This window comes from Pseudonocardia sp. ICBG1142 (assembly GCF_020496255.1).
Taxonomy (GTDB): Bacteria; Actinomycetota; Actinomycetes; order Mycobacteriales; family Pseudonocardiaceae; genus Pseudonocardia.
This window is the reverse complement of sequence record NZ_JAHLJC010000030.1, coordinates 393191-848127: the sequence shown is the minus strand read 5'-3', so window position 1 is coordinate 848127 and position 454937 is coordinate 393191. Positions and strand designations below refer to the sequence as shown.

The 454937-nt window shown below is 73.5% G+C and carries 432 protein-coding genes, 9 tRNA genes, 1 other RNA gene, 10 pseudogenes and 1 riboswitch (2 of these 453 running past the window's edge); of the genes and pseudogenes, 242 read left to right on the top strand and 210 right to left on the bottom strand.

Annotated elements, in window-relative coordinates:
• Positions 1–1048 carry the 3' portion of an SDR family oxidoreductase gene (locus KPL59_RS18200; RefSeq protein WP_226350955.1) on the top strand. It extends 572 nt beyond the left edge of the window, so only the last 1048 of its 1620 coding nucleotides appear in the window; its start codon lies beyond the left edge, outside the window; it ends in the stop codon at positions 1046–1048.
• A gap of 90 nt (positions 1049–1138) precedes the next feature.
• Here KPL59_RS18200 and KPL59_RS18195 read toward each other — a convergent pair whose 3' ends face one another.
• Positions 1139–1543 (bottom strand): BlaI/MecI/CopY family transcriptional regulator, encoded by a 405-nt coding sequence (locus KPL59_RS18195; RefSeq protein WP_226350953.1) that lies wholly within the window; start codon positions 1541–1543, stop codon positions 1139–1141.
• 386 nt (positions 1544–1929) lie between these two features.
• On the opposite strand from KPL59_RS18195, the gene KPL59_RS18190 reads away from it, so the two are divergent.
• The gene (locus KPL59_RS18190) at positions 1930–2448 is read left to right on the top strand and encodes a dTDP-4-dehydrorhamnose 3,5-epimerase family protein (RefSeq protein ID WP_075309327.1); all 519 of its coding nucleotides are present in this window, start codon (positions 1930–1932) and stop codon (positions 2446–2448) included.
• A gap of 172 nt (positions 2449–2620) precedes the next feature.
• Positions 2621–2959 (top strand): DUF3040 domain-containing protein, encoded by a 339-nt coding sequence (locus tag KPL59_RS18185; RefSeq protein ID WP_075309325.1) that lies wholly within the window; start codon positions 2621–2623, stop codon positions 2957–2959.
• 108 nt (positions 2960–3067) lie between these two features.
• Here KPL59_RS18185 and dnaB read toward each other — a convergent pair whose 3' ends face one another.
• The 5 genes from dnaB to rpsF all read right to left on the bottom strand — a co-directional run bounded on the left by dnaB (position 3068) and on the right by rpsF (position 6737).
• The gene (gene dnaB, locus KPL59_RS18180; protein WP_020623473.1) at positions 3068–4477 is read right to left on the bottom strand and encodes a replicative DNA helicase; all 1410 of its coding nucleotides are present in this window, start codon (positions 4475–4477) and stop codon (positions 3068–3070) included.
• Positions 4478–5119: 642 nt separating this feature from the next.
• Positions 5120–5566 (bottom strand): 50S ribosomal protein L9, encoded by a 447-nt coding sequence (gene rplI / locus KPL59_RS18175; protein ID WP_226361476.1) that lies wholly within the window; start codon positions 5564–5566, stop codon positions 5120–5122.
• Between the two features lie 14 nt (positions 5567–5580).
• Positions 5581–5817 carry a 30S ribosomal protein S18 gene (gene rpsR / locus KPL59_RS18170; protein ID WP_020623471.1) on the bottom strand — a complete coding sequence of 79 codons (237 nt, stop codon included), beginning with the start codon at positions 5815–5817 and terminating at the stop codon, positions 5581–5583.
• A 54-nt stretch (positions 5818–5871) separates the two neighbouring features.
• Positions 5872–6411, bottom strand: a complete 540-nt coding sequence (locus KPL59_RS18165; protein WP_020623470.1) for a single-stranded DNA-binding protein — start codon at positions 6409–6411, stop codon at positions 5872–5874.
• An 11-nt stretch (positions 6412–6422) separates the two neighbouring features.
• Positions 6423–6737, bottom strand: coding sequence for a 30S ribosomal protein S6 (rpsF, locus tag KPL59_RS18160; protein ID WP_226361475.1), 315 nt, complete (start codon positions 6735–6737; stop codon positions 6423–6425).
• A gap of 306 nt (positions 6738–7043) precedes the next feature.
• Between rpsF and KPL59_RS18155 the strand changes: the two genes are divergently transcribed.
• On the top strand, positions 7044–7811 hold the full coding sequence (locus tag KPL59_RS18155; RefSeq protein ID WP_149662710.1) for a deoxyribonuclease IV: 768 nt from the start codon (positions 7044–7046) through the stop codon (positions 7809–7811).
• 55 nt (positions 7812–7866) lie between these two features.
• On the opposite strand, the gene KPL59_RS18150 is transcribed toward KPL59_RS18155, so the two are convergent.
• The 5 genes from KPL59_RS18150 to KPL59_RS18130 all read right to left on the bottom strand — a co-directional run bounded on the left by KPL59_RS18150 (position 7867) and on the right by KPL59_RS18130 (position 13650).
• Positions 7867–8544, bottom strand: coding sequence for a CoA pyrophosphatase (locus KPL59_RS18150; protein ID WP_043277752.1), 678 nt, complete (start codon positions 8542–8544; stop codon positions 7867–7869).
• A 262-nt stretch (positions 8545–8806) separates the two neighbouring features.
• Complete coding sequence (locus tag KPL59_RS18145; protein WP_374111636.1) at positions 8807–10441, bottom strand: glycosyltransferase family 87 protein; 1635 nt, start codon at positions 10439–10441, stop codon at positions 8807–8809.
• A 98-nt stretch (positions 10442–10539) separates the two neighbouring features.
• Positions 10540–12993, bottom strand: a complete 2454-nt coding sequence (locus tag KPL59_RS18140; RefSeq protein ID WP_226361474.1) for a transglycosylase domain-containing protein — start codon at positions 12991–12993, stop codon at positions 10540–10542.
• Positions 12994–13109: 116 nt separating this feature from the next.
• Positions 13110–13262, bottom strand: coding sequence for a hypothetical protein (locus KPL59_RS18135; protein ID WP_158071549.1), 153 nt, complete (start codon positions 13260–13262; stop codon positions 13110–13112).
• Positions 13255–13650 carry a DUF5318 family protein gene (locus KPL59_RS18130; protein WP_075312604.1) on the bottom strand — a complete coding sequence of 132 codons (396 nt, stop codon included), beginning with the start codon at positions 13648–13650 and terminating at the stop codon, positions 13255–13257. The genes KPL59_RS18135 and KPL59_RS18130 overlap by 8 nt, the downstream gene beginning before the upstream one ends.
• Positions 13651–13844: 194 nt before the next feature.
• Between KPL59_RS18130 and KPL59_RS18125 the strand changes: the two genes are divergently transcribed.
• The 4 genes from KPL59_RS18125 to KPL59_RS18110 all read left to right on the top strand — a co-directional run bounded on the left by KPL59_RS18125 (position 13845) and on the right by KPL59_RS18110 (position 17399).
• On the top strand, positions 13845–14489 hold the full coding sequence (locus KPL59_RS18125; RefSeq protein ID WP_060714214.1) for a PadR family transcriptional regulator: 645 nt from the start codon (positions 13845–13847) through the stop codon (positions 14487–14489).
• Position 14490: 1 nt separating this feature from the next.
• Complete coding sequence (locus KPL59_RS18120; protein ID WP_043276188.1) at positions 14491–15570, top strand: inositol-3-phosphate synthase; 1080 nt, start codon at positions 14491–14493, stop codon at positions 15568–15570.
• Between the two features lie 366 nt (positions 15571–15936).
• On the top strand, positions 15937–16539 hold the full coding sequence (locus tag KPL59_RS37005; RefSeq protein WP_308187908.1) for a C40 family peptidase: 603 nt from the start codon (positions 15937–15939) through the stop codon (positions 16537–16539).
• A 119-nt stretch (positions 16540–16658) separates the two neighbouring features.
• Positions 16659–17399 (top strand): SDR family oxidoreductase, encoded by a 741-nt coding sequence (locus tag KPL59_RS18110; protein WP_226350949.1) that lies wholly within the window; start codon positions 16659–16661, stop codon positions 17397–17399.
• Here the strand turns inward: KPL59_RS18110 and KPL59_RS18105 are convergent.
• Positions 17377–18282, bottom strand: coding sequence for a LysR family transcriptional regulator (locus KPL59_RS18105; protein ID WP_043276195.1), 906 nt, complete (start codon positions 18280–18282; stop codon positions 17377–17379). The genes KPL59_RS18110 and KPL59_RS18105 overlap by 23 nt on opposite strands.
• 82 nt (positions 18283–18364) lie before the next feature.
• Between KPL59_RS18105 and KPL59_RS35820 the strand changes: the two genes are divergently transcribed.
• From KPL59_RS35820 to KPL59_RS18085, 5 genes are all read left to right on the top strand, one after another.
• Positions 18365–18499 (top strand): hypothetical protein, encoded by a 135-nt coding sequence (locus KPL59_RS35820; protein WP_020621925.1) that lies wholly within the window; start codon positions 18365–18367, stop codon positions 18497–18499.
• The gene (locus tag KPL59_RS18100) at positions 18496–19518 is read left to right on the top strand and encodes a DMT family transporter (RefSeq protein ID WP_226350948.1); all 1023 of its coding nucleotides are present in this window, start codon (positions 18496–18498) and stop codon (positions 19516–19518) included. The genes KPL59_RS35820 and KPL59_RS18100 overlap by 4 nt, the downstream gene beginning before the upstream one ends.
• On the top strand, positions 19457–19936 hold the full coding sequence (locus KPL59_RS18095) for a DUF1707 domain-containing protein (RefSeq protein ID WP_226350947.1): 480 nt from the start codon (positions 19457–19459) through the stop codon (positions 19934–19936). Before KPL59_RS18100 ends, KPL59_RS18095 begins: the two co-directional genes overlap by 62 nt.
• A gap of 74 nt (positions 19937–20010) precedes the next feature.
• Positions 20011–20766 carry a UPF0158 family protein gene (locus KPL59_RS18090; RefSeq protein WP_226361473.1) on the top strand — a complete coding sequence of 252 codons (756 nt, stop codon included), beginning with the start codon at positions 20011–20013 and terminating at the stop codon, positions 20764–20766.
• Positions 20763–21206 (top strand): HEPN domain-containing protein, encoded by a 444-nt coding sequence (locus KPL59_RS18085; protein ID WP_226361472.1) that lies wholly within the window; start codon positions 20763–20765, stop codon positions 21204–21206. Before KPL59_RS18090 ends, KPL59_RS18085 begins: the two co-directional genes overlap by 4 nt.
• Before the next feature lie 28 nt (positions 21207–21234).
• On the opposite strand, the gene KPL59_RS18080 is transcribed toward KPL59_RS18085, so the two are convergent.
• Together KPL59_RS18080 and leuS are read right to left on the bottom strand one after the other, a co-directional pair.
• Entirely contained in the window at positions 21235–22011 is a 777-nt protein-coding gene (locus KPL59_RS18080; RefSeq protein ID WP_226350946.1) for a hypothetical protein, read from the bottom strand.
• Between the two features lie 47 nt (positions 22012–22058).
• Positions 22059–24917: a leucine--tRNA ligase gene (gene leuS / locus KPL59_RS18075; protein WP_305080553.1), complete on the bottom strand. Its 2859-nt coding sequence runs from the start codon at positions 24915–24917 to the stop codon at positions 22059–22061.
• A 207-nt stretch (positions 24918–25124) separates the two neighbouring features.
• Between leuS and KPL59_RS18070 the strand changes: the two genes are divergently transcribed.
• Positions 25125–25610, top strand: a complete 486-nt coding sequence (locus tag KPL59_RS18070) for an SdpI family protein (RefSeq protein ID WP_226361471.1) — start codon at positions 25125–25127, stop codon at positions 25608–25610.
• A gap of 163 nt (positions 25611–25773) precedes the next feature.
• Here the strand turns inward: KPL59_RS18070 and KPL59_RS18065 are convergent, their stop codons facing one another.
• Positions 25774–26370 carry a YqgE/AlgH family protein gene (locus tag KPL59_RS18065; RefSeq protein ID WP_020621932.1) on the bottom strand — a complete coding sequence of 199 codons (597 nt, stop codon included), beginning with the start codon at positions 26368–26370 and terminating at the stop codon, positions 25774–25776.
• Positions 26371–26511: 141 nt separating this feature from the next.
• Positions 26512–27987, bottom strand: coding sequence for a CCA tRNA nucleotidyltransferase (locus KPL59_RS18060; RefSeq protein WP_226362101.1), 1476 nt, complete (start codon positions 27985–27987; stop codon positions 26512–26514).
• Between the two features lie 196 nt (positions 27988–28183).
• On the opposite strand from KPL59_RS18060, the gene KPL59_RS18055 reads away from it, so the two are divergent.
• From KPL59_RS18055 to KPL59_RS18020, 8 genes are all read left to right on the top strand, one after another.
• Positions 28184–28732, top strand: coding sequence for an NUDIX hydrolase (locus KPL59_RS18055; protein WP_043276193.1), 549 nt, complete (start codon positions 28184–28186; stop codon positions 28730–28732).
• Entirely contained in the window at positions 28729–31023 is a 2295-nt protein-coding gene (locus tag KPL59_RS18050; RefSeq protein ID WP_226353629.1) for a DUF6049 family protein, read from the top strand. The genes KPL59_RS18055 and KPL59_RS18050 overlap by 4 nt, the downstream gene beginning before the upstream one ends.
• Before the next feature lie 265 nt (positions 31024–31288).
• A complete protein-coding gene (locus KPL59_RS18045; protein ID WP_226361470.1) occupies positions 31289–33052 on the top strand; it encodes a protein kinase family protein in 1764 nt (587 codons plus the stop codon).
• Positions 33053–33129: 77 nt separating this feature from the next.
• A complete protein-coding gene (locus tag KPL59_RS18040; protein ID WP_020622546.1) occupies positions 33130–33642 on the top strand; it encodes a sigma-70 family RNA polymerase sigma factor in 513 nt (170 codons plus the stop codon).
• Between the two features lie 119 nt (positions 33643–33761).
• The gene (locus KPL59_RS18035; RefSeq protein WP_226361469.1) at positions 33762–34331 is read left to right on the top strand and encodes a hypothetical protein; all 570 of its coding nucleotides are present in this window, start codon (positions 33762–33764) and stop codon (positions 34329–34331) included.
• A gap of 192 nt (positions 34332–34523) precedes the next feature.
• The gene (trxB, locus tag KPL59_RS18030; protein ID WP_149662695.1) at positions 34524–35537 is read left to right on the top strand and encodes a thioredoxin-disulfide reductase; all 1014 of its coding nucleotides are present in this window, start codon (positions 34524–34526) and stop codon (positions 35535–35537) included.
• 50 nt (positions 35538–35587) lie between these two features.
• A complete protein-coding gene (gene trxA / locus KPL59_RS18025) occupies positions 35588–35914 on the top strand; it encodes a thioredoxin (RefSeq protein WP_020622767.1) in 327 nt (108 codons plus the stop codon).
• A 202-nt stretch (positions 35915–36116) separates the two neighbouring features.
• The gene (locus KPL59_RS18020) at positions 36117–37277 is read left to right on the top strand and encodes an N-acetylmuramoyl-L-alanine amidase (RefSeq protein WP_075309297.1); all 1161 of its coding nucleotides are present in this window, start codon (positions 36117–36119) and stop codon (positions 37275–37277) included.
• Between the two features lie 87 nt (positions 37278–37364).
• Here the strand turns inward: KPL59_RS18020 and KPL59_RS18015 are convergent, their stop codons facing one another.
• Positions 37365–38054, bottom strand: a complete 690-nt coding sequence (locus KPL59_RS18015) for a GNAT family N-acetyltransferase (RefSeq protein ID WP_075309295.1) — start codon at positions 38052–38054, stop codon at positions 37365–37367.
• A gap of 271 nt (positions 38055–38325) precedes the next feature.
• Between KPL59_RS18015 and KPL59_RS18010 the strand changes: the two genes are divergently transcribed.
• Together KPL59_RS18010 and KPL59_RS18005 are read left to right on the top strand one after the other, a co-directional pair.
• Complete coding sequence (locus tag KPL59_RS18010; RefSeq protein ID WP_226361468.1) at positions 38326–39687, top strand: PLP-dependent aminotransferase family protein; 1362 nt, start codon at positions 38326–38328, stop codon at positions 39685–39687.
• 89 nt (positions 39688–39776) lie between these two features.
• Complete coding sequence (locus KPL59_RS18005; protein ID WP_226361467.1) at positions 39777–40727, top strand: D-alanine--D-alanine ligase; 951 nt, start codon at positions 39777–39779, stop codon at positions 40725–40727.
• A 1603-nt stretch (positions 40728–42330) separates the two neighbouring features.
• On the opposite strand, the gene KPL59_RS18000 is transcribed toward KPL59_RS18005, so the two are convergent.
• From KPL59_RS18000 to rpmH, 8 genes are all read right to left on the bottom strand, one after another.
• Entirely contained in the window at positions 42331–43302 is a 972-nt protein-coding gene (locus KPL59_RS18000) for a ParB/RepB/Spo0J family partition protein (protein ID WP_226361466.1), read from the bottom strand.
• Position 43303: 1 nt separating this feature from the next.
• Positions 43304–44197, bottom strand: a complete 894-nt coding sequence (locus KPL59_RS17995) for a ParA family protein (RefSeq protein ID WP_226361465.1) — start codon at positions 44195–44197, stop codon at positions 43304–43306.
• A gap of 70 nt (positions 44198–44267) precedes the next feature.
• Complete coding sequence (rsmG, locus tag KPL59_RS17990; RefSeq protein ID WP_226361464.1) at positions 44268–44942, bottom strand: 16S rRNA (guanine(527)-N(7))-methyltransferase RsmG; 675 nt, start codon at positions 44940–44942, stop codon at positions 44268–44270.
• Positions 44939–45430 carry a protein jag gene (locus KPL59_RS17985; RefSeq protein WP_374111659.1) on the bottom strand — a complete coding sequence of 164 codons (492 nt, stop codon included), beginning with the start codon at positions 45428–45430 and terminating at the stop codon, positions 44939–44941. Before KPL59_RS17985 ends, rsmG begins: the two co-directional genes overlap by 4 nt.
• Positions 45431–45609: 179 nt before the next feature.
• Positions 45610–46737: a membrane protein insertase YidC gene (yidC, locus tag KPL59_RS17980; protein ID WP_226361462.1), complete on the bottom strand. Its 1128-nt coding sequence runs from the start codon at positions 46735–46737 to the stop codon at positions 45610–45612.
• 40 nt (positions 46738–46777) lie between these two features.
• Positions 46778–47143, bottom strand: a complete 366-nt coding sequence (gene yidD, locus KPL59_RS17975; RefSeq protein ID WP_226361461.1) for a membrane protein insertion efficiency factor YidD — start codon at positions 47141–47143, stop codon at positions 46778–46780.
• A gap of 41 nt (positions 47144–47184) precedes the next feature.
• Entirely contained in the window at positions 47185–47571 is a 387-nt protein-coding gene (gene rnpA, locus KPL59_RS17970; RefSeq protein ID WP_226361460.1) for a ribonuclease P protein component, read from the bottom strand.
• Between the two features lie 27 nt (positions 47572–47598).
• Complete coding sequence (gene rpmH, locus KPL59_RS17965) at positions 47599–47736, bottom strand: 50S ribosomal protein L34 (RefSeq protein ID WP_020622600.1); 138 nt, start codon at positions 47734–47736, stop codon at positions 47599–47601.
• Between the two features lie 503 nt (positions 47737–48239).
• Between rpmH and dnaA the strand changes: the two genes are divergently transcribed.
• From dnaA to KPL59_RS17895, 14 genes and pseudogenes are all read left to right on the top strand, one after another.
• Positions 48240–49997: a chromosomal replication initiator protein DnaA gene (dnaA, locus tag KPL59_RS17960; RefSeq protein WP_226361459.1), complete on the top strand. Its 1758-nt coding sequence runs from the start codon at positions 48240–48242 to the stop codon at positions 49995–49997.
• A gap of 572 nt (positions 49998–50569) precedes the next feature.
• A pseudogene (locus KPL59_RS17955) lies at positions 50570–51226 on the top strand (IS256 family transposase); the annotation flags it as partial.
• A 156-nt stretch (positions 51227–51382) separates the two neighbouring features.
• On the top strand, positions 51383–53221 hold the full coding sequence (locus KPL59_RS17950) for an IS1634 family transposase (RefSeq protein WP_226359530.1): 1839 nt from the start codon (positions 51383–51385) through the stop codon (positions 53219–53221).
• A 130-nt stretch (positions 53222–53351) separates the two neighbouring features.
• Positions 53352–53936 (top strand): annotated as a pseudogene (locus tag KPL59_RS17945) (transposase); the annotation flags it as partial.
• Between the two features lie 655 nt (positions 53937–54591).
• Positions 54592–55746 carry a DNA polymerase III subunit beta gene (gene dnaN, locus KPL59_RS17940; RefSeq protein ID WP_226361458.1) on the top strand — a complete coding sequence of 385 codons (1155 nt, stop codon included), beginning with the start codon at positions 54592–54594 and terminating at the stop codon, positions 55744–55746.
• A 116-nt stretch (positions 55747–55862) separates the two neighbouring features.
• A complete protein-coding gene (gene gnd / locus KPL59_RS17935) occupies positions 55863–56807 on the top strand; it encodes a phosphogluconate dehydrogenase (NAD(+)-dependent, decarboxylating) (RefSeq protein ID WP_051050530.1) in 945 nt (314 codons plus the stop codon).
• Between the two features lie 36 nt (positions 56808–56843).
• The gene (gene recF, locus KPL59_RS17930; RefSeq protein ID WP_226361457.1) at positions 56844–58031 is read left to right on the top strand and encodes a DNA replication/repair protein RecF; all 1188 of its coding nucleotides are present in this window, start codon (positions 56844–56846) and stop codon (positions 58029–58031) included.
• A 57-nt stretch (positions 58032–58088) separates the two neighbouring features.
• Positions 58089–58820: a DciA family protein gene (locus tag KPL59_RS17925; protein ID WP_308187907.1), complete on the top strand. Its 732-nt coding sequence runs from the start codon at positions 58089–58091 to the stop codon at positions 58818–58820.
• Positions 58821–59241: 421 nt separating this feature from the next.
• Positions 59242–61308 carry a DNA topoisomerase (ATP-hydrolyzing) subunit B gene (gene gyrB, locus KPL59_RS17920; RefSeq protein ID WP_226361456.1) on the top strand — a complete coding sequence of 689 codons (2067 nt, stop codon included), beginning with the start codon at positions 59242–59244 and terminating at the stop codon, positions 61306–61308.
• 49 nt (positions 61309–61357) lie between these two features.
• Complete coding sequence (gene gyrA / locus KPL59_RS17915; protein ID WP_226361455.1) at positions 61358–63868, top strand: DNA gyrase subunit A; 2511 nt, start codon at positions 61358–61360, stop codon at positions 63866–63868.
• A 99-nt stretch (positions 63869–63967) separates the two neighbouring features.
• Positions 63968–64681: a DUF3566 domain-containing protein gene (locus KPL59_RS37000; protein ID WP_226361454.1), complete on the top strand. Its 714-nt coding sequence runs from the start codon at positions 63968–63970 to the stop codon at positions 64679–64681.
• Positions 64682–64776: 95 nt separating this feature from the next.
• Positions 64777–64850 (top strand) — tRNA-Ile (locus KPL59_RS17905).
• 40 nt (positions 64851–64890) lie between these two features.
• The gene (locus tag KPL59_RS17900) at positions 64891–65001 is read left to right on the top strand and encodes a DLW-39 family protein (protein WP_020628481.1); all 111 of its coding nucleotides are present in this window, start codon (positions 64891–64893) and stop codon (positions 64999–65001) included.
• Between the two features lie 36 nt (positions 65002–65037).
• Positions 65038–65110 (top strand) — tRNA-Ala (locus KPL59_RS17895).
• A gap of 89 nt (positions 65111–65199) precedes the next feature.
• Here KPL59_RS17895 and KPL59_RS17890 read toward each other — a convergent pair.
• Positions 65200–65523 (bottom strand): tyrosine-type recombinase/integrase, encoded by a 324-nt coding sequence (locus tag KPL59_RS17890; RefSeq protein WP_226361453.1) that lies wholly within the window; start codon positions 65521–65523, stop codon positions 65200–65202.
• A 163-nt stretch (positions 65524–65686) separates the two neighbouring features.
• Here KPL59_RS17890 and KPL59_RS17885 point away from each other — a divergent pair, with 163 nt between their 5' ends.
• A complete protein-coding gene (locus tag KPL59_RS17885) occupies positions 65687–66073 on the top strand; it encodes a VOC family protein (protein ID WP_226361452.1) in 387 nt (128 codons plus the stop codon).
• Between the two features lie 116 nt (positions 66074–66189).
• Here KPL59_RS17885 and KPL59_RS17880 read toward each other — a convergent pair whose 3' ends face one another.
• The 4 genes from KPL59_RS17880 to KPL59_RS17865 all read right to left on the bottom strand — a co-directional run bounded on the left by KPL59_RS17880 (position 66190) and on the right by KPL59_RS17865 (position 71132).
• Positions 66190–66306 carry a hypothetical protein gene (locus KPL59_RS17880; protein ID WP_374111658.1) on the bottom strand — a complete coding sequence of 39 codons (117 nt, stop codon included), beginning with the start codon at positions 66304–66306 and terminating at the stop codon, positions 66190–66192.
• Positions 66307–66694: 388 nt separating this feature from the next.
• A complete protein-coding gene (locus KPL59_RS17875; protein ID WP_226361451.1) occupies positions 66695–67531 on the bottom strand; it encodes a putative RNA methyltransferase in 837 nt (278 codons plus the stop codon).
• 1089 nt (positions 67532–68620) lie between these two features.
• Positions 68621–69385, bottom strand: coding sequence for a transposase (locus KPL59_RS17870; RefSeq protein ID WP_226359944.1), 765 nt, complete (start codon positions 69383–69385; stop codon positions 68621–68623).
• A gap of 1042 nt (positions 69386–70427) precedes the next feature.
• Positions 70428–71132, bottom strand: coding sequence for a DUF3159 domain-containing protein (locus KPL59_RS17865; RefSeq protein WP_226361450.1), 705 nt, complete (start codon positions 71130–71132; stop codon positions 70428–70430).
• A gap of 186 nt (positions 71133–71318) precedes the next feature.
• Between KPL59_RS17865 and KPL59_RS17860 the strand changes: the two genes are divergently transcribed.
• Positions 71319–72182, top strand: a complete 864-nt coding sequence (locus tag KPL59_RS17860) for a helix-turn-helix transcriptional regulator (RefSeq protein WP_226362100.1) — start codon at positions 71319–71321, stop codon at positions 72180–72182.
• Between the two features lie 19 nt (positions 72183–72201).
• Here the strand turns inward: KPL59_RS17860 and KPL59_RS17855 are convergent, their stop codons facing one another.
• A complete protein-coding gene (locus KPL59_RS17855; RefSeq protein WP_020625421.1) occupies positions 72202–72630 on the bottom strand; it encodes an SRPBCC family protein in 429 nt (142 codons plus the stop codon).
• A 122-nt stretch (positions 72631–72752) separates the two neighbouring features.
• Here KPL59_RS17855 and KPL59_RS17850 point away from each other — a divergent pair, with 122 nt between their 5' ends.
• The 4 genes from KPL59_RS17850 (at position 72753) to KPL59_RS17835 (ending at position 77646) form a co-directional block, all read left to right on the top strand.
• The gene (locus KPL59_RS17850; protein ID WP_075309265.1) at positions 72753–73160 is read left to right on the top strand and encodes a YciI family protein; all 408 of its coding nucleotides are present in this window, start codon (positions 72753–72755) and stop codon (positions 73158–73160) included.
• A gap of 2 nt (positions 73161–73162) precedes the next feature.
• Positions 73163–74308, top strand: a complete 1146-nt coding sequence (locus KPL59_RS17845; protein ID WP_226362099.1) for an RNA polymerase sigma factor — start codon at positions 73163–73165, stop codon at positions 74306–74308.
• 84 nt (positions 74309–74392) lie between these two features.
• Entirely contained in the window at positions 74393–76105 is a 1713-nt protein-coding gene (locus KPL59_RS17840; RefSeq protein WP_226361449.1) for a SpoIIE family protein phosphatase, read from the top strand.
• Between the two features lie 92 nt (positions 76106–76197).
• On the top strand, positions 76198–77646 hold the full coding sequence (locus KPL59_RS17835) for an NAD(P)/FAD-dependent oxidoreductase (protein WP_226361448.1): 1449 nt from the start codon (positions 76198–76200) through the stop codon (positions 77644–77646).
• On the opposite strand, the gene KPL59_RS17830 is transcribed toward KPL59_RS17835, so the two are convergent.
• Entirely contained in the window at positions 77622–78086 is a 465-nt protein-coding gene (locus KPL59_RS17830) for an STAS domain-containing protein (RefSeq protein WP_020625416.1), read from the bottom strand. The genes KPL59_RS17835 and KPL59_RS17830 overlap by 25 nt on opposite strands.
• 166 nt (positions 78087–78252) lie before the next feature.
• Between KPL59_RS17830 and deoC the strand changes: the two genes are divergently transcribed.
• Together deoC and KPL59_RS17820 are read left to right on the top strand one after the other, a co-directional pair.
• Positions 78253–78975, top strand: coding sequence for a deoxyribose-phosphate aldolase (gene deoC, locus KPL59_RS17825; RefSeq protein WP_226361447.1), 723 nt, complete (start codon positions 78253–78255; stop codon positions 78973–78975).
• Between the two features lie 79 nt (positions 78976–79054).
• The gene (locus KPL59_RS17820) at positions 79055–80500 is read left to right on the top strand and encodes a hypothetical protein (protein ID WP_226361446.1); all 1446 of its coding nucleotides are present in this window, start codon (positions 79055–79057) and stop codon (positions 80498–80500) included.
• A gap of 21 nt (positions 80501–80521) precedes the next feature.
• Here the strand turns inward: KPL59_RS17820 and KPL59_RS17815 are convergent, their stop codons facing one another.
• Complete coding sequence (locus KPL59_RS17815; RefSeq protein WP_226361445.1) at positions 80522–81127, bottom strand: TetR/AcrR family transcriptional regulator; 606 nt, start codon at positions 81125–81127, stop codon at positions 80522–80524.
• Positions 81128–81226: 99 nt separating this feature from the next.
• On the opposite strand from KPL59_RS17815, the gene KPL59_RS17810 reads away from it, so the two are divergent.
• The 5 genes from KPL59_RS17810 (at position 81227) to KPL59_RS17790 (ending at position 85553) form a co-directional block, all read left to right on the top strand.
• Positions 81227–81757, top strand: a complete 531-nt coding sequence (locus tag KPL59_RS17810) for an SCP2 sterol-binding domain-containing protein (protein WP_060713774.1) — start codon at positions 81227–81229, stop codon at positions 81755–81757.
• A 32-nt stretch (positions 81758–81789) separates the two neighbouring features.
• On the top strand, positions 81790–82998 hold the full coding sequence (locus tag KPL59_RS17805) for an acyl-CoA dehydrogenase family protein (protein ID WP_226361444.1): 1209 nt from the start codon (positions 81790–81792) through the stop codon (positions 82996–82998).
• A 305-nt stretch (positions 82999–83303) separates the two neighbouring features.
• Entirely contained in the window at positions 83304–84170 is an 867-nt protein-coding gene (gene folP, locus KPL59_RS17800) for a dihydropteroate synthase (RefSeq protein WP_226361443.1), read from the top strand.
• Positions 84167–84931 carry a dihydrofolate reductase family protein gene (locus KPL59_RS17795; protein WP_226353191.1) on the top strand — a complete coding sequence of 255 codons (765 nt, stop codon included), beginning with the start codon at positions 84167–84169 and terminating at the stop codon, positions 84929–84931. The genes folP and KPL59_RS17795 overlap by 4 nt, the downstream gene beginning before the upstream one ends.
• Before the next feature lie 61 nt (positions 84932–84992).
• Positions 84993–85553, top strand: a complete 561-nt coding sequence (locus KPL59_RS17790; RefSeq protein ID WP_145981496.1) for a GNAT family N-acetyltransferase — start codon at positions 84993–84995, stop codon at positions 85551–85553.
• A gap of 99 nt (positions 85554–85652) precedes the next feature.
• Here KPL59_RS17790 and KPL59_RS17785 read toward each other — a convergent pair whose 3' ends face one another.
• Positions 85653–86129, bottom strand: coding sequence for a hypothetical protein (locus KPL59_RS17785; protein WP_226353190.1), 477 nt, complete (start codon positions 86127–86129; stop codon positions 85653–85655).
• Between the two features lie 279 nt (positions 86130–86408).
• Here KPL59_RS17785 and KPL59_RS17780 point away from each other — a divergent pair, with 279 nt between their 5' ends.
• Complete coding sequence (locus KPL59_RS17780; protein WP_226353189.1) at positions 86409–87524, top strand: alpha/beta fold hydrolase; 1116 nt, start codon at positions 86409–86411, stop codon at positions 87522–87524.
• A 28-nt stretch (positions 87525–87552) separates the two neighbouring features.
• Here the strand turns inward: KPL59_RS17780 and KPL59_RS17775 are convergent, their stop codons facing one another.
• Positions 87553–87957 (bottom strand): hypothetical protein, encoded by a 405-nt coding sequence (locus KPL59_RS17775; protein ID WP_020626199.1) that lies wholly within the window; start codon positions 87955–87957, stop codon positions 87553–87555.
• 43 nt (positions 87958–88000) lie between these two features.
• On the opposite strand from KPL59_RS17775, the gene KPL59_RS17770 reads away from it, so the two are divergent.
• Both KPL59_RS17770 and KPL59_RS36995 read left to right on the top strand, forming a co-directional pair.
• Positions 88001–88546 carry a peptidylprolyl isomerase gene (locus KPL59_RS17770; protein ID WP_043280629.1) on the top strand — a complete coding sequence of 182 codons (546 nt, stop codon included), beginning with the start codon at positions 88001–88003 and terminating at the stop codon, positions 88544–88546.
• A 37-nt stretch (positions 88547–88583) separates the two neighbouring features.
• Positions 88584–89729 carry a rhomboid family intramembrane serine protease gene (locus KPL59_RS36995; RefSeq protein ID WP_226361442.1) on the top strand — a complete coding sequence of 382 codons (1146 nt, stop codon included), beginning with the start codon at positions 88584–88586 and terminating at the stop codon, positions 89727–89729.
• A 141-nt stretch (positions 89730–89870) separates the two neighbouring features.
• Here KPL59_RS36995 and KPL59_RS17760 read toward each other — a convergent pair whose 3' ends face one another.
• The 10 genes from KPL59_RS17760 to KPL59_RS17715 all read right to left on the bottom strand — a co-directional run bounded on the left by KPL59_RS17760 (position 89871) and on the right by KPL59_RS17715 (position 101555).
• Positions 89871–90308 (bottom strand): PH domain-containing protein, encoded by a 438-nt coding sequence (locus KPL59_RS17760; RefSeq protein WP_084786224.1) that lies wholly within the window; start codon positions 90306–90308, stop codon positions 89871–89873.
• A 101-nt stretch (positions 90309–90409) separates the two neighbouring features.
• A complete protein-coding gene (gene crgA, locus KPL59_RS17755; RefSeq protein WP_020626195.1) occupies positions 90410–90670 on the bottom strand; it encodes a cell division protein CrgA in 261 nt (86 codons plus the stop codon).
• A 204-nt stretch (positions 90671–90874) separates the two neighbouring features.
• Positions 90875–91510 carry an aminodeoxychorismate/anthranilate synthase component II gene (locus tag KPL59_RS17750; protein WP_075309243.1) on the bottom strand — a complete coding sequence of 212 codons (636 nt, stop codon included), beginning with the start codon at positions 91508–91510 and terminating at the stop codon, positions 90875–90877.
• A gap of 20 nt (positions 91511–91530) precedes the next feature.
• Positions 91531–93498: a Stk1 family PASTA domain-containing Ser/Thr kinase gene (gene pknB, locus KPL59_RS17745; protein ID WP_226353187.1), complete on the bottom strand. Its 1968-nt coding sequence runs from the start codon at positions 93496–93498 to the stop codon at positions 91531–91533.
• The gene (locus tag KPL59_RS37735) at positions 93495–95243 is read right to left on the bottom strand and encodes a protein kinase (RefSeq protein WP_374111635.1); all 1749 of its coding nucleotides are present in this window, start codon (positions 95241–95243) and stop codon (positions 93495–93497) included. The genes pknB and KPL59_RS37735 overlap by 4 nt, the downstream gene beginning before the upstream one ends.
• 40 nt (positions 95244–95283) lie before the next feature.
• A complete protein-coding gene (locus KPL59_RS17735) occupies positions 95284–96753 on the bottom strand; it encodes a penicillin-binding protein 2 (protein WP_226361441.1) in 1470 nt (489 codons plus the stop codon).
• On the bottom strand, positions 96750–98255 hold the full coding sequence (locus tag KPL59_RS17730) for an FtsW/RodA/SpoVE family cell cycle protein (protein ID WP_226361440.1): 1506 nt from the start codon (positions 98253–98255) through the stop codon (positions 96750–96752). Before KPL59_RS17730 ends, KPL59_RS17735 begins: the two co-directional genes overlap by 4 nt.
• Positions 98255–99595, bottom strand: a complete 1341-nt coding sequence (locus KPL59_RS17725; RefSeq protein ID WP_149662663.1) for a PP2C family serine/threonine-protein phosphatase — start codon at positions 99593–99595, stop codon at positions 98255–98257. The genes KPL59_RS17730 and KPL59_RS17725 overlap by 1 nt, the downstream gene beginning before the upstream one ends.
• Positions 99596–99729: 134 nt before the next feature.
• Complete coding sequence (locus KPL59_RS17720; protein WP_075309237.1) at positions 99730–100203, bottom strand: FHA domain-containing protein; 474 nt, start codon at positions 100201–100203, stop codon at positions 99730–99732.
• Positions 100204–100313: 110 nt separating this feature from the next.
• Positions 100314–101555, bottom strand: coding sequence for a DUF3662 and FHA domain-containing protein (locus KPL59_RS17715; protein WP_226361439.1), 1242 nt, complete (start codon positions 101553–101555; stop codon positions 100314–100316).
• 262 nt (positions 101556–101817) lie between these two features.
• Here KPL59_RS17715 and KPL59_RS17710 point away from each other — a divergent pair.
• Positions 101818–101903 (top strand) — tRNA-Leu (locus KPL59_RS17710).
• 139 nt (positions 101904–102042) lie between these two features.
• On the opposite strand, the gene KPL59_RS17705 is transcribed toward KPL59_RS17710, so the two are convergent.
• Entirely contained in the window at positions 102043–102669 is a 627-nt protein-coding gene (locus KPL59_RS17705) for a uridine kinase (protein WP_226361438.1), read from the bottom strand.
• A gap of 51 nt (positions 102670–102720) precedes the next feature.
• Between KPL59_RS17705 and KPL59_RS17700 the strand changes: the two genes are divergently transcribed.
• From KPL59_RS17700 to KPL59_RS17685, 4 genes are all read left to right on the top strand, one after another.
• Positions 102721–103503, top strand: coding sequence for an IclR family transcriptional regulator (locus KPL59_RS17700; protein ID WP_060713788.1), 783 nt, complete (start codon positions 102721–102723; stop codon positions 103501–103503).
• Positions 103504–103602: 99 nt separating this feature from the next.
• A complete protein-coding gene (locus KPL59_RS17695) occupies positions 103603–104745 on the top strand; it encodes a 5-methyltetrahydropteroyltriglutamate--homocysteine S-methyltransferase (RefSeq protein ID WP_226361437.1) in 1143 nt (380 codons plus the stop codon).
• Between the two features lie 16 nt (positions 104746–104761).
• Positions 104762–105172 carry a TfoX/Sxy family protein gene (locus KPL59_RS17690; protein ID WP_226361436.1) on the top strand — a complete coding sequence of 137 codons (411 nt, stop codon included), beginning with the start codon at positions 104762–104764 and terminating at the stop codon, positions 105170–105172.
• A 10-nt stretch (positions 105173–105182) separates the two neighbouring features.
• Entirely contained in the window at positions 105183–105935 is a 753-nt protein-coding gene (locus tag KPL59_RS17685; protein WP_226361435.1) for a class I SAM-dependent methyltransferase, read from the top strand.
• A gap of 160 nt (positions 105936–106095) precedes the next feature.
• Here KPL59_RS17685 and KPL59_RS17680 read toward each other — a convergent pair whose 3' ends face one another.
• From KPL59_RS17680 to KPL59_RS17670, 3 genes are all read right to left on the bottom strand, one after another.
• Entirely contained in the window at positions 106096–106839 is a 744-nt protein-coding gene (locus tag KPL59_RS17680; protein ID WP_226361434.1) for an iron-sulfur cluster assembly protein, read from the bottom strand.
• Positions 106836–107903, bottom strand: coding sequence for an amidohydrolase family protein (locus KPL59_RS17675; RefSeq protein WP_020625500.1), 1068 nt, complete (start codon positions 107901–107903; stop codon positions 106836–106838). Before KPL59_RS17675 ends, KPL59_RS17680 begins: the two co-directional genes overlap by 4 nt.
• An 87-nt stretch (positions 107904–107990) precedes the next feature.
• The gene (locus KPL59_RS17670; protein WP_226361433.1) at positions 107991–109019 is read right to left on the bottom strand and encodes an NAD(P)-dependent alcohol dehydrogenase; all 1029 of its coding nucleotides are present in this window, start codon (positions 109017–109019) and stop codon (positions 107991–107993) included.
• A gap of 188 nt (positions 109020–109207) precedes the next feature.
• On the opposite strand from KPL59_RS17670, the gene KPL59_RS17665 reads away from it, so the two are divergent.
• The 3 genes and pseudogenes from KPL59_RS17665 to KPL59_RS17655 all read left to right on the top strand — a co-directional run bounded on the left by KPL59_RS17665 (position 109208) and on the right by KPL59_RS17655 (position 111758).
• A complete protein-coding gene (locus KPL59_RS17665) occupies positions 109208–109663 on the top strand; it encodes a DUF4442 domain-containing protein (protein WP_020625502.1) in 456 nt (151 codons plus the stop codon).
• Positions 109664–109689: 26 nt separating this feature from the next.
• Positions 109690–110349, top strand: coding sequence for an NAD(P)H-binding protein (locus KPL59_RS17660; RefSeq protein ID WP_226361432.1), 660 nt, complete (start codon positions 109690–109692; stop codon positions 110347–110349).
• A 19-nt stretch (positions 110350–110368) separates the two neighbouring features.
• Positions 110369–111758: pseudogene (locus KPL59_RS17655) on the top strand (NAD(P)/FAD-dependent oxidoreductase).
• 48 nt (positions 111759–111806) lie between these two features.
• Here KPL59_RS17655 and KPL59_RS17650 read toward each other — a convergent pair.
• Positions 111807–112694: a DUF6474 family protein gene (locus KPL59_RS17650; protein ID WP_226358143.1), complete on the bottom strand. Its 888-nt coding sequence runs from the start codon at positions 112692–112694 to the stop codon at positions 111807–111809.
• Positions 112695–112850: 156 nt separating this feature from the next.
• Here KPL59_RS17650 and KPL59_RS17645 point away from each other — a divergent pair, with 156 nt between their 5' ends.
• On the top strand, positions 112851–114581 hold the full coding sequence (locus tag KPL59_RS17645; protein ID WP_226361431.1) for a TM0106 family RecB-like putative nuclease: 1731 nt from the start codon (positions 112851–112853) through the stop codon (positions 114579–114581).
• Positions 114582–114605: 24 nt separating this feature from the next.
• A complete protein-coding gene (locus KPL59_RS17640; RefSeq protein ID WP_226361430.1) occupies positions 114606–116414 on the top strand; it encodes a gamma-glutamyltransferase family protein in 1809 nt (602 codons plus the stop codon).
• A 97-nt stretch (positions 116415–116511) separates the two neighbouring features.
• On the opposite strand, the gene KPL59_RS17635 is transcribed toward KPL59_RS17640, so the two are convergent.
• On the bottom strand, positions 116512–119313 hold the full coding sequence (locus KPL59_RS17635) for an MFS transporter (protein WP_226361429.1): 2802 nt from the start codon (positions 119311–119313) through the stop codon (positions 116512–116514).
• Between the two features lie 2 nt (positions 119314–119315).
• Positions 119316–119801 (bottom strand): MarR family winged helix-turn-helix transcriptional regulator, encoded by a 486-nt coding sequence (locus tag KPL59_RS17630; RefSeq protein ID WP_226358146.1) that lies wholly within the window; start codon positions 119799–119801, stop codon positions 119316–119318.
• Positions 119802–120112: 311 nt separating this feature from the next.
• Here KPL59_RS17630 and KPL59_RS17625 point away from each other — a divergent pair, with 311 nt between their 5' ends.
• The 12 genes and pseudogenes from KPL59_RS17625 (at position 120113) to KPL59_RS36990 (ending at position 133634) form a co-directional block, all read left to right on the top strand.
• The gene (locus KPL59_RS17625) at positions 120113–120670 is read left to right on the top strand and encodes a cupin domain-containing protein (RefSeq protein WP_226361428.1); all 558 of its coding nucleotides are present in this window, start codon (positions 120113–120115) and stop codon (positions 120668–120670) included.
• 115 nt (positions 120671–120785) lie between these two features.
• Positions 120786–121226, top strand: coding sequence for a hypothetical protein (locus KPL59_RS17620; RefSeq protein WP_020627063.1), 441 nt, complete (start codon positions 120786–120788; stop codon positions 121224–121226).
• 8 nt (positions 121227–121234) lie between these two features.
• Positions 121235–122113 (top strand): DNA-formamidopyrimidine glycosylase family protein, encoded by an 879-nt coding sequence (locus tag KPL59_RS17615; RefSeq protein WP_226361427.1) that lies wholly within the window; start codon positions 121235–121237, stop codon positions 122111–122113.
• 32 nt (positions 122114–122145) lie between these two features.
• Positions 122146–123357: a sensor histidine kinase gene (locus KPL59_RS17610; protein ID WP_226358149.1), complete on the top strand. Its 1212-nt coding sequence runs from the start codon at positions 122146–122148 to the stop codon at positions 123355–123357.
• Between the two features lie 124 nt (positions 123358–123481).
• A complete protein-coding gene (locus KPL59_RS17605; protein ID WP_226361426.1) occupies positions 123482–124369 on the top strand; it encodes a S49 family peptidase in 888 nt (295 codons plus the stop codon).
• A gap of 172 nt (positions 124370–124541) precedes the next feature.
• On the top strand, positions 124542–125390 hold the full coding sequence (locus KPL59_RS17600; RefSeq protein ID WP_020627059.1) for a LytTR family DNA-binding domain-containing protein: 849 nt from the start codon (positions 124542–124544) through the stop codon (positions 125388–125390).
• Complete coding sequence (locus KPL59_RS17595; protein WP_226361425.1) at positions 125387–127924, top strand: hypothetical protein; 2538 nt, start codon at positions 125387–125389, stop codon at positions 127922–127924. The genes KPL59_RS17600 and KPL59_RS17595 overlap by 4 nt, the downstream gene beginning before the upstream one ends.
• Complete coding sequence (locus KPL59_RS17590) at positions 127921–129678, top strand: cation acetate symporter (protein ID WP_226361424.1); 1758 nt, start codon at positions 127921–127923, stop codon at positions 129676–129678. Before KPL59_RS17595 ends, KPL59_RS17590 begins: the two co-directional genes overlap by 4 nt.
• A 215-nt stretch (positions 129679–129893) precedes the next feature.
• Positions 129894–130235, top strand: a complete 342-nt coding sequence (locus KPL59_RS17585; RefSeq protein WP_020627290.1) for a DUF485 domain-containing protein — start codon at positions 129894–129896, stop codon at positions 130233–130235.
• Positions 130232–131824: pseudogene (locus tag KPL59_RS17580) on the top strand (cation acetate symporter); the annotation flags it as partial. The gene KPL59_RS17585 and the pseudogene KPL59_RS17580, both read left to right, overlap by 4 nt.
• Before the next feature lie 433 nt (positions 131825–132257).
• The gene (locus KPL59_RS17575) at positions 132258–132587 is read left to right on the top strand and encodes a rhodanese-like domain-containing protein (RefSeq protein WP_020627288.1); all 330 of its coding nucleotides are present in this window, start codon (positions 132258–132260) and stop codon (positions 132585–132587) included.
• 3 nt (positions 132588–132590) lie between these two features.
• On the top strand, positions 132591–133634 hold the full coding sequence (locus KPL59_RS36990; RefSeq protein WP_308187906.1) for a DUF4328 domain-containing protein: 1044 nt from the start codon (positions 132591–132593) through the stop codon (positions 133632–133634).
• Between the two features lie 701 nt (positions 133635–134335).
• On the opposite strand, the gene KPL59_RS17560 is transcribed toward KPL59_RS36990, so the two are convergent.
• From KPL59_RS17560 to KPL59_RS17550, 3 genes are all read right to left on the bottom strand, one after another.
• Positions 134336–134767, bottom strand: coding sequence for a hypothetical protein (locus KPL59_RS17560; RefSeq protein WP_020625014.1), 432 nt, complete (start codon positions 134765–134767; stop codon positions 134336–134338).
• Positions 134768–135023: 256 nt separating this feature from the next.
• Entirely contained in the window at positions 135024–135659 is a 636-nt protein-coding gene (locus KPL59_RS17555; RefSeq protein WP_226361423.1) for a hypothetical protein, read from the bottom strand.
• Between the two features lie 156 nt (positions 135660–135815).
• Complete coding sequence (locus KPL59_RS17550) at positions 135816–137051, bottom strand: cytochrome P450 (protein WP_226361422.1); 1236 nt, start codon at positions 137049–137051, stop codon at positions 135816–135818.
• Positions 137052–137072: 21 nt separating this feature from the next.
• Between KPL59_RS17550 and KPL59_RS17545 the strand changes: the two genes are divergently transcribed.
• A complete protein-coding gene (locus KPL59_RS17545; protein ID WP_226361421.1) occupies positions 137073–138002 on the top strand; it encodes a DUF5926 family protein in 930 nt (309 codons plus the stop codon).
• Positions 138003–138072: 70 nt separating this feature from the next.
• Here KPL59_RS17545 and KPL59_RS17540 read toward each other — a convergent pair whose 3' ends face one another.
• A complete protein-coding gene (locus KPL59_RS17540; protein WP_149664175.1) occupies positions 138073–138609 on the bottom strand; it encodes a ferritin in 537 nt (178 codons plus the stop codon).
• A gap of 107 nt (positions 138610–138716) precedes the next feature.
• Entirely contained in the window at positions 138717–139550 is an 834-nt protein-coding gene (locus KPL59_RS17535; protein WP_020625018.1) for a CPBP family intramembrane glutamic endopeptidase, read from the bottom strand.
• A gap of 232 nt (positions 139551–139782) precedes the next feature.
• Here KPL59_RS17535 and KPL59_RS17530 point away from each other — a divergent pair, with 232 nt between their 5' ends.
• The gene (locus tag KPL59_RS17530) at positions 139783–140490 is read left to right on the top strand and encodes a hypothetical protein (RefSeq protein ID WP_226361420.1); all 708 of its coding nucleotides are present in this window, start codon (positions 139783–139785) and stop codon (positions 140488–140490) included.
• A complete protein-coding gene (locus KPL59_RS17525; protein WP_020625020.1) occupies positions 140487–140810 on the top strand; it encodes a DUF3817 domain-containing protein in 324 nt (107 codons plus the stop codon). Before KPL59_RS17530 ends, KPL59_RS17525 begins: the two co-directional genes overlap by 4 nt.
• Positions 140811–140817: 7 nt before the next feature.
• On the opposite strand, the gene KPL59_RS17520 is transcribed toward KPL59_RS17525, so the two are convergent.
• Complete coding sequence (locus KPL59_RS17520; RefSeq protein WP_060713812.1) at positions 140818–141585, bottom strand: DUF2470 domain-containing protein; 768 nt, start codon at positions 141583–141585, stop codon at positions 140818–140820.
• 128 nt (positions 141586–141713) lie between these two features.
• Between KPL59_RS17520 and KPL59_RS17515 the strand changes: the two genes are divergently transcribed.
• The 3 genes from KPL59_RS17515 to KPL59_RS17505 are packed head-to-tail and all read left to right on the top strand — an operon-like array spanning position 141714 to position 144327.
• Positions 141714–142622, top strand: a complete 909-nt coding sequence (locus tag KPL59_RS17515) for a hypothetical protein (protein ID WP_226358161.1) — start codon at positions 141714–141716, stop codon at positions 142620–142622.
• A gap of 14 nt (positions 142623–142636) precedes the next feature.
• The gene (gene pheA / locus KPL59_RS17510; RefSeq protein ID WP_226361419.1) at positions 142637–143584 is read left to right on the top strand and encodes a prephenate dehydratase; all 948 of its coding nucleotides are present in this window, start codon (positions 142637–142639) and stop codon (positions 143582–143584) included.
• Complete coding sequence (locus KPL59_RS17505) at positions 143581–144327, top strand: histidine phosphatase family protein (RefSeq protein ID WP_226361418.1); 747 nt, start codon at positions 143581–143583, stop codon at positions 144325–144327. Before pheA ends, KPL59_RS17505 begins: the two co-directional genes overlap by 4 nt.
• A gap of 12 nt (positions 144328–144339) precedes the next feature.
• On the opposite strand, the gene KPL59_RS17500 is transcribed toward KPL59_RS17505, so the two are convergent.
• Positions 144340–144690 carry a metallopeptidase family protein gene (locus tag KPL59_RS17500; RefSeq protein WP_226361417.1) on the bottom strand — a complete coding sequence of 117 codons (351 nt, stop codon included), beginning with the start codon at positions 144688–144690 and terminating at the stop codon, positions 144340–144342.
• A gap of 1 nt (position 144691) precedes the next feature.
• A complete protein-coding gene (locus KPL59_RS17495) occupies positions 144692–145963 on the bottom strand; it encodes a septum formation family protein (RefSeq protein ID WP_226361416.1) in 1272 nt (423 codons plus the stop codon).
• Between the two features lie 242 nt (positions 145964–146205).
• Between KPL59_RS17495 and KPL59_RS17490 the strand changes: the two genes are divergently transcribed.
• Genes KPL59_RS17490 through KPL59_RS17480 form a run of 3 tightly spaced genes read left to right on the top strand, consistent with a single transcriptional unit; the run spans position 146206 to position 148657 of the window.
• The gene (locus KPL59_RS17490) at positions 146206–146979 is read left to right on the top strand and encodes a hypothetical protein (RefSeq protein ID WP_226361415.1); all 774 of its coding nucleotides are present in this window, start codon (positions 146206–146208) and stop codon (positions 146977–146979) included.
• A gap of 5 nt (positions 146980–146984) precedes the next feature.
• Positions 146985–148151 carry a glutathionylspermidine synthase family protein gene (locus KPL59_RS17485; RefSeq protein WP_020625028.1) on the top strand — a complete coding sequence of 389 codons (1167 nt, stop codon included), beginning with the start codon at positions 146985–146987 and terminating at the stop codon, positions 148149–148151.
• A gap of 53 nt (positions 148152–148204) precedes the next feature.
• Positions 148205–148657 carry a DUF350 domain-containing protein gene (locus KPL59_RS17480; protein WP_020625029.1) on the top strand — a complete coding sequence of 151 codons (453 nt, stop codon included), beginning with the start codon at positions 148205–148207 and terminating at the stop codon, positions 148655–148657.
• A 36-nt stretch (positions 148658–148693) separates the two neighbouring features.
• Here KPL59_RS17480 and KPL59_RS17475 read toward each other — a convergent pair whose 3' ends face one another.
• Positions 148694–149818, bottom strand: coding sequence for a nucleotide disphospho-sugar-binding domain-containing protein (locus KPL59_RS17475; RefSeq protein WP_075309183.1), 1125 nt, complete (start codon positions 149816–149818; stop codon positions 148694–148696).
• A 66-nt stretch (positions 149819–149884) separates the two neighbouring features.
• Between KPL59_RS17475 and KPL59_RS17470 the strand changes: the two genes are divergently transcribed.
• The 3 genes from KPL59_RS17470 (at position 149885) to KPL59_RS17460 (ending at position 152540) form a co-directional block, all read left to right on the top strand.
• Positions 149885–150724 carry an HAD family hydrolase gene (locus KPL59_RS17470; protein ID WP_226361414.1) on the top strand — a complete coding sequence of 280 codons (840 nt, stop codon included), beginning with the start codon at positions 149885–149887 and terminating at the stop codon, positions 150722–150724.
• Between the two features lie 156 nt (positions 150725–150880).
• Positions 150881–151462, top strand: a complete 582-nt coding sequence (locus KPL59_RS17465) for a phosphatase PAP2 family protein (protein ID WP_226361413.1) — start codon at positions 150881–150883, stop codon at positions 151460–151462.
• Between the two features lie 4 nt (positions 151463–151466).
• Positions 151467–152540, top strand: a complete 1074-nt coding sequence (locus KPL59_RS17460; RefSeq protein ID WP_020626827.1) for a decaprenyl-phosphate phosphoribosyltransferase — start codon at positions 151467–151469, stop codon at positions 152538–152540.
• Between the two features lie 53 nt (positions 152541–152593).
• On the opposite strand, the gene KPL59_RS17455 is transcribed toward KPL59_RS17460, so the two are convergent.
• From KPL59_RS17455 to KPL59_RS17440, 4 genes are all read right to left on the bottom strand, one after another.
• Positions 152594–153553, bottom strand: coding sequence for an NAD-dependent epimerase/dehydratase family protein (locus KPL59_RS17455; RefSeq protein WP_226361412.1), 960 nt, complete (start codon positions 153551–153553; stop codon positions 152594–152596).
• A gap of 74 nt (positions 153554–153627) precedes the next feature.
• Positions 153628–155676, bottom strand: a complete 2049-nt coding sequence (locus KPL59_RS17450; RefSeq protein WP_226361411.1) for a DUF6541 family protein — start codon at positions 155674–155676, stop codon at positions 153628–153630.
• 128 nt (positions 155677–155804) lie between these two features.
• Positions 155805–156263 (bottom strand): DUF2304 domain-containing protein, encoded by a 459-nt coding sequence (locus KPL59_RS17445; protein ID WP_226361410.1) that lies wholly within the window; start codon positions 156261–156263, stop codon positions 155805–155807.
• 17 nt (positions 156264–156280) lie between these two features.
• Positions 156281–156958, bottom strand: coding sequence for a glycosyltransferase family 2 protein (locus KPL59_RS17440; protein ID WP_020626830.1), 678 nt, complete (start codon positions 156956–156958; stop codon positions 156281–156283).
• 129 nt (positions 156959–157087) lie between these two features.
• On the opposite strand from KPL59_RS17440, the gene KPL59_RS17435 reads away from it, so the two are divergent.
• Together KPL59_RS17435 and pseI are read left to right on the top strand one after the other, a co-directional pair.
• Positions 157088–158089 carry a putative sugar O-methyltransferase gene (locus KPL59_RS17435; RefSeq protein ID WP_226361409.1) on the top strand — a complete coding sequence of 334 codons (1002 nt, stop codon included), beginning with the start codon at positions 157088–157090 and terminating at the stop codon, positions 158087–158089.
• Positions 158090–158099: 10 nt separating this feature from the next.
• The gene (gene pseI, locus KPL59_RS17430; RefSeq protein ID WP_060714958.1) at positions 158100–159158 is read left to right on the top strand and encodes a pseudaminic acid synthase; all 1059 of its coding nucleotides are present in this window, start codon (positions 158100–158102) and stop codon (positions 159156–159158) included.
• 9 nt (positions 159159–159167) lie between these two features.
• Here the strand turns inward: pseI and KPL59_RS17425 are convergent, their stop codons facing one another.
• Positions 159168–160292, bottom strand: coding sequence for an NADH:flavin oxidoreductase (locus KPL59_RS17425; RefSeq protein ID WP_226361408.1), 1125 nt, complete (start codon positions 160290–160292; stop codon positions 159168–159170).
• Between the two features lie 164 nt (positions 160293–160456).
• Here KPL59_RS17425 and KPL59_RS17420 point away from each other — a divergent pair, with 164 nt between their 5' ends.
• Entirely contained in the window at positions 160457–160915 is a 459-nt protein-coding gene (locus KPL59_RS17420; protein ID WP_226352574.1) for an Rrf2 family transcriptional regulator, read from the top strand.
• On the opposite strand, the gene KPL59_RS17415 is transcribed toward KPL59_RS17420, so the two are convergent.
• Genes KPL59_RS17415 through KPL59_RS17405 form a run of 3 tightly spaced genes read right to left on the bottom strand, consistent with a single transcriptional unit; the run spans position 160912 to position 164524 of the window.
• Entirely contained in the window at positions 160912–162360 is a 1449-nt protein-coding gene (locus KPL59_RS17415; RefSeq protein ID WP_226352573.1) for a GntP family permease, read from the bottom strand. The two genes, KPL59_RS17420 and KPL59_RS17415, sit on opposite strands and share 4 nt — an antisense overlap.
• 44 nt (positions 162361–162404) lie before the next feature.
• Positions 162405–163307 carry a hydroxymethylglutaryl-CoA lyase gene (locus KPL59_RS17410; protein WP_226352572.1) on the bottom strand — a complete coding sequence of 301 codons (903 nt, stop codon included), beginning with the start codon at positions 163305–163307 and terminating at the stop codon, positions 162405–162407.
• Positions 163304–164524, bottom strand: coding sequence for a CaiB/BaiF CoA-transferase family protein (locus KPL59_RS17405; RefSeq protein WP_226352571.1), 1221 nt, complete (start codon positions 164522–164524; stop codon positions 163304–163306). The genes KPL59_RS17410 and KPL59_RS17405 overlap by 4 nt, the downstream gene beginning before the upstream one ends.
• A gap of 198 nt (positions 164525–164722) precedes the next feature.
• Here KPL59_RS17405 and KPL59_RS17400 point away from each other — a divergent pair, with 198 nt between their 5' ends.
• A complete protein-coding gene (locus KPL59_RS17400) occupies positions 164723–165376 on the top strand; it encodes a GntR family transcriptional regulator (protein WP_226352570.1) in 654 nt (217 codons plus the stop codon).
• Positions 165377–165406: 30 nt separating this feature from the next.
• Here KPL59_RS17400 and KPL59_RS17395 read toward each other — a convergent pair whose 3' ends face one another.
• The 8 genes from KPL59_RS17395 to KPL59_RS17360 form a co-directional block, all read right to left on the bottom strand.
• Positions 165407–166261, bottom strand: coding sequence for an alpha/beta fold hydrolase (locus KPL59_RS17395; RefSeq protein ID WP_226352569.1), 855 nt, complete (start codon positions 166259–166261; stop codon positions 165407–165409).
• Positions 166258–166875 (bottom strand): energy-coupling factor transporter transmembrane protein EcfT, encoded by a 618-nt coding sequence (locus KPL59_RS17390; RefSeq protein ID WP_226352568.1) that lies wholly within the window; start codon positions 166873–166875, stop codon positions 166258–166260. Before KPL59_RS17390 ends, KPL59_RS17395 begins: the two co-directional genes overlap by 4 nt.
• A complete protein-coding gene (locus tag KPL59_RS17385) occupies positions 166872–167549 on the bottom strand; it encodes an energy-coupling factor ABC transporter ATP-binding protein (protein ID WP_226352567.1) in 678 nt (225 codons plus the stop codon). Before KPL59_RS17385 ends, KPL59_RS17390 begins: the two co-directional genes overlap by 4 nt.
• Complete coding sequence (locus tag KPL59_RS17380; protein WP_226361407.1) at positions 167546–168685, bottom strand: thiolase family protein; 1140 nt, start codon at positions 168683–168685, stop codon at positions 167546–167548. Before KPL59_RS17380 ends, KPL59_RS17385 begins: the two co-directional genes overlap by 4 nt.
• Positions 168682–170010, bottom strand: coding sequence for a class I adenylate-forming enzyme family protein (locus KPL59_RS17375; protein WP_226352565.1), 1329 nt, complete (start codon positions 170008–170010; stop codon positions 168682–168684). Before KPL59_RS17375 ends, KPL59_RS17380 begins: the two co-directional genes overlap by 4 nt.
• The gene (locus KPL59_RS17370; RefSeq protein ID WP_226352564.1) at positions 170007–170585 is read right to left on the bottom strand and encodes a biotin transporter BioY; all 579 of its coding nucleotides are present in this window, start codon (positions 170583–170585) and stop codon (positions 170007–170009) included. Before KPL59_RS17370 ends, KPL59_RS17375 begins: the two co-directional genes overlap by 4 nt.
• Positions 170586–170653: 68 nt before the next feature.
• Positions 170654–172177, bottom strand: a complete 1524-nt coding sequence (locus tag KPL59_RS17365) for a bifunctional UDP-2,4-diacetamido-2,4,6-trideoxy-beta-L-altropyranose hydrolase/GNAT family N-acetyltransferase (RefSeq protein ID WP_226361406.1) — start codon at positions 172175–172177, stop codon at positions 170654–170656.
• 5 nt (positions 172178–172182) lie between these two features.
• Complete coding sequence (locus KPL59_RS17360) at positions 172183–172947, bottom strand: cytidylyltransferase domain-containing protein (RefSeq protein ID WP_226361405.1); 765 nt, start codon at positions 172945–172947, stop codon at positions 172183–172185.
• A gap of 39 nt (positions 172948–172986) precedes the next feature.
• Here KPL59_RS17360 and pseB point away from each other — a divergent pair, with 39 nt between their 5' ends.
• Genes pseB through KPL59_RS17345 form a run of 3 tightly spaced genes read left to right on the top strand, consistent with a single transcriptional unit; the run spans position 172987 to position 176531 of the window.
• Positions 172987–173970: a UDP-N-acetylglucosamine 4,6-dehydratase (inverting) gene (gene pseB, locus KPL59_RS17355; RefSeq protein ID WP_075309157.1), complete on the top strand. Its 984-nt coding sequence runs from the start codon at positions 172987–172989 to the stop codon at positions 173968–173970.
• Between the two features lie 13 nt (positions 173971–173983).
• Positions 173984–175114, top strand: a complete 1131-nt coding sequence (locus KPL59_RS17350) for a DegT/DnrJ/EryC1/StrS aminotransferase family protein (protein WP_226352562.1) — start codon at positions 173984–173986, stop codon at positions 175112–175114.
• A gap of 7 nt (positions 175115–175121) precedes the next feature.
• On the top strand, positions 175122–176531 hold the full coding sequence (locus KPL59_RS17345) for a lipopolysaccharide biosynthesis protein (protein ID WP_226361404.1): 1410 nt from the start codon (positions 175122–175124) through the stop codon (positions 176529–176531).
• Between the two features lie 64 nt (positions 176532–176595).
• Here KPL59_RS17345 and KPL59_RS17340 read toward each other — a convergent pair whose 3' ends face one another.
• Complete coding sequence (locus KPL59_RS17340; protein WP_226361403.1) at positions 176596–177663, bottom strand: hypothetical protein; 1068 nt, start codon at positions 177661–177663, stop codon at positions 176596–176598.
• Positions 177664–177747: 84 nt separating this feature from the next.
• Here KPL59_RS17340 and KPL59_RS17335 point away from each other — a divergent pair, with 84 nt between their 5' ends.
• Positions 177748–178632, top strand: a complete 885-nt coding sequence (locus KPL59_RS17335) for a glycosyltransferase family 2 protein (protein WP_020626732.1) — start codon at positions 177748–177750, stop codon at positions 178630–178632.
• On the opposite strand, the gene KPL59_RS17330 is transcribed toward KPL59_RS17335, so the two are convergent.
• The 5 genes from KPL59_RS17330 to KPL59_RS17310 all read right to left on the bottom strand — a co-directional run bounded on the left by KPL59_RS17330 (position 178625) and on the right by KPL59_RS17310 (position 187496).
• Positions 178625–180187 carry a hypothetical protein gene (locus tag KPL59_RS17330; protein WP_226352559.1) on the bottom strand — a complete coding sequence of 521 codons (1563 nt, stop codon included), beginning with the start codon at positions 180185–180187 and terminating at the stop codon, positions 178625–178627. The two genes, KPL59_RS17335 and KPL59_RS17330, sit on opposite strands and share 8 nt — an antisense overlap.
• 234 nt (positions 180188–180421) lie before the next feature.
• Positions 180422–182263 carry an arabinofuranosyltransferase gene (locus tag KPL59_RS17325; protein ID WP_226352558.1) on the bottom strand — a complete coding sequence of 614 codons (1842 nt, stop codon included), beginning with the start codon at positions 182261–182263 and terminating at the stop codon, positions 180422–180424.
• Between the two features lie 2 nt (positions 182264–182265).
• The gene (locus KPL59_RS17320) at positions 182266–183033 is read right to left on the bottom strand and encodes a class I SAM-dependent methyltransferase (protein ID WP_226352557.1); all 768 of its coding nucleotides are present in this window, start codon (positions 183031–183033) and stop codon (positions 182266–182268) included.
• Positions 183034–183060: 27 nt separating this feature from the next.
• Positions 183061–185277 (bottom strand): DUF6541 family protein, encoded by a 2217-nt coding sequence (locus KPL59_RS17315; protein ID WP_226361402.1) that lies wholly within the window; start codon positions 185275–185277, stop codon positions 183061–183063.
• Between the two features lie 134 nt (positions 185278–185411).
• Positions 185412–187496, bottom strand: a complete 2085-nt coding sequence (locus KPL59_RS17310; protein WP_226361401.1) for a DUF6541 family protein — start codon at positions 187494–187496, stop codon at positions 185412–185414.
• 109 nt (positions 187497–187605) lie between these two features.
• Here KPL59_RS17310 and glf point away from each other — a divergent pair, with 109 nt between their 5' ends.
• Positions 187606–188835, top strand: coding sequence for a UDP-galactopyranose mutase (gene glf / locus KPL59_RS17305; RefSeq protein ID WP_226352554.1), 1230 nt, complete (start codon positions 187606–187608; stop codon positions 188833–188835).
• 25 nt (positions 188836–188860) lie between these two features.
• Here the strand turns inward: glf and KPL59_RS17300 are convergent, their stop codons facing one another.
• Entirely contained in the window at positions 188861–189136 is a 276-nt protein-coding gene (locus KPL59_RS17300) for a hypothetical protein (RefSeq protein ID WP_226352553.1), read from the bottom strand.
• Positions 189137–189265: 129 nt separating this feature from the next.
• On the opposite strand from KPL59_RS17300, the gene KPL59_RS17295 reads away from it, so the two are divergent.
• Positions 189266–190330, top strand: coding sequence for a LacI family DNA-binding transcriptional regulator (locus tag KPL59_RS17295; protein ID WP_226361400.1), 1065 nt, complete (start codon positions 189266–189268; stop codon positions 190328–190330).
• Between the two features lie 4 nt (positions 190331–190334).
• Here KPL59_RS17295 and KPL59_RS17290 read toward each other — a convergent pair whose 3' ends face one another.
• Positions 190335–191126, bottom strand: coding sequence for an IclR family transcriptional regulator (locus tag KPL59_RS17290; RefSeq protein WP_226361399.1), 792 nt, complete (start codon positions 191124–191126; stop codon positions 190335–190337).
• 169 nt (positions 191127–191295) lie between these two features.
• Here KPL59_RS17290 and KPL59_RS17285 point away from each other — a divergent pair, with 169 nt between their 5' ends.
• Positions 191296–192408: a mandelate racemase/muconate lactonizing enzyme family protein gene (locus tag KPL59_RS17285; RefSeq protein WP_226361398.1), complete on the top strand. Its 1113-nt coding sequence runs from the start codon at positions 191296–191298 to the stop codon at positions 192406–192408.
• On the top strand, positions 192393–193535 hold the full coding sequence (locus tag KPL59_RS17280; protein WP_226361397.1) for an iron-containing alcohol dehydrogenase family protein: 1143 nt from the start codon (positions 192393–192395) through the stop codon (positions 193533–193535). Before KPL59_RS17285 ends, KPL59_RS17280 begins: the two co-directional genes overlap by 16 nt.
• A gap of 1 nt (position 193536) precedes the next feature.
• Here the strand turns inward: KPL59_RS17280 and KPL59_RS17275 are convergent, their stop codons facing one another.
• Entirely contained in the window at positions 193537–193680 is a 144-nt protein-coding gene (locus KPL59_RS17275; protein ID WP_020623732.1) for a hypothetical protein, read from the bottom strand.
• 186 nt (positions 193681–193866) lie between these two features.
• Between KPL59_RS17275 and KPL59_RS17270 the strand changes: the two genes are divergently transcribed.
• Positions 193867–195870 carry a glycosyltransferase gene (locus KPL59_RS17270; RefSeq protein WP_226361396.1) on the top strand — a complete coding sequence of 668 codons (2004 nt, stop codon included), beginning with the start codon at positions 193867–193869 and terminating at the stop codon, positions 195868–195870.
• On the top strand, positions 195867–198800 hold the full coding sequence (locus KPL59_RS17265) for an arabinosyltransferase domain-containing protein (protein WP_226361395.1): 2934 nt from the start codon (positions 195867–195869) through the stop codon (positions 198798–198800). Before KPL59_RS17270 ends, KPL59_RS17265 begins: the two co-directional genes overlap by 4 nt.
• A gap of 113 nt (positions 198801–198913) precedes the next feature.
• On the opposite strand, the gene KPL59_RS17260 is transcribed toward KPL59_RS17265, so the two are convergent.
• Positions 198914–200812 carry a glycosyltransferase gene (locus KPL59_RS17260; RefSeq protein WP_226361394.1) on the bottom strand — a complete coding sequence of 633 codons (1899 nt, stop codon included), beginning with the start codon at positions 200810–200812 and terminating at the stop codon, positions 198914–198916.
• A 55-nt stretch (positions 200813–200867) separates the two neighbouring features.
• Positions 200868–204113, bottom strand: coding sequence for an arabinosyltransferase domain-containing protein (locus tag KPL59_RS17255; RefSeq protein WP_226361393.1), 3246 nt, complete (start codon positions 204111–204113; stop codon positions 200868–200870).
• 183 nt (positions 204114–204296) lie between these two features.
• Here KPL59_RS17255 and KPL59_RS37730 point away from each other — a divergent pair.
• The 4 genes and pseudogenes from KPL59_RS37730 to KPL59_RS17235 all read left to right on the top strand — a co-directional run.
• Positions 204297–204914, top strand: a pseudogene (locus KPL59_RS37730) (acyltransferase family protein); the annotation flags it as partial.
• Between the two features lie 46 nt (positions 204915–204960).
• Positions 204961–206856, top strand: coding sequence for an acyltransferase (locus tag KPL59_RS17245; RefSeq protein WP_226361392.1), 1896 nt, complete (start codon positions 204961–204963; stop codon positions 206854–206856).
• Between the two features lie 280 nt (positions 206857–207136).
• Complete coding sequence (locus tag KPL59_RS17240) at positions 207137–207823, top strand: hypothetical protein (protein WP_226352650.1); 687 nt, start codon at positions 207137–207139, stop codon at positions 207821–207823.
• A gap of 10 nt (positions 207824–207833) precedes the next feature.
• Positions 207834–208484, top strand: coding sequence for a nitroreductase family protein (locus KPL59_RS17235; protein WP_226352651.1), 651 nt, complete (start codon positions 207834–207836; stop codon positions 208482–208484).
• A gap of 16 nt (positions 208485–208500) precedes the next feature.
• Here KPL59_RS17235 and KPL59_RS17230 read toward each other — a convergent pair whose 3' ends face one another.
• The gene (locus tag KPL59_RS17230) at positions 208501–209256 is read right to left on the bottom strand and encodes a decaprenylphospho-beta-D-erythro-pentofuranosid-2-ulose 2-reductase (RefSeq protein ID WP_226361391.1); all 756 of its coding nucleotides are present in this window, start codon (positions 209254–209256) and stop codon (positions 208501–208503) included.
• Between the two features lie 20 nt (positions 209257–209276).
• On the bottom strand, positions 209277–210683 hold the full coding sequence (locus KPL59_RS17225; RefSeq protein ID WP_075309122.1) for an FAD-binding oxidoreductase: 1407 nt from the start codon (positions 210681–210683) through the stop codon (positions 209277–209279).
• Positions 210684–210735: 52 nt separating this feature from the next.
• On the opposite strand from KPL59_RS17225, the gene KPL59_RS17220 reads away from it, so the two are divergent.
• Both KPL59_RS17220 and KPL59_RS17215 read left to right on the top strand, forming a co-directional pair.
• Complete coding sequence (locus tag KPL59_RS17220; protein WP_226361390.1) at positions 210736–212532, top strand: hypothetical protein; 1797 nt, start codon at positions 210736–210738, stop codon at positions 212530–212532.
• Between the two features lie 17 nt (positions 212533–212549).
• Positions 212550–213152, top strand: coding sequence for a DUF1707 domain-containing protein (locus KPL59_RS17215; RefSeq protein ID WP_020627916.1), 603 nt, complete (start codon positions 212550–212552; stop codon positions 213150–213152).
• On the opposite strand, the gene KPL59_RS17210 is transcribed toward KPL59_RS17215, so the two are convergent.
• The 4 genes from KPL59_RS17210 to KPL59_RS17195 are packed head-to-tail and all read right to left on the bottom strand — an operon-like array spanning position 213143 to position 215710.
• Entirely contained in the window at positions 213143–213898 is a 756-nt protein-coding gene (locus KPL59_RS17210) for an ABC transporter permease (RefSeq protein WP_226352654.1), read from the bottom strand. The genes KPL59_RS17215 and KPL59_RS17210 overlap by 10 nt on opposite strands.
• Positions 213895–214788, bottom strand: coding sequence for an ABC transporter ATP-binding protein (locus KPL59_RS17205; RefSeq protein WP_226361389.1), 894 nt, complete (start codon positions 214786–214788; stop codon positions 213895–213897). The genes KPL59_RS17210 and KPL59_RS17205 overlap by 4 nt, the downstream gene beginning before the upstream one ends.
• Positions 214785–215102, bottom strand: coding sequence for a transcriptional regulator (locus KPL59_RS17200; protein WP_226352655.1), 318 nt, complete (start codon positions 215100–215102; stop codon positions 214785–214787). The genes KPL59_RS17205 and KPL59_RS17200 overlap by 4 nt, the downstream gene beginning before the upstream one ends.
• Positions 215099–215710: a hypothetical protein gene (locus tag KPL59_RS17195; RefSeq protein ID WP_226361388.1), complete on the bottom strand. Its 612-nt coding sequence runs from the start codon at positions 215708–215710 to the stop codon at positions 215099–215101. The genes KPL59_RS17200 and KPL59_RS17195 overlap by 4 nt, the downstream gene beginning before the upstream one ends.
• A gap of 160 nt (positions 215711–215870) precedes the next feature.
• Here KPL59_RS17195 and KPL59_RS17190 point away from each other — a divergent pair, with 160 nt between their 5' ends.
• Entirely contained in the window at positions 215871–216326 is a 456-nt protein-coding gene (locus KPL59_RS17190) for a GtrA family protein (RefSeq protein ID WP_308187905.1), read from the top strand.
• 78 nt (positions 216327–216404) lie between these two features.
• Here the strand turns inward: KPL59_RS17190 and KPL59_RS17185 are convergent, their stop codons facing one another.
• The 6 genes from KPL59_RS17185 to KPL59_RS17160 form a co-directional block, all read right to left on the bottom strand.
• The gene (locus tag KPL59_RS17185) at positions 216405–217367 is read right to left on the bottom strand and encodes a type IV toxin-antitoxin system AbiEi family antitoxin domain-containing protein (protein WP_226361387.1); all 963 of its coding nucleotides are present in this window, start codon (positions 217365–217367) and stop codon (positions 216405–216407) included.
• A 152-nt stretch (positions 217368–217519) separates the two neighbouring features.
• Positions 217520–218425, bottom strand: a complete 906-nt coding sequence (locus tag KPL59_RS17180) for a glycosyltransferase family 2 protein (RefSeq protein ID WP_226352658.1) — start codon at positions 218423–218425, stop codon at positions 217520–217522.
• A complete protein-coding gene (locus KPL59_RS17175) occupies positions 218422–219174 on the bottom strand; it encodes an ABC transporter ATP-binding protein (protein WP_020627924.1) in 753 nt (250 codons plus the stop codon). Before KPL59_RS17175 ends, KPL59_RS17180 begins: the two co-directional genes overlap by 4 nt.
• Before the next feature lie 6 nt (positions 219175–219180).
• Positions 219181–220050 (bottom strand): ABC transporter permease, encoded by an 870-nt coding sequence (locus tag KPL59_RS17170; RefSeq protein ID WP_020627925.1) that lies wholly within the window; start codon positions 220048–220050, stop codon positions 219181–219183.
• Between the two features lie 87 nt (positions 220051–220137).
• On the bottom strand, positions 220138–220695 hold the full coding sequence (locus KPL59_RS17165) for a bacterial proteasome activator family protein (RefSeq protein WP_051050488.1): 558 nt from the start codon (positions 220693–220695) through the stop codon (positions 220138–220140).
• 15 nt (positions 220696–220710) lie between these two features.
• The gene (locus KPL59_RS17160) at positions 220711–221697 is read right to left on the bottom strand and encodes an NAD(P)H-quinone oxidoreductase (protein ID WP_075309115.1); all 987 of its coding nucleotides are present in this window, start codon (positions 221695–221697) and stop codon (positions 220711–220713) included.
• A 54-nt stretch (positions 221698–221751) separates the two neighbouring features.
• Here KPL59_RS17160 and KPL59_RS17155 point away from each other — a divergent pair, with 54 nt between their 5' ends.
• Complete coding sequence (locus KPL59_RS17155; RefSeq protein ID WP_226361386.1) at positions 221752–222438, top strand: GNAT family N-acetyltransferase; 687 nt, start codon at positions 221752–221754, stop codon at positions 222436–222438.
• Between the two features lie 10 nt (positions 222439–222448).
• Here the strand turns inward: KPL59_RS17155 and KPL59_RS17150 are convergent, their stop codons facing one another.
• Together KPL59_RS17150 and KPL59_RS17145 are read right to left on the bottom strand one after the other, a co-directional pair.
• Positions 222449–223066: a VC0807 family protein gene (locus tag KPL59_RS17150; protein WP_226361385.1), complete on the bottom strand. Its 618-nt coding sequence runs from the start codon at positions 223064–223066 to the stop codon at positions 222449–222451.
• Positions 223063–223917: an alpha/beta fold hydrolase gene (locus tag KPL59_RS17145; protein ID WP_226352661.1), complete on the bottom strand. Its 855-nt coding sequence runs from the start codon at positions 223915–223917 to the stop codon at positions 223063–223065. The genes KPL59_RS17150 and KPL59_RS17145 overlap by 4 nt, the downstream gene beginning before the upstream one ends.
• An 83-nt stretch (positions 223918–224000) precedes the next feature.
• Here KPL59_RS17145 and KPL59_RS17140 point away from each other — a divergent pair, with 83 nt between their 5' ends.
• Positions 224001–224591, top strand: a complete 591-nt coding sequence (locus KPL59_RS17140; protein WP_226352662.1) for a TetR/AcrR family transcriptional regulator — start codon at positions 224001–224003, stop codon at positions 224589–224591.
• On the opposite strand, the gene KPL59_RS17135 is transcribed toward KPL59_RS17140, so the two are convergent.
• Together KPL59_RS17135 and KPL59_RS17130 are read right to left on the bottom strand one after the other, a co-directional pair.
• On the bottom strand, positions 224588–225523 hold the full coding sequence (locus tag KPL59_RS17135) for a neutral zinc metallopeptidase (RefSeq protein WP_226352663.1): 936 nt from the start codon (positions 225521–225523) through the stop codon (positions 224588–224590). The genes KPL59_RS17140 and KPL59_RS17135 overlap by 4 nt on opposite strands.
• A gap of 79 nt (positions 225524–225602) precedes the next feature.
• Positions 225603–226472, bottom strand: coding sequence for an AraC family transcriptional regulator (locus KPL59_RS17130; protein WP_226352664.1), 870 nt, complete (start codon positions 226470–226472; stop codon positions 225603–225605).
• A gap of 80 nt (positions 226473–226552) precedes the next feature.
• On the opposite strand from KPL59_RS17130, the gene KPL59_RS17125 reads away from it, so the two are divergent.
• Together KPL59_RS17125 and KPL59_RS17120 are read left to right on the top strand one after the other, a co-directional pair.
• A complete protein-coding gene (locus KPL59_RS17125) occupies positions 226553–227254 on the top strand; it encodes a class I SAM-dependent methyltransferase (RefSeq protein ID WP_226352665.1) in 702 nt (233 codons plus the stop codon).
• A gap of 23 nt (positions 227255–227277) precedes the next feature.
• Positions 227278–227363, top strand: a tRNA-Ser gene (locus KPL59_RS17120).
• 23 nt (positions 227364–227386) lie between these two features.
• Here the strand turns inward: KPL59_RS17120 and KPL59_RS17115 are convergent.
• Together KPL59_RS17115 and KPL59_RS17110 are read right to left on the bottom strand one after the other, a co-directional pair.
• Positions 227387–227650 carry a tyrosine-type recombinase/integrase gene (locus KPL59_RS17115; protein ID WP_226361384.1) on the bottom strand — a complete coding sequence of 88 codons (264 nt, stop codon included), beginning with the start codon at positions 227648–227650 and terminating at the stop codon, positions 227387–227389.
• Positions 227651–227767: 117 nt separating this feature from the next.
• Entirely contained in the window at positions 227768–228532 is a 765-nt protein-coding gene (locus KPL59_RS17110; RefSeq protein WP_226359656.1) for a transposase, read from the bottom strand.
• A 317-nt stretch (positions 228533–228849) separates the two neighbouring features.
• Here KPL59_RS17110 and KPL59_RS17105 point away from each other — a divergent pair, with 317 nt between their 5' ends.
• The 4 genes from KPL59_RS17105 to KPL59_RS17090 all read left to right on the top strand — a co-directional run bounded on the left by KPL59_RS17105 (position 228850) and on the right by KPL59_RS17090 (position 230952).
• Positions 228850–229017 carry a hypothetical protein gene (locus KPL59_RS17105; protein ID WP_226361383.1) on the top strand — a complete coding sequence of 56 codons (168 nt, stop codon included), beginning with the start codon at positions 228850–228852 and terminating at the stop codon, positions 229015–229017.
• Between the two features lie 221 nt (positions 229018–229238).
• The gene (locus KPL59_RS17100; protein WP_374111634.1) at positions 229239–230030 is read left to right on the top strand and encodes an alpha/beta fold hydrolase; all 792 of its coding nucleotides are present in this window, start codon (positions 229239–229241) and stop codon (positions 230028–230030) included.
• Between the two features lie 107 nt (positions 230031–230137).
• A complete protein-coding gene (locus KPL59_RS17095; RefSeq protein ID WP_226351551.1) occupies positions 230138–230518 on the top strand; it encodes a hypothetical protein in 381 nt (126 codons plus the stop codon).
• A complete protein-coding gene (locus tag KPL59_RS17090; protein WP_308187904.1) occupies positions 230515–230952 on the top strand; it encodes a MarR family winged helix-turn-helix transcriptional regulator in 438 nt (145 codons plus the stop codon). The genes KPL59_RS17095 and KPL59_RS17090 overlap by 4 nt, the downstream gene beginning before the upstream one ends.
• Positions 230953–231098: 146 nt before the next feature.
• Here KPL59_RS17090 and KPL59_RS17085 read toward each other — a convergent pair whose 3' ends face one another.
• Positions 231099–231530, bottom strand: coding sequence for a GNAT family N-acetyltransferase (locus KPL59_RS17085; protein WP_226351553.1), 432 nt, complete (start codon positions 231528–231530; stop codon positions 231099–231101).
• A gap of 242 nt (positions 231531–231772) precedes the next feature.
• On the opposite strand from KPL59_RS17085, the gene KPL59_RS17080 reads away from it, so the two are divergent.
• Positions 231773–232537: a transposase gene (locus KPL59_RS17080; RefSeq protein ID WP_226359944.1), complete on the top strand. Its 765-nt coding sequence runs from the start codon at positions 231773–231775 to the stop codon at positions 232535–232537.
• 183 nt (positions 232538–232720) lie between these two features.
• On the opposite strand, the gene KPL59_RS17075 is transcribed toward KPL59_RS17080, so the two are convergent.
• The 4 genes from KPL59_RS17075 to KPL59_RS17060 are packed head-to-tail and all read right to left on the bottom strand — an operon-like array spanning position 232721 to position 234281.
• On the bottom strand, positions 232721–233107 hold the full coding sequence (locus KPL59_RS17075) for a hypothetical protein (protein WP_226361381.1): 387 nt from the start codon (positions 233105–233107) through the stop codon (positions 232721–232723).
• Between the two features lie 35 nt (positions 233108–233142).
• Positions 233143–233337 (bottom strand): hypothetical protein, encoded by a 195-nt coding sequence (locus tag KPL59_RS17070; protein ID WP_226361380.1) that lies wholly within the window; start codon positions 233335–233337, stop codon positions 233143–233145.
• Between the two features lie 9 nt (positions 233338–233346).
• Positions 233347–233769 (bottom strand): DUF6194 family protein, encoded by a 423-nt coding sequence (locus KPL59_RS17065; protein WP_226361379.1) that lies wholly within the window; start codon positions 233767–233769, stop codon positions 233347–233349.
• Positions 233770–233822: 53 nt separating this feature from the next.
• A complete protein-coding gene (locus tag KPL59_RS17060; RefSeq protein WP_226361378.1) occupies positions 233823–234281 on the bottom strand; it encodes an SRPBCC family protein in 459 nt (152 codons plus the stop codon).
• A 36-nt stretch (positions 234282–234317) separates the two neighbouring features.
• On the opposite strand from KPL59_RS17060, the gene KPL59_RS17055 reads away from it, so the two are divergent.
• A complete protein-coding gene (locus KPL59_RS17055) occupies positions 234318–234848 on the top strand; it encodes a DinB family protein (RefSeq protein ID WP_226351558.1) in 531 nt (176 codons plus the stop codon).
• A gap of 79 nt (positions 234849–234927) precedes the next feature.
• Here the strand turns inward: KPL59_RS17055 and KPL59_RS17050 are convergent, their stop codons facing one another.
• A complete protein-coding gene (locus KPL59_RS17050; protein WP_226351559.1) occupies positions 234928–235362 on the bottom strand; it encodes a hypothetical protein in 435 nt (144 codons plus the stop codon).
• A 30-nt stretch (positions 235363–235392) separates the two neighbouring features.
• On the opposite strand from KPL59_RS17050, the gene KPL59_RS17045 reads away from it, so the two are divergent.
• Both KPL59_RS17045 and KPL59_RS17040 read left to right on the top strand, forming a co-directional pair.
• The gene (locus tag KPL59_RS17045; RefSeq protein ID WP_226351560.1) at positions 235393–235746 is read left to right on the top strand and encodes a hypothetical protein; all 354 of its coding nucleotides are present in this window, start codon (positions 235393–235395) and stop codon (positions 235744–235746) included.
• A gap of 83 nt (positions 235747–235829) precedes the next feature.
• Entirely contained in the window at positions 235830–236243 is a 414-nt protein-coding gene (locus KPL59_RS17040; protein WP_226351561.1) for a YccF domain-containing protein, read from the top strand.
• Here the strand turns inward: KPL59_RS17040 and KPL59_RS17035 are convergent.
• On the bottom strand, positions 236240–237505 hold the full coding sequence (locus KPL59_RS17035; RefSeq protein WP_226361377.1) for a M18 family aminopeptidase: 1266 nt from the start codon (positions 237503–237505) through the stop codon (positions 236240–236242). The two genes, KPL59_RS17040 and KPL59_RS17035, sit on opposite strands and share 4 nt — an antisense overlap.
• A gap of 10 nt (positions 237506–237515) precedes the next feature.
• Between KPL59_RS17035 and KPL59_RS17030 the strand changes: the two genes are divergently transcribed.
• From KPL59_RS17030 to KPL59_RS17015, 4 genes are read left to right on the top strand one after another with little or no spacing between them, the layout of a single operon-like run.
• Complete coding sequence (locus tag KPL59_RS17030) at positions 237516–239051, top strand: GMC family oxidoreductase (protein ID WP_226351563.1); 1536 nt, start codon at positions 237516–237518, stop codon at positions 239049–239051.
• Entirely contained in the window at positions 239044–239523 is a 480-nt protein-coding gene (locus KPL59_RS17025) for an SRPBCC family protein (protein ID WP_226361376.1), read from the top strand. The genes KPL59_RS17030 and KPL59_RS17025 overlap by 8 nt, the downstream gene beginning before the upstream one ends.
• Complete coding sequence (locus KPL59_RS17020; protein ID WP_226351565.1) at positions 239520–240044, top strand: GNAT family N-acetyltransferase; 525 nt, start codon at positions 239520–239522, stop codon at positions 240042–240044. Before KPL59_RS17025 ends, KPL59_RS17020 begins: the two co-directional genes overlap by 4 nt.
• Positions 240045–240070: 26 nt before the next feature.
• On the top strand, positions 240071–242134 hold the full coding sequence (locus tag KPL59_RS17015; RefSeq protein WP_226361375.1) for a M3 family metallopeptidase: 2064 nt from the start codon (positions 240071–240073) through the stop codon (positions 242132–242134).
• A 67-nt stretch (positions 242135–242201) separates the two neighbouring features.
• Here the strand turns inward: KPL59_RS17015 and KPL59_RS17010 are convergent, their stop codons facing one another.
• Complete coding sequence (locus KPL59_RS17010; RefSeq protein ID WP_226361374.1) at positions 242202–244013, bottom strand: glycoside hydrolase family 16 protein; 1812 nt, start codon at positions 244011–244013, stop codon at positions 242202–242204.
• 353 nt (positions 244014–244366) lie between these two features.
• On the opposite strand from KPL59_RS17010, the gene KPL59_RS17005 reads away from it, so the two are divergent.
• Complete coding sequence (locus tag KPL59_RS17005) at positions 244367–245041, top strand: response regulator transcription factor (protein WP_020621680.1); 675 nt, start codon at positions 244367–244369, stop codon at positions 245039–245041.
• 10 nt (positions 245042–245051) lie between these two features.
• Here the strand turns inward: KPL59_RS17005 and hisC are convergent, their stop codons facing one another.
• Positions 245052–246104: a histidinol-phosphate transaminase gene (gene hisC, locus KPL59_RS17000; protein WP_226351568.1), complete on the bottom strand. Its 1053-nt coding sequence runs from the start codon at positions 246102–246104 to the stop codon at positions 245052–245054.
• Positions 246105–246164: 60 nt separating this feature from the next.
• Between hisC and KPL59_RS16995 the strand changes: the two genes are divergently transcribed.
• Complete coding sequence (locus KPL59_RS16995; protein ID WP_226361373.1) at positions 246165–246866, top strand: dienelactone hydrolase family protein; 702 nt, start codon at positions 246165–246167, stop codon at positions 246864–246866.
• Here KPL59_RS16995 and KPL59_RS16990 read toward each other — a convergent pair.
• Positions 246838–247455, bottom strand: a complete 618-nt coding sequence (locus tag KPL59_RS16990; protein WP_212567615.1) for a TetR/AcrR family transcriptional regulator — start codon at positions 247453–247455, stop codon at positions 246838–246840. The two genes, KPL59_RS16995 and KPL59_RS16990, sit on opposite strands and share 29 nt — an antisense overlap.
• Before the next feature lie 105 nt (positions 247456–247560).
• On the opposite strand from KPL59_RS16990, the gene KPL59_RS16985 reads away from it, so the two are divergent.
• The 4 genes from KPL59_RS16985 to KPL59_RS16970 all read left to right on the top strand — a co-directional run bounded on the left by KPL59_RS16985 (position 247561) and on the right by KPL59_RS16970 (position 250986).
• Positions 247561–248589: an aldo/keto reductase gene (locus KPL59_RS16985; RefSeq protein WP_226361372.1), complete on the top strand. Its 1029-nt coding sequence runs from the start codon at positions 247561–247563 to the stop codon at positions 248587–248589.
• Between the two features lie 59 nt (positions 248590–248648).
• Positions 248649–250655: an acetoacetate--CoA ligase gene (locus tag KPL59_RS16980; RefSeq protein ID WP_226361371.1), complete on the top strand. Its 2007-nt coding sequence runs from the start codon at positions 248649–248651 to the stop codon at positions 250653–250655.
• A 99-nt stretch (positions 250656–250754) separates the two neighbouring features.
• Positions 250755–250844, top strand: a tRNA-Ser gene (locus tag KPL59_RS16975).
• Between the two features lie 69 nt (positions 250845–250913).
• Positions 250914–250986, top strand: a tRNA-Arg gene (locus tag KPL59_RS16970).
• An 88-nt stretch (positions 250987–251074) separates the two neighbouring features.
• Here the strand turns inward: KPL59_RS16970 and KPL59_RS16965 are convergent.
• The 6 genes from KPL59_RS16965 to KPL59_RS16940 all read right to left on the bottom strand — a co-directional run bounded on the left by KPL59_RS16965 (position 251075) and on the right by KPL59_RS16940 (position 257135).
• Positions 251075–252019 carry a fumarylacetoacetate hydrolase family protein gene (locus KPL59_RS16965; RefSeq protein ID WP_226351591.1) on the bottom strand — a complete coding sequence of 315 codons (945 nt, stop codon included), beginning with the start codon at positions 252017–252019 and terminating at the stop codon, positions 251075–251077.
• A 268-nt stretch (positions 252020–252287) separates the two neighbouring features.
• The gene (locus KPL59_RS16960; RefSeq protein ID WP_226361370.1) at positions 252288–253010 is read right to left on the bottom strand and encodes a VOC family protein; all 723 of its coding nucleotides are present in this window, start codon (positions 253008–253010) and stop codon (positions 252288–252290) included.
• Entirely contained in the window at positions 253010–254023 is a 1014-nt protein-coding gene (locus tag KPL59_RS16955) for an amidohydrolase family protein (RefSeq protein WP_226361369.1), read from the bottom strand. Before KPL59_RS16955 ends, KPL59_RS16960 begins: the two co-directional genes overlap by 1 nt.
• A complete protein-coding gene (locus tag KPL59_RS16950; protein WP_226361368.1) occupies positions 254020–255159 on the bottom strand; it encodes an FAD-dependent monooxygenase in 1140 nt (379 codons plus the stop codon). Before KPL59_RS16950 ends, KPL59_RS16955 begins: the two co-directional genes overlap by 4 nt.
• Entirely contained in the window at positions 255156–256091 is a 936-nt protein-coding gene (locus KPL59_RS16945) for a fumarylacetoacetate hydrolase family protein (protein WP_226352242.1), read from the bottom strand. Before KPL59_RS16945 ends, KPL59_RS16950 begins: the two co-directional genes overlap by 4 nt.
• Before the next feature lie 267 nt (positions 256092–256358).
• Complete coding sequence (locus tag KPL59_RS16940) at positions 256359–257135, bottom strand: MBL fold metallo-hydrolase (protein ID WP_308187903.1); 777 nt, start codon at positions 257133–257135, stop codon at positions 256359–256361.
• Positions 257136–257271: 136 nt separating this feature from the next.
• Between KPL59_RS16940 and KPL59_RS16935 the strand changes: the two genes are divergently transcribed.
• From KPL59_RS16935 to KPL59_RS16925, 3 genes are all read left to right on the top strand, one after another.
• Entirely contained in the window at positions 257272–258231 is a 960-nt protein-coding gene (locus KPL59_RS16935) for a LysR family transcriptional regulator (RefSeq protein WP_226352241.1), read from the top strand.
• A gap of 205 nt (positions 258232–258436) precedes the next feature.
• Positions 258437–259510 (top strand): helix-turn-helix domain-containing protein, encoded by a 1074-nt coding sequence (locus KPL59_RS36985; protein WP_226361367.1) that lies wholly within the window; start codon positions 258437–258439, stop codon positions 259508–259510.
• 39 nt (positions 259511–259549) lie between these two features.
• Entirely contained in the window at positions 259550–260809 is a 1260-nt protein-coding gene (locus KPL59_RS16925) for an acyl-CoA dehydrogenase family protein (protein ID WP_226361366.1), read from the top strand.
• A gap of 72 nt (positions 260810–260881) precedes the next feature.
• Here the strand turns inward: KPL59_RS16925 and KPL59_RS16920 are convergent, their stop codons facing one another.
• The 9 genes from KPL59_RS16920 to KPL59_RS16885 form a co-directional block, all read right to left on the bottom strand.
• On the bottom strand, positions 260882–262210 hold the full coding sequence (locus tag KPL59_RS16920; protein ID WP_308187902.1) for an enolase C-terminal domain-like protein: 1329 nt from the start codon (positions 262208–262210) through the stop codon (positions 260882–260884).
• The gene (locus KPL59_RS36980) at positions 262207–262509 is read right to left on the bottom strand and encodes a hypothetical protein (protein WP_308187901.1); all 303 of its coding nucleotides are present in this window, start codon (positions 262507–262509) and stop codon (positions 262207–262209) included. Before KPL59_RS36980 ends, KPL59_RS16920 begins: the two co-directional genes overlap by 4 nt.
• Positions 262490–263716 carry an aldehyde dehydrogenase family protein gene (locus KPL59_RS16915; protein ID WP_308187900.1) on the bottom strand — a complete coding sequence of 409 codons (1227 nt, stop codon included), beginning with the start codon at positions 263714–263716 and terminating at the stop codon, positions 262490–262492. Before KPL59_RS16915 ends, KPL59_RS36980 begins: the two co-directional genes overlap by 20 nt.
• Before the next feature lie 32 nt (positions 263717–263748).
• Positions 263749–264915: a mandelate racemase/muconate lactonizing enzyme family protein gene (locus KPL59_RS16910; protein WP_226361365.1), complete on the bottom strand. Its 1167-nt coding sequence runs from the start codon at positions 264913–264915 to the stop codon at positions 263749–263751.
• A 35-nt stretch (positions 264916–264950) separates the two neighbouring features.
• On the bottom strand, positions 264951–265883 hold the full coding sequence (gene kdgD / locus KPL59_RS16905) for a 5-dehydro-4-deoxyglucarate dehydratase (protein WP_226361364.1): 933 nt from the start codon (positions 265881–265883) through the stop codon (positions 264951–264953).
• Between the two features lie 101 nt (positions 265884–265984).
• Complete coding sequence (locus KPL59_RS16900; protein ID WP_226361363.1) at positions 265985–266896, bottom strand: LysR family transcriptional regulator; 912 nt, start codon at positions 266894–266896, stop codon at positions 265985–265987.
• A gap of 69 nt (positions 266897–266965) precedes the next feature.
• Positions 266966–268327 carry an MFS transporter gene (locus tag KPL59_RS16895; RefSeq protein ID WP_226361362.1) on the bottom strand — a complete coding sequence of 454 codons (1362 nt, stop codon included), beginning with the start codon at positions 268325–268327 and terminating at the stop codon, positions 266966–266968.
• 130 nt (positions 268328–268457) lie between these two features.
• Positions 268458–270119, bottom strand: coding sequence for an NAD(P)/FAD-dependent oxidoreductase (locus KPL59_RS16890; protein WP_226361361.1), 1662 nt, complete (start codon positions 270117–270119; stop codon positions 268458–268460).
• A 70-nt stretch (positions 270120–270189) separates the two neighbouring features.
• Complete coding sequence (locus KPL59_RS16885) at positions 270190–271029, bottom strand: SDR family oxidoreductase (RefSeq protein WP_226352233.1); 840 nt, start codon at positions 271027–271029, stop codon at positions 270190–270192.
• Positions 271030–271206: 177 nt separating this feature from the next.
• Between KPL59_RS16885 and KPL59_RS16880 the strand changes: the two genes are divergently transcribed.
• The 5 genes from KPL59_RS16880 (at position 271207) to KPL59_RS16860 (ending at position 276229) form a co-directional block, all read left to right on the top strand.
• On the top strand, positions 271207–272370 hold the full coding sequence (locus tag KPL59_RS16880; RefSeq protein ID WP_226361360.1) for a S9 family peptidase: 1164 nt from the start codon (positions 271207–271209) through the stop codon (positions 272368–272370).
• A gap of 328 nt (positions 272371–272698) precedes the next feature.
• A complete protein-coding gene (locus KPL59_RS16875; protein WP_226352231.1) occupies positions 272699–273955 on the top strand; it encodes a LuxR C-terminal-related transcriptional regulator in 1257 nt (418 codons plus the stop codon).
• Positions 273952–274551, top strand: a complete 600-nt coding sequence (locus tag KPL59_RS16870; RefSeq protein ID WP_226361359.1) for a hypothetical protein — start codon at positions 273952–273954, stop codon at positions 274549–274551. The genes KPL59_RS16875 and KPL59_RS16870 overlap by 4 nt, the downstream gene beginning before the upstream one ends.
• A 96-nt stretch (positions 274552–274647) precedes the next feature.
• Positions 274648–275517 (top strand): ABC transporter permease, encoded by an 870-nt coding sequence (locus KPL59_RS16865; protein ID WP_226361358.1) that lies wholly within the window; start codon positions 274648–274650, stop codon positions 275515–275517.
• A gap of 16 nt (positions 275518–275533) precedes the next feature.
• On the top strand, positions 275534–276229 hold the full coding sequence (locus KPL59_RS16860) for an ABC transporter permease (protein WP_226361357.1): 696 nt from the start codon (positions 275534–275536) through the stop codon (positions 276227–276229).
• Here KPL59_RS16860 and KPL59_RS16855 read toward each other — a convergent pair.
• Positions 276222–276986 (bottom strand): transposase, encoded by a 765-nt coding sequence (locus KPL59_RS16855; protein ID WP_226359944.1) that lies wholly within the window; start codon positions 276984–276986, stop codon positions 276222–276224. The two genes, KPL59_RS16860 and KPL59_RS16855, sit on opposite strands and share 8 nt — an antisense overlap.
• A 122-nt stretch (positions 276987–277108) precedes the next feature.
• On the opposite strand from KPL59_RS16855, the gene KPL59_RS16850 reads away from it, so the two are divergent.
• The 11 genes from KPL59_RS16850 (at position 277109) to KPL59_RS16800 (ending at position 290433) form a co-directional block, all read left to right on the top strand.
• Positions 277109–277321, top strand: a complete 213-nt coding sequence (locus KPL59_RS16850; RefSeq protein ID WP_226361356.1) for an ABC transporter permease — start codon at positions 277109–277111, stop codon at positions 277319–277321.
• A 471-nt stretch (positions 277322–277792) separates the two neighbouring features.
• Positions 277793–278539, top strand: coding sequence for an ABC transporter ATP-binding protein (locus KPL59_RS16845; RefSeq protein ID WP_051050105.1), 747 nt, complete (start codon positions 277793–277795; stop codon positions 278537–278539).
• A gap of 3 nt (positions 278540–278542) precedes the next feature.
• Positions 278543–279829, top strand: a complete 1287-nt coding sequence (locus KPL59_RS16840) for an MlaD family protein (protein WP_226361355.1) — start codon at positions 278543–278545, stop codon at positions 279827–279829.
• Positions 279826–281214, top strand: coding sequence for an MlaD family protein (locus KPL59_RS16835; RefSeq protein ID WP_226361354.1), 1389 nt, complete (start codon positions 279826–279828; stop codon positions 281212–281214). The genes KPL59_RS16840 and KPL59_RS16835 overlap by 4 nt, the downstream gene beginning before the upstream one ends.
• On the top strand, positions 281214–282578 hold the full coding sequence (locus tag KPL59_RS16830; RefSeq protein WP_083695460.1) for an MlaD family protein: 1365 nt from the start codon (positions 281214–281216) through the stop codon (positions 282576–282578). The genes KPL59_RS16835 and KPL59_RS16830 overlap by 1 nt, the downstream gene beginning before the upstream one ends.
• Positions 282575–283915, top strand: a complete 1341-nt coding sequence (locus KPL59_RS16825; RefSeq protein WP_226352226.1) for an MlaD family protein — start codon at positions 282575–282577, stop codon at positions 283913–283915. The genes KPL59_RS16830 and KPL59_RS16825 overlap by 4 nt, the downstream gene beginning before the upstream one ends.
• Complete coding sequence (locus KPL59_RS16820; protein ID WP_226361353.1) at positions 283905–285209, top strand: MlaD family protein; 1305 nt, start codon at positions 283905–283907, stop codon at positions 285207–285209. The genes KPL59_RS16825 and KPL59_RS16820 overlap by 11 nt, the downstream gene beginning before the upstream one ends.
• Positions 285210–285224: 15 nt before the next feature.
• Entirely contained in the window at positions 285225–286655 is a 1431-nt protein-coding gene (locus KPL59_RS16815; protein ID WP_226361352.1) for an MlaD family protein, read from the top strand.
• On the top strand, positions 286652–289099 hold the full coding sequence (locus tag KPL59_RS16810) for an RND transporter (protein ID WP_226361351.1): 2448 nt from the start codon (positions 286652–286654) through the stop codon (positions 289097–289099). Before KPL59_RS16815 ends, KPL59_RS16810 begins: the two co-directional genes overlap by 4 nt.
• Positions 289100–289411: 312 nt before the next feature.
• The gene (locus KPL59_RS16805) at positions 289412–290215 is read left to right on the top strand and encodes a peptidyl-prolyl cis-trans isomerase (protein WP_226361350.1); all 804 of its coding nucleotides are present in this window, start codon (positions 289412–289414) and stop codon (positions 290213–290215) included.
• Positions 290212–290433, top strand: a complete 222-nt coding sequence (locus KPL59_RS16800) for a hypothetical protein (protein WP_020627751.1) — start codon at positions 290212–290214, stop codon at positions 290431–290433. The genes KPL59_RS16805 and KPL59_RS16800 overlap by 4 nt, the downstream gene beginning before the upstream one ends.
• Before the next feature lie 25 nt (positions 290434–290458).
• Here the strand turns inward: KPL59_RS16800 and KPL59_RS16795 are convergent, their stop codons facing one another.
• Together KPL59_RS16795 and KPL59_RS36975 are read right to left on the bottom strand one after the other, a co-directional pair.
• A complete protein-coding gene (locus KPL59_RS16795; RefSeq protein ID WP_308187899.1) occupies positions 290459–291166 on the bottom strand; it encodes an AAA family ATPase in 708 nt (235 codons plus the stop codon).
• A complete protein-coding gene (locus KPL59_RS36975) occupies positions 291118–291393 on the bottom strand; it encodes a hypothetical protein (protein WP_226352247.1) in 276 nt (91 codons plus the stop codon). The genes KPL59_RS16795 and KPL59_RS36975 overlap by 49 nt, the downstream gene beginning before the upstream one ends.
• 124 nt (positions 291394–291517) lie before the next feature.
• Here KPL59_RS36975 and KPL59_RS16785 point away from each other — a divergent pair, with 124 nt between their 5' ends.
• The 9 genes from KPL59_RS16785 to KPL59_RS16745 all read left to right on the top strand — a co-directional run bounded on the left by KPL59_RS16785 (position 291518) and on the right by KPL59_RS16745 (position 300271).
• A complete protein-coding gene (locus KPL59_RS16785) occupies positions 291518–291934 on the top strand; it encodes a hypothetical protein (protein ID WP_226352248.1) in 417 nt (138 codons plus the stop codon).
• 19 nt (positions 291935–291953) lie between these two features.
• Positions 291954–292343, top strand: a complete 390-nt coding sequence (locus tag KPL59_RS16780) for a hypothetical protein (RefSeq protein WP_226361349.1) — start codon at positions 291954–291956, stop codon at positions 292341–292343.
• A gap of 157 nt (positions 292344–292500) precedes the next feature.
• Positions 292501–294045 carry an acyl-CoA synthetase gene (locus tag KPL59_RS16775; RefSeq protein WP_226352250.1) on the top strand — a complete coding sequence of 515 codons (1545 nt, stop codon included), beginning with the start codon at positions 292501–292503 and terminating at the stop codon, positions 294043–294045.
• Positions 294046–294219: 174 nt separating this feature from the next.
• Positions 294220–294627, top strand: coding sequence for an SCP2 sterol-binding domain-containing protein (locus KPL59_RS16770; RefSeq protein ID WP_075308978.1), 408 nt, complete (start codon positions 294220–294222; stop codon positions 294625–294627).
• Between the two features lie 37 nt (positions 294628–294664).
• Positions 294665–295720 (top strand): alcohol dehydrogenase catalytic domain-containing protein, encoded by a 1056-nt coding sequence (locus KPL59_RS16765; RefSeq protein WP_226352251.1) that lies wholly within the window; start codon positions 294665–294667, stop codon positions 295718–295720.
• Entirely contained in the window at positions 295717–297240 is a 1524-nt protein-coding gene (locus tag KPL59_RS16760) for an aldehyde dehydrogenase (RefSeq protein WP_226361348.1), read from the top strand. Before KPL59_RS16765 ends, KPL59_RS16760 begins: the two co-directional genes overlap by 4 nt.
• A gap of 191 nt (positions 297241–297431) precedes the next feature.
• On the top strand, positions 297432–298775 hold the full coding sequence (locus tag KPL59_RS16755; protein WP_226361347.1) for a cytochrome P450: 1344 nt from the start codon (positions 297432–297434) through the stop codon (positions 298773–298775).
• Entirely contained in the window at positions 298775–298975 is a 201-nt protein-coding gene (locus KPL59_RS16750; protein ID WP_020627742.1) for a ferredoxin, read from the top strand. The genes KPL59_RS16755 and KPL59_RS16750 overlap by 1 nt, the downstream gene beginning before the upstream one ends.
• Before the next feature lie 81 nt (positions 298976–299056).
• A complete protein-coding gene (locus KPL59_RS16745; RefSeq protein WP_226361346.1) occupies positions 299057–300271 on the top strand; it encodes an NAD(P)/FAD-dependent oxidoreductase in 1215 nt (404 codons plus the stop codon).
• Here the strand turns inward: KPL59_RS16745 and KPL59_RS16740 are convergent.
• Positions 300268–300960 carry a TetR/AcrR family transcriptional regulator gene (locus KPL59_RS16740; RefSeq protein WP_075308972.1) on the bottom strand — a complete coding sequence of 231 codons (693 nt, stop codon included), beginning with the start codon at positions 300958–300960 and terminating at the stop codon, positions 300268–300270. The two genes, KPL59_RS16745 and KPL59_RS16740, sit on opposite strands and share 4 nt — an antisense overlap.
• A gap of 191 nt (positions 300961–301151) precedes the next feature.
• Here KPL59_RS16740 and KPL59_RS16735 point away from each other — a divergent pair, with 191 nt between their 5' ends.
• Positions 301152–301556, top strand: a complete 405-nt coding sequence (locus KPL59_RS16735; RefSeq protein ID WP_226352255.1) for a hypothetical protein — start codon at positions 301152–301154, stop codon at positions 301554–301556.
• A 51-nt stretch (positions 301557–301607) separates the two neighbouring features.
• Complete coding sequence (locus KPL59_RS16730; protein WP_226361345.1) at positions 301608–302420, top strand: GntR family transcriptional regulator; 813 nt, start codon at positions 301608–301610, stop codon at positions 302418–302420.
• A gap of 6 nt (positions 302421–302426) precedes the next feature.
• Here the strand turns inward: KPL59_RS16730 and KPL59_RS16725 are convergent, their stop codons facing one another.
• Complete coding sequence (locus KPL59_RS16725; protein ID WP_226361344.1) at positions 302427–303569, bottom strand: TDT family transporter; 1143 nt, start codon at positions 303567–303569, stop codon at positions 302427–302429.
• Positions 303570–303639: 70 nt separating this feature from the next.
• Between KPL59_RS16725 and KPL59_RS16720 the strand changes: the two genes are divergently transcribed.
• Complete coding sequence (locus KPL59_RS16720) at positions 303640–304530, top strand: LysR family transcriptional regulator (protein WP_308187898.1); 891 nt, start codon at positions 303640–303642, stop codon at positions 304528–304530.
• A gap of 72 nt (positions 304531–304602) precedes the next feature.
• Here KPL59_RS16720 and KPL59_RS16715 read toward each other — a convergent pair whose 3' ends face one another.
• Complete coding sequence (locus KPL59_RS16715) at positions 304603–305016, bottom strand: STAS domain-containing protein (RefSeq protein WP_020627735.1); 414 nt, start codon at positions 305014–305016, stop codon at positions 304603–304605.
• Between the two features lie 174 nt (positions 305017–305190).
• Between KPL59_RS16715 and KPL59_RS35790 the strand changes: the two genes are divergently transcribed.
• The gene (locus KPL59_RS35790) at positions 305191–305316 is read left to right on the top strand and encodes a hypothetical protein (protein ID WP_255677151.1); all 126 of its coding nucleotides are present in this window, start codon (positions 305191–305193) and stop codon (positions 305314–305316) included.
• Positions 305317–305370: 54 nt separating this feature from the next.
• Entirely contained in the window at positions 305371–306336 is a 966-nt protein-coding gene (locus KPL59_RS16710; RefSeq protein ID WP_149663612.1) for a TIGR03557 family F420-dependent LLM class oxidoreductase, read from the top strand.
• A 125-nt stretch (positions 306337–306461) separates the two neighbouring features.
• Here the strand turns inward: KPL59_RS16710 and KPL59_RS16705 are convergent, their stop codons facing one another.
• The 3 genes and pseudogenes from KPL59_RS16705 to KPL59_RS16695 form a co-directional block, all read right to left on the bottom strand.
• Positions 306462–307874, bottom strand: coding sequence for an APC family permease (locus KPL59_RS16705; RefSeq protein ID WP_043282049.1), 1413 nt, complete (start codon positions 307872–307874; stop codon positions 306462–306464).
• Between the two features lie 400 nt (positions 307875–308274).
• A pseudogene (mscL, locus tag KPL59_RS37725) lies at positions 308275–308646 on the bottom strand (large conductance mechanosensitive channel protein MscL); the annotation flags it as partial.
• Between the two features lie 148 nt (positions 308647–308794).
• The gene (locus tag KPL59_RS16695; RefSeq protein WP_226352258.1) at positions 308795–309565 is read right to left on the bottom strand and encodes a FadR/GntR family transcriptional regulator; all 771 of its coding nucleotides are present in this window, start codon (positions 309563–309565) and stop codon (positions 308795–308797) included.
• 49 nt (positions 309566–309614) lie between these two features.
• On the opposite strand from KPL59_RS16695, the gene KPL59_RS16690 reads away from it, so the two are divergent.
• From KPL59_RS16690 to KPL59_RS36970, 10 genes are all read left to right on the top strand, one after another.
• Positions 309615–310859 carry an MFS transporter gene (locus tag KPL59_RS16690; RefSeq protein WP_020623503.1) on the top strand — a complete coding sequence of 415 codons (1245 nt, stop codon included), beginning with the start codon at positions 309615–309617 and terminating at the stop codon, positions 310857–310859.
• Positions 310860–311018: 159 nt separating this feature from the next.
• A complete protein-coding gene (trpB, locus tag KPL59_RS16685; RefSeq protein WP_226352259.1) occupies positions 311019–312281 on the top strand; it encodes a tryptophan synthase subunit beta in 1263 nt (420 codons plus the stop codon).
• Complete coding sequence (trpA, locus tag KPL59_RS16680) at positions 312281–313075, top strand: tryptophan synthase subunit alpha (protein ID WP_226352260.1); 795 nt, start codon at positions 312281–312283, stop codon at positions 313073–313075. The genes trpB and trpA overlap by 1 nt, the downstream gene beginning before the upstream one ends.
• Positions 313076–313528: 453 nt before the next feature.
• A complete protein-coding gene (locus tag KPL59_RS16675; RefSeq protein WP_158071556.1) occupies positions 313529–313696 on the top strand; it encodes a hypothetical protein in 168 nt (55 codons plus the stop codon).
• Complete coding sequence (locus KPL59_RS16670) at positions 313693–315069, top strand: ferric reductase-like transmembrane domain-containing protein (protein ID WP_226361343.1); 1377 nt, start codon at positions 313693–313695, stop codon at positions 315067–315069. The genes KPL59_RS16675 and KPL59_RS16670 overlap by 4 nt, the downstream gene beginning before the upstream one ends.
• A 14-nt stretch (positions 315070–315083) precedes the next feature.
• Positions 315084–316052, top strand: coding sequence for a DUF4142 domain-containing protein (locus KPL59_RS16665; protein ID WP_226361342.1), 969 nt, complete (start codon positions 315084–315086; stop codon positions 316050–316052).
• Positions 316049–317047, top strand: a complete 999-nt coding sequence (locus KPL59_RS16660) for a hypothetical protein (protein ID WP_226361341.1) — start codon at positions 316049–316051, stop codon at positions 317045–317047. Before KPL59_RS16665 ends, KPL59_RS16660 begins: the two co-directional genes overlap by 4 nt.
• A 1-nt stretch (position 317048) precedes the next feature.
• Positions 317049–317591: a hypothetical protein gene (locus KPL59_RS16655; protein ID WP_226361340.1), complete on the top strand. Its 543-nt coding sequence runs from the start codon at positions 317049–317051 to the stop codon at positions 317589–317591.
• On the top strand, positions 317591–318619 hold the full coding sequence (locus KPL59_RS16650) for a DUF6529 family protein (RefSeq protein WP_226361339.1): 1029 nt from the start codon (positions 317591–317593) through the stop codon (positions 318617–318619). Before KPL59_RS16655 ends, KPL59_RS16650 begins: the two co-directional genes overlap by 1 nt.
• Positions 318620–318655: 36 nt before the next feature.
• Positions 318656–319126 carry a Rieske (2Fe-2S) protein gene (locus KPL59_RS36970; protein WP_226361338.1) on the top strand — a complete coding sequence of 157 codons (471 nt, stop codon included), beginning with the start codon at positions 318656–318658 and terminating at the stop codon, positions 319124–319126.
• Between the two features lie 388 nt (positions 319127–319514).
• Here the strand turns inward: KPL59_RS36970 and KPL59_RS16640 are convergent, their stop codons facing one another.
• Positions 319515–320990 (bottom strand): aldehyde dehydrogenase, encoded by a 1476-nt coding sequence (locus tag KPL59_RS16640; RefSeq protein WP_226361337.1) that lies wholly within the window; start codon positions 320988–320990, stop codon positions 319515–319517.
• A gap of 97 nt (positions 320991–321087) precedes the next feature.
• Between KPL59_RS16640 and pcaD the strand changes: the two genes are divergently transcribed.
• Complete coding sequence (pcaD, locus tag KPL59_RS16635; RefSeq protein WP_043279851.1) at positions 321088–321858, top strand: 3-oxoadipate enol-lactonase; 771 nt, start codon at positions 321088–321090, stop codon at positions 321856–321858.
• Here the strand turns inward: pcaD and KPL59_RS16630 are convergent.
• Entirely contained in the window at positions 321830–322477 is a 648-nt protein-coding gene (locus tag KPL59_RS16630) for a CGNR zinc finger domain-containing protein (RefSeq protein WP_226361336.1), read from the bottom strand. The two genes, pcaD and KPL59_RS16630, sit on opposite strands and share 29 nt — an antisense overlap.
• Positions 322478–322517: 40 nt before the next feature.
• Between KPL59_RS16630 and KPL59_RS16625 the strand changes: the two genes are divergently transcribed.
• Positions 322518–323462 carry a DMT family transporter gene (locus KPL59_RS16625; RefSeq protein WP_226361335.1) on the top strand — a complete coding sequence of 315 codons (945 nt, stop codon included), beginning with the start codon at positions 322518–322520 and terminating at the stop codon, positions 323460–323462.
• A gap of 159 nt (positions 323463–323621) precedes the next feature.
• On the top strand, positions 323622–323819 hold the full coding sequence (locus KPL59_RS16620; protein WP_226352738.1) for a DUF397 domain-containing protein: 198 nt from the start codon (positions 323622–323624) through the stop codon (positions 323817–323819).
• On the opposite strand, the gene KPL59_RS16615 is transcribed toward KPL59_RS16620, so the two are convergent.
• Both KPL59_RS16615 and KPL59_RS16610 read right to left on the bottom strand, forming a co-directional pair.
• Entirely contained in the window at positions 323816–324682 is an 867-nt protein-coding gene (locus tag KPL59_RS16615; protein ID WP_226352728.1) for a helix-turn-helix transcriptional regulator, read from the bottom strand. The genes KPL59_RS16620 and KPL59_RS16615 overlap by 4 nt on opposite strands.
• Positions 324683–324795: 113 nt before the next feature.
• A complete protein-coding gene (locus KPL59_RS16610; RefSeq protein ID WP_226352737.1) occupies positions 324796–325482 on the bottom strand; it encodes a thioredoxin domain-containing protein in 687 nt (228 codons plus the stop codon).
• A gap of 149 nt (positions 325483–325631) precedes the next feature.
• On the opposite strand from KPL59_RS16610, the gene KPL59_RS16605 reads away from it, so the two are divergent.
• Positions 325632–327932, top strand: a complete 2301-nt coding sequence (locus KPL59_RS16605) for a cation-translocating P-type ATPase (RefSeq protein WP_226361334.1) — start codon at positions 325632–325634, stop codon at positions 327930–327932.
• Between the two features lie 159 nt (positions 327933–328091).
• The gene (locus tag KPL59_RS36965; RefSeq protein ID WP_226361333.1) at positions 328092–328973 is read left to right on the top strand and encodes a helix-turn-helix transcriptional regulator; all 882 of its coding nucleotides are present in this window, start codon (positions 328092–328094) and stop codon (positions 328971–328973) included.
• Between the two features lie 6 nt (positions 328974–328979).
• On the opposite strand, the gene KPL59_RS16595 is transcribed toward KPL59_RS36965, so the two are convergent.
• From KPL59_RS16595 to KPL59_RS16535, 13 genes are all read right to left on the bottom strand, one after another.
• Entirely contained in the window at positions 328980–330170 is a 1191-nt protein-coding gene (locus tag KPL59_RS16595) for an MFS transporter (protein WP_226361332.1), read from the bottom strand.
• An 84-nt stretch (positions 330171–330254) separates the two neighbouring features.
• Positions 330255–330920, bottom strand: a complete 666-nt coding sequence (locus KPL59_RS16590) for a hypothetical protein (protein WP_226361331.1) — start codon at positions 330918–330920, stop codon at positions 330255–330257.
• A complete protein-coding gene (locus tag KPL59_RS16585) occupies positions 330917–332953 on the bottom strand; it encodes a cytochrome c oxidase assembly protein (protein ID WP_226361330.1) in 2037 nt (678 codons plus the stop codon). The genes KPL59_RS16590 and KPL59_RS16585 overlap by 4 nt, the downstream gene beginning before the upstream one ends.
• Positions 332954–333058: 105 nt before the next feature.
• Entirely contained in the window at positions 333059–334669 is a 1611-nt protein-coding gene (locus tag KPL59_RS16580) for a serine/threonine-protein kinase (RefSeq protein WP_226361329.1), read from the bottom strand.
• A gap of 157 nt (positions 334670–334826) precedes the next feature.
• Positions 334827–336110 (bottom strand): geranylgeranyl reductase family protein, encoded by a 1284-nt coding sequence (locus KPL59_RS16575; protein ID WP_226361328.1) that lies wholly within the window; start codon positions 336108–336110, stop codon positions 334827–334829.
• 52 nt (positions 336111–336162) lie between these two features.
• Positions 336163–336531: a hypothetical protein gene (locus tag KPL59_RS16570; protein WP_226361327.1), complete on the bottom strand. Its 369-nt coding sequence runs from the start codon at positions 336529–336531 to the stop codon at positions 336163–336165.
• Complete coding sequence (locus tag KPL59_RS16565; protein ID WP_226361326.1) at positions 336528–336968, bottom strand: hypothetical protein; 441 nt, start codon at positions 336966–336968, stop codon at positions 336528–336530. Before KPL59_RS16565 ends, KPL59_RS16570 begins: the two co-directional genes overlap by 4 nt.
• Positions 336952–338196 carry a molybdopterin-dependent oxidoreductase gene (locus tag KPL59_RS16560; protein WP_226362098.1) on the bottom strand — a complete coding sequence of 415 codons (1245 nt, stop codon included), beginning with the start codon at positions 338194–338196 and terminating at the stop codon, positions 336952–336954. Before KPL59_RS16560 ends, KPL59_RS16565 begins: the two co-directional genes overlap by 17 nt.
• 8 nt (positions 338197–338204) lie before the next feature.
• Positions 338205–338828, bottom strand: a complete 624-nt coding sequence (locus tag KPL59_RS16555) for a methyltransferase domain-containing protein (RefSeq protein WP_226361325.1) — start codon at positions 338826–338828, stop codon at positions 338205–338207.
• On the bottom strand, positions 338825–339514 hold the full coding sequence (locus tag KPL59_RS16550) for a DUF2064 domain-containing protein (RefSeq protein WP_226361324.1): 690 nt from the start codon (positions 339512–339514) through the stop codon (positions 338825–338827). The genes KPL59_RS16555 and KPL59_RS16550 overlap by 4 nt, the downstream gene beginning before the upstream one ends.
• Positions 339511–340158 carry a glycosyltransferase family 2 protein gene (locus tag KPL59_RS16545; RefSeq protein ID WP_226361323.1) on the bottom strand — a complete coding sequence of 216 codons (648 nt, stop codon included), beginning with the start codon at positions 340156–340158 and terminating at the stop codon, positions 339511–339513. Before KPL59_RS16545 ends, KPL59_RS16550 begins: the two co-directional genes overlap by 4 nt.
• A gap of 78 nt (positions 340159–340236) precedes the next feature.
• On the bottom strand, positions 340237–341286 hold the full coding sequence (locus KPL59_RS16540; protein WP_226361322.1) for an NAD-dependent epimerase/dehydratase family protein: 1050 nt from the start codon (positions 341284–341286) through the stop codon (positions 340237–340239).
• An 11-nt stretch (positions 341287–341297) separates the two neighbouring features.
• A complete protein-coding gene (locus tag KPL59_RS16535; protein ID WP_226361321.1) occupies positions 341298–342155 on the bottom strand; it encodes a nucleoside phosphorylase in 858 nt (285 codons plus the stop codon).
• Between the two features lie 147 nt (positions 342156–342302).
• Between KPL59_RS16535 and KPL59_RS16530 the strand changes: the two genes are divergently transcribed.
• Entirely contained in the window at positions 342303–343643 is a 1341-nt protein-coding gene (locus KPL59_RS16530; protein WP_226361320.1) for an LCP family protein, read from the top strand.
• A gap of 10 nt (positions 343644–343653) precedes the next feature.
• Here KPL59_RS16530 and KPL59_RS16525 read toward each other — a convergent pair whose 3' ends face one another.
• Positions 343654–344652 carry a Ku protein gene (locus KPL59_RS16525; protein WP_226361319.1) on the bottom strand — a complete coding sequence of 333 codons (999 nt, stop codon included), beginning with the start codon at positions 344650–344652 and terminating at the stop codon, positions 343654–343656.
• A gap of 52 nt (positions 344653–344704) precedes the next feature.
• Between KPL59_RS16525 and ligD the strand changes: the two genes are divergently transcribed.
• Together ligD and KPL59_RS16515 are read left to right on the top strand one after the other, a co-directional pair.
• Positions 344705–345619, top strand: coding sequence for a non-homologous end-joining DNA ligase (ligD, locus tag KPL59_RS16520; RefSeq protein ID WP_226362097.1), 915 nt, complete (start codon positions 344705–344707; stop codon positions 345617–345619).
• A 96-nt stretch (positions 345620–345715) separates the two neighbouring features.
• Positions 345716–346297: a putative glycolipid-binding domain-containing protein gene (locus tag KPL59_RS16515; protein ID WP_226362096.1), complete on the top strand. Its 582-nt coding sequence runs from the start codon at positions 345716–345718 to the stop codon at positions 346295–346297.
• On the opposite strand, the gene KPL59_RS16510 is transcribed toward KPL59_RS16515, so the two are convergent.
• From KPL59_RS16510 to KPL59_RS16495, 4 genes are all read right to left on the bottom strand, one after another.
• Entirely contained in the window at positions 346294–347238 is a 945-nt protein-coding gene (locus KPL59_RS16510; protein ID WP_226361318.1) for a prephenate dehydrogenase, read from the bottom strand. The genes KPL59_RS16515 and KPL59_RS16510 overlap by 4 nt on opposite strands.
• A 131-nt stretch (positions 347239–347369) precedes the next feature.
• Complete coding sequence (locus tag KPL59_RS16505) at positions 347370–347933, bottom strand: hypothetical protein (RefSeq protein WP_226361317.1); 564 nt, start codon at positions 347931–347933, stop codon at positions 347370–347372.
• Positions 347930–349228, bottom strand: coding sequence for an amidase (locus KPL59_RS16500; protein WP_226361316.1), 1299 nt, complete (start codon positions 349226–349228; stop codon positions 347930–347932). The genes KPL59_RS16505 and KPL59_RS16500 overlap by 4 nt, the downstream gene beginning before the upstream one ends.
• Before the next feature lie 56 nt (positions 349229–349284).
• Positions 349285–350688 carry an MFS transporter gene (locus KPL59_RS16495; RefSeq protein ID WP_374111633.1) on the bottom strand — a complete coding sequence of 468 codons (1404 nt, stop codon included), beginning with the start codon at positions 350686–350688 and terminating at the stop codon, positions 349285–349287.
• Positions 350689–351010: 322 nt separating this feature from the next.
• Here KPL59_RS16495 and KPL59_RS16490 point away from each other — a divergent pair, with 322 nt between their 5' ends.
• Complete coding sequence (locus tag KPL59_RS16490; protein WP_226359257.1) at positions 351011–351157, top strand: hypothetical protein; 147 nt, start codon at positions 351011–351013, stop codon at positions 351155–351157.
• A gap of 54 nt (positions 351158–351211) precedes the next feature.
• Here KPL59_RS16490 and KPL59_RS16485 read toward each other — a convergent pair whose 3' ends face one another.
• Positions 351212–352423: a M20 family metallopeptidase gene (locus KPL59_RS16485; protein WP_226359256.1), complete on the bottom strand. Its 1212-nt coding sequence runs from the start codon at positions 352421–352423 to the stop codon at positions 351212–351214.
• A 109-nt stretch (positions 352424–352532) separates the two neighbouring features.
• Here KPL59_RS16485 and KPL59_RS16480 point away from each other — a divergent pair, with 109 nt between their 5' ends.
• The 7 genes from KPL59_RS16480 (at position 352533) to KPL59_RS16450 (ending at position 358137) form a co-directional block, all read left to right on the top strand.
• The gene (locus KPL59_RS16480) at positions 352533–353048 is read left to right on the top strand and encodes a tRNA adenosine deaminase-associated protein (protein WP_226361315.1); all 516 of its coding nucleotides are present in this window, start codon (positions 352533–352535) and stop codon (positions 353046–353048) included.
• Positions 353049–353522, top strand: coding sequence for a nucleoside deaminase (locus KPL59_RS16475; protein ID WP_149665862.1), 474 nt, complete (start codon positions 353049–353051; stop codon positions 353520–353522). It begins immediately after the preceding gene.
• Positions 353523–353543: 21 nt separating this feature from the next.
• Positions 353544–353628: transfer RNA gene (locus tag KPL59_RS16470), tRNA-Ser, on the top strand.
• Between the two features lie 124 nt (positions 353629–353752).
• Complete coding sequence (locus KPL59_RS16465) at positions 353753–354376, top strand: maleylpyruvate isomerase family mycothiol-dependent enzyme (RefSeq protein WP_226359254.1); 624 nt, start codon at positions 353753–353755, stop codon at positions 354374–354376.
• A gap of 112 nt (positions 354377–354488) precedes the next feature.
• A complete protein-coding gene (locus tag KPL59_RS16460) occupies positions 354489–354857 on the top strand; it encodes a hypothetical protein (RefSeq protein ID WP_226359253.1) in 369 nt (122 codons plus the stop codon).
• A 447-nt stretch (positions 354858–355304) separates the two neighbouring features.
• Entirely contained in the window at positions 355305–357656 is a 2352-nt protein-coding gene (locus KPL59_RS16455; protein WP_226361314.1) for a molybdopterin cofactor-binding domain-containing protein, read from the top strand.
• 10 nt (positions 357657–357666) lie between these two features.
• Complete coding sequence (locus KPL59_RS16450; protein ID WP_020623427.1) at positions 357667–358137, top strand: (2Fe-2S)-binding protein; 471 nt, start codon at positions 357667–357669, stop codon at positions 358135–358137.
• Positions 358138–358220: 83 nt separating this feature from the next.
• Here KPL59_RS16450 and KPL59_RS16445 read toward each other — a convergent pair whose 3' ends face one another.
• Positions 358221–358985: a transposase gene (locus KPL59_RS16445; protein WP_226359944.1), complete on the bottom strand. Its 765-nt coding sequence runs from the start codon at positions 358983–358985 to the stop codon at positions 358221–358223.
• A gap of 153 nt (positions 358986–359138) precedes the next feature.
• Between KPL59_RS16445 and KPL59_RS16440 the strand changes: the two genes are divergently transcribed.
• Positions 359139–359450, top strand: a complete 312-nt coding sequence (locus KPL59_RS16440; protein ID WP_149665866.1) for a hypothetical protein — start codon at positions 359139–359141, stop codon at positions 359448–359450.
• 78 nt (positions 359451–359528) lie between these two features.
• Here KPL59_RS16440 and KPL59_RS16435 read toward each other — a convergent pair whose 3' ends face one another.
• The gene (locus KPL59_RS16435) at positions 359529–359843 is read right to left on the bottom strand and encodes a multidrug efflux SMR transporter (RefSeq protein ID WP_149665867.1); all 315 of its coding nucleotides are present in this window, start codon (positions 359841–359843) and stop codon (positions 359529–359531) included.
• Positions 359844–359863: 20 nt separating this feature from the next.
• A riboswitch (guanidine-III (ykkC-III) riboswitch) is annotated at positions 359864–359931 on the bottom strand.
• Between the two features lie 74 nt (positions 359932–360005).
• On the opposite strand from KPL59_RS16435, the gene KPL59_RS16430 reads away from it, so the two are divergent.
• The 3 genes from KPL59_RS16430 to KPL59_RS16420 all read left to right on the top strand — a co-directional run bounded on the left by KPL59_RS16430 (position 360006) and on the right by KPL59_RS16420 (position 361419).
• Positions 360006–360257: a hypothetical protein gene (locus KPL59_RS16430; RefSeq protein ID WP_226359251.1), complete on the top strand. Its 252-nt coding sequence runs from the start codon at positions 360006–360008 to the stop codon at positions 360255–360257.
• A 98-nt stretch (positions 360258–360355) separates the two neighbouring features.
• Positions 360356–360736, top strand: coding sequence for a VOC family protein (locus tag KPL59_RS16425; RefSeq protein WP_226361313.1), 381 nt, complete (start codon positions 360356–360358; stop codon positions 360734–360736).
• 47 nt (positions 360737–360783) lie between these two features.
• Complete coding sequence (locus KPL59_RS16420; protein WP_226359249.1) at positions 360784–361419, top strand: LysE family translocator; 636 nt, start codon at positions 360784–360786, stop codon at positions 361417–361419.
• 5 nt (positions 361420–361424) lie between these two features.
• Here KPL59_RS16420 and KPL59_RS16415 read toward each other — a convergent pair whose 3' ends face one another.
• On the bottom strand, positions 361425–362450 hold the full coding sequence (locus tag KPL59_RS16415; protein ID WP_226361312.1) for a YdcF family protein: 1026 nt from the start codon (positions 362448–362450) through the stop codon (positions 361425–361427).
• Between the two features lie 105 nt (positions 362451–362555).
• On the bottom strand, positions 362556–363596 hold the full coding sequence (locus tag KPL59_RS16410) for a DUF418 domain-containing protein (protein ID WP_226359247.1): 1041 nt from the start codon (positions 363594–363596) through the stop codon (positions 362556–362558).
• 122 nt (positions 363597–363718) lie between these two features.
• Here KPL59_RS16410 and KPL59_RS16405 point away from each other — a divergent pair, with 122 nt between their 5' ends.
• Positions 363719–364243, top strand: coding sequence for a DinB family protein (locus tag KPL59_RS16405; RefSeq protein WP_226361311.1), 525 nt, complete (start codon positions 363719–363721; stop codon positions 364241–364243).
• Between the two features lie 133 nt (positions 364244–364376).
• Complete coding sequence (locus KPL59_RS16400) at positions 364377–364727, top strand: VOC family protein (RefSeq protein WP_226361310.1); 351 nt, start codon at positions 364377–364379, stop codon at positions 364725–364727.
• Positions 364728–365223: 496 nt separating this feature from the next.
• Here the strand turns inward: KPL59_RS16400 and KPL59_RS16395 are convergent, their stop codons facing one another.
• The 4 genes from KPL59_RS16395 to KPL59_RS16380 all read right to left on the bottom strand — a co-directional run bounded on the left by KPL59_RS16395 (position 365224) and on the right by KPL59_RS16380 (position 369720).
• The gene (locus tag KPL59_RS16395; protein ID WP_226361309.1) at positions 365224–365490 is read right to left on the bottom strand and encodes a hypothetical protein; all 267 of its coding nucleotides are present in this window, start codon (positions 365488–365490) and stop codon (positions 365224–365226) included.
• Positions 365491–365692: 202 nt separating this feature from the next.
• Positions 365693–367531 carry an IS1634 family transposase gene (locus KPL59_RS16390; protein WP_226361308.1) on the bottom strand — a complete coding sequence of 613 codons (1839 nt, stop codon included), beginning with the start codon at positions 367529–367531 and terminating at the stop codon, positions 365693–365695.
• A gap of 138 nt (positions 367532–367669) precedes the next feature.
• Positions 367670–367996, bottom strand: coding sequence for a hypothetical protein (locus KPL59_RS16385; RefSeq protein WP_226361307.1), 327 nt, complete (start codon positions 367994–367996; stop codon positions 367670–367672).
• A 959-nt stretch (positions 367997–368955) separates the two neighbouring features.
• Positions 368956–369720, bottom strand: a complete 765-nt coding sequence (locus tag KPL59_RS16380; protein ID WP_226361306.1) for a transposase — start codon at positions 369718–369720, stop codon at positions 368956–368958.
• A 120-nt stretch (positions 369721–369840) separates the two neighbouring features.
• Between KPL59_RS16380 and KPL59_RS16375 the strand changes: the two genes are divergently transcribed.
• Complete coding sequence (locus tag KPL59_RS16375) at positions 369841–370116, top strand: GNAT family N-acetyltransferase (protein WP_374111657.1); 276 nt, start codon at positions 369841–369843, stop codon at positions 370114–370116.
• 166 nt (positions 370117–370282) lie between these two features.
• Here the strand turns inward: KPL59_RS16375 and KPL59_RS16370 are convergent.
• Positions 370283–370370: transfer RNA gene (locus tag KPL59_RS16370), tRNA-Ser, on the bottom strand.
• Between the two features lie 80 nt (positions 370371–370450).
• On the opposite strand from KPL59_RS16370, the gene ffs reads away from it, so the two are divergent.
• Both ffs and KPL59_RS16360 read left to right on the top strand, forming a co-directional pair.
• An RNA gene (gene ffs / locus KPL59_RS16365) (signal recognition particle sRNA small type) lies at positions 370451–370545 on the top strand.
• Between the two features lie 57 nt (positions 370546–370602).
• Complete coding sequence (locus KPL59_RS16360; protein ID WP_226362094.1) at positions 370603–373134, top strand: DNA polymerase III subunit gamma and tau; 2532 nt, start codon at positions 370603–370605, stop codon at positions 373132–373134.
• 22 nt (positions 373135–373156) lie between these two features.
• Here the strand turns inward: KPL59_RS16360 and KPL59_RS16355 are convergent, their stop codons facing one another.
• Positions 373157–373981 (bottom strand): N-acetylmuramoyl-L-alanine amidase, encoded by an 825-nt coding sequence (locus KPL59_RS16355; RefSeq protein ID WP_226361304.1) that lies wholly within the window; start codon positions 373979–373981, stop codon positions 373157–373159.
• A gap of 126 nt (positions 373982–374107) precedes the next feature.
• Here KPL59_RS16355 and KPL59_RS16350 point away from each other — a divergent pair, with 126 nt between their 5' ends.
• The 3 genes and pseudogenes from KPL59_RS16350 to KPL59_RS16340 all read left to right on the top strand — a co-directional run.
• Positions 374108–374422, top strand: a complete 315-nt coding sequence (locus KPL59_RS16350) for a YbaB/EbfC family nucleoid-associated protein (protein WP_020624775.1) — start codon at positions 374108–374110, stop codon at positions 374420–374422.
• Between the two features lies 1 nt (position 374423).
• Positions 374424–375041, top strand: coding sequence for a recombination mediator RecR (recR, locus tag KPL59_RS16345; RefSeq protein ID WP_020624774.1), 618 nt, complete (start codon positions 374424–374426; stop codon positions 375039–375041).
• A gap of 97 nt (positions 375042–375138) precedes the next feature.
• Positions 375139–375312: pseudogene (locus KPL59_RS16340) on the top strand (pentapeptide repeat-containing protein); the annotation flags it as partial.
• Between the two features lie 28 nt (positions 375313–375340).
• On the opposite strand, the gene KPL59_RS16335 reads toward KPL59_RS16340, so the two are convergent.
• Entirely contained in the window at positions 375341–375544 is a 204-nt protein-coding gene (locus KPL59_RS16335; RefSeq protein ID WP_226352832.1) for a hypothetical protein, read from the bottom strand.
• Positions 375545–375789: 245 nt separating this feature from the next.
• On the opposite strand from KPL59_RS16335, the gene KPL59_RS16330 reads away from it, so the two are divergent.
• The 6 genes from KPL59_RS16330 to KPL59_RS16305 all read left to right on the top strand — a co-directional run bounded on the left by KPL59_RS16330 (position 375790) and on the right by KPL59_RS16305 (position 382576).
• A complete protein-coding gene (locus KPL59_RS16330) occupies positions 375790–376710 on the top strand; it encodes a helix-turn-helix transcriptional regulator (protein WP_226361303.1) in 921 nt (306 codons plus the stop codon).
• Positions 376711–376875: 165 nt separating this feature from the next.
• Positions 376876–378477 carry an ABC transporter substrate-binding protein gene (locus KPL59_RS16325; RefSeq protein ID WP_374111656.1) on the top strand — a complete coding sequence of 534 codons (1602 nt, stop codon included), beginning with the start codon at positions 376876–376878 and terminating at the stop codon, positions 378475–378477.
• A gap of 76 nt (positions 378478–378553) precedes the next feature.
• Entirely contained in the window at positions 378554–379558 is a 1005-nt protein-coding gene (locus KPL59_RS16320; protein WP_060713643.1) for an ABC transporter permease, read from the top strand.
• Positions 379555–380481, top strand: a complete 927-nt coding sequence (locus tag KPL59_RS16315) for an ABC transporter permease (protein WP_020623366.1) — start codon at positions 379555–379557, stop codon at positions 380479–380481. Before KPL59_RS16320 ends, KPL59_RS16315 begins: the two co-directional genes overlap by 4 nt.
• Positions 380478–381476 (top strand): ABC transporter ATP-binding protein, encoded by a 999-nt coding sequence (locus KPL59_RS16310; protein WP_226361301.1) that lies wholly within the window; start codon positions 380478–380480, stop codon positions 381474–381476. Before KPL59_RS16315 ends, KPL59_RS16310 begins: the two co-directional genes overlap by 4 nt.
• Positions 381473–382576: an ABC transporter ATP-binding protein gene (locus KPL59_RS16305; protein WP_226361300.1), complete on the top strand. Its 1104-nt coding sequence runs from the start codon at positions 381473–381475 to the stop codon at positions 382574–382576. The genes KPL59_RS16310 and KPL59_RS16305 overlap by 4 nt, the downstream gene beginning before the upstream one ends.
• An 81-nt stretch (positions 382577–382657) precedes the next feature.
• Here the strand turns inward: KPL59_RS16305 and leuA are convergent, their stop codons facing one another.
• Entirely contained in the window at positions 382658–384454 is a 1797-nt protein-coding gene (leuA, locus tag KPL59_RS16300; protein ID WP_075308866.1) for a 2-isopropylmalate synthase, read from the bottom strand.
• A gap of 307 nt (positions 384455–384761) precedes the next feature.
• On the opposite strand from leuA, the gene KPL59_RS16295 reads away from it, so the two are divergent.
• The gene (locus KPL59_RS16295) at positions 384762–385055 is read left to right on the top strand and encodes a hypothetical protein (RefSeq protein WP_226361299.1); all 294 of its coding nucleotides are present in this window, start codon (positions 384762–384764) and stop codon (positions 385053–385055) included.
• Here the strand turns inward: KPL59_RS16295 and KPL59_RS16290 are convergent.
• From KPL59_RS16290 to KPL59_RS36960, 3 genes are read right to left on the bottom strand one after another with little or no spacing between them, the layout of a single operon-like run.
• Positions 385033–386457, bottom strand: a complete 1425-nt coding sequence (locus KPL59_RS16290; RefSeq protein ID WP_226361298.1) for a DUF1116 domain-containing protein — start codon at positions 386455–386457, stop codon at positions 385033–385035. The genes KPL59_RS16295 and KPL59_RS16290 overlap by 23 nt on opposite strands.
• Positions 386454–387881, bottom strand: coding sequence for an FdrA family protein (locus tag KPL59_RS16285; RefSeq protein WP_226361297.1), 1428 nt, complete (start codon positions 387879–387881; stop codon positions 386454–386456). The genes KPL59_RS16290 and KPL59_RS16285 overlap by 4 nt, the downstream gene beginning before the upstream one ends.
• A complete protein-coding gene (locus KPL59_RS36960; RefSeq protein ID WP_226361296.1) occupies positions 387878–388585 on the bottom strand; it encodes a DUF2877 domain-containing protein in 708 nt (235 codons plus the stop codon). The genes KPL59_RS16285 and KPL59_RS36960 overlap by 4 nt, the downstream gene beginning before the upstream one ends.
• Before the next feature lie 76 nt (positions 388586–388661).
• On the opposite strand from KPL59_RS36960, the gene KPL59_RS16275 reads away from it, so the two are divergent.
• The 7 genes and pseudogenes from KPL59_RS16275 to KPL59_RS16245 form a co-directional block, all read left to right on the top strand.
• The gene (locus KPL59_RS16275) at positions 388662–389945 is read left to right on the top strand and encodes a CdaR family transcriptional regulator (RefSeq protein WP_020623358.1); all 1284 of its coding nucleotides are present in this window, start codon (positions 388662–388664) and stop codon (positions 389943–389945) included.
• A gap of 172 nt (positions 389946–390117) precedes the next feature.
• Positions 390118–391524 (top strand): uracil-xanthine permease family protein, encoded by a 1407-nt coding sequence (locus KPL59_RS16270; protein WP_226361295.1) that lies wholly within the window; start codon positions 390118–390120, stop codon positions 391522–391524.
• On the top strand, positions 391521–392351 hold the full coding sequence (locus tag KPL59_RS16265) for a xanthine dehydrogenase family protein subunit M (RefSeq protein ID WP_226352824.1): 831 nt from the start codon (positions 391521–391523) through the stop codon (positions 392349–392351). Before KPL59_RS16270 ends, KPL59_RS16265 begins: the two co-directional genes overlap by 4 nt.
• Complete coding sequence (locus KPL59_RS16260) at positions 392348–392833, top strand: (2Fe-2S)-binding protein (RefSeq protein WP_226361294.1); 486 nt, start codon at positions 392348–392350, stop codon at positions 392831–392833. Before KPL59_RS16265 ends, KPL59_RS16260 begins: the two co-directional genes overlap by 4 nt.
• The gene (cutA, locus tag KPL59_RS16255; RefSeq protein ID WP_226361293.1) at positions 392830–395208 is read left to right on the top strand and encodes an aerobic carbon-monoxide dehydrogenase large subunit; all 2379 of its coding nucleotides are present in this window, start codon (positions 392830–392832) and stop codon (positions 395206–395208) included. Before KPL59_RS16260 ends, cutA begins: the two co-directional genes overlap by 4 nt.
• Positions 395205–395894, top strand: a complete 690-nt coding sequence (locus KPL59_RS16250) for a carbon monoxide dehydrogenase subunit G (protein ID WP_226361292.1) — start codon at positions 395205–395207, stop codon at positions 395892–395894. The genes cutA and KPL59_RS16250 overlap by 4 nt, the downstream gene beginning before the upstream one ends.
• Positions 395891–396289 (top strand): annotated as a pseudogene (locus KPL59_RS16245) (amidase family protein); the annotation flags it as partial. The gene KPL59_RS16250 and the pseudogene KPL59_RS16245, both read left to right, overlap by 4 nt.
• Positions 396290–396319: 30 nt before the next feature.
• Here the strand turns inward: KPL59_RS16245 and KPL59_RS16240 are convergent.
• Positions 396320–397084: a transposase gene (locus KPL59_RS16240; protein WP_226361276.1), complete on the bottom strand. Its 765-nt coding sequence runs from the start codon at positions 397082–397084 to the stop codon at positions 396320–396322.
• Between the two features lie 129 nt (positions 397085–397213).
• Between KPL59_RS16240 and KPL59_RS16235 the strand changes: the two genes are divergently transcribed.
• The 10 genes and pseudogenes from KPL59_RS16235 to KPL59_RS16195 all read left to right on the top strand — a co-directional run bounded on the left by KPL59_RS16235 (position 397214) and on the right by KPL59_RS16195 (position 408506).
• Positions 397214–398212 carry an amidase gene (locus tag KPL59_RS16235; RefSeq protein WP_226361291.1) on the top strand — a complete coding sequence of 333 codons (999 nt, stop codon included), beginning with the start codon at positions 397214–397216 and terminating at the stop codon, positions 398210–398212.
• A 77-nt stretch (positions 398213–398289) separates the two neighbouring features.
• Positions 398290–400401, top strand: a complete 2112-nt coding sequence (locus KPL59_RS16230; RefSeq protein WP_226361290.1) for a hydantoinase/oxoprolinase family protein — start codon at positions 398290–398292, stop codon at positions 400399–400401.
• A complete protein-coding gene (locus KPL59_RS16225; protein ID WP_226361289.1) occupies positions 400398–402383 on the top strand; it encodes a hydantoinase B/oxoprolinase family protein in 1986 nt (661 codons plus the stop codon). Before KPL59_RS16230 ends, KPL59_RS16225 begins: the two co-directional genes overlap by 4 nt.
• A 7-nt stretch (positions 402384–402390) precedes the next feature.
• Positions 402391–403065: an SDR family oxidoreductase gene (locus KPL59_RS16220; RefSeq protein ID WP_226361288.1), complete on the top strand. Its 675-nt coding sequence runs from the start codon at positions 402391–402393 to the stop codon at positions 403063–403065.
• Between the two features lie 94 nt (positions 403066–403159).
• A complete protein-coding gene (locus tag KPL59_RS16215; protein WP_226361287.1) occupies positions 403160–404095 on the top strand; it encodes a carbamate kinase in 936 nt (311 codons plus the stop codon).
• A 25-nt stretch (positions 404096–404120) separates the two neighbouring features.
• Positions 404121–404615 (top strand): annotated as a pseudogene (locus KPL59_RS35765) (ring-opening amidohydrolase); the annotation flags it as partial.
• Positions 404616–404686: 71 nt separating this feature from the next.
• Complete coding sequence (locus tag KPL59_RS35760) at positions 404687–405493, top strand: ring-opening amidohydrolase (RefSeq protein WP_255677133.1); 807 nt, start codon at positions 404687–404689, stop codon at positions 405491–405493.
• Complete coding sequence (locus tag KPL59_RS16205) at positions 405439–405960, top strand: CGNR zinc finger domain-containing protein (protein ID WP_020626898.1); 522 nt, start codon at positions 405439–405441, stop codon at positions 405958–405960. The genes KPL59_RS35760 and KPL59_RS16205 overlap by 55 nt, the downstream gene beginning before the upstream one ends.
• Before the next feature lie 201 nt (positions 405961–406161).
• Positions 406162–407427, top strand: coding sequence for an aspartate kinase (locus tag KPL59_RS16200; protein ID WP_149663997.1), 1266 nt, complete (start codon positions 406162–406164; stop codon positions 407425–407427).
• A gap of 5 nt (positions 407428–407432) precedes the next feature.
• Positions 407433–408506, top strand: coding sequence for an aspartate-semialdehyde dehydrogenase (locus KPL59_RS16195; protein WP_075312495.1), 1074 nt, complete (start codon positions 407433–407435; stop codon positions 408504–408506).
• Positions 408507–408574: 68 nt separating this feature from the next.
• On the opposite strand, the gene KPL59_RS16190 is transcribed toward KPL59_RS16195, so the two are convergent.
• Positions 408575–409519, bottom strand: a complete 945-nt coding sequence (locus KPL59_RS16190) for an endonuclease/exonuclease/phosphatase family protein (protein WP_020623586.1) — start codon at positions 409517–409519, stop codon at positions 408575–408577.
• A 291-nt stretch (positions 409520–409810) separates the two neighbouring features.
• A complete protein-coding gene (locus KPL59_RS16185; RefSeq protein ID WP_226361286.1) occupies positions 409811–411004 on the bottom strand; it encodes an MFS transporter in 1194 nt (397 codons plus the stop codon).
• 193 nt (positions 411005–411197) lie between these two features.
• On the opposite strand from KPL59_RS16185, the gene KPL59_RS16180 reads away from it, so the two are divergent.
• Both KPL59_RS16180 and arsC read left to right on the top strand, forming a co-directional pair.
• A complete protein-coding gene (locus KPL59_RS16180; protein WP_226361285.1) occupies positions 411198–412655 on the top strand; it encodes a catalase in 1458 nt (485 codons plus the stop codon).
• Positions 412656–412723: 68 nt separating this feature from the next.
• A complete protein-coding gene (arsC, locus tag KPL59_RS16175; RefSeq protein ID WP_226361284.1) occupies positions 412724–413077 on the top strand; it encodes an arsenate reductase (glutaredoxin) in 354 nt (117 codons plus the stop codon).
• 1 nt (position 413078) lies between these two features.
• Here arsC and KPL59_RS16170 read toward each other — a convergent pair whose 3' ends face one another.
• Complete coding sequence (locus tag KPL59_RS16170) at positions 413079–414917, bottom strand: prolyl oligopeptidase family serine peptidase (RefSeq protein WP_226361283.1); 1839 nt, start codon at positions 414915–414917, stop codon at positions 413079–413081.
• 75 nt (positions 414918–414992) lie between these two features.
• Here KPL59_RS16170 and KPL59_RS16165 point away from each other — a divergent pair, with 75 nt between their 5' ends.
• Positions 414993–415403, top strand: coding sequence for a hypothetical protein (locus tag KPL59_RS16165; RefSeq protein ID WP_020623580.1), 411 nt, complete (start codon positions 414993–414995; stop codon positions 415401–415403).
• A gap of 12 nt (positions 415404–415415) precedes the next feature.
• Here KPL59_RS16165 and KPL59_RS16160 read toward each other — a convergent pair whose 3' ends face one another.
• Entirely contained in the window at positions 415416–416006 is a 591-nt protein-coding gene (locus tag KPL59_RS16160; RefSeq protein WP_226361282.1) for a TetR/AcrR family transcriptional regulator, read from the bottom strand.
• A gap of 159 nt (positions 416007–416165) precedes the next feature.
• Here KPL59_RS16160 and KPL59_RS16155 point away from each other — a divergent pair, with 159 nt between their 5' ends.
• Entirely contained in the window at positions 416166–417332 is a 1167-nt protein-coding gene (locus KPL59_RS16155; RefSeq protein ID WP_226353105.1) for an LLM class flavin-dependent oxidoreductase, read from the top strand.
• Positions 417333–417350: 18 nt separating this feature from the next.
• Here the strand turns inward: KPL59_RS16155 and KPL59_RS16150 are convergent, their stop codons facing one another.
• Positions 417351–417782, bottom strand: a complete 432-nt coding sequence (locus tag KPL59_RS16150; RefSeq protein WP_226353104.1) for a DUF1707 domain-containing protein — start codon at positions 417780–417782, stop codon at positions 417351–417353.
• Between the two features lie 48 nt (positions 417783–417830).
• Here KPL59_RS16150 and KPL59_RS16145 point away from each other — a divergent pair, with 48 nt between their 5' ends.
• Positions 417831–418331: a class I SAM-dependent methyltransferase gene (locus tag KPL59_RS16145; protein WP_063718637.1), complete on the top strand. Its 501-nt coding sequence runs from the start codon at positions 417831–417833 to the stop codon at positions 418329–418331.
• A gap of 57 nt (positions 418332–418388) precedes the next feature.
• On the opposite strand, the gene KPL59_RS36565 is transcribed toward KPL59_RS16145, so the two are convergent.
• The 5 genes from KPL59_RS36565 to KPL59_RS16115 form a co-directional block, all read right to left on the bottom strand.
• Positions 418389–418925, bottom strand: a complete 537-nt coding sequence (locus tag KPL59_RS36565; RefSeq protein WP_305080552.1) for an excalibur calcium-binding domain-containing protein — start codon at positions 418923–418925, stop codon at positions 418389–418391.
• Complete coding sequence (locus tag KPL59_RS16130; protein WP_226361281.1) at positions 418922–419323, bottom strand: hypothetical protein; 402 nt, start codon at positions 419321–419323, stop codon at positions 418922–418924. The genes KPL59_RS36565 and KPL59_RS16130 overlap by 4 nt, the downstream gene beginning before the upstream one ends.
• A 114-nt stretch (positions 419324–419437) precedes the next feature.
• Positions 419438–420376 (bottom strand): NADPH:quinone oxidoreductase family protein, encoded by a 939-nt coding sequence (locus tag KPL59_RS16125; RefSeq protein ID WP_226361280.1) that lies wholly within the window; start codon positions 420374–420376, stop codon positions 419438–419440.
• An 81-nt stretch (positions 420377–420457) separates the two neighbouring features.
• Positions 420458–421273, bottom strand: a complete 816-nt coding sequence (locus tag KPL59_RS16120; RefSeq protein ID WP_226361279.1) for an ergot alkaloid biosynthesis protein — start codon at positions 421271–421273, stop codon at positions 420458–420460.
• Entirely contained in the window at positions 421270–421515 is a 246-nt protein-coding gene (locus KPL59_RS16115) for a hypothetical protein (RefSeq protein WP_226353101.1), read from the bottom strand. Before KPL59_RS16115 ends, KPL59_RS16120 begins: the two co-directional genes overlap by 4 nt.
• 193 nt (positions 421516–421708) lie before the next feature.
• On the opposite strand from KPL59_RS16115, the gene KPL59_RS16110 reads away from it, so the two are divergent.
• Entirely contained in the window at positions 421709–422422 is a 714-nt protein-coding gene (locus tag KPL59_RS16110) for a TetR/AcrR family transcriptional regulator (RefSeq protein WP_226361278.1), read from the top strand.
• Between the two features lie 442 nt (positions 422423–422864).
• Positions 422865–423803, top strand: coding sequence for a DNA-binding protein WhiA (gene whiA, locus KPL59_RS16105; protein WP_226361277.1), 939 nt, complete (start codon positions 422865–422867; stop codon positions 423801–423803).
• Between the two features lie 145 nt (positions 423804–423948).
• Here the strand turns inward: whiA and KPL59_RS16100 are convergent, their stop codons facing one another.
• Positions 423949–424713 carry a transposase gene (locus tag KPL59_RS16100; RefSeq protein WP_226361276.1) on the bottom strand — a complete coding sequence of 255 codons (765 nt, stop codon included), beginning with the start codon at positions 424711–424713 and terminating at the stop codon, positions 423949–423951.
• 88 nt (positions 424714–424801) lie between these two features.
• Between KPL59_RS16100 and KPL59_RS16095 the strand changes: the two genes are divergently transcribed.
• The 5 genes from KPL59_RS16095 (at position 424802) to lnt (ending at position 431171) form a co-directional block, all read left to right on the top strand.
• A complete protein-coding gene (locus KPL59_RS16095) occupies positions 424802–425128 on the top strand; it encodes a transposase family protein (protein WP_308187936.1) in 327 nt (108 codons plus the stop codon).
• A 55-nt stretch (positions 425129–425183) separates the two neighbouring features.
• Entirely contained in the window at positions 425184–426131 is a 948-nt protein-coding gene (locus tag KPL59_RS16090; protein ID WP_226361275.1) for an acetyl-CoA carboxylase biotin carboxylase subunit family protein, read from the top strand.
• Between the two features lie 130 nt (positions 426132–426261).
• On the top strand, positions 426262–428217 hold the full coding sequence (locus KPL59_RS16085; protein ID WP_226361274.1) for a hypothetical protein: 1956 nt from the start codon (positions 426262–426264) through the stop codon (positions 428215–428217).
• Positions 428218–428305: 88 nt separating this feature from the next.
• Positions 428306–429670, top strand: a complete 1365-nt coding sequence (gene mptB, locus KPL59_RS16080) for a polyprenol phosphomannose-dependent alpha 1,6 mannosyltransferase MptB (protein ID WP_226361273.1) — start codon at positions 428306–428308, stop codon at positions 429668–429670.
• A gap of 4 nt (positions 429671–429674) precedes the next feature.
• Positions 429675–431171: an apolipoprotein N-acyltransferase gene (lnt, locus tag KPL59_RS16075; RefSeq protein ID WP_226361272.1), complete on the top strand. Its 1497-nt coding sequence runs from the start codon at positions 429675–429677 to the stop codon at positions 431169–431171.
• Here the strand turns inward: lnt and KPL59_RS16070 are convergent.
• The 4 genes from KPL59_RS16070 to KPL59_RS16055 all read right to left on the bottom strand — a co-directional run bounded on the left by KPL59_RS16070 (position 431146) and on the right by KPL59_RS16055 (position 433316).
• Positions 431146–431724: a GNAT family N-acetyltransferase gene (locus tag KPL59_RS16070; protein WP_226361271.1), complete on the bottom strand. Its 579-nt coding sequence runs from the start codon at positions 431722–431724 to the stop codon at positions 431146–431148. The genes lnt and KPL59_RS16070 overlap by 26 nt on opposite strands.
• Before the next feature lie 213 nt (positions 431725–431937).
• Positions 431938–432141, bottom strand: a complete 204-nt coding sequence (locus KPL59_RS16065) for a cold-shock protein (RefSeq protein ID WP_020627798.1) — start codon at positions 432139–432141, stop codon at positions 431938–431940.
• Between the two features lie 339 nt (positions 432142–432480).
• Entirely contained in the window at positions 432481–432813 is a 333-nt protein-coding gene (locus KPL59_RS16060) for a hypothetical protein (protein WP_020627797.1), read from the bottom strand.
• 110 nt (positions 432814–432923) lie between these two features.
• Positions 432924–433316 carry a VOC family protein gene (locus KPL59_RS16055; RefSeq protein WP_226361270.1) on the bottom strand — a complete coding sequence of 131 codons (393 nt, stop codon included), beginning with the start codon at positions 433314–433316 and terminating at the stop codon, positions 432924–432926.
• A gap of 67 nt (positions 433317–433383) precedes the next feature.
• Between KPL59_RS16055 and KPL59_RS16050 the strand changes: the two genes are divergently transcribed.
• A complete protein-coding gene (locus tag KPL59_RS16050; RefSeq protein ID WP_226361269.1) occupies positions 433384–434142 on the top strand; it encodes a TetR/AcrR family transcriptional regulator in 759 nt (252 codons plus the stop codon).
• A gap of 50 nt (positions 434143–434192) precedes the next feature.
• Here KPL59_RS16050 and KPL59_RS16045 read toward each other — a convergent pair.
• Positions 434193–434269, bottom strand: a tRNA-Pro gene (locus tag KPL59_RS16045).
• Between the two features lie 37 nt (positions 434270–434306).
• Positions 434307–435257 (bottom strand): metallophosphoesterase, encoded by a 951-nt coding sequence (locus tag KPL59_RS16040; RefSeq protein ID WP_226361268.1) that lies wholly within the window; start codon positions 435255–435257, stop codon positions 434307–434309.
• 38 nt (positions 435258–435295) lie between these two features.
• Here KPL59_RS16040 and KPL59_RS16035 point away from each other — a divergent pair, with 38 nt between their 5' ends.
• Positions 435296–435769: a GatB/YqeY domain-containing protein gene (locus KPL59_RS16035; protein WP_020627793.1), complete on the top strand. Its 474-nt coding sequence runs from the start codon at positions 435296–435298 to the stop codon at positions 435767–435769.
• 64 nt (positions 435770–435833) lie between these two features.
• Here the strand turns inward: KPL59_RS16035 and topA are convergent, their stop codons facing one another.
• The 5 genes from topA to KPL59_RS16010 form a co-directional block, all read right to left on the bottom strand.
• Positions 435834–438659, bottom strand: coding sequence for a type I DNA topoisomerase (gene topA, locus KPL59_RS16030; RefSeq protein WP_374111632.1), 2826 nt, complete (start codon positions 438657–438659; stop codon positions 435834–435836).
• Between the two features lie 339 nt (positions 438660–438998).
• Positions 438999–439589 carry a hypothetical protein gene (locus tag KPL59_RS16025; RefSeq protein ID WP_226362091.1) on the bottom strand — a complete coding sequence of 197 codons (591 nt, stop codon included), beginning with the start codon at positions 439587–439589 and terminating at the stop codon, positions 438999–439001.
• A 75-nt stretch (positions 439590–439664) separates the two neighbouring features.
• Positions 439665–440267: a hypothetical protein gene (locus KPL59_RS16020; RefSeq protein ID WP_075308811.1), complete on the bottom strand. Its 603-nt coding sequence runs from the start codon at positions 440265–440267 to the stop codon at positions 439665–439667.
• A gap of 74 nt (positions 440268–440341) precedes the next feature.
• A complete protein-coding gene (locus tag KPL59_RS16015) occupies positions 440342–440947 on the bottom strand; it encodes a hypothetical protein (RefSeq protein WP_226361267.1) in 606 nt (201 codons plus the stop codon).
• 120 nt (positions 440948–441067) lie between these two features.
• On the bottom strand, positions 441068–443371 hold the full coding sequence (locus KPL59_RS16010; RefSeq protein ID WP_226361266.1) for a sodium-translocating pyrophosphatase: 2304 nt from the start codon (positions 443369–443371) through the stop codon (positions 441068–441070).
• A 419-nt stretch (positions 443372–443790) separates the two neighbouring features.
• Here KPL59_RS16010 and KPL59_RS16005 point away from each other — a divergent pair, with 419 nt between their 5' ends.
• Positions 443791–446358 carry a DEAD/DEAH box helicase gene (locus tag KPL59_RS16005; protein WP_226353731.1) on the top strand — a complete coding sequence of 856 codons (2568 nt, stop codon included), beginning with the start codon at positions 443791–443793 and terminating at the stop codon, positions 446356–446358.
• A gap of 374 nt (positions 446359–446732) precedes the next feature.
• Here the strand turns inward: KPL59_RS16005 and KPL59_RS16000 are convergent, their stop codons facing one another.
• From KPL59_RS16000 to ssd, 8 genes and pseudogenes are all read right to left on the bottom strand, one after another.
• On the bottom strand, positions 446733–447167 hold the full coding sequence (locus tag KPL59_RS16000) for an Rv3654c family TadE-like protein (protein ID WP_075308803.1): 435 nt from the start codon (positions 447165–447167) through the stop codon (positions 446733–446735).
• The gene (locus KPL59_RS36955; protein WP_226361265.1) at positions 447164–447703 is read right to left on the bottom strand and encodes a TadE family type IV pilus minor pilin; all 540 of its coding nucleotides are present in this window, start codon (positions 447701–447703) and stop codon (positions 447164–447166) included. The genes KPL59_RS16000 and KPL59_RS36955 overlap by 4 nt, the downstream gene beginning before the upstream one ends.
• Positions 447681–447881 (bottom strand): DUF4244 domain-containing protein, encoded by a 201-nt coding sequence (locus tag KPL59_RS15990; protein ID WP_149663265.1) that lies wholly within the window; start codon positions 447879–447881, stop codon positions 447681–447683. The genes KPL59_RS36955 and KPL59_RS15990 overlap by 23 nt, the downstream gene beginning before the upstream one ends.
• A gap of 58 nt (positions 447882–447939) precedes the next feature.
• On the bottom strand, positions 447940–448653 hold the full coding sequence (locus KPL59_RS15985; protein WP_226361264.1) for a type II secretion system F family protein: 714 nt from the start codon (positions 448651–448653) through the stop codon (positions 447940–447942).
• The gene (locus KPL59_RS15980) at positions 448650–449438 is read right to left on the bottom strand and encodes a type II secretion system F family protein (protein WP_226353732.1); all 789 of its coding nucleotides are present in this window, start codon (positions 449436–449438) and stop codon (positions 448650–448652) included. The genes KPL59_RS15985 and KPL59_RS15980 overlap by 4 nt, the downstream gene beginning before the upstream one ends.
• Before the next feature lie 26 nt (positions 449439–449464).
• The gene (locus KPL59_RS15975; RefSeq protein ID WP_226361263.1) at positions 449465–450622 is read right to left on the bottom strand and encodes a TadA family conjugal transfer-associated ATPase; all 1158 of its coding nucleotides are present in this window, start codon (positions 450620–450622) and stop codon (positions 449465–449467) included.
• Positions 450619–450870 (bottom strand): hypothetical protein, encoded by a 252-nt coding sequence (locus tag KPL59_RS15970; RefSeq protein WP_226353727.1) that lies wholly within the window; start codon positions 450868–450870, stop codon positions 450619–450621. Before KPL59_RS15970 ends, KPL59_RS15975 begins: the two co-directional genes overlap by 4 nt.
• Positions 450871–450968: 98 nt before the next feature.
• Positions 450969–451631 (bottom strand): annotated as a pseudogene (ssd, locus tag KPL59_RS15965) (septum site-determining protein Ssd); the annotation flags it as partial.
• A gap of 750 nt (positions 451632–452381) precedes the next feature.
• Between ssd and KPL59_RS15960 the strand changes: the two are divergent.
• Positions 452382–453341 (top strand): HAD family phosphatase, encoded by a 960-nt coding sequence (locus KPL59_RS15960; protein WP_226353728.1) that lies wholly within the window; start codon positions 452382–452384, stop codon positions 453339–453341.
• Between the two features lie 1094 nt (positions 453342–454435).
• On the opposite strand, the gene KPL59_RS15955 is transcribed toward KPL59_RS15960, so the two are convergent.
• Positions 454436–454937 carry the 3' portion of an oxidoreductase gene (locus KPL59_RS15955; protein WP_226353729.1) on the bottom strand. 251 nt of this gene lie beyond the right edge of the window, so only the last 502 of its 753 coding nucleotides appear in the window; the start codon falls outside the window, past its right edge; it ends in the stop codon at positions 454436–454438.

Below are 454937 nucleotides of genomic sequence, written 5' to 3'. Positions count from 1 at the left end.
GATCCAGCCGATCGCGGTGCGCGACGTGCTGCGGTACCTCATCCGGGTCGCCGAGATCGACGCCCCGGACGCCGAGCTGAACCGCACGTTCGACATCGGCGGCCCGGAGATCCTCACCTACTACGACATGATGCAGCGCTACGCCCGCGTCGCCGGGTTGCCGCGACGCCGGGTGGTCCCGGTGCCGGTGCTGACGCCGTCGCTGTCGGCGCACTGGATCAACGTCGTCACCCCCGTGCCGAAGTCGATCGCCACGCCGCTCATCGAGTCGCTGGTGCACGAGGTCGTCTGCACCGAGGACGACCTCAAGCGCTGGGTGCCGGACCCGCCGGAGGGCCTGATCGGCTACGACCGGGCCGTCGAGCTGGCCCTGTCCCGCATCACCGACGGCGAGGTGGAGACCCGCTGGTCCGGCGCGACCGTGGAGAACGTGCCGTCCGACCCGCTGCCGAGCGACCCGGACTGGGCCGGCGGCGACGTCTACCTCGACGAGCGCGAGCAGCCCTGCAACGCGACCCCGGAACGGCTGTGGACGGTCATCGAGGGCATCGGCGGCGAGCGCGGCTGGTACTCGTTCCCGCTGGCCTGGTCGGTGCGCGGCTGGATGGACCGCGCGGTCGGCGGTGTCGGGCTGTCCCGCGGCCGTCGCGACCCGCACGACCTGCGCACCGGCGACGCGCTGGACTGGTGGCGGGTGGAACGGATGATCGAGCCCGGCGGGCCCCGCCCGGCCGGCAGCGACTGCGGCCCCGAGGAGGGGCTGCTGCGGCTGCGCGCGGAGATGAAGGTGCCCGGCCGGGCCTGGCTGGAGATGTCGGTGCGCCCGCGTCCGGGCGGGTCGGTCTACCACCAGCGCGCGGTGTTCATCCCGCACGGCCTGGCCGGTTACCTGTACTGGTGGTCGGTCGCGCCGTTCCACGGGATCGTGTTCGGCGGGATGGTCCGCAACATCACCCGCACCGCCGAGCGCGACGACGACGGCCCCGCCCCGGCGAGCCGCCGTCCGGCCTGGCTGCGGTCCCGCCCGCAGCGCGACCGGGCGGCCTGACCCGCTCCGGTCCGGGACCCCGACCGGCGCCGCCGGCCCCGGTCCCGACCGGTTCGGCCCCGGGAGGGCGGTGTCGGCCGCGATCGCTCCTTAGGGCGATGTCGGCCGCGATCGGGACCCGGGAGCGCGGTGACAGCCGCGGTCGGGGCTCTGGAGGGCGGCGCGCAGCACGGCTGACTCGCGCTCGGTCACCGAGCGCGCGAAGTGCAGGAGGACCGCCTCGGTGTCGCCCGGACCGTCGAGCAGGTCGCGCAGGGCACGCGCGGTCTCCTCCTCGCGGCTCGCGGCCGGCGTGTAGAGGTAGGCGCGACCCTCCAGCTCACGCCGCACCCAGCCCTTGCGGTGCAGGTTGTCGAGCACCGTCATGACGGTCGTGTACGCCAGCGGGCGGGCCGGGGCCAGACGGGCGCGGACGTCGCGCACCCGGCACGGGCCCACACCGCTCCACAACACGTCCATCACGGCGGCCTCGAGCTCGCCGAGTCGACCACGCATGTCGCCTCCCCGGTCCGAGGGTAACCGCAACCCCCCATGCTCCCCCGATCGGTGACTGCGCGCCTCGGCGGTCGGACGCTGCGTGCACGGGTCCACCACCGCGTACACGGCGTGGCCCCGGGCCGGGCACGACCGTTCCCACGCAGCGCAACGGTCTCGGCACCACGTACCCCGCGGCGGGTGCTCGCCAGGCACATTCGCTCGTCGCGGGCGTACCGGTCGCGGTAACAGGTACGGCGCCCGACTGCCCGCTGTGCACTCGATCGGAGCAACGCGGACTCGCGCTGCGTCACCGGGACCGGGGCCGCTCGTTGTCACCTCCGGTACCGCAACCGCAGCCCACCGCGCGCCCGTCGCACGCGGTGACCGGACCCGAGGGAGGTCGAGTGGACGTCGTACGGACCGTGGTGCCCGGCGCGCTGCTGCTCGACCCGACCGCGACCGGCGCCTCCGGACCGGACCTCGCCCCCTTCACCGTGCGACGACGGCGCCGCCCCGCCCAGGACGCCGTGCTCGGCCTGTTCGGCCACCCCGGCGACGCGATGCTGCTCGGCGTCCCCCGTGGCAGCGGCTACGCCGTCGTCATCGACGCCCGGCCGGACGGCGGCACCTTCGGCCGGCTCGCCGTCGCCCTGCTCGAGGGCCCGCAGCGGCTGCTCGTCCCGCCGGGCTGCCTCTACGGCGTCCAGTCCGTCGCGAGCGGGACCGTCGTCGAGCTCCGCAGCGTCACCCGTCTCCCACGGCGGGAGCGCTTCGACGTCGACCCGGACGACCCGGACCTCGCGGTCCGCTGGCTGCGCCCCCGCCCGTCCCGGACACCGGGAACCGCACGGTCCTGGGCCGCCCTGATCGCCCGCCTCGGCGCCCCCGCAGGCCCCCGCCGGGACCGCGTCTCCCTCTGGTGACCCCGGGCGCCGGCCCCCCGGTGTGAGGACGGGCGCATGTGAGCCGGTCGGCCCGGTCGCCGAGATCACGAATCGGTCACGTAACGTCGGTACCAGGCCGGATCGACGACGCCCCGTGCCGGACGGCGGCACGACCGTGTCTGCCGGGACACGGACGCGAGGGGTTGCCGCGGTGCTGAGCGAGCGTGAGAACCGTCGGCTGCACGAGATCGAGGTGCAGCTGCGCCGGACCGACCCGCAACTGGTCCGCCGGATCTCCGCGCTGAACACCGCGCTGCACGCCCCGGCCCGGCACGGCGGACGGCTGCTCGCCGGGTTCGCCCGCGACCGGCGCACCGTGCACGGCTCGGGGCCGTTCCCGACGATGCTGCTGGGGATCGCGCTGGTCGTGCTGCTGCTCGGCGCCGTGCTGGTGAGCGTTCCGGTCGTCGTCGCGGGGATCGTCGTGGCCGCCCTCGCGCTGGCCGTCGCGGCCACCACCGGTCCGCAGGCGCGGCCCGGCACCGCCTGACCGGCCATCCGTACACCGGCCCACCCGCACGCCGGCCCACCCGCACGCCGGCCCACTCGTACGCCGGCACGCACCGGGCCCGGGACGCACGGCGCGTCCGGCCCGGCCTCAGCCGTGGGCGAGGTCGGAGAACCGGCTGTAGTGCAGCTGGTGGGCGACGGTGATCGTCGTGGTGGGGCCGTTACGGTGCTTGGCCAGGATCAGGTCGGCCTCACCGGCACGCGGGTCGTCCTGTTCGAACGCGTCGGGACGGTGCAGCAGCACCACCATGTCCGCGTCCTGCTCGATCGAGCCGGACTCACGCAGGTCCGACAGCATCGGCCGCTTGTCGGTGCGCTGCTCGGGACCACGGTTCAGCTGGCTCATCGCCACCACCGGGACCTCGAGCTCCTTGGCCAGCAGCTTGATCTGCCGGGAGAACTCCGAGACCTCCTGCTGACGTGACTCGACCTTGCGGCCGGAGGTCATCAGCTGCAGGTAGTCCAGGATGATCAGCTTCAGGTCGTAGCGCTGCTTCATCCGGCGCGCCTTGGCCCGGATCTCCATGAGCGTCAGGTTCGGCGAGTCGTCGATGTAGAGCGGCGCCTCGGAGATCTCCGACATCCGCCGCGCCATCCGTGTCCAGTCCTCGTCCGACATCCGGCCGGCGCGCATGTCGGCCAGCCGGATCCGGGCCTCCGCCGACAGCAGACGCATGACGATCTCGGACTTGCTCATCTCCAGCGAGAAGAACGCGCTGGTCATGCCGTTCTTGATGGAGCAGGAGCGGGCGAAGTCCAGACCCAGGGTCGACTTGCCCAGACCCGGCCGGGCCGCGACGACGACCATCTGGCCCGGGTGCAGACCGTTGGTGACCTGGTCGAGGTCGGCGAAGCCGGTCGGCACACCCGTGGACTGGCCGCCCCGGGAGGCGATCGCGTCGATCTCGTCCATCGTGGGCTGGAGCAGCTCCTCCAGGACCGTGTAGTCCTCGGTGGTGGTGCGCTCGGTGACCTCGTAGACCGCGGCCTGGGCCCGGTCCACCGCGTCGTCGACGTCGCCGCCGTCGGCGCCGTGGTAGCCGAGCTGCACGATCCGGGTGCCCGCCTCGACCAGCCGTCGCAGGACCGCCTTCTCGCCGACGATCTCGGCGTAGTACGCCGCGTTCGCCGCGGTGGGCACGGTGGCGATGAGGGTGTGCAGGTAGGGCGCGCCGCCGAGGCGGACCAGCTCACCGCGCCGCTGCAGCTCCGCCGAGACGGTCACCGCGTCCGCGGGCTCGCCACGGCTGTAGAGGTCCAGGATCGTCTCGTAGACGGTCTGGTGGGCCGGCCGGTAGAAGTCCTCCGGCTGCAGCACCTCCACGACGTCGGCGATCGCGTCCTTGCTCAGCAGCATGCCGCCGAGCACCGACTGTTCGGCCGTGAGGTCCTGCGGCGGCTGACGGTCGAACGTCGCGCTCTCGCCGGATCCGGACGCCTTCTCGCCGTCACGGACCGCACGGGGCTTGTTGCCGGGACGATCGTCCGTCAGAGCCATACGCAGCGTCACCCCCGGTGGACACAGTACCGAACGCACGTTCGACGCGCGAGTGGTGCGTACCGCTCACTCGCGACCGTCGTCGGCGATCTGCCGGCCGGCGTGGTGCCCGACGGACCGCAGCGGGCGCGACCCGGGGAGCACGGCGCTCGCGTACCGGCACGACCGACAGTAGGTCGGCCGCAGGGCCCGTGGCGAACCGGCCTGGTGATCGAATTGGGGATGAACTGTGCACGGATGCCGCCCGTCCCGGGACCGTGTTGGGGACAACCTGGGGACAGCATCCCGGAACGGGCCGTATCCGCAGGTCAGAGGCATACTCACAGCTGTGGACAACTTTGCTCTGGCGTGTCGTCGCACGCCGCGTACGGGCGTGTCGGAGCGCCCGGCGGGCCGTTCACCGCCCGGCGCGTCCACAGGCCCGCCCGGCGAGTGGATCGTCACCGGGCGGCGTGTCGGCTGCGTGACAAGGCATCCCGGTGCGGGGTCGTTCGATCGGTGTCGATCGTCCACCCGGGACTGCACACCGTGTCCGCGACGCCCGTAAGGCCGGCTCCGGACACACGAAAGGGCGGGGTCCGGAGCACATGGCTCCGAACCCCGCCCTGATCACGCTCGGTGGTCGTACGACCACCGGACCGCTCAGCTCGCGACGACCGCGATCGGCAGCTCGGTGGTGACCTCCGGGTGCAGGCGGACCTGCACCTGGTGCTTGCCCAGGGTCTTGAGGTGACCCGGGACGTCGATGCTGCGCTTGTCCAGCAGCGGACCGCCGGCCGCCTTGACGGCGTCGACGACCTGGGCCGGGGTGATCGAGCCGAACAGGCGGCCCGTGTCGCCGGCCTTGGCCGAGACGGTCACGTTGATGTTGCGCAGCTGCGAGTCGACCTGCTGGGCGTGGCCCAGGTCGCGGATCTCGCGGGACTTCTGGGCCCGGCGGATCTGCTCGATCTGCTTCTCGGCGCCACGGGTGGCGACGACCGCGAGCTTGCGCGGCAGCAGGTAGTTGCGGCCGTAGCCGTCCTTGACCTCGACGATGTCACCCGGGGCACCCAGGTTCGGGACGTCGGCGTTGAGGATGAGCTTCATGTGTCTCCCCTTCCTCAGCGAGCGGTCGAGGTGTACGGCAGCAGGGCCACCTCGCGGGAGTTCTTGACCGCGACGGCGACGTCCCGCTGGTGCTGCCGGCAGTTGCCGGAGACCCGACGGGCACGGATCTTGCCGCGGTCGGAGATGAACTTCCGCAGCAGACCGGTGTCCTTGTAGTCGATCAGCTGGGCCTTGTCCTTGCAGAAAGCGCAGACCTTCTTCTTCGGCTTGCGCACGATGGCCTTGGCCATGGTGGTGCTCCTGGAGATCGTCCTCCGCCCGTCACGGGCGGAGAGGTACGTGGATCAGAAGGGGGGCTCGTCGTCGGACGCGGCGCCACTGCCCGCGGGCGGGGCCGAACCCCAGGGGTCGTCATAGCCGCCGCCGGAGTTGCCTCCGCCGCCGGAACCGCCACCCTGTCGGGCGCCACCGCCGTCGTAGCCACCGCCGCCGCCACCGAAGCCACCGGAGCCTCCGCCCCGGTTGACCTTGTTGACCTTGGCGGTCGCGTAGCGCAGGGACGGGCCGACCTCGTCGACCTCCATCTCCACGACGGTCCGCTTCTCGCCTTCCTTGGTCTCGAACGACCGCTGGCGCAGACGACCCTGGACCACGACGCGCGCGCCGCGGGTCAGGGACTCGGCGACGTTCTCCGCCGCCTGGCGCCAGATGTTGCAGCGCAGGAAGAGCGCCTCGCCGTCCTTCCACTCGCCGGACTGGCGGTCGAAGGTGCGCGGGGTGGACGCCACGGTGAAGTTGGCGACCGCGGCGCCGGACGGGGTGAACCGCAGCTCGGGATCCGCCGTCAGGTTGCCCACGACGGTGATGACGGTCTCGCCGGCCATGACGGCTCCAATCAGCCGGCGGCGGGCGCCGGCGTGGGGGTGACGTCCTTGCGCAGGACCTTGGTGCGCAGCACGGACTCGTTCAGACCCAGCTGGCGGTCCAGCTCGGCGACGGTGGCGGGCTCCGCGGTGATGTCGAGGACCGCGTAGATGGCCTCGCCCTGCTTCTTGATCTCGTAGGCCAGGCGGCGCTTGCCCCAGACCTCGATCTTCTCGACCGATCCGCCGTCGTTCTTCACGACGGTGAGGAACTGCTCCAGGGACGGCTGCACAGTGCGCTCGTCCAGGCCGCCGTCGAGGATGACCATGACCTCGTAATGACGCATGAGAACCACTCACCTCCTATGGACTCGAAACGGTCACGGCCCGGACGGCCGTGACAGGAGGTTCTCAGTGCACCCCGACAGTTTCCGGCGGAATGCACGGGACCTGCGGGGATGCCGGTACAGGCTAGCAACGGCCGGTCCGGCCCCGACCTGCGGGTACGGGGATCGCCGTGGCGGGTCCGGGTCGTGCCCGCGGGGGCGCCGGTCGCCGTACGGGTGCCCGGTCCGCGGCCTCCCGCGGGGGAGCGCCGCGGCGGACCCCACCGGCGGCCGAGGACTGTCGGGGGTCCTCGCTACCGTGCCCGCATGCAGATCGGAGCACACGTCCGCGACGCCGAGGACCCCCTGGCCGCGGCCGCCGAGGTCGGGGCCGAGGTGATCCAGCTCTTCCTGTCCGACCCGCAGGGCTGGAAGAAGCCGCCGCCGCACCCGCGGGCCGCGGAGCTGGCCGCCTCGGACGTCGCGGTGGTGGTGCACGCGCCCTACACCGCGAACGTCGCGTCCACGAACAACCGGATCCGCATCCCCAGCCGCACGATCGTCCAGCACCACCTGGCCGGGGCCGCCGAGGTCGGCGCGTTCGGGCTGGTCGTGCACGGCGGCCACGTCACGAAGGACGACGACCCGGCGGTCGGCGTCGACAACTGGCGTAAGTTCGTCGAACGCCAGGCCGGTGAGCACGGCTTCGACGTGCCCGTCCTGATCGAGAACACCGCGGGCGGGGACAACGCGATGGCCCGCCGGTTCGACGCGCTGGGCCGGCTGTGGGACGCCGTGGGCGAGTTCGGCGTCGGGTTCTGCCTGGACACCTGCCACGCCTTCGCCGGCGGCGAGGAGCTGGCCGGGATCGTCGAGCGGGTCCGGGGGATCACCGGGCGGATCGACCTGATCCACCTGAACAACTCGCGCGACGCGTTCGACTCGGCCCGCGACCGGCACGCCAACATCGACGACGGCACGATCCCGCCGGACGAGCTGGCCGCCGTCGTCGCGGCGGCGGGGGCGCCGGTCGTGGTGGAGACCCCGGCCGAGGGGCAGGCCCGCGACATCGCGTTCCTGCGGGAGCACACCTGAGGCGGGCTCGGGCGGTACCGGCGAGCCGGCCGGCCGGCGTGAGCCCCGGGGCGCCTCAGCGCCAGGCGAAGACCGGCTGCTCCAGGTGCGCGACCCGGGTGGGGCGCCCGTGCAGGACGACCTCGCGGAACTGGTGGAGCACCGCGCCGGTGGGGGCGTGGACGAAGCGGCCGAACAGCGGCACCTGGATCACCGGGGCGTCGGACTCGGGGATCGTGAGGAACCGCGGCTCGTGGTCGATCTCGGCCAGCGGCGGGCGGTACAGCTCGGCCACCTCGTCCGGGTTCGGCGTCGGCTCGCCCGCACCGCCGGCCCACAGCACGACCGGGGTGATGACGTAGCCGGATCGGGTCGGGTAGTCGTCGAGCAGGCCGAGCACGCGGTCCGGACCGAGCTCGAGCCCGATCTCCTCGGACACCTCGCGGCGCCCCGCCTCCTCGGCGGTCTCACCCGGGTCGAGCCGCCCGCCCGGTAGGGCCCACTGCCCGGAGTGCGCCCGCAGCGACCGGGCGCGCCGGGTCAGGACGAACGCGACCTCGTCGGCGAGGCGGCCGTCGCCGGTGGCACCGGGGACCGGCAGCAGCGTCAGGGTGACGGCGGCGGCCCGCTTCCCCGCCCGGTCCGCCTCCGACGCGGCCCGGCGCTCGGCCGGCGGGAGCGTCGTCAGCGCCGCCTCGACACGCTCCCGCAGCCGCTGCTGCACCGGTTCCGGGACCACCACGTCGTCGGCCATGTCCCGATCGTCGCACCCGGCCGGGCACCGCACCGGTCTCCGTCGCCGCCGCACACGTCACACCCCGTGCGGCGCCACCCCGCGCCGTGCCGGGCCCTCGGCGGTCTCGCCGGTCGGTGGCCGCCGCGGCTGCGTCGCTGGTGGTCCGGCACGCGGCCGCGACCGATCGAGGACGTCGCGCACCATGCCGGGCCCGGTGCCGCACGGGGCCCGGTGCCGGACCGCCAGGGCGGCCGCGCAGCCGGCCGGACGGAGCCGCGGGTCAGTCCACGGGACCGCGCCGGGGGCGGGCCGCCCGGGACGGCCACGGCCGGGGTGCGGCCGCGCGAGTGGCCCGGCCGGAGCCGGTGGACCGGGTCGCGCCGTCCGGACCGGTGGCACCGGGTCCGCCGCCGTCCCCGCTCCGGCGCCGCCCGCTCCGTGCGGGCACGGCCCCGGCGGACGCGGCGGCGGGCACTGTGGGCGCTGCGGGCACTGCGGGCACTGCAGCCCGGGAGGGACGTGGGCCGACCGGCCAGACCGGCTCCGGGTCCCGGCCCGGGTCGGTGCCGGGCCGCAGGATCTGCCGGACGACGAGCACGCACAGGGCGACGACCACGGCGTCGCGGACCAGCACCGTCACCAGGAACGGCTCGGGGGGCAGCCCCTTGTTCGCGACGCCGAGGTACTGGTACATCCGCGGCACCCACACCAGCGCGTCGACGGTCATCCACGCCAGCAGCAGCCGCCAGCGCGGCAGGGCGAGCACCGCGAGCGGGACCAGCCACAGCGAGTACTGCGGGCTCCACACCTTGTTCAGGAGCAGGAACGCCGCGACCGTCAGGAAGGCCAGCTCGGCGACCGCGGGCGGCCGCGGAGCGCGCAGCGCCAGAGCGGCGATCGCGACGAACGCCAGCGCCATGAGCACCGCGGTGACGGTGTTGAGCACGGTGGGGGACTGCCCGTCACCGAGCGGGCCGTCGAAGCCGGACCAGCCGGTGAACCAGTACAGCGAGTACCAGACCGAGTCCGGGTCGGCCGGGCGCGTGCGGTTGAGCAGGAAGAACTCGGCCCAGCCGCGGGGCCAGGCCAGCGCGACCGGGAGGTTCACCGCCACCCAGGCGAGGACGGCGGCGCCGATCGTCCAGGCGGCACGCGGGAGACCGCCGTCGTCGCGGCGTCGCCAGCCGACGAGCAGCACCGGCAGCAGGAGCAGCAGCGGGTAGAGCTTCGCCGCGCCGCCGATCCCGAGCAGCACCCCGGCCCAGACCGGCCGGTCCCGGCGCAGCGCGAGCAGCGCGCCGGTCGCGAGCGCGACGGTGAGCGTGTCGAAGTTGGTGAACGCGTGCACCACCACCAGCGGCGACAGCGCGACCAGCGCGGCGTCCCACGGGCGTTCCGGGCGGAGCATCAGCACCGCCCACACGACCACCAGCCAGGCCATGGCCAGCCAGATCGCGGTGACGTCGAAGTAGACGACGACGTCGAGCGCGGTCGGCAGCGGCAGCCGCTCGGCCAGCCACTGCCAGCCGTCGGTCAGCTGCGCGTTGAGGTACTGGAACATCCCGGTGACGACCGGGTACTCCATGTACCGGGCGGTGCGGGAGCCGTCGGCGGCGGTCTCGAACCAGGCGTCGCGGTAGGGCACGGCGTCGTCGGCGAGACCCTCCAGCCCGTAGAGCGGGACGGTGTCGGAGTAGCACATCGCGACGTACTGGCGGTCGTTGCGCCAGTCCAGCGCGAGCGCACCGTCCGGGGTGCGGTACTCCTGCAGGCAGGCCGCCTTGCCCAGCCAGCCCAGCGCCAGCACGACGACGGCGAACAGCAGCACCACCCGCAGCGGCGTCCACCACCGGGACCGTCCGACGAGTGCGTGCCGGCCCATCGGGCCGCCGACGACCCGACTGGCGGCGCGCACCAACGGCTCGGTCCAGGTCGGGATGTCCCGGTCCCGGACGCCCGCCCCCGGCGCCTCGCGGGGGGCGGGCGGTGCGGCTCCGGGCCGGGCGCCTGCGGTCAGTTGTCGCCCCCGCGGCCCGGACGGTCCCGGCCCGCGTCGGAGCCCGGCTGACCATCGCCGTCACCGCTGCCGTCGCCGTTGCCGCCGTCGCCGCTGTTGCCGTCACCCGACGCGTCGCCCGAGCCGTCGCCCGAGGAGTCACCCCGGTCCGCGCGGTCACCCCGGTCGCCGTTGTCGCCGTTGTCACGGCCGTCGCCGGGCTCCTGGGTGGTGGTGGTCTGCTGCTCGTCACCCTGCCCCGAGTCGTTCGAGACGGCCCGCGCCGGGGCCTGACCGATCGGCTCGAAGTCGGAGAACTGCTCCACCGGGGTCCCCCGCAGCACGTCGGTCATGAACGACTGCCAGATCGAGCCGGGCAGCATCCGCCCGTAGACCGGACGTCCCGCGGAGTTCTTGATCGGGGAGTTGTCGTCGGTACCGACCCACACCGCGGTGGACACCGACGGGGTGTAGCCGACGGTCCAGGCGTCGTTGTTCTGACCCTCGACGCTGCTCTGCACGGTGCCGGTCTTCGCGGCGACCGGACGCCCGTCCAGCCCGATCCGCGACGAGCTCGCGACGTCGGTCATGGACTCGGTGACGTTGCGGGCGACCTCGGCCGGCATGACCTGCTGGCCGTTGTCGGTGCTGCCGCGGTCGTAGATGACCCGGCCGTCGCTGGCGGTGACCTTCGCGACCAGGAACGGGTCGCGCCGCATGCCGTCGGCCGCGAACGTGGCGTAGGCCGCGGCCATGTCCTCGGGGTGGACCTCGCGGTCGCCCAGCGAGATGCCGCCGGTGGGGTTCGGCAGCAGGTCGGCGGGGATGCCCGCCTGGTGCGCGGCGTCGGCGACGCGCTGCGGGCCGACGTCGAGGCCCATCCGGTAGAAGACCGTGTTGATCGACTTGGTCATGGCCTCCTTCACCGAGCACTGGCCGCAGCTCACGCCCTCGGAGTTGGTGACCGTGGTGCCGGCGAGCTCCTGGGGGGAGGAGCCGTCGTAGATCGTGCCGAGGCCGACCGGCGGGTTCGCCTGCAGCGCCGCCGCGAGCACGAACGGCTTGAACGACGAGCCGGGCTGCTTGAGCACCGAGGCGTAGTCGAGACCGACGCCGTTCTCCCCGCCGAAGTAGGCGATGACCGCGCCGGTCTTCGGGTTCACCGACACCAGCGAGGACCGCAGGTTGTCGGGCTGGCCCTCCATCACCTTCTGGACGGCCTTCGCCGCGTCCTCCTGGGCCTTCGGGTCGATCGTCGTGGTGACCGTCAGGCCCTGTGTGTTGATCTCGGTCTCGGAGATCCCGAGCTTCTCCAGCTCGGCGCGGGCCGCGTTGTAGATGTGGCCCTTGTCGTCACCGGGGATGCCCCCGCCCTCGGCCGCGGAGGCCTCCCGCCACTGCGGGAACCTCTGCTGCGCCCGGTCGGCCGGGCTCATCCAGCCCTGGGCGACCATGCCGTCGAGCACGAAGTTCCACCGCTGCTGGGACATCTCGAGGTTCTTCGCCGGGTCCCAGCGCGACGGCGACTGGATCAGCCCGGCGATCATCGCGCCCTCGGAGGCGTTCAGGTCCTGGACGTTCTTCCCGAAGTACGCCTGGCTGGCGGCCTGGATGCCGTAGGCGCCGCGACCCAGGTAGATCGCGTTCAGGTAGTTGCCGAGGATCTGCTCCTTGGTCATCTCCTTGGACATCTTCGCGGCCAGCACGACCTCGCGGAACTTGCGGAACAGCGAGTACTGGTCGTTGCCGGTGGTCACCTTGATGTACTGCTGGGTGATCGTCGAGCCGCCGCCGATCCCGCCGGAGAGCTGGTTGATCACTGCCCGCGCGATGCCGGTGATGTCGAAGCCGGGGTTGGAGAAGAACGTGCGGTCCTCGGCGGACAGCACGGCCTGCTGGACCGGCACCGGCACCTGGGACAGGTCGACGCTGGTCCGGTTGACGTTGTCCGGCCGCACGGTGGCCAGCGGGGCGCCGGCGGCGTAGGTGAAGGTCGCGACCTGGGTGACGGCGATGTCGTCGGCGGCGGGGACCGGGAAGACCAGCCAGCCGATCGCGAAGGCGACCAGCGGGCCGATCACCGCGACCGCGGCGAGCCCGATCAGCCAGCGCCGGAGCCGGCGACGACGGCCGGGCTTCTTCTTCCCGTCGCCGTCGCCGCCGTCGCCGGGACCGCGACCGTCGGAACGACCGGGCGGGCCGGGCGGCCGGCCGCCCCCGGCCCCACGACGGGGGGCCGTGGCCGGTGCCGCACCGGACGCCGCCGCACCGGCCGGCGGACGGCCGGTGCGCTGCGGGGCCGCCGTGCGCGGGCCGGCCTGGGCCGGCCGGACGACCGGGTCGAAGTGGCCGACCCCCGAGTCGTCGTGGGTCAGCAGCGGCGGAGGGGGCTGGGGGACCGGGCGCGGCGGCGGTCCCGCGGGCGCGGGACGGCCGCCCACCGGCGGACGGCCGGGGGGCGGCGGGGGCATCGGGGGACGGGCGCCCGCGCCCGGCCGGGGTGGCGGCGGGGGCATCGGGGGGCGGGACCGCGGGGGACCGGGGGGCGGGGGCGGCGGCGGGGTGCGCCGGGGGTCACGCTCGTCGTTCACCGGGCGGCTCCGTGGGATGCGGTGGACCGGATCCGCAGCAACCCGGGCCGGGGGTGCCCGGGGCCGAGGGGATCCGGCGTCGGACCGGCGCGGTGCACGCGGTCCGGGTGGTCGTGCTCGTCGGGCAGGGCGCCATCGGACTCAGCCACCCGCACTCCGCCGGCCACGGCGGGGGCGGCCGGTGCCGAGGACGAACGAGCGGACCAGGTGGTTCCAGCGGCACTCGGTGCACACCTCGACGACGTGTACCGAGAAGTCGGGCACCTGCGCCGCGAGCTGCTCGAGGTCCGCCGCGGAGCGGGCCGAGCCGGAGACGTGACGCAGACTCTCGCCGAACACCCAGGAGACCTGGGCGAGCTCGTCGTGCCGGCAGACCGGACAGGCCCGATCGGCGGGGGCGCCGTGGAAGCGCGCGGCGCGGAGCAGGTAGGCACCCGCATCACACACCTCCTCACGGCCGACCCGACCGGCCCGGACGTCGGCCAGCAGAGCACGGCGCTGCAGGGCGTAGTCCACCACCTGTCGCGGGCTGAGCACCCGTCCATGGTACGCGGGACGGACCCGCGGACCCATCGCCGTCCCGCACGGGGCCCCGCGGGCACGACCGTTCCGTACCTGGTCGGGGGACTCGTCCGGTCCGCGGTCGCCTGTGATCACGATCATCACACGGGCGGATCGATGTATCGGACCGATAGGGTGACCGGTCGGCGGTCCGCACGGAGGAGGTCGCGATGCTGGACTTCGCGGTCCTCGGCCTGCTCCAGGACGGTCCGCTGCACGGGTACGAGCTGCGCAAGCAGCTCGGTCGCCGGCTCGGCGGCTTCCGCGCGTTCTCCTACGGCTCGTTGTACCCGGCCCTGCGCCGGCTGCTCCGGGCCGGGTCGATCGCGGAGACCACCGACGAGGCGGGTGATCAGTACGGACGCACTCCGGGACGGCTGCGACGGGGCAGGCGGGTCTACCGCATCACCCCGGCGGGCCGGGACCGGTTCGCTGCCATGCTCGCCGAGGCCGGCCCCCAGGCCTGGGAGGACGGAAGCTTCGACGTGCACCTGGCGTTCTTCGCGCGGACACCGGCGGAGACCAGGATCCGGATCCTGGAGGGCCGCAGACGGGCCGTCGAGGAACGCCGGGACGGCCTGCGCACCGCGCTCGGCAGACCCTGCGAGGGCGTCGACCGCTACACCCGCGAGCTGCACCGGCTCGGGCTGGAGTGCTCCGAGCGCGAGGTGTGCTGGCTGAACGAGCTGATCGCGACCGAACGGGCCGAGCAGGATGCCACGGACGGCCGTGACGAGAGGACCTTCCCCGGCGGCGGGCCATCCCGGCCCGCGACCGGCGGGGTACGACAGGACGAGACAACAGGAGGAGCCTGACATGAGCCAGGTTCGGGTGGCGGTCGTCGGCGTGGGCAACTGCGCGGCATCGCTGGTCCAGGGGGTTCACTACTACGCGGACGCCGATCCGTCGACCCAGGTCCCCGGCCTGATGCACGTCGACTTCGGCGGGTACCACGTCCGGGACGTGACCTTCGTGGCCGCGTTCGACGTCGACGCGAAGAAGGTCGGTCAGGATCTCGCCGACGCGATCTCGGCCAGTGAGAACAACACGGTCAAGATCGCGGACGTGCCGCCGCTCGGGGTGACCGTGCAGCGCGGGCCGACCCTCGACGGTCTCGGCCGCTTCTACCGGGAGACCATCACCGAGGCCGACGGCGAGCCCGTCGACGTCGCGGCGGTGCTGCGCGACACCGAGGCCGACGTGCTGGTGTCCTACCTGCCGGTGGGCAGCGAGGACGCCGACCGGTTCTACGCACAGGCCGCGCTGGACGCGGGTGTCGCCTTCGTCAACGCGCTGCCGGTGTTCATCGCCTCGGACCCGGAGTGGGCGGAGAAGTTCCGCGCGGCCGGCGTCCCGATCGTCGGCGACGACATCAAGTCCCAGGTCGGCGCGACCATCACCCACCGGGTGCTGGCGAAGCTGTTCGAGGACCGCGGCGTGCAGCTGGACCGCACGATGCAGCTCAACGTGGGCGGGAACATGGACTTCCTGAACATGAAGGAGCTCGAGCGGCTGGAGTCCAAGAAGGTCTCCAAGACCCAGGCCGTCACCTCGCAGGTGGACCGGGACATGGGCAAGGGCAACGTGCACATCGGCCCGTCGGACTACGTGTCCTGGCTGGACGACCGCAAGTGGGCCTACGTCCGGCTCGAGGGCCGCGCGTTCGGTGACGTCCCGCTGAACCTGGAGTACAAGCTCGAGGTCTGGGACTCCCCGAACTCCGCGGGCATCATCATCGACGCCGTGCGGGCGGCCAAGATCGCCAAGGACCGCGGCATCGGCGGACCGATCCTGTCGGCGTCGAGCTACTTCATGAAGTCGCCGCCGGAGCAGTACCGCGACTCCGAGGCGCGCGACAAGGTCGAGGCGTTCATCCGGGGCGAGATCGACAACTGATCGGTTTCTCGGTACAACGGCCCGGGGACGACCGCGCAGGTCATCCCCGGGCCGTTCCCGTACCGGAGACGTTCCGGAATCTGAAATTACCGATCCGGAATGTTCTCGTTATTCGTCGTGATCGCAGTCATGCAATGAATGTGTTCTGCGTCATTTAATCGAGCGATATCTGTTCGTAATGTGCGGTCCGGCCTTGCGCGACCACCGCCCATCCGGGGTGAGGGGTGCAGGGTCACCGCCGGGCGACGACGCGGGCGGGTCGTGAGCGCTGTCCGGTCTCCCCACCGGAACTCCCCCTTCGTACCGGCGTCCACGGGTCCCGCCCCGACCGCTCCTCCGGTGGTGCAACATCCCGAGGACCCCACCGTGCCCCAGCGTCATTCCGCTCCGGCGCTCCGCGTCGCCGTCGTGGCCACCACTGCCGCCGCGGCCGCAGTTCTGTCCGTGCTCCCCGCCGCCACCGCGGCCCCCACGGGCACCACCGCTTCCGCGGCACCCACCGCGGAGACCGTGACCCGTGCCGTCGCCCCGGCCGCGAACGTGCTGCCGACGCGCGGCGCGAACCCGGCCGCGCTCTCGGTCTCCTCCGCGGCGCAGGCCGCGGCCCCGGCCGCGCAGGCCGCCGCCGCACGCAGCGGCGCGATGTCGACCGCGCTGGCCCAGCTCGGCAAGCCCTACCGCTGGGGCGCCACCGGCCCGAGCGCGTTCGACTGCTCCGGCCTGGTCCGCTACGCCTTCGCCAAGGCGGGCAAGGACCTGCCCCGCACGAGCCGTGCCCAGGCCCAGGTGGGCACCCCGGTGTCGAAGTCGAACCTCAAGCCCGGTGACCTGGTCTTCTTCTACAGCCCGGTCAGCCACGTCGGCATCTACATCGGCGGCGGCCAGATCGTGCACGCCTCCACGAGCGGTCAGCCGGTGAAGATCTCCGACGTCGACCGGATGCCGTTCAACTCGGCCCGCCGGGTCTGAGAGAAGCGTGCGGAACGCAGCTCAGCTCTGAACGCAGCTCAGCTCTGAGCGCACCCGCTCCCCGGTACGACCGGCCCCGTCCGCGCGCAGGACGGGGCCGGTCGTCGTAGGTTCACCGGGTGACCGCTCCCCGCCGCCCGCTCGCCCTGATCACCGGTGCCTCCCAGGGCATCGGCGCCGCCACCGCCCGGCTGCTCGCGCCGCGCTACGACCTGGTCCTCGGCGGCCGGGACGAGAAGCGGCTGGAGGCCCTCGCCGATGAGCTGACCGAGGCGGGCCCGGTCGCGGTCCGCACCATGGCCGTCGAGCTCACCGACGACGACGCGCTGGCCACCGCCCTCGACGGCATCGACCGGCTCGACGCGCTGGTCCACTCGGCCGGGATCGGGGAGCTGGGCACCGTCGAGGAGACCACCGCGCAGACCTGGCGCCACCAGTTCGACGTCAACGTCGTCGCGGTCGCCGAGACGACCCGGCTGCTGCTGCCCGCGCTGCGCGCGGCCGGGACGGACACCGGGTCCGACGTCGTGCTCGTCAACTCCGGCGCCGGGCTCACCGCCCGCCCGGGCTGGGGTTCCTACGCGGCCAGCAAGTTCGCGCTGCGCGCCTTCGGCGAGGCGCTGCGCGCCGAGGAGTCCGGCAACGGCATCCGGGTCACCTCCGTGCACCCGGGCCGGGTGGACACCGCGATGCAGGAGCGGGTCGTGGCCCAGGAGGCGGCCGCAGCCGGGACGGCGGACGGCGGGTACGACGGCTCGAAGTTCCTGCGCCCGGAGTCGGTCGGCGCCGCGATCCTTGCCGCGCTGACCGCGACCCGCGACGCCCACCTCACCGAGATCATGGTGCGCCCGCAGGGCTGAGGGCGGACTGCGCGCGCAGCTCGTCGAGCGCCGCCAGCAACGGTGGCGCGGCAGCGGCGGCGTCCCGGACCACCGCGAGGATCGTCCGCACCGGCGTGGGGCGCACGACCGGCACCGCGCAGGTCCCGGCCGGCAGGTCGACGGCCCCGAGCCGGGGGAGCACGGTGACTCCGATGCCGGCGGCGACGAAGGCCAGCGCCGTGCGGTAGTCGTGAGCCTCGACGTGGAACGGCGGGCGGAACCCGGCGGCGGCGCAGGCCTCGACCAGGTTGCGCCGGCACCACCCGCGGGCGAAGTCGTTGTCCACCCATCGCTGCCCGGCCAGGTCTGCCAGGTCGACCTGCTCCGCCCCGGCCAGCGGGTGATCGTCGGGCAGCACCACGACGTAGGGGTCGTCGAGCAGGTGGTGCACCGAGAACCCGGGCCAGGCCTCGTAATCCGGTCGCTCGACGGCGATCTGCAGGTCCGAGCGGTCGGCCGGGTCGTCGGGCAGCCACTCGCGCAGGGCCAGGTCGAGTCGGACGCCCGGGAAGCCACCGGTCAGCCTGCGCACGACCCGCGGCATCCAGGCGGACCCGACGGAGGCGAAGTAGGCGAGCGACAGCGACCCGGTGCGCCCGGTGCGCAGGTCCTCGACGAGCACCTGGGCCTCCCCGAGCCGGGCCAGCACCGCGTCGGCCTGTTCGGCCAGCAGCAGCCCTGCCGCGGTCGGCCGCAGCCCGCGGCCCACCCGCTCGAACAGCACCAGACCGGTCTCCCGGGCGAGCGCGGTGACGTGCTGGCTCACCGCCGACGGCGTGTACCCCAGGTTGGCGGCGGCGGACTGCACCGACCCACCGGCCACGACCGACCGGAAGATCATCAGACGATGGGTGTCGAGCACCGCCCGACCGTACAGCAGAACTGAATCCAGGAACAGAACATGTCGCTGGTGCTGAACCGTGGGGCGGTCCGACGATGTCCTCATGACCACCGTGCACCTGGGGCTGCTCGCCCTCACCACGCCCGCCGTCCTCGCCGCGCTGTACCGGTCGTTCCGGGACCGACCGCGACGGCTGCCCGTCCGCACCGGCTACGACACCCGCCGGCCCACCCTGTGAGCCCCGCGACCCGGTCCCGCCTGCTGCCGCTCGCCGCCGCGGCCACCACCGTCGTGCTGTGGGCGTCGGCGTTCGTGGCCATCCGCGCCGTCGGTCACGACCTGTCCCCGGGTGCGCTGGCCCTGGGGCGGATGCTGCTCGGGGCCCTGACCCTGACCGCGATCCTGAGCGTCGTCCGCGCCCGGAGACGCACCTCCGGCCCACCACTGCCCCGCGGACGCCTGCTGGCCGCGGTGGCGATCTGGGGTGCGGCCTGGTTCGGCGTCTACAACCTCGCGCTGAACGCGGCCGAGCGGCACCTCGACGCCGGCACCACCGCGCTGCTGGTGAACGTGGCGCCGGTGGTCGTCGCCGTCCTGGCCGGGCTGCTGCTCGGGGAGGGCTTCCCCGCGCGGCTGCTGGCCGGGATGGGCGTCGCGTTCGCCGGGGTGGTGCTGATCGCGGCCGCCTCCTCCGCCGGGGGCGTCGACCTGTCCGGGGTGCTGCTGGGGCTGCTCGCCGCGCTGGTCTACGCGGGTGCGGCCGTCGCGCAGAAGCGGCTGCTGCCTCGGGTGGACGCCCTGACGATGACCTGGACCGGCGCGGTCGCCGGGGCCGTCGCACTGCTGCCGTTCCTGCCGTCGCTGGTCGCCGAGCTCGCCACCGCACCGGCGACGGCCGTCGCCGGCGTCGTCTACCTGGGGGTGTTCCCGACCGGCGTCGCGTTCCTGACCTGGGGGTACGCCCTGACCCGCACCACAGCGAGCAAGCTGGCCGCGACCACGTACGCGATCCCGCCGCTGGTGGTCGGACTGTCCTGGGCGCTGCTCGGGGAGGTGCCCGCACCGGCCGCGCTCGCCGGCGGCCTGCTCTGCCTGGTCGGCGTCGCCGTCGCCACCCGTCCGGCCGGGTCCCGGGGTCGGGGATCCTCCGAACGACCGACCCCGGTGACCGGCTCGGTCACTACGCTCGACGGGCATGGGGGAGTCCAGGGACGACGAGCGGTCCGTGCTGCGGGTGTCGGACGCCGAACGGAATGAGGTCGCGGAACGGCTGACGCTGGCGCACGACGAAGGCCGGCTGTCCCTGACCGAGTACGACGAGCGGTTGCAGCAGGCCTACGCGGCGACCGTCCGCGCGGATCTCGACCGGCTGGTCGCCGACCTGCCCGCGGTGGAGCGCACGGCCCTGCCGTCGGTGCGTGCCGAGACGGCGGAGGTGGAGAAGGCCGAGGCAAGGCGTGAGCACCTCACCGAGTGGCGGTCGTGGGCCGGCACCGCGGTCATCCTGACCGGCATCTGGGTGGTGACCGCGGTCTCCGCGGCCTCCGACGGGGAGGGGCTCCCGTTCTTCTGGCCGATGGTGCCGATGGGGATCTGGGCCGCGGTCCTCGTCGCACAGTTCTTCTTCGGCTCCGATGACGAGGACGACGACGAGGACGAGGACGACAAGGACTGACGACGAGGACCGACGCGAGGATCGAGGCCCTGCGACGGCTGCCACGCGCCCCGGACCGGGCATAGAGTCGCCCCGTGCTCGACCCCGCCCGCCTCGATCTGTCCGCGCTCGCGGACGCGCTCGAGGACCGCACGCCGGAGGTCACCTGGTACCTCGACCCGGCCGACGCCGAGGTGCACGGCGTGTCCGGCGGCACCCGGCCCGATCCGGACTGGGTGGAGATCCGGCCGGTGACCAGCCGGGAGTCCTATCGGGACATGTCCGACTTCACCGCGGGCGTGCAGCACCGCCGGGCCGCGGCGTTGCTGGACCGCGCGATCGACGGCCGGGGCGCGTTCCGCCGGTTCAAGAACACGCTGTTCGAGTTCCCCGAGGTCCGTGACCAGTGGTACCGCTTCCGCGACGCCCGTGCCCGGCGCCGGGCGGCGGACTGGCTGGTCGCGGCCGGCCTGATCGGTGCCGAGGACGGCGAGCGGATCAAGGCCCGCTACCCCGATCCGGACCCGTCCAACGACGACGTGCCCGCCGCCGTCGACGACGACCTGGCCCTGCTCTACGGACCCCGACTGCGCCAGGTGCTGCTGTTCGGGTCCTGGGCCAGCGGGGAGGGCTCGGTCGAGTCCGCGATCGACCTGCTCGTGGTGCTCGACGACGACGGGGTCCCGATCCTGCCCTGGGAGGAGGTCCGCGCGATGGACGACGTGCTGTGGCAGCACACCCGGCGGACCGGGCTGACGATCAGCGTGCTGCCGGTCGGGCAGGGCGAGCTCGTCCGCGCCGCCGACCCGACGGTCGTGCGGGCCCGCGCCGAGGCGGTGCGGGTCCGGTGACCCGGCGGGTGCACGGCGGGCTCGCCCGGGCCCGGGTCGAGCTGGGCGGGGCCCGGGTGCTGGCGGAGAACGGCTTCGGCGACGCCGCGGTCTCCCGCGCGTTCCGCGCCGCCGAGACCGCGCTGCTGGTGCTGGGGGAGACCCGCGCCGAGCACTCCGAGGTGGTCAGCGCGTTCGTGCGCCGGGTCGTGCGGGAACGGTCGCTGGACCCGCGCGCCGGTCGGCTGCTGCGGTCGCTCTACAACCGGCGGGCGCTGGCCGACCACTCCGACGCGACCGCCCCCGCCGCCGAGGCGCGCGCCGCTCTCGACGACGCCGCGTTCGTCCTCGACGCCGTGGAGGCCTGGCTCGCCGAGCCCGCCCTGTCCACGCCCCCGGCACCGGAGAACGGGGCGACCCGGCGGCCGGAGAAGCCGGTCCGGCGCGGGTCCCGGGCCTGACCGGCCGCGGCGGCGGTGACCGCGCGGGTCAGAAGAAGTCCCCGCCGAAGTCGGAGTCGTTGTCGAACAGGCCCCCGCCATCGAAGCCGCCGTCGAAGCCCGGGTCGGCTCCGTCGACCCCGCCGTCGAAGCCGCCGTCGAAGCCCGGGTCGTCGAGCGCCGCGCCGTCGGCGAACCCGTCGGCGTAGGCGGCCTGGTCGGCGCCGGCCATCCCGCTGAACAGCGAGGTGAACAGCAGCGCCGAGCCGACGCCCCAGGCCCCGGCGACGAGTGCGGGCTTCCACCAGGGCTCGGAGTACCAGCCGCGCGGCACCGGGCGCCCGGCGACGGTCCCACCGGGGTAGTAGTGGCTGTTGCGGTCGGTCGGTCGCGGCGACGCACCCAGGCTGCGACCCTCCACCTCGACCTCGCGGTCCTCGGTGACCTCACCGGCGCGGGACTGGCCGGGCAACGGCGGCAGCTCGGGTCCGGGGTCCATGCCCATCGCGGTGCGTGCGGCTCGGACGTAGTAGAGGCCCTCGTAGGCGGTCTCGGTGACCTGCCGGCACTGCGCGGGGGTCCGCGCCTGCTCCATCTGCGAGCCGGCCGCGGTGTAGCGCTCGGCCGCGTCGGCCAGCGCCTGGCGGCTCGCCTCGTCGGTCCCGGTCAGGGCCAGGACCTGGCCGCCGAGCCGTTCCACCCAGCGCCGGGACTCGGCCTGGGCGTCGGCCAGGGCGGCGGCGGAGTCCGCGTTGTGCCGCCGGACCAGCCAGACGACGGCCGCGACGACGGCCAGCACCACGATCAGGGTCAGGACTGTGCTCATGACGGACCTCCTGCCCGCCTCAACGGGCAGGAGGTCGCCCGCGTTCCCTACCGGACGACGTTGACCAGGCGCCCCGGGACGACGATGACCTTCTTCGGCTCGGCCCCGTCCAGCGCGGCGACGACCTTCTCGTCGGCCAGCGCGGCCGCCCGGATGTCGTCCTGGCCCGCGTCGGCGGCGACGACGACCCGGGAACGGACCTTGCCGTTGACCTGGATCGGGTACTCGACGGTGTCCGCGACCAGGTAGCGCTCGTCGGCGACCGGGAACGGGGCGTAGGCCAGCGTGTCGTCGTGGCCCAGCTTCTGCCACAGCTCCTCGGCGATGTGCGGGGCCAGCGGTGCCAGCATCAGCACCAGCGCCTCCGCGACCTCGCGCTCGACCGGCGTGCCCCGCTTGGTCAGGGCGTTGTTCAGCTCGATCAGCTTCGCGGCGGCGGTGTTGTAGTGCAGCGCGGGGTAGTCGGCGCGGACGCCGGCGATCGCCTTGTGCACGGACCGCAGGATCTCCTCCGACGGCGCCGTGTCGACGACGGTGACCTCACCGGTCGTCTCGTCGACCAGGTTGCGCCACACCCGCTGCAGGAACCGCTGCGGGCCGACGACGTCGCGCGTCGACCACGGGCGGGAGGCGGCCATCGGACCGGTGTACATCTCGTACAGCCGGAAGGTGTCCGCGCCGTAGCGGTCGCACATGTCGTCGGGCGTCACGACGTTCTTCAGCGACTTGCCCATCTTCCCGTACTCCCGGGTGACGGGCTGCCCGTTCCACGTGAAACCGGCGGTGCCGTCCTCCCCGACGACCTCGACGACCTCCTCGGCCGGCACGTAGGTGCCGCGGGCGTCGGTGTAGGCCCAGGCCTGGATGTAGCCCTGGTTGAACAGCTTCCGGAACGGCTCCTCGCTGCTCACGTGGCCCAGGTCGAACAGGACCTTGTGCCAGAACCGCGAGTACAGCAGGTGCAGCACGGCGTGCTCGACCCCGCCGACGTACAGGTCGACGCCGCCCGGGTCGGCGACCGACCGCGCCGTGTCCTTGCCGATCCAGTACTTCTCGGCCTCGGCGGAGACGAACCGCTCGGTGTTCTCCGGGTCCAGGTAGCGCAGGTAGTACCAGCACGACCCGGCCCACTGCGGCATCGTGTTCGTCTCGCGGCGGTACTGCTTCGGGCCGTCGCCCAGGTCCAGCTCGACGGCCACCCACTCGTGCGCCCGGGACAGCGGCGGCTCCGGCTCGGAGTTCGCGTCGTCCGGGGCGTAGGTCTTGGGGGAGTAGTCGTCGACGTCGGGCAGGACGACGGGCAGCTGGTCCTCGGGCAGCGCGATCGGACCGTGCTGGTCCCAGACGACCGGGAACGGCTCGCCCCAGTAGCGCTGCCGGGAGAACAGCCAGTCGCGCAGCTTGTACTGCACGACGCCCTCGCCCGCGCCCGTCGCGGCCAGCCAGTCGATGATCGTGCGCTTGGCCTCGTCGACGCCCAGCCCGTTCAGGCTGATCTCGTCGTTCGCGGAGTTGATCGCCAGCCCGTCGCCGGTGAAGGCCTCGCCGGTCCAGCCCTCACCCGGGTCGACGGTCCGCACGACGGGCAGACCGAACGCGGTGGCGAAGTCCCAGTCACGCTGGTCCTGCGCGGGGACCGCCATGATCGCGCCGGTGCCGTAGCCCATCAGCACGTAGTCGGCGACGAACACCGGGACGGCCGCGCCGTTCACCGGGTTGGTGGCGTACGCGCCGGTGAACACACCGGTCTTGTCCTTGTTCTCCTGGCGGTCCAGCTCCGACTTGCGCGCGGCCTCGGCGCGGTACGCGGCGACGGCCTCGGCGGGCGTCGCCGCGCCACCGGTCCAGCGGGGATCGGTGCCGTCCGGCCACTGCGCCGGGACCAGCGAGGACACCAGCGGGTGCTCGGGCGCCAGCACCATGTAGGTGGCGCCGAACAGGGTGTCCGGGCGGGTCGTGAAGACCTCGACGGCGTCGTCGGAACCGACCACGGGGAACCGGACGCGGGCCCCCTCGGAGCGGCCGATCCAGTTGCGCTGCATCGCCTTGACCGACTCCGGCCATTCGACCCGGTCCAGGTCGTCGGCCAGCCGGTCGGCGTAGGCGGTGATCCGCATCATCCACTGCTTCAGGTTGCGGCGGAAGACGGGGAAGTTGCCGCGCTCGGAGCGGCCGTCGGGGGTGACCTCCTCGTTCGCCAGCACGGTGCCCAGGCCGGGGCACCAGTTGACCGGGGCCTCGGAGATGTAGGCCAGCCGGTGGCCGTCGATCGCCGCGCGCCGCGCGCCCTCGGACAGCTCGACCCACGGACGGCCGTCCGGGGTCGGGCGGGTACCGGCCTCGAACTCGGCGCGCAGCTCGGAGATCGGGCGGGCGCGGTCGGCGTCGGTGTCGTACCAGGACTCGAAGATCTCGCGGAAGATCCACTGGGTCCAGCGGTAGAACTCGATGTCGGTGGTGGACACCGAGCGGCGCGGGTCGTGGCCCAGGCCCAGCTGACGCAGCTGCTGCCGGTAGCGGGCGATGTTGGTCTCGGTCGTCGTCCGCGGGTGGGTCCCGGTCTGCACGGCGTACTGCTCGGCGGGCAGCCCGAAGGCGTCGAAGCCCATCGGGTGCAGCACATTGTGGCCGTTCATCCGCAGGTAGCGGCCCAGCACGTCGGTGCCGATGAAGCCCAGCGGGTGCCCGACGTGCAGCCCCGCCCCGGAGGGGTAGGGGAACATGTCCATCAGGTAGACCTTCGGCTTCTCCGAGCCGGGCTGCCCCGGGTCCGGGGCGTGGAAGGTCTGCTCGGTCTCCCAGAAGTCCTGCCACTTCCGCTCGATGCGGGCGGCCATCTCGGCGTCGTAGCGGTACGCCGGGCGGTCCGCACGCTGCTCGGACGCGGTCGTGGTCTCGGTGCTCATGTCCGTCTCACCTCGGGGATGCCTGTCGTGACGGCCCGACTCGGGGCCCGGAACACGTCGCGGCCCCTCGTGCGCATCACGCAGGAGGGGCCGTCGCGGCGCCGTGTTGTGGCTACGACGCCGCGCCGGGAAGTCGGCGGGCCGTGCACATGTGACCAGGGTAGCCGGGGCGGGCGCCCCCGTTCCTCCGGGTTCTACCCTGGTCACGTGCCCACGACGCTCCGCCTGCTCCTCGCCGCCCTGCTCCTGCTGGCCGGGGTGGTCCTCGTCGTCCTCGCCGTGCTGGGGGGGACCGGCCGGCTGCCGCGCAACCGCTTCGTCGGTGTCCGCACCGCGGACAGCCTGCGGACCGCCGACGCGTTCGCGGTCGCCAACCGGGTGGCCGCGCCGCCGGTCGCGGCCGCCGGGGTGATCGCCCTGGTCGGCGGGACGGTGCTGCTGGCCCTGGACCGCCCCGGCGCCGCCCCGTGGGTGCTCGGCGCGATCGCGCTGGTCGGGACGGTCGTGCTCGCCGGTCTCGGTGGCGCGGTCGGGGCGCGGGCCGCCGCCGCGGCGATCGCCGCGCAGGCCGCGGCCCCGAGCTGCGGCGGGGTCTGCGCCGGCTGCGACCTGGTGGCCGGCTGCCGCGACGCGACCGGCACCGAGCCGGGCTCCGAGCCCGGGGCCCGCACCGGCCTGTCCCACGAGGCCTGACCGGGCCCACCGGCCGCGGAAACCCGGCCCGCCGGTGAACGGGCCGACGACCTCGTCGGTGACCCGGCCCCCGTAGAACCCGCCGGACTGCGGGCGGACCGTCTCCCCGTCGAGGGTGATCCGCTCGAACGGCGCCACGTGGACCGCGACGCGGTCGGCCGCGTCAGTTCCAGGCCGGATCCCGCGGGAACGTGGCGAGCAGCGCCAGCGGGACGCCCTGGCGGCGCAGCACCCGCTCCCACAGCTGGTCGTAGACGGTGGTCAGCAGGTCGTCGGGCAGGCCGGGGACGACGTACCAGTCACCCCGGGCGATCTCGCCACCCAGCTGACCCGCGTCCCAGCCGGAGTAGCCGGCGAAGATCCGCAGGCCGCGCAGCCGCCGCGCGAGCGGGGCCGGGTCGGAGTCGAGGTCGACCAGCTGCACCGGCGGCCGGACCGGCATCAGCCCGCCGATCCCGCTGCCGGTCTCCCCGGTCCGCAGGGCGGCCAGGCAGAGCGCGGTGCGGGCCTCCACCGGCCCGCCGACGAACATGGTCCCGGGGTCGCTGGTGAGCCCGGCCCAGCGCGGGAGCACGTCCCGCACGGCGGCCTGGCCCGGCCGGTTGAGCACGACCCCGAGGCTGCCCTGCGGACGGTGCTCGATCATGTAGACGACCGTCCGGGAGAAGTTCGGGTCGCCCAGACCGGGGGCGGCGACGAGCAGACTCCCCGGCGTGACCGGGGGAAGAGCGGCGCCTCGCGTGGCGCGGTGTTCCCGCACGGGTCCATGTTCGCACCTACGACGCGGACGCGGTTCTGCCACCCGTTCGCCGTAGCGTCGTACTCCGGACATGATAGTTCATACGTTCGTGTAGGACGTACGTCCACCGATGTGTACGTCCGTACAGGACGTACGTCCGGGTCAGAGGTTCTCGGACGCCCAGGCCCGCAGCGCGGCCTCGGCCTGCTCGGCGTCCATCGGGCCCTGCTCCATCCGCAGCGCCAGCATGTGCCGGTAGGCCTTCCCGACGGCCGGCCCCGGCGGGATGCCCAGCAGCTCCATGATCCGGTTGCCGTCCAGGTCCGGGCGGATCGCGTCGAGCTCCTCCTGCTTGCGCAGCTCGGCGATCCGGTTCTCCAGGCCGTCGTAGTTGCGCTGCAGGGCCGCGGCCCGGCGCCGGTTGCGCGTGGTGCAGTCCGAGCGGACCAGCTGGTGCAGCCGCTCCAGCAGCGGCCCGGCGTCGGCGACGTAGCGGCGCACGGCCGAGTCGGTCCACTCGCCCTTGCCGTAGCCGTGGAACCGCAGGTGCAGGTAGACGAGCTGGCACACGTCGTCGACCAGGGCCTTCGGGTACTTGAGCGCCCGCAGTCGCTTGCGGGCCATCTTCGCCCCCACCACCTCGTGGTGGTGGAACGAGACCCGCCCGTCCGGCTCCTTGCGCCGGGTCGCCGGCTTGCCGATGTCGTGCAGCAGCGCGGCCAGGCGCAGCGTGAGGTCCGGCCCGTCGGTCTCGCGCTCGATCGCCTGCTCCATCACGACGAGCGAGTGGGTGTAGACGTCCTTGTGCTGCATGTGCTCGTCGGTCTCCAGCTGCATCGCCGGGACCTCGGGGACGACGTGCCGGGCCAGACCGGTGTCGCAGAGCAGCTCCAGACCCCGCCGGGGGTGCTCGCCGAGCATCAGCTTGGAGAACTCGGCCTGTACCCGCTCGGCGGTGATCCGGGTCAGCTCGTCGGCCATCGCCGTCATCGCGGTGGTGACCCGCGCGGCGGGGGAGAAGCCGAGCTGGGAGACGAACCGGGCGGCGCGCAGCATCCGCAGCGGGTCGTCGGAGAAGGAGCGCTCCGGGGTGTCCGGGGTGTCCAGGACGCCCTGGGCGAGCGCGGCGAACCCGCCGTGCGGGTCGACGAAGCGGCGCTGCGGCCCGGTCAGCTCGACCGCCATGGCGTTGACCGTGAAGTCGCGGCGCACGAGGTCGCCCTCGACGGTGTCGCCGAAGCGGACCTCCGGGTTGCGGGAGGTGCCGTCGTAGGTGTCGGCGCGGAAGGTCGTCACCTCGAGGGTCTGCCCGTCGCGGCGCAGTCCGACGGTCCCGAACGCGATCCCGGTGTCCCAGACCGCCTCGGCCCAGCCGCGCACGATCGCGAGGATCTGCTCGGGGCGGGCGTCGGTGGTGAAGTCGAGGTCGCCGGAGTCCCGGGTCGACGCGCCGGTGCCGCGCAGCACGGCGTCGCGGACGCTGCCGCCGACGAGGTAGAGCAGGTGCCCACGGGCGGCGAACCGGGCGGCCAGCTCGTCGGCGACGGCCGGGACGTCGAGCAGTGCGACCACGGCGTTCTCCTGTGCTCGCTGCAACTCGTCCGGGTCCGGGGCGGATCCGGCCGGGACCCGGGTCACCTGTCGGGCGGTGGAGGACGGGGACGACGAGGACACGACGGGCCAGTCTAGGCAACGCGCCCGGCCGCCGGGCACGGGTCCTCCGGTCGTCCCGCACCGTCCGACCGGTGATCGACGACGGGGCGACCGGGTGACGCCACGGCCGCGGGCGGCTCGTCGCCCCCCCTTCGGGCCACCTCCTCGTTACCATCGCCACATGTCCCCATCCCGCGGCCGCTCCTCGGCAGGGCGCGGCGCGGAACCCGGCCGTGAGAGCCGGAGCGCACGCGCCGGCCGTGCCGGGCGCTCCGACCGGTCCCCGGACGGTCGTCGCCGGCTGCGCACGGTGGACGAGACGTCCGCCGGTGGGCTCGTCGTGCACCCCGAGACCGGCGCCGCCGCGCTGATCGGCCGGCTGGACCGCCGGGGCCGGTTGCTGTGGTCGCTGCCCAAGGGCCACATCGAGGCCGGTGAGACCGCGGAGCAGGCCGCGGTGCGCGAGGTGCAGGAGGAGACCGGCATCATCGGTGAGGTGCTGGCTCCCCTGGGCACCATCGACTTCTGGTTCGTCGCCGAGGACCGGCGCGTCCACAAGACGGTCCACCACTACCTGATGCGCGCCCTCGGCGGCGAGCTCTGCGACGAGGACGTCGAGGTCTCCGAGGTGGCCTGGGTTCCGCTCGACGAGCTCGAGGGCCGTCTCGCCTACGCCGACGAGCGCCGGCTGATCCGGCATGCGGCCGACCTGCTGGAGGAGACGGCGTGAGCCGGGTCGCGGCCCTGGTCGCGATCGTGCTCACCGCGGTGGTGGCGCTGTTCCTCCCCGCGGCGTTCCCGGCGGGCGCCCCGCAGGCGGCCGCCCGGGACAGTCCGGTGCAGCAACCGGTGCGGCAACCGGCCCAGCAGCCCGCCGCCCCGGTCCGGCTCGACGTCGCCACGATGACCCCGCGGGTGGTGACGTCGGCGGGGCCGGACGAGCTCGTCGTCACCGGCACCGTCACCAACACCGGCCCGGCGACCGTCGACGACCTGTCCGTCCGGGTGCAGCGCGGGCCGGCGCTGACCGGTGAGGCGGCGCTGCGGACCGCGCTGGCCGGGGAGGCTGCGGTCGACGACGCGACGCCGCCGTTCGCCGATCTCGGCCCGCTGCCGTCGGGTGCGTCGGTCCCGTTCCGCTACGCCGTCCCGCTCACCGGGCCCCCGCAGTCGACGCTGGCGCTGCCCGGCCCGGGCACCTACCCGCTGCTGGTGAACCTCAACGGGACCGTCGACGGCGCGCCGTCGCGGCTGGCCGGGGTCCGCACGTTGCTGCCGGTGTCGTCGCTCCCGGGGGCCGCGTCGCCGCCGGCGCCGGGGGCCGCCGCGCCGGTGACGATGCTGTACCCGATCACCGACCCCCCGCGCCGGGTCCCGCCGCTGCCCGGCGAGCCGCCGCTGCTGACCGACGACGACCTCGCGGTCTCCTTCGCCGAGGGCGGGCGGCTGCGCGGCCTGGTCGAGGCGCTGGGCTCCGCGGCGCCCGCCGGGTCCCCGACCCGGTCCGCGCTCTGCCTGGCGATCGACCCCGAGCTCGTGGCCACCGCGGCGGCCATGCGCGACGGCTACGACGTCGTCACCGGCCCCGACGAGTCCGAGCCGGGGCGCGGCGCGGAGGCGGCGGGCCAGTGGCTCGCGGCGCTGACCGCGGCCGCGCGCGGGACCTGCGTGATCGCCCTGCCGCCGTCGGACGCCGACCTGGTCGCCCTGGTCCGCGGCGGTCAGGCCGACCTCGCCCGGACCGCGCTGGACAGCGGCCGCCGGACCCTGTCCGCCGAGCTCGGGACCACGGTCCTCGACCGCGTCGTGTGGCCCGTCGACGGCGTCGTCGACGAGGCGACGTTGGACGCGCTCGGCGGCGGGACCCGGCTGCTGCTCTCCGCCGACGGGGTGACCGGCGCGACGGCGTCGGGCCGGGTCCGGGTGGGCGGCTCCGACGGCACCGGCCGGGACGGCGACGAGTCCGCGCTGCTCACCGACCCGCTGCTCACCGAGGCCGCGACCGGACCCGCCGGTGTCGAGGTGCAGCAGGGGGCCGCGGACGGGCTCGCCGGCCAGGACCTCGCCGGGGCGCTCGCGCTGCGCGCCGGGGAGGCCGACGGGCCGCTGGTCGTCGCGCCGCCGCACCGCTGGGCCGCGGACGGACCGGCCGCCGCCGGAGTGCTGACCGCCCTGACCTCGCTGATCGAGGACGGCCGGATCGCCCCGACCGGCCTGCCCACCCTCACCGGGGGCGAGATCCGGACCGGCGGGACACAGCTGTTCTACCCACCGCAGGCCGGCGGCGCGGAGATCCCGGGGAGCGTCGTGTCCGGGGTGGCCGACCAGGTCAGGACGATCGAGGCGCTGCGCGCCGCGGCCGAGGCCCGCACCGGGGTCGGGGCGAGCCCCGCCGACGTGTTCGACCCGCTGGTGACCGGCACCCTGCGGGCGGTGTCGTCGTGGTGGCGGGGCGACCCGGCGCGCGCCGAGCAGGAGCAGACCGTCGTCGCCGACCGGGTGGCCCAGATCCGCGCCTCGGTGCGGGTGGTCGAGCCGCCCAGCCCGTACTCGCTCGGGACCAGCGACGCACCGCTGCTGATCACCGTCGCCAACGGGCTGCCGGTGACGATGAACGTGCGGGTGGTGCTGTCGAGCACCACCGGTCTGCGGGTCGCCCCGATCGAGGTGCAGGCGGTACCGCCGCGCGGCCGCGTCCAGGTGCGGGTCAGCGCCCAGGTCACCCGCTCCGGGGTGTTCAGTGTGGACGCCGGTCTGCTCACCCCGGACGGCGTCGCGCTCGGGCCGGACACCCGGCTGCGGGTCCGGTCGACCGTCTACGGGACGGTCACCGTCTGGCTGACCGCGATCGCGGGCGGCGTCCTCGTGGTCCTGGTGGTCCGACGGGTGCTGCGCAGGCTGCGGCCGGCCGCCGCACCCGGTCCGTCCGGTGGCCCGGGACCCGGCCCCGGGCCGGGCCCGCCCCCCGACGCCCCCGTGCCACCGAGGCCGGCGCCGTCCGGACGCGCCCACCGCTCCTGAGCCCGGGACGGACGTCGGGGAGACATCGGGGGAGGCATCGGGGAGACAAGGAACACCGACGTCGTTCGCCGTACGGTATTGACCGCTCGTCGCATCACCGCTGCTTCCGGGCGAATCGCGAGGATGGGTGGGCAAACCGATCGGCACCCGCCGCCGAAGACAGGGGAGACGGGTCCGGGGGCGTGTTCTCGGCTCGTCCGCATCCGACCGAGTGCCGTAGGCTGACGCCGGACACGACACCGAGCGCCAGGGGAGGGCGAGGCCGTTGAGCGGGCAGATCGGCGAGCGCACTGCCCGGACCGGCCCCCACCCCGTCGAGGACGACGCGGCACCTCGTCCGCACCCGTCGCTCGACCCCGTCGACGCCGCGGCGACCGCCGACGCGCCCGGGACCGCCGGGGCGCCCGCGGACGAGCAGCCGACGGCCGCCGTTCCCGCCGTTCCGGCCCAGGCCCGGCCCACCGAGCGCATCCCGGCCGTCCGCGAGACCGCGAGCACGACGGCGGGTTCGCCGCTCACCGAGCGCTACGTGCTCCGCCAGCGGATCGGGTCCGACCCGGCCGCCGGGGCGGAGTTCTGGCGCGCCGAGGACACCGTGCTGCGCCGTCCCGTCGGCGTCACGCTGCTGCGCAGGCTGCCCGCCGACGACCGTTCCGACGACCCCGAGGGCACCGCCCGCGCCGGTGAGATGATCGTGCGCGCCCTGCGCTCGGGCTGCTTCGAGCACTCCGGCAGTGCCCGGCTGCTCGACGTCCTGGCCCCGGGCACGCACGGCCTGCCGGCCGACGTCCTGGGCGCGGCCGTCGCCGAGTGGGTGCCCGGGCGGTCGCTGGCCGAGACCGTGGCCGAGGGCCCGGTCCGCGCGCAGCGGGCCGCGAAGGCCGTCGAGACCCTGGCGGCCGCCGCCACCGAGGCCCACCAGCAGGGCCTGGTCCTCGGCTGCGACCACCCGCAGCGGGTCCGGATCACCCCGGACGGCCGCGCCATGCTGGCCTTCCTGCTCCCGCGCCCGTCGGTGTCCGCCGCCGACGACGTCCGCGGGCTCGGCGGGATCCTCTACTGCCTGCTCACCCGGCGCTGGCCGCTGTCGGTGTCCGACGCCGCCCGGGCCGGGCTCGTCGCCGCCGACCGCACGCCCGCGGGCCGGCTGCGCCCGGCGTCGCAGCTGCGCCCCGGGGTGCCGCTGGAGCTGGACACGCTGTGCAGCGGAGCGCTCGGCCAGGGCGACGGCGTCAGCCGGGTGCACACCGCCGCGGCGATGCACCGGATGCTGGCGGACGTCGTCGCGGAGGACGCCGACCAGGCGTTCTTCCCGCCGGTGCACGACGGCGCCCCCGCCGAGCCGGACGACGTGTGGCAGGACTCCGACCGGCTGCCCGACACCCGCAACGACCCCCGGCGCCGCCGCAACCTGCGGATCGGTCTCGGAGTGCTCGCCGTCGGCGTGCTGGCCCTGCTCGGGTGGGTGGCCGTGCAGCTGGGCATGCTGTTCGGTGGCGGTGGCACCCCGCCGGTCGTGATCCCGCCCGCGGCGAGCGCACCGGTGCAGCAGCAGGTGCCCGCCCCACAGGGCCCGGCCGCGCCGTCGGGGACGGGCGTCGCGGTGCAGGGCGTGTCGGCGACGGTGTTCGACCCGGTCGGCGACGCGGACAACGCCGGCACCGTCGGCAACGTCGTCGACGGTGACCCCTCCACCGTGTGGAGTACGAGCCGCTACTTCCAGCCCTTCCCGGCGCTCAAGCCCGGGATCGGCGTGTTGGCCTCGTTCGGCGCCGCAGAACCGCTCACCGGGCTCACCATCGACTCGCCGACCGCGGGCGCGGTCGTGCAGGTCCGCTCGGCCCCGTCCGCCGCGCCGACGCTGGCGGACACGACGCTGCTCGACACCGTCACCCTGTCCGCGGGACGGACGACGGTGGAGCTCGACCCGAGCCGCCCCACCCAGCACGTGCTGCTGTGGATCACGAACCTGGGTCCGAACAACCAGACCCAGATCGACGACGTCACCTTCCGCCGCACCGCCCCCTGAGCTGACCCGTTCGCGATCGCGACGGACCGGCCCGGCAACGCCCGTGGGCACTCCGTCGCGCTGCCTACCGTGCGCGGGTGACGACCGTCGACCGGATCCCGGACCGGGCCCAGCCCGACCTGGACGAGATGTTCCGGAGGTACGCCGACCGGCTCTGGTCGGTGGCCCTGCGGATGCTCGGCGACCGGGCCGAGGCCGAGGACGCGGTGCAGGAGGCGTTCCTGTCCGCGCTCCGCTCGCCCGGGTTCCGCGGTGACGCGGCGACGGGGACGTGGCTGCACCGGATCCTCGTGAACGACTGCGTCGACCGGCTCCGCGCGGCCGGGCGGCGGCGGGACCGGCTGCGGACGCTGGAGGCCGTCGTCGCCGCCCGGGACCACGCGGGCGGGCTCGTGGTGCGGCTCGCCGTCTCCGACGCGCTGGCCCTGCTGCCGGCGGACCAGCGGGCCGCCCTGGTGCTCGTGGACGGCCTCGGCTACGGCGTCGCGGAGGCGGCGGAGATGCTGGCCGTGGCGCCCGGGACGGTGAAGAGCCGCCGGGCCCGCGCACGGGCCCGGCTGGCCCCTGTGCTGCGGGAGGACGAGGGATGAGTAGTTCTCACCGGTTCGACGACAATGAGGTCCGCGTCAATCGTCAGAACGACGACAACCGCGCATCACCTGCTTCGTGTCATGTCGACGAGGAAGATTTCGCCGAGGTCGGAGCCCGGGTGGCCCGGGAGCTCGGCCCGGTGGCGATGCCGGACGACGTGGCGGCGCGGATGCGGGCGCGGCTCGTCGCGGAGGCGTCGGGGAGCGCCACCGGACCGCACTCCCACGCGCTCCCGGTAGGCGGGAGCGGCCCGCTGAGGACCGCCGGACGCAGCGCCGCCCACAGCCTCCGGCGCACCCCCTGGCGGGCGCTCGCCGTCGCCGCGGCGGCAGTCGTCGTCTCCGTCGCCGGTGCGGCCGCGCTCGCCCCCACGGTCCCGGAGGTCGTCCCGGTCGTCGGGACCGCGCCGGAGGAGCTCCGGTCCGCCGCCGCGGGCGCGGCGGCACCCGTCGGTGCGCTCGACGACCCCGCCCGGGTCCGCGCCTGCCTCACCGCGGCCGGCGCCGCCCGGCCGGACGCGCCGTTCCTGGCGGCCCGCCCGCACGTCGTGGACGGCCGTCCGGCGGTCCTGCTGGTCCTCGGCGCACCGGAACGGGGCCGCTACCGGCTCGTCGTCGTACCACCGGACTGCGGGCCGGGCTCCGCACGGGTGCTCGCCGAGACCACCACCGGGACCACCACCGGCTGACCCGGCCGGGCACCGGCGACGCCCGCGTCACCCTGGCCACCTTCGGCGGGACCGACGGGCGGGAATGCCCCTGTCTAGGATCGCGTTCGAGCCATACGGCAGCCACGACGCAGGAGCCGGCCAGCAGGGCCGGCACCCGCAGGCCCCGTCATCGCGCCCGTCTCGCGGGCGTGCCAGGAGGGATCGGTACCGGTGACCACCGACGACACGGTGCACAACCTGATCATCATCGGGTCCGGGCCGGCCGGCTACACCGCCGCGGTGTACGCCGCGCGGGCCCAGCTCGCCCCGCTCGTGTTCGAGGGCAGCCAGTTCGGCGGCGCCCTGATGACCACGACCGAGGTGGAGAACTACCCGGGCTTCACCGAGGGGATCATGGGCCCCGAGCTCATGCAGCAGATGCGCGGCCAGGCGGAGCGCTTCGGCGCCGACCTGCGCCCGCAGGACGTCGACGAGGTCCGCCTCGACGGCGACGTCAAGGAGGTGCGGGTCGGGAAGGAGACCTTCCGGGCCCGTGCGGTGATCCTCGCGATGGGTGCCGCCCCTCGCTACCTGCACGTCCCCGGCGAGCAGGAGCTCCTCGGCCGCGGTGTCAGCTCGTGCGCCACCTGTGACGGCTTCTTCTTCCGCGACCAGAACATCGCCGTCATCGGCGGTGGCGACTCGGCGATGGAGGAGGCCACCTTCCTCACCCGCTTCGCCGAGACCGTCACGGTCATCCACCGTCGCGACGAGTTCCGTGCCTCGAAGATCATGTACGAGCGCGCGAAGAACGACCCGAAGATGCGCTGGCGCACCAACTCCGAGGTCACCGCGGTGACCGGCGAGGGCTCGGTCAAGCAGCTGCAGCTGCGCGACACCGTGACCGGTGAGACCAGCACGCTCGACGTCACCGGCATGTTCGTCGCGATCGGCCACGACCCGCGCAGCGCGCTGGTCGCGGGCCAGGTCGACGTCGACGACGAGGGGTACGTGAAGGTGGACGGACGTACCACCTACACGAACGTCCCGGGCGTCTTCGCCTGTGGCGACCTCGTCGACCACACCTACCGCCAGGCGATCACCGCCGCCGGCTCCGGCTGCTCGGCCGCGATCGACGCCGAGCGCTGGCTGGCCGGCCACGAGATCAGCTCCGAGCTGGTCGGTGGCAGCTACGGCTCCGAGGAGACCGCCCCGGCGGCCGCCGTCGCCGACGCCGCGCACTGACCGCCCACCGGCACCCACCAGACCCGCATCCGCGACCGAAGGAGAACCCCATGGGCAACAACACCGTCGACGTCACCAGCAGCTCGTTCGACCAGGACGTCCTGAAGAGCGACAAGCCCGTCCTGGTCGACTTCTGGGCCACCTGGTGCGGCCCGTGCAAGATGGTCGCCCCGGTGCTGGACGAGATCGCGGGCGAGAACTCCGAGAAGCTGACCGTGGCCAAGCTCGACATCGACGCCAACCCGGAGGTCGCTCGCGACTACCAGGTCATGTCGGTCCCGACGATGATCCTGTTCTCCGGCGGCAAGCCGGTGAAGCAGATCGTGGGCGCGAAGCCGAAGGCGGCGCTGCTCGCCGATCTCGCCGACCACATCTGATCACACTCCGTGCGCCGTATAGCGCACAGATATCACGCTGCGTGTCCCGGTTGATCACAACCGGGACACGCGCGTATCCGCCCCGCTCCACTCCTCCGGGGGTCGGGCAGGGCACAATGAGTCCGGCACGCGTCCGGTCACCGGGCGAAACCGACCCATCACGGGCGTCGCACGGCGCCTCACGACTGCGAGCGAGGGGTGCATGCAGCTGCTCCGGCGCGGGGACTGCGGTCCGGCCGTACGCGAGATCCGGACGACGCTGGGACAGCTCGGTCTGCTCCCGGCGGTGCCGCCGGGCTCGCGCGCCCAGGACATGTTCGACGACGGCGTGGACCGCGCCGTCCGCATGTTCCAGCAGGGCCGTGGCCTGATCACCGACGGCATCGTCGGCCCGGACACCGCCCGTGCGCTGCGGGAGGCGGGATGGAGCCTGGGCGACCGGATGCTGTCGTTCACGCTCTCCACCCCCACCACCGGCGACGACGTCGCCCACCTGCAGGAACGCCTGCTCGAGCTCGGGTACAACCCGGGCCGGCCGAGCGGGCTGTTCGACCAGCAGACCGAGCAGGCCCTGATCCGCTTCCAGCGGGACTACGGCATGACCCCCGACGGTGTCTGCGGGCCGGAGACGCTGCGCGCACTGCGCCAGCTCGGCCGCAAGGTCACCGGCGGTCGTCCGCATCTGCTGCGTGAGCAGGAGCTGCTGCGCCGTGCCGGGCCGCGGATGCGTGGCAAGCGCATCGTCATCGACCCGGGCCACGGCGGACACGACCGCGGCGTCGACGTCGGCGGGGTCACCGAGGCCGACCTGATGTGGGACCTCGCCCGCCGGGTCGTCGGCCGCATGTCGGCCACCGGGATGGAGGCCCTGCTCTCCCGCCCGGAGAACGGCAACCCGCCGGACAGCGAGCGCGCGCAGTTCGCCAACGACGTCGGCGCGGACCTGGTCGTGTCGCTGCACACCGACGCGAGCTTCAGCCCGCACGCGCAGGGTCTGGCGACCTACTACTTCGGCAACGGGTCGGGCACCACGTCCAATGTCGGCGAGGCGCTCGCCGGGCTGATCCAGCGCGAGCTGCTCACCCGGACCTCGATGCTCGACTGCCGTAGCCAGACGTGCACCTGGGAGCTGGTGCGCCGGACCCGGATGCCGGCCGTCCGCGTCGAGGTCGGGTACCTGACGCATCTCGGGGACCGCCGCAAGCTGCTCGACCCCGGCTTCCGTGACGTCGTCGCCGAGGGCATCCTCGTCGCCGTCAAGCGGCTCTATTTGCTCGGGCAGGACGACCAGCCCACCGGCACGTTCACCTTCAACGACGTGCTGGCCCGCGAGTACACCCGGGACGAGATCCGGGCCGTCTGAGGCCCGCCACGACCTGCAGAACCCGGCTCGGCCCCCGTCACTCGGGGCCGAGCCCGGCAGGCCGCTCACGGCCCGCTCAGGGCGCCCTCAGATCGTCCCTGTGGGTGGCGTGAACGACAGTCGGCAGGACCCCGCGCGGGCCGGTGTCGCCGTCGGACGCGGCGCCGCGCTCTGCATCGGGATGGTCACCGTGTTGAACAGCTGTTCGAGCGCGGCCTCGACGTCGGACTTCCACTCCAGCCCCGAGCGCAGCTCCATCCGCAGCCGCGGCCAGCGGTGGTGCGGGCGGACGGTCTTGAAACCGACCGAGCGCAGGAAGTCCGCGGGGACGACGCAGTCGGACTCGGTGCCGGGGCGGGCGTCGCCGAACGCCTCCACGGCCTTCACCCCGCGCCGGGTCAGGTCCTTCACGACGGCCTGGGCGAGCGCCCGGCCCAGCCCCTCGCCGGAGAACTCCGGAGCCACCTGCATCGTGGTCAGCAGGACGGCGTCGGCGCTGACCGGGCCGGTCGGCATCTCGGTGGCGCGGGGGACCGACGCCGGCGGCGCGAACAGCACGTACCCCGCCGGGGCACCGCCGACGTAGACGACCCGGCCGCAGGAACCCCACTCGAGGAGCACCTCGGACAGCCAGGCCTCCTTCTCCAGGTCGGTCGTGCCGTACCCCTCGGCCTGCTCCGCCAGCTGGGGCGAGAGCTCCCAGTAGACGCAGTTCCGACACCGCTTCGGCAGATCGCCGAGGTTGTCGAGGTTGAGCGCGGCAACATGCCAGGACACGGAAACCGACCTCCGGATGTCGTCGTCACGCGCTGCACGCGCTGCTGCGCGGTCCGGCCCGTCCGGGGGCGTGGTCCCGACCCCGGCGCCGGAGCGGCCGTCCCCCTGGCCACCCCCGGGTCCAGTGACCCGCGCAGCCCGAGACTAGGTGGATTTCCGCGATCCCGTCACCCCGAGAGTGCTCACCGGTACGAACGTCACGACGAAGGGCGGGCCGATCACCCGTCGCGGTTACACTCGGCGGGTCCTTCCCTTCGCAGAGGAGCACGCGATGACCCTGCCCGACCGCCCGCAGCAGCCCGACGTCCGCCGTCCCGCGGCCGCGGCAGCAGCGGCGGCAGGGGAGGGGGCCGTGGTCCCGCTCGCCCCCACCGAGCGTTTCGCGACCCGCACCGCCGGGATGACGGCGTCGGAGATCCGGGCGCTGTTCGCCGTCGCGAGCCGCCCCGAGGTCGTCTCGCTGGCCGGCGGCATGCCGAACCTGGCGGCGCTGCCCCTGCAGTCCCTCGCCCGTGAGGTGGCCGAGCTGGTCGACGTGGACGGCATGTCCGCGCTGCAGTACGGCTCCGCCCAGGGCGTCCCGCAGCTGCGCGAGCAGATCTGCGAGGTCATGCGCGAGGAGGGCATCGAGGCCGACCCGAACGACGTCGTCGTCACCGTCGGCTCGCAGATGGCCCTCGACCTGCTGACCCGGATCTTCGTCGACCCGGGTGACGTCGTCCTGGCCGAGGGGCCGTCCTACGTCGGCGCGCTGGGCAGCTTCGCCGCCTACCAGGCGCGGGTCGTGCACGTCGCGATGGACGAGCACGGGCTGGTCCCGGAGCTGCTGCACGAGGCGTTGGAGTCCCTGGCCCGGCAGGGCGTCGTCCCGAAGTTCCTCTACACGATCCCGAACTTCCACAACCCGGCCGGCGTGACGCTCGCGCACGAGCGCCGGCCGCGGATCCTGGAGCTGTGCCGCCGCTACGGCGTCATGGTCGTCGAGGACAACCCGTACGGGATGCTCGGCTTCGACGGCGAGGTGCACCCGGCGCTGCGGTCCTACGACCCGGACGTGCTGTACCTGGGGTCGTTCTCGAAGACGTTCGCGTCCGGGCTGCGGGTCGGCTGGGCGCTGGTGCCGCCGCTGGTGCGGGACCGGCTGGTGCTGGCCGCGGAGTCGGCGACGCTGTGCCCGCCGTCGTTCACGCAGATGCTGGTGTCGCGCTACCTGTCGCACCACGACTGGCGCAGCCAGATCAAGACGTTCAGCGAGAACTACCGAGAGCGCCGCGACGCGATGCTGGCCGCGCTGGAGACGTACCTGCCCGAGGGCGGTAGCTGGAACGTCCCCGACGGCGGGTTCTTCGTGTGGCTGACCGTGCCGGAGGGCGTCGACACGAAGGCGATGCTGCCCCGCGCGGTGACCGCGCGGGTCGCGTACGCGTCCGGCACCGGCTTCTACGCCGACGGGTTCGGCAGCCGGCAGCTGCGGCTGTCGTTCTGCTTCCCGACGCCCGAGCGCATCACCGAGGGCGTGCGGCGGCTCGCGGCGGTCCTGGAGGCCGAGATGGAGGTCGTGCGGACCTTCGGGACGCCGGTCCGCCCCGAGCTGAGCCGGGGCACCCAGAGCCCGTCGCCGGACACCACCTGACGCCGTCCCAGGACGGCGATGTTTCACGTGGAACGCCCCGGACCGGCTCCCGGTCCGGGGCGTTCCCGTGGATGGCGCAGAATGCCCGCGTGAGCGATCGAACGGTGGCCGTGCTGGCCGGAGGCCTGTCCCACGAGCGTGAGGTGTCCCTGCGATCCGGTCGTCGACTGGCGGGCGCGCTGCGCGCGAACGGTGTCGACGTTCGCGAGTGGGACGTCGACGCGCGCCTGCTGGAGCGGTTGTCGACCGACCGACCGGACGCGGTCGCCGTCGCACTGCACGGGGGCGAGGGGGAGAACGGCGCCGTACAGCAGGTGCTGGAGCTACTGGGCATCCCGTTCGTCGGGACCCCGTCGGGGGCGTGCCGGCGGGCGTGGGACAAGCCGAGCGTGAAGGCCGAGCTCGTCCGAGCGGGCCTGTCCACGCCCGACTGGGTCGCCCTGCCGCACTCGACCTTCCGCGAGCTGGGCGCCCAGGGTGTGCTCGGCGCGATCGTCGACCGGCTGGGGCTGCCGCTGGTGCTGAAGCCGGACCAGGGCGGCTCGGCGCTCGGCGTGCAGGTGGTCCGGAACGCGGCGGACCTCCCGGCCGCGATGGTCAGCTGCTTCGCCTACGCGGAGACGGTGCTCGTCGAGCAGTTCGTCGCCGGGACCGAGGTCGCGGTGTCGGTCGTCCACGACCGCGAGGAACCCCGCGCACTGCCCGCGGTGGAGGTGGAGGTGCAGTCCGGGTTCTACGACTACACGTCCCGCTACACGCCCGGTGCGGCCACGTTCCACTGCCCGGCACGGCTGCCGTCGGACATCCTGGACACGCTGGCAGAGACCGCGCTGGCCGCACATCGGCTGCTGGGCATGCGCGACGTGTCGCGCACCGATGCGATCGTCGACGCCAACGGTCACGTGCACGTCCTGGAGATGAACGTGTCGCCAGGCCTGACCGACACCTCGCTGCTCCCGACCGCGGTGGCCGCGGACGGTTCCGATCTCGCGACGGTCTACCTGGCGCTCGTCGAGCGCGCAGCGGCCCGACAGGGCTGAGCGATGTTCCACGTGGAACCACAGCCGTGTGGTTTCACGTGGAACATCGGCCGAGCACGCCGGCGACGGGACCGGTCTCCCGGAGCGGGACCCGCATGACGGAGGCGTCGGTCTCCCGCGCGTCGACGCTCGGAGCTCCACCGGCCCGACGCGGACGAGCTCCGGGTCGCGCGCACGGGGAACCGGGCGGCGCGGCCCACCTTCGCGCCGTGCACAGGAAGGATCGTCGTCCACTCCCCGCGCGGCTCGATCGCGGTCACCGGGGGAGACGTGGGTGGCGTCGGGCTGCCAGGCAGCACGCACCACCGTGGCGGGTCGCCCGACGGGCGCATCCGTCCCACCCCCCGGGCCCGGCCGAAGCCGGTATGCCGCAGGGGCCGTCGCGCCGGTGTCGGGCGGGCATCCCCGGAGGACCGCCGATAGCGCCCGGAGGGGGAACGGACAGGTCTCCGGCGACGCGGGGACACGCGAGGCACACCGCCGAGTACCGGTGTCCGACGCCCACCGGCAGACCGCGATCTCGCACCGCGGCTGTCCCCGCTGTGCCGGCGCGTCGAGTCCGGAGGAGGACCGGTTCGGATGCGCACCACGACCGGTTCCGCTCCAGCAGGACGACGACCGAGAACCGGTCTTGTGGGACGCGGGCGCGACCGGGCGGTCGTCGAGGCCACGCACAGCGAGACGCCGGGAGCGACGGCATGCGCGCCACGGGCGGGCGGTTCGGCGCCAATGGGCCACCCGACCGTCCGCACGATGTTCCACGTGAAACATGCGCGCACGGAGCCGGGTGTCGGTCGATCTGATCTGCCTCGCCCGGGGCGTGGCCGGGCTTCTGTGGCGGCGCACCGGCTCGTTCTCACCGTGCCACCTCGTCCTGCCCCGCAGGGTCCGTCCACACGCAGGCTGGCCCGGCATCGCCAGGTTCTACATCGCCGGGTTCTGTATCGACGGGGTTCCGCGCTGCCAGGTTCGGTACCAGGCTGGAGCGAGAGTCCGTGCAGCGCCGGGCAGAGCGCGACCGCTGGCCCGGCGCAGACCGACACCCAGCCCTGCCTCCGTCGATGTTCCACGTGAAACAGCCGCTCCACGGGCAACCACGGCGTCGCTCCACCCGCGGTCCGGGTTACGCCCCGAACCGACGGTCGACACCGCCACCGGGAGCCGCGACCCCACCCCACTCCGGTCACGCACGCCCACGGCAGGCGCCGCCCCGACCACCATCCCGTCCCGGCACCACCCGAACCCGTCATCGCCGCCCCGTGACGCACCGAGCGGACTCCAGCCACCGTCGACATGGCCGGATGTAGACGTACGTACGACAGATCGGGTCGCACTGCGACCGTTTCGCCCCAGCTGAGAGCGAGAGGGCCAGACAGCGGACGACTCGGACATCATCCGTGCCTCAGTGGCTCCCTGCGCCTCCCGAGACCCAACCCGGCCTCCCCACAAGCAGGATGTCCGAACGACATCCCAGAGACCATCTCAGGGCGCCCTCAGATCCGCTCCACGGCTCGGTACCTCGCGTCCGAACAGGAACCCGGAAACGCCGACGGCCGCCGTCCACGGGGACGACGGCCGTCGGGGCAGGGGACAGGTGTGCCTATCAGTCGCGGTCGCTGATGCCCATCAGCCCGGTGATCCGGTCCAGGTCCTCGACCGACCCGAACTCGACGACGATGCGGCCCTTGCGCTGACCCATCTCGACCTTCACCCGGGTGTCGAACATGTCGGCCAGCCGGTCGGCACGCTCGACGAACTCCGGACGCTGCTCGCCGCGACGGCGGACCCGGCGTTCCCGCGGGGGCCCCTCCTGCCGCGCGAGCACGACGGCCTCCTCGGTCGCGCGGACCGACATGCCCTCGGCGACGATCCGGGTGGCCAGGTCCTCCTGCTGCCCGGCGTCCTCGAGGCCGAGCAGGGCGCGCGCGTGCCCGGCCGACAGCACCCCGGCGGCGACCCGGCGCTGCACCGACACCGGCAGCTTCAGCAGCCGGATCATGTTGGTGACGACGGGCCGGCTGCGACCGAGCCGGTCGGCGAGCTCGGAGTGCGTCACGCCGAACTCGGCGAGCAGCTGCTCGTAGGCGGCCGCCTCTTCGAGAGGGTTGAGCTGGACGCGGTGGATGTTCTCCAGGAGCGCGTCGCGGAGCATTACGTCGTCGGCGGTGTGCCGGACGATCGCGGGCAAGGTCTCCAGCCCGGCACGCTGGGCGGCGCGCCACCGGCGCTCACCCATGATCAGCTCGTAGTCGACACCGGCCCGCCGGACGACGATCGGCTGCAGCAGCCCGAACTCACGGATCGAGTGCTCCAGCTCGGCGAGCTGGTCCTCGTCGAACTGGGTCCGCGGCTGTTTGGGGTTGGGGACGATCCGCCGCAGCGGGATCTCGCGGTACTCCGCCCCGCCGTCGACGACCGGGGTCTCGGGATCGTGGTCGTCGCGTCGGACGGCCGGGCCCGGGCGGTGCAGGGGCGCACCGGGTCCGTTGCCCCCGGGCCGGTCACCGGCCTCCGACGGGCCGGTGGGAATGAGCGCGGCGAGGCCGCGGCCCAGTCCACCCTTGCGCTCGGCCATCTCAGCGACCGTCCGGGCGGTAGGCGCCGCTCGCCCCGTGCTCGGCGATCTCACGGGCCGCGTCGATGTAGCTCATCGCGCCGCGCGAGCCGGGGTCGTAGGCCAGCACGGTCTGGCTGTAGCCGGGGGCCTCGGAGACCTTGACGCTGCGCGGGATGACCGTCCGCAGGGCCGTCGGGCCGAAGTGCTGGCGGACCTCGGAGGTCACCTGGTCGGCGAGCTTGGTGCGGCCGTCGTACATGGTCAGCAGGATGGTCGACACGTGCAGCGAGGTGTTCAGGTGCGAGCGGACGAGGTCGATGTTGGACAGCAGCTGCCCGAGCCCCTCCAGTGCGTAGTACTCGCACTGGATCGGGATGAGCACCTCGGACGCCGCGACCAGCGCGTTGACCGTCAGCAGCCCCAGCGACGGCGGGCAGTCGATCAGCACGTAGTCGACGTCGAGACGGGACAGCGGCTCGTCGTTGAGCGCCTGGGCCAGCCGGGACTCCCGGGCGACCATGCTGACGAGCTCGATCTCGGCGCCGGCCAGGTCGATCGTGGCGGGCAGGCAGAGCAGGTTCGGCGACGCGGTGCTGACCGCGACGGCTTCCTCGAGCGGGATCTCGCCGAGCATCACCTCGTACACCGACGGCGTGCCGGTGCGGTGCTCGACGCCGAGCGCGGTGGACGCGTTGCCCTGCGGGTCGAGATCGATCACCAGCACCCGGATGCCGTGCAGGGCCAGCCCAGCGGCCAGGTTGACCGTGCTCGTGGTCTTCCCGACCCCGCCCTTCTGGTTCGCGACGCTCATGATGCGGCGCGCGGCCGGGCGGGGCATGCCGTGCCGGTCGGGGTGCAGGACGCGTGCGGCCCGCTCGGCCTCGTCCGCGATGGGGGTCCATCCGGCACTCATGCGCGACCCTCGCTTCCTGGACGGTTCGTGCCCGGTCGGTGTTTCACGTGAAACGGCGCTCCGGCACCCATCATCGCCGTTCCTTCCTCGGGATGCGGCGGGGCGCGCCGGTCCGCGGGATCTCGACCACCGTGGTCAGTGGATCGACCACACCGGCTCCGGCCTCGTGGATCCGGGGCTCGCCCCCTCCGAGCGCACGGACCGCCGCGGCGTCGCGGGCGATCTCGTCCGGGGCGGAGGCCCCCTTCAGCACCAGCATCGCACCCCCCTGCCGCAGCAGGGGCAGGCAGATGCCCGCGAGCCGGGCCAGCGGTCCGACGGCCCGGGCGGTGACGACGTCGGCCCCCTCCCATCGTCGCAGAACGGGCCGCTCCTCGGCACGCCCCCGTTCGACGGCGATGTCCAGGCCGAGATCGGTCAGCACCTCGTCGAGCCACTCCACCCGTCGGGCTAGCGGCTCGATCAGCACGATCCGCAGGTCCGGGCGGGCCAGGGCGAGCGGGATCCCGGGGAGCCCGGCCCCGGAGCCGACGTCGGCGACCCGGGCGTCGGCGGGCACGACCTCACCGAGGACCGCGCAGTTCAGCACGTGCCGGTCCCACAACCGGTCCCGCTCGCGCGGGCCGATCAGGCCGCGCTCGATCCCGGAGGTCGCGAGGTGCTCGACGTAGCGGACGGCCAGCCCGGTCCGGTCGCCGAAGACCTTCTCCGCGACCTCCGGGGTCGGGATGGGGGAGGTGGTCACTTCTTGTGGACCACGACCTGGCGCCGCGGCTCCTCGCCCTCGCTCTCGGAGACGACGCCCTTCACGGTGGCGACGGCGTCGTGCACGACCTTGCGCTCGAACGGCGTCATCGGCCGCAGCCGCGCGGACTCGCCGCTGGCCTTGACCTCCTCGGCGGTCTCCAGACCGAGCGCGGTGAGCTCGTCGCGGCGGTGCCGTCGCCAGCCCGCGATGTCGAGCATCAGCCGGCTGCGGCTGCCCAGCTGCTGCTGGACGGCGAGACGGGCCAGCTCCTGCAGGCTCTCCAGCACCGAGCCCTTGTCACCGACGAGCTTCTGCAGGTCGGGGTCGTCCTCGGCTCCCTCGATGCTGACGATGGCGCGGCCGCCCTCGACGTCGAGGTCGATGTCGCCGTCGTAGTCCAGGATGTCCAGCAGGCGCTCCAGGTAGTCACCTGCGACGTCGCCCTCCTGGATCAGCAGGCTCTCGCCGGACGGCTTGTCCTGCACGTCCGGACCCTCGGCAGGCTCCTTGGCGGTGGTGGGCACGCGCTACTCCTCTCGTCAACGGTTCGCGGTCCGTCGCGTCCGGGCCCGCGCGGCGGTGGGGTCCGCCGGGGCCGGCGGGGCGCGCCGGGGTCTGTGGGGTCGTGCCTGTGGGGTCGTGCAGGGGTCGTGCGGTGGGGTCGTCAGCGACGCTTGCCGCGCCGGGCCTTGGCCCCCGGGCGCTTCTGCACCGGCTTGGCCCCGGGCTTCTTCTGGCCGTTCCCGTTCCCGTTGCGGGCCGCGCCGTTGCGCTGCCCGTCGGAGGTGGTGCCGGTGTCGGCGGAGGCACCGTCGGACCCGGTGGCGCGGGCCTGCGACGCCGCCTCGGCGGCCTTCTCCTCGGCGGGGTCGATCGGCTCGTCGGCGATCTCGCGGACCTCCTCCGCGGTGCCGCGACGGGCGTCGCGGATCGGCTTCTGGCCGGGGCGCGGGGCGCGGGCCTTCGCGGACTCGGTGGTCTTCTCGGCCTTGTCCGACTCCTCGGCGTCGATCTTGCGGTAAACGACGTACTGCTGGCCGAGGGTCCACAGGTTGTTGGCGACCCAGTAGAAGAGGACCGCGAGCGGCAGGAACGGCGCACCGACGACGACACCGATCGGGAACACGTAGAGCATCAGCTTCTGCATGATCTCGGCCTGCGGGTTCGCCGCGACGGTGCCGGCGGCGATCTGCGCCTGCTGGCGGGCGACCGAGTGGCGCGCGGTGATGTGGGTGAAGATGCCGGCCGCGATCATCAGCGGGATCATCACGATCCACTGCGAGACGAGGTTGCCGCCGAGCTCGGCGACCGACGCAGTGTTCTGCAGCGGCCACACTGCCGAGCCCAGCTTAGCGCCGAACAGGCTGGAGTCGACGAACGAGGCGTTCTCCGCCGCGTTGAAGACGTAGTTCTCGGTCTTGCCCGGCTTGAACTCGCGGAGCACGTGGAACAGTCCGATGAAGACCGGGATCTGCACCAGGATGGGCAGGCAGCCCATCAGCGGGTTGGCGCCGTTCTGCTGCTGGAGCTTCTGCATCTCCGTAGCGAGCTTCTGGCGGTCGTTCGCGTACTTCTTCCGGAGCTTCTGCATCTCCGGGGCCATCTCCTGCATCTTGCGCATGGAGCGGACCTGGACCACGAACGGCTTGTAGAGCAGCACGCGCAGCGTGAAGACGAGGAAGACGACCGACAGCGCCCAGGCGAACCCGTTGTCGTCACCGAGGACGAAGCCGAAGACCTTGTGCCAGACCCACATGATCCAGCTGACGGGGTAGTAGATGAAGTCCAGCACTGCTGCGTTGCTCCTCGTGGTCTCGGGCGGGGCCCGCGGGTCAGCGGTCCGTACCGCGTGAGAGGCCTTCGGTCCGGGGCGGGTCGGTGGACGTCTGCTCCGGCCCGGGATCGGGTTCGGTGCCGCTGCGCGGGATCCCGTCGCTGCGCCGCCGGCGCGGCGGGACCGGGTCCCACCCGCCAGGGTGCCACGGGGCACACCTCAGCAACCGCCACACGGTGAGGCCGAGACCGCGCACGAAGCCGTGCTCGCGGAACGCCTCGACCGAGTAGGCGCTGCAGCTCGGGTGGAACCGGCAGCTCGGCATCAGGTTCGGGGAGATCCACACCTGGTACCAGCGCACCGCGGCCATCGCGGCCCGCGCGCCGACGCCGGGACGGGCGCCGGGGAGCCCTCCGTCGTCCATCGGAGCCTCCTCACCCGTCGGAGCCGCGTCGTGTGCCGTACTCATCGCGCGTCGTCCGTGGCCGGGCGGGGACGGCGCGGTCGCTGCGCCGCCCGCAGTGCGGAGTCGAGGTCGGCCGCCAGCTCGGCGGACGAGGCGTCACCGGCGGGCGGCAACGCACGGACGACGAGCGCGGCACCTGCGGGCAGCGCCTCCAGCCGGTCCGCGACCAGGTGCCGCAGACGCCGGGCGACCCGGTGCCGGACCACGGAGTTGCCGACGGCCTTGCTCACGACGAAACCCGCCCTCGGCGAGGCGTGCTCGGGCACGCCGCCGGGACGGGTCAGGTCGAGGTGCACCACCAGCCTCGACCGGCCGGCGCGTCGTCCGCGCCTGATCGTCGAGGCGAACTCGGGCCGGCGGGTGAGCCGGGCGTGTGCCGGCAGCACGGCGCGGGCCGGTGGGGGCGCCGGCCGTCAGGCCGAGAGGTTGCCGCGCCCCTTGCGACGGCGCGCGGCGAGGATCGCGCGGCCGGCGCGGGTGCGCATGCGCAGCCGGAAGCCGTGCGTCTTGGCCCGGCGGCGGTTGTTCGGCTGGAAAGTACGCTTGCTCACGGTCGGCTCCTGGTCGGCGGTTCGCAGGCGTCCTGCGACGCCGAGATGTCTACGGTCACTGGCTCGGGTTCGCGGGCCACCGGCCACACGACACACCGCAGGAATGCGGGACGTCGCGTTCGACGGGCGCGACACGCCCATCCGACCAGGTGTCCGGTCGTCAAGGGTACGCAGCGCGTTTCGAGGGGGTCAAACCGCCCCCACCTGGAGCCGCGACCCCGCCGGCCGGCCGCCGCGACGGCTGCTGCTAGCGTCGCCGACCCCGCCCGGGACCGGCGCGGGACCAACGACCTCGCGCACCCCGACCGAGACCTCCACACGGCCGACGACCGACGCCCCGATGCGCGCCGGCCGAGGCCTGCTGCGTACCTTTACGCACAAGTGTGGACAACTCTGGGGATACATCGCCCCAGAGGTCGAGTCCGCGCGTCCGGACGGCTCACCGCCAGTGCTCCGGGGGGAGCAGACCGCCGACAGCGGCCGATCGGGAGGGGGAAACGCGGATGACCGACCAGCCGGGCGACCTCGGCGCGGTCTGGAACCGGGTCATCGCCGATCTCTCCGGCGCGTCGGCCGAGTCCGGTACGCCCACCCTCTCCCCGCAGCAGCGCGCGTTCCTGCGCCTGACCCGCCCCCTCGGCCTGCTCGACGGCACGGCGCTGCTCGCCGCCCCGAGCGAGTTCGCGAAGGACGCCATCGAGCGGATCCTGCGCAGACCGATCAGCGACGCCCTCGGCCGCCACCTCGGCGTGGCGGTCAACCTCGCGGTCGTCGTCGATGCCTCCGCGGCGTCCGGCGGCACCGAGGTCCCCGACCCGCCCGGGTTCGGCATGCACCGCGGCGTCACCGCCGGGGACAGCGTCCGTGACACCGGCACCGGCGACCGCGCGGGCGACGCCCCGGCCGCAGTGACCACCGGGGACCACGGCACCGGTCCCGCACCCGAGCACGTCGCGCACGAGCACGTCGACGGCGCGGGCCCGGACACCGGGCCGCAGCCCGCCGTCGACGGCGGGTACGGCAACGGCTTCGCCGGCGGGTCCCGCCGCGACGACGCCGGCCCCTCCGGCACCGACCGCGGCTGGTCGGCCGAGCAGCCGCCGTCGTCGTCCGGGGGATGGGCGCCGCAGCCCGGCGGTCGCCCCGAGCCGGGCTCACGCGACGGGCAGACCTCGTGGCCCGCCTACACCGCGCCGCAGGCGGGCGACCCGGTCGCGCCGCGGTCGCAGACCCGGCTCAACGAGCGCTACACCTTCGACACCTTCGTCATCGGAGCATCGAACCGGTTCAGCCACGCCGCCGCGGTCGCAGTGGCCGAGGCACCGGCGCGGGCGTACAACCCGCTGTTCATCTGGGGCGAGTCCGGACTGGGCAAGACCCACCTGCTGCACGCCGTCGGGCACTACGCCCAGCGGCTGTTCCCCGGGATGCGGGTCCGGTACGTCAGTACCGAGGAGTTCACGAACGACTTCATCAACTCCCTGCGCGACGACCGCAAGGTCGCCTTCCAGCGCCGCTACCGCGATGTCGACGTGCTGCTGGTCGACGACATCCAGTTCCTGGAGGGCAAGGAGGGGACGCAGGAGGAGTTCTTCCACACCTTCAACACCCTCCACAACGCGAACAAGCAGATCGTCGTCTCCTCCGACCGGCCGCCCAAGCGCCTCGAGACCCTCGAGGACCGGATGCGGACCCGGTTCGAGTGGGGACTGATCACCGACATCCAGCCGCCCGAGCTGGAGACTCGGATCGCGATCCTGCGGAAGAAGGCCGCCCAGGACCGGCTCGCCGTCCCCGGTGAGGTCCTGGAGTTCATCGCGGAGCGGATCGAGCGCAACATCCGCGAGCTCGAGGGCGCACTGATCCGGGTCACGGCGTTCGCGTCGCTGAACCGGCAAGCCGTCGACACCCAGCTCGCCGAGATCGTGCTGCGCGACCTCATCCCGGACTCCGCGGCCTCGGAGATCACCGCCCCGACGATCATGGCGGTCACCGCAGAGTTCTTCGGCCTCACGCTGGACGAGCTGTCCGGGCCGGGCAAGACGAAGGCGCTCGCCCAGGCCCGTCAGATCGCCATGTACCTGTGCCGCGAGCTGACCGACCTGTCGCTGCCGCGCATCGGGCAAACCTTCGGCGGACGGGACCACACCACCGTCATGCACGCCGACAAGAAGATCCGCAACGAGATCTCGCTCCGGCGGAAGACCTTCGAGCAGGTGCAGGAGCTGACCGCGCGGATCAAGCTGCGCGCTCGGCACTGACCTCCGCCGGGGTCCGCCGAGGCGGGTTGTCCACCGGTCGCACCGCTTCTCCACAGCCCGACCGGCTCCGCCGTGACCTGGCAGGACGCGTTCGCGGCGGTCACCGCGCGCACCGGGACCGATCCCGTGCAACCCACAGGGGCCACAGCCCCCCAGATCGCCGCTGCGGCGCGTTCGGCGCCCTCCCGGGGCGATCGGCACCCCCGCCGTCGCGGACGTCCGTGGCGCCCGGCCCGGTCGACGCGATACCGATCGGGTCCGGCGTGGCGCCACCCGCGTGTCGGGCCCGCTCCTCCCGTTCGTCGTCCGGTAGAGGGCACTCGGCGCTTCGCCACTCGCCCCGGTGATCGCTTGCGCTCACCCGCCGGTCACGCTGCGTCGACAACCCTGTGACGGGTGAGACGTCTGTGGGTTCTTCGCGCAACGCGGGAGTGCCGAACTGTCTGTGGGTGGCGTCCCCGTTGGTGGTGGAAGTAGCGGCCCTGTCCGGCGTGTCTGACCACGTGGAAGGGGCCACCGCGTGAGTCTCTGCGTGTACCCGCCAAGGAACACGGAGAGGAAGGCGCCACGCGATGGCCCTGGACCAGTCTGCCCTGCTCGAAGTCCTCGAGGCACTCAAAGCCGCCGATGTCGGTGACCGTGTCCGCACCGCCGCCGAGACGATCTACCAGGCGTTGATCGAGGCCGAGCTCACCGACACCATCGGCGCCGGCCGCCACGAACGCAACGAGTCCCGCACCGCCCAACGCAACGGACACCGGACCCGCACCCTGACCACCACCGCCGGGGACCTGGAACTACGGATCCCGAAACTGCGCACCGGGAGCTTCTTCCCCTCGCTGCTCGAACGCCGCCGCCGAGTCGACCAGGCCCTGTTCGCGGTTGTGATGGAGGCCTACCTGCACGGCGTGTCGACCCGGAAGGTCGACGACCTGGTCAAAGCACTCGGGGCGGACTCGGGGATCTCGAAGTCCGAGGTCTCCCGGATCTGCGCCGACCTCGACACCGAGGTCGGCGCGTTCCGCGACCGCAGCCTGGCCGGCCAGAAGTTTCCCTACGTGTTCCTCGATGCGACCTACTGCAAGGCGAGGGTCAACCACCGGGTCGTGTCCCAAGCGGTCGTGATCGCCACCGGTGTTCGTGCCGACGGGTGGCGCGAGGTCCTCGGGTTCGCCGTGGGCGACTCCGAGGACGGCGCGTTCTGGACCGCGTTCCTGCGCAGCCTCAAGCCCGCGTTCCGCAGTTGATGGGCACATGAGCGGGGTCCGCGGGGAGTAAGGCCTGGTCAGCGTGCTGCGCCTGCGTGAGAGTGCTCGAAAACGTGGGCACACGTTTTGGCGGGTTGAGGCTTGTGTGAGCTGCCCGGAGTGTGATCGGCTGCGGTCATGTATCTGCGGACGACCGAGCGGCGGAACAAGGACGGCTCGGTCGTGCGCTACCTGGCCCTGGCCCACAACCAACGCGTCGGTGCCACCACGAAGGCGAACGTGCTGCTCAACCTCGGCCGGGAGGACCGCCTGGACCCCGACGGGCTGCGCCGGCTGGTCCGCTCGATCAACCGCTACCTGGGCGAACCCGGCACCGACGCCGGCACGGACGCCGCTGAGTCCGCGGGCGCCGGTACCGCGGCCGAGGGGCTGCGGTTGATCGCCTCCCGCCCGGCCGGGGCGGCGTGGTTGCTGAACGGGCTGTGGAAGGCCCTGGACGTCGAGGCCGCCCTGCGCAAGGTGCTGGGTGGGCGCCGGTTCACCACCGATGTCGAGCGGGTGCTGTTCGCGCTGGTGGCGAACCGGGCGATCGACCCGTCCTCGAAGCTGGCCGCGGCCGAGTGGGTCGGCCACGACGTGGCGATCCCCGGCCTGGACGCGCTCAGCGAGGATCAGGCGTATCGGGCGATGGACCTGCTGATCGAGGCCGACACCGACGCGAAGGTGCAGGAGGCGGTGTTCTTCGCGGTCGCGGACCTGCTCAACCTCGAGGTCGACCTGCTGTTCTTCGACACGACCAGCACCTACTTCGAGCGCGACACCGAGGACCCCGACCCCGCCGAGGGCACCGACAGCAGCACCGACAGCAGCGTCGACGGATCAGACGCAGTGGCAAGCCCAGGCGGCCCGGGCGGGTTCCGGCGCTACGGGCACTCCAAGGACCACCGCCGGGACCTGCCGCAGATCGTCATCGGGCTGGCCGTCACCCGGGAAGGCATCCCGGTCCGGTGCTGGTGCTGGCCCGGCAACACCAACGACCAGGCGATCCTGCCGCAGGTCAAGGACGACCTACGGGGGTGGCGACTGGGCCGCGTGGTCACCGTGGTCGACCGCGGGTTCTCCTCCCGGGACAACCTGGCCTACCTTCAGCGCGCGGGCGGGCACTACATCGCCGGCGAACGGATGCGCGACGGCAGCCCGCACGCCGCCCAGGCACTGTCCCGCCAGGGCCGCTACCAGCAGGTTCGGGACAACCTGCGCGTCAAGGAAGTCCGGATCGACTCCACCCCCGGCGTCCGGTGGATCATCTGCCACAACCCCGACGAGGCCGAACGCGACCAGGCCGCCCGCGAAGCCGCGATCGCCAGGATCTCCGCCGAGCTCGACCGCATCGCGTCCGCCCGCACCCGAGCCCGCGAGGCCGCCCGCACCCGCCGCGCCGCCACCACAACCAGCAAGGCCGCGTGGCGGCACGCCGCCCGGGCCGCCGAACGTGAGGAGGCCGCGCACGTCAAGGCCGAATGCGCGCTGCGTGAACACCCGGCCCTGGGCCGGTGGCTGCGCCAGACACCGTCCGGGCGGCTGCAACTGGACCGGACCAAGATCGCCGCCGAAGCGAAGCTGGACGGGAAGTACCTGCTGTCCACCTCCGACCCGGACCTCTCGGCCGAGGACGTCGCCCTGGGCTACAAGAACCTGCTGGAGGCCGAGCGCGGGTTCCGCGACTTGAAATCCACCATCGAGCTGCGGCCGGTGTTCCACCGCCTCGAACTCCGCATCCGCGCCCACGTCCTGCTCTGCTGGCTGGCGCTGCTGCTGATCCGGGTCGCCGAACGCCGCACCGGCCGCACCTGGCGCACCATCTCCCGCGAGCTGGGCCGGCTGCACACGATCACCCTCACCGGCCCGGCCGGCACCGTCGTGCAGACCACCGAGCTCACCACCACCCAGGCCGGCATTCTTCGGGCCTGCGGGGTCACCCCACCACCCCGGATCACCACCCTCGACCCCGCCTAACCAGCCCAAACAGCGCCAACAGGCACCGCGGCGGGCATGGACACACGCCCACCCCGCTCCCACACCAGCGGTCCTGCAGGTCAACCCCCGAATTCAGCCCTCACATCTGCCCACGAACTGCGGAATCCGGGTCAAGGCCCGCGGGCTCGGCGGGGGGCAGCTGGTGATCTCCGACGCACATACCGGGCTCACCCAGGCCATCTCAGCGGTCCTGCTCGGGACGGCCTGGCAACGCTGCCGGGTGCATTTCCTGCGCAACGTGCTGGCCCAGGTCCCCAAGGGCAACGCCGAGATGGTCGCCGCGGCGATCCGTACGATCTTCGCCCAACCGAAAGCGGACATGGTCCGCGAGCAGCTCAACGTGATCGCCACGATGCTTGGCCGCCAGTCGGAGAAGGTCGAGACGATGCTGCGCGACGCCGCCCCCGACCTGCTCGCGTTCGCGGACTTCCCGGTCGCGCACTGGAAGAAGATCTGGTCGACCAACCCTCTGGAACGGTTGAACAAGGAGGTCAAACGCCGCACCGACGTCGTCGGGGTGTTCCCGAACCCCGAGGCGTTGTTGCGGCTGGCCGGTGCCGTGCTGGCCGAGGCCCACGACGAGTGGCAGGCCGGGGACCGCCGCTACCTCAGCGAAGCCACCATGGCACTGCTCGCCCCCACACCAGCGGTGGAGGACAAGGAGGTGGCCGAGCCCGAACTCATCACGGCATGATCTGACCTGTAGAGACCCTCGCGAGCGACTTACACCACCCGAGGGGACGTCACCCTGTCTGTGCCCCCGGTCACCCAGGGTCCACGATCCACCACGTTTTCACCCACATCTGGGGACAACTCTGTGGATGGATCGTCTCCGGCCCGTGGACGGATGGCCCGGGATCCGTGGACAACTCTGTGGTGAACCCGGGATGAACCGGGGACGGATGGGCGTCGACGCGGTCGGTCCACCGCTCCACGGACCTGTCAACGGGTGCCCCCACCCCCGCGTCCCCAGCCGACGCGGCCTGCTGACCAGCACGGATGCGCTCCATCCACACTGTGCACAGGACTTAGTACTACTGCGGTTGTTCTCTCTCTATCTCTTCTTCCCAAGAACACCTGTGTGGACCGACCCCCGGACGGGGGTCACGGACGGGGACACCGACGGGCACCGGGGTGGCGTGGAAACTGTCGGGGCGAGGCTCTACCGTGAGCGTCCCGGCGAACCCCGGCTTCCGATCCCGTCCCGGCCACTCCGCTCCGCAGCCCCTCCGGGCCACGGGGCCGGCCGGACCCGGAGGCCGAACCGGTCCGCCGCAGCACCGCCGTCCCGTCGACGACCCGGCCCCTCGCCGTGGTCGGAGTCGGGCGCTACCGGGGAAGGTCTCCAGATGAAGTTCCGGGTCGAACGCGACGTCCTCGCGGATGCGGCTGCCTGGGTGGCGCGCAGCCTCCCGGCTCGTCCGCCGGTGCCCGTGCTCGGCGGGGTCCTCATCCAGTCCGACGGCGAGTCCGGCGAGAAGCTGACGGTCTCCGGCTTCGACTACGAGACCTCGGCCCGCGTCGAGCTCGACGCGACGGTCGGGGAGCCGGGCCGCACGCTCGTCTCCGGGCGGCTGCTGGCCGACATCACCCGCGCGCTGCCGTCCAAGCCGGTCGACCTGACCGTCGACGGTTCCCGCGCCACGATCAACTGCGGCAACTCCCGGTTCAGCCTCCCGACGATGCCGGTCGAGGACTACCCGCAGCTGCCCGACATGCCGCAGCGCGCCGGGTCGGTCGCCGCCGACGCGCTGGCCGCCGCCGTCGCCCAGGTCGCCGTCGCGTCCGGCCGGGACGACACGCTGCCGATGCTGACCGGCATCCGGCTCGAGATCGAGGGCTCGCAGCTGACGCTCGCGGCCACCGACCGGTTCCGGCTCGCCGTCCGCGAGCTCGAGTGGTCCCCGGAGGACGCCTCGATCTCGACCGCGGTGCTGATCCCGGCCAAGACCCTCGCCGAGGTCGCCAAGACCCTCGCCGGGTCCGGCACCGTGGAGATCGCGCTGTCGGCCGGGGACGGGATGCTCGGCCTCACCGGTGGCGGCCGTCGCTCCACCAGCCGGCTGCTCGACGCCGAGTTCCCGCGCTTCCGCCAGCTGATCCCGGCCGAGCACACCACCGCCGTCGAGCTCGACGTCGCGCTGCTGGTCGAGGCGATCAAGCGTGTCTCGCTCGTCGCGGACCGGGTCGCCCAGATCCGGATGGAGTTCGGCGAGGACGGCCTGCGGCTGGCCGCCGGCGGCGACGACGTCGGGTCCGCCGAGGAGGAGCTGCCCTGCGCGCTCGACGGCAGCCCGCTGACGATCGCGTTCAACCCGGGCTACCTGCTCGACGCGCTCGGCGCGCTGCACACCGACCGCGCGCAGCTGACGTTCACCACGCCGAACCGGCCCTCACTGGTCCGCCCGGTGCCCAAGCCCGCCACCGACGACGCGGGCGAGGCTCCGTCGCCGGAGAAGTCGGGCTACCTGCACCTGCTGATGCCGGTGCGGCTGCCGGGCTGACCCCCGCCGGGCGGACGTCCCGGCGAGGGGGAAGACTCCTCCCCGGTGTGATCGACGAGGGCCACCGGAGCCCTGTGGGGCATGCCGGCGGCACGGACGTGAAGGGGGCCTCTGCCGTGCAGATCGGCATGATCGGACTCGGCCGCATGGGCGGCAACATGCGGGAGCGGCTGCGGGCCGCCGGGCACGAGGTGGTGGGCTACGACCCCCGCCCGGAGGTCAGCGATGTGGCCTCGCTCGCCGAACTCGCGGGTGCGCTGGCCGCACCGCGCGTCGTGTGGGTCATGGTTCCCTCCGGTGAGCCGACCCGGAACACCGTCGCCACGCTGGCGACCACGCTCGAGGCCGGTGACCTGGTCATCGACGGCGGCAACTCCCGCTACACCGACGACCAGCCCAACGCCGCCCTGCTCGACGCGCACGGCATCGGCTACATCGACTGCGGCGTCTCCGGCGGGATCTGGGGCAAGGACAACGGCTACGGCCTGATGGCCGGTGGCGAGCCGGAGCACATCGCGCGTGCCATGCCGATCTTCGACGCGCTGCGTCCGGAGGGCGTGCGCGAGGAGGGCTTCGCGCACGCCGGTCCGGTCGGCGCGGGGCACTTCGCGAAGATGGTCCACAACGGGATCGAGTACGGCCTCATGCAGGCCTACGCCGAGGGCTTCGAGCTCATGGAGGCCAGCGAGCTGATCACCGACGTACCCGGGGTGATCCAGGCCTGGTCGCGTGGCACGGTCGTCCGCTCCTGGCTGCTCGACCTGCTGGTCGACGCGCTCAAGGACGACCCGCGCCTCGAGCAGCTCGAGGGGTACGTGGACGACTCCGGGGAAGGCCGTTGGACGATCGAGGAGGCCATCGCGCACGCGGTGCCGTTGCCGGTCATCTCCGCGGCCCTGTTCGCCCGGTTCTCCTCCCGGCAGGCCGAGTCGCCGGCGATGAAGGCCGTCGCCGCGCTGCGCCAGCAGTTCGGCGGGCACGCGGTGAAGAAGTCCGGGCCCGCCGGGTCCCCGGGTGACAAGGCGGGACCGTCGTCCGGCGGCGGTTCGACGCAGCAGTGACCCGGCGCCGAGCCGGACGGGAAGGGTGACCAGGCGGTGTACCTCAGGCGGTTCTCGGTCACCGACTTCCGGTCCTGGCCGGAGGCCGAGCTGGAGCTCGACCCCGGTGTGACCGTGCTGGTCGGGGCCAACGGCGTCGGCAAGACCAACCTGGTCGAGGGGATCGGCTACCTCGCCACCTTCGGCTCGCACCGGGTGTCCTCCGACGCGCCGCTGATCCGGCGCGGGGCCGAGCAGGCCGTCGTCCGCGGCGAGGTGCACCATCACGGCCGGAAGCTCGGCGTCGAGCTGGAGATCAACAACGGGAAGCAGAACCGGGCACGGGTCAACCGCTCACCGGTCTCGCGGCCGCGCGAGGTCCTGGGGATCCTGCGCAGCGTGCTGTTCGCGCCGGAGGACCTGGCGCTCGTGCGGGGCGACCCGTCGGAGCGCAGGCGCTTCCTCGACGAGCTGCTCGTCGCGCGGTTCCCGCGCTACGCCGGCGTCCGCGCCGACTACGACAAGGTCCTGCGCCAGCGCTCGGCCCTACTGAAGTCCGCCAAGCCCGCGCTGCGCGGGGCCCGCGGCCGGTCCCGGTCGCCGGTCGCCGCGGACCCGGACCTTCCCGACGACCTGGCGACGCTGGAGGTCTGGGACGGGCACCTCGCCCGTACCGGCGCGGCACTGCTGGCCGGGCGGCGCGAGCTCGTCGTCGCGCTGGCGCCCTACGCCCGGGAGGCGTTCGCGGCGATCGCGCCGTCGTCGGACCCGATCGGCCTGGACTACCGGTCCAGCCTCGGGACGGCGGGGGTGGCGGAGCTGCCGTCCTCGACCGGGGAACTGGAGACGCTGCTGCTCGACCGGCTGGCGCAGGTGCGGTCCCAGGAGATCGAACGCGGGGTCTGCCTGGTCGGCCCGCACCGCGACGAGCTGGACCTCGCCCTGGGCGAGGGACCGGCGAAGGGCTACGCCAGCCACGGCGAGTCCTGGGCGTTCGCGCTGGCGTTGCGGCTGGCGTCCTACCGCCTGCTGCACGCCGACGACGTCGAGCCGGTCCTCGTGCTGGACGACGTCTTCGCCGAGCTGGACTCGGCCCGCCGCCGCGCGCTGGCCGGCCTCGTGGCCGACGCGGAGCAGGTACTGGTCACCGCCGCGGTGGCCGAGGACGTGCCCGCGGAGCTCGACGGGGCCCGGTTCGCCGTCGGCGACCGGAGGGTGAGCCGCGACGGCGAGGTGCCCGCATGATCGCCCCGACAGGTCTCGAACGCGTCACGGCATTCTGGGGACAAGGCTGTGGATACTGTGGATAACTCAGGCGAACCGGGGGACGGACGCCGTTCCGGAACCGGAAACCGGAGGACAGGGCGTCGGGCAACGGGCACCGCCGGCACCGCCCCTGGGGACGGACGCGACACCGGACCGGGTCACGACGCGGTCACGGGCGCGGGGGTCACGGGCGCGGGGGTCACGGGCGCGGGGGTCCCGGGGGAGCAGGGGGATCTGCTCGCCGGCGACCGCGCGAACCTGCGCGGTGCCGACCTCGCCCGCGAGGCGTTGCGCGCGGCCCGTGAGGCGTCGGCCCGCAAGGCCGAGGAGCGGGCCCAGGCCGACCGGCCCAAGCTGCGCGTGGTCTCCGGGCGGGGGCGTCGCCGTCGCTGGTCGGGGGCGGGGCCCGACGACCGGGACCCGCAGCCGTTCGGACGCCTGGTGTCGCGGGTGTCGGTGGACCGCGGCTGGTCGAACCGGCTGACCGACGCGACCGTGCTCGGCCGGTGGCCTCAGCTGGTCGGACCGGACGTCGCCGACCACTGCACACCGGTCTCGCTGCGCGACGGCGAGCTGACCCTGCAGGCCGAGTCGACGGCGTGGGCCACCCAGCTGCGGACGCTGCAGCGTCAGCTGCTGACCCGGCTCGCGGCCGCGGTCGGGCCGGACGTCGTGCGCCGGATCCGGGTGGTCGGGCCGAGCGGCCCGAGCTGGCGGCACGGTCCGCGGCACGTCCGCGGTCGTGGCCCTCGCGACACCTACGGCTGAGCCTCGCTCCACCCGCACACGGACCGCCGACTGGGTGGTGCGAGCCCGGTCGCTCACGTTGCGGACGTGTCACGACGCCAGGGGCGCGTACGGGGGCCCGGATCGGGTGGGGAGCTGCACCGGAGTGCACGGGCCGCTCTCGTCGGCGGTGAGCGCGAGATGACACGGCCGCCGGTCCGCTCGGCCCGGCAGGGGCCACGTTCGACCCCGTACCGGACGCCGTTCGCCCGTCTGTGGCGCTTCTGGGCGGGTCCTATCCGCCTTCCCGGGCGTTCCGCCGGGTAGGATCGACAGGTGTTCCCCGGGTGGCTCCCCAATGACATGACCAGAGCGCCCGGTCGGTGGAACCGCTCCGTCGTCGTCGCACCGGTGGTGCGCGCGTCGCGCGGGCGGTTCACGTGGCGAGGAGAAGCAGCTACCCGTGGCTTCCGACAAGGCAGCGAACAACGCCTACGGCGCGTCGTCCATCACGGTCCTCAAGGGCCTGGAGGCGGTCCGCAAGCGGCCCGGCATGTACATCGGCTCGACCGGTGAGCGGGGCCTGCACCACCTGATCTGGGAGGTGGTGGACAACTCGGTCGACGAGGCGATGGCCGGTCACGCCACGAAGGTCGTCGTGACCCTGCAGTCAGACGGTGGCATCCGCGTCGAGGACGACGGTCGTGGCATTCCCGTCGAGATGCACCCGGTGGAGAAGAAGCCGACCCTCGAGGTCGTCCTCACCAGCCTGCACGCGGGCGGCAAGTTCGACGACAAGTCCTATGCCGTGTCCGGTGGTCTGCACGGCGTCGGCGTCTCGGTCGTGAACGCGCTGTCCACCGCGCTCGACGTCGAGGTCCGCCGGGACGGCAAGATCTGGCGCCAGCACTACGAGTACGCCGTGCCCGGCGAGCTCGTCGAGGCCGGCACCACGAAGAAGTCCGACACCGGCACCACGATCACCTACTGGGCCGACCCGAAGATCTTCGAGACGACCACATACACGCTGGAGACGATCCGTCGCCGGCTGCAGGAGCAGACGTTCCTGAACAAGGGCCTCACCATGGTCCTGCGCGACGAGCGCAGGCCGGAGAAGCCGGCGGGCGTGCCGTCGTCGGACGCGGTCGACGAGGACGGGAACCCGGTCGAGGCACCGGTCCCGGAGATCGACACGGACTCCGAGCCCGACGCCGAGGGCTACGTCGCCAAGCCCAAGGAGTACGTCTTCCACTACCCGAACGGGCTGGAGGACTTCGTCGCGCACCTGAACAAGTCCAAGGACCCGATCCACCGCAAGATCGTCAGCTACACCGGCGAGGGCCCCGGCCACCAGGTCGAGGTCGCGATGCAGTGGAACTCGGGCTACTCCGAGTCGGTCTACACCTTCGCGAACACGATCAACACGCACGAGGGCGGCACCCACGAGGAGGGCTTCCGCCACGCGCTGACCGCCACGGTCAACAAGTACGCGCGCGACAAGAAGCTCATCAAGGAGAAGGACCCGGCGCTGTCCGGCGACGACATCCGCGAGGGCCTCGCCGCGATCGTCTCGGTCAAGGTCTCCGAGCCGCAGTTCGAGGGCCAGACCAAGACCAAGCTCGGCAACACCGAGGTCAAGTCGTTCGTCCAGCGCGTGTCGAACGAGTGGCTCGCCGACTGGTTCGAGCGCAACCCCACCGAGGCCAAGACGATCGTCACCAAGGCGGTCTCCTCGGCCCAGGCCCGCCTGGCCGCGCGTCGTGCCCGCGAGCTCGTGCGCCGCAAGAGCGCCGGTGACATCGGCGGCCTGCCCGGCAAGCTGTCGGACTGCCGCTCCCGCGACCCGGAGAGCTGCGAGCTCTACATCGTGGAGGGTGACTCCGCCGGCGGCTCGGCGAAGGCCGGCCGCGACTCGATGCACCAGGCGATCCTGCCGATCCGCGGCAAGATCATCAACGTCGAGAAGGCCCGGATCGACCGCGTCCTCAAGAACACCGAGGTCCAGTCGATCATCACCGCGATGGGCACCGGCATCCACGACGACTTCGACCTGTCGAAGCTGCGCTACCACAAGCTCGTGCTGATGGCCGACGCCGACGTCGACGGCCAGCACATCCGCACGCTGCTGCTCACGCTGCTGTTCCGCTTCATGCGCCCGCTGATCGAGAACGGGCACGTGTTCCTGGCGCAGCCGCCGCTGTACAAGCTCAAGTGGGCCGGTCGCGGGGCCGAGCCGGAGTACGCCTACACCGACCGCGAGCGCGACGGCCTGATCGAGGCCGGCCGTGCCGCGGGCAAGAAGCTCCCCAAGGACCAGGGCGTGCAGCGCTACAAGGGTCTCGGCGAGATGGACGCCAAGGAGCTGTGGGAGACCACCATGGACCCGACGAACCGGCTGCTGCTCCAGGTGAGCCTGGACGACGCCGCCACCGCCGACGAGCTGTTCTCGGTGCTGATGGGTGAGGACGTCGAGTCCCGCCGCTCCTTCATCACCCGCAACGCCAAGGACGTGCGCTTCCTGGACGTCTGATCCACACATCTGATCCAGACGAACGTATGAACACGCACGAGGAGACTTCGTGACGGACACGATCGACCCCGCCGCGCCCACGGGCGGTAGCGGAGAGGGTGGGGGCCGGGTCGAACCGGTCGACATCCAGCAGGAGATGCAGCGCTCGTACATCGACTACGCGATGAGCGTGATCGTCGGGCGGGCGCTGCCGCTGGTGGAGGACGGGCTCAAGCCGGTCCACCGCCGCGTCCTCTACTCGATGGGGGAGAACGGCTTCCGACCCGACCGTGCCCCGGTCAAGTGCGCCCGCGTCGTCGGCGACGTGATGGGCAACTACCACCCGCACGGTGACTCGGCGATCTACGACGCCCTCGTGCGGCTGGCCCAGCCCTGGTCGATGCGCTACCCGCTGATCCAGGGGCAGGGCAACTTCGGCTCGCGCGGCAACGACCCGGCCGCGGCCATGCGGTACACCGAGTGCCGGCTCTCGCCGCTGGCGATGGCGATGCTCCAGGACATCGACGAGGAGACCGTCGACTTCCTGGACAATTACGACGGCAAGACCCAGGAGCCGGTCGTCCTGCCGTCGCGGGTGCCGAACCTGCTCATCAACGGCAGCTCCGGCATCGCGGTCGGCATGGCGACCAACATCCCGCCGCACAACCTGCGCGAGGTCGGCGCCGGCGTCGCCTGGTGCCTGGAGAACCCGGACGCCACCGACGACGAGCTCCTCGAAGCGGCGATGGAGCGGATCAAGGGGCCGGACTTCCCGACCTACGGCCTCATCGTCGGTCGCGACGGCATCGAGTCGGCCTACCGGACCGGGCGCGGCTCGGTGCGGATGCGCGCCGTCGTCGAGGTCGAGGAGGACACCAAGGGCCGCACCACCCTGGTGGTCACCGAGCTGCCCTACCTGGTGAACCCGGACAACCTCATCGAGTCGATCGCGGCCATGGTCCGCGACGGCAAGATCGCCGGGATCTCCGAGATCGTCGATGAGTCCTCCGACCGCATCGGCATGCGGATCGTCGTCACGCTCAAGCGCGACGCCGTCGCCAAGGTCGTGCTGAACAACCTGTACAAGCACACCCAGCTGCAGCACAGCTTCGGTGTGAACATGCTGTCGATCGTCGACGGCGTGCCGCGCACCCTGCGCCTCGACCAGATGATCCGGCACTACGTCCGGCACCAGATCGAGGTCATCGTCCGGCGGACCCGCTACCGGCTGCGCAAGGCCGAGGAGCGGGCCCACATCCTGCGTGGTCTGGTCAAGGCGCTCGACGCGCTCGACGAGGTCATCGCGCTGATCCGGGCGTCGGCCACGGTCGACGTCGCCAAGGCCGGCCTGATCGACCTGCTCGACGTCGACGACATCCAGGCCCAGGCGATCCTGGACATGCAGCTGCGACGGCTCGCCGCGCTGGAGCGCCAGAAGATCGTCGACGAGCTGGCCGAGATCGAGCGCGAGATCGCCGACTACCAGGACATCCTGGCCCGGCCCGAGCGGCAGCGGCAGATCGTGCGCGACGAGCTCGCCGAGCTGGTCGAGGCCCACGGCGACGACCGCCGCACCCGGATCGTCGGCTTCGACGGCGACGTCACCGACGAGGACCTGATCGCGGTCGAGGACGTCGTCGTCACGATCACCCGCACCGGCTACGCCAAGCGCACGAAGACCGACCTGTACCGCGCCCAGAAGCGCGGCGGGAAGGGCGTGCAGGGGGCGCAGCTGAAGCAGGACGACATCGTCAACCACTTCTTCGTCTGCTCCACGCACGACTGGATGCTGTTCTTCACCAACCGCGGGCGGGTCTACCGGCTCAAGGCCTACGAGCTGCCCGAGGCGAACCGCACCGCGCGCGGCCAGCACCTGGCGAACCTCCTGGCCTTGCAGCCGGAGGAGGAGATCGCCCAGGTCATGCAGATCAAGGACTACTCGGCGCGGCCGTACCTGGTGCTGGCCACCCGCAACGGCCTGGTGAAGAAGTCGCGCCTGACCGACTTCGACTCCAACCGGGCCGGCGGCCTCATCGGCATCAACCTGCGCGACGACGACGAGCTGGTCGGCGCCGTCCTCTGTTCGGGTGATGACGATCTGCTCCTCGTGTCCGCCGAAGGCCAGTCCATCCGGTTCACCGCGTCCGACGACGCGCTGCGCCCGATGGGTCGCGCGACCTCCGGCGTGCTGGGGATGCGGTTCAACGAGGGCGACAAGCTGCTGGCCCTCGGCGTGATCCGCCCCGACACCTACCTGCTCGTCGCCACCACCGGTGGCTACGCGAAGCGCACCCCGATCGAGGACTACCCCGTTCAGGGCCGTGGCGGGAAGGGAGTGTTGACCCTCCAGTACGACCGTCGGCGTGGCACGCTGGTCGGTGCGCTCATCGTCGGCATCGACGACGAGCTGTACGCGATCACCTCCACCGGCGGGGTCATCCGGACCTCCGCCCGCGAGGTGCGGAAGGCCGGCCGGCAGACGAAGGGAGTCCGCCTGATGAACCTGGGCGAGACCTCCACGCTGCTGGCCGTCGCCCGCAACGCGGAGGAGACCGAGGAGGACCCGGGCCAGCAGGCGTAGTGCCACGTCGGGTGGCCGGCCCGTGAGGGCCGGCCACCCGGCACACGCCGTGGGGCCGGGGTAGTACCGAGCGACGACCAGCGAGGAGAGCTCCCACTCGTGAGCACCGACGACCGCACCCCGTCGCAGGACGAGGCCCGCACCGTCGCCACCGACGCCGACCACGACCCGTCGACGGCGGCGGCCGACCACGTCCCCGGCCCGCGCGACGACGCCGCGGCCGAGCCGGCCGCGGCCTCGCCGCCCCCGTGGCGCCGGGTACCCGACACCCATGACGACCGCGACGGCGGCACCGTCGCGGACTCGCTGCTCAGCGAGGCCCCGACCGCGTTCATGACCGCACCCGGACCGAGTGCGGCCACCGGCGCGACGACCGCCGTCCGCGATCCGGAGCCGCACGAGAACGGCACGGGTCCGGCGGACCCGCCGCGCGCGTCGGTCCGCAACCGGCCCCCGCGCCAGGCCCTGCTGCAGCTCAAGCGGCTCGACCCGTGGTCGGTGCTCAAGATGGCCCTGGCGCTGGCCGTCGTGCTGTGGCTGGTCTGGATGGTCGCCGCGGGCGTCCTGTACGGCGTGCTCGGCGGGATGGGCGTCTGGGACCGGCTCAACGGCACCTACGCCGACCTCGTCACCTCGCAGCAGGAGACCGGGGGGTCGCTGATCAGCGTCGGCCGGGTCTTCGGGCTCGCGGCCGTCGTCGGTGCGGTCAACAGTCTGCTGTTCGCGGTGGCCATCACCGTGGTCGCGTTCGTCTACAACGTGGCCGCCGACCTGGTCGGCGGCATCGAGGTCACGCTCTCCGAGCGGGACTGACCGGAGCGTCGTCGCGCACACCGCACGGGGCCGAGCGGCGGGGGACCCCCTCGTAACCCGCTCGACCCCGTGAGGTAGTGTTTCTCCTGTTGCACGGGCCTATAGCTCAGTTGGTTAGAGCGCATCGCTGATAACGATGAGGTCGCTGGTTCAAATCCAGCTAGGCCCACACCTTCCCCCTCCGACAGTCACTCGCGAGGAGACCTGCGATGAAGAAGCTGTTCGTGCTGGCCGTCGCCGCCGGTGCCGCGTACTTCGGCTGGTCCCGCCTCCGCGGTGTCGGGTCCGACGACCTGTGGCACGAGGCCACCACTCGCTGACTCCGCCTCCCGGGGTACCGTGGTCGGGACCCACCAGGGGACATAGCTCAATTGGCAGAGCACCGCCTTTGCAAGGCGGGGGTTAGGGGTTCGATTCCCCTTGTCTCCACTCCATCTGACCTGCGATAACAGCTTCCACGTGGAACATCGGTGCCGCTGATGTCGGTGCCGATACAGCCATCGTGCAGCCACGGCGCATCAGTCGTCGTCCCAGGCGCGGTCAATCGCGCCCCCAGCGTCGAACATCTGGTTCGGCAGGCCGTGGGCGTAGGTGTCCATCGTGAGCCGGTAGGTCGAGTGCCCGAGGACCTCCATGACCGTCCGTAGGTCGACGCCCTGGGCGACGAGGTAGGTCCCGCAGGCATGCCGGAGACGGTGCAGGTGGAGCCACTCCATGCCGGCGGACCTCCGCGCGAGGGCGAACGCGACGCCTCCGGCGCCGAACCGGCCACGGCCCTTCGGCCCTGGCCTCCCGCTCCGGCGGGCGGGGGCCTGGCCGACAATCGAGGCAGCAAGGCACACCGCCGAGAACAGAGGTCGGGCGGCGGGCACCCCACGAGGCCACGCGGGTCGGTGACTCGGGGTTGACCAGAGGGGCCAGCTGCGGTCAAATCCTCACAGCGTCGCGCCTGGGCCGGTGATCGATCGGCAGGTGGAGGCGCCGGAGCCCTGGAGTCACCATCCCATGGCCGTACGACTCGATCACTTGGCCTTAGCCGCCAAGGACGCCCACGAATCAGCGCAGTTTCTCGCCGACATCCTCGGTCTGCCCGACCCCCACCCATGGGGACCTTTCATCGCCGTCGACGTGGACGAGACTCTGACCATCGACTACGCCGCGCCGCCCATCGATTTTCCCGGCCAGCATGTGGCGTTCCTGGTCGGCGAGGACGATTTCGACGCCATTCGCGGGCGTCTCGACGCCCGGGGCGTCGTCTACTACGCCGCACCTGGCTACCGCGGGCCCGGCACGATCAACGACAACCACGGTGGGCGGGGGCTGTACTTCGACGACCCCGGTGGACACCACCTGGAGGTCATCACCCAGCGGTACGGGAGTGCGCCCGACTGAGACGCGCTCGCTGCCTCGCGGAGCGGCGGTTCGCCAGGTCGTCTCCAGGCCGTCGGGGGCGGGTGGGCCCGAGCGGAGCTGAGAAGTGACGAGTGCCTCCGGCGCTGGTGGTTGGGCTACCGACGTCTGGCGCCGCAGGTCGCCCAGTGGTGCCTCTCGTGCCCGAGCATCATCTGGACGACCCCGACGTCCGCGCCCGACGTGATCGCCTGCGACGCCGTGGTGTGTCGCAGCTCGTGTGGGTGGAAGCTCTCCGGCCCGACGCGGTCGACAGCAAGGTCGAAAACGGCTCACCCGCAGGACGCTCTCGTGCGGGAACTCGAACAGCAGTACGTCGGGCGCCCGGTCTCTCGCGAGCGGCGCCGGCTCGCCGGAGACCTGCGCTTAGATCCCTGCCTCGGCGATCTCTTGTCCCGAATGTCCTGCACGGTGGCCGACGACTGGTGCTCGTCGACCCCCGCGAGATGAACGGTGAAACCGCGTACGACATCCCCGTACCTGCACTCGAGCTGAACTGCGACGCCCTCGATACTGCCCGCGCGCTGCCAGCATCGCCCTGGCCAACGGAGACGATCCCGACCTTCCCGCGGCGGGGGCTGTCGTCGCCGATGCTTCGACTGCCTAACTGCGGGTCGTATCGCGACGGAGAACGACGACGTCCACAGCGGCGGTGACCCCCAGGATGTCCGGCAGCTGATGCACGACGCGGTCGCGGTGGTCCGCGTCGACGTGATGGGCGCTGGGCCCCATGTCGACGAGCGCGCGCACCTGGTCGCGGCCCAGGGCGAGCCGCCACCTCACCGCTTGCCGAGCAACCTCGGTGAAGCCCTCGAAGGCGTGCCGGAGCCGGTCCGCCTTGCGGGGGTCGACGCCGATCGTGCCGAGGCGGCTGCGCAGCTCGCGCAGATGCTCCGCGCCCGCCGTCGCCATGATCAGGACCCCGTCGCTGCTCAGCACGCGGTCGATCTCACCCGGTGTCCGTGGACCGAGGACGTTCAGCACGACATCGGCTGACCGCGACGCGAGTGGCAGTGGTTGCCACATGTCTGCTCCGACAGCGGCAGCTCTGGGATGGGCGCGGCTCGCACGCCGCAGTGCTGCGGCCGACAGATCCAGGGTCGCGCCCCACGCTGCAGGAAGTGCATCGAGGGTTGAGGCGAGGTAGTAGCCGGTGCCTCCGGCGAGGTCGGCGACGAGCCCGGTCTGTCGTGGGGCGTACTCGGCGGCGAATGCCGTGATCGTCGAGCGCAGCGCCTCGAAGTGGCCCTGGCGCAGGAACGATTCTCTGGCCGTCACCATCTCCGTGGTGTCTCCGCGGTGGCGGCGCCGGCCGGAGAGAAGGGTGAGGTGGCCATGACGGGATATGTCGAAGGAATGGCCCGCCCGGCAACGGACCGTCCTGCCGTCTCGGCACAGCACGGCGGCATGGCACAGCGGGCACCGCAGCCGTCCGAGCACGGCGTCCAGCGGGGTCGGGTATGAGGAAGCGCCGTCAGCGTGGCAGCCGACGGCCGGAGTTGTCTCCACAGTCGCGTAGTCCCTGTACATGGAAGCGGGGACGCGGCGGTGGCACGTCTACACGACGAGCCCATGTCGGCACGGGTGAGAGGCCGTCGGACCTAGCTAGCAGGGTCGGACGGCGGAGTGCACCGCCTCAGGCGGTACGGGGGCGCTTCGCGAGCGGGAGCCACATGAGCCTGACCGTACCCGCTCGATCCGCGTCCGACGTCAAGCATCAGGTGAGACCGGGACGTCAAGCATCAGCCGGGACACGACAACAACGGCAGAGAGCTCCGTGGCTAGACCCTCCATCCGGTGTCAGGCGGCGCCTTCATCGCCGGTCGAGTTGAAGTGCTGGGCGAGCATGCGGTCTTCTGTAGGCCCCGCCCCGCACTTCAACGCGCAGCCCGCATCTACCAGCGCGGGCGTTCTTCTGGTCTCCGGGCGCTGGCTTGCTGCCCGGAGTGAGGAGCTGACGATAATTGCCCAGAGATGGAATTCGGGGAGCGCTGACTCCTGCGCGCAACTGCGATGGTTAATCGAGCGAGTAGCCATGCTGGCAGCAGTGCCACAAACAAGTAGGTAAAGATGGTTGTCGCCGCCATTTCTATACTGCCCCATGAATTCGGCCGAGAGAAGACCACTAGGCCCCAGGTAATCATCATAAAGAGCGAAAAGTAGTAGAGCAGGCGCCACGCTCGTGCCCAGCCTGTGACGCTAAAATCACGCAGGAAAACCTTGGATAGGACGCTCGCTAGGGTTACTGGCTGTCTTAGCGCTGGCGATAGTTGCGACATTCGCTCGTAGGCTGAGTCCAGATCGGCTGCCGCTCGACGCTGAACGAGTTCAGGAGCGTTTCCTGTAGAGTTGATCGAAGCATGCGCTTTCGCCCATGCTTCGATCATCTCGATCTCAGACTTCACTTGGGTTAGGAGTCGTTGACGTCTTTGTTCGCCAGTTCGCCTTTGCTGCGTCTCTTTCCACCATGCACCAGCTAAAGTAACAATTGCAGTCAAAGTCGGCGCTATGAGGCTTATTCAGGCTCCGTCAGGTAAGTGTGTAGAAGATGAGTCCGATGACTGCCGAGATTGTCGTTTTAAATGTGGCGTAGGGCCGCCGGTAGTCTGTGTGGAGAACTTTCCACGTTTTGATATGGGCGATGACTCGTTCGATGGTGGCGCGTGTGTGGTTGAGGCTCTTGTTGAATGTTTTTTGCCAGTCGAGAAGTTCCCGGCCGGGTGGTTTTTTGAACGGGGTGAGCATGCCGCGCCCGATGTATCCTTTATCGCCGATCGGGGGGTATGTGGCGAGGTGGTCGAGGGCGCCGGATTGGTCGAGGCAATATAGGTCGTGTCGGGAGCCTGGGGTCGGGTCGGAGATCCACGACAGCTGCCCTTCCAGGGTGGCTGCGACCTGGACGACGACGCCGGTGGTGCGATGCTTGCCCGACCACAGACCCGGCACCGCGGCCCATGACCAGCAGGGCAGCAAGGTTCCATCGATGATGTACTGCCGATCGGCACGAAGCTCCTCTGCCGTCGGAACGACACTCCGCAGCGCCTGTGCCAGCAACGGTGTCACCCCCGTGATCGCTCGACTAACCGTCGACTGCGACACCCCATAGGTTTCCGCCAACTCCCACTGCACACGATTCCCGCGCAGATACGCCAACGTGATCACCACCGACCAGAACAACCCCAGAACCGGCGGCCAAGACAAACGTGCCTCCGTCGCGTCCCGCTGATCCTGCTCATACACTATAGCGACAAGATCCTGAATTTCATCACGCCGGAAACCAGTGGTATAGTACATACTGCGGCAGCCCGTTCATCTCGGATTGATTCGGCAAACCAATATTCGCGATGGACGGGCTGTCGCCCAATCCGACACGCCGGGCTAGATCGTTATTTCACGGGGCCTGAATAAGCCTCTATGAGCGCGAGTACCTCGTTCATGTGTAAGGCCGAGCTGACGGAGTGGGGATCTTCACGATCGGTAGTCGTCCCAGTACCCTCCGACGTCACAGTCAACTCGACGGCCTCTAGAGCCTCGGTTGAATCTGGTACGACTACTGGAGGTGGTCGCAATCTTGCAGGAGCGAAAGTTCTCGTCGAGGTGGCCGACAAAGTGCGAGTTCGCGCCCGGCTCAGATTCGGTAGGCCCCGGCAGTCTAGACCAACAGCGCGCAATTTAACCTATACTTGCTATTCAATCGACCCAAGCGAAGTCCGCAGCGTTCCGCTCGAGCCCGTCCGCGAGTGGCGAACCAGTCTGCTTCTAGGATGTGCTACAAGATCGATGGAAGTGTGTCGGCGAATTGCCTAGTGAAGAGGACCGTTTTGACCTGTCGCAAGAAAATCGTCAATTCGATCTATGCGGCGGCAACCTAGGATCCAGAACTGGATCGAACCGGCCCTCGCCTATCGGGCTGGTACCGGGATGGCGGCCGTGCATCCCATCGACCTCCCTTCGGCTACCACACGTGACGTCAGGTCGTCCGGACCCGCTCACCACAACACCAGGTCCACCGACCATGTCGCGGTGGACGGTGGTGACGACGTCGTCCCAGGGCAGACCTGTGAGCTCGTGCGAGACGTCCCAGATGCCCTCGGGCGTCGGTGGTGCCGCGCAGGGGCCGGTAGGTCCCAGCTCGGCGGGGATGCCGCCCGGACCTCTGGCCCGTAGAGTTGCCCCGCCTTGCTCGGAGAGATCGCGGTGTATAGCGCGGCCAGCGCGGCGCTCTGCGGGGTCCCGACGAGGATGCCGCCCGCCGATAGCGCGATGCCGCGGGTGCGAGACACGGTGCCCCTCTGATGGGTGAGGTGTGAGGGACGACGGCCGGATGTGCGGCGGCTCAGGTCCCATCGGCACCGCGGGAGCTGACCGCGCGGCGTGCGGCGACGAGTGTGACCGCAGCAAGCGCCGCGAAGACCGGAACGGCCCCGACGCTGAGCGCGGCGAGGACGGCGGGCTGGTCCGCCAGGTAGGCCAGGGCGCGCAGGGTGAGGTTGAGCGCGTGGAGCACGACGCCGACCAGCGTGGTGACGGTGTAGATGCGCATCAGCCGGGAGTGGTCGCGCCAGTCGTCGGGGCCACCGACCAGACGGTTGAACAACGTCCCGGTCACCGGCCGGCGGACGAGGACCGAGCCGAGGAACAGTACGCCGAGCGCGGCGGGGATCAGCGTGGGCAGCAGGAAGAACGCCCGTGCCTCCCCGGAGAACCCGGCGACGGCTGCACACACCCCGGCGACCGCCAGACCGACGACGGCGCCCCGCAGTGACTCCCGACGGGCCAGGCGCACCCCGAACGTCACCGGCGCCGCCACGGCGAGCGCGACGAAGGCCCAGGTCAGACCGCCCACCGCGTCGGCGACCACGAAGGCGACGGTCGGTACGGCGGCGAGGAGGATGCCGAACCCGCCACCCGATCGCGCCAGGCTGGTGCGCATCGCGGCGCCGAGCGTCGCGGCCGGGGCCTGCCCGTCGGAGCGGCGGTCCTCCGGGCGCTCCGATGGGACGGTCGCGGTCGGGTCGAGCGACACGAGTTCGTTCGGCACGGTGGGCTCCTCGGCTCGGTGGGGGTGTGCCGACCACGTTCGTCGCTGTGCCGGTCGGTAGCCACGGCCTGACGATCCGTGGCTGAGCGGTCCGACCCGGAGCCGGTGGGGAGGATCGGCAGTCCGTGGCTACGCCCCGCGCGTCGCGGTAGGAACGAATCGGTGAGCGACCGAGAGGCGGCGCGGATGATCGACAGGACGGGCCTGGCGCAGTTCCTGCGCCGGCGTCGTGAGGTGCTCCAACCGGAGGACGTCGGACTGCCGCGGGGGCAGCGGCGCCGCACCAGCGGGCTGCGCCGGGAGGAAGCCGCGGCCCTGTGCCACATGTCGACCGACTACTACGCGCGCCTCGAACGGGAGCGCGGCCCGCGGCCGTCGGAGCAGATGATCGCCGCGATCGCCCAGGGCCTGCACCTGTCGCTCGACGAGCGCGACCACCTGTTCCGGCTCGCCGGCCAGCACCCACCAGCCCGCGGAACGGGCGGCGACCACATCGGACCCGGGCTGCTGCGCATCCTCGACCGGCTCGTCGACACCCCCGCCGAGATCGTCACCGAGCTCGGGGAGACGCTGCGCCAGACGTCACTGGGGGTCGCGCTCACCGGCGACACGACCGGGTTCACCGGGCCGAGGCGGAGCGTCGGCTACCGCTGGTTCACCGAGCCCGCAGCTCGCAGGCGCTACCCACCGGAGGACCACGCGCTGCTGTCGCGGCGCTACGTCTCGGGCCTGCGCGCGGTCGCGGTCCGGCGCGGACCGGACTCCCGCGCGGCCCGGCTCGCCGAGCTCCTCCACCCGCACAACGAGGAGTTCCGCACGCTGTGGGACGCCCACGAGATCGGAGTCCGGTCCGACGACCTCAAACGGCTCGTCCACCCCGAGGTCGGCGCGCTGGAACTGCACTGTCAGACGCTGCTCGACCCCGAGCAGTCCCACCTGCTGCTCGTCTACACCGCCGTACCGGGCAGCGAGACGCACGAGAAGCTGCAGCTCCTCTCGGTCATCGGCGCACCGTCCCCCGCCTGGCACGGCGAGCCGGCCGGGCCGTGACCCGCGGGGCGCCGGGCGGTCAGCGCGGCCCGGCGCCGATCCCGCGCACCAGCCCGGACAGCAACACCTTCGACAGCCCCTTGGCCAGCAACGCCTCCCCGACGGGCAGCCGCTTGTCGGCCTCCACGGCGTAGGTGATCTCCGTGCCGGCGCCGACCGGGCGCAGCGTGACCTCGCCCCGGTAGTTCTTCAGCGGCACCCCGGCGATCGCGCGGTAGCCCAGCCGTCGCCCCGGCTCGAACGCGGTGACCTCCTCGACGATCGGCCCCGGCGACCCGATTCCGACCTTGCGCACCGTCCCGACCCCGTTCGGCTCCGGCGTGCCCGCGCGGGTGATCTCCACCTTCAGGCCCGGCGCCCAGGTCGACATGCCCTCGTGGTCGGACAGCACCGACCACACCGCCTCGGGCGTCGCGGACACGGTGCGGACGGACGTCGCTCTGATCATGTGCGGAACCTACTGACGGGTAGAAGAAAAATCGAGCGGCGGTGTCGAGAACGTGCGTCCGGTTCCGTCCCCGGGGTGAACGCGGCCAGGATGGGCCGCGACGAGCACCGAGGAGATCCACCATGGCCAAGTACCTGCTGCTCAAGCACTACCGCGGAGCCCCGGCCCCGAAGAACGACGTGCCGATGGACCGCTGGGCTCCCGAGGAGGTCACCGCGCACATCCGCTTCATGCAGGATCTCGCGGAGGACCTGAAGCGCTCCGGGGAGTTCGTCGACGCCCAGGCACTCGCTCCCGAGGGCACCTTCGTCCGCTACGACGGCGAGGGCCGCCCGCCCGTCACCGACGGTCCGTTCGCCGAGACCAAGGACCTCGTCGCCGGCTGGATGATCATCGACGTCGACAGCTACGAGCGGGCCGTAGAGGTGACCGGTGTGCTGTCGGCGGCGCCCGGTGCCGGTGGGGAGCCGATCCACGAGTGGATCGAGCTGCGCCCGTTCCTCGAGGCCCCGCCGACCGTCACGGAGTGAGCATGGACGCCGCGCTGCTGCGCGGTCTCGTACCGGAGGTCCTCGGGATCCTCGGCCGTCGCGGGGTGGGCTTCGCGGCGGCCGAGGACGCCGTGCAGGACGCACTGGTCGAGGCCCTGCGGACCTGGCCGGCCGACCTGCCGTGGGACCCGAAGGGCTGGCTGGTGGCGGTGGCCTGGCGCCGCTTCCTCGACGCCACCCGGTCGGAGACCGCGCGTCGTGGCCGGGAGGAGCGGGCCGAGGCCGAGCCGGTGCCGGGCCCGGCGTCGGACCACGACGACGCGCTCGAGCTGTACTTCCTGTGCGCGCACCCGTCGCTGTCGCCGTCGTCGGCGGTCGCACTCACCCTGCGGGCCGTCGGCGGGCTCACCACCCGCCAGATCGCCGCGGCCTACCTGGTGCCCGAGGCGACGATGGCGCAGCGGATCAGCCGCGCCAAGCGCACCGTCGCGGGGGAGCGGCTCGACCGACCCGGCGACGTCGCGACCGTCCTGAGGACGCTCTACCTGGTGTTCAACGAGGGCTACTCCGGCGACGTCGACCTCGCCGCGGAGGCGATCCGGCTGACCCGGCGCCTCGCGGCGTCGGTCGACCATCCCGAGGTCGCCGGCCTGCTCGCGCTGATGCTGCTGCACCACGCCCGCCGCGCCGCCCGGACCGGTCCGGCCGGCGAGCTGGTGCCGCTGGCCGAGCAGGACCGCGGCCGCTGGGACACCGCGCTGATCACCGAGGGCGTGGCGGTGCTGCAGGCCGCGCTGGCCCGTGACCGGCTGGGGGAGTTCCAGGCCCAGGCGGCCGTCGCCGCCCTGCACGCCGACGCGCCGGCGGCCGAGGAGACCGACTGGCCCCAGATCGTCGAGTGGTACGACGAGCTGGTCCGGCTCACCGGCAGCCCGGTCGCCCGGCTGAACCGCGCCGTCGCGGTCGGGGAGGCCGACGGTCCCCGGGCCGGCCTGGCAGCACTCGCCGACCTCGACCCGACGCTGCCCCGCTGGACCGCGGTCAGCGCCCACCTGCACGAACGGGCGGGGGAGCGGGCCACGGCCGCGCGTCTCTACGCCGAGGCCGCGGCGCTGGCGTCCTCCACCGCCGAACGGGACCACCTGACCCGGTGCGCCGCCCGGCTCCACACCGGATCGGCGAGCTGAACCGCATCGTCACAATTGACGATCGCCTGGATTCCTGCGCACACCGACGGGACGCCGACGCGATGCGGTGCGAGGATCACGTGAATGAGCCTGGTGTCGGATCCCGTCGCGGTCACGGTCGCGGCACCGTCGCCGCTGGAATCGCCTGCGCGGCTGGCCGCGGTCCGCGCCACCCGGCTGCTCGACACCGGGCCGGAGGAGGCGTTCAACCGACTGACCAGGCTGGTCTCGGTGGTCCTCGGGACCCCGGCGGTCATGCTGACCGTCGTCGACGAGGTCCGGACCTTCCTCAAGGGCACGCCCGAACCGGCACGGATCGTCGGGCCTGACGGAGTCTGGTCGGCGCCCGTCGAGGACAGTGGGTGCAAGGTCGTCGTCGAGTCCGACGGGGAGATCTGCGCCGGTGACGTGCAGGCCGAGCCGCGGCTGCGCGACCTGAGCCTGATCACCGAGTTCGGGGCGGCCGCCTGGCTCGGGGTGCCGGTGCGCGACCCCGCGGGCCAGGTCGTGGGCAATCTCTGCGCGATGGACGTGGTCGCCCGGGAGTGGACCCCGCTCCACCGCGAGACCATCCGGACCCTGGCCGACGCCGTCGAGGGCGAGATCGCGCTGCGCCTGGCCCTGCGCGAGACCGAGCGGCAGGCGCTCGCCGCCGCCCGCCACGCCGCCGAGGCCGAGACGCTGGCCCGGACGCTGCAGGAGTCGCTGCTGCCCGCACGGCCCCCGCGGCTGCCCGGGATCGACATCGCGGCCCGTTTCCTGCCGGGCGGGTCCGGTGTGGAGGTCATGGGCGACTTCTACGACGCGGTCCCCACCCCGGACGGCGTCGCCGTGGTGATCGGCGATGTCCAGGGCAAGGGCTCCGCCGCCGCCCGGACGACCGCGCTGGCCCGCTCGGCCACGCGCACCGCCGCACACGTCGAGGACGACCCGGTCGCCGTGCTCCGCACCGTCAACGACGTCCTGCACGTCTGGTTCGACGGACGCATCAGCTTCGTCACCGCCGCGCTCGCGTCGCTGCGTCGCGGCCCCTCCGGCACCTGGCGCGCCGACCTCGCCTCGGCCGGCCACCCACCCGTCCTCGTCCGACGGGCCGACGGCACCGCCGAGTTCCACGGCGGCGGCGGGCTGGTGCTCGGTATCGGCACCACACCGATGGTGGCCCACGAGACGGTCACCCTCGCCCCGGGCGACAGTCTCGTGCTCTACACCGACGGCATCACCGAGGCGCACGTGCGCGGGCACTGGGAACAGCTGGAGGAGGAGGGTGCCCGGCGCACGCTGGCCTCGCTCGTCCCGGGCGCCGACGCCGACACGATCGCGCGCGCCCTCACCGGCGCCGCCCTCGCACACTGCGGCGGCCACCTCAGCGACGACGCCGGTGTCGTCGTCGTGCAGGTCGAGGAGCCCGCCGCCGTCGACGCCGACCGGGTCGTCACCGAGCACGTCCCGCACGCCGGGGTCGGCCGGGAGACGCGGCGTTCCGCGGAACGCGTCCTGACCGGCTGGGACCTCGCCCCGGGCAGCCTCGCCGACGCGATGCTGGTCATCGAGGAGCTCGTTGCGAACGTCGTCGACCACGCCCGCACCCCGTTCCGCCTGACCCTGGTCCGGACCGGGGACGTCCTGCGGATCGAGGTCGAGGACGAGGACTCCGGCAGCCCCCTGCTCCAGCCGCTCGACGTGCGGGCGGCGCGCGGGCGCGGCCTGCAGCTCGTCGATGCCGTCGCGCAGTCGTGGGGCTGCGACACCCGCGGCGGCGGCAAGCGGGTGTGGGCCGAGCTCCCCACGCGCTGACCCCGTACCCGGAGGCGTTCTCTCCTCGGGCGTCGCGTGTCGATCTGAGACAGGTCGGTCCGGCGGCGTCGGGGATCGGCCACGCTGGGCCGGTGGAGGACGAGCACGACGTCGTGGTCGTCGGCGCCGGGGTCGCGGGGCTGTACGCGCTGCACCTGCTGCGACGGCGCGGTCTGCGGGTCACCTGTGTCGACGCCGCCCCCGAGCTCGGCGGCGTCTGGCACCACCAGCGGTTCCCGGGTGCCCGCATCGACACCGAGGGCGCGGCGTACCAGTACCTGTTCTCCGACGACCTGTACCGCGACTGGGGTTGGAGCGAGCGTTTCCCCGCCGGGTACGAGGTGCTGCGCTGGCTGCGGTTCGTCGCCGACCGGCTCGATCTGTACCGCGACCTGCGACTGTCCACACCGGTCACCGCCGCCTGCTGGGACGGCGGGCGCTGGCGGGTGCGCACCGGCGACGGCGAGCTGTCGGCACGGTTCCTGGTCCGCTGCACGGGCGCGTTCACCGCGCCCCGCACCGACGTCGTCCCCGGCCGGTCGGACTTCGCCGGGCCGGTCGTCCACACCGGAGCGTGGCCCGCTCGAGGGCCCGAGTTCGACGGGCTGCGGGTGGGTGTCGTCGGCTGCGGGCCGAGCGCGGTCCAGCTGGTCCCGGCGCTGGCCGGTCGGGTCGGCCGGCTCACCGTCCTGGCCCGGACACCGCGTTTCGTGCTGCCCGCGGCCAACCCGATGTACGGCTGGCCGGAGCGCGCGGCCTACCGCGACCGCCTGCCCGTCATGCGCGAGGCGGTCCGGTCCACGGTGTCGGGCACCGCGCACCCGTCTGTCCACAGAGGACTCCACAGCCTGGGGACCGCCTACGACGAGGACCCCCTGTCGCTGCACCCGACGCGGCTCGCCGGGTTCGCGTCGGACCCGGCGCTGCGGGCCGCGGCGGCCGCCGTCGTCCGCGACCGGATGCGGGCGCGACTGGGCGACGACCGTCTCGCGGCGGCGCTGGTCCCGGACGGCGACGACTACGGCCTGCGCCCCGTCGCCACCGACCAGGGCTGGCTGGAGACCTTCCACCGCGACGACGTCGAGGTGGTCCCCGTCGGGCGGAACCCGGTCGTGCGGATCCGGCCGGAGGGGGTCGAGCTGGCCGACGGGACCGTCGTCGGGCTGGACGCGATCGTGCTGGCCACCGGGTTCGACCCGACCGCGACCCACGCCGGGATCGACGTCGTCGGACGCGACGGTCGGCTGCTCGGCACCGGCCCGGGCCTGCTCGGTCTCGCGCACCCCGGCTTCCCGAACCTGTTCGCGCCGCTGGCGCCGACCCTCGGGTACGGCAACGAAGCGGCCTGCCTGCAGGGACAGGTCGAGTGGGTGGACCGGGCGATCGGCGACCTCGACGCCGGCGGCCTGTCGACGATCGAGGCGCTGTCGTGCCCGGCGGAGCCGGTCGCGCCGTACGCGGTGCCCGGCGGGGTCGCGGGCGTGCTACGGGCCTGCGACGACGAGGCCGTCGCAGGCTACCCCTCGTTCGAGCGGCGCTGACCGTTCAGCCGGACGTCCGGGTCCGGGACGCCGAACAGCATGTTGCGGGACGGGACCGGCTCCTCGGGGATCCGGTCGACGACGTCGAACAGGTCCATCGCGCCGGTCACCTGGAGGGCGCGCCGCGCGGGCCGGCTCGACCCGCAGTGCACCCGCAGCCGCTTGCCCTCGGCACCCATCATGTCGCGCGACTGGAGCAGCGAGTTCAGTCCCGCCGTCCCCAGGAAGTCCACGCGGGACAGGTCGAGGATCAGTTCGGGGCCCGCCTCGGACCAGATGCCCATCTCGACCCAGAGATCGGGCGAGGTGTCGTCGTCGATGGCGCCGATCGCGTGCAACACGGTGGCGCCCGCCGGGTGGCTGGACTGCTCGAACCGCAACGTCGGCCCGGGAACGGCGGCGTGCGCGGCATCCGGAGCGGAGCGGTCGTCGTCCGCCATGGTCGGCCCCTTTCCGCCCCCGGGATCTCCGGGGCGTCCGACCAGCATCGCAGCGGGTGGCCGTCGCCGCATGTGCTGATCGGGGGCGGCCCGGGCGCGTAGCCTTCGCATCCGACCGCCGACCACCCGCGGGGGCGATCCTCCCGCCGGGACCCGAAGGACCACCGTGAGCGCTACGACCCTCTCCGCTGCCGCGATCGCCGGGATGATCGACCACGCGATCCTCAAGCCCGAGCTGACCCGCACCGAGGTCGACGCCCAGCTCGACGTCGCCGCCCGCTACCGCATCTTCTCCGTCTGCGTGCGCCCGTCCGACGTCGCGCACGCCGTCGCCCGGCTCGCGGGGACCGGCGTCGCCGTCGGCACCGTGATCGGGTTCCCGCACGGCACGACCAGCACCGCGGCCAAGGTCGCCAAGGCGCGGCAGGCGATCGCCGACGGTGCCGTCGAGCTCGACATGGTGCTGAACATCGGCCGTCTGCGCAGCGGCCTGACCGACGACGTCGAGGCCGACATCCGGGCCGTCGTCGAGGCCGCCGACGGCCGCGTCGTGAAGGTGATCCTGGAGACCGCCCTGCTGTCCGACGACGAGGTGGTCGCCGGCTGCCGGGCCGCCGAGTCGGCGGGAGCTGCCTTCGTGAAGACCTCCACCGGCTTCGCCGGCGGCGGCGCCACGCCCGAGCACCTCGCGCTCATGCGCGCCACCGTCGGACCGCAGGTGCAGGTCAAGGCCTCCGGCGGGGTCCGCGACCTCGACACCGTGCTCGCCTTCCACGCCGCGGGCGTCACCCGCTTCGGTACCAGCGGCACCGCCACGATCCTCGACGACGCGGCGGCCCGCGACGCCGGCGGCGACGCGGCGGCCCGGGTGGACGACGCGTCCTACTGAGAGGGCTGCCGCGCGGCACCCCGGGCCGCCGGATCTGCGAAGCTGGTCCGAGCACGTTCCCGTGAGCCGGAGGAGACCCATGGCGAAGCAGCCCCTCCCGAGCTCCTGGTCGCCCGCGGGTGTCACCGGGACGCTGATCGGCGCCGCCCTCGGCACGGTCGGCGCCGCCGTGGAGATCGGTCGACGCCTGCCCGGCTGGCTGGCCGAGGCCCCGCGTGCGGTCGAGGCCATGCCATCGGTGGCGGCCGAGGTCGCCGCGCTCCCGCGGCGCATCGCCGGTGTCGACGCCGCGCTGACCGGTCTGGCCCCGGTGCTCGACGACGTGCTCGGCCGGGTCGTGACGCTGTGGGACGACCCGGTGACCGTCGAGCGGATCGACCAGCTGACCGCGGCCGTGGTCGAGCTGGCCGGAGCCGCCGGACCGCTGCGCGAACTGGCCGGCGCCCGCGACGACCTGCACCAGCTCGCCGGGCTGCGGGAGGACCTGCACCACCTGGCGAGCGTGCGCGACGACCTCCACGAGCTCGCCGCGGTGCGGGAGGACCTGCACCACCTCGCGGGCGTGCGCGGGGACCTGCACGAGCTGGCCGCCGCGGTCGGGCCGCTGCGCGAGCTCGGCGCGGCGGTGGCCTCGCTGCGGGAGCTGGCGGGTGCCGTCGGGCCGCTGTCGGAGCTCGCGGGCGCGGTCGATGCGCTGCGTGAGCTCGCCACTGCCGTCGGACCGCTGGCCGAGCTGGGCACGGCGGTGGAGTCGCTGCGCGAGCTGAGCGCGGCGGTCGGACCGCTGACCGAGCTGGCCGCGGTGCGCGAGGACCTCCACGAGCTGGCCGGCGCCGCGGCACCGCTGCGGGAGCTGGCACCGGCCGCGGGTGACCTCGCCGCGCTCGCCGGGGCCGTCACGTCGCTGCAGCGCCTCGCCGACGCCGTCGCCCCGCTCCAGGAGCTCGCCGCCACCCGCGCCGACCTGGCGCAGCTGGCCGGCGCGGTGGAGCCGCTGCGGGAGCTGGCCGCGGCGCGCGAGCACCTGGAGAGCCTCACCGGCGCCGTCCCCGCGGTGCACGAGCTGGCAGCGACCCGGGCCGACCTCGCACGTCTGGCCGAGGCGGTCGGACCGTTGCAGGAGCTCGCCCGCACCCCCGGTGACCTCGCGGCCCTCGCGGGGGCGGTCGAGCCGCTGCGGGAGCTGGCGACGGTGCGTGAGGACCTCGCGACACTGGCCGCGGCCACCGGCGACCAGGGCGCTGTCCGGCGGATCGCGGCGGCCGTTGCCGACGCCGATGCCGACGGGACCCCGCGGCTGGCCGCCCTGGACGTCAACCTCGCGCAGGCCGCGAGCCAGCTGACCGCCGTCGCCCCGGACCTGCGCTCGGTCGCGGCCCGGATCGACGCGCTCGACCGGCAGATCGGCGTGCTGGCCGACGCGCTCGCGCCGCTGCAGGGCACCACCGAGCGGATCGGCCGGATCGTCGACCGGCTTCCGGACCGCACCCGGCGCTTCGTGACGCGGCCGGCGACGGAGGGCTGAGCGCACGGTGGCGCCGGCGGCTCACCCGCGCAGGCGCTCCAGGCCCGGCCAGACCAGGGTCATCAGCGTCGAGGCCAGGTCGTCGGGGTCCGTGCCGGCGCCCGCCCAGTCGGCCAGTCCCTCGGCCGCGCCCGCCAGCGCCGCCGCGAGCGGGGCGGTGACCGTCGCCGGATCCACGCCCGCGGGGACGGCCAGCTCGGCCGCCAGCAGCCGCGCCACCCGGTCGACGATCCGGGTGCGCGCCGCGTGCACCTCGTCCGCGAGCGCGCCGGTGCGGGCCTGGCGGTAGAGCACCGACCAGCCGTCGCGATGGGTGGTCACACTGGCGAAGAACGCCCGGAGACCGCGGTGCAGGCGCACCTCGGCGTCGACCGGCGCCCCGGCCGCGGCGCCGGAGACCGACTCCAGCAGTCGGTCGGCCTCGCGGCGGATGCACCGCCGCAGCAGCTCCTCCTTCGAGCCCCCGCCGTGCGTGTAGACCATCGGCTTCGACAGCCCCGCCTCGTCGGCGACGCCGTCCATCGACGCGTCGTGGAACCCGTCCCGGGAGAACACGCGCACCGCCGCGTCGAGGACCTGCTTCTCGCGCTGCGCGGGCGGGAGCCTGCGACGGGGTGCAGATGCCATCTCGACAGCTTAGCTACTGCTGCGTAAAGTACGCCTCGTCCCGAGCCGGTACGGCGAGTACCGGACACTTGTGTGAACCACGGCGAGGTGGAACGAGCGATGGCCGACACGGTCGACATCAACGAGCTGGGTCGCAGCGTCGACCCGAAGTCCCTGTCCGACGAGCAGCTGATCGCCACGCTCGGGACGGCTCTGCGCGACGGGAACGCGAAGAACGTCGACCCGTCGCTGTTCGCCCGCCTGGTCAAGACCGCGTCGAAGCAGCAGCTGGCGACCGTGATGTCGTCCGAGGTCCGCCGACCGGTGCTCGAGGCGATCTTCGGCCGGATGAGCGAGTTCTACTCGTCCAAGGGCGCGACCGGGAACCGGCAGGTCGTGCACTGGCACATCAAGGACGGCTCGACGGTCGACAGCTTCCAGACCGTGATGCAGAACGGCACCTGCACGGTCACCGAGGGCACCGACGAGGACCCCCGCACTGCGCTGACCATGCCCGGCACCGAGTTCCTCAAGGTCGCGACGAACAACGCCAACCCGGTGACCCTGTTCATGACGCGCAAGCTCAAGGTCTCCGGCGACGTCGGCTTCGCGACCGCTCTGCAGAAGATGTTCCAGATCCCGTCTGCCTGACGAGAACCGCGACCGACCAGCGGAGAGCTGAGATGACTTCCTTCGAACTGTCCGAGGAGCACCGCGAGCTGCAGGAGTGGGTGCACGGCTTCGCCGCCGACGTCGTGCGCCCGGCCGCCGCCGAGTGGGACGAGCGCGAGGAGACCCCGTGGCCGATCCTGCAGGAGGCCGCGAAGATCGAGCTCTACAACTTCGAGACCCTCGCCTCCTTCTGGGGTGACGAGACCGGCCTGTCCATGCCGCTGGTCAACGAGGAGCTCTTCTGGGGCGACGGCGGCATCGGCATGGCGATCTTCGGCACCACCCTCGCGGTGGCCGGCATCTTCGCCTCGGGCACGCCCGAGCAGATGGTCGAGTTCATCCCGCAGTGCTACGGCGACGCCTCCGAGCCGCAGGTCGGAGCGTTCTGCTCGTCCGAGCCCGAAGCCGGCTCGGACGTCTCGGCGATGCGCACCCGCGCCGTCTACGACGAGGCGAAGGACGAGTGGACCCTCACCGGCCAGAAGGCCTGGGCCACCAACGGCGGCATCGCGAACATCCACGTGGTGCAGGCCGTCGTCGACCCCGCGCTGGGGAGCAAGGGACAGGCCGCGTTCGTCGTCCCGCCGAAGACGCCCGGCCTGGAGTCCACCCGCAAGATCAAGAAGATGGGTCTGCGCGCGTCGCACACCGCGGACGTCTTCCTCGACGACGTGAAGCTCCCCGGCTCGTGCCTGCTCGGCGGCAAGGAGAAGCTGGACGAGCGGCTCGCCCGTGCCCGGTCGGGGGAGAAGTCGACGGGCTCCGCCGCGATGCAGACCTTCGAGCTGTCCCGTCCGGCGGTCGGCTCGCAGGCGATCGGCATCGCCCGCGCCGCCTACGAGTACGCCCTGGAGTACGCCAAGGACCGGGTTGCCTTCGGTCGCCCGATCATCGAGAACCAGGCGATCTCCTTCACCCTCGCGGACATGAAGACCGAGATCGACGCCGCCCGGCTGCTCGTGCACCGGGCCGCCTGGATGGGGCGCAACAACGTCCCGTTCACCGCGGGCGAGGGGTCGATGTCCAAGCTCAAGGCCGGCCGGGTCGCGGTGTGGGCGACCGAGCGGGCCATCCAGATCCTCGGCGGCGCGGGCTACTCGCGCGAGCACCCGGTGGAGCGGATGCACCGCGACGCGAAGATCTACGACATCTTCGAGGGCACCGAGCAGATCCAGCAGCTCGTCATCGCCCGCGCGATCTCCGGGAAGCACCTGTCGTGACCTCGCCGGTCCGGTCCGCCGCGACGATCGGCGGACCGGACCGGTGACGGCTGTGCGGTCCGTGGCTCCGTCGTGCGCATCGTATTTTTCGGCGGGCCGACGAGAAGGCGACGTGCACGAGGCACGGTTGCTGGGACAGGTCGCGACCGGCATCGCGACCGAGCCGCGGGGGCCACCGAGCCGCCACTGCGGGACTACACGCGCGACCGATGACCGTCGGGGTGGGCACGCACGCCGGGCCCCGGGGCAGGATGGAGATCCAACCGGGTCCTGCAGCGGGCCCGTCCGTGCTGTGAGGAGACCACGTGCCGAGCGTGACGTTCCGTGGACGTACCTGGAACCGGGACCGGGCGATGGTCATGGCGATCGTCAACCGGACCCCCGACTCGTTCTACGACCACGGGGTCACCTTCGCCGAGCAGGCCGCCCGGGACCGCATCACGGCGGTGGTCCGGGAGGGTGCCGACGTCATCGACATCGGCGGTGTGCCGGCCAGCCCGGGGGCCGAGGTGACCGAGCAGGAGGAGATCGACCGGGTCGTGCCGACCGTGGAGTGGGCACGCCACACGTTCCCCGACGTCGCGATCTCGGTCGACACCTTCCGCGCCGGACCCGCCGATGCGGTCTGCGCGGCGGGCGCCGACCTGGTCAACGACAACTGGGCGGCCGCCGACGCCGGGATCCTCGACGTCGCCGCCCGGTACGGCGCCGGCTACGTCAGCGCGCACACCGACCACGTCGACCCGCGCACCGAGCCGCACCGGCCGCGCTACACCGACGTCCTGCGCACGGTCATCGACCAGACCGTCGCGCTCGCGGAGAAGACCGTCGCCGCGGGCGTGCCCGCCGGCGGGATCCTCATCGACCCGGCGATCGACTTCTCGAAGAACACCCTGCACAGCCTGCAGGTCCTGCGCGGCATCGACGAGATGGTCGCGACCGGCTGGCCGGTGCTGCTGGCGATGTCGAACAAGACCGTCGTCGGCGAGTCCCTGGCCGTGCCGCTCGAGGAGCGGCTGACCGGCACCCTCGCCGCGACGGCGCTGGCCGCCGACCGCGGCGTCGCCATGGTGCGCGCCCACCAGGCCCGGGCCACCCGGGAGACCTGCGAGATGGTCGCCACCGTTCGTGGCGAGCGGAATCCCTCGCGGGCGGTGAGACTGCTCGCGTGAGCACGATCCACCAGATCTTCCCGGTGGCCGACGCCGGGCCGCTGTCGACCGAGCAGCTCGAACGGCTCTACGCCTACCCGGACGACCGGCTCCGGCTGTCGGTCAACTTCGTGTCCAGCGCGGACGGGGCCGTCGAGGTCCAGGGTAGCTCGGCCGGGCTGTCCACCCCGCCCGACCGTGCGGTGCTCGACCTGGGGACCGACCTGGCCGACGTCGTGCTCGTCGCGGCCGGGACGGCCACCGCCGAGGGGTTCACGGGCGTCAAGCACAACGACCGGATGGACGGCCGGCGCCGCCGCTTCGGGCTGTCGGAGCTGCCGTCGACGGCGGTCGTCACCTCGTCGGGGAAGTCCCTCGATCCGTCGTCGCCGGTGCTGACCGACACCGTGGTCCCCACGATCGTGCTGACCTGCGAGTCGGTCCCCGTGGACCTGCGCGGCCGGTGGACCGACGCCGGCGCCGAGGTCGTGCTCACCGGCGACGAGTCGGTCGACCTCGCCGTCGCGGTCGCCGCGCTGGGGGAGCGCGGACTGCGCCGGATCAACTGCATGGGCGGCCCCGCGCTGTTCGGCAGCCTGGCCGAGGCGGGCCTGGTCGACGAGCTGCGGCTGACCCTCGCTCCGTTCCTCGTCTCCGGGGAGGCCGGGCGGATCGCCCGCGGCGCCGGCATGGATCCGGCGCGCCTGGAGCTGGTCAGCGTCGTCACCGGGGACGACACGCTCCTCATGCGCTACCGGGTGCGCGAGGCGCCGTCGTCCTGACGGGGAACCCCGGAGGGGAGTACCCGATCACGCACGGCGACGTCTGGGGCAGGATGGTCCCGTGTCGCGTCCCTCCAACATGCTGGCGGACGGCGTCGTCGTCCTCAGCCCGCTCGGCTGGGACGACGTGACGGCCCACCTCGCGGGTGAGGACGCCGAGATCGTCCGCTGGCTCGGTGGCGCACCCGCGACCCCGGCGACCGCCCGTGCCCACGTCCGTCGTGCGATCGAACGCTGGGCCGACGACGGGCCGAAGCTGAGCTTCGGGATCCGGGTGGACGGCGGCGCCGTCCTCGCCGGGACCATCGACGTCGACCTCGACCCCGCGGGGGGCCGGGCCGGTCTGTCCTACGGCGTCTACGCGGCGTACCGCCGTCGCGGCCTCGCGACCCGCGCGGTCCGGCTCGCGGCCCGCTACCTGGGCGAACGTGGTGACGTGCGGTGGATCTCGATCGACGTCGACCCGCAGAACACCGCATCGGTCGGGGTCGCGCGGCGGGCCGGGTTCCGGTTCCTGCGCCACGTCGTCGACGACGAGGGATCCTTCGACCGCTACGAGCTCCTCGTCCGCGCGCCGGTGGTCCCGGCGCCGCCGCCGCGCCCGCGGCACGGTCGTCCCTGAGCCCGCACACGACCGCCCGCCCGGTGCCCCGGTCGTCGGGGACACCGGACGGGCGTGGTCGCGGGTGCCGGTCGGGGGTCCGGCACCCGCGGACCGACGTCAGGAGCCGGTCGGCGCCTCGATGTGCATGACGGCCGGGACCTCGAACACGGGCAGCGCGCCCGCGTCGTCGACCGACGGGAGGCCGGCGTCCTCCGCCGAGGGCAGCTCGGGCAGGTCGTCCGTGGACGGCAGCTCGGGGGCGTCCTCGGCCGAGGGCAGCTCCGACGCGACGTCCGCGGCCTGCGGCGTGGCGGTGGGCAGGTCGTCGGTGCCGGGCAGCGACGGCGCGCTCGGCAGCGAGTCGGTCGAGGGCAGCTCCGGCAGACCGAGGGCATCGGCGTCCGGGACCTGCAGCTCGCCGAAGGGGAGGCTGTCCGCGGCGTCGGTCAGGGCGGAGGTGTCCGGGGCGGCCGGGAGCTCGGGCAGCTCGGGAAGTTCGGCGGCCGAGGCCTGGCCGACGAGACCGGCGCCGAGCGCGGCGATGCCGGCGCCGGTGAGGGACAGCCGCAGGGCGGTACGGGCGAGCGAGTTCATGCGCACGTCCTTCCAAGGGGGATCGGGGGAGCGGAGGGTCGACGGACGACCCTCGCCGGGGGACAACGAGATCCACATCAAGCGGTTGCGGTGCGCAGTCGATCGACAGTGATCTTCACCCGTACGAGTGGCAACCTGAGAGGGGTCTCGCACGTACGGGCGAGTGTTCGTCGCTCCGGAATGCCTTCGGTGGTCCACTCGCGGTGTTCGTACGCGGGGGAGCAGGATGAGTGCGTGCGCGCGCCGAGCCCCTCCGTCCGCCACTCCGTTCGTCCTTCGGTGCCCGTTGCGGGCGCGCTGGCCGGGGTCCTGGGCGGGGCGGGAGGCGCCGCCGCGGCCGCGATCGGCTGGCACTACTCGACGATCCTGCTGCACCCGTCGCCGCGCCCGGGGCTGCCCGAGCGGGTCGTCGCCACCGGGGACGGCACCGTCGAGCTGGCGCGGACCCGGCTGTCCGCGCAGCCGGGCGTGTGGGGACTGCGCGGCCCGGCCGGGCTGGCCGTCGTCGGTCCGGTCCTCGACCGCGGGCGCCGCACGGTCGTCCGTGAGCTCCGCGCGGGCCCGGTCCCCGCGATCGGCCCCGCCGTGCTCGACGCCGGCCCGTTCGACCCGGACCCGTCCGCACGAGGGTTGTCCTTCGACGAGGTCGAGGTGCCCACCGACCTCGGGCCGGCCCCGGCCTGGCGCATCCCTGCCCCGGCCGGAGGACACCCGCACACCTGGGCGCTGTGCGTGCACGGCCGTGGCGGGACCCGACGCGAGGCACTGCGGATCCTGCCCGCGCTGCACGCGGCCGGCCTGACCCAGCTCGTCGTCAGCTACCGCGGGGACGGGACCGCCCCGAAGTCACCGGACGGGCGCTCGCACCTCGGCGACACCGAGTGGCGCGACGTCGACGCCGCCGCGGCCTACGCCCTGGTCCACGGCGCGCGCCGGCTGGTGCTGGTCGGCTGGTCGATGGGGGCCGCGGTGGGCGGGGCGTTCCTCGACCGGTCCCCGCAGGCCGACCTCGTCGACGCCGTGGTCTGGGACGCGCCGCTGCTCGACTGGCGTCGCACGCTGCGCCGGCAGGCCCGCAACCGCGGTCTCCCCCCGACCCTGGCCGGGGTCGCGGCCCGGTTCACCGCACGCCGGATCGGGATCGACCTCGACCGGTTCGACCTGGTCCGTCGTCCGCCCGCGGTCCGTCCCCCGACGCTCGTCCTGCACAGCGACGCCGACACCGCCGTCCCGGTCTCGCTGAGCCGGGACCTCGCCGCGACCGCCCCGGAGCACGGCTGGCCGGTCACCTACCGGGAGTTCTCCGGTACCGAGCACACCGGCAGCTGGAACGCCGATCCCGACGGCTACGAGGCCGCCGTGACCGGCTTCCTGCGGACGCTGCGCCCGTCCTGACCCGCTCGTTCCGGGACGGGTCCTGCGGTCAGTGGCCGTTCGTCTGCGACCTGCCCTGACCGATCGGCTTGCCGTGGATCTGGTCGTCGGACGGCGGGGTCGTCGGGACCGGGGTCCCGGGGTCCACCTCGCGCTCGCGCTTCAGGACCGTCGCCCAGCCCCACACCGCGGCCGCGGTCAGCAGCAGGACGGCCACGATCCACGGGGCCCGGCGCACCCGCACCGGGGTCGGCTCGACGATCTCGGCCAGCGCGTGGCGGGCGTCGTGCACCGAGCCGGACACCACGTCGGACAGGTCGGACAGACGCGTCGAGACCCCTCCGGCCACGGCGTCGGTGACCGCGCCACCGGCGATCCGGCCGGCGTCGGCGAAGGTGCGTACGGCCTCGGTCGCGTCCTTGCGGGCACGGGCCCGCTTCCTCTCGGCACTCATGTTCCGGACCTGCTTCCCACGGATGCGGCTGCTTACTGGCACGATGGTAGTCGTGACGGAACCAGAGAACGCCAAGACGACGGCCGTCCTGCACACCTCCGAGGGCGACATCCGCGTCGTGCTGTTCGGCGACCACGCGCCGAAGACGGTCGCGAACTTCGTCGGCCTCGCGGAGGGCAGCAAGGACTACACGGGCCCGAACGCCAGCGGCGGAGACTCCGGGCCGTTCTACGACGGTTCGATCTTCCACCGGGTGATCAGCGGCTTCATGATCCAGGGCGGCGACCCGACCGGTACCGGTCGCGGTGGCCCGGGCTACCAGTTCGGCGACGAGTTCCACCCGGACCTCAAGTTCGACCGGCCCTACCTGCTGGCCATGGCCAACGCCGGGCCGGGCACCAACGGCTCGCAGTTCTTCATCACGGTGGGCAACACCCCGCACCTGAACCGGCGCCACACCATCTTCGGTGAGGTCGCCGACGCCGAGTCGCGGGCCGTCGTGGACGCCATCGCCCAGACCACCACCGGCCAGGCCGACCGGCCGCTGACCGACGTGGTCATCGAGAAGATCGAGATCGAGCGGTCCTGACCCAGCAGGTCTCCGACCACCGAGTGGACCGGCCGTGGTGAACGGACGACCCGACAGCAGCGGATCCGGGGCATCCGGCGAGCCCGAGGGCGGCCCGGGATCCCCCGGCCCCGCGGGCACGCCGTACTACCCGGCGCCGCCCGGCTACCCGCAGCCCCAGTGGCCGCCGCCGGGCGCGCCGGGCGGTCCGCCATCGGGTGGTCCCGGGCCGGCGCCGTACGGGCAGACGCCCTACGGGTCCGCGCCGTACGGACCTGCGCCGTACGGACCTGCGCAGTACGGATCCGGGGAGACCGGCCCGGGCGGGGGGCCCGGCGCCCCGCCCGGCCCCGGCGGCGCGACGGTGTGCGTCCGGCACCCCGACCGCCCCACCGGGCTGGCCTGCTCGCGCTGCGACCGGCCCGCCTGCCCCGCCTGCCTGCAGCCGGCCCCGGTCGGCCAGCACTGCGTGGACTGCCTCGCCGAGGCCGCACGGACTACCCCGCGACGACGCACCGTCGCCGGGGCGAGCCGTACCGGGAAGCCGGTGGTCGTCCCCGGGCTGATCGTCGCGAACGTGGTGGTCTACGTGATCACCGCGGTCACGGCGGGCAGCGTGATGTCCAACTTCCTGTCGCCGCTGTTCGAGGCCGGCGGGCTCGTCCCGCTCCTGGTCGCCGACGGCGAGTACTGGCGGATCATCACCTCGGGCTTCCTGCACATCGGCCCGCTGCACCTGGCGTTCAACATGTACGCCCTGTGGATCATCGGCCGTGAGGTCGAGACGGTCCTGGGACGGGCCCGGTTCGTCGCCGTCTACGGCGTGTCCATGCTCGGCGGCGCGGCCGCGGTCATGCTGTTCAGCGCTCCCAACGGGCTGACGGCGGGTGCCTCCGGTGCGGTCTTCGGGCTGATGGGGGCACTGTTCGTCCTGCTCCGGCGGTTGAAGCTGCCGACCGGGCAGGTCGTCGCCCTCATCGCGATCAACGCCGTGATCAGCTTCAGCATCCAGGGCATCTCGTGGCAGGGGCACCTCGGCGGGCTGGTCTTCGGCGCCGCGGTCACCGCGGCGCTGGTCCACCTCGGGACGGGGTCCCCGCAGCGCAGGCGGACCCAGGTGCTGGCGGTCTCCGGGCTGACCGCGCTCGCGATCGTGCTGATCGTGGTGCGCGCCGCGGGGCTGCTCGCGGCCGCCGGCGTCTGACCCCGGCCCGCCGTCGCCAGGGGTGGGGCCCCGAGCTGTCGGCGCGGTCCGCACGCGGCGAGCGGCGCCGTCGCGGGTCGTCCCCCGCCGCGGCGGGGGACCGGGCGAGCCGCGGTGTCCGTGGAGGCGCCGGGCCACGGGTCAGGGAACGGTCGGGCCGGCGTCGCCGGGGCGGTGTCCCGGGCGCAGGGCGGACAGGTCGTCGAACACGTCGACCGGGTCCGCGCCCAGCTCGGCCCGGCCGAGGATGACGAGCCGCTCGTGGTCGTCGACGTCGCGCAGCTCCAGCTCCAGCAGCACCGACTCGCGGCCCAGCCTGCGGGTCCGCAGCAGGCGCAGGTCGTCCACCCGGCTCCAGGGCACGTGCCGGGTCCAGGTCAGCCTGCGGACCGTCAGCCCCTCGGGACCGGCTTCCAGCCGGGGCCGGGCACGGGTCCCCGAGGCCGCGGCCAGGGCGAGACCGAGCGCCGCGACACCCGCGACGAGCGCGCCCGCCGCCTCCGCCCCGGAGACGATCACCGCGACCGACCAGCCGGTCGCGGCGACCGCCAGCACCCAGAGTGCGACGACCGTGCCCACCGGCGTCGACCACCGAAGTCGATCACCCTGCGTGGTCATGCGACGTTGTCCACAGGCTCCATCCACATGGTGGACAACTCACATCCGTGTATTTCCGCTGCTCAACGCCACCGCATGGTCATGAGAAGGCCGATCACGATGAGTGAGAACCCGATGATGAAGTTCCAGTTCCCCAGCGCGAGCATGAACGGGATGGACGGACCCGCCAGATAGTTGATCACCAGCCAGGCGAGACCGAGGATCCACATCGCGACCATGACGGCGATGTAGGCGGGGTGCGTCGGCCCCGCGACCTTCTGCGGGGTGCGGCTGACCGGGGGAGGGGTGTAGGCCGCCTTCTTGCGGACCTTCGACTTCGGCATCTGACCTCATCGCCTGTCGGAGTCGGACACGGGTCCAGCCGGTGCGCCGGCCGGGGGCGGGACCTGCGACGGGGCGCCGTGGTCTGGGACGGGGCGACCCGGACAGATCCGCCACCACGGTAGCGCGGCCGCGTCGCCGTCCGGGGCATCCCGGGGGCACAGGCGTCACACGTCACGGGGACGTCGGGCGGTGCGGAGCGGGCGTCAGACCCCGGCGACCAGCCCGGCCATCTCGGCGGACAGCCGAACGACCAGGTCCTCCGGTACGGAGTAGCCGGCCTGGCGCAGCCAGTTCGCCAACATCCGGTGTCCGCCCTCGGTCAGCACGGACTCCGGGTGGAACTGCACGCCGGAGATCGGGAGCTCCCGGTGCCGGACGGCCATGATCAGGCCGGTCTCGGTGTGCCCGGTCGCCTCCAGCTCCGACGGCAGACCGTCGGGCGGGATCGTCAGCGAGTGGTAGCGGGTGGCGGTGAACGGCGAGGGCAGCCCGGCGAGCACCCCGGTGCCGTCGTGGAAGACCTCCGAGGTCTTGCCGTGCAGCAGCTCGGGCGCCCGCTCCACGACCCCGCCCCAGGCGGTGGCCAGCGCCTGGTGGCCGAGGCACACCCCCAGCAGCGGGGTGCCGCGCTCCGCGGCGCGGTGGATGACCTCGACGCTGCGACCGGCCCGTTCCGGGGTGCCCGGCCCGGGGCTGAGCAGGACGGCGCCGACGTCGTCGAGCTCGTCCAGCTCGACCTCGTCGTTGCGCCGGACCACCGGGTCGGCGCCGAGCTGGGCCAGGTAGTGGACCAGGTTGTAGACGAAGCTGTCGTAGTTGTCGACGACGAGGACGCGCACGGTTCCTCCCGGAAGGATGGTCAGTTGAACGGGAACCCGCTGTTGCCGCTGTTGTCCCCGTCGCTGCTGCTGCCACCGGAGTAGCGGCCCACGGTGAGGGTAACGGTCTGGCCGCTGGAGGCCTCGGACCCGCCGGACGGGCTCTGCTGCAGCACGACGCCGTTCTGGGAGGAGTCCGAGACGTCGACCTGACGGATCGACGGGCTCAGCCCTGCCTCCTGCAGCGTGCTGATCGCGCTGTCGACACGCTGGCCGACGACGTTGGGCACCTGGTTCTGGTTCCCGCGGCTGATCTGGATGGTGATGGTCTGGTCGGGTGCGACCCGGGTCCCGGCCGACGGGTTCGTGCCGACCGCCTGGCCGGCCGAACTGCTGCTGTCGACCTCGGTCGTGGAGATCGACTGGAAACCGGCGTTCTGCAGTGTCGTCCGGGCGGCGTCGGCCGACTGGCCCGCGACGTCGGGCACGGCGACCGTCTGCTGCCTGCGACCCACCACCAGCGACACCGCGGTGTTGCCCGAGACCTGCTGGCCCGGCCCCGGGTCGGAGGTGATCACCTTGCCGACCTGGCTGGAGTCACTGGTGTCGCGCTCGGTACGGCCGCCGACCTGCAGGCCGGCCGCCCGGAGCTTGGCCTCGGCCTCGTCCGGGGACAGGCCCTCGACGCTCGGCACCGTGACCTGTGCGGGCCCGCTGCCGACGTAGACCGTCACCCGGCTGTTCTCGGGGACCTGGTTGCCGCCGCCGGGGTCGGTCCGGACGACCTTGCCGACCTGCGCGACGTCCGACGGCTGGTCCTGCTGGGAGAACAGCAGCCCGGCCTGGGTGATGGTCTGCCGGGCCTGGTCCGGGGACTGGCCGAGTACGTCGGGCACCGAGACCTGGTCCGGGCCCGAGGAGGAGAACAACTGGAAGCCGACGAAGCCGAGCAGCCCGATCACCGCGAGCGCGACGACCCACAGGAGTGCCTTGCGGCCCCCTCCGCGACGCTCGTCGTCGCCGTAGTCGGGGTGGTGCGGCGGCATCGTGTGCCGGCCGGTGGCCGGGCCGCCCGCGTCGAGCCGGCGCGTCGCCATGGCCTGGGTCGCGCCGTCGTGGGCCATCATGTGCGTGCGCTCGTGCTCGCTCATGACCAGCGGTGCGTGCACCGGCTCGCCGTTGCGCACGCGGATCAGGTCCGCCCGCATCTCGGCGGCCGACTGGTAGCGGTTGGCCGGGTTCTTGCTGAGCGCCTTGAGCACCACCGCGTCGAGTGCCGGGGGCACCGACGGGTTCAGCTCGGACGGGGCCCGAGGGTCCTCCCGCACGTGCTGGTAGGCCACCGCGACCGGGGTGTCCCCGGTGAACGGCGGCTCGCCGGTCAGGAGCTCGAACAGCACGCAGCCGGCGGCGTAGACGTCCGACCGGGCGTCCACGGCCTCACCGCGGGCCTGCTCGGGGGACAGGTACTGCGCCGTGCCGATGACGGCCGCGGTCTGGGTGACGTTCTGGCCCTCGCCCAGTGCACGGGCGATGCCGAAGTCCATGACCTTGACCGCGCCGACGCCGTTGATCATCACGTTCGCGGGCTTCACGTCGCGGTGGATGATGTTGTGCCGGTGCGAGAAGTCGAGCGCGGCGCAGACATCGGCCATCACCTCGACGACCCGCTGCTGGGTCATCGGGCCGGACGTCTTGACGATCTCGCGCAGCGTCTGTCCGTCGACGAACTCCATGACGATGTAGGGCAGTGTCCCGAACTCGGACTCGACCTCGCCGGTGTCGTACACCGCGACGATCGCCGGGTGGTTCAGCGACGCCGAGTTCTGCGCCTCACGGCGGAAGCGGAGCTGGAACTGGGGGTCGCGGGCCAGATCGGCCCGCAGGACCTTGACCGCCACGTCCCGGCCGAGCCGGGTGTCGAGGCCGCGGTGGACCTCGGACATGCCGCCGTAGCCGAGCGGGTCGCCCAGCTCGTAGCGCTCGGAGAGCAGTCGTGGTGTCGTCATCGGTTCAGGTTCCCGTACTCATCGAGTCCGTCGGAGGCGTGCTCATCATGCCGGTCGGCGCCCACTGCCGGTCCCGTACGGGCGGCATCTGCGCCGGAGCGACCGTTCGGTGGGATCACCGGGACATCACCGGGCACCTCCGGTCGATCTTGGGCACGGGGGACGGCGAACGGCTCTGCCGGGACCGCCGGTCCCGTGGACCCGGCCGGGGGGCCGGCCGCGGTCGCCACGGTACCGGGCGCGACCCCCAGTGACCCGGGCCGCATGTCGTCGGGCGAGACACCCCTCAAGATCATCACCGCCAGTAGTACGGCGGCGAGCGTCAGGACCACGAACAGCACGGCCAGCCAGGCCTTCGCCCGGCCGGACCGTTGCGGGCCCAGATCGAGCGGGCCGGACGGGTGCAGCTCGGGCATCCGGTCGGCGGAGGCGTTGCGGCGCGCCGGTGGACGCGTCGGCGCCGAGCGCTGCTGCCCCGGGAACCCGGGCCCGGTGGGTGGCCCGCCCGGACGACGGCCGGCGGCCGGACCGCCGGCGTGCGGCCCGGTGTGCGGCGGACGCAGCGGGGCGCCGTAGGGCGGCGAGCCGGGGGGCACCGGGACCGGCCCGGACCCCGCCGGCGTGCCGCCCGGGGTGCGCGGTCCCTGCGGCCGGCCCTGCCCGGCGCCGGGGTAGGGGCCGGTGACCGGGCGGGACACGCCCTGGTCCGGCCCGCTGCGGCGGGCGCCGTCGGGGCCGGGGTCGCCGGTGCGCGGGCCGCGGTCGGCGGTGTCGGGACCGCCGGCGGACGGGCCGTCGCCGGTCCCCGGTCCGCTCTCCTGCAGGGAGTGGCGCGCGCCGCTGCCGTCGTCGCCGCGGAAGTCGGGCGCGTACCCGCCGGGGGCGGGGATGCCGGGCGGCGGCGGCCGGTGCCCACGCCGGACCGCGGCGACGGCGTCGGCGAACTCGGCACCGTCGGTGTAGCGCTGCTCGGGGTCCTTGACCAGCACCGAGGAGATCAGCTCGCGGACCCGCTCGGGGATCTCGTCCGGGAGCGGCGGCGGGTCGTCGCGGACCTGCATCATCGCCACGGCGACGGCGCTCTCGGCGCGGAACGGCCGGACTCCGGCCAGGCACTCGTAGCCGACGATGCCCAGGGAGTACACGTCGCCGGACGGCCCGGCCTCCTCGCCGGAGGCCTGCTCCGGTGCGATGTAGTGGGCGGTGCCCATCACCATCCCGGAGCGGGTCACCGGGACGGCGTCGGCGGCCTTGGCGATGCCGAAGTCGGTCAGCTTCACGACGCCGTCGGTGCGCAGCAGGATGTTGCCGGGCTTGACGTCGCGGTGGACGAACCCGCGCTCGTGCGCGGCGAACAGTGCCCGGCCCGCCTGCTCGAGGATGTCGAGCGCCTCGTCGGCGGGGATGGGCCCGCGCCCGATCCGCGACGACAGCGGCTCGCCCCGGACGAGCTCCATCACCAGGTAGGCGGTGCGCCCGCCGCCGGTGGGGCTGTCGTCCTCGCCGTAGTCGTGCACGGCGGCGATCCCGGCGTGGTCCAGCGAGGCGACGGTACGGGCCTCGATGCGGAACCGGTGCAGGAACTCGGGGTCGTCGGAGAGTTCCGCCTTGAGGACCTTCACCGCGACGCTGCGCCCGAGCCGGGTGTCGGAGGCCTCCCAGACCTCGCCCATCCCGCCGACCGCGATCCGCCGGTCCAGCTGGTAGCGCTCGGAGATCAGCTGCCCGGCCGACAGGGCGCTCACGGGACCGCCGGGGACCTGCGCCGGGCCGGGTCCCGCGGGCTCACTGGGCGTCCCGCAGCGCCTCGGCGATCACGGCCCGCCCGATCGGGGCCGCGACGGAGCCACCGGTCGCCTCCAGCGCCCGGTCGCCGCCGTTCTCGACGAGCACCGCGACCGCGACCTTGGGGTTCTCCGCCGGGGCGAACGCCACGTACCAGGCGTGCGGCGGGGTGTTCTTCGGGTCGGTGCCGTGCTCGGCGGTACCGGTCTTCGACGCGATCTGGACGCCGGTGATCTTGCCGCCGCCCGAGGTCCGGTCCTCCGAGCCGACCATCAGGTCGGTCATGGTGCGGGCCACGTCGGCCGGCATCGACCGCGACATCCGGTCGGGCTCGGTGGTGTCGACGACGTCCAGGGTCTGGCTCTGGATCTCCTTGACCAGGTGCGGGGCCATCGTCTGGCCGCCGTTGGCGATCGAGGCGCCGATCATCGCCAGCTGCATCGGGGTCAGCCGGACGTCGCGCTGCCCGATCGCGGACTGCTGGGTGGAGGGGGTGTCGGACATCGGGCCGACCTGCGACGCGGTGACCGGCATCGGGATCTGCAGGTCGGTGCGGCCGATGCCGAACGCCTCGGCCTGGGCACGGAGCTTGTCCGCGCCGAGCTCGCCGCCGAGCTGGGCGAACGCGGTGTTGCAGGAGCGCGCCAGCGCCTCGCGCAGCGACGCCGTCGCCCCGCCGCCGCAGGCCGAGCCGTTGTAGTTCTCCAGGGTCGTCGTGGAGTCGGCCAGCTGGATGCTGCGGGCGGCCGTGAGCTGGCTGTCCGGGGTGTAGCCGTTCTGCAGGGCGGCCGCGGTGGTGACGAGCTTGAACGTCGAGCCGGGCGGCTCGATCTCGTTGATCGCCCGGTTGGTCCTCGGGTCCGGGTCCTCGGCGCCGTAGCGCTGCCAGGCCCGCTGCTGCTCGGCGGGGTCGGGCGAGGCCAGCGCGTTCGGGTCGAACGACGGCGTCGAGGCCATCGCCAGGATCTCGCCGGTCTGCGGGACCAGCGCGACGACGGCGCCGGTGTACCCGCGGGAGGCCAGCCCGTCGTAGGCGGCGCGCTGCACCTCGGGGTCGATGGTGGTCACCACGTTGCCGCCCGCCGGGTCCCGGCCGGTGATGAGGTCCGACAGCCTGCGCACGAACAGCCGGTCGTCGGTGCCGTTGAGCACCTCGTCGGCGGACCGCTCGAGCGCGGTCTTGCCGTACACGGTCGACAGGAAGCCGGTGACCGGCGCGAACATCTCGCCCTGCGGGTACTGGCGCGCGAAGCGCAGCCGGCCGTTCCCCTCGACGCTCTGCGCGAGGACCTGCCCGCCGGCGACGATCTGCCCGCGCTGACGCGAGTACTCGTCGATCTGCGAGCGCTGGTTGCGGGGGTCGTCCCGGTACTGGCCGGCCATGACGACCTGCACGTAGGTGATGTTGCCGAGCAGGACCACGATCATCACCATCACGGCGAGGGCCACGCGGCGGACCGGGCGGTTCACGTCTCGCTCCTCTGGGCGGCGTTGGCGGCGTTGGCGGCACCGTCGGCGCGGTTGTCGTCACGGGTGTCGGACAGGCCCGCACCGGGACGCTGGACGAGCTCGGTGCTGGCCTCGGCGATCGGCGCCCGCGGCTTCGCGGGCCGGACGGGCAGCGGTGCCCTGGCCACGTGCGAGATCCGCAGCAGGATCGCCACCAGCACGTAGTTCGCCAGCAGCGACGAGCCACCGTAGGACAGGAACGGCAGCGTCAGACCGGTCAGCGGGATCAGCTTCGTCACCCCGCCGATGACGACGAAGATCTGCAGCGCGACCGAGAACGACAGCCCGGTCGCGAGCAGCTTCCCGTAGGAGTCGCGCACGGCCAGTGCCGAGCGCAGTCCGCGGGTGATGAGCACCAGGTAGACGAGCATGATCGCGGCCAGCCCGATCAGCCCGAGCTCCTCGCCGAGTGAGGAGAAGATGAAGTCGGACTCGGCGAAGGGCACGATGTCCGGCCGGCCGGCACCCAGCCCGGTCCCGCCGACGCCGCCGGTGCCGAGCCCGAACAGCGCCTGCGCGAGCTGGTAGCCACCGCCGCTGAAGTCGGCGAACGGGTCCAGCCAGATCCGCACGCGGGTCTGGACGTGGCCGAACAGGTTGTAGGCGACGACGGCACCGCCGGAGAACGCCAGCAGCCCGATCACCATCCACGACACGCGTTCGGTCGCGGTGTAGAGCAGCACCAGCACCAGGCCGAAGATCAGCAGCGAGCTGCCGAGGTCGCGCTGCAGCACGAGCACGCCGACCGACAGCCCCCAGGCGACGAGTAGCGGCGCCAGGTCACGGGCACGGGGCAGCTCCATGCCCAGGAAGCGACGGCCCGCGGTGGAGAGCAGGTTGCGCTTCTGGACCAGGTAGGCCGCGAAGAAGATGATCAGCAGGATCTTGGAGAACTCGCCGGGCTGGATGCCGGGGCCGCCCGGGATGCGGATCCACAGCTTGGCGCCGTTGACCTCGGAGATCGACGACGGCAGCAGCGCCGGGATCGCCAGGAAGACCAGGCCGACGAAGCCCGCGGTGTAGCCGTAGCGGGCCAGGGTGCGGTGGTCCCGGACGAAGAACAGGACCAGCGCGAACAACGCCAGGCCGGCGACGGTCCAGGTGATCTGGGCGCTGATCAGCCCACTCGGCACCGGGCTCCCGGTGGCCTCGGCGCGGGCGGCCTTCGCCAGGTCGAGCCGGTGGATCATCACCAGGCCGATGCCGTTGAGCAGCGCGACCGACGGCAGGATCAGCGGATCGGCGTAGGGCGCCAGGAAGCGCACCGCCACGTGCGCCCCCGCGAACAGCACGAGGTACGCCAGGCCCACCCACAGCAGGTCGGTCGTGAGCGACTGCTCCTGGTTCGCCTCGACCAGGACCAGCGCGCCGGTGGTGAGGACGGCGGCCAGGCCCAGCATCAACAGCTCGATGCCGCGGCCGGTGGGCGTGGTCGGCTCCGTGGCGGAGCTGCCCGTGGCCATCAGCCGTCGAGCCGGCAGTTCCGGCCCGGTTCCGGGGTCGCGGTCGGCAGCGGGGTCGTGGTCACCGGCGGGGCGCCGGGAACCTGGACGACCGGGGGCGGCTGCGGCGGGTTCAGCGTTGAGCAGAGCGGGAGCATGCGGTCCCGGAGCCGGTCGACGGTCTGCCGGGCACCGGTCTCGCCGTCGTCGGAGACGATCCCGTCGGTGACCTGGCTGCGGACCGCCTGCGGCAGGTCGTCGAGGCCGATGTCGGTGGACTCGACCACCCGCTGCAACGGGACCCCGAGCACGTTGCCGCGCACGCCCTGGTAGATCGCGACCTGGTTCTGGTCGACGGCGACGTAGTACTGCTGCAGCACCAGGGCCCGGGCGACGAACACGCCCGCCACCAGTACCACGAGCACGCCCAGCAGGGCGAGCGCCGGACGCAGGCCGCGCCGGCGCCGCGGCTGCTCCGCGGCGGCGGGCTCCAGGCGCACCGGCTCGGTGCGGGGCAGCGTGGTGGCGGCGGCGCGCTGCGCCGAGGAGTGCGGGGTCCGCTCGTCGTGGCGGTAGTCGCCGTCGCCGGCACGCGGGTTGCGGCCGGCGGAGCCCCCGATGATCGGGGCGTCGTCGGCGTAGTCGACGTCCACCACGTCGGCGACGATGCAGGTGATGTTGTCCGGCCCGCCGCCGCGCAGCGCCAGCTCGATCAGTCGGTCGGCGCACTCGCGCGGGTCGGCGTAGTCGGTCAGCGTGTCGTGCAGCGTCTCGTCGCTGACCGGGCCGGACAGGCCGTCGGAGCACAGCAGGAAGCGGTCACCGGCGCGGGCCTCGCGGATGGACAGCGACGGGTCGACGTCCTGCCCGGTGATGGCGCGCAGTAGCAGCGACCGCTGCGGGTGCGTGTGCGCCTCCTCCTCGGTGATCCGGCCCTCGTCGATCAGCGACTGGACGAACGTGTCGTCCTTGGTGATCTGGGAGAACTCGCCGTCACGCAGGAGGTAGCAGCGCGAGTCGCCGACGTGGACCATGCCCAGGCGCGAGCCCGCGAACAGGATCGCGGTCAGCGTGGTGCCCATGCCCTCGAGGTCGGGGGCCTCGGCGACGTGGCGGGAGATCGCCTCGTTGCCGTCGTGGGTCGCGTCCCGCAGCTCGGCGAGCAGGTCGTCGCCGGGCACGTCGTCGTCGAGCGGGGCCAGTGCGGAGATCACCAGGGACGAGGCGACCTCGCCCGCGGCGTGGCCGCCCATGCCGTCGGCGAGGGCGAGCAGGCGGGGGCCCGCGTAGACGGCGTCCTGGTTGTTCTGCCGGACCAGTCCGCGGTCACTGCGGGCCGAGTAGCGCAGCACCAGTGTCACGGGGCGGCTCCGGCTTCGGTCGGGGCACGTCGGTCGGATCCCGCGCCGCGGGACCGGTCGGACGGCCGCGGCACCGGGGGAGCGGTCGGTCGCGTCGGGCTCACGGTCGGTACCTCATGGTCGGTCCGTGTCCGTCACGATCGCAGCTCGATCACCGTCTTGCCGATGCGGACCGGTGTCCCCAGCGGGACCCGGGTGGGCCCGGTGACCTTATTACGTTCCAGATAGGTGCCGTTCGTCGACCCGAGATCCTCGACGTACCAGTCGTCACCCTGCTGCGAGATGCGCGCGTGCCGGGTGGAGGCGTAGTCGTCGTCGAGCTTGAGGGTCGAGTCGTCGGCGCGGCCGATCAGGATCGGCCGGGAGTCGAGCGTGATGCGGCTGCCGGCCAGCGGGCCCTGGGTGACGAGCAGCTGGCGGGCCACCTTGCCGCGGCCACCGCCGCGGACCCGGGTGGCCCGGCCCCCGCCGGCGCGGCCGGGTGCGGCCGCCCGGAGACCGGACGCCGCGTAGAGGTCGGAGCGGACGACCTGGAGCGCGAGCAGGACGAACAGCCACAGGAGGGCGAGGAAGCCGCCCCGGGTCAGTTGCAGTACCAGTTCCGGCACGTCGTCCTACTCGCCCTTCTCGTGTTTCTGCACGTTCCGCCCGCCCGGTGGATCACCGGGCGGGCGGGGACGCACCGCTGTCGCTGCGCGGGTTCCGCTCCGCGGGTGGCTCAGCCCTGGGTGCGGAACACCAGGCTGGAGTGACCCACGCGGATCACGTCGCCGTCGGTCAGCTGGCAGGACTGCACCGGCGAGTTGTTCACCGTGGTGCCGTTGGTCGAGCCCAGGTCGTTCAGGGTCGCGACCTGGCCGTCCCAGGTGACCTCCAGGTGCCGGCGGGACACGCCGGTGTCCGGGAGCCGGAACTGGGAGTCCTGACCGCGGCCGATGACGTGGGTGCCCTCGGCCAGCTGGTAGTTGCGGTTCGAGCCGTCGTCCAGGATCAGCATGGCGGTCAGCTGCGCGGGAGCGCCCCAGCCGCCCTGGCCGCCGTAACCCTGGCCGTCGTAGCCCTGGTCGTAGCCCTGCTGCGGGTAGCCGGGCTGGGCGTAGCCCTGCGGCTGGCCGTAGCCGCCGTCGTAGCCCTGGTCGTAGCCCTGCTGCGGGTAGCCGGGCTGGGCGTAGCCCTGCGGCTGACCGTAGCCGCCCTGCTGGGGCTGGCCGTAGCCGTCGTAGCCCTGCTCGTAGCCCTGCTGGGGGTAGCCGCCCTGCTGCTGCCCGTACTGGTCGTAGCCGGGCTGCTGCTGGTCGTACCCGGGCTGCTGGCCGTAGCCCTGCTGGGGCTGCCCGTACTGGTCGTAGCCGGGCTGGCCGTAGCCGCCCTGCTGCTGCCCGTACTGGTCGTACCCGCCCTGCTGCTGCTGGCCGTAGCCGCCCTGCTGCTCCTGGTCGTACCCCTGAGGAGCGTAGGTCTGCTGGCCGTACCCGCCGGGTGCGCCCCGGTCGTATCCGTACTGCCCGTTCTCCTCGGGGTGGCCCGGTTGCTGGCTCATGGGTGCTTCTCCTGCGGTGCGTGCTCGGTTGGCGGCCCGACGGGAAGCGTCGGGGTCGACAGCGGAGCGGGTGCGGAATTGTCCCGTGTGCAGCGCCTCGGAGCGCTCCAGAAAGACTACGACCTCACCGTAGGTGTCCCAGCCCTGGTCGGTGAGTTCTTTCGCCACGTGCGACGAGAGGGATCGGACGACCCCGTCCTCGTCGCCCGCCATCCGGTCGAGATCGCTGGGGCTGAGCAGAACGGTGTACCGGTTGGGCGCCAGCTGGCGACCTCCGGCGAGCTGCTCGACGTTGTCCTCGGCTTCCCTCAGCAGTGCCTGTGCGACTTCCTGTGGGACGACACTGCCTCCGAAGACCCGCGCGAAGGCATCGCCCACGAACCCCTGAAGTCGGCGCTCGAAGCGGTCCACGCGGCCCAAAAGATCTCCTCCATCCGCATCGGCGTGTCGGTGATGTGCGACCGATCGTATCTGTGTTATCCGCCGGGCCCGGCGGGGCCCGGCACGAGCGGGTGATCGGCCCCGCCGTGCCACCGGCGTGCTGCCCTCCGATGTACCCGGCCCGGCGCCGCCGCGCATCCCGTGTCCCGCCCGTCGCGACCCCCTCCGGCCGGTGGTCGACGTGCAGGGGACCCCCCTGCGAACGACCGCCGAGCAGGGTGCTAACTTTCTCGTGTCGCTCGGGCGAGTGGCGGAATGGCAGACGCGCACGGTTCAGGTCCGTGTGTCCGAAAGGACGTGAGGGTTCAACTCCCTCCTCGCCCACCACCTCCCCTCATCGGGGATTCTCCCCCTCCGGTGGTCACCACCGCCATCGCGAGATCGGTTCCGGGTGTCACCCGTTCCGGTCTCGCTTTTCTCTTTTCCGGGTTCCGGCCACGCTCCGTGTTCGGACGCCGTGCGCCGATCAGGCGTCCCGCAGCGCCGGGCGGTCGGGATGGTCGGCCATCACGAGGACATCGGCGTACGAACCGGGGTCGCCCTCGCTCTCGTAGCGGGTGTACGCGGCGGCCGTCCACGCGTCCTCGGGGGCCAGCAGGCGCCGCAGCGCCGCCCCGCCGACGCGCAGGTGCACGGTCAGCTCGGCCGCCAGGCCCCGGCCCAGCAGCCGCCCACCGGCGAGCAGCACCACTCCGTCCGGCCCGAGGGGCACCGGCTCGTCGCGGTAGGCGCGGTCGCGCACCGTGTCGCGCAGCCGGGGCAGCACCAGGCCGCTGCCCTCGGGTTCCATCGGGGCGAGGACCTCGCGGCGCAGCGCCGGCTCGTCGAGCCAGCCGTCGAGGAACATGTCCGGGTCGGTGCGGCCGAGCTCCAGGCGGACCGAGGCCGGGCGCAGGAAGTCGTCGGCGTCCACCGCCAGGGCCGGGCGGCCGCCGGCGCGCAGCCGCTCCGCCACCGCCCTGGCCAGCTCCAGCGGGGCCGCGGGTGGGGCGCCGTCGACGAGCACGCGCACCCGGCCGGGCAGCTCCGTGGCGCGCTCGGCCAGGTGCGCCGCGAGTCCCGCCCGGTCGACGGGCCGGAACGCCCCTGCCATGTCGTCCTCCCGGTCCTGGCGTGCCCTCGGTCCCGCAGCGACACTAGGCGGATGGTCGGCGACGGCGCGGGAGCGGTGCTGCGCCGAGCGCTGCGGGTCCTCGAGGCGGTCGCCGAGGCGGGCGACGGGGTCAGCGCCAAGGCCCTCGCCCGCCGGCTGGAGCTGCCGTTGCCGACGACGTACCGGCTGCTCGGGACGCTCGTCGAGGAGGGCTACCTGGTCCGCCTGCACGCCGAGCGCGGGTACGGGCTGGGCTATCGCGTCGTCGGGCTCTACCGGGGGATGACCGACCCGATCGTGCCGCCCGCCCCGGCCCGTGAGGTGCTCGCCGAGCTGCACACCACGGCCCGCGCGGCGGTGGTGCTGGCCGTGCTGCGGTCCGACGACGTCGTCGTCGCCCACACCGAGACCTGCGCGGCGCACCCCGGCCCGGGCGCGGTGACCGGGGAGCCGCTGCCCGCGCACGCGACGGCACCGGGCAAGGCCCTGCTCGCCGGGCTCGACGGCGGCCGGCTGGCCGACGTCCTCGGTCTCGGGCACGGGCCGCTGGCGCCGCTGACCCCGCACACGCTCACCGACCGGCGGCTGCTCGACCGTGACCTGCTGAGGGTCCGCTCGGCGGGGGTCGCGGTGGAGGTGGAGGAGCACGCCCGCGGCCGGGCCGGGCTCGCGGTGGCGGTGCCGCACCCGGGCGGCCGGGCCGCGCTGTCGGTCGTCGTCAGCCGGGCGGACTTCACCGGGCGCCGCTGGGAGCTCGAACGCGCGGTGCGCGAGGCCGCGGTGCCGCTGGCCCGGCACCTGTCCGCCGCGCCGGGGGTCGCCGCGTCCGGCTGAGCCCGCCAGGGTGGCCCGATGGGCGACGGGGTGCGATGGACCTTCCATCATCCGGAAGTGATGTCGGCGGACATGCGGATGCGGCGATACGTTCGCCGGATGCCGGAGAAGACAGTGGAGTCGCTCGTCCGCACCGTCCCGCCCTTCCGGGACGACCACGTCGGCTCACTGCTGCGGCCGCCCGCCCTGCTCGCCGCCCGGGAGCGGCACGCCGCGGGTGAGCTCGACGCCGCGGGCCTGCGTGCGGCCGAGGACGCGGCGATCACCGACGTCGTCGCGCTGCAGGAGTCGGTCGGCCTACGGTCGGCCACCGACGGCGAGTTCCGCCGCACCTCCTGGCACATGGACTTCATCTACGCCCTCGGCGGCGTCACGAAGACCTCCGGCCGGGTCGAGGTCGCGATGCGCAACGCGGCGGGCCAGAACAACTTCACCTCCGCCGGGATGACGGTCGACGGCCGGGTGCACCTCGACGAACCCGTCTTCGCCTCGGCGTTCGACTACCTCGCCACGCAGGTCACCACGGCGACCCCCAAGCTGACGATCCCCTCGCCGAGCATGGTCTACGCCCGCGGCGGCCGGGCGGTCATCTCCACCGACGCCTACCCCGACATCGAGGAGTTCTGGTCCGACCTGTCCGGCGCCTACGCCGACCAGCTCCGGGCGATGTACGACCGCGGGTGCCGCTACCTGCAGCTCGACGACACCGCGCTGGCCTACCTGAACGACCCGGCGCACCGTGAGGAGCTCGCCGCGAAGGGCGACGACCCGGACACCCAGCACCTGCGCTACATCCGCCAGATCAACGCCGCCATCGCCGACCGGCCGTCGGACATGTACGTCACCACCCACATGTGCCGGGGCAACTACCGGTCCTCGTGGGCCGCGGAGGGCGGCTACGACCACGTCGCCGAGGCGCTGTTCGGCACCCTCGGCGTCGACGGCTTCTTCTGCGAGTTCGACGACGAGCGCTCCGGTGGTTTCGCCCCGCTGCGGTTCGTCCCGAAGGGCAAGCAGGTGGTGCTCGGGCTGGTCACGACCAAGTCCGGGGCGTTGGAGGACCCGGACGCGCTCAAGCGCCGGATCGACGAGGCGGCGCGGTACGTGCCGCTGGACCAGCTGTGTCTGTCGCCGCAATGCGGGTTCTCCTCCACCGTCGAGGGCAACGAGCTGACCGTCGACGACCAGAAGCGCAAGCTGGAGCTGATCGTCTCGGTGGCCGAGGACGTCTGGGGCCGCTGAGGGCCATACTCGCCCGGTGGCCTACGACGAGGGTCTCGCCGCCCGCCTCCGCGCCCTGCTCGCGGGGCGGTCGGTGACCGAGAAGAGGATGTTCGGCGGGTACGCCTTCCTGCTCGACGGGCACCTGACCGTGGCCGCGAGCGGGCGCGGCGGCCTGCTCGTACGGGTGGCCGCGGACCGCTCCGCGGCGCTGCTGGAGCGCCCGCGGACCGCACGCATGGTGATGGGCGGTCGCGAGATGGCCGGCTGGCTGTGGGTGACCGGCGAGCCCGACGTCGACGACCTCGACGGCCCGGAACTCGCCGGCTGGGTCGCCGAGGCGGTCGCGGTCGTGGAGACCCTGCCACCGAAGCGCGTCCGATCGAAGCCCGTCCGATCGGAGCGTCGAGCCGCGGGGACATCCCCACCGGGGCGCCCGCGGGGCTAGCGTCCGTGGGGTGAGCACCGCTGCCGCGTCCCCGCTGTCCGACCGCGTCCTGGCGGGAACGGCGCCGGGCTCGCGGCTGCTCGACGTCGGCTGCGGGGCCGGACGGCTGCTCGCCGATGCGACGGCGGCCGGGCTGGCCGTCACCGGCGTCGACACCGAACCCCGCGCGCTCGCCGCCGCGGAACGGGCCGTTCCCGGGGCGATGCTGCGGGTCGCCGACGCCCACGAGCTGCCCTTCGCCGAGGACGCGTTCGACCTGGTCGCGCTGGTGCAGGTGCTGGAGCACCTCACGAACCCGGTGCTCGCGCTGCGCGAGGCGGGCCGGGTGTGCGCGCCGGGCGGTGCGGTGCGGGCCACGGTCTGGGGCACCCCCGACGAGTGCGACGCCGCGGTCATCGGGGCGGCGCTCGCCCCGCTCACCGGGGCCGCGCCCCCGCCGCCGCAGAACAACCCCGGACCGGACCGCAGCGGCGTCGGCGCGCCCCCGCTGACCGACCCCGCCCGGCTGGAACGGCTGGCCGGCCTCGCCGGGCTGGCGGTCCGGGAGATCGCCGTCGTGCGGGTCCCGGTGGTGCACGACGACGCCGACGACCTCGTCGCCGGCGTGCTCGCGTCCGGTCCGGGGCGCCACGCGGCGCGCCACGCCGGCCCCGCCGCCGTCCGCGCGGCCCTGCTCGACGCCCTGGCCCCGTTCACGCACGGCGCGGGCTACCGCCTCACCGACACCGTCCGCGTCCTGGACGCCGGCCCGCCCGCGGGATGATCCACGGTTCGCGCGCTGATCCGTTCCCCGCGCGTGCCGTGACGCGCGCGGACTGCGGATCAGCGCGCGAACTGCGGCTCAGTGCGCGGACCCGGGGGCGTGCGCACGTCCGGGCCGCGTCCCTCGGGGAGGGGCGCGGCCCGGAGGTCGCGTGCGGTGGTCAGCGGACGGCGGTCGCCGCCGTCCGGCCGGTCTCGTAGCGGATCTTCAGCAGGCCCTTGCAGTACTCCCCGTTGGTCTCGATCCCGACCCGCTGCAACCGCGCGCGGCGCAGGTGCAGCGGGACCTGCTCGACGGTCACGGCGGTGCCGTCGGAGTGGATCAGCAGCGGTGCGTCGTCGCCGGCGGGCAGGCCGATCGTCCGCCGGCGGGTCCGCATCCGGGTCAGCTCCTCGGTGTCGGCCTCGGTCCCGGCCAGCTCGCCGAGCGTCAGCCCGGCCAGCTCGTCGGGACCCCGGCCGGCGTCGACGAGCGGGCGGGCCACCCGGTCCTGGCCGGCCAGCGCGGCCTTGGCCAGGAACGTGTGCCGCAGCTCGTCCAGCTCGGCCGCGGCCTCCCCGTTGATCGAGCCCTCGAAGGACTTGACGAACCCGGCGTGCGCCGCGACCCCACCGTTGATCTCGTCGGAGGCGTGGTGGTCGGCCAGCGTCACCTCCGCCCTCGTCACTCCCGGTACCGCGGTCACCGCGTCGTAGGCGTCGGCGACCATCAGGAACGAGAAGTTCGGAGCGCAGAAGAACGTCGGCAGCCGGAGCCCGACGGTGACCTCACCGGCGGGCGAGACGGTCCACGACTCGACGAAGTCGAGCTCGGTGATCGGCTCGTCCAGCTCCGGGTCGAGCACCGTCCCCAGCGCGGACCACACGGCCTGCCGGAGCGGGCTCTCAGCAGGCCGCGGGGTCACGCCTGCGCCCCCGCCGTGTTGTCGACGAGCTCCTCGCCCGGTGCCATGGGCTCGTCGGCGGTGGTGTCGGGCAGCCGGCAGTCGGCCGGGACCTCGATGTCGTAGAGCTTCGCCGCGTTGAGGCCGAGGATCTTCTTCTTCGACGCGGTGGTGAGGCGCGGGTAGTCGGCGAACTGGTCGTCGTCGGGCATCTGCCAGTCGACCAGGCCCTCGACCTGCCACTTCGGCGTCCAGATGTTGTAGTCGCTGCCGAAGGTCATCTTGTCCTCGCCGACCCAGAACAGCAGCTCGCCCATCACCTTGGCGAAGAACTTCGGACGGGCGTGCATCAGGCCGCCGACGACGACCGACAGGCCGGCGTAGACGTTGGGCTCCTGCACCGCCATGAAGCAGAAGTCCTCGATGCGCGGCAGGCCGACGTGCTCGACGATGAAGTTCAGGCCCTGGAAGTCGGTGGCCGCGTGGTCGACGTCGGCGACGTCGAACGCGTCCTTGTCCAGCGGCCAGATCGTCGGGCCCTTGTGGACGTGGATGTTCTTGATGCCCAGCTCCTGGGCCCGCTCCAGGAAGCGATAGCACTCCGGGTCGGTGAGCTTGTAGCCGCGGGAGCTGCCGTTCCACTCCGCGGTGTAGAGCTTCACGCCCTTGTGCCGGTACTTCGCGCAGTCCGCCTCGAACTCCTTCATGCCCTCGTCGCCGTCACGCGGGTCGAAACGCCCGTTGACGATGATCCGGTCGCCCCACTTCTCCAGCAGCGCCGCGTTCTGGTCGGCGGTGTTGAAGCCGTTCTTGTACCACTCCTTGAGGTACGTCGACTGGAAGATCGAGTGGTCGACGTGGCCCTCGATGAAGACGTCGCGCTCGAAGTCGTCCTGCGAGACCTTGAGGTAGTGCTCCCAGTCCCAGTGGGTCTCGGGCGGGCCGAGCTGGTGGTAGCCGTAGAAGCAGTCGATCCAGCCCTTGGCGTACTGCTCGCGACCCTCGACCCAGTTCTCCCGGGAGGCGTCCCAGAAGTGGCTGTGGGAGTCGACGATGAAGTACTTCTCGCCGTCCTTCTCGTACATGTGGTTCCTCCTGCGTCAGCAGCTCTGCTGATCGGTGGTGGGTCAGGGAAAGAACGTTCGTCTTGTACGTACGTATGACTGACCAGGTCAGGGAACGAGGATCGCCCGGCCGCGGACCTTGCCCGCGTCCAGGTCGTGCAGCGCCTCCAGTGCCTGCTCGAGCTTGTACTGGACGGTGTGCAGGGTGACCTTCCCGGCCTGGGCCAGGACCATGAGCTCGGCCAGGTCGTTGTAGGTGCCGACGATGTTGCCGATGACGTTCTTCTCGCCGGCGACGAAGTCCAGCGTGGGGGCGGACAGGGTGCCGCCGTAGCCGAGGACGAAGTTGTAGCCGGCCGGGCCGGTCATCGCCCAGGCGTCGTTCTCCGCGCCCTGCTCGGCGACGAAGTCGAAGACCACCGTGGCGCCGCCGCCGGTGAGCTCCTGGACGGCCTCGACCTGGTTGCCGTCGGCGACGACCGTCTCCTCGGCGCCGATCTGCTTCGCCAGCTCCAGCGCGTCCAGGTTCCGGTCCACGACGATGATCTTGGTGGCGGTCAGCGCGGCGAGGGCCTGGATGCCGATGTGGCCCAGCCCGCCCGCGCCCTGCACGACCGCGGTGGTGCCCGGGTAGAGGAACGGCACCGCCTTGCGGACCGCGTGGTAGGCGGTGATGCCCGCGTCGGCGAGCGCGGCGACGTCGGCCGGGTTGGTGTCCGGGTTCAGCTTCACGCAGGACCGCGCGGTGGTGCGCAGGTACTCGGCCATGCCGCCATCGTTGTTGGACAGGCCGGGGAAGAACGCGTCCCCGGTGCACTGCATGTCGCGCCCGTAGCGGCACATGGTGCACAGGCCGCACGACGGCTGCGGGTGCAGGATGACGGTGTCGCCGACCTTCACGTTGGTGACGCCGTCGCCTACCGCGTGCACCCAGCCCGCGTTCTCGTGGCCGATCACGTAGGGCAGGTCGGGGTTCTGGATGTCGGCCCAGTCCCCGTCGATGATGTGGAGGTCGGTGCGGCACACGCCGGCACCGCCGATCTTGACGATGACGTCGAGCGGACCCTGGATCGTCGGTTCCTCGATCTCGTCGATCTGGGGATCCTGCTTGTACGCGTGCACCCGCACGGCCTTCACTGGCGGTACCTCCGAGCCTCGGACGCGCGGCGTTGCGCATCGTGGTGGTGGGACTAGGTGTGCCTGCTGTCACATCGATCTCAACCCCGTTGTGCACGACGGACAAGGGGGTTCGTTCTCGCACAGCGAGAACCGTGAGGAAACGGGCGTCGCTTTCCCTGGAGGTTACCGGCGAGTAGGGTCGGCTCATGGCTGATGACGCGAGCTGGGTCGCCGGTGCGATGACGCAGGCGGTGCCGTGGGTGACCACCGCCGGGATCACCTTCGGGGCGATCACCACCGACCGGGTCGAGGCGTTCCTCCCCGACCGCTCCGACCAGCACAACCACGTCGGCGGGCCGCACGCCGCGGTGATGTTCGGACTGGGCGAGACCGCCTCCGGCGCGGTCGGCCTGGCCGCGTTCGCCTCGGCCGGGGACCGCGCCGTACCGCTGGTCGTGCGCTCGGAGATCCGCTACCTCAAGCTCGCCAAGGGCGACCTGCGGGCCGAGGCCGTGCTGACCCGCCCGGCCGGTGAGGTGCTCGCCGAGCTCGACGCCGGGACCCGCCCGGAGTTCACCGTCGACGTCACCATCACCGACGCCCAGGGTGTGCAGACCGGTGCCATGACGATCGTCTGGACGCTCAAGCCGACCAAGCGGTGAGCGCCCGTCCGGCCTAGCGTGGCCGCATGGACGTGGTCATCGCCGGAGGACACGGACAGATCGCGCTGCGACTGTCCACCCTGCTCGCCGGGCAGGGGCACACCGTGCGCTCGATCGTGCGCAACCCCGACCACACCGACGAGGTGGCGGCCACCGGGGCGAGCCCGGTCGTGGCGGACCTGGAGAAGGTCTCCGCCGTGGACCTCGCGGGGCACCTGACCGGCGCCGACGCCGTCGTCTTCGCGGCGGGGGCCGGGCCGAACAGCGGTGTCGAGCGCAAGGAGACCGTGGACCGCGACGGGGCCACCCTGCTCGCCGACGCGGCCGCCGGGGCGGGCGTCCGCCGCTATCTGCTGATCTCCTCGTCCGGGGTGGACACCGAGCCCGACCCCGGGCGCGGCGAGGTCTGGGCCGCCTACATCCGGGCGAAGAAGGCCGCCGAGGACGCGATCCGCGGCGACGGGCGCCTCGACGCGACGATCCTGCGCCCCGGGAAGCTCACGAACGACCCGGGCACCGGGCGGGTCACCCTCGCCCCGCCGCCGGTCGAGTACGGCGAGGTGACCCGCGACGACTCCGCCGCGGCCGTCGCCGCGCTGCTCGCCGCACCGTGGACGGCGGGGCTCACCCTGGAGCTGCGCGGCGGCGACACCGAGCTGGGTGACGCGGTCGCGGCCCTGGGGTGAGTGCGGAAGGGTCGGCCCCATGAGCGAGCACAGCTACGACGTCGTCGTGATCGGAGCGGGCCCGGTCGGTGAGAACGCCGCTGGCTACGCGGTGGACGCCGGCCTGTCCGCGGCGCTGGTGGAGGCCGAGCTGGTCGGCGGGGAGTGCTCGTACTGGGCCTGCATCCCGTCGAAGGCACTGCTGCGCACCCCGCAGGCCGTCGCCGACGCCCGGCGGCTGCCCGGGGTGCGGGCCGAGTTCGACCCGGCGAAGGTCCTCGAACGCCGCACGAGCTTCACCTCCGACTGGGACGACGCCGGCCAGGTGCAGTGGGCCGAGGGTGCCGGGGTCACCGTGCTGCGTGGCCGGGACCAGGCGCGTCGTCGTGACCGCGGCCGACGGCACCGAGACCGAGGTGACCGCGCGCCACGCCGTCGTCGTCGCGACCGGCAGCGTGCCGGTCGTCCCGAACGTCGCGGGGCTGGACACGGTCGAGTACTGGGGCTCGCGCGAGGCGACCTCGGTGAAGGAGGTCCCGCGCCGGCTCGGGGTGCTCGGCGGCGGTGTCGTCGGCTGCGAGATGGCGCTGGCCCACGCCCGCCTGGGTGCCCGGGTCACGCTGTTCAACCACGGCGACCGGGTGCTGCCGAGCGCCGAGCCGCAGGCCTCCGAACGGGTCGCGGCCGGGCTGCGGGAGGCAGGCGTCGACCTGCGGCTGGGCACCGGCCTGGACGAGGTGCGCCGGGCCGGGGACGCGACGGTGCTGCGCGGCGGCGGGGACGAGGTCGAGGTGGACCGGCTGCTCGTCGCGACCGGGCGCCGTCCGGCGACCGACGGGCTGGACCTGGACTCGGTCGGGGTGGGCCTCGGGCGGCGCGGCGAGATCGTCGTCGACGACTCGGGGCTGGCCGCCGGGGACTGGCTCTACGCCGTCGGCGACGTCAACGGGCGGGCCCCGCTCACCCACCAGGGCAAGTACCAGGCCCGGATCGCCGCGCACGCGATCGCCGCGCGCGCCGCGGGCCGTCCGCTCGACGACGCCGCCTGGGGCGAGGACGCGGCGACCGCCGACCACCACGCGGTGCCCCAGGTCGTGTTCACCGACCCCGAGGTCGCCTGGGTCGGCCGGACGGCGGCGGCCGCCCGCGCCGAGGGGCTCGACGTGCGGGTGGTCGACATGGACATCGCCGTCGCCGGGTCCTCGCTCACCGCGGACGACTGGTCCGGCCGGGTGATCGCCGTCGTCGACCCGCAGCGCGAGGTGCTGCTCGGGGTCACCTTCGTCGGGCCCGGGGTCGCCGAGCTGCTGCACGCGGCGACGATCGCCGTGGTCGGCGAGGTGCCGCTGTCCCGGCTGTGGCACGCCGTGCCCGCGTTCCCCACGATCAGCGAGGTGTGGCTGCGGCTGCTGGAGAACTACCGCGCGTAGCGCGCTCGACCCGCGGGCCCGGTGTCGACCGGGCCCGCAGGAGCGGGATCAGGAGCGGACGCCCAGGTGGTCGAGCAGACGGACCTCGAGGCGGTCCAGGTCGGCCGACACCGTGCGGAAGGCGGCCTTGCGGCGGGCGGCGGGCATGTTCTCCGCGGCCCGGACGGCGGCGGCGAGGTCGTGCAGCCGCGGCTCGGTCTCGTCGGCGAACCGCTTCGCGGCCTGGTCGCGGTCGACGGTCCCGTCCTCGCGCAGCTCGGTGATGGTGCGCGCGATTCGGGACAGCCGCGCGTGCAGCCGGCCACCGGGGCCGGAATAGCCGCCCAGCTCGTCCGGGGACACGCCGAGTCGCCGGGAGCGGTGGTCGTCGAGGCGGTGGCGCAGCGACCCGGCCGCAGCCATCGCGTACGGCGCCAGCAGCGGCGCGAGGACCTTGGCCATGCCCAGGTAGCGCTGGACCTTCTTGGCGTTCCACTCGCGGGCCCTGCGCTCGCGCTCGGCCTGCTTCGCGGCCAGCGTCTCGCTCTTGAGCCTGCCCTTCTCCGCGGCGTGCGCGGCCTTGGCCTCGGCCTTGCGGGCGCTCGCGTCGGCCTTCGCGGCGGCCTTGGCGACCTTCCGGTCGGCCGAGCGGGCCTTGAGGTCGGCCGAGCTCAGCAGGCTGCTCGCGGTGGCGGTGCCCTCCCCGACGGCGCGACGCGTGCTGCGCGCCGCCCTGCGGCCGGCCTTCTCCGCCCGTCGTGACGCCGCCTCGGCCTTCTTGCGGGCCTTCACCGCGCGCCGGTGCAGCTTCTCGGCGGCCTTGTCGGCGGTCTCGCGGGTGTACTCGAGGGTCTGGACCGTGGCCGACTGCACCCGTTCCGACGCGTCGACCGCCGCCTCCCTGGTCGCCGCCGCGGCGCGCTCGCCCGCGCTCGGCTTCCTGCGCAGCAGTCCCATGTCGTGTCCTCCCGGGTCGGCTCGGCAGATGATCGCCGTGTCGACGCAGCCTAGGGCCCCGCCCACCGCCCGCGCAGGACCGACACCACCCGGCCGGGGGAACGGCGCGTCACGCGGATCCGGTCCTGTCGGGGGTGGTCTCTACCCTCGGGAGCCGTGAGCACTTCGACCGGACCCCGTACCGCGCCCCGTGTCCTGCTGGACGCGGCGGCGCTGAGCGGGTGCCGCCGTCGGGTGCACCTGGACCACGACCCGTCGGCGTCGGAGCGGCCGCGGGCGCTGCAGGATCCGGCGATCGAGCAGCGCCGGGCCGACGCGGCGGCGCACCGGGAGCGGATCGGCGAGCTGCTCGCGCGCACCTGGGGTGCGGACTGGGCCAGCACCTGGCCGGACGGCGCGGCCGGGCCCACCGGGGCAGGCACCGGACCGCGGGCGGCCCGCGCGGAGCGCACGGCCGAGCTCGTCGCGGCCGGTGCGCCGCTGATCTGGGGCGCGGTCCTGCCCGTCGACGGCGACCGGCGCGGCACCGCGGAGCTGCTCGTGCGCGCGCCCACCGGGGGCTACGTCCCGCTGCTCGTCGTGCGCCGCCGGATCACCGATCCGGGGGAGGGGGCGCGCACCACCGCCGTCACCGACCCGTGGCCGCAGCGCGCCCGGCACGACCCGGACCGCAAGGTCCGCTCCCAGCCGCGTGACCTGCTGGCCCTGGCCCAGCTGACCCGGCTGCTGGAGGCCGCGGGCTGGGCGCCGCCGGAGTCGGCCCCGCGGCTCGGCGGTGTGATCGGGCTCGACGCGGCCGTGGTCGTCTGGCACGACCTGCGGGCCGGGCACTGGCCCGGCGGCCGGTCCACGCTGGAGGAGTACGACGCCCGGTTCGCCGACCGCGCCGCCGTCGCCCGGTCCGCCGCGACCGGCGGCCCCGCGCTGGCGGCGCCGTCGCGGATCACCGAGTGCCGCCGCTGCCCCTGGTGGCCGACGTGCGAGGCCGAGCTGGAGGAGGTCGACGACGTCAGCCTGGTCGCCCACGGCGAGACGGCGCGGCTGCTGCGGGAGTCGGGCGTCGCGACCGTCGCGGGGCTGGCCGCGCTGGACCCGGCGGCCCCGCCCGCCGAGCTGACCGGTCCGCTGCCCGGGCCGCCGTTCTCCGACCTCGTCGCGCTGGCCCGCGCGCGCCGGCGGGGTCTCGCCGTCGCCCGCCGGGTGCCGCGGGTGCCGGTCACCCGCGCCGACGTCGAGGTCGACGTCGACATGGAGAGCTTCGGCGAGTCCGGCGCCTACCTGTGGGGTGCGCTGCTGACGCTGCCCGGCGGTGCCCGCGACGGCGACCCGGAGCCCGGCTACCGGGCGTTCGCGACCTGGGACCCGCTGCCCACCCGCGACGAGGGCCGCTCGTTCGGCGAGTTCTGGACCTGGTTCACCGGTGTGCGTGCGACCGCGCTCGCGTCCGGGCGCACGTTCGCCGCGTACTGCTACAACGAGCAGGCCGAGAACCGCTGGATGTTCGCCTCGGCGCAGCGGTTCGCCGGGATGCCCGGGGTGCCGACCGAGGCCGAGGTGCGCGCGTTCGTCGCGGACCCGTGCTGGGTGGACCTCTACGGCGTGGTCTCCACCTGGTTCCTGTGCGCGCAGGGCAAGGGGCTGAAGAAGATCGCCCCCGCCGCCGGGTTCTCGTGGCGGGACCCGGAGGCGGGTGGGGAGAACTCCATGCGCTGGTACCGCGCCGCCGTCGCGCTCGACGGCGGGGAGCCCGACCCGGTCCAGCGGGAGCGGCTGCTCGGCTACAACACCGACGACGTGCTGGCCACCCACGCGCTGCGGGAGTGGATGTCCTCGGACCGGGTGCTGGAGGTCCCACTGGTGAGCGAGCTGCGCGACGCCACCGGGTGAGCGCGTCCGTGTGAGGATGCCGGGGTGGCGCCTCGTGGATACGACCGGATCGGGCCGCACGGCGCGGTCAGCAGCACCCACCATCTCGGCACGGCCGCCGCGGCCACGGTGCTGGCGCGGGGCGGGAACGCCTTCGACGCCGCCGTCGCCTGCGGTTTCGTGCTGCAGGTGGTCGAGCCGCACCTGTGCGGGCCGGGTGGTGAGCTGCCCGCCGTGTTCGTCACCGCGACCGACCCGGTCCCGCGGGTGCTGTGCGCCCAGGGTGTCGCCCCGGCCGCCGCGACCGCGCAGCGGGTGCGCGACCTGGGCTGCGCGATCGTCCCCGGCACCGGCCTGCTCCCGGCGACGGTCCCCGGGGCCTGGGACGGCTGGCTGACCCTGCTCCGCGACCACGGCACCTGGGAGCTCGCGGACGTCCTCGCCCCGGCGCTGGACTACGCCGCGGGTGGGTTCCCGCTGGTCCCGCGGGTGCCCGCGGCCATCGGCACGGTCGCCGACCACTTCAGGGCGCACTGGCCGTCGTCGGCGGCGACGTGGCTGCCCGACGGCCGGGTCCCCGCCGTGGGCGAGCGAGTGCGGCTGCCCGTGCTGGCCGCGACCTGGCGCCGGCTGCTCGACGAGGCCGTCGGCCCGAGCCGGGAGGCACGCATCGACGCCGCCCGTGACGCATGGTACCGCGGGTTCGTCGCCGAGGAGATCGGCCGGTTCGCCGCGGCCCCGGTCCGGGACGAGACCGGGCGCGACCACACCGGTCTGCTCACCGCCGACGACCTGGCCGGCTGGTCGGCGCACTACGAGGACGCGCTCGTCGCCGACGCCGGGTCGGGCTGGTCGGTCGCGAAGTGCGGCCCGTGGTCGCAGGGGCCGGTCCTGCTGCAGCAGCTGCGGCTGCTCGCCGGGCTGGACCTCGAACTGCCCGGTGGTGTCGCGACCCTCGACACGGTGCACGCCGCCGCCGAGGCCGCGAAGCTCGCCTTCGCCGACCGGGAGGCCTGGTACGGCGACGGCGCGCCCCCCGACCTGCTCGCCGACCTGCTCTCCGACGACTACACCGACGCCCGGCGGGGCCTGATCGGACCGGCGTCGGACGGCGGGCTGCGGCCCGGCTCGCCGGGTGGGCGCACCCCCCGGATCGGCGACTACGCGGCGACCCCGGGCGCCGGGCGCGGCTCCGGGACGGAGGGTCCGGGCACCGGCGAGCCGACGGTGTCGCGGGACGGCGTCGCCCGCGGGGACACGGTGCACGTCGACGTCGTCGACGCCGCCGGGAACATGATCTCGGTGACGCCGTCGGGGGGCTGGCTGCAGTCGTCGCCGACGATCCCGGAGCTGGGGTTCTGCCTCGGCACCCGCGGCCAGATGTTCTGGCTGGAGGAGGGGCTCGCCAGCACGCTCGCGCCCGGGCGGATGCCGCGCACGACGCTGTCGCCGTCGCTGGCGCTGCGCGACGGCGAGCCCGCGCTGGCCTTCGGGACGCCCGGCGGGGACCAGCAGGACCAGTGGCAGCTCGCGTTCCTGCTCGCGCTCGTGCACGGCGGGCTGGACCTGCAGGCCGCGATCGACGCGCCGACCTGGCACTCGACGGCGTTCCCCGCGTCCTTCGCGCCCCGCGGCTGGGAGCCGCACGGCCTCGTCGTCGAGTCCCGGCTGGGGTCCGACACCCTCGCCGGGCTGACCCGCCGCGGGCACGCCGTGGACGACGCGGGCGCCTGGTCCCTGGGCCGGATGTGCGCGGTCGGGACCGGAGCCGCCGTCCCCGGGGGCGGCGGGCCCGGGACACTGCACGCCGCGGTCGACCCGCGGTCGGGGGTGGGCGCGGCGATCGCGCTGTAGCCGTCTCGCCGCCGGTGTCGCGCCGGAGACGGAGAACGCCCCGCCCCTCCCGTGACGGGAAGGACGGGGCGTTCCACGTGGAACACGGACGGGTGGGTCAGCGGTGCGCCTCGCCCCGCACGCCCTGCTCGCCCTCGCGGACGTGCCGCCCGTTCTGCGATCCGTTGCCCGACGCGGACCCGTTGCCGTTCGTGGACGTGTGCCCGTCGAGCGGAAGCGGGAACTCCACGTCGGAGTGGGTCACCCGGCCCGGCTCGAGCGCGACCACCGTCGCGACCGGGGCGTAGCCGCTGGTCGCGAGGGTGTAGCTGCCCGCGGGCAGGCCCTCGAAGGCGAAGTTCCCGTCCGGGCCGGACAGCCGCGACCCGACGACGGCGCCCTCGGCGTCGATCAGCGTGGCCAGCGCGTGCGCCACCGGGTGCCCGTCGGGCGCCGCGGTGACCCGGCCGGTGAGCCGGGAGCGCTGCGGCAGCCGCAGGTCCTGGACCGCCGTGCCGGAGCTCGGCACCTCGACGCCGACCGCCACCGGGTCGACGCCCTCGCCGGCCGCGGTGAGCGTGTAGCGCCCGGCCGGGACGCCGTCGAGCGCCCAGCGTCCGCCCTCCCCGGAGCGGCCGGCCGCGGCGACGTCGCCGCCGTGGTCGATCAGCGAGACGGTGACTCCGGGCAGCGGGGTGCCCGCGGCGTCGAGCACGGTGCCGCGGATGCCGCTGCTGATCGACAGCCGCACGTCGTGGCGGACCGGTTCGGTGCCGACCGAGACCGTGGCGGCGTGCGGCGGCAGCGCCGCGGAGGCCGCCACGACCAGGAAGCGCCCGGGCTCGTCGACGACGACGCGGTAGTGGCCGTCGCCGTCGGTGGTGGTGCGACCGACCTGGTCGCCGGACAGCCGGGTGACGGTGACGACCGCCCCGGGGACCGGCCCGCCGGTGCTGCCTTGGACCCGTCCGGTGACGGCCGGACCGTCGCCACCCGTGGAGTGCAGGTGGTCCAGGCCCGCGGCCGCGGCGGCGTCACCGACGGTGCCGTTGTGCGGCCGCGGCCGGGCCTGGGGTACCGGATGCTGCGGCTCCTGCCGGGCGACGACGGGCATCGGCGTGGTGGGCGGCGCGATGTCCGCTCCGCGCCCGCCGCCGTCGCCCCGGGTGGCGGGAGCGGGTGCCGGCGCGACCGTCGCCAGCGCCTCGGTCGGGACCGACGCGGCGGCACCACCCTCACCGGCGGCCTCGGCCAGGGCGGCCTGGGCACCGGACATGGTGCGCAGCGGCAGCTCCCGGATGAACAGCACCAGGACGAAGGCCACCGCGATCACGCAGGCCGCGATGAGGAACGCCAGCGTCATCGCGCTGGTGAAGCCCTCCTGGAACGGCGCGGCCAGCCGCGGGTCGATCCGCTGCAGGAACGAGGAGTCGGCGAGCACCGAGCTGGACAGGCCGCCGGCCTGGCCGGACTGGAGCGCCCCGACGACCTGCGCGTTGGCCGGGTCGGCCGCGACGGCGGGGTCGGTCAGCGCGGCCCGGAACGAGCTCGTGCCGAGCGCGGACCGGAGGGCGTCGGCGATCTTGTCGCCGGCGGTGGAGAACACCACCGACAGGAAGATCGCGGTGCCGAGCGTGCCGCCCATCTGTCGGAAGAACGTCACCGACGAGGTCGTGACGCCCATGTCGCGGGCGGGCATCGCGTTCTGCACGGCCAGCACCAGGGTCTGCATGCACAGTCCGAGGCCGAGGCCCAGCAGCGCCATGGTCAGGTCGAGCTGCCAGATCGGGATCGACGGCGTGACGGTCTGCCACAGCAGCACCATCGCGATCGTGATGAACGCGGTGCCGATCACCGGGAAGATCTTGTAGCGACCGGTGCGCGAGGTGAGCTGACCGGAGAGGATCGACGCGACCATGATCCCGCCGACCAGCGGCAGCATCATGAACCCGGCCTCGATCGGCGTCGCGCCGTGCACGATCTGCAGGAACTGCGGCAGCAGTGCGATGCCGCCGAACATCGCCATGCCGATGAGCAGGTTCAGCACCGCGGACAGCGAGAAGATGCCGGTGCGGAACAGGCGCAGCGGGATCAGCGCGGCGTCGCCGTAGGCCCGTTCGGCCAGCAGGAACAGCAGCAGGCCGACGACACCGATGACGTAGCAGACGATCGACGAGGTGGAGTCCCAGCCCCACTCGCGCCCCTGCTCGGCGACGATCAGCACCGGCACCAGGCACAGGGTCAGCGCCAGGGCGCCGGGCCAGTCGATCCGGGCCGGCCGCGGGACGTGCGGGATGTTCAGCACCCGCTGCACGACGACCAGCGCGACGAGTCCGATGGGGACGTTGACCAGGAAGATCCAGCGCCACCCGTCGAGCCCCGCGATCGAGTCCACACCGGACAGCAGGCCGCCGATGACCGGGCCGATCACGCTCGACGTGCCGAACACGGCGAGGAAGAAGCCCTGGTAGCGGGCCCGCTCACGCGGCGGGACGATGTCGCCCAGGATGGTCAGCGCCAGCGACATCAGACCGCCCGCGCCGAGACCCTGCAGCGCGCGGAACGCGGCCAGGGAGTACATCGACCAGGCGAAGGTGCAGGCGATCGAGCCGATCAGGAAGATCGAGATCGCGGTCATGAACAGCGGCTTGCGGCCGAAGATGTCGGAGAGCTTGCCGTAGAGCGGGGTGGTGATCGTGCTGGTGATGAGGAAGGCCGTCGTCGCCCACGCCTGCAGGTTGAGACCCGACAGGTCGTCGGCGATGGTGCGGATCGCGGTCGAGACGACCGTCTGGTCCAGGGCGGCCAGGAACATGCCCAGCATCAGTCCACCCAGGACGGTCAGGATCTGCCGGTGCGTCAGCTCGCCGTCGCCGGTGGTGGTGGCGGGGCGCTGCGCACTGGCGGCAGCGGTGGACATTCTCAGGACTCCTGTGCTTCGAAGGTCTGGTAGTCGTCGAGGAAACGGCCGAGCAGGACGGTGAGGGCCTGGCGGTCGTCGGGGCTCCACGTGGCCAGGACGGTGGCGATGACCTCGGCGCGACGACGTCGCTCGGTCTCGATCACCCGGACGCCCTCCGGGGTCGCGGCGAGCAGCGAGGCGCGACCGTCGCCGGGGTCGGCCCGGCGCTCGACGAGCCCGGACTTGACCAACGACGACACCTGGCGGCTGATCGTGGAGGGATCGGAGTGGAAGGTGGCGGCGACCTCGCCGGCTCGTTGCGGGCCGACGAAGTGCAGGTGGGTCAGCACGTGGTAGCCGGCCATGTCGACGATCATCTCCGGCCGGTGCCGCTCGGCGGACCGCTTCACCTGGCGGACCAGCAGGAACAGCTCCCGGACGATCGAGTCGGCGAGTTCCAGGTCGGCATCGGCGGGTTCGGCGGCGGCAGCCTGTGCGGTGCTCATCGCGGACCCCCTCTCAGTAGTGCGTGTACCACGCAACTAGTTGACTCGCGCAAGCATGCGCCGATGTGTTGCGCAATGCAAAGTAATTGGCCGTGAGCTGCGCCACCTGGTCCGCCGCCTGACCACGGAGCGGATCGTGATCACTCCACAGCGGACCCGAGCGGTTCACACGAAGGGGTGGTGCACACTTCTGTAGAGGTGCGCTGTCCCACCTCGAACGTCATCGACGGGACGACCCGGCTGCCGCTGACGTGGTGACGTGCCACTACCGTGCGGTGCACTCACGCATCGCGCCCGGAGGGACACCGCCCGTGCCGCTCGCCCGTCACCTCGCCGGACCGGCCCTGCTGGTCGCGACCGCCGCCCTGCTCGCGGGGTGCGCCCAGCCGGGGCAGCTCGGCCACGGGCCCGCCACCCCCTCCGACGACGGGTGGACGGCGGAGATCGTCCCCGCCGACCCGGGACCGCCACCGACCACCGCGGTGGCCGTACCGGGGAACGGCGAGTGGCCGGCGCGTCCGATCACCGGTGCGACCGATCCCCAGGGGCGGATCGAACGGCCCGTGGAGATCTCGACCCCGGGCCCCGCGGACATGCTCGTCCGCGAGGAGAGCCTGCTCCCCGGTGAGTCCACCGGCTGGGTCCGCCACCCCGGGACGATGCTGACGGCGGTCCGCGGCGGGACGGTCACGGTCGTGCGGGCGGGCCGGTGCGAGCCCCAGACCTTCGGGACCGGCGAGGCGTTCTTCCTGGGGGACGGCGAGCCGTCGGAGGTCCGCAACGACGGTGGCGTCACCGTCCAGCTCCTGCGTTCCGGTCTGCTCGCCCCCGGCGCCCCCGAACGCGAGCCCGTCCGGCCCGCCTGCTGACCCCCACCACCCCGCCCCCACCCACCACCTCGGAGTGGCGGGCGCGTGAGGGCTCGGATCTGTCGGTGCCCTGTGGGAACATCGTCGGTGGTACCGGGGCAGGGGAGCGGACACCTTGACGACGAAGACGGTCATCGCGGCGGACTACCGTGAATGGCAGGTGAGCCGGCGGATCGAGTGGACCACGCCGGCGGTCGGTGACGAGTTCGAGCACGACGTCGACGCGGGCAACGGCGCGGTCGTGCTGATCCTCGGCACGCTGGCGTTCTTCTGGCTGGTCCTCATCGTCTGGGTGCCCGACGGTGTGGTCTTCCCCTGGTTCTACTGGCTCGTCGTCATCGTCGGACTGGGCTTCTTCCCGTTCCGCTGGCTGCTGCGCAGGCCGTTCACGATCACCGCGAAGACCCAGGGCGGCTACGACCTGCCCCCGGAGAAGTGGACGGGCATGGTGCGCGGGCTCGCCACCGCGCGCGAGGAGACCAAGGTGGTCGTGCGCAGCCTGAAGAACCGCTCGACGCCCGGCCACGCGGACAGCCCGCTGCAGCCGATCAACTAGGAGTCGCGGTGCCCGAACTGCCCGAGGTGGAGGCCCTGGCCCACCACCTGCGTGAGCACGCCGTGTACCGCCCGGTGGCCAGGGTGGACCTGGCCTCGATGAGCGCGCTGAAGACGTTCGACCCGCCGGTGTCGGCGCTGGTGGGCCGGGTGGTGACCGGGGCGTCGCGGTTCGGGAAGTTCCTGTCGCTCGACTTCGCCGACCGGCCCGCCGCCGGTCCGTTGCACCTGGTCACGCACCTGTCCCGGGCCGGCTGGCTGCGCTGGCACACCACCGCGGGCGTCACCCCGCCCAGACCGGGTCGCGGCCCGTTGCAGCTGCGGGTGCACCTCGACCAGGTCGGCGGGCCGGGCTTCGACCTCACCGAGCAGGGCACCCAGAAGCGGCTCGCCGTGTACCTGGTGGGCGACCCGGCGCAGGTCCCTGGCATCGCGAAGCTGGGCCCGGACGCACTGGAGCTGAGCCGGCCGGGCCTCGACGAGCTGCTCGACGGCGACAACCGCAGGCTCAAGACCCTGCTGACCGACCAGTCGACGCTCGCCGGCATCGGCAACGCCTACTCCGACGAGATCCTGCACACCGCGCGCCTGTCGCCCTACGCCACCGCGTTCCGGCTCGACGCCGCCGCCCGGGACACCCTGTTCGAGTCGCTGCACGCCGTGCTGTCCGACGCGGTGTCCCGCTCGGTCGGCCAGGGCGCCGCCGAGCTCAAGGGGGAGAAGCGCTCCGGGCTGCGCGTGCACGCCCGCACCGGGCTGCCCTGCCCGGTCTGCGGCGACACCGTGCGCGAGGTGTCGTTCGCGGAGAGATCATTCCAGTACTGTCCGACCTGCCAGACCGGGGGGAAACCGCTCGCCGACCGCCGCCTGTCCCGGTTGGTGCGCTAGTGGCGGGCGCGGGAACGGGGGTACTCGCAGTCGTGGACGGATCCACCACGCTCACCCCCTCCATGGCGCTGCTGCTCGTGGTGGCGGTCGTCGTCGCCGTCGTCGCGGTGTTCTTCTTCCTGTGGCAGCGCAACCGGCGCAACACGATGGTGTCGCCGCTGGCCAAGGCCACGTTCTCCGCGCTGCACACGGTCGCGCTGGCCGCGCCGGTGCTGCGGGAGGGGCTGTCGTCGCGCTCGGCGTCGCAGGCGCTGCCCTACCTGCGCCAGCTGCTGGAGACCACGGCGATGGCGATGACCGACTCGCGTGGCACGGTCCTGGGCTGGGACGGCAGCGCCGACCAGCACCAGCAGGACGTGCAGACGCTCGCGGACACGGTCGTCCGGACCGGCCGCATGGAGCTGATGAGCCACACCGCCATCAAGTGCAACCAGCCGGGCTGCGAGGTGCGCGGGATCGTCGTCGTCCCGCTGGAGAGCGACGGGAACATCATCGGCACGCTGGCCGCGCTCACCCCCTCGACGGCCGGCCCCCCGGTTCTGCGGGCCACCGGCGAGGTCGCGCGCTACGTCTCCAGCCAGCTGGAGCTCGCCGAGCTCGACGACTCCCGCGCCCGGCTCAACCGGGCCGAGGTCCGCGCCCTGCGCGCCCAGATCTCGCCGCACTTCGTCTACAACGCACTGACCACGATCGCCTCGTTCATCCGCACCGACCCGGCCCGGGCCCGTGAGCTGCTCATCGAGTTCGCCGACTTCACCCGCTACTCGTTCCGCTCGGCCGGCGAGTACACGACGCTGCTCGACGAGCTGAACAACATCGAGCGCTACGTGCGGCTGGAGAAGGCCCGCTTCGGCAACCGGCTCAACATCAAGCTCCAGATCGACCAGGAGGTGCAGAACGTCGTCCTGCCCTTCCTCGCCCTGCAGCCCCTGGTGGAGAACGCTGTCCGGCACGGGCTGTCCGGCAAGCCCAACGGCGGCACCGTCACCATCCGCGCGGAGAACGCCGGCTCGGAGTGCGTGATCGTCGTCGAGGACGACGGCGTCGGCATGGACCCGGCCCGGCTCAACGAGGACCTCGACGACGCCCATCTCTCCGGCGCGCACGTCGGCCTCGGCAACGTCGACGACCGCATGCGCTCGGCCTTCGGCGACAACTTCGGCCTCGTCGTCGACACCAACATCGGCGCCGGAATGAAGATCACGCTGCGGGTGCCGAAGTTCCGGGCGGGCATCCGGGCCTGACCCGGGGGCGTCCGTGGGGGCCCTCCGGCGCCTTGCTGGGCCGTACGGGTGAACCGCGCGAGGGCGAGATGTGCCGATCCGGTCACACCACGTCACCCTGTGCGCGCGCGTACGGTGGGATGGCATGGACGTCCTGCGTATTCCCGCGGCGGTGACCTCGCGTCTGCCCGGCAGGCTGGGTGAGTCGGTCGGCCCCCCGGTGGTGTCGGTCGTCCGGCTGCAGGGCGTCATCAGTGCCCAGGCCGCGCCGGTGCCGCGCCAGGTGCTCAGCATCTCCTCGCTGGAGAAGGTGCTGGAGCGGGCCTTCGTGCCCGAGCGGCTCGCCGCCGTCGCGCTGGTGATCAACTCCCCGGGCGGCTCGCCCACCCAGTCCGAGCTGATCGGGAACCGCATCCGCGCACTGGCGGCGGAGAAGGACGTGCCGGTGCTGGCGTTCTGCGAGGACGTCGCCGCGTCCGGCGGCTACTGGCTGGCCTGCGCCGCCGACGAGATCTACGCCTGCTCCACCTCGGTCGTCGGCTCGATCGGCGTGATCAGCGCCGGGTTCGGGCTCGACGGCCTGATCGAGCGGTGGGGCGTGACCCGGCGGCTGCACACCGCGGGCGGGTCGAAGTCGCGGCTGGACCCGTTCCTGCCCGAGCGGCCGGAGGACGTCGCCTGGCTCACCGGTCTGCAGGAACAGCTGCACGAGCGGTTCACCGGATGGGTGCGCGAGCGGCGCGGGGACCGGCTCGCGACCGACACCGAGCTGTTCGACGGCGAGGTGTGGCTGGGCGAGCGGGCCCGCGCGCTGGGCCTGGTGGACGGCATCGGCAGCGCCCACGACGTCCTGACCGAACGCTTCCCCCACGCCGAGCAGCGCCCGGTGGAGCAGCGCAGGCCGTTGCTCGCCCGCCTGGGTGCGGGCGGATCCGCGGCCCGGACCGGCCTCCCCGGCGGTGTCGCGGGGGCCGGGCACGAGCTGCTCTCCGCCCTCGAGACACGGGCGGCGTGGGCCCGTTACGGGCTGTGACACCGGTGACTGGGCGTACCACGACCGAGCTGCACCCCGTGTCCGGACGGTCACCGATCCGGTTCGTGCCCTGGCATCACGCGCGTCGGCACGTCACCATGGTCGCGGCGCCGGGCGATCATCGAGCGGATGGGCTTCCCGGCGCAGGCTGAGGAAGCAGGATGAGGAGATCGTGGACAGCAACGACACCACCCGCGGACTGGTCGTTCTCGCGGTGGACGACGAGCAGCCCGCGCTCGAGGAGATGGCCTTCCTGCTCGACGAGGACCCGCGCGTCGCGACGGTCCTCAAGGCCGGCGAGTCCACCGAGGCACTGCGCATCCTGAACGGCCGCCGGGCCGGGGCGGCCGCGGGTCCCGGTGCGGGGGGCGGCGCGGACGTCGCCGAGCAGACCGACATCGACGCGGTGTTCCTCGACATCCGCATGCCCGGCCTCGACGGCCTGGAGCTGGCCCGGGTGCTGCAGAACATGGCCGTGCAGCCGGCGATCGTCTTCGTCACCGCGCACGACGACCGTGCGGTCGACGCCTACGACGTGGGTGCCATCGACTACCTGCTCAAGCCGCTGCGCACCGAGCGGCTCTCCGCCGCACTCGACCGGATCCTGTCGACCCGTCGCAGCGGACCGGTCGAGACCGTCCGCGAGGAGAGCGGTGGCGACGACGAGGTCATCCCCGTCGAGCTGGCCGGCACCACGAAGCTGGTACCGCGGTCTGCCGTGCGCTACGTCGAGGCCCAGGGCGACTACGCCCGGCTGCACACCACCGAGGGCAGCCACCTCGTCCGGATCCCGCTGTCGGTGCTCGAGGACCGCTGGCGCGACGCCGGCTTCGTGCGCATCCACCGCTCGTTCCTAGTGGCGCTGCCGCTGGTCACCGAGCTGCGGCTGGCCGGGTCCGGCTACGTCGTGCGCATCGGCTCCGGCCCGGAGACCGCGGAGCTGCCGGTCAGCCGTCGGCACACCCGTGAACTGAAGGACCGCCTCGTCCGCGCGACCAAGCAGGCGTGGAGCCAGAGGTGAACAGGTCCACCGGCGGCGTCTCGCCGTCGGTGCGTCCGCAGTCCGACCGGGCCGCGGACGATCTCGACGGGTCCGACCGGCCCGGCACCGGACCCGACGCGACGGTCGCCGGCCCGCGCGCGGACCAGGGCGCCCCCGCGCCCGAGGACCGGCCGGATCCCGCTCGGTCGCGCCCGTACCCGGACGGCGCCGTCGCCGGTCTCGACGCCTGGAACCCGGCGCTCGAACACCGTAACCGCCGGGTCGCCCTCGCACCGGAGCCTGCCGGGAACGCCATCCCGGCCCAGCCGCGCGGCTCGTACGCGTCCGGCCCGCACCCGCGGCCGGCCGACGGGTACCGGCCCGGTGGTGGCCCCGGGCCGCGTCCGGCCCCCCGGCCGACCCCCCGCCCGGAACCGACCGCCACCCCCGGATCCGAGGGGGCCGTTCTGCGCGCCGCCGGTCCCGCTCCGGCCGCGCCCGGGCCCACCGGCGGCCCGACCTCCGGCGCCCCGAGGCCCGGCGCTCCGACGCCCGGCGCCTCGACGCCCACGGCCTCGACGTCCAGCGCCTCGTCCTCCAGTGGCGGCGTGCCCCGTGACACCGCTCCCGACGACCGCGTCCCCGGTCACCGGGGCCCGGTCACCCCGGGTCCCAGCAACCCGGGATCCGGCAACCCGGGATCCGGCAACCCGGGATCCGGCGACCGGACCTCCCGCGACCGGGAGGCGACCGCTGCGACCGGGGGCCGCGCCGCTCGCCGTGCCCGTCGCGCGGCGGAGGAACCCGCCGACGACGGCGGCGCCGGCTGGCTCCAGGCCGAGATCGCCCGTCGCGTCGCGGACCGGGCCGGGGGGACCGGCCGGCACGCCCGCGTCGACCCGTCCCCGACGCCGCACCGGGACCGTGGGCAGGCCGACCCCGACGACGCGCCGGCGCCCTCTCCCGACCACGACGACCCGCCCCGCGGCGCCGCCGCTCGTGGCGTCGCGACCGGCGCCGGGAACGCCACGCCGCCTGCCGTACCCACCGCGCCGCAGCCCGCCCCGACTCCGCCCGCCCCGAGCCCGCGCGGCGCGACTTCGCACGGTGTGACCCCGCGCGACAAGACGCCGCGCGACACGACGCCGCACGGTGCGACCCCGCGCGGTGCGACCCCGCACGAGGGCGGCTACGCCCCGGACGACGGCGACCCCGAGGACCGTGACCCCGACGCGCGCGAGACCTACGGCCCGCCGGTCCACCCCACCCGCGCTCGCCCGGCTCGGCCGCGCGCGAACCTCGTGCCGGACCCGTACGCCCCGGAGGGTGTGCGCCCCGGTCCCGGCTGGCCGCCGGTCCCCGCCGCGACCCCGGCACCGGACGTCGTCGACAGCGGTGCGCAGACCCCGGCTCCGGACGTCACCGACAGCGGGAAGCAGTGGCCCCCGACCGGCGGCGGCTCCGGCCTGCCCCAGCGCGTCCCGGGCGCGACGTCGTGGTCGAGCACCTGGTCCCCCGACCGCAGCGCGCTCCTGGCGGGGACCCCCGACACCGCGCGCGCTGCCGACACCGCGAGCGCCCCCGACGCGGCGGACGCGACCGGCACGGCCGGGGCCACGGACGGCGCGACCGTCGCCGACACGAACCGGGACACGGCCCGCGACACGGACACGGCGGACCCGCGCGGCACGGACGGCACCGGGCTCCCGGCCCGCCCCGGCAGCGCGGACGAGCGCGCAGACGGGACTGGGGACACGACCGTCGCCGCACCGGCCGACCGGCCGGGGCCCGAGGGATCCACCGAGACCCGCCCGGTCCCCACCCGCTGGTCCGCGTCGGGGCGACGCGATCCCGTCGCCCCGACGCCGTACGGCCCGGACCCCGCCGACCGGTTCGGCCCCGCGGCCGACCCCTCCGACCACCCCACCGACCACCGCACCGACGACGAGCTGGACGACGACGACCTCCCCGACGAGGACGAGCTCGACGAGGAGCTCGACGAGCTGCGCGGCGGCCCCCTCGAACGCACCGAGGTCATCTGGCGCGCCCCCGAGGTCGACGTCGCGCCTGCTCCCGAGCCGTCGGTCGAGCCCGGTCCCCAGCCGTTCGCCCCGGTCGCCGCGGCGCCCTACACCGGTGCCCGCCCACGCCCGTTCTCCGCCGAGCCGACCGACCCGCCCGCGGCCGCCGAAGAGCCCGGCGACGACGAGCTCGGCGCCGGGCGCGTCCGCATCGTGCTCTCCGAGCGCCGCTCGACCGCGCAGTCCTCGCGCGGGCTGTCCGACGTGCAGGACCCGGGCGCCGTCGGCACCCTGCTGCGCAACTCCCTGGTCCGCACCCAGCTGCTGCTCGCGCTGCGGGTCAGCGTCGTCGCGCTGATCGGGCTGGGTGTACTGCCCGCCCTGTTCATCGCGGTCCCGGTCCTCGGCCAGATCGAGGTGCTGGGCATCCGGCTGCCGTGGCTGCTGCTCGGCGTGCTCGTCTACCCGTTCCTGCTGGGCCTGGGCTGGTGGTATGTGAGCTCCGCGGAGGCGGCGGAGCAGGACTTCGCCGACGACGTGGCCGATCGATGAGCCTGACCGCGATCCTGTCGCTGGTCGCGATCGTCCTGGTGGCGGTCGCGTCCTCCGTGATCGGCTCCATCGCCCACCGGACCAGGCTGACCTCGGACTTCCTCGTCGCGTCCCGGTCGGTGCCGTCGCGGCTCAACGCCGGCGCGATCTCCGGCGAGTACCTGTCGGCGGCCTCGTTCCTCGGCATCGCGGGGCTGATCCTCGTCCAGGGTGTCGACGCGCTCTGGTACGCCGTCGGCTACACCGCCGGTTACCTGTTCCTGCTCCTGTTCGTCGCCGCGCCGCTGCGCCGATCGGGCGCCTACACCGTCCCCGACTTCGCCGACGCCCGGCTCGCCTCGCCGATGCTGCGCAAGGTCTGCGCGGCCGTCGTCATCGTCATCTGCTGGCTCTACCTGCTGCCGCAGCTGCAGGGCGCCGGGCTGACCGTCGGCATCGTCACGGGTCTGCCCGACTGGATCGGCTCCGGCGCGGCCGGGGTGATCGTGGTCGCCACCGTCGCGCTCGGCGGGATGCGCTCGGTGACGTTCGTGCAGGCGTTCCAGTACTGGTTCAAGCTGACCGCGCTCGCCGTGCCGGCCGTGATCGGCCTGGCCGTCTGGCTGGGCGACGGCCACACCTTCGCCCGCGACGAGCCGCCGGAGTTCCGCGAGCCCACGACCGTCTCGGTCGCCACCCCGGTGACGCTCGAGGCGCGGCTGGCCGTCGACGTCGTCGCCCGCGGCACCGTCGACGGGCAGCCGGTCGACGGCCCGCTGCGCTGGGTCGCCGGGTCCACCCACGAGGTCACCGCCGGGACCGAGCTGCGGTTCGCCGCGGGCGCCCCGGTGCCGGTCACCCGCGGTGCCCCGACCGACGACGAGAGCTGGCTGCGCCCGTTCGCCGGCTCCGATCAGCACCAGCTGCTCGCGACCTACTCGCTGATCCTCGCCACGTTCCTCGGGACCATGGGCCTGCCGCACGTGCTCGGCCGCTTCTACACCAACTCCGACGGCCGGGCGGCCCGTCGCAGCGCCGTGCTCGTCCTGGCGATGCTGGGCGGCTTCTACGTCCTGGTGACGCTGCTCGGCGTGCTGTCGCGGGTCTACACCCCGCAGCTGCTGGTCACCGGCCGCACCGACGCGGCGGTCCTGCTGCTCCCGACCGCGATCCTGGGCAGCGGGCTGCTCGGCGCGCTGGTGGGCGGCCTCGTCGCGGCGGGGGCGTGGGCCGCGTTCCTGTCGACGGCGTCGGGCCTGCTGGTCAGCCTGGCCAGCGTCGTGTCCACCGACGTGCTGCCCCGGCACGGCCGGATGACCCGGCGCTTCCCGCTGGCGACGGTGCTCGCCGGGGTGCCGCCGACGATCGTCGCACTCGTGCCGACCGGCCTGAACTTCGCCGAGGCCGTCGCGCTGGTGTTCGCCGTCGCCGCGTCCACGTTCTGTCCGCTGCTCGTCCTGGGCATCTGGTGGCGCGGGCTGACCGATGTCGGCGCGATCGCCGGGGTCGTCGGCGGCGGGGTGGTGTCGGCCGGTGCGGTCGTCGCGGCACTCGCCGGGGTCGACGTCTCCGGGCTCGGTCCGCAGGCCGACTGGATCGGGGTCCTGCTGTACCGGCCGGCGATCGTCAGTGTGCCGCTGGCGTTCGCGACGATGGCGCTGGTGTCCCGGTTCACCCGGGCGCGCCGCCCCGTCGACGCGGGCCAGGTGCTCCTGCGCCTGCACGCACCCGAACGGCTGGGTCTCATGCGGGACCGATTGGACGACAGGGCCTGACGGGTCTCCGCCGAACGGGTCTACACAGCGTCACCGTTCGGACCGGTGGGTTCGTCCGGACCGGGGTTCTCGTCGGTATCGGCACGCAACGACGTTCCCCGACGCGATACCCGGTCGTTGTTCCGGGTGAAGTGTGTCCCCCGGGGACGCGCCGCGGTCCCCCGGCCACGACGCGGCCCGGCTCCCCGCAGCACGACCCGAAAGGAACCGGCGCCATGAGCAGCCCCGCAGAGCGCTCGGCCGGCACGATCTACCAGCAGGTCCAGGCGAGTCCCGAGTTCCGGGCGTACCGCAGCCGCCTCCGGCGCTACGTGTTCCCGATGACCGCGATCTTCCTCGCCTGGTACCTCGCCTACGTCGGTCTCGCCAGCTACGCCCCCGAGTTCATGTCCATCCGGGTCGTCGGCACGATCACGGTCGGGCTGCTCGTCGGCCTCGGCCAGTTCGTCTCCACCTTCCTGATCACGACCCTGTACGTCCGGTTCGCCGAGCGTGAGATCGACGGCCCGAGCGCCGAACTGCGCGCCCGGGTCGAGCAGGCGGAGGTGCGCGCATGACCACGTCCGTACTGGCCCAGGCCGAGTCGGTCGGCTCGGTCACCGCGAACCTCGGGTTCTTCCTGCTGTTCGTGATCGTGACCCTGATGATCGTGCTGCGGGTGAGCCGCACCAACGCCACCCGCGCCGACTACTACACCGGTGGGCACGCCTTCACCGGCCCGCAGAACGGCACCGCGATCGCCGGTGACTTCCTGTCCGCGGCCTCGTTCCTCGGCATCGCCGGGGCCATCGCCCTCTACGGCTACGACGGCTTCCTCTACTCCGTCGGCTTCCTCGTCGGCTGGCTGATGGCGCTCCTGCTCGTCGCGGAGCTGCTGCGCAACACCGGCCGCTTCACGATGGGCGACGTCCTGGCGTTCCGGATGCGTCAGCGCCCGGTCCGCGCGGCCGCCGCGACCTCGACGCTGGTCGTCTCGCTCTTCTACCTGATCGCGCAGATGGCCGGGGCCGGCGGGCTGATCTCGCTGCTGCTGCAGATCCCGAAGACCGACAAGCTCTCGCAGGCGCTGGTGATCGTCGTCGTCGGCGGCCTCATGGTCGTCTACGTGCTGTTCGGCGGGATGAAGGGCACCACCTGGGTGCAGATCATCAAGGCCGGCCTGCTGCTCACCGGCGCCGCGGTGCTGACCACCTGGGTGCTCGGCCGCTACGGGTTCAACCTGTCCGCGGTGCTGGAACACGCCACCCGGAACTCCGAGCGCGGCGAGGCCATCCTCAACCCGGGCCTGCAGTACACGAACAAGATCGACTTCATCTCGCTCGGTCTCGCGCTGGTGCTCGGTACGGCGGGCCTGCCGCACATCCTGATGCGCTTCTACACCGTGCCCTCGGCCAAGGAGGCCCGCCGCTCGGTGGTCTGGGCGATCTGGCTGATCGGCATCTTCTACCTGTTCACGCTGGTGCTCGGCTACGGCGCGACGGCGCTGCTGCCGCCGGGGACGATCACCCGCGCGAACCAGAACGACGCCGCGCCGCTGCTGGCCTACGCGCTCGGTGGCGAGATCATGCTCGGCCTGATCTCCGCGGTGGCGTTCGCGACGATCCTCGCCGTCGTCGCCGGTCTGACGATCACCGCATCGGCCTCGTTCGCCCACGACGTCTACGCCAACGTGCTCCGCCGTGGCACCGCCACGCCGGACGCCGAGGTGAAGGTCGCCCGCACGACCGCGCTGGTCATCGGCCTGGTCGCGATCGGCGGCGGGATCGTCGCCAACGGGCAGAACGTCGCGTTCCTGGTGGCGCTGGCGTTCGCCGTCGCCGCGTCGGCGAACCTGCCGACGATCCTGTTCTCGCTGTTCTGGAAGCGGTTCAACACGACCGGCGCGCTGTGCAGCATCTATGGCGGCGTGATCGTCTGCGTCGGCCTCATCGTGATCTCCCCGGCCGTGTCCGGGTCCCCGACCTCGATGGTGCCGAACGTGGACTTCGCGTTCTTCCCGCTGTCCAACCCCGGCCTGGTGTCGATCCCGGTGTCGTTCGCGCTGGGCATCATCGGCACCTTCCTCGGCGGCCGCGAGCGCTTCAACGCCGCCCGCTTCGCCGAGATGGAGGTCCGCTCGCTCACCGGTGCCGGTGCGGTCCGCGCGACCACCGCGCCGAAGGAGGCGCCGAAGCCGACCGCGGTCCCCGCCGAGGACCTCATCGGCATCCCGCGGCGCGAGACCGAGGGCTCCGGTCGGCACCGCTCGCAGCCGCGTCCGCAGCCCCGGCCGAACCCGGGGCAACGGCCGCAGACCAGCCGCCAGGCCGGCGAGCTGTTCGGCAACACCGGTCTGACCGGTGTCCAGCCCGTGGTCGGCGCCGACGGACGTCCGGACCGGTACGGGACGGGCCGCCCGCCGGGACCGCAGGGCACTGGCGGGTACCGGCCCGCGCAGGCCACCGGCGGGTACCGGGCCGCGCAGCCGCCGCTGGACCCGAACGAGGTGACGATCCCGCACGGGTCGCTCTACCGCGACGACGGCCGCTGAGCCACGCCGCTCACGGCGGGTTGACGGGGTGGCGTGGCAGGATGGCGCCATGTCCGACCCGGTTCCCGCCGTGAGCGTGTCCGCTCTCCCCGCCGACGCCCCGATGCTGGACGTCCGCGAGCTCGACGAGTGGACCGCCGGGCACGCCCCGCACGCCCGTCACCTGCCGATGTCCGAGCTGGCCGCCCGGATGGGCGAGGTCCCCACCGACGACCCGCTCTACGTCGTCTGCCGCTCCGGCGGCCGGTCGGCCCGGGTCGTCGCCTACCTGACCCAGCAGGGCTTCCCGGCGGTGAACGTCGAGGGCGGCATGCAGGACTGGGCCGCCCAGGGCCGCACGATCGTGACCGACGACGGCAGCGCCCCCCGGATCGCCTGACCCGTGTCCGCGCCGGCGCCCCGACGGCCGGGCCCGCCGTGCCCACGCTGCGGCCGGACGGCTCCCCCCGGTGGGGGCGCGTTCTGCCCGTGGTGCGGTCGCTACCTGGCCGCCCTCGACTGGGTCGCGACGACGCCCGGTGGCCCGGCCGCCGAGCCCGCCGCCCGTCGGGACCGCTACACCGGTCCGCCCCGCTACCGCACCGTCCCGCGCTGGGGCCTCCCGGTGGGGCCCTGGCGGATCGCGCCGGTACCCGGCGAGGGACCGCTCCGGCCGGTCGACCGGGCCCGCGCGCTGGCCGCGCAGCTCGTACCCGTGCTGTGGGTGGTGGTCGTCGTGTCGGGGATCGCCGCCGTCGCCGAGGTGTGGCGGTACGTGCTGCTGCTGTTCAGCCGGTCCGACGCGTTGTCCCCGGAGGCTGTCGGCGTCTCCGACGCGCTGGTGTGGTTCGGCGGCTGGTCCTCGGTGGTGGCGACGATCGCCGCCGGGGTGCTGGTGATCTCGTGGAGCCTGTGGACCTACCGGGCGGCCGCGGACCGTGCGGGGACGCGCGCCTGGCGGAGCCACCGGTGGGTCGTCGCGGGCTGGGTGGTGCCCGGCTGGAACCTGGTCGCGCCCGGTTCGCTGCTGGCCGAGACCGAGCACACCGCACTGGAGCTGCCACCGGAACGGCGGCCGTCGCCGTCGCGGGAGCTGCTGGTCTGGTGGGCGCTGTGGGCGGCGTGCGTCGTGCTCGGCGCGGTGGTCCTGGTCTGGCGGTTCCGCACCGGCACGCAGGCGCTGGCCGACGGGGTCGTCCTGCACGCCTGGGCCGACGTGCTCGCCGCGGTCACGGCGTGGCGCACGATCCGGGTCGTCCGCATGCTCACCGCTCTGCTGGCGACGCGGCCGCGGGGTCCCCGGCAGCTGCTGGTGTCGGTGTCGGCGGGAACGGCGGGCGCGGCAACGGTGGGCGCGGCGACGGCGGTCCCGATTGGGACGGCGGCCCCGCAGGCAGCGCCGACGGCGGCATCGGGCCCGACCGGGGCGGCGGACCCGGCGGGCTGAACCCGGGCGGCTCCGGCGGGCCGAACCGGGGCGGGTCCGGCGGGCCGAACCGGGGCGGGTCCGGCGGGCCGAACCCGGAGGGGCCCGGCGGGCCGAACCCCGGCGGACCCGACGCCGGGGCGGCCCCCGCCCGGCCCGCAGGCGTGGTCGGCGGGACCGGTCCCGGGTGGTCCGGCACCGGCGCGGTGGTGGCCGGCGTGGCCGCCCAGCCCGCGGACCCGGGACGGACCGCCGTCGACGGGCCCGCGGTCAGTGCCGCGTCGGAGACCTCCTCCAGCAGCTTGCGCACCCGCCGCACGGCCCGGTCCGGGCCGCGCACGACCACCGACAGGGCCAGCCGCCCGCCGTGCGGGTCGGCGACGGTCCGCAGCACGTGCCGGTCCGGGCCCGCCTCCAGGACGAGCCCGAGCCGCCCGCCCGCGTTCGGGGCGAGGGCCAGCGCGATCCGGACGAGCTCGGCGTGCGCCGCGCCGCGGACCTCGTCGCGGTGGTCGTGAGCCGCGGGGACACCCCGGCCCGTCCGCCCGACGGCGGTGTCGGGCCCGCAGACGTCCAGCACCATTCCGCTGTCCACGTCGAGCAGGGCCGCCGAGCGGATCCGCGGGTCGAAGAACAGCGGGCCCAGCACGGCGGCCAGCCCGTCGGTGCGCACGGCGACGGCGTGCCGGTGACGTCCCATGGGAGGCGTGGTCGCGGGGGCCTCAGCGCTGCTGGGCGGGGAAGAACGCCTGGCCTTGCGGCTGCGGCGCCCCGGCCTGCGGCGAGGTCATCGCGAACTGCTGCTCGATGACGCGCAGGTCGCGGCGGGCCATCGCCAGGTTGGCCTGGGCACGGTTGAGCACGAGGTAGAAGAACAGCTGCTCGTCGGTGCCGCGGATGATCCGGATCAGGTGGTACTGGGTGTCGAGGGTGATCAGGATGTCCTCGATGTTCTCGCGCAGACCCAGCTTCTGCATGACCTCGAGCTTCGTGCGGACGACCTCGGAGTTCCCGGGCGCGGCGACGTCGAGGTCGAACTCGGGGCTTCCCCCGCGCGATCCCAGCGTCATCCCGCTCTCGAAGTCGACGATCGCGACCGCGAACGCGCCCTTGATGTTGGCGGCCATGTCGAGGGAACGATCGATGTTGTTCATGTCAGGAGCCTTCCGCGCGGCAATCGCCGCGACGATCTCGGGGGAGTCTGCGCCGCGATCCGTTCCGCATTTCACGAAGAATGATCTCGGATCTTTCCGGCGCCGGGGCCGACAACGATAACGCGCAATTCCGGAGCGTCAACACCCCGATGCCGACGACGGGTCCAGCCGGCGCAGCGCGGCGAGGATCCGGGACATGGTGCCCAGGTCGTCGGCCCACCTGCCGCCCTCGGGGGTGGCTCCGGCGTGCGCGTCGTCACCGTCGGCCGTGTCGGGGGGATCTGCCGCGTCGGAGGGCTCGGCGGGTCCGGGCGCGCGCCGGGGGGAGCGGGACGGCCGGGGCCGGGGTGCGCTCGGCGCCCGGCACCGGCGAGGGCGACGGCACCGCGATCGTCGCCGGTGGGGTGTCCACCTGCCCGGGAGGTGACGTGGCGGGGGTGACCGGCCGGACCCGCATCACCGGGCGGGTCGCGACCGGCGCCCCGATGGGGGCCGTGACCTGCTGATCAGTCGATGTCGATGTCGCTGTTGGTGTCGGTTCCGGCGTTCGTGCCGGTGTCGCGCCGGCCGGGCGCAGGGCCCGGCGGGCCAGCGCGACCGGGCTCCCGGACCGGTCGAGGTGGGCGTAGGCGAGCAGCGGGGCCGCGCCGTCGCGGGGCAGTGCTCGCAGGAGGTGATGGTCGCCCTCCCGGGTGGTGACCACCGCGTCCTCGAACACCGGTCCCGGCCCGCCGACCTGCGCGGCGCCCCAGTCGAGCACCTCCGCGAGGCCGGGCACGGCCCGCTCGCCCGCGGCCGCGACGAGCTCCCCCGTGCCGGGGTCGGCGACGCAGGCGTAGCCCGTCCCCGGCACGCCGAGAACGGTGCGCAGAAGTTCCGACCACGATTCCATCGCCGACGATTCCACCACGTCCTCGGATGGTCGTCGACGGCGGTGCGCGTCTTTTCCGATGCACCTTCCCGTCCGTGATTGCGCGGCGCCGTCGACAACGATCCGCCGGCTTCCGGGAATGGACCGTTCGGCTCTCGCATTGTTACGGCATTCGGTTCACCGGGTGCTGCCCGTGGTCAGCCGCAGCTCCGCCCAGCCGCGCATGACGAACCGCGGGCGCCGGACCGGCTCGCCGTCGACGGCGGCGTCGGGCAGGCGTTCCAGCAGCGCGCGCAGCACCTCGGCGATCTCCAGCCGGGCCAGCGGGGCACCCAGGCAGTAGTGCACCCCGGCCCCGAAGCCCAGGTGGGGGTTGGGGGAACGGCCGACGTCGAGGCGGTCGGCGTCGTCGCCGAAGACCGACGGGTCGCGCCCGGCCGCGCCGAGCAGCGTCGCGATCCGGGTGCCCGCCGGGACCACGTGGCCGGCGATCGTGGTGTCGACGACGGCGGTCCGCTCGAACAGCTGCAGCGGGGCGTCGAAGCGGATCAGCTCCTCGACGGCCGTTCCGACCAGCCCGGGGTCGTCGAGCAGTCGTCGCCACTGGTCCGGGTGCCGGAGCAGGGCGTGCACGCCGTTCCCGACGACGTTGACCGTCGCCTCGTGGCCGGCCATCAGGAGCAGCACCGCGGTGCCGACCAGTTCGTCCTCGTCGAGCCGGGTCCGGTCGCCGGTCTCGTCGTCGCGCACCGCCAGCAGGTCGGCGAGCAGGTCGCGGCGACCGGCCGGGTCGGTGGCGATCCGCCCGGAGCGGCGCTCCTCGACCAGCTCCCGCAGCAGGGCCGTGAAGTCGGCCGACGCCTGCTCGGCCGCGCGCCGGCCGTCGTCGCCGGGGTCGGGCTCGTACATCCGCACGATCGCGTCGGACCAGGCCCGCAGCGGCGCCCGGCGGTCCTCCGGCACACCGAGCAGGTCGGCGATCACGGCCACCGGCAGCGGGGCGGCGACGAGCTCGACCAGGTCGGCGGGGGCGCCGTCGCGGACGCGGGCCACCAGGTCGTCGACCAGGGCGCCGGCCCGCGCCCGCACCAGCGGGGCCAACCGCTCGGTGTGGCCGCGGGCGAACGCCGAGGCCACCAGGCGCCGCAGCCGGGTGTGCGGCTCGCCCTCCCGCTCCAGCAGCGAGTTGCGGTGCAGCAGGTTGAACGCGGCCAGATCGGTCGCGGGCTCGGCGTCGGACCAGATCCGGCCCAGCCCGCGGTCGCGCAGCACGGCCGAACAGGCCGCGTGCGTCACCGCGACCGGAACGCCCAGACCGGGGTGGTCGTGGACCGGTCCGGCGGCACGCAGGGCCGCGTAGGTGGGGTAGGGGTCGGCGAGGAAACCGGGGTCGGCCGGATCGAAGGCATGCACGACCCGCTACCTTGCCCGGCGATGGGTAAGAAGACGCGCAACCGTGCCAGCACCGCCGACGCGGGGGACAACCCCCGCCGGCCGTGCTCCTGCGGCTCCGGCAAGCGGTACAAGGCCTGCCACGGCGCCGGTGACGACGTGATCGTCATCCGGCCGTTCGAGGGCCTCGCGGCGGAGCCCGACCTCGTCGCCATGCGGGAGTTCCTCCCGTCGGCGACGGCGCCCCTCCCGGTCCGTTCCGGCGGGCCGGTCACGCTGGCCTCGGTGCTGCCGGGCGCGTCCGCCGCGATCGTGCGCGACAACGGCGAGGTCCTGCTCGGCATGCAGGTCCAGACCCGCTCCGGCGACCTCTCGGCCGACCTGGCCGGGGCGCTCGCCTGGGCGCGCTCGGCCGAGCCGGGATCGTCGCTGCCGGTCGTCGGCGCCGGGCGCCACACCGGTGAGCGGCTGCAGGACGTGCTGGAGCCCGGCACGCCGCTGGAGCCGACGGTGCACGCCGACTTCGCGTGGTGGCTGCCGTCGGAGAGCCCTGACCCCGAGGCGCAGGCGATGCTGGAGCGCGCCAACTCGGTGATCATGCCGACCGAGGCGGTGACCGCCGACGGCGTGCGTGGCGCGTACTGGGTCGACACCGGCTCGAAGGCGCACGTGCGCTGGGTGCGGACGGAGGACGAGACGACCCTGATGGCGGCGCTGGCGCGGCTGGCCGGCGAGGGCGGCCTGGAGCTGGGCGAGGGTTCCCGCTACGCCGGCTCGTTCCGGGCGCACGGGCTGCTCGTCCCGGTCTGGGACGTCGACCGGGAGATGCACTCCTCGGAGTGGGCGGGTCCCGCCGCGGAGTTCGCGAAGCGACTCGACGAGGCGGTGGCCGGGCTGGACGCCACGCCGCTCACCGAGTCCGAGCACCGGGCGCGCGACGTGCTCGCGGGCAAGCAGATCACCCTGCGGTAGTCGCGCGGACGCTCCGGCGCCCCCTGCTCGGGGGGCGCCGGAGCGGCGCTGCGGACCGACGGACGGGCGCTTACAGGGCGCCGCCGGCGACCGGCGGGGTGGCCGGGTCGCCGCCCCCGCCGTTGGTCATCTCGCGGGCGACGAAGTCCTCCACGTGGAAGAGGTCGTCCCCGGCGCGACGGACGATGGTGAGCAGCGTCGTCATCGAGGCGACCTCCTCGACCTGCTCCTTGAGGAACCACTGCAGGAACTGCTCGCCGAGGTAGTCGCCCTCGTCGCGGGCGGTACGGGCCAGCGTGGTGATCTGCTCGGTGACCTGCTTCTCCTGGGTCAGCGCGAGCGAGACGAGCTCCTCGACGGAGGAGAACTCGTTCTGCACCTCACCGACCGACGGGATGGTCGGGGTGAGGTCGTTGTCCATCTGGTACTGGACCATCATCAGCGCGTGGTTGCGCTCCTCGAGCGACTGCGCGTAGAAGTGCGCGGCGAGCTGCGGGAGGTCGGCGTCGTCGAGCCAGACGGCGATGGCGAGGTACTGCTGGCTCGCGGTGAACTCGCTGCGGACCTGGTCGCGCAGCAGGGCGTGGAACTTCGATTCGTCGGTCATGACATCCAGGTTACCGACCGCCGGCGTTTCCTGGAACGGCTCCAGAAAGGGCGTCCGTCTCAGTTGGACAGGGTCACCTTTCCCCTGGTGAGGGCCGCTTTCCCGAGTCAGAACGGGAGGACGCCACCCAGCAGCGCGTACCCCACGAACGCCACGACGTCGATCAGCAGATGGGCGCCGACGAGCGGCCACAGCCGGTTCGTCCGCTGCCAGTAGCGGGCGAACACCAGGCCCATGACCAGGTTGCCGACGAACGCGCCGATCCCCTGGTACAGGTGGTAGCACCCGCGCAGGACGGCGGCCGCGAACGCCGAGCGGTTCTCCGACCAGCCGAGCCGCCGCAGCCGGGTGAGCAGGTAGCCGATCATGACGACCTCCTCCGCCCAGGAGTTCGCCGCCGCGGACAGCACCAGCACCGGGATCCGCCACCACTGGTCGGTCAGCGTGCTGGGCGCGACGTCCGGGGTGATCCCGGCGAGCCGTCCGACCAGGTAGAGCCCCAGCCCGGGGATGCCGATCAGGGCGGCGAGGCCCGCGGAGTGCGCCGCGTCGCGCCACGGCCGCCGCCCGTCGAGCCCGACCCGGCCCAGCGCGATTCCCGCCCGCAGCAGCAGGTACGCGGCCAGCGCGCCCCATCCGGCCAGCTGCAACGCGCGGACCAGCTGGAACGCGAGGTCGATCCACGCATCGGTGGACGCCGGCGCGTTCAGGGTGACCTGCTGGTCGGCGAGCGGGGCGGGGTTCAGGAGGGCCTCGAGCAGCGACAGCGCGCTGCGCACCGCGGACAGACCCAGTGTCACGGTCAGGACGACGGCGATCTCCAGGCCGATCAGCCGTCGCTCGCGGGGGTCGGTGGCGACGCCCGGGAAGGACGGGGGCGCCGGGCTGAGCCAGTCCCGCAGGGACCCACGCGGTCGTGCCGGGGCCGGTCCGCTCGTCATGGGCCGATCATCGCACCGGGTGCCGGACGGCCCCGCGGGCCGAGCCGTCGGGCGGCGGTCGGTCCGTGCCGCAGTCCGGCGATGCACGGTGCGCGCGGTGATCGATGGCCGTGATCCACCCCGCGCGCGGTGATCCGTCGTCCGCGCGTGTCCGGACGCGCGCGGGCCGCGGATCAGCGCGCGCCCTGCGGATCACCGCGCGGCCGGGGAGCGCGGGCGGGCGGTGGGCGGCGTGACCGGGCGCTCGTCGGGGCCCGGCCGTGGCCACGCCGGGGTGCGTACCCTGGTCCGCGTGATGCGGCTGCTGCTGTCCCCGAGGTGGATGGTCTGGCACGTCCTCACACTCGGCGCGATGGTCACCTGCACCTGGCTGGCCATCTGGCAGTGGGGACGAGCGGGATCGGCGATGGGCTCGGCCCTCAACGTGGGCTACGGCCTGCAGTGGCCGCTGTTCGCCGTCTTCTTCGGCGTCATGTGGTGGCGCTTCCTGAGCATGGAGATCGCCGACCTGCGCGCGGCGTCGGCCGGCACCTCCGGCGACTCCACCGCGGCGATGGACACGGATTCGCCGACCGTGCCGGCGCAGCAGGCCGCCGACGCGGCCCCGTCGCCGGTCGCCGAGACCACCCCCTCCGCGCTCACGACGACGGCCAGGACAACAGCCGCGCCGACGGCCACCGCGCCGACGGCCACGACACCGGCCGCGACGACAGCCACCACACCGGCCACCACGCCCACCACACCGACGGCTACGACCCCTGACGGGACGACGGCCGCCACCACACCGGCCGGGAGGACGGCCACCCCGGCCGGGCCGTCGCCGTTCACGTCCCGCCCGGCGAACGCCGTCCCGCCCCGCAGCACCGACCCGCAGCTGCGGGCCTACAACGAGGAGCTGGCCCGCCTGGCGGCCCGGCACCGGGAGGAGTCCACCCCGTGACCGTCGCGACCGCCCTGAAGGCCTACCGGATCTCCGCCTGGGTCACCGGCGTCGGCCTGCTGCTGCTGACCTTCTACGCGATGCCGGCGAAGTACCTGTTCGGCGACCCGCGCCCGGTCGCACTGATCGGGATGGTGCACGGGTTCCTGTACATGATCTACATCGTGTGCACGCTGATCCTGGCCGAGCGTTGCCGCTGGAAGCCGGTGTTCGCCGTCGTCATCCTGGCCGCGGGCACGATCCCGGTCGCCTCGTTCGTCGCCGAGCGCAAGGTGACCCGGAAGGTGCAGGCCGAGCACCTGGCACCCGCCGGGCCCTGAGTCCGGCTCAGCGGCCCCCGGCCGGGCAGCCCACCAGCTCGGCGAACCGGCGTTGCAGCTCCTCGGGGGTGTCGGCGGGCGCGGAGAACGCCAGCCGCACGTCCTGGGTGCCGGTCGCGGTGGGCACCCGCACACGGAGCCCGAAGCGGTCCACGCCGACCGGACGGATCCGGCCGCCGACGAACCCCAGCCCGTCGGGCAGGTGACGGCGCAGCGCGCACAGCATCTCCGGGTGGGCCCGGTCCAGGTGCTCCAGCCATGCCTGCTCGACCCGGCAGAACGGGTCGGGCTCGGCCGCCGCGAGCTCGGCCGGCGAGACCGGTGCGCAGCCCTCGGCGTCGGAGTACACCGCCGACGACGGGCGCAGCCGCAGCAGGGTGGCGCCGCGCCCGGCGTCGAGGAGGTTGGGGTGCGGGGCCTTCTCGGCGAGCCGCAGGGCCCGCTCCCGGCCGGTCGTCGGGTCCGGCTCGTGCAGCGTCCCGACCAGCCACAGCAGCTCCCGGACCGGCTCGTCGAGCGGGACCGGCGTGCTGCCGGTCAGCTCGAGCATCACCGGGAGCCCGCCCGCGGTGAGCCGGGTGCGCTCGCGGAGCACGTGGTCGTCGGGCAGCAGCAGGTCGGTCGTGCCGTCCGGCCAGGTGTAGTGCATCAGCGGCGCACACGGTTCCGGCTCACCGGTGCCGACGAGTGCCGCGCGGCCACCACGGGTGACGAGGCTGCGGGCTCGCTCGGCGACGGCGGGCGTCGGGGGGCGGCGCACTCGGGTCGTTCCCACTCTCACCTCCGATTAGGTAACCCTTACCTAAGCAGGAGGAAGTGTCGCCTGTCCAGTGCCGCGTGACACAGGGGGACAACCCCCTCTGCGTGCGCTCCGTGACCCGACCGTTAGCGTCTGTCGACGTGATGACCGTGCCCTCGGGTTCCTCAGCCGACCCGTGGCCGATCCGTCCGCTGCTCGCCGCGCTGGTCGACGACACCAGTCTGCTGCAGCCGAGGACCGTCGCACCGGGCGTCGACGCCGTCGTGTCGCGCTATCTCGCCGCCCGCGACGGCCACTACGGAGGCCTCGTCGGACGGCTGGTGTGCCCCGCGTCGCAGCTGCCCGCCGTCGTCACCGAGCTCGCCCGTTCCGCGCCGAGCAGGCCCGCGGAGATGGCCCTGGTCGTCGACACCGGGCTGGGCGCGGTGCCGAAGGCGCTGTCGACGGTGTTCTCGCGCTCCAGCCTGCTCACCCCGAGCACCGTCGAGTGCGTCGCGCCGCCAGACGTCGACGGGGTCTGGCTCGAGCGCGTGTCGGAGTTCGTGCCGGACGAGGTGACCCCGGTCGTCGAGCCGCGCCGACCCGTCGAGGGCGACGCCGACGGCACGCTCGCCTGGCTCGCCGCCGTCCGCAAGGTCGCCGAGCACGGCTGCACCCCGAAGATCCGCCTCGGCGGGCCGCGCGCCTCCGACGTGCCGGAGATCGTCGACGTGCACAAGTTCCTGCTGGCGGGCCTGGAGAGCGGCACCGGCGGCATCTCCGCGCAGGGCATCGACCGGATCGTCCGCGAGGACCCGTCCGACTCGACGCCCCGCGGCCGCCACGGCCTGCTGAACCTGATCGCCGCCGTCGCCCGGATGACCGGGGTCAGCGCCTCGCCCGACCCGGCCGAGGAAGCCCTGTCCTGCACCGACGGCGAGAAGCTTGCCCGGGAGCTCGACGAGCTGCCCGAGGCCGCCGTCGAGCAGGTCCGCACCGTCCTGCCGCGCTGCGGGGTCGACCCCGAGCCGGTTCCGATCGCCGACCTCGTCGCCCTCGGGCTGCTGGACTGATCAGGACGCATCGGATGCGGATCGGATTCCTGGGGCCGCACGCCACGTTCACCGAGCAGGCCCTGCTGACGCTGCCCGAGTCCCGTGGCGCCGAGCTGGTGCCGCTGCCCGGCGCCCCCGCGGTGCTGGCGGCCGTCCGCGACGGCTCCGTCGATGCCGGCTGCGTGCCGATCGAGAACACCGTCGAGGGCGCCGTCCCGCCGGTGCTCGACGGGCTCGTGGCCGATCCGCCGCTGGTGATCGCCCGCGAGGCCCGGATCGCGGTCCGGTTCTGCCTGATGGGCCGCACGGGCACCACGCGGGACGCGATCCGCTCGGTCGCCTCCCACGGCCACGGCATCGCCCAGACCCGCGGCTGGCTCGCCGAGCACCTGCCCGGCGCCGAGGTCCGGGTCAGCTCCTCCACGGCGGAGGCCGCCGCCCAGGCCGCCCGGGGCGAGGTCGACGCCGCCGTCGCCGCCCCGCTCGCCGCCACCCAGCACGGGCTGGAGGTGCTGGCCGACGACATCGCCGACAACGCGGGCGCTGTCACCCGGTTCGTGCTGCTCACCCGCCCCGGCCCGCCGCCGCCGCCGACCGGCTGGGACTGCACCACCATCGCCGCGACGACCACGAACCGGCCCGGCACCCTGCTCGGCCTGCTCACCGAGATCGCGGTCCGTGGGATCGACCTGACCCGGATCGAGTCCCGCCCGGTGAAGGACCGCCACGCCGAGTACTGGTTCCACCTCGACTGCTCGGGCCACGTCGCCGACCCGGCGATGGGGGAGGCCCTGGCCGCGCTGCACCGTCGCTGCGACCGGCTGATCTACCTCGGGTCGTTCCCGCGATCCGATCCCGCACCGGCCGCCCCCGCGGCCGGGGTGGGGAGCCCCGTGGCGGCGCTCGGCGTCGCCACCACCGACGACTACGCCGCGTCCGAGCGCTGGCTCGCCGCGGTCCGACGGGGAGCCGACACGTGAGCCACCCGACCGACGACGAGCACGACGGCGCCGCCTCCTTCGCCGCCGTCGGCACCGGCAGCCGGACCGCGCAGGTCCCGCCGGACGACGGCACGCTGCGCCTGGTGCTGGTCCGGCACGGCCGCACCCCGTCCAACGTGCGGCACCGCCTCGACACCGCGCTGCCCGGCCCCTCGCTCGACGAGCTGGGCCGCGCCCAGGCCGAGGAGGTCGCCGGCCTGCTCGCCGGCTGGCCCGTGCGGGGCCTGTACGCGTCACGGGCGACCCGTGCGCAGGAGACCGCCGCCCCGATCGGGCGCGCGCTCGGCCGCGGGGTCACCCTGCTGAAGGGCCTGCACGAGGTGTCGGTCGGGGACCTCGAGGGCCGGGAGGACGACGACGCCCGCGCCGCGTTCGACGAGGTCTTCGAGGCCTGGTGGGACGGCGACGTCGACCGCGCCATGCCCGGCGGCGAGTCCGCCCGCGACGTGTGGGACCGGGCGCTGCCCGACCTCGCCGCGGTGACCTCCGGCGTGTCGGAGGGTGCGGTCGTCGTCGTCAGCCACGGGGCGGCGATCCGTGTCCTGTCGCTGGCGCTGCTCGGCGGGCACGACGGCTCCGGGCCCGGCCACTCCGACGTCACCTACGGCCGCGAGCGCCCCGTCCCCAACACCGGCCGGGTGGTGCTGCGTCGCGACCCCGGCGGCTGGGTCCCGGAGCTGTGGGACGCGATGCCCGGCGGGCGGAGCGCCACCCACCGGTAGCGGCCGGGCGGCTCAGCCCCAGCCGAGCTCGTGCAGCTTCTCCTCGGAGACGCCGAAGTGGTGCGCGATCTCGTGGACGACGGTGATCGCGACCTCGTCGACGACCTGCTCCTCGTCGTCGCAGAAGTCGAGGACGGCGTCGCGGTAGACGGTGATCCGGTCCGGGAGCTCGCCGGCGTAGTCCGCCGTGCGCTCGGTCAGCGCGACGCCCTGGTAGAGCCCGAGCAGGTCCGGCTCGTCGGGGTGGCGCGGCTCCACCAGCACCACGACGTTGTCCATCGCCGCGGCGAGCTCGGCGGGGACGAGGTCCAGCGCCTCGCCGACCAGCTCGTCGAACCGGTCGGCGGGCATCGCCACCGGCACGTCAGTTGTCCGACAGCCCGGGCAGGCCGGGTGGGATGTCGAGGTCCGGCCGCCCGGCGCCGCTGTCGGGCGCGGCGGGCTGCTCGGCGTCGGGCTGCTGGACCGGGGCCTGCGAGCCCGGGGCCGGAGTGGCCGCACCGTCGGTGGGTGCGCCCCCCGGGGTGCCGGGCGCGGACGGCGCCGGGCCGGCGGGCTGCCCGGACACGACCAGGTTGCCCTTCACCGAGCCGGTGATCGAGGCGAAGCCGCTCTTGTCCGGCAGCAGGGTGCCGATGCTGCAGTTGACCTTGCGGCTGCCCGCCTTCCAGGACTCCTCGGAGAGGTTGCCCCAGTAGACGACGAGCCCCTTGGCCTCGATCACGGTGTCGTTGCCGGCGAAGGTGTTGGCGGCGGTGGTGCAGGCGGGCTGGAGGAACTTGTCCTGGTCCTCGACGGTGGGCCAGGCGTCCGGGAACTGGGTGCCCAGGTCGACCAGCCCGACGGTCTCGGCGGCGTGCGGACCGGCGCAGTCGGTCGGGTCCCCGACGGTGCGGCCGTCGATGGCCAGGCAGGTGCCCACCGGCTGGACCGCGGACTGGTCCTGCGCGGCGACCTTCCCGGTGATCGGGAACATCTCCCCGCTGCGCGAGGCCATCTGCAGGCCGCAGCGCATGCCCTTGTCGCCGCCGTCCCAGCGCTGCTGCGACGGCTTGAGCGCGCCCACCCGGAACTTCCCGTCCGGGTCGAACTTGCCGTTCAGGTACTTCGTGACCACCGGGGTGCAGCGGTCGGCGACGAGCTTCTGCCAGGCCCCGTCGGCCGGGAACGTCGGCTGGTCGGTCAGCACGACCCGCCCCGCCTGCTCGAACAGGTGCGGCCGGGCACAGTCGACGGCGGCGGTGTCGGTCGCGTCGGACCGGGTCCAGTTGAGGCAGGTGCCCGGGGTGTCCGGTGGGGGCGGCAGCGGCGGCGGCTCCTCCACCTTCGGGACCCCGGAGGACGCGAACGACCCCAGGACCGGCACCTCGGCGCCGAGCAGCGAGTCGACCGACGCGACGGTCAGCATCAGCAGCGCACCGACGAGGATCCCGATCCCGACCCGGCGGGCCCCGAGGAACCCGCTCCGCCCGGCGCCCGCCCCTCCGGAGGCTTCCGACGACCGTCGCCGACGGGTCGGGACCACCGGGGTGGCCGACGGCCGGGACAGCACCGAGGTCGTGCCCTGCCCGCCGTGGACGGCGGTGCGGCCGGTCGCGTCGGGCCGGTCGGAGCCGGCGGGGGAGCGGGAATCCATGACGCCCCCATCATGCAGCCGGGGTCGGGCCGGCTTCACCCGGCCGGTGCCCCGGCGCGGCGGTCGGTCGGCCGGATGCTGTGAACGAGCAGGTCCGTCCGGTGCGACGGGGTGGCGCGACCACTCGTCCGGGTGGTCGTGGGCGAACCGCCGCCGAATCGTCATCCGGGAACGGCCGGTGGTCGTCGGTCGGTCCCGGTACGGTGCGCGCGGGGGACAGGAGTGACGATGGGGGACCAGCGATGACCGACGGACCGCGCACCGGCGGCCCGGACGACAGCACGCCGCCCGCCGGTACGCCGAGTGCGACACCGGGCGGCGCGCAGCCGTCGGGCTCGCAGCCGGCGACGCCGGCACCGCAGACCGACGGATCGGCGCCGGCGCCGTGGGCGAACCCGCCCGCCGAGCAGCCCGCCGAGGCCCCGCGCGGCCGGATCCGGCAGCAGGACGGCAGCACCACGCCCCGCGAGCCCACGCTCGCCGAGAAGCGGGCCCGCGAGCAGAAGCTGCGCGCGGACCGCGAGGCCGTGCGCCTCAAGGAGGCCCGCTCCAAGACCACCAAGCGGGTGCTGATCGGCGCCGGCGCGACCGTCGGTGTCGTCGCCCTGATCGCAGCGGTCTACGCGGGCTCAGGTGGGGCCTCGGAGGAGGAGCGGGTCGCCGACGCGCGCTGTGTCGACGACCAGGGCGTCGTCGTGCCGGACGAGAACTGCAGTGGCACCCAGAGCCAGGGGCAGGTGTCCACCGGTGGCGGCGGTTTCGCCTTCGTGCCGATCTTCCTGGGCGGCGGCGGGCGCCAGTACCACTACAACTACGGCGGCGCCGGCGGAGTCGGGCAGGTCGCGACCGGGGGGACCGTCTCCCCGCCGCCCAGTGGCACCACGGTCCGCAGCGGCACGACCGGCTCGACCATCGGCTCGGCGAACCGCAGCGGCACGATCTCCCGGGGCGGTCTCGGCGTGGGCGGCGGATCGTCGTCGTCCTCGGGCGGGTCCGGCTCGTCCAGCGGGAGCTGAGGGGCGTGCGCCGCGAACGCGGCACCCCCCGCCCGGACTGGCAACGCACCGTCGCCGAGCAGGGGCTCGCCTTCGGTACCCCCGGCCGGGACGGCTCGGGCAACGATCGGCCCTACTGGGACGAGTCGGTGCACTACGTCTTCGAGATGGACGAGATCCTGTCCCTCGAGGCCGACGTCGAGGTGCTCCAGTCGATGTGCCTGTCGGCGGTCGACCACGTCGTCACCACCGAGCGGTTCCGGGACTTCGCGCTGCCCGAGTGGTGCTGGGAGCAGGTCGCGCAGTCCTGGCGCCGCTCGGACCCGCACCTCTACGGCCGCTTCGACCTGCGCTACGACGGCTCCGGCCCGGCCAAGCTGCTGGAGTACAACGCCGACACCCCCACCTCGCTGCTGGAGGCCTCGATCCTGCAGTGGCACTGGCTGCAGGACGTCCACCCCGGCGACGACCAGTGGAACTCCTTGCACGAGAAGCTCGTCGAACGCTGGGGCGAGCTGAAGGGGCTGCTGCCGTCGTCGGAGGTGCACGTCACCTGGTCCGGCGCCGAGTCCACCGGCGAGGACCACATCACCGTCGGCTACCTCCAGGAGACCGCCGCCGAGGCGGGCCTGGACACCGTTGGACTGTCCATCGAGGACATCGGCTGGGACTCCGCTCTGGACCGCTTCGTCGACCTCGAGGAAGCTCCGATGTCGACGGTCTTCAAGCTCTACCCGTGGGAGTGGATGCTCACCGACGAGTTCGGCAAGCACGTCACCCGCAGCCTCCCCGAGACACTGTGGCTCGAGCCGCTCTGGAAGACCCTGCTGTCGAACAAGGCGCTGCTCGCGGTGCTCTGGGAGATGTACCCCGGGCACCCGAACCTGCTGCCCGCCTCGCTCGGCAACCCCGGGATCCTCACCGAGTACGTCCGCAAGCCCCTGCTGGGGCGCGAGGGCGCCAACATCGCGATCGTCGCCCCCGGCTACGAGACCGCCACCGGCGGCGTCTACGGCGACGAGGGCTTCGTCTACCAGATGTTCGACCCGCTGCCCGAGTTCGACGGGTTCCGGCCCTGCCTGGGCGCCTGGCTGGTCGGTGACACCGCCGCCGGGCTCGGCATCCGTGAGACCGCCGGCCTGATCACCGACGACGGTGCGGCCTTCGTGCCGCACCGCATCCCCGAGTCCTGACCGTTCCGCTCTGCTCCGCTCCCTGCACACCCCCGCTCCCGGAGGTACCTCCCGTGATCCTCGCCCAGGCGTTCGACGCCACGTACTGGGGCTTCCTCGGCCGCGGTGTCGGCGCGATCCTGCTCTACGCCGTGATCGGCACCCTGCTCATGCTGATCGGCTTCTGGGCCATCGACCTCACCACGCCCGGCAAGCTCCCGGCGATGGTGCGCGGCGGCCTGCCGAACGCGGTGACCATCACCTCGGCCGGCATGCTGTCGATGGCGTTCATCATCGTCACCGCGATCTACGGCTCCTACGGCTCGCTGCTGCAGGGTGTCGTGTCGTCGCTGGTGTTCGGCCTGATCGGGATCGTCGCCCAGGTCGCCGCGGTGCGGCTGCTGGAGTGGGTGACCGGCATCGACATCGGCGAGGTCATCCAGTCCGACGAGCCGCGGGCGGTCGCGAAGGTCGTCGCGGCCGCGCACGTCGCGCTCGGCCTGATCGTCGCGGTCGCGGTCTTCTAGACCCCCGTCCCGGCCGGACCCGCGTCCCGGCGCCGCTCAGGCCAGGGCGGTCAGCACCTCGACCCTGGCCTGCGGCGGCGGCATCGCGGCGATCTCCGCGCGCACGTCGCGGGCGGCGGCGGCGAGCTCGCCGTCGTGCAGCAGCCTGCGCAGCGCGTCGGCGGTGAACGGGCCGCCCAGCCCGGCGCCGCGGGCCGCGACCAGCTCCGCGTTGTGCCGTCGGTCGCCCGGACCGGGCAGCGCGAGCTGCGGGACGCCCGCGGCCAGCGCGGCCAGCACGTGCGCGGCGCTGCCGTCGTGCAGCACCGCGGCGCAGGCGGGCAGCAGCTCGTCGAGCGGGACCCGCCCGACCGTGCGCACACCGCGTCGGCCGTGGCGCAGCAGCCGCGCCGGGGGCCGGACGAGCACGAGCTCGCAGTCCGGCCCGTCGTCGCGCAGGTCGTCGAGCGCGCGGACCGCCGAGGCCTGCAGATCGCCCCGCAGCGGCCCGCCGCCGCGCAGCACCAGCACCCGAGGCCGCACCGAGGGGCCGCTCAGCCACGCCGGCAGCGCCGACCGGGCCGAGCCGCGGGCCCGTCCCGGCCGCACGGCCAGCGCGTCGCGCGCGCCGACCAGGCTCGACGGGGCGATGGTCAGGGCGATCGCCGGCGGCGGGACCCCGCGCAGCCCGTGCCGCAGCCGGGCCCGCTGCAGCGGGCGGGAGTCCAGCAGCGTGCGGACCAGCGCGAACCCGTCGAGCAGACCGTTCTCGTGCAGCACCGCGGGGACGTCGTGCCGGGCGGCCGCGAGCGCCCCTGCGACGGCGAGGGGCTCGTACACCACGACGTCGGGCCGCCACTGTTCCGCGACGGTCACCAGCGCGTCGGTCAGCTCCTCGTTCACCGGGCCGAACAGCGAACGCACCCCGGCGTCGCCGCCGCGCCCGGCCAGCTCGGCCCGCGCGGTCACCGGGTGCGCGACGAGCGAGCGCGCGGCGAGCCTGCCCACCCGCAGGCTGCGGGCGACGTCGATGAACGGCAGCGGGTCCGCCCCGGGGAGCGGGTGCGCGTCGCCGCCGCCGGCGAGCAGCACCTCGTGCCCGGAGTCCCAGAGCGCGTGGGCGAGCGGCAACAGCGGTGTCAGATGCCCCGACAGCGGGGCCGCCACCACCAGAACACGCACCGTCCGAGGGTAACCGCCACGCGGTCGTCCGGGGGCCGTCTCCGGGCGGTTCCGTACGCTCTGGGTGTGATCGTCGAGAACGCGCCCCGGCTCGTCGCCACCGACGTCGACGGGACCCTCCTCGACGACGGCGGCGTGGTCACCCCGCGCACCGTCGCCGTGCTGGAGCGGGCGGTCGCCGCCGGCGCCGGGTTCGTGCTGGTGACCGGCCGCCCGCCGCGCTGGATCCCCCCGGTCCTCGCGCGGCTGCCCGAGGGCCTGGTGCGGCTGTGCGTGTGCGCGAACGGCGCGGTGCTCTACGACGCCGTCGACGACGTCGTGCTCGGCGCGCACACCCTGGATCCGGCGGCGATCGGCGAGCTCGCCGCCCTCGCCGCGGAGCTGTTCCCCGGCTGCGGGTTCGGCGTCGAGCGCGTGGCGAACGCCGAGGGTGACGACGGCGTGCGGGGCGTCGTCGACCAGTTCCTCACCGACCCCGGCTACGTGCACGCCTGGGGCGAGCACGACGGCGGCTCCACCAGCCGCGAGGACCTGCTTGGGCACCCGGCGACGAAGGTGCTGATCCGCTCCCCGGAGCTGACCAGCGAGCAGATGATGACCGCACTCGCGCCGAAGGCGGGCGGGCTGGCCGACCTGACGTTCTCGCACCCGTCCGGGCTGATCGAGGCCTCCGCGCCCGGGGTCACCAAGGCGACCGGCCTGGCCGAGGTCGCCCGCCGGCTCGGCGTGACCGCGGCGGACACCGTCGCGTTCGGCGACATGCCCAACGACCGGGAGATGCTGCGCTGGGCCGGGCTCGGCGTCGCGATGGGCAACGCCCACCCCGACCTGGCCGGCCTCGCCGACGAGGTGACCGCCCCGCACACCCACGACGGACTTGCCGAGATCCTGGAGCGCTGGTTCTGAGCGCACCCGGCGGCGTTCACCTGCCCGTCGACGAGCGGTCATGCGCGGTCCGCCACCCCGCCCCGGCCCGGCCCACCACCCCGCCCGCGCGTACCATCACCGGCTGTCATCGCCCGCGAGCCGGGTGCCAGCGCCCGCGCCAGGAGGCCCCCACCCGTGGCTGACACGGCAGACACCCTGGACCGGTCCGGTCCGCAGCCGCCCGCCGACGTCCCGCCCACCGGCGAGGTCGCCGTACTGGCGTCCGTGCAGGGCGTTCTTGCGAACGACACCACCGTGCGGGTCGCCCGCGGGATGTCGCTGTTCGGCGAGCACGCCGCCGGCTGGCTGGCGATCGGCGTCCTGGGTGCCGCGCTGGACCGTCCCCGCCGTCGCGAGTGGCTCGGCTCCGCCGCCGCCGTCGCGTTCGCGCACGGCGCCTCGATCGGGGTCAAGCGCGTCGTCCGGCGCCGCCGACCCGACCACCCCGCGGTCCGGGTCCTGGTGGGCACCCCGAGCCGGCTGAGCTTCCCGTCCTCGCACGCCACGTCCACCACCGCCGCCGCCGTGCTCTACGGCGGCCTGCTGGGCAGGCGCTCCCGCCCGGTGGCCGCGGCGGGTGTGGGCCTGATGGCGCTGTCGCGCCTGGTCCTCGGCGTGCACTACCCGACCGACGTCGCCACCGGCACCGCGCTCGGCGCGGCCGTCGCCGGTACCGCGCGACGCGTGATCTCACGCAACCCCACCACCGGAGGGTGAGCGCATGACCAGCACCGACCCCACGAAGGTCGACCACGACGACTCCGAGAAGGAGAAGGTCGCCCGGGCCGCAGACCCGCAGACCCCCGTCGTCCCGGACGCACCGGACGACGCGGGCGCGCCGGAGGGTCACGAGGACGAGGCGGCCCCGACCGCCGTCGCCGCCGAGCACGCCCCGCACGTGCCGATGGACCCGTCCGAGCGGACCACCGCGATGGTCGCCCGCGGCCTGCTGAAGACGATGCGCCCGCGCCAGTGGGTGAAGAACGTCCTGGTCTTCGCCGCGCCGTTCGTCAGCGGCCAGCTCTTCGACGTGCCGGTCCTCGTCGACTGCCTGATCGCCTTCGTCGCGTTCTCGCTGGCCGCGTCCGGCGTGTACCTGGTCAACGACGCGCTCGACGTCGAGGCCGACCGCGCGCACCCGACCAAGCGCCGCCGCCCGATCGCGTCCGGCATCGTCCCGGTGCCGCTGGCCTTCGTGGCGGCTGGCGTGCTGTTCGCCGGCTCGATCGCGCTGTCGTTCGCGGTCACCTGGCAGCTGATCATCGTGCTCGCCGTCTACGTGGCGGTGCAGCTGTCGTACTGCCTGTGGCTCAAGCACCAGCCGGTGCTCGACATCTGCATCGTGGCCTCCGGGTTCCTGATGCGGTCCATCGCCGGCGGTGTCGCCACCGGGATCCCGCTGTCGCAGTGGTTCCTGCTGGTCACCGGGTTCGGGTCGCTGTTCATGGTCGCCGGCAAGCGCTACGCCGAGATCAACCTCGCCGAGCGCACCGGCGCGAAGATCCGCAAGTCGCTGGAGAACTACACGGCGTCCTACCTGCGCTACATCTGGTCGCTCTCGGCCACCGTCATGATCGTGATGTACGGGCTGTGGGCGTTCGAGATCCGCGAGGACCACAACTCGGTCTGGTCGGTGCTGTCGATCGTGCCGTTCGTGGTCGCGGTGTTGCGCTACTCCGTGGACGTCGACCGGGGGACCGGCGGCGAGCCGGAGGAGATCGCGCTCGCGGACCGGGCGTTGCAGGTCCTGGCGCTGGCCTGGATCGCGATGCTCACCCTGGCCGTCTACAGCTGACGCCGACGCCTCCCGGGCCCGGTTCCCCGCACGGGGGCCGGGCCCGCGGTGCGTCAGTACGCGGGGTGTCGGCGCCCGGTGTGCCAGGACCAGGTGTGCGCGAGGCCCTCGGCCAGCGGGGTCGGTGCGGGCAGGCCGAGCGCGGCGATCCCGCGCGACGGGTCGAGACAGCTGCGGCGCAGCTCCCCGGGCCGGGCCGGCAGGAACTCGGGGGCGAACTCCTCCGGCGTGAGGCCGGCGATCGTCCCGATCGTCGCGGCCAGCTCGACGATCGTGGACTCGGTGCCGGTGCCGACGTTGAACACCTCACCGGCCAGCTCCCCGGCCGCGAGCCGGTCGGCCGACGCGAGCGCCGCCCGCGCGACGTCGCCGACGTAGAGGAAGTCGCGGGTCTGACCGCCGTCGCCGAACACGGTCGGCCGGGACCCGGTGCGGGCCCGGTCGCAGAACAGCGAGACCACACCGGCGCCGCCGGCCGGGTGCTGGCGCGGCCCGTAGACGTTCGCGAACCGCAGCACCAGTGCCGGCAGACCGTGCGTCCGGACGAAGAACCGGGTGTAGCGCTCCGCGGCCAGCTTGCTCATGCCGTACGGCGACTCCGGCTCGGCCGGCTCCGCCTCGGTCGTCGGCAGGGGGGCGCCGTCGCCGTAGATGGCTCCGCCGGTGGAGCACACGACGACCGCGCCCGCACCCGCGTCGCGGGCGGCCTGCAGCACGCTCAGGGTGCCGAGGACGTTGACCGAGGCGTCGTGCACCGGGTCCTCCATCGAGCGGCGCACGTCGATCTGGGCGGCCAGGTGGAACACCGCGTCCGGGCGGTACTGCGCGCCGAGCGCGGTGAGCGCGGCGGTGTCGCGGATGTCGAGCTCGGCCATCGTGACGCCCGGGGCGAGGTTGTCCCGCGTCCCGGCGGAGAGGTCGTCGACGACGAGCACGTCGTCGCCGCGGGCGAGCAGGGACTCGACCAGGGTGGAGCCGATGAAGCCGGCTCCGCCGGTGACGAGCGCGCGCATACCTGCCTTCCTCCGGGGCGGACGGTGTGTGCACCCGGCTGCGGCACACGGTAACCGCGGGTGCCCGGGGCGCCTCAGCCGGTGGAGCGGGCGGGCTCCGTACCGCAGGCGGTGATCCGGTAGAGCGTGCTGCCGCCGCCGGAGAGGACGGGCTCGAACCCGGGTGCACGGTCGATCCCGGACAGCCCGGGGTAGGTGTCGGCCCGCGGGTCCCACGGCCACCAGGTGACCGGGCCGTCGATGACGTAGCCGACGCCGGTGGCCTGCACCGCGGGACAGACGACGGGGTCGCGGGCAGCGTCGTGCAGCCGCAGCCGGATCAGCTCCTGGTCGGGCGTCCAGGTCCCGGACAGGTGCGGGAAGAGCACCTCGCGCCCGGTCAGCGGGTACAGCAGGCCGTTGCCGGTCCACGGGTTCGCCGCGACGACGGCGCCCGGTTCGGTCGCCCGGCCCGCCGCCTCCAGGAACTCCCGCTGGCCGGGCTGCAGCACCCGGCCGGTCTCGTAGCGGTAGGCGTCGGCGATCACGGCGGCGTGCACGCCGATGCGGAACCCGTCGGTGAGCAGGACCAGCGCCGCGGCGAGGACGGCGACGACCGGGACGGCCGTCAGCCGTCGTCGCTCCGGGGTGGTCTCCGCCCGCCGCACCGCGGTCACCGCACGGACCACCAGGCCCGCCGCGCCGAGCACGCCCAGCGTCGCCAGCGGCACCCCGGTGATCGGGACCATCGCGGCGAGCCGGTGCGAGTCGTTGTACCAGGCCCCGGTCAGCGCGGTGACCAGGTCGCCCTCCCGGGCGACGGCGAGGGTGTAGAGCAGCGCCGAGGTCAGGTGGGCCGGCACCAGCCACGCGGTGCGGGCGTGCCGCAGCGCCAGGACGGCGCCGACCACGACCAGTACCGACACCACGACCAGCTCGGGCCGCTTGTTCGTCCCGTTCCACAGCACACCGGTCAACGCCTCGCGGGCCCCCATCGAGGCCTGCCAGTCGAACATCCGGACGCTGGCGAGGAAGGGCGACCACGCCAGCAGCCACACCACGGCGGCGACCGCGGCGAGCGCACCCGCCGGGGCGAGGGCCGCCGTGGCGAACCGGCGCTCGCGGACGTGCCGCACCGTGCTGAGCCCGGCCGCGACCGCCACCGGGGACAGGCCCAGCACGAGCAGGCTGACCGCGGCGTTCGGATGGGCGAGCGCCAGCGCCGGGACGGTCGTCGCACCGAGCAGCAGCGCCCGGGCCCGGCCGACCACGCTGTCCCGGGTCAGACCCAGCACGGTCACCACGGCGGCCAGCCCGGCGGGCACCAGCGCCAGCCCGAGCAGGTTGGGCCACAGGACGCCCCAGTTCATCAGCAGCCACGGCATCGCGGTGAACGCCGTCGCGAGCACCGGGGTGACCAGCAGGGCACCGGCCCGGCGCCCGACGATCTGGCGGACGAGCAGCGTGCAGGACAGCGGCCACACGACGGCCGCGGCGGCGAACGCGGCGAGGTTCGACGCGGCCGGGATCGACGCGCCGGTGCTCGCCACGACGAGCGAGACGACGTCGTGCCAGGCGGCGGGGTAGGCCGACGGCACGCCGGGGCTGTTCAGCTCGCCCAGCGTCAGCGACGACGCGTCGCCGGTCTGCAGGATCCGGGCGACCGCGCTGTAGTGGTAGATCGCGTCGTAGGTCGGGGAGACCGCGTCGACGGGGCCGAACGCGAGCACCACGGTCAGCCAGCCGATCGCGACGGTGACGGCCACGCCGACCGCCAGCGCGATCCCCCCGAGGGGGCCGTCGGGTCCCGTGCGCAGCAGGAACGGCGGACGGTCGGCGGGATCGCCCGCGTCGTCACCGGGTCCGGACCGGGTCCGGCCCGCCCGCCGCCGGAGCGTCGCGGTCACCGCGGCGCACAGGAGCGCGAGCACGGCGGTGACGCCCAGCACCGGCCACGGTCCCCACGGCACCCCGGCCCGCCCGGCCAGCACGGCGGTGGTCGCGATCAGCGCGACCGACACCAGCGGCCCGGCGCCCCAGCAGACCGCTCCGCGCAGTCCCGCGGCGCGGGCGACGAGCGCCCCGGGCAGGACGCACCAGGCCGCGGTCACCAGGGCCACGGGGACGGCCTGTGCCCACGTCATCCCCGGCTCCGCGCGTCGTCGATCGGCAGCCGCATCCGGCGCACCCTACGAGCGTCGTGCCGCGCGGCGGGACGCGCGGTCGCCGTGTCACCGTCCGCGACCGGATCGTGTCCCGTGCGGATCGCCGCTCAGCTCCTGGTGGAGCGGGCCGTCCCCACCTCGTCGGCGGCGGGCTCGGTGACGGCCGCCCGGTGCCCGTTGGTCCCCGCAGCGCGCTCCTCCAGGGCGGTCAGCCGCTGCTCCAGCTCGCTCTCCCGCCGGGTCAGCTCCGCGTCCCGGACGGCGATCTGGCGGGCCAGGTTCGTCAGGTGCTGGCTGATCTCCCGGTCCCGCAGGTAGGTGTTCAGCATCCCGAACACGAAGGCGACCACGAGCAGGTAGACCAGCAGGTCCGTGCCGCGGCCGATGCCCACCGCCCGGGCCAGGTAGGTCAGGTCGTTCGGGCGCAGGACCGCGTAGATGTTCAGCACGATGAACGCGCCGAAGGCGATCCGCTTGCTCGCCCGCACGCCGACGCTCTGGCCGCTGCGCACGAAGTAGACGAGCGCGCCGACCGCGGCGGCCAGGAGCAGGATCTGCAGGATCACGGTGTTCGCCTCCTGGGTCATCGCTGCCGTACCGACAGGTCGAACAGGATGTTCACCCCGTTGAACAGCGACTGGCCCTTGGATCGTGAGTACTCGGTGTAGCGGATCGTGACCGGGACCTCGCGGATCCGCCACGACGACCGGGCCAGCGACGCGACGATCTCCGACGCGTGCGCCATCCCGTTCATGGTGATCCGCAGGTCCTCCGCGACCGCCCGGTTCATGGCCCGCAGCCCGTTGTGGGCGTCGGTGAGCTTGAGCTTGCGGCTGGCCGGGGACAGCGCCGCGACGGTGCGCAGCACCAGCCGCTTGAGCGGCGGGACCGGCTCGGTCGACTCGAGGAAGCGCGACCCGAGGACGACGTCGGCCTCGCCGCCGCGCAGGATCGCGGCCATCCGGACGGCGTCGGCGACGTCGTGCTGGCCGTCGGCGTCGAAGGTGACGATCCGCTCCGCCCCGCGGAGCAGGGCGTAGTCGATCCCGGTCTGCAGCGACGCGCCCTGCCCGAGGTTGATCGGGTGCCGCACGAGGTGCGCCTCGGTGCCGGCGATGCGTTCGGCGGAGGAGTCCCGGCTGCCGTCGTCGACACACACGACGTTCGGGAAGGCCGTGCGGATCTCCGCGACGACCTCGGCGATGACGGTGTCCTCGTTGTACACGGGGACCACCACCCAGGTGCCGGTGTCGGCGACCACGTCCCACTCCCTCGTCACTGACCGGCGGCCGTTCACGGCCGCACCGCAGAGGCTATCGGTCCGGGTATCCGAGCCGTGCGACGGTGGGCAGGGTTCGGGGCGAACGTGATGTTCCGTACCGTTCGTGACATGGACCCGAGAACCCTGCTCGAGGTGATGCTGGCCGATCTGGACAGCGCGCCGGAGCTGTACCGGCCGACGGACTTCTGGCGGACCGGGCTGGAGAAGGTGGTCGCCGACCTGCGGGAACGCGGGTTCACGGAGTTCCGCAGGCACCCGTCGGCCACGTTCTTCTACGCCCCGCAGTACGCGCCGGTGTCCAGGCCGGCGGCGATGCTGTCGCGGGCGTTCGGGATGCTGGGCGGTCCCGGCGCGCTGCTGCGCGGGCGGATCGACCAGGTTCCCGTCGCCCGGGCCCACCACGCCACGGTGACCGCCCTCGACCCCGCCGACCGGTCGCCGTCGCTCGCCGGGTTCAGCGAGTCGACCGCCGGTGCTCCCGCCGCGCAGCTGGAGTTCGACGGCCGCCGGTTCAGCCGGTCGTCGCTGAACTACCTGCGCGGGCTGGTCATGCTCAAGCGCGCCGTGCCCGACCTCGACGTCTCGACCGTCCTGGAGATCGGCGGCGGGTTCGGCACGCTCGGGGAGATCCTGCTGTCGGGCAACCCCGGACTGCGCTACATCGACGTCGACATCCCGCCGGTCGCCGCCGTCGCCACGCACTACCTGCGCGAGGCGCTCGGGCCGGAGAAGGTCGGCGACTACGCGGCCACCCGCGAGCGCGAGAAGATCGTGATCGACGAGCTGGAGCACCCGGCGACCGTGCTGTGCTCCTGGCAGCTGCCCCGGCTCACCGGGACCGTCGACCTGTTCGCCAACTTCATCTCCTTCCAGGAGATGGAGCCCGAGGTGGTGGCGAACTACGCGAACCTGGTCACCGACCTGGGCGCCCGCTGGCTGCTGCTGCGCAACTCCCCGACCGGCAAGCCAGGAGTGCGCGAGCCCATGCTGCGGCGCCACTACCTGGAGATGTTCGACCGGTTCGAGCTCGTCGACTCCGACGCCGGGCTCTACGGCCAGGACTGCGAGGGCACGGTGTCCGAGGTGATGGTGCTCGCGCGGCGCTCGTAGGGTGGCGCGCATGCGCACCCCGGACCCGATCGAGATCGGCGGCCACCTCGTGGGACCCGGCGAACGGCCGTTCGTCATCGCGGAGGTCTCCGGTAACCACAACGGCTCGCTGGACCGGGCGCTGGAGATCGTCGACGCGATCGCCGGGACCGGGGCGCAGGCGGTGAAGTTCCAGACCTACCGGGCCGACACGATCACCATCGACGCCGACGGCCCGGCCTTCCGGATCCGTGACGACCACGGTCTGTGGGGCGGGCGGAACCTCTACCAGCTCTACGAGCAGGCGCACACGCCCTGGGAGTGGCACGAGCCGCTGTTCGCCCGTGCGCGGGAGCACGGCCTGGTGCCGTTCTCCAGCCCGTTCGACCCGACGGCGATCGAGCTGCTGGAGTCCCTCGACGCGCCGGCGTACAAGGTGGCCTCGGCCGAGCTGGTCGACCTGCCGCTGATCCGGGCGATGGCCGCGACCGGCAAGCCGATGGTGATCTCCACCGGGATGGCGACGCTGGCCGAGATCGACGCCGCCGTCGCCGCCGCCCGCGAGGGCGGTGCGACGCAGATCGTGCTGCTGGCCTGCACCGCCTCCTACCCGGCGGACCCGGTCGACGCGAACCTGCAGACGATCCCGGCGTTGCGCGAGGCGTTCGGCGTGCCGATCGGGCTGTCCGACCACACCCCGGGCATCGGGGTGCCGGTCGCCGCCGTCGCGCTGGGCGCGGTCGCGATCGAGAAGCACGTGACGCTGCGGCGTGACGACGGCGGCGTCGACTCCGACTTCTCCCTGGAGCCCGCCGAGCTGGCGTCACTGGTCACCGAGACCGACGTGGCGCGCCGCGCGATGGGCCCGGCCCGGTTCGGCCCCCGCGAGTCCGAGCGCGACACCCTCGCGCTGCGCCGCTCGCTGTGGGTGGTCGCCGACGTCGCCGCGGGCGAGAAGGTGACCGCGGACAACGTCCGGTCGATCCGCCCGGCGGGTGGTCTGCACACCGACACGATCGGCACCGTCCTGGGCCGGACCTTCACCCGCGACGTCGCCCGCGGCACCCCGCTGACCTGGGACCTGATCTGAGCGGACCGCTCAGTGCAGGGTGCCCAGCGCCGCCTTGGTGAAGGGCACCAGCTCGGACTCGCGGCCCTCCAGGACCTTGCTGCCCCACTCGGGGTCGGCGAGCAGCGCCCGGCCGACGGCGACGAGGTCGAACTCGTCGTCCTCCAGCCGGTCGAGGAGCTTCTCGACACCGCTCACGTCGGCGCGGGCGTCGGCGCCGGCGAACATCGCCGGGTCGAAGACCTGGTCCAGGCCGACCGAGCCGACGGTGATCGTCGGCAGCCCGGTGACCTTGCGGGCCCACCCGGCGATGTTGAGCTCGGCGTCGGCGTCGGGGAACTCCGGCTCCCAGTAGCGGCGCCCGGACGCGTGGAACGCGGTCACCCCGGCGTCGGCGAGCGGGGTCAGCACCTCGGTCAGCTCGTCGGGGGTGGCGGCGAGACGCGCGTCGTAGTGGTTGCCCTTCCACTGGGAGAAGCGGAACACGACCGGGTAGTCGGGCGCGACGCGTTCGCGGACCGCGGCGACGATCTCGGCGGCGAAGCGGGCGCGCTCGGCCCGGCCGCCCGCGTAGCCGTCGGTGCGGCGGTTGGTGCGCTCCCAGAGGAACTCGTCGATCAGGTAGCCGTGCGCGCCGTGCAGCTCGACGCCGTCGAAGCCGATCCGCTCGGCCTGCGCCGCGGCCTCGGCGAACGCGGCGACGATCCGGTCGATCCCGGTGAGGTCCAGCGCCTGCCCGGCGCCCTCGGTGCCGTCGAGCGCGACGCCCGACGGGCCGACGGACGGCGCCTCGGGGAACGGCGGCCTCCCGGCCTCGCGGGTGATGCCGACGTGCCAGAGCTGCGGCATGATCCGGCCGCCCGCCTCGTGCACCGCCTCGACGACCGTCGCCCACCCGGCCAGCGACGCCTCGCCGTGGAAACGCGGGACGTCGGCGGAGTCGCCCGCGGACGGGTCGTCGATGTAGGTCCCCTCGGTGATGATCAGGCCGGTCCCGGCGGCAGCCCGGCGGGCGTAGTAGGCCGCGACGTCGTCGCCGGGGACACCACCGGGGGAGAAGTACCGGGTCATCGGGGCCATGACGATGCGGTTGGCCAGCTGCGCGGAGCCGAGCGAGTACGGACGGCCGAGCAGCCGTGCGGCGCGGGTGGACACGAGGCACTCCAGGGGGGATGAGCCGTCCAGGCACGTCGGCGGGTCCGGGCGGAGGCGTCAAATGGTTCCTGTCAAAGATACAGATGGGCCAGCGAACTGCAACAGTGACCATCACCTTTTCGTCCGGGCGGGTAGTCTGGGGCTCCGACCGGGGAGGTGACGTCGTGCTGGACATCCGGTTCTCCCGTGCCCTGCAGGCGATGCTCTACCTCGCCGCGGCCGCGGAGGGTGACGGGTCGACGGTCAGCTCCGGGCGGCTCGCCGAGGCCCTCGGGACGAACCCGAGCCTCGTGCGCAGGTTGCTCGTGCCGCTCGGGGCCGCGGGCCTGGTCGAGTCGACGAGGGGGCGCAGCGGTGGTGCCCGGCTGGCCCGGCCGGCCGGGGAGATCACCCTCGCCGAGATCCACCGCTGCGCGGTCGGGGAGAAGCCGCTCTGGGCGTGCAGCCCGGAGACCGAGCACGTCTGCCCGGTCACGCCGCACGCCGCGGCGTACTTCGCCGGGCTGACCGCCGACGTGGAGCAGGCGGTGCAGGCGTCGCTGGAGGGGCGGACGCTGGCCGACGCGCTGCGCGAGATGCGTGGGCTCGACACCTCATCGACCGCGTCGACCCGATCGACCTAGACGAGGGAGTCGAGCAGCAGGAGCAGGACCAGGGACACCACCGAGGCGATGGACGGGCCGAGCGTGTAGGTCTTCAGGGTCCCGCGGGTCGACAGGTCGAACACGGACCTGAACAGCCAGAACCCGTTGGCGTTGGGCAGCGCCCCGAACAAGCCGCCGGACAGCGCCGCGAGGGCGATCATGACTGCGGTGCCGGGTCCGGCCGCCATCGCGACCGGGGCCAGGATCCCGGCGGCGGTCAGCGAGCCGAGCGAGATCGACCCGACGGCCATGTGCAGGGTCGCAGCGATGACCCAGGTCAACAGCAGCGGTGCTGCACCACCTGCGGTGAACCACCCACCCATCACCTCGCCCACACCGGTGGCCTTCACGACGGCGGCGAGACCACCGCTGACCCCGGTGAGCACCAGGATGGAACCGCTGGTCTGCAGACCCCGTCCGATCGCGGAGCCCATGGCGTCGGAGGGCAGCAGGATGCGCGCCAGCACGTAGGCGAGCACCAGGCCGGAGAACACGGCGACGTTCGGATTCCCGATGATGTCGATCGCGACGTTGTCCGCACCCGCGGTCCCCGCGATCGCGCTGACGAGCAGGAGTCCCACCGTGACGGCGAGTGGGCTCACGAGCAGTGCCAGGGGGGCGTGCCCGTGTCGGGGCGCCGCCGCCGTCGAGGAGCCCGTCGCGACGGCCTCGGGGTGGGGGCCGTCGTCCGACCGTTCGCCCGTCGCGCGGACCCCGCCCGTCACCGGAACGGTGCCGTCGCCGCCGTTGTCGGCGGAGGTCGCGACGGGCTCGGGGGTGAAGAGCTGATCGCGCCTCTCGTCCCAGAGGCCACGACGAACGAGCCAGGAGTACACGAACACGGACACGACGATCGTGGCGAGCCCGAGGGGCAGGGCATACAGCAGAGCCGACTGCAGCGGGATCCCCAGCACACCGACGACGGCCATCAGGCCGGTGCCGGGGACGACGAAGTTCAGCCCGATCACGATGCCGATGATCGCCGTGCCCGACAGCAGCCCGTGCCCGCCCGGTCCCATCCGGGCCGATGCGTGCCGCGTCAGCGGTCCGCTCAGTACGATCAGCACGTCGGCGAACACCGAGGCCAGCAACCCGCCGAGGGTGAGCCCGTAGGCGTACGGCAGGTTGCGGCGCCCGAGTGCCCGCAGCAGGCCGTCGGCTATCCGTTGCGGGACACCGAGGGCGTGCACCAGCGCACCGAGCAGGACACCGAACGCGATCAGCAGCCCGATCTCGCCCATGACGTCGGCGAATCCCCGCACGATCGTCGCGACGGTGTCGGCCGGTCCCTGCCCGGTGACCAGGCCGAGGTATGCGGCGCCGAGGACGAGGGCGATGACCGGTTCGAGCTTCAGTGCGACGACCGCGACGACGACGCCGATCGTGGCCGTCGCAATGTGGACGAGGATCAGCGATCCACCCATCAGGCACTCCTTCGTGCTGGGGTCATCCGGTGAGGGGGAGCCCGTCAGGTCGACGGGAAGACCCCGGCGCGCAGCAGCGCGCCGGGAACGTCGTGGCCCAGCGCATCGGCGAGCCAGGCGGCCGTCCTACGCAGGAGCTCGACGTCGAGCCCGGTGGCGATGCCGGAGCGGTGCAGGACCCAGGCGAGGTCCTCGGTGGCGACGTTGCCGGTCGCGGCGGGAGCGAAGGGACAGCCGCCGACACCCCCGACACTGGCGTCCAGGGTGGACACGCCGGCCTCGACCGCCGCCAGTGCGTTCGCGATCCCCGTGTTGCGTGTGTCGTGCAGGTGCACCCGCACGGGCAGCTCCGGGACCTGGGATCGGGTCAGCTCGATCCGGTCCCGGACCTGTCGCGGGACGGCCACCCCGATCGTGTCGGCCAGGGCGATCTCGGTGGGACCGAGCGCACCGATCCGCCCGACGCACTCGTCGAACCGGCTGCGGCTCACCTCCCCCTCGAACGGACATCCGAACGCCGCGGCCAGTGTGACCGTCGTCGGCAGACCGGCGGCCGTGGCGGCACGCACGACCCGTTCCGCGACGTCGAGCGACTCGGCGGTGGTCATGTTCTGGTTCCGCCGGGCGAAGGTGTCGGTGGCAACGACGACCACGTTGACCTCGTCGACACCCGCCGCCTGTGCCCGGTCCAGGCCGCGCTCGTTCAGCACCAGCCCCGAGTAGGCGACGCCCCGGGTCCGGTCGAGACCGGCCATCACCGCCTCGGCGTCGGCCATCGCCGGCACCCGTGCGGGGTGGGCGAAGCTCACCGCCTCGATCCGCCGTGCCCCGGCCGCGGCCGCCCGGTGGATCAGCGAGATCTTCTGTCCGGTGGTGAGCGTCGCGGGATCGTTCTGCAGGCCGTCGCGGGGGGAGACCTCGCAGACCGTGACCACGGCGGCGCTCACGCGATCCCGCGCTTGCGCAGGTCGGTGATCTGCTCGGCGTCCAGGCCGAGGCGCTCACGCAGGACCTCCTCGGTGTGCTCGCCGAGCGACGGGCCGAGGCTGCGCACCGCCCCCGGGGTCTCGGACAGCTGGGGAGCGACGTTCTGCATGGGGAAGGCGCCCAGCTCCGGGTGCAGGAGCCGGACGATCGCCCTGCGGGCCGCGAAATGCGGATCGCCCAGCATGTCCTGGGCCCGGTAGGTCAGTCCGGCTGGCACGCCGGCGTCGTGGAGCAGCGCGAGCAGCGCGTCGGACCTGTAGGTGACGGTGACGGCGCCGATCAGTGCGTCGATCTCCGCGCTGTGCCGGCCGCGCGCCTCGTGCGTCGCGAACCGCTCGTCATCGCTCCACTCGGGGTGGCCGAGGGCCTCGGCGAGCCTGCGGAACACGGTGTCCCGGTTGCCGGCGATCAGCACCTCGGCGTCGTCGGCGGTGGGGTAGACGTTGCTGGGGGCGACCCCCGGCAGCGTGCCGCCGCTGCGCTCCCGCTGTGTACCGGCCAGCTCCCACTCCGGTAGCGACGCCTCCATCAGGCTGAGCACCGCCTCGTAGATCGCGGAGTCGACGACCTGTCCCCGCCCGGTGCGGTGCCGACCCAACAGCGCGACCAGGGTGCCCAGTGCGGCGAAGGTCCCGGCCAGCGAGTCGCCGAGCGACACGCCCACCCGGCTGGTGGGGCGTCCGGGTTCGCCGGTGAGGTGACGGATGCCGCCCATGGCCTCGCCGATCGATCCGAAACCGGCACGCCCCGCGTACGGCCCGGTCTGTCCGTAGCCGGTGACCCGGGTCATGACCAGCCCGGGGTTGAGCCGACTCAGTTCGGCGTAGCCGCAGCCCCAGCGCTCCATGGTCCCCGGTCGGAAGTTCTCGAGCAGCACATCGCTGCCGGCCGCCAGCCGGCGCAGGAGGTCCTGGCCCTCCGAGGTCCGCAGGTCGAGCGTCACCGACTTCTTGTTCCGCGCGATGATCGGCCAGTTCAGCGAGTGTCCGCCCGGTCGTGGGTGGCCCCAGGACCGCATCGGGTCCCCGCTCGCGGGGTCCTCGATCTTGATCACCTCCGCGCCGAAGTCACCGAGTAGCTGCCCGCAGAACGGGCCGGCGATCAACGACCCCGCCTCGATCACCGTGGTCCCCGCCAACGGGGCGACGGGGGCATCGGGCTGTGGTGCGACGGTCATGCGGCCTCCTCGACGCGGACTGCGGCCGGTGCTGCCCGACCGGTATCGACAGTGACCGAAAGTGCACAATCCTGTCAATGCCGGAGCTGAACTAGCAGGAAGATCCGCACCGATGCGGCAAGAATGCATACAATCTGGGCTGAGTGGTGTGTCGTACGCTGCTCGTGTCGGCCACCGCCCACGACGTCGGGAGTACCTATGACGACCGGCGCCGAGCGCGCCTACCGCGATCTGCGCGAGGCGATCATCGCCGGGGAGTTCGTTCCCGGTACGAAGCTCACAGAGGTCGCGTTGAGCGAGCGGCTGGAGGTCAGCCGCACCCCGATCCGGGAGGCGTTGCGGCACCTGGCCAAGGAGGGCCTGGTCGAGATCGAACCCAACCGGGGCGCCCGCGTCGCGCAGTGGACACCGGACGACCTGGCCGAGATCTTCCGGCTGCGCGCCCTTCTCGAGGCGCATGCCGCACACCGGGCTGCCGTCCTGCGCACCGAGGACGAGGTGGCGCAGATGGAGGAGTGTCTCGCCGGCATGGACCGCCTGGGGGACCGGCGCGACGCCGAGGCGGCCGCCGAACGCACGCGGCTGAACAACGAGCTGCACTCCGCGGTCGCCGCGGCCGCGCGTAGCCCACGCCTCGAGGAACTGCTCCTGCAGCTGGTCAATGCGACGCTGGTGCTCCGTACGTTCGAGCGCTACTCACCCGATGCGCTGGAGCGGAGCAGACGCCAGCACCATGACCTCGTGCTCGCCGTACGGGCGCGGAACCCCGAGCTCGCAGCGGCGACGATGAGCGCACACGTCCTGGTCGCCCACGCGGAGCTGGCCGGCCGGGCCGATGCCCCGGATCCGTGACCGGCGCCGCCGGCAGCGACGCCGAGCCACCTAGCCATCCAGGAAGTCCCTGACCAGGGCGTTCACCTCGTCCGGGGACTCCCGGTTCGACCAGTGGCCCCGCCCGGGCAGCAGCACGAACCGGGCGCCGGGGACGGCCTCGGCGGCCGCGCGCGTGGTCGCCACGGGGACGCCGGCGTCCCGGTCGCCCTGCACGAACAGTGCGGGGCAGCGGATCTCCGACAGCCGGGGGCGCAGGTCGACCCGCATCCGGCGGAACCCGATCGAGCCGTTCTGCCAGTCCGAGCTGCCCGCGTTCCCGGACCGGGCCTCGGCGAGGACGGCGTCGACGATCTCGTCCAGGTCGGGCACGCGGTCGGCGTCGCCGAACAGGGCGCGGCGGGCGAACGCGGTGACCGCGGCCCGGCTGCGGAAGGCCAGGTTCGGCAGGGTCCGCGACAGCAGGGGTACTCGCGCGGTCAGCCACAGCAGCTGGTGCAGCCCGGGCGGGAAGCTCAGCGTCCCGGCCGGGGCCAGCGCGACGACCCGTTCCACCCGGTCGGGGTGCTCGATCGCGGTCGCCAGCGCGAGGGCGCCGCCCTGGGACAGCCCGACGACGGCGGCCCGCTCGATGCCGAGGTCGTCCAGCACGTCGACGACCGTGCGCAGCAGCACCTCGTGGGTCGCCCGGCCATGCCACGGCCGGCTGCGCCCCTGCTTCGGCCAGTCGGGGGCGACGACGCGGTGGTCGCGCGCGAGGTCGGGGACGAGGTGGCGCCAGCTGAGCAGCGCGTTGTCCAGACCGGCGCCGGAGAGCAGCAGCACCGGCGGGCCGGCGTCGCCGGCGAGGTGGACGTGCAGGTCGCCCTCGGGACGGGGGATCACGTGGTCGCGCAGGTCGGTCATCGGTCGTCATCCTCGTCGCCCCACCCGCGTGCGGCCAGTGCCTCCCCGAGTGCGTCGGCGTGCCGCAGCGTGCGCACCAGGAAGGGCACCGCGAACGCCGTCGGCGACCGGTCCGCCCCCCGTGCCTTCGCCGCGGCCCGGACCTGCCCCGCGATGCCGGACAGGGTTCCGATCGACTGCACTGTCAGTCCGACGAGAAGGCCGAGGCGCTCGGGTGCGAGGCCGAACCGGCGCAGCGGGCCGAGTCCGCGTTCCACCGCGCTGACCAGGTCGTCCACCCGGGTGGTGAGGGTGAACAGGGTCGCCGCGCCCATCGCGGCGAGCAGCCGGAGCACGATCACCAGCGTCCGCTCCGGACCGAGCAGCCACCACTGGACCACGCCGAGCAGCACGGCCAGCAGCACCAGCGTGCGCAGCACCGGCCCGACCCGGTGCCACGGGATCCGGGCCACCACGTAGCCGGCGGCGACGGCCAGGCACAGCCCGCCGAGCACCCACGGGTCCCCGGTGAGCACCGCCCCGATCGCGAGGGCCAGCACCACCAGCAGCGACGGCCCGGCGGGCGCCCGGTGCAGCAGGCTGTCACCGGGTGCGTAGAGCCCCAGCGGGGTCACGACCCGCAGAGCCTGCGGTAGTACGCGACGGCCGGTCCGGGCTCGTCGTCGGCGACGACCCGCCCGCCGTCGAGGACGACGACGCGGTCGAAGTCGTCGAGCAGGTCCAGGTCGTGCGTGGCGAGAAGGACCTGCTGGCGCAGGCCGGCGAGCCGCTCGGCGAAGGCGCGCTTGTTGCGCAGGTCGAGCAGGGTGGTCGGCTCGTCGCAGACCAGCACGTCCGGGTCGAGGACCAGCACCGAAGCCAGCGCGAGCAGCTGCTTCTGCCCACCGGAGAGCTGGTGCGCGGGGTGCTCCACGTGCTCGCCCAGGCCGAACCCGGTGAGGGTCTCCGCGGCGAGCCGGGCCCGCTCGGCGCGGTCGCGCACGGTGCGGCGCAGCGAGAACGCGACGTCCTCGCCCGCGGTCGGCATGACGATCTGGGAGTCCGGGTCGGAGAAGACGAACCCGACCCGGCGGCGGACGGCCGCGCCCTCGCGGGCCGGGTCGCGGCCGTCGACGCGCACGGTCCCCGAGGTCGGTGCGACGAGCCCGTTCACGGTCCGGGCCAGTGTGGACTTGCCGGAGCCGTTCGCCCCGACCAGCGCGACCCGGGGCTCGCCGAGGGCGAGGGTGACGCCGTCGAGGACGGTGCGCTCGCCGTAGCGGTGCCCGACGTCGGTGAACTCGATCACCGGACCACCCGCCAGCTCGTCGCGACGCCGAGGCCGCCGCCGGAGGACAGCGCGGCGATCCCGGTCTCACCGCGGCCCTGCACGACGAGCCGGTGGAACAGCCGCACGACCAGCACCGCGCCCGAGGCGCCCCAGGGGTGACCGAGCGCGATCGCGCCGCCGTCCGGGCCGGCCAGGTGCTCGTCGATCCCGGCTGCGTCGAGGCAGGCCAGCGCCTGCCCGGCGAACGCCTCGGTGAACTCGACGGCGTCCGGGGCCATCGGCCGGTCACGCAGCGTGGCGAGCGCGGGGACGGCGCCGAGTCCGAGGTCGGCCGGGGGGCAGCCGCGGGTCGCGGCCGAGACCAGCGCGAGGCCGGGCACACCCAGCTCCCGGCGTCGCCATTCCGGCACCAGCGCGACGGCGGCGGCCCCGTCGTTCACCCCGCAGGAGTTCGCGGCGGTGTGGACGCCGTCGGGGGTGAACGCGGGGCGGAACCGGGCGAGACGGTCGGCGGTGAAGCGGTCGCGGGGCCGCTCGTCGGCGGTGAGGAGCCCGCCGACGCCGTCGACCGGGACGAGCTCGTCGTCGAAGCGGCCGGCCCGCTGCGCGTCGACGGCGCGGGCGTGGCTGCGGGCGGCGAACGCGTCGAGACGGGTGCGGGTCAGGCCCGCCCGGGTCGCCACGTCGTCGGCGGCCGGGCCCATGTCCGGGTCCGGGTCGCCGGCCGGGGCGAACGGCGCCCGGGTGTAGACGGTGCCGTCGGCCCACGTCCGGGTGGGCGCGGTCGACGGGGACTCGGCACCGCCTGCCAGGTAGCCGATGCCGTCGCCGGCACGGATCCCCGCGGCCGCGGTGAGGATCGCGGCCAGCCCGCTCGCGCACTGCCGGTCCACGGTCATGCCGGGCACCTCGTCGCCGAGCCCGGCGGCGAGCGCCGCGACCCGGGCCGGGTTGCCCCCGGGGCCGAAGACGTTGCCGAGGAGCACGTCGTCGACCGGGCCGCCGAGGGCCCCGGCCAGCGCGGCGAGTACGGGTGCGGCGAGCGCGTCGACGGTCATCGCGCGCAGCGCGCCACCCGCGGTGCCGATCGGGGTGCGCCGCGCGGCGATGACGACCGGGGTGTCGTCCGTCGTGCCGCTGCCGGGGACGGTCACTCCGGCCCCCCGAGCGGGACCGCGTCGAGGGTCCCGTCGCGCAGCGCGGCGTCGACGGCGGCGCGGGCGGGCTTGCCCGAGCCCAGCCGCGGGAGCGCCCGGGTGACCAGCCACCGGCGCGGCCGCTTCGCCGGGGACAGCCCGGCCCGCGCCGCGGCGCGCAGCGCCCGCCGGTCCGGGACACCGTCACCGGCCTCGACGACCGCGGTGACCACCATCCCCAGCGACGCGTGCGGGGTCCCGGCGACGACGACGTCACCGACGCCCGGCACGCCGCGCAAGACTTGCTCGACCTCCTCGGCGGCCACCAGCGTGCCGCCGGAGGAGATGGTGGTGGCGGCGCGGCCGAGGACGGTCAGGCCGCCGTCGGCGGTGAGCTCGGCGCGGTCCCCGACGGTCGTCGGACCGGGACCGGCCGGCACCAGCTCGCCGCGGGTGAACCGGCCGCGCACCGACTGCGGGCTGTCCACCCACAGCTCGCCGTCGCGCACCGTGAGGTGCACGCCCTCGACCGGGCGCAGCGGGCCGTCGTCGCGGCGGGTGGCGATCAGCGAGTGCTCGGCCGAGCCGTAGTACTCCAGCAGTGTGGTGCCGGGCAGCAGCCGCGCGCACCGCTCCCGTATCCCGGGCGCGACGTGCGCACCGCCGCACACCACGACCTGCGGTGCCGGGCCGCCCGGGCGGCGCTCGCGCTCGTCGAGCAGCGCGGAGAGCTGGGCGGGGACGAGATGGACCGAGCCGCCGTCGGGCAGGTCGGTCGGGTCGAGCCGACCGCGGGTGACCAGGCCCAGCCCGTGGTGCAGGGCGTGCAGGGCCCCGAACAGGTACAGCGTCGACGACGGCGGCCCCGGCACGAGGACCGGTCCGGGCAGCGCACCGAGGATGTCGAACCCGATCCGCCAGGAACGCCGGTCGCGGGCCAGCACGGAGGGGACACCGGTGCTGCCCGAGGTCGTCGGGAGCAGGAACAGGCCGGGTGTGCGTGGTCCGCCGTCGGCGGTATCGGCCCGCCCGTCGGTGCCGACGACGTGGTGCGGCGCGGCGTCGGCGAGCACCGCGTCGCGTTCGCGGCCGGTCCAGCCGGCGTCGGCGAGCAGCGACGCCGCGCCCAGCCGGTCCGCGGCGAGCAGGTAGGGCAGCACCGCCCAGCGGGCCCGGGTGGGGGTGTCGAGCACGACGCGCTGCCCGCTCCGCACCCCGAGCCGGGACAGCCGTTCCCCGGCCGCTCCGACGGCGTCGGCCAGCCCCCGGGGCAGCCAGGGTGCCGGGACGACGGGCGCCGTGTCGTCGTCGGCGTCCGGGGCGTCGATGCCGGCCCCGCTCACCGGACCCGGGACTCGGACGCAGGGCGGACCGGCAGCAGGTCCGGAAGGGCCCGGTGCACCAGCGACGCGATCAGCGCGGCCAGCACCACCTTGATCAGGTCACCGGGCACGAAGACGAGGGACTGCACGATCCCGCCGGTGACGTCGCCGATGTAGACGCCCAGCCACGGCATGCCGATCACGTAGTCGGCGAGCAACCCCGCCAGGCAGGCGAGCAGCAGCACGGGCAGCGACCGCGACCGGAACCGCGCCACGATCAGGCCCGCGACCAGTGCGGACAGCAGCCAGCCGACGAGGAAGCCGCCGCTGGGTCCGAAGAACGCGGCGCCGTTGCGGCCGCCGGACAGCAGCGGCAGCCCGACCGCGGTGAGCACCAGCAGCAGCGCGACCGATGCCGTGCCGAGCCGCCACCCGAGGATGACGCCGGCCAGGATCGGGCCGACGTTCTGCAGGACGATCGGCACCCCGGCCACTCCGGCGAAGCCGGGGAACAGCCCGAGGACGGCGATGAACGCGGCGAACACGACCACGCGGGCGAGATCGGCCGCGGGGAGCGCGGGACGGGATCCGGACACGCGCGAAGGGTAGGTCACATCGGCGTACCGGAGGTGCGGCGTGCGGGTTGCGTCACGGCGCCAAGCGCTCACAGCACGCGATGGAGTGTCCGGAATCCGTCGGCGTCGGGGGTGCCGGGCTCGCCGTAGCCCGCGCGGGCGAACAGCCGGGCCGAGGCGTCGTTGCCGGTGTGCACGACGGCGGTCACCGCGGTCCCGGCGCCGGTCCGGGCCCGTAGCGCGTCCTCCCCGGCCCGCAGCATGGGCAGGGCCAGCCCCTCGCCACGGCGCTCCGGGGCGACGGTGATCGAGACCTCCCAGCCGCTCCCGTCCCGGTCCCAGCGGACGGTGCCGACCGGCCCCCTGGCGTCGGCGACGACGAGGAGCAGCCGGTCGTCGCGGTCCAGCGAGCCGGCGAGCCAGCGGCGGTGGGTGGCGAGGTCGACCGCGTCGTGGCTGCGTGACCAGCGACGGGTGTCGGGGTCGTTGCGCCAGGCCAGGAGCAGCTCGGCGTCGCCGGGCCGGGCGGGGCGGGACCGGACCACCCGGGCGAGCCCCCGGCCCTCGGCGGCGACGCGCGCCTCCCGGCCGCCGGACGTGCCCACCGCGGTGGCCACGGCGTCGACGACCCGGCCCGCGCCCTCGCCGTCGACGACGGTCGCGGCCCGGTCGGCGAGCGCGGCGCGGTCGCCCGGCCTGGTCAGCAGGGCGTGCAGCACGGCCGCGGCGGCGGCCGGGTCGGCGAGGTCCGCGGTCCCGCCCAGCCCGGCGGCGGCCCCGGCGTCGACGACGGTCCGGTAGCCCTCGGTCTGGTTGTCCGCGGCCCGGACCAGCGCCATCGGGACACCCACGCAGCACAGCTCCCACACCGTCGTCCCGGCCGCGCTGACGACGAGGTCGGCCTCGGCCATCGCGGCGGGCAGGTCGGGCAGCGGCGGCACCGCCCGGAACGTCGCCGGCCCATCGGCGGGCAGGTCGAGGGGCCGCCCACCGGGGACGACGACGTCGACCTCGGCGGGGACGTCCGCGGCGGCGAGGGCGGCGACCGCCCGGGGCAGCAGCCCGGCGGCGTCGGTCCCGCCCATGACGACCAGCACACGGGGCGGCCCGGTGCCGGGGGCGTCGGCGGCCCGCAGGGCCCGCCGGGTGCGGGCACGGCGGACGGTCAGCCGCAGCGGGGCGTAGCCGGGGCCGCGGAGCAGGACGGGGGAGCCGTCGTCGGGGCGGGGGTGGTCCTCGGCTCCCATGTTCGGGTCGACCACCACGTCACCGGGACGCCGGCCGGTCGCGAAGTCCTCCACGGTGGACAGCACGACCCCGGCGTCGTTCAGGGCCGGACGCAGGTCGTCGCCGAGCAGGTAGTGGTCGACGTGCACGGCGTCGATCCGGTGCTCACGGGCCAGCGCCGCGAGCCCGCCGGCGGTGTCGGCCGGGGGCAGGACGGGGCCGGGCTCCCGGACCAGCCCGGACCACAGCCAGCGCAGCCCGTCGAGCCGGCCCGACCAGAACACCTCGTGCCCGGACAGCAGCGCCGCCTCGGCGACCGCGGCACACCGCACCGCGTGCCCCACCCCCGTCGATGGTCCGGCGTCGCAGCGCAGCAGCAGACGCATCCCGCTCACCCCTCGGCGAGGGACTTCTGACGGACGTGCGCGTTGCGCTCCACCAGGTCCGGCCGCGACCGCAGCACGTCGACGACCGCCCGCCACCCGGTGCGCCCGTCCAGGGCCTCGACCAGCCCCGTCAGGGCGTGCAGGTCGTCGACGGTGTCCAGGGTGACGCGCAGGTCGTCGGCGGCCGGTGCGACGACGAGCCCGAGGCAGCGGAACCGGTCCGGGTCTCCGTAGAGGCCCGACGTCACGTGGATCCGGTCGTACCCGGTCGCGGTGCCGGCCAGCGCGCGCAGCGCGTCGACGCGGGCGAGCTCGACGTCCAGGCCGCGCGGCAGGGTGCGCACCAGGGTGGTGGCGACGTAGTCCTGCTCCGGCACGGACCGCCAGGTCGCGGCGACCAGCGACACCAGGGCCGGGTCGAGCAGCGGGCAGTCCGCCGTCAGGCGCACCACGGCGTCGCAGGGGTGCTCGTCGACGGCCTGCACGAAGCGGGCCAGCACGTCGTCCTCGGAGCCGCGTACCACCGGGACGCCGATCGTCGCGGCGCGCTCGGCCACGGCGTCGTCGCCCGGGGCGGTCGAGGTCGCGACCACGACCCGGTCGACGCCGGAGGCGGCGCGGGCGGCGGCGACCACCCGGTCGAGCACCGGTGTGCCGCCGAGATCGGTGAGCACCTTGCCCGGGAGCCGCGTCGACCCCGTCCTCGCCTGGATGACCGCGTTGACCCGCACCCGTACCTGCTTCGATTCGTCCGATCGATCGCGTGCCATCATGCCGGGCGGACGAAGTTCCGCAGATCTGGAGGCGTGATGTCGGTACTCAAGGGCTCGTCGGTCCTGGTCACGGGCGGGACGGGGTCCTTCGGGAAGGCCTTCGTCCGCACCCTGCTCGACCGTTACGAGCCGCGCCGGCTGGTGATCCTCTCGCGCGACGAGCTCAAGCAGTACGAGTGCCGGTCGCTGTTCGACAACGACCCGCGGCTGCGCTGGTTCCTCGGTGACGTCCGGGACCAGCCGCGCCTGCGCCGCGCGATGCACGGCGTCGACTACGTCGTGCACGCCGCCGCGCTCAAGCAGGTGGACACGGCCGAGTACAACCCGTTCGAGTTCATCCGGACCAACGTCGAGGGCTCGCAGAACGTCGTCGAGGCCGCGATCGACGCCGGGGTGAAGAAGGTCGTCGCGCTGTCCACGGACAAGGCGTCGAGCCCGATCAACCTCTACGGCGCCACCAAGCTGTGCGCCGACCGGCTGTTCGTGAGCGCGAACCACTACGCCGCCGCCTACGAGACCCGGTTCGCCGTGGTCCGCTACGGCAACGTGCTCGGCAGCCGCGGGTCGGTCGTCCCGCTGTTCAAGAAGCTCGCCGCCGACGGCCAGTCGCTGCCGATCACCGACAAGCGGATGACCCGGTTCTGGATCACCCTGCCGGACGCGGTTCAGTTCGTCATCGACTCCTTCGACGCGATGCAGGGCGGCGAGCTGTACGTGCCGCGCATCCCGTCGATGCGGATGACCGACCTCGCCGAGGCCATCGCCCCCGGCGCCGCGACCCACGAGATCGGGATCCGACCGGGCGAGAAGCTGCACGAGGAGATGATCGCCGCGGACGACTCGCGGCGGACCCTCAAGCTGGCCGACCGCTACGTCGTCGAGCCCTACATCGCCGGCTGGGGCTACACCTCCCCGGCCGACGGTGAGCCGGTCCCGGACGGGCAGGCCTACCGGTCGGACACCAACGACCTGTGGCTGTCGCCCGAGCAGCTGCGCGCGATGGTCGAGGCGCTCGACTGATGGGCGGCGCCTGATGCTCCCCTACGGCCGGCAGTCGATCTCGCCGGAGGACGTCGAGGCGGTCACGGCGGTCCTCGGGACCGACTGGTTGACCACCGGCCCCGCGGTGGCCCGGTTCGAGGACGACCTCGCCGCCGTCTGCGGGAACCCGGCGGTGGCCGTGACCAGCGGGACCGCGGCGCTGCACGTCGCCTACGCCGCGGCCGGGGTCGGCCCGGGCCAGGACGTGGTGGTCGCCCCGCTGACCTTCGTCGCGACGGCGAGCGCCGCGGCCCTGCTCGGCGCGAACGTCGTGTTCGCCGACGTCAGCCCGGACACCGGGAACCTCGATCCGGACGCGGCGAAGGCCGCGCTGACACCGAACACGACCGTCGTGGCCGGGGTCGACTACGCCGGCCACCCGATCGACGCGGCACCGCTGCGGTCGCTGGCACACGACGCCGGCGCCCTGCTGCTGGAGGACGCCGCGCACTCCGTGGGCGGCACCTGGCACGGTCGCCCGGTCGGTGACCTGGCCGACCTGACCACGCTGAGCTTCTTCCCGACCAAGAACCTCACCACTGCCGAGGGCGGCGCGGTCGTGTCCCCGCGCGAGGAGCTCGTGGCGGGCGCCCGGTCGTTCCGCAACCACGGCCTCGTCCGCGACAAGGACGCGCAGCGCTTCCCCGACGAGGGCCCGTGGCACCAGGAGGTGCACGCGTTCGGGCTGAACTACCGGCTGCCCGACCTGCTCGCCGCCCTCGGATCCTCCCAGCTCACCCGGCTGGCGGCGTTCACCGCGCGGCGCAGGGAGATCCACGCCCGCTACGACGCCGCGCTCGCCGACGTGCCCGAGGTCCGCACCCCGGTCCGCCGCGACGGCGCCGAGCCCGCCTGGCACCTCTACCCGCTGCGCGTGCTCGACGGCCGCCGCCGTGCGCTGTTCGAGTACCTGCGCGAGCACGGCATCGGGGTGCAGGTCAACTACATCCCCGCATACTGGCACCCGGTCTTCGCCGACCTCGGCCATCGCCGCGGCCTGTGCCCGAACGCCGAGGAGTACTACTCCCAGCAGCTCTCGCTGCCGCTGTTCCCCGATCTCGCCGACGCCGACGTCGACCGGGTCGCGGGCCTGGTGCGGGAGTTCTTCGGGCACTCGGCGTGAGCGCGGGGTGAGCGCCGTGGACGCCAGCCGGGAGGTGCTCGGGCGCGGCTCGCTCTACACGCTGGGCAGCGTCGCCCCGATCCTGGCGAACGTCGTCGTCACGCCGTTCGTGACCCGGCTGCTGGGCGACGCCGAGTACGGCGTCGTCGCCGTCGGGCTGATCCTGGTGCAGGTCGGTGCGATGGTCGTCGGGTTCGGCCTGGCGTCGTCGATCACCCGGCACGGGATCCTGGAGAGCTCGGGCACCGACGGCGCGCGGGCGCTGGTGCTGCAGGGCAGCGCCCTGTCGCTGGCGGTGGTCGTGCTCGCGGTGCTGGCAGGCCCGTGGTGGAGCCTGCCGGTCCTGTCGGTGCCGTGGCGCGCCGGGCTGGTGTTCGCCGGGCTCGCCGCCGCCGGCTTCGTGGTGGTGCTCAACGCCCAGGCGTTCCTGCGGGTGCAGGACCGGCCGGTGCCGTTCGTCGTCATGTCCGGGGTGGCGACGCTCGGCGGACCGCTCGCCGGGCTCGCGCTCGTCGCGTGGCGGGCGAGCGACGCCGACGACTACCTGTTCGGCCTGCTGCTCGGCTACCTCGCGGCCGCGGTGATCGGGCTCGTGCTCGCGCTGCGCGGCGGCCGCCCGCGCACCGCGCGGGGCGACTTCGGCCGGGCGCTGCGGATCGGGCTGCCCGCCGTCCCGCACCTGGTCGCGCTGCTGCTCGTGCAGAACGCGCTCGTGCTGATCGTGAGTCGGTACTTCGGGGTCGCCGACGGCGGCCGCATGCAGATCGCGCTGCTCCTCGGCTCCGCGCCCGCCATGATCGTCTCCGCGCTGAACAACGCCTGGGCGCCGGTCATCTACCGGACCGCTCCCGAGGCCCGCGGCGCCGCGCTGGAACGCACCGCCCGCGACGTCGGCGTCGTCACCGCCGCACTGGCCGGCGGGGTCGCGCTGCTCGCCCCGTTCCTGCTGCGGATCCTCGCCCCGGCCTCGTTCGCCCCCGAACAGCTGGTGCCGGTCACCGCGGTCGCGACGCTCGGCGCCGTGGTCAGCGTCGTCTACCTGGCCAACGTGCACCTGGTGTTCGCGTCCGGCCGCAGCGGCGGGCTCGCCATCGCGAGCCCGGTCAGCCTGGTGCTCGGGGTGGTCGCGGCGGTGCTGCTCGCCCGGACCGGGTCGCTGACCGCGGTCGCCGCCGGGTTCCCGCTGATCTACCTGGCCCTGGCGGCCGGGACGTCGCTGCTGCGTCGGCGGGTGTCACCGACCCGCTGGCGGGAGGCGGTGCTGGCCGGGCCGCTGGCCGTCGGCGTCGTCGTGTGCGGGGCCGGGGTGCTGCTGCCGTCCGACGGCGTGCTGTGGCTGTCGGTGCGGTTCGTACTGGCCGCGCTGCTCGGGGTGGCCCTGCTGGTGCTGGTCCGCCGGATCTTCCGACCGTCATGATCGCCGGGAGTGGAGCGCGGAGAGTAGTCGGCTGCGTCCTCCGCTCCACTCCCGGCGATCATGGTCAGGCGTCGAGGGGCTCCTCGGTCGCGATCGGCGTGGGCAGTCCGCGCGGCAGCGGCTTCGGCAGCGCGGCCAGCGGGTGGCGCAGCCACAGCAGCGGGTTCGAGCTGCCCGCCGACATGGCCTGCGTGCTGGCCGCGGAGCGCTGGGTCAGCCCGAGCACCATCGCGGCCTTCGCCAGCGGCGACGCCGCGTAGTGCTGCAGGCCGGGCCCGACGCTCGGGGTGCGGCCCCAGCCGAGCACGGTGCGCAGCGCGTCCGGGTCGAGCAGGTGCTCGGCGCCGAGCTCGCGGCGGGCGAGCGCGGTCGCGGCGGCGTCGGCCTCCGCGGCGCCGGACTCCGGGCGGGTCCCGTCGGTGGGATCGACCGTGTGGAACTCCGGCCAGGTCGCGCGCAGCTCGTCCACCGCCGACGACGACTGCGCCCCGAACGTCAGCGGGTCACCCCACACCCCGGCGGGGGTGCCGACGGCGGCCGCGTACAGCACGGCCGTCGACAGCCGGTTCGACGAGACCCGGCTCGCGTTCCCGACCAGGTGCATGATCCGCAGCAGGAAGTGCGGGTCGTCGCGCCGCCCGGCGGTGACCAGCGTGTGCCCGGCGTCGCGCCAGGCGGTGGTGATCTCCGGGTCGGTCATGTCCTCGTGGTGCAGGCACACCGTCGACGGACCGTCGACCTTCGCGACCTGACGGGCCAGGTCGGCGTGCGCGCCGGTCACACGGACGAGCCGGGTGCCGTGGAACGGGACGAACACCGGCCCGAGCCGGTCCGACGGCGTCCAGCCCTGCGCGCGCAGCAGCGCCTCCAGGTAGAGCACCGGGGCACCGATCGGCGTGGTCTCGCGGTCCTCGTCGGCGGGGGACCAGCCGCGGCAGCCGTGCGACCACACCAGCAGCCGTCGCCGGCGGGGGTCGGTGCCGACCGTCGGGAAGTCCGCGAAGTGCGCGGCGACGGGGGAGACCGCGGTCCAGCCGTGCTGCAGCAGACCGGCGATGTGCCGGGGCCGGGACAGCCCGGCGTAGGCGGCGAGGACGGCCGAGTGGCCGTAGTAGTGGTTCTGGATGTCCATCGCCGTGCTCCGGGTCGTGGCTGGTGTCGTGGCCGGTGAGGCCGGGTGATCCTAGCCAGGGGGCGGCTCGCTACCGTCGGGCGCGTGCCCGTCGACGTGATGCTCCCCTTCTACGGCGACCCGGAGCTCCTACGCCGCGCGGTCCGCAGCGTGCAGGCCCAGCGCCGCACCGACTGGCGGCTCACCGTCGTCGACGACGGCTACCCCGACGACTCGATCGGGCCCTGGTTCGCGGGCCTGGGCGACGACCGGATCCGGTACCGCCGCAACGCGACGCGGCTCGGCGCCCAGCCGAACAACCGGTACTGCATCGAGGCGGTCGAGCTGCCGTACTTCGTGATGATGGGCGCCGACGACCTGATGGAGCCCGACTACCTCGACACCGTCCTGGCGCTGCACGAGCGCTGGCCGGACGCCGCGGTGGTGCAGCCGGGCGTGGCCGTGATGGACGCCGACGACCGTCCGGTCCGCCCGCTCGCCGACCGGGTCAAGGCGCTGCTCGCGCCGTCCGGATCCGGCCCGCGGTCGGTCGGCGGCGAGGACCTGCTGGTGAGCCTGCTGCGGGGGAACTGGCTGTACAACCCGTCGCTGTGCTGGCGGACCGACGCGGTGGCGCAGGTCGCGCTTCCGGAGTCCGCGGACGTGTTCGACCTGGCGCTGCCGGTCGCGGTGATCGCCGACGGCGGGACGATGGTCGTCGACGACCACGTCTGCTTCCGCTACCGGCGGCACCGCTCCAGCGACTCGGGATCGGGTGCGGTCGCCGGGAACCGGTTCGCCGAGGAGCGCCGCTACTTCGCGGCGGAGGCGGACCGGATGGCGGCCCGGGGGCTGCCCCGTGCCGCCCGTGCCGCCCGCGCGCACGTGTCGTCGCGGCTCAACGCCGCCGTCCAGCTGCCCGGGGCGGTGCTGCGCCGCGACGCCGCCGCGCTGCGTGCCCTGGCCGGGCACGCCCTCGGCCTCAGCTGATGCCGAGGACCCGCTCCAGCCAGCGGGAGTAGCCGGGGCCGAGGCGGGCGTCGGTGACCGCGCGACCCTCCGCGAGGCGGCGGTCCAGCGCCGCCCTGACCTGCGGGGCGACGTCCGGCTTCGCGAACACGAGCTGGAAGTACTCGGGGCGCATCTGCGCGACGCCGACGAGCTCGCGGCCGGCGAGCACCGGAGTGAGGTCGGTGCGCCACGACGCGGTCGGTGGTTTGGGCGAGGAACTGGTGACGACGACGACGGACGGGTCGTCGGTCCGCAGGACGTCGGTCGGGTCCGCGCCGTGCGCGATCCGACCGTCGTTCAGGCCGATGTAGTCGGTGGCGATCCATCCGGAGAAGTACGGGATGGCGCCCGCATCGGACACCGCGACGGTTCGCCGGTCCGGCGCAAGGTCGGTGTCGGCCAGCGCGAGGCCGACGGCGATGTGCGCGCGCCGGAGGTCGTCACCGTAGTTGACCATGCTCGGCCCGTCCGGTGCGAGGACGCCGGCGACCGTCGTCCAGCCGACCGCCACCACCGCCGCCGTGGCCGCGACCCGGCGCATCTCGACCGTGTCGAGCGCCCACGCCGCGGCCAGGCACATCAGCGGGAGTCCGTGCCACGCGAACCGCGACAGATAGTCCATCGCCGGCGCGGTGAGGGCCGGGATGATCCACAGAGCCGTGCAGCTCGCCAGTACCAGCGCTGCCGAGGCCGCGGTGCGTACCCGGAACAACGCGGCGACGGCGAACGCCAGCAGCGGCAACAGCGTCGCCGCTGTCAGCTCGATCCAGCGACCGTCGGTCGTGGCCTCCACACCCACCTTCACGTAGAAGGTGTTCGGCAGTGGGTGGCCGTAGTACGCCCATCGTGCGACCACGTAGCCGACGCCGACGGCGCCACCGGCCGCGGTCCACAGCCAGGTCGACCTGCGGGATCTGCGCAGCCACAGCCAGACCAGCAGGGCGGGGGCGACCCCGAGCACCCCGTCGGGGCGGAGGGTCCCCGCGAGTAGCAGCAACGCCGGGATCTCCCAGGGCCGGACCACGGCGTCCCGGTCGTGCAGCAGCCGCGCAGCGAGGACGACGGCCCGCAGCACGACCAGAGCGAAGGGCGCTGTCTCCAGGCCGGCGTCGACGTGGACCCAGGTCGGGAGGAACAGGACGAAGCTCCCCGCGGCCACCACGGCGCCGCTCCGGGTGCGAGGCTCGGTGACCAGGATCCACACGGTGGCAGCGGCACAGGCAGCGGCCGTCAGCTTCGAGACCACCGGAAGGGGCACACCCAACCACACCCACGGTGCGTGCCACACCATCCACGCGAAGTTGGTGAACCCCTCCACCGGCACACGCCCCGGGTTCCAGACCGGCCCGAACCCGTGCGCGAGGTTCTCGCTGTAGCGGTAGGTGATGTAGGCATCGTCGACGGTCACCGACCAGCACGCCCACACACCGACGGCCAGGGCCGTGAGGGCGGCGACCAGGAGGATCCTGCGGTCCGGGGCACGCCGGCCCGTGTCCTGGCCGTCGTCCGCAGCCTGTCGACGCGCACGCAGCATGGCCGCCAGTGTTCCGCGAACGGCGGTGACCTGTGGACCGAATCAGTCACAGTCCTGGACGAGTACGGGGCGCGGCTCGCGCTCGACCCGCCGACGGTGGCCGAGGCCCGAGGCCCGAGGCCCGAGGCCCGAGGCCCGAGGCCCGAGGCCCGAGGCCCGAGGTCCGAGGCCCGAGGTCCGAGGCCCGAGGCCCGAGGTCCGAGGCCCGAGGCCCGAGGTCCGAGGTCCGAGGCCTCAGGGCACCGCGGGGACGCCGGCCCGCACCAGCACCGCGTACGGGCCGACGTCGCGCCGCTGCCAGGCCGGGTCGTCGAACAGCTGCGGTGCGAACACCGCGGGGTCGGCACCCTGGCGGGGGTCGGGGAACCGGTCCTGCGCCAGCGGCAGCCGCAGCGTCCCGTCGGCGGCCCGTTCCAGCACGAACACCGACGGCGCCCGCACCGGGCCGCGGTCCAGCGCGGCGAGCAGCCGGCCCGGGTCGGTCGCGGCCGCCCACCGGCGGAGCTCGTCGGTGCGGGCCGGGTAGTCGGCGAGCGGGTTCGCGTACTGCGGCTGCGAGGCCTGGAACGCGAAGTACGGCGTGTAGCTGAGCAGGGTCGCGTTCGCGCTCGCGACGACGACCTCCCGCGGCGGGCGACCGGTCAGACCGTCGATCGCCGTGCGCAGGTCCCCGAGCCAGGCGTTCGCGTCGGCCGGGTCCCGCGAGCCGTCGGGCCGCGTCCCGTCGGGGCGGTAGTCCTGTGCCGTCCCGGTCCACGCGTAGTCCTGCGGGACCGACTGCACCTGCCCGACGACGACCGCCGCGGCCAGCACGGTCACGACCGTCGCCGTGGCCCCCACCCGTGCCCCGCCCGCGCGCAGCCGCTCGGCCACCTCGGCGACGGCCCACACCGCTCCGCAGGCCAGCGCCGCGGTCAGGATCGGCTGGATCCGGAAGGCCAGCAGCGTCGTCCCGGCGGCGAGCGCGACCGTCGAGAGCAGGTACCAGGCGTAGCCGCAGAGCGCGGTGACCGCCAGCGCCCTGGCCACCGTCGAGGTGCGGGCGCGGACCACGATCCACACCGTACCGAGCAGGCACAGCGCGCCGACCGGGGTCGCCTCCAGCATCGGCAGCGGCCACCGGGCGCCCGCCTCGGCGAGGAAGTGCTGGCCCGCGCTGTAGGTGGGTTGCCCGGCCGAGGCCAGCAGGTAGGGCAGCCAGTGCACCAGGGCCGGCGGCAGCGCCGCGGCGAGGACCACCGCCACCGTCGTGCCGAGCCCGGCCGGACCGGTCGTGCGGGTGACGAGGCCGTCCACCGCGAGCACGGCCAGGACGAATCCCGCGAAGGCCAGGATCTGGGTGTGGGTGACGGCGGCCAGGCCGAGTACGAGGCCGACCAGGAGCGCGGTGCGGACCCAGGCCCCGCGCCGCCGCACCAGCCGCAGCCCGAGCACCGCCAGCGGCGGGACGAGCGCCGCGGTCAGCCACGAGTACGGCGAGTACGCGGCCAGTGTCACGAACCCGGCCAGGGTGGTGGCGACGGCGGCCCCGACCGCCCGCGGCCGGGACGTCACGAGTGCCCACAACGCGTGGGTCAGCACGGCGGTGACCGCCAGCGTCGCGATTGAGTACGGCTTGTGGAACGCCCAGGCGTCGACGCCCAGCAGCGCCGCCGCCCGCCCCCCGAGCCAGAACCACGCCGCCGGGTAGTACGGCGGCATGTCCGCGTAGGCGAAGTCCGCGAGCCGCGCCGAGTCCGCGAACCGGGTCAGGAACGCGACCCGGAACTGCTGGTCGCCGCCGACGCCGAACAGGTAGTGCGGGGTGTTCGCCAGGAACAGCGTCAGCGGCACCGCGGGCAGCGCCGCCAGCCCCACCCACGCCAGCGGCGCGGCGACCAGCGGGGACCGGGTCCACGCCGCGGCCGCGAGCACCGCCGCGACGAGCGCCCCGCCGGTCGCGGTGAGCGCCAGGCCCACGTTCGACCCGGCCGGGACGGTGATCCGGTCGGCGACCAGCAGCCCGACGGCCACCACCCCGACGGCGACGACCGGGCCGACGACCAGGTCGGCCGCGGCGAGGAGCCGTCGCGCCACGGTCAGGTCTGCTTCTTCTTCACGGCGACGACGAGGAACGCCTTCGAGATCGCCCACAGCGGCGGGAACCGGCGCAGCGCCGCCACCCCCAGCGAGTAGAGCCGGGATCCGCCGCCCTCGGCGAGGCTCACGTCGCCGGGCACGGTGAACCGCGCGTCGAGGTCGGGTCGCTGCGCGAGGAGCCGGCGCATCCGCAGGTAGCTCGGGGCGTAGCTGGCGTCGGTGTAGTCGCTGCCGCGTCCCGACCAGCGCAGGTAGCGGGTCGCCAGCGGCAGCGGCAGCCACGCGAGGAACGGCAGCGAGTAGTGCGCCTCGATCGGCCACCACCGGTTCGGCACCAGGATGTAGGCGACGCCGCCGGGGCGCAGGCAGGACGCGATCCGCTCCAGCGCGTCGGGCTGGTCGTCGAGGTGCTCCAGGACGTTGTCGAGCACGGCCACGTCGAAGGCCCCGGCGTCGTCGCCGTGGCCGAAGTCGCCGATGCCCTGGACACGGAACGTGAAGTTCTCGCGGCCGCCCTCGGCGGCCAGCCGAGTCGCCTCGGCGGCCAGAGCACCGTTCGGCTCGATGCCGACGACCTCCCGGCACAGGCCCGCGAGCTCGAGTGCGGTGTAGCCGTACCCGCAGCCGAGATCGACCACCCGTGCCTCACGGAACGGCACGTCGAGAGCGGGTTCGGTGGTGATCGCGATCTGCTTCGCGAAGCCGGTCGCGAGCCTGCGGCGCTCGACCATCCGCAGGGAGCGTTCGTACTCGGGGAGTTCGGTCACGTGGGCTCCGTCGAGGGCGTCGGGGGGTCACCCACCGTACGGGGACGGGGACGGGGCGTCGGGACCGGGCGGGGCGAACGCCTGGGCCTGCGGGGTGGCCGGCGCGCCCGGTGTGCAGGCCGTCAGCCGCCAGAGCTCCTGGCCCCCGCCCGTCGCGACGAGCTCGAACCCGGGCACCGGTGCGATGTCGTGCAGACCCGGGTACCAGCGGGCGCCGCCGTGGTTCGGCCAGAACGTGATCGGCCCCGTCAACAGCCAGTCGACGCCCAGGTCGGCGGCCGCCGTGCAGACGGCCGGGTCGGTCCCGACGTCGCGGAACCGCGTCGCCAGCAGCGTCTGCTCCGGGGTCCAGTTGCCGATGAGGTGCGGGAACAGGACCCGGCGGCCGGTCAGCGGGAACAGCAGTGCGTCGCCGGTGAACGGGTCCGCGGCCACGACGTCGTCGGGGCCGACGATCCGGCCGACCTCGTCGAGGAACTCGCGCTGCCCCGGTTCGAGGAGCGGGTCGGAGGGCTGCTGGTACGGCCCGGCCAGGACGTCGGCGTGCGTCGCCACCGACATCCCGCCGGTCGTGGCGACGACGACCGCGAGCAGCGCCGCCGCGAGCGCGGGCGCGACCACCCGGCGCCGCGCCAGGGCCGCGGTGCGCGGGATACGCAGCAGCACGTGGCGCAGGACCGACGCGAGGGCGCACAGCCCGACCACGGCCAGCACGGCCCCGGTGACGGGCACCATCGCCGCCAGCCGGTAGGAGTCGTTGTACCAGGCACCGGTGAGGGCGGCGGAGGTCTTCCCGTCGTCGGCCGCGGCCAGCACGTAGAGCGCGCCGGAGGCGAGGTGCGCGGGTACCAGCCACGAGGTCGCGACGCGCCGCAGCGCGGCCACCGCGCCGACGACGACCAGCACCGACAGCACGACGAGCTCGGGACGGCCGTTGGGGGAGTTGAACAGCACCTGCCCGATCGCCGTCGGCACGTCGGTGAACGCGGGCCAGTCGAAGCTGCGGACCCCGGCGGTCAGCGGCGAGGCCGTCATGAACCACAGGACGGCGGCGACGATCCCGGCGACGCCGACCGCGGCCAGCACCGGCTGCCAGAACCGGCGGGTGAGCAGCCGTCGCCGGGCGAGCACGCCGATGCCCCACAGCACCGGGAACAGGCCGAGCACCGCGAGGCTGAACAACGCGTTCGGGTGGGCGAGACCGAGCGCGGGGAGTGTCAGGACCAGGGTGAACGCCGCCCCGCCTGCGCCGATCACGCTGCGCTCGGCCACCCCGACGACGGCCAGCAGCAGCGTCAGGTACCCGGGCAGCAGCGCCACCCCGAGCAGGTTCGGCCACAGCACCCCGAACGACATGAGCGCCCACGGCAGCGCGGTGAACCCGGTCGCGAGCACCGGCGCGGCCAGCGCGGCACCGGACGAGGGGCCCATGACCTGACGGGTCAGCGCCGCCACAGACAGCGGGAACACCACCCCCGCCACGACCCAGGCCGTCAGGTTGGTCGCGACCGGGACCCCGCTGCCGGACAGCATCGCGACCAGCGACACCAGGTCGTGCCAGCCCGCCGGGTACAGCGCCATCGCCGACGACGGGTTCGTCAGCGACCCCAGCGTCAGCGACGACGCGTCGCCGGACTGCAGGATGTGGGCGACGGCGTTGTAGTGGAAGACGCCGTCGTAGGTCGAGGACAGGCCGTCCACCGGGCCGAAGCCGAGCACCACCGTCCACCACGCCAGCGCGGCCGCGACGACGACGCCCGCCGCGGCGGCGATCCCCGCCCGGCGGCCGTCGGTGCCCGCCCGCTGGGCCGAGGTCCGCCACACCTGGGGCATCGCGGCCGTCATCGGTTCGGGGCGCTTCGCGAACTGGCCCCTCGGGGTGCGGACGCGGTCCAGCGCGGCCCGGAGCCGCCGGCCCGGGGCCCACGACCGCAGCGCCGTCCGCCAGCCCCGGTGCAGCGCGCTGCCGGGCGGGCGCCGGGCGACGAAGACCCGGAACAGCCCGCCGAGCAGTGCGAGCACGACCGCGACGCCCAGCGGCACCCACGGCCCCCAGCGCACCCCGGCGAGGGTGCCCAGCACGGCCGTGGACGAGATCACCGCGGTCGACACGACCGGCGCGAGACCCCATGCCGTGACGCCCCGGACCCCGCACGCCCGCAGCACGAGCAGACCGGGCCCGACCACCCAGAACACCGCGACGAGCGCGGTGGGCAGCGCGGACAGCCAGGTGGGTCCGGCCATCGAGGTCGCGGCTCCTCTCCCGGCGCCGGTCCCGGAGCCGTCGACGACCCACCGGACCCGATTCCCGGCGCTGGCCGGTCTCGGAGACTACCGGCGGCCGTGCGGCCCCGCCGGTCCCGTGCCCGACCGGGTGATCAGGAACCGACGACCCGCCCGGCGTCGCAGGCGGTGATGCGCCAGAGCGCGTTGTCGCCGTCGCGGGCGAGCAGCTCGAACCCGTCGGCGTCGGCGAGGTCGTCGAGGCCGGGCCACTGCAGCGCCAGCGGGTCCGGCTGCCAGAACGTCGGCGGCGCCGTGATCACGTACCCGGTCCCGGTCTCGGCGACGGCCGCGCACACCGCGGGGTCGTTCGACGCGTCGCGCAGCCGCTCGGCGATGACCTGCTGGTCCGGCGACCACACCCCGGTGAGGTGCGGGAACAGCACCTGCCGGTCGGTGAGCGGCCACAGCATCGCGGTACCGGCCCACGGGTTCTGCGCCACCACCGCGTCCGAGGGCAGCAGCTCACCCGCCTCGCGCAGGAACCGCGCCTGCTCCGGGCCGACCAGTACCTCCTCCGGTGTCTGGTAGATCGCGGCGAGCGAGTCGACGTGCGAGCGCTGGTAGAGCCCACCCGAGGTGACGACGACCGCGATCACGCCGATCGCGACGAGCACCGCGGCCCGCGGCCGGGGCAGCCCGGCGACGGCGGGCGCGGCCCGGGTGAGGCGGTCGCGGACCAGGCAGGCGAGGCTGCGGGCCAGCGAGCACAGCGCGACCAGGCCGAGCGCGGCGAGCGGGGCCGCGGTGACCGGGACGAGCGCGGCGATCCGGGGCGAGTCGTTGTACCAGACCCCGGTCCAGACCGAGGACCACGTGGTGGCGCCGACGACGTAGAGCGTGCAGACCATCAGGTGCGCCGGGACCAGCCAGGACGTCCGGGCCCGGCGCAGCGCCCACACCGCGCCGGCCACCGTGAGCACCGCGATCGACCAGGCCGGGGCATTGTCCTCGGGGCTGTGCAGCACCGCGTTCCACACGGCGTCGGTGACCGAGAACTCCGGTTCCCAGTAGTAGCCGCGGATCCCGTCGAGGGCGGGGGAGGCGAACATGAACCAGCCGACGCCGCCGAGCGCGGCGAGTACGACCGGCACCGCCGTGGCCGCGCGCACGGTCGGCCACGTGCCGCCGCGCAGCCCGCGGCGCACCGCGCCCACGAGTCCCCACAGGATCGGCGGCACCGCGACGACCACCGCGCCGAACAACGCGTTCGGGTGCGCGAACCCCAGCGCGACGACGGCGGCCACCGCCGGGAACCAGCGCGCCACCCGCCCCGGGGGGAACGGGCCCGGCCGGGCGGGGGACACCGGGTCCGGCCCGAGCCCCGGCCGCGCGGCGAGCGCCGTCGCCGCCAGCGCGGCCGGGACCAGCGAGACGCCCAGCAGGTTCGGCCACAGCGCGCCGTAGGTGACCAGCGTCCACGGGAACGCGACGAAGCCGAGTGCCAGCACCGGGGCGGCGAGCGCAGCACCGGCCGAGCGCCCGACGAGCGTCCGCACGAGGAACAGCACCGACAGCGGCCAGACCAGCAGCGTGGTGACCAGCGCGACCACGTTGGACGCGACGACGATCTCGCCGGGGCCGGGGGCCAGCGGCGCCACCAGCGAGACGACGTCGTGCCAGGCCGCGGGGTAGAAGCCGGGGGAGTTGACCAGGCCGCCGACGGTGAGCGACGAGGCGTCGTGCGTCCCGAGGATCCGGGCGACGGCGTTGTAGTGGAAGTTCGCGTCGAACGTCTGCGACAGCGCGTCGGGCCGGGCCATCCCGCGGACGGCCGTGCTGAACCCCAGCGCGCCGGCGGTCACCAGCCCGGTCAGCGCCGCGAGCCCGGTCCAGCGCCGGTCGGGCCCGCCGCGGAGCAGCGTCCGGACCGACTCCTGCGCAGCGGCCCGCACCACGGGGGGTCGCGGCAGCAGCGGGAGGCCGAGCACCAGCCGTCGCACACCGACCACGAGCAGCGCGAACGCCGCCGCCGCGATGGCCGGGGCGGCCCCGCTCCAGGGCACGCCCAGCATGCTCGCGCCGACCGCGGAACCGGCGATCACGCCGACCGACAGCATCGGGGCGGCGCCCCAGGCGGTGATCCCGCGCAGACCGGCGGCGAGGCCGACGACCAGACCCGGGAGCGTGACCCAGGCGGCGGCCAGGACCACCAGGGGGACGGCGGACGACCAGCTCACGCCATCTTCTCCTCGGGCCACGACGGTGCCGGATACGTCCGCTTCTCCGACCTGCCTGCGAGGGTACCGAAGCCGCCGGGTGCCCCGGATCACGCCTGCCCTACCCTCGATGGCCGTGAGCGTCGACAGTGCCGACCTGAACGGTTACGACCTGAGCAGCTACGACCTGATCGTCGTCGGGTCCGGGTTCTTCGGACTCACGGTGGCCGAGCGGGTCGCCGAGGGCCTCGGCAAGCGCGTCCTGGTCCTGGAGCGCCGGAACCACATCGGCGGCAACGCCTACTCCGAGGCCGAGCCGGAGACCGGCATCGAGATCCACCGGTACGGCGCGCACCTGTTCCACACCTCGAACGAGCGCGTGTGGGCCTACGTCAACCGGTTCACGAGCTTCACGAACTACCAGCACCGCGTGTTCGCCCGGGCCGGCGAGCAGGTCTACGCGTTCCCGATGAACCTCGCGCTGATCAACCAGTTCTTCGGGAAGGCGCACACCCCCGACGAAGCACGCGCGCTGATCGCCGAGCAGTCCGCCGAGGTGGACGCCGCGAACGTGACGAACCTCGAGGAGAAGGCGATCTCGTTGATCGGGCGCCCGCTCTACGAGGCGTTCATCAAGGGCTACAACGCCAAGCAGTGGCAGACGGACCCCAAGAACCTGGATGCCTCGATCATCACCCGGCTCCCGGTCCGCTACACCTACGACAACCGCTACTTCAACGACACCCACGAGGGACTCCCGACCGACGGCTACGCGGCGTGGCTGGAGCGGATGGCGGCGCACGACAACATCGACGTCGTCCTCGACACCGACTTCTTCGCGGTGCGCGAGCAGCTGCCCGCCGACGTCCCGGTCGTCTACACCGGCCCGCTGGACCGCTACTTCGACCACGCCGAGGGCGAGCTCGGCTGGCGCACCCTGGACTTCGAGATGTCGGTCGAGCCGACCGGCGACTTCCAGGGCACCTCGGTGATCAACTACAACGACGCCGAGGTCCCCTTCACCCGCATCCTCGAGTTCCGGCACATGCACCCGGAGCGGGACTACTACCCGAAGGACAAGACGGTGATCGTGCGCGAGTACTCGCGCTTCGCCGAGTCCGGGGACGAGCCGTACTACCCGATCAACACCCCGGAGAACCGGGCGAAGCTGGAGCGCTACCGCGAGCTGGCGCGCAAGGAGACCGCGAACCGGAACGTGCTGTTCGGCGGGAGGCTCGGGACCTACAAGTACCTCGACATGCACATGGCCATCGGGTCGGCGCTGACGATGTACGAGAACCGGCTCGTCCCGCACTTCACCGAGGGACGCCCGCTGGCGGGGACCGACTCCGAGGACTGATCGCCCGGCCGGGTGGACCGGCGGGTCATCGGCAGCTGTCCGCCTCCGGACACGGGGTCCGGTGACGGACGGCCGCCGGGGGCGGGGCGGCCCCCAGTGTCGTGAGGTCGTCGAGCAGGTCGGCGCGGGCGAGGGCCAGCGCGTCGAGCCGGTGCCGGCGGCCCGGGATCCGTTCGTCCAGCAGGATCTCGAGCCGCTCGGTCTCGACCGCGTGCAGCCGTCGCCGGATCCGGGTCTCCCGGTCGTCGTCCGACGCGACGGTCCCCGTCGGTGTCGTCGTGCTCCGTCGCCACCATCGCATTCGTCTACTAAACCGGTTAACCTGGCCGACCACAAGAGGTCGCGGCCCTGCTGGTGAATCAAGAAGTGAACCGCTTCACCCCACGGGACCCGTCCGGGTCGGGCGGACCGCACGCGGGAGACTGGTCGGGTGGGCAGGAACGAGACGGGGGCCGGCCGGGTCACGCTGGCGACGATCGCCGAGGCGCTCGGTGTCTCCCGGGCGACGGTGTCGAACGCCTACAACCGGCCGGACAGGCTCAGCGCCCAGTTGCGGGAACAGGTGCTCCGCACCGCCCACGAGCTGGGCTACGCCGGGCCGGACCCGGTCGCGGCGACCCTCGCGCGGGGGCGGATCGCGGCGATCGGCGTCGTCCTGGAGGACCCGATGTCGTTCGCCTTCGCCGACCCCGCGGCCTCCCTGTTGCTGCAGGGCATCAGCGAGGTCTGCGGGCAGCAGGACTCCGCGCTGGTCCTGATCCCCGGCCCGAGCGGGCCGATCGCGCGGGTCGCCCTGGTGGACGGGGTCATCTGCTACTGCGACCTGCCCGACGGGGCCGCGCTGGAGACGATCCGGGAGCGCAGGCTCCCGTTCGTCGTCGTGGACGGCCCCACGCACGACGGCGCCGGGCACGTGGGCATCGACGACCGGACCGCGGCCCGGGCCGCCGCACGTCACCTGCTCGACCTCGGGCACCGCCGGTTCGGCGTCGTCGCCATGCCGATGCACCCCGACGGGTGGGAGGGTCGGCCGTCGCCCGAGCGGGAGGCCACCGCCCACTTCCTGGGCACCCGTCGACGGCTGGCCGGGTACCGGGACGCGCTCGCCGAGGCCGGCCTCGGTCACGACGCGGCGGTCGTGGAGGAGCGGGCCCCCTACGGCCGGGACGCGGGCCGGCGGGCCGCCCACGCGCTGCTCGCGCGCGACCCCCGGCCGACCGCGGTGCTGGCCATGAGCGACGAGCTCGCCCTCGGGGTGCTCGACGCGGCCCTGTCGCTCGGGCTGGACGTGCCGGGGGATCTGTCGGTGGTCGGTTTCGACGACGTCCCGGGAGCGGCACTCGCGCGGCCGGCGCTGACGACCGTCCGGCAGCCGCACCGGGAGAAGGGCCGGGCGGCCGCGTCGATGCTGCTGCCGGGCCCCGTCCGCAAGGACCCCGTGGTCCTGCCCACCGACCTGGTGGTCCGGGGCTCGACCGGGCCCCGCCGGCCCTGAGCGTTCACCGGTGGTGTCCGGGACGGGAGCCCGGTGTCCACCCCAGCTCCGCCGACACCGCCGCGGCGGCGGCCGCGGTCGCCCGGCCCACCTCGTCGAACCGGCCGTCCAGGCGCGTGACCGGCCCGGACACGTTGAGTGCGGCGACCACCCGGCCGCGGAAGTCGCGCACCGGTGCCGACACCCCGGCCACGCCCGGCTCGAACTCCTCGTGCGACTCGGCCCAGCCGTGCTCGGCGGCCTCCCGGATCGCGCGCCACAGCTGCGGGACCGTCCGCACCCGCGAACGCGGGTAGTCCGGCACCAGGTCCTCGACAGCGCCGAAGCGTACGAACAGCTCGTCGGGGGTGGCGTCGGAGAGCAGCACCCGGCCCGCCGAGGTGCACGGCAGCGGCGCGCGCCTGCCCTCCCAGCCGGTCGTGCGGAACGAGTGCCCGGACACCGTCCGCGCGGTCAGCAGCGCGTCGTCGCGCAGCACGCACAGGTGCACGGTCTCCTCGGTCGCGGCGGCGAGCCGGTGCAGCACCGGTTCGGCGACGGCCGTCAGCCGGCTGTCCGTCCCCCGCGCGGCCAGGGAGAACAGCCGCCACCCCAGCCGGTAGACGAGCGTGTCCTCGTCCCGCTCGACCAGTCCCGCGTCGGCGAGGGCCCGCAACGCGCGCGAGACCTGGCTCTTCTCCCGCCCGGTCAGCCGGGCGACGGCGGTGACGCCCAGCCCGTCGGTGCGCACGGCCTCGTCCGACGCCAGTGCCTCCAGCAGCGCGACGTCGCGGCCGAGCCCGTAGCCGTTGTGCACCCCGGCCACGCTAGTACCGGTTGCCCTGAGCGCAACGATGATCTCGATTCCCGGCCGGACCTGGCGCGGCCGCGCGGCCGTCGGAGATTCTGCGCTCAACCGGCTCGGGGCGCACCGCCCCCGATCGCGCCCCGAGCCGGAACCAGCTCCCGACACGATCCCGGACCTGATGAAGATCACCGACATCACGCTGGACCGGGTGCGGCTCCCGCTGGACCCGCCGCTGCGCGCCGCCTGGGACCCCGATCCCCGCACCGTGTTCGACGCGACGATCGTCCGCGTCCACACCGACGACGGTGTCGTCGGCATCGGTTCCGGCGACACGATGGACGGCTTCGACGCCTATCGGCACCTCTTCGTCGGCACCGACCCGCTCGCGATCGCCCGGCACGTCCGCGTCATCGAGACCTGCGCGCTGCACGGCGGTCACTACTGGCCGCTGGAGGCGGCGCTGTGGGACCTCGCGGGCAAGGTCGCGGGCCTGCCCGTCGCGACCCTGTTCGGCGGCACGTACGAGGCCGTGCCCGCCTACGCGTCGTTCTGCGTGCTGCGCCCGCCCGCCGAGCGCGCCGAGGTGGCGCACCGGGTCGCCGAGGAGGGCTTCCGCGCGGTCAAGATCCGGGTCGACCGGGACCGCGCCGACGAGGGCGTCGCCGCCGTCGCCGCGGTGCGGGAGGCGCTCGGCACGGATTTCGCGATCATGGTGGACCTCAACCAGGCGTGGCGGATGGCCGGCGACGTCGCCCCCGCCACCGACCTCGCCGCGACCCGGCGCCTCGTCCGGCGGCTCGCCGAGCTGGACGTGTTCTGGGTCGAGGAGCCCCTGCCCTACGCCGACGCCGACGGCATGCGCACCCTGCGCGCCGACAACCCGGGACTGCGGATCGCGGCGGGGGAGATGCAGCGCTCCTTCGGCGAGCTGCTGCGCCTGCTCGACGGCGACGCGCTCGACGTGTACCAGCCCGACGTCGTCCTGGCGGCCGGGATGAGCCGGGTCCGCACGCTGGCCGAGCTCGCGTTGCTGCGCCACCGCGCGTTCACCCCGCACAGCTGGACCAACGGGATCGGCGTGCTCGCGAACCTGCACGTCAGCGCCGGCGTCGGCGGCGGACCGTACTTCGAGTTCCCCTACGACCCGCCGGACTGGACACCGGCGCGTCGCGACTTCCCGCTGGCGCAGCCCCTGACCGTCGGCGACGACGGCATGCTGGCGGTCCCGAGCACCCCCGGGCTCGGGTTCACCCTCGACGAGGAGGCGATCGCACGGTGGCGGGTCCGGTGAACGGGTTCACGGTCGAGGCGACCTGCGCCCTGGAGTTCGGTCCCGGCGCGGTCGCCCGGGTCCCCGCGCTGGTCGACGGCCTCGGCGGGGCGGCGGCGTTCGTCGTCACCGATGCCGGGTTGCGCGCCACCGGCATCGTCGACCGGGTCGTCGGCGACCTCGCCGCGGCCGGGCTGCGGACCGAGGTGTTCGACGGCATCGGCCCCAACCCGTCGACGACGGCCGTCGAGCACGGCGCGACGACGCTGCGCGCGTTCGGCTCCTGCGTGGTCGTCGCGATCGGCGGCGGCTCGGTGCTCGACGCGGCCAAGGGCATCGCGCTGCTCGCGACCCACCACGGCGCCCGCGCCACCGACGACCTGTGGTCCTCCCCGACCCCCGGGCTGCCGCTGGTCGCGGTCCCCACCACGGCCGGGACGGGCGCGGAGACCAACGGGTTCGGCGTCGTCGAGGACACCTGCGCCAGGCGGAAGGTCTACCTGGGCCACTCCTCGGTCCGGCCCCGCGTCGCCGTCCTCGACCCGGAGCTGACCGTCGGCCTGCCACCCGTGGCGACGGCCGCGACCGGCTTCGACGCGCTCGTCCACGGCGTCGAGTCGCTCGCCTCCCGCGGCGCCAACCCGGTCTCCGACGCCGCCGCGGCGCAGGCCGTCGCGCTGGTGGGCCGGTGGCTGCCCGTCGCCGTCGACGACGGCACCGACCTGGAGGCCCGCGCGCAGCTGCTGCTCGGCGCGCACCTGGCGGGCCAGGCGCTGACCGTCTCCGGGCTCGGCCTGGTCCACGGCATCGCGCACGCGGTCACCGCGCACGCGGTCACCGCGCACACGGGCACCCCGCACGGGGTCGCGCTCGCGTCGGTGAACGAGCAGGTCATGCGCTGGAGCGCCGACGCCGCGGCGCAGGCGTACTCCCGGGCCGGAGCCGCGCTGGGGACCGGCGACGCCGTGGCCGGGATCGCCGCGCTCGTCGAGGGCATCGGTGTCCGGCGCCCGCTGCACGAGCTCGGCGTGGACCGGGAGCTGCTGCCGGTGCTGGCGGCCGCCGCCGTCGCGGACCCGGTGACGGCCAACGCGCCGCGGACACCGACCGAGGACGACGTGCGGGAGATCCTCGACGCGGCCTGGTGACTCAGAGCCGCGCCGCCACCGACCGGAGCAACCGGGCCACCCGCGCCCGGCCGCCCACCGCCCGGCTGCCGTGGACGAACCCGAACCGCGCACCGCGGGAGCGCAGCACGGCTGCGGCCTCCGCGCGCAGGGCCGGTTCGTCCATGTCGCCAGTCCGGCACGGTCGGTGACCCGGACGATCCACTCCGCTCACCCGCCGCGCCCGCCCGCCTCCCGGCTCCCGCACCGTGCGCGGCTACGCTCGCGCACGACTCCACCCGGACCCGGGCGGACCGGCAGCGCCGCCGCCCGGGACCCCAGCGCCCCCGCGACGACAGAGGCAGCTCCTGCGATGACCACGACGGACCAGCGAGGTCAGGTGTCCCCCACCACCCCGGCCACGACCAGCGGCGAGACGCTGCTGCAGCGGGTGGTCCTGCCCAGGCCCGCCGACCCCACCGCCGTCCGCGCTCTCTACCTCGACGAGCGCCCCGGCACCACGCTCACTCCGGTCGAGCCGCTCGCCGACGAGCGGGCGCGTCCGCTCTCGCTGACCGTGTCGACCATCGGCGGCCGCCGCACCCGCATCCTCGACCGCACCGGCGCCACCGTCCCCGCGGCCACCGAGGTCTCCTTCGGCGCCTACTTCAACGCCTTCGCCGCGGGCTACTGGCGGGCCTGGTCGACGCTCACCAGCATCGAGCTGCGGCTGGACCTGGAGGGCTCGGGCCGCGTCGACGTGTACCGGACCAAGGCCGACGGGTCGCAGATCGTCGTCGCGGGCGAGGTCGTCGAGGGCCGTCGCCGGGTCACCCTCGAGCTGGACCTGCGCCCCTTCGAGGACGGCGGCTGGTACTGGTTCGACCTGTCCACCGACGACGCCGACCTCACCCTGCACGGCGGCGGCTGGCACGCCCCGCACGACGCGCCGGGGCGCGCGGCCGTCGTCGTCGGGATGCCGACGTTCAACCGGCCCGCCGACTGCGTCGCCACCCTCACCGCGCTCGGCTCCGACCCGCAGGTGCGGGACGCGATCACCGCGGTGATCCTCCCGGACCAGGGCACCCGCAAGGTCCGCGACGAGGCAGGCTACGAGCAGGCCGCGGCCGCGCTCGGGGACCGGCTGCGGATCATCGACCAGCCCAACCTGGGCGGCTCCGGCGGCTACGCCCGGATCATGTACGAGGTCCTGCACGGCACCGGCCCGCACGCGGGCGGGATCGACTGCGAGCAGATCCTCTACATGGACGACGACATCCTGCTGGAGCCCGAGTCGGTGCTGCGCGCGGTCGCGTTCAGCCGGTTCGCCCGCGAGCCGATGCTCGTCGGCGGGCAGATGCTGTCGCTGCAGGCGCGCTCGCAGCTGTCCACGATGGGCGAGGTCGTCGACCGCAACCAGTTCCTGTGGCGCCCCGCTCCGGAGACCGAGGCCCACCACGACCTCGCCGCCCGCACCCTGCGCCAGACCCGCTGGCTGCACCGCCGCGTCGACGTCGACTACAACGCCTGGTGGATGTGCCTGATCCCGCGCCGCGCCGCGGAGCAGCTGGGCCTGCCGCTGCCGCTGTTCATCAAGTGGGACGACGCCGAGTACGGCCTGCGCGCCCGCGCCGCCGGGTTCCGCACCGCGACCGTCCCGGGCGTCGCGATCTGGCACATGTCCTTCATCGAGAAGGACGACTCCTCGGACTGGCAGGCCTACTTCCACTACCGCAACCGGCTCGTCGCCGCGGCCCTGCACGGCCCCGACGACCCGCGCGCGATGCTGAAGGAGACCTTCAAGCGCACCCTGCGCCACCTGATGCTCATGGAGTACTCGGCGGTCGCGCTGCAGATCAAGGGCTTCACCGACTTCCTCGCGGGCCCCGAGGCGCTGTTCCCGAAGCTGCCCGTGGTGCTCGACGAGATCCGGGCGCTGCGCGCGCAGTACGACGACGGCCGCCCGCTCGAGTCCGCCACCGAGGTGCCGCCGGCCGAGCTCGACGCGCTCGGCGCGCAGCTGTTCCCGAAGCCCCCGGTGGGCCGGGCGAAGGCCGCGGTCGGTCTCGCCCGCGGGGTGCTGCGCAACCTGCGCACCCCGGACCCGGCGCTGCGCGAGCGCCCGCAGCGCAACGTGCCGTGGCGCAACGCTCAGTGGTTCGTGCTGGCCGGCCTGGACTCTGCGACGGTGTCCACACCGGACGGCCGCGGGGTCACCTTCCGCCGTCGTGACCCGGCGATGTTCAAGGAGATGGTCGAGGAGTCGTTCCGGCTGCACCGCGCCGTCGCCGCGGACTGGGAGGGCCTGCGTGCCCGTTACCGGGCGGCGGCGCCCGTGCTGACCGGCAAGGACGGTTGGAAGCAGATCTTCGAGTGAGCCCCGCCCGTCGGGGGCCGCTGCTGCTCCTGCTCGGCGTCGTCACCTGCCTGCTCGGCCTCGCCGCCGCGCTCGCCCCGGTCGACGCCGAGGACCCGGTCGTCACCTGGCCCCGGGCCGGCCAGGCACCGGCGAGCACGGTGCTGCCGCTCGCGCCGTACCGGCCGCTGGAGTTCTCCGCGACCGTCCCGTGCGCCGCGGCGGCCGCTCTCGGCGAGGGCGACGTGCTGCGGACGATGCCCGCCGCGCAGGAGAACCCGGTGACCGCGCCGGGCTTCGTCGCGAGCGTGTCCGGCGGGACGCTCACGCTGCGCACCGGCGACCGGGTGCTCGCCACCGCACCCGCCGCGTCGGGCTGTGTGTTCGAGGTGACCTCCGCCGACGGCGGCACCGTCCTCACCCGCGACGGGGCGGTCCTCGCCGAGCGCCTCGACATCGCTCCGCCGCAGGTCGCCGAGCTCGCCACCGACGTCACCGGGCCCGCCGCGGCCGGGCTCGCGGTCACCCTGCACACCGATGCGCGCTACGCGTCGTCGCCGTCGCCGCTGAAGGTGGCGCTGCTGGTCGCGCACCTGCTCGCGCTGGCCGCCACCCTCGCCGTCGCCGTGCGGACCTGGACCGGCACCCGCCGGGTGTTCGACGCGCCGGTCCGCCCGGGGGTCGCCGACCTCGTCGTGCTCGTCGTGAGCTGCGCCTGGGCGGTGCTCGGGCCGCTCAACATCGACGACTCCTGGTACGCGCTGATGGCCCGACAGGGTGCGGAGACCGGGACGATCGGCAATGCGATCTACCAGTTCGACGTCACCGAGGCACCGTTCACGACCAGCCAGTACCTGCTGCAGTGGTGGGGGTCGCTGGCCGGCTGGGGCCTCGGACCGCTGCGCGTGGTGCCGGTCGTGCTGGGCCTGCTGACCTGGGTGCTGCTGCGGTACACCCTCGCCGCGCTCGCGGGTCGGGTCGGCGTCCGGCCCGGGGTGGTCGCCGCGCTCGCCGTCGCGCACCTGGCCTGGTTCCTGCCCTACGGCATCTCCCTGCGCCCCGAGCCCGCCGGGACCGCGGCCGCCGCCGGGGTGCTGCTGCTCGTCGCCGCCGCGTGCCGCACCGGGGCGGTCGGGCTGCTGGCGCCGGCCGTCGTCGTCGCGGTGGTGGGGATGACGACCGCGCCGACCGCGCTGGTCGCCGCGATGCCGTTGCTGCTCGCGCTGCCGCTGGTGTGGTGGCACCTCGTGCACGCGCGGTGGGCGACCCGGCTCGCGACGGTCGCTGTCGCGTTCGCCGCCGCGAGCGCCGTCGTACCGCTCGGGCTGGCCGACCAGACCCTCGCCGACGTGCGCGAGTCCGTCGCCGTGCACCGCTGGTACTACTTCCAGTACCAGTGGTACTCCGAGTTCGTCCACTACGCGAACCTGCTCGGCCCCGACGACCAGGGCACCTGGGGGCGACGCCTGCCGGTCCTGCTGACCGTCGCCGTCCTCGCGCTGGGCGCGGTGCGGCTCGCGACGCGGCGCGGCACCGGCGGCCCGCTCGGCCGGGCACTCGGGTTCGCGCTCGCGGCGACCGCGCTCGGCCTCGTCGCCGTCGCGGTCAGCCCGACCAAGTGGGTGAACCACTTCGGTGCCGTCGCCGCACCCGCGACGCTGCTGCTCGGCATCGCGCTCGCCCGCGGCCCGCTGCCGCGCCACGCCCCGCTCCGGCTCGTCGCGGTGGGGACGGCCGTGCTCGGCGTCGTTGCCGCGGTGGTCTACGCCGGGCCGAACCTGTGGCGCCCGTTCTCCGACTGGGGCCAGCCCTTCGGCAACCACTCGGTCCTCGACGCGCCGATCAACCAGCAGGTCCTGGCCCCGCACCTCGGGCCGCTGTACCTGCGCAGCCCGCTGCTGTGGCTGCTCGTGGCCGCCGCCGCGCTGTGGTGGGCCGGGCGGCGGGGGCGGACTCCCCGGCCGGACCGGGCGGTGCTGCGCGTCGCCACGGCGGGTGGCGTCGCGCTGATGCTGGTCGTGTTCGGCGTGGCTCCGGTGCAGCAGGCCCCCGGCGCGTCGGTGGCCTCGATGAACCTGGACATGCTGACCGGCGACGGCTGCGGGCTGGCCGACGCACTGGCCGTCACCGTCCCCGACGAGGCGACGTCCCCGCCCCCGCCCCCGAGCGCGCCGCCCCGCCTCACCGGGGTGATGCGGGAGGGCCCGCCGCCCGACCGGTCGTCGATCCCCGGCCCCGTCTGGCACACCGAGGACGCCGGCACCGGCACCCTCGACGCCGGTTGGTTCGCCGTCCCGGCCGGGACCACGCGGCTGCTCCTGCCGCTGACCGGGGACCTGCGGAGCGACCAGAGCGTCCGGATCGACACCGGCGCGGGCGCGGTCACGGTCGATCTGCCCGGGGAGAAGCTCGGCGACTGGCGGGACGTGGCGGTCGACCTGCCCGGCCCGGCCGACCGGGTCCGGCTCGTCGTCGACGACCGGACGGACGGCCCCGACTCCTGGCTCGCCGTCGGCGCCCCGCTGCCGGCCCGCGAGCTGCCCGCCCGCGCGGTGCTCGGCGACGCCCCGGTGTTCGCCGACCAGGCCTCGGCGGTGCTGTGGCCCTGCCAGGACCAGATCGCGGTACGCCACGGCATCGCGCAGGCCCCGCAGTGGCGGCTGCGCACCGGCGACAATCTGGAGGGGGCGACCGAGTCCACCGCGTTCTTCGCGGCGAACGGCGGGACGCTCGCCGGCATCGACCGCACCGCGACCTTCGACGAGCTGCCCTCGCGGCTCGATCCGCCGGCCGGGCGCGCGATGTTCGCGCCGGCGCACGTCGAGCGGGTGCGCTACGAGCACCCGACCGACGGCTACGACCTCACCGTGGGCACCCAGCGGCGGTGGGGGTGGGAGCGGCTGCCGACCCTGGCCACCCGTGACTACACCGGCCGGGACTTCCTGGGCTGAGCGGCGCACGCCCGTCCGTCGCCGGTGTCCACACCCGTTCTCCGGTGTCCACACCGGTCACGACCGTTGTGGACGCCCGCGGAGGGGTGTGGATGCCGCAGAGCCGGGCCGGCTCAGCCGGCGTCGTAGAGCCGGGCCCACGTCTCCCGCGAGGTGAGCCGCGGCTCGGCGGCCTTCCACTCCCTGGCGGCCTGCGGGCCCTCGTTCCAGAGCCGGCGCACCGTCTGCACCCCGCGCGTGGTGAGTTCGCGCAGCCGCTCCCGGTCGCGGGTCCGGATCCGGACACCGGTCTCGGCCATGTCGGTGACGATCGCGCGCTCGAACAGCGACACGTGCCACCAGTGCGCCTCACCGGCGGGGACCATCCCGGAGCGGAACGGCACCCGCCCGGTGGCCTGCAGCACGGCGCGCTTCACCCAGGTCCGCACGACCTTCGACGGCTTGTGCCCGGCCAGGTGCACGACGGACTCGCGCACGTCGAGCCCGGCCTGGGCCAGCGGCACCGCCGTCGTCTCGGGGTAGGCGGCCCGGATCCAGCGGATCTCCGCCGCCGCGGCGGCGGAGCCGTCGTCGAGCACCGAGGGGCCGCGCAGGAAGTCGTCGACGGCGGTCAGCAGCGTCGCCGCCAGCCCGTACTGCATCGCGACCAGGTACTGGGCCAGCAGCTCGACGATCGTCGTGGTCACCGTGCGCCGGTCGAAGCCGGTGCGCAGGGCGGCGGTGATCAGGCCGTTGCGCTGGTTGAAGTAGCGGTGCCACTCGTCCCAGTCCTTCCAGCCGAAGTCGGCGTGCCACACGGCGGCACCGGGCAGCGACACCGTGGCGAAGCCGCGCTCGCGGGCGCGGTAGCCGAACTCGACGTCGTCCCACTGGAAGAACAGCGGCAGCGGGTAGCCGATGGCCCGCACGACCGGCGCGGGGATCAGGCAGGACCACCAGCCGTTGTACTCGGTGTCGACCCGCTGCTCCTGCACGATCGGCAGCAACCGCTCGTCGCGGCCGAGGAGGAAGCCCTCCTCCAGTGCGCCGGGGACGGGCATGCCCACCCGCAGCTTCTCGGGCACGGCGTACTCGGCGGTGATGTGGACGTGCCCCGGGTGGAGCAGGTTCAGCATCTGCCCGCCGACGATCGTCGGCGCGGTGGTGCACGCGGCGAACCCGGTCAGCCGGACGACGATCTCCGGGTCGAGCAGCACGTCGTCGTCCATGAGCAGGACGTCGTGGTCGTCGGCCGGGTCGCCGGCGGTCGCCTCGTAGAGCCCGCGGGTGAAGCCGCCCGCGCCGCCCAGGTTGGGCTGGCGCTGGTAGGCGAGCCGGTCGCCGAACGCCGCGGCCAGCGGCGCGAACCGGTCGCGCGACTCCAGCGGGTCGCTGCCCTGGTCGACCACCCGGACGGTCGCCACGCGGGCCAGCGCGGCCGGGTCGTCGAGCAGCGCCTGCAGCGTGTTCAGGCAGTCCTCGACGCGGTTGTGGGTGCAGATCGTGATCGAGGTGGGCCGCGGCGGGCGGGGCACCGCGACCGTCCACTCGACGTCGGACACGGTCAGTGTGCCGGTGTCGGTCGCGAACTCCAGCCAGAGCCCGCCGCCGTCGACGAAGCGGTCGATCGCCCCGGTCAGCTCGACGACGCCGCCGCCGTCGACGCCGGTGGTGGCGACGGCGCGGGCGACCTTGTTCGTGTCCGAGGCCATCAGCCACACCCGGCCGCGACCCGCGGCGCGCAGGGACACCCGCACCTCGGGTACCGCGGTCCAGCGGTGCCAGTAGGTGGCGTGCAGCCGCCCCCAGTAGGTGTTGGTGGTGACGTGGGTGGCCGGGACCAGCTCGATCAGGCCCCGCTCGCGGCGGGCGGCGCCGCGCAGGACCTCGGCGTAGAGGTCCTCGGGCACCAGGTGCGTCGGCCCGGTGAAGGGGCCACGCTGCACGACCAGCCGTCCGGGGCGGGCCCCACCGGCGGTGTCGTCGGCCGGGGCGGGCTCGCCCCCGCGGAGGGGCCGGGCGGTGTCCAGCATGGCTCTCGCTCTCGCCTCACATCTCGGATCGGACAGGACGAAGTCTGCCGGGGCCTCAGTCCGGCAGTGGCGTCGGGTCCGGCGAGGGTGCCCCGGCCTGCCCGACCTGCTGCCAGCCCCACAGGGTCCGCTCGCCGTCCTGCACCGGGGCGGGGACCGCCCGGGGGTCGTAGGGCTCGACGAGCCGGATCTGGCCCCAGTCGAAGTCCCAGGCGCCGGGCAGGTAGGTCGGGACGTAGCGCTGGGCGGCGGTCCGGACCAGCCAGCCCTGCGGGCCGCCGAACCGGCTGCGGCCCCACTCGTCGGCGACGGTGCGCTGCTGCGGGTCGGCGAGCATCCGGAACACCGGCACGTCGGCGATGCCCCGGTGCACGCCGAAGCGCGTCACACAGGGGTGCACGAACGACGTCGCCCAGTCCAGGTACGCGGTGCCGCGGGCGGCGATCGTCGTCAGCGGGGTCAGCCGCGGCACCCGGGGCTGCGCGACGGCGACCCACGCCCCGGTGCCGATGCCGCGGTCGGACACGATCACCCGCACCCGGTCGGCGTCGGCGGCCGGCCGGCCAGCGAGGTCGACGCGCAGGTCCCGCCACGCCTGGCCGCCCGAGGCGCCGCCGGAGTAGTCCGAGGTGCTGCTGACGGCCCCGCCGGGCTCGATCTCGTCGACGACGGCGCCGTCGCGGGCGAACTGCAGGGTCACGGTGTTGCCGCCGCCGATCGTCCCGGCGACGCCGAGGACCAGCGGTGCGGAGCCGTCGCGGGCCGCGGCGGGCAGCGTGTGCCACGCCGAGCGGTAGTCGCCGACGTTCTCCGGGTCCGGCGACCAGCTGCCCATGACCGGTCCGCCCAGCGGGCCGGTGCCGGTGACGCCGGGGCGGTCGTCGCCGTCGCCGGTGTTGTCGCGCAGTGATCCCGGTCCGGTCGGCGGCAGGCCCTCGGGCGTGAAGCCGTCGGCCAGCGGGCCCGGGTCCGCGACGCCCGCCGGTTCCGGCGCGGTCGGCAGCACGTTCGCGGCCGGGTCGGTCTCCACCTGGATGCGCCCGGCGAGCCCGCAGCGGGACCCGGTGGGGTCGGTCAGCACGTCGGTGCCCAGGGAGTACGAACCGGCCTGCTTCTCCATGCCCTTGGCCATCGAGGCGACCTGGAACAGGACCATGAGCGCGCAGATCACCGCGAGCGGCGCCGACCCCAGGCGGACGGCCTGGACGGTGCCGATGCGGCCGCGCCGGCGACCGAGGGTCCGTCGCACCGGGCGCGGCACCCCGGAGGCCGAGCGCAGGTGCTCCACTCCGGCGACGACGAGCGAGAGGAACGCCAGGACCAGCAGCACCGTCGTCGCCTGGATCCCGCTCACCGACACCGGCTTGTCGAACCACGGCACGCCCCAGTTCGAGACGTACCACCAGGTGTTCGGACCGCGGAACGCCAGTGCCGTCACCGCGAGCACCGCGGCCAGGAACAGCGCCTGGTTGCGCCGCGAGCGCAGGACCCCGGTGCTCGTCGCGAGCGCCGCCAGCGCCGCGACACCCGAGGCGAGCGCGGCGAACGCGCCGAAGTGGTGGGTCCACTTCGTCGGGGTGAGGGCCAGTACGGCGAACGACAGCGCGGTGCTCGCGAGCAGCCGCCGCGAGAACCCGAGTGCGGCGCCGGGGATGCGGCCCCGGCGCAGCAGCACGACCGTCGAGACGGTCATGCACAGCCACAGCAGCAGGACCGGGAAGCGGCGCTGCAGCGAGCCGTCGCGGCTGTCGCTGAACAGCAGGTCGTAGCGGGCGAGCTCCTGGTACCAGGGCAGGTTCGGGCCGATGTCCTGGCGGACCCGGGTGGCCTCGGCGACGGTGGCGAGGGTCTGGTCGCCGAACACGGCGGTGAGCACGATCAGCCCGGCCGCGAGCAGCGGCCCGAAGGTCGCCGCCCAGCCGGTGGTGCGGATCCGTTCGGTGAACAGCCGCAGCAGGGGGCGGGCCGCGGCCAGGAACGGGGCCAGCGCGATGAGGCCGGTCGGCGTCGCCGCGACGGCGAACGCCCCCGCGACGAGCGCCCCCGCGACCGGCAGCAGCCGCCGGGTGGCCAGCGCGCGCTCCAGCATCACGAACGACACCAGCGCCGCGATCACGACGACCGTCTCCGGGCGCAGCCCGTTGTTGAACGGCAGCCAGAAGCAGAGGAACACCCCGGCCGCGGCCCATCCCGCGGACCGGCTGCGCCGGACCTGGGCGCCGAGGCGGGGCAGCAGCGCCCGGCTGATCAGGAACCAGGACGCGACGCCCATCGCCAGCGCCGGGACCCGCAGCCACAGCACCGACTCCGAGACCCCGCTCCACAGCGAGTACAGCTGGTAGAACCAGCCGAACGGCGCCTCGGGGACGTCGAACCAGCGGTGGTAGTTGCCGATGTAGCCGGCGGTGTCGTTGCCCCGGGAGATGTCGAGGATGTACCCGTCGTCGCTGGTCATCGACCCGATGAGGGCCCACACGACCAGGACGCCGACGACGACGGCGTCCCGCAGGTCGTCCTGCCCGCGCAGCCGCCGGGCCAGCCGGCGGCCGTGCACGACGCGGCGGGCGTCGGCGTCGTCGATCCGGCGCAGGAAGAACAGCGCGCCGAACAGCGCGACGATCGCGACGCCCCCCGCGACGAGCTTGAGCGTCGAGGCGTCGGAGTCGTAGCGGTTGTCGGTGTCGAACCGGACGCTCGTGCCGCCCATCGGGTCACGGCCCGCGTCGAGGTCGGAGTGGATCCCGGTGAGCTGCGGGCGGCCGTCACCGGTGAACTCGTAGAGCGTGGCACCGCCCAGCGTCGCCGTCGTCGCGTCGAAGTCCGAGGTGAACGTGAGGGCGCAGGGCCCGCCCGGCGGGGGGAGCGGCGCGGTGGCGATGCGCTGGCCGCGGTTGTCGAGGGTGACCACCCCGTCGGCGACGGCGACGCGTAGACCGACCGTGTCGCCGTCCGGGGCGTCGGTGGGCGTCGTGGACAGGACGGTCGCGCGGCCGGGGGACCGGTCGTCGAGGCTGCGGATCGCGTCGCAGCCGATCGTCGCGGTCAGGCTCTCCGGCCGGTACGCGACCAGCGGGGCGTTCAGCGGCGCGGTGCCGGTCGTGGCGTTCGGCCAGGTGACGGTCGCCGTGTTCTGCACGACCGGCAGGAACGGGATCGCCAGCGCCAGCACCGCCGACAGCAGGCCCAGTGCGGCGGCGAGGAGGCGGTCGGTCGGACGCGACCGGCGGTCGGTGGAGCCCGATCCCGGGCGGGGATCGGCCTCCGTTGCGGCGGTCAGCACCCGGACGAGGCTAGACGCCACCCCGTGATCATCCGTGACACCCCCGTGACCCGTAACCGTTGGACCGGTCGACCTAGTCCACTCGGCTGGGTGCTCAAGGTCGACTGCACCCTGTTTCCATGACGCAGCGTGATGAACTGCGACGATCGGGCACTGTTCGGGTGTCACCGATGACGGTGGTGATCGACTCTCGTTGGGTCGGGTGTGAGCATCTGCACCGATTCGCGCACGACGGCCGACGACCCGGCCGGCGTCGCGTCCGCCGTCGGCGGCACCGCGCCCGAACAGGGTGCTCCGTCCGTCCGAAGTGGAGGAGACGGCGGCGGTGAGGTGCTCGCGCTGACCGGTCTGCGGATCGTCGCCGCGCTCTGGGTCGTCGCGTTCCACTTCCACTTCACCCCGATGGCGGGTGTGGAGACGGTGAACGACTGGCTCGGACCGCTGATCACGCAGGGCGCGCTCGGCGTCGACCTCTTCTTCGTCCTGAGCGGTTTCGTGATCGCCTGGACCTACCTCGACCAGCTGGGCCCGCGGCTGCGGCTGCGCGAGGCCGGCGGGTTCGTGTGGGCCCGTGCGGCGCGGATGTGGCCCGCCTACGTGGTGGTCCTCCACCTCTTCGGCGTGTGGCTCGTGGCGCGGCTGGTGTTCGGGTCGACGACCGACGTCGTCTACCAGTCGGTGCAGCCGTCGTTCACCGTCGGCGCGTGGCTGGAGCAGCTGTTCGGCGTACAGATGTGGGACGAGCAGTACCTCGACGGCGCGTCCTGGGTCGGCCCGACGTGGTCGATCAGCGCCGAGTGGCTCGCCTACCTGCTGTTCCCGCTGCTGGCCCCTCGGCTTCTTCCGGCTGCGGAACCTGCCGTTCGCGGTGCTGGCGGCGGGGTCGCTGCTCTGCACCGCACCGATGGCGGCCGCGTTCCTCGTGGTCGGGTCGCCGTACTACCCGTACAGCTGGCTGGTCCGGGTCCTCGGCGGGTTCTCCGCGGGCGTCCTGGCGATGCTGGCCGTGCGGCGGCTGCGCACCACCGAGCGGACCCGCTCCGCGGCCTCGACGACGGCGACGTTCACCGTCGCCGCGGTCCCGTTCGTCCTGCTGGCGGGGTCGGTCCTCGGCGGCGGGCTGCACGGCCTGGCCGTCGTCGCCTTCCCGATCCTGGTCGGGGCACTCGCGCTCGCCGACCGCGGACCGGTGCACCACCTGCTGACCCGTGGCCCGGTGGTGCACGGAGGGCGGATCTCCTACGCCCTCTACCTGGTCCACATCCCGATGTTCGAGATCTTCTGGTTCCTGAGCGACTCCGGTGTCCTCCCCCGCGGCGGGGAGACGGGGCATCTGATCGCGCTCACCGTCTTCGTGGGGACTCTGCCCGTGGCACACCTGCTGTACTCGCTCGTCGAACGTCCCGCGCGCCGGTGGATGCGGGGCCGCACCCGGCCCGCCCCCGAGGCGGTCGAGGCGGTCGTCGCCCCCGACCCGGTCCCCGCCGCCCGTCGCGTCGTGGACAACGACGCGGCGCGCCGTGACCCGGAGACCTCCGTGCTGGCGGTGGTCACCGACGAGCCGGTGACCTCGGTGCTGCCGGTCGTGTCGGCCGCACCGGCCGCGGACCCCGCCCCGGCGGCAGCCGCCCGGCGGACGGCGCCGGAACCCGCCCCGTCGCGGGCGTTCGCGCCGACGCAGGGCGCTCCTGCACAGGGCGCGCCGACGCAGGGCGCACCTTCACAGAGCGCGCCGACGCAGCAGGGCACGCCGACGCCGCAGAGCGCGTCGTCCGAGCAGGGCGCCGTGCAGCGGTCCGCCTCGTCGCAGCCCGCCGTTCAGCAGCCCGCCGTGCCGCAGCCCGCCCGGCCGCAGCAGGTCGCCGCTCGGCCCGGCGCCGGGGAGCAGCAGGTCGCCGCTCGGCCCGGCATCGGGGAGCAGCCGGCTGTCGCTCGGCCCCGCACCGGGGAGCAGCCGGTCGTCGCGGCCCGGCCGGTGGCCGGGGACGAGCCCGGCGACGTGCCGTCGGTGACCGAGGCGCTGCCGGTGGTCCGCCGCCGCTCGGCGGGCCCCGCCGTCGCCACGACGTCGGGCTGGACGCCCACCACACCTGCGGAGCAGGACCCGGCCGACGACGCGCGCACCGCGGCCATGCCGCTCGTCCGGCCCGTCGCGGCCCCGTCCGCGCCGGTCGCCGAGCCCGAGCCCACCGCCCCGGCGTCCGAGCCGGCTCCGGCCGACCCGATCGCCGTCCCGGCGCCCGCGCTGCCCACCCGGGCACCGCGCCGCCCCGATGCCGACCCCGCCGACGTGCCCGCCGCGGCCGAGATCGACGTCCCGGCCCCGGCCGGTTCGGCCCGCTGGGTGCTGGAGCGCCTGGCCGCGGCCCGGGCCGCCGACTTCGACGGCGCCGGGCACAGCGACCTCTCGGAGGACCTGGTGGCCGTCGCCCGGATGCGCAGCGGCGGCGCCGGGACCGGCGGGGACCTGTTCACCCCGGTCGTCGAGGGCACCGGCACCACCTCCGGCGTCGACCGGATGGAGCGGCTGCGGTCGCTGCACATCGCGGCCCGTGAGCTCGCCGACGACCGTGGTGTCGTCCCGGCGCCGCGGGCGATCCGCTCCGCCTCGGCGCTGCCCGGCACGCGGACCGGCGTCGAGAACTGCGGCCGCGCCAGCCGTCGTCGCGGCGACGCCCACGCCAGCGCCGCGACGCCGATCGTCGCCGCCTCGGGTGCGGCCGCATCCCGTCGCCCCCGGAAGAAGCCGGCGCACGGGGCCTGAGACACCGCTGGGGAGCGGGTAACACGGCCGTGCCCCCGGACCACCACCGTGGTCCGGGGGCACGGCCGCGTCCGCGTCGGATCCGGTCCCGTGGGGCGAAGAGACCGGCGGTGCCCGCCGGGCGGCGGTCCGCGCACCGGGCGAGCGGTCCGGTGACGCCGCATCCCGGTGCCCGGGACGTGACGCCGGTGCCCGGACACCGCGGCGCCGCGTCGGCGACAATGGACGTGCCCGCCCGTCGCGCCCCAGGACGGGTCCCGCCCACCGACGCGATGGACCGATGATCCCCACGACCCCGCCCCTCGCCGACCTGCCCGAGCCCACCGGTGCCGCACCGCCGGAGCGGGCCGCACTGCACTGGTACCTGCGCCTGGTCCGCCACCACCTGGGCCGTGGCCCCTACCTCGACGTGGCGGGTGCCGGCGGGGCGCTGCTCGCCGGGCTGGCGCGGCTCGGCCCGGCCTCGGGGCTCGCCGGCTCGGAGGCCGAGGCGGAGCGGATGCGCGCCGGTGCGCCGGGCTGCCCCGTGCACCTGAGCCTCGACGCTCTGCCGGGTCCGGTCGCGTCGCTGACCGCGGTGGAGGTGCTCGACCGGCTGCCGGACGCCGCGCTCGCCGGTGACCTCGGCCCGGGCGGCTGGTTCCGGGCGCTCGAACCGGGCGGGCACGCACTCGTCGTCGCCGCCGACGCCGAGGGCCGCGGCCGCGAGCTGGCCGGTGCCCGCTGGGTGCCGCCACGGGTCCCGCGCGGGCACCTGCGGATCCGGGAGATCCTCGTCGAGGCCGGGTTCGAGATCGTCCGGGAGGGCTCGGACGGGCTGACCCGTGGCCCCTACGGCGGCATCCCCACCTGGGCCGACCCGCGTCTGGCCGCGACCCGCGCGCAGCGGTCCGCGGGGCGGCTCACGTGCGAGGCGGGCGCGGGTGAGCGCGCGGTGATCATCGCGAGGAGGCCGGCGGCGCCGTAGCGTGCAGGGCATGAGCGATGTGCTGCCCCTCGGCCCCGACGAGCTGCTCACCACCACCCGGTCGGTCCGCAAGCGCCTTGACCTGGAGCGTCCGGTCCCGCTGGAGGTGGTCCGGGACAGTCTCGAGGTCGCGTTGCAGGCCCCGAGCGGTTCCAACCAGCAGGGCTGGCACTGGCTGGTGCTCACCGATGCCGAGAAGCGGAAGGCCGTCGGCGAGTACTACCGGAAGGCGTTCACCGCCTACCGGAACTCCGCGCAGTACCCGACGACCCGCTCCCACGGCGACGCCGACCGCGACGCCACCCAGCTCCGCGTCGCCGACAGCGCGCAGTACCTCGCGGACCGGATGGGCGAGGTCCCGGTGCTGGTCATCGGCGCGATCACTGCGAAGGCCGAGCTGCCGGCGTCGAACCAGGCCGGGCTGTGGGGCTCGCTGCTGCCGGCCGCGTGGAGCCTGCAGCTCGCGCTGCGCGCGCGTGGTCTGGGCAGCGCCTGGACGACGCTGCACCTGCAGTACGAGAAGGAGATCGCCGAGCTGCTGGGGATCCCGGACGACGTGCGGCAGGGGGTCCTGCTGCCGGTCGCGTACTACACCGGCGACACGTTCAAGCCCGCGAAGCGCCAGCCGCTCGACACCGTCCTGCACGTCGACGGCTGGTAGGCCGCCCCGTCCGGGCTCAGATCGGCAGCTTGCGGAAGATCGGCCGCGGCACGTGGCGCAGGGCGCTCATCACGAAGCGCATCGGCGCCGGCGCCCAGACCAGCTCCTTGCCCGTCCGCACCGCGTCGACGATGACGTCGGCGACGGCCTGCGGGGTGGTCGCGAGCGGTGCGGCGTCGAGGCCCTCGGTCATCTTCGAGTGCACGAAGCCGGGCCGGACGATCGTCACGGTCACGCCGAACTCGCGCAGCGCCTCGGTCAGACCGGTGTAGAACGCGTCCATCCCGGCCTTGGTGGAGCCGTAGACGAAGTTCGAGCGGCGGGCCCGCTCCCCGGCGACCGAGGAGATCGCGACGAGCGAGCCGTGGCCCTGCGCGCGGAACCGCTCGGCCAGCGCGACCCCGGTGGAGACGGTCGCGGTGTAGTTGACCTGCGCCAGCTCGACGGCGTGGTCGACGTCGGTCCAGGCCTTCTCGTTGTCGCCGAGCAGCCCGAACGCGACGACGGCGACGTCGATGTCCCCGCCCGCGAAGGCCTTCTTGACTACCTCGGGGTGGGTCTCGATGTCCCGGGCGTCGAACTCGATGGTCTCCACGCCGCACCCGAGCGCCTCGAGCTCGGTGCGGGCGGCGTCGAGCCGGGGGCCGGTGCGGGCGGCGAGCACGACCCGCAACGGGCGGTCCGCGGCGAACGCGCGCACGGTGGCCAGGCCGATCTCGGAGGCGCCGCCGAGGAGCAGGATGCTCTGCGGGTTGCCGACTGCGTCGATCATGATGGTGCTGGCTCCGGACGTCAGAGGGTCAGTGCGAGGCGGCGGGACATGTCGGAGGCGAAGACGCCGGTGGGGTCGACGCCGTCGCGGATCGCCTTCCACTCGGCGAACCGCGGGTAGCCGGCGGCGAAGGCCTCCGGCGACGTGCGCGACTCCTTCGCCAGGTACAGGCGCCCGCCGGCGGCCAGCACCATCTCGTCGAGCTCGGTGCAGAAGCGGGACAGGCCGCGTGCGATCGGGAAGTCGACGGTGATCGTCCAGCCCTCCGTCGGGAACGACAGCGGTGCGTCGTTGCCCGCGCCGAAGCGCTTGAACACGTTCAGCCCGGACTTGTGCGGCGAGGCCGCGATCTTCGACACGATGCGGCGCAGCTCGGTCTCGGCCCCCATCGGGACGACGAACTGGTACTGCAGGAAGCCCTTCGAGCCGTAGACCCGGTTCCAGTCCCCGAACACGTCGAGCACCTGGTAGAAGGCCGTGATGTTCTGCACCGAGCCACGCTGGCGCTTCGGTGCCTTGCGGAACCACAGCTCGGAGAACGCGGTCAGCGACAGCTTGTTGGCCAGCCCGTTCGGGAAGACGTCCGGGAAGGTCAGCAGCTGCGGCGCGTCGAACTTCAGCGGCTCGGACCGCAGCTTCGCGGGGAGCTGGTCGACGGTGGCGAGCGAGCCGCGGGTCAGCACCGACCGGCCCATCCGGGCGCCGGTCGCGGTGGTGTCGAACCACGCCGCGGAGTAGCCGTAGGTGTCGTCGGAGCCGTCGGTGAGCAGCTCGAGCAGGCCGTCGAGGTCGTCGGTGCGGTCGGTGTCGACCACGAAGTACGCCGACTCGGTCCGGTGCAGCCGCACCCTGGCCCGCACGATCACCCCGGTCAGGCCCATCCCGCCGACGGTCGCCCAGAACAGCTCGGCGTCCGGCCCGGAGGGGGTCAGCTCGCGCACCGAGCCGTCCGCGGTCACCAGCGCCAGCCACTCGACGTGGTTGCCGAAGCTGCCCTTGGTGTGGTGGTTCTTGCCGTGCACGTCGGCGCCGATCGCCCCGCCGATCGTGACCTGACGGGTGCCCGGCAGCACCGGGACCCACAGCCCGAGCGGGAGCGCGGCGCGCATGAGCTGGTCGAGGCTGACGCCCGCGTCGACGTCCGCGACGCCGGTGTCCGGGTCGATGGCGTGGATCCGGTTCAGCCCCGGCATGTCGAGGACGACGCCGCCCGCGTTCTGTGCCGGGTCGCCGTAGGACCGGCCGAGCCCGCGCGCGATCACGCCGCGCTCGCCCGCCGTGCGGACGGCCTCGGCCACGTCCTCGGCGTCGCGGGGGGTGACGAGCTGGGCGATCGTCGGCGCGGTCCGCCCCCAGCCGTGCAGGGAGGCGGTCCGTCGCGCCGGGGCGTCGGTCCTGGTGCTGCGGGGAACGGTCGTGTCCGTCATCGTCGCCAGGGTAGCGAGGGGCCCCGACGGCGACGGGTGCGACCCTGGGCGCGTGCTCGACGAGCGGCAGGTCCGCCTCCCGCTGCCACCGGCGCGGGGCCGGGGCGCGACCGCGGGGCTGTACGTGCTGCTCGGGCTCGGGTACCTGCTGGGCTCGCTGTGGCTGCAGCGCCGGGTGCTCGCCGACCCGGGCGGTCTGCTGATCGGCCACGTCACCGCCGACGCCGACATGTTCTCCTGGTGGATCCACTGGTTCCCGTTCGCCGTGACGCACGGGGAGAACCCGCTGGTCACCGACTGGATGCACTGGCCGTACGGGCTCAACGCACTGTGGAACACCGCGGTGCCGCTGCTGGCGCTGGCGCTGGCCCCGGTGACCCTGGTCGCGGGCTCGGTGACCGCGTTCAACGTCGGCCTGATCCTCGGCCCGGTCGTCTCCGGGCTGGTGCTGGTCGCCGCGCTCGGCCCGTACGTGGGCCGGACCGGTCGCGGCTGGGCCGCCCGCGGGATCGCCGGAGCGCTGTACGCGTTCTCCCCGTTCCACCTCGCGCACGCGATCGCCGGGCACCTCAACCTCACGTGGTCGCTGCTGCCGCCGCTGCTCCTGCTGCTGGCCCACCACCTGTTCGCGCGAGGGCCGCTGCGCCGGCCGTGGACGGTCGGGGCGGCGGCCGGGCTCGCCCTGGTCGGGCAGCTCGTCCTCTACACCCAGACCCTCGCGATCGGCGTGATCTTCCTGGTCGTCACCGCGATCGTGCTCGCGCTGCGGTTCCCGCGCCGGGTCCCCGCCCACCTGCCGGGGCTGGCCCGGGCCGGACTGGCCTGCGTCGGGGTGTTCGTGGTGCTCGGCGCGTACCCGCTGTACCTGGTGCTGGCCGGGCCGAACCGGCCGCGCGGCCCGATCCGCAACGTGCACGCCACGGGGGCGGACCTGGTGAACCTGCTGGTCCCGACCCGGCTGACCGCCGTTCGCGCGGTCCCCGACGGCACGGACGCCGAGCTCGGCGGCCACATCGGTGAGCAGGGCGGCTACGTCGGCCTCGCCGCGCTGGCGCTGGTCGTCGTCGCGGTGCTGGTCGTCCGGTCGACGACGCTGCGGGTGGTCGCGGCGGTCGGGTTCCTGTCCTGGGTCGCCTCGCTCGGCACGAGCGTGGTGCTGCTGGGCGACTACACCGGGATCCCGCTGCCCTGGCTGGTGTTCGCCGAGGTGCCGCTGCTGTCGGAGGTCGAGCCGGTCCGGATCCAGGTGGTGCCGGCGATGTGCGTGGCCGTCGTCGTAGCGCTGTGGGTGGACCGGATGCCGCTCGACACCCCGGCGACGGCGGTCGGCGCCGTCGCCCTGACCGCGCTGACCGTGGTGTCGTGGCTGCCCGCCGACGCCCAGGAGGTCCGGCCCGCTCCGGTGCCCGCCTTCTTCGCGGCCGGGGCGGCGCCGCTGGGCCCGGCCGACGTCGTCGAGATCTACCCACGCATCACCGCGGCCTGGGACGACGGCGCCCAGGGCCTGCGGTGGCAGGCGGCCTCCGGCCCGGCGTTCCGCATCCGCGGCGGCTACTTCATCGCCTCCGACCCCGACGACGACGTCGCGATCCAGTCCCGCTGGAACCGCTACCAGATCGGGGCGCAGTGGGTCGCCGACGGCAAGGACGAGCCCAGCGACGACTACGCCGCCGCCGCCCACCGCGAGCTGCGCGACCTGGGGATCACCGCCGTCGCGTTCGTCCCCGGGTACGCCGGGGGAGACGAGGCCAGGGCGCTGGCCTGGACCCGCCGGGTGACCGGCGACCCCGGCCGGTTCGACGGCGGGGTGTGGCTCTTCCGGCTGCCGGACGGCGCACCCGTCGGCTAGGTGTTTACCCTGGTGGGGTGACCGGCGCGCGGCTACCCGGAGAGGGTCGGGAGATCAGGATCTCCGACGCCGACCGCGAGCGCGTCGCGGCGCGGCTCAACCACGCGTTGGGCGAGGGCCGCATCTCGGTCGAGGAGCTGCAGGAGCGGCTGTCGGTCGTCTACGGCGCCCGGTTCGGCTCCGAGCTGCTCCCCGTGCTGTCCGACCTGCCCGGGGACCCGCTGAACCTGTCCGCGGACGTCCTCGCCACACCGGTCGGCCCGCCCACGGTGCTGCGCGGCGGCATGAGCGGGGTCAAGCGCCGCGGCGACTGGGCGGTCCCGGCCCGGCTGCGGGTGCAGACCTCGCTCGGCGCGGTGCTACTGGACTTCTGCGACGCGCAGCTGCCCCTGCCCGTCGTCGAGGTGGAGCTGGAGCTCGGCGCCGGTTCGGCCCGGCTGCTGGTCCCGGAGAACGCCACCGCCGACGTCGACGGCCTCGTCTCCCAGTACGGCTCGGTCCGCTCGAAGATGCCCAGCCGCGCCGTCCACGGCCGCCCGCACTTCCGCGTCTACGGCCGGACGGCCGCCGGTTCGGTCACGGTGCGGCCCCGCTACACCTTCGCCGGCCGTCACTTCTGACCCGGTTCACCGGAAGCGACGGCCCTCGTCGCGCCGGTAGGCCCAACCCACCAGCAGGGCCAGCCCGACCGTCCACACCGCGAACGCGCCCAGTGCCGGCCGCTCGGGGCCGGTCCGCCGAGCGACCAGAGCAGCAGGTCGCGGGCCCCGCGGGTGGGCAGCAGCTCGGTCGCGCGGGCCAGCCAGCCGGGGAACAGCTCCGGCGGCAGCAGCAGCCCGCCGCCGAAGGCCATCGGGAAGAACGCCAGCTGGGTCACCGGCAGCGCCACCTTGGTCGGCAGCGAGTAGCCGATCGCGAGCCCGCCGAACAGGAACGGCAGCCCGGCCACCAGCAGCGCCAGCACCGCGCCCGGCAGCCGGGCGGGCTCGACGGCCGCGGGTGTGAGCAGCGCGCCGAGCACGACCACCGGCAGCATCCCGAGCAGCGCGAACAGCACACCGACCGCGAGCCGGCCGACCACCCGGGCCGACGCGGGCGCGGGCAGCGTGCGCAGGTACGGGTCCCACGGCTTCTCGCGGTCGTCGGCGACGCCCACCCCGAAGGTGAACAGGAACCCGCTGAGCACGCCGAACAGCGCGAGCTGGGCGACCGTGCGGGTCGCCGCGACCGGGTCGTCGCCCCAGTCGAACGGCAGCACGAAGAAGCAAAGGGTCAGGGCGGGGAACAGCGCGGTGGACAGCACCGCGACCGGGATCCGCAGCTGCTCCAGGATCAGGTAGCGGGCGTGCGCCGTGGCGATGCTCATGCCTGTCCTCCGGTCAGGGTGAGGAACGCGTCCTCCAGCGAGGCGCGGGAGACGGCGAGGTCGGTGAACGGGACGTCGTGGCGGACCAGGGCGCGGACGAGCTCGTCGGCGTCGGGGGTGTGCAGCACGACGCGGTCGCCGTCGACCTCGGCCCGGTCCACGCCGGGCAGGTCGTCGGGCACCGCCGGTCCCCCGGGTGCCGTCGTGGTCCGGAACGCGACCCGGCCGCCCCGGACAGCACCACGGACGGCGTCGACGTCGCCGTCGGCGCGGATCCGACCGCCGGCCAGGACGACGACGCGCTCCGCCAGCGACTCGATCTCGTCCAGGTAGTGGGTGGTCAGCAGGACGGTCCCGCCGCCGGCGTGGAACTCGCGGACGGTGTCCCAGAGCGCGTGGCGCCCCTCGATGTCCAGGCCGGTCGTCGGCTCGTCGAGCAGCACCAGCAGAGGACGACCGATGAACGCGAGCGCGAGCGCGAGGCGGCGCTTCTGGCCGCCGGACAGCCCGCCCGCCTGGCGTCGCTCCAGCCCGTCGAGGCCGAAGCGCTCCAGCAGCTCGCCGGCCCCGACCGGGTCGGGGAAGTGGGCGCCGACGAACCGGACGATCTCCCCGACCCGCAGCGTGTCCGGCAGCCCCGTCTGCTGCGGGGTGGTGCCCAGGGCGACCCGGTTCGCCGCGTCCCGCGGGTCCCCGCCGAACATCCGCACCGTGCCGGTGTCCGGCCGGCGCAGCCCGGACACGAGGTTGACCAGCGTCGACTTGCCCGCGCCGTTCGGGCCGAGCAGTCCGGTGAGGCTGCCGGGCTCCAGGACGAGGTCGACGTCGTCGAGGGCGAGGGTGTCGCCGTAGCGGCGGGAGACCCCGCGCAGCTCCACCGGGGCGGTCACGACGGCACCTCCGAGGGGTCCGACGACGGGTCGAGCAGCGCTCGCAGGGCCGTCGTGTAGTCCTCGAAGGCCCGCCGGCCCGTTCTCGTCAATTCGACGAAGGTCACCGGGGTGCGTCGTTGGTGCGTCTTGGTGATCGCGACGTAGCCGGAGTCCTCCAGCTTGCGCAGGTGCGTGGACAGGTTGCCCGCGGTCATGCCGAGCAGCTCCTGCAGGCGCGGGAAGGTCATGCGGTCGCCGTCGTCGAGTGCCGCGAGGGTGGCGGTGACCCGCAGCCGGGCCTGGGCGTGGATGACGGGGTCGAGCTCGGTCATCGGACCACCCGCGCCCGTGTCCACAGTCCGGTGGCGACCAGTGCGCCGCCGCCGACGAGGGCCAGCGTCAGCGCGTGCCACGGTGCCGGGACGAACGGCAGCGCTGCCCCGAGCACCAGCAGTCCGAGTCCGAGTGCGTAGTCGGGGACGTTGCGCCAGACCGCGGCCCCGACCGCGAACAGGCCGCCGGTGACGAACACGAACAGCGCGGGCATGGCGAACCCGACCGGCGCGCCGAGCCGGCCGAGGCCGATCACCAGCGCGACGACACCGATCATCGCCACCGGCCAGACCCAGCCGTAGAGGGCGCCGTGGAGCTGGCTCGGCCCGGCGACGCCGCGTCCCATCCGGGCGCCGACCACGCCGCTGCTGATCGACCCCCCGGCGATCGCCAGCCCCGTGAGAACGCCCGCGGTGAGCGCGGTGACCGCCCCGGTCCCGTTCGCGAACCAGGCGAGCCCGATGACCGCCCAGGCCGCGCCCCAGATCAGATAGAAGATCCAGTACGGCGGGACCTGCCGGGCCTGCTCGCGCTCGATGATCGCGAGCGCGTCGGCCGGTGAGCGCGGCGGCTGGTCGTCGACGTCGGTGTCCGTCCGATCCTGCATGCTTCCCCCACTACCAACTGGTTTGCTCCGTCACCAACTTTGTACGGCAAAGTGCGTTGCCCTGTCCACGGTCGCGTACGGATCGGCAGGTCGGAGGGGCGCGACCTGCGCTTCGGTGGGTCGACGCGGTCGTTGCGGCGCGCGCCGCTACCCTCGATGGGTGACCGCCACCGAGCCCACCCGGGCCGAGCCCCCGGCCACCGGTCCGGCCGACGCCCCGGCCCCGCGCCTCGGCCTCGTCCGCCAGCTGGGCAGCTTCGTCGCGATCGGCGTGCTCTCCGCGATCGTCGACTTCGGCGTCTATCACCTGCTCCTGAACGCGGGCCTGTGGGTGCCGTTCGCCAAGGGCATCAGCTTCATCCTCGGTACGACGACGGCGTACCTGCTCAACAAGCGCTTCACCTTCACCGGCGCGAACACCGGCGGCCGCGCGAGGTTCGCCGGCTTCGTGGCCCTCTACGGCACGACCTTCGCCGTCAACGTCGGCATGAACTCCCTGGTCCTGCACCTGCTGCCGCCGCTGAGCTACGACACCAGCCTCGCCTGGCTGGTCGCCCAGGGCACCGCCACCGCGATCAACTTCGTCATGCTGCGCTGGGTCATCTTCAAGGACTGACCCCCGCATCCACACCTGTTCTCGGGCATCCACACCTGCTGCAACGGGTGTGGACGCCAGACAGGGGGTGTGGATCCGTCAGGACCGGAGCGCGGAGCGGAGGGTGGCGACCATGCCCTGCGGGCCGGGGTCGGTGATCTCCTGCCAGGTCCAGCGGACGACGACGAGCCCGGTGCGGCGGATGCGGTCCTCCCGGCGCTTCTCCTCCCAGAGCGCCTCGGCCGCATCCCCGCCGGGACAGCGGGCGCGCCCGTACTTCACGCGCCCGTCGAACTCGCCGACGACACGCAGCCCCGGCCAGGCGAAGTCGGCACGGTAACGGGTCCCGGGCACGGGCCACTGCGTCACCGGGGTGGGCAGGCCGGACAGGTGCATCCCGAGACGGCTGCGGGTCTCCCCGGGACTCTCGCTCGCCGGGTCGACGAGGGCGAGGGTCCGGCGAGCCGTGCCCACTCCTGTGGTCCCGGTGGCCCGGGCCAGCGCCGACGTGATGTCGTCGGGCGATGTCGCGCCCGGTCGAGGGTGCCCGGTGCGCCCGTCGACGACCGCGGCATGCAGGGCGCCGTCCGCGACGACCAGCGCCTGTTCCGTGGGCAACGACCGGGCCAGGTCGACGACCGTGCGGGCGGGACCCGTCAGGCGCAGGCCGTCGACCTCGACCGCGTCGTCGGAGGCGAGTGCTCCGCTGTGTACGACCATGTCACCGCGGGTCCGGGCACCGGTGGGGCGGGACCGGAGGACGTGGAGCCGATCGAGCGGGACGGCCCATACCGGCAGGCCGAGCAGCACGGATGCGGTGACGTGGCCGAACACCGCATCCGGGGACAGTCCCGGCGCGGCGGCCCGGGCACGCAGAGCGTGGTCGACGACGGCCGAGTCCGATCCGCCCCCGTCGGTGAGCCGGTAGACCCCGCGCCGGACACCGGTCAGGACCCCGCTACGCCGCAGCGCGTCGATCTCGTCGTCGGAGAACCCCTGCTCCCGCAGCCGGCTACGCCGGACCAGGCCGTGTGCGTCGCCCCGGAGCGTCTCGCGTGTCATACCGGTGACACTGACCGACCACGGCCGCCCCACCGCCCCCAACCAGCGCCCTGTGGACAACTCCACCGGGTGTGGACACCGCATCCACACCCACTGCGGGGCATCCACACCTGTTGCAACGGGTGTGGACGACGGTCAAGGGGTGTGGATGATCAGGGGGCGCGGTGGAACTGTTCCCGGCGACCCTGGCGGAGCAGGGTGAGCCAGTCGCGGAAGGCGCCCGGGTCGCGCTTGGTCACCAGGAAGTACCAGGCGAACCTCGGCAGCTCCAGGAGGCCGATCCTGCGCATCCCCGGCTGGGACATCAGGTAGCCGCGGTTGCGGTAGGTGTAGTAGCGCTTGACCTCGTCGCCCGGGTCCTGGGCGTGCAGCCGCCCGCCGAGCATCGGCTTGAACTCGTCGGAGCCGTAGGGGTGCAGGTAGGTGGCCTGCAACGCGGTGCCGAACGGCAGCCCGGACCGGACCATCCGCCGGTGCATCTCCACCTCGTCGCCGCGGACGAACAGGCGCAGGTCCGGGACCCCGACGACTTCGAGGGTCGAGGCCCGGAACAGGGCGCCGTTGAAGAAGCTGGCGATGCCGGGCAGCAGGTCGTCGGGGCCCAGCGCCGAGCGGGACCGGTGCCAGGTGACGCCGCGGCGCAGCGGGAAGGCGAGGCGGTCCGGGTCGGCCTTGTCGGCGACCACCGGGGACACCGCGGCGAGCTGGTGCCGCTGCGCGACCTCGAGCAGCGTGGCGAGCGTGGACTCGTCGGCGGCGTGGCCGTCGTCGTCGGCCAGGAAGATCCACTCGGCGCCCATCGCGAGGGCGTGCAGCATCCCCAGGGCGAAGCCGCCGGCACCGCCGAGGTTGGACCACGACGGCAGCCAGGTCGTCGGCAGTGGGCACGCCTCGACGGCGTCGCGGGCGGGCCGGTCCGGCCCGTTGTCGACGACGATCAAGTGGGCCAGCGGATGGGTCTGCTTCGCCATCGCCGCGAGCGAGTCGACGAGCAGCTCGGCGCGGTGCCGCGTCACGATGACGCCGACGACCGAGCCGGGCGGGAGCGGTACGGTCACGACGGGGTCCGCCCCTTGTAGTGGTCGAGGACCTCGTGCAGCGGGCCGTACTCCTTGATCGTCCCGTGCTCCATCCACAGCGCGGTGTCGCACAGGTCGGCGAGGAACTCGTCGGAGTGCGAGGCGAAGACCAGGATCCCGGAGCGGTCGACGAGCTCGTGCAGCCGGTCGCGGGCCTTGTTCAGGAACTCCGCGTCGACGGCGCCGATGCCCTCGTCGAGGAGCAGGATCTCGGGGTCGATCGAGGTGACGACGCCGAGCGCGAGCCGCACCCGCATGCCCGTCGAGTACGCCCGCAGCGGCATCTCCAGGTAGTCGCCGAGCTCGGTGAAGGCGGCGATGTCGTCGATCCGCGCCTCCATCTGCTTGCGTGTCATGCCCAGGAACAGGCCGCGGATCAGGATGTTCTCGTAGCCGGAGATCTCCGGGTCCATCCCGACGGCGAGGTCGAACACGGGCGCGACCTTGCCGCGGACCATCGAGCGGCCACGGGTGGGCTCGTAGATGCCGGCCATCAGTCGCAGCAGCGTGGACTTGCCGGCGCCGTTGTGCCCGACGAGTGCGACGCGCGCGCCCTTGTCCAGGCTGACGGTGATGTCGCGCAGCGCCTCGATGATCGGCACCTTGGCGTCGGTGCCGATCCGGCCGCCCGCCCTGCCGAGGACGGCCTTCTTCAGCGAGCGCGTCTTGGCGTCGAAGATCGGGAAGTCGACGGCGGCGCGGTCGATCCGGATGCGGGGTTCAGTCACAGCGGCTCACACCCAGTACGCGACGCGGGAGCGGTAGTTGCGCAGGCAGATCAGTGCCGCGGCCCAGCCGACCAGCGTGATCACGCCGGTGACCAGCCAGTACCGGCCGACGATCTCCTGGCCGAGCAGTGGCTGACGCACGATCTCGACGAAGTGGAAGACCGGGTTCAGCTCGACCAGCTGCGCGCGCTCGCGGGCCACGTCGTTCTTGCTGAGCGTGTCGACCGACCAGACGATCGGGGTCAGGTAGAAGATCAGCTGGGTCACGCTGGCGATGATCGGCGGGATGTCCCGGAAGCGGGTCGCGAGGATCCCGGACAGGATCGCGACCCACGCGCCGTTGACGGCCAGCAGCGCGAAGGCCGGGACGGCCAGCAGCGTCGACAGCCCCAGCGGATGCGGGAACACGATCATCAGCACGACCCAGACGACCAGGTTGTGCAGGAAGAACAGCGTCTGCCGCCACACGAGCCGGTAGATGTGCAGACTCAGCGGGGCGGGCAGGAACTTGATCAGGCCCTCGTTGGCGATGAAGACCTCGCTGCCCTCGAGGATGCAGCCGGACACGAAGTTCCAGATCAGCAGCCCGACGGCGACGTGCGGCAGGAACGTCGCCAGCGACATCCCGAACAGCGCCGAGTAGAGAATGCCCAGGCCGAGGGCGATGACGCCCATGCTGATCGAGATCCACAGCGGCCCCAGGACGGAGCGGCGGTAGCGCTGCTTGATGTCCTGCCAGCCGAGGTAGCCCCACAACGGCCGTTGCCGCCAGCCCTGGGCGAGGTCCGCGAACGCCCGGCGCCAGCTGCGCGGGCTCGACACCTCGGACGGGTCGACGACGTCGCCCGGCTCGTTGTCGGTCACGGTCACGGCCACCCGGTGAGGGTACTCAGACGCCGTCCGCGGTCCCGGCAGGGGAGCCCCCCGCCGGGACACCGCGAAACCGCAGGTCGTCGGCGTGGGTCAGAGGTACTGCCCGGTCCCGCGACCCATGCCCTCCGGTACGCCGCCCTGCTCGGGGGCCCCGCCGCCCATCCCCGGCGGCAGCCCGCGGCGCATCTGCTCCAACTGGGCGCGGGCGGCCATCTGCTGGGCGAACAGCGCGGTCTGGATGCCGTGGAACAGGCCCTCCAGCCAGCCGACCAGCTGGGCCTGGGCGATCCGCAGCTCGCCCTCCGACGGGGTCGTGTCCGCCGTGAACGGCAGGCTGAGCCGGTGCAGCTCCTCGCGCAGCTCCGGCGCGAGACCCTCCTCGAGCTCCTTGACGGAGTTCTCGTGGATCTCCTTGAGCCGCTCGCGGGACGCCTCGTCCAGCGGTGCCGCCTTCACCTCCTCCAGCAACTGCTTGATCATCGTGCCGATCCGCATGACCTTCGCGGGCTGCTCGACCAGGCCGGCCGGGCTCTGCGTGGACCCGTCGTCGTCCTGCGGGACCGACGCCATGCCCACCGGCCGCCCGTCGGCGCCGACCACCACGACCCGGTCTCCGGACGTCTCCTGCTCGTCGCTCATGTGCCCCATTCTGGACCCGCCCGCTCAGGAGTTCACGAGGAGGAGCTTGCCGGTGACCCCACCGGCGGCGAGCCTGCGGTGGGCGTCGGCGGCGTCGGACATCGCGAAGCGCTCGAAGACGACCGGCTTCACCCGGCCATCGGCGAACAGCGGCCACACGTTCTCCCGGACCCCGTCGACGATCTCGGCCTTCGAGTGCGGCCCCTCGACCGGGCGGCCGCGCAGGCCCATCGCCGAGACGTGGCCGCGCTTGGCCAGCAGGGCGCCGATGTTGAGCTCGGCCTTCACCCCGCCCTGCATCCCGATGATCATCAGTCGACCGTCGCGGGCCAGCGCCGACAGGTTGTTCGCCAGGCCCTTGGCGCCCATGTTGTCGAGGATGACGTCGGCGCCGTGGCCGTCGGTGGCCTTCTTCAGCTCCTCGGCGATGTCGTCGTGGTAGTCGATGACGATGTCGGCGCCCAGGTCACGGCAGAACTGCATCCGGTCGGCGTGGCCCGCGGTGGCCGCGACGCGTGCGCCGAACGCCTTCGCGACCTGGATCGCGTGCGTGCCGATGCCCGACGAGCCGCCCTGGACCAGGAACGTCTCGCCCTCGGCGAGCCGGCCCTCCAGGAACACGTTCGACCAGACGGTGCAGGCGACCTCGGGCAGGCCGCCCGCCTCCTCCAGCGACACGCCCCCGGGGACGGGCAGCAGCTGCGGGGCCGGGACGGCGACCTTCGTCGCGTAGCCGCCGCCGGCGAGCAGGGCGCAGACCTCGTCGCCGACCGACCAGCCGGTCACGCCCTCGCCGAGCGCGGCGATCCGGCCCGCGCACTCCAGCCCGAGGATCTCCGACGCGCCGGGCGGGACCGGGTAGTTCCCCTGGACCTGCAGGAGGTCGGCCCGGTTGACGGCCGAGGAGACGACGTCGAGCACGACCTCACCCGGCCCTGGCTCGGGGTCGGGCACCTCGGCCCACGTCATCTGCTCGGGTCCGCCGTACTCGGTCAAGGTGATCGCCCACATGGGAGCCGACCGTATTCCGTGGCGCGCATCCCGGCGATCCGGCACGGTCGACCGATGGACGTGCTCCCCGCGCCGATCGACCCGGTGCCCGACCCGTGGCCGCTGGCCGGGCTGACCCTGCGGACCCCGCGCCTGGAGCTGCGCATCGAGGACGACGCGTCGCTCCGCGAGCTGGTGGAGGCCGTGCACGGCAGCGGGATCCACCCGTCGTCGGAGATGCCGTTCCGCACGCCGTGGACCCGGGCGGACCCGCGGTACCTGGGGCGCGGCATGGCGCAGTACTACTGGGGGAACCGGGCGAGGGCGTCACCGGAGTGGTGGACGCTGACGTTCGTCGTGCGGGCGCAGGGCCGGGTCGTCGGCATGCAGGACGTGGTGGGGGACCGGTTCGGCGTGCGCCGCGAGGTCTCGACCGGCTCGTACCTGGTGCGCCGCGCTCAGGGCCGCGGCCACGGCGCCGAGATGCGGGCCGCGGTACTGGCGTTCGCCTTCGACCACCTCGGCGCGCTGGTGGCGCGCTCGGAGTACCTGGCGGGGAACGCGCGGTCCGCGGCGGTGTCGGCCCGGCTCGGCTACCGCGACGACGGCACCGCCACGATCGTCCACGACGACGAGCGCGTCACCGAGTACCGGGTGCGCCTCGACCGGGAGGCGTTCGTGCGGCCCGGGTGGGAGCTCGTCGTCGAGGGCTACACCGCGGACCTGGCGGAGTTCCTCGCCGCGGCGCCGCCGGTCGGCTGATGAGCCGCGGTCAGCTGAAGATCAGCGCGCGGTGCCGGGGCAGTCGCAGCCACACCTGCCCGGCGACGAGCAGCACCGCCAGCACGGCGAACCACTGCACGCCCTGCACCGCGGGCACCACGTCGACCGGCAGTGTGTAGGCGAACGTCACCCGCAGGGCGGCGTCGAGGAACAGGCCCGCCGCCCAGCCCGCCGTCAGCCACCGCCAGATCGAGCGGAACCGGGCGGAGGAGGCCCAGCGACGGTCCCACTCGTCGGGGCTGTGGCCGGACTCGGCGAGGGTGAGCCTGCCGATCACGAACATCACCGGGCGCGACGAGAAGACGCTCGCGAGCAGTACGACGCCCAGCGCCGCGGTGACCACGGCCTCGCGGGCGAGCAGGACGCGGTCGTCGCCGCCGAGCAGTGCGGTCGCCGCGCTCGCCACGCACAGGACGAGCACGAGCACCGCGAACCACTCGACGCGCCGGTGCCGCAGGAGCACCCACAGCGCCCGCGCCGCCGGGACCGCGGACCCGGGGAGCAGCGCCGGCCCGGCCGCGACGCCGACCGCCCGCAGGACGTAGAACAGCACCAGCGGCGCGACGATGTCGCCGAGCACGGTGACCGCGAGCTCCCGGCGCTTCACGACGCCGTCACCAGCGACGACAGCCGCTCGGCGACCCGCTCCGGGAACTCCCCGGGCAGCGCGTGCGTGGCGTCCGGCCACACCTCGACGGTGCCGCGTGGCAGCAGCGCGGCCCGATCCCGCGCCCGGCCGGCGTCGAGCATCGTGCTGCGCCCGCCGAGCAGCACCAGGGTGCGGACGCCGACCGCGGCCACGTCGCGGGCCGTGGGCAGCGGTGGCAGCGGGATCGCGGAGGCGTAGCCGGACAGGCCCGCCTCGATGAGCCGGGCGACCGGGTCGTCGACGACGTCGGCGCCGCCTCCCAGGTGGGTGACGAACCGCCGGCGCAGCCACGACGGGGCGCCGGGCTGCGCTCCGATCGAGGCGGCCACCGTGCCGGCCGGGATGCCCGTGAAGGTGCGGGCCGGGTCGAGCAGGCCGAGCGTCCGGATCCCGGCCGGGGCGCGGCGGGCGACCTCGAACGCCAGGCGCCCGCCCATCGAGGTCCCGACGAGGTGGCACGGCCCGAGTGTGTCGAGGACGTCGCGGAGCCAGCGGACCTGGTCGGCGACCGACCGGAGCGGCACGTCCTGGGTGCTCGCGCCGGGACCGCCGAGCGGGTCGACGAGGTGCACGGTCGCCCGGCGCCGCAGCGCGGGCACGTTCGGCGCCAAGCTCACTCCGGGCGACCCCGCCCCGGGCAGCAGGACGAACGGGTCCCCGGGAGGTCCGTCGCAGGTCAGAACGCGGACGACGCCGTGCGTGGTGGGGATGTCGCGGCTGCTCGTCGGCCCCAGCCCGGCGGCCACGTCGTCGTACAGCGCGCGGAACCGGTCCCGGGCCGCGGCGCTGGTGAAGTGTCCGGTGCGCATCGTCCCCCCGTTTCACGATACGATCGGACTGTAAAAGCCGGCAGGGGCTTTTCGCAAGCCGATCGGATCGGAACGAGGTGGAGATGCCGAAGGTGGTCGACCACGGGCAGCGCCGCGGGGAGATCGCGGAGGCGCTCTGGCGGATCGCTGCGGCCGAGGGGCTGGAGGCGGTCAGCCTGGCCCGGGTGGCGCAGGAGGCAGGGGTCTCGAAGGGGCGGGTCCAGCACTACTTCGCCTCGCGTGACGAGCTGCTGGACTTCGCCGCGCAGCACCTGCGGCTGCGGGTCGACGAGCGGGTGCGCGCGCGGATGGCGGCGGCCGCGCCGTCGTCGCCGCTGGGGGAGGTTCGCGCCCTGCTGGTCGCACTGCTCCCGCTCGACGACTACGCCCGCACCGACGCCCGGGTCGGCTCCGCCTTCCTCATCCGTGCACTCGGCGACGACCGGCTGCGCGAGACCTACCGGACGGGCAACCGCCTGATCCGTGCGGCCGTCGCCGACCGGCTCGCAGCGGCCCGCGACGCCGGCGAGCTCGCCGCGCTCGACCCGGACCGGGAGGCGACCGTGCTCCTGGCACTGGCCGGTGGCATCGCCGAGTCCGTCCTGCTCGGCGATGCCGACGAGGCCGGCGCGCTCGCCGTGCTGGATCACCAGCTCGGGCGGCTACGGCGCTAGTCGAGGCTGCGTGCGGCGAAGGTGTCGCAGGAGTCGGGGTTGCCGCTCTGCAGGCCGGTGGTGAACCACTTCTCGCGCTGCGCGGAGCTGCCGTGCGAGAACTGCGACTCGTCGACCCGGCCGCCACCCAGGTTGGACTGGATGTAGTCGTCGCCGATCCGGGACGCGGTGTCGAGGGCGGCGTCGATGTCGGACTGGTCCAGCTGGGTGATCAGGGGCTTCCCGGACGGGCCGGGCGTCGTCGTCGCGTGGTTGGCCCAGATGCCCGCGTAGCAGTCGGCCTGCAGCTCCAGACGCACCGAGCCGGAGGTCGGGCCGGTGTCGTTGCCCGCGCGGCGGTTGGTGCCGGTGAGGTTCTGGATGTGGTGGCCGTACTCGTGGGCGATCACGTAGGCCTGCGAGAACGGTCCGCCCTTCGCGCCGAAGCGGGTCTGCAGCTCCTGGAAGAATGTGAGGTCGATGTAGATCTCGGAGTCGGCGGGGCAGTAGAACGGCCCGCTGTCCGACGTCGCCGACCCGCAGCCGTTGGTGCTGACCCCGCCGGAGAAGAAGTTCGTGCGCGGCGGGGTGAAACCGGAGGAGAACTGGGTGGCCCAGTAGTCGTCGAGGGAGTTGACGACGGCGACGACACGGCAGTCCGTCGAGGTGTTCGCCGACTCGCCGGTGGCGCAGTTCTGCTGCAGCGACGAGTTGTCCGCCGTCTGGCCTGCGCCGACCTGGTCGAGCCCGGGGTAGCCGTCACCCGCGCCCATCCCGGACATGTCGACACCCGCGAAGTTCGACAGCAGCAGGTACAGGATGACGCCGACGAGGCCCAGGCCGCCGCCCGCGCCTGCCACCCGGCCGCCGACCCCGCCGCCCCGGCCACCGCCGGAGCCTCGCAGGTCGTCCACGCCGGACGTGTCGAGCTGGGCGTTCTCGTCGAACCGCACGTCGTCCTCCCGAGATGAGACCGTGGAATCCCACCACACCGCGCCGGACCGCACCGGCGCGGACGTCCCCCGCCGCCCGTCAGGGTGTCCCGGGTCCGGCCCGCCACGTCGCGGCCGCGACGCCGTGCGCGGCACGGAAGCGGCGGGCGAAGTAGCCGGGGTCGGGGTAGCCGACCCGGGCGCCCACCTCGGCGACCGGGAGGTCGGTGGAGGCGAGGAGCCGCCGCGCCTCCCGCATCCGGCGCTCGGTGATCCACTGCTGCACGGTCCGCCCGGTCCTGCGCCCGACGACGGTGGTCAGGTGCCCGGGGGTCAGTCCGACGGCGGCGGCGACCTCGCGCAGCGACAGCTGCTGGGCGAACCGCTCCTCGACGACGGCGAACACCGCCGCGAGCAGCGGGTCGCCGGACTCGGCGGGCACGTCGTCGACGAGCCGACCCAGGGCCACCAGCAGCAGGGTGAGGTGCGCGCGAGCAGCCTCGGCGTGACCGTCGCGGCGGCGGGTCAGCTCGTCGTCGAGGTCGGCGAAGCGGGCCCGCCAGGTCGCCCGCTCCTCGGGCGGGACCCGGATCCGCTGCCCGCCACCGCGGTGGCGTCCGACGAACGGCGCGAGCAGCGGATGGTCCTGCCAGGACGCGGGCGCGACCGCCTCGGCCGGGAAGATCACCGACCACAGCTCGCCGGGTGGTTCCGCGCTCTCCCGGGCGTGGTCGACCACCGCGCCGGGGGCGATCACGAACGCGTCGCCCTCGCCGAGCTCCCAGGCGCGCCCGTCGACTCGGTACGTGCAGGTGCCGCGGACGACGTGGACGAGCAGCAGGAAGTCGTGCGCGTGCGGCCCCCGTACCCGGGGCAGCGACGCTCCCGGCCCGTCGACGTGCTGGGCCGCGATCGGCACCGGGGAGTGTGCGAAGCCGACCAGCGGAACGCCCGAACTTCGTCCCACCACGGCCACAGATAGTGCCTTGTAGGCAGTTCGCAGGCCAGGAAGGGTCGGTGACGTACACGAAGTTCGTCCGAGGGGAACCGATGACCACGCACGCCCACACACCCGCGCTCGTCAGCTCGCGGCTGCTCCCCGGCTACGACACCGTGGCCCGGCTCAGTGGCGCCGTCCCGATGTACTGGCGGCTGCTGGCGCAGGCGGGCATCGGCCCGCGGGACCGCGTGCTGGAGATCGGCTGCGGGACCGGGAACGTCCTGCTGCGCGCCACTGAGGCCGTTCCGACGGCCACCGTGCACGGCGTCGACCCCGACCCGGAGGCGATCGCGATGGCCCGCCGCAAGGCGGCAGACGCCGGCGTCGAGCTGCAGCTGCAGATCGGTGTGGCCGAGGACCTGCCCCTCGCCGACGGCAGCGTCGACCGGGTCCTCTCCTCGCTGATGCTGCACCACATCGCCGCCGACGCCCGGGTCGCGGCGCTGCGGGAGGCGCACCGCGTCCTGGCGCCGGGCGGGAGCCTGCACCTGGTCGACCTCGATCACGACCCGCGCACCGCCGGACGGATGCGCGTCGTGAACAGGGTGCTGTCGCTGCTGGCACGCTTCGACCCGGCCCACCGCCGGTCCCGCCACGGCGGGCACGGCCACGGTCACGGTCACGGCGGCCACGGTCACGGGGCGCAGCCGGTGCCGGAGCTGCTCGCGGCCGCCGGTTTCACCGATGCGGTGGTGGTCGGGCACGGGGCGACGAGGATGGGGCCGGTCACCTACTACCGCGCGGAGCGCTGAGCGGTCCCGTTACCCTCCCGATCGGAAGCGTGGCAGAGCGGCCGAATGCACCCGCCTTGAAAGCGGGCGTCCGAAAGGACCGGGGGTTCGAATCCCCCCGCTTCCGCCACAGGTCAGACCCATGATCGACGATCACGACCGGTCCTCCTGCCCCTCGTTGACAGCAACCGGTGACAGCAACGCGCCGGTGACAGCGGTGCTCAGCTGGGTCAGAGCGGCGGCCTTCTCGTCGAGGTTGCCGTGCGCGTAGACGGTCATCGTGACCTTGACGTCGCTGTGCCCGACGATCTCCCGGACCACGTGCGGCGGGACGCCGAGCGCGAGCAACAGCGACACCGCGGTGTGCCGCAGATCGTGGAACCGCATTTGCTCGAGACCGAGGGCCGTGCGGATCACGTGCCACTGCGCGACCGGACGTGCGCGTCGCTGTTGGCTTCAAGGATCCGCGAGGAAAACAGTTGTCCTCTGGATCCTCGCCTGATAGGTGGTGCAAGGAGGCTTATTCAGGCTCCGTCAGGTAAGTGTGTAGAAGATGAGTCCGATGACTGCCGAGATTGTCGTTTTAAATGTGGCGTAGGGCCGCCGGTAGTCTGTGTGGAGAACTTTCCACGTTTTGATATGGGCGATGACTCGTTCGATGGTGGCGCGTGTGTGGTTGAGGCTCTTGTTGAATGTTTTTTGCCAGTTGAGAAGTTCCCGGCCGGGTGGTTTTTTGAACGGGGTGAGCATGCCGCGCCCGATGTATCCTTTATCGCCGATCGGGGGGTATGTGGCGAGGTGGTCGAGGGCGCCGGATTGGTCGAGGCAATATAGGTCGTGTCGGGAGCCTGGGGTCGGGTCGGAGATCCACGACAGCTGCCCTTCCAGGGTGGCTGCGACCTGGACGACGACGCCGGTGGTGCGATGCTTGCCCGACCACAGACCCGGCACCGCGGCCCATGACCAGCAGGGCAGCAAGGTTCCATCGATGATGTACTGCCGATCGGCACGAAGCTCCTCTGCCGTCGGAACGACACTCCGCAGCGCCTGTGCCAGCAACGGTGTCACCCCCGTGATCGCTCGACTAACCGTCGACTGCGACACCCCATAGGTTTCCGCCAACTCCCACTGCACACGATTCCCGCGCAGATACGCCAACGTGATCACCACCGACCAGAACAACCCCAGAACCGGCGGCCAAGACAAACGTGCCTCCGTCGCGTCCCGCTGATCCTGCTCATACACTATAGCGACAAGATCCTGAATTTCATCACGCCGGAAACCAGTGGTATAGTACATACTGCGGCAGCCCGTTCATCTCGGATTGATTCGGCAAACCAATATTCGCGATGGACGGGCTGTCGCCCAACCCGACACGCCGGGCTAGATCGTTATTTCACGGGGCCTGAATAAGCCTCAAGATCGTGCATCATTCCACGATGACGTCCCTCGCTGCCGCAGTATCGGCCGCTGGCTTGGCTGCAAGTATCCTGCAGATCGTCAGCGGACTCGTAATGTTGACGCTGGGCCTCGTCCTTCGCAGGCAGGAGCGCCGATCGAATACCGCGGTCCTTCCGCGGGGCACGACGAGATGGTGGCCAGCGTTCGGAGTAGGCGTGGTCCTGATCGGTGTGTCGAAGTTCGCCGGTGCGTACGAGATCTGGATCCTGCTGGTGGGCGTGATGGCCGGGTTCGTCGCCGTCGCAGGAATGGTGACTGCACTCGTGCGGCGCCGCCGGGACAACCGATCTGACCGACCCGATACCGGTCCGTCCGCCCGGTGAGGCCATTCTTCACGTCGTCACATCGGCCCTGACCGGCCGGAGGTTCCCGCCTCCGGCCCAGTGGCGACCTACGGCGGCACCGAGCCGCGCGGTGAAGTATCGGCAACGATGAACGGATGAGGTACGGGACGCCGGGGAGCTTCTTTCGGGACTTCACCGACGAGCGGATTACGGTCGGCGACGTCGCCCTGAGAGTGCGCTACGGCGGAGACGGTCCTGCCGTGTTGCTGCTGCACGGCCATCCCCGTACTGCGGCGACCTGGCACCGCGTCGCCCCGCTGCTGGTCGATGCCGGATACACCGTGATCTGCCCTGACCTACGCGGCTACGGCGCGTCGTCCAAGCCACCCACAACCCATGACCATGCGCCGTACTCCAAGCGAGCAATGGCAGCCGACATGAGCCGGCTGCTCGGACGGCTCGGACACAAGGATGCCGCCGTCGTCGGCCACGACCGAGGCTCGTACGTGGCGTTCCGCATGGCGATGGACACCCCACACCTCGTGTCCCGGCTCGCCGTTCTCGACAGCGTTCCGATCGGCGAGGCACTGGCCCGCTGCAACGCGCGATTCGCGGCGGAGTGGTGGCACTGGTTCTTCTTCGCTCAGCCCGAGGTCCCCGAGCGTGTGATCCTCGCTGACCCCGACGCCTGGTACCGCGGCAGCATCGACCAGATGGGCCCTGAGGCCTACGCGGAGTTCCACCGGGCCATCCACGACCCCGCGACGGTCGGAGCCATGGTGGAGGACTACCGGGCCGGTCTCGGTGTCGACCGCGCACACGACGACGCCGATCAGGCAGCGGGACGCCGGCTCACCTGCCCCACGCTCGTGTTGTGGTCCAGCCGCGACGACATGGAGAAGCTCTACGGAGATCCCCTCACGGTGTGGCGAACGTGGGCGAACGATCTGTCCGGTGGCGTGATCGATTCTGGACACCACATGGCGGAAGAAGCACCGGAGCAGCTCGCCGAGGCGCTGCGCGGCTTCCTCGGGCCTCTCGTCGACGCGTGACGCAGCGAGACGGCAGGCGGTCCTGACCACAGCCATGACCGCAACCCACACGTGAGCTCGTCGTAGCCGCCTGGCCGAATATATGCGAAACGCATAGAGTACGGTGCGTGGAGCCAAGCCTCGAAGCAGCCGTGAACGAGTGGCATGCCAGCGTCAACGCCGGCGACCTGCAGCGATCCGCGCGAGCCGTAGGAGATCCGGTCGTCGTCATGGGCCCGAAGGGTGCGGGTCCGATCACGCCTGAGCAGTTCGCCGAGTGGGTGGGGCGGTCAGGGATCACGCTGGTCCCTCGGTCCTGGCACCCGGTCAGCGAGCAGCTGATGGTGGTCGAGGAGGACGCCACCTGGCCCGACAGCGAGGAGGTCAGGCGGGTGGCGACGGTCTTCCGCGTGTCCGACGGAAAGGTCACCGCTGCGCTCAGGTTGCCGGATCTCGAGGGCGCCCGGGAGCTGGCCTGCAACGACCGCGAGATGGCAGCGACCGAGTGACGAGCCAGGGGCCGGGGCAGGTCCTGTTTCACTTCGTCCGGCACTGGGCCCGTCGGTCCTTCCCGGCCGACGCAGGTGGGGAGCAGGGACGGTTGGTGCTGGTCTGCGAAGCAGTCCATGCACTCCGTCAGCGAGGCCTTCCCGCAACCGTGAACGACGTTGCACGTGAGATCGGGCTCGACCAAAGTGGTGCATCACGGTTGATCGGGAGCGCGGCGAAGGCCGGGTACCTGACCATGGTCGTCGCGCCGGGCGACGCTCGACGACGCGAAGCATCGGTCACCTCGGCGGGGCGCTCGATGGTGGACGACGCGCATCGTTGGCAGGAGGAGACCTTCGTTCGGCTGACACCCGGATGGAGCGACACGAAGCGCCACGAGTTCCAGCAGGCCATGGTCGAGCTGATGGACAGCTCCTACGCGATGGAGGCATGAGGGAGGACAGTTCCGACTGGAGAGTGCCTGACCCCACCGCCGTCCTGGTTGTGTCAGGCAACCTACTCCGGTGTCAGGAACGGTCGTCCGAGCTTCCTCCACCGGGCACGGCCCCTGTGCGGTGACCGAACGCCTCCGGAACGGCTCTATACCGTGCGCCGGGATCCGAACTCGAAAAGACTGCCGCCGTCGAGCCGCATGACCTCGATCTCGTCGAGTCCCCGGGCATTCAGACGTTCGTAGAAGCGGATCGCGCTGACGTTCGTGCGGAGTACCCACCACTCCAGGCGTCCGCAGCCACGCTCGGTCGCGAGATCGGCGAGGTGTCCGAGGAGGGCCTCGCCGATCCCCCGGCCGCGGAAAGCCCCATCGACATACAGGTCCTCGAGATGGATACCGGGCCGCCCGAGAATCGTGCTGTACGTCGGATAGAATATCGCGAACCCGACGAGTTGATCGCCCAATGCTACCACGACCGACTCCGCAAGAGGGGATGGGCCGAACAGTGCAGCAGCCAGGTCGGCGGGTTTCGCGATCACGTCCCCCGGAAACGACTCCTCGTCGGCCAGCTCGACCACGAATCGATGCAACGTCTCGATGTCGTCGGGTTTCGCAGGCCGTAGGAGCAAGTCGGACGTGGACGGACGGCCACCCATCACGACAGTGCTTCCCCGTGCGCCCGCGTTGTTCTCAGATACATCGAGGCTTATTCAGGCCCCGTGAAATAACGATCTAGCCCGGCGTGTCGGGTTGGGCGACAGCCCGTCCATCGCGAATATTGGTTTGCCGAATCAATCCGAGATGAACGGGCTGCCGCAGTATGTACTATACCACTGGTTTCCGGCGTGATGAAATTCAGGATCTTGTCGCTATAGTGTATGAGCAGGATCAGCGGGACGCGACGGAGGCACGTTTGTCTTGGCCGCCGGTTCTGGGGTTGTTCTGGTCGGTGGTGATCACGTTGGCGTATCTGCGCGGGAATCGTGTGCAGTGGGAGTTGGCGGAAACCTATGGGGTGTCGCAGTCGACGGTTAGTCGAGCGATCACGGGGGTGACACCGTTGCTGGCACAGGCGCTGCGGAGTGTCGTTCCGACGGCAGAGGAGCTTCGTGCCGATCGGCAGTACATCATCGATGGAACCTTGCTGCCCTGCTGGTCATGGGCCGCGGTGCCGGGTCTGTGGTCGGGCAAGCATCGCACCACCGGCGTCGTCGTCCAGGTCGCAGCCACCCTGGAAGGGCAGCTGTCGTGGATCTCCGACCCGACCCCAGGCTCCCGACACGACCTATATTGCCTCGACCAATCCGGCGCCCTCGACCACCTCGCCACATACCCCCCGATCGGCGATAAAGGATACATCGGGCGCGGCATGCTCACCCCGTTCAAAAAACCACCCGGCCGGGAACTTCTCGACTGGCAAAAAACATTCAACAAGAGCCTCAACCACACACGCGCCACCATCGAACGAGTCATCGCCCATATCAAAACGTGGAAAGTTCTCCACACAGACTACCGGCGGCCCTACGCCACATTTAAAACGACAATCTCGGCAGTCATCGGACTCATCTTCTACACACTTACCTGACGGAGCCTGAATAAGCCTCATCGTGGACACGAGCCATCCGATCGCCGCGCCGCCCACGACGGCGACGGGAGACCATTCGAGTATCCCGCCGAGCACCTCGTCACCGAAGAGGAGGCTTATTCAGGGCCGCCTGGCGGGCTACCTCGCTGCGGTCCCGACCTGGAGAAACACCGCACTTCATGATCACCCTGAATAAGCCTCCAGGTACGAGACGTTCGACCAGTAGTACGGATCGGTATGACTGGTGAAATGCATCTCGGGCCTGCTGGCACGACCGATGACGACGAGATTGAACCCGAGGTAGGCGTAGTACGCCACGATGGCGGCGAGCCACACCGCGATGCCCGCCGCGACGGCCCGGCTCGTCCTGCGGGTAACCGCCGACTCGTTCAGAACGACCGGCAGCAGCGGTACGAGCCACACTCCGAGCCCGAGGAAGAAGACGCCCAGACCGGTCCACCGTTGGATGAAGGTGTGGAAGTAGAAGTCGACGACACCGAAACACAGGCCAACGAGCAGGTAGTAGAGCCACCGTCTGCGCTCGACGACGCGGTGTGGTCTGGGGTCCACGGTTCTCCCTTCGTCGGATCCGCCGCAGGTCATCGCTACCAGCCCCGCCGCTCCAGCACGAAGGTCAGCAGCGCCGTCCCGTCGTCGAGCAGGGTCACGGTGTGCGAGGCCATCAGCCATTCCTGCCCGAACGAGTCCAGCGGGCTCCCCAGCTCCACCTCGGTGGCCTTCCCGGGGGACAACGCCAGATCGTCCTGGGCGACGCGCATCGTGATCAGCCGACGTTTCACCAGGGCAGCCTAGGAATGTCGCCGGGCCGCATTGGCGTGTTTCCGGACGGCGAAGTCGTGCGCCACGTCGAGCAGCTCCCGCACCAGCGGCCAGGTCGTCTCCGGCTCCACCACCGCCACCCAGTGGTAGGCGGCGTAGACCGGGTGCGGGAACAGCACGTCGCGGGACGTCGGGTCGGTGCCCGGATCGGTTGGGAACAGCTCTCGGTATCGGGCGGTCGGCAGCCCGATGTTGAGCCGGAACGCGCCGGGTTGGTCGAGGTTGGAGGCGGTGTCGTTCACGTCGGACCGCACGACAGTCGCCCAGCCCTGGCGGGGGCGTTGCTCGTAGTCGTGATCCGGGTCGTGGATCGCGAACGCGTCCCCGTTCCCCTCCACGATCCGGGTGCCGGGGAACCCGGCGAGTACGGCGATGACCTGCTCGGCGTCCATGCCGCCAGACGAGCACCTTTCCATGATCGTTCGTCCGGCGACAGTGTCTCGGATCACTCTTTCTCGGCGACGGCGGCGAGCAGGTCCAGTGACGCCCGCAGCTGGTCTGTGGTGGTGGCGCGGGCGCGCTTCTGGCGGAACGCGTCGTCCGGGTCGAGTTCGGTCCAGTCGTAGGTGCAGGTCACGCGGGTCGTGCCGTCGCCGACGGGCTCCAGCTCCCAGCGCCACAGGTGCCCGGGCGGCGGCTTCCCCGGCTCCGACGGCAGCCACGCGACGAGCCGTCCCTCGACGAACTCCACGATCCGGTTCTCCCGCACCGCGCCCTGGGTGAGCAGCATGGAGAAGACGTCGCCGACGGCGCGGACCCGCTGCCCGTCCGCTGCCTCGGCGAGGTTGTCGTTGCCGTCCCAGGACGGCTGACGGGCGGGGTCGGCGATGAGCTCGAAGATCGTCGCAGGGTCGGCGGCGACGGTCCGGCTGCTGCGCACCACGGTGGGCGGGATGTCGGTCACGACCGCAGTGGACCATCGCCCGGCCGGGATCGGAAGATGTCGGACCCCGCTGTCACGATCGCGGACATGACCGACCGCGCCCATCCCCCGATGCAGGCCGACGCCCTCACCACGCTCACGGCCTGGCTCGACTTCTACCGCGCCACCCTGATCGGCAAGGTCGAGGGACTGACCGGCGAGCAGGTGCGGGAGGCGTCGGTGCCGCCGTCGTCGCTCACGCTGCTGGGGCTGGTCCGGCACCTGGCGTCCGTCGAGCGGAACTGGTTCCGCCAGGTCCTGGGCGGTGAGGACGTGCCGTCGTTGTACCCGCGGCAGTCCGGAACGGGCCATGACGGCGGCTTCGAGCTCGGGAGCGCGGACCTCACAGAGGCCCGCGCGGCCTGGGAGGCAGAGGTCGCCCGGGCCCGCCGGGTCGTCGAGGAGGCCGGGCCGGACGGCACCGGGTCCCTCGGTGGGAACGCGGTGTCGGTGGTGTGGATCCTGACCCACGTGATCGCCGAGTACGCGCGCCACGTCGGGCACGCCGACCTGCTGCGGGAACGGATCGACGGCAGCACCGGCGTGTGAGGCCGCGTTCCGCGGAACGCGGGTCGTCGTAGGGCGGGGCCGTCGGACGGTGGAGTTCACCGTCCGACGGTGGCGATCGTCAGCAGAAGCCGCGGAACACCCGGTCGGGCTGCAGCTGCGCGTGGTCGGCGAAGTCGGCGAACTCCATGTTCGCGGTCGACACGTTGTTCTCCATCGACCACAGATCGGCGGCGGCGATCCGGAGTGTTCGGCCGGGATCCTGGCGCAGGTCGGCCGCGACGATCGGGAAGCCGTCGTCGTGCAGGGTCCGCTCGTCGACGACGAACAGCAGCGGATGGTGGGCGGCGAGCCCGTCGTCGAGGGCGAACACGACGACGCGGTCGGCGGTCCAGCCGCCGAAGAGGTCCTCGGTGACGACGTCGAACGCGGCGAGGAGGGTCTCCTCGTCCGGATCCCGGGGCGCGATGATCCCGAGCAGCTCGTTCCAGGGGCCCTCACCCGAGTCGGTGCAGGTCCGCACCAGGGGCGGGAGGAACGTCACGGGGAACTCCACCCCGCCATCCTCCCGTGGTCGGATCGGGACATGAGCACCGCACCCAGCGTCGACGGCCGCCGGTTCGCCGGCGTCAGCAACTCCGGCGACGGCGAGGTCGGCCGGGCCACCGTGTTCGACTACCACGAGTCCGACGGCCTGGTGTGGGCCGAGTACTCCGGTGGCGACGTCCGGCTCGGCCGCCTGGCCGGCACCCGCGAGGGCGACCGGCTGAGCTTCCGCTACGTGCACGTGTCCGTCGACGGCGCGTCCAGCTCGGGGCGGTGCGAGGCCCGCCTCGAGGTCCTCGACGACGGCCGGCTCCGCTCGCACGAGACCTGGGCCTGGGAGTCCCGGCCGGGCACGGGGGAGAGCGTCGTCGAGGAGGTCACGGGTCGGACGTGAGGAATGCCGCCCCACCGGAAACCGGGGTCGGCCTCCGGAACATCCCGGAGGGGGGAACCGGACACCTCGGGCATGCTGGACCCATGCTCCGCCTCATCCTGAACGTGGTCTGGCTGGTCCTCTCCGGCTTCTGGCTGTTCCTCGCCTACACGGCCGCCGGGATCATCGCCTGTCTGCTGATCGTGACGATCCCGTTCGGCATCGCCTCGTTCCGGATCGGGCTCTACGCGCTGTGGCCGTTCGGCCGTGAGGCCGTGCGCGACCCGCGGGCCGGTGCGGCGTCGGCGATCGGGAACGTCCTGTGGATCCTGCTGTTCGGCTGGTGGCTGGTGATCGGCCACGTCGTGACCGCGATCGCGCTGGCCGTCACGATCATCGGCCTGCCGATGGCCTGGGCGAACCTGAAGCTGATCCCGGTGTCGCTGCTGCCGCTCGGGTCGCGGATCATCGACACCGACGTCTACGTGCCCGGCTCCCGGGTCGCCGCGCAGGTCTAGCCGGCGTCGGTCAGGAACTCCACACCGGCCCGGGCCAGCAGGCCGGGGTCGTGCACCCCGCACAGCTCGCGCGCGGAGTGCATCGACAGCACCGGGATGCCGACGTCGACCGTCCGGATGCCCAGCCGGGTCGCCATGATCGGCCCGACGGTCGACCCGCACGGCACCGTGTTCTTGGAGACGAACACCTGGCTCGGCACGTCCGCGGCGCGGCAGGCCCGCTTCCAGGCGGCCGCGCCCGGCGCGTCGGTGGCGTAGCGCTGCACCGCGTTCACCTTCAGCGACGGCCCCCGGTTCGGCACCGACAGGTGGTCCGGGTCGTGCTTGTCCAGGTGGTTGGGGTGCGCGGCGTGCGTGACGTCCACCGACAGGCAGCGCGACCGCGAGAACACCGCGTGCCGCTCGTCGAAACCCCCGGCCAGCCGGGTCAGCACCGTCTCCAGCAGCGGCCCGGCGGCGCCGGTCGCACTGGCCGAGCCGATCTCCTCGTGGTCGAACCCGACGAACACCGGGACGGTGCCCGGGTCCCGCTCGACCGCGGTGAGCAGCGCGCTGATCCCGGCGTGCACCGAGGCCCGGTTGTCCAGCCGCGGGGCGGCGAGCAGCTCGTCGTCGCGGCCCAGGGTGGCGGGCGGGGTGAGGTCGTAGGTGAACAGGTCGTGCGCCGCGACGTCCTCCGGGTCCTCGCCGACCCGCACGGCGAGGAACTCGACCAGGTCGCCGCCGTCCGGGTCGCCGAGACCCCAGATAGGGAGCAGGTGCCGCTGCGGGTCCAGGGTCAGGCCCTGGTTCACGCCGCGGTCGAGGTGGATCGCCAGCTGCGGGATGCGCAGCAGCGGCCGGTCCACCCGGACCGGGACGACGCGGCCGTCGTAGAGCGCGAGGCGCCCGGCGAGGCCGAGGTCGCGGTCGAGCCAGGAGTTCCACAGCGCGCCGCCGTAGACCTCGACCCCGACCTGGCGCCACCCGGCGACGCCGACGTCGGGGTTCGGCTTGACCTTGAACCCGGGCGAGTCGGTGTGCGCGGCGAAGATCCGCAGTGGGGCGCCCGGCCCGGACGTGGGCTGCCACCAGGCCAGGATCGTGCCGTCGCGCACCAGGTAGCGCCCGCCCGGCCCGTCGGCCCACGGCTCGTCCTCGCGCTGCTCGGCGAAGCCCGCGGCGGACAACCGGCGGACGGCCTCGGCCACCGCGTGGTACGGCGACGGGCTCGCGGTGAGGAACGAGGCGAGGTCACGTGCAGCGTCGGTCACGTGAGGCATCCTGGCAGCAATGACCAACGGGTTCGACGTGGTGGTGGTGGGCGCGGGATCCGCGGGGTGCACCCTCGCGGGCCGGCTCGCCGAGCGCGGGGTGCGTACGGCCCTGGTCGAGGCGGGTGCCGTCGTCGTCCCGCCGGATTCGATGCCGATCGCGTCGCTCGCCGCGACCGCGCCCGGCCACGTCCTCAACTGGGCCTACCGGGCGACGCTGTGCCAGGGGCGGGAGTGCACCGTGCCGCGGGGACGCGTGCTGGGCGGCTCCGGTGCGATCAACGGCGGCTACTTCGTGCGCGCCGTCCCGGCGGACTTCGCGGACTGGGGCGTCCCCGGCTGGTCCTACGACGACGTCCTGCCGTACTACCGGCGGCTGGAGCGCGACCTCGACTTCTGCACCTCCGACCGGCACGGCGACGCGGGCCCGCTGCGCATCTCGCGCCCCTCGGGCCGGCTGCGGGCCGCGACGACCGACCCGTTCCTGGCCGCCTGCCTCGTGCTCGGCCATCCCGAGGAGCCGGACAAGAACGCCGGCGGCCCGCCCGGCGCGGGCCCGATCCCGACCAACGCCGTCGAGGGGCGCCGGGTCAGCGCCGCCACCGCCTACCTGCCCCCGCCGTGGGGGTACGCGGAGTCGGCCGGGAGGAGCGCAGGCGCAGCGAGCGGCGGCACGGACACGCTGACCGTGTTCGGCGGAGCCCCGGCCGAGACCCTGGTGATCGAGGGTGGCCGGGTCACCGGGGTGCGTGTCGGCGGGCGCACCCTGCACGCGGCCGAGACCGTCGTGACCGCGGGCGCGGTCGGCACCCCGGCGCTGCTGCAGCGCTCCGGGATCGGCCCGGAGGACACGCTGCGGGCCGCGGGCGTCGCCGTGGTGCACGAGCTGCCCGGGGTCGGACGCGGCTGGTCGGACCATCCCGCGGTGTTCCTGCCACTGCGCAGCGGCCTGCCCGACCCGCCCGCCGACGCCGTCGCCGCGCAGGCCGCGCTCCACCTCGACTCCGGTACCGACCCGGCCGGTGACCTGGAGATCCTGCTGTTCGCGCACCCGTTCGCGCCTGGCGGGCCCGCGCACCTGATGTGCGCGGTGCAGCGCCCGGACAGCCGCGGGATGCTCGCCATCACCTCCCCGGACCACGACGACCCGCCCCGGCTGGACTTCCGCTACCTGCGCACCACCTCCGACCGGCACCGGATGCGGGCCGCGGTGCGGATCGCCGCGGACGTCCTGCGCGCCGCGGGCTGGGACCGAGCCGGCCCCGACGACGGCGGCCCCGCCGGCTGGGAGCTCGGCAACGACACCCGGCTCGACGGCTGGATCCGCGACCACCTGACGACCTCGGTGCACCTGTCCGGCAGCGCTTCGGCGGGTACCGGACCGGACGCCGTCGTCGACTCCGACCTGCGGGTGCACGGCCTGGGCGGGCTCCGGGTGGCGGACACCTCCGTCCTGCCCCGCGTGCCGCGGCGCGGGCCGGCCGCGACCGCGATCATGATCGGGGAGCGCGCCGCCGACCTGGTATGCGGCACCGAGGGGGAACGTCGTGCATGACGAGGTCACCGTCCACATGACGGCACCGCCCGAGCGGATCTGGGAGCTGGTCTCCGACATCCGCAACACCGGCCGGTTCTCACCCGAGACCGTCGACGCGCAGTGGCTGGACGGCGCGACCGGCCCGGCCGTCGGCGTCCGGTTCCGCGGCAAGGTCGTCCGCAACGGCCGCGGACCGACCTACTGGTCGACGTGCGAGATCACCGCCTGCGAGCCGGGCCGCGAGTTCGGCTTCGTCGTGCTCCTGCCCGGTGACCGGCGGGTCATCCACTGGCACTACCGGTTCACCCCGGCCACCGCTCCGGACGGCGCCGAGGGAACCGAGGTCACCGAGTCCTTCCGGATGGAGCCCTCGGCCGCCACCCGGGTCTACTGGGCGCTGGTGGGGTGGGCCCGCGGGCGCACCAACCGTGCGGGGATGCGGACGACCCTGGAACGGATCCGCGCGGTGGTGGAGGATCCGCAGGCGTGATCCGTGCCGCCCGCGTCGCCGACGTGCCCACCCTGCGTGAGATCGAGCGCGCGGCGGGGGAGTCTTTCCGGGCGATCGGGCTCGACGTCGTCGCCGCCGACGATCCGCCACCGGCCGCGGTGCTGGCTGCCTATGTGGTGGCGGGGCGGGCGTGGGTGGCCCAGAGGAGCGCAGGCGGAACCGGGGACGCAGGGCCGCTGGTCGGCTACCTCATCGCCGATCTCGTCGACGGCTGCGCGCACGTCGAGCAGGTGTCGGTGCTGCCGTCGCAGCGCGGACGGCGGATCGGGGAGGGGCTGGTCGAGCACCTCGCCGGCTGGGCCCGGGACCGCGGGCTGCCCGCGCTGACCCTGACCACCTACCGGGACGTGCCGTGGAACGGCCCGTACTGGGCGCGGCTCGGCTTCCGTGAGCTGATCGCGCCCGGCCCGGGGCTGCGGGCGATCCGGGAGCAGGAGGCCGCGCGCGGTCTCGACGTGTGGCCGCGGCTCGCGATGCGTCGCGAACTGGCCGGTTCCTGACGGTCCCCGGCCGTAGGGTCGGGCCCATGAGCAACCCGTTCCTCGCCCCGAGCGCGCTGCCGTGGGGTCTGCCCGACACCTCCCGGATCACCGACGAGCACTACCTGCCCGCGTTCGAGGCCGGGACGGCCGAGCAGCGCGCGGAGGTGGCGGCGATCGTCGCGGGGGAGGGCGAGCCCACCTTCGACGACACGATCGTCGCCCTGGAGCGCTCCGGCGCCACGCTGGACCGGGTGGCGCGGCTGTTCTACACGCGGGTCTCGGCGGACTCCTCGCCCGCGGTGCGCGAGATCGAGGCCCACGTCGCGCGGATGCTGGCCGCGCACGCCGACGCGATCGCGCTGGACCCGGGGCTGTTCGCCCGGATCGACGCGCTGCACGCCCGTCGTCACGACCTCGGTCTCGACGCCGAGTCGTTGCGGCTGCTGGAGCGCCACCACCGTGACATGGTGCGCGCCGGGGCCCGGCTCGGCCCCGACGAGCAGGCTCGGCTGCGCGAGCTGAACGCGGAGCTGTCCGGGCTGACCACCCGGTTCGGTGCGGCGCTGCTGGCGGGGGCGAACGCCGCGGCCGTGCACGTCACCGACCGGTCCCGGCTCGACGGCCTGTCCGAGGACGCCATCGCCGCCGCCGCGTCCGCCGCGGCCGAACGCGGCCACGACGACGGCTGGCTGATCACCCTGGTCCTGCCGACCGCGCAGCCCGCGCTCGCGGTATTGACCGACCGGTCGCTGCGCGAGGAGCTGTTCCGCGCCTCGACGACCCGCGGGCAGGCCGGGGAGCACGACACCCGCGACATCGTGCTGGCGATCGTGCGGCTGCGCGCCGAGCGGGCCGCGTTGCTCGGGTACCCCGACCACGCGTCGTACGTGATCGACGACGCCACCGCGGGGACCGCGGAGGCCGCGGTCGCGATGCTGGAGTCGCTGGTCCCCGCGGCGGTCGCCAACGCCGACAGGGAGGCCGCGGAGCTTGCCGGCGGCGTCGAGGGCGACCTGGAGCCGTGGGACTGGGCGTTCGAGGCGGAGCGGGTGCGCCGCGAGCGTTACGCCGTCGACGACGCGGCGCTGCGCCCGTACCTGGAGCTCGACCGGGTGCTCACCGACGGCGTGTTCCGCGCCGCGTCCGAGCTGTACGGGATCTCCTTCACCGAGCGCACCGACCTGCCCGCCTACCACCCGGACGTGCGGTGGTGGGAGGTCCGGGAGAGCAGCGCAGGCGGAACGAACCTCGACGCCGACAGCGACGGCGAGCCGCTCGGGCTGTTCGGCGCCGACCTGTGGGCGCGGCCGTCGAAGCGGGGCGGTGCGTGGATGAACTCGCTGGTCGACCAGTCGTCGCTGCTCGGGACGCGGCCGGTGGTGCTGAACACGCTGAACCTGAACAAGCCCCCGGCCGGGGAGCCCGCGCTGCTCACCCTCGACGAGGTCCGCACCCTGTTCCACGAGTTCGGGCACGCCCTGCACGGGCTGTTCTCGGAGGTGGAGTACCCGACGTTCTCCGGGACCTCGGTGCCGCGCGACTTCGTCGAGTTCCCCAGCCAGGTGAACGAGATGTGGCTGGAGGACCCGCAGGTCCTCACCTCGTTCGCCCGTCACCACGTGACCGGCGAGCCGCTGCCCGACGAGCTGCTGGCCGCGTCGCAGGCCGCGCGCGGGTACGGCGAGGGCTTCGCGACGACGGAGTACCTGGCCGCGTCGCTGCTGGACCAGGCGTGGCACCGGCTGTCCCCGGCCGAGGCCGCCGGGATCACCGACGTGCTCGCGTTCGAGCAGCAGGCGCTGGAGGCGGCCGGGGCCGCGCACCCGCTGGTCCCGCCGCGCCACCGCAGCACGTACTTCAACCACGTGTTCGGCGGCAGCGGGTACGCGGCGGCGTACTACTCCTACATCTGGGCCGAGGTGCTCGACGCCGACACCGTCGCCTGGTTCGGCGAGCACGGCGGACTGCGCCGGGAGAACGGCGACCGGTTCCGTCGCGAGGTGTTGTCGCGCGGCGGCGCCGTCGACGCGATGGAGGCCTACCGCTCGTTCCGCGGCCGCGACCCGGAGATCGCGCCGCTGCTGGCGCGCCGCGGCCTGGCCGGCTGACCCGGTACACACGACCGCCCGCCGTCCGGTGGGGAGCGCCGGGCGGCGGGCGGTCGGGTGGGGAGCGCTACTTGTACTGACGCATCCAGGCGACGCGCATCTCCGACGGCTCCGGCGAGCCGCCGTCGGGGAAGTAGTCGAGCTGGATCGTGGCGTGCATCGGACCCGGGGGGAACGTGCTCGGGTCCTCGGAGCGGAACCACTCGACGCCGTCGATGTAGCCGACGATCGCGTCCGGGGTCCACTCCACGGCGTAGTTGTGCCACTGGGTGATGTCGATCTGCTTCTTGGCGTCCTTCTGCGAGTTCGAGCTGCCGTAGTGCAGGAAGAAGGACACGTCGTCGCTGGCGCTGGTGGTCTCGGCGAAGTCGATCTCGCCGCCCTCCGGCCAGGAGACCTCGCTCGGCCACAGCAGCAGCACGGGGTGGTACTGCTTGTCGCCCTTGGGGAACTGGGCGCGCATCTCCCACTTGCCGTACTTCTGCGGGGTGCCCCAGGCCATGCCGCCGGTGTTGCCCTGCGAGTCGCCGCGGATGACCAGGTTGCCGTTCTCCACCGAGATCGCGTCGGAGGTGCGCTTGCCCTGGCCGTCGTGGCCTTCGCCGTTGTAGGGCGACCAGTTGCTCCCGAGGGTGGACCCGAGGAACTCGTCGCCGCCGATGGCCTGCCAGCCCATCTTCAGCGCGGCCTGGATGCCGTCGCCGGCGACCTGGACGGCGCCGCCGATCGGACCGGCGGGGGCACCACCGGACCCGCCGGAGTTCGCGGCGGCCCGTGCCCGTTCGGCGGCCTCGCGACGGCGCTGTTCGGCACGACGCTCGGCGGCCTCCTGCGCGGCCAGTGCCTGACCGATCTGGCCGGACGCGCCCTGCGCGGCGTCGCCGAGTGCGGAGCCGCCCCCGTTGGCCAGCACCGGCCCGGCCGACAGCGTGGTGTCCGACGCCGACCGGCGCGACGAGTCGTTGACCATCGCCGCGGACAGCGACGGGTCCTCGGTACCGGGCTGCAGCAGCGTCAGCACCATCGTCGCGGCGAGCACCGCGGCGGCGCCGACGCCCAGCGGGGCGAACCGGCGGATGCGGGAGCGGGTGGGACGGGCGCGGTCGATCGCGACGACCGAGCCCGTCCCCGACAGCGAACCGGAGCCGTCCGGCTCGTGCAGCCCGGCGATGACCCCGCCGTCGACCTCGGTGCGCGGCGCGGGCACCTCGGCCTGCAGGGTCTCGGGCCCGTCGGGCACGGGGGAGGTCGACGGGGAGGGAGCCCCGCCGAACAGCTCCACGCCGGACAGCCCCGCCGCCGACGACGACCCGACCCGCCGTGCGCGACGGCCCGGCGTCCGGGTGGCGGGCACGGCGTGCGCGCCCGTCCCGGTGACCGTCGCGTCCCCGGCCACCGCGGTGTCCCCGGTGGCACCGTGCGCCCCGGTCCCGGTGACCGCGTGCGGCCCGGTCCCGGTGACGGTGTGCGCCCCGGTTCCGGTGACCGCGTGGGACCCGGTGCCGGTCGTGCGGCTGCGTGGTGCCCACGGGCCGGGGTCGGCCGTGTCGGCCCAGGTGATCCGCCCGGCATCCGTCGCCGCGGCACCGGTGGGGGAGTCCGCCGTGACGGCGGCACCGGTGTCGTCGGGGTCGGAGCCGGAGCGGGCGTCGCGGTCGCCGTCGTCGAGGACGCGGTGCCGCCCGGAGGCGCTCACCCGGTCCATGAGCTGGGTGGCCGCGGGTACGGCCGATCGGGCCGTGTCGTCCGCCGGGGCGGAGGACGCGGCATGCCTGCCCCGGGGAGACGGCACAGAGGGGGAGCTGTGCTCGGCGGCGAGTCGCGCGATCAGGTCGCGGGGGTCGACCTGATCAGCCGCAGCGGAACTCTTCCGTCGCATGAGGGGGGACTCTAGGTAGGGTGACCGACTGTGAACACCCTCGCTGAGAAGGGTGGTTGCGTCTCCGCGCCGACAGGTCGTCGGAGAGCGCCGAAGAGCAAGATCCCGCCATTTCGGCAGTATTGCTGGGCCGAACAGAGCAACCGCACTCTCAGGTGCACCCATTCGGGCTACACGGTCACGGTACGTCGCACCGTTAGCCGATTGTGACGGGCTACCGGTCGCGGAACAGTGGCCGTGCCTCCCCGGTGCTCCCCGCACGACCTCCCCGCTCCCCGACCTCCGCAGGATCTGTGAACGATCACGCTCCCCCCGTCACGCCGTCCCTCCCGATCCCCGCACCGCGTTCCGAGATGCGCGCGCTCTGCGTGCTGCTGGCGCTGCCGCCGTCGGCGGGCACCGCCGCGCTCGGCCGCGGGCTGCGTCAGGACCTCGCCGCGGAGGGCGTGGATCTCGTCGTCGTCGCCGACGGCATCGAGCTACTGGACACCCTGCGCTCCCGCGGCGCGGACCTGCTCGTGCTCGACATGGAGCTGCCCGGCCCCGAACCCTCGGTGCTGCTGGGCGCCGTCCAGTCCGAGTCGCCACCGACCCCGGTGATCACCGTCGTGCCGCGCGAACGGCGGGCCGGGGTGATCGGCATGCTGCGCGGCGACCGCGACGACTTCCTGATCCGGCCGTTCGTCCCGGACGAGCTCGCGTCCCGGATCCGGCTCCGGCTGCGTGCCGCCGCGGGCCTGCCGGCGCCGACGGTGCTCGGCCACGGCGGCCTGTCCGTCGACGTCGACGCCGGACAGGTCTTCGTCGACGGCCGCCGGGTCGCGCTGTCGCCGACCGAGTACGCGCTGCTGCTCGCGCTGGCCGAACGGGCGGGCGAGCCGGTCGCGCTCGACGACCTGGGCCGGCGGGCCTGGACCGAACCGGTGTCGGCCAACCTGGTGCAGGTCTACGTGTCCTACCTGCGGCGCAAGATCGGTCCCGAACGGATCAGGACCATCCGGGGGCTGGGCTACCAGCTGGACGGCTGAGCACCGGCTCTCAGGGCCCGAAGGACGACGCGACGTCGAGGAGCATGTCGTTCTCCTCCGGCGTGGACACCGTGACCCGCACCCCGTCGTCGGCGAACGGGCGCACGATCACCTTCCGCTCGCCGCAGTGCGTCGCGAACGCCGCGGTCCGGTCCCCGAGCGGCAGCCACACGAAGTTGGCCTGGCTCTCCGGGACGGTGAACCCGGACCCACGCAGCCCGGCGGCCACCCGGTCCCGCTCCGCGACGACGGCGGCGCAGTCGGCGAGGATCTCCTCCCGGTGCTCCAGTGCGGCGACGGCACCCGCCTGGGCGATCGAGCTGACCCCGAACGGCGGCGCCACCTTGCGCAGCGCGGTCGCGATCTCGGTGGAGGTCAGGGCGTAGCCGACCCGCAGTCCCGCCAGCCGGTAGGCCTTGGAGAAGGTGCGCAGCACGACCAGGTTCGGGTGCTGGTCGAGCAGCGGCCGGCCGCTGACGGCGTCGGGGTCGGTGACGAACTCGGCGTAGGCCTCGTCGAGCGCCACCAGCACGTCCGGCGGCACGGCGCCCAGGAAGTGGACGAACTCGTCGCGGTGCACGGCCGGGCCGGTCGGGTTGTTCGGGCTGCACACGAACACCACCCGGGTCCGCTCGGTGACGGCGGCGGCCATCGCGTCGAGGTCGTGCCGGTAGGCGGCGTCCAGCGGGACGGTGCGGATCTCCGCCCCGCCGATCTGGGTCACGATCGGGTACGCCTCGAACGAACGCCAGGCGAACAGCACCTCGTCACCGGGGCCCAGGCAGCCGATCTGCACGAGCTGCTGGCACAGCGTCACCGAGCCGCAGCCGACCGCGACCCGCTCCGGCGCGAGGTCGTACAGGTCGGCGATGCGGCCGGTCAGCTCGACGACGCCGAGGTCCGGATACCGGTTGCCACCTGCGGCGGCACGGGCCACGGCCGCCAGCACCGCCGGAGCGGGCGGCGCGGCCACCTCGTTGCTGGCGAGCTTGACCGCCCCGGGGACGGTGCGGCCCGGCACGTAGGCGGGCAGGGTGTCCAGATCGGGGCGGATGAGCGTCATGACGGCAACGGTATCCGTCGGGGGTCGAAACGCGGGCCGGTGCTCTGGTTGAGTGACGACATGACGACCACCGCTGTCCGGACCGAGGGCGTGCCGCTGACCGACGGGGGCGAGCTGCGCCTGACCGTGGCCGAACCCGACGGTGCCGCCCGCGGCGGGATCGTGGTGCTGCAGGAGGCGCGCGGGGTCACCGACTCGATCCGGCTGCTGGTCACCGGGCTCGCCGCGGACGGCTGGCTGGCCGTCGCGCCGCACCTCTACCGCGACGCGGACGCCGGTGGCGACCTCGCCGACGGCTCGGAGGCCGCGGTGGCCGAGCACGTCGGCAGCCTGGACCCGCGCCAGGTCATGGACGACTGCGACACCGCCTTCGGCTGGCTCGGCGACCAGGGCTTCGAGGCCGACCGGATGGGCGTGCTCGGCTTCGACCTCGGCGGCACGGTCGCGTTGCACGTGGCGGCGAACCGCACCCTCGGCGCGGCGATCACCGTCGCCGGCAGCGGGATCGAGTCCTCGCCGTGGTCCAGCCTGCCCGCGCTGGTGGAGACCGCGCCGGAGCTGACCTGCCCCTGGCTGGGCATCTACTCCGAGGTGTCGGACACCGACGCCGTCGCCCGCCTGCGCGACGCCGCCGCGTCCTCGGGGAAGGCGACCGACGTCGTCGTCTACCCGAGCACCGGCTACCGCTTCGACGACGACCCGGAGTCCGCCGCCGAGGCGTGGCAGCGGGTCCTCAACTGGTTCGACGCGCACCTGCGCTGACGAACGCCCCGGCCCGCGCGGCCACCCCGGCGACGACGGCGGCCCGCCGCGCGTCGTCGGCGTCCGGGAGTGCGCCGCGGGTCAGGAGCAGGTGGTAGAGCGGGGCGGAGACCGCCCGCACCACGGCGGCCGGATCGGTGCCGTCGGGCACCTCGCCGCGGGCCACCGCGTCGGTGACGCACGGCTCCCAGGCGGCGGTGCGGGCGTCGTAGAAGCCGCGCAGCGCCCGCGCCGTCCCCGCGTCGCCGACGGCGGCGCAGATCAGCGCGGTCAGCAGCCTGCCCTGCCGCGGGTCGGCCAGCGTGGCGCGGACGAGCTCGGCGTTGGCGAGCAGGTCGCCGTCGAGGGAGCCGGTGTCCGCGCGCGGTGCGGAGGTCTCGACCATGTCCGACACCATGTCCTCGAGCACCGCCGCGACGCTGCCCCAGCGCCGGTAGACCGTCGTCTTGCCGACCCCGGCCCGCCGCGCGAGCTCTGCCAGGTCCAGCCCGGTCGGCCCGAGTTCGATCAGGGCGTCGCCCGCCGCCGCCAGCACGGCCGACCGGACCCGCGCGGTCCGGCCCCCCGGTCTGCTCATCTCCGGTGCCACGGCGCCCACCCTAGCCCTTGACGGAACCAGGGTCCCGTTTGGCGTGGTACGTTCAAACGGAATCGCAGTTCCTTTAGGGGGGAGACGGTCATGGAGTACCGACGGTTGGGACGCAGTGGGCTGCAGGTCCCGGTGCTGAGCCTCGGCGCGGGCACCTTCGGCGGCAGCGGCGAGCTGTTCGGGGCGTGGGGATCGGTCGACGTCGCCGATGCGCGCCGGATGGTCGACCGCTGTCTCGACGCAGGGGTGACCCTGTTCGACACCGCGGACGTCTACTCCGCGGGAGCCTCGGAGGAGGTGCTCGGCGCGGCCGTCGCGCACCGCCGCGACGAGGTGCTGATCTCGACCAAGGCGGGGCTGCCCACCGGCCCCGGCCCGAACGACGCCGGCACCTCCCGGCCGCGCCTGGTCCGGGCCGTCGAGGACGCCCTGCGTCGGCTGCGGACCGACCACATCGACCTGTTCCAGCTGCATGCCTACGACGCGGGCACCCCGCCCGAGGAGGTCCTCTCCACCCTCGACGAGCTGGTCCGCGCGGGGAAGGTGCGCTACACCGGCGTCTCCAACTTCCCCGGGCGACGGCTCGTGCGGGCCCTGGACCTCGCCGACCGGCACGGGTGGGCACGGCCCGTCGCCCACCAGGTCTACTACTCGCTGGTCGGGCGCGACTACGAGTGGGACCTGATGCCGCTGGGCCGCGAGGAGGGGGTCGGCGCGCTGGTCTGGAGCCCGCTGGGCTGGGGGCGGCTGACCGGCCGGATCCGCCGGGGCGCCCCGCTGCCTGCGGGCAGCCGCCTGCACGCCACCGCCGAGGCGGGCCCGCCGGTGCCCGACGGCCTGCTCCACGACGTCGTCGATGTGCTCGACGCGATCGCCGCCGAGACCGGCGCGACGGTGCCCCAGATCGCGCTGAACTGGCTCACCACCCGGCCGACGGTCAGCTCGGTGATCATCGGTGCCCGGGACCCGGAACAGCTGGAACAGAACCTCGGCGCCGTCGGGTGGCGCCTCGACGACGACCAGCTGGCCCGTCTGGACGCGGTGTCCCGTCGGCCCGCGCCGTACCCGCACTTCCCCTACGAGCGGCAGGAGGGCTTCGCCCGGCTCGCGCCGCCGATCGTCGGTGCGGCCTGACCGTCCCGGTGGGACCGGACCACTGGTGCGTGGCCGGTGCCGTCGGGGATGCTCGGGTCATGTCGCCCGTGCCGTCACCGCAGACCGTCACCGACCCGGAGGTCCCCGAGCTCCTGTGGAGCCCGGACCCGACGCGGACCGGCGACACCGAGATCGTCCGCTTCGCCACCTGGGCGCGCGACGAGCGGGGCGCCCCGCTGACCGACGTCACCGACTACGCGCAGCTGCACAGCTGGTCGGTGACCGACCTGGAGGGCTTCTGGTCGGCCGTCGCCGAGTACTGCGGCGTGCTGTTCCACGACCTCCCGACGGCGACGCTCGGCTCGCGGGACATGCCCGGCGCGCAGTGGTTCCCCGGCGCGACGCTGAACTACGCCGAGCACGCCCTGACCCCCGGCCCGGGCCGCGCCGACGACGACGTCGCCGTCGAGTTCGTCCGAGAGGACGGCCTGGAGCGCACCGTCACCCACGCCGAGCTGCGCGACCAGGTCGCCCGCGCCCGCGCCGGGCTCGTCCGGGCCGGGGTCGGCCGGGGCGACCGGGTCGTCGCGCTCGCCCCCAACAGCGTCGAGACCCTCGTCGCCTTCCTGGCCGCGGCGAGCCTCGGGGCGATCTGGTCGTCGTGCTCGCCGGACTTCGGCGCCCGCGCGGTGCACGACCGCTTCGCCCAGATCGAGCCCGCCGTGCTCGTCGCCGTCGACGGATACCGCTACAACGGCAAGGGCTTCGACGTCCGGGACAAGGTCGCCGACCTGCAGGCCAGGCTGCCCACGCTGCGCGCGACCGTCCTCGTGCCCTACCTCGACCCCGACGCCGCCCTCGACGGCACGACGACCTGGGCCGAGTTCACCGCAGAGACCGGCCCGCTGGAGTTCACCGCCGTCGCGTTCGACCACCCGCTCTGGGTGCTCTACTCCTCCGGCACCACGGGCCTGCCGAAGGGCATCGTGCACGGGCACGGCGGGATCGTCGTCGAGCACCTCAAGGCGATGCGCCTGCAGCACGGGCTCGAGCCGGGGGAGCGGTTCTTCTGGTTCACCACCACCGGCTGGATGATGTGGAACTTCCTGGTCGGCGGCCTGCTCGTGGGCGCGACGATCGTGATGTTCGACGGCAGCCCCGGCCACCCCGACCTCGGCGCGCTGTGGGCACTCGCCGCGAAGCACCGGGTGGCGCTGTTCGGCGTCTCCGCCCCGTACGTGCAGTCCTGCATGAAGGCCGGCCTGCGTCCCGGCGAGGACCACGACCTCTCCGCGATGCGCGCGCTCGGCTCCACCGGCGCCCCGCTGTCGGTCGACGGCTTCCGCTGGATCGGCGAGGCCGCTGGGGCGCACATCCAGATCTGCTCGGTCTCCGGCGGCACCGACGTGTGTGCCGCGTTCCTCACCAGCGCCCCGACCGTGCCGGTCTGGCTGGGGGAGCTGTCCTGCGCGGCGCTCGGCGCCGACGTCCGGTCCTGGGCCGAGGACGGCACCGACCTGCTCGACGACGTCGGCGAGCTGGTCATCACCACGCCGACCCCGTCGATGCCGGTCATGTTCTGGAACGACCCGGACGGCACCCGGCTGCGCGAGTCCTACTACGAGGACTTCCCCGGCAACTGGCGCCACGGCGACTGGGTCCGCCGCACCCCGCGCGGCTCCTACGTGATCTACGGCCGCTCGGACTCCACCCTCAACCGCGGCGGGGTCCGGATGGGCACCGCGGACTTCTACGCCGTCGTCGAGAACGTGGAGGGCGTCGCCGACTCGCTGGTGATCGACACCACCGCGCTCGGCGCCCGCGAGGAGGGCACCCTGCTCTGCTTCCTGGTGCTCGACGACGGCACCACCCTCGACGACGTCGAGCCCACCCTGCGCACCCTGTTGCGCAAGGAGCTCTCGCCGCGGCACGTGCCGGACCGGTTCGTCGTCGTCGACGCGGTGCCGCGCACCCTGAACGGCAAGAAGTGCGAGGTGCCGGTGAAGAAGATCCTCTCCGGGACCGCACCGGAGAAGGCGGTGTCGGTCGGCGCGCTGCAGAACCCGGACGCGCTGACCCCGTTCGTGGCCCTCGCGGGAGCCTGACCTGCGCCGGACCGGGGTCCCTCGGTCAGGGGGACCCCGGTTCGGGAGGATCGGAACGCGCGTGTAGTGTTGTCCTCGCTGGTGGCCGTCAGGCACCGGGGAGGCTTCGCCTAGTCTGGTCTATGGCGCCGCACTGCTAATGCGGTTTGGGGTAACCCCCCATCCCGGGTTCAAATCCCGGAGCCTCCGCACCGGCACGGCGGTCGATACACCGGTCGCCGGCCGACAACTGAAGATTGCTACGCTGGAAACAGCAACGCGCCCGTAGCTCAACGGATAGAGCATCTGACTACGGATCAGAAGGTTAGGGGTTCGAATCCCTTCGGGCGCACACGACACGACAGGCCCCACCGGACTCCGGTGGGGCCTGTTCGTGGTCCGGGCCACTCGACCGGCAGAGGCCTCTCGACGGTGTGGGGTCAGCCGGGGACGGGACGGCGACGCGGCCGGGGCCGCGCGCCGGGGATCAGGTGCGGGGCGCGGCCGGGTACGACGGTGTTGCGCAGGGTGCCGAGGCCGTCGACGGTCATCTCGACGACGTCGCCGGGGGCCAGAGCGGGGAGGTCGGTACGGCCCCGCCCCCACAGCTCGGCGAGACAGCCGCCGTTACCGCAGGTCCCCGAGCCGAGGACGTCACCGGGACGCACCTCGGTGCCGCGGCTGGCGTAGGCCACGAGCTCCTCGAACGGCCAGCCCATGTTGGACAGCAGGTCGCGACCGACGACGTCCCCGTTGACCGAGACCGTCATGCCGAGCGAGAGGAAACCGTCGGGGTCGCGGTGCGGCTCCAGCTCGTCGGCGGTGGCGAGCACGGGGCCGAGCGTCGTGGCGAAGTCCTTGCCCTTACAGGGGCCGAGCCGCACGGCCATCTCGCGGAACTGAAGGTCCCGCGCCGACCAGTCGTTGAGCACGGTGTAGCCGGCGATGTGCGCCCCCGCGTCGCCCGGGGCGATGTCGGCGCCGCCGCGGCCGATCACCGCGGCGACCTCCAGATCGAAGTCGAGGCGCTCGCAGCCCGGCGGCACCGCGACGTCGTCGTGCGCGCCGACCAGCGCGTAGGGGTTGGTGAAGTAGAACGTCGGTGCCCGGTACCACTCGGCGCCGACTCCTGCGCCCGCCGCCATCCCCTCGACGTGCTCCTCGAAGGCGACGAAGTCCCGCACCGTGGGTGCCTGGACCGGCGGCAGGAGCCGCAGCCCGGCGAGGGGGACGGGGTCGTCGGCCGCGGCCCCGGCCTCGGCCAGGGTGCCGGTGCGCAGCAGGTCCAGCACCGTCGTCCCGGCGGGGAAGCGGCGCAGCGTCTCCCCGTCGACGACGCCGCAGCGGACGACCCCGTCGGGCTGCTCGACCGTGGCGATGCGCATCGCGATCCCCCGCTCACACCGGCGGGGCCACGAACAGGCCCTTGTCGACGTCGTTGAACGACCGGCGCGCCACGAACTCGTTCATGGCGTTGGCGGTGCCCCACTGGTCGGAGACCTGCGGGTCGGTGAAGTCGTGCAGCCCGGGGTGCCAGGTGTCCTCGTCGAGGATCTGCAGCTCGGTCGTGTACTCGACGGTGTTGCCCTGAGGATCGAGGAAGTAGGAGAAGGTGTTGTCGCCGGCCAGGTGCCGACCGGGCCCCCAGATCTTCTACACCCCGGCACGCAGGAGCCGCCCGGTGCCGCGCATGTACTCGTCGAGCCCGCGCATCTCGAAGCTCGTGTGGTGCAACGACGGGTGCGGGCAGCGGGCGACGGCGAAGCTGTGGTGCCAGGCGTTGCAGCGCAGGAACCACATCATGTGGCCCATCCGGGGGTGGGTCAGGATGTCGGACAGGGCGAACCCGAGGTGCTGCTCGTAGAAGGCGACGGTGCCCTCCGGGTCCGCCGAGTTGATCACGACGTGGGACAGCCGGACCGGGATGGACTCGCCCTCCTCGATCCTGCGGTGCGTGCGCATCGCGACGTCGGCGGAGATCTCGACGGTGCGGCCCTCGTTGTCGAAGAACCGGAAGCCGTAGCCGCCGCCGGGGGTCGGGACCGCGCCGGGCTCGGAGACCAGCCGTACCCCGGCCCGGCCCAGCCGGGCGGCCAGGGTGTCGACGTCGGCGGCGGTCGCGGCCCCGAAGGCGATCAGGTCGATGCGCTTGTCGGCGGCCTCGCGCAGCCGGACGATGTACTGCTCGGGGCTGCCCTCGGCGGCCAGGAACGACAGCCCGGTGTCGGTGTGCACCTCGGTGAGCCCCCATGCGCCGGTGTAGAACGCCTGCTGGGCGGCCAGGTCGGGGACCGCGAGGTCCACATGGCGCAGGTGGGTGATCAGGCGCTCGGCGGCCGGTGCCGTGGTCGTGGTCGGTGGGGTGGGCGGAGTCATCAGGAGTCCTTCCCGGGGACGAGCCCCAGCGTCTGCGCGGTGCCGCCGGCGATGGCGGCGCGGTCGCCGGGCGGGAGCCCGGCGGCGTCGAGGCGGGCCACCGGGTCGGGCACGCCCATGTCGAAGGGATGGTCGGAACCGAGCAGCACCCGGTCGGCGCCGACGGCGGCGACGAGCGCCCGCAGCGCCTCCGGGGTGTGCACCAGCGAGTCGAACCACAGGCGTTTCAGGTAGGACGACGGCGGCAGGGCACATCCCCGGGCCTCCGGCCGTACCTGCCAGGCGTGGTCCGACCGTCCCAGGTAGGTCGGCAGGTAGCCGCCGCCGTGGGCGGCGAGCACGCGCAGACCGGGGTGCCGGTCCAACACCCCGGCGAAGATCAGGTGGGAGAGCGCGACGGCGTTCTCCACCGGCTGACCGACGGTGTTGGACAGGTAGAAGCGGTCGAGGCGCTCGTCGAGCGAGCAACCGAACGGGTGCAGGAACACCACCGCGCCGGTCTGCTCCGCCCGCGCCCAGAAGCCGGCCAGCCGGGGGTCGGACAGCTCGACCCCGGGAGCGGCGGAGGAGATCTCGACCCCTCTGAGCCCCCGGTCGAGCGCCTCGTCGAGGGCGTCCGCGCACAGCTGCGGGTGCTGCAGCGGGACCAGGCCGAGCCCGACGAGCCGGTCCGGCGCCTGCGCGACGACGTCGGCGACCCCCTGTCCCGCGGCCCCGCACACGGCCCGGGCGAGCTCGGGGTCCGCCCAGTAGTGGTAGTGCGACGGCGACGGCGACACGACCTGCACGTCGACGCCCGCGGCGTCCATGTCGGCCAGCCTGCGCGGCACGGTGGTCAGCGCGGGCAGCGCGACACGGATCATCGCGGCCGTCGGGCCGAGCGAGTCGGCGCCGCTGCGGAGCACGTCGAGCGCCTGCTGCTCGGCGAGTTCGGGTCGACCGGCGACGAGCTCCTCGACCGCGCCGACGAGGCAGTGGGCGTGGACGTCGACGACCGGACCCGGGGCGCTCACGGGGCCTGGCCGATCAGCGCGCTCATCCGGCCCATCAGCTGTGGGACACCCGCCTGGTCGCCGTCGCGCAGCGACCGGCACAGCTGCACCGAGCCCTCGACGACCGCGCGCGCCCGCGGCAGCCGGCGTGCGCCGAAGTCCGCCCACAGGGCGTCGTCGAGAGCGGGGCGGGTGGTGAGCAGCTCGGCGAGGACGAGGGCGTCCTCCAGCGCCTGGGCCGCGCCCTGGGCGAGTGTCGGCGGGCAGCAGTGCGCTGCGTCGCCGATGAGGACGGTGCGGCCGCGGTGCCACGGGCCGTCGAGCAGGTGCCACTCGAACCAGGTGTAGTGGACCCGGGAGGGGTCCACGAGGTCGTCGCGGATCTCGTCCCACGGGCCGTGGTAGTGCTCGGCCAGCTCGCGCATCGTGGCCAGCCGTTGCTCGGGGCCGAGCGTGCTGCGGTCCCGGGCGTCCTCCACGAGGTAGGCGTAGAGGCTGTCCTCGCCGGTCGGGCAGAAGCCCGCGATGTGCGCCGCGCCGCCGTAGCAGAGGTCGGTGCGGGTCACCGAGGCCGGACGGCGGGTGAACGCGCGCCAGATCCCCATCCCGACCGGCTCGGGCTCCAGGTCGATGCCGAGCTCGCCGCGGGTCCACGACCGCACGCCGTCCGCGCCGATCACCAGGTCGTAGCGGGCGCGGGTGCCGTCGGAGCAGCTCAGCACGACCCCCGTCGCGTCCTGGTCCAGACCGGTGGCCCGGACGCCGCCGCGCAGGGCGACCCCCACCGACACGGCCCGCTCCGCGAGCAGCCGGGCCAGGTCGGGCCGGTACATCCCGACGGTGGCGGGCAGACCCCCGTCGTCGGCGCGGGTGTCGGGGACCTCGGCGAGCAGCGTGCCGTCCGGCGCGCGCATCCCGAGCGAGCTGAAGCCGTAGCCCAGGCGCTGCACCTCGTCCAGGACGCCGAGGCGCTGCAGCACGCGCAGGGCGTTCTGCTGCAGGGTGATGCCCGAGCCCAGCGCCGACAGGTCCGGCGTGGCCTCGACGAGCTCGACGGCGATCCCGGCCTCGGCGAGCAGGATCGCCACACCGAGACCGGCGACGCCACCGCCGACGACACCGACCCGCTCGACGGCCGGACCCGTCCGGGCGCTCACGGCGCGACCACGCGGGTGCGCTGCGTCCCGAGGCCGGTGATCGTGCCGGTCATGACGTCACCGGCGCGCAACAGCCTGCCGTGGGCGATGCCGTTGCCCGCGGGGCTGCCGGTGAGCAGGAGGTCCCCGGGCCGCAGCCGGGCCGTCCGCGACGCCGCGGAGACGAGCGCCGCGACGTCGAAGATCATGTCCGCGGTGGACTCGTCCTGCATGGTGTCGCCGTTCAGCGACAGGGTGATCCGCAGGTCCGGCGCGACGAACCCGGCGGGCACCAGGTAGGGGCCGAGCGGGGTGAACCCGGGGGCGTTCTTGGCGCGGAACCAGTCGGAGCCGATCGCGGGCATGTCGCGGCGGAACACCAGGTCGCGGGTGGTCAGGTCGTTGGCGATCGTGTAGCAGGCGACGTGGTCGAGGGCGTCGCCCGGCTCGACGTGGAACGCCTCCCGGCCGATGACCACGGCCAGCTCCAGCTCCCAGTCGTGCTGCTCGGAGTAGGCGGGCAGCACCACGTCGTCGTAGGGGCCGGTGAGGGCCGAGTGGAGCCCGATGAAGAAGTACGGCTCGCCCTCGGCGCTGCGGCGGTCCATCATCGAGGCGGCCTCGGCGCGGACCTCGTCCTCTGGCCGGTCGCCGTCGGCGTGCTTCACCGCCAGTTCGACGACATGGGTGCGGTAGTTGGCGCCGGCCTGCAGGATCTGCCCCGGGACGTACGGCGCGCGCAGCGATCGGGGGTCCAGCGGCGCGTCGGCCGTGGCGGCGAGCCCGTCCAGCGTCGGGAGGACGGCTGCCCAGTCCCGGAACAGGGCGTGCACCGTCGGTGCGAGGTCGGAGAGGTCGCGCACGCGCGGGTCGCCCAGCGGGTCGGCGACGAGCACGGGGCGCTCACCGCCGTCGGCCGCGGCGACCGTGGCGAGGGCGAAGGGGACGGCCACGAACGGTTCCTTCCGTCGGGTGTGGCGGCGCCGTGGTCGGGCCGCCGTGCGGGTGGGGGAGGGCCGCGTAGCCGACGTGGTGGTCGGTGACGCGGCCGCCGCGCCGGTCAGGCGCGGCAGGTCAGGAGGCGTCCGCCCCGGAAGGCGACCATGTCCGCGAAGGCGCCGGGCACGTCGATCGGTGCTCCCGGCTCGGCGCCGCGCTCCTCGGCGTAGGCGCGGTGCAGGTTGCCGACGATCCGCTCGCTGTCCAGCCAGTCCGCGTACTCACCGAGGTCGGTGCCGCGGGCGGCCTCCAGCGGGCTGACCCCGGGCCTCGACGCCCCGGCGCGCGACGTCCTGGACGAAGCGCAGGTAGCCGAGCGTCCGTCCGATGACCTCCGGGCCGCACACCGGGCCGTGACCCGGCACGATCGTGCGGGCGCCGAGCCCGGCGACGACATCGGTCAGTACGGCCACCGAACCCGCGACCGAGCCGGACAGCAGGAACGGTGTCCCGCCCGCGAACAGCAGGTCACCCGCGAACAGCACGGCGTGCTCCGGTACCCAGACCACCGAGTCGTTCGTGGTGTGGGCCGGGACGCCGACGTGGGTGACCTCGCAGCGCAGGTCGTCGACCCACAGGGTGACGCCGTCGCGGTAGGTCAGGAACGGCCGCGCGGCGGGCAGATCGCCCTCGTCGACCGGTTCGAAGACCCCCTCCAGCGGCGGGAGCGCGGCCATGGCCAGCATCTCGGAGCGGGTCTGCTCCTGCGCGACGATCGTCGCGCCGGGGAACCAGCCGTTGCCCGCCGTGTGGTCGGGGTGGCTGTGGGTGTTGACCAGCGTCCGGACCGGTGCGGACGAGTGACGACCGACGGTGTGGAGGAACGCGCGGGTGCGTCGTTCGGTGGAGCACGAGTCGATGGCGACGACACCGTCCCGGCCGACGAGGAAGCCGGTGTTGTTGATCATCCAGCCGCCGTCGGGCTGGACGTAGGCGAAGAGCCCGCCACCGAGGTCCTCGACCCGGGGTGGTCCCGGGTCCGGGTGGGTGCGACTCATCCGTGGCCTCCTCGCCGATGTGACTCCAGCTACTCTGCGACCTGTGCAGCTCATCAGGGAAGCTGAGATCACTGATGACTCCCATCAGCGCCGTGAATAGGCGTCGTGAGTATCGGAACGGAGGGCGGAAGACGTCGTGAACCTCGCCGGTCTCGATCTCAACCTGCTCGTCCCACTGGACGTCCTGCTGGAGGAACGTTCGGTGACCCGGGCCGCCGCCCGTCTCGGCCTCTCCCAGCCGGCACTGTCCGCCGCGCTGGGCCGGCTGCGCCGGCACTTCGGTGATCCGCTGCTCGTGCGCTCGGGCAACACCTACGAGCTCAGCCCGCTGGCCCGGACGTTGCGCGGGCGCGCGTCGCGGGCCCTCGACGAGGTCGAGCGCGTGTTCACGAGCCGGGCCGAGTTCGACCCGGCGACCTCGCGCCGCACCTTCACCGTCCAGACCTCGGACTACGCGATGGCGGTGCTGGGCTCGCGGGTGGCCCGGATCGCGGCCGAGCGGGCTCCGGGTGTCCGGATCCGGTTCCAGAACCACTCCGTCGTCGTGAACGGCGACATGAGCACCGACTGGCTGCGCGCGGTCGACGGCATGATCCTGCCGCGCGGGTTCGTCTTCGACCTGCCGTCGGTCGACCTGTTCACCGACGAGTGGGTCTGTCTGACCGACCGCGGCAACCCGGAGATCGGGGACAGCCTCACCATGGACGACGTCGTGCGGCTGCCGTGGGTCCTGACCTACCACGGCCCGAGCCGGTTCATCGCGGCCGTCCGCCAGCTCCAGCTCCAGGGCGTCGAGCCCCGGGTGGAGGCGGTCGTCGAGAGCTTCCTGGCGCTGCCGTTCTACCTGGCGGGGACCTCGCGCCTGACCATGGTGCAGCGGCACCTCGCCCGTGCGCTCGCCACCAACGGGGCACTGCGCGTGCTGGCGTGTCCGTGGAACGTCGTCCCCATTGCCGAGACCCTGTGGTGGCACCCGGTGCACACCTACGACCACGACCACGTCTGGTTCCGGGAGCTCCTCGGCGAGGCGGCGGGGGAGCTCGCCGGGGACCCGGGTCCCCCCGGGCCGCGGACGTCGGCGCCGGTCACGTCGTGACCGGCGCCGCGGCGTCGTGCCGGCGGGAGCCGGGCCGTGATCCGGAGTTCACCGGCGGAAACACTGATGTGCCCTGGAGCGGTCATGCTTCGGTCACCCCGCGCACCCCCGCCGGGACCTGGGTTCCGAGGCGCCACCTCGATAGTGTCCTGGCTCACGGCGACGACGCCATCGGAGCCGATGCGAGCCGTCGAGGAGGCCCCGAGTGCGCTACTGGACCACTGAGGACCGCCCGGCCGGCGAGCAGTTCAGCTACTGGCGCGAGGTGATCTGCGAGGCGTTCACCCCGCTCGCCGCGGAGCTGCCCGGCGCCCGGCGGACCGGGCGGGCGTACGCACACGAGATCCGCAGCTGGGTGCGTTCCAGCAGACTGACCGCGACCAACTGCGCCGAGGTGTCGTCGGCGACCCAGCTCATCACCCACGGCCCGGCCGAGGTGCGCCGCACCGTCACCGACCACGTGTTCGTGAACCTGCAGATCAGCGGGCACTGCATCGGTACCCAGGCCGGGCGCCGCTGCGTCGTGGAGCCGGGTGGCTTCGCGCTGTTCGACACCACCCGTGAGTACGGGCTGGAGTTCGTCGCCGACGACCGGTCCCAGGAGTGGCGCTGCGTGTCGTTCCGGGTGCCCCGCGCCCGGCTGCTGCCGCTGGTGGCCGACCTCGATGCCGCCACCGCGACCACCCACGACGGCTCCTCGCCCGGTCTGGCCCGCATCGTCGCCTCCACCATGCTGTCCACCTGGAACGGCCTCGACGCACTCGACCCGGCCGGCGCGGACGCCGCGGACACCGCGTTCACGACGCTGCTGGCCGCGGCGGCCGGCGGCTCCGACCGGCTGCGCGACACCGGACGCGCGGATCTCGACGCGGGCCTGCGGGCCGCGGTCAACCGCTACCTGGCGGCGCACCTGCGGACCGGCGACACCTCGGCCGCGGCGGTCGCCGCGCGCTTCGGCATCTCGGTCCGCAAGCTGCACCAGCTCTACGAGGGCACCGACCGCAGCTTCTCCCGCACCGTCATGGCCCTGCGCGTCGACGGGTGCACCCGTGAGCTCACCGCACCGACACGGGCCGGGACCCTCACCGAGCTCGCCGCCCGCTGGGGCTTCGCCGACCTGTCCCACCTCAACCGGGTCTTCCGCGCCCACCACGGCTGTCTGCCGTCGGAGTTCGGCGACCGCGAACCGGCCGGACCGTGCACGCCGGTACCGGCCGCGGTGCGCACCGGTTCGATCCCGGGGCGGCCTCCGGCGGCCACGATCGCCCGGCGTCCCTGACCCGGGTCGGGTCGGGGCCCGAGCGGAAGGCATCCGACGATGACACTGGACTTCACCCTCGACGCCGAGCAGCTCGGCCTGCGTGAGCAGGCCCGGCAGTTCGCCGACACCGTCCTGACCGGTGTCGAGGCGGCGATCGCGCCGTTCCCGCAGCCCGCGGAGCGGTTCTACGCCATCGAGCCGTTCTACCGGCAGATGGCCGAGGCCGGGTTCGTGAAGGCGCTGATCCCGGCCGAGTACGGCGGCGGCAAGTTCACCTCGCTGCAGTTCGTGCTCGCCGTCGAGGAGATCGCCCGGGTCGACGTCAACGTCGCCTCCGCGATCCTCGGCACCGGCCTCGGGCTGCACCCGATCGTCCACTTCGGTACCGAGGAGCAGAAGCAGCGGTGGCTGCCCGCGTTCTGCGGGTCCGAGCCCAAGCTCGCCGCGATCGCCTACACCGAGGTCACCGGCGGTGCGAACTACGACTCGCCCGACCCGAAGGTAGGGGTCCAGACCTTCGCCCGGATCGAGGGTGACGAGATCGTCCTCAACGGCGCCAAGCACTACACCACCAACGGCTCCGGCTTCGACGGCCGCGGCGCCGACCTCATCTCGGTCGTCTGTCGTACCGACCCCGCGCTGCCGCCGCAGGAGTCGCTCGCGATCGTCGTCGTCGAGCGGGGCACCCCCGGTGTGGAGATCACCGGCATGCTCGACACCATCGGTCACCGCGCGACCAACTCGCCGCGGGTCGAGTTCCACGACGTCCGGGTCCCGCTGGCGAACATGATCGGCGGCCCCGGCGACGGCATGGAGATGGTGAAGACCGCGTTCACCTGGACCTGTGCGCCGATCGGCGCGGCCTGTGTCGGGCGGATGCGGGCGGCCTTCGACTACGCCTACGAGTTCGCGAAGACCGACAGCCGCTCCGGCCCGCACCCGGTCATCGAGTACCAGAACGCCGGGTACATGCTCGCCGACATCAAGATCCGCATCGAGGCGACCCGCTACCTGTCGTGGAAGGCGGCCGACCACTTCGACCGCACCGGGGGCAAGGACCGCGAGCTCGCGAACATCACGAAGATCTACGCCTCGGAGCGGTCGGTCGACGTCGTCTACGACGCGATGCGCCTGGTCGGGGTGGACGCCTACACCACCGAGACGCCGATCGCCGGGATCATGCAGGACGTCCTGTGCTTCCCCGTCTACGACGGCGGCAACATGGGCGTCCGCCGCCGGCACCTGCACGAGATGCTGATGGAGCCGAGCTACGACCCGCTGGCGTCGGCCGAGAACCGGCTCGCGACCGGCGCCTGACCCCGCGCCCCGCGGCCGGCTGCTCCCCGGTCGGTCGCGGGGCTCGCCGGGACGGCCGTCCCCGTCCCCCGCTCAGCGCACCAGGCAGGGCGTCGTCGGGTCGAACGTCCACCCCGGCACGAGGTACTGCATCGCGGCGGCGTCGTCGCGGGCGCCCAGGCCGTGGTCGAGGTAGCGGCGGTGGGCGGTGGCCAGCGCGTCCTCGTCGAGCGTCACGCCGAGCCCGGGGGTGTCCGGCACGGCGATCCGGCCGCCGGAGATCCGGAACGGGTCGGTGGTGAGCGCCTGGCCGTCCTGCCAGATCCAGTGCGTGTCCAGCGCGGTGATCTCCCCGGGTGCGGCCGCGCCGACGTGGGCGAACATCGCCAGCGAGATGTCGAAGTGGTTGTTGGAGTGCGAGCCCCAGGTCAGCCCGAAGTCCTCACACAGCCCGGCGACGCGGACCGAGCCGCGCATCGTCCAGAAGTGCGGGTCGGCCAGCGGGATGTCGACGGCGTGCTCCCGCACCGCGTGCGCGAGCTGGCGCGGGTCGGTGGCGACCATGTTCGTCGCCGTCGGGAGCCCGGTGCGCCTGCGGAACTCGGCCAGCACCTCCCGGCCGGAGTACCCACCCTCGGCACCGCACGGGTCCTCGGCGTAGGCCAGCACCCCGTGCGCGTCGCGGAGCAGCCGGACGGCGGTGTCGAGCGACCAGCCGCCGTTCGGGTCCAGGGTGATCCGGGCGTCGGGGAAGCGGTCGGCGAGCGCGCGGACCGCGGCCAGCTCCTCCTCCGGCGCGAGCACCCCGCCCTTCAGCTTGAAGTCGGCGAAGCCGTAGCGCTCCTGCGCGGCCTCGGCGAGCGCGACGACCGCGGCCGGGTCGAGTGCCTCCTCCCGGCGCAGGGACTCCCAGCGGTCGGCGGGGCCGGCGCCGTCGTCGTAGGGGAGGTCGGTGCGGGTGCGGTCGCCGACGAAGAACAGGTAGCCGAGGACCGGGACGTCGTCGCGGCGTCGGCCCCCGCCCAGCAGCTCGCACACCGGCACGCCCAGGTAGCGGCCGTGCAGGTCGAGCAGTGCCGACTCCAGCGCGGTCACCGCGTGCACGCCGACCCGCTGGTCGAAGGTCTGCGGGCCGCGCCCGCCGACGTCGCGGCCGGCGACGCGGCCCGCGACGGCGTGCAGCAACGAGCCGTACCGGGCGACCGGTGCGCCCAGCAGCAGCGCGGCGGCCTCCTCGACGGTGGCCCGGATCGCTTCGCCGCCGGGGACCTCGCCGAGCCCGGTACGGCCGTCGGAGTCGGTGACGACCACGACGGTCCGGGTGAAGAACGGCCCGTGTGCGCCGCTCAGGTTCAGCAGCATGCTGTCGTGCCCGGCGACCGGGACGGCGCGCACGGAGGCGATCGTCGGGCCGGTGCTCACGGCAGGACCAGCCGGCCGTCGATCCGGCGGGGGAGCCCGGCCGGCCCCTCGGCCAGCTCCGGCGGCAGCAGCTCTGCCGGGGCGTCCTGCCAGGTCACCGGGCGAAGGAAGCGCCGGATCGCGGTCGGTCCGACGGAGGTGTGCTGGGTGTTCGTCGACGGCCACGGCCCGCCGTGGGTCTGCGCCCAGGACACCGCGACCCCGGTCGGGAACGCGTCGAACAGGATCCGGCCGGCCCGCGGCCGCAGCGTGTCGGCGACGGCGCCGGGCAGCTCCGTCTCACCGGCCCCGCGCAGCACGGTCGCGGTCAGCGAGGACGGCAGCTCCGCCAGCAGGCAGGACAGCGCGGCCTCGCCGTCGTAGCGGACGACGACGCCGAGCGGCCCGAAGCACTCGTCGGTCAGGCCGTCGTGCAACCCGTCCGCGGCGAGGAGCAGCGGTGTGGCGGTGAACCCGTCGGTGGTCTCGGCCGGGGCGCCCTCGGCGACCGTCGACACCCCGGGCAGCGCGCGCCGGCGTGCCGAGATGCTCCGGTAGCTCCCGGCGATACCCTCGTTCAGCAGGACCGGGGCGGGCGCCTCCCGCACGGCGACGGCCATCGCGTCGAGCACGGCGTCGCCGTCCCGGCCGGAGGGGAGCAGGGTCAGCCCGGGCTTCGTGCAGAACTGCCCCCCCGCCCAGGGTGAACGACCCGACGAGCCCCGCGCCCAGGTCGGCGCCCCGCTCCGCCGCGGCGGCCGGGGTGACGACGACCGGGTTCAGCCCGGCCAGCTCCCCGAAGAACGGGATCGGCTCGGGCCTGCGGTCGATGATCTCCATCAGCGCCGTCGCGCCGGTGGGTGAACCGGTGAACCCGACCGCCCGGATCTGGGGGGCGGCGACCAGCGCGGCGCCGGCGGCGAGGCCGTGGACCAGGCCGATCGTGCCGTCCGGGGCACCCGCCTGCGACGCGGCCGCGGCGAGGATCTCCGCGACCAGCGCGGACGTCGCCGGGTGCGAGCCGTGGGCCTTCACCACGACCGGGCAGCCCGCGGCGAGCGCGGCGGCGGTGTCCCCGCCGGGCACCGAGAAGGCGAGGGGAAAGTTGCTCGCCCCGAACACGGCGACCGGGCCGAGCGGCACGAGCATCCGGCGCAGGTCCGGCCGCGGGCCCATCGGGGTGTCCCCGGCGTGGTCGACGGTGGCCTCCACGTAGGAGCCCTCGCGCAGGACCTCGCCGAACAGCCGCAGCTGGAAGCAGGTCCGGGTGAGTTCGCCGTCCAGCCGGGCCTGCCCCAGCGCGGTCTCGCGGTCCGCGACGCCGACGACGTCGGTCCGCCGCGCCTCCAGTGCGTCGGCCAGGGTGTCGAGCAGGTCCGCCCGGCCGTCGCGGCCCAGCGCCTCCAGACCGGGCGCGGCGGCCGCGGCCGCCGCGCACCGGGCGTCGACCTCGGCCGGGGTGGTCTCCGGCGCGACGACCTCGACCGTCCCGCCGGTCCGCGGTTCGACGCTCACGACGTCGGTCATGCGTACTCCTCGTTCGGGGTGGGTGCGTGGGCTCAGTGCGGGGCGTCGACGGTGACGCTGTCGACGGTCCACTCGCGCAGTCGGGCGCTCGGGGTGACTCCGAGGCCGGGACGGTCGGAGACGTACATCCGGCCGTCGCGGATCTCGAGGCGCTCCTCGAACAGCGGGTGCAGCCAGTCGAAGTGCTCCACCCACGGCTCGTGCGGGTAGGCCGCGGCGAGGTGGACGTGGATCTCCATCGCGAAGTGCGGCGCGAGCTGCAGGTGCCGGTGCTCGGCGAGGGTGGCGAGCCGCAGGAACTGGGTGATGCCGCCGATCCGCGGGGCGTCGGGCTGCAGGATGTCGGCGGCGCGCGCGTCGATCAGGCGGACGTGCTCGTCGACGCTGGTCAGCATCTCGCCGGTGGCGATCGCGGTGTCCAGCGACGCGGCCAGTGCGGCGTGGCCCTCGGCGTCGTAGGCGTCGAGCGGCTCCTCGATCCAGACCAGGCCGAACTCCTCCAGCGCGCGGCCGACGCGCATCGCGGTCGGGCGGTCCCACTGCTGGTTGGCGTCGACCATCAGCGGCACGCCGTCGCCCAGGTGCTCGCGGACGGCGGCGACCCGGCGCAGGTCCTCCGCGGAGTCGGGCAGCCCGACCTTGATCTTGATGCCGCCGATGCCCTCGTCCAGGGTGCGCGTGGCGTTGGCCTTGACCTGGTCGATCGTCTCGTGCAGGAAGCCGCCGGACGTGTTGTAGCAGCGCACCGAGTCACGGTGCGCGCCGAGCAGCTTGGCCAGCGGCAGCCCGGCCCGCTTGGCCTTGAGGTCCCACAGCGCGACGTCGATCGCGGCGAGCGCCTGGGTGGCGGCGCCGCTGCGTCCCACCGAGGCGCCGGACCAGACGAGCCGGGTCCAGATCCGGCCGATGTCGCTGGGGTCCTCGCCGATCAGGTCGGGGGCGATCTCCTTCGCGTGCGCGAACTGCGCGGGGCCGCCGGCGCGCTTGGAGTAGCCGAACCCGATGCCCTCGTACCCGGCCTCGGTGCGGATCTCGGCGAACAGGAAAGCCACCTCGGTCATCGGGCGCTGGCGGCCGGTGAAGACCTTGGCGTCGGAGATCGGGTTCGGCAGGGGCAGCGTGACCGAGGACAGGGTGACCGAGGAGATCCGGTCGAGGACGGCCGGGGCGGATGCGGGCAGGGCGAGGCTTGCGGACACGGTTGCTCCTTCGCGAACGGTGCGGGTGTGGCTGCTCAGGCTGCGGTCGCGACCGGCGCGACCTTCTCGACGAGCGCGGTGAGCTCCTCGCGCTCGTCCGTGGTCAGGTCGGTCAGCGGGGGGCGCACGCGGCCCCCGTCGCGGCCGACGGCGCTCAGCCCGGCCTTGACGATGGACACCGCGTAGCCCTTCCGGCGGTCCCGGATCTCGGTGTAGGGGAGCACGAAGGCGTTGAGCAGGCGGTAGACCTCGGGCCGGTCTTGCGCGCGGACCGCGGCGAAGAACCGCAGGGCGAACTCGGGCAGGAAGTTGAACAGCGCCGAGGAGTAGGTGGACACGCCGAGCTGCAGCAGCGGCAGCGCGAACGTCTCGGCGGTGGGGAGCCCGCCGATGTAGATCAGGCGCTCGCCGAGGCGGGCGTAGGTGCGGGTCATCCGCTCGATGTCGCCGCCGCCGTCCTTGAGTCCGATGAGGTTCGGGTTGTGGTCGGCGATCCGGGCGACGGTGACGTCCTCCAGGACGGCGTTGGCCCGGCTGTAGGCGATCACGCCCAGGTCGGTGGCGGCGCAGACGGCGTCGACGTGCGCGGCCAGCCCCTCCTGGGACGCCTCGGTCAGGTACGGCGGCAACAGCAGGATTCCGGCGGCGCCGGCCTCCTGCGCGGCACGGGCCTGGGCGACGGCCGCGGCGGTGCCCCCGGTCGCCGGGGCCAGCACCGGCACCCGGTGGCCGACCTCGTCGACGGCGACGCGCACCACGCGGTCGATCTCGGCCGGTGTCAGGGAGAAGCCCTCCCCGGTGCCACCCGCGGCGAACAGCCCGGCCACGTCGTGGCCTGCCTGCCAGGCCAGGTGGGCGCGGTAGCGCTCCTCGTCGACGGCCAGCGCGTCGTCGAAGTGGGTCACGGGGAAGGACAGCAGGCCGGCGGCCAGGCGGCCGGCCAGCTCGTCGGGGTGCATCGTCGCCACGGTGGTTCGTCCTCGTGTCTCGGCGGCCGCGCCGCGAGGGCGGCGGCACGGAACGGCGAGACCCACGCTAGGAACGGCCCGTGATGCCTGTACAGGACTGCTTAGGCATCGCGTGATGCTTCAGGAACATCGCCGAGCGCGCGCAGGGCTGACCACAGGGCCGGGTTACGGGAGTCCCGCCGCCAGATGAGGTGCAGCTCGACCGGGTCGGCGGGCACGTCGGCGGGGACGGCCAGCTCGGCGAACCTGACACCGTCGATGCCGAGCCGCCGCGCCGAGGCCGGGACGAACGCCAGTCCGCGCCCCGCCTCGACCAGCCACAGCATCGTGAGGATCTGGCTGACGGTGTGCACGACGTTCTGGTGGTCGAGGTGCACCAGCCGGACGACCAGGTCGTAGAAGTACCGCGCCTCCAGCGGCGAGTGCATGATCACCGGCTCGCCGGCGAGGTCGGCGCCGGTCAGCGGCCGCCCGGCCGAGAGCAGCGGGTGCCCCGCCGGGAGTGCGACGAGCACCGCCTCGCGGGACAGCAGGCGCGAGTCGAACACGTCGGCGTCGACGGGCGGGCGGCCCATCCCGAGGTCGATCTCCTCGTTGTGCAGGGCCGCGACCTGGTCGCGGGTGACCCGCTCGGACAGGACCAGCTCGACGTCGGGCAGGTGCCCGGACAACGCGTTGAGCAGCGCGCCGAGCCCGCCGAAGGCCGACGCGGCGGTGAAGGAGATGCGCAGCAGCCCGGCCGACCCCGACGACACCCGCCGTGCCAGACCCGGTGCGGCCTCGGCGAGGGCGAGCAGCCGGCGGGCCTCGGTGAGGAACGCGGCCCCGGCGGGGGTCAGGGCGACGCTGCGGTTGTCACGGTCGAGCAGCTGGGCGCCGACGGCGCGCTCCAGCTTCTGGATCTGGCGGCTCAACGGTGGCTGGGTCATCGAGAGCCGGGCCGCGGCCCGCCCGAAGTGCAGCTCGTCGGCGACGGTCACGAAGCCGCGCAGCTGCTCGAGCGTGAAGGCCATGCGCGGAAGGTAGCAACGACGCGGCCGGGGCCCGCCGCACGCGCAGCGGGCCCCGGCCGGGTGCCCTGCTCAGACGGTCGTCAGGTGGATGCGCCGGATGGTGCCCATCAGGGCGAGCCCGGCCAACGCGACGACGCCGTGTGCCGCGACGAACCAGAGCGCGACGTCGAAGGAGCCGGTGGTCTGGACGGTGTAGCCGATGACGATCGGGGTGACGATCCCGGCGATGTTGCCGAAGGCGTTCATCGTCGAGCCGACGAAGCTCGACGCCTCCCGCGGCGCGATGTCGGTGGTGATCGCCCAGCCCAGGGCGCCCAGGCCCTTGCCGAAGAACGCGATCGTCATCAGCGCGACGATCAGTACGGTGCTGTCGGTGAGGCTGCACAGCGCGATCGCGGTGGCCAGCGCCATCCCGACGACCGAGGGCAGCTTGCGGGCCGTGGTCAGGGACCGGCCGCGGCGCAGCATGCCGTCGGAGAGGAATCCGCCGAGCAGGCCGCAGAGCGCGGGCAGCGCGGCGACGAACCCGACCTCGAGCAGCGACAGTCCGCGGCCCTGGATCAAGTAGACCGGGAACCAGGTGATGAAGAAGTAGGTCAGCGCGTTGACCGCGTACTGCATGACGTAGACGCCCCACAGTGCACGGGAGGAGAAGATCTCCCGGATGGTCGCCGGACTCAGCGCGGAGCGGGCGCGCGGGGAGGTGTCGTCGGTCGCGCGGTCGAGGTCGACCAGGGCGCCGCCGTCGCGCATGACGGCCAGCTCGTCGGAGGTGACCCGCGAGTGCGACGCCGGCGGGAACATCCAGCGCAGCCACAGCAGTGCCAGCGCGAAGCCGAGCACCCCGAGCCCGACGAACACCCAGCGCCAGCCGAACTCCGAGGTCACCCAGCCCATGAGCGGGGCGAACAGGGCGGTCGCGAAGTACTGCGCGGAGTTGAACACCGCCGAGGCGCGGCCGCGCTCGGCGGTGGGGAACCAGGTCGTCGCCACCCGGGCGTTGGCCGGGAACGCGGGCGACTCGAACAGCCCGAGCAGCACCCGCAGGCCGAAGATCACCGAGACGACGGCGAGCACCGACATGCTGACCAGGCCGACGAACGCGATCGAGAACGTCACCAGGGTCCAGAGCGCGATGCTGACCGCGTAGATGCGCCGGGCACCGTAGCGGTCCAGCAGGATCCCCCCGGGCAGCTGGCCGACGACGTAGGCCCAGCTGAACGCGGAGAAGATGTAGCCGAGCTGCACGGAGTCGAAGCCGAGCTCGTCCTGCATGGTGCTGCCGGTGATCGACAGGCTGCTGCGGTCGGCGTAGTTGACCGCCGTGATGATGAAGATCAGCCCGAGCACGAGGAAGCGGGTCGGCACGCGCCGCCCGGCCGCGCGGGTCGGGGTCCTCCCGGTACTCGGGGCCAGGTCGCTCTCAGACATCGGTGTCCTCCTCCGGCGGGGTTGCCGGAGACGGTAGGAACCCGCACCGATACCGGTCCAACACCACTACGGCATCACGTGATGCCCACGGGGTATCGGGCCCGGTCCGGGCCCGGCGGGGCGACGCGCATCAGCCGGGCAGCGCGGGCGGCGCGAGCTCGGCGAACCGGTCCCCGGGGCCGGGGTTCTCCGGCGGGGTCGCCCCGCCCAGGTGCGCGACGATCCCCCAGACCGCGTTGAGCGCGGTCTGCACGGCACCCTCCGCCCAGGCCGGGGTCCACGACACGTCGTCGCCCGCCATGAAGATCCCGCGCTCGGCCGCCGGCAGGTCGTCCTGCACGAAGTGGCAGTACATCCGCCGGTTGTAGCGGTAGTGGCCGGGCAGGGCGCCCTTGAACGCACCCAGGCTGTGCGGGTCGGACTCCCAGGTCACCGTGATCGGGTCGCCGATGACGTGCGCCCCGATGTCGACGGACGGGTAGATCCGCCGCAGCGCGCCCAGCGCCAGCTCGACCCGCTTCTCCACCGGGTACGGCAGCATCTTCAGCGAGTCGCTCATCCACGAGTAGGACAGGCAGATCACCCCGGGCCGGCCCGGTCCGTTGTCGAACAGGTAGGTGCTGCGGGTGAGCCGGTCGGTCAGCGTGGTGGACATGACCTCGCGGCCGGTCGACGGGTCGATGTCCCGCCAGAACGGCCGGTCCACCATCACGAACGTCTTGGTCGACTGCATGTAGCGGGTGCGGTCCAGGGCCATCCACACGTCCTGGCCGAACAGCGACTCGTCGGTGTCGATCTGGGTGGACAACAGCCAGCTCTGGCAGGTGGTGAGCACTGCGGACACGTCGCGGATGCCGCCGTAGACGTCGGTGACGCGGATCGTGTCCGCGTCGAGCCGGTGCAGCCGGGCGACGCCCGGGCGGGTCCCGCCCCCGTGCAGCGACGACAGGCTGGTCCCGGCGGGCCAGTGCACCAGGTCGTCGGGGGTGCGCGTCCACAGTCCCTGCGGCACCTGCTCCACCCCGCCGACGACCAGCTGCTGGTCGTCCTCGCAGCCGGTCAGCACCACCCGCAGGATCTCCAGCATCGAGTTCGGGAAGTCCGAGTCCCAGCCACCGGTTCCGAACCCCACCTGGCCGAACGCCTCGCGGTGGGCGAAGGACAGGTCGGAGAACGCCTTCGACGTGGACACGAAGTCGTAGAAGGTGCGGTCGTCCCACACCTCGACGAGCTCCGCCCACAGCGCCCGGATGCGCGCGGTGTCGCGCTCGCGGATCGCCTGCTGCAGGTCGCTGAAGCCCGCGCCCTCCTCCAGCGCGCTCGCCCAGGCGTCGGCGACCTCGGTGAAGAACGGCGGCAGGTCGGCCAGGGTCCGGCCGTAGTACGTCCGCCCGTGCAGGTCGATCACCGTGCTGCCGGCGGCCTCGGTCAGCGGGTTCGGGAACGGCGCAGTCTCCAGCCCGAGCAGGTCCACGTAGTGGTGGAACGCGGTCGAGGAGCGGGGGAAGCGCATCCCGCCCAGCTCGGCGACGATCCCGTCGGCCCCCTCGAAGGGCTGTGAGCGCAGCCGTCCACCCAGGTGCGAGGACTCGTACACGACCGGCCGCAGCCCGATGCGCATCAGCTCGTAGGCGGCGACGAGCCCGGCGATCCCGGCCCCGACGACCACGACCTCGGACCCCAGCCGGTCCGGTGGGACCCGGCCGAGACCGGCCGGGTGGGCCAGCCAGTCGTCGTAGGGGAAGGGGAAGTCCGGGCCGAACGCGGTGAGGGGTGGCTGCTCGGGGCTCATGGGTGGGCTCCTCGGGTCGTGTGCCGGGGGTCACCCGGCCCTACGACCCTAGTCAGGGCCCACCGGGGAATCAGCCCTTTCCGCGTCGCGAGCGCACGGCCCCGGTGACGATCCGCTGGTAGGTGGTCGGCAGCAGCCGCACCATGGAGTCGATCGCCCAGGCGTCCGGTCCGATGAGGACGCGGCGCTGGTTGCGCCGCACGCCGTCGAGGATGGTCTTCGCGGCCCGGTCGGGGGTCGTGTTCAGCATCCGCTCGAACTCCGCGGTGGCCGCGGCGGCGGGCTTGCCGGTGGCGGTGGCGACGCTGTCGTCGACCCGGGCGGCCTTCGCGATGTTGGTGCGGATCCCGCCGGGGTGCACGCAGGTCGCCGACACCGGGGAGCCGGTGAGCTCGAGGTCCTGGCGCAGCGACTCGGTGAACCCGCGGACCGCGTACTTGGAGGCGTTGTAGCCGCTCATCAGGGGCTGCGCGGCCACGCCGAAGATGCTCGACAGGTTGACGACGTGCCCCGCCCCGGCGGCCTCCAGGTGCGGCAGGAACGCCTTGGTCCCGTGGACCACGCCCCAGAAGTTGATGTCCATGATCCAGCGGTAGTCCTCGAGGGACAGGCCCCCGACGGTCCCGGACAGCGCGACCCCGGCGTTGTTCACGATCATGTGCACCGCGCCGTGGTCGGCGACGACGGCGTCGGCCCAGCCGTAGACGGCCTTCTCGTCGGCGACGTCGAGCTCGGCGGTGGTGACCCGCACCTGCGGCCCGGCGAGCGCGGCGGTCTCGGCGAGGCCCGCGGCGTCCCGGTCGGCCAGGGCGAGGTGGCAGCCGTCGCCCGCGAGGCGCAGGGCCAGCGCGCGCCCGATGCCGGACCCGGCTCCGGTGATCGCGGCGGTACGACCGGTGAAGGACTTCATCGTCGAGCTCCCCCTCCTACGGGTGTGCCGGAGACCCTAATCCGACGACGGCCGACTCCTCAGGTCCGGGTGATCGGCACCACCCACCGGGCGACCGAGCCCACGGAACGGAACCGTTCCGTCTGCTAGCTTCGAACGAGACGGAACGGTTCCGTCTCGTTCAACTGGGAGGTTCCGATGAAGTTCCTCTACGACGACGAGTCCTTCTCCTTCGAGGCGCTGCGGGCCGCGGGCTACGCCCCCTACGGCGGCGCCGAGCTGGGGGAGGTCCTGGTCACCTGCCGGGCGATCCCCGAGGGCGACGAGGTGGCGTGGTCGACCCGGTGGGCCGCCACCGCCGCGCGGGTCGAGCGCATCGGGCGCGACGCACTGGCCGCCGGTCACCGGGTCAGTGCCCGTGAGGCGCTGCTGCGGGCCTCGAACTACTACCGGACCGCGGACTTCTACCGCCGCGAGGACCCGGCCCGCGACCAGGAGTCCGTCCGGCTGCAGACCGCGTCGCGCCGGACCTTCGCCGACGCCGCCGCGCTGCTCGACACCCCGGCCCGCGCCCTGGAGATCCCCTACGAGGGCACCACGCTGCCCGCGTACCTGTTCACCGTCGACGGCTCGGGCGTCCCGCGCCCGACCGTGATCTACCACGGCGGCTACGACTCCACCCTGGAGGAGGACTACTTCGCCCTCGCCGCCGGGGCGCTGCGGCGCGGCTACAACGTGCTCGCCTTCGACGGCCCCGGCCAGGGCGCGACCGTGCGCGCCGGGCTGCACTTCCGCCCCGACTGGGAGGCCGTGGTCACCCCGGTGGTCGACGTCGCGGTCACCCTGCCCGAGGTCGACACCGCGAAGATCGCCCTGGTCGGCACCAGCCTCGGTGGCTACCTCGCGGCCCGCGCCGCCGCCTTCGAGCACCGCCTCGCCGCCTGCGTGCTCCACGACGGCGTCTGGGACATGTACGAGACCGTGGCAGGCGTGGCCGCCGCCGCAGCGGACGCCGGTGGAATCGAGGCACTCGTGGCCACGAGCACCTCGGCGCGCTGGCTGGTCGACAACGGGCGCTGGACCTACGGCGTGGCGACCTTCGACGACCTGCTCGAGGCCACCAGGGCCTACACCCTCGACGGCGTCGCCGACCGGATCACCTGCCCCACGCTGGTGCTCGAAGCCGAGAACGACCAGTTCTTCCGTGGCCAGCCACAGCGGGTCCACGACGCGCTGACCTGCCCCAAGGACCTCGTGCTGTTCCCGGAGGACGAGGGCGGCGGCGAACACTGTCACGAGGGCGCCACCCTGCGGTTCCACCAGGTCGTCTTCGACTGGCTCGACGGCGTCCTCGCTGACTAGTCCCATCGGGTGAACCTCGCGGCGCGCGACCGGCCTGAGCGCGCCACGACCGAAAACGGTCCGACCGCTCGGAATCTGCACTCTTCGTGACCGAATCATGCCTCCGGGAGGGGCATTCACCTGCGTGTTCGGGTGGCAGCACCCCGGTTGATTTGCGGTGGACGTGACTTCTGTCGCACTGTAAAACAGTCAATGATGACCGTAAGTGAGGCGGATCCGAGGATCCGGGCGGTCGCAACCCGGGCGTCCCCACCTCGTTGCAGGGGAGAGCAACACACCCCGGGGTCGATGGTGACGTCGACACCGCCTCAACGAGGAGGAGGACGGTATGGGCGAGAGCACGAGCCGCGTGGCGTTCATGCGTCGCTGCGACACCGGCGGCCGCTGGCCCGGCCAGGGGCGCCGGATGCCGCGGGCCCAGTCCTCACGCGTCGTGGACCTGCTGTTGGCCGCTCGCCGCCTCCTCGACGACGGTCGCCTCCCGCACCCCGAGCACGTCGTCGACCTGGGGTCGGCCCGCGTGGTGCTGCGGACGGTGTGGGCCGAGGCCATGTCCTCGCTCGGGTCGGGCTCGGTCCCGTCGCCGGACCTGGTGAGCATGCTCGGTGAGGTCAAGGAGCTCGACGAGCAGCTCCTGCTCGACGAGCTCGCCCACTCCGACCGTGCGCTGCAGGGCGTCCGCACCGCGCTCGCCCAGCTCGGTGAGGCCCGCACCAGCACCACCCTGCTGGACACCGCCGCCTCCACCGCCTGCAGCCTCGGCTTCGACCGCTCGATCATCTCCCGGGTCGCGGACTCGCTGTGGATCCCGGAGCGCGTGCACGTGGAACGCGACCCGGCCTGGGCCGAGGAGATCCTCGAGCTGGGGCGCTGTCACCCGCAGACCCTCGACGGCCGGATCGTCGAGACCGAGATGGTCCGGCGCCGCACCTCGCTGCTGGTCGACGAGGTGCAGGAACGCCCCGGCGTCAACCGGCCGATCGCCGACGCCTCGATGTCGCGCAGCTACTGCGCGGCGCCGATCCTCGTGCACGGCGTCGTCGCCGGGTTCGTCCACGCCGACTGCTACTACCAGCAGCGCAACGTCGACCCGCTCGACCGCCAGCTGCTCACCCTCTACGCGCAGGGACTCGGCCAGGCGCTGACCCGCACGATGGTCCTCGACGAGATGGACCAGATCCGTGCCGACGCCGACCGGCTCGCCCGCCGGATCACCGACGCCCGCGAAGGCGACCTCGGCGACGGCTGGTGGGGCCACGGCGAGAACGGCCGGGTCACCGAGGGGGTCCCGGGCGGACAGACCGGTCCGCAGCGCAGCATCGTCGACGGGTTCCTGCGCTCCGCGCCGGTCGACCCGTCGCTCACCCGTCGCGAGGTCGAGGTCCTGCGGCTGATGGCCACCGGCGACACCAACGCCCGCATCGCCACCCGCCTGGTGATCTCCGAGGGCACGGTGAAGTCGCACGTCAAGCACATCCTGCGCAAGCTCGGCGCCGCGAACCGCGCCGAGGCCGTCTCGCACTGGCTGCGGGCCGAGCACGACCGGGCGGTCCGGACGCCCGCGGGTCCGGCCGGCTACCGGTGACCGCTCGCGCGGGTTCGTCCCGCGGAGCGCTGCCCCCGCCGTTGCGGGACTACCTGGGCCGGCTCGACGCGGCCACCCGCCACCTCACGTTCACCGCCCGCCAGGACCTGCGGTCCCACGTCTGGACCGAGCTGGCGCGCACGGCGGGTCCCGCGCCGGCCGAGGAGCAGCTCGTCCGCGCCCTGGAACGCCTCGGCCCGCCCGAGGCCCTCGTGCCCTCCCCCGTGGGGGGTGCCCCGCATGCCCCCCGCGACCCCGCGGTCGTGCACCTGCTCGGCTGTTCCCTGCTGACCGTGGGGGTGACCGGGCTGATCGGGCTGGTCCGGGTCTGGCGTTCGCCGACCTGGCCGGTCCGCGACGCGCTGACCGCCACCGTCCTGGTGGTGGCCGGTGCCGTCGCACTTCCCCTGGTGACCGGGATCCACCCGGCCGCCGGAGCACTGCTCGGCGGCCTCGGAGCGGGAGCCCCGACGGCCGCGCTCGTCCTCGGTGCGGTGCTGCTGATCCAGCGCCGGGCCCAGCGCAGGGAAATCCGTACGGAGCACGCCGCGGAGCCGGTCGCCCGTACCACCGATACCCCCCCAGGGGGAGGGTGATCCGCCCCCCACGGGAGGTGTGACCCCCGCCTCCGCGGAGCGAGACTTCAGCTCGGTGGACCCGGACTGTTCCGGCCCCGCACTCGAAGGAGAGTTATGACCACGCCTGGGACCCTCACCCAGACGCCCGACGAGACCGTCGAGGTACCGCGCAGGACGGCGGGTTCCGGCGGGGCGGGCGTGCTGCGTCAGGTCGCCGACCCGTTCGTCACCGCGGGCGAGATGTGGCAGCTGATGGTCAAGGTGTTCGTCCTTGCCGTCCGCAAGCCGGTCGGCTTCTGGGCCGACACCCGCGACCAGTGCTTCGACATCCTCAAGCTCACCTGGCTCCCGATGTCCCTCGCGGCGTTCGGGTTCGGGTTCGGTGCGCCGGGGCTCACCGGCGGCGCCATCTTCTACACCTTCGGCATCCCGTACCGGCTCGGAGCGTTCTTCGAGTTCGCGTCGGTCCGCGAGTTCGCCCCGTTCATCAACGGGATGGTCGTCGCCGGTGTCGTCGGAACGGCCATCACGGCCGACCTCGGAGCCCGCCGCATCCGCGACGAGATCGACGCCATGGAGGTCCTCGGCGTCGACCCGATGCGGACGCTGGTGCTGCCGCGGGTCCTGGCCTGCACGATCATGACCGCCGTCCTGGACATCCTGGCGCTGGTCGTCGGTCTGGTCAGCGGCTACGTCGCGGCAGGTCCGATCTTCGACGCCAGCTACGCGGGCTACTACGGCTCCCTGTTCGACCTGCTCAACACGGTCGACCTGTGGGGCAGCGTCGTGAAGTGCGCGATCTACGGGCTGATCATCGGCGTCGTCTGCTGCTACGTCGGGCTCAACGCCAAGGGCGGTCCGATCGGTGTGGGGAAGGCGGTCAAGCAGGCCGTCGTCATCTCCTTCGCCGGCATCTGGGTCATCAACTTCGTGTTCACGCTGACCATGCTCGGCCTGAACCCGCAGATGAGCGTCTACAAGTAAGGGAGGTGTCACGGACATGACGCAGCTCGACGACCGGGGGCCGCAGGGCGACCCCGACCGCACCGAACTCCGGGCACCCGAGAAGCAGGGCGTGGACGTCAGCTTCTCCTCGATCACCGCGAAGCTGAAGACCGGCCTCACCGAGGCCGGCGACATCGGCCGGTTCACCGCCGACGTCGTCCGGGACTTCCCGGACATGTTCCGCCGCTACGTGCCCGAGGTGTTCCGCCAGGCGGGCATCCTGATCTTCAGCTCCGCTCTGATCATCTGGTTCATGATGTTCATCATGGGCGGGCAGTGCGGCCTGGAGGCCAGCTACACGCTCAAGCAGATCGGCGCCCCGCTGTACTCCGCGGTGTTCGACGCCTACTGCGGCCTGCGTGAGCTCTCGGTCTACATGTGGGGCTGGATCCTCGCGGCGAAGGTCGGCTGCGGCTACGTGGCCGAGATCGGCTCCATGCGGATCTCCGACGAGATCGACGCCATGGAGGTCATGGGCATCAAGTCCAAGTCGTTCCTGGTCGGTACCCGGATCGCGGCCACCGTGATCGCCGTGCCGTTCATGTACTTCGTCGGCCTGGCCATCCTCTACGTGGCGATGTACCTGGTCACGGTGGTGAACCTCGGCGGTGTCTCACCCGGCGGGTTCCTCTACCTGTTCTGGCTGTACCAGAGCCCGTACGACGAGGCTTATTCAGGCTCCGTCAGGTAAGTGTGTAGAAGATGAGTCCGATGACTGCCGAGATTGTCGTTTTAAATGTGGCGTAGGGCCGCCGGTAGTCTGTGTGGAGAACTTTCCACGTTTTGATATGGGCGATGACTCGTTCGATGGTGGCGCGTGTGTGGTTGAGGCTCTTGTTGAATGTTTTTTGCCAGTCGAGAAGTTCCCGGCCGGGTGGTTTTTTGAACGGGGTGAGCATGCCGCGCCCGATGTATCCTTTATCGCCGATCGGGGGGTATGTGGCGAGGTGGTCGAGGGCGCCGGATTGGTCGAGGCAATATAGGTCGTGTCGGGAGCCTGGGGTCGGGTCGGAGATCCACGACAGCTGCCCTTCCAGGGTGGCTGCGACCTGGACGACGACGCCGGTGGTGCGATGCTTGCCCGACCACAGACCCGGCACCGCGGCCCATGACCAGCAGGGCAGCAAGGTTCCATCGATGATGTACTGCCGATCGGCACGAAGCTCCTCTGCCGTCGGAACGACACTCCGCAGCGCCTGTGCCAGCAACGGTGTCACCCCCGTGATCGCTCGACTAACCGTCGACTGCGACACCCCATAGGTTTCCGCCAACTCCCACTGCACACGATTCCCGCGCAGATACGCCAACGTGATCACCACCGACCAGAACAACCCCAGAACCGGCGGCCAAGACAAACGTGCCTCCGTCGCGTCCCGCTGATCCTGCTCATACACTATAGCGACAAGATCCTGAATTTCATCACGCCGGAAACCAGTGGTATAGTACATACTGCGGCAGCCCGTTCATCTCGGATTGATTCGGCAAACCAATATTCGCGATGGACGGGCTGTCGCCCAACCCGACACGCCGGGCTAGATCGTTATTTCACGGGGCCTGAATAAGCCTCGACATGTTCGCGGTGATGGTCAAGATCATGACCGAGTCCATCGTGATCGTCGGCGTGGGCCTCTACTACGGCTACAACGCCAGCGGCGGGCCGGTCGGCGTCGGCCGTGCCACCGCGAAGTCGATGATCATCAACCTGGTGCTGATCTCGGTCATCGGGACCATCGGCACGCTGGCCTTCTGGGGGCTCGAGACGAACTCTCCGATCGCCAACTGACCTCTCCGGGGTCGTGCCGCTCATCCCCGGCGGCCGGCCCCGGAGTTCCCCGCCCCGACAACCCCCGAACCCCGACGACAGCCCCCCGCCACGGTCCCGGCCCTCCCCAGCCGGCCACGGTCCGGACGTCGCTCCCCGCCGCCCGGTCCGCCGCACCGCGCCCGCTCCCCGGGACCGAGGTGCCCGCTCGCAGTCCCGCCGGACGCGTCCCCCGCGTCCACGGTCCCCGGAAGCCTCCGGGGCCGCTCCCCTCAGCACGTGATCCGCGTGCCGGTTCCCCCGCGCCGGCACGCGCCAGGTCGTCCAGGAGGATCAGTGACCTCGCCGAACCAGCCCCGGCACACTCGACCGGGCTCCGAGTACCCCACCCAGCAGATTCCACCCGTCCACGACGGGGGGACCCAGGCCGCGGCCACCCGCGGACCCGGCTGGTCGACCGAGACCCGGGAGTTCCGGTACGGAACGGACCCGATCCTGCAGGTCGAGGGCCTCGCGAAGTCGTTCGGCAGCACCCAGATCCTGAAGAACATCAACTTCAACTTCCAGCACGACGCCATCACCACCGTGCTGGGCCCGTCGGGCACCGGGAAGTCGGTGCTCATCAAGCACCTGGTCGGGCTGCTCGCCCCGGACCGCGGCGCGGTCTACGTCGGCGGTGTCGACATCTGGTCGATGAGCGAGAACGAGCGCTACGACATGCGGACCCGGTTCGGCGTCTGCTGGCAGGACGGCGCGTTGTTCGGCTCCATGAACCTCTACGACAACGTCGCCTTCCCGCTCCGCAAGCACACGCGGATGTCGGAGAAGGAGGTCGAGAAGACGGTCATGACCGCACTCGACGAGGTCGGTCTGGCCAAGGCCGCGCACAAGGCGCCCAACGAGGTCTCCGGCGGCATGAAGAAGCGCGCCGGCTTCGCCCGCGCGCTGGTGATGAACCCCGACATCGTGCTGTTCGACGAGCCGGACTCCGGTCTCGACCCGGTCCGCACCTCGCTGCTCTGCGACATCATCATGGACGTCCACAACCAGCACGGCGGCACGTACCTGCTGGTCACGCACGACATCAAGACCGCCCGCAAGGTCAGCGACTACGTCGGCCTGATCTGGAAGGGCGAGGTCGTCCACTACGGACCGGCGCACGAGGCCTTCGAGCACCAGGACCCGTTCGTCAAGCAGTTCCTCGCGGGACAGTCCGCCGGCCCGCTCGGGATGGACTGAGCGATGAGCGGACTCCTCGGCAAGATCGCCGCCGGTCTGGTGGCGCTGCTCGTGGTCGGCGGTGTGTTCGTCGCCGTCGGCGGCACGCAGCCGTACACGGTCAGCGCGGTCCTGCCCGCCGGCAACCCCAACCTCATCCCCGGCGCACCGATCTACATCGACGGCTTCCAGGCGGGCGAGATCCGGTCCGTGCGGCCCGAGGAGGGCCACGCGGTCGTCGACTTCACCGTCGACGACGGACTGGCCCCGCTGCACGCCGGCGCGTTCGTCCACGTGCAGTGGAAGGCCGTCGTCGGTGAGCGCCTGCTGTTCGTGCAGGACGGCCCGAAGGACTACGCCGAGATCCCGAGCGGCGGCATGGTGCAGGGCGACTTCCCGAAGCCGACCGAGGTCGCGGACGTGCTCGCCGCCCTCGACGAGCCCACCCGGGCGCGGCTGACCAGCCTGGTCGGCACCCTGCAGAACACGGTCACCGGGCACGAGCAGGACCTCAACGCCACCGTGAACACCGCCGGACCGGCGCTCGCCGCGGTCGGCAACGTGCTGCGCGGCATCGGCACCGACGGTCCGGCGATCTCCAAGCTGGTCACCGACCTCAACGGCACGGTGGACACCCTGGCCAGGCGCCAGCAGGACCTCGGCTCGGTGGTCGACGAGCTGGGCACCAGCGCCCGGGCGACGGCCGCCCAGCGCGAGCAGCTCCGCTCCGCGCTGGCCAAGCTGCCCCCGATGCTGCGCACCGCCCAGGGCACGCTGAACAAGGTCCCCGGCGTCACCGACGAGGCCCTGCCGCTGCTGGAGGACCTGCGCCCGGCGACCGAGAAGCTTCCCGGCGTGTCCGAGCAGCTCGCCCCGCTGCTGCAGGACCTGCGGCCACTGGTCGCCGACCTCAAGCCCACGCTCGAGGCGGCCTCGGCGCTGCTCGACCGCACCCCCGGCCTCCTCGACTCGTCGAACCGGGCGCTGCCGGGCCTCGCCGAGACCGTGGGTGGCTACGCGCCGGTGCTCGAGGCGCTGCGCCCCTACACCCCCGATGTCGTCGGATTCCTCTCTACCTGGGGATCCGCCGCGCAGAACTTCGACTCGAACGGCCGTTACATGCGGATCTTCGCGCAGGCCGGCCCCGCCACGCCGGTCATCTACCCGCCGGGCGTGACGCCGCCGGGGATCGTCCCGAACCTGAACCCGGCCCCTGGCTCCGCCGACCAGACCTCGGGCAACGGGGAGCAGGGGCCCGGCGCCCCGCTGCTGCCGCAGCTCGGCGACGCCAGCGGGGAGGGTCCGCGATGAGTCTCGGAGTCTCCCGCTGGCGGGTCCTCGCCGTCGGCCTGGTCGCGCTGCTCGCGGGCACCGGTGCCGCCGCCGGCCTCTCCAACGCCGAGTCCGGCCGGATCCTGATCGCGGAGTTCGCCGACGTCAGCCCGATCCTCGCCGGCCAGCAGGTCAAGATCAACGGCGTCACGGTCGGGGAGGTCGGGCAGCTCCAGTTCGACCCGCAGCGCAAGGTCGCCGAGGTCCCGCTGCGCGTCGACGCCCGCGCCCTGCCGATCCACGCCGACGCGAAGGTGACCGTCGCCCCGGTGTCGCTGCTCGGGGAGCGCTTCCTCAACCTGAACACCGGCACCCCGGGCTCGCCCGAGCTGCCCATGAACCAGCCCATCGGGGTGGAGCGGACCGGCCAGGAGGCCGACCTGCAGAACATCCTCGACACCCTGGACGACCCGACGGCGGGCGCGCTCGCCGCACTGGTCACCACGCTGGGCCAGGGCACCGCGAACAACGGCGAGAACATCCAGAAGACACTCGCCGCGCTCGCCCCGGCCATGAAGGACACCCACCAGCTCGTCGGCGTCCTGTCCGACCAGAACGAGCTGCTCGGCCGGGTCATCGACCAGGTCGAGCCGGTCACCGGCGCACTCGCCGTCGACCAGGGCAGGCGGCTCGACGGCCTGGTCGCCTCGACCACGTCGCTGCTCGACACCACCGCCGCCCGCGACGCGCAGCTGCGCGGCACCCTGCAGGAGCTCCCCGGCACCCTGGCCGCTGCCCGCGCCACCCTCGGCGAGCTCGCCGGCACGGCGCAGTCCACCGCGGTCACCTTGGGCAACCTGCGGCCGACCACCGACAACCTGGTGGACATCAGCCGTGAGCTGCAGCGCTTCGCCGACTCGGCGGACCAGGCGCTGGCCTCGGCCGACCCGGTCCTGGACCGGGCGAGCGAGCTGCTCGACCAGGCCCGGCCGGTCGCCGCGGAGCTCCGGGCCGCGGGCCCGGACCTGCAGCACACGGTCACCGGGGCCGAGCCGATCGTCCGGGAGCTCAACGGGAACCTCGGCAACGTGCTCGGCTTCATCCGGAACTGGGCGCTGACCACCAACCAGAAGGACGGGCTGTCCCACTACTTCCGGGCCAGCTACGTGCTCAACGGTGACCCGGTCACCGGATTCCTGCCGGGTGGCGTGCCGGACTCCGCACCCGCGCCCGGACCGGACGCCAGCCCGAACCCGCAGGTGAACGAGCCCGCCCCGTCCCAGCCGGGGCCGGGGACCGCGGCCCAGCCGGGCCAGGACTCCAACACCCTGCTGCAGAGCCAGCCCACCCCCGAGAGCAGCGCCACCGGGCTCAGCCCGGAGCAGGAGCAGGGCGCGCTCGGAACCCTGCTGGGAGGCCAGTGATGGCGAGTGCCAAGCCCAAGCGCGGCGCGCGCTTCCGATCCGGTGTGATCGGCCTGCTGATGTTCGTCGCGGCGGGGTTCTTCCTCTACGTCGCGCTGACCGCCCAGAAGGGTCTGCCCTTCGCCCAGCACGAGTTCCGCACCGCGGCCGTCTCGGACACCGGTGACCTCGCCGTCGGCAACGACGTCCGGGTCGGCCAGGTCCGCGTCGGACGCGTCGACGACATCACCCTCGCCGACGGCGTCCCGCAGGTCCGGATGCAGCTCGACGACGCCGCCACGAAGGTCTTCAAGGACGGCTCGGCCGCGGTGACCGGCCGGTCCGGTCTCGGTCAGCAGTACCTGGACCTCGACATCGGCACCGAGCAGGCCGGCGTCCTCGGCGAGGACGACGTGCTCCCGGTCCAGCGCTCCCGCGGCGCGGTGCAGCTGCTGGACCTGGCCAAGGTCTTCGACCCGGCCACCCAGGACTCCACCCGCTCCGCGTTGCAGCAGCTCGGCAACGGTGCGGCCGGACACGGCCAGGACCTGGCGGACGTGGCGAAGGCCGGCCCGCAGATCCTGCCCTCGCTCGGCACGACCGCCCGGTCGCTGTCGGTCGACGGCGGCCGCGACCTGACCGGGATGCTGCAGTCGCTGGAGAGCCTGTCCTCGCGCTTCGCCGGACGGGAGCAGGAGATCTCCTCGCTGGTCGGGCAGCTCGACACCACGTTCGCGGCGATCGACGCGGACAAGGGCACGGCGCTGGGGGACACCCTCGACATCGCCCCCGAGGCGCTGCCGGCCGCCCGCAAGGCCCTGGAGGACCTGCAGCAGCCGCTGGCGTCGACGAACTCGGCGATGACGCAGCTGCAGACCGGGTCCCGCTCGCTCGGCGACGCCACCCCGGACCTGCGGGGCGTGCTGGTCGAGGCCCCGCAGCCGCTGGACAAGCTGCCCGGCGTCTCCGACTCGGCCGAGCCCGCGCTCGGCTCGCTGACCCCCGCCGTCGCCGATGCGCGCCCCGTCGCGCCGAAGGTGACCCAGGGAGTCGGCTTCGCGAACACCCCGCTGCAGGTCCTGGCGCCCTACGCGCCGGAGATCGCGCAGTGGTTCACCAGCGCCTCGTCCGGCCTGTCCGACGGCGACGCCGCGGGCCACCACCTGCGGTTCACCCTGATGGTCCGGCCGGAGTCCTTCGTCGGAGCGGCGGGTCTGCCCGACCCGACCGCGGCGAGCAACCCGTACCCGGCCCCCGGCCAGGCACCGAACGACGCATCGCTGGGCCTGCTGCCCGCCCCGGGCCCGTCCAACCGGACGCCCCAGGAGCAGCCCGGCCAGGGCGACAGCGCCGCCGGCGGCGGCCTTCTGGGAGGTAACCGATGACCGCCCCCGCACAGGGCACCGGCACGCCACGGCTGCGCCGGCGGCTCCCGCTCTGGGTGGCCGCTCTCGCGGTCATCGGGATCATGCTGCTGTCGCTGGTCCTGGGCCTGCTCAAGCCGCAGGTCACGACGCTGCTCATGAAGCTGACCGGCGCCTCGACCCGGACCGTGCACTTCACCGCGAACCAGTTCCTCTTCGAGGACGTCTCGAAGGTGAAGGTCGCCGGTGTCGACTCCGGTGTCGTGAGCTCGGTCGACCCGGCGCCCGACGGCGGCGCGATCGTGACCGTCGTCGTCGACCCGGAGGTCGTGGACACCGTCGGCGACCAGCCGTCGGCACGGCTGCGGCCCACCACCCTGCTGTCCGGCCTGTTCTACATCGACCTCGTCCCGGGCGGTGACCGCTCCGCGGAGTGGACCGAGCAGATCCCGGTGGACCGCACCCGGCTCCCCACCGAGGTCGACGACGTCGCCGAGCGTCTCCAGCCCGACGCCCTCGAGGGCGCGAAGGCCGCGGTCACCCAGTTCGACGAGACCCTCGGCAACGCCGGCGGCAACGAGGCGCTCCACGAGCTCCTCGCCACGGCGCCGGGGACCCTCGGTCCGGCCGCCGGGGTCGTCGAGTCGCTGCGCGGCACCCAGCCGGAGAGGGACCTGACCGAGGTCGTGCGGGGCCTGCAGCGCACCACCGGCACGCTGAACCGCGAGCCGGGGCAGCTGGACGGCATCGTCGCGAACCTGCAGGACACCACGCAGGTCCTGGCCGAGACCTCCGGTCCGGTCGCCGACGCGGTCTCCAGGCTGCCCGGCGTCCTCGACACCACCGACGCCGGCCTGAAGCGGCTGAACGTGTCGCTGGACAAGCTGCGCGACACCGCGGGCCCGGCCCGGCCCACCGTCCAGGAGCTGGACGAGCTCCTGGGCCGTGCCGAGCCGGTGCTGGCCGACGCCCGCCCGCTGGTGTCCGACCTGCGCGCGGCGCTGGTCGACGCCCGCCCGCTGGTCGAGGGCCTGGTCCCGGCGAGCGAGGGCGCGACGCGGGTCCTCGACGACCTGCCGGCGCCGCTCGAGCGACTGGGCGGACCGGTCCTCGACTCGCTGAACACCCCGTTCGTCGGCGAGGGCCCGTACTCCGCGGTCGACAGCCGCGGTGTCCCCCTCAAGGACGAGGTCGGTCACATGTTCTCGAACCTCAGCAGGACCGGCGCCTACGTCGACCCCAACGGGCACGCGGTGTCCTTCCACCCCGGTCCCGGCCTCGGCACCGTGCCCGGCCTGGGCTCGGTGAGCCTGGAGAACATGTTCCAGCAGATCTTCCACGGGACGGGTGGTCGGTGATGGCGGCAACTCCCACACCTGCACCGGAGGCCCCCGTGGGTTCCGGGCCAGGTTCCGGTCCGGACTGGACCGCGTCCGCAACGAGCCCGGTCTGGGCCGGAACGTGATCGCCCTCGGCGTCGTGATGGTGCTCGGCCTGGTCTGCGGGGGCTACATCCTGTCCCAGCAGCGGTTCGTGCCGCCGTGGGCGAACGAGCGGATGGTCTACGCGACCTTCTCCGAGACCCCGGCGCTCGCTCCCGGCCGCGGCCAGGAGGTCCGGATGTCCGGCGTCCCGGTCGGCGACATCCGCTCCTCCGAGCTCACGCCGGAGGGCACCGCCCGGGTGCTCCTGGCGATCGACCGCAACGACTACGACGGCCCCGTCTACGACAACGCCACCGTGGTCCTGCGGCCGAAGAGCCCGCTCAACGAGATGTACATCGAGATGGACCCCGGCACCCCCGCCGGCAAGGTCCTCGACGACTACGGCGTGCTCCCCGTCGCCAACGCCAAGCCGCCGGTGCAGATCGACGCGGCACTGGCCCACCTGGACCAGAACGCGCTCGCCGCGGTGCAGTCGCTGCTGGAGGCGTCCGACGTCGCCCTCGCGACGGCGCCCCAGGACCTCCCGCAGGGCGTGCGTGCCACCACCGAGGTGGTCGACCGGCTCAAGCCGGTCGTCGACCAGCTCGACCGGCGCCGCGACAACCTGGCCCGCCTGGTCACCTCGATCGGCCAACTCTCCACCGCCGTCGGCGGCGACGAGAAGCGGCTCACCGCCCTGGCGAACTCGCTGTCGACCACGTTGAGGACGGTGTCCGCGCAGAGCCAGGCCCTGCGTGACTCGCTGAACCAGCTGCCCGGCGTCGTCGACAACCTGGGTGCGGCCACCGGCAACGTCCAGGAGCTCTCCGACCAGCTCGATCCGACCCTGGACAACGTCCGGGCCGCCTCGGAGCAGCTCCCGGGCGCGCTGGACCGGCTGACCGACACCGTCGACACGCTCCACACCACCGTGGACAAGGCCCGGCCGGTCGCCGAGAAGCTCAAGCCGGTCGCGGCGGACCTGCGCCCGTTCGTGAACGACCTGAACGGGACGCTGCCCGCGCTGAAGGAGATCTCCGGCCGGCTCGACCCGGTCACCGCGGGCCTCCAGCAGTACCTGCCGGACCTGAACGCCTTCGTCTACCAGACGTCGTCGGTGACCAGCCTGCGCGACGCCAACGGCGGCATCCTGCGCGGTCTGCTCCAGTTCGGCCCGACCACCATCCCGGCGCCCGGCGCCGACGAGCTCTCCCAGACGCCCCGGTAAGGAGGTGACCCCCGGATGAAGATCCCCCACTCCGCGCTCCCCGCGATCAGGACGACGATCCTGCTCGCCTTCACCGCGGCGTCGGCGTTCGTGTTCCTGTTCTTCTGGACCTCGGTCGGCGGCTACGTGCCCGGCTACACCCAGGAGCAGTACACGACGTCGTTCCACGTCGACAAGGTCAACAACCTGGTCCCGCAGTCCGACGTCACCCTGAACGGGGTGAAGGTCGGCAAGGTCCTGACCGTCGAGGCGACCCCGGACGGGCGCGCCGAGGTGGTCGTCAACCTGACCGACGAGGACGCCATCCCGCTGCACGAGGGCGTCACCGGCCGCATCAACTCGAAGACGCTGGTCGAGGAGACCTACGTGTCCCTCGTCGACGGCCGCGGTGCCGAGCTGCCCGACGGCAGCCGGCTCCCCGACGGCGCCGTGCAGTCCGCCGTCCTGCTCGACGACCTGATCCGGACGCTGCCCGACGACCGCCGCGTCGCGCTGGCCTCCACCCTGCAGTCGCTGGGTGCGGCCACGAAGGACACCCAGGCGGGGGTCGACGGCGCGCTGGCCGGCCTCGGCCAGCTCGGTCGCGAGGGCGGCACCGCCCTGGACGCGCTCGCCGCGCAGTCGAAGGACCTGGAGCAGCTCTCGCAGAACACCGCCGCGGTGCTCGCCGCGCTGGACGTGCAGCGCGGCCGCATCGCCGACCTGGTGACCGACGCCAACCTGGTCACCGAGGTCACCGCGAACAGCCGCACCGACCTGGAGAACACCGTCCGGGAGCTGCCGCCGCCGCTGAAGGCCGCCCACGACGCCAGCGACGACCTGTCCCGGCTCGCCGGTGGGCTCGGCCCGGTCGCGGCGAACCTGGACCGGGCGGCGCCCGCCCTCGACGCGGCGCTGAACGAGCTCCCGGCGACCACCCGCGACCTGCGCGGACTGCTGCCCTCGCTCGACGCGACCCTGGGCAAGGCCCCGGTCACCCTGGACAAGGTCCCGCAGTTCTCCGACGACCTGCGGGCACTGCTGCCCGAGGCCGACCGGGCGCTGCTCCAGCTCAACCCGATGCTGGAGTACCTGAAGCCCTACGGCGGCGACATCTACCAGTTCTTCACCAACTTCGGTGAGGCGGTGTCGCGCGGCGATGCCAACGGCACGCTCCTGCGCGTGATGCTGGTGTTCCACGCCCAGTCGTTCGCGGGCAATCCCGTCCCGCTCAACGGGATCCCGCCGCTCGACGACAACAACCCGTACCCGCGGCCGGGCACGCAGAACAACCCGCAGGACGACGCGCCCCCGCCGCAGGTGGCCGATCCCGGGCCGGCGAACCAGTCGCCGCCGCCCGGGCCGGCCCCCACGGTCGGGCCGCAGCCCACGGGCGAGGCCGCCGAGGGCGACCAGCCCCCGGCACCGGCGCCGTCCGGTGGTGGACTCCTGGGGCTCGGCGGATGATCCGCCGCCTCCGCACGACCCTCGACGGGCGTGGCGCCGCATCCGCGGCGTCGCGCCCGTCGGGGCGTTCCGCCCTGGTCTGGATCATGCTGCTGGCCCTGGTGGCGCTGACCGCCGCCGGCGTGTCCCGGGTGAAGGTCGAGACCGGGGTCGAGTCGTTCCTGCCGTCGTCGGACCCGTCGGTGCAGCGCTACACCGAGCTCGCCCGCTCCTTCGGTGGCGACCCGATCGTCGTGCTGCTGCGCGCCCCGCAGGCCCCCGGCCTGCTCGACCGGGACGTGCTGCCGCGCGTGCTCGGCCTCGAGGGGCAGCTGTCGCAGCTGCCCGACGTCGCCTCGGTCTACGGCCCGGCGACGACGCTGAACCAGCTGGCGTCGCAGTCCCAGAAGCTGCTCGCCGAGCTCACCGGACGTCGCGACGGGCTGCAGCGCGCCGCGGCGATCACCGCCCGGCAGCGCGGCGAGGACCCGGCCGCCGCCGCGAACGCCGCCGTCGCGGCGTTCGACGCCCGGTACGGCCCGCTGATCGTGCAGGGCCTGCCGGTGGGTCTGCCGACCCTGCGCAACCAGCGCTTCATCGACCACTCGATCATGGGTTCGGGCGGTGAGCCGCGCCCGCAGTGGCGCTACGTCGTCCCCGACAACCGCTCGCTGGCCGTGCTGGTCCGCCCCCGCGAGGGGCTCGACCAGGCCGGGACCGAGCAGCTCGTCGCCGCGGTGAACGACACCGTCGCCCGGGCGCAGCTGCCCGCCGAGGCCACCGTCTCCGGCGTCCCGGCCATCACCGCCTCGCTCGGCGTCGCGGTGGACCGGGAGGCGCCGGTCCTGGGCGCGGTCGCAGTCGTCGCGATCGGGCTCTGCCTGTTCCTGGTGCCCTGGACCCGGCGGCGGCGACGGCTGATCCCGCTCGCGGTGACCCTCGCGGCGACCGCGGCGACGCTGGCCGTGCTGGGCTGGATCGGCCGCCCCGTCTCGCTCGGGGTGGTCGCGTTCCTGCCGGTCCTGGTGGGGCTGGGCAGCTACTACCCGACCTACTTCGCCCGCGGGGCACGGCCGCGCACGGTCGTCGTCGTCGCGGCGGGGACGGCGGCCGGGTTCGGTGCGCTGGTGCTCTCGCCGCTGCCGTTCGTGCGTGACCTCGGGTCGACCCTGGCCCTGGGCGTCGCGTTCGCGGTGGCGCTGGGCTGGTTCGTCTACCGGCCCGGTGGCTGGGCCGGCCCGGACCGGCCCGCGTCCGCCGCGCCGGCCGACCCCGCGACCGATGCCGCCGCCGACCCGGCCGACCCTGCCGACACGGACCCGGCCGCCCCCGACGCCGACCCGGCCGACGCCGGTGCACCCGCCGGCGACGACGCGGCGGCGCCGGACGGTCCCGGGCCGGTCGCCCGCCCGGGCCGGTCGCGGCTGGTCGCCGTCGTCCTCGCCGGGCTGGTCGCGGTCGGCGGCTGGGCCACGCTGCCCTTCCTGCCCCTGCAGACCAGCGTCGACGCGTTGTCGGCCGGGCTGCCCGCCGTCTCCGACGCCACCCGGGTGGAGCAGATCCTGGGCTCCGGCGGCGAGCTCGCCGTCGTCCTGCGGTCCACCGACGGGAAGGGCGACGTGCTCACCCCGCAGGCGTGGACGTGGATGACGACGGCCCAGCAGTCGATCGTGCGGCTGCACGGCGACCAGGCGCGGCCCGCGCTCTCGGCGCCCACGCTGCTGTCGTTCCTCGGCCCCACCCCGGACCAGGAGCAGATCCGGGCCGGCGTCCGGCTGCTGCCGCCGTACCTCACCGGCGCGGTGCTGCGGCCCGACGGCCAGGTCGCGGTGCTGTCCTTCGGCGTCCGGCTCGACGACCTCGACCGGCTCCGTGGGCTGACCGACGCGATCACCGCCGAGCTGCCCCCGGCCCCGCCCGGCTTCGTCGCCGAGGTCTCCGGGCTGCCCGCCGTCGCGGTGCAGGGCTACGAGCTCGTCTCCGCCGACCGCTACCTCGCCGGCACCGCCGGCCTGGTCGCCGCGGCGCTGGTGCTCGGGGTCGGGCTGCGGCACCGGCGCGACGCGCTGCGCGCCGCACTGGCCGCCGTGCTGGCGACCGGCGCCAACCTGTTCCTGCTCTGGGGGTTCGGCATCCCGCTGAACCCGCTCACCGTCGCGCTCGGGTCGCTCACCGCCGCCGTCGGCTGTGAGTTCACCGTGATGACCTGCGACGCCGTCCGCACGCGCGACCCGCGCCTGCGGACCGCGGTGACCCTCGCCGCCCTCACCTCGGGCACCGGGTTCGCCGTGCTGGCGTTGTCCGACCTCGCCCTCATGCGCGAGTTCGGGCTGCTCCTGGCGTTGTCCGTACTGCTGTCCTACCTGGCCGCACGGGTCGTGGTGCGGGCGTTCCCGCCCGCGCACGGCCCGGCCGACCCCGCGCGGAGTACCCCCGCCCGGGAGAAGCTCGTTGGAGTGATGTGATGCGAGTCAAGTCCACACTGGCGTGGATCGCCGGCGCCGCCCTCGACCGGGTCCGGACCACCTGGACCGGCCGGATCGTGGCGGGAGTCCTCGTCCTCGCCCTCGTCGCCGGGGTCGGCGGCGGGGTCTGGTGGAAGATGCAGCAGGTCCCCGACGGCGCGGCGCTGGCTGTCGGCGACCGGGTCGTGACCGTCACCGACCTCGACGACCGGGTGCAGACCCTGCGTGCGCTCTACGGCGTCCAGCCGCCGGTCGAGGACCCGGTGAAGATGGACGGCTTCCGCCGACGCGGCCAAGGCCGTCGCGCTGAGCATGGTGCTGGAGGACCGGGCGACCGAGCTGGGCGTCGGCGTCGCGGACGCGAAGGTCCGCCAGACCCTCGACCAGTACATCACCCAGCAGCTCGGCAACGGCCCCGGTGCGCGCGACGACTTCGTCAAGGTCCTCGGCAACGTCGGCACCACCGAGGACAAGGTGATGAACGAGGTCCGCCAGCAGATGGTCGTCGGGGAGCTGTTCGACAAGGTCACCAAGGACGTGACCGTCACCGACGACGACCTGCGTGCCGAGTTCCCGAAGTATGCCCAGCGGCTCGGGACCCCGGAGAAGCGCGAGCTGTCCAACATCGTCGTCGCCAGCAAGGAGGCCGCCGACAAGATCGCGGCCGAACTACGGGGCGGCGCCGACTTCGCGACCGTCGCGCGGGCCACCACGATCGACAACGCCACCCGCGCGAACGGCGGGGCGCTGGGCCCGATCAGCGCCGACCAGCTGCAGCCCGACTACGCGAAGGCCGCCTTCGGCAGCCCGGCCGGCCAGGTGTTCGGCCCGGTGCAGAACCAGTTCGGCTGGAACGTCGGCCGGTCGGGGGCGGTGACACCGGGCGTCCCGGCGAACTTCGACCAGGTCAAGGACCGGCTCCGCGAGCTGGTGCTGTTCGACCGCCGGATCGGCCTCTGGGGTCAGTGGATGACCGACTCGCTGGCCGACGGCGACGTCCGCTACGCCGATGACTACCGCCCCGCCGACCCGGACACCGCGCCCACCGGCGCGAGCCCGGGCCTGCCCTCGGGCACGCCGCAGACGGTCCCGCCCGCGCCGGGCGGCGGCGGGTGAGTCCCGCCTGGACCGTCCTGACCTTCGCGGGCCTCGGTGTCCTGCTCGCCCTCATGGGGTGGGCGGGACGCCGGCACGCGGCGGGCCTCGGCGCCGTCCCGGGGATGCCCGCCGAGCTGCAGCGGCACCGGGTGGCGGTCATCCGCCGCGGTGCCACGGCCTGCCTGGTGGTCGGCGTCGCGTTCGTCGTGGTCGGGGTGCTGGCACCGCTGCTGTGAGGCTCATCGGGTCACCAGCAGGTCATCAGCGGGTCAGCAGCAGGAACAGGCAGTACGAGGTGACCAGCGCCAGCACCACCAGCGCGGGCACCACCAGCCGCGGGTCGAGCTCGACGGTCCGGGAGCGCCGGCGCGGCCCCTCCAGCTCGGCGCGGGTCGCGTCCGGGTCGGGCGGGCCGAGGAGGTCCGAGATCCGGAAGCGGCGCTCGACGTCGGAGGCGGCGTCGACGCCGTGCAGCAGCTCCGCGGGCGGGCCGCAGGCCACGATCCGGCCGTGGCACAGGATCGCGACGACGTCGGCCAGCTCCCGGGCCAGCGCGACGTCGTGCGTGGTGACCAGCACCGTCGCCCCCGACCGCTCCTGCTGCTCGCGGACCGCCGTGACCAGCGTGTCCGCGTGCGCGGCGTCCAGCCCGGTCTCCAGCTCGTCGAGGACCAGGACCGGCGCCTCCACGGCGAGGGTGCGGGCGATCGCGAGCCGTTTGCGTCCGTGGGCCGGCAGCTCCGCGGGGAGCGCGTCGGCCCGGTCGTGCAGCCGCACCTCGCGCAGCCGGTGCATCGCGATGCGCTCCACCCGCTCCGCGGACAGACCGCGGCCTTCGAGGGCGTAGGTCAGGTTGTCGTAGGCCGACAGGGATCCGAACAGCGACGACTCGAAGACCGACGGGCCGCCGAACAGCACGCTCATGCCGCGGCGCAGGCGTCGCAGCTCGGTCTCACCGGCCGCGTGCACGTCGACACCACCGACGGTGACGGTGCCCCGGCCGGGCGCGACGAGCCCGGCGAGATGACGCACCTCTTGCCCGAGCCGGACGGGCCCATCAGCACCGTCACGGTGCCGGGCGCCAGGTGCAGCCCGAGCCGGAACAGCACCGGGGTGTCGTCGATCATCGTCGTCACGTCGGTGAAGTCGACCGCCGGCCCGCGGGGCGGCCTGCCGCCGGACACGGGACCCGTCATCGCACCAGTGGACGCCCCGGGCTCCGCAGGCTCGTCTCCCGGCGGTGGTGACTCCCTCTCCCGTAGTGGGTGTCCCTGCGTGCGGAGAGGGCTTACGCCCGGGCGGTCCCTCTAGCCTGCGGTCATGACGCAGGTGCGGAGCCGGTCCACGATGCCGTGGGCCCTGGTCCTGTCGGCCGCCGCGTGGATGCTGACCGCGGTGCTGCTGGCCGTCGCGTGGGCCGGGCTGCGGCCGGAGCCGACGGTCGACGAGGACACGGCGAGCACGCTGGCGGGCCAGGGCGCCCCGGTCGTGGCGTCCGGGGCGACGGCGCCGTACCCGACCTGGCTGCTGCTCGTCCTCGCGGTGCTGCTCATCGCGGCGGGCGCCGCCCTGGCGCTGCGCCGCCGCGTCGCCCGTTACCCCGCGGTCGTCCTGTCCGTTGTGTCGGTGGTGCTCCTCGCCGTGGCGGGGCGCTGGGAGACCATCCCGGCGATGGCCCTGCTGGTGGTCGGGACCGTCCCGCTGCTGACGCCCTCCGCGCTGCGACACCTGCGCTGAGCGACCGAAGGGAGACCTCGTGGCCGTCCCGGGGTTCGACTGGTTCTCCGACCGCGTGGACTGGGTCAGCCTGGTCCGCGGCGCCTCGCTGGCGTTCAGCGTGCTCGTGATCGGCGGGCTCGCCGCGCCGCTGGGCTCGCAGATCCCGGTCGTCGGGCCGGCCTGGCTGATCATCACCGCGATCGTCGCGTTCGTGCTGGCGGGCTACCGGATCGGCGACGCCGTCGACCCGCGGGTGCACGGCGCCGGCGCGGCCGTCGCCGGGTGCCTGCTCGTGCTGCCGCTGGTGGTGCTGGGCACCGGTGGGCTCGACCCGACCCAGCTCGTCCTCACCCTGCTCACCGCCGTGGTCATGGGCGCGATCGCCGGGCATCTCGCGGGCCGGAACCGGGACCGCCGCACCGTGTGACGACGCGGCCGGCCGGCGACCGCGCCGCACCCGAGCGGGGGAGGAACCACCCTCTCGGGAGGGATGCCGGGTCACACAGCGTGCCGACACGATGCGGGCTGCGACGGCGGGCCCCGCCCGGCGCCGCTCCACCCACTCTCGAAGGGGAGAGCAGCTCGTGTTCCCAGGGACCCATGCGCGCACCCGGCCCGACCACCCGGCCGTGGTCCAGCCCGAGACCGGCGCCACCACGACCTACGCCGAGCTCGACGACCGCTCGCGCCGGATCGCCCACGTCCTGCGCGACGCCGGGCTGCGCCGCGGCGACCACGTCGCCTTCCTCTCCGACAACGCCCCCGAGGTCTTCGAGATCTACTGGGCGGCGATGCGCTCGGGCCTGTACATCACCGGCATCAACCACCACCTCGCCGCGGACGAGGCCGCCTACATCGTGGACGACTGCGGTGCCCGGGTGCTGTTCGTCTCGGCCGCGAAGCGCGAGCTCGCCGAGGCGCTCGTGGCGCGGACCCCCGGCGTGGAGCGCCGCTTCGCCTTCGGGGGAGCGGTCGAGGGCCACGAGTCCCTCGGTTCCGCGATGGAGCTCGCCGCCGACGGGCCGCTGCCCGAGCAGCCCCGCGGCGCGGACATGCTCTACTCCTCGGGCACCACCGGACGCCCGAGGGGCATCAAGCCCGCGCTGCCGACGATCCAGGTCGACGAGCCCGGTGACCTCTACACCGCGGTGTTCGGCCCGATGTACGGCTTCGGCGAGGACACCGTCTACTACTCGCCGGCGCCGGTGTACCACGCCGCGCCGCTGCGCTTCGGCGGCATCGTGCACGCCCTCGGCGGGACCGTGGTGATGGCGCAGAAGTTCGACGCCGAGGCCGCGCTGGCGCACATCGCGCACCACCGGGTGACCCACGGCCAGTTCGTCCCGACGATGTTCGTCCGGATGCTCAAGCTTCCCGACGCCGTCCGGACGTCCTACGACGTCTCCTCGCTGCGGGTGGCCGTGCACGCCGCCGCGCCGTGCCCGGTCGACGTCAAGCAGAAGATGATCGACTGGTGGGGCCCGGTCCTGTACGAGTACTACTCCTCGACCGAGGGCAACGGTGTCACCTTCATCGACCCGGCGGCGTGGGCGGACAAGCCCGGCTCGGTCGGCAAGGCAGGCCTCGGCGTCATCCACGTCTGCGACGACGACGGCCGCGAGCTGCCGACCGGCGAGGTCGGCACCGTCTACTTCGAGCGCGACGTACCGCCGTTCGAGTACCACAACGACCCGGAGAAGACCCGTGCCGGCCGCCACCCCGAGCACGACAACTGGTCCACCACCGGCGACGTCGGCTACCTCGACCCCGACGGCTTCCTGTTCCTCACCGACCGCAAGGCATTCATGATCATCTCCGGCGGGGTGAACATCTACCCGCAGGAGGTCGAGGACGTCCTCACCCTGCACCCCAAGGTCTACGACGTGGCCGTCATCGGCGTGCCGGACCCGGAGATGGGCGAGCAGGTCAAGGCGGTCGTGCAGACCCCCGACGGCGTCGAGGGCTCGCCCGAGCTGGCGGCCGAGCTCCTCGAGTTCGTCCGCGAGCGGATCGCCCGCTACAAGGCCCCGCGCAGCGTGGACTTCACCGACCAGCTGCCCCGCAGCGCCACCGGCAAGCTCGTCAAGGGCGAGCTGCGCGCGCGGTACGCGGAGCCGGCCACCGCCTGACGGCCCACGGCGGTCACTCCCCGGGCAGCCGGTCACACACCGTGCCTCCGTAGGGAGTACGGAACCACCCCCCCCGGGAGCGATGTGACCCCCCTCGCTCCCCGGCCACCATCTGGTCCGACGGCAGCGCCCGGCCCCCGGACGTCTGCCCCTGCACTCAACGAGGAGATCACCATGGGCTTCTTCGCCGACAGCAACGAGGTCGACACCTACATCGGCGGCGTCTTCCGCGCGGCCAACGACCACCCCGAGTCCGGCCCGAAGATGCGTGCCGCCGGCATCAACCTCCGCGTGCTCTACACCGACCCGGACACCGAGATGTGGGTCAAGATGCGTGAGCCGGCGATGGAGGTCCACACCGGCGCCGACGACGACAAGGCCGACATCACCCTGATGATGCGCGCCGACACCGGCGACAAGTTCTGGCGCGGCGAGTACAACCTCGCCGTCGGTCTCGCCAAGGGCGAGGTCAAGGCCAAGGGCCCGGTCAACAAGATCCTGAAGCTGGTCCCGCTGACCAAGCCGATGTTCCCGATGTACCGCGAGCTGGTCGCCGAGAAGGACGCGACCGCGAACGCCTGACCGCCCCGTCCCAGAGCGGAGGAAGGACGCCGATCCGATGGCGACCATGAAGGCGGTCGTGCTCCGCGAGCCGCACAAGATCGAGGTCATGGAGGTCCCCAAGCCGGAGATCACCGACCCCGGTGACGTCCTGTTGCGGGTCGACCTCACGGCGATCTGCGGGACCGACCTGCACCCCTACGAGGGGCGCATCGTGATCGAGGACGACGTGGTGCTCGGCCACGAGTTCCTCGGCACCGTCGAGGCCGTCGGATCCGCGGTCAACCTCGTCTCCGAGGGCGACCGCGCCGTCGCCTCCTGCGTCGTGAGCTGCGGCAACTGCTACAACTGCCGCCGCAACCGGCCGGGCCAGTGCTTCGGCACGATGATCTTCGGGCTCGGGGTGACCTTCGGCAGCCTGTCCGGCGGCCAGGCCGAGTACGTGATCGTGCCGAACGCCGACCGCACGCTGCGCAAGCTCTCCGACGAGGGCAAGGGCAACGACGAGGACAAGCTGTTCGTCGGCGACATCATGGCGACCGGCTACGAGGCCGTCCGCAAGTTCATCCAGCCCGGCGACACCGTCGCCGTGGTCGGGGCCGGCCCGGTCGGGCTGTGCGCCGCGATGTCGGCGAACGTGCTCGGCGCCGCGCAGACGATCGTGGTGGACAAGGTCCCGGCCCGCCTCAAGGAGGCGGAGGCCATCGGTGCCGTCCCGGTGAACGCCGACGAGACCGACCCGGCCGACGCCGTGCAGGACCTCACCGACTGGCGGGGCGCCGACGTCGTGGTCGACGCCGTCGGGCACCCGTCGGCGCTGCTGTCGGCCTGCACCCTGGTCCGCTCCGGTGGCGCGATCTCGATCCCCGGTGTGTACACCGAGGACAGCATCGAGCTGCCCTTCGGCGACCTGTACCTGAAGGGCGTCACCATTGCCCAGGGCGTCGCGAACATCACGAACTACATGGACGAGACGCTGGCGCTCATCGCGGCGGGCAAGCTCGACCCGAGCCGGTTCATCTCGCACCGCATGCCGATGTCGCAGGCGACCGAGGCGTACCGGATGTTCGAGGAGCGCGAAGCCACCAAGATCGTCCTGGACCCGACCGCATGACCGCCGGGACGACCGTCCGCCACTTCCCGATGCGGATCGGTGGCAAGGACGTGGACTCGAACGACCGCCTCGAGATCCGTGACCCGCAGAACGGTGAGCTGGTCGCCACCGCCGCCTCCGGTGGCGCGTCGGCGATCGACGCGGCCGTCGACGCGGCCCAGGCCGCCTTCGACGACGGCGGCTGGTCGCGAGCCACCCCGGCGCACCGCGCCTCGGTGATGCGCGCGATCGCCGACCGGCTCGGCGAGCGGCTCGACGAGATGGTCGAGCTGGAGATCATGGCCAACGGCGCCACCGTGCGTCAGGCCACCGGCTTCCACGTCGGCTACTGCGCCCCGCACCTGGAGTACTTCGCCGGCCTGGCGGAGCGCTACGAGTTCGAGACGCCCATGCCGCGGGCCACGTTCCCGGTGCTCGGCCAGTCGACGCTCCGCAAGGAGCCGATCGGCGTGGTCGGCGCGATCGCACCGTGGAACTTCCCGCTGCTGCTGAGCCTGTGGAAGTTCGCCCCAGCCCTGGCCGTCGGCAACTCGGTGATCCTCAAGCCGGACGAGAAGACCCCGCTGTCGGCGCTGGAGTTCGCGGCCATCGCCGAGGAGTGCGGGCTGCCGCCGGGTGTGTTCAACGTCGTCCCGGGCCCCGGCCCGGACGCCGGCGCGCGCCTGGCCAGCCACCCGGGCGTCGGCAAGATCGGCTTCACCGGATCCACCGACGTCGGACGCGAGATCATGCGCCTGGCCTCGGGCACGGTCAAGGCCGTGACCCTGGAGCTCGGCGGCAAGTCGCCGGCGCTGGTCCTCGACGACGCCGACCTCGACATCGCCGTCGACGGGGTGCTGTACGGCTGCATGCTGTACTCCGGTCAGGTCTGCGAGTCGATGACCCGGCTGCTGCTGCCGGACTCGCTGCACGACGAGTTCGTGGAGCGCATGGTCGCCCGCGCGTCCACCATCCGGCTCGGGGACACCCGGGACTGGGAGACCGACATGGGCCCGGTCGTCTCGGCGAAGCAGAAGGACCGGATCCTCGAGCTGATCCGGTCCGGCAAGGACGAGGGCGCCACCGCCGTCCTGGGCGGCGACGAGGCCCACGTCGAGGGCTACGAGGGGGGTCACTGGATCCAGCCGACCATCTTCACCGGCGTCCGCAACGACATGCGGATCGCCCGCGAGGAGATCTTCGGTCCGGTGCTGTCGGTCATCCGCTACGGCTCGGAGGCCGAGGGCGTCGCCCTGGCCAACGACACGCAGTACGGGCTGGCGTCGTCGGTGTGGAGCCGGGACAACTCCCGGGCCCTGGACGTCGCCGAGAAGATCAAGGCCGGCTCGGTCTGGATCAACGACGCGCACCAGATCAACTGCGAGGTGCCGTTCGGCGGGTACAAGCAGTCCGGCGTCGGCCGTGAGCTCGGCCCACGCGCGCTGGACCCCTACGTCGAGGAGAAGAACGTCCACCTCGACCTGTCCGGCACCCGCGAGGCGCGTCCGTACGACGTCCTGCTGAGCCACGCCGACGACTGAGGCCTGCCCCGCCATCGGCCCCGTCCCCCGGTACCCCCTCACCGGGGGACGGGGCCGCCTCTCCCGATGGGGGTACGACCTCCCCCTCCCGGGGAGACGACCGTCCCCACGTCTCTCCGCACACTCGTCAGTGACCCCGTGTCACCAGCTTTCCGCCCGCGGAGCACCCCGCCGGGCTCGGAGGAGATCCGATGACCGCCACCTTCGACGCCACCGACTTCGAGTCGGAGATGTACGACCCGGATGCCGTGGACATGATCCCGGCCACCAGCGAGGGCAAGCCCGAGCACTACCCGATCGACATCTCCACCAAGGCGTTCTGGAACCAGACCTCGGCGCAGCGTGAGGAGACCTTCAAGGTCCTGCGCCGCGAGCAGCCGGTCTCCTGGCAGCGTCCGGTCGACGACGCCGTCACCCCCGACCCCGACGACCCCGGCTACTGGGCGGTGGTCAGCCACGCCGACATCGTCACGGTCAGCCGGGACAACGACACCTACATCTCCGGGCAGGGTGTGCTGTTCGACCTGCTCCCGCCGATCTTCCTCGAGCTGACCCAGTCCTTCCTCGCGATGGACAACCCCAAGCACGACCGGCTCCGCAAGCTCGTCGCCTCGGCGTTCACGCCCAAGCAGATCAAGCTGATCGACGACCGGATCGCGCTGGCCGCGAAGGAGATCATCGACGACGTCGTCGCCGAGCCCTCCGGCGAGATCGACTTCGTCCAGCGGGTCGCGAAGGTGCTCCCCACCCGCATCTTCTGCGACATCATGGGCGTCCCCGAGCACCTGCGCGAGGCCACTGCGCGCAACGCCGCCGACATCGTCGCCTGGGCCGACGACGAGGTCCTCGCCGGCCGCGCCGCCGACGAGGTGCAGGTGCAGGCCGCGACGAACCTGCACGACATCGCCGCCGAGCTCATCGAGCTGAAGACCGCGGAGCCGTCCGACGACCTGATCACCTCGCTGATCAACGCCGAGGTCGACGGCCAGAAGCTCGACGAGTTCGAGATCGGCTCGTTCTTCGTGCTCATGGCGGTCGCCGGCACCGACACCACCCGGCACACCTCGGCGTTCACCGTCCGCGCCTTCACCCACTTCCCCGAGCAGAAGCAGTGGCTCATGGAGGACTTCGACGGCCGGATCAACAACGCGATCGAGGAGTTCGTCCGGTACGCCTGCCCGGTCATGACCTTCCGCCGCACCGCGGTCGTCGAGACCGAGCTGGGCGGCAAGAAGATCGTCCCCGGCGACAAGGTCGTCATGTTCTACCCGTCGGGCTGCATGGACGAGAAGGTCTTCGACGACCCGGAGAAGTTCGACCTGTCCCGGGAGAACGCGAAGGCGCACACCGGCTTCGGCGGCGGCGGCGTGCACTTCTGCCTCGGCAACCAGCTCGCGAAGTCCATGCTCAAGGCGCTGTTCCGCGAGCTGCTGTTCCGCATCCCGCAGTTCGAGGTCGGCGAGCCCGAGCTGCTGGGCACCAACTTCATGCGCGGGGTGAAGCGCATGCCGTTCCGATTCTCCCTGGAGAAGTGATGGGTCTGCGTATCGAGCTCGACGAGGGCAAGTGCAGCGGCCTGGGCCTGTGCGAGGCCGAGGCGCCGGAGCTCTTCGAGGTCCGCGACGACGGTTCGCTCGCGGTGCTGGACGCCACCCCGGCCGAGGAGCACCGGGCGGCCTGCGAGGCGGCGATCGCCTCCTGTCCGACCGAAGCACTGCGCCTCGTCGAGAGCTGACCGCACGCACCCCCTCACCGCGGGGACGCCGGGAGACCGCCACTCCCGGCGTCCCCACTCCCTTCTCCGGAGGAGCACACCGTGGAGCACCTCGTCGTCGTCGGTGCGTCGCTGGCCGGCATCCGGGCCGTCGAGGCGGCGCGCAAGGCCGGCCACCAGGGCGCCGTGACCCTCGTCGGGGCCGAGCGGCACCTGCCCTACGACCGCCCGCCGTTGTCGAAGGCCTTCCTCGACGACACCGGCGAGGAGCCGGCCGACCCGCGGTTCCGGACCGAGGAGCACCTGCGCCACGAGCTGGGGGTGGAGCTGCGCCTCGGCGTCCCGGCGACCTCGCTGGACACCGCGTCGAGGCTGGTCGGGCTCGGCAACGGCTCCGAGCTGGGCTACGACGCTCTGGTCGTCGCGACCGGCGGGGCGGCGCGGACGCTGCCCGGCACCGAGGACCTCTCCGGGGTGCACGCACTGCGGACCTGGGACGACGCGCTCGCCGTCCGCTCCGCGCTGGACGCGGGTGCCCGCACCGTCGTCATCGGTGCGGGGTTCATCGGCTCGGAGGTCGCGAGCTCGGCGCGCAAGCGCGGCCTGCCCGCGACGATCGTGGAGACCCTGCCGGTCCCGCTGGTGCGTTCGGTCGGCGAGGACATGGGCAAGGCCTGCGCCGACCTGCACCGCGCGCACGGCACCGACCTGCGCTGCGGAGAGACCGTCGACGGGCTGGAGTCCTCCGGCGGCGCGGTCACCGGGGTCCGCCTGGGGTCGGGCGAGATCGTCCCGGCGGACCTGGTCGTCGTCGGGATCGGGGTGTCCCCGTGCACCGGCTGGCTGGAGGGCTCGGGCGTCGAGCTGCACGAACGCGACCGCGGCGTGGTCGCCGACGCCACGCTGCGTGCCGCCGACGGGGTGTACGCCGCGGGCGACGTGGTGCACTTCCCGAACCACCTGTTCGACGGCGAGGTCATGCGGCTGGAGCACTGGACCACCGCCGCCGAGCAGGGCGCGGTGGCCGCCAGGAACGCGCTGGACCCGGCGAACGCCACCGAGCTCGGCACCGTTCCGTACTTCTGGTCGGACTGGTACTCCAGCCGGATCCAGTTCGTCGGCCGGCCCGCGGCCGACGAGATCCGGGTGGTGTCCTCCGAGCAGGGTGACGACCGCTTCCTCGCGCTCTACCGGCGCGGCGACCGGCTGGTCGGGACGATCACGATCGACCGGCCCACCCAGATCATGAAGTACAAGCGGCTGATCTCGAAGCGGGCGAGCTGGGCCGAGGCGCTGCAGTTCGCCGGGGTGGGCTAACCGTTCCGCTGGCCGTGCTGACCCGAGGCGTCCGCGGCATCGCCGTCGTCGACCTCGAGCATCCGGCGGGCCAGGCGCTTCCAGCTCGCGAGGTGCGGCTCGGTCTCGTGGTCGCGGGGGTTGATGGCGTAGGTCATCGCGACCCCGCGCATGCTGGTGAACAGCAGCTCGCGGCACTCGTCGAAGGCCGGGTGGCTGGACAGCGCGGGGCCGAACAGGGTGGCGACCACGTGGGCCACCGCGGTGCCGAGGCGCCGCTCTGCGGGGAGCAGCTCGGCACGGATGTCGTCGTTGGTGCGGGCCGCGACCCACAGCTCCATCGACGCCCAGAAGTACGGCTGCATGAACGTGCCCCACAGCAGCTCCACGGCCCGCTCACAGCGGGCGGTGCCGGTGGTCCCCCCGTACTCCGAGTCCACCACCCACTGCTCCATGTCGGCGATCCGCTCGGCGGCCAGGTGCTGCGCGGCCGCGATGAGCAGCGACTCGCGGCTCGGGAAGTGGTGCAGCAGCCGCCCGCGCGACACCCCCGCGCGCCGCTGCACGGTCACGGTCGTCGAGTGCGCGTGGCCGTGCTCGTACAGCTCGTCGAGGGCGGCCGCGAGGATGATGGCCCGGCTGCTGGCCCGGCGTTCGTCCTGCGTGCGGCGGGGGCGGGGCGAATGCGGTCCGCCCGCGGGGGAAGCCATGCCGGGGAGGGTAGCCCTCGGCGGCGTGACGGACGGCCGTACGTGCTGCTCCACCCGCCCCCGGGGTTCGTCGTCCGAGGGGGTGTCGATGATCGACGACGACACTCGTCCGCTCACATCGTGGGACGGGACGTAACACTCTCGGGTATCCGCTTCGATCACCAGAGTGACGTCGGACGTGAGGCGGGTGGATGGACAGCACCGGACCGTACGGGCGGTACTACGCGGAGCGCGCCGCGGCGGGTCAGCGCACCGTGCTGTGGCCGTGGCTGCTGCTGGCGCTGGTCGTACCGGTGGTGCTGCTGGGCGGCGCGTTCGTGAACGGCGACGACCGTGCCGAGGCGACCACCGTCCACCAGGCCGCGCCCGTCCCGGCGCGGGAGGCGACCGAGGGCGTGTACCGGGCCGGTCTCGACCTCGCACCGGGCACCTGGGCCACCGACGGTCCGACCCCGGGCCGGGAGTGCGGCTACACGCGCACCGGCGTGGACGGCACCGAGGTGTCCCGCGGGGTCCTGCACGGTCCGGCCGCCGCCCGGATCCTCGACGGCGAGTCGGTCGTCCTGACCGGCTCCTGCACCTGGTCGCTCCGCTGACCCGTCGGTCGGGATCGCCCGTCCGCGTGCCCGGTCCGTACATTCAGCGGGGTGCGTGACGCCGAGTCGGGACCGGTCCCCGGACCTGCCGTGCTCCGTCGCGAGCCGGGGCGGCTGCTCTGGGAGCAGCTGCTCGAGGACCTGCGCCGCCGCCTGGACTCCGACGCGTTCGCCCACGGCTTCCCCGGCGAGCTCGCCCTGGGCCGGGAGTACGGCGTCAGCAGGCACACCGTCCGCCAGGCGGTGAAGGTGCTGCGCGACGAGGGCCGCGTCGTCGGGACGCGGGGCCGGCCGTCGCGGCAGGCGGCGCCGGTCGAGACCGCCCAGCGCCTGGGCGCGCTGTACAGCATCCACGAGTCCGTCCGGGCCATGGGCCTGGAGCAGCGCAGCGTCGTGCGCTCGCTGGACGTCCGCGCCGACGGCGTGGTCGCGGCGCGGCTCGGTCTGGAGGAGTCGACACCGCTGGTGCACCTGGAACGGCTGCGGCTGGCCGGTGGGGAGCCGCTCGCGCTGGACCGGGTGTGGCTCCCGCACGACCTGGCCGCGCCGCTGCTGCACGCCGACTTCACCGGGGTCGCCCTCTACCAGCGCTACGCCGAGCTGTGCGGCGTGGTGCTCACCGGCGGCCACGAGACCATCGCGCCGATCCTGCCCACCCCCGCCGAACACCGGCTGCTGGGCGGGAGCCCGTCGACCGCCGCGTTCTCGGTGTCCCGGCTCGGCAGCGCGAAGGGGCGCCCGGTCGAGTGGCGCCGCCCGCTGGTGCGCGGGGACCGCTTCGTGCTGCGGGCCGACTTCTCCACCCGCGACGGCTACCAGCTCGACTTGCTCAAGGACCCCGACCGCAGCGACCCGCGTCGCTGAACGCCCCTATGCGGGGCGAGCAGGTTCGGAGCGGGCGAGCGCACCGTGCACGGTCCGGGCCCCGACGAGGAGCCAGGCCGCCACCAGCAGCACGTACAGCGCTGTCGCGACGACGGCGAGCGCCGGCGTTTCCAGCCGTTCCACCAGCAGGTTCGTGCCGGTCACGCAGGTCCCCAGCGGGAAGGTGAAGCTCCACCAGGTCAGCGTGAACGGCAGTCCCCGCCGGATGGTCCGCAGGGTCACTGCGGCCGCGAGCGCCAGCCACAGCATCGCGAACCCCCACACCGGGACTCCGTAGACCACCGCGATCACCGCCGCGGCGCCCGCGTACGGCTCCGGCACGCTGCCGGGCGCGGCGTTCGCCAGGAGCCCGGCCGCGGTGACCGACTGGCCGAGCACGATCCACAGGGTGGGGACGGCCGCCGCCGGTCCGGTCCCGTGCACGACGAGCCGGTGCCAGATCTGCGGGAGCAGGGCCAGCGTCGCGAACAGGCTCATCCCGAACAGCGCGACGCAGGCGAGCAGCAGCGTGGTGCGGCCCTGGCCCGGCGCCAGGTGCACGACGAGCAGCGCCCCGTCCGCGGCCGACACCATCGGCGGCACCACCGGCAGCAGCCACGCGGGGGACACCGCGTCCGGCCCGACCGTGTGCCGGGTGATCATCAGATACGGCACGCCGACCGCGGTGACCAGCCCGAACACCGTCCCGACGAGCCACAGCACCGCGCTCGTCGCGAGCGCGGCCGGAGCGCCGAGCACGGCAGGGCCGAACTGGACCGCGCCGGCGCCGACCGTCATGAAGGCCATCGCGACCGCGCCGTAGGACTGCACGGCCACCGGGTCCGCGGCGTGCGCGCGGGCCCGCTCGGGGGAGCGCACCCGGTGCGCCACCGCCGCGGCCACGAGCACCACCAGCAGTGCCGAGGCCAGGCCCCACACCCCGGTCGCCCACGCGGTCAGCAGCGGGGAGCGGAACGGCAGCGTCGCGGCGGCCCCGCCGACGATCCCGGTGCCCATCACCGCGGCGAACCAGTTCGGCCCGAACGAGCGGACCGCGTCGCCAGGGGTGTCGAGCCCGCGCAGCAGCCCGAGGCGGACGAACGCGTGCGGCGGAGCGGCCGCGGCCGGGGGACGGAGGTGCGTGGTCATGTCCCCACGGTCGGCCGGTCGGTGACCGGGCGGTACCCGTCGCGGCGTTGCGGAGTCACAATCAGAGGTTGTGACCCTGTCCCCGCGCGTCGCCGACCTCGTGCCCTACGACCTGCTGGTCTCGGTCGCCACCCTGGGGAGCATGGGCAGGGCCGCCGCGGCCCACGGCATCTCCCAGGCCGCGGTCAGCGCCCGGGTCAGGACACTCGAGGCCGCACTCGGGCTGACCCTGCTGGAGCGGTCGCCGCGCGGTACCCGGCTCACACCGGACGGGGCGCTCGTCGTCGAACGGGCGCGGGCCGTGCTGGACGCCGCGCACGCCCTGGACGAGGGCGTCGCCGCGCTGCGCACCGACCGGGCGGCCCGGCTGCGGGTGGCCGCCAGCTTCACCGTCGCGGAGTACCTGCTGCCCCGCTGGCTGGTCGCGCTGCGCGCCGAGCTGCCCGGCACCGCGGTCACGCTGACCTCGCACAACACCGCCGAGGTGGTCGACGACGTCCGCTCCGGCGACGCCGACCTCGGGTTCGTCGAGGGCCCGGACCTGCCCGCCGACCTCGACGGCCAGGTCGTCGGGCGGGACCGGCTGGTGCTCGTCGTCGCGCCGGACCACCCGTGGGCCCGGCGCCGCGCGGTGGACGCGTCGCGGCTCGCGACGACGCCGCTGGTGGCCCGCGAGCCCGGCTCGGGCACCCGGGAGTTCCTGGAGCGCGCCCTCGGGGACGTCGCGCCGCCGGTGCTGGAGCTCGGCTCGACGACGGCGATCAAGAACGCGGTCGCGGGCGGCGCGGGCCCGGCGGTGATCAGCGGTCTGGCGGTGGCGGCCGAGGTGGCGGCCGGAACGCTGCGGACGGTCCCGGTGCGCGGCGCCGACCTGCAGCGACGCCTGCGCGCCGCCTGGCGGCGGGGCCGCGCGCCGTCCGGGCCCGCGCTGGTCCTGGTGCGGCTCGCGGCTCACCGATGACCGGTTCCGGGGCACCGCAGGTTCCCGGCCGCGCCGGACGGGCGCCGCGGACGGGACCGTCGAGGTGCAGGCTCAGCAGGCAGCCAGGGCCGTGTCGAGGTCCGGGTACCAGGTGATGACCTGGTCCAGCCCGGTCATCCGCACCGGTCGGATCACCGCCCGGTTGTCCGGGCCGGTGACCCCGTCCAGGCGGACCCCGGCCTCGCCGGCCGCCCGCGAGGACCGGACCACCGCCGTCAGACCGTGCGACCCGAGGAACCCGACGCCGGACAGGTCCAGCAGGGCCCGCGCCGGTCGCGTCTGGTGGAGCATCTCCGACATCCGCACCCGGATCGCCTCGGCCTCGGCGAGGTCGACCTCGCCGATCACCTCGAGGACGGTCACCCCGGGCGCCGGGGTGTGCTCGCGCAGGCTCACCCGGGAGTGCGGTTCCGGCCAGCTGCCCGTGTGGCCGAGCCGCCGGCGGTCGGGCTCGGCCGCCGTCACGACGGCCGCCCGACGCCGGGCACCCCTGGCCGGCGACCCCGCCTGCCCGATGGGGCGGGGCCGCGTGTCCGGGGACGTGCGGCCGAGTTTCCGATGGGCTCACCGTACCGGGCCCGGGTCGGTTGTCCACCGGTCGACCTGCAGGATCCCGGCCCGAGGGACAGTCTTCACCGGGTGACCACCTCCGCATCACCGCGGCCGGAGGACCCGGCCGGCGACGGGGCCGTGACCGTCGTGCGGCGCGGGCCGGCGGGCGCCGGCACACCCGCCGGGACGATCGTCCGGCCGCCGCAGGAGTGATCCGCCGCCCGCCGGGAATCCCGTCGGGGCACACCCGAGGAGAGGACACCCGTCGTGCAGATCGGCTTCAAGCTCTTCGCCGAGGCCTACACACCGCAGGAGATGGTCCGTCAGGCCGTCCGTGCCGAGGAGGCCGGTTTCGACTTCGTCGAGATCTCCGACCACTACCACCCGTGGCTGGAGAGCCACGGCCACTCCGGGTTCGCCTGGTCGATCCTCGCCGCCATCGCGATGCGGACCGAGCGGATCGGCCTGGCCACCGGGGTGACCTGCCCGACGATCCGCTACCACCCGGCGATCATCGCCCAGGCCGCGGCGACGACCGCGCTGCTGTCCGAGGGCCGGTTCACCCTCGGCGTCGGCTCGGGCGAGCAGCTGTCCGAGCACGTCACCGGACATCCGTGGCCGGTCGTCGGCGTGCGGCACGTGATGCTCCGCGAGGCGCTGGAGATCATCCGGCTGCTGTGGACCGGTGGCTACCGGACCTACCGCGGCACCCACCTGTCCGTCGAGGACGCGCGGGTGTTCGACCTGCCGGAGACGCTGCCGGACATCGTCGTCGCCGCGGGTGGGCCGAAGGCGGCCCGGATCGCCGGTGAGCTGGGTGACGGCCTGTTCGCCACCGAGCCCCGCACCGACCTGATCGACGCCTACACCGCCGCAGGCGGCACCGGTTCCCGCTGGGCCGAGGTCCCGCTGGCCTACGCCGGAACCGTCGACGCGGCGCTGGAGTCGGCGCACCGGCTGTTCCGGTTCGGCCCGACCGGCTGGAAGATCCAGGCCGAGCTGCCCAACGTGCGCAACTTCGAGGCGGCGACGGCCTTCGTCCGTCAGGAGGACATGGCCGACGCGTTCGGAGCGGGCCCGGACGTCGAGGCCCACGTCGCGACGGTGCAGGGCTTCGCCGACGCGGGCTACGACCGGCTCGCGCTGATCAGCGCCGGACCGGACGTCGACGAGTTCTTCACCTTCTACGAGGAGCAGCTCGCCGGCCGCCTGCGCGACCTCGCCGGCCGGTGACCACGGATCGGGCACCGGACGGGTCGGCGTGCGACGTGTCCGGTGCCCGACCGTGACCACGGCCGGTCGGTCCTACGGTCCCGGTGACCGCGCCGCGGCAGGCACCGGGACGAGCGGGCCCCTCGTCAGCCGTCCAGCTTCGACGGGTCCAGGGTCGCCGTCTTCACCCCGAGGCTGCGGTTGAGCAGCAGGGTGATCCCGTAGAGGACCAGGCCGAGCAGGAGCAGCAGCCCGGCCAGCTCGTACTGGATCGCGTCCCGCCCGGAGAAGGGCAGGACCAGGTACAGGCTCGCGACCGCGCCGACGATCGGCAGTCCGGGCGGGGCCCGGAAGTGGTCCTCGGCGATCCGGTCGCGGCGCAGCACCAGCACCGCGATGTTGACGATCGTGAACACCGCGAGCAGCAGCAGCGACGTGGTGCCGCCGAGCGCGGAGACGACGTCGGAGTCCGAGTCGAGCGACACGTAGCTGATCAGGGCGAACGAGATCAGCGTCGTGAAGATGATCGACACCCACGGCGTGCGGCGGAACGGGTGCACCCTGGCCAGCGGCTTGGGCAGCACGGCCTGGTTGGCCATCCCGTAGAGCAGCCGCGATGCCATCAGCATGTTGATCAGGGCCGAGTTGGCGACGGCGAACATCGAGATGAACGGCAGCACGACGTCGGCCGGGATGCCGGGGGCGCCGGCGCGGACGACCTCGACCAGCGGCGTCTCGCTCGCGGCCAGCGGGCCGACCGGGACCAGCGCCACCGAGCAGATGGCGACGAGCACGTAGATGATCCCGGTGACGGTCAGGCCGGTGATCATGATCTTGGGGAAGATGCGGCGCGGCTCGTGGCACTCCTCGGCCATGTTCACCGAGTCCTCGAAGCCGACCATCGCGAAGAACGCGAGCGAGGTCGCCGAGGTGACGGCGAGGAACACCCCCTTGTCCTCCGGGGTGTCGAAGGCGACCACGCGCGACCAGTCGGCGTCGCCGCCGGCGATGGCGTAGATCCCGATCAGGATCACCAGGAGCAGGCCGGACAGCTCGACCAGGGTGAGCACCACGTTGAGCTTCACGCTCTCGCCGACGCCGCGGAAGTTCACCAGCGCGACCAGCAGCATGAAGCCGAGCGCGATCAGGACGATCCCGCCGTTGCCCAGGTCCAGCCCGAAGCCCTCGTTCAGGTTCGCCGCGAACGCCCGTGACGCCGTCGACGCCGAGGTGATCCCCGAGCTCATCACCACGAAGGTGACCATGAAGGTCAGGAAGTGGATGCCGAACGCCTTGTGCGTGTAGAGCGCCGCACCCGCCGCCTGCGGGTACTTGGTGACGAGCTCCAGGTAGGAGAACGCGGTGATCATGGCGACGGCGAAGGCGACCAGGAACGGCACCCACGCCGCCCCGCCGACCTCCTCGGCGACCTGACCGACCAGGGCGTAGATCCCGGTACCCAGGATGTCGCCGATGATGAACAGCAGCAGCAGCTTGGGCCCCATGACGCGCTTCAGCCCGGGACCGTCCTCCGCCACCTGCGTCGTGGCTTCCGCCATCGTGCCGTGCTCCCCTCCGCGGCGGCCCGGTGCCGCCCGCGACCGGGCCAGCCTGGTGGGGGGTTCGTGCCGTGTCGAGTCGAAAGGGCGGCGTGTTTCCTCCGGAACGAGTGTGTGTGCCGTCGGCCACCGGACGGCCACCCTCCGATGTCTGCTCGCGGGCCGTCGGGCGGCGCCCCGGAGAGGATCGGGCTCAGCCGCGGTGGCGGGGCCGGCGCGGAGTGTCCGGGTAGGGCTCGGGGTGGCCGTCGTCGACCGGGCCGGGCCGGGGTGCCGGCGGCGGAGGCAGCGGACGGCCCTGCGGCGAGCCGGGCGGCACCGGCGGCGCCGGCGCCGTTGGCTGCCCGACGGCACCGGGCGATGGCGCGAGGGTCCGCTCGCGGTCCCGCTCGGCCTGGTCGCGGAGCAGGTCGCGGATCTCCTTGAGCAGGTCCAGGTCGGTCTCGAGGGCCGGGTCCTCCGCGTCGCGCCTGCGGCGGTCCTGGAGCCACTTCATCGGGAAGACGACCAGGAAGTAGATGACCGCGGCGGTGATCAGGAAGGTGATGACGGCGTTGAGGAAGCTCGCGTAGTCGAGCTGCACCTCGTCGGTCAGCGGGATCGTGCCCGGGGGCACGGCGTTCTCCCCGCCGGAGAACAACCGGAGCAGCGGCTCCAGGAACGCCTTGGTGAAGGCGGTGACCACGGACGTGAACGCCGCACCGATGACGACGGCGACGGCCAGGTCGATCACGTTGCCGCGCAGCAGGAATTCCTTGAAGCCCTTCAGCACGCCGGAGCACTCCTCGGGGTCGGGGGCGGGGTGGGTCCGGCGCAGGAGGGTAACCGGACCGGGACCGCCGCGCCGGGCCTGCGGCTGCCCGGTGCCGCCCGGTGCCGCCCGGTGCCGCCCGGTGCAGCACCGGCCCGGGCGGTGGGGGTCAGGCGGTGGGGCCGGCCCCGGCGGCCGGAGCGTCCGTGCGGGAGGGGGCGTCCGGGACGCCCGGGCGGGCGGCGATGAGCCGGTCCAGGAAGTCCCCGGCCTCGCGGGCGGCGCGGTCCACGTCGCCGTCGGCGATGGCATCGACGATCCCGGTGTGCGAGATGTCGTCGTCGGTGCCCGCGGTGCCGGGCATCGTGGTCTTCACGCTGTCCGCGACCGCCTCCACCACGCCCCGGTAGAGCTCGACGAGCAGGCTGTTGCCCGCACAGCGGACGACGGCGACGTGGAAGTCGGTGTCGGCGCGCGCGGCGAGCTCCACGTCCGCGGTGTCCGGCTCCTCACCGCGACGGCCGCACTCCGCGACGGCGGCGACGGCCCGGTCGCGCTCGGCCAGCGCGGCCCGCAGGACGGTCAGGTCGGCGTCGGTCCGGCGGGCGGCCGCCATCCGGGCCGCCTCGACCTCCAGGGTGCGGCGGACCTCCAGCACCTCGCGCAGCTCCGGGCCGCACAGCGTGCGCAGCGCCCCGGACAGCTCGGTGGTGGCCCGCACGTAGGTGCCGTCGCCCTGGCGCACCTCCAGTAGACCGCCGTGGGAGAGGGCACGGACGGCCTCGCGGACGGTGTTCCGGCCGACCTCCAGCGACGAGGCCAGCTCCGACTCCGGCGGGATCCGGGCGCCGACCGGCCACTCACCGCCGGTGATGGCGGAACGGAGCTGGCCGATGACCTGGTCGACCAGGCCACCGCGGCGCGCTGTGACGAGAGGCACCGGAACATCCTTCCATCCGAACATCCTACGTCTGTAACAATACTGTTTCGTGAGCATTGCTGAGCAGGAGACACGCGCGGAGGAGACCATCGCCACCGGACGGGCCGAGGACATCGGGCCGTCGCGCCGTGGTGCGCTCGTCGGGACCCCCCTGCTCGTCGTCGGGGTGGCGCTCGCCGCCGCGAACCTCCGCCCGGCCGTGACCTCGATGTCCTCGGTGCTCGGCGAGGTCCGCGACGGCCTCGGTGCCTCGGCGATCTGGGCCAGCGTGCTCACCGCCGTCCCCACCATCTGCTTCGGTCTCGCCGCGATCGCGGCCCCGCTGCTCGCCCGTCGCCTCGGCACGGCCCGCGCGATCGGCCTGGCGATGGCGGTCCTGACCGCGGGGCTCGTGCTGCGCGTCGTCGACGGCCCGTGGGTCGTGCTCGGCGGCACCTTCGTCGCCGCGGCGGGCATCGCGATCGGCAACGTGCTGATCCCGGTGGTGGTCAAGCAGTCCTTCCCGCACGCCGTCGGCCGGGTCACCGGCATCTACACCGCGGCGCTGGCCGCGGGTGGCGGGATCGGCGCGGCGTTCACCCCGCCGCTGGAGCCGCTGCTCGGCGGCTGGCGCGGCGCGGTCGGGGCGTGGGCGCTGCTGTCGCTGGCCGCACTCGTCGTGTGGGCCGCCGGGGCCCGGCACGGCGAGCCGGAGCCGGTCGTGCGCACCGCGGAGGCCGTGGAGCGACGCCCGATGGTGCGCCGCCCGCTGGCCTGGGTGGTCACCGCGTTCTTCGGGCTGCAGGCCTGCGTCGCCTACGTCGCGATGGGCTGGCTGTCGGAGCTGTTCGTCTCGGTCGGGGTGACCCGCACCGACGCCGGCCTGATGCTCGCCCTGATCAACCTCATCGGCATCCCGCTGAGCTTCATCATCCCGCCGATCGCGCTGAACCGGCCGTCGCAGTCGGGCTGGATCGTCGGGCTCGCCTGCTGCTCGCTGGCCGCCGTCGCCGGGCTCGCGATCGCCCCGGCCGCCGCGCCGTGGCTGTGGACGGTCCTGCTCGGCACCGGCATGGCGGTCTTCCCGCTGGGGCTCGGCGTGATCGCGCTGCGCACCCGCGAGTCCGCCGAGACCACCGACCTGTCGGCGATGGCGCAGGGCTTCGGCTACCTCATCGGCGCGGCGGGTCCGTTCCTGTTCGGGGTCCTGCACGGCGCCACCGGTTCCTGGACGCCGTCGCTGGTGCTGCTCGGCGTGGTGATCGTCGTCGAGATGGTGCTGGGCTGGGTCGCGGGACGCCCGCGACTCGTCTGAAGGCCGGCCGCGCGGCACCGTCGCGGTGATATATGAGAGCCCCCGGTGCCGCGTCCGGCGTCGTGGGCCCGGTGTACCGTCGTGGACGTCCGATCTCCCGGCGCATCCCCGCCCGGCGGCGGCCCGAGATCGGGGTCCTCGATCCGTCAGGGAGTACTCGTGACCGACACCGCCCTTCCCCCGGCCGGGGACACGGCGCGGCTGGTCGACCAGACCGGCCCGTACTTCGGCCGCTTCGGCGGCCGCTACGTCCCGGAGGCGCTGGTCGCCGCGCTGGACGAGCTCGAGCAGGCCTACCACGCGGCGATGACCGACGAGGCCTTCCAGGCCGAGCTCGCCGAGCTGCACCGCACCTACTCGGGGCGGCCCAGCCTGCTCACCGAGGCGCCGCGGTTCGCTGCGCACGCGGGCGGTGCACGCATCCTGCTCAAGCGGGAGGACCTGAACCACACCGGCTCGCACAAGATCAACAACGTGCTGGGCCAGGCTCTTCTCACCAAGCGGATGGGCAAGACCCGGGTCATCGCGGAGACCGGCGCCGGGCAGCACGGTGCCGCCTCGGCCACCGCCGCGGCCCTGATGGGGCTGGAGTGCGTCGTCTACATGGGCGAGGTCGACACCGAGCGCCAGGCGCTCAACGTCGCCCGGATGCGCATGCTCGGCGCCGAGGTCCGCCCGGTCACCTCGGGCACGCGCACCCTCAAGGACGCGATGAACGAGGCGATGCGCGACTGGGTCACCAACGTGGCCGACACGCACTACCTCATCGGCTCGGTCGCCGGGCCGCACCCGTTCCCGGCGATGGTGCGCGACTTCCAGCGGATCATCGGGGTCGAGGCCCGCCAGCAGGTCCAGGACCTGACCGGTGCGCTGCCCGACCTGGTGTGCGCCTGTGTCGGCGGCGGCTCCAACGCGATGGGCATCTTCCACGCCTTCCTCGACGACACCTCGGTCGAGCTGGTCGGCTTCGAGGCCGGCGGCGACGGCGTCGACACCCCGCGGCACGCGTCGTCGATCGGCGGCGGCGACGTCGGGGTCCTGCACGGCTCGCGCAGCTTCATCCTCCAGGACGAGGACGGCCAGACCCGCGACTCGCACTCCATCTCCGCCGGTCTGGACTACCCGGGCGTCGGCCCGGAGCACTCCTGGCTGCACGACATGAAGCGCGCCCGCTACGAGTCGGTCACCGACGCCGAGGCGATGGACGCCTTCCGCCTGCTCTGCCGCACCGAGGGCATCATCCCGGCCATCGAGAGCGCGCACGCGCTGGCCGGTGCGCTGCGCGAGGCGAAGCGCCTGGGCGAGGGCAAGGTCGTGCTGGTCAACCTGTCCGGCCGTGGCGACAAGGACGTCGACACCGCGGCGAAGTACTTCCAGCTCATCGACGACGAGGGCAACGCCGTGACGGACGGAGCGGTCTGATGGCCAGCGTGCAGCAGCGGATCGAGGCGGTCCGGGCCGAGGGCCGCGCCGCACTGGTCGGGTACCTGCCGGTCGGCTTCCCGACCGTCGAGGGCTCGGTCGAGGCGATGCGGGCGATGGTCGCGGGCGGCGTCGACGTCGTCGAGGTCGGACTGCCCTACTCCGACCCGCTGATGGACGGCCCGGTCATCCAGCGCGCCACCCAGCAGGCGCTGGACAACGGCGCCCGCTCCCGCGACGCGTTCACCGCCGTCCGCGGGGTCGTCGACGCCGGCGCGCCGGCGCTGGTCATGAGCTACTGGAACCTCGTCGACCGCTACGGCATCGAGCGGTTCGCCGCCGACCTCGCCGAGGCGGGCGGCTCCGGTCTGATCACGCCCGACCTGCTGCCCGACGACTGCGACGAGTGGCTCGCCGCGTCGGAGAAGCACGACCTCGACCGGGTCTTCCTGGTCGCCCAGACCACCACCCCCGAGCGGATGCGGATGACCGTCGGCGCGAGCCGTGGCTTCCTCTACGCCGCGTCGCTGATGGGCGTCACCGGCGTCCGCTCGGTCGGCGTCGAGGCCCGTGACCTGGTCACCCGCGCGCGGGAGCACGCGACCCTGCCGGTGTGCGTCGGCCTGGGTGTGCGGACCGCGGAGCAGGCGGCCGACGTCGCCTCCTACGCCGACGGCGTCATCGTCGGCACGGCGTTCGTGCAGGCCTTGGAGTCCGGTGGGCCGTCCGCGGTCGAGTCGCTCGCCCGCGAGCTCGCCGAGGGCGTGCGCGCGGGGGAGCGCGTCTCCGCCTGACGGAGTCACCCGGCCGCGCCCCGGCCAGGGGCGCGGCCGTGCCGTCCGACCTGCCGTCCGACCGCGGCGCCACGAGGGTGTTCCGTGGTCGACCGCCGGGCTCGGGCCCGCCGCGGCCGGGCGCGGACGTGCCGCCGCCGTCGGCCCCGTCCTCGGCCCTGCGCGTGCCGTCGGAGGCCGATCGGACGGGACCAGCGGTGGTCGCGCGCGGTGAGCGTGAGGTCCCTGAGAGTCGTCGCGGCGGTCGGCCGTAGGTCGGTAGGCCGACCGGAGCGATCGGACCCCGCCCGCCGGACGGCGACGACCGGACGGCGGCGGGTGCTCTCAGGAACGCAACCCCGCCGCGGTGGGGTTCCTATGTTCGTGTCACCGCACCGCGGCCCGCTCCCCTCGGACGCCGTGGCGGTGGCCGGGGCTCCCCACCCGGCCGGTTCCACGAACCGGAGTGATCCGATGACCCGCCCCGCCCTGCGCGGACGCACCCCCGGCGTCCGCGCGACCGCAGCGTCGCACCCACGACCGGCCCGAGGCCGGTCGGTGACGGTCCACCGCTCGCGCACCCACCACCCCCGCCCGCTGCGGGCACCCTCACCGGCCGGGCGCACGCCCGGCGACCGGTGAACCGCCCGGTTCCGCATCCGGTCACCGCACCTCTGCGGCGGGACACCCCGCCGCCCGCCGACGCCTGGCTGGCGCACCGCCGCGCCCGCACGGTGTGGGGGTCCGTGCTGGTCACGGTCCTCGTCGGCCCGTCGCTGATCTGGATGCTCCGTTCCGGGCCGCAGCCGCTGCTGCACCAGCTCTCGGTCCTGACCGGGCTGCTCGCGCTGTCGGCGATGGTGATCGTCGCGGTGTTGCCGTCCCGGGTGCGCGGACTCTCCGGAGCCCTCGGCCTGGAGACCCTGCTCGGCCTGCACCGCAGGCTCGGTGTGCTGGCCGGGGTGCTCGTCGCCCTGCACCTGGCCTGTGTGGTGGCCGACCACCCGGAACGCGTCGGGCTGCTCGTGCCGTTCGCCGCGCCGGCCCGCGGCCAGGCCGCCACCCTCGCGACGGTCGCGGTCGTCGTGCTGCTGGTGCTCGCGCTGCGCGGGGTCCGGACCGGCTCGCACGAGGTGTGGCGCTGGCTGCACCTGAGCCTGGCCGCGGTCGTCGTCGGCGCGTCGTCGCTGCACGTGCTGTGGCTGAACAACCTGGTCGGCGACGCCGTCATGGGGCCGGTGCTCGGCGGGCTCGGCCTGCTGCTGGTCGCGGTCCTGGTGCTCCGCTGGGGTGCCCGCGCGGCGACCGGCGAGTTCCGGGTGCACGTCGTGCGCCCGGAGAGCCCGACCGTGTCGACCCTCGTGCTCGCCCGGCCCGGCCGGCACGCCGGGCCGTGGTTCCGGCCCGGCCAGTTCGCCTGGCTGCGGCTGGAGCGGATGTCGGTGGAGGAGCACCCGTTTACGATCGCCTCGTCGGCGGCCGACGGTGGGCGGGTCGAGTTCACCGTCCGGCACACCGGCGACTTCGCCGGGCGGCTGCGCGAGCTGCGCCGCGGCGACCCGGTCTGGGTGGACGGCCCGTACGGCTCGTTCACCCCGGACTCGGTGCCGTCGACCGGGCTCGTGCTGATCGCGGGCGGCGTCGGGATCACGCCGATGATGAGCATGCTGCGCACCGCAGCCGACCGCGACGACCGGCGGCCGTACCGGCTGGTCGTGCACGCCCGCGACCGCGCCGACCTGCTGTTCCGGGCCGAGCTCGCGCACCTGCGCACACTGATCGACCTGCAGGTCACCGAGGTGCTGCGCCGCCCGTCCGCGGACTGGGCCGGGGCCACCGGGCCGATCGACACCGCGCTGCTCGCCGCCGTCCTGACCGATCTCGACGACCCGGCCCGCCGCCTCGACTACTTCGTCTGCGGCCGGCCGCAGCTCGTCGGCGCCGTCCTCGCCACCCTCACCGCGCTCGGTGTCCCGGACGACCGGGTGCACACCGAGCAGTTCGCCCAGGTCTGAGAAGGGGAGAGCCCATGTCCCGCCGGATCCCCGGCCCGCTCCGCTGGTCGGTGCTCGCCGCGCTGGCCGCGGTCGCCGCGGTCGCGCTCGCCCAGTACTGGGTGGCCACCTCGGCCACCACCGACCAGCAGCAGGGATGGACGCAGACCCGGTGGGGGCCGCTCGGCCCCGCCGACCGCGACCTGCTGCAGAAGGTGCGCCTCGCCGGTCTCTGGGAGGCACCGACCGGGCAGCAGGGTGAGCAGCAGGCCACCTCGCCGGCGGTCCGCGAGGTCGCGCGCAAGCTCGGCGTCGAGCACCACGATCTCGACGCACTGGTCCGTTCCACCGCCGAACAGCTCGGGGTCCTGCTGCCCAGCAGACCGAACGACCAGCAGATCGGCTGGATGAACGACCTGACCGCCCGCACCGGGACCGACTACGACCGCCAGTTCGTGCAGCTCCTGCGCGCCGCGCACGGCTCGGTCCTGCCGGTGATCACCGACGTCAAGGTCGGCACCCGCAACGAGCTCATGCGGCAGTTCGCGAACGAGGCGTCGGTGTACGTCACCCGGCACATCGGCTACCTGGAGTCGACCGGGCTGGTCGACTACGCGGCCCTGCCCGCCCCACCCGATCCGGTGCCGACCGGCGCCCGCAGCGCGACCGACGTCGTCGTGCCGGCCCTGGTGGTCGGGGTCGCGCTGCTCGCCGCGGGCGGGCTGCTCATGACCCTGCACCGGCGTGGCCGGCCCGCTGCCGGCCCGGCCACCGCCCTCGTCCCCGCCCCGCGCCACCCCCGCGACGGCGCCCGGCGGGCCCTGCCGGTCGGCCCGCCCGACCCCTGGGACGAGCTGGCGCACGTGCCGCCGGTCCGGCCCCGGCCCGATCCCGGCCTCGCCGACGCCACCCCCCACGACCTCGACCTGGACACCGACACCGGAGCGCCGCCCTCCCGCACCACCGGCGCGCACCGCACCGCCCCGAGGAGCCGATACCGATGAGATCCACCACCAGCCGCAGCAGGACGATCGCGGTCACCGCGCTCGCACTGGGCCTGCTCGTCGCCGGGCCCGCCGCCTACGCCGCCGGGGCCGCCTCCGTCGACCGGGGGGACCGGCCGGCGAACGTCGCATCCGGGCCGTCCGACTCGTCCGGCGGGTCCGGCTCGTCCGACGGGGCCGGGAACACGTCCGATGCCGCGGGCTCCTCCGGGGGCGGGGGGCACGACCACTCCGGGCACACGGGGTCCGGCTCCTCGGGGCCGGACTCCTCGGACGCGGGCTCGGGCACCTCGGGCGCGGGCTCGGGCACCTCGGGCGCCGACGGATCGGGCTCGGGGTCCGGTGCCGCCGACGACCAGGGCTCCGGTGCCGCCGACGGCCGGGGTTCCGACGGCGCGGGGGGCGGAGCAGCCGGGAAGGCCGACGGGAACGGCACGGGCGCGCCGTCGGCGCTCGACATCCTCGCCGTCGACTGCTCCGGCAGCAGGCTCACCGCCCACGACGGGTTCCAGAAGGCGCCCCGCTGCGTGTCCACCGCGTTCGGCGAGGTCGCCGACGCCGGCCGCAGCCCGTCGCTGCTGATCACCCAGGCCCCGACGAAGGTCCGCCCGGGGGAGGCGTTCCGCCTGACCGTCAGCACCCGGAACCTGGTCCGCGACCGGTTCCTGCCCGCGGCCCAGGGCGGCTACTACGCCGAGGCGTCCCTGCTGAACGGCCAGGGGCTCCAGCGCGGCCACTTCCACACCGCCTGCCGGATCCTGCCCGATCCGGGCGAGGCACCGGACTCGGCGCCCGACCCGCTGTTCTTCCTGGCCACCGAGGACGGCGGCGGAGGAGCACGGCCGGACAGCGTCACGATCGACGTGCCCGGGGTCGAGCAGACCGGCGAGCTGCAGTGCTCGTCGTGGGCCGGCGACGGGTCGCACCGCACCCCGATGATGCAGCGGGCCAACCAGACACCCGCCTTCGACTCGGTCCGGATCGAGGTGGGCTGACATGCGACTCTCCGGACCCCTCCTGACCATGGCCGCCGTCGGCGCGGTCGCCGCCGGGGCCGCGACGGCCAACGTCGTGCTCACCGCGGAACCGGAACCGCTGCCCGCAGCGGCCCCCGCCGCCGTCGACCAGGCGGCGGGCTCGCTCGCCCTCCCGGCGGCGCCCGCTCCGACGGCCGCCCCGGCCGCGACCGGCACGGTCGCCTACACGGGCCGGTCGACGGACGGGACGGTCACCGTCGACATCTGGGTCACCGACGGCGCCGTGAAGGCCTACGTCTGCGACAACCGCGGCGTCGAGTCCTGGACGACGGGCACCGCCACCCCCGGCGGCACCACCCGCCTGACCGGCAAGGACGGCGCGGAGGTCGCGTACACCGTCGCCGACGGCGTCGCCACCGGCACCGCCCGCGCCGACGGGCGGTCCTGGGAGTTCACCGCTGCCCGGACCGACGCGTCCGACACGGCACCCGCCCCCGGCACAGAGCCCGCGGCCGCCGAGGCCCCGGCCACCGGCGGCAGCGGCTACGGCGGTGGGTACTGATGTCCCCCCGCGCGCGGCACGCGGACCGCGACCTCACCGATCCGGTCGGGTTCGCCCCGGTCCCCGCGGACATCCCGAACCCGCGCGGCCCCGAGCACAGCGGCGGCTGGGCCGCCGTCCCGGAGCCGTCCCGAGCACCCGATCACGACCCCGACACGGCCGCGGACCGGTGGGCGGGCACCGCCGACCGGCGCCGCGACGCCGTCGCGGGGGACCTGTTCACCCCGACCGGCCCGCTCACCCCGCCCCCGGGCGGCGGTTCGGGCGCCCACGGGGTCACCACGCCGCGCCGCCCGGCGCGGGACGCCGGGACCGCGCGTCCCGGCCGCCCGCGCCGGGCCGCCGATGACGTCCCGCAGCCCGGATGGTCCACGGGCGCCGACGACGCGGCCCGGGCCGGGAGCACCCCCGACCGTCGCCGGTCCCGCGCGGCGAGACCCGACCCGACCCGCGCGCGTCGCCGCCCGGCCGCGGAGGCGGCCCAGGAGGTCGCCGTCCCGGCGGAGGGCCCGTCGTGGCGGGTCGTCGCCGTCCCGGTCGTCGTCGGGTCGCTGGTCGCGGTGGCCCTCGGGGTCTGGGCCCGTCAGCACGTCGGCACCGGCGTCGCGGTGAACCTCGCCGGGTTCTCCAGCGGGGCCGCGGCGAAGGCCTGGCTCGGCTCGGCCGCCCTGGTCCTCGCGATCGTCCAGGGGGTGACGGGTCGGATGATGATGCGCGGCTACGCTGACCCGGCGACCGCGGTCGCGCACCGGTGGTCGGGCCGGGTCGCGGTGCTGGTGACCGTGCCCGTCGCCGTGCAGTGCCTCTACGCGTTCGGCTGGTCCGGCGCGACGACGTCGGCGCTGCTGCACTCCGCGCTCGGCTGCCTGTTCTACGGCGCGTTCGTCACCAAGATGCTGCTCCTGCGGCGCCCGGGCGTGCCCGGGTGGCTGCTCGCCGTCGCGGGTGGGGTGCTGCTCGCCGTGCTCGCCGGGGTCTGGCTCACCTCGGCGCTGTGGTTCTTCACCGGCCACGGCCTGTCGTTCTGATCCCCGACCGCTCCCACCGAACCCCGGAGGTCCCCCGTGTCCCCGATCCCGCGCCGCCGGCTCCTCGCCGGCGCCGGCGCTGCCGTGGCCTGCTGTGCCGCGGGCTGCGCCACCTACGGAACCCCGCGTGACACGGCCCCCGCCGCGCCCGCACCGTCCACCCCCACACCCGAGCCGACCACTCCGGCGCCCGCGCCGAGCAGCGCCGCCGCCCCGGCGCCCGCCGGACTCACCGCCGTCGACGACGTCCCGGTCGGCGGCGGGCGGGTCTTCGCCGAGCAGCGGGTCGTCGTGACCCGCCCGGACGCGAACACCGTCCTGGCCTTCGACGCGACCTGCCCGCACCAGGGCTGCCTCGTCGACCAGGTCTCCGGGGCCGGCATCTCCTGTCCCTGCCACGGCAGCCTGTTCGCCGTCTCCGACGGGGCCCCGCTCGACGGACCCGCCCGGGCACCGCTCACCTCGCGACCGGTGCGGGTCGAGGGCGGGCAGGTGGTCCTGGCCTGACGGTGCCGAGGCCGCCGGGGGTGCCGAGGTGCCGACCGCCGTCGTCCCGGGAGCGGGCTGTCCGGCGGCCGCTGAGAGCCCCGCGCGCGACCGACGGGTCCGACTGCTCCGGACGGCGGAACGCTTTCCCACCCGTCGCGCTCGCGGGTCCGTCCACCGGTCGGGGGTCTCAGTCCGCGAGCGGCGGCCGCCGCCGGTCGTAGCGTGCTGTCCACATCGGTTCCGTGGTCGCTCCCCGACTTCCACGCCGCACGACGTGGCCGCTGGATCCGGCGACGCTCCCCGTCGCCGGGCCCGCGCGTCCCGCCCGCGGCGCCGGAGGACCGCCGTGCCCGGGACCTCGACCCCGGGCGCGGCGGTTGCACATCCCCGGAACCGGAGTCCGGCCTCAGCCGAGGGTGAACGGGTCGCGGGTGCCGCCGGTCAGCTCCACCCACACCGACTTGTTCTCCAGGTACTCCTCGACGGCCGCGACGCCGTTCTCCCGGCCGAGCCCGGAGTGCCCGAACCCGCCGAACGGGACGCTCGGCGACACCACCCGGTAGGCGTTGATCCACACCGTCCCGGCGCGGATCCTCCCCGCGACCCGGTGCGCACGGTGCACGTCCTTCGTCCACACCGCACCGGCCAGGCCGTAGGGGGTGTCGTTGGCGAGGTTCACCGCCTCGTCCTCGTCAGTGAACCTCAGCGCCGCGAGCACCGGGCCGAACACCTCCTCCTGGTAGACCGTGGACTCGGGCGTCACCCCGGTGATCACGGTCGGCTGCACGAAGTAGCCGCCCAGGCCGGACTCGGCGGCCCCGCCGTAGGCGACGGTGTTGCCCTCCGCCTTCGCCGTCTCCAAGTAGCCGAGCACCTTCTCGTACTGCGGCCCGTTCGCGACGGGACCCATCTCGGTGTCCTCGGCGTTCGGGTCGCCGAGGGTGATCGTCGCCGCGCGCTCGGCGACGAGCCGCACGAGCTCGTCGTGGACGTCGGCGTGCACGATCAGCCGCGACCCCGCCATGCAGGTCTGGCCGGTCGCGGCGAACACGCCGGCGACGATCCCGTTCGCGGCGGCCTCCAGGTCGGCGTCGGGGAACACGACCTGCGGGGACTTGCCACCCAGCTCCAGGGTGACCGTGTTCAGGTTCTCGGCGGCCGCCTTCGCGATCGACCGTCCGGTCGCGGTGGAGCCGGTGAACGCGACCTTGTCGACGCCCGGGTGCCCGGCCAGGTGCGCGGCGGTGTCCCGGTCGTTCGTGGTGACGACGTTGACAACGCCGGCCGGGATCCCGGCCTTCTCGATCAGCTCGGCCCACTTCAGCGTCGAGGCGGGCGCGTGCTCCGACGGCTTCACGACGATCGTGCAGCCCGCGGCCAGCGCGGGTGCGACCTTCCAGGTCATCAGCAGCAGCGGGGAGTTCCACGGCGTGATCGCCGCGACGACGCCGACCGGTTCCTTGCGCGTGTAGACCAGGTAGTTCGGGTTCGGAGTGGGGATCTGGCGGCCCTCGATCGTCGGGGCGATCCCGGCGTAGTACTGGTACCAGCCGCCGAGACCGCCTAGCTGGCCGATCATCTCCCGGTACAGCTTCCCGGAGTCGCTGACCTCGGTCCGGGCCAGCGTCTCGGCGTTCTCGGTGATCAGGTCGCCCAGCCGACGCAGGCAGGCGGCGCGGCCGAACGGGGTCATCGCGCCCCACTCGCCGTCGAGCGCGCTGCGGGCGGCGGCGACGGCGGCGTCGACGTCGTCGGGGCCGCAGTCCGGCACGGTCGCCCAGGGCGCTCCGGTGAACGGGTTCTGCGTCTCGAAGGTGCGGCCGGACGCCGCGTCGGACGGCTTCCCGCCGATCAGCATCCTGAACGTCTCGAGCTCGGCCATGGACGGTCCTCTCTCCAGCGGCTCCGGTGACGCACACGTCCTCGCCCACGACCCTACGAACCCGGGCCGCGATCCGCAGCCGGTGCAGGATGGGCACATGGCACTCGATCTGCACCACGTCGTGGACGGTCCGGCCGACGCACCGGCGGTGCTGTTCGGCCCGTCGCTGGGTACCGACCTGCACCTGTTCGACGCCCAGGTGGCGGCCCTGTCCGACCGCTTCCGCTGCGTCCGGTTCGACCTGCCGGGCCACGGCGACTCGGCCCCCGTCACCGGTGACCTGACGATCGCCGACCTCGGCCGCGGCGCGCTCGCCGCCGCCGACGCCGCCGGGGTCGCGGACTTCCACTACGTCGGCGTCTCGATCGGCGGGGCGATCGGCCAGTGGCTCGGCGTGCACGGCGGGGAGCGGGTGCGCAGCATCGCGGTCCTGGCGACGGCGGCGCGCTTCCCGAACCCGGACTCGTGGCCGCAGCGCGCGGCGACCGTGCGGGCGGACGGCACCGCCGCGATGGTCGGCTCCCGCCCCGGGACCTGGTACGTCGAGTCCTGGGCGCAGCGCGACCCGGCCGGAGAGCAGCGGCTGCTGGACATGCTGCGCGCCTCCGACGACGAGAGCTACGCCGCCTGCTGCGCCGCCATCGGCGCCTTCGACATCCGCGCCGAGCTGGGCGGGGTGTCGGTGCCGGCACTCGCCGTGGCGGGGGCGGACGACCCGGCGACGCCGCCGTCGTCGCTGCACGAGATCGCCGACGCGATCCCCGGCGCCCGCTACGCCGAGGTCGCCGACTCGGCCCACCTACTGAACTACGAGCGCCCCGACGAGGTGAACGCCCTGCTCACCGAGCACCTGACGGCCCGGAGCTGACCCGCCCCGGCCCGCCCGCGCCGGAGGAAGGGCGCTCGGAGGAACGGGTGGCGCGGCGGGCGCGGTAGGCGGCGACGTGCGCGCGGTTCGCGCAGTTGCCGGTGTCGCAGAAGCGCTTGGAACGGTTGCGGGACAGGTCGACCAGCACGGCGTCGCAGTCCTCGGCGGCGCAGCGGCGCAGCCGGGACAGGTCGTCGCGGCGCACCAGGTCGACGACCGACATCGCGATCTCCGCGCCCATCCGGTCCGCCAGCGGGGCGTCCTGCGGGGTGACGTGCAGGTGCCAGTCCCAGCCGTCGTGCCGCGCGAGGTGCGGGCGCGCGTCGGTCTCGGCGAGGATGGCGTTGACCAGGGTGACGGTGCCGTCGCGGTCGGGGCCGTCGTCCTCGCCGTGGGCGGGCCACAGCCCGGCCAGCCGCTCGCGGAGCACCCGGACGGCCCGGCGCTCGTCGTCGGAGCCGGCGCGGCGCCCCGAGTACGGCTGCTCGGCCAGCCACGCGGCGAAGCCCGGCACGTCGTCGAGCGGGTCCGGGTCGGCCCGACGGGTGTTCACCAGCGCCGCGGCCGCCGCGAGCAGCACCTGGGTGTCATGGGCGAATTCCATGTTGACCCCTGACATGGTCGGTTCCTAGTGTCAGGAGTCTATGGGTGCTTCGGTCGTGACACGGGATCACGTGGTCCGCGGGCTGCTGTGGGCGCTGGTCTTGGCCGCCGCGTACGGCTTCTCCGGACCGCTCGGTGCGGCGTTCCTGGAGGCGGGCTGGTCGCCCGGGCTCACGACGCTGCTGCGCATCGCCGGCGCGGCGGTCCTGCTCCTCCCGGTGACGGTCGTGATGCTGCGCCGCTACCCGCTCAGCGCGCCGAACGCCCGCAAGGTCCTGCTCTACGGCCTGGCCGCCGTCGCGGGTGTCCAGCTGTGCTTCTTCCAGGCGTTGCAGCACCTGTCGGTGGGCGTCGCGCTGCTGCTGGAGTTCCTCGCGCCCGTGCTGCTCGTCGGCTGGACGTGGGCGCGGACCCGGACCGCCCCGGCGGCGGTGACGCTCGTCGGCTGCCTGGTCTCGCTGGTCGGGCTGGTACTGGTCGTCGACCCGTTCGGGCCGCAACGCGTCGACCTGACGGGAATCCTGTGGGGCCTCGGCTCGGCGGCGTGCGTCTGCGTCTACTTCCTCCTCCCCGGCGGCGACGACCGGGGCGGCGTCCCACCGCTGTTGATGATCTCCGGCGCGATGGTCGTCGGCGCGGTGACGCTCACGGTGACCGGTCTGCTGGGCATCACGCCGTGGCGGGTGGGGGAGTCCAGCGGGAGCCTGGCGGGCACCGACGTGCCGTGGCCGGTGCTGCTGGGGATGCTGGTCGTGCTCGCGACGGTGCTGCCGTACCTCACGGGGATCATCGCGATCCGACGGCTCGACACGCGGGTCGCCTCGTTCGTGGGGCTGTCCGAGGTGATGTTCGGGGTGCTGGCGGCCTGGGTGCTGATCGCGCAGGTCCCGAGCCTGATCCAGGTGGCGGGCGGGGTGCTGATCCTCGGGGGGATCATGCTGATCCGGCGGGCGGAGAACCGGGTCGCGGAGCCGCCGGGGGAGATCGCCACCCAGGGCTGAGCGCCACTCCCCGACCGGGACGAACGAGTGAACCTCTCCTCGGCCGGGCGCCGGTCACGCCCTTCGCCGGGGGCGCTCGTTGTACGAGGCGTCGGTGCCGCTCCCCGCACCGACGGTGCTGCCGGCCCCGACCGGCGTGATGCGAAGCCGAGGTCGACAGTGTCCGAGGGGCAGTTCGTCACCAGTTCCTTCTGTGCGAAGGGCGAGTGCGTCGCGGTGGCCGCCGACGCGGCCGGTGTGCGTGTCCGGTCGACGACCGCGGAGGCGACCGTCGTCGGTTTCACCGACGACGAGTGGACGGCCTTCGTCCGCGGGGTCAAGAACGGCGAGTTCGACCTCGACCGTCTGCGCGGCTAGGACCGCCCCGCGAACCGTCGCTCCAGCATCGCGCGGCTCTCGTCGGGGGACATGGCCCGGTCGAGGAGCTGGCGCCAGATCCGGCGGTAGTCGGCGACGGCCTGCGGGGTGTCGACGAAGACGTCGTTCTCCGTGCCCTCGACGTTGACCATCGGCCAGTCCGTCTCGGGACGGCGTGGGGTGAAGACGGAGAACGTGCTGGTCGCGCTCGTCCAGCCGGCGTGGAACGGCAGGATCTGCAGCGTGACGTTGGGCTGGTCGCCCCGGCGGATCAGCTCGCTGATCTGCGCCCGGAGCACCTCCTGGTCGGCGCACCGGTGCAGTGCGACCTCGTCGAGGAGGACGTGGAGCTCCAGCGGCGGGGCCTCGGCCCGGTCGGGCTCGATGACGTTCTGCCGGCCGAGGCGGATCTCCACCATGCGCTCGATCTCGCTCCGGGCCCGACCGGCGAACACCTCGGTCAGGAGCAACCTCGCGTAGTCCTCGGTCTGCAGGAGACCGGAGATCGGGATGCTGAACGTCTCCTTGGCCCGGGCCTCCGCCTCCAGGGAGATGAGCATGTCCAGGTCGACGCCCGACGGTGCGGGACCGAAGGGCTCCCACCAGCCCGGAGCCTTCGCGTCGTTCGCCCATCCCAGGATCCGCTCGCGTTCGGCGTCGGATGCCTCGTAGATGTCCAGCAGGTCGCGGACGTCACGGAACTTCGGCTCCACCTGCCCCGTCTCGATGCGGGACAGCTTGGAGGGCGAGACCTCGAGGAGCTTCGCGATCTCGGAGAGCTGCCGGTGGCGCCCCGTGCGGAGCTGCTTGAGGGCCCAGCCCAGCCGTTTGCGGATGACGAGTGGGCCGTGTGCCGCGGTCATGACCACACGTCCTCCGGTGGCTCCTGCCGATGGTCGCCCACGATGCTACTGCGGGTGCAATTGCAGATCGGATGGTGCGTCCGCTCCGCCGCCGGGGGCCGGACCCGCGTGGGTCAGCCCGCGGCGACCGCCTGCGCGACGGCCTGCGGGGTCGCGTCGACCTGGGTGCCGTCGACCTTCACGGTCGGGGTGCCGGACACGCCGTCGCGCAGCGCCTGCTGGGTGATCTGGGTGACCCAGGGGGCGTAGCGCTGGTCGTCGACGCACTGGGCGAAGTCGCCGCCCGCGCCGACCTTCTGCCCGAGCGCGACCAGCTGCTCGTTCGGGAGCCCGGCGCCGCCCTCGGCGGGCTGGTTGTCGTAGAGCTCCTTCTCGAACTGCGGGAACACCCCCGCCGCGGCCGCGCACCCCGCCGCGGCGCCCGAACGGGTCGAGTACCGGGTCGACGAGGCGCGGTCCAGGATGGCGATGGGGTGGTAGACGATCTTCGCCTGGCCGGAGGAGACGAGCTGGTCGAGGGTCTGCCCGGCCTGCGCCTCGAACTGCTTGCAGATCGGGCACTGGAAGTCGAGGTAGATGTCGATCGTCTTCGGGGCCGCCTCGTTGCCGACGGTCACGCCCTGCGCGGACGCGTTGGCCGGGACCGCGATCCCGCCCCCGGAGTTCTTCCAGTAGACGCCTACACCGACGACGGCCGCGAAGGCCACGACGACGATCACTGCGATCACCGTGAACTGCGACGGTCCCTTCTTCGCGGTGAGCGGGTTCTTCGCCGCCGCCTTCCGCTTCCCGGTGGCCATCAGGGTCTCCTCCTCGGACGTCCGTGTGCCCCGCTCCCGACGACCAGTTGTACGCCCTCTCGTCCCGCAACGGTTCGGCGGGGCATCGGTCCGCCGCAGGTCAGGGGCCCGGGTGGCGGATCTTCGATCGCGTGTAGAACCATGGGGTCGTGAGTACCGACAGCGCCGTGGACCGGTCCGCGCCGGAGACGGACGTCCGTACGGTCGAACTCAAGATCGACGGCATGACCTGCGCCGCCTGCGTCGGCCGCGTCGAGCGCAAGCTCGGCAGGCTCGACGGCGTCGACGCGACCGTCAACCTCGCGACCGAGCGCGCGCTGGTCCGGTACCCGTCGGCGACCCCGGTCGCGACCCTGGTCGAGACGGTCCGCAAGGCCGGCTACGGCGCCACCGAGATCCGTCCCACCGACACCGGTGACGAGGCCACCTCCGACGACACCGCGCTGCGCCGGCTGCGGACCAGGATGGCCGTCGCGCTCATCCTGTTCATCCCGCTGGCCGACCTGTCGCTGGCGATGTCGCTGGTGCCGTCGCTGCGCTTCCCGTACTGGCAGTGGGTGGTCGTGGCGCTCGCGCTGCCCGTCGTCGGCTGGGCGGCGTGGCCGTTCCACCGCACCGCGGTGCTGAACCTGCGTCACGGGACGACGTCGATGGACACCCTCGTCTCGCTCGGCGTGATCTCGGCCTCGGCCTGGTCGCTGGGGGAGATGGCCTTCCTCGACACCCGGCAGACCCTCACGGGGTGGGACGCGGTGCTGCACCCCTCCGGGCCGCTCTACCTCGAGGTCGCCGCCGGGGTGACGACGTTCGTGCTGGCCGGGCGGTACTTCGAGGCCCGCGCCCGCCGTACCGCCGGGCGGGTCATGCGCTCGCTCGCCGCGCTGGAGACCGACGAGGTCACCGTCCTGTCCGGGGGTGCGGAGTCCCGCGTCCCGGTGCGACGCCTGCGGGTCGGCGACCGTTTCCTGGTGCGGCCGGGCGAGCGGGTCGCCGCCGACGGCGTCGTCGAGACCGGGCGGGCCGCCGTCGACACCAGCGCGATGACCGGCGAGCCGGTCCCGGTCGAGGTCGGGCCGGGCGACGCCGTCACCGGCGGCACGATCGCCTCGGGCGGGCGGCTGGTCGTCGTCGCCGAGCAGGTCGGGGCCGACACCCGCCTCGCGCGGATGATCGCGGCCGTCGAGCGGGCGCAGACCGAGAAGTCCGCGACGCAGCGGTTGGTCGACCGGGTGTCGTCGGTGTTCGTGCCGGTGGTGCTGGGGTTGGCGCTGCTCACCCTCGGGGGCTGGCTGCTGGCCGGTGCGGGGTGGGCCGGCGCGCTGGCCCCCGCGATCGCCGTCGTGATCATCGCCTGCCCGTGCGCGCTGGGGCTGGCGACGCCGACCGCGCTGATGGTCGCGACCGGCCGCGGCGCCGAGCTGGGCATCTTCGTGAAGGGGCACCGGGCGCTGGAGACCACCCGGGCCGCCGACACCGTCGTGCTCGACAAGACCGGCACGCTGACGACCGGGCGGATGGCCGTGGTCGAGGTCGCGGCCGTCCCGGGTGGCGACGCGGCGCAGCTGCTGGCCCGCGCCGCCTCCGTCGAGAGCGGGTCCGAGCACGCCATCGCCGTCGCGATCCGTGCCCACGCCGGTTCGGACGTCCCGGCGGTGGAGGACTTCGTCGCGCTGCCCGGGCTCGGAGCCCGCGGCACCGTCGACGGTCGCACCGTCACCGTCGGTCGTCCTCCGGAGGTCCCGGGTGCGCTCGCACCGCGGCTCGCGGAGTGGGAGGCGGCCGGGCACACCGTCGTCGCCGTGCACGTCGACGAGGCTCTCGCCGGGCTGGTCGCGCTGGCCGACCCGGTGAAGGAGTCCGCGCCGGTGGCCGTCGCCGAGCTGGTCGCGATGGGGCTGCGCCCGGTGCTGCTGACCGGTGACCGGCCCGCCGCCGCGCACGCCGTCGCCGCCGCCTGTGGGATCACCGAGGTCGTCGCCGGCGCGCTGCCCGACGGCAAGGTCGACCACATCCGTGCGCTGCAGGCCCAGGGCCGCACCGTCGCGATGGTCGGCGACGGGGTGAACGACGCCGCCGCGCTCGTCGCCGCGGACCTGGGCATCGCCGTGGGCTCGGGCACCGACGTCGCCCTGGAGGCCGCCGACGTCGTACTCGTGCGCGACGACCTGCGCGTGCTCCCGGCGACCGTCGAGCTGGCCCGCGCCACGATGGGCACCATCCGCGGGAACCTCTGGTGGGCGTTCGGCTACAACACCGCGGCGATCCCCGTCGCCATGGCGGGCCTGCTGAACCCCCTGCTCGCCGGGGCCGCGATGGCGCTCTCGTCGTTCCTGGTGGTCACCAACAGCCTGCGGCTGCGGAAGGCCGTGAGCTGGGCCGACGGGGCGTTGGGCGGGTCACGCACCCCGGTCGGCGAGGAGAGCACCGATTACGTCGAGGCGCGGGACTGACTCCCGTCCGGGGCGGGCCGGTGGGGGATTCCCGCATCGGGGCCGCGGGACGAGCTTCCACTGCCGTGAGCAGCTACCGAGGTGGTCCCGCACCGCGGCCGTGACGAGCCGCTGCGCACCGACCGGAATAGCCGGTCGGGCAGCGTGGCTGATCACGGTGTGACGGCACCTCTACCCGATGCGATCGACTCCCGTCTCGACCGGATGCTCGCCGGCATGGAGTGGGAGCTGCGCCGGTCCCGCCGATCCCGGGTGACCGACGGCGCCGTGTCCACGGTGCTCCGCGACACCGCCGGGTTCGTGTTCCTGCACGACGGCCGCGCCGCGGTCCGGGCGGCGGCCGAGCAGGGCTGGACCGCGGTCGCGGCGGGCGACCTCGTCCTGGTCCCGCGGCGCGCCGACCTGACCGTCCGCGGCGACGGCGGCGCCGAGGCCACCGTCGTCGAGCTGACGCGGCCCCCGGCCGCGCGGCCCGACGAGGGCCCGCTCCCGGACGCGGTGGTCGCCCGGTCGTTCGGGGCCGCCGAGCCGGGCATGGCGGTCCTGGTCCGCGGCATGGCGTGCGGGTGGAGCACCGTCGGCGGGGCGGTCCGCAGCGGCGACACGGTGATCTGTTCGCGGATCGCGACCACGATCGCGGTGACCGCGGTGCGCATGTGGGTCGAGCAGCAGCCCTGCTGCGCGGACCGGTGGCTGTCCTCCGCGCTGGACCCGCGCATCGGGCGGGCCCTGCGCGCCGTGCACGCCGACCTCACCCGCGCCTGGACGGTGGCCGACATGGCCCGGGAGGCGACCATGTCCCGGGCCGCCTTCGCCGAACGCTTCACCGAGCTGGTCGGGCGCAGCCCCGCCGGGTACCTGACCGCCGTCCGGGTCGGGGTGGGGCGGGAGCTGCTCGCCGACGACACGGCCACCGTTGCGGAGGTCGCGCACCGGGTCGGCTACCGCTCCGAGCTCGGGTTCGCCCGCGCCTTCCGGCGGGAAGCAGGCATGTCGCCGTCCCAGTGGCGCGCCTCGGCCCGGGCGGTCCGGGCCCGCTGACCCGGCCTACGACCGGCTCGGCTCCTGCGGCGCGGACCCGAACGCCAGCCCACCCACCGTCGCCACCACGGCCGCCGCCGCCAGCGTGACGCGGACCCCGACGCCGTCGACGAGCAGTCCGCCGACGCCGGCGCCCACGGTGATGCCGAGCTGGAAGCCCGCGACGAGCAGCCCGCCGCCCGCCTCCATCCGGTCCGGCACCACCCGGGCCATCCACGTCGACACGACCGTCAGCCAGGCACCGAACGACAGCCCCCACACCGCGACACCCGCGACGACGACCGGCAGCACCGCGGGGAACGTCGCCACCGACGCGACCCCTGCGGCCAGCACCAGCGGGACGGCGTACCGCACCAGCCGCAGGTACCGGTCCACCAGCATCCCGACGACGAGGTTGCCCACCACCCCACCGGCGCCGAACACCGCGAGCAGCACGGCCACCCCGCCGGCGTCGAGCCCTGGGACGGTCCCGAGCGCGGGCCGGACGTAGGTGAACGCGGCGAAGTGCCCCAGGACGGTCAGTACGTGACCGGCCAGCCCACGCGGCATCCCGGGGGCGCGCAGCGTGTCGACCAGCGGGCGCAGCCCGTCGGCGGCGTCCGGCGCGACCCGGGGCAGCACGGTGCGGATCGTGAGCGCGGTCAGCGCGGACAGGACCGCGACACCGACGAACACGGCCTGCCACCCCGCCAGCGCACCGAGGTAGACGGCCACCGGCACCCCGGCGACCGTCGCGAGGGTGGTGCCGGTGTTGACCAGCATCATCGACCGTCCGAGCCGGCCCGGCGTGCTCAGCCGGGACGCCACCGCCAGCGACATCGCCCAGAACCCGCCGATCGCCGCACCCAGCAGGAGCCGGGCGGCCAGCAGCACGACGAAGCTCGGCGCGATCGCGACCAGCAGGTTCGACACCGCGGCGGCCGCCGCGAGCACGGTCAGCAGGGCGCGGCGGTCGACCCGCGGGAGCAGCGCGCCGATCGTCGGGGCGACGAGGAGCCCCACGAACGCCGTCGCCGACACCGCCTGGCCCGCCTGCCCCTCGGTGATGCCGAGCGTGGTGGCCATCGGGGTGAGCAGACCGGGCGGGAGGAATTCCGCGAGGACCAGGACGAAGCTCGTGAGGGCCATGACGCCGACGGCGCCCCAGGCGGTGCGGTCCGGACGGGTGGAGGTGGATGTGGTGGATGTGTCGGTCACGCTGTCAGCCTTCGCCGTGGTGCGGCCGGGTACCCGTCCGATCGTCCGGCGTGACAGACCGGTCGTCCGGATCGGGGCCGTTGGTCAGAGCACGGGTTGCACCGGCAACTCCCCTTGTGCGGCGAACGAGGTGGCGACGACGTGGCCCGCCGCGCCGAGGTCGAGGAACCGGGGCGGCGGGCCGCCGTCGGTGACGTGCCGGCGCCTGGGATGACGGCCGGGCACCACGTCCGCGGTGACCCCGGCCTCGGTGAGCAGCCGGGCGATGCCGTCGATGAGGCCGCGCGGCCCCCGCGCGAGCAGGCCCCGACCACCCGCCAGGTGCGCGGGGAGGTCGTCGAGCCGGTGGAAGCACTCCACCGGCGGGTACCAGCCGCCGGTCTCGGACTCGACCAGGACGCGGAGCCGGTACGCCAGCAGCTCCGGCCCCCGCGGCGCACCGCGGACGTACACCGAGTCCGAGATCTCGGTGTGCAGGCGGAGTGCCGGGTGCTCGTCGTGGACCTCGACGTGCGTGACGTCCGGCCCCGGGGTGCCGGCGAGCTCCCAGCCGAGGACGCCGTCGGCGTCGATCCGGACGTGCGTCCGCGCCAGCTCCTCGACGTCCTCCTCCCAGGGTTGGTCGAGGACGAGGTCGACGGACAGCCGCTCGCCCGCGATCCGCACGGCACCGACCCGTGCCTCGACCTGGTACTCCGCGACGACCGTCCCGAGCAGCTCCAGGTCGAGCGGCTGCTCCGCCACGCTCACCCGCCCCGCCGCATCTGCTCCAGCATCGCGTTGTACGCCTTCAGCTCCGCGTCGTCGTCCCGCTCGGCCTGCCGGTCCTTGCGGGCGGCCTCCCGGGAGTCGTCGCGCGACCACTGCACCACGAGCGTGACCATCACCAGCAGCATCGGGATCTCACCGGTCGCCCAGGCGATCCCGCCGCCGGTGCGCTGGTCGTCGAGCAGGTCCACCCAGGGCAGCCCGACCTGGCGGTAGAAGTTCTCGCCGAGCACCGTGGAGGAGCTCATCACCGCGACGCCGAAGAACGCGTGGAACGGCATCGTCGCGAGCATGACGGCGAGCCGGCCCAGGTGCGGCAGCCGGTGCGGGGCGGCGTCGACGCCGATCAGCGGCCAGAAGAACAGGTAGCCGACCAGCACGAAGTGCAGGTTCATCAGCTGGTGGGTCCAGTGGAACCGCAGCGCCCCGTCGAACAGCGGGGTGAAGTACAGGACGTAGAACGAGCCGACGAACAGCACCGCCGCGAACGCCGGGTGCGTCACGACCTTCGCGACGCGCGAGTGCACCGCCGCGAGCAGCCACTCCCGCGGGCCGGGCGGGTTGCCGCGGCCCGCCGGGCGCAGCACCCGCAGCGCGAGCGTGACCGCGCCGCCGAGGCTCAGCAGGATCGGCGCGAGCATGTTCAGCGTCATGTGGCTGATCATGTGGACGCTGAACATGGACGGGGAGTAGAAGCCCAGCCCCGACGACGTCGCGACCAGCAGCGTGGCGCAGCCCAGCAGCCAGGCGACGGTGCGCCCGACCGGCCACCTCACTCCGCGGGCCGCCAGCCGTCGCACGGCGGCCAGGTACAGCCCGGCGAGCACCAGCGCGCCGGTGCCGAACAGCAGGTTCCAGCGCCAGTCGACGAGCACCGCGAGCGCCGAGAACGGCCGGGTGATGTCCCAGCCGATCAGGGTCTGCAAAGCCGAGTCGTCGGCGACGACGAACCGCGGCGGCACCAGCCGGATGCTCGCGACGCCCAGCGTCGCCACCGTCGCCCCCAGCACCGCGACGATCGGCAGCAACCGGCCCGGCACCGGTCCGGCCGGGTCGGCGACGAGCCCGCGGGCCAGCAGCGCGGTCAGCGGCACCAGGGCCGCGAGCAGCACCGCCACGACGACGGCGACCCGCACGTAGGGCGACCCGCCGAGCGGTCCGGCGTCGGTCACCACCAGCTGGAAGACGACCTCACCGACCAGGTACACGACCCCGCCGACGGCGAGCAGGCCGCGGACCCGGCCCGCGGTCCGCCCCTCGACGACGCCCCCGTGCACGCGGAACGCGACCAGCGCGGCGACCAGCCCCAGCCAGGCGGTGCCGGCGACGGCGCGCAGCACGTTCGCGTCGCCGCTCCAGTCGTGCCCGGCCCCGGTCGCGGCCGGGTGCACCGCGGCGGGCACCGCCATCGCGCAGGCGGCGAGCAGCCCGAGCGCGGCGGCGGCCTTCCAGCTCAGCGAGAACGCCGACCCGAGGGCGACGAGCAGCAGCAGGGCCCCGGCGAGCGCCCAGCCCAGCGGCTCCTCGATCGTCGCGGCGGCGCCGAGCCACCCGAACGGGCCCACCGACGCCAGGACGTCGGGGGAGTTGCCGGTCATGTCGGCCACCGACAGCCAGCCCGCGGCGATCGCCGACAGCCCGGCGACGGTGGCGGCCAGGGTGCCCCGGCGCAGCGCGCGGTAGCCGTGGACGTCGACCGTCCCGGACGTCTGCGGGGCCGCGACCAGCCCGCCGACCAGCAGCGACCCGGCGGCGAGCGCGGTGGCGGCCACGGCCAGGACCTTCGCGACGACCGTCGCCGCCTTCAGCCCCGGCTCGGGCACCGGCAGCCCGCTCTGCCGCCAGAAGCCGTCGTCGCCGATCGAGACGGCGACCGCGGCACCGGCGCACAGCAGCACCAGGGCGACCGTGAGCGCGGTCAGGAGCCCACGGCGGTCGCGCCGCGCCGGCACCGCCGGTGCGGGCGGCGCACCGCCCGCTGCGTCGGTCGTCGCCTGCTCCGTGCTCGCGCTCACCGAGAACCCCTCCGCAGGTGGTCACCGGGCACCGACCGCGCCCGTGTCACCTCCGATGGTCCCCGTCCGGCCCGGCGCGCGCCGCACCGGGTCGGACGGGGCACGTCAGTTCCCGGTGATCCCGGACCACCAGCGCTGGATCGCCTCCCAGAAGCCCTGCGCGTCCTGCCCGATCTGGCCCGGGTCGGGCAGGTTCGAGGGCAGCGACGGCAACGACGGCAGCTCGGTCGGCAGCGACGGGAGGTTCGACGGGAGCGACGGCAGGTTCGTCGGCAGACCCGGGATGTTGCTGGGGATCTGGATGCCGCCACCGTTCTCGCTGCTCGGGGCCCCGGTCGTCTCGGTCGTCTCGGTGGTGGGCGGTGCGCTGGTCTCGGTGGTCGGCGGCGCCTGGGTGTCGGAGTCGTCGTTGCCGAACAGCAGGAACCCGAGCAGCAGCACCAGCAGCGCGACGACGAGTGCGCCGATCGCGATCCACTTCCCGATCCCCGACGAGCCGAGGTCGCGCGGCTCGGGTTCCGGCTCCGGTGCGACGACCGGCGTCGCGACGGCGGTCGGCTCGGCCAGGATCTCGGCGACGCGCCGGGCGTCCGGGCGCCGCGCCGGGTCGGTGGCGGTGGACTGCGCGATCGCCGTCCGCAGCGGCTCGGGCACGTCCGCGGGCACGACCGGGGCGCGGTTCACGCGCTCGGCGGCGCCCTGGAGTCCCTGTCCCTGGTACTCCTGCCGCCCGGTCCAGGCCTCCAGCAGCACGAGGCCGAGCGCGTACACGTCGGTCGGCGGTCCGACCGGGCGGCCCTGGACCTGCTCCGGCGACAGGTACGCCGGCGTCCCGATGATCTCGCCGGCCGCGGTGTGGCCGTCGGCCCCGAGCAGGGCGGCGATGCCGAAGTCGGCGAGCCGGGCCCGGCCGTCGGAGTCGATCAGGATGTTCGACGGCTTGACGTCGCGGTGCGTGACGCCCTGGGAGTGGACGTAGGCCAGGGTCTGGGCGACCTCGGCGCCGATCCGCCGGATGTCCTCGGGCGGCAGGTCCTCGGACGCGATGACGTCCTTGAGCGTCGGCCCGTCGACGAGCTCCATCACCAGGTAGGCGCGGTCGGCCTCGACGGCGAAGTCGTGCACGGCGACCAGGCCCGGGTGGCGCAGGTTCGCCATGACCTGCGCCTCCTGCTCGAAACGCTGGTCGGCGCTCGGGTCGTCGGCCGCACCGAAGATCTTCACCGCGACCGGCCGGTTGAGCCGGGTGTCGGTGGCCCGGTGGACGTCGGACATCCCGCCCTGGCCGATCAGCCCCTCCAGCCGGTACCGGCCGCCGAGCAGCTCGGGCTCGGTGATGGGGGCGGGCATCATCCGGGTCGCGTCCGGGCGCGACGGCCGCGGGGCGCCGTAGGCCGCGGTCGGCGGGGCACCGAGGTGGTGGGTCGGGGCCTCCCCGGGCCCGAGGCGCCGGGTGCCGTCCGGGGGACCACCGGGACCGCCGGGGCCCGGACGGCCGGGGCCGGGGGGCGGGCCGACCCGGCGGGTGGCGTCCGGTGCGTTGGTGCGGATCGCCGGGTCCTCGTCGGCGCGCCGCGGTGCGGGCCGGGACCCGCCGACGCGGCGGGTGGGGTCGGGCGCGGGACCGCCGCTCGGCGGCCGCTGCCGGCGGTTCCCCGTCCGCCACGGGTCGGACGCGTCCCTGCGGGTGCGCTCCGGATCGTCGCCGCGGGTCACGGGCCCTCCCGGTCTGCTGGTGCGGCCGGACCGCGGGCGCGCGCACCGGCCGTCCGCCGTCGTGGCGGACCTCCTGGCGGGGACCGTACCGTCCGGAACCGGTCACCCGGGTGGACGGCGCGCCAGCACCACCCGGTGATCCTGCGCCGCGGCGCGGTCAGCGCGCCGCGACCGGTGTGCGCAGGTCGGCGGCGGGGAACGGGGGCCGGTCGTCGAGGCGGACCGACAGCTTCCCGGCGGCCCGCCAGGCGCGGGCGGTGAGGTCGCGGTCGGCGTCGGTGACGAGGTTGCCCATCACCCGCAGCGCCACCGTCATCAGCGCCCGCGACCGCATCCCGACCGGCCCGGCCAGCGGCAGCAGCCGGGGGATCGTGATCAGCCCGGCGAGCCGCCGCGCGATGGAGAACGCCAGGCCGTAGTGCGAGCGCAGGGTCGCGGGCCAGGCGCGGTCCAGGTCCGCACCCGAGGCGAGCAGCTCCGCGACCAGGCGTCCCGTCTCCAGGCCGTAGTCGATGCCCTCGCCGTTGAGCGGGTTCACGCAGCCCGCCGCGTCGCCGACCAGTGCCCAGTTCGGCCCGGCGACGCCGGACACCGCCCCGCCCATCGGCAGCAGCGCGGAGCGGACCAGCTCGACCTTCGGGCCGAGCTCCCACTCGGCGCGGCGCGCGTTCGCGTAGTGGTCGATCAGGCCGCGCAGCTTGATGTTGGCCGGGCGCCGGTCGGTGGCGAGCGTGCCGACGCCGATGTTGACCCGGCCGTCGTTCAGCGGGAACAGCCAGCCGTACCCGGCCAGGACCTCGTCGGCCTCGCCACGCAGCTCCAGGTGCGAGCTGATCCACGGGTCGTCGTGCCGGCCGGAGGTGACGTAGCCGCGGGCGGCGACGCCGTAGGCGGTGTCCTGGTGCCACTCGCGGCCCAGCACCCGCCCGAGGGTGGAGCGCGCGCCGTCGGCGACGACGAGCCTGCGGCACCGGACGGAGCGGCCGTCCTCGAACACCACGGAGTCGACCCGGCCCCCGGAGAACGCCACGTCGACGGCCTTGGCGTCCTCCATCGGGGTCGCGCCGGCCTCCAGCGCGACCCGGCGGATGCCCGCGTCGAGCTCGGTGCGCGGGATCGCCGAGCCGTGCGCCGGCAGCGATCCGCCCGGCCACGGCAGCTCCAGGACCTGCCCGAACCCGTGCGCGCGCAGCCCCCGGTTGGTGCCGTGGGAGTCCACCCAGGCACCGAGGCCCAGGTGCCCCAGCTCGGCGATCGCGCGCGGGGTCAGCCCGTCACCGCAGGCCTTGTCCCGGGGGAAGGTCGCGGAGTCGGCGAGGACGACGTCGAGACCGTGCCGCGCCGCCCACGCCGCCGCCGCCGATCCGGCCGGGCCCGCCCCGACGACGAGCACGTCGGTGGAGTCCGGGGTGGCGGCGGGCGGGACGGGACCGGTGCTCATGACCACAGTGTCGCAACCCGGCCGGGCGACCGCCGCCGAGCGTGCCCCCGGGTCACGACCGGGTCAGGTGCCAGAGGATCACGTCGTGGGCGTGGCGGGCCTTGTCGTCGCCGCGGAAGGCGACCTCGTGCACGGCCGTCCCGACGGTGACCGCGATCTGGCTCGAGCTCGCGAACCGGCCCAGCAGGTTCCGGTCGGCGACGAAGGAGGCCGAGGAGATCCGGCCGTAGGGGATCGAGGTGATCGCCGTGCGCTTGCCGACGAAGGAGTTGTCCTGCAGGACCACCCGCAGATCGGTCAGGCCGAGGAATCCGGTGCCGGCGCCGATCGCGTCGTACACGGTGATGATCCGCTCGCCCTCCAGCAGGCCGGCGGCGACCTTGTCGAGCTGGTCGCGCTTGTCGAAGACGGGTTCGCTCATGCCCTCGATACTGCCCGGCGGGCGAGCAGTGTCCGCACCGTCCAGACCATCGCGGAGACGGCGAACAGCACGACGGTCAGCCACACCCACCGCATCCGGTACGGCTCCTGGTCGAGCCCGGTCGCGTTCAGCGTGCTCAGCGCGCCCTGCCCGATGATCCCGGGCAGGAACATCAGCAGCGCGAGCCCGGAGCCGAGCACCGGGATCCGGACGTGGTTGACCAGCGGTACCCGGGTGCGGGGCAGCGTGAGCAGCAGCAGCCGGTCCCCGGCGGCGTAGAGCGGGAACAGTACGAGGTCGTGCAGCAGGACCGCGCCGGCGAACCACCAGGCCATCCTGACCAGGTCCGGGGACCCGGAGACGATCGCGTACACCGCCCATCCGGCGAGCGCGAAGCAGCCGAGGGCGGCGAGCAGGCGGCTACCGGACAGCAGCACGGGAGAATCCGATCGTCGCGACCCACTTGGTGTTGTGCACCCCGGGCAGCGCCGGGACGATCAGCCGCGCCGGGTACCCGTGGTCGGGCGACAGGTCGGCGCCGTTGACCCGCAGCGCGAGCAGCGAGTCCGGCGACAGCGTCTGGGCGCGGTTGAGCAGTGACCGGGAGAACGGGCTCCGCACCTCGACCGACCGCACCTCCGCGGTCACCGGGTCGGTCACCCCCGCCGCGCGGGCCAGGTCGGTCAGCCGTACGCCCGTCCACACCTGCGAGGTCGACCAGCCCTCGACGCAGGCGAGCGGCAGTTCCGCGGTGTGCTGGGGCAGCGCGGCCAGCGCCGCGCGGTCGAGCACCACCGGTGCCGCGCCGCCGGTCAGGGTCAGCGTCCAGGCGCTCCCGACCGCGGCCGGGGCGATCCCGGAGGCGACGAACGTGCGGTTGACCGGGAAGTCGTTCGGCCCGCCCCGCTCGGTGCTGCCGGGTGCCGTCGTCCGACCCCGGGGCAGCAGCAGCGCGGTCGACCGGAGCTGGTCGGTGAACTGTCCGACGGTCAGCGCCGCGACGAACAGCATCCCTCCGCCGACCAGGGCGATCGCGCCGCGCCGCGACATCGTCGGCGGGTCCGGGTCCGGCGCGACGAGCGGGTGCGCCGGCTCGGGACGGGTGTCGGCGAGCGGCGTCGCGAACTCGGCGCGCAGCGACCGGCTCCGCAGCGAGCGGACCATCGTCGGGAGCTTCGTGACCACGTGCAACGCGAACGAGGCCAGGAACACCCAGGCCGCGGCGTAATGGCCGTCGTAGAAGGAGAAGCCGAAGACGTAGTCGTACTGGACGTTCAGCAGGCCGGTGACGATCAGGAACAGGATCGAACCCACCAGGAGCACCAGGGACAGCCGTTCCAGCAGCTTCACCGGGTTCCGCTCGGGGGCGGTGAACAGCTTCGGGATGACCGACCACAGCTTCGCCAGGACCAGCGGCACCAGCACGATGCCGAGTCCGACGTGCAGTCCCTCGGTGAGCCGGAACAGCCAGGTCGGCGACACCGGCCAGTCCACCCAGGGCAGCTGCAGACCGCCGACGGCGTCGGCGGCCGGGATCGCCTGCTCCCGGCCGTAGGCGAGCCGGTCGAGGAGTCCGGTGAACGCGACGACCGGCAGCCCCACCAGCAGCGGGAGGGCGAACATCGAGGTCAGCCAGGGTCCCCGGATCGGGCTGCGCCATCGCATCACGCGTCTCACGATCGGGTCAGCTCCAGGAACACTCGGGCGCCGAGGTGCACGTCGGTCACGCGCAGACCGGTGCGGCCGGCGGTCACCGCGAGGGGGACCGCGCCCTGCACCGCCCACGGGATCGGCTCGCCCGCCCCGCCGCCGCAGAGAACCCGGGCGGTGCCGCGCCAGGCGTGCTCGGGACGCGGGTCGGCCTCCACCAGCACCGTCCCGCCGCGGGCGAGCAGCCGCGCGGCGCGGGTGAGCAGGGCGGTCGGGTCCCCGCCGATGCCGAGGTTGCCGTCGGCGAGCAGCACATGGGACCAGCTGCTCTCCCCGGGCAGCGGGCCGAACAGGTCGGCCTGGACCATCGCGACGCCCCGGCGGCGGCAGAGCACCCGGGAGACCGCGGAGCCGTCGACGCCGAGGGCGGCGATCCCGCGCGCGGCGAGCGCGGCGAGCAGCCGGCCGGGCCCGCAGCCGAGGTCGACGGTGGGGCCGGTGCAGTGGCGGACCAGCCAGTCGTCGCAGCCACCGGCCGCGTCGGCCCAGCGGTCGACGTCCAGGGCGATCTCGGTGCCGTCGTCGCAGAGCAGGCGCGAGGGTGCGCCGGACAGCGGCATGTCGAAGCCTTCGGCGGTCACGGTCACACCGACACCTCCGGACATCGCAGGGTCAGCTCGGCGACGGCGCGGGCGAAGCGGCTGCCCGGGACCTGCGCGGCGCCGGCGACGGCCTCCGCGGCCGTGTCGACATCGGTCAGCGGCTCGGCGAGGACCACCCGCAGCCCGGCGGCACGCAGCGCGTCCAGCGTCCGGTCGCCGGTCTCGGCGGTCGACATCGGCACGCCGTGCAGCGCGGCGGCGGCGAGCGGGTCGCGCAGTCCCAGCACCCACCACCCGCCGTCGGTCGCGGGGCCCAGGACGGCGTCCACCCCCGGTTCGGCGAGCCGGTCCGCACAGCGGGACAGCAGCTCGGTCGACGCCTGCGGGGTGTCCATCCCGACCTGCAGGGTCGGGCGTCCGGGGTGGCGCGCGAGGGCGTCGGCGTGCGCGGCGGCGATCCGTGCGGCCAGCCCGTCCCCCCGCTGCGCGACGACGCCGAGCCCGTCCAGCGCGGCCGCCATCTCGGCGGCCCCGGTGGCGGCGGCCCGGTCCCCGGTCAACGCGACGACGGTGTCGCCGGGCACCCCGGCGGCGGCGTCGAGGGTGTCGAGCAGCGCCGCCGAGGCGATCGCCGCGGCGAGCTCCGGCGTCGCGGGCGGGCACAGCCGGGTCTTGACCCGGCCCGGCTCGGGGGCCTTCGCGAGGACGACGGTGGTCACGGGGCCGGTCATCGCAGCAGCCGGATCATGTCGCGCCCGGCCCGGACGGTGCCCGTGACGGAGCCGGAGACCTTGGACCGCCCGCCGGCGCGGCGGGAGTAGGCGACCGGGATCTCGTCGAACCGCCAGCCCGCGCGCCCCGCCCGCAGGAGCAGCTCCAGCGGGTAGCCGAAGGCCCGGTCCTCGATCTGCAGGTCCAGCAGTGCCTGCCGGCGTGCGACCCGGATCGGGGCGATGTCGTGCACCGGGACCCCGCGGGCGCGCAGCATCCCGGCGATCACCGCGTTCGCCGCGCGGGCGTGCCAGGGCCACACACCGACCGTGTCCGGCACCCGCCGTCCGACGGCGATGTCGGCACGGCCGGACGCGACGGTCTCGGCCATGCCGGGCAGCACGTCGGGGTCGAGGGAGCCGTCGCCGTCGAGGAAGGCCACGAGCTCACCGGTGGCCGCCTCCAGCCCGGCGTGCACGGCGGCGCCGTAGCCGCGTCGCGGTTCGACGACCACGCGTGCCCCGTGCCCACGTGCGACCGCAGCGGTGTCGTCGGTCGACCCGTTGTCGACGACGATCACCGGCCAGTCGTCGGGCATCTGCTTCAGGACATACGGCAGCGCCTCCGCCTCGTCGAGGCACGGCAGCACGATCTCCGGGTGCACGTCGCGATCCTCACCTCTCTGCCGGACCACCGCCCGCCGAATGCGGGACGGTCCCGCAGGGGGTTCGGACGGCGTCCCTCAGCGGTTCGGGGCGATCGGTGAACGGAGCGGGTCGGTCGCGAAGGCCGTCACCCCGTCGGTGAAGCTGGTCCGGGCGCGGAAGCCCAGCCGGGAGGCGGCGTAGGCCGGGTCGGCGACGACGTGGCGCACGTCGCCGGGCCGGGCGCCGCCGACGATCTCGGGCTCGGGACCGTCCATCGCGCGGGCCAGCTCCGCGGCGAGGTCACCGATGGTGTGCGGCTCGCCGGAGCAGACGTTCGCGGCGCCGAAACCGGTCGGCTCCGGATCGGCGACGAGTGCGGCCGCGTTGGCCGCGGCGACGTGGACGAAGTCCCGGCGCTGCCGGCCGTCCTCCATCACCCGCGGCGCCTCACCCCGCTCCAGCGAGGACCGGAAGATCGACGCGACGCCCGCGTAGGGGGTGTCGCGCGGCATCCGGGGGCCGTACACGTTGTGGTAGCGCAGCGACCACACGGTGCCGCCGGTCTGGCGGGCCCAGGCGCTCGCGAGGTGCTCCTGGGCGAGCTTGGTCGCGGCGTAGGTGCTGCGCGGGTCGACCGGCGCGGACTCCGGGACGAGGCCGGACTCGAGGTCCTTGCCGCACTCCGGGCAGCGGGGCTCGTAGCGGCCGGCCTCGATGTCGTCGAGCGCGCGCGGCCCGGGCCGGACGACGCCGTGGTCGGCACAGTCGTAGCGGCCCTCGCCGTAGACGACCATCGACCCGGCCAGCACGAGCCGGTCCACCTTGGCGGCGTGCATCTGCGCCAGCAGCACCGCGGTGCCGAAGTCGTTGTGGGAGGCGTAGTCGGGGGCGTCGGCGGGGGAGACGCCGTGCCCGACCATCGCGGCCTGGTGGCAGACCGCGTCCATCCCCGGCAGGAGCCGGGACAGGGTCTCGCCGTCGCGGACGTCGCCGCGGACCAGCTCGTGGTCCAGCTCCGGGGCCTCGCCGCCGTGGGCCTGCGGCAGCAGCGCGTCGAGCAGGACGACCTCGTGGCCGTCGGCGACGAAGCGGTCGGCGACGTGGGACCCGATGAATCCGGCACCGCCGGTGACGAGAACACGCATGTCCGCAGATGCTAGGGCGTGCCGGCCCCGCCCGCCGGGTGCACGTCCGGCCCGGCAGTGCTGCCCTCGGGCCCGGCAGTGCTGCCCTCGGGCCCGGCCGTGCGGTCGGTGTCCCAGGCCTCGGCGGCAGCCAGCGCCAGGCCGAACAGGCCGGCCCGGGCCTCGCGGGCATCGGTCCAGCCGCGGTGCTCCCACTCCGGCCCGGCGAGGGAGTCCGCGGCGAGGAACACCTGGCCGTAGCCGACCCCGATCCGGCGCGCGGCCGCGACCAGCGCGGACGCCTCCATGTCGACCACCGCGCAGCCCTCGTCGCGGCGCCGCGCGACCCGCGCCGGGGTCTCCCGGAACACCGCGTCGGTGGTCCAGCACCGCCCGACGACGTACGGCACCCCGGCCCCCGCCAGGGTCCGGGCCACGGCGTCGACGCCGTCCGGGTCGGCGTCGATCGTGCGCGACGGCGGCTGGTAGTGGAACGAGGTGCCCTCGTCGCGCAGTGCGCTGCCCAGGACGACGGCGTGCCCCAGCGTCAGCTCGTGCCGCAGCGCCCCGGCACCCCCGACCCCGACGACGGTGCGGACGCCCAGCGCCACGAGGTGCTCCAGGAACATCGCCGCCAGCGGCGCGCCGACGCCCGGGTGCAGCACCGCGACCGGTGTCCCGCCGGGCCCGGTCGTGCGCCAGACCGGGCTGCGGCCGAGCTCGCTGCGCAGCACGGTCACCGCCGAGGAGCGTGTCCCGACGTCGGCGACGACCTCGGGGAACCAGCACAGCACCGCCGCGGACGGCATGTCCGGGCGGTGCGGGGTGATCGCCGACGCCCGGATCACGCCCTCGGCGTCCAGGTCGTCCTCGTGCAGGGGGAGGTCCATCGGCGACGATCATCCCCCGCGGACCCGGTCGGGTGGAACCGCAGGTCGACGGGGTGCCCCTCGCGCCCGGCGTCCCCGAGACGCCGGTGCGCAGTATCGTCGGCGACCAGCGCCCTGACCCCGGGCGGATCGGAGGGTGGGACAGGCATGGCCGGAGACTTCCGCGGCCGGCCCCCCGCGGGCGGGCGTCCGCCGCGGGGCGAGCCACCGCGCGGTGGCCGTCCCGCCCGGCCCGGCAGTCCCGGCTGGACGAACCAGCCCCGCAACCCGCTGCCCGGTCACGGGGGCCGTCCGCTCCCGCCGCCGTCCCCGCCGCAGCAGCAGCCCGGGTCACCGCCCTCACGCGGCCGCGGACCGCTGCGCAAGCCGCCGCCCGGCCGCTCCGCCGGGGCATCGCCGCCGACCCGGGCCGCCGCGCCGGCGCGCCCGGTCATGCCGCGCCCCGCCGGATCCGGAGCAGGAGGGGCCGGAGCCGGGGCCGGGGTGCATCCCGCCTCGCAGGCACCCCGCGACGGCCGGGTCACCCGTGGCCCGTCGATGCCGGACTGGCGCCGCGTCGGCCGGGCCACCCGCGGGCGCTGGAAGGCCGTCCTGATCCTGCTGCTGGTCGCGTTCGTCGGGTTCGGCGTCTACCTCGACCAGAACATGACCCGGGTGCAGGCGCTGCCCGCGGACTCCCAGGCGTCGTCGTCGGGGACGAACTACCTGATCGTGGGCTCGGACAGCCGCGAGGGACTCTCCGCCGAGGACGAGGAGCGCCTCGCCACCGGCGATGCGGCGGGCCAGCGCACCGACACGATCATGCTGCTGCACACCGGGAGCTCCGGGAGCGTGCTCGTCTCCATCCCGCGCGACTCCTACCTGCCCATCCCCGGGAAGGGCAGCAACAAGGTCAACGCCGCGTTCGCCCTCGGCGGGCCGGAGCTGCTGGTCGAGACGGTCGAGGGTGCCACCGGCCTGCGCATCGACCACTACGTCGAGGTCGGATTCGGCGGGTTCGTCGGTGCGGTCGACGCCGTCGGCGGGGTGGACATGTGCGTCCCCCGAGCCATCGACGACCCGAAGGCCGGGCTGAACATCCAGGCCGGCTGCCAGGAGCTCGACGGGACGACCGCGCTCGGCTACGTCCGCACCCGCGCGACGCCCGGTTCGGACTTCGACCGGGTCAAGCGGCAGCGCGAGTTCCTCTCCGCGCTGCTCGGCAAGGCCACCAGCCCGCTCACCCTGATCAACCCGTTCCGGATGGTCCCGCTGGCGTCCGCGGTGACCGGGACGATCACCGTCGACGACTCCGACCACATCTGGAACCTCGCCGGCCTGGCCTGGGGGATGAAGGGCGTCTCCGGCGGCGACGGCGTGCAGACGACCGTCCCGATCGGCGGCAGTGCGGGCGGGTCGAACCTGCGCTGGGACCGCACCCGGGCCCAGGCGCTGTTCGGTGCCCTGCAGAACGACCAGACCCCGCCGGAGTCCAGCTTCGGCCCGTGAGGGACGCCGGTCAGGCGGTCTTCTTCGTCGACCGCCGACGCGTGGTGGTCGACTTCGCGGGCCTCGCGTCGTCGGTGCCGGTGGCATCGCCGCTCGTGTCCGTGTCCGTGTCCGTGTCCGTGTGCGTGTCCTTGTCCGCGGTCTTCTTCGACCGGGAGGAGGACCGGCGGGCCGGGGTCTTCTTCTCCGTCGATCCGGAACCCGACCCTGAACCGGAGTCCGACTTCGTCGACCGTGCCGCGTCCACACTGGCCTGTAGCGCGGACAGCAGGTCGCTCATCGAGTCCCCGCCGTCGTCGGCGGCCTCCGCGGCGGGCGCCGGGCGGGCCTCGCCGTCGGACTTCTTCGCCTCGATCAGGTCGGCCATCGCGTCGCGGTACTCGTCGTGGAACTCCGACGGGTCGAAGTCCGCGCCCATGCTCTCGACCAGCGACGAGGCCATCTTCAGTTCCTGCGGCTTGAGGTCGACGTCGTTGTCCAGGATGTCGAAGTCCGGCTCACGGATCTCGTCCTGCCAGATGAGGGTCTGGAGCACGATCGCCTTGCCGCGCACCCGCAGCAGGGCGAGTGTCTCGCGCTGGCGCAGCGCCACCTTCACCACGGCGGTGCGGTCGGTCTCCTCGAGCGCCTCGCGCAGCAGCGCGTAGGGCTTGGCGGCCTTGGTCTCTGGTTCGAGGTAGTAGCTCTTGTCGAAGAGCATCGGGTCGATCTGGTCGTTCGGCACGAACTCGATCACGTCGATCTCGTGCCCCGTCTTCACGGGCAGCGACGCGAGGTCGGCGTCGTCGAGGGTGATCAGCTCGCCGTCGGGGGTCTCGAAGCCCTTCACGATGTCGGCGTAGGTGACCTCCTCGCCGCACACCTCGCAGGTCCGCTTGTAGCGGATGCGGCCACCGTCCTCGCCGTGGACCTGGTGGAACCGGACGTCGTGGTTGGTCGTCGCCGAATAGACCTTGATCGGGACGCTGACCAGCCCGAAGGACACGGCCCCGCTCCAGATCGCGCGCATGCGGTCCCCCCTCGCGTGCCGTCGATGGTGACAGCATGACGGTGTGCAGCCCATGCTCGCCACCCCCGGACCCCTCCCGACCGGCACCGGTTGGTCGTTCGAGGTCAAGTGGGACGGCATGCGCGTGCTGGCCGAGGTCACCGATGGCGGTGGCGAGCCGGCACTGCGTCTGCGTACCCGTTCCGGCCGCGATGTCACCGCGAACTTCCCCGAGCTCGCCGGTCTGGTGGACCTCGCCCCGGACGTGCTCCTCGACGGCGAGGTGGTGCTGCTCGACGGCGGTGTCCCCAGCTTCGCCGCGCTGGCCCACCGGATCCACGGCCCCGCGGGCGGGCGTCCGGTCACCTTCATGGTGTTCGACGTGCTGCGCCTGTACGGGGTGCCGCTGCTCGACCGCCCGCTGTCCGAGCGCCGGGCCACCCTGGAGCGGCTCGACCTCGCCGCCACCCCGCACGTCGAGGCGTTCACGCTCTACCCGGACGGGGCCGCCCTGCTGGAGGTGACGGCGTCGCGCGGGCTGGAGGGCGTCGTCGCCAAGCGGGAGGACTCGCGGTACCGGCCGGGCCGGCGCAGCCCGGACTGGGTGAAGATCGCCCACCGGCAGTCGCAGTCCTGTGTGGTGGGCGGGTGGAAGCCCGAGCGCGGCGGCGGTGGCGGTCGGGTCGGGGCGCTGCTGCTCGGTGTCCCCGGCCCGGACGGTCTGGAGTTCGCCGGCCGGGTCGGGTCCGGGCTGGCCGGGGCGGCGGTGCAGGACCTGCTCGCCGCCCGGCTGACCGAGGTGCCGGAGTCGCCGTTCGCGCAGCTCCCGCCCCGGGCCGACGCCGCGGACGCCCGCTGGTGCTCCCCGACGGTCGTCGTCGAGGTCGCCCACCTCGGGTGGACGGCGGCGGGCCGGCTGCGGCAGCCGGTGTTCCGCGGGATCCGCGACGACGTCGAGGCCGTCGACGTGCGCCGGGAGCCGGGCTGAGGGGCATCCGCTCATCACCCGTTCGTATGGTCCGGGCGGCGGTGTGGTTCGGTGTGCGGCGACATCGATGATCCGGAGGTGACCTGCGTGGCGGTCATGCTGACCTGGCGATCCGACCCCGAGACCGACGGCGCCGCGGGCACGGAGTCGGCGCGCATCACGACCACTGCCGGCGGCTTCCGTGCCGTCGGCCGGATCATCCGTGGCGGGGAGGGCGGGGTGCTCACCGCGTCCTACCGGCTCGTCGTCGCGGGTGACGGGACGCTGTCGCGGCTCGCCGTCGACGTCGCCACCGCCGAGGGGGAGCAGCAGCTCACGCTCTCGCGCAGCACCGACGGCGTCTGGCTGGTCGACGACGGCTCCGGCGGCAGCCGCGGCCACTTCGGCGGCGCCCGCGACGTCGACCTGGCCTTCAGCCCGGTGTTCAACGCGCTGCCGCTCCGGCGCCTCGCCCTGCACCGCGAGCCCGCCGAGCACGTGCTGCCGATGGTGTTCGTCGATCTCCCGACGCTGACGGTCGAGAACACCGAGCAGACCTACCGCACCGTGACTGCCGGGTCGCCCGGCACGCCCGGTGTCGTCCGCTTCGCCGCCGGGTCGTTCGTCGCCGACATGACCGTCGACGACGACGGGTTCGTCCTGGGCTACCCGGGCGTCGCGTCCCGGGTGAGCCTCTAGCGCTTCACCGGCTCGACGACGTCGCCGCGGCGGCCGAGCTCGCGCAGCTCGGCGAACACGTCGGGGGCGTCCAGGTCGACCGGCACCTCCAGCGGCTCGCGGGTGGAGGCCCACCGCATCCGCGCCTCGTGCCCGGAGCGGACGGTCGCGGCCAGCCCGCCGGTGGAGGCCAGCGCCCCGCGCATCGCGCCGAGCCGGCCCAGCGCGTCGTCGACGGCGGCGAGCAGCGCGCCCCGGTTGCCCTCGCACATCGCCAGCACCAGCTCGGGGCGGGTCCCGGCGACCCGGGTGCCGTCGGCGAACGAGCTCGCGGACAGGGCGAGGGCGAGATCGTCACCCTGCTCCCCGGCGCCGACGGAGGCGAGCACCGCGGCGAACAGGTGCGGCAGGTGCGAGATCCGCGCGACGGCGACGTCGTGCTCGTCGACGGCCGCGGGCACCACCCGGGACCCGCAGTCCCAGGCCAGCTCGGCGACGTCGCGCCACACGTCGACGTCGAGACCGTCGTCGGCGGCGACCACCCAGGCGGCGTCGGTGAACAGCTCCGCGGACCCGGCGGACCAGCCGGACTCGGCCGTGCCGGCCATCGGGTGCCCGCCCACGAACCGGGTGCGCGGCGCGAACTGGGCGACCGCGTCCGCGACGGGCACCTTCACGCTGACCGCGTCGGTGAGCCGGCAGGTGGGGGCGACCGCGTCGACCCGGCGCAGCACCGTCTCCAGCGCGGTCAGCGGGACGCACACGACGACCAGCGCGTCGGCCTCGGCGGCCCGGGCCAGCGCGGCGTCGGTGTCGGTGGTGACGTCGAAGCCGTCGGCGACGGCGGCGGCCGCGGTCGGCTCGGACGCGGCGGTGCCCCAGACCTCACGCCCGGCGCGGGCCGCGGCCCGTAGCAGCGACCCACCGATCAGTCCGGTCCCCAGTACGCACACCGCTCGCATGCGTCACGAGGGTAGAGACCACTCCTTCCCGGCTCCGCGCGGACTCCACCCGTCGCACCTCCCGGCCCGGTGATCACCGTGTGGGGAGTGTCGGGGCGAGCGACCTGCGCTCCACGCTCCACAGTCGGCGATCATGAACGGGCGAGCAGTGCGGCCCCGCGCGGGGACAGCCGGTAGCCGGTCTCCAGGCTCTCGGTCAGGCCCAGCTCCTTGAGCGCGCGGACGTCGCGCTTGAAGGCGAGGGTGTCCCGTCCGGCCCGCTCCGCGAGCTCGGCGGCCCGGACCCCGGGCAGCTCGGCGACCAGCCGCAGCGTCGGCCGGGTCCAGGGCCCCCGCCGCGACCGGCGGTCCATCCGGTCCAGGGTCGCGACGACCTCGTCGAGGTCCCCGGTCGCGTCCCGCAGCGACTCCCGCGGGTCGGTCCCGGCGAAGCGCAGCCGGATGCGGAACACCGGGTCCGAGGGAGCCCCGCGGAACGCGCGGCGCACCCGGTCGGCCGACTGCTCACCGGCGGCGCGGGCGTCGTCGTCGGTGATGGCGGCCGGGTCCACCTCCTCCACGGCGACGACCTCGACGACCCCGGCCGCGGTCCGCAGCGTCGAGCCGGCGACGATCCGGGAGCGCGCCCACCGGCGGTAGACACGATCGACGTCGCCCTCGGCCACTCCGCGGGCCACGGCCACCGGCAGGATCACCGCAGGGCCCCCTCCAGCGCCCGCGCCAGCCCCAGCAGCACGTCCTCCCCGACCGTGATCCCCACCAGCTGCACCCCGGCCGGCAGCCCCGGCACCGGCACCGGCAGCGCGACGACGGGCCGGTCCAGCAGGTTGAGCGGCGAGGTCAGCTGCAGCATCGACGGCAGCACCGGCACCCCGTCGTGCTCGGTCGCGCCGATCGGGGTGGCCCGCAGCCGGGTGGTGGGGCAGAGCAGCACGTCGCAGGAGGCCCCGAGTCGGTCGAGCAGGGCGCGCCCGATCCGGCGGCGCTCGCGCCGGGCGTCGACGTAGACGTGCGTGGGCACCTCGGCGTGCGGGGCGAGCCGGGCGGCGGTCGCGGGCTGGTACTCGTCGCGGCGCTCGGTGAACCAGTGCCGGTGCGTCGCGTAGGCCTCCGCACCGGTGATCACGGGGTAGGTGGCGGCGAGCTCGGCGACGCCGGGGGTGTCCTGGGCGGCGACGGGTGCGCCGAGCGCGGTGAGCGCGTCGGCGGCGGCGCGGACGGCATCGGCGATCACCGGGTCGTGCGGGCGCCACCAGTCGTCGTCGGCGACGCCGATCCGGGGCAGCACCGCCGCGGCCGACGCGCCGGGCTCCCCGAGCGCGGTGCGGGCGACGGCGAGCGAGGCGGCGTCGGCGGCCAGCAGCCCGACCGTGTCGAACGACTCGGCGAGCGGGAACACCCGCTCGCCCGGGATGGCCCCGCGCCGCGGCTTCAGCCCGGCGACGCCGCACAGCGCGGCCGGGGTCCGCACGCTCGCCCCGGTGTCGGTCCCGACGGTCAGCGCGAGGTGCCCGGCGGCGACGGCCGCGGCGGACCCGGAGGACGAGCCGCCGGTGATCCGGGACGGGTCGTGCGGGTTGCGGGCCGGGCCGGTGGCCGCGACGTCGCCGGTGGGGCCGTAGGCGAACTCGTGGGTGTGGAGCTTCGCGACGACCACGGCCCCGGCGGCCCGCAGCATCGTCACCACCGGCGCGTCGGCGGCCGCGGGCCCGGCGTCGGCCAGCAGCCGCGAGCCGCACCGGGTCGGCAGCCCGGCGACGTCGACGAGGTCCTTGATCCCGACGGCGACGCCGTGCAGCGGCCCCAGCCGTCGTCCCGCGGCGGACAGCGCGGTCAGCTCGGCGGCGCGCTCCCGGGCCCGGTCGGCGTCGAGGGCGACCACGCAGCCGGTGGTGTCGGACTGCAGCCGGGACAGCACGTCGTCGACGTGCTCGGAGGGCGAGAGCTCCCCGGAGTCGAGGGCCCGCAACAGGTCGGGGAGCGGCAGCACGCGTTCAGCCTGCCGTCGCTCCCCGCCTCCGACAACCGGTGATCAGCAACCGGTGATCAGCGCGCGGCCAGCTCCCTGGCGATCTCGCGGGCCTCCTCCGGCGACGACGCCGACGGCTGCCCGTCGCGCAGCGGGCGCCGCGCCGTCTCGGGCAGGAACAGCAGCGTGACGACCCCGATCACCCCGGCGGCCATCAGGTAGTAGCCCGGCCACAGCAGGTCCCCGGTGGCGAGGACGACCGCGGACATCACCAGCGACACGGTCCCGGCGAACGCGGACACGAAGATGTTGAACGCGATCGACAGACCGCCGTAGCGGATCTGGGTCGGGAACAGCGCCGGCAGGGTCGAGGGGCTGGTGGCGGAGAAGCAGATCAGCAGCAGGCCCATGAGCAGCAGCCCGAGGAACACCGAGGGGATCGAGCCGTTCTGCATCAGCAGGATCATCGGGATGCCGAGCACGATCAGCCCGCCGGCTCCGGTCCACATGATCGGTTTGCGCCCGATCCGGTCGGAGAGCCGCCCGAGCAGCGGGATCACGAACACCGCCAGCCACAGCACGACGATCTGCAGCCACGACGACGTCGTGGAGTCGATCGGGGTGCCGCCGTGCTGGTCGACCGTGGTCTCCAGGTAGGTCGGCATGTAGCTGGTGAGCATGTAGTTCGTGACGTTCCAGGCGACGACGACGCCGCCGACCATGACGAAGGTCGGCAGGTACCTCGTGAAGATCAGCTTGAGGCCGTCCTTCACCTGGGTGCCCTCGCGCTCCTCGGACTCCGAGAGCATGGTCTGGAACGCCGGGGTCTCCTCCAGCCTGACCCGCAGGTACACCCCGACGATGCCCAGCGGCAGCGCGACGAAGAACGGGATCCGCCAGCCCCAGCTGGACATGTTCTCCGGGCTGAGCAGCAGCGGCAGTACCGAGGCGATGGTGGCGCCGAGGGCGTAGCCGACGAACGTGCCGAGCTCGAGGAAGCTGCCGAAGTACCCGCGACGACGGTCGGGCGCGTACTCGGCGATGAAGGTCATGGCACCGGCGTACTCACCGCCGGTGGAGAAGCCCTGCAGGACACGGGCGGCGACGAGCAGGATCGGCGCGGCCAGCCCGATCGAGGCGTAGGACGGGATGAGCCCGATCAGGAACGTGCCCAGCGCCATCAGGATGACCGTGATCGAGAGGACCTTGGTCCGGCCGATGCGGTCGCCCAGCGGGCCGAAGAACAGTCCGCCGAGCGGGCGGAAGAAGAAGGCGACCGCGAAGGTCGCGAACACCGCCACCTGGGACAGCGGCCCGGGCGGGAAGAACTCGGCCTCGATGGTCGTGGCGAGATAGCCGTAGACACCGAAGTCGAACCATTCGGTGATATTGCCGACCGCGGCCGCCGCGACCGCGCGGCGCATGGTCGCGGGGTCGGTGACGGTGACGCCGTCGACCGCCCCGTCTGCTGTGTCGTCCACTCGTTCCCCCTGGCGACTGGGCACGCCACGGTGACGCTTTCGTCGTAGAACTGTCGATCCGTGGCGTTCTGTCCGATTACTTGAACAATTCTCCACGACGTTAACGAGGCTCCGCTCCCATTGCCGGATGGGGCGTCGTCGTGGCTGTGAGCGGAGTCATCCGATTCGGTGCTTCCGCAGGCGGGACAGCGCTTTTTCGACGTGGGACCGTGGTCGACGGGCGCAGATGGCGCCCGTGGGACTCGCAAGCGTCGCGACTCCGCCCGGGGCATCCGGACCCGGTCACCGGACCCGGCGCGTGCCCGTGTGAGGAGGAGCCGTCATGGCTGTGTCGAGCGCCGTTTTCCTGTCGATCATCGCGAGCACGGGGGTGGGCCTGGCGGTCACCTCCGCGCTGGCCGCCTACGCCCAGCGCAACTGGAAGGGCTACGGCCGCGTCTCCGCCGGCTCGGTCGACGAGACCGCCTGAGCGACCGCACCGACGGCGCCGCGCTCCTTCCGGGGGCGCGGCGCCGTCGTGTGTTCAGCCAGTCGCGGCCAGGGCGAGACCGGCGTACACGGCGACCCCGGCCGGGAACGCCGCCTCGTCGAACACCACCCGGTTCGAATGGTTCGGCGGGGCGAGGGCGGGATCGACCGACGGCGGCCGCGCCCCCAGGAAGGCCAGCGAGCCCGGCACCCGGTCCAGCACGTAGGAGAAGTCCTCCGCGCCCATCAGCGGATCCGGCATGGCGACGCAGGCGCCGCGGCCGAGCACCTTCTCCGCGACGCGCACCAGCCCGGCGGTCGCCCGGTCGTCGTTGCGGGTGACCGGGTAGCCCGGGACGATCTCCACCTCGGCCGTGCAGCCGTAGGCCAGCGCGGTGTGCCGGCAGTGCTCGGTGACCGCCTGGTGCAGCAGCGCGCGCACCGGCTCCGACAACGTCCGCAGCGTCCCGGTCAGCAGCGCGGTCTCCGGGATCACGTTGTCGGTGGTGCCCGCCTCGATCCGGGACACGGTGAGCACCGCTGACTCCTGCGGTCCGACCCGGCGGGTCAGCAGGGTCTGCAGGCCCCCGACCATCGCCGCGGCGGCGGGGACCGGGTCGCAGGCGTCCTGCGGGGCCGAGGCGTGCCCGCCGCGGCCCGTCACCCGGACCCGGAGCACGTCCGCGGCCGCCATGATCGGGCCCGGCCGGTGGTGGAGCTGCCCCGTCGGCACGGTCGAGGAGATGTGCAGGGCGTAGGCCAGCTCGGGGTCCTCGTCGAGCACGCCCTCGTCGATCATGTGCTGGGCGCCGTGGAACCCCTCCTCGCCCGGCTGGAACATGAACACCACCCGGCCGGCGATGCGGTCCTGCCGGTCCGCGAGCAGCCGCGCGGCCGAGGCGAGCATCGCGGTGTGGGTGTCGTGCCCGCAGGCGTGCATGACGCCGTCGGTGCCCGAGGCGAAGTCCAGTCCGGTGTCCTCGGGCAGCGGCAGCGCGTCCATGTCACCCCGCAGGAGCACCGTCGGTCCGGGACGGTCGCCGTCGAGGACCGCGGTGACCGACGTGCACGAGCCGCCCGTGCGGATCCGCAACGGCAGCCCGTCGAGGGCGCGCAGCACCGCGTCCCGGGTACGGGGGAGGTGCAGTCCGAGCTCCGGGGCGCGGTGCAGCTCGCGCCGCAGCGCCACCGTCCGCGGCTGCAGGACGCGGGCGGCCTCGAGCAGGCCGCCGGGGAGCCCCGCGACCGAGGTGGGCGTGATGGGCATGGACCGATCGTCGCTGACCGGAGCCCGTCCGGCGCCCGCAGGCCCGGTGTGACCACGCGTACCTGGTCGTGGCGTGACTCACAAGCCCGGAGCGACGTACCGTTGACGCGTGCCCACACAGAGCGTTGAGGCAGCCCCGGACACCCGTGGCGCCGCCCTGCCCGGATTCGCGGTCGCCGCGATCCGGGAGGAGGGTCGTCGGCGCTGTGTCCGGCTGGGCTCCGAGGCGCTCGTGGATCTCGACGCGGCGATCGCCGCGCTGCGCGCGCAGCGTTCCACCGGCGCGGTGCTCGGCCTGCTCGACGTCGACGACGAGTTCTTCGTCCTGATCCGCCCGTCCGCGGGCGGGGTGCGGCTGCTGATCTCCGACGCCGTCGCCGCGCTGGACTACGACATCGCCGCCGACGTGCTCGACCTGCTCCGCGTCGAGCTCCCGCCGGACGACGACGCCCTCGACGACGCCTGGCCCGAGGGTGACCTGGGCATCGTGGCCGACCTCGGTCTGCCCGCCGACGAGCTGGAGATCCTCGTCTCCGACCTCGAGCTCTACCCCGACGAGCAGCTGGACACCATCGCCCGCCGGTGCGGGTTCGCGGCTGCGCTGGACGAGCTCGTCGGCTCCTGAGTGTTCCGCCCGGCCGACCGGCTCGCGCTGGGCCGCGCCCTCGACGTCGCGCGCGGCGCCGCGGCGACCGGGGACATCCCGATCGGCGCGGTCGTCTTCGCCGCCGACGGCACCGAGCTCGCCGCGGCCTGCAACGCCCGCGAGGCCACCGGCGACCCGACCGCGCACGCCGAGGTGCTCGCCCTGCGTGCCGCCGCCGCCGTCGTGGGGGAGTGGCGGCTGACCGGGACGACCCTCGCCGTGACCGTCGAGCCGTGCACGATGTGCGCCGGCGCGATCGGGCTGGCCCGGGTCGAGCGTGTCGTGTTCGGGGCGTGGGAGCCGAAGACCGGCGCCGCCGGCTCGCTGTGGGACGTGCTGCGCGACCGTCGGCTCGCACACCGGCCCGAGGTCGTCGGCGGGGTCCGCGCAGGTGAAGCAGCCGCTCTGCTGCGCGAGTTCTTCGGCCGGACCCCGTCCGCCGACCGTGACTGAGCCTGGAGTAACCTTGTCGGCGGTAGCGTGTCCGAGCGGCCGAAGGAGCGCGCCTCGAAAGCGCGTGAGGTTCACGCCTCCGTGGGTTCAAATCCCACCGCTACCGCTGGTCAGAGGGCCGGATCCCCGAGTCGGGGGTCCGGCCCTCTGTCGTTGGCGCGATGAGTTCCCGAGGGCCGGGCGGTCCCTGTGGTGGTCGACGATCCGCTCACCACCCGGGAGGCCCCACCGTGACCGATGTCTGGAAGCTCGTCCACGCCGAGCGCGCCGCGCTGCTCGCCGACCTCCGGGACCTCCCCGACGACCGGTGGGACACGCCGTCGCTCTGTCCCGGGTGGACCGTCCACGACGTGCTCGCGCACCTCGTCGACACCGCCCGGACCACCCGGACCCGGTTCGTCCTCGGCATGCTGCGCGCCCGCATGGACTTCGACCGGCAGAACGCGGCCGGTGTCGCGCGCGAACGGGGCGCCACTCCCGCGGAGACCGTGCGGCGGTTCGCGGCCTGCCTGCCGCTGACCGCCACGCCCCCGGCCCCGCTGGCGACCCGCTGGGTCGAGATGGTGGTGCACGGCGAGGACATCCGGCGTCCGCTGGGGATCGTCCGGCCCTACGCGCCCGCCGCCGTCGCCGGTGCGGTGCAGGTGCAGGCCCGCACGTCGGTGTCGTTCGGGGGCGCTCGCGAGACCGTCTCCGGCCTCTGTCTGCGGGCGACCGACGCCGACCTCGTGATCGGGTCCGGCACGGAGGTGACCGGGACGGCGCTGGCCCTGCTCCTCGCGGTCTCGGGGAGGCCGGTCCGGCCGGGGGAGCTCGTGGGGCCCGGCGCGGCCGTGCTCGCGAGGGCGGAGTGATCTCCGCCTGCCTCCGACCGTGGTCCGAGGCCACGGATCATTCCCGGCTCCGATGTGGCCGACCCCTCTCCGCCGCGACAGTGGGTACACACCCCCACACGAGGAGCTGGAGATGACCACGATGACCACCACCCCGGAACCCACCCGCCCCGGAGACCCGGACGCCTACCCCGTTCTCACCGTCCTGATGCTGATGCTGGGTGGTTTCGTACTGCCCGTCGTCGGCTGGCTCGCCGGCGTCGTGATGCTGTGGACCGGTCGCTCCTGGACGGTCGGGGAGAAGTGGCTCGGCACCCTGGTGTGGCCGGGGATCGTCGCCGTGCCGGCGCTGGTGCTGGCCGTAGGCCTCGCGGTGCCCTCGGAGCCGGGCGCCGGGCACTGGGCGATCATCGTCGCCGGGATCGTCGGTGTCCTGGGTGCGCTGGTCGTACTGCCCTGGACCTTCGTCCGGCTGCTGCGCGCCGCTCGGCCTACCCGCTGAAGTTGTCGTGATGCTCGCAGTCGGACGAGATCACCACGATCGAGGGTCCGGGACCACGAGGCGGTCGACGACATCGAGGCACGCGGAGTCGGGCGGCGGGCGCGGTCACTTCGGGTGACAGCGGCCTTCGGTTCGGTCGCCGTCGACTGAATCACTCGGACGAGTGGCATCCCCGTCGCCGGAGTAGCCGCTTCCTGCGGTATTTGTGACGGCGAGTCATCCGCATCTGCGGGTAAGGGGACCCTGAATGCCAAGTCGTTGACCTGCGAAATAACTGATCTCCGATAGTCCGGCCGCGGAGTTCGCACGACATCTGGCGCGCGTGCCGACGCGTAACCGTCGAATCAGGCACGTCGTTGGTCGCCCGAATGCCCGCGGACGTCCCCGCTCCCCGCACCGGACGTCGCCGTCGGGTCGTGCACCGCAGCACAGTCGGAGAGGACAACGATGCCCGCTCACAGCGCCACCGCCCCCGAGCGCCCGGCGTCCGGAGACAACCGCAAGAACGTCAGCCGCCGGCGGTTCCTCGGCTATCTCGTCGCCGCCCCCACGCTGGTCGTCGCCGCCGAGATCGGACGCCAGACCTGGCTCCCCGGTGTTCCGCAGGCCAACGCGGCCGCGATCCCGTCGCCGCCCCTGCCCGCCGAGCTCTACGACCTGCTCGACCTCATCCGTGACTCCGCGCGCCCGGCCGCGAACCTCATCCGCATCGAGGTCAACCGCGACGGCACCGTCTCGTTCGCCCTGCCCCGGTCGGACAACGGCCAGGGCATCATCACCTCGACGCAGATGATCATCGCCGAGGAGATGAACCTGGACCCGGACCAGGTGATCGTGACCCTGGCCGACGCCCGCCCGGAGCTGGTGTTCAACCAGCTCACCGGCGGCTCGACGACGACGTTCTCCACCTACACCCCGATCCGGGTCGCGGCGGCGCTCGCGCAGAAGCGGCTGCTCGACGCGGCCGCGAACGAGCTCCGCCAGGACGTCAACGTGCTGCGCAGCCGGCAGGGGCTGATCACCGGCAACAACGGCGAGGAGCTGCCCTTCGGGGAGCTGACCGAGCTGGCCTCCAGCTCGGTGAACGAGGCGGTCGACGTGGTCCTCAAGGACCGCGAGGAGTTCACCGTCATCGGCACCCCCCGGACCAAGTCCGACGCGCGTGCGATCGTCACCGGCAAGAAGAAGTTCCTCGCCGACCTGCAGATCCCCGACGCCCTCCCGACCGTCATCTGCCGCGGGCCGAACCTCAACTCGGCTCCGCTCGGCGTCAACAACATCGACGAGGTCCGCCGCATGCCCGGCGTCACCGACGTCGAGCAGGTCCCGAGCGGTGTCGCGGTGCGGGCGAAGACCTTCGGCCAGGCCGTCGACGCGGTCAACGCACTCGACGTCGACTGGGACGGCGGAACCGTCGAGGGCGAGAACGACGAGTCGGTGCTGGCGGCGCTGCGCCGCGGCGAGCTGCCGCTGGCCGTCCCGCAGGCGCTCGGTGAGACGGTCGAGGGCGACTTCACCTTCTACTTCCGCAGCAACTCCGCGCTGGAGACCAACTGCGCGATCGCCGACGTCCGTGACGGTTCCGCCGAGATCTGGGGGCCGTCGAAGTCCCCGATCGCCGCGCAGGCCGAGATCGCCAAGAAGCTCGGGATCGCCCAGAACGCGGTGACGGTGCACGTCACCGAGGGCGGTGGCTCGTTCGGCCGCCGGCTGTTCTTCGACGGTCTGGAGGAGGCCGCCGAGTGCTCGAAGGCGTTCGGCAAGCCGGTCAAGCTCATCTGGACCCGCGCCGACGACTCCCGTCAGGGACGGACCCACCCGATGGCCACCTGCCGGGTGCGCGCCCAGGTCAGCGGGGACGCGGTCAGCAGCTTCGAGATCCGGCACACGAGCGTCGCGACCGAGATCAACCCGGGCCTGTCCGAGGCGATCACCGCGGCGGCGAACAAGGCGCCCGGCGGCAACCTGACCGTCTCGGAGAGCATCTACCTCACGACGCAGACCAACCCGTACAACGTGGGCGTCGCGACCTCGCTGCTCAACGAGGTCGACATGCGCTTCAACACCTGCTCCATGCGCAACATCTACTCGCCGGACACGGCGACGGCACGCGAACTGATGATCGACCAGGTCGCGGCGAAGATGGGCAAGGACCCGTACGAGTTCCGGTCGGCCTACACGAAGCTCACCCGCTGGAAGAACGTCGTCGACCGGGCCGCGAAGGAGGCGGACTGGGGCAAGTCGATGCCGAAGGGCACGGCCCAGGGCATCGCGATGCACGTCGAGTACAAGGGCGTCGCCTGCGCGGTCGTCGAGATCGACTGCCGGCCGGAGACCGTCGACCGGAAGATCCGTTCGGCCCGCACCGGCCCGCGTGTCACCAAGGTGACCTATGTCGTCGACGGCGGACTGATCATCAACCCGCGTGGCTTCGAGGCCCAGATGATGGGCGGCATCAACGACGGCATCGCGATGACGCTGACCGCGGGCCTGCACCTGGTCGACGGGCACTTCGTCGAGGCGAGCTGGGACAACTACTTCTACACCCGGCAGTGGAACACCCCGCCCGAGATGAACATCGTGCTCATCGAGGACTCGGAGGCACCCGAGCCCGGCGGTGCCGGCGAGTTCGGCGTGGCCGCGACCTGCGGCGCGATCGCCTGCGCCTACGCGCGCGCCACCGGCACGGTGCCGACGCAGTTCCCGATCCTGCACAACGAGCCGCTGCCGTTCGAGCCCTACCCGACGATCCCGCCCGTGCCGCCGTCGCCGACCAACGGCCTCGACTTCGCCCGCTGAGGAGACTGACATGCCTTCCCACACCTTCACGGTCAACGGCGAGAAGGTCACCGTCGACGTCGAGGACGACGTCCGGGTCCTCTGGGTCCTGCGGGACCTGCTGGGCGTGACCGGGCCGAAGTACGGCTGCGGGATCAACGTCTGCAAGGCCTGTACGAGCCACATCAACGGCAAGGCCTTCAACCCGTGCTCGGTCCCGGTCGGGGCGATCTCGGAGTCCGACGAGATCACCACGATCGAGGGGATCGCCGACGGCGAGAAGCTGCACCCGATGCAGCAGGCCTGGATCGACCACGACGTCGCCCAGTGCGGGTACTGCCAGCCCGGCCAGATCATGGCGGCGATCGACCTGGTCAAGCGCTGCTCGGCCGAGGGGCGCTCGATCGACGACGAGGCGCTCGACGACATCCGCAACATCTGCCGGTGCGGGACCTACAACCGCATCCGGAAGGCGATCAAGGCCGGCGCCGACAACATGTGACGCCGCCGCGGCGAGTGCCTACGCCGCACCACTCTAGGCCGTTAGTGTGAACGGCCAGCTCCCCGAGGCTTATTCAGGCTCCGTCAGGTAAGTGTGTAGAAGATGAGTCCGATGACTGCCGAGATTGTCGTTTTAAATGTGGCGTAGGGCCGCCGGTAGTCTGTGTGGAGAACTTTCCACGTTTTGATATGGGCGATGACTCGTTCGATGGTGGCGCGTGTGTGGTTGAGGCTCTTGTTGAATGTTTTTTGCCAGTCGAGAAGTTCCCGGCCGGGTGGTTTTTTGAACGGGGTGAGCATGCCGCGCCCGATGTATCCTTTATCGCCGATCGGGGGGTATGTGGCGAGGTGGTCGAGGGCGCCGGATTGGTCGAGGCAATATAGGTCGTGTCGGGATCCTGGGGTCGGGTCGGAGATCCACGACAGCTGCCCTTCCAGGGTGGCTGCGACCTGGACGACGACGCCGGTGGTGCGATGCTTGCCCGACCACAGACCCGGCACCGCGGCCCATGACCAGCAGGGCAGCAAGGTTCCATCGATGATGTACTGCCGATCGGCACGAAGCTCCTCTGCCGTCGGAACGACACTCCGCAGCGCCTGTGCCAGCAACGGTGTCACCCCCGTGATCGCTCGACTAACCGTCGACTGCGACACCCCATAGGTTTCCGCCAACTCCCACTGCACACGATTCCCGCGCAGATACGCCAACGTGATCACCACCGACCAGAACAACCCCAGAACCGGCGGCCAAGACAAACGTGCCTCCGTCGCGTCCCGCTGATCCTGCTCATACACTATAGCGACAAGATCCTGAATTTCATCACGCCGGAAACCAGTGGTATAGTACATACTGCGGCAGCCCGTTCATCTCGGATTGATTCGGCAAACCAATATTCGCGATGGACGGGCTGTCGCCCAACCCGACACGCCGGGCTAGATCGTTATTTCACGGGGCCTGAATAAGCCTCCCCACACCGAAGGACGGATTCGATGCAGAACCGGATGCGACGCTCCCTCATCGCCGTCGGCGCGTTCGCCGCGGTGGCCTTCCCGCTGGCCGGGATCGCCTCGGCCGACACGGACACCGACGCCGAGCACGGCTACCCCAGCACGCAGAGCCCGACCCAGGGCCTGGACGCGGTGCTGGAGACCACTGACACCCTCGGTTACGGCTTCTTCGACTCGGCCGACGCCGTCTCGTCGAGCAACCGGCCCGACGGCGTCAACGGCACCGACACCGAGATCCCGCAGGCCGACCCCCGCTTCGTCGAGGGGCCGGCCGGTGGGCTGCTGAAGGACGGACCCTTCGAGTAAGGGGCTCCCACGGCGGCGGGGCCGGTACTCCTCACGGGGTGCCGGCCCCGCCGTCGTTCCCGGGTCGGTGCCGGCCCGTCAGTGCAGGACCTTCAGCCCCACCACACCGGCGACGATCGCGAGCAGGCACAGCAGCCGCGCCGTCGTCGCCGGCTCGCCGAGGGCCGCCATGCCGTAGAGCGCGGTGCCGACCGCGCCGATGCCGACCCACACGGCGTACGCGGTGCCGACGGGCAGGTCGCGCAACGCCAGGGCCAGCCCGGTCATGCTCAGAGCCAGCGCGCCCGCGAACAGCAGCGACGGGCCGAGCCTGCTGAACCCGCGGCTCTGCGACAGCGCCGCGGCCCACACCGTCTCCAGCACACCGGAGACCACGAGGTAGATCCATGCCATGACGAGCTCCTTCCGGAGGGGATGCGTCGTCTTGGCGTTCCGGGTACGGCGCGTCTCGTCCGGGGAGCCGCCGGGGGGGGGGCGGTCCGGTACCAGGATGGCGGAGCGCCGCGCCCGGGTCGAGCGATGGTGACCGGTCGGACCGGGACCTACGCTCGCCGGGTGCGTCTGCTCGCCGTCGTCGCGGGGTTGTGTCTGTTCACCGGCGGGATGATCATGCTGCCGTCCTGGCTGCGGTCGGTGTTCGGCCCCCCGTACGAGCGCTACGTCCGGTACGTCCCCCTCGACGAGCCCCCGCCGGTGTGGCGGCCCGGCTGGGAGGACTACGGAATGCTGCTGCTCGCCGTCGGGCTGCTGTGCGGGTGCGCGGCGTTGCTGTGGTGGATCGGCCGGCTGATCGCCCGCCTGCGCTGACCGCCGGGGCGCCCGCGAGGACGGGCCGACACGGCCACCAGGAGCGGACCCACCGCGCCGTCCTGCCCGGGAGCCCGCTGCGGGCTACGGTCGCCGCCATGCTGGTCGTGGGATCGGTCGTCATCCGGGTCGACGATCTGGCGGGGCAGATCCGGTTCTGGACCGCGGCCCTGGACTACGAGCTGCGCACCCCCGTCGACGACGACTTCGCGCTCCTGCGCCCGCGCGACGGCCGCCTCGGCCCGAACGTGTCGCTCGACGTCGCGCCGTCCGAGCGGGTCCTGCCGCCGCGCATCCACCTGGACCTGTACGCCGAGGACCAGCAGGCCGAGGTCAGGCGCCTGGTCGCCCTCGGTGCACAGGAGGTCCCGTGGCGCCACCGGCCCGCCGACGCCGACTACGTGATCATGCAGGACCCGGAGGGCAACCGGTTCTGCGTCGTCGACGGCGGGGGTGGACCCGCGTCGTCCGGAGCCTGACCGGGAAAGGGGTCGACGCCGGTGGCCGGTCGGCGGAGGCTCTCGCCGTGGACCATCGACTGCTCGCCTTCGCCGCCGCTGCGGCGGTCGTCATCGCCATCCCCGGACCCAGCGTCGTCTTCACCGTCGGTCGTGCGCTCGCGGCCGGTCGGTCCGCGGCGCTCGCGACGGTCCTCGGCAACGCCGTCGGTGTCTTCCTGCAGGTGGTCGCGGTGGCCGTCGGCCTCGGGCAGCTCGTCGCACAGTCTGCTGCCGCGTTCACCGTCCTCAAGCTGGTGGGGGCCGCCTACCTCGTGTACCTGGGGATCGCGGCGTTCCGGCACCGACACGACGTCGTCCGCGCGATGCAGCGCTCCGCCGAGGGCCGACGCATCGGCGCGGCCCGCAGCGTCGTCGACGGCCTGGTGGTGGGCGTGCTGAACCCGAAGTCCGTCGTCTTCTTCGTCGCGTTCCTGCCCCAGTTCGTCGACGTGCGTGGGCCTGTCGGCACGCAGATCCTGCTGCTGGGGGCGCTCTTCGTCGCCATCGGCCTGGTGCTCGACAGCGTGTGGGCCCTCGCCGCGGGATCGGCCAGGGACTGGTTCGCGTCGTCGCCGAGGCGGATCGCGGCCGTGGGCGGTGCCGGTGGGCTCGCCATGATCGGGCTCGGCGTCGGGGTGGCGGCGACGGGGTCGTCGCAGTAGGGCGGCTACCGGCCGAGGCCGACCACGACCCCGAGCACGACCAGCGCGAGGCAGATCGCGCCGTTCAGGACCGGGTGCTCGGCCAGGATCGCGACGAACTCCCGCAGGGTGGCGCTGGGCCGGTAGTAGCGGGCGGTCGGCGCGCCGACGACCTGGCCGTTCACCCCGACCCGGCGGGCGGTGAGCGCGGCCCGGAACGCATGGAAGTCGTTGGTGACGATGACGCAGCGATGGTCGGGCAGCCGTTCGATCATGAGCGCCCGGCTGAACTCGAGGTTCTCCTGCGTCGTCCTCGACCGGTCCTCGCGCAGGATCTTCTCCGACGGCACGCCGCGGGCGACCAGGTAGTCGGCCATCGCGACGGCCTCGGCGACCGGCTCGTCGGGACCGCGGCCACCGGAGGTCAGCAACATCGGGTTCCCGCCCCGCTCCCGCTCCTGGTCCCACAGGGCGGCCCCGCGGTCCAGACGGGCGGCGAGCAGCGGTGGCACCGCACCGCGGATGAGCCCCGACCCCAGGACGACGACGAAGTCGACGCCCGGGCGGACCCCCATCCGTCCGTAGACGAAGGCGTAGGCCAGCAGGCTGCACAGCAGGAACCCGAGGTAGGCCGCGAGCAGCAGCGCCGCGAAGGTCAGCGCCGTCAGGAACCGGTTCTCGACGCGCACCATGATCGGGACGAGGACGACGACCGCGAGGCAGACGAGCCCCGCGAGCAGGGACAGCAGGTTCGCCGGCCGTCGTCCCTCCCGCCGCATCATCACGACGCCGTTGATGAGCAGGAAGCCCGTCAGTACGAGCACACCCACGATCAGCAGCGCCGCGACCACCACCGTCACGGGCTCGATGACGCCGATGTCGAGCCGGAGGAGCTGGGCGAACACCGCCATCAGGAGCAGGACCGTCGCCGTCCCGCCGAGCAGCGCGTTGCGGAACCGTCGTCGCTCGACGAGCACCCCGACCACGCACAACGTCGCCGACAGCGCGGCCAGGGCGAACAGGACACCGGCGACCGTCACCGGGCCGCCCACAGCCGCATCCCGTCGGACGGGCGGTCCGTTCCCCGCACGTGCTTCTCGCCGGTCACCGGTCCTCCTCGTCGCGACGACTCTGCACCCGAGCCGTGGCTCATCCGATCATGACGCCCGGCCGTCCGGCTGGAGGGAGGTCCGCGCGTCCGGGTGGCCGCCGTCGGCCTGTTTCATCCGTACTGGGGTCAACCAGGAGATGCTGCGCAACACCCACTCGACCGGCCCGTACCGGAAGTGCCGCATCCACCAGCGGCTCGCGACCACCTGGACCACCAGGATCGCCGCGGCGAACGGCAGCAGGAGGCGGTACCCACCCAGGCCGGAGAACGCCTGGACCGAGGTCAGCAGTAGGGCCAGCAGGGTCGCCGAGAGGTAGTTGGTCAGCGCGAGCCGCCCGAGCGGGGCGAGGACGGAGCAGACCCACGGCCCTACCCGCGACGCGGTCAGCAGGACGAAAGCGCACGCGTAGCCGACAGCCATGACGAGCCCGGCGGTCGCGGACACCCAGTCGAACCCGCTGCTCTCGATCGAGTCGACCTGCATGCTCAGCAACGGCACCGCCACGACGACGGTCCCGGCCAGCACGGCCGTCCACGCGGCCCGGTTCGGTGCCGCGATCTGGCGGTGCAGGCCGTAGCGGGCGGCGGCCAGGCCGAGCAGCAACAGCCCGGGGACGAGCCCGAACCCACCGGCGGTGAATACGAGCGACGTGACGATCGCGGCGGCTCCGGCGAGCGCGATCACCGGCCGGGGCAGCCAGGAGGCCGGGAGGAGCACGACGAGGCCGACGAGTGCGTACCCGCGCAGCGCCTCCCCGGGCTGCAGGAGCCCGTGTGCGGCGCCCAGCACACCGAGCACGAGTAGCCGGCGCAGCAGCACGAGCCATGGACGGGTGGTCCGCCCGGCCGCTCCGTCCAGGATCAGAGCGGTACTGAGCCCGAACAGGAACGCGAACATCGGGAAGAAGCGTTGGTGCGCCGTGACCTCGAGCCACTGGGGCAACGCGCCCTGCCAGGGGCCCGCGAGGAACGGCAGATCGGCGATCGCGATCATGTTGAGGGGGAGGATTCCGCACAGGGCCAGCCCGCGGAGGGCGTCGAGGGCCTCGACCCGGGCGGTCGCGGTCGGGGGTGCTGGGGCGCTCATGTCTGGTCGGTGCATCGGCCCAGCATCGCGACGGCGCGACGCGGGCGGATCGGCCCGGAGGCCGGTTCCGCCGGCGGGGAATCGTCCTTTCGGCCGGGTCCCTGCGGTGGGAGCCTCGGACGATGACGGCGTCCCGCGTTCCGCTCCTGCGGTGGCAGTTCGACCTGACGTGGGCCCTGTTCGAGTACCACCTCGAGCGGCTCGATGACGACGAGACCCTCTGGCGGCCTGCCCGCGTCTGCTGGACGGTGCACCCGTCCGACGACGGGACGTGGCGGCCCGACTGGGCGGACTCCGAACCCGACCCGATCCCCGTCCCGACGATCGCATGGCTCACCTGGCACATCGGCTGGTGGTGGACGGTGACGACCGACCACCTCCGTGGTCGCACGCCGCCCGACCGCACGGACGTGGTGTGGCCGGGTGACGCCGCCGCCACCGTCACCTGGATGCGCGCTCTGCGTGACGAGTGGACGCACGTCCTGGACCAACTGTCCGACGACGACCTCGCCGCGGAGGCCCCGTTCCCGTGGCAGGGGGATCCGGCGATGACGGTCGGTCACACGCTGGCCTGGGTGAACACCGAGCTCGCGAAGAACGCCGCGGAGATCGGGCAGTTGCGGCTGGTGCGCGCGGCCGGCCGCTGAGGTGATCTGCGCGGTCAGGCCCTGAGGTCGCGGAATCGTGCCGACGTCGGCACATGTTCATCACAGCGGTGCCTGGTGGCCGGTAACGGGCAATGGGTGCATTCCGCAGCGCCATGTGCCTTAGGGTCCGACCATGGCGATTCGCTGGGAGGCGCTGACGATCGACGCCCGCGATCCGGCTGCTCTCGCACAGTGGTGGGCGGAGACGCTCGCCTGGGAGGTGGTCGATTGGCTCCCTGCGGGAGTGGAAGTGCGCCAGCCCGAGCGCCAGTGCGCGTCGCTCTTCTTCGTCTCGGTGCCCGAGGTAAAGCGGGGGAAGAATCGACTGCACCTCGACCTGTACGCGGACGATCAGAACGACACCGTCGATGCGCTCACGGCGCGAGGTGCGACAAGGGCCGATGTCGGCCAGCCGGGGGATGCGCCCTACATCGTGATGCGCGACCCCGAGGGAAACGAGTTCTGTCTGCTCGACCCTCGCTGACGACGAGCACGCCGCGGCGTCGCAGATATGTCATTGGGGATTCCGTGCCCTCGTGGCGCGCCGTAGGTCATGTCTGACGGCTGTTCCCACGAGGAGCGCCAGCACCCCTATGGCGAGCCAGGCCAGTGCCCCGCCGTCGTCGAGCGCATGGGGAAGGAACACCGTCGACAGGAGTAGAAGGAAGAGGCCGATACGCAGCACGGTCCACTTCCATTTCCGGACGCCACGGAGCATGCGTCGGAGGCGGGGAGCAGGTCGGTGCGCCTGTGGAGTGCCGAACTGTCGATCGTCGGCGAACCTCGGGGACTCCTCGAAGGGGACGGTCGGAGGGGTCGCCCCCGGTGGAAAGGACCGCATCCTGCCTACGGCTGCCCGCACCTGCGTGACGAATCGTCGCATGTGTCCACCGGCGGCTTTAGGGGGCAGAGTTCCGGATTCTACTGCTGCGATGACAGCTCGTCCCGATCGTCTGGCGGGCAGTTCGACCGCCGGCCGATCAGGTGGGAGATGGAGGCGTCTCGGAGCCATCGCGGCCGAGGTTCGATCGCCGTCGGGCCCTGGCCCTGCGCCAGGACACCAGTGCGAGCAGCACCACGAGCACGGGTATCGCAACGGCAAGCGCCTGGTCCACGCGAACGATTCCGGCGGCGAGCTCGGAACTGTCGTGAAGGAGGCGACCGATGAAGAGCGCGGTCGACGCCCACGCCACCGCCGCGGGTGCCGCGACCAGAACGAACGCGCGGAGCGACAGCTCAGAACCCACCAGCCGCGGGACGAGGGTCCGTACGACGGCGAACCACTGGGACAACACCACCACGGTGCGGGGTCGCGACGCCCGGATTCCGCAGTTCGTGGGCAGATGTGAGGGCTGAATTCGGGGGTTGACCTGCAGGACCGCTGGTGTGGGAGCGGGGTGGGCGTGTGTCCATGCCCGCCGCGGTGCCTGTTGGCGCTGTTTGGGCTGGTTAGGCGGGGTCGAGGGTGGTGATCCGGGGTGGTGGGGTGACCCCGCAGGCCCGAAGAATGCCGGCCTGGGTGGTGGTGAGCTCGGTGGTCTGCACGACGGTGCCGGCCGGGCCGGTGAGGGTGATCGTGTGCAGCCGGCCCAGCTCGCGGGAGATGGTGCGCCAGGTGCGGCCGGTGCGGCGTTCGGCGACCCGGATCAGCAGCAGCGCCAGCCAGCAGAGCAGGACGTGGGCGCGGATGCGGAGTTCGAGGCGGTGGAACACCGGCCGCAGCTCGATGGTGGATTTCAAGTCGCGGAACCCGCGCTCGGCCTCCAGCAGGTTCTTGTAGCCCAGGGCGACGTCCTCGGCCGAGAGGTCCGGGTCGGAGGTGGACAGCAGGTACTTCCCGTCCAGCTTCGCTTCGGCGGCGATCTTGGTCCGGTCCAGTTGCAGCCGCCCGGACGGTGTCTGGCGCAGCCACCGGCCCAGGGCCGGGGGTTCACGCAGCGCGCATTCGGCCTTGACGTGCGCGGCCTCCTCACGTTCGGCGGCCCGGGCGGCGTGCCGCCACGCGGCCTTGCTGGTTGTGGTGGCGGCGCGGCGGGTGCGGGCGGCCTCGCGGGCTCGGGTGCGGGCGGACGCGATGCGGTCGAGCTCGGCGGAGATCCTGGCGATCGCGGCTTCGCGGGCGGCCTGGTCGCGTTCGGCCTCGTCGGGGTTGTGGCAGATGATCCACCGGACGCCGGGGGTGGAGTCGATCCGGACTTCCTTGACGCGCAGGTTGTCCCGAACCTGCTGGTAGCGGCCCTGGCGGGACAGTGCCTGGGCGGCGTGCGGGCTGCCGTCGCGCATCCGTTCGCCGGCGATGTAGTGCCCGCCCGCGCGCTGAAGGTAGGCCAGGTTGTCCCGGGAGGAGAACCCGCGGTCGACCACGGTGACCACGCGGCCCAGTCGCCACCCCCGTAGGTCGTCCTTGACCTGCGGCAGGATCGCCTGGTCGTTGGTGTTGCCGGGCCAGCACCAGCACCGGACCGGGATGCCTTCCCGGGTGACGGCCAGCCCGATGACGATCTGCGGCAGGTCCCGGCGGTGGTCCTTGGAGTGCCCGTAGCGCCGGAACCCGCCCGGGCCGCCTGGGCTTGCCACTGCGTCTGATCCGTCGACGCTGCTGTCGGTGCTGCTGTCGGTGCCCTCGGCGGGGTCGGGGTCCTCGGTGTCGCGCTCGAAGTAGGTGCTGGTCGTGTCGAAGAACAGCAGGTCGACCTCGAGGTTGAGCAGGTCCGCGACCGCGAAGAACACCGCCTCCTGCACCTTCGCGTCGGTGTCGGCCTCGATCAGCAGGTCCATCGCCCGATACGCCTGATCCTCGCTGAGCGCGTCCAGGCCGGGGATCGCCACGTCGTGGCCGACCCACTCGGCCGCGGCCAGCTTCGAGGACGGGTCGATCGCCCGGTTCGCCACCAGCGCGAACAGCACCCGCTCGACATCGGTGGTGAACCGGCGCCCACCCAGCACCTTGCGCAGGGCGGCCTCGACGTCCAGGGCCTTCCACAGCCCGTTCAGCAACCACGCCGCCCCGGCCGGGCGGGAGGCGATCAACCGCAGCCCCTCGGCCGCGGTACCGGCGCCCGCGGACTCAGCGGCGTCCGTGCCGGCGTCGGTGCCGGGTTCGCCCAGGTAGCGGTTGATCGAGCGGACCAGCCGGCGCAGCCCGTCGGGGTCCAGGCGGTCCTCCCGGCCGAGGTTGAGCAGCACGTTCGCCTTCGTGGTGGCACCGACGCGTTGGTTGTGGGCCAGGGCCAGGTAGCGCACGACCGAGCCGTCCTTGTTCCGCCGCTCGGTCGTCCGCAGATACATGACCGCAGCCGATCACACTCCGGGCAGCTCACACAAGCCTCAACCCGCCAAAACGTGTGCCCACGTTTTCGAGCACTCTCACGCAGGCGCAGCACGCTGACCAGGCCTTACTCCCCGCGGACCCCGCTCATGTGCCCATCAACTGCGGAACGCGGGCGACGCGATGGCGTCCAGACACGAGCGGACCATCGGGACGTCCCGCACACGGGCGAGGGTCGAAGTCAGATCACTGTTCCGGCCTCGGAGAAATGCGAGGAAACGCCCCAGCACGGCCGCGGTACAGATGCACGGGACGCTGGCCGTCCACGGCACTGCGCCCGCTGCGCTGAGTACGCCGACCGCGATCGGCACTCCGAGCCCCGGCATCACGACGCCGATCAGCAGTGCCGATTCCGCAACCACCAGTGCGGTGGCCACCAGCAGCATCACCTCGCCCGGGCCGGACGAAAGGATGTCTACCAGCACGAGGAGTCTCCGATTGTTGCGTGCGCGGAACGACCACTGTGGCAGGCATCGTCGGCTGATCCACGAACGCCCGGAGTGTGCCGTCGCTGTCAGCCCCACCAGAGACCTTCCACGGTGGCTGCGAGCGCGAGATTTCGGAGAGCTGCCGAGCCGGTCCTGCTCACCGGGCGGCGACGGGGTTCCAGGGCGGAGCCCTTCGATCTTCCGACCCACCTGGCCCACCGGCTACCGTGAACAGGTACCGCACAGGCAGCGGATCTCCGACGACATGTCGACGAGGGAGACCCATGTCTGCGATCACCGTCCGGCCGTTCCGGAGAAGCGACCGTGATCAGCTCACCGACCTGGTCAACGGCCACGCCCACGCCGTGATGCCCGGGGTGTCGATCACGGTCAACGCGGTGCTGAGCCAGCTCGAACACGAACCGGACGAGTTCATCGTCGACCCGTGGGTCCAGGAGCGAGCCACCCTGGTCGCCGAGCAGCGCGGCCGGATAACCGCGGCCGCCCACATGGTCCGCTACGCCGACCACTCCGGCGTCGGCCCCGACCTGCGTGGCACCGGCGAACTCCGGTGGCTCCTGCAGTGGCCCGACGCGTCCTACTGGCCCGACGCCCATCTGGCGGGCCGCTCCGTGGCCGATGCGGCGCTGATCGTCATGCGCTCCTGGAGCGTCCAGGCCGTGCTGGCCGATTTCACTCTCCCCGCACCCGGCCTGACCGGCGTCGCCGAGCAGTGGCCCCACATCGGTCAGCTAGTCGACGGACTCGGGTTCGTGAGTCGTCGAAGCGAGCAGGTACTACTGGCCGACGTCTCGGACTTGCCCGCCGACGTCCGTGAGGACCTGACGATCCTCCGGACCCTCGGCGAGTGCGGCACCCGCTTCACCGCCCTGGCAGATAGGCAGGAGGTGGGATACGTGGAGATCGACACAACCATGAGGCTTATTCAGGCTCCGTCAGGTAAGTGTGTAGAAGATGAGTCCGATGACTGCCGAGATTGTCGTTTTAAATGTGGCGTAGGGCCGCCGGTAGTCTGCGTGGAGAACTTTCCACGTTTTGATATGGGCGATGACTCGTTCGATGGTGGCGCGTGTGTGGTTGAGGCTCTTGTTGAATGTTTTTTGCCAGTCGAGAAGTTCCCGGCCGGGTGGTTTTTTGAACGGGGTGAGCATGCCGCGCCCGATGTATCCTTTATCGCCGATCGGGGGGTATGTGGCGAGGTGGTCGAGGGCGCCGGATTGGTCGAGGCAATATAGGTCGTGTCGGGAGCCTGGGGTCGGGTCGGAGATCCACGACAGCTGCCCTTCCAGGGTGGCTGCGACCTGGACGACGACGCCGGTGGTGCGATGCTTGCCCGACCACAGACCCGGCACCGCGGCCCATGACCAGCAGGGCAGCAAGGTTCCATCGATGATGTACTGCCGATCGGCACGAAGCTCCTCTGCCGTCGGAACGACACTCCGCAGCGCCTGTGCCAGCAACGGTGTCACCCCCGCGATCGCTCGACTAACCGTCGACTGCGACACCCCATAGGTTTCCGCCAACCCCCACTGCACACGATTCCCGCGCAGATACGCCAACGTGATCACCACCGACCAGAACAACCCCAGAACCGGCGGCCAAGACAAACGTGCCTCCGTCGCGTCCCGCTGATCCTGCTCATACACTATAGCGACAAGATCCTGAATTTCATCACGCCGGAAACCAGTGGTATAGTACATACTGCGGCAGCCCGTTCATCTCGGATTGATTCGGCAAACCAATATTCGCGATGGACGGGCTGTCGCCCAACCCGACACGCCGGGCTAGATCGTTATTTCACGGGGCCTGAATAAGCCTCCATCAACGGCGCAGGACGGCTGTCGGCTCCGACGGGGTGGGCAGACGTGGGGAATCTGCACGTCACCGAGTCCATGCGCAGGCAAGGTGTCGGATCCGCGCTCCTTGCCACCGCTGCGCAGTGGCTGCGGCTCGCCCGGGCGGATCGGCTGCTGGCATACGCCGAACCCGACGAGTCCGACCTGGTCTCGTTCCTGAAGCGGTCCGGGTTCCTGATCGTGACGACGAACCGTCGGGCATGGGTGCAGACCACCACTGTGCGGCCGGGCGTCTCGTGACCGAGGGAGGCGAACGTGTCGTAGTGGGTGGGCGCAGCGACGTCGCCCAGCGCGTGGGCGGTCTGATCTGGGGTCGGCCGCGTGACGAGTGAGACCGGAAATGAGACCGAACGCCGAACGCCGGGGGCTCCGCGTGGGAGCCGCCCGGTGTTCTGCCTGTTCAGGCTGGCGGAGGATACGGGATTTGAACCCGTGAGGGATTGCTCCCAACACGCTTTCCAAGCGTGCGCCCTAGGCCACTAGGCGAATCCTCCGCGAAGAAGGTTACGCGACGCCCTCGGCGATCCGACGCGGCCCCCTCGCCGCCCGACGGCGCCGTCCGTGGCACACTGTCCGCGGACCCCGTGCGGCGTCCATCCTGTGAACTCCCCCAGGGCCGGAAGGCAGCAAGGGTCAACAGGCTCTGGCGGGTGCGCGGGGTCCCCTTCTGTCTCCGAGCGGGTCCCCGAAGTGTCGGACCCCCTGGGTAGCCTTCCCCTCGTGGCTCTGGCTCTGGCTCTGTACCGCAAGTACCGCCCGGCCAAGCTGGCCGACGTCGTGGGGCAGGAGCACGTCACCGAGCCCCTGGCCACCGCCCTCACCGCGGGGCGGATCAACCACGCGTACCTGTTCTCGGGGCCGCGGGGCTGTGGCAAGACGTCCTCGGCGCGCATCCTGGCGCGGTCGCTGAACTGCGAGCAGGGGCCGACCCCGGACCCGTGCGGCGTCTGCAACTCGTGCATCGCGCTCGCCCCCGAGGGGTCGGGCAGCATCGACGTCGTCGAGCTCGACGCGGCGTCCCACGGTGGTGTCGAGGACGCGCGCGAGCTGCGTGACCGGGCGTTCTACGCGCCCGCCGAGTCGCGCTACCGCGTGTTCGTCGTCGACGAGGCGCACATGGTCACCACCCAGGGCTTCAACGCGCTGCTCAAGATCGTCGAGGAGCCCCCGGAGCACCTGGTCTTCGTGTTCGCGACGACGGAGCCGGAGAAGGTGCTCCCGACGATCCGGTCGCGGACCCACCACTACCCGTTCCGGCTGATCCCGCCCGGGACGATGCGCTCGCTGCTGGAGAAGATCTGCGGCGAGGAGCAGGTGACCGTCGCGCCGCCGGTGTTCCCACTGGTCATCCGGGCCGGGGGTGGTTCGGCCCGGGACACGCTGTCGGTGCTGGACCAGCTGCTCGCCGGTGCCGGGCCGCAGGGCGTCACCTACGAGCGCGCGGTCGCGCTGCTCGGGGTGACCGACTCCGGCCTGATCGACGACACCGTCGACGCGCTCGCCGCGGCCGACGGGGCCGCCGTCTACGGCGCGGTCGACCGGCTCGTCGAGGCCGGGCACGACCCGCGGCGTTTCGCCTCGGACCTGCTGCAGCGCTTCCGTGACCTGATGCTCGTGCAGGCCGTGCCGGACGCCGCGGAGCAGGGCCTGGTCGACGGCGCCGAGGACGAGCTGGCCCGGATGGCGGACCAGGCCGCCCGGCTCGGTCCGGCGACCCTCACCCGCTACGGCGAGATCCTGCACCAGGGCCTGATCGAGATGCGCGGGGCCACCGCGCCGCGGCTGCTGCTGGAACTGCTGGTCGCCCGGATGCTGCTCCCCGCGGCCACGACCTCCGACGGCGGCCTGCTCGAACGCCTGGAGCGCATCGAGCGGCGCAACGCGATCGCCCCCGACCCCGCCGGCCCGTCCGACGACGGCGCCGCCAAGCGGTTCGTGCGGCCCAGCGAGCGCCCGCCGGCGCCCACCTCCGACGGCGCCGCCCCGGGTGCGGGCGGCGGCGCGCCGGCGCGTTCCGCGGAACGCGACGCCGGGGCCCCGGCCGCCGTGCCCGCCCCGGCGCCGGCGCGACCGGACGAGCCGGCACCGCGGCCCGCGGTGACCAGGGCTGCGGACGTGTCGCGTTCCGCGGAACGCGACGACGAGGACGGCTCCGCGGCCACGCCGGCCGCCGGTCCGGCCGCACCGGCACGCTCCGGCGACCGGGCCGAGGCCGACCCGCGTTCCGCGGAACGCGCTCCGGCCTCCGTCCCCGATGCCTCTGTGCCTGATGTCCCTGTGCCCGACGACTCCGTCCCCGACGCGTCCGTCCCCGCCGTGTCGGCGCCTGCCGAGTCGGACCCTGTCGCCCCCGGGGCGGGCGACGGCCCGGTCCCGGCGGACGGCCCCGCAGCGGACGCTCCCGCCACCGGTACCGGGCACACGGACGGCGAGCCCACCCGGCAGGCCGACGGCCCCGGTGACGGCGCCCGGCGGGCGGACGATCCCGGCCCGGGCCGAGCCGGTGCCGAAGACACCGAGGAACCGGCAGCGCAGGCGGCTCCGTCCCGGAGCCCCGCTCCGCCCCGCGACGGCGCGCCCCCCGACGCCGTGCCGCCGGAGTCGGCGCAGCCGGTGTCGTCGACGTCGTCGCTGGACGCGACCGCGGTCCGCCGGGTCTGGCCGGAGATCCTCGCCGCCGTCCGTCAGCGCAGCCGCAGCACGGAGGCACTGCTGGTCAACGCCACCGTCCGGGCGGTCGACGGTGACACCCTGGTCCTCGCGATCGGCGCTCCGCCGCTGGCCCGGCGACTGTCCGAGGCACGCAACACCGACGTGATCGCCGACGCCCTACGCGCCGTCCTCGGGGTCCAGTGGCGGGTCCACTGCGACACCGGGGAGGCCGCGACCGCGCGTCGCGCCGCCGCACCGGACCGCGCCCAGCGGGCGGTGCCGCAGCGTCCCTCGCAGCGCGACGCCCCGCAGCGTGAGCAGGGCGGGCGCCCCGCTCGCCGACCCGCAGGGGACTCCGACGTCCCGCTGCCGCCGGAACCGCCGCCGGAGGATGCACCGCCGGACCCTCGTGATGCCGGACCGCAGGGGGGCGACGGTCCGGGCGCACGACCGGCCCCGGTGCGGAACCAGGCCGCCGAGGAGGAGGACATGCTCGCCGAGGCCGCGGCCGAGGCGGCGTCGCCGGGCGCCCGTCGCGACCCCGAGGCCGCCGCGCTGGAGATCCTCACCTCGCACCTGGGAGCACGCAAACTCGACCCACGCTGACCCCGGCCCGGACGGAGCGCGGTCAGCGGCGCAGCTGTGCCAGCACCGCCTCGGCCACCGCCGCCGCGATCCGGTCCCGACCGGCCGGGTCGGTCAGCACGGCGGCGTCGCCGGCGTTGCGCATGTTGCCCGCCTCCACCAGCGCCGTCGGGACGGTCGAGGAGTTCAGACCGGCCAGGTCCGGGCGGCCGTCGAGCCCGTCGCGGCCGATGTAGCCGGCCGGGGCGAACCCGGCCGAGCGCAGCGCGTCCCGCAGCCCGGTGGCCAGGCGCAGCGCCGCCGGTCCCGTCCCGTGCACGGCGGGCTCGGCGTAGGCGACGTGGAACCCGCGGGCCGAGGCCGCCGCGCCGTCCGCGTGCAGCGACACGGCCAGCGCCGCGCCGGCCCGGCCGCCCGCCGCCCCGCGGGCGTCGACACACGGGCCGACGCCGACATCGTCGGAACGGGTGAGGACCACCCGCACACCGGCGGCCTCCAGCCGGGACCGCACGCGCCCGGCCAGGCCCCAGGTGAAGGCGTGCTCGGCGTAGCCGGCATTCGTGGAGGTGCCGGTCGTGTTGCACGGTTTGGTCCCGCCGCGCCCGTCGGGGACCGGCCGGTTCACCGCGGCCTTGTTCGCGGCGTTGCCGCCGTTGTGACCGGGGTCGAGCAGCACGACCGGGCGCGAGACCGGTGCCGGCGTGGTGGGCAGCGGTGCCGGCGTGGTCGGCAGCGAACGGGTCGTCGCGGCCGGTCGCGGGGCCGCGTCGACGGGAGGCGGGACCGGCGCCGGCGCACCGCAGCCGGCGCACACCAACGCGACGACGAGCGGGAGGACGGCCGTGGCGGAACGGATCAGGGCGCGCACGGTCGGTCAGCCTGACACGTCTACCCTGGAGAACGACGAGTCCGCGCCGGTCGCGCCGGGGAAGCCCCCGATCGCGCGAGCCGGACCCGACAGCGAGGGGTACGCGTGCAACCCGGTCAGCCCGACATGCAGATGATCCTGCAGCAGGCCCAGAAGATGCAGCAGCAGCTCCAGCAGGCGCAGGCCGAGCTCGCGACCGCCGAGGTCACCGGCCAGGCCGGGAACGGGCTCGTCGAGGTCACCGTCACCGCGGGTCTGGAGCCGCGCTCGGTGCGGATCGATCCGAAGGTCGTCGACCCCGACGACGTCGAGACCCTGCAGGACCTCGTCGCCGGCGCGCTCGCCGACGCGGTCCGCCGTGCGCAGGAGCTGCAGCAGGAGAAGATGGGCCCGCTCGCCGGCGGCCTCGACATGGGCGGCCTGGGCCTCCCGGGCGCCTGAGGTGTTCGAAGGACCGGTCCAGGACCTGATCGACGAGCTGGGACGCCTGCCCGGGGTCGGTCCGAAGAGCGCCCAGCGCATCGCGTTCCACCTGCTCGCCGCGGACCCGGCCGACATCAACCGGCTCCAGGAGGTCCTGCAGACGGTCAAGCAGGGCGTCGCGTTCTGCGACGTGTGCGGCAACGTCGCGTCGGACACCCGCTGCCGCTACTGCTCCGACGCGCGACGCGACCCGACGCTGGTGTGCGTGGTCGAGGAGCCCAAGGACGTCCTGGCCGTCGAGCGGACCCGGGAGTTCAAGGGCCGCTACCACGTGCTCGGCGGTGCGCTCGACCCGCTGGCCGGGATCGGCCCGGACAGCCTGCGGATCCGTGAGCTGCTCGCCCGCCTCGGCGGCACCGGTCCGGCGACCGACGAGACCGAGATCTCCGAGGTCATCATCGCGACCGACCCCAACACCGAGGGTGAGGCCACCGCGACCTACCTGGTGCGGCTGCTGCGCGACTTCCCCGGCCTGAGCGTCACGCGGCTCGCGTCCGGCCTGCCGATGGGCGGCGACCTGGAGTTCGCCGACGAGATGACGCTCGGCCGCGCGCTCGCCGGCCGACGGGCCCTGTAGACCCGGACACGGAACGGCCGGTCCGTACCGGGCGCGACGCCCCGGTCGTGACCGGCCACCCGGCGCAGCAACCCCCCGCCGCTGCGCCTCCTTCCTGGTGAGATCCCGACTGCGGAGCCTCGGTCGGGCTGATGCTCCTTCGGCAAGCCTCAGCGGGGCTGATGCTCCTTCGGCAAGCCTCAGCGGGGCTGATGCTCCTTCGGCAAGCCTCAGCGGGGCTGATGCTCCTTCGGCAAGCCTCAGCGGGGCTGATGCTCCTTCGGCAAGCCTCAGCGAGGCTGATACTCCTTCGGCAAGCCTCAGTCGGTGTCCTCGTCGCCCCACGCGTCCACGTGGTGCGACCGGCCGTGGAGCTGGCGCTGCCTGCGCTCCCACTCCCGGCGGCGCTGCTCGGCGATCCGACGCCACGCCTCGCTCTGGCGCCGGTCGGTCACCCCGATCACGATCGCCGAGAGGACCAGCGTGACCAGCCCGGCCAGGGCCACCGCCACCAGCGCGATCACGGCGACCACCGCCCGGTACGGGCGCGGTGGTACGTGCCTGTGTGCGGCACCTGCGTCCTGCGGATCATGTCCATCTCCCTTCGTGTGTCGCGGTCGGTCCGTGGTCCCCGTCCGCCACGGTCGGTGTGGCTGCCGTCACGTCCGGGTGATGCCAGCATGCCCGACGGCGCGCTCCCGTGCAATTGCAGACTCGGGGAATTGCACGGAGCTGTAGATTGCACGGCGGGACCGGGGAGGGGTGCGAGGTGGAGCAGGAGCCGACCGGCGCACGACGACGGCTGGGTGCCGAGCTGCGCCGGCTGCGCGTCAACGCCGGGCTGAAGCTGGCGGACGCCGCGGCCGGGGTGGGCTGCTCGGCGTCGAAGATCAGCAGGCTGGAGAACGGCAAGGGGGTGCCGCGCCCGGCCGGCGTCGCCGCGCTGGTCGAGGTCTACGGCGGGGTCGCCGGGGTCGAGGCGGAGATGCTCGAGCGGCTGGTCACCGAGAGCCGCACCCGTGGCTGGTGGGAGCCGTTCACCGAGGGCCTGCGCACCGACCCGCACTTCCTGCCGTCGCCGGGTCGCTACGCGGCCGCCGAGACCGACGCGACCGCCGTCGCCGCGTTCGACCTGACCGTGCTGCACGGGCTGCTCCAGGCGCCCGCCTACGCCCACGCCGCGCTGCGCGCTCGGCTCCCGGGTCGCCCGGACTGGGAGATCGACCAGCTCGTGCGGCTGCGCGGTCGTCGCCACGAGGCGCTCACCGCGACACCGCCGCTGGTGCTCGACGTGGTCGTCGACGAGGCCGTGCTCGTCCGCGCGACCGGCGGTCCCGCGGTGATGGCCGAGCAGCTCGACCGGCTGCTCACGCTGTCGGAGCTGCCCGACGTGACGCTGCGTGTACTCCCGTTCGACGCCGGGCCGCAGCGCGCCCACGCCGGCCGCTTCGCGATCCTGACCGTCCCCGACGCACTCGGACCCGACGTCGTCCACACCGAGGGGCACGCAGGGGAGTCGTTCCTGGAATCGCCCACCGACCTGCGCACCTACCGTGAGGTCTTCGCCGAGGTCCGGGCCGCCGCGCTCGACGAGGACGCCTCACGGGATGCGGTCGCGAACCACCGGGACGCGCACCGGACGGCCGTCGTCGAGGGGCCGGGCGAACGGGACGTGCGTACCAGTTCGTAGCACTATCGTGACGCAAGGGTCTACCGGTTGGTAACGGACCGCTATAGGTTTCCCCGTCATCAGGTGTCCTCACGCGCACATCGGGTGGACACCTCTGCCTACGAGGGGACCGGAATGCGCAGACGGTGGATGACGGCGGTCATGGCGGGCGTGCTCGCAGTGGGCATGACCGCCTGCGCGAGCTCGGAGCGCGGAGCGGGCGGCGACGCCGCAGGGGGGACGTTCGTCTTCGGTGCCGCCGGCGCGCCGAAGAACTTCGACCCGATCTTCAACGACGACGGCGAGAGCTTCCGCCCGGCGCGGCAGATGTTCGACACGCTGATCACCTACAAGCCGGGGACTACCGAGCTCGAGCCCGGCCTGGCCACCGAGTGGAAGTCCACTCCGGACGGCAAGACCTGGACGTTCACCCTCCGCGAGGGCGTCACGTTCCACGACGGCACGCCGTTCGACGCGACCGCGGTCTGCGCGAACTTCGACCGCTGGTTCAACATGAAGGGCGCCGCGGCCCAGAGCCAGATGATCTACTACGGCGACGTCTTCGAGGGCTTCGCCAAGAACGAGGGTGACGCCTCGGGCGCACCGCTCTACAAGTCCTGCACGGCGCAGAGCCCGAACACCGCCGTCCTGACACTGAACAAGTTCAAGGGCGCGTTCCCGGCCGCCTTCGGCCTCACGTCGTTCTCGATCTCCAGCCCGACGGCGCTCAAGCAGTACGACGCCGATGCCGTCACCCAGAGCGGTGACTCCTTCACCTACCCCGCCTACGCGAACGAGCACCCGACGGGCACCGGGCCGTTCAAGTTCGAGAGCTTCGACAAGGCGAACAACACGATCACCCTGGTCCGCAACGACCAGTACTGGGGCGAGAAGGCCAAGCTCGACCGGCTCATCTTCAAGATCATCCCGGACGAGAACGCCCGTAAGCAGGAGCTGGCCGCCGGCACCATCGACGGCTACGACTACCCGTCGCCCGCGGACTGCCAGACCCTGAAGGACCAGGGCGACCAGGTGCTGATCCGCCAGCCGTTCTCGCTGCTCTACATGGGCATCAACACGAAGAACAACCCCAAGCTCAAGGACCTTCGGGTCCGTCAGGCGCTCGCCTACGCGATCGACCGCGAGTCGCTGGTCCGCACGAAGATGCCGGAGGGTTCCGCGGTCGCGAAGGAGTTCGTGCCGCCGACCGTCGCGGGCTACGCCGACGACGTCACCGAGTACCCGTACGACCCGGAGAAGGCCAAGCAGCTGCTCGCCGAGGCCGGCGCGCAGAACCTGACGCTGAACTTCTACTACCCGACCGAGATCACCCGCCCCTACATGCCGAACCCGGCGGACCTGTTCTCGGCGATGTCGGCGAACCTGAAGGCCGTCGGCATCACGGTCAACCCGGTCGCGCGGCCGTGGAACGGCGGCTACAAGGACGACGTCCAGAAGGCCGGCAAGCACGACCTACACCTGCTCGGCTGGACCGGCGACTACAACGACGCCGGCAACTTCGTCGGCACGTTCTTCGGCCGGGAGAAGGCCGAGTTCGGGCCGCAGGACCCGGCGATGTTCGCCGAGCTGGCCAAGGCCGACGCCATCCCGGACCCGGCCGGCCACGCCGCGGCGTACCAGCAGGCCAACAAGGACATCATGGCCAAGTACCTGCCGGCCGTGCCGATCCTGACCACCGGACCGGCGATCGTCGTCGGACCGAACGTGCAGGGCCTCGTCCCGTCGCCGCTGACCGACGAGCGCTTCGTCTCCGTCAGCAAGAACTGACCGTGCCCCGGGCGCCGCGGAGACCCCGCGGCGCCCGGCCGCGTGTCCCGCCTCCCACCACTGAGGACATCCACGCATGCTGCGCTTCGTCGCGCGCCGCCTGCTCCAGGTCGTCCCGACGCTGCTCATCCTGTCCGTGCTGTTGTTCGCCTGGCTGCGCTCGCTGCCCGGTGGACCGGCCGGTGCGCTGCTCGGAGACAAGGCGACCCCGGAGTCGATCGCCGCACTCAACAAGACGCTGGGCCTGGACCAACCCATCCCGATCCAGTACCTGCACTACCTCGGCCGGGCGCTGACCGGCGACTTCGGCGCCTCCCTCGTCACCGGAGACCCGGTGATCACCGAGCTCGGCCGCGCGCTGCCGGGCACGATCGAGCTCTCCCTGGCGGCGCTGCTGCTCGCCGTCGCCCTCGGGATCCCGCTCGGCTACCTCGCCGCCCGCCACCGCGGCGGGATCTGGGACAACCTGACCATCGTCGGAACGCTGGTCGGCGTCGCCGTGCCGGTGTTCTTCCTCGGCTACGTGCTCAAGCAGTTCCTGGCCGTCGACCTCGGCCTGTTCCCGCCGTCCGGGCTGCAGTCGACCGGCATCGACGCCACCTCGGTGACCGGCTTCCCCACCCTCGACGGCCTGCTCACCCGCGAGTTCGACGCCAGCTGGGACTCGCTGATGCACCTCGTGCTGCCGGCCGTCACGCTGGCGACGATCCCGCTCGCCGTCATCGTGCGGATCACCCGGGCCTCGGTGCTCGACGTGCTGGAGTCCGACTTCGTCCGCACCGCCAACGCCAAGGGCCTCGCGCCGGGCACCGTCCGCGGCCGGCACGTCCTGCGCAACGCGTTGCTGCCGGTCTCCACGACGATCGGCCTGCAGACCGGCCTGCTCCTCGCCGGCGCGGTGCTGACCGAGAAGGTGTTCAACCGGCCCGGCATCGGCACCCTGATCGCCGAGGGCATCGAGCGTCGCGACTACCCGCGGCTGCAGGCCGTGGTGCTGCTCGGCGCACTGATCTACGTGCTGGTCAACCTGCTCGTCGACCTGTCCTACGCCGTGATCGACCCGAGGGTGAGGCTGCGATGAGCGCACCGACCACCTGGGCGCAACGGCGCAGGGACCGGATCGACGACACCGCGGGCCGCAGCCTGTCTGCCGACGCGCTGCGCCGGCTGCGTCGCAGCCCCACCGCGATCGTCGGCGCGGTGATCATCGGGCTGTTCGTGCTGGTCTCGGTGTTCGCGCCGCTGCTGGCCCCGCACGACCCGGCCCAGGCCTTCCCGCAGTTGCTCGACCAGCTGCGTCCCGGCTCGATCCCCGGACCGCAGCCCGGCTTCCCGCTCGGCAGCGACCAGAACGGCCGCGACGAGTTCTCCCGGATGATCCTGGCGTCGCGCCAGACCCTGCTGGTCGGCGTGCTCGCCACCGTGTTCGGGCTCGCGGTGGGTCTGGTCATCGGCGTGCTCGCCGGGGCCTTCGGCGGCTGGATCGACACCGTCCTCATGCGGGTCACCGACGTGCTCCTGTCGATCCCGTCGCTGCTGCTCGCCATCTCGGTCGCGGCGCTGGCCGCCCGGCCCAGCCAGACCACGGTCATCATCGCCGTCGCGCTGGTGAACGTGCCGATCTTCGCGCGGCTGCTGCGCGGATCGATGCTCGCCCAGCGCGACTCCGACCACGTCCTCGCGGCCACCGCGCTCGGGGTGAAGCGACGGGCGGTGGTGCTGCGGCACATGCTGCCCAACGCGATCGGCCCGGTGATCGTCCAGGCCACGCTGACCCTGGCGACGGCGATCCTGGACGCGGCCGCGCTCTCCTTCCTCGGCCTCGGCGACGCCGACCCGGCCCGCGCGGAGTGGGGCCTGATGCTCGCCTCCGCACAGCCCTACCTCGACGTCCGGCCCGGGCTGGCGGTCTACCCGGCGATCGCGATCATCGTCGTCGCGCTCGGGTTCACGCTGCTCGGCGAGTCGCTGCGCGAGGCCATCGACCCCAAGGGACGCCGATGAACCCCCTGCTGTCCGTCGAGGACCTGTCCGTGCGCTTCGTGCGCCGGGGCGAGGCCGACGTCGTCGCCGTCGACGGGGTGTCGTTCGACGTGCGCCCCGGTGAGGTCGTCGGCCTGGTCGGCGAGTCCGGCTGCGGCAAGTCCGTGACCTCACTGGCGATCATGGGGCTGCTCCCGGGGCGGACCCCCCGGGTGGGCGGCTCCGTGACGTTCGACGACGGGACCGGCAGCCCGACCGACCTGCTCACCCTGTCCGACGCGCAGCTGCGCGAGCGGCGCGGTCGCGACATCGGGATGGTCTTCCAGGACCCGCTGTCGTCGCTGAACCCGGTCGTGTCGGTGGGCGTCCAGATCACCGAGGCGCTCACCCGGCACCGCGGGATGGGGAAGGACGAGGCCCGCCGCGAGGCCGTCTCCCTGCTGGAGCGGGTCGGCATCCCCGACCCGGCCCGACGGGTGTCGGCCTACCCGCACCAGATGTCGGGCGGGATGCGCCAGCGCGCGCTGATCGCGATCGCGCTGGCCTGCCGGCCGAAGCTGCTCATCGCCGACGAGCCGACCACCGCCCTCGACGTCACCATCCAGGCCCAGATCCTGGAGCTGCTGCGCGAGCTCGTCGCCGAGACGGGGACGGCGCTGATCATGATCACGCACGACCTCGGCGTCGTCGCGGGGCTCTGCGACCGGGTCAACGTGCTCTACGGCGGCCGGGTCGTGGAACGCGCGGAGCGGCACGCGCTGTTCGGCGGTCCGCGGCATCCGTACACCTCCGGGCTGATCCGGTCGATCCCGCGGCTGGACTCCGACCCCGCCGCGGAGCTGCCCGCGATCACCGGGTCGGTGTCGGACAACCTGCCCTGGGACCACGCCTGCGCCTTCGCGCCGCGCTGCCCGCGGGCGCTGGAGACCTGCACCTCGGTCACCCCGGCTGCCGACGACGCGGCGGGCCGGCTGCTGCGCTGCCACAACCCCGAGCCGATCGGAGCGACGGCATGAGCCCCCTGCTGGAGGTCGAGGACCTGCAGGTCCACTTCCCGATCACCCGGGGTGTGCTGGTGCAGCGCACGGTCGGGCACGTCAAGGCCGTCGACGGCGTCTCGCTGCGGATCGAGCGCGGCGAGACCTACGGCCTGGTCGGTGAGTCCGGCTGCGGCAAGTCGACCCTCGGGCGGGCGATCCTCAAGCTCACCGAGCCGACCGCGGGCACGGTGTCCTTCGACGGCACCGACGTCGCCGCGCTCACCGGGGAGCCGCTGCGCCGGATGCGCCGCCGGTTCCAGATGGTGTTCCAGGACCCGATGTCCAGCCTGGACCCGCGCCAGTCGGTCGGGTCGCTGCTGCGCGAGGGGCTGGCCGCGCACGGGATCGCGGCCGGGCCGGACCGGCTCGCCGAGCTGATGCGTGCGGTCGGGCTGCCCGAGTCGGCCCTGCGCCGCTACCCGCACGAGTTCTCCGGCGGGCAGCGCCAGCGCATCGGGATCGCCCGGGCGCTGTGTGTGGAGCCCGACCTGGTCGTCGCCGACGAGCCGGTGTCCGCGCTGGACGTGTCGGTGCAGGCCCAGGTGCTCAACCTGCTGCGCTCGCTGCAGCGTGAGCTGGGTCTGACCTACCTGGTCATCGCGCACGACCTGGCCGTCGTGCGGCACGTGTCGGACCGGGTCGGGGTGATGTACCTCGGGTCGATCGTGGAGGAGGCGCCGGCCCGCGCGCTCTACGACGGCCCGCTGCACCCCTACACCCGGGCGCTGCTCTCGGCGGTGCCCCAGCCGGACCCGACGGTGGAGGACACCCGCGAGCGGATCCTGCTGTCCGGGGACCTGCCGTCGCCGGCCGCGCCGCCCGCCGGGTGCCGGTTCCACACCCGCTGCCCGGGGCGTCAGGAGGACCGGTGCTCCACCGAGCGCCCGCAGCTCCGGACGCTCGACGGCGACACCACCGGGCACCGGGTCGCCTGCCACCACGCCGAGGCCATCCGCGACGGGGTCATCACCCCGCACGAGGTGACCGCGGAGGAGGCCGACGCCGCCGTCGGCCCGGGCAGCGGCCCGGAGGTACCCGGCCAGCAGATCACCCTCGGCGACGCGATCGGCCGCTGACCGGCCCACCGGTCACCCGTGACCGGGCCGTCCGTACGAGAGGTCGTACGGACGGCCCGTTCGCGCGGCGTGGTGGAGGCGTCAGCGCAGGGCGCGGTTGATCGCGCTCACGACGCCCTTGAGGCTGGCGCTGGTGATCGAGCTGTCGATCCCGACGCCCCAGAACACCTTCTCCTCGACGGCGCACTCGACGTAGGCCGCGGCGCGGGCGTCGTCACCGCCGCCCATCGCGTGCTCGTGGTAGTCGAGGACCCGGACGTCGAACCCGATCCCGGCCAGCGCGTCCACGAACGCCGCGATCGGCCCGTTCCCCGAGCCGGCGATCTCGTGCAGGTCGGACTCGACGCGCACCGTCGCCACGATCTCGTCGCGGCCCTCGCCGTCGCTGTGGACACGGTGGCGCACCAGCTTGAGCGGGGTCTCGCGGCCCAGGTACTCGACGTCGAACGCGTCGCGCATCGCCTTGGGCTCGACCTCGCCGCCCTCGGTGTCGGTGAAGGCCTGGATGACGTGGCTGAACTCGATCTGCAGCCGTCGCGGCAGGTCGAGCTGGTGCTCGGTCTTCATGATGTAGGCGATGCCGCCCTTGCCGGACTGGCTGTTGACCCGGATGACGGCCTCGTAGGTGCGGCCGATGTCCTTCGGGTCCACGGGCAGGTACGGGACCTCCCAGGTGTGGTCGGCGACGGGGTGCCCGGCCTCGGCGGCGTCGGCCTCCATCGCGGCGAAGCCCTTGTTGATCGCGTCCTGGTGGGAGCCGGAGAACGCGGTGTAGACCAGGTCGCCGCCCCACGGGTGGCGCTCGTGCACCGGCAGCTGGTTGCAGTACTCGACGGTGCGGCGGATCTCGTCGATGTCGGAGAAGTCGATCTGCGGGTCGACGCCCTGGGTGAACATGTTCATGCCCAGCGCGACCAGGTCGACGTTGCCGGTGCGCTCGCCGTTGCCGAACAGGCAGCCCTCGATGCGGTCGGCGCCGGCCTGGTAGCCGAGCTCGGCGGCGGCGATGCCGGTACCGCGGTCGTTGTGCGGGTGCAGCGACAGGATCAGCGCGTCGCGCCGGGCCAGGTTGCGGTGCATCCACTCGATGGAGTCCGCGTAGACGTTCGGCGTCGCCATCTCGACGGTGGCCGGCAGGTTGACGATCATCGGGTGCTCGGGCGTCGGCTGCCAGATCGCGCTCACCGCGTTGGTGATCTCGACGGCGTACTCCAGCTCGGTGCCGGTGTAGGACTCCGGCGAGTACTGGAAGGTCCAGTCGGTCGCCGGGTACTTCTCGGCGAACTTCGCGACCTCCTCCGCGCCGTCGGTGGCGATCTTGGTGATGCCCGCGCGGTCGGAGCGGAAGACGACCCGGCGCTGCAGGATCGAGGTCGAGTTGTAGAGGTGGACGATCGCCGAGTGCGCGCCCTCGCAGGCCTCGAAGGTCCGCTGGATCAGCTCCGGCCGGGCCTGGGTCAGGACCTGGATCTGCACGTCGGACGGGATCGCCTCGTCCTCGATGATCTCGCGGACGAAGTCGAAGTCGGTCTGGCTCGCCGCCGGGAAGCCGACCTCGATCTGCTTGTAGCCCATGCGTACCAGCAGGTCGAACATGCGCCGCTTGCGCAGCGGGCTCATCGGGTCGATCAGCGCCTGGTTGCCGTCACGCAGGTCGACCGCGCACCACAGCGGCGCGGTGTCGATGACCTTGTCCGGCCACGTGCGGTCCGGCAGCGAGACCGGCTCGACCAGCTGATGGAACGGCTTGTACCGGTGCACCGGCATCTGCGAGCCGCGCTGGCGGTTCCAGGCCGGCTGGGTCGCGTGCGGCGCGCCCTCGGGGGTGCGGACGTTGCTGCGGGCGCGGGCCTCGTAGGCGTCGGGAGAGGTGGTCACGGGAACTGCTCCTGATGTCGGACGGTCGTGGCGACCGGCGGACACGCGAAACCCCGCGACGAGGGGCCGGTCGGTTCAGACCCCGCCGCGGCGGCGAAGGAGCAGGCGCGCCATGCCCCCACCGTAGACCCGACCCCCCGTTGCACGGCAACCCGCTGTCCCGGACCGGTGTTGGTGTCACCCGGACGACGGCACGCAACGAAGTGATCACAACCGAGAGCGTTCTTCCTCGTTGTGGGGGCAGTGAGGGCACGGCGGTGCGACCATGACGCCGTCGGAGACAAAGGGGTGTGTGATGGCGGCAACCGTGGGTACGACCGTGCGGCAGGGCGTGGGCATCATCGCGACGATCGTGCGGATCGTGGGCCTGGTGATCGTGGCCATCCTGGTCGCGCACATCGTGCTGACCCTGCTCGACGCCAACCCGGCGAACTTCCTCACCGAGTACATCTCGTCGTGGGCGGCCCAGCTGAACCTCGGCCTCGGTGGCCTGTTCACCCCGGCCCAGCCGAAGATGGCCGTCACGCTGAACTACGGGGTCGCGGCGATCCTCTGGCTGATCATCACCACGGTCGTCGTCAGGCTGCTGCGCCGCGTCTGAGGACCGTCCGCTCCGCCAGCCGGGTGAGCGCCTTCGGGAAGATCTCGGCCGGCGGGGTGACGAGCCCGGCCCCGACCTGCCCGACGCCCGCGACCCGTCCGGCCATCCCCGTGTTGATCTGCGGGAGGATGCCCGTCCGGCAGACCCGGGTGACGTCGATGCCGCTGGGGACCCCGGCGAACTCCAGGATCGGGACGGTCCACCGCCGGCTCTCCCCGAGCGTGATCTCGCGCATCCGGCGGGTGGTGGCCAGTGCGTCCGGCACGGTCCCGCCGACGAACCGCACGATCGCCGGGGCGGTCGCCATGGCGAAGCCACCGATCCCGGCCGTCTCGGTGATCGCCGAGTCGCCGATGTCGGGGTTGGCGTCGGCCGGGCCGTAGTCGCCCAGGAACAGGCCGTCGGCCAGCTGGGCCGGGCCGGTGAACCACTCGTCGCCGGTGCCGGAGACCTGGATGCCGAAGTCGGTTCCGTTGCGCGCCATCGCCACCACCATGGTGGAGCCGTCGACGTCCCGGGCGGCGTCCAGGGCCAGCTTGCACGCGGGCATGGCGAGGTTCAGGAAGAAGTGGTCGTTGCCCCCGACGAACCGCAGCGCCTCCGCGACGTCGGTGCTCGGGACGCCGGCGGCGGCCGCCGTCGCGACGAGGTCCGGGCCCAGGTCCCGCAGCAGCATCAGGGTCCCCGCCCGGTTGCGGTTGTGCGCCTCGTCGCCCATCTGCAGCATCTGGGTCAGCACGCCGGTCACGTCGACCGGCTCACCCGCGTCCCGCCGCGCCCGGACGGCGCCGCGCAGCAGCGGGCCCAGCACGTCGCCCATCCAGCGCAGCCGCCGGATCACCTCAGGGCCGTACGCGCCGTAGCGCAGGACCTTGCCCAGCCCCTCGTTCAGCGAGCAGTGGGCACGGCGGCCGGCGGCCGGGTCCTCGAGCACGAACATCCACATGCCCGGGGTGACGACGCCGGCCATCGGGCCGACCGCCCCGCGGTGGTGGCACGGCTCCAGCGAGACCGAGGAGCCCGACGCGAACAGCGCCGCGGCGTCCTCCGGGTCGGTGACCAGGCCCTCCAGCGCGGCGCCGCCCATCAGGGCGCCGCGGAGCGGGCCTGACGCGCGCTCCCAGGTGATCGGTGGCCCGGCGTGCAGGAACTCTCCCGGGGTGAGGCCGAGGACCTCCGAGGCCGGGGCGACGTCGACGAGCGTCGCGGTGACGTCGAGCATCGCGGCGAGGGCGCGGTCGTTCGCCGCCCGGCGCAGCGGGTCGGTGGCGACGGTCGCCAGATCGGCCGCGGTGCCGTCCATCGGCGGGCGCCAGTCGACCCGGGTGACCGGGACCGCCTGGTCGGCGGCGGCGTCGGCGAGCAGGTCGGTGCCGGTGCTCACCAGCGAGGGGGTGGTCATCGGGCGGCTCCGGTCGTCGTGTCGGCGGGAAGGAGTGCGAGTGCCCGGCGCGTGGCGCCGGCGTGCGAGAGGTGGACCTCCGCGCCGGCCGCGACCAGCGCGTCGATCTGCGCGGCCAGGTCCTGCGGGTCGGCGCCGGTCCCGACGACCGAGACGACGGCCGGCACCCGGGACCCGGCGATCGCGGGGGCCAGCACGGAGGCCGGGTCCGGCTCGGCGCCGTGCCCCAGCACCACGTCGAGCAGGACGACGGCGGTCTCCGGGTCGGCCAGCGCGGCCGCGAGGTGCTCCAGGCGCACCGTCGGGTCGATCATCGGGTGGGCGCGGCCACGGGTCCACTCGTCGTCGCCGAAGTCGACGAAGGTGTGGCCGGCCCGGGCAGCGTCCTCGCCCGCGATCTGCGCGGACTCGGTGGCGAGCGTGCCGCCGACGAACAGGCCGCGCAGCCGGTGCCCGCCGGACGCCGGCCGCGCGGTGCCGTGCACCGGCCAGTCCGGGACGGGTCGGCCCAGCCGCACCAGGGCGGCCTCGGTCGCCGCGGTCAGGTCGGGCCTGCCCGGCCCGAGCAGCGCGTACTCGACCGGCGTCGTGAGCGTCGCGACCAGCCGGTCGATCCGTTCGGCGACCTCGGCGGCGGGGGGCTTGGACACCAGCACGATCAGCTCGACGGCCGGGTCCGCGTCGAGGCGGCGCAGGGCCTCCCGGGTGGCGAGGCCGCCGACCGGCGCGGACAGGTCCCGCCCGCCGACGCCGAGCGCGGCGCGCACACCGACCCCGGCGTGGTCGAGCAGCGCCATCACCTGCTGGCACCCGGTCCCGGACGCGGCGACGAGTCCCACCGGGCCGGGCTCGACGACGTTGGCGAACCCCAGGCCGAGCCCGTCCAGCACGGCCGTCCCGCAGTCCGGGCCCATGACCAGCAGGGATCGCTGCGCGGCGGCCTGCTTGAGCGCCACCTCCTGCTCCACCGGCACGTTGTCGCTGAAGATCATGACGTCGCTGCCGGCGTCGAGGGCGTCCATCGCCTCGACGGTGGCGTGCGGCCCGGGCACCGACACGAGCACGACCGAGCCCGGTGCCCTGTCCAGCGCCGTGGCGGTGGTGCGCGGCGGCGCGACCGCACCGGCCCCGCCGCCGTCCGGCGCCGGGCGAGCCGCCTCGGCGAGCGCGCGGTCGACACCTGCCACGGCGGCGGGCAACGCGTCGTCACCGGTCAGGTGCAGGGCGACGACCAGGTCGTTCGCGCCGGTCCCGGCGGGGACGGAGAACCCCATGCCGGTCAGGACGTCGACGTTGAGCGGGGTGGCCATGGCGACCTGCGCGGCGACCACCCCGTCGAGCTGCTGGGCGGTGCGGCTGACCCGGAGCAGCGTGACCGAGTCGGCGTAGGCGCCGGGCCGGACCTCGACGTGCGTCGTCGTCATGCGGCGACTCCTTCGGTGTGCAGGGCGGACAGGGCGAGCGCGGCGCCGTGGACCATCGCGGCCCCGGAGGTGTGCCCGACGGCGGCGAGCGCGGCGCGGGCCGCGGGCTCGGCCAACGTGCCGAGTGCGGTGACCAGCGCGGCGAACTGGGGCACGACCTCGCCGCGCAGGGCACACCGCAGGAGCTCGGCGGACAGCAGCGTGGTGCGGTGCAGGTGGGCCAGGACGACGGCGTCCACCTCGGGGGTGGCGACGCCGGCGGCCCGGTGCAGGGCGAGCCAGCCGCACAGGACGTCGTCGCCGAGCGGAGTGAGCCCCTCGCCGCGTCCGACGAGCCCGGCGACGGCGGCCGGGGTCACCTCGGCCGGCAGGCCGGGGGCCGGCCGGAGCCCGGTGCGGGGCAGCGGGGACCGCGCGGGCACCCGGGTGTCGACCAGCCGCCGGACGACGACCGGCTCGTCGTCGAGGTGCAGGACCCCGCCGTGCACGGCGGCGGTGCCGACGGCGAGCGAGGGGAGCCGGGACCGCAGTCCGCAGGGCACCGGCACCGCGTCCGCGCCGAGGACGCCGACGCAGGTCTCGCGACCGTCGTCGTGGACGGCGAGGTAGACGGCGTCGGACCCGCGGTGCACGACCCGGACCGGGCCGTCCGCGGCCCGCCGCAGCAGGTCACGGACCCGGACGGGTGCGCTGACTCCGATCACGGACCGAAACTAGCCTGGGCAGCAGCGTCCGCCGATGTTAACTTGTGCCACTTTCGGACCGAAGGGGCGGCAACAGTTGCTGACGGAGGAGACCGGGGACCCGGAGTTCCCGGCCCGCGAGGCGCTGGCCCGGCTCGACGCGCTGCACACCGGGCTCACCCGGATCGCGCTGGAGGGCGGGGACCTCGCGGGGATCGCGGCCGAGGTCGGGCGGGTGCTCGACGTGGGCGTCGCGGTCACCTCCACCGACGGGCGGGAGCGGGCGTCGGCGCTGTCGGAGGACCAGCTCCGGATGCTGACCGAGCACGACCTCGTCGACCCGACGGGCCGGCTGCGCGTCGAGCGGATGGGGATCGACGGTGTCCCGGTCGCGGGCGGGGAGGCCCGCACCCTGCGGGTCGCGGCCGGTGGGCAGAACCTCGCCCGGCTGGTCTGCGTGCGCCTGACCGCCCGGCTCGCCCCGGACGACGTACAGGCGCTGGAGCGCGCCGCCGCGGTGGCCGCGCTGCTGATCACCCGCGAGGAGGCGGTCACCGCCGTCGAGACCAAGTACCAGGGCGACTTCCTGCGGGACCTGCTGCTGCGCCGCACCGCCGACCCCGCCTACGTCGCCGAGCACGCGGACACCCTCGGCTGGGACCTGCGCCGCCCGATGGTCGTGCTGACCGCCGAGCTCGACCCGATCGACGCGCGGGTCCCGGCCGAGCAGTGGCGCGCCTGGCAGAAGCGATTCTCGGCGGGGTGGCGCCAGGTCTGCTCCGGGCTGGGGGAGGGCATCCCCACCGTCGACTTCTCCTCCGAGGTCGTGACCCTGCTGCCGGTCGACGCGGACCCCGGTCCGCCCCCCGGCCGCGACATCGTGCGGCGGGCCGTCACCGCGGTCGCCGGGGACAAGGGCGGCGGGCGACGGCAGTTCTCGGCAGGGGTCAGCCGCCCGGTGCCCGACATCGACGCCCTGCCCGGTGCCTATGCCCAGGCACGGCGGGCGGTCGAGGTGGGCCGCCGGATCTCCGGGGGCGGCAGCACGACGTTCTTCGACCAGCTCGGCCTGCACCGGCTGCTCGCGCTCGTCCCGGACCCGGCGGAGCTGGACTCCTTCGTCCGCGACGCGCTGGGCCCGCTCGCCGAGGCCACCACCGAGGCCGCCGAGCTGCGCGAGACCCTGCAGGTCCTGCTCGACACGAACTTCACCGTGGCCGAGGCGGCCCGGGTGCAGTTCTTCCACTACAACACGATGCGCTACCGCGTCGCCAAGCTGGAACGGCTCCTCGGTCCGCTGTCGACGGACCCGAACCTGCGGCTCGACGTCGCCGTCGCGCTGCAGGCGCTGCGCATCGTCGGCCGACCGGGCGGAACGTGAACGACATCCAGCGGAAACCGCACGGCCCGACGCATGCAGGCATCGTGCTGGCGTCATCAATTCGTGCCAGTGGATCCACCGATCAATCGGCAGTAGTAGCCGTCGAGGTGCGACCTGGGTCTCATTAGCTTGAGTCGGGTCTCCGGTGCCGTGTGAAGGGATCGCCATGTCGATGTTCAGGTGGGAAGTGGTCGATCCGGGGCCGGGGGAGGCGGTCGCACCCCGCCAGCGGCTCCCCTGGGGGAAGACGGTCGGGCTGGGGATGCAGCACGTCGTCGCGATGTTCGGGGCGACCTTCGTGTTCCCCGTGGTGATGGGGCTGGACCCCAACCTCGCGATCCTGTTCTCGGGCCTGTGCACCGTCCTGTTCCTGGTCGTCTGCAAGAACATGGTGCCCAGCTACCTCGGCACCAGCGCCGCCTTCGTCGGCGGGGTCGCGGCGATCCGGGCGGCCGGCGGCGACTCCGCCGCCGTGACCGGGGCGATCATGGTCTCCGGCCTGGTGCTGCTCGCGATCGGTGTGTTCGTGCACGTCGCGGGCGCCCGGCTCGTGCACCGGGTGCTCCCGCCCGCGGTGACCGGTGCGGTCGTCATGCTGATCGGGTTCAACCTGGCCCCGGTCGTCGCGTCGGTGTACTGGCCGGTGGACCAGTGGACCGCGCTGCTCACCGCGACGTTCCTGGTCTGCGCCGCCGTGCTGTTCCGCGGGTTCTGGGGACGGATCGCGGTGTTCCTCGCGCTCGTCTTCGGGTTCGTGCTCTCCTGGCTGCTCGACCTCCTGAGCGGCCCGATCACCTCCTGCGGCGGTGCGGACTGCACCCCGGAGCCGCACTCGCGCGTCTCCTTCGAGGGCCTGGCCGACGCCGCCTGGTTCGGCCTGCCCAGCGGGACCCTGGACGACGGCGTCCCGGCCGTGCACGCGCCCAGCTTCTCGCTGATGTTCGTGCTGCTGGTGCTCCCCGGCGTCATCGCGCTGGTCGCCGAGAACCTGGGGCACGTCAAGGCGGTCGCCGAGATGACCGGCGACGACCTCGACCCCTACCTGGGCCGGGCGCTGGGCGCCGACGGCGCCGCCACCGCGCTGGCCAGCCTGTTCGGCGGGTCCCCGACCACGACCTACGCCGAGAACATCGGCGTCATGGGTGCGACCAGGGTGTACTCCACCGCGGCCTACTACGTCGCGGCCGCCGTGGCGATCCTGCTCGGACTGTGCCCCAAGTTCGGCGTGCTGGTCGGGGCGATCCCCGGCGGCGTGCTCGGCGGGATCACGCTCGTGCTCTACGGGATGATCGCGCTGGTCGGCGCCAAGATCTGGGTGGAGAACGGGGTGGACTTCGGCGAGCCCCGCAACCTCGTCGGCCTCGCGGCGGGCATGGTCGCCGGCATCGGCGGCGTCGCGCTGGACCTGGGCAACGGGTTCGAGCTGGGCGGCATCGCGCTCGGCACCATCCTGGTGATCGTCTACTTCCACGCCGTCGCGCTGCGCGACCGCCGGTCCGGGACGACCGGCCCGTCCGGGACGCCCGCCGGGACGATGGTGACCAGGGTCGACGACGGGGAGGCGAAGGACAGCCCGTGAAGCCCGCACCCTTCGACTACGTCCGCCCGACGGACCTGGCCGGGGCCGTCGCCGCGCTCGCGGCGCCGGACTCGAAGGTGCTGGCCGGTGGACAGAGTCTCGTGCCGCTGCTGTCCATGCGGCTGGCCGCACCGTCCCTGGTCGTCGACATCAACGGCGTACCCGGCCTGGACACGATCACCGAGGTCGAGGGGGGTGTCCGGGTCGGCGCGCTGGCCCGGCACACCGCGGTCCTGGAGTCACCGTTGCTCGCCAGGCTCCAGCCGCTGGTGCCTGCCGCGCTGGCCCACGTCGCGCACCCCACGATCCGCAACCGCGGCACGACCGTCGGGTCCCTCGTGCACGCCGACGCCGCCGCCGAGATGCCGGTGGTGCTGCGGCTGCTGGAGGGGTCGCTCGACGTCGAGGGGCCCGCCGGGCGCCGCACGATCGGAGCGCGTGAGCTGTTCGTCGGCCCGCTGGAGTCGGCGGTCGGCCCGGACGAGATCGCCGTCTCGGCGTTCTTCCCCGCCCTGCCGGCGGGCGCGGGCGTCGCCTTCGACGAGGTCGCCCGCCGGCACGGCGACTACGCCCTGGTCGGTGCGGGGGCGGTCGTCGACGGCGACCGGGTCCGGGTCGGCTACCTGTCGGTGAGCGACGTCCCGGTGGTCGTCGACCTGACCGGTGTGGCCCCGGCCGACCGGGCCGACGCCGCCCTCGACCACCTGGACCCGACCACCGACATCCACGCCACGGCGGCCTACCGGAGACAGCTGGTCCGGGTCCTGACCGACCGGGTGGTGGCCGCGGCGACCCGGAACGCGACCGCGCAGGGAGGCGGGCGATGAGCGAGACGCTCCACGACATCCGGCTGACGGTGAACGGCGTCGTCCACGACCTGCGGGTCCCGGCACGGCGGCTGCTGTCCGACGCGCTGCGCCACGACCTCGGCCTGACCGGCACCCACGTCGGCTGCGAGCACGGGGTCTGCGGGGCCTGCACGATCCTGCTCGACGGCGAGCCGGCACGGGCCTGTCTGATGCTCGCCGTCGCCGCGCAGTCCTGGGCGATCACCACCGTCGAGGGGCTGGCCGAGCCGGACGGGTCGTTGTCCCCGGTGCAGCAGGCCTTCGCGGAGTGCCACGGTCTGCAGTGCGGCTTCTGCACCCCCGGCTTCCTGACGACGATCACCGCCGGGCTGCGCCGCGACCCCTGCCCCACCCACGAGCGGGCCCGCGACATGATCGGCGGGAACCTCTGCCGCTGCACCGGCTACCAGAACATCGTCACGGCGGTCGAGCGGGCCGCCGAGATCGGGGCCGCCCGGTGACCACCAAGCTCATGGGCCAGCGCGTCCAGCGGGTCGAGGACCAGCGCTTCCTGCGCGGCGGCGGCCGCTACCTCGACGACGTCGACCCCGGACCCGGCGTGCTGCACGCCGCGGTGCTGCGCTCCCCGCACGCGCACGCCCGCATCCGCGACATCGACGTGTCCGGCGTCCTCGACGTGCCGGGCTTGCACGCGGTCTACACCCACGACGACCTGACCGGCCCGATGGCGGAGCCGCTGCCCGTGCTCATCCCGCACCCCGCGCTGACCCACGGCCGCACCCAGTTCGCGCTGGCCCGCGACGAGGTCAACCACGTCGGGGAGGCGGTCGCGTTCGTCGTCGCCGAGGACCGCTACCTCGCCGAGGACGCTGTCGACCGGATCGTCGTCGACTACGAGGTGCTGCCCGCCGTCGTCGGGGTCGCGGCGGCCCGCGCGGCCGAGCGGCTCGTGCACGACGACGTGCCCGGCAACGTCGGCGCCCGGCTGGAGCAGGCCGTCGGCGACGCCCCGGCCGCCATCGCCGCGGCGCCACACCGCCTGGAGCTGGACCTGGAGATCGAGCGCAGCGCGTGCATGCCGCTGGAGGGCCGCGGCACCGTCGCCCGCTGGGACCCCGCCCTCGGCCGGCTCGTCCTGTGGACCTCCACCCAGAGCTCCACCGGGGTCCGCGCCGCCGTCGCGACGCGGCTGGGCCTGGACATCGGGCGGGTCGACGTGATCACCCCGGACGTCGGCGGCGGCTTCGGCGTCAAGATCGTCCACCCGTGGCCGGAGGAGCTGCTGGTCCCGATGGCCGCCCGCGCCCTGGGCAGGCCGGTGAAGTTCGTGGAGGACCGGCGCGAGCACTTCGTCTCCTCCGCCCACGAGCGCGGCCAGGTCCAGCACGTCGAGGTCGGCTTCGACGACGACGGCAGGCTGCTCGGCCTCGACGTCGAGTTCTGGCACGACCACGGCGCCTACACCCCGTACGGCCTGATCGTCCCGATCATCACCTCGACCCAGCTGCTCGGCCCGTACAAGCCGGGCGCCTACCGGGTCGCCTTCTCCTCGCTCTACACCAACACCGTGATCGTGACGCCGTACCGCGGCGCCGGGCGCCCCCAGGGCTGCTTCGCCATGGAGCGCACGATGGACGCGATCGCGGGCTACCTGGGCCGCGACCGCGCCGAGGTCCGCGCGGTGAACTTCATCCACCCGCACGAGTTCCCCTACGACCACGGCCTGATCTTCCAGGACGGCAGGCCGCTGGAGTACGACTCCGGCGACTACCCGGCCCTGCTGGAGAAGCTGCGCACGCTGATCGACTGGGACGGGTTCGCGGCCTTCCGCCGCGACTGCGCCGAGCAGGGCCGGACCGTCGGGATCGGGCTGGCCTGCTACGTCGAGGGCACCGGCGTCGGCCCCTACGAGGGTGCGCACGTGCACGTCGCGACGACCGGCCGGGTCACGGTCGCGACCGGGCTCACCACCCAGGGCCAGAGCCACGAGACCGCGTTCGCCCAGATCGTCGCCGACGAGCTGGGGGTGCGGTTCTCCGACGTCGAGGTCGTCACCGGCGACACCCGGCGGATGCCCTACGCGGTCGGCACGTTCGCCTCCCGGGCCGCGGTCATGTCCGGCTCGGCGGTCCTCAAGGCCGCCCGGCGGACGAAGGAGAAGGCCCTGCGGCTGGCCGCCGACGCGCTCGAGGCCGACGTCGCGGACCTGGAGATCGTCGACGGCGTGGTGGGGGTGCGGGGCACCGAGCGGTCGATCCCGCTGGGCACGTTGTCGGTGCTGTCCAACCCGCTGCGCTACGCCTTCGACGAGGCCTCGAAGGCCGCCACCCAGTTCTCGGTCGGGGACACGGACGCGTTGCCGGTCCCCGACGGGGAACAACCGGGTCTGGAGGGCACCGACTTCCACAGCACGCCGCGGGCGACCTACGCCTCCGGGATGCACGCCGCGATCGTCGAGACCGACCCGGACACCGCCGAGATCCGGATCCTGCGCTACGCCGTCGTCCACGACTGCGGCCACCTGATCAACCCGATGGTCGTCGAGGGACAGATCCACGGCGGCGTCGCCCAGGGCGTCGGCGGCGCGCTGTACGAGCGGATGGCCTACGACGAGTCCGGCCAGCTGCTCAACGCGTCCTTCATGGACTTCCTGATGCCGTACGTGTCCGAGGTCCCCGACGGGATCGAGATCGACCACCTGGAGACGCCCTCGCCGCTCAACCCCCTCGGGATCAAGGGGGCGGGCGAGGCGGGTGTTATCCCGGTCTCGGCGGTGATCGCCGCCGCGGTCGAGGACGCCGAGGGCTTCCCGGTCACCGCGATGCCGATCTCGCCGTCGGACCTGTTCAGCCTGCGTGAGGAGCACCGCTCGTGAAGATCAGTGGCAGCAACGTCGTCGAGCACCCGGTCGAGCGGGTCTGGGAGGCGCTGCTCGACCCCCGGGTGCTGGTCGCGACCATTCCCGGCTGCGAACGGCTGGAGCCGACCGGCGAGAACGCCTACGCGATGACGGTGACCGCCGGGGTCGCCGCGATCAGGGGCACCTACACCGGCAGCTGCGCGCTGTCGAAGCTGGAACCGCACGAGTCGCTGGTCATGACCCTGAACGGGGCGGGTGGGCCGGGCACGGTCGACGCCGTCGTCGACGTCACCTTCGACGACCTCGGCGCGGGCGGCACCCGGATCGGCTACACCGCCGACGCGACGGTCGGCGGTATGGTCGGCGGCGTCGGCCAGCGGATGCTCGCCAGCGTGTCCACCCGGATGGCGGACCGGTTCTTCGACGCCGTCGGCGCGGCGATCGGCGCAGGTGGTGCGGGTGCCGTGCCCCCTGTGCCCCCTGTGCCCGCCGTCCCCGGGCCTGCCGTAGCGGTGGCGGAGCCGGCACCGCTCGTCGGCGCTCCGGCCTACGCCGAGCCGGTGACGGGCGCGCAGGTGTTCACGTCCGCGTCCGCCGCCGGGGGCCCGGGCAGCGGTGAGCTCACCCGCGGCATCGGGATCGGCGCGGCCGTCGCGCTGCTGGGCGTGCTGGTCGGCGCCGTGATCGGGCGTCGCCGGTGAGCGCCGACATCACGGTCGCGACCCCGGCCCGCGAGCAGGCCGCCGCGGTCCGGGCCAAGGAGATCTCCGCCCGCGAGCTGCTCGACCTGCACCTGGAGCGGATCGCGCTGCGCAACCCGCGGCTCAACGCGATCGTCTCCCTCGACGAGGAACGCGCCAGGGCCGGGGCCGAGGCCGCCGACCGCGCACTGGCCGCCGGGGCGGAGCCCGGTCCGCTGCACGGGCTGCCGTTCGCGTTCAAGGACACCCACGCCGTCGCCGGCTGGCGGACCACGTACGGCTCCCCGCTGTTCGCCGAGCACGTCCCGGACACCGACGAGCTGCTGGTGGAGCGGGTGCGGGCGGCCGGTGCGGTGACGATCGGCAAGACCAACGTCCCCGAGTTCGCGGCCGGTTCGCACACCTTGAGGCTTATTCAGGCTCCGTCAGGTAAGTGTGTAGAAGATGAGTCCGATGACTGCCGAGATTGTCGTTTTAAATGTGGCGTAGGGCCGCCGGTAGTCTGTGTGGAGAACTTTCCACGTTTTGATATGGGCGATGACTCGTTCGATGGTGGCGCGTGTGTGGTTGAGGCTCTTGTTGAATGTTTTTTGCCAGTCGAGAAGTTCCCGGCCGGGTGGTTTTTTGAACGGGGTGAGCATGCCGCGCCCGATGTATCCTTTATCGCCGATCGGGGGGGATGTGGCGAGGTGGTCGAGGGCGCCGGATTGGTCGAGGCAATATAGGTCGTGTCGGGAGCCTGGGGTCGGGTCGGAGATCCACGACAGCTGCCCTTCCAGGGTGGCTGCGACCTGGACGACGACGCCGGTGGTGCGATGCTTGCCCGACCACAGACCCGGCACCGCGGCCCATGACCAGCAGGGCAGCAAGGTTCCATCGATGATGTACTGCCGATCGGCACGAAGCTCCTCTGCCGTCGGAACGACACTCCGCAGCGCCTGTGCCAGCAACGGTGTCACCCCCGTGATCGCTCGACTAACCGTCGACTGCGACACCCCATAGGTTTCCGCCAACTCCCACTGCACACGATTCCCGCGCAGATACGCCAACGTGATCACCACCGACCAGAACAACCCCAGAACCGGCGGCCAAGACAAACATGCCTCCGTCGCGTCCCGCTGATCCTGCTCATACACTATAGCGACAAGATCCTGAATTTCATCACGCCGGAAACCAGTGGTATAGTACATACTGCGGCAGCCCGTTCATCTCGGATTGATTCGGCAAACCAATATTCGCGATGGACGGGCTGTCGCCCAACCCGACACGCCGGGCTAGATCGTTATTTCACGGGGCCTGAATAAGCCTCCTTCAACCGGGTGTTCGGCACCACGCTCAACCCGCACGACCCGACCCGGTCCGCCGGCGGGTCCTCGGGCGGGGCGGCGTGCGCGCTGGCGACCGGGATGGTGCCGCTGGCCGAGGGCTCGGACATGGGCGGCTCGCTGCGCAACCCGGCGTCGTTCTGCGGGGTCGTCGGACTGCGGCCGTCCTGGGGGCGGGTGCCGGAGTGGCCGTCGGCGAACATGTGGGAGCCCACCTCGACCGGTGGGCCGATGGCCCGCACCGTCGACGACCTGGCGCTGCTGCTGTCGGTGCTGGCCGGGCCGGACCCGCGGGCGCCGCATGCGCTCGGCGACCCCGGCGCGGCCTTCGGGGCACCGGTCGTCCCGGCGTCGCTCGCCGGGCTGCGGGTGGGGTTGTCCGCAGACCTGGACGGGGCTTTCGCCGTCGACCGGAGCGTCCGGGCGGTCGTCGAGGCGGCCGGGGTGGCGCTGGCCGGGGCCGGCGCGGCGGTGACCGGCTCGATCCCGGACCTCACGGGCGCCGACGAGTGCTTCCGCACCCTGCGTGCGTGGCACTTCCAGGCCCGGTTCGGTCTGCAGCTGGCCGTGCACCCGACCGAGTTCAAGTCCTCGCTGGCAGCGAACATCCGGGCGGGGGAGTCGCTGACCGGCGCGGACGTCGCCGTCGCGTTCCAGCGGCGCACCACGCTGGCGCACCGGATGCGGGAGTACTTCGCCGACCACGACGTGCTGGTGCTGCCGGTGTCGCAGGTCCCGCCGTTCCCTGCCGACCGGGAGTTCCCGGACACCGTCGACGGGATGCCGATGGACTCCTACCTGGACTGGATGCGTTCGGCCTACCTGATCACCGTGACCGGCTGCCCCGCCGTCTCGGTGCCGTTCGGGACCACCCCCGACGGGCTCCCGGTGGGTGTCCAGATCGTGGCCCGCCACGGCGCCGACCGGTACCTCCTGGAGGTCGCGGCCGCGGTCGAGGCACTGGCGAAGAGTGCCACTCGAACGGCGCTTTGACGGCAGAAGTCGCCATGTCCCACCGCTCGGTCGGTGAGTTCAATCGACACTACCGACCCCAGGCAGGAAGGACCCCGATGAGCCGGCGCATCCGGATCGGCATCGACACCGGTGGCACGTTCACCGACGTCGTCGCCTTCGACGAAGGGTCGGGCGAGCTCGTCACGACCAAGACGCCCTCCACCCCGGCCAACCCGGCGGACGGCTTCCTCGCCGGCATCGACAAGGTCCTGGAGCTGCTGGGTGCGGGCCAGAGGAGCGCAGGCGGAACGAGCATCAGAACAGCCGCCGACATCGAGGCCGTCAGCCACGGCACGACCGTCGCCACCAACCTCCTGCTCGAGGGGAAGGTCGGCCGGCTCGGTTTCGTGACCACCGCCGGCTACGAGGCCATGCTGGAGATCGCCCGCCAGTCGGTGCCGGACGGCTACGGCAACTCCTACTTCTGGGTCAAGCCGAACCGGATCGTGCCCCGCGACCTGGTCCGCGGGGTGGAGGGCCGGCTCGACTTCACCGGCGCCGAGGTCCGCCCGTTCGACGAGGCCGGGGCCCGCGCGACCGCCCGCTGGTTCCGCGACCACGGCGTCGACACCCTGGGCGTCTGCTTCCTGCACGCCTACGCCGACCCCACCCACGAGCAGCGGATGCGGGAGGTCCTCGCCGAGGAGCACCCGGCCGCCGTCGTGTCGCTGTCCAGCGAGGTCCTGCGCGAGTACCGCGAGTTCGAGCGGGCCACGACGGTCCTCGTCGACGCCGCGGTGAAGCCGCGGCTGTCGGCCTACGTCGCCAACATCACCGAGCGGCTCACCGAGTACGACGGCCGCGCGATCCCGTTCTACGTCATGAAGTCCAACGGCGGCGTCCTGTCCGCCGACGAGGTCGTCCACCAGCCGATCACGACCGTTCTGTCCGGGCCCGCCGCCGGGGCGCTCGGCGCCGCGTTGATCGCGCAGGAGGCCGGCTACGACAAGGTCCTCACCTCCGACGGCGGCGGCACCTCCACCGACGTCAGCGTCGTCATCGGGGGCGAGCCGACGCTCACCACCGAGGGCACGGTCGGGCGGTTCCCGTCCAAGATCCCGATGATCGACGTCGTGACCGTCGGCGCCGGCGGTGGCTCGATCGCCTGGATCTCCCCGGAGGGCACCCTCAAGGTCGGCCCGCACTCGGCCGGCGCCGACCCCGGTCCGCTCTGCTACGGCAGGGGCGGCACCGAGGTGACCGTCACCGACGCGCACGTCGTCCTCGGCCGCATCCCCCCGCACCTGCTCGGCGGGGAGATCCCGCTCGACGTCGCCGCCGCCCGCGCTGGCGTCGAGCGCCTCGCCAAGGAGCTCGACCTGACCCCGGAGGCCTGCGCCGCCGGCGTCCTGGAGATCTCCGCCTGGAACCAGGCCAACGCGCTGCGCCAGGTCACCGTCAAGCGCGGCCTCGACGTGCGCGACTTCGCCCTCACCACCTTCGGAGGGTCCGGCTCCCTGCTGCTGTGCCGGCTCGTCGACGTGCTCGGCGTCCCGACCGTCCTGGTCCCGCCGAACCCCGGCAACGTGTCCGCGTTCGGCCTGCTCACCGTGGACGTGAAGAACGACTACGTGCAGACCCACGTCGCGCTGGCCGACGGGCTCGACCCGGCCGAGGTCTCCCGCGTCGTCGACGACCTCACCGCGCAGGCCGCGGCCGCGCTGGACCGGGAGGGGTTCCCGGCCGCGCAGCACGCCTTCGTCCGCACCGCCGACCTGCGCTACTTCGGGCAGGCCTTCGAGGTGCGCGTCCCGGTGCCGGACGGACCCGTCACCCCGGACACCCTGGCCGCGGTCGCCGACGCCTTCCACGCCGCGCACCGGGCCCTCTACGGCTACGACTTCGCGGGCGACCCCGGCCAGCAGGTCGAGTGGGTCAACCTCCGCGTCTCGGGCATCGGCCCGATCCGCCGCCCGGAGATCGCCACCCACGACCTCGTCGCCGACCCGGTCGTCGCCGCGGCGGGCCGGCGCCCGGTCTGCTTCGACGCCGCGCAGGGCTACCTCGACACCCCGGTGTACCGGCGGACCGACCTCGTCCCCGGCGCGGTCGTCGACGGCCCGGCCATCGTCGAGGAGTTCGGCTCCACCGTCCCGCTGCACCCGGGCTTCACCGCCCGCGTCGACAGCCGCCTGAACATCATCGTGACCCGGAGGGCCGCCCAGTGACCCCAGCGACCCCAGCGACGACGGCGGCGACCGAGCGCCCGGCCGACACCGGCTCGCGTCGCGCCCCCACGGCGTTCCCCTTCGGCCCGCTCACCGACGACGCCGGCGCGAGCGCCGACCCGGTCCTCGTCGAGATCGTGCAGGGCTCGCTGACCAGCGTGGAGTCCGAGGTCGAGACGGCCATCGCCCGCACCAGCCGCAGCCCGATGATCCGCGACGCGCACGACTTCCGGGCCGGCATCCACGACCGGAGGCTGCGCAAGCTCACCGGCCGCTCCTACTCCGCGCTCGTGCACCCGATCGCCCGGGAGTTCCCGCTGGACCAGATGCGCGAGGGCGACGTCTACTTCCACAACGACGTCTACCGCTCCGAGGGCGGCATCGGTCACCTGCCCGACCTGTGCGTCACCGTCCCGGTGTTCGCGGGTCCCGCGGAGGACCGGCGGGTGGTCGCGTTCGTGCAGGCCTTCGGCCACCACGACGACATCGGCGGGGCGGTCCCCGGCTCGATGCCCTCGAACGCCACGAGTGTGTTCGAGGAGGGACTGATGGTCCCGCCGATCCGGCTGTGGGACGCGGGCGTCCCGAACCGGGCCGCCCTGGCGATCATGACGCGCAACTCCCGGATGCCCGACTCGCTCGCCGCCGACCTCGACGCCGAGTGCTCGGCCTGCCTGATGGGTGCCCGTCGCCTCGGCGAGCTCTTCGACCGCTACGGGATCGACACCGTCGAGTCCTGCTTCGACGCGATCATCTCCCGCACCACGGAGACCTACCGCCGCGAGATCCTCGGCCGGATCCCGGTGGGGACCTGGACCTGGGAGGACTACGCCGAGCACGACGGCGTCGACGAGCCCCGCCTGCACGCCCAGCGGATCACGCTCACCCGCACCGGCCCCGACGACCCCGACGGCGAGCGGCTGATCCTGGACTTCGCCGGCACCTCCCCGCAGGCCAAGGGGCCGATCAACCACTGCGGCGACTACTCCGACGGCGTCTTCCTCAAGAAGTGGCTCGCGCCGATCCTGCGCAACCTCGCCGACTCCCCGGAGCGGATGGCCGAGCTCGACGTCAACGAGGGGGTCGTCCCGCTCATCGAGATGCGGTTCCCGCCGCCCGGGACGCTGCTGACCCCGGTGTTCCCGGCGCCGACCAACGCGCGCACCTTCGTCATCCTGCGGCTGCTCGGAGTGCTCGCCGGTGTCGTCGCCAAGGCCGTCGACGGCCGGATGCCCGCCGACCAGGAGACGATCCGCTACACCGGCGTCTACGGCGAGGACATCGAGGGCCGCCCCTACCTCATGCGCGAGGTGCTGGGCGGTGGCTCCGGCGGCCGCTACTACGCCGACGGCGAGGACACCATCCACGTCGTCCCCGACTCGCGGAACCTGCCCACCGAGTTCACCGAGGCCCGCTTCCCGTTCCGGGTCGAGTCGCTGTCGCTGGCCACCGACTCCGGCGGCGCCGGGGAGTTCCGTGGTGGCCTCGGCTACGAGAAGCACGTCCGGATGCTCAAGGACGCGCACTTCATGTCGATCGCGGACCGGTCGATCCTGGCCTGCTGGGGGGTCCGCGGCGGGAAGGCGGGGCGGCCCTTCGAGGTCGTGATCGACCCGGGCGGGCCGCGCGAGCGGGTGGTCGACGCGCTGGCCGACGCCGAGCCGGTCCGGGCCGGTGAGGTGATCCGGATCCGCACCACCGGGGGCGGCGGCTGGGGCGACCCGCTGCGCCGCGACCCGGCGGCCGTCGTGCGGGACGTGCTGTGGCGCAAGGTGTCCGCCGCGGCGGCGCTGGCCGACTACGGCGTCGTCCTGACCGGGGACCTCGACGACGGCACCCTCGGCTTCGACGCGGGCGCCACCACGGCCGAGCGCGCGGGTCGCGCCGCGTGGTCCCGCGACGACGACCCGTTCTTCGACCGCGGCCCCGGCTACGCGACCCTGGCCGGCGGGGCCGCGCACGCCGACGTCGACCGGCTCTGAGGCCGCCGTGCGGGTCGTGATCTGCGGGGGCCACGGCAAGACCGGGCGGGCGGTGGCGGCCGCGCTGCGGGCGCGGGGCGCCACCGCCGTCCCGCTGGGGCGCGCGGACGACGTCGCCGGAGCCGCGGCCGGCGCCGACGCCGCCTACCTGATCGCCCCGAACCTGCACCCGGACGAGCCGGCGCTGGTCGCGGGCTGGCTCGACGGGCTCCGCACCGCGGGGGTCGGCCGGGTCGGCTACCACTCGGTGGCCGCGCCGTACGCCCCGGACATGCCGCACCACCTGGGCAAGGCCAGGGCCGAGGACGTCGTCCGCCGGTCCGGGCTGCGCTGGACGATCCTGCAGCCCGCCGCCTACCTGCAGAACCTGGACCTGACCGGGCCGGTCCGGGTGCCCTACGACGTGCACGCCGTCTTCGGGTTCGCCGACCTCGACGAGGTCGGGGCGGCCGCCGCGACCGTCCTGACCGAACCCGGCCACGAGGGCGCCACCTACGAGCTCGCGACGCGCACCGCGACCGTCGCCGAGCTGGCGGCGGAGGCGGGAACGACCGCCGAGCGGGTCCCCGGGCCGTCCGGCCTCGGCCCGGTCCTCGACGCGATGTTCGCCTACTACGACCGGTACGGCCTGCCCGTGGGCACCCGCCCGCTCGCCCATCTCCTCGGGAAGGAGCACCCATGATCGTCGGTGACCCCTGCCAGCGAGCAGGCCCGGTCTCCGCCGCCGGTGACACGGCGAGCGGCACGGCGGCCACCCCGCTCCCGGCGGTGTCGTCGTGAGGGTCCTGCTGGCACTGGGCGGCAACGCGATGACCGCCGCCGACGGCAGCGCGCGGCCGGAGGACCAGATCGCCGCGGCGCGCGTCGCCGCCGGGGCGGTGGCCGGGCTGCTGGCCCGCGACCACGACGTCGTCATCACCCACGGCAACGGCCCGCAGGTCGGGAACCTGCTGGTCAAGAACGAGCTGGCGGCCGCCGTCGTCCCACCGGTCGGGCTGGACTGGTGCGGTGCGCAGACCCAGGGGACGCTCGGCTTCGTCCTCACCACGGCGCTCGACGCGGCGCTGACGGCGGCCGGGGTCGACCGGCGCACCGCCGCCGTGGTGACCCGCACCCGGGTCGCGGCCGACGACCCGGGCCTGCTCCGGCCGTCGAAGCCGGTCGGGCGCCACCTCCCGGCCGCCGAGGCCGCCGTGCTGGTCGCACACGGCCAGACCTGGCAGGACCGTGGCGAGCGGGGATGGCGCCGGATGGTCGCCTCGCCCGAGCCGCTCGAGATCGTCGACGGCCCGGCGATCCGGGCCCTGGTCGACGCCGGGTTCGTCGTCGTCGGCAACGGCGGCGGCGGGATCCCGGTCGTGCGGCTGCCCGGCGGCGAGCTGGCCGGCGTCGAGGCCGTCATCGACAAGGACCTCGGTGCCGCGCTGTTCGCCCGCACGGTCGGCGCGGACGTGCTCGTCATCGGCACCGACGTGCCGCACGCCATGCTGCACTTCGGGACCCCGGCCGCCGAGCCGCTCGGCACGATCGGTGTCGAGAAGCTGCGTGCCCACGCCGCCGACGGTCACTTCGCCGGCGGCTCGATGGGCCCCAAAGTCGACGCGGCCTGCCGCTTCGTCGAGAACGGCGGCACCCGCGCCGTCATCACCGACCTCGCCCACATCACCGAGGCCGTCACCGGCGACGCCGGAACCGTCGTCGTCCCGTCCTGAGACCGCTGGAGAAGGAGAGTCCGTCATGCCCGACGCCATCGAGGTGCGCAAGGTCCCGATCCACTCCGTGGCCGACGCGAGCGAGCTCGCGTCGCTGATCGACGACGGGGTCCTGCACGCCGACCGGGTCGTCGCGATCATCGGCAAGACCGAGGGGAACGGCGGGGTCAACGACTACACCCGCATCATCGCCGACCGTGCCTTCCGCGAGGTGCTGGTCGAGAAGGGCGCCCCGGCCGAGCAGGTCCGGGAGGTCCCGATCGTCTGGTCCGGCGGCACCGACGGCGTGATCAGCCCGCACGCGACGATCTTCGCGACCGTCCCGCCGGAGGACGTCGTGCCCTCCGACGAGCCCCGCCTGACCGTCGGGTTCGCGATGAGCGAGCAGCTGGCACCGGAGGACATCGGCCGCACGCCGATGATCACCAAGGTGGCCGACGCGGTGCAGGCCGCGATGAAGAAGGCCGGCATCACCGACCCCGCCGACGTGCACTACGTCCAGACCAAGACCCCGCTGCTGACCATCCACACCATCCGTGACGCCAAGTCCCGCGGGAAGACCGTGTGGGGACCGAGCACACCCACGAGTCGATGGACCTGTCCAACGGCTGCACCGCGCTCGGCGTCGCCGTGGCGCTCGGCGAGATCGAGATGCCGTCCGACGCCGACGTCATGCACGACCGCGGGCTCTACTCGGCGGTGGCGTCCTGCTCGTCGGGCGTCGAGCTGGACCGGGCCCAGGTCGTCGTGGTCGGGAACGCGACCGGGGTCGGCGGCCGCTACCGGATCGGGCACTCGGTGATGACCGATGCCCTCGACGCCGACGGCATCTGGAAGGCGATCCGTGACGCGGGCCTGGACCTGCCGGAGCGGCCGCACACCTCGGCCCTGGACGGTCGCCTGGTCAACGTGTTCCTCAAGTGCGAGGCGTCGCAGGACGGCACGGTCCGCGGCCGGCGCAACGCCATGCTCGACGACTCCGACGTGCACTGGCACCGCCAGATCAAGGCCTGCGTCGGCGGGGTCACCGCCGCCGTCACCGGCGACCCCGCGGTGTTCGTGTCCGTGTCCGCGGCCCACCAGGGCCCCGAGGGGGCGGGCCGGTCGCCGCCATCGTCGACCTGGGGTGAGCGCGCCCCGGACCGCTGCTCACCGGAGCGCGCGGTCCCGCCCGGCACTGGCCGCCACGGTGGCGGTGCCGGGCGCGGCGAGCCGGATGCGCCAGGCCCCGCACCGGCAGCGTTGGTAGCTCACCACTCCGTCGGAGGTGCGGTGCCGGGACGCGGTGCGCCATTCGTGGTCCAGGGGTGTGCTCACGACGACCACGCTGCTGTAATGGTTCAGTGCACATCAACCCTTACGGCCAGGATCCGGTCCTGCTCGCGGCCGACCTGGTGAACGTGCCGCCGTCGTCGACCGGGGAGCTGGTGGAGCGTTGCCTCGCCGCCGGGGTGTCCCGCGACTGGGAGCCGGTCGGGTCCGACCTGCCCGCCGTGCGGGACTTCCTGCGCCGATGGGAGGAGGTCGTCGACGCCGGACCCGGCGCGGAGCGGGCACGGCTGCTCAACGCCCTGCTCGCCGAGTCGACCGGGCCGCCGCGGCTCACCGACCACGACGGGCACTGGCACCTGCACCACCGCGACGACGGCCTGGGCCTGGCCGGTGTGTTGCGTGCCCTGCTCGCGACCGGCACCGCCACCCACCTGGCGACCCGGGGGATGGACCGGCTCGGCCGGTGCGCCGCGCAGGGCTGCACCCGCGTCTACGCCGATGTCTCCCGCAACGGCAGGCAGCGCTACTGCAGCGCACGCTGCGGCAACACCGACGCGGTCCGTCGGCACCGCCGTCGTACGACGGTCGGGTGAGGGGCGGCTCATACCCGAGCGCCGGTCCGTGGGCGAGCCCGTGTGGTCTGGGTCATCGGTGACCGTCCAGATCCTGAAAACGGGCGGTGCTCGCCGGTACTGTTCCGTTCCGACCAGCGCCGCCGATGCGTCACCTGCGCATCACGGCGGTCGAAGTGTGCACCCGACGGCTCCCACGCGGAGTCAGGATTGGAGGTCGGCGTGGCCCTCGTCGTGCAGAAGTACGGCGGTTCGTCGGTCGAGAACGCGGAGCGCATCAAGAAGGTCGCCGAGCGCATCGTCCGCACCCGCAAGGAGGGCCACGATGTCGTCGTCGTCGTGTCCGCCATGGGTGACACCACCGACGAGCTGACCGATCTCGCCGAGCAGATCTCCCCGAAGCCGCCGCTGCGGGAGATGGACATGCTGCTCACCGCGGGGGAGCGCATCTCGAACGCGCTCGTCGCGATGGCGATCCACTCCCTCGGCGCCGAGGCCCGGTCGTTCACCGGCTCGCAGGCGGGGATGCTCACCACGTCCAAGCACGGTGACGCCCGCATCACCGAGGTGAACCCGTGGCGCCTGCGCGAGGCCCTCGACGAGGGGCACATCGTGCTCGTCGCCGGCTTCCAGGGCATGAGCGCGGACTCCCGCGACATCACCACGCTGGGCCGCGGCGGGTCGGACACCACCGCCGTCGCGCTGGCCGCCGCGCTGAACGCCGACGTCTGCGAGATCTACTCCGACGTCGACGGCGTCTACACCGCCGACCCGCGGATCGTCTCGAAGGCCAGCCTGCTCGAGACGGTCACCTACGAGGAGATGCTCGAGCTGGCCGCGTCCGGCGCGAAGGTGCTGCACCTGCGCGCCGTCGAGTACGCCCGCCGCTACGGCGTCCCGCTGCGGGTGCGCAGTTCCTACAACGACAAGCCGGGCACCCTGGTCTCCGGCTCGATCGAGGAGATCCCGTTGGAGAATCCGATCATCACCGGCGTCGCCCACGACCGGTCCGAGGGCAAGATCACCGTCACCGGCGTGCCGGACACCCCCGGGATGGCGGCGAAGATCTTCCGCACGGTCGCCGACGCGGAGATCAACATCGACATGGTGCTGCAGAACATCTCCAACGTGTCGGACAAGAAGACCGACATCACCTTCTCGTTGCCCCGCACCGACGGTGACACCGCCGTCGCGGCGCTGGAGCGCGCGAAGGCCGAGATCGGGTTCGCCGAGCTGATCTACGACAACGACATCGGCAAGGTCTCCCTGGTCGGCGCCGGCATGCGCAACCACCCCGGCGTCACCGCCAAGTTCTGCGAGGCGCTCTCCGACGCCGGGATCAACATCGAGACCATGAACACCTCGGAGATCCGGATCTCGGTGATCTGCCGCTCCGACCAGCTCGACGACGCGGTGCAGGCGCTGCACGTGGCGTTCGAGCTCGGCGCCGAGGACGACGCGGTGGTCGCCGCCGGAACGGGCCGGTGAGCGGGATGGCCATGGACAAGCCCGTTCTGGCGCTCGTCGGCGCGACCGGTGCCGTCGGCACCACCATGATCGAGATCATCGACGCGCGCGAGTCGGTGCCGTGGGGCGAGATCCGGCTGATCGCGTCCGCGCGCAGCGCCGGCAAGGTGCTGACGGTCCGCGGCCAGGACATCACCGTCCTGGAGCTCGCGCCCGAGGTCTTCGACGGCGTCGACATCGCGATGTTCGACGTGCCGGACGAGGTCTCCGCCGAGTGGGCGCCGATCGCCGCCTCCCGCGGCGCGATCGCCGTCGACAACTCCGGTGCGTTCCGGATGGATCCCGAGGTCCCGCTCGTGGTGCCCGAGGTCAACCCGGAGAAGGTGACCGAGCGCCCCAAGGGCATCATCGCCAACCCGAACTGCACGACGCTGTCGATGATGGCGGCGATGGGTGCGCTGCACCGCGAGTTCGGTCTCGAGGCGCTGGTGGTGTCGTCGTACCAGGCGGCGTCGGGCGCCGGTCAGCCCGGCATCGACCAGCTGCAGGCCGAGATCTCCGCGCTGGCGGGCAAGGACGCCGGCAAGGTCTCCGGCGACGTCGCCGCGGTGCTCACCGAGGCCGGGATCCCGGTCGGGGACGGCTCGCCGTTCCCCGCCCCGCTGGCGCTCAACGTCGTGCCGTGGGCGGGCTCGCTCAAGGAGGACGGCTGGTCGTCGGAGGAGCTGAAGGTCCGCAACGAGTCCCGCAAGATCCTCGGGATCCCGGAGCTCAAGGTCTCCGCGACCTGCGTACGCGTCCCGGTCGTCACCACGCACGCGCTGGCGATCCACGCGACCTTCTCCTCGGAGGTCTCGGTGGACGCGGCCCGCAAGGTGCTCGGCGCGCAGCCGACCATCGTGGTGAAGGACGACCCGGCCGCCGGTGAGTGGCCGACCCCGGCCGACGCCGTCGGCGGGGACCCGACCGTGGTGGGCCGGATCCGGCAGTCGCTGGACTTCCCGAACACCCTGGAGCTGTTCGTGTGCGGGGACAACCTGCGCAAGGGCGCCGCGCTGAACACCTACGAGGTGGCGGAGACGGTCGCCGCGGCCGGCTGACCCCTCCCTTCCACGACGACGGCCGCCGTCCCGGACATCCGGGGCGGCGGCCGTCGGTCGTGGAGGGTCTACGGCAGGCGCAGCGTCGAGACGATCGCGCGGTGGTCGGTGCCCGGCACCAGGTGCGTCGAGAAGGACTCCGCGCTGATCCCGCCGGTGTAGACGATGTGGTCGATCTGCGGTCCCAGCCACGCCGGTGCCCAGGTCGGCCAGGTCCCGGCCAGCCCGTTGCCGGTCTGCGACCCGGCGTCGCCACAGCCCTGGATGGCGTCGCGGAACACCGAGTGGTCGAGGCTGGCGTTGAAGTCCCCGGCCACGATCGCCGGGCTCGTCCCGGAGCACCACTTGGCGACGGTCTCCAGGTCCGAGCGCCACTGCCCGACCGAGCGCGGCACCGGGGCGACGGAGTGGAACGCGACGAAGCGCAGGTCCCCCAGGCCGCCGCCGGTGATCTCGATGTAGTCGAAGCGGACGTCCTTGCCGACCCGGGTGCGGACGTCGCCGAGCCGGTCCGACCAGGCGACGGTGTTGCCGGTGACGTCGCGGTCCCAGCGGTCGACGCTCGACGCGGTCCGGTAGCCCAGCGGCTCCAGCAGCGGGGCGATCTCGCTCTCGTAGCGCCCGCCCGCCTCCGGGATCGAGACGACGTCGGGGTTCTGCTCGGCGACGAGCGCGGCGAGGGACCGTGCGTCGGCGTTGCCCTCGTAGACGTTGAGCGCCAGCACCTTCAGCGGGGTCCCGCCGGCGGGGGCGGGGCTCGCCACGGTGCGGGGGAGCACCATCGCGGCGCCGACCAGCGCCACCAGCGCGAGGACGACCGGCACCGGCCAGAACCGGCGGGCGGCCAGGGTGATCAACAACCCGACCACGACCAGCACGCCGAGCGCGGCGACCATCAGCGGCCGGAACGCGATGACCTGCGCGAACGGCGAGTGGGCGTCGAGGCCGACGAGGTCGGGCAGCGTCGCGAGCGCGGCCGCGGCGCCGAGGAGCAGCGCGAACCCCCAGCGCACCCGACCTCCCCGGCGACGGGGCCGCCCACTCGGGATGGGCTGGGTCTCGGAGTCGGGGTGGGGCGGTGCGCTCACTCGGTCCAGTCTGCCCGAGTGGCACACCCGTCCGCCGCGCCCGGGCGGTGCGCTGCGCCGATCGTCTGTGGACGCTCTCAGTGTCCGACTTGCGCGACCGCTCGTCGACCATTCGGCGGCAGCGGGATCACCGAGATGCAGCCCAGCGGGCCTGGAAGATCCACGATTCCCGCTGAGGTGCATCTCGGTGACGCCGACGGCGTGCGGCCCGGCCGGTCAGGCCCGGGCGCGCAGCAGCGGCGCCGCCACCGCGGCGGCGACGACCGCGACCGACCCGCACACCAGCATCGCCGCGCCGGGGGACGCGGTGTCGACCAGCAGCCCCGCGAGCGGGGTCGCGATCGCGATCCCGAGCGTCGTCGCGGAACCCTGCAGCCCGGTGACCAGGCCGCGCACCCGGTCCGGGGCGAGATCGCCGATCGCGGCACTGCCCGCCGCGAGCGTCGACGCGGTCGCCAGGCCCGCCGGAATCAGCAGGAACAGCAGGCTCCACCACGACCAGGCCAGCGCTGCCGGGAGCGTCGCCAGACCGAGGGCGGCGAGCAGCAGCGGCAGCGGCAGACTGCGGCGGGCACTGCCGTAGAGGAACCCGCCCACCAGCGACGCCAGGCACCACACCACGTTGACCAGCGCGATCGCCCACGCCTGCCCGGCGGAGGTGAGGGCGGCGATGAACGCGAACTCGGTGCCCATGATCGCGATCACCGCGGCGGTCACCGTCAGCAGCGCGCCGACCAGCGGCCGGGTCAGCCAGCTGCGCAGCAGTGGGCGGGGGCCGGAGCGGGCGGCCTCGTCGCCGTCGGCGCGGACCGGAGGGTCGAGCCGCCACAGCGCGATCCCGGCCAGGACGAACCCGGCGCCGATCACGCGCATCGTCGTCGCCGAGCCCAGCCACACCGTCAGCAGCGATCCGACGGCGGGCCCGGCCATGTAGGAGATCTCGACGGTCATCGAGTCCAGCGCGAACGCGGGGCGTCGCCGTCCGGGCGGGACGGCGGCCGCGATGACCTGCCGGACCAGGGAGAACACCGGGAGGGTCAGGACGCCGGCGACGAAGGCCGCGCCGAGCAGACCGGCGTAGCCGAGCAGCGGCGCGACCGACCAGAACAGCAGGCCCGCGGTCATCGTGAGGGCCAGGACCGGGCGCAGCCCGTGGCGGTCGACCACCGTCCCGAGCAGTGGGGCGCCGATCGCCATCCCGGTCGGGACCGCGGCGGCGACGAGACCGGCGGCGCCGAAGCCGTGGCCCAGGGTGGTGACGGTGTGCAGGGTCAGGGTGACGCCGACGGCCGTCGCGGGGATGCGGGCGGCCATGCCGATCGCGGTGATCGCGCCGACCCCGGGCAGGCGCAGCACGTCGGCGAACGCGCCGAGGCCGGTACGCGGTGCGGTGGCGGCGGTGTCGGGCACGACCCCATCCTGACCCGCGCCCCGGCGTCGTCGCGAACCGGTTCCGGGTTTCGACCTGGGCCGCACGGGAAGTCAGTGGGTACCGAACACCGCCGACCGCGACGCGGCCGCGCAGCCGCGGGAGCGTCTCGGTCGCACCGGCGGGGCCATCACCCGCCCGCCCCACCCACCACGCGTACGAGGAGGCTCGGCCGTGACCACGTCGCACCAGCCCAAGCCCACCACCACGGACTCCGGCAGCCCGGTCGCCAGCGACGAGCACTCGCTGACCATCGGCCCCGACGGCCCGCTCCTGCTCAACGACCACTACCTGATCGAGCAGATGGCGAACTTCAACCGGGAGCGCATCCCGGAGCGTCAGCCCCACGCCAAGGGCGGCGGAGCCTTCGCGAAGTTCGAGACCACCGAGGACGTCTCGCAGTACACCAAGGCCGCGTTCCTGCAGCCCGGCGTCGAGTCCCGGGGGATCATCCGGTTCTCCACCGTCGCGGGTGAGCGCGGCAGCCCCGACACCTGGCGTGACCCGCGCGGGTTCTCGCTCAAGCTGTGGACCACCGAGGGCAACTGGGACATGGTCGGCAACAACACGCCGGTCTTCTTCGTCCGCGACCCGATGAAGTTCCAGCACTTCATCCGCAGCCAGAAGCGGCGCGTGGCGAACAACCTGCGCGACCACGACATGCAGTGGGACTTCTGGACGCTGTCGCCGGAGTCGGCGCACCAGGTCACCTGGCTGATGGGCGACCGGGGCATCCCGAAGTCCTGGCGGCAGATGAACGGCTACTCCAGCCACGCCTACAGCTGGATCAACGACGCCGGCGAGATGGTCTGGGTGAAGTACCACTTCAAGTCCGACCAGGGCGTGGAGTGCCTGACCCAGGACGAGGCCGACACCCTCGCGGGCTCGGACCCCGACTACCACCAGGCCGACCTCTACAACGAGATCGAGGCGGGCAACCACCCGTCGTGGACGTTGTACGTGCAGGTCATGCCGTTCGCCGACGCGAAGACCTACCGGTACAACCCGTTCGACCTGACCAAGGTGTGGCCGCACAGCGACTACCCGCTGATCAAGGTCGGGAAGCTGACGCTGGACCAGAACGTCGAGGACTACCACGCCGAGATCGAGCAGGCCGCGTTCGAGCCGAACAACCTGGTGCCGGGCACCGGGCTGTCGCCGGACAAGATGCTGCTCGCCCGCGGGTTCTCCTACGCCGACGCCCACCGCGCCCGCCTCGGGGTCAACTACAAGCAGATCCCGGTCAACGCGCCGCGCAGCGAGGTGAACAACTACCAGAAGGACGGCGCGATGCGGATCACGAACACCCGTGACCCGATCTACGCGCCGAACTCCTACGGCGGCCCGGCGGCCGACCCGAAGCGGGTCTCCGAGGCCCTCTGGTACGCCGACGGCGACATGGTCCGCAGCGCGTACACGCTGCGCGAGTCCGACGACGACTGGGGCCAGGCCGGGATCATGGTCCGCGAGGTCTTCGACGACGCCGCCCGCGAACGGTTCGTCGGCAACGTCGCCGGGCACCTGCTCGACGGCGTGACCGAGCCGGTCCTGCAGCGTGCCTTCGAGTACTGGCGCAACGTCGACAAGAACATCGGCGACCGGATCGAGCAGGCCGTCCGCAACGGCGGCTGACCGCTCCGCGCACCGACCGACGGCCCCGGGGACACCCCCGGGGCCGTCGTGCGTCCTAGGCTCGGGCCGTGGAGATCTGGCACAACCCGCGCTGCTCGAAGAGCCGCGCCGCCCTCGCGTTGCTGACCGAGCACGGTGCCGAGCCGACGGTGCGCCGCTACCTCGACGACCCACCGACCCGCGCCGAGCTCGAACGGGCGCTGGCCGCGCTGGGCACCGAGGACCCGCTCGCGATCACCCGCACCGGCGAGCCGGCGTTCCGCGAGCAGGGTCTCGCCGGGGCCGACCGCGACACCCTGCTCGACGCGCTGGCCGCCGAGCCGAAGCTGATCGAGCGGCCCGTGGTGATCGACGGCGACCGGGCCGTCGTGGGCAGGCCGCCGGAGAACGTGCTGGGCCTGCTCGGCGACGCGCCCCGGTGAGTCAGCCCAGGGCGCGGCGCACGAAGTCGACCTCGGTCGCGATCAGGTCCAGCTGGTCGGACACCACCAGCGAGCCGTGTCCGGCGTCGAACCGGCTGACCTCGTAGGGCACGTCCCCGCGCGCGGCCAGCGCGTCCAGGTAGTTGTCGATCTGGCGGATCGGGCAGCGCGGGTCGTTCTCCCCGGCCAGCACCAGGACCGGCACCCGGACCTCGTCGACGTAGGTCAGCGGCGAGGCCTCCCGGTAGAGGTCGGGCAGCTCGTCGGGGGAGCCGCCGAACAACGCCCGGTCGAACGCGCGCAGCTGCTCCATCTCGTCGGCGTAGGCGGCGACGTAGCCGGCCACCGGCACCCCGGCGACGGCCGCGGCCCACCGCTGCGGCTGCGTGCCCGCCGCGAGCAGCGACAGGTATCCGCCCCAGGACCAGCCGTCGACGACGCAGCGGGCCGGGTCGACGGTGCCGTCGGCGACCAGCGCGTCCTGCACCGCGGCGACGTCGGCCAGCTCGGTCAGCCCGGGGCGGCCCTCGATCGCGTCGCGCCACGCCGAGCCGTAGCCGGTGGAGCCGCGGTAGTTGACCTCGACGACGGTGAACCCGGCCTCGACCCAGGTGGCCCGGCCGGCGTCGAAACGGTCCTCGTCGGCGGCGTGCGGGCCGCCGTGCAGCACGAACACCGCGGGCGCCGGGCCGTCGTCGGTGCGCGGCGCCTCGGCGACGAGGCTGTGCACGGCGCCGCCGGGGCCCTCGGTCCACACGTCGCGCACGGCGACCGAGCCGGGCGGGCGCTCCCCGGGCGGGGCGACCAGGACGTCGTCGGTGCCGTCCGGGCGCAGCGCCCGGATCTGCGACGGGGTGGCCGCCGACGACGCGGAGTACTCCACGGTGCCGTCGTCGCGGACCTCGGCGGACCCGACGCAGCCGGGCGCGGTCGGAAGCTCGGTCAGCTCGCCGGAGGCCAGGGCGTAGCGGAACAGCCGGGTCCTGGCGGCGTGGGTGTGCGCGACGAGCAGTGCCGAGGCGTCCGGGACGAAGCCGCCGACGAGCTCGCCGGGCAGGTCGATCGCGAGCTCGGTGACCTCGCCGGTGGTCGGGTCCCAGACCAGCAGCTCGTCGCGGCCGCGGCGTTCGTGGCCGACCAGCAGCCGCTGGTCCCCGGCGACGGGGGAGAACTCCAGCGCGGCGAGGCCGCGGCCGGGCCCGTCGTGCAGCTCGGCGACGGTGTCACCGGTGGCGACGTCGAGCACCCGCAGCGAGGGGTGGCGGGAGTCGCCGTGCTCGGAGTGGGAGATGGCGAGCAGCGTCTCGTCCTCCGACAGCGCGCCGACGCCGGCGTCCTCGGTGTGCCGGTAGATCTCGCGCGCGTCGGTGCCGGAGCCGCGCTCGTGCACCGACAGGACGGTGCCGTCGTCGGTGGACACCCCGACCGCGGTGACGCGGCGGCCGATCTCCAGGCCCGCCGGGTAGCCGTCGCCGACACCGGGGACGGCGGGCACGGTGTCGGCGCCGGGGCCGGAGGTCCACGGCTGGGCGACCCAGTGGCCGAACTCGTCGCCGTCGGTGTCGGCGAACCACCAGATCTGTCCGCCGTCCGGCGGCAGCACGGCCGAGGTGGTGCCGTTGCGCCGGTCGGTGACCTGGCGGTGCTCCCCGGAGTCGCGGTCCCACGCGTGGATCTCGAAGGTGCCGGTCGCGTTGGAGACGTAGACCAAGCGGGCCGGCGCGTCGCGGGCCCATCCGGGGCGCGACATGCGGACCGCGGTGAACCGGGACCGCCAGCGCTGCTCGCGCTCGTCGTCGAAGAGCGTCGGGGGAACGGGGGCGATCGGGTGCTGGCTCACGACCCGATCGTGCCGAATGCCACGAACGGGTGCACCGGGCGGGGTCGGCGGCCGCGCATCCGGCAGCATGGAGGCATGCGGAGACCGGCCCGGCTGCTGCTCGCCGGGATGCTCGTGCTCCCCCTGGCCGCCGCGGGCTGCGGTGCCGTCGGACCGACGACGGGCACCGTCGCGGCCGGGCCGACCGTCACCGCGTCCGCCGACTCTCACGGCCTGACCCCGGTCCGCTTCGACCACTGGGAGGCACGGCCGGTGACCGCGGTCCCGACCGTGCGGGTGAGACGGGGTACGACGGTGGTGCTCACCGTCGGCAGCGACGTCGCGCGCCGGGTGCTGGTCCCGGAGCAGGGCCGCGCCGTCGACGTCAGCGCCGGGGGCACCGTCACCCTGCGCTTCCTCGCGCTGGGGACGTTCACCGTGCGGGTGGCCGAGCCCGGTGCGGTCCGTGGCGGGACGATCATCGGCCGGGTCGAGCCCTGGCACTGACCCGCCGGGGGATCAGGCGAAGGCGTCGGCCCGGTCGGCGATGGCGCGCAGCCCCTCGGCGATGTCCACACCGGACGGCGCGGTGTCGGGGTCGACCATCCACTGGACCATGAGCCCGGTGAGCAGCGCCTGGTAGACGGAGCCGAGCACGTGCACGCGGCGGTCCGCGGCGGCCGGGTCGTCGGGCAGCGTGTGGAAGGTGAGGGCCAGGCCCTCGCGGATCTCCCACTGGGCCTCGGCGAGCTTCGCGCGCAGCTCGGGCAGCCGCTCGGCATGGGCGAGCGCCTCGACGTGGGTGGCCCACAGACGTCGCTGGGTGGAGAACAGGCCGACCACCCGGCTCCAGGTCTCCTCGACCCGTCGCTGCGGGTCGGTGGGCCCGCCGGCGGGCTCGGCGAGCGCCCGGTCGAGCTCCTCTCCCCAGGCCGTCGTCGCCCGCAGCAGGGCCTCGGTGAGCAGGGCGTCCTTGGAGCCGAAGTGGTACCCGATGGAGGCCAGGTTCGTCCCGGACGCGGCCACTACGTCCCGTGCGGTCGTGCGGCCGAACCCCTTCTCGTAGAGGCACTGCGCGGCCCCGTCCAGAAGCTCCTCGCGGTGTCCCATGATCGCGGAACCTATCGGGTCGTCACGGACGTCCGTACACCGGCCGTTCACCCGGTCTGCCACCCTCGTGCAACGCTTGCGTGACGCCCGTCAGGGCAGGTAAGGACTGTCGTGACGGCGTCCTCGACGGAGTGGGCGCCGGAGCGACGAGGAGTCACCGTGAGCAGACTGCGATTCGGCACCTTCCTGGCCCCGTTCCACCAGCCCGGGCAGAACCCCACACTCGCGTTGCAGCGCGATCTCGAGCTGGTGGAGCACCTCGACCGGCTCGGCTACGACGAGGCCTGGATCGGGGAGCACCACTCCGCGGGCTCGGAGATCATCGCGTCCCCCGAGATCTTCATCGCGGCCGCCGCGGAGCGGACCCGGCACATCCGGCTGGGCACCGGCGTCACCTCGATCGCCTACCACAACCCGCTCTGGGTGGCCGACCGCATGGTGCTGCTCGACCACCTCACCCGCGGGCGGGCGATGCTCGGCTGCGGCCCCGGCTCGCTGCCGACCGACTCGGCCATGATCGGCCTGAACCCCACCGACACGCGCGAGCTGCTCGAGGTGAACCTCGACATCATCATGCGGCTGCTGCGTGGGGAGACCGTCACCGCCCGGACCCGCACCCACACCCTCGTCGACGCCCAGCTGCAGCTGGCGCCCTACTCCGACCCGTGCTTCGACATCACGGTCGCCGCGGTGGCCTCGCCGACCGGGCCGCGGATGGCCGGGCAGCACGGGGTCGGACTGCTGTCGATCGGCGCCACCCTCACCCAGGACGGCTTCGACGCGCTCGCCCACCACTGGGGTGTCGTCGAGGAGCGCGCCGCCCACCACGGGCAGCCGACACCGGACCGCGGCAAGTGGCGGCTGGTCGGGCTGATGCACGTCGCCGAGACCCGGGAGCAGGCCTACCGCGAGGTCGAGTACGGCATCGAGCACTGGTTCCGGTACTTCCAGAAGGTCGCGGCGTTCCCGCAGATGGCGGTGGCGGGCGGTGACGTCAAGGAGATGATCGACTTCATCAACGACGCCGGGATCGGCGCGATCGGCACCGTCGAGGACGCGAAGGCCCAGGTGCGCAAGCTCGTCGACCAGTCAGGAGGGTTCGGCGCGTTCCTGCTGCTCGGCCACGAGTGGGCCGACCCGACCGCGACGAAGCGCTCCTACGAGCTGATCGCCCAGCACGTCATGCCCGAGTTCCAGGGGCAGGCCGCGGGCACTCTGGCCGCGAAGGACCGGGCCAGCTCCACGCGGGAGAAGCACGCACAGAGCCAGCTCGACGCCGTCGACACCATGACCAAGCGCTACGAGCAGGAGCGGTCGGGCGGCTGAGCCGTCCCGGCGCGGCGGTCAGGCGCCGCTGCGCCGGGGACGGCCCGCACCGGCCACCCACAGGGTCAGCAGCACCGCCCCGGTCGGCGCCGAGAAGATCAGGAACCACAAGGGGCTGAGGTCGGTGAGCAGCGCCAGCACCGTGGTCCCGGCCGCGGCCGCGGCGGTGATGCACAGCCAGATGATCGACAGGACCTTCATGGCGATGCCGCCGGGGCTCGCGGCGAACACCAGGCCGTCGCGACGGCCGGGGTTCCGCTCGGCGGGCAGGTCCCGGGTCACCCGGCCCAGGTCGCCCCGGGTGCGCATCCGCCAGACCTCGGTCAGGCGCTCGTCGTACTCGGCGAGGTCGAGGTAGCCCTCGGCGTGGGCGGCACGCAGCCGGTCGGCGACGGCCTGGCGTTCGGCGTCGGAGATACGGATCTGCTCGGGTCCCACCACCTCGTCCACCTCCTCGATGATGCCCGTCCGCGCCCGGTCCGTGCCAGCATGACCGCTGTGGCGGCGAGAGTGGTCCCGGCTCGGGCGCGGTTCGCGGCCGCCGTCGTCGGCGCGCGGCCCGGCACCCGGGTGCTGGAGGTGGGCTGCGGACCGGGCGCGGTGGCGTCGTTGGTCTGCCCCGCGCTCGACCCGGGCGCGGGTGGCGCGATGGTCGCGGTGGACCGCTCGGCCGTCGCCGTCGCGCGGACCGCCGAGCGCTGCGCGGCGTTCGTCGACGACGGCGTCCTCACCGTCGTGCGGTCCGATCTGGCCGGGCTGCGGCTCGCGGCCGATTCCGTGGACGTCGCGTTCACGCTGAACGTCAACCTGTTCTGGACCCGCGACCCCGGCCCCGAGCTGGCGGTGCTGCGTGGGGTGCTCGCACCGGGCGGGGTGCTGCACGTGCTCTACGAAGGCGCCCCACCGGCCGCGGTCACCGCTGGGCTGGAGCGGCACGGCTGGGAGGTGTCCGTCGTGTCGGGTGCGGGCGGGGCGGGCGTCTCGGCGCGGCCGGGCTGACAGGCGGGTGCCCGGCGGGACCTCGTCACCGCCGGGCACCGTGTCGTGGACCCAGCCTCACTCGCAGGCGATGCCGTCGTCGTCCCGGTCCAGGGCCGAGCGGTAGCCCGGGTCACCGCGGTACAGAGGGGCCGCACCGGCGTTGCGGGCCGCGGTGCAGTTGGCGTAGTAGGCCGACCCACCGCCGGACGAGGGGGCCGGGGCGGCGGGTGCCGGCGCCGCCGGGGCGGCCGGGCGCGGGGCCGGTGCGGCCGGGCGCGGCGCCTGCGGGGCGGGGCGCGGTGCGGCGACGGCCGTGTGCGGGGCGGGCGGGGTCGCGACGAGCGGCCGTGCCGGCGCGGGCACGTACGGACGGTCGACGTCGGTTGCCACCGGCGCGTCGGTCGCCGCCGCGGCGGGGGCCACCGGCACGGCCGGTGCCGCGGCCTCGGTCAGCGTGACCGCGGCGGCGCGGTCGTACGTCGTCGATCCCACCGGGTCCTGCGCGGTGACCGTGCCCGCGGCCTCCCCGGCGGTCGCCGGGGAGGGCGGGCCGAGCACGACGTGGGTGAAGCCGGCCTGGGCCAGGACCTCGCGGGCCCGGGCGTCGGTCATGCCGACGACGTCCGGCACCGCGACCGGGGCGGGGGCGGCTGCGGGGACGGGGCGGCCGGTGCCGCGGCCGGCAGCGCCGGCTGCGGTGCGTTCGCGGCACCGATGACGCCGATGGTGGTCGTCAGCAGACAGAGCACGCTGCCCGCCACGCCCAGGGCGAGCCCGGCGCCGCTGCGACCCGCCGTCGTGGTCGCGCCGGTGCGGAACCGGCGCCGACCGGCCTGCGAGAGCGCCCATGCCGGCACCGTCACGAGCAGACCCAGGAACGGGGCCCACCCGGCCACCAGCCCCACGATCCCCAGCCAGAAACCGGCGGTCGCCGGGGTGTTCCCCCGTCGCACGACGGGGATCGGCTGCGTCGCCGGCTCCACGGCGGGCCAGGACTGGGTGGCGGTCATGGGAGGTCCTCTCACGGTGGTCCTACCGGAGCTGCCCACTCCGACGAACGACCTATCGAGAGGTGTGACGTGGCCATTACCGCCCGTCATCAGGGTTGATGACGGCGCCTGCGGTCAGGGCGTGAGCACCAGCTTCCCGACCGCGGAGCGCTCGGCGTAGGCGCGGGTCGCGGTCGCCGCGTCGTCCAGCGACAGGGTCCGCGGGCGGGCCGGGTGCAGCTCCCCGGAGCCGATCCGGCGCAGCACGTCCTCCGCCAGGTCCCGCGAGGCGGCCGGGTCGGTGCGCGACCAGTCGCCCCAGTCCACGCCGACGACGGTCCGGTTCCGCAGCAGCACGAGGTTGGCGGGCAGCTTCGGGATCGCGCCGGAGGTGAAACCCAGCACGCAGAACCGGCCGCCGGCGGCGAGCGCCCGCAGCGCGGCCTCCGCGGCGTCGCCGCCGACCGGGTCGATCACGACGTCCGTACCTCCGCCGGTGTGCCCGCGGATCGTGTCCTTGAGCGAGTCGTAGCCGACGGCGACCTCCGCCCCGGCCTCGAGCGCGGCCGCACGCTTGTCCGGGGTGGACGCGACGGCGAGCACCCGGGCACCGACGGCGCGGGCGTGGTCCACCGCGGCCTGCCCGATCCCGCCGCTCGCCCCGAGCACGACGACCCACTCACCCGGCCGGACGGTGACCCGGTCCCGGAAGGCGAAGGCGATCGTCCCGTGGCTCTCCAGCGAGCTGGCCGCGACGCCCGCGTCGACCCCGTCGGGTACCGGGACCAGGAGGCCCTCCGGGACGACGGCGTGGCTGGCGAACCCGCCGAAGCCCGTGAGCAGGGCGGCGACCCGCCTGCCGTCCGGGGTCGTCCCGGCGATCGCGCTGCCGGGTGTGAACGGCAGCGGCGGCCGCAGCTGGTAGCCGCCGCGGGCGATCAGCCCGTCGACGAAGCTGACCGCGGCGGCCTCGACGGCGACGAGCACCTCGCCCGGACCCGGCCCGGGGGTCGGTTCCTCCACCAGCTCGAACCGCTCCGGATCGGCGAACTCCCGGCAGACCACCCGTCGCACCACGCCTCCTCGCGTCGTCCACTGCGTCCGTGGGTGAGCCTCGCACGCGGTGCCCGGCGATGATCGTCGGTGTGGCCGTGGTCATGACCGCGCCGGGTAGGCCTCCCGCAGGACGTCCCGCACGCTGCGCGGGTCGCGCCCGGTGATCCGGCGCACCGCGTCGCTCGTGCGGGCCTGGGACCCGGTGGCGATGAGCCCGTCGAGCCCGGCGAGCACGGCGGCGTAGTCGGCGGGCATCCCGTCGGCGACGAGCCGGGCGGTCATCTCGGACACGGTCACCGGTCGGCGCCGGGCTGGCCGTCCGGTGACCTCGGTCCAGACCGCGCACACGTCGTCGTAGGACAGGGCCGCGGGCCCGGTGACCACCACGTCCGGTTCGGGTGGTGCCGGGGCGAGCCGCAGCGCGGAGGCGACGGCGGCGATGTCCCCGGCGTCGACGAACGGGATCCGGCCGTTCCCGGTGGCGGTGACCAGCTCACCGGCGCGCAGCCCGCGTGCGGTGAGGTGGTCACCGAGCAGGTTCTGGGTGAACCACGACGGACGCAGCACCGACGGCTCCGGGACCGTGTCCAGGACGAGGTCCTGCACCGCGCCCAACCCGGTCGTGCCGCGTTCGACGGCGGCCGCGCTCAGCAGCACCACCCGGCGCAGACCGCGCCGGACCGCCCGCTCCAGGACGGGGGCGAGGACGGGGGCCGGGTCGGGAGTGGCGAGCGGCGGGAGCAGGTACAGGCTCTCGGCACCCTCGAACGCGGCGTCGTGGGTCGCCGGGTCCAGCCAGTCGAACCGGGGGGAGGTGGACCGGGCGGCCCGGCGGACGCCGGCCCCGGCGGCCTCCAGCAGGTCGGCGCCGCGGCGCCCGGTGGTGCCGGTGGCCCCGGTGACCAGGACGGTCATCGGGCGGCCTCCGCCAGTCCGGTGCGGCCGAACACCTGCTGGACCTCCAGCGGGCTCCAGCGGTCGCGGTGTCCGGTGATGCCTTCCGGGCCGACGGTCACGACCGCAACGTAGCGCAGCGTGTACTCCGCGCGCGGGGAGCCGGGCGCCGCGAACGGGAAGGTCATCGTGCCGTCGGGTGCCCAGGGCGCGGCGAAGCCCGCCATGTCGTGAGCCAGGATCCGGTCCAGGGCCGCGTCCACGGCAGCGTGCCCTTCTGGCGCGTGTCCGTGCACGGCGGTCCGATCGACGACACGGGCGCGACCGCCCTCGCCGAGCTCGTCACCCGGGGGACGACCGCGCCGCGCTGAGCCGGCCGGGTGGTCTTCGTGATCCACTGTCGCGCGGGTCCGGCCCTACTCCCGCCGGGCCCGTCGAGGGAGGAGCATGGTGGGCGTGTCGTCCGACCGCACGGAGCCCGGGGCCGAGGACGACCTCCGGTCCGACGGTCGCAGTACGCGCTGGGACGCACACCGCGCGCGTCGTCGCGAGCAGGTGGTCGACGCGGCGCTGGTCGTGCTGGGCCGCGACGGGGAGGACTTCGGCCTGGACCAGGTGGCGCACGAGGCCGGGGTGACCAAGCCGGTGATCTACCGGCACTTCGGTGACCGGGCCGCGCTGCTCGACGCGATGGCCGAGCGGGCGACCGACCGCCTGATGGAACGGCTCATGCCCGCCCTGTACCGGGAGAGCGCGGCCCGGACGCGGATCCACGACTCGGTCGACGCGGTGATGGGCTTCTTCGACGACTCACCGGGTGTCGACCTGCTGTTCCGTCGCCGACTGCCCGGTCAGCGGGGCGAGGTCGTCGACGCCGGCCGGGAGTTCATCGCCTCCGCACTGACCGGCCTGCTCGGGGCCTACGCCGAGATGCTCGACGTCGACGAGTCCGACCTGGTCCAGGTGTGGTCGCAGTCGGTGGTCGGCGCGGTGCAGGCGACCGCGGAGTGGTGGCTGCGCGGCCGGGCGACCGGGGACACGCTGGATCGCGCCGTCGTCACCGACCACCTGACGGACCTGATCTGGGTGCAGATCGAGGGGATGGCCCGACGGCGGGGGCTCACTCTGGGGCCCGAATCTTTACACCCAACGAGAGCCGAGCCGAAATAGGCGTTACTCCGCGTATAGAGTACCGTCGCGAGCCGGTCGCCCCGGCAGGTCTCGGACCCTCGTGGCGGCCACCGGATGTATCTGTGCACGGGCCCCGCCGGCGGGGAACTCCGGGCGCGCAGTCGTGCGGAGGTGGAGCCATGTCCGAGGGGGCGAACGGCGGGGGTCGGCCGGGTCCGGTACCGGTCGACGATCTGGCGCCCGGTGGGCCGCGGGCGAAGGCCCGGGGCTGTTTGTGCTCGGTTCTCGCGAACGCGGCGTTCCGGGCGGGGATCGAGAGCAGGCCCTGCATCGATCCACGCTGCCCGATGCACGCCGACACGTCCGAGGACTGATCCCGCCACGGTGGGGCGCTCCGGCGCCCCGCCCTACCCGGCAGGGCGGGGTTCGCCTCGGGGGATCTGTTCCCCGCCCTGCCACTTCCCCTCCGCAGGAGACGATCGTGTTCGACCTGGAGCGCGTGACCGCCGAGCTGCAGCGTGAGCTGGGCGCGGTCCGCGAGGAGCGCCCCGGTGTCCGCCATGCCGGGGTCGTCACCCAGCTGCGCCTGGCGGGGGAGGTCGGCGTCCGCGACGGCACGACGACGATCCGCGCCGAGTTCGACTCCCCGGCGCCCGCACTGCGGATGCGCTCCGAGCTCGGGGCGCTGCACGGCCGGGGCGGCCTGCGGGCCGAGGTCGTGACCGGCGGCGGGGGGACCCTGCGCTACCAGGTGCGGGTCACGGCGCCCGGGACCGATCTGGCCCGGGCGACGGGGCTGGTCGACCGGACCGGACGGCCGGTGCTCGGGCTGCCACCGGCCGTCGTCGCGGCGGGGCCCGCCGTGGCCGCCGGGGTCTGGCGTGGGGCGCTGATCGCGCGGGGCCGCGTCGCGAGGCCGGCCGGGCGGGTCCGGCTGGTCGTCAGCTGCCCGGGCCCGGCCGTCGTGCTCGCGCTGGTCGGCGCGGCGCGTGGCCTGGGGGTGCTGGCCGCGCCGCAGGAGACGGTGAGTGAGCACCGGGTCGTCGTGCGGGACCCGGAGAGTGCCGAGGCCCTGCTGCGCAGCGTCGGGGCGCCGGGTGTGGCCGAGGTGCTGAGCCGGGTCCCGGTCGCCCCGCGGGGTACGACCGGCACGGACGGGTCGCTGCAGACGGTGAACGCCCGTCGGGCCGCGACGGCCGCCGCCGCGACGACCGAGCGGGTCCGGGTGGCGCTGCGCGCGCTCGGTGACGACGTCGCCCCCCATCTGCGGGAGACCGCGCTGCTGCGCCTGGAGTGCCCGTCGCTGTCCCTGGCGGAGCTCGGTCGTCTCGCCGACCCGCCGCTGACCAAGGACACCGTCGCCGGGCGGCTGCGCAGGTTGGTCCGGCTCTCCGGCGTCGACGGATCCGACGAGGACTGAGCCCCGCCCGCCACGATCCGCCGTTGCGGCGTGCTCGGGGTACGGTGTGGACTCAAGCATTCGCCGCCTAAATTCGTCGAAATCGGGAGGTTGCTTTTCCATGCCTCGGTCCGACTCAGTCGCCAAGAGGCTTATTCAGGCTCCGTCAGGTAAGTGTGTAGAAGATGAGTCCGATGACTGCCGAGATTGTCGTTTTAAATGTGGCGTAGGGCCGCCGGTAGTCTGTGTGGAGAACTTTCCACGTTTTGATATGGGCGATGACTCGTTCGATGGTGGCGCGTGTGTGGTTGAGGCTCTTGTTGAATGTTTTTTGCCAGTCGAGAAGTTCCCGGCCGGGTGGTTTTTTGAACGGGGTGAGCATGCCGCGCCCGATGTATCCTTTATCGCCGATCGGGGGGGATGTGGCGAGGTGGTCGAGGGCGCCGGATTGGTCGAGGCAATATAGGTCGTGTCGGGAGCCTGGGGTCGGGTCGGAGATCCACGACAGCTGCCCTTCCAGGGTGGCTGCGACCTGGACGACGACGCCGGTGGTGCGATGCTTGCCCGACCACAGACCCGGCACCGCGGCCCATGACCAGCAGGGCAGCAAGGTTCCATCGATGATGTACTGCCGATCGGCACGAAGCTCCTCTGCCGTCGGAACGACACTCCGCAGCGCCTGTGCCAGCAACGGTGTCACCCCCGTGATCGCTCGACTAACCGTCGACTGCGACACCCCATAGGTTTCCGCCAACTCCCACTGCACACGATTCCCGCGCAGATACGCCAACGTGATCACCACCGACCAGAACAACCCCAGAACCGGCGGCCAAGACAAACATGCCTCCGTCGCGTCCCGCTGATCCTGCTCATACACTATAGCGACAAGATCCTGAATTTCATCACGCCGGAAACCAGTGGTATAGTACATACTGCGGCAGCCCGTTCATCTCGGATTGATTCGGCAAACCAATATTCGCGATGGACGGGCTGTCGCCCAACCCGACACGCCGGGCTAGATCGTTATTTCACGGGGCCTGAATAAGCCTCATTGCCTCGACCAATCCGGCGCCCTCGACCACCTCGCCACATACCCCCCGATCGGCGATAAAGGATACATCGGGCGCGGCATGCTCACCCCGTTCAAAAAACCACCCGGCCGGGAACTTCTCGACTGGCAAAAAACATTCAACAAGAGCCTCAACCACACACGCGCCACCATCGAACGAGTCATCGCCCATATCAAAACGTGGAAAGTTCTCCACACAGACTACCGGCGGCCCTACGCCACATTTAAAACGACAATCTCGGCAGTCATCGGACTCATCTTCTACACACTTACCTGACGGAGCCTGAATAAGCCTCGAGGAAACCGTGGAATGGGCCGGCGCGATCAATTCGGTGCTGCTCGACAACCCGCGGCTGTTCGGGCAGGCGATGCTGCTCCGGGACAAGGCGCTGATGAAGCGTCGCGCGCAGCTCGGCGGGATCCGGGTGGGCATCTTCGAGGAGGCCCACGACCGTGACGACATCGTCCGCTTCCTCAAGCGCGTCAACCAGACCCTGCTGAAGCTCGACGGCGACCCGAACGACCCGATCCACATCAAGGCCTTCGACAAGGCGGGGTGCCTCGGGCACCGCGTGGTGCGCACCTACGAGGACATCGACAACATCCCGGACGAGGAGTTCCCGCTCCTGATGGAGTCCCACCTCGACGGATGGGAGTTCGCCGTCGAGGCGTGGGTGCACAAGGGGAAGATCAAGTTCCTCAACATCTCCGAGTACGTCACCCTCGGCTACTCGGTGTTCGTGCCGGCGACCCCGGAGCTGGAGAAGTACCGGCCCGCGATCACCGCCCAGATCGAGAAGCTGATCAAGACCTTCGACATCGAGTTCGGCTTCGTCCACCCGGAGTACTTCGTCACCTCCGACGGCGAGATGTACTTCGGCGAGGTCGCGTACCGGCCGCCGGGCTTCAAGGTCTTCGAGCTGCTCGAGCGCTCCTACGGCTTCAACGCCTACCAGGGCCTCGTGCTGGCGTTCGACCCGAAGACCACCGAGGAGGAGATCGACGCCTTCTTCCCGAAGGAGGTCGAGGGTGCCTCCGGCGTGGCGGGCTGCTTCGGGGTCTACCCGCGCCGCCGCGTCGTCAGCAGCCTGCAGATCCCCGAGGAGACCGAGGACGACGACTACTACGAGTCGCACGACCTCACGTCGCCGGTCGAGGAGACGGTGACGAAGAGGACCGCGTTCGGCACACACTGGGGTCTGCTGTACTTCTTCGGGGACGACCCCTACCGGATGCGGGATCTGTTGAAGAAGCAGGAAGAACTCGACTTCTACGTCTGAGGGCGGGTACCCCGCCCACGGCCGTGGAGCCCGAACGAGGGAAGCCGTGTGAAACCGACCGTCGACGTCGCGAGTGGGACCTCCGTGCTGGACAGGCGCCTGGTCTCGCTCGACGACGCCACCCGCGACCTTGCCCGGACCCCGGACCCCGGACTTCGGCAAGACGACGAAGATCCGCAGGGTTCTGGAGCAGCTCCGTCGCGTGCTGCTGCAGGAGGGTGGCCCCGCCGCCGTTCAGGCCCGTGCCCGGCAGCTGGAGGAGGCCGGCGTGTTCGCCGGCACCGACTGGGCCCAGCCCGACATCCTCGTCCCGGCGTTCGTCGGGGCGGGGCTGCACAGCGGCGTCGCCGACACGGTGGTGATGGAGGCGACCAGCGAGCTGCGGATGCTCGCGGTCGCCCTCGGGGAGTACGACCACCCCGCGATCTCGGCCGACGAGGCCCGCCAGTTCCTGTCCCAGGTGCTGGCGATGAACCTGGAGCTGCTGTTCACCCCGCCGACCGAGGCGGAGCGGGTCCACGAGGGCCGGACGGCCCAGATGATCCGCGACCTGTTCCGGCACATCGCCGAGGGCATCGGCTACGACAGCATCCTCGACAAGCTGGTCGCCGAGATCTGGCGGATCCTGCGCCAACGTCCGATCCAGGTCGACCAGGTGACGTCGCTGATCACCCGGCTGTCGGTGTGGCGCGGCGACCCCAGCGTCGACCTGTCCTCAGGGCAGGGCCTCGATCGGCTGATCACCGCGCTGTTCGGGACCACCGAGGCGAGTCGCGAGGACCCGGGCATCGACGTCTTCCGCTCGCGTCTGGAGGCGATGGACACCGGCGGCCTGCAGTACGAGGCGGCCGGGTTCGCCCGGGCCATGCACGACACCGGGCTCGTGTCGCCGTACCACGCGGAGCTGCTGCAGTTCCTGCGGCACGAGAGCGACTACCTGCTCGCCGAGGCGCTCGGCCTGTCCGACACCGGCAAGAACTGCCTGCTGCGCTTCCGCGACCTGGTCCACCGGCTGATCGAGGAGGCCGTCACCCCGCACACCGCGCAGTGCATCTACGGTCTGGCGCTGCTGCTCGACCGCGGGATCCTCTACGAACCGCCGGTCGTGCCCGGGCTGTGGCGCCAGATCGCGCTCGAGATCGGCCCGGCCGCCCGGGAACGCCTGGTCGCCGCGTTCAGCGAGCAGCCCGAGCCCGAGGTACGGCTGCTGGCCGGCGTGCTGTCGATGCTGGGCCAGCCGCTCGGCGTCGGGCAGGGTGACAACCCCACCTGCCAGTCCGCGCGCGCCCTGTCGATGTGGGCTTACAACGACCCGGACTACCTGCTCCAGATGGTCGTCTGGGCGGCCCGCGACGACGAGATCGTCATGCACTTCGAGGGGCAGCGGATCTCGTCGCAGGAGATCGGGGCCGGGGTCGCGGAGAAGCTGCCGATCGACCTCGACCCGGTGTCGCTGGTCGTCGTCCCACACCTGGACCGGATCTACGCCGAGATGGGCCGTCGCTGCGCGGACCGGCCCGGGGACCCGCACCGCTGGGTCAACCCGGAGTTCCACGGCTGGTGGGCGGCCCGCGGCTTCCACATCAACGTCGACGTCGAAACCGGCAACCTCATCGACCTCGACGCCTTCCTGCGCCAGTTTCACGCCGGCTACCACCCCGCCTACAACGGCGGACAGCCGCTGATCCACCCGCAGCCCGCCGGGATCGCGGTGACCGACAGCGCCGCCCGCTACGTCGGCTGGCACGCCATCGCGATCCTGCGGGTCGCGCCGGACCCCAGCGACGTGATGCGGGTGTACTTCTACAACCCGAACAACGACAGCGGACAGGACTGGGGCGACGGCGTCGTCGTCTCGACGGCGGGCAACGGGGAACGCTTCGGCGAGGCGTCGCTGCCGTTCGACCAGTTCGCGTCGCGGCTCTACATCTTCCACGGTGACCCGCTGGAGCTCGGCGAGCCCGGCCGCGTGCCCGCCGAGGTCATCGACACGATCGTCGGCTACATCGAACGCAGCTGGGGCGTCGACCGGCTCCCCGCGGGTGCACTCCAGGCCTCCGACGGCCCGGCGGCCCCGACCGTCTGACCCGGCCGTGGGGGAGGAACGCCGCCCGGATCCGCCGCCGCTTGCGCCGGGTCCCACCGAGGAAGCTCCGCCTGAGCCCGGGGCCGTCGTGGTGCCGACGGTGCTCGGCGCCGCCGGAGCGGTGCTGCTGACCGGAGGTGCCTGGGCGGTGGTGCTCCGCCCCGGGTCGGCGCTCGCGCTCGGCGCCGCGGTGGCCGGGACGGGGCTGGTCGTCGTGGCCTGGCTGCTGCTGGTGCGCGCACCGGTGACCCCCGCCCACGCGGTGCGTGCGCTGCTCGCCTGGGCCGCGCCGCTGCTCGTCGCGCCGCCGCTGTTCTCCCGCGACGTGTACAGCTACCTCGCCCAGGGGATGGTCGCGCTCGGCGGGGCCGACCCGCACCGGACCGGTCCGGCGGCCGGGCTGCCCGCCGGGTCGCCGGTCCTCGCGCGGGTCGACGGCTACTGGTGGGAGACCCCGTCGCCCTACGGGCCGGTGACCGACCTGTGGCAGAAGGCGGTCGCCGCCGTCGCCGGGGACGGGGTGGTCGTCGGGGTGGCGGCGTACCGGATGCTCGCCGTCGTCGCGGTGGCGGGGATCGCGTGGGCCGTGGTGTACCTGGCCCGGGAGCACGGGGTCCCGCCCGGGACGGCACTGGCGTGGGGGGTCGCGAACCCGCTGGTCCTCTGGCACGTCGTCGGCGGGATGCACAATGACGGGCCGATGCTCGCGCTGCTGCTCCTGGGGCTCGCCGTCGGGCTGCGCGGGCCGCGGACGTCGCTCGTCGCCGGCACCGCGCTCGTCGCGCTGGGGGCGCTGGTGAAGGTCCCCGCGGCGGCCGGGCTCGTGGTCCTGGCGGTCGCCGCGACCCGGTCCGCGTCCGGCCGCGCCCACCGGTGGGCCGCGGTCGCACTGGTCGCGGGGGTCTCCGTGGCGGTCGCGCTCGTGGTGTCTTCCGTCGAGGTCGGCGCGGGGAGCTGGCTCGCCGCGGTCTCCGCACCCGGGCAGCTGTTCAGCTGGATGGCGCCGACCAACTGGGCCGCGGCGCTCGCGGGCGTGCTCGGTGCGGACCCGGCCGCGGCGCTGACGGTGGCGCGGACCGTCGGGACGGTGCTCGCCGCGGTGCTCGCGGCCGGGGTGCTCGTGGCGCAGGCCCGCGGCCGGACCACCGCGACGACGGCGCTCGGCCTGGTGCTCGGCGCCGTCGTCGTGCTCGGGCCGGTGCTGCATCCGTGGTACCTGCTGTGGGCCCTGACCCCGCTGGCCTGCGTGCCGCACCGACCGCGGCCGTGGGCAGTGCTGACCGGAGTCGTGGCGGTGTCCGCGGTGCTGGTGCCGCCGCTCGCGGGGGACTTCTCCGGTCGGCCGGGGCAGCTCGCGGCCGCCTACGCGGGCGCGCTGCTCGTCGTCGGCGTGGTGGTGGCGGTGCTCGTCCGGACCCGCGCGCGGGCCCGCGCCGCGACCGGATCATGCTGACCCCGTGGTGAAGGCACTCGCGCCGCGGATCGCGGCGGTCGTCGTCGGCGGGGTGCTGCTGCACCTGGCGTTCCCGCCGCGCACCGTGTGGTGGACCGCGATCGTGGCGTTCGCGCTGCTCTGGTGGGCACTGTCCGGGGTCCGGGTACGCCGTGCCGCGTGGCTGGGTGCGGTGTTCGGGTTCGCGTTCTACCTGGCGCACCTGATGTGGATCCAGGACTTCCTGGGCCGCGACTACGGGCCGTTCCCGTGGGTCGGGCTGTCGCTGGTGATGGCGGGGTTCCCGGCGCTCGGCGGCGCACTCGTCGCCCTCGCCGCCCGGCTGCCCGCCGCGCCGGTGTGGGGTGCGCTCGCGTTCGCCGCGCAGGAGTGGCTGCAGAGCAGGTTCCCGCTGAACGGTTTTCCCTGGGGCCGGGTCGCCTTCGGGCAGGTCGAGGGCCCGTTCCTGCCGCTGGCCGCGATCGGTGGGGCCCCGCTGGTGTCGGTCGCGGTGGTCGCGGCCGGATTCTGCGTGGCGGCGTTCCTGCAGCATCCCCGCCGGTTCGTCGGCCTCGTCCCGGTCGTGGCGATCGTGCTCGTGCTGCTCGCGGTGCCGACCCCGCCCGTCGACGCCCAGGACGGCACCCGCACCGTCGCGGTCGTGCAGGGCAACGCCCCCGACATCGGGCTCGGCCTGTTCTCGGCCGGTCGGACCCTGCGCGCGAACAGCCTCACCGAGACCTCCGTGCTGGCCGACCGGGTCCGGTCCGGCGCGGTCGCGCGGCCGGACCTCGTCGTGTGGCCGGAGAGCTCGCTGTCGACCGACGGCGTCGACCCGGCGGTCGACCGGGCCGTCGACGCGCTCGGCGTGCCGTTCCTGATCGGCGCCAACTACGAGGCGGGTGCGACCGACACCGAGAACGCCGTGGTCGTCTGGAACCCGGGGACCGGGGCGGGGGAGCGCTACGCGAAGCAGGAGCTCGTGCCGTTCGGCGAGCGCATCCCACTGCGGGCGGTCACGCAGTACCTGACCCCGTTCGTCGCCCTGGCCGACTTCACCCCGGGTACTGCGCCCGGGGTCCTGCCCGTCGCGGGCACCCGGGTGGCGACGGCGATCTGCTACGAGACCGCCTACGACCACGTGCTGCGCGACGGCGTCGCCGACGGGGGTTCGCTGCTGGTGATCCCGACCAACAACGCCTGGTACGGGCGGGGCGAGATGACCTGGCAGCACCTCGCGATGTCGCGGCTGCGGGCCGTCGAGCACGGCCGGGCCGCGGTCGTCGCGGCGCTGTCCGGGGCGAGCGCGGTGATCCGGCCGGACGGCTCCGTCGTCGCCCGGACCGGGCTCTACACCGCCGACACCCTGGTCGAGCAGGTGCCGCTGCGCACCGAGCTGACGTTCGCGACCCGCTGGGGCGCCTGGTTCGAGCACGGTCTGGCGCTCGCCGGGCTGCTCGCCGCCGCGGCCGGGTACCTGCTGCGCCGCCGGGAGCTCAGCCGGACGTCGACCGGCGCATGACCACCCGCGGGAACCCGCCCGACACCCCGGTGGTCTCCGCGGCGACCGTGAACCCGCCCGCCTCGAACAACGCGCGGGTGCCGACGTAGGCCATCGTCAGGTCGACCCGGGCTCCCCGGTTGTCCACCGGGTAGCCCTCGACGGCCGGTGCGCCCTGGTCGCGGGCGTACCCGACGGCCCCGGCGAGCAGGGCGTGCGCGATGCCGCGGCCCCGGTGGCCGGCACGGACCCGGAAGCACCACACCGACCAGACCGGGAGGTCGTCGACGCGCGGGATGGTGCGGGAGCGGGCGAACGGCAGCTCCGCGCGAGGGGCCACGGCGGCCCAGCCGACCGGTTCGCCGTCGTCGTGGGCGACGACGCCGGGTGCGACCGCGCGGGTCGTCAGCTCCCGGACGTACTCGGCCCGGGCCCGGCCGGTCAGGGCACGGTTCCGCGCCGCGGGCAGCCGGTGCGAGAGGCACCAGCAGACCGACGCGTCGGGGGAACGCTTCGGGCCCAGCAGGGTCGCGAGGTCGTCGAAGGAGGTGGCCGGAGCGACGACGAGGGGCACCGCGCCACGCTAGCCCGGGCACGTGTCGCCGAGCATCCGGCGCCCGCGGGCCTCGATGCCGTCGTACCCGGGAAACCGGCCTCGATCAGCGCGGACCGACCGACGGCGACCGGGTGCCAACGACCCGGAAGACGCCGATGGCGGCACCCCCAGTGGGGATGCCGCCATCGGACGGAGGAACTACTGCCCGGCGCTACGGCCGGGCGGGGTGTCTCAGCGAGGGGACACCGAGGAGGCCTGCGGGCCCTTGGCGCCCTGCGTGACCTCGTAGGACACGGCCTGGTTCTCCTGCAGCTCCTTGAAGCCGCTGCCCTCGATCGCCGAGTAGTGGACGAACACGTCAGCGCCGCCGTCCTCGGGAGCGATGAAGCCGAAGCCCTTCTCGGCGTTGAACCACTTCACGGTTCCGTTGGTCATGGTGACTCCTTGTCATGCAGCTTTCGGACGGAACAACCACGTCGTGCGGCTGCCCGGGTCAGAGGAATTCCCAGACGGCAGCCAGCTTCAGCTACACCAAAGACAGCGGATCCGCCCGCATCATCATTCTGCGGACGCGTGCGAAACACGAAACTCAGAACTACGGTGACCGAGAGGAACGGTACCGCAGCACGCGGTGTGGACCAAACACCCGTTCCTTCCGGCAGGCCCTGAGGTGTCGATCCCGGGTCCGTGACCTGCTGATCATGGTGCCTATCGTGACCCTCGTCACTGACGGTCGTCGCCCCGGTCCCCGGGGCGACGACCGTCGTCGGGGGATCAGGCGTCGGTGGCGGCCCGCTGTCGCACCGCGATGGGTGCGCCGGCGAGGTCCTCCTCGTTGCAGAGCAGCTTGAGCTCGTAGTACGCGGCCTCCGAGGCCTCGTTGTAGTCGAGGTGGATGGCGATCACGTCCACCGGCTCGCCCAGCCAGGTCTGGGTCTCGCGCAGCCACTGCGCGGCACGTTCCAGTGCGGTCGGGAGGTCGTTGTCGCGGAACTGGACCGGGCGGAACGGTACGTCCTGGATCCCGTCGAGCTGGTGTGCCGGGCGGGGGAGGCCACCGGCCAGTCCCGCGTCGTCCAGTTCGAGCGCTACCGGGTTCTCACTCATTCCTCCAGGATCCCGCATCACGCCCTGTCGTCGCACCCCACCACCCCGGCGGGTCGCCCGTGCCCCGGTGGTTCCGACCACGGGACCGTCGGGCAGTCGGTGGTGGCCAGCTACCGGGGAGCGGTCGCCCCGTTCCAGTCGACGAGCTGGATGACGACGCCGTTGGGGTCGCGGACCTGGAAGGCCCGCTCGCCCCACTCCTCGGTGGTCAGCGGCATGGTGATGGCGACCCCCTCTTCGACGAGGCGTGCCAGCTCGCTCTCCAGGTCGTCGACGGTGAACGCGAGGATCTGCCCGTCCGCGTGGAGGTCGCGCTGGTCGTCCGGGAGCGTCTCCAGGCCGCGTCGCAGGAAGATCACGTTCATGCCCACGTCGTCGCGGGTGAGCGAGGCGAACCCGTCCGCCGCCATGGCGACCTCGAACCCGAGGTGCTCGACGAGGAAGGAGTGCGACGCGGCGACGTCCTCGACGTTCAGCGCGACGGCGGAGGCGGTGATGTGCATGGGTCTCCTCAACTATGTACGGCGTACGATGTACAGCGTACACGGAAAGGTGGGGGAGGATGGCAGTGTGGCTCCCACGCGAACGAACGCCGGTGACCCGGACCGGACGCTCGCGCTGCTCTGGCGCGACCCTGCGGCCGTCCCGCGCCGCGGTCCTCGGCAGTCGCTCTCGCTGGACCGGGTCGTGGAGGTGGCCCTCGCACTGGCCGACCGGGACGGCCTGTCCGCGCTCAGCATGCGGAAGGTCGCGGACGCCCTCGGGGTGTCGACGATGACGACCTACACCTACGTGCCGGGCAAGGCCGAGCTGCTCGACCTGATGCTCGACGCGGCCTACCGCGGGATGCCGCGGCCCGACCTCGCCGGCCGGCCGTGGCGTGACCGCCTCACCTCGGTCGCCGACGGCAACCGCGCGTTCCACCGGGCACACCGGTGGGCGGCGGCCGTCTCCACACACCGGCCGTCGCTCGGCCCCGGCCAGATGGCGAAGTACGAGTACGAGCTGCACGCCTTCGACGGCCTGGGGCTGTCGGACCTGGACCGGGACGCTGCACTGTCGCACCTGCTGGCCTTCGTCCGTCAGCACGCTCGCGCCGAGCAGGAGGCCCGCGAGGCGGCCCTGGCGTCGTCGCTGACCGACGAGCAGTGGTGGGCGGTCAACGCGCCGCTGCTGGACCGCGTGCTGGACCCGGAGGTCTACCCGCTGGCGGTCCGGGTCGGCAGCGCGGTGGGCGCGGCCCACGGGAGCGCCTGGGATCCGGATCGTGCGTGGGAGTTCGGCCTCGCGCGGACCCTGGACGGGCTCGCGGGGCTCGTCGGGGAGTAGTCCACCGGAACACGACGAAGGCCCAGATCCGCTGGATCTGGGCCTTCATGTGGTCGGGGTGACAGGATTTGAACCTGCGACCTCTTCGTCCCGAACGAAGCGCGCTACCAAGCTGCGCCACACCCCGATGGACACTCGGGTCTCCCCGTGAGCCGTGGAGAACTCTACCCGATGCCCTCCGTGGCCTGCGCGGGGGTTCCCGTCCGCGCATCGGGGCCGGTCGTCCGCGGTACGAGGGTCAGCAGCGAGGCCTCCGGCGGGCACGCGAAGCGCACCGGCGCGTACGGCGAGGTGCCCAGCCCGGCCGACACGTGCAGCCGCATCCGGCTGCCCCAGCGGCTCGCCCCGCGGGCACGGCCCCGGTCGATCCCGCAGTTGGTGACGAGCGCGCCGTAGCCGGGCAGCCGCAGCTGGCCGCCATGGGTGTGGCCGGCGAGGACGAGGTCGTAGCCGTCGGCGGCGAAGCCGTCGAGCACCCGCGGCTCGGGGGAGTGGGTCAGCCCGATGCGCAGGTCGGCGTCGGCGTCGTGGCCGGCGATGCGCGGGTAGCGGTCCAGGTTCAGGTGCGGGTCGTCGACGCCCGCGATCCGGACCGACCGGCCGTCGACCTCGAGCAGGTGCCGCGCGTGGGTGGCGTCGACCCAGCCGTGCTCGCGGAACGCGGCGCGCAGGTCGGTCCAGGGCAGGTCCGCCCCGTGCACCCGCCTGGTGTCCCCGCGACGCAGGTAGCGGGCCGGGTTCTTCCGGGTGGGGCCGTAGTAGTCGTTGCTGCCGAACACGAACGCGCCCGGCCGCTCCAGCAGCCTCCCCAACGCGGTCAGCACGCCCGGGACGGCGTCGGGGTGCGCCAGGTTGTCCCCGGTGTCGATCACCAGGTGCGGGTCGAGCTCGTCGAGCGCGGCGATCCACCGCATCTTGCTGCGCTGGCCCGGCATGAGGTGGAAGTCCGACAGGTGCAGGATCCGCAGCGGCCGCGCACCCTCGTCGAGGACGGGGAGCTCGCCCCGGCGCAGCGTCCAGTGCCGCCGCTCGATCCCCGCCGCGTACCCGATTCCCGAGGCCCCGAGCAGGGCGGCTCCGGCGGCGGTGCGTGCGAGGGTCCCAGCGATACTCACGCGATCCAGCGTACGTCGCGGGACTATCGTGGCGACCCGTGAGCACCCTCAAGGAGCAGCTGCGGGCCGACCTGACCACCGCGATGAAGGCCAGGGACGAGCTGGTCCGGACGACCCTGCGATCCGTCCTGACCTCGATCGGCAACGCCGAGGTGGCCGGTGACACCGCCCGGGAGCTCTCCGACGACGAGGTCCGCGCGGTCATCACCAAGGAGACCAAGCGGCGTGCCGAGTCCGCCCAGGCCTTCGCCGACGGCGGCCGCCCCGAGTCCGCGGACCGTGAGCGCGCCGAGGGCGAGGTCCTCGCCCGGTACCTGCCGACCCAGCTCGACGACGACGAGGTGGCCGCCCTGGCGACCGCCGCCGTCGCCGAGGTGGAGGCCGAGACCGGGGAGCGGCCCGGCATGCGGCAGATGGGGCAGGTCATGAAGAAGGCGAACGCCGCCGCGGCGGGCCGCGCCGAGGGCGGTCGTGTCGCCGCCGCGGTGAAGAAGGCCCTCGCCGCGGGCTGACCCGCCCCCGTCGACGACGACGGGCCCCGCACCGGATCGCTCCGGTGCGAGGCCCGTCCTCGACTCAGGTCGTGGGGGTCTTGCGGGTGCGCGTCCCGGTCGACTTCGTCGTGGTGCTCTTCGCCGCCGTGCTGCGCGTCGTGGTCTTCTTCGCCGCGGCCGTGCGGGTGCCGGTCTTGGCCGCAGAGCTCTTGGTCGTGGTGCTCTTCGACGCAGTGCTCTTCGACGCGGCCGGCTTGCGGGTCGTGGTCTTCTTCGCCGGGGCCTTCGCCCGCCGCTCGGCGAGCAGCTCGGACGCCCGCTCGTCGGTGATCTCCTCGACCGAGTCGCCCTTGCGCAGGCTGGCGTTCGTCTCGCCGTCGGTGACGTAGGGGCCGAACCGGCCGTCCTTGATCACCATCTTCTTGCCGGTCGAGGCGTCCTCACCCAGCTCGCGCAGCGGCGGTGCCGCGGCGGCACGGCCCCGCTGCTTGGGCTGGGAGTAGATCTCCAGGGCCTCCTCCAGGGTGACCGTGAAGAGCTGCTCCTCGTTCGACAGCGACCGCGAGTCCGTGCCCTTCTTCAGGTACGGGCCGTAGCGGCCGTTCTGCGCGGTGATCTCGTCACCGGAGTCCGGGTCCGTGCCGACGATCCGGGGCAGCGACAGCAGCCGCAGCGCGTCCTCGAGGGTGACGGTGTCGACCGACATCGACTTGAACAGCGACCCGGTGCGCGGCTTCGGCTTCGCCGGCTCCTTCTTGGCGCCCTCGGGCACCTCCGGCTCGGGCAGGAGCTCGGTGACGTAGGGGCCGAAGCGCCCCTCCTTCGCCACGATCTCGTGGCCGGTGACCGGGTCGGTGCCCAGCTTGCGGCCCTCCTGCGGCACCGAGAACAGCTTCTCGGCGATCTCCTCGGTCAGCTCGTCGGGGGCCAGGTCGTCGGGCAGGTTGGCCCGCTGGGACTCGCCGTCGACGATCCGCTCCAGGTACGGGCCGTAGCGCCCGACCCGGACGACGACGTCGCGGCCCTCGGCGTCGGTGAACATCGGGATCGAGTTCACCGTGCGGGCGTCGATCTCCTCCAGGTTCGCGCCGACGAGCTTCTTCAGCCCGCCCGCCTTCGCGATCTCCGACCCGGTGTCCGCGCCCTCGTCGCCGAAGTAGAAGCCGGACAGCCAGTGCACGCGGGAGTCGTCCCCGGAGGCGATGGAGTCGAGGTCGTCCTCCATGGCGGCGGTGAAGTCGTAGTCGACGAGCTGGCCGAAGTGCTGCTCCATCAGCCCGACGACGGCGAAGGCCACCCACGACGGGACGAGCGCGGAGCCCTTCTTCCAGACGTAGCCGCGGTCGAGGATGGTCTTGATCGTCGACGCGTAGGTCGACGGCCGGCCGATCCCCATCTCCTCCATCGCCTTGACCAGCGCGGGCTCGGTGAAGCGCGACGGCGGGCTGGTCGAGTGCCCGTCGGGCACCAGCTCGGTGGCGGTCAGCGCCTGCCCCTCGGTCAGCTCCGGGAGCCGGGACTCGGCGTCGTCGGCCTGGCCGGTGGACTCGTCGTCCATGGTCTCGACGTAGGCCTTGAGGAAGCCGGGGAAGGTGATGGTGCGGCCGGAGGACGCGAACACGACCTTCTCGCCGGTCCCCGCGGTACCCGCGATCCGAATGCTCACGGTGGTCCCGCGGGCGTCGTTCATCTGCGAGGCGATGGTCCGCTGCCAGATCATCTCGTAGAGGCGGAAGTCGTCGCCGTCGACCTCGCGGGCGATCGCACCGGGGGTCCGGAAGGTCTCGCCGGCGGGCCGGATGGCCTCGTGGGCCTCCTGGGCGTTCTTCACCTTGCGCGTGTACTGGCGCGGCGAGTCCGCGACGTAGGCGTCGCCGTAGAGCTCACGGGCCTGCGAGCGGGCGGCCTCGATGGCCGTCGCCGACAGCGTCGTCGAGTCCGTACGCATGTAGGTGATGTAGCCGTTCTCGTACAGGCGTTGCGCGCTGCGCATCGTGCGCTCGGAGGAGAATCGCAGCTTGCGGCCCGCCTCCTGCTGCAGCGTCGAGGTCATGAACGGCGGGTACGGCTTGCGCGTGTAGGGCTTGGACTCGACGGAGGCGACCTGCATCGGACGGTCCTGCAGCCCGTCGGCGAGGCGGCGTGCCTGTGCCTCGTCCAGGGTGACGACCTCGGCGGAGCCCTTCTTCAGCTGCCCGAGCGAGTCGAAGTCGCGGCCGGTGGCGACGCGCTTGTCGTCGACCTGCACCAGCCGTGCGCCGAACGAGCGCGGGGTGGCCTTCTCCCCGGCGTCGAGGGTCGCGGCGATGTCCCAGTACTCCGCGGAGCGGAACGCGATGCGGTCACGCTCGCGCTGCACGATCAGTCGGGTCGCGACCGACTGGACGCGGCCCGCCGACAGCTTCGGCATGACCTTCTTCCACAGCACGGGGGAGACCTCGTAACCGTAGAGACGGTCCAGGATGCGGCGGGTCTCCTGCGCGTCGACGAGGTGCTGGTCGAGCTCGCGGGTGTTCTCCGCGGCCGCCCGGATCGCCGACTCGGTGATCTCGTGGAAGACCATCCGCCGGACCGGGACCTTGGGCTGGAGGGTCTCCAGCAGGTGCCAGGCGATGGCCTCGCCCTCGCGGTCGGGGTCCGTCGCGAGCAGGAGCTCGTCGACGGTCTTCAGCGCCTCGCGCAGCTCCGAGACGGTGCTGCGCTTCTCCGGCGTGACGATGTAGAGCGGGCTGAACTGGTTGTCGACGTCGACGCCGAGCCGCGCCCAGGACTCGCCCTTGTACTTGGCGGGCACGTCCGCCGCACCGCGCGGCAGGTCACGGATGTGCCCGACGGAGGACTCGACGATGTAGTCGTTGCCCAGGTAGGGCTGGATCTTCTTCGCCTTGCTGGGGGACTCGACGATCACCAGGCGGCGCGTCGGGCGGCCGGATGCGTTCGCCGTCGAGGTCGGCTTGCGCGTGCTGCCCCCCGACGTGCGTGCCGAACCCGTCGTTCCCGTTGTCGCTGCTGCCACGTGGTCCTACCTCATCTCCTCGGCTGCGTCGCGATCCCTGCGACGTCGTCGCCGTTATCCGACCCCGTACAGGTGCATCGTGCGGTCCCGGAGCGTGCCGGGACGGTTGCGCTGAGCGTCTTCTTCGGGGTCGACGATCGCACGATCTCACACCGTCGTCGCTCCGTGTCGTGGCTCGTGCCACTGGGAGCGGGCGAGTCGCCAGCGTAGACCCAGCCGTAGTTCGGCAGGTCAGGCGGCCGGTCGGCCGCGGTACCGGGGCCAGTCGGCCGGATTCGTCATCCGCGGCGCGGGGCCCACCAGTTCCACCAGTCGGGCCAGTCGACGCGCTCCGTGCAGGCGTAACGCCGGGCCGGGCGCGCCGTGTTCCCCCGGGGCGAGCCGTGCCGGGGGCAGACCGGCCCGGGTGGCGGCGGCGATCAGCGGGCCGTGGGTCCACGACGCCTGTGGATCGAGCAGCAGCAGGTACCCGCCGCGCAGGTCGGGAGTGCCCGCGGCGAGTGCCCACAGCCGGAGCGCGGCGCCGTCGAGCTGGAAGTCCGGCGGGATCTGCTTGCGACCGTCCGGCGTGCACCAGGCGCGGGCCAGGGGGACCAGGTCGCGCCGGAACGCGCTGTGCATCCCGGACGCCCCGGGGGCGAGGGTGACGCCGCGGGCGGCCGCCAGCGCGGCCAGCGCGGTCTCGCGCCCCTCGATCGGCAGGGGGACGTCGAACCGGGCCGTGTCCCCGGCGCCGAACCGCTCGATCCGCCCGGGCCCGCAGAGCAGCCCGGCCAGGTCGGTCAGCCCGGCCGGCCGGGCCTCCGCGGAGAACAGCGACATCTGCGGCACCCGCGAAGCATAGAACGCATGTTCGACCTTGCCCAGCGGGGAGTGCCGGACGGGGGACGCACCGGGTCAGGCGGGGCCGTTGATCTTCTTGAGTGCGACGCACTTCGGTGCGGTCGCGAACGCCTTGTCCAGCCGCGGGGTGGGCCCGATCTTGTCCAGCCCCTGGGCGCCGGAGATCGTCCGCAGCTTCTGCTGGGCGCCGTCGAGCTTGCCCTTGAAGCCCTGGACGTCGTTCGGGTCGATGGCGTCGACGTCCTTCTTGGCCTGGGCGATCGTCGTGCCGGACCGGTCGAGCATGTCGCGGACCGCGGCGGCCCACGCGTCGCCGCCGCTCACCGGGGACTGCCCGGCCGCGGCCAGCTGCTTCTTGCCGGTGTCGATGCCGGCCGCCACCTTGCCGAGGTACTCCGACAGGCGCGTCTTGATCCCGGCGAGGTCGGCGCCGTCGTAGTTCGGCGGGGTGTTGAGCGGCTGGTAGTAGGCCAGGGTCGCGCCACAGACCTTGTCGCCCCAGGCGACCGGGTCGGCGCCGACGCCCGCGGTCGGTCGGGGGGCCGGGTCCGCCGCGGGGGTGCCGGCCACGCTCGACGCGCAGCCGCCGGCCAGGAGCGCGGCGAGCAGGGTGGGGAGCAGGACCCGGGCGGTGCGCGCCGGGCGGGGGGTGGCCATCGTCGGGCTCCAGGGTCGGGGCCCGTGGGGGCCCGGGACACGGACAGTGGTCGACGGTAGGACGCCGCCGCGGGTCAGCTGCCTCCGCCCTCCCCGGTTGACCCGTTCGGGGCATCGGCGGGGCCGCCGGGCGGCGGTGTCGGGCGGGCCTGCTCCGCCGTTCGGGTGAGGTCCGTGCAGGCCGTCGAGGCCCGGAACGCCGAGGCGATCGCCGGGTTGCCGGTGACCTCGTCGAGCGGCCCGGTGGTCCCGGCGAGGCGGGCGAGCGGCTCCAGCGCGGCAGGCAGGTCTCGCTGCACCGCGGCCGGGTCGGCCGGGTTGATGGCGTCGACCCGCGAGCGCGCCCCGGAGAACGCCGAGCGGATCTCGCCGAGTCCGCCCTGGAGCCGCGCGGAGAGGGCCTCGCCGTCGTCGACGGGGGCCGGGCCGAGCCGGTCCAGGTCGCCCAGCGCGCCGTCGGCGGCCTGGGTGGTGCGGGTCAGGTAGTCGGAGAGGGCCCGCAGCCGCTGCGCCGGATCCGGGGTCTCCGCGGGCGCGTCCACGGCGGTGCGGACGAAGGGCAGCACGGCCGCGCACATCGAGTCGGTCCACTGTTCGACGGTCGGCCCGGAGGGGCCGCAGCCCGCCAGCACGACGGCCGGGGCGACGAGGAGCGCGGCGAGACCTCGCGATGTCCGCATCGCTCCTCCGTCGGGGGTGATCACTGCGGTCCGGCGGAGAGTATCCGAATCGTCCCGAGACGAAAGACGGCCGCCCGTCCCGATGGGACGAGCGGCCGCCGTGGTCCTGCGAGGTGTCGGCTAACCGACCGAGCTCTCGGCAGGGGTGTCGGTGATCGCCGAGGTGCGGCGCTTCGAGACCACCACCGCGGCCGCGATGATCACCACCGCGACGATCGCGATGAGGACGCGGATCACCGGGTTGGCGTCCGGGGTGGACAGCACCACGACCGCGGGGGCGATCAGCACCGAGACCAGGTTCATGACCTTGATCAGCGGGTTGATCGCGGGGCCCGCGGTGTCCTTGAACGGGTCGCCGACGGTGTCGCCGATGATCGTCGCCTCGTGGGCGTCGGAGCCCTTGCCGCCGTGGTTGCCGTCCTCGACGAGCTTCTTGGCGTTGTCCCAGGCGCCGCCCGAGTTGGCCAGGAAGATCGCCATCAGGACGCCGGTCGCGATGGCACCTGCCAGGTAGCCGGCCAGCGGGCCGACGCCGAGACCGAACCCGACCGCGATCGGGGCGAAGATGGCGAGCAGGCCGGGGGTGGCCAGCTCGCGCAGCGAGTCCCGGGTGCAGATGTCGACGACGCGGCCGTACTCCGGGCGCTCGGTGCGGTCCATGATCCCGGGGTGCTCGCGGAACTGGCGGCGCACCTCGTAGACGACGGCGCCCGCGGCGCGGGTCACCGCGTTGACCGCGAGGCCGGAGAACATGAAGACCACCGAGGCGCCGATGATCACGCCGACCAGGGTGTTCGGGCTGAACACCTCGTAGGCGAACGCGGTCCCGGCGTCCTGCGCGGCGATGTTCACCCCGGCCAGGGCCTGGCTGATCGCGTCGCGGTAGGAGCCGAACAGCGCCGTCGCCGCGAGCACCGCGGTGGCGATCGCGATGCCCTTGGTGATCGCCTTGGTGGTGTTCCCGACCGCGTCGAGCTCGGTGAGGATGTCGACGCCGTCGCCCTCGACGTCGCCGGACATCTCCGCGATGCCCTGCGCGTTGTCCGAGACCGGGCCGAAGGTGTCCATCGCCACGATGACGCCGACCGTGGTCAGCAGGCCGGTACCGGCCAGTGCGACCGCGAACAGCGACACGACGATCGAGCCGGAGAGCAGGAACGCCCCGTAGACGGCCGCGGAGATGACGAGCGCGGTGTAGACGGCGGACTCGAAGCCGATCGAGATGCCGGACAGGATCACGGTGGCCGCACCGGTCAGCGACGACTCGCCGACGTCCTTGACCGGGCGGTCCTCGGTGCCGGTGTAGTAGCCGGTCAGCTTGAGGATGACCGCGGCCAGCACGATCCCGATGACCACGGCGACCGAGGCGATCAGGCGGGGGTCGCCCGCGAGCCCGACGACGCTGGTGTCGGTCGGGTTCAGCAGCTCGCCGAAGGTGCTCGGGAGGTAGACGTAGGCTGCGATGATGGACAGCACGCCGGCGAACAGCGCCGAGAGGTAGAAGCTGCGGTTGATCGCCCGCAGGGTGTTCTCCCCGGCGCGGGCCTTGGTCAGATAGACGCCCAGGATCGCGGTGATCACGCCGATCGCCGGGACGATCAGCGGGAACAGCAGGCCCTGCAGGCCGAACGCCGCGGTGCCGAGGATCAGTGCGGCGACCAGCGTCACCGCGTAGGACTCGAACAGGTCGGCGGCCATGCCGGCGCAGTCACCGACGTTGTCGCCCACGTTGTCGGCGATGGTGGCCGCGTTGCGGGGGTCGTCCTCGGGGATGCCCTGCTCGACCTTGCCGACCAGGTCGGCGCCGACGTCGGCGGCCTTGGTGAAGATGCCGCCGCCGACCCGCATGAACATCGCGAGCAGTGCCGCGCCGAAACCGAAGCCCTCCAGGACGCGGGGCGCCTGGCCGGCATAGACGAGCACGACGATCGCCGCCCCGAACAGGCCGAGGCCGACGGTGAACATGCCGACGACGCCGCCGGTGCGGAACGCGATGCGGGTCGCCTTCTCGCGGCCGCCCGGCTCGCGGGATGCCGCGGCGACGCGGATGTTCGCGCGGGTGGCGAGCCACATGCCCAGGTAGCCGATGATCGCGGAGAAGACCGCGCCGCCGACGAAGAAGATCGATCGTCCGATGCGTTCACCGAGGTCCTCGGCGGGGAGCGCGAAGAGCAGGACGAACACGATCGCGGCGAAGATCGCGAGCGTGCGGAACTGGCGGTTGAGGTACGCCGTGGCGCCCTCCTGGACCGCGCGGCCGATCTCCTGCATGTTCGGGGTGCCCTCGCCGTAGGAGAGCACCTCCCGCAGCAGTAGACCGCCGACGACCAGGGCGACGAGGGCGACCACCGCGACCACACCGACGATGGTGAGGTCCCCCGCGCCGAGCTCGAGGCCCTGGGCGAGGTAGGTGGGCTGGGACATCCGTGTCCTCCCGGTGGAAAGGATCCGGCCGGCGAGGTCCCCGGCGGCCGGGTCGGGGTCACTGTGGCGCGACCCGGCCGGGCGGCGACGGCCTCGTCGGCGTCGACTGGGCCCGGGCGGCGTCCACCGGTGACCGGGCTGGTGCAGTCTATGAGTGTGGGACATCCCTCAGTGCGATTGGGATCACAAGACGTAACGAACTGGCAAAGGTGATCAATCCCACACGATGTCGCGACGCAATCCGGGAACCTGCAGATCACCTGCGACGCAACCACTTCTGTCATCCGCACGTCCCGCGCCCGTCGGCCGGGGGCGGACACCGGGAGCGACCTCGGATCGTTCGAACATCTGTGCCATCGTGGTCGGTCGTGGGAGTGACGGCGGAGAGCACGCAGGGCCCGGACGGGTCGCAGCGCGGGATGGAGCTGCTGCGCCGCGTGCTGGCGGGCTCGGGCCTCGACCCGGCCCGTGCCGACGCCACGTGGACGTCCGGTCCGGCGGAGACGGTCCCGCCGAGGCCGGGACCGGGCGCCGGGGCGTTCGCGGCTCAGGACGGGTTCGACGGTCCGGACGGAGCGCGCGGCTCCGGGAGGCCGACCGACCCCGACGGCTCTGCCGGCTCCCGCGGCCCTGCCGGTTCCAGCCGTCCTCCTGGCCCTGCCGATCTTCCCTGCTTCCATGGTGTCGATGGCGATGATCCGGCCGGCGCCGTCGACGACCCGTTGCGGCACGTCGTGCGGATTCCGGCACGGCCCGGCCGCCAGGTCGACTGGCCGGGCTGGACACCCGAACCGCTGCGCACGGCCTGGGCGGCCCGCGGCGTGACCCGCCCGTGGTCGCACCAGGCACACGGGGCGGAACTGGTGCACTCCGGCGCCGACGTCGTCGTCGCGACGGGGACGGCGTCGGGGAAGTCGCTGGTCTACCAGCTCCCGGTGCTCGCCGGGCTGGCCGAGGACCCGCGGTCCACGGCGCTGTACCTCGCCCCGACCAAGGCACTCGCAGCTGACCAGCTGCGGTCCCTCGACGGGCTCGCCCCGGACGGTGTCCGGCCTGCCGCCTTCGACGGTGACACCCCCATGGACCAGCGCGACTGGGTCCGCAGGCACTGCCGGTGGGTCTTCTCCAACCCGGACATGCTGCACCGGTCGCTCCTTCCCCGGCACGGACGCTGGACGACCTTCCTCCGCCGGCTGCGTTACGTCGTGGTCGACGAGTGCCACACCTACCGCGGGGTGTTCGGCTCGCACGTGGCACTGCTGCTGCGACGGCTGTTGCGCCTCGCCGCCCGCTACGGCGCACGCCCCACGATCGTGCTCGCCTCGGCGACGGTGGCCCGCCCGGAGGAGTTCGCGTCCCGGCTGACCGGCCGCGACGTCGTCGCCGTCACCGAGGACGGGTCCCCGCATGCCGGTCGCACCGTCGCGTTCTGGGAGCCGCCGCTGCTCGCCGAGATCACCGGGGAGAACGGGGCGCCGGTCCGCCGCTCCGCCGGGGCCGAGGTCTCCCGGATGCTCGCCGACCTCGTCCTGGAGGACGCGCGGACCCTGGCCTTCGTCCGGTCCCGACGGGCCGCCGAGCTCACCGCGCTCGGTGCGCAGCGCCAGGTCGCCGAGATCGCTCCCGAGCTGGCCGCGCGGGTCGCCGCCTACCGCGGCGGCTACCTGCCGGAGGAGCGTCGTGCGCTGGAGGCCGACCTGATGTCGGGCAAGCTGATCGGGGTCGCAACCACCAACGCCCTCGAGCTCGGCGTCGACATCTCGGGGCTCGACGCGGTGGTGCAGGCCGGCTTCCCCGGAACCCGCGCGTCGTTCTGGCAGCAGGCCGGGCGTGCCGGGCGCGCCGCCGACGAGGCACTCGTCGTGCTCGTCGCCCGCGACGACCCGCTCGACACCTACCTCGTCCACCATCCGAGCTCGCTGGTCGGTGCGCCGGTCGAGAGCTGCGTGCTCAATCCGGTCAACCCGTACGTGCTCGCTCCGCAGCTGGCGTGCGCGGCCGCGGAGATGCCGCTGACCACGGTCGACGTCGAGGAGATGTTCGGGGGAGCGCCGGCGGTGGAGGTCCTCGACGCCCTGGTCGAGGAGGGCGTGCTGCGCCGCCGACCGCACGGCTGGTTCTGGCCCGACACCGGCGACGCACCCGCCGCGCACGTCGACATCCGGGGCTCCGGACTCGGGCAGGTCGCCGTGGTCGAGGCGGCCACCGGGCGGATGCTGGGCACCGTCGACGGCGGCTCGGCCCCGGGCACGATCCACTCCGGTGCGGTGTACCTGCACCGTGGCGACAGCTTCGTCGTCGACGAGCTGGACCTCGACGACGGCGTCGCGCTCGTCCACGCCGAGGCCCCGGACTGGCGCACCGAGGCCCAGTCGGTCTCCGACGTCGCCGTGCTCGAGGTGCTGGAGCACCGCCGGTGCGGGCCGGTGCAGGTCTGCTTCGGCGCGACCACGGTGACCAGCCAGGTCGTCGCGTACCGCCGACGGACCCCGGACGGGACGGTGCTCGACCAGACGCCGCTGGACCTGCCGCAGCAGAGTCTGGACACCCGGTCGGTCTGGTACACGATCGACCCCGACGCGCTCGCCGACGCCGGCATCGACGAGGCACGTCTCCCCGGTGCCCTGCACGCCGCCGAGCATGCCGCGATCGGACTGCTCCCCTTGTTCGCGATCTGTGACCGCTGGGACATCGGTGGCCTGTCCACCGCGCTGCACCCCGACACCGGGCTCCCGACGGTGTTCGTGCACGACGGGCACCCCGGCGGCGCAGGGCTGGCCGAACGCGGCCACGAGGTGCTGGGGCGATGGCTGGCGGCGACCCGCGCCGCGGTCCGGGACTGCGAGTGCCGCACCGGATGCCCCTCGTGCGTGCAGTCCCCGAAGTGCGGCAACGGCAACAATCCGCTGGACAAGAGCGGGGCGGTGCAGGTGCTGGATCTGGTCCTGGCCGCGCTGGAAGGCGGGACCCCGACCGGCTCGCGGTGACCGCGGGACCGGACGGGGTACCACCGGCCCGCCCGTCGGGGGCGGGGGCGGACCGGTGGCAACCACGTGCGACGACATCGGACGGGGGCGCCAGGGGCGCTCCGACGTCGTCGCTGTCTGGGGAGCGTGGTCTTCGTGGCGGGGGCGGACCGGACCCTGCCCGTCCTCGCGACTCCTAGTAGGCCCGAGTGTCGCGACAGTGACCAGATGTGGGCCGCGCAACGTCGGTGATCGGTCACGCCCCCACGACGAAATGCCGTTGCGTTGGGACGTTCGTCGTAAGCAATCGTGATGACGGCGTGCTCCGGGGTTCGCCGTCCGTTCATCTGGAGGCGCGGACCGCTCACCGAGATCGTGATCACGTCCGGGCGTGTTCACGACGGCTCCACGGCCGGAACCGAACCGTCCACGGGCCCGCTCGCCGGGGGCGTGCCCGCGTCGACGGGAGCCGGACCCGCGCGTGCCCTCGCCCGTGCGGGACCCCGGAGCGGGAGCAGCCCCGACCAGGCGACCTGGGTCTCGACCAGGGCGTCCCAGCCGTCGAGGCGGCAGGTCAGCAGCTCGGCGCCGTTGCGGACGGCGAGGTCGGAGGCACGGGCGCAGGCGGCAGCGGTGCCGTCCACCGACTGTCCCGCGGCCGCGAGCGCGGACAGGTCTGCGGCGGCTGAGGCGACGTGCCGGGCGCGGGCCGCGGCAGCCAGGTCGACACCGACGGTGCCGACCAGGAGCAGCACCGCTGCGGCCGTCGCGGCCCAGACCGAGGCGACGCCCGCGTCGCCTCCGCGGCGTACCGGGGCGTGCCGGCTCATGGCGCGCCACCGGGCTGCGCCGGCGCCGACCCGGAACGGACCGCGCCTGCCGTGACGCCGGGTTCGACCGCGGCGGTCGCGGCACCGCTGATCGTGACCGGGAGCAGCCCGACCGGCCGGACCCGCACCGTCACGACGACGAGATCGCCGTCGACGCGGAGCTCGGGCTCGGCCCCGGCCGGTGCGAGCTGCGCGGCCGCGGCCCGACCCCGCTCGGTGTCACCGCGCGCGGCCTGGCGGGCCAGTTCGAGAGCGGCGTCGGTGCAGCGGACCCCGGCCGCCACCGCGGCGACGGCTCCGACCGCCGCCGCAGTGACCGCGACCAGGGTGCCGAGCGCCAGCGCCGCCTCGACGGTGACCGCGCCACGGTCGTCCGCCAGCCAGGACGGCGGGCCGCTCGTGGGGCCGACCGCGGCACCACGGCGAGTGGCGCGGCCGCGGACACGGCGGCCGCCGTGTCCGCGGTCGTGCCGGTCGTGCCGGTCGGGTCGGCTCGGGTTGTCGCGGCCGTTGTCAGAGCGTCGTGGACAGTGCACGTTGCACGATCCCGGTGAGGGCAGCGAGGACGTCTCCGCCGCTGACGATCGCGTAGAGGAGCGCGGCGAAGGCCGCGGCGGCGACGGTGCCGACGGCGTACTCGACGGTGGACATGCCGTCGTCGTCCGAGGCGAGTGCGCGCAGCCGGCGGTGCAGCAGGGAACGGGTGGGGGTCATCGGTGTCTCCTTCGTCGGGGGCCCGCGGAGTGCGGACCCGGTCGCCGCGCGGCGGTGGTCACCACCGTGCGAACGCCTCCCCGGCCAGCCCGATCACGACCGGCACGATGCCGAGGACCAGGAAGGCGGGCAGGAAGCAGAGCCCCAGCGGGGCGGTGATGCGGACAGCGGCGCGCTGCGCCCGCTCCTCGGCGAGATCCGCGAGACCGGCGCGCAGCCGGGCGGCCTCCGCCGTGGCGGAGCGTCCGAGGGCGGCACCGGTGCGGGCCGACCGGCCCGCCGCGCGGGCGAACCCGGCGAGTTCGGGGACCGGGCCGGCGGCGGCCCAGGCGTCCTCGGGGTCGGCGCCCAGCGCCAGCAGGCCCGCGACCCTGCGCAACGCCTCACCGGCCGGGCCGTCGAGCCGCCGGGCCGCGGCTCCGGCGGCGTCCGCCACGGCGAGACCGGCGGCGAGGCAGGTCGCCAGGAGGTCCCAGGCGGCGGCCAGATCCGCGGAGTCCACCGACGCAGCCGGCCCGCGGGCCGCCCGCCGGGCGAGCCACAGCAACCCGCCGCCCAGTGCGGCGCCGACGACCGCGCCGCCCATCCCGCCGAGAGCTCCGCCGAGCGCGGCCCCGGAGGGAACGAGCACCGCGAGGACCGCGGTGCGGGGCGGCGCCGCGGCCGTCGTCGCCCCGGTGACGGCACGCAGCCCGCGCAGCCGCCCCGGTCCGGGACGCCCGCCGCCGACGACCAGGGCGAGCGCGGCGAGCCCGAGCGCGGCCGCGGTCACGTCGGCACCGCCGCACGCAGGATCCGGTCGGCCCACGCCGCCCCCGCGACCGTGAGGCCGACCCCGGTCAGCAGCAGAGCGGGCCCGTGCAGCCCGGTGCGCAGCACGGTCAGCGGCGCGATGCCCATCAACTGCCCGAGACCGATTCCGGCCAACGGCAACGCGGTCAGCACCGACGCCGTCGCCCGAGGCCCGGCGAGCTGGGCTCGCACCCGGGCTCCGTGCGCGATCCGCCAGCGGATGTCGTCGAGCAGACCGGTGAGCAGGTCGGCGAGCGGGGCACCGTGGGTGTCGGCGAGCTCCCAGGCCGAGGCGACCCGCTCGACATCGCGCCGGGCGGGGCCCCGCGCCGTCCGACGCAGGGCCTCGGGGACCGGCTCACCGATCCTCGCAGCGACCGCAGCCGGCTCGAGCAGTGCGCGGGCGAGCGGCCCGTCGTGCACGTGCCCGGCCAGCGCGGCCGCGGGGTGCGCGCCGGTGCGCAGCTCGTCGGTGATCCGGGCGAGTGCGTCGGCGAGCTCGGCCGCCGTCGACCCGGCCCGGTCCGCGGCCCGACGTGTGGCGATCCGGCGCCGCACTCCCCACGCCACCCCCGCTGCGCACACCGCGCCGGCGGGGCCCAGGAGCAGCCACCCCAGCGGGGCGGCGAGCAGCGGCAACGGCGGAGCGAGCAGCCGGGCCGTCGGGAGGGCGGTCCCGGTGCCGGTCAGGGCCCGCCACCGGGACCGCCCCGGCGCCGCGGGCATTGTCAGCACCGCCAGCGCGAGCAGGACGGGAACCGTCACGCCCTGCGGCGTCCCGGGAAGTGCGCTCAGCACGGCACACCGACCCCGCGTTCGCGCAACAGCGTCGCGAGCTCGTCGCGGCCCGGCCCGACCCCGGAGCCGCGGCTCCAGGCGGCGGTGACGTGTGGGGTGCCGTCGTCGGAGCGGCCCAGCACGCCGATCTCGTCGAGCGTCCGGCCGGCGCCGGGGCGGCGTCGCATGTGCAGCACGACCTGGACGGCGGCGGTCAGCTGACCGTCGAGCGCGGCGGGGGACATCCCGCCGAGCCCGGCCAGTGCGCGCATCCGGGCCGGGATCTCGCGGACCGAGTTCGCGTGCACGGTGCAGCCGCCGCCGTCGTGACCGGTGTTCATCGCCGCCAGCAGGTCGCACACCTCGGCGCCGCGGACCTCGCCGACGACCAGCCGGTCCGGCCGCATCCGCAACGCCTGACGCACCAGTTCGCGCAGCGGAACCCCGCCCGAGCCCTCGATGTTCGGCGGCCGGGCGACCAGCCGCACGACGTGCGGGTGGCGTGGGGAGAGCTCCTCGGCGTCCTCGACGGTGATCAGGCGCTCGCCCGGGTCGACCGCGCCTAGCAGCGCATTGAGCAGAGTGGTCTTGCCACTCCCCGTCCCGCCGGCCACGAGCACGGCCAGCCGGGCGCCCACGATCGCGCGCAGCAGTGCCTCGCCGGTCGCGTCGAGGGTGCCGGTCCGCCGGAGCGCGGCCAGGTCGTGCCCGGCGGGACGCAGCACCCGCAGCGAGATCGCGGTCCCGGCCGCCGCCACCGGTGGGAGGACGGCGTGCAGCCGGACCCCGGCGTCGGGGAGCCTGCCGTCGACGCAGGGGCTCGCGTCGTCGAGGCGGCGGCCCGCGGCGAGTGCCAGGCGCTGGGCGAGTCGCCGGACCGCGGCCTCGTCGGTGAAGGTGATGCCGGTGCGGCGCAGTCCGTCGCCGCGGTCGACCCAGACGGCGTCGGGCGCGGTGACCAGCACGTCGGTGGTCATCGGGTCGCGCAACAGCGCGTCGAGCGGGCCCGCTCCGGTGAACTCCTGGCGCAGGGTGCGGAGCGCGGCGAGGACGTCCAGATCGGACGCGACCCCACCGGACTCGGCCCGCACCGCAGCGGCGACGGCGGCCGGCCCGGTCTCGCCGCCCGCGTCGGCCAGCCGGGCCCGCACCCGGTCGACCAGCGGGTTCACGAGGCCGCCCGCCGGATGCCGGCCGTACCGGAGAGGCGCTCGTGCACGGCCCGGGCCGCGGTGGCCAGCGGGCCCCGCCCGGAGCCGGGCGTGCGGCCCCGTTCGAGAGCGCCGGCGAGGTCCCGCTCGGGACGCATGGTCGTGAGCAGCGGCAGCCCGAGAGAGGTGACGATCTCGTCGGGCGTGATCCCGCCGGGGGAGGGCCCCCGCACGACGAGCTCCACGGCCCGGGCATGCTCGGCGAGCACGTCGGCGACCCGGGCGGCCGCGGCACAGGACCGCAGCCGGCGGGCACCACCAGGACGGTCAGGTCGGCTCTGCCGAGAGCGGTGAGCGCGGCGTCGGTGGGGTAGCGGGGCAGGTCGCACACGACGGTGCCGCCCGCGCGGCGCCCGGCGTCGAGGACCGCGGTGACCGCGGCCGGTTCGGGTCCGTGCGGGGAGCGTGCGCAGGACAGTACCGACAACGCGGTGCGCCCGGACCCGGCCCGTGGGAGCGCGGCGTGCAGCGACGCGGCGCGCACCCGGCCGTCGCCGACCGACAGCTCCGGCCAGCGCAGCCCGGCCTCCTGCTCCAGCCCGACCATCAGATCGAGGCCGCCGCCGAGCGGGTCGCAGTCGACCAGCAGCGCGGACTCCCCGGCTCGCGCGGAGGTCAGCGCGACCGCGGTGGCGAGCACCGAGGCACCCGCCCCACCGCAGCCGCCGACCACGGCCAGCACCCGGCCCGCCCGCCCGTCGCCCGCTGCGCGTTCCCGGGCGTCGGCGAGGATCCCGGCCAGGCCTGCCTCACCCTGGGGGAGCTGCACGACTCGGTCCGCGCCGAGGGCGACGGCGAGCCGCCAGTCCTCCGCGGCGGGCTCACCGGGGACGGTGATCACGACGCCGTCGCGGCGCGGGAAACCGGCCTCGCCGCAGCGCCGGGCCCCGGACCGGTCGAGCAGGACGACCGGTGCACGGGCCCAGGCCCGGCGGGCGTCGGCCGCGTCGACCGCGCGTTGGGCGTCCATGTCGGCTGCTGCGGCCAGCCGCAGCAGCGCGTCGAGCAGCTCGGGATCGTCGGCCACGATCAGGCAGCGCCGGTCCATCGCGTCGTCCTCCACACCGGCCCGCCGGTGCGAGCCCCGGTATCGAGCGTGCGGCCTCGGGAGGGCCCCGCCGGCCTCGATCGCGGGCCTGTGGACAACTTCGTGGAAACGGCTCGGCCTGTGGACAACTCCCCGGTTCCGTCGGTCCCGCGCGGGAGGATGGAGCAGAGGGGCGGACCCTCGCGCGGGCGAGCGACGCAGGAGCGGCACGGAGCCACGAGGAATGGCGCGGAGGCGGCGGCGGGGGACACGACCGTGTCCGTCCCGGCCCGGACGTAGGACGACCCCCGCCAGGGGGGATTGGCGGGGGCCGTCGGGCGGTTCAGCCCCGGGGGGTCGAGCTGAACCCGCTCGGACCAGGTCCGAGCTCGGTCAACTGTAGCCGGAACATGCCGGTCGCGCCCATACTCCGGCCGTGGCCTGCGCCGACCGGTACCGGTGACGACGTCACTCCCGGCTCCCGACGGCGTGAAGTGCGCCACTGACCGGTGGGCGCGTCCGGGCGACCGGTCGCATGCAGCCGATCACTCTCCGCTGCTGGGCATCGGTCTGCTCGCAGCCGGGCGGAGCGGTGCAGGGACGGTGGGGCACGCAGTGGGGTCGACGGCCGGGGATGTGGACGGAGTGGAGGGCCGGGGACGTGCGCTCCGCGTTTCCGGCACGCTGGACGTCGTGCCCGAGACCTCCAGAGCCCCCGCCGCACCGGACCGGACCGCCGGTGCCACCGTCCCCCAGGCGGTGTTCCTCGACCTCGACAACACGATCATCGCCGGGTCGAGTGCGCTGGCGTTCGCGCGGCCGTTCGCCCGTGCCGGTCTGATCGACCGCGCGACCGTCCTGCGCGGGGCGTGGGCCCAGCTGCTGCTGGTGCTCGCCGGGGCAGATGCGTCCACGATGGACACCCTGCGCCGTCGGATGGTGCTGATCTGCGAGGGCTGGGAGGTGGCGCGGGTCCGCACGATCGTCGCCGAGACGCTGCAGGAGATCATCGGTCCGCTCGTCTACCCGGAGGCGCTCCGGCTGATCGAACACCACCGCGGGCAGGGGGCGGAGATCGTGCTGCTGTCGGCGTCGGGGCTCGAGGTCGTCGAGCCGATCGCCGAGCTGGTCGGGATCGAACGGTTCCGGGCGACGCGGATGCACGTCGTGGACGACCGCTACGCCGGGGAGATCGAGTTCTACTGCTACGGCGAGGGCAAGGCCGTCGCGGCCCGGGAGATCGCCGAGGAGCTGGGGTTCGACCTCGCGCACTGCGCCGCCTACACCGACTCGATCACCGACCTGCCGCTGCTGGAGGCGGTCGGCCAGCCGTCCGTCGTGAACCCCGACCGCGAGCTGCGGGCGATCGCCCGTGAGCGGGGGTGGCCGGTGCTCGCGTTCGTCCGCGCGGCGTCCCGGCGGGACCGGTTGTTCCGGTTGCGCGACCGGCTGTCGGACCGGTTCGCGGCCGGGGCCCGGGGCGGTGCTCCCGCCGGCCCGGCCATCGACGCGGAGGGTCCGGACGCCGGCGGGGTCGGTGCGGCGGGGCCGTGGCGGGACCCGGCGCTGCTCGGCGCGGCCGCGGTCGGCGGGGTGCTCGCGGCGCTGCTGGCCGGCGCAGCGGTCACCCGGTCCGCCCGCGGCGGCCGCTGACACGACGGCCGGCCTGGGGGCAGGACGGCGCGGCCCGAGGTGAGCGGTCTGCGCTTCGCGCGACCGGCGTCCTCGTCCCGCCTCGCCTGAGGACTGCGCACTGCGTGATCGGGGAGTGCTCGCTGTGCGGGCCCGGTGCTCGTCGATCAGCACGTCAGTGCTGCTCGCGGCGCTCAGGACGACGCTCATGTGCTGATCGATCCGTGCGGAGGGGCGGCGCGGGACGAGGGGCGACGGGGCAGGGCGCCAGACCCGGAGGGGGCGCCGGAGCAGGGGGTCGCGGGGGGCGGGGATGGACCGTGCCGCGCCGGGCTGAGCCACACAGGTCCGCGCCGTGCCGGACAGCGGTACAGAGCAGGACAGCGCGGCGCCGTGTCGCGCCGTCCAGCGCCGACCCACTGTCGATCAGTGCATGAGTGCTGCCCAGACAGCGGCCACCAGCGCTCATGTACTGATCGACGGCGTCGCACGGCCCCACGGCGCACCGGGCGGGCTGGCGACCGGGGCGACGGGCAGGTGTGGGCGGATGGGCAGGCGCGGCGGGCGGACGGCTCGACCGGAGCGGCCCGGCGTGGCCGACGCCGTCCAACAACGCCGACGCCGTGCATCAACGCGACCGGTCACGCCGATGCGGGCGGTCCTGGGCGGAGTGCCGCGGTGCGGGAGTGCGAACCCAGTCAGGTGTGCAGGTCGCGGAGCAGGAACGCGCCCACAACCCCGACCGCGACCGCCGTCCGTGCGTCGTCGTGCACCCACCGGGCGGTCGTCGCCGGTCACCCTGTGCTGCTGAACCGGTGCACATCGGTGAAGGGGTTGCCCACATCACGTTCCGGGTCTACGAAGGAGCCACGGACCCCGGCCGGGCCAGGGGCGTCTCGGAGGAGAAGAGGCGTCTCCCCTGACCGGGCTCCGTACTTGGGGACCGGACCACGTCCACGCCGAGCACGCCGCGGGAGGCATGTCGTCGTGGGCCTGCGAACCGGGACGCCGGGCGCCGAGGCCGCGCAACACGGCACGTAGTGCACGCCAGGACGCCGGTTCCCACGTCGGGCCGGGTGGCGCCCCTCGGGGCGCCACCCGGCTCCTTCATGTGCTCAGCCGGACTGCGCGGCGGCGATCGACAGGCCCTCCCGGCCGCCCGCCTCCCACTCCGCGCAGGTGTGGACGATCCAGCGGGCCAGCCCGTCGGGCGTCCCGGACGCGAACGCCGCCGCGGCCTCCCGGTACTCCGCGGTGCGGCGCAGGAACCCCACCTCGGGCACCGACAGACCGCGTGGGTCCAGCCCGGTCGACATCGCGGTCAGCCGGGCCGCCGCCCGGGCCACGACCCCGTCGGCGGTGCCGAACGGCGCGAGGGTCAGCAGCTCGCCGTGCACGACGGCGACCAGCACCGGAGCCGGCACCGAGGTGCCCCCGCCGATCAGGTCGGCCAGTGCCGTGAGCCGCGCCGACGTCGCCGGGCGCGGCCGGCCCAGCACCTGCTCGTGCTCCTCGGCGGGCACGAGGTCCCCCGCGGCCAGCACGTGCAGCCGGGCGAGTCCCTGCAGCGGGGCCCGGCGCCAGGTGTCGAGGAGCTTGGCACGCTCGTCGGCGATC

Bases quoted from the DNA above. Each gene is read 5' to 3' on its own strand.
- KPL59_RS17605 (WP_226361426.1), top strand. From the start codon at position 123,482: ATGGACGTCCTGCGTATTCCCGCGGCGGTGACCTCGCGTCTGCCCGGC.
- KPL59_RS17855 (WP_020625421.1), bottom strand. From the start codon at position 72,630: ATGATCAGAGCGACGTCCGTCCGCACCGTGTCCGCGACGCCCGAGGCG.
- KPL59_RS17730 (WP_226361440.1), bottom strand. From the start codon at position 98,255: ATGGCCACGGGCAGCTCCGCCACGGAGCCGACCACGCCCACCGGCCGC.
- KPL59_RS16675 (WP_158071556.1), top strand. From the start codon at position 313,529: ATGACCCGCCCCGCCCTGCGCGGACGCACCCCCGGCGTCCGCGCGACC.
- KPL59_RS17545 (WP_226361421.1), top strand. From the start codon at position 137,073: ATGGGTAAGAAGACGCGCAACCGTGCCAGCACCGCCGACGCGGGGGAC.
- KPL59_RS16285 (WP_226361297.1), bottom strand. From the start codon at position 387,881: ATGACGACGACGCACGTCGAGGTCCGGCCCGGCGCCTACGCCGACTCG.
- KPL59_RS16100 (WP_226361276.1), bottom strand. From the start codon at position 424,713: ATGTACTATACCACTGGTTTCCGGCGTGATGAAATTCAGGATCTTGTC.
- rplI (WP_226361476.1), bottom strand. From the start codon at position 5,566: ATGAAGCTCATCCTCAACGCCGACGTCCCGAACCTGGGTGCCCCGGGT.
- KPL59_RS16315 (WP_020623366.1), top strand. From the start codon at position 379,555: ATGAGCGCACCGACCACCTGGGCGCAACGGCGCAGGGACCGGATCGAC.
- ligD (WP_226362097.1), top strand. From the start codon at position 344,705: ATGCTCGCCACCCCCGGACCCCTCCCGACCGGCACCGGTTGGTCGTTC.
- KPL59_RS16815 (WP_226361352.1), top strand. From the start codon at position 285,225: ATGAAGATCCCCCACTCCGCGCTCCCCGCGATCAGGACGACGATCCTG.
- KPL59_RS17155 (WP_226361386.1), top strand. From the start codon at position 221,752: ATGGACGTGCTCCCCGCGCCGATCGACCCGGTGCCCGACCCGTGGCCG.
- KPL59_RS17555 (WP_226361423.1), bottom strand. From the start codon at position 135,659: ATGGAATCGTGGTCGGAACTTCTGCGCACCGTTCTCGGCGTGCCGGGG.
- KPL59_RS17815 (WP_226361445.1), bottom strand. From the start codon at position 81,127: ATGGCATCTGCACCCCGTCGCAGGCTCCCGCCCGCGCAGCGCGAGAAG.
- KPL59_RS17775 (WP_020626199.1), bottom strand. From the start codon at position 87,957: ATGAGTGCCGAGAGGAAGCGGGCCCGTGCCCGCAAGGACGCGACCGAG.
- KPL59_RS16390 (WP_226361308.1), bottom strand. From the start codon at position 367,531: ATGTATCTGCGGACGACCGAGCGGCGGAACAAGGACGGCTCGGTCGTG.
- KPL59_RS16435 (WP_149665867.1), bottom strand. From the start codon at position 359,843: ATGGCATGGATCTACCTCGTGGTCTCCGGTGTGCTGGAGACGGTGTGG.
- KPL59_RS17035 (WP_226361377.1), bottom strand. From the start codon at position 237,505: ATGCCTCACGTGACCGACGCTGCACGTGACCTCGCCTCGTTCCTCACC.
- KPL59_RS17840 (WP_226361449.1), top strand. From the start codon at position 74,393: ATGAGCCTGGTGTCGGATCCCGTCGCGGTCACGGTCGCGGCACCGTCG.
- KPL59_RS17165 (WP_051050488.1), bottom strand. From the start codon at position 220,695: ATGGGGCACATGAGCGACGAGCAGGAGACGTCCGGAGACCGGGTCGTG.
- KPL59_RS16785 (WP_226352248.1), top strand. From the start codon at position 291,518: ATGACGCAGGTGCGGAGCCGGTCCACGATGCCGTGGGCCCTGGTCCTG.
- KPL59_RS17535 (WP_020625018.1), bottom strand. From the start codon at position 139,550: ATGACGAGCGGACCGGCCCCGGCACGACCGCGTGGGTCCCTGCGGGAC.
- pheA (WP_226361419.1), top strand. From the start codon at position 142,637: ATGCGGATCGGATTCCTGGGGCCGCACGCCACGTTCACCGAGCAGGCC.
- KPL59_RS16860 (WP_226361357.1), top strand. From the start codon at position 275,534: ATGACGCAGCTCGACGACCGGGGGCCGCAGGGCGACCCCGACCGCACC.
- KPL59_RS17350 (WP_226352562.1), top strand. From the start codon at position 173,984: ATGCTCCCCTACGGCCGGCAGTCGATCTCGCCGGAGGACGTCGAGGCG.
- KPL59_RS18150 (WP_043277752.1), bottom strand. From the start codon at position 8,544: ATGGCCGACGACGTGGTGGTCCCGGAACCGGTGCAGCAGCGGCTGCGG.
- KPL59_RS18055 (WP_043276193.1), top strand. From the start codon at position 28,184: ATGTCCCCATCCCGCGGCCGCTCCTCGGCAGGGCGCGGCGCGGAACCC.
- KPL59_RS16765 (WP_226352251.1), top strand. From the start codon at position 294,665: ATGGCGACCATGAAGGCGGTCGTGCTCCGCGAGCCGCACAAGATCGAG.
- KPL59_RS35760 (WP_255677133.1), top strand. From the start codon at position 404,687: ATGGACCTGTCCAACGGCTGCACCGCGCTCGGCGTCGCCGTGGCGCTC.
- KPL59_RS16895 (WP_226361362.1), bottom strand. From the start codon at position 268,327: ATGTCTGAGAGCGACCTGGCCCCGAGTACCGGGAGGACCCCGACCCGC.
- KPL59_RS16540 (WP_226361322.1), bottom strand. From the start codon at position 341,286: ATGCGTGTTCTCGTCACCGGCGGTGCCGGATTCATCGGGTCCCACGTC.
- KPL59_RS16570 (WP_226361327.1), bottom strand. From the start codon at position 336,531: ATGAGCGAACCCGTCTTCGACAAGCGCGACCAGCTCGACAAGGTCGCC.
- KPL59_RS16130 (WP_226361281.1), bottom strand. From the start codon at position 419,323: ATGACCGCCACCCAGTCCTGGCCCGCCGTGGAGCCGGCGACGCAGCCG.
- KPL59_RS16655 (WP_226361340.1), top strand. From the start codon at position 317,049: ATGCGACTCTCCGGACCCCTCCTGACCATGGCCGCCGTCGGCGCGGTC.
- KPL59_RS17030 (WP_226351563.1), top strand. From the start codon at position 237,516: ATGACCAACGGGTTCGACGTGGTGGTGGTGGGCGCGGGATCCGCGGGG.
- KPL59_RS17650 (WP_226358143.1), bottom strand. From the start codon at position 112,694: ATGGGACTGCTGCGCAGGAAGCCGAGCGCGGGCGAGCGCGCCGCGGCG.
- KPL59_RS17415 (WP_226352573.1), bottom strand. From the start codon at position 162,360: ATGGGTGGATCGCTGATCCTCGTCCACATTGCGACGGCCACGATCGGC.
- KPL59_RS16825 (WP_226352226.1), top strand. From the start codon at position 282,575: ATGACCGCCCCCGCACAGGGCACCGGCACGCCACGGCTGCGCCGGCGG.
- KPL59_RS17495 (WP_226361416.1), bottom strand. From the start codon at position 145,963: ATGGATTCCCGCTCCCCCGCCGGCTCCGACCGGCCCGACGCGACCGGC.
- KPL59_RS17900 (WP_020628481.1), top strand. From the start codon at position 64,891: ATGAAGAAGCTGTTCGTGCTGGCCGTCGCCGCCGGTGCCGCGTACTTC.
- KPL59_RS15990 (WP_149663265.1), bottom strand. From the start codon at position 447,881: ATGACCCCCACCCGTTCCCTGCTGCACCGCCGGCTGCGCGCACTCGCC.
- KPL59_RS16965 (WP_226351591.1), bottom strand. From the start codon at position 252,019: ATGCGCATCGCCACGGTCGAGCAGCCCGACGGGGTCGTCCGCTGCGGC.
- KPL59_RS16740 (WP_075308972.1), bottom strand. From the start codon at position 300,960: ATGGCTTCCCCCGCGGGCGGACCGCATTCGCCCCGCCCCCGCCGCACG.
- KPL59_RS18010 (WP_226361468.1), top strand. From the start codon at position 38,326: ATGACCCTGCCCGACCGCCCGCAGCAGCCCGACGTCCGCCGTCCCGCG.
- KPL59_RS16770 (WP_075308978.1), top strand. From the start codon at position 294,220: ATGGGCTTCTTCGCCGACAGCAACGAGGTCGACACCTACATCGGCGGC.
- KPL59_RS16445 (WP_226359944.1), bottom strand. From the start codon at position 358,985: ATGTACTATACCACTGGTTTCCGGCGTGATGAAATTCAGGATCTTGTC.
- KPL59_RS17145 (WP_226352661.1), bottom strand. From the start codon at position 223,917: ATGCGCACCGGACACTTCACCAGCGCCGCGGCCCGGGACCGGTTCCGC.
- trpA (WP_226352260.1), top strand. From the start codon at position 312,281: ATGGCCAGCGTGCAGCAGCGGATCGAGGCGGTCCGGGCCGAGGGCCGC.
- KPL59_RS16160 (WP_226361282.1), bottom strand. From the start codon at position 416,006: ATGGGACACCGCGAGGAGCTTCTGGACGGGGCCGCGCAGTGCCTCTAC.
- KPL59_RS18195 (WP_226350953.1), bottom strand. From the start codon at position 1,543: ATGCGTGGTCGACTCGGCGAGCTCGAGGCCGCCGTGATGGACGTGTTG.
- KPL59_RS18155 (WP_149662710.1), top strand. From the start codon at position 7,044: ATGCAGATCGGAGCACACGTCCGCGACGCCGAGGACCCCCTGGCCGCG.
- KPL59_RS16835 (WP_226361354.1), top strand. From the start codon at position 279,826: ATGAGTCTCGGAGTCTCCCGCTGGCGGGTCCTCGCCGTCGGCCTGGTC.
- KPL59_RS16940 (WP_308187903.1), bottom strand. From the start codon at position 257,135: ATGAGTCGCACCCACCCGGACCCGGGACCACCCCGGGTCGAGGACCTC.
- KPL59_RS16865 (WP_226361358.1), top strand. From the start codon at position 274,648: ATGACCACGCCTGGGACCCTCACCCAGACGCCCGACGAGACCGTCGAG.
- KPL59_RS17585 (WP_020627290.1), top strand. From the start codon at position 129,894: ATGAGCAGCCCCGCAGAGCGCTCGGCCGGCACGATCTACCAGCAGGTC.
- leuS (WP_305080553.1), bottom strand. From the start codon at position 24,917: ATGAGCACCGAGACCACGACCGCGTCCGAGCAGCGTGCGGACCGCCCG.
- KPL59_RS16875 (WP_226352231.1), top strand. From the start codon at position 272,699: ATGGGCGAGAGCACGAGCCGCGTGGCGTTCATGCGTCGCTGCGACACC.
- KPL59_RS17695 (WP_226361437.1), top strand. From the start codon at position 103,603: ATGCCGGAGAAGACAGTGGAGTCGCTCGTCCGCACCGTCCCGCCCTTC.
- KPL59_RS16025 (WP_226362091.1), bottom strand. From the start codon at position 439,589: ATGTCGCTGTTCTCCGCGGAGGCCCGGCCGGCCGGGCTGACCGACCTG.
- KPL59_RS17040 (WP_226351561.1), top strand. From the start codon at position 235,830: ATGCTCCGCCTCATCCTGAACGTGGTCTGGCTGGTCCTCTCCGGCTTC.
- dnaN (WP_226361458.1), top strand. From the start codon at position 54,592: ATGAAGTTCCGGGTCGAACGCGACGTCCTCGCGGATGCGGCTGCCTGG.
- KPL59_RS16325 (WP_374111656.1), top strand. From the start codon at position 376,876: ATGACCGCCTGCGCGAGCTCGGAGCGCGGAGCGGGCGGCGACGCCGCA.
- KPL59_RS18095 (WP_226350947.1), top strand. From the start codon at position 19,457: ATGGGGGAGTCCAGGGACGACGAGCGGTCCGTGCTGCGGGTGTCGGAC.
- KPL59_RS16440 (WP_149665866.1), top strand. From the start codon at position 359,139: ATGCGACGCTCCCTCATCGCCGTCGGCGCGTTCGCCGCGGTGGCCTTC.
- KPL59_RS16735 (WP_226352255.1), top strand. From the start codon at position 301,152: ATGGACAGCACCGGACCGTACGGGCGGTACTACGCGGAGCGCGCCGCG.
- KPL59_RS17810 (WP_060713774.1), top strand. From the start codon at position 81,227: ATGGCCGACACGGTCGACATCAACGAGCTGGGTCGCAGCGTCGACCCG.
- pseB (WP_075309157.1), top strand. From the start codon at position 172,987: ATGTCGGTACTCAAGGGCTCGTCGGTCCTGGTCACGGGCGGGACGGGG.
- KPL59_RS18020 (WP_075309297.1), top strand. From the start codon at position 36,117: ATGCAGCTGCTCCGGCGCGGGGACTGCGGTCCGGCCGTACGCGAGATC.
- KPL59_RS16550 (WP_226361324.1), bottom strand. From the start codon at position 339,514: ATGACCGGCCCCGTGACCACCGTCGTCCTCGCGAAGGCCCCCGAGCCG.
- KPL59_RS17700 (WP_060713788.1), top strand. From the start codon at position 102,721: ATGGTCGGCGACGGCGCGGGAGCGGTGCTGCGCCGAGCGCTGCGGGTC.
- KPL59_RS16630 (WP_226361336.1), bottom strand. From the start codon at position 322,477: ATGTCAGGGGTCAACATGGAATTCGCCCATGACACCCAGGTGCTGCTC.
- KPL59_RS17230 (WP_226361391.1), bottom strand. From the start codon at position 209,256: ATGATCGACGCAGTCGGCAACCCGCAGAGCATCCTGCTCCTCGGCGGC.
- KPL59_RS16260 (WP_226361294.1), top strand. From the start codon at position 392,348: ATGAGCGAGACGCTCCACGACATCCGGCTGACGGTGAACGGCGTCGTC.
- KPL59_RS17395 (WP_226352569.1), bottom strand. From the start codon at position 166,261: ATGACCGACCTGCGCGACCACGTGATCCCCCGTCCCGAGGGCGACCTG.
- KPL59_RS16615 (WP_226352728.1), bottom strand. From the start codon at position 324,682: ATGACCGCGGCACACGGCCCACTCGTCATCCGCAAACGGCTGGGCTGG.
- KPL59_RS17400 (WP_226352570.1), top strand. From the start codon at position 164,723: ATGACGACCGGCGCCGAGCGCGCCTACCGCGATCTGCGCGAGGCGATC.
- KPL59_RS17045 (WP_226351560.1), top strand. From the start codon at position 235,393: ATGAGCACCGCACCCAGCGTCGACGGCCGCCGGTTCGCCGGCGTCAGC.
- KPL59_RS16805 (WP_226361350.1), top strand. From the start codon at position 289,412: ATGGTGCTGGAGGACCGGGCGACCGAGCTGGGCGTCGGCGTCGCGGAC.
- KPL59_RS17270 (WP_226361396.1), top strand. From the start codon at position 193,867: ATGACCACGACGGACCAGCGAGGTCAGGTGTCCCCCACCACCCCGGCC.
- KPL59_RS17315 (WP_226361402.1), bottom strand. From the start codon at position 185,277: ATGGCCGGACCCACCTGGCTGTCCGCGCTGCCCACCGCGCTCGTCGCG.
- yidD (WP_226361461.1), bottom strand. From the start codon at position 47,143: ATGGACGACGGAGGGCTCCCCGGCGCCCGTCCCGGCGTCGGCGCGCGG.
- KPL59_RS17015 (WP_226361375.1), top strand. From the start codon at position 240,071: ATGAGCAACCCGTTCCTCGCCCCGAGCGCGCTGCCGTGGGGTCTGCCC.
- KPL59_RS17770 (WP_043280629.1), top strand. From the start codon at position 88,001: ATGGTAGTCGTGACGGAACCAGAGAACGCCAAGACGACGGCCGTCCTG.
- KPL59_RS17805 (WP_226361444.1), top strand. From the start codon at position 81,790: ATGACTTCCTTCGAACTGTCCGAGGAGCACCGCGAGCTGCAGGAGTGG.
- KPL59_RS17080 (WP_226359944.1), top strand. From the start codon at position 231,773: ATGTACTATACCACTGGTTTCCGGCGTGATGAAATTCAGGATCTTGTC.
- KPL59_RS17240 (WP_226352650.1), top strand. From the start codon at position 207,137: ATGATCCCCACGACCCCGCCCCTCGCCGACCTGCCCGAGCCCACCGGT.
- trxA (WP_020622767.1), top strand. From the start codon at position 35,588: ATGGGCAACAACACCGTCGACGTCACCAGCAGCTCGTTCGACCAGGAC.
- KPL59_RS16535 (WP_226361321.1), bottom strand. From the start codon at position 342,155: ATGGACCTCCCCCTGCACGAGGACGACCTGGACGCCGAGGGCGTGATC.
- KPL59_RS16515 (WP_226362096.1), top strand. From the start codon at position 345,716: ATGCTGACCTGGCGATCCGACCCCGAGACCGACGGCGCCGCGGGCACG.
- KPL59_RS17870 (WP_226359944.1), bottom strand. From the start codon at position 69,385: ATGTACTATACCACTGGTTTCCGGCGTGATGAAATTCAGGATCTTGTC.
- KPL59_RS16525 (WP_226361319.1), bottom strand. From the start codon at position 344,652: ATGCGCGCGATCTGGAGCGGGGCCGTGTCCTTCGGGCTGGTCAGCGTC.
- KPL59_RS17630 (WP_226358146.1), bottom strand. From the start codon at position 119,801: ATGAGCACCGCACAGGCTGCCGCCGCCGAACCCGCCGATGCCGACCTG.
- hisC (WP_226351568.1), bottom strand. From the start codon at position 246,104: ATGACGCTCATCCGCCCCGATCTGGACACCCTGCCCGCCTACGTGCCG.
- KPL59_RS16980 (WP_226361371.1), top strand. From the start codon at position 248,649: ATGTCGCCCGTGCCGTCACCGCAGACCGTCACCGACCCGGAGGTCCCC.
- KPL59_RS17665 (WP_020625502.1), top strand. From the start codon at position 109,208: ATGGCTGATGACGCGAGCTGGGTCGCCGGTGCGATGACGCAGGCGGTG.
- KPL59_RS18080 (WP_226350946.1), bottom strand. From the start codon at position 22,011: ATGAGCACAGTCCTGACCCTGATCGTGGTGCTGGCCGTCGTCGCGGCC.
- KPL59_RS16925 (WP_226361366.1), top strand. From the start codon at position 259,550: ATGACACTGGACTTCACCCTCGACGCCGAGCAGCTCGGCCTGCGTGAG.
- KPL59_RS16055 (WP_226361270.1), bottom strand. From the start codon at position 433,316: ATGCACATCACCGCCTCCGCCGTCGCGCTGAACGTCGAGGACGTCGCC.
- KPL59_RS17705 (WP_226361438.1), bottom strand. From the start codon at position 102,669: ATGGCAGGGGCGTTCCGGCCCGTCGACCGGGCGGGACTCGCGGCGCAC.
- KPL59_RS17365 (WP_226361406.1), bottom strand. From the start codon at position 172,177: ATGCGTCTGCTGCTGCGCTGCGACGCCGGACCATCGACGGGGGTGGGG.
- KPL59_RS17845 (WP_226362099.1), top strand. From the start codon at position 73,163: ATGGACGCCGCGCTGCTGCGCGGTCTCGTACCGGAGGTCCTCGGGATC.
- KPL59_RS16000 (WP_075308803.1), bottom strand. From the start codon at position 447,167: ATGAGCCGGCACGCCCCGGTACGCCGCGGAGGCGACGCGGGCGTCGCC.
- KPL59_RS17185 (WP_226361387.1), bottom strand. From the start codon at position 217,367: ATGACACGCGAGACGCTCCGGGGCGACGCACACGGCCTGGTCCGGCGT.
- KPL59_RS17065 (WP_226361379.1), bottom strand. From the start codon at position 233,769: ATGGACGCCGAGCAGGTCATCGCCGTACTCGCCGGGTTCCCCGGCACC.
- KPL59_RS17455 (WP_226361412.1), bottom strand. From the start codon at position 153,553: ATGCGCGCGCTCGTCACCGGCGGAGCCGGCTTCATCGGCTCCACCCTG.
- KPL59_RS17590 (WP_226361424.1), top strand. From the start codon at position 127,921: ATGAGCCTGACCGCGATCCTGTCGCTGGTCGCGATCGTCCTGGTGGCG.
- KPL59_RS16410 (WP_226359247.1), bottom strand. From the start codon at position 363,596: ATGAGCGCCCCAGCACCCCCGACCGCGACCGCCCGGGTCGAGGCCCTC.
- KPL59_RS17575 (WP_020627288.1), top strand. From the start codon at position 132,258: ATGTCCGACCCGGTTCCCGCCGTGAGCGTGTCCGCTCTCCCCGCCGAC.
- KPL59_RS17405 (WP_226352571.1), bottom strand. From the start codon at position 164,524: ATGACCGTCGCACCACAGCCCGATGCCCCCGTCGCCCCGTTGGCGGGG.
- pknB (WP_226353187.1), bottom strand. From the start codon at position 93,498: ATGACGACACCACGACTGCTCTCCGAGCGCTACGAGCTGGGCGACCCG.
- KPL59_RS17950 (WP_226359530.1), top strand. From the start codon at position 51,383: ATGTATCTGCGGACGACCGAGCGGCGGAACAAGGACGGCTCGGTCGTG.
- KPL59_RS16640 (WP_226361337.1), bottom strand. From the start codon at position 320,990: ATGGCCGAGCTCGAGACGTTCAGGATGCTGATCGGCGGGAAGCCGTCC.
- crgA (WP_020626195.1), bottom strand. From the start codon at position 90,670: ATGCCGAAGTCGAAGGTCCGCAAGAAGGCGGCCTACACCCCTCCCCCG.
- KPL59_RS16450 (WP_020623427.1), top strand. From the start codon at position 357,667: ATGCCTTCCCACACCTTCACGGTCAACGGCGAGAAGGTCACCGTCGAC.
- KPL59_RS16575 (WP_226361328.1), bottom strand. From the start codon at position 336,110: ATGAGCACCGGTCCCGTCCCGCCCGCCGCCACCCCGGACTCCACCGAC.
- KPL59_RS16725 (WP_226361344.1), bottom strand. From the start codon at position 303,569: ATGACCACGCACCTCCGTCCCCCGGCCGCGGCCGCTCCGCCGCACGCG.
- KPL59_RS16890 (WP_226361361.1), bottom strand. From the start codon at position 270,119: ATGAGCCCCGAGCAGCCACCCCTCACCGCGTTCGGCCCGGACTTCCCC.
- KPL59_RS17010 (WP_226361374.1), bottom strand. From the start codon at position 244,013: ATGCGACGGAAGAGTTCCGCTGCGGCTGATCAGGTCGACCCCCGCGAC.
- pcaD (WP_043279851.1), top strand. From the start codon at position 321,088: ATGGCACTCGATCTGCACCACGTCGTGGACGGTCCGGCCGACGCACCG.
- dnaA (WP_226361459.1), top strand. From the start codon at position 48,240: ATGACCGACCAGCCGGGCGACCTCGGCGCGGTCTGGAACCGGGTCATC.
- KPL59_RS17860 (WP_226362100.1), top strand. From the start codon at position 71,319: ATGATCGACAGGACGGGCCTGGCGCAGTTCCTGCGCCGGCGTCGTGAG.
- KPL59_RS17200 (WP_226352655.1), bottom strand. From the start codon at position 215,102: ATGACCGAGCTCGACCCCGTCATCCACGCCCAGGCCCGGCTGCGGGTC.
- KPL59_RS17055 (WP_226351558.1), top strand. From the start codon at position 234,318: ATGTCGGACCCCGCTGTCACGATCGCGGACATGACCGACCGCGCCCAT.
- KPL59_RS35820 (WP_020621925.1), top strand. From the start codon at position 18,365: ATGACCACCGTGCACCTGGGGCTGCTCGCCCTCACCACGCCCGCCGTC.
- KPL59_RS16240 (WP_226361276.1), bottom strand. From the start codon at position 397,084: ATGTACTATACCACTGGTTTCCGGCGTGATGAAATTCAGGATCTTGTC.
- KPL59_RS17160 (WP_075309115.1), bottom strand. From the start codon at position 221,697: ATGTGGGCGATCACCTTGACCGAGTACGGCGGACCCGAGCAGATGACG.
- KPL59_RS16490 (WP_226359257.1), top strand. From the start codon at position 351,011: ATGGCTGTGTCGAGCGCCGTTTTCCTGTCGATCATCGCGAGCACGGGG.
- KPL59_RS16290 (WP_226361298.1), bottom strand. From the start codon at position 386,457: ATGACCACCCCCTCGCTGGTGAGCACCGGCACCGACCTGCTCGCCGAC.
- KPL59_RS16020 (WP_075308811.1), bottom strand. From the start codon at position 440,267: ATGGCCACCCCCCGCCCGGCGCGCACCGCCCGGGTCCTGCTCCCCACC.
- KPL59_RS17460 (WP_020626827.1), top strand. From the start codon at position 151,467: ATGACCAGCACCGACCCCACGAAGGTCGACCACGACGACTCCGAGAAG.
- rpsR (WP_020623471.1), bottom strand. From the start codon at position 5,817: ATGGCCAAGGCCATCGTGCGCAAGCCGAAGAAGAAGGTCTGCGCTTTC.
- KPL59_RS17515 (WP_226358161.1), top strand. From the start codon at position 141,714: ATGACCGTGCCCTCGGGTTCCTCAGCCGACCCGTGGCCGATCCGTCCG.
- KPL59_RS16760 (WP_226361348.1), top strand. From the start codon at position 295,717: ATGACCGCCGGGACGACCGTCCGCCACTTCCCGATGCGGATCGGTGGC.
- KPL59_RS16830 (WP_083695460.1), top strand. From the start codon at position 281,214: ATGGCGAGTGCCAAGCCCAAGCGCGGCGCGCGCTTCCGATCCGGTGTG.
- KPL59_RS16665 (WP_226361342.1), top strand. From the start codon at position 315,084: ATGTCCCGCCGGATCCCCGGCCCGCTCCGCTGGTCGGTGCTCGCCGCG.
- KPL59_RS17540 (WP_149664175.1), bottom strand. From the start codon at position 138,609: ATGACCGACGAATCGAAGTTCCACGCCCTGCTGCGCGACCAGGTCCGC.
- KPL59_RS16530 (WP_226361320.1), top strand. From the start codon at position 342,303: ATGGCCGGAGACTTCCGCGGCCGGCCCCCCGCGGGCGGGCGTCCGCCG.
- KPL59_RS16755 (WP_226361347.1), top strand. From the start codon at position 297,432: ATGACCGCCACCTTCGACGCCACCGACTTCGAGTCGGAGATGTACGAC.
- KPL59_RS17110 (WP_226359656.1), bottom strand. From the start codon at position 228,532: ATGTACTATACCACTGGTTTCCGGCGTGATGAAATTCAGGATCTTGTC.
- KPL59_RS16065 (WP_020627798.1), bottom strand. From the start codon at position 432,141: ATGACCAACGGAACCGTGAAGTGGTTCAACGCCGAGAAGGGCTTCGGC.
- KPL59_RS16195 (WP_075312495.1), top strand. From the start codon at position 407,433: ATGGCCATGGACAAGCCCGTTCTGGCGCTCGTCGGCGCGACCGGTGCC.
- KPL59_RS16850 (WP_226361356.1), top strand. From the start codon at position 277,109: ATGTTCGCGGTGATGGTCAAGATCATGACCGAGTCCATCGTGATCGTC.
- KPL59_RS17210 (WP_226352654.1), bottom strand. From the start codon at position 213,898: ATGAGCATCGCCACGGCGCACGCCCGCTACCTGATCCTGGAGCAGCTG.
- KPL59_RS16425 (WP_226361313.1), top strand. From the start codon at position 360,356: ATGCTGGTCGTGGGATCGGTCGTCATCCGGGTCGACGATCTGGCGGGG.
- KPL59_RS16660 (WP_226361341.1), top strand. From the start codon at position 316,049: ATGAGATCCACCACCAGCCGCAGCAGGACGATCGCGGTCACCGCGCTC.
- KPL59_RS17140 (WP_226352662.1), top strand. From the start codon at position 224,001: ATGCCGAAGGTGGTCGACCACGGGCAGCGCCGCGGGGAGATCGCGGAG.
- KPL59_RS16015 (WP_226361267.1), bottom strand. From the start codon at position 440,947: ATGCGGACATCGCGAGGTCTCGCCGCGCTCCTCGTCGCCCCGGCCGTC.
- KPL59_RS16840 (WP_226361355.1), top strand. From the start codon at position 278,543: ATGAGCGGACTCCTCGGCAAGATCGCCGCCGGTCTGGTGGCGCTGCTC.
- KPL59_RS16230 (WP_226361290.1), top strand. From the start codon at position 398,290: ATGAGCCGGCGCATCCGGATCGGCATCGACACCGGTGGCACGTTCACC.
- KPL59_RS16455 (WP_226361314.1), top strand. From the start codon at position 355,305: ATGCCCGCTCACAGCGCCACCGCCCCCGAGCGCCCGGCGTCCGGAGAC.
- KPL59_RS16855 (WP_226359944.1), bottom strand. From the start codon at position 276,986: ATGTACTATACCACTGGTTTCCGGCGTGATGAAATTCAGGATCTTGTC.
- KPL59_RS16060 (WP_020627797.1), bottom strand. From the start codon at position 432,813: ATGAGTGAGAACCCGGTAGCGCTCGAACTGGACGACGCGGGACTGGCC.
- KPL59_RS17675 (WP_020625500.1), bottom strand. From the start codon at position 107,903: ATGTACGAGAAGGACGGCGAGAAGTACTTCATCGTCGACTCCCACAGC.
- KPL59_RS17995 (WP_226361465.1), bottom strand. From the start codon at position 44,197: ATGAGTGCCGGATGGACCCCCATCGCGGACGAGGCCGAGCGGGCCGCA.
- KPL59_RS18120 (WP_043276188.1), top strand. From the start codon at position 14,491: ATGAGCCAGGTTCGGGTGGCGGTCGTCGGCGTGGGCAACTGCGCGGCA.
- KPL59_RS16320 (WP_060713643.1), top strand. From the start codon at position 378,554: ATGCTGCGCTTCGTCGCGCGCCGCCTGCTCCAGGTCGTCCCGACGCTG.
- KPL59_RS16650 (WP_226361339.1), top strand. From the start codon at position 317,591: ATGTCCCCCCGCGCGCGGCACGCGGACCGCGACCTCACCGATCCGGTC.
- KPL59_RS17235 (WP_226352651.1), top strand. From the start codon at position 207,834: ATGAGCGATGTGCTGCCCCTCGGCCCCGACGAGCTGCTCACCACCACC.
- KPL59_RS16460 (WP_226359253.1), top strand. From the start codon at position 354,489: ATGACCACGATGACCACCACCCCGGAACCCACCCGCCCCGGAGACCCG.
- KPL59_RS18125 (WP_060714214.1), top strand. From the start codon at position 13,845: ATGCTGGACTTCGCGGTCCTCGGCCTGCTCCAGGACGGTCCGCTGCAC.
- KPL59_RS17300 (WP_226352553.1), bottom strand. From the start codon at position 189,136: ATGCGATGGTGGCGACGGAGCACGACGACACCGACGGGGACCGTCGCG.
- KPL59_RS17785 (WP_226353190.1), bottom strand. From the start codon at position 86,129: ATGAACTCGCTCGCCCGTACCGCCCTGCGGCTGTCCCTCACCGGCGCC.
- KPL59_RS17885 (WP_226361452.1), top strand. From the start codon at position 65,687: ATGGCCGTACGACTCGATCACTTGGCCTTAGCCGCCAAGGACGCCCAC.
- KPL59_RS16350 (WP_020624775.1), top strand. From the start codon at position 374,108: ATGCAGATGATCCTGCAGCAGGCCCAGAAGATGCAGCAGCAGCTCCAG.
- KPL59_RS17560 (WP_020625014.1), bottom strand. From the start codon at position 134,767: ATGAACAACATCGATCGTTCCCTCGACATGGCCGCCAACATCAAGGGC.
- KPL59_RS17635 (WP_226361429.1), bottom strand. From the start codon at position 119,313: ATGTCCACCGCTGCCGCCAGTGCGCAGCGCCCCGCCACCACCACCGGC.
- KPL59_RS16010 (WP_226361266.1), bottom strand. From the start codon at position 443,371: ATGTCCCAGCCCACCTACCTCGCCCAGGGCCTCGAGCTCGGCGCGGGG.
- KPL59_RS17285 (WP_226361398.1), top strand. From the start codon at position 191,296: ATGAAGATCACCGACATCACGCTGGACCGGGTGCGGCTCCCGCTGGAC.
- KPL59_RS17360 (WP_226361405.1), bottom strand. From the start codon at position 172,947: ATGGCACGCGATCGATCGGACGAATCGAAGCAGGTACGGGTGCGGGTC.
- KPL59_RS17820 (WP_226361446.1), top strand. From the start codon at position 79,055: ATGGCGAAGCAGCCCCTCCCGAGCTCCTGGTCGCCCGCGGGTGTCACC.
- KPL59_RS16915 (WP_308187900.1), bottom strand. From the start codon at position 263,716: ATGACCGACGTCGTGAGCGTCGAACCGCGGACCGGCGGGACGGTCGAG.
- KPL59_RS16960 (WP_226361370.1), bottom strand. From the start codon at position 253,010: ATGACTCCGCCCACCCCACCGACCACGACCACGGCACCGGCCGCCGAG.
- KPL59_RS17490 (WP_226361415.1), top strand. From the start codon at position 146,206: ATGACCGACGGACCGCGCACCGGCGGCCCGGACGACAGCACGCCGCCC.
- dnaB (WP_020623473.1), bottom strand. From the start codon at position 4,477: ATGGCTCTGACGGACGATCGTCCCGGCAACAAGCCCCGTGCGGTCCGT.
- KPL59_RS16485 (WP_226359256.1), bottom strand. From the start codon at position 352,423: ATGCCCATCACGCCCACCTCGGTCGCGGGGCTCCCCGGCGGCCTGCTC.
- KPL59_RS36975 (WP_226352247.1), bottom strand. From the start codon at position 291,393: ATGACGGGTCCCGTGTCCGGCGGCAGGCCGCCCCGCGGGCCGGCGGTC.
- KPL59_RS16750 (WP_020627742.1), top strand. From the start codon at position 298,775: ATGGGTCTGCGTATCGAGCTCGACGAGGGCAAGTGCAGCGGCCTGGGC.
- KPL59_RS16995 (WP_226361373.1), top strand. From the start codon at position 246,165: ATGACGACCACCGCTGTCCGGACCGAGGGCGTGCCGCTGACCGACGGG.
- KPL59_RS16560 (WP_226362098.1), bottom strand. From the start codon at position 338,196: ATGCGATGGCGCAGCCCGATCCGGGGACCCTGGCTGACCTCGATGTTC.
- KPL59_RS16005 (WP_226353731.1), top strand. From the start codon at position 443,791: ATGGAGCTGCTGCGCCGCGTGCTGGCGGGCTCGGGCCTCGACCCGGCC.
- KPL59_RS17005 (WP_020621680.1), top strand. From the start codon at position 244,367: ATGCGCGCGCTCTGCGTGCTGCTGGCGCTGCCGCCGTCGGCGGGCACC.
- KPL59_RS16310 (WP_226361301.1), top strand. From the start codon at position 380,478: ATGAACCCCCTGCTGTCCGTCGAGGACCTGTCCGTGCGCTTCGTGCGC.
- KPL59_RS17195 (WP_226361388.1), bottom strand. From the start codon at position 215,710: ATGCAGGATCGGACGGACACCGACGTCGACGACCAGCCGCCGCGCTCA.
- KPL59_RS17660 (WP_226361432.1), top strand. From the start codon at position 109,690: ATGGACGTGGTCATCGCCGGAGGACACGGACAGATCGCGCTGCGACTG.
- KPL59_RS17850 (WP_075309265.1), top strand. From the start codon at position 72,753: ATGGCCAAGTACCTGCTGCTCAAGCACTACCGCGGAGCCCCGGCCCCG.
- KPL59_RS16270 (WP_226361295.1), top strand. From the start codon at position 390,118: ATGTTCAGGTGGGAAGTGGTCGATCCGGGGCCGGGGGAGGCGGTCGCA.
- KPL59_RS16705 (WP_043282049.1), bottom strand. From the start codon at position 307,874: ATGGCGGAAGCCACGACGCAGGTGGCGGAGGACGGTCCCGGGCTGAAG.
- KPL59_RS16900 (WP_226361363.1), bottom strand. From the start codon at position 266,896: ATGGCCTTCACGCTCGAGCAGCTGCGCGGCTTCGTGACCGTCGCCGAC.
- KPL59_RS16380 (WP_226361306.1), bottom strand. From the start codon at position 369,720: ATGTACTATACCACTGGTTTCCGGCGTGATGAAATTCAGGATCTTGTC.
- KPL59_RS18165 (WP_020623470.1), bottom strand. From the start codon at position 6,411: ATGGCCGGCGAGACCGTCATCACCGTCGTGGGCAACCTGACGGCGGAT.
- KPL59_RS17260 (WP_226361394.1), bottom strand. From the start codon at position 200,812: ATGCTGGACACCGCCCGGCCCCTCCGCGGGGGCGAGCCCGCCCCGGCC.
- KPL59_RS16120 (WP_226361279.1), bottom strand. From the start codon at position 421,273: ATGACCGTCCTGGTCACCGGGGCCACCGGCACCACCGGGCGCCGCGGC.
- KPL59_RS16610 (WP_226352737.1), bottom strand. From the start codon at position 325,482: ATGGCCACCGGGAAGCGGAAGGCGGCGGCGAAGAACCCGCTCACCGCG.
- KPL59_RS18000 (WP_226361466.1), bottom strand. From the start codon at position 43,302: ATGGCCGAGCGCAAGGGTGGACTGGGCCGCGGCCTCGCCGCGCTCATT.
- KPL59_RS17450 (WP_226361411.1), bottom strand. From the start codon at position 155,676: ATGACGTGGGCACAGGCCGTCCCCGTGGCCCTGGTGACCGCGGCCTGG.
- KPL59_RS36565 (WP_305080552.1), bottom strand. From the start codon at position 418,925: ATGACCGACGCCCGGGCCCGCGAGGTCCTGGCCCAGGCCGGCTTCACC.
- KPL59_RS16400 (WP_226361310.1), top strand. From the start codon at position 364,377: ATGGCGATTCGCTGGGAGGCGCTGACGATCGACGCCCGCGATCCGGCT.
- KPL59_RS17125 (WP_226352665.1), top strand. From the start codon at position 226,553: ATGACCACGCACGCCCACACACCCGCGCTCGTCAGCTCGCGGCTGCTC.
- KPL59_RS16810 (WP_226361351.1), top strand. From the start codon at position 286,652: ATGATCCGCCGCCTCCGCACGACCCTCGACGGGCGTGGCGCCGCATCC.
- KPL59_RS16405 (WP_226361311.1), top strand. From the start codon at position 363,719: ATGACGGCGTCCCGCGTTCCGCTCCTGCGGTGGCAGTTCGACCTGACG.
- rpsF (WP_226361475.1), bottom strand. From the start codon at position 6,737: ATGCGTCATTACGAGGTCATGGTCATCCTCGACGGCGGCCTGGACGAG.
- KPL59_RS17435 (WP_226361409.1), top strand. From the start codon at position 157,088: ATGGACCCGAGAACCCTGCTCGAGGTGATGCTGGCCGATCTGGACAGC.
- pseI (WP_060714958.1), top strand. From the start codon at position 158,100: ATGCGCACCCCGGACCCGATCGAGATCGGCGGCCACCTCGTGGGACCC.
- KPL59_RS18140 (WP_226361474.1), bottom strand. From the start codon at position 12,993: ATGCCCCCGCCGCCCCCCGGCCGTCCGCCGGTGGGCGGCCGTCCCGCG.
- glf (WP_226352554.1), top strand. From the start codon at position 187,606: ATGGCCGTGAGCGTCGACAGTGCCGACCTGAACGGTTACGACCTGAGC.
- KPL59_RS17225 (WP_075309122.1), bottom strand. From the start codon at position 210,683: ATGACGGACACGACCGTTCCCCGCAGCACCAGGACCGACGCCCCGGCG.
- KPL59_RS16885 (WP_226352233.1), bottom strand. From the start codon at position 271,029: ATGAAGTCCTTCACCGGTCGTACCGCCGCGATCACCGGAGCCGGGTCC.
- KPL59_RS16510 (WP_226361318.1), bottom strand. From the start codon at position 347,238: ATGCGAGCGGTGTGCGTACTGGGGACCGGACTGATCGGTGGGTCGCTG.
- KPL59_RS17275 (WP_020623732.1), bottom strand. From the start codon at position 193,680: ATGGACGAACCGGCCCTGCGCGCGGAGGCCGCAGCCGTGCTGCGCTCC.
- KPL59_RS17830 (WP_020625416.1), bottom strand. From the start codon at position 78,086: ATGGCGGACGACGACCGCTCCGCTCCGGATGCCGCGCACGCCGCCGTT.
- KPL59_RS16165 (WP_020623580.1), top strand. From the start codon at position 414,993: ATGCGGAGACCGGCCCGGCTGCTGCTCGCCGGGATGCTCGTGCTCCCC.
- KPL59_RS17330 (WP_226352559.1), bottom strand. From the start codon at position 180,187: ATGCTGCGTGCGCGTCGACAGGCTGCGGACGACGGCCAGGACACGGGC.
- KPL59_RS17340 (WP_226361403.1), bottom strand. From the start codon at position 177,663: ATGGACATCCAGAACCACTACTACGGCCACTCGGCCGTCCTCGCCGCC.
- KPL59_RS16880 (WP_226361360.1), top strand. From the start codon at position 271,207: ATGAAGTTCCTCTACGACGACGAGTCCTTCTCCTTCGAGGCGCTGCGG.
- KPL59_RS16305 (WP_226361300.1), top strand. From the start codon at position 381,473: ATGAGCCCCCTGCTGGAGGTCGAGGACCTGCAGGTCCACTTCCCGATC.